The sequence below is a fragment of the Maribacter litoralis genome (assembly GCF_003075045.1).
In the GTDB taxonomy this organism is placed as follows: domain Bacteria; phylum Bacteroidota; class Bacteroidia; order Flavobacteriales; family Flavobacteriaceae; genus Maribacter; species Maribacter litoralis.
The window spans coordinates 115,344-576,716 of the sequence record NZ_QCZD01000001.1 but is presented as its reverse complement, the minus strand read 5'-3'; the positions used below and the strand labels follow the sequence as shown (position 1 = coordinate 576,716).

Here is a 461,373-nt window from a genome sequence, read left to right as displayed (position 1 = left end):
ACATATATAGGCACAGGGGTTACAGAATCTAACGGACCTGCATACCAAAGATCAGGACGCAATTTTGAAACCCTTAAGGAAAGTAAAGTAAACCTAAGTATAGCTACAGGTGAAGCAAAAAATGATAGAACATTGAATTTAATGCTACGTTTAGCTTTAGACTTTATGGATGACTGGAGTGTGGTTTCGGCAGAAATTGTCACTCTGGTACTAGATAATCCGCATTCATCCCAAAAGGAGATAGCCCAAAAATTAGGAATTAAACAATCGGCTGTAAGCCAAAGGTTAAAAAGAGCAAGATTAGATTTGGTTTTAGAAGTCTTGGCATATTACAAAGAATTAATTACCGCAAAATAAATATGTTGATTTTCATAAAACTACTACTGGCTCATTTGGTCGGAGACTTTATTTTACAACCCACACGATGGGTGCTTCACAAACAATCTAATAAAATAACATCTAAGTTTTTATACTTGCATGTGCTTTTGCATTTTGTACTCTATATGCTGTTGTTGTGGAATTTGTCACTTTGGAAAATAGCAGTAACGGTAGCGGTACTACATTATGTTATCGATTTACTGAAATTATATACTAACGACATGTTCAAGAATAAAAGCATTCCCTTTTTTATTGACCAAGCATTACATATTCTAGTAATTTATTGCTGTGCTTTTTACACAGATTTATATTCACATACCTTAGCTCTTTTTGAAAATTTAGATTGGTATTTGATTACGGCGATTGTATTTGTAACATATCCTGCCTCAATAATAATGGGTAAGATTTTAGAGGGGATGTCAAATCAAATAGAAACCGATCATAAATCATTGCCAAATGCCGGTAAATATATTGGAATTATAGAAAGATTGTTTGTATTGATATTTATAGTTATTGGCAGGTGGGAAGTTATAGGTCTGCTCATAGCGGCAAAGTCCGTATTTAGGTTCAATGATTTAAAGGAGCGTAATAATAGAAAACTAACCGAATACATTTTAATAGGAACATTGGTGAGTTTTGGAATGGCAATTTTAGCGGGACTCTTGTATATTTCTTAAACAAAGTAGATGTTCAAAAAGCAATTTTTATGCTGTTTTCTAATGATGATTTTTTTACAGAAAGCAGCAGCACAAATAAACATTTTCAAATCTTTTGATGGGGTACAAATAGCTTACACAGATGAAGGTATTGGTGCACCGGTTTTATTATTGCATGGCTTTTTAAACTCCAGGAAATCTTGGGATAAAACAGCCTTAAAGAAAGATTTGATTGATGCCGGCTACCGAGTGGTAATTCCCGATTTGCGGGGCAATGGAGATTCAGATCATCCTAAAAATGAAGAAGCATATAAAAATGGGGCAGAGGTTAAGGATATTATGAGTTTAATTACTCACCTAAACATTGAAAACTATAAGGCGGTAGGTTATTCTCGTGGAAGTATTGTTCTTGCTAAATTATTGACACAAGACAATAGAATAGAGAAAGCGGTTTTAGGCGGAATGGGAATAGATTTTACGAATCCGAATTGGGATAGAAAAATAATGTTCGCTAAAGCTTTTAACGGTGAGGTAAATGAAATGACCAAAGAAGCGGTAAATTATGCAAAATCTATAAATGCAGATCTACGCTCTCTTTATTTACAACAAAAATATCAGCCAGTTACCACTGTTAAAGAACTGAATAGTGTAGAGATAGAGGTGTTGGTAATTTGCGGTACTGAAGATGTTGACAACGGAAACGCAAAAGAGTTAAAAGATAGCTTTATTCATGGTAAATTGGTTAAAGTTCCTGGTGGACATAATGGAACCTACAAGACAACGGCTTTTTCAAATTCTGTAGTTCAATTTTTAGAATAAAAGAAGCCATTTTGTTAATTTGCATCATAACCTAACCTTTTTGTTTTATTTACAAGATATCGCATATCAGGATAAATTAAATTTTTACTTTTGCTTCTTATTTTTATAACCAAAAATTCCTATCTAACCAAAAGAAAATGATGGTAGAAGTAAGTAGAAAATATGTTTTTGATTTTGATAGTACATTAACTAGGGTAGAAGCTTTAGATGTACTAGCAGAAATGACTCTAGAAGGAAGATCGAACAAAGAGGAGGTTATTCAAGAAATTCAAAAAATCACCAATTTAGGTATTGACGGTGATATTTCTTTTACCGAATCTTTAGAACGTCGCATTAAATTGTTACATGCCAAAAAAGAGGACTTAGATGGGTTGGTAGAGAATCTTAGAAATAAAATTTCAAAATCTATTGCCGCCAATAAGGAATTTTTTGAGAAGTATGCAGATGATATCTATGTGATATCTTGTGGTTTTAAAGAGTTTATAGACCCTATTGTAAAAGAATACAATATACCTTCGGAGCGTGTGTATGCCAACACGTTTAAATTTGATGAAGAAGGTAATATCATCGGTTTCGATGAAGAAAATGTGCTGTCTCAGCATAATGGTAAAATTGATTGCCTAAAACAGATGAATTTGGACGGTGAAGTTCAAGTTATTGGAGACGGTTACAGTGATTATGTAATGCGCGAAGCAGGTATAGCAGATAAGTTTTTTGCTTACACCGAAAACGTGCATAGAGAAAAAGCCGCTAACAATGCGGATTATGTTACACCCAGTTTAGATGAATTTTTATTTGTGAACAAGTTGCCAAGAAATATTTCGTATCCAAAGAATAGGATCAAGGTCCTTTTATTAGAAAATGTGCACACCGCTGCATTCGATAATTTATCAGAAGACGGTTTCTCCGTTGAGCTGATCAAACATAGCTTACCAGAAGAAGAGCTCATAGAAAAGATCAAGGGCGTTCACGTACTTGGTATTCGGTCTAAAACTCAGGTAACAAAAGCTGTTTTAGATGCTGCGGACAAATTATTGGTTGTAGGTGCCTTTTGTATAGGTACAACGCAAATAGATTTAGAAACGGCCAAGAAAAAGGGAATTGTAGCCTTTAACGCTCCGTATAGTAATACAAGATCTGTGGTAGAATTGGCCATAGGTGAGATTATTATGTTAATGAGAAGTGTTTTTGACCGTAGTAGGGAAATTCATGAGGGACAATGGCAAAAAACAGCTGCCGGTTCTCGCGAGGTTCGTGGTAAAAACTTAGGTATTGTTGGTTACGGTAATATTGGTAAGCAATTATCGGTTTTGGCCGAGGCTATGGGTATGCGAGTATATTACTATGATGTAGATGATAAATTAGCGTTAGGTAATGCTGTAAAATGCAATACTTTAGAAGATTTGTTAAGTGTGTCGGATGTAGTTACGTTGCATATAGATGATAATAAAGCCAATAAAAATTTCATAGGTGAGCGTGAGCTTAACCAAATGAAAAAAGGCGCAATGTTGATTAACCTTTCTCGTGGATTTGTTGTTGATATTGATGCCTTGGCAGAAAGCTTAAAATCTGGACAAGTAGGTGGTGCGGCAATTGACGTATACCCAGATGAGCCAAGAAGTAATGGTGAGTTTAAAACAAAATTGCAAGGTTTTCCAAATGTAATTCTAACTCCTCATGTTGGTGGTAGTACAGAGGAAGCTCAAAGGGATATTGCAGACTTTGTTCCAAATAAAATTATGGATTATATCAACTCTGGTAATACTGTAGATGCTGTAAACTTCCCGAACATTCGATTGCCGAAACAGAATAAATCGCATAGGTTCTTGCACATACATAAAAATGTGCCTGGTATTATGGCGAAGATCAATAAGGTGTTGGCTCAGTATGAATTGAATATTAACAGTCAGTACCTATCTACCGATAACGAGGTAGGTTATGTGATAACCGATTTGGATAGGGAATATAATAAAGAGGTGATAAAAGAATTAAAGAAAGTAGAGAATACAATTAAATTTAGAGTTCTTTACTAGTAAAGTATTTTGACTTTCGCTAATTGCGAATCAGTTGATAATTTATTATAAAGGTGTTAGCTATTTAGTTTACACCTTTTTTGTGCGCATTTTTTTAAATATCGATTACAACATTTTTAATATTATTCGGTTATGGTTATGATGCATTTTCAACTTGTAGGAAATATCTTTAATCATGATAAAAAAGATTTTATCGAAAATTAAATTACCTAAGGGGTTTAACAACTATTACCTTTTGGTAATAACCGTAATTGTATTGACAATATTGATACAGTCAATTATACAGTACTCTCTTTCCAGACAAAGACAAGACTCTCTCAGAATCAATGAAGCAGGGCGACAACGAATGCTATCACAAGCGATTATGAAACACGTCTACGAGTGTAAGTATGGAACTTGTGATTATGGTAAGCTTCGATTGGCAATGAATAAGCTATCTAATGCAAATATTGCATTGCAGAAAGGTAATGAAGCTACAGGTATTCCTGTTTTGGATAATGAGGAAATACAGGAGAACTTTAATAAAATGCAGCCGCACCTAGAGTATATGTTGGCCACATTAGATGATTTTAATAATATTGGGTCTGTAGATATGGAAAAGCTATCTGCAGAAACGGATAAGTTTCTGGTTTTGATGGATACCATTGTGGGGCAATTTCAAAAAGCATCAGAAGAAGATATAAAAACTTTAATGATCATTGAATTGGAGTTGGCGGTATTTTCTCTATTAATTTTAATTTTTGAAATTTTTTACTTCATTAACCCATCAATTAAAAAGATGTCAATTCAGAATCAAAAGTTGAAAGAAATTAATTGGCATCAAACCCATGCATTTCAATCACACATGAAGAATATTAAAAATTATAATCATGTGCTGAAAATTGAAAAGAACACAGCTCATAAAGAAGAGCTTATCTCATTTTTAATGGAAGAACTTACAGATTTGGAAGGTGTTTCCGATAACATGGTAAAATCCCTAGAAAAACAGGCGTAAATCAAAATATACGGGTAGTTACCGGTGATGGTATGGTTCATTTTTCAGAATGGTAAAGGCTCTGTAGATCTGCTCGGTAATAAATAGACGTACCATTTGATGTGAGAATGTCATTTTTGATAAGCTTATTTTTCCTGAGGATTTTAGGTAAATCTCATTACTAAAGCCATAAGGACCACCAATTAAAAATACCAATCTCTTAATACCAGAATTCATTTTTTTCTGCAAATATTGAGAAAACTCTACAGAACTAAATTGCTTGCCTTTTTCATCAAATAGAACCAATACATCTGTAGGTGTTAGTTTTTTTAGAATAAGCTCACCTTCTTTTTCCTTTTGTTGCTCTTCAGACAAGTTTTTGGTTTTCTTGAGGTCGGGTATGATTTCTATTTCAAAATTGACATAATGCTGTAATCGCTTTTCATAAACATCAATAAGCTGTTGTAATTGGCCGCTATCGGTTTTGCCTATGGCTAAAAGTTTTATAGTCATACGCCAAAAGTAAATCAATTTCGCAAATGGATTTGTAAATTAGCATAACAATAGCGTATAAATATATGATTTCAGAAGACCAGTTTAAAGAAGAAATAAAATTAATCATTGCAAATGCCATTAGGGAAGATGTAGGTGATGGTGATCATAGTTCCTTAGCTTGTATTCCAGATAGTGCAACTGGCAAGGCAAAGTTGTTGGTAAAAGATGAGGGTATTATTGCCGGAGTGGATTTTGCCGAGCTTGTTTTTTATTTTGTTGATCCCGACTTAAAAATAGACGTATTGATTAAAGATGGGTCTCCAGTAAATCATGGCGATATCGTTTTTTATATAGAGGGTAGTTCACAAAGCATATTAAAAGCAGAACGTTTGGTGCTCAATGCCATGCAAAGAATGAGCGCTATTGCCACAAAGACCAATATGTTCGTTAACCTTTTGAAAGGAACAGGAACTAAGATTTTAGATACTAGAAAAACTACCCCGGGTATACGTGCTCTTGAAAAATGGGCTGTGAAAATTGGTGGTGGCGAAAATCATAGGTTTGCACTTTATGATATGATCATGCTAAAAGATAATCATATTGATTTTGCTGGCGGTATTACAAAAGCAATAGATAAGACCAAAAATTACTTGAAAGAAACTGGTCGTGATTTAAAGATCATTGTGGAAGCAAGAGATTTAGATGAGATTAAAGAGATATTAAAATCAGATGGCGTATATCGCATATTAATAGATAATTTCAATTATGAAGATACGCGAAAAGCGGTCGAGTTAATTGGAGATACTTGTTTAACGGAGTCATCTGGAGGTATAAATGAAAAGACCATAAGGGAATATGCAGAATGTGGGGTGGATTATATTTCTTCGGGGGCGTTAACACATTCGGTTTATAACTTAGATTTGAGCTTAAAAGCAGTGTAGATGTCTTTAGAGGTCGAAGAAAAGCTAGAGAAAATACCAATTGTAAATTGGGTGGTCAGGTTTTTAAAACAAATCAGGTTGCCTGGTTTTGAAGGACTTTCTATTTACGATCTTTTAGAAATGTACGTACTTGGGGTATTGAGGGGAACACTTTCTACAAGAGCTAGCGCTATCGCCTTCAGTCTATTTATGGCCTTGTTTCCTTTGATTATTTTCATGGTAACCTTGGTGCCGTTTTTAGTGTCGTATATTAGTATTGAACATGGAGATTTTGACGTTCAATTCCAGCTTTTTTTAGAATCTTTTCTGCCAAGTGCAACAGGCGATTATTTTGGAGAAGTTTTTACACAAATTAAAGACCAAAAGCGTGGCGGACTCTTATCTTCTGCATTCTTACTGTCTATTTTTTTGATAGCAAATGGCGTAAATTCAATTTTTGGTGGGTTTGAAACATCGTATCATATAGAACTTACCCGACATTTCTTTCGTCAATACCTATATGCTTTAATGGTCGGGTTGATATTGGCAATTCTAATAATCGTTGGTTTTGTAGCATATATTTATTTTGAATTCTATGTGCTTGGTTATTTATCTGAGTTTGCAGCGAAACAAGGCAACTATATTTTAGGTGAAGATGAAGTAGTGGGTATACAGATTGCGAAAGTGTTATTCTTTATTATTCTATCATATTTTACAACGGCTATTCTATATTATTTTGGCACACGCGAAGGTAAGCAAGCAAAATTTTTCTCTGTAGGCGCGTTTATGACGACTATTTTATTTTTAATTACGTCATATCTTTTTGGTATTTATGTTGAAAAATTTGCCCGATACAATGAATTATATGGAGCCTTAGGAGGATTATTGATATTAATGGTTTACATCTGGTTAAATTCTAATATATTGCTACTTGGGTTCGAGCTGAATGCGTCCCTTAACACTTTACGTAAAATCACAAAAAAAGAATGATAGAAAAAACTGTACAATTAAGTATTCTCTTTACATTATTTATTTCAATGAGCATTTCGGCTCAATCTGTTTTTGGAAAATGGAAAACAATAGATGATCGTACCGGTAAACCAAAAGGACTTATAGAAATTTATGAAAAGGATGGATTAATGTATGGTAAGGTATTGGAGATTTTAGAAGAGGGAAAGGAAGGGAAGTTGTGCGAGAAATGTGATGGAGAATTAAAGGATAAACCTGTAAAGGGTATGGAAATCATTACTGCAGGAGAAAAAAATAACGATGGTGAATGGAAAGGAAAAAGATTGTTTGATCCAGAACAGGCAATGACGTTTCGTTTTAAAATATGGCTAAACCCTGAAAACTCTAATGAGTTAAAAGTACGTGGGTATTTAGCGTTTATTTATAGAACCCAAACATGGTTACGGGTGGAAGGATAGCTATGGCAAACTTTGTTAATGTAATATTGCCAATACCTTTAGAGCGCAGTTTTACTTATAGTATTACTGCTGAAGAGGCAAAGGTACTTCAGCCTGGCATGCGTGTGGCTGTACCATTTGGAAAATCTAAAATATATACCGCAATTGTTTATAATGTTCATCAAAACCCTCCTGAAGCCTACGAGGCAAAGGAGATTCATGAACTGCTAGATGATTACCCCATTGTAAACCCAACTCAGCTTAAGCATTGGCAATGGATAGCTTCTTACTATATGTGTACCTTGGGCGAAGTTGTGCGCAGTGCTTTGCCAGGTGCATTTCTTTTGGAAAGTGAAACCCTAGTATTAAGAAATACGGCATATGAAATTGATGAAAACGAACTGTTAGATGACGAGTTTTTGGTTTATGAAGCACTTCAGCATCAGTCTATATTAAAAGTTCAAGAAGTCTCCGCAATCGTAGAGCGTAAAAATGTATTGCCCATTTTACAACGTTTGCTCGATAAAAACATTATAGTACTTAAAGAAGAGGTTTATGAACAGTATAAGCCAAAATTGGTCAGGTATGTTAAATTAGGAAACGAACATGCATCCGACGAAAAACTAGAAGAACTTTTAAAATCATTGACAAGGGCTCCAAAACAAAGTCAGGTAGTGTTATCGCTATTTCAATTGCAGGGTAAAACTCAAAAACCTATTAAGGTTTCTGAACTTGAACAAGCTAGTAATGCTTCTAAGGCAGTAATAAAGTCATTAGTAGATAAGGGAATTTTAGAAGAGTACTTCATAAAGACCGATCGTGTTAACTATGACGGAGAAAATGATAGTTCAGATTCCAAAGATTTAAATGAATATCAAGAAGTTGCTTTAGCTGATATAAAATCTTCTTTTGAAGCTGACAAGGTTACCTTGTTAAAAGGTGTAACATCATCTGGTAAAACTGAAGTTTATGTAAAATTGATCGAAGAGTGTTTGCAAAAGGGTCAGCAAGCTTTGTATTTATTGCCGGAAATTGCGTTAACTACCCAACTTATTAGTAGACTTCAAGAATATTTTGGTGAGAAAATAGCCATATACCATTCTAAATACAATGTACAGGAAAGAGTGGAGGTTTGGCAAAATGTGTTACAAGCCAAACCTAAAGCACAGCTTGTAATTGGAGCTAGATCTGCAATGTATCTTCCTTTTAACAAACTGGGTCTTATTATTGTTGATGAAGAGCACGAAAGTTCGTTTAAGCAATTTGATCCTGCTCCGCGATATCATGCAAGGGATGCAGCCATAGTTTTGGGTCATCTTCATAATGCAAAAATATTATTGGGCTCCGCTACTCCCAGTGTTGAAAGTTATTACAACACACAAACCGGTAAATATGGTTATGCAGAGATAACTAGGCGATATGGTAATGTACTAATGCCAGATATGGAATTGGTAGATATTAAAGAGGCGCAAAGAAAAAGAAAGATGAAGGGGCATTTTTCTGAACGACTTTTTCTTGAAATGGAAGAAACTCTCAAAGAAGGTTCGCAAATCATACTTTTTCAGAATCGAAGAGGGTTTGCTCCATTGATGGAGTGTTTAACCTGTGGTCATTCCCCTCAATGCCCAAATTGCGATGTAAGCCTAACTTATCACCAATACAGAAATCAGTTGCGTTGCCATTATTGCGGGCATCATACCGCATTGCCAGAAAGTTGTTTTGCTTGTGGAAGTCCAGAGTTGGATACCAAAGGCTTTGGTACCGAACAAATAGAAAAAGAGGTTAAAGAACTTTTTTCGCAGGCTAAGGTTGGTAGAATGGATTTAGATACCACACGTGGTAAGCATGGTTATGAAAAAATTATAACTGCTTTTGAACAGCAAGAATTAGATATATTGGTGGGCACTCAAATGCTTACAAAAGGCTTGGATTTTAGAAATGTGAATTTAGTTGGGGTAATGAATGCTGACAGCCTTTTAAACTTCCCCGATTATAGGGCGCATGAAAGAACCTACCAATTGCTGACCCAGGTATCGGGTAGGGCAGGGCGTACTAAGAAAAGAGGGAAGGTTTTAATACAGACCTATAACCCATATCATCAGATTCTAAAGCAAGTGACTACTGGTGATTATGAAGGTATGTATAAAGAACAGTTGTATGAGCGTGAGCAATTTAAGTACCCACCAATAAATAGAATAATAAAGGTAACTTTTAAACATAAAAATTATAATGTGCTTAATGAAGCGGCAGATTGGTTTACGGGAGCACTGCGAACCAATTTTGGAGGTACGGTATTAGGACCAGAATACCCACCCGTGGCAAGAATTCGAAATCAATACTTAAAGCATATAGTGGTTAAGGTGCAAAAAGCACAATCTTTGGCACAGACAAAGGCAAATATTAGAAGAATAGAGAAATCGTTTAAGTCCGTAGCGATGTATAGAAGTGTTAGGGTAATATATAATGTAGATCATATGTAAAAAAAGACCGCTGATCAGCGGTCTTTTTTTGAGAGTAAAATTATGTCATATATTATACGTTACTAAGCGCTTCGGCAAGTTCTGTTTTCTTATTTCTACTTAACGGAATGGATCTACCGCTAACTTCAACATTTTTACTGTTGAATTTTTCAACCTTTTCAAGGTTAATGATGTATGATTTGTGAATTCTTAAAAATTTGTCTTCCGGTAATTGCTTTTCAAAAGACTTCATTGTTGATAAGATTACAATATTAGCTTCGTCCGTTACTAATTTAATATAGTCACCAAGAGCTTCGATCCACTTAATGTCATTTAAAATAACCTTTCTTTTCTTAAGGTTGCTCTTTACAAAAATATGCTCTTCGTCTTCATTGACTCTATGCATTTGTTCGTAATTGGCAACGGCTCTTTTTACAGAGGCATCAAAACGTGCCATTGTAATCGGTTTATGTAAATAATCCGTTACGTCGTAATCAAAAGCTTTAAGTGCATAATCAGGTTTACCGGTAATCAAAATTACCTGAGGACTGTTTTCTAGTGACTCGAGTAGGTCGAATCCTGTGATAATTGGCATTTCAACATCAAGAAATATAAGATCTATCTCATGGTTCTTGATTCCATTTTTAGCTTCGATAGCATTACTATATTCTGCTACCATAGTTAAATTTGGATGATTGTTTACCAACTTGGCAACGGCCATCCTTTGCATAGATGAGTCGTCAACGATGATACTTCTTAACTTCATAAGGGTTGATTTGTGGGGTTAAATCATCGACAAAGAACCGAAAAAACATGCTGAACTGCAACAAAAGATGTGAACAATGCGCTGTTGATCGTGTAATTGGTAATGATGATATATTTAAGATTTGGTTTAATTTTTAAATGTTTATACCATTCAATAACGAAGAATATTCGCATTTCTTATATTTATTTTAAAAAAATATCTATTTTTGCACTCCTTAAAAACAAATATAATATGAACCATTACGAAACTGTTTTCATTTTGAATCCCGTTCTATCTGATGTTCAGATAGAGGAAACAGTTAAGAAATTCGAAGATTTCTTAATTAACAATGGCGCCAAAATGGTAGCTAAAGAGAATTGGGGGCTAAAGAAATTAGCGTATCCTATCCAAAACAAAAAAAGTGGCTTTTACCACTTGTTTGAATTCACTAGCGATGGTGAGGTGGTAGCACCTTACGAGCAGGAATTTAGAAGAGATGAACGTGTTATGCGTTTCTTGACCGTTAAATTGGACAAGCACGCAATTGCATGGGCAGAAAAAAGAAGAACAAGAAACAAAACCGCTAAAGCTTAAGTATTATGGCAACATTACAACAACAGGCAAAAGGAAAAAAAGATGGAGAGATCAGGTATCTAACTCCATTGAACATTGAGACCAACACTAAGAAAAAGTATTGTCGTTTTAAAAAATCTGGTATTAAATACGTAGATTATAAAGATGCTGATTTTTTATTGAAGTTGGTAAACGAGCAAGGTAAATTGTTACCTAGAAGACTTACAGGAACTTCATTGAAGTATCAAAGAAAAGTGGCACAAGCCGTAAAGAGAGCTCGTCATTTGGCATTAATGCCATATGTTGCTGATTTATTAAAATAATAAGACAAAGAATCATGGAGCTTATATTAAAAGAAGACGTACAAAATTTAGGTTTTAAAGACGACGTAGTAAATGTTAAGAACGGTTATGGAAGAAACTTCCTTATACCTCAAGGCTTAGCTACTATGGCTACGGTTTCAGCTAAAAAAGTTTTAGCTGAGAATTTAAAGCAAAGAGCACATAAAGAAAAGAAAGTTGTTGATGCCGCTAAGAAAACAGAAGAGGCATTAAAAGCTTTAGAATTGAAAATTACCGCTAAGACAGGTGCTGCCGATAAGTTATTCGGTTCTGTTACAAATGGTGATTTGGCTAGTGCTCTTGAAAAAGAAGGTCACGCAATTGACAAGAAATATATTAGCATACAAGGTGGTGCTGTTAAAAGAACCGGTCCTTACAATGCTCAAATCAGATTACATCGTGAGGTAATCGTTGATTTCGGTTTCGAAGTTGTTGCCGAGCAGAAATAATTAACTCTCAAAGTTAATAACTTTAAAGAGCTATGCGTGCATAGCTCTTTTTTTTTGGTATTTTTGTTAAAGAACTCATAAATAACTCTAAACCAAAAATTCCATGAAAAACAACTTGTTTTTTCAATTGATGTTGTTGCTTTTTGTTAGCGCAACTTATGGTCAGGTTACCACCTCTAATATTAGAGGTTTGGTAATGGATGATCAAGATCAACCGTTATTTGGCGCTAATATTGTCGCTATTCACACCCCAACGGGCACAAAATACGGGTCAATTACCAATGAAGATGGTAGATTCAACCTATTAAACCTTCGCGTTGGCGGTCCTTACACGGTTGAAATTTCTTATGTAGGTTTTAAACCTTATTTACTTACAGACGTAGATTTATCATTAGGTCAAACATTTAATGTAGATGTTAAATTGGCTAGTGAAAGTCAAGCGTTGGATGAGGTTACCGTTGTTTCTGATCGATCAGGTACTTTTAGTAGTGATCGTACAGGTGCGGAAACAAGTGTAGGTAGAAGAGAATTAACTCGTTTACCAACAATTTCTCGTTCAGCACAAGATTTTACACGTTTAGAGCCAACTGCGAGCGGAAACTCGTTTGGTGGTAGAAACGATCAATTTAATAATTTCTCTTTGGATGGTGCTATTTTTAACAACCCGTTCGGATTGGATGCTGCTACACCAGGTGGTCAAACAGACTCACAACCAATTTCTTTAGATGCAATTGAGCAAATTCAAGTATCTACGGCACCATATGATGTTACTCAGTCTGGTTTTACAGGAGCTTCTGTAAATGCTGTAACTAAAAGTGGTACTAATGAATTTCATGGTACTGTTTACGGATTTTTCAGAAATGAGGATATGACAGGTGGTAAAATTAAAGGAGACGATATCGTTAAGCCTAAATTAGACCAAAGTCAATACGGAGTAAGTATTGGAGGTCCAATTGTAAAGAACAAATTATTCTTTTTTGCCAACTTTGAAAGAGATGAGCGTACAGATTTAGGTACTAACGGATGGGTGCCAAATACAGGTTCTGGTGCAATTAACGAATCTAGAGTACTGGAAAGTGACTTAATTAATGTACAAAATCAATTATTAGCGGTGGGGTATGATCCCGGTGCTTACGAAGGTTTTACACATGATGCTGAATCTACTAAAGGTCTTTTTAAATTAGATTGGAATATTAATGATAACAACCGTTTGGCTGTTATTTATAACTTTTTGAAATCTTCAAAAGAGAAACCTGCACACCCAACGGCAATACAATTTAGAGGTCCTAATGCAAACACATTACAGTTTCAGAATTCAGGATATGAAATAAATAATGACCTAAAGTCTATTCAAGTTGAATTGAACTCGACCTTATCGGAAACGGCTTCGAACAAGTTACAAGTAGGATATACACATTTTGACGATTATAGAAATCCGTTTTCTACTCCGGCACCTTCTATAAGCATTACAAAAGATGGTTCTAATTATATAATCGCTGGGCACGAGCCTTTTTCGGCACATAATAGATTAGATCAAAAAGTACTGCAGATTACCAATAACTTAAATTTTTATAAGGGAGATCATACGTATACAGTTGGTTTTTCTTTGGAGAAATTTATGTTCGATAATTCATTTAACCTAACCGCTTATGGTTTTGATTTATTTGGTGGTGTAGATATTGCAGATTTTGATGCAACTACCTATGATTTTGCTGGTCCACAAGCAACATTTAATGCAAATAATGCTGTGCCAGATGGTGAAGGTTGGGCATTGGCAGAAACTAATGTGGGTCAATTGGCATTTTATGTTCAAGATGAATGGAATGTAAATGAGAAATTCAAATTAACATATGGTGTTCGTTTTGATAAGCCTTTGTTCTTTGATTCTGCAGAGAAAGCACAAGATGTTATTGATAGAGGTTTTGTTATAGCTGATCAGCCATACCAAGATCCTAATACAGGGGAAACCGTATTTATAGATAACACACAAATGCCCTCTAACGATTGGTTGATATCTCCAAGAGTAGGTTTTAACTATGATGTTTATGATGATAAATCATTACAACTACGTGGTGGTTCTGGTCTGTTTACCGGTCGTTTCCCATTTGTATGGTTAGGAAACCAAATTTCTTCTCCGGATGTATTTTTCTTGCAAGCAGTTGATCCAGATTATAAATTTCCACAAGTATGGAGAACTAATTTAGGCGCAGATAAAAGATTGGATAATGGTTTAGTTCTTACAGCAGACGTTTCGTATACAAAGGATATAAACGGTCCTCATGTACAACACTGGGGCCTAACATCTCCGTCTGACAATTTAGTGGGTGTTGATAGTAGACCTAGATATACTTTAGATAATCAATTGAATAGTTTTGGGGTAACTGCAGGTCCTTTTGTATTTACAAACTCTAATAAAGGAAGAATTTGGAATGCATCTTTAAAAGCTCAGAAAAACTTTAGTAATGGTTTATATACTATGTTGGCGTATAGTTATTTAGATGCTAAAGATGTGAATTCAATTGAAGCAGAGATTACATCAGATGCTTTTGCAGGTAATCCAATTATCAATGATGCAAATGCAGATGTACTAGCGCCATCAAAATATGGAGATAAACATAGATTCATTGGTGTAGCTAGTAAAAACTGGCAATACGGTAAATGGGCTACTACACTTTCTACGTTCTTTGAATATGCTCAAGGTGGTAGATTCAACTATACCTATGGTGGTGATATTAATGGTGATGGATCAGTACTTAATGACCTTATTTATGTACCAACATCTGCTGAAATTGGTCAAATGCAATTTTCAGGTGCTGGTCAAGGAACAGCTTTTGATGCGTATATTGCTCAAGACGATTATTTAAGTGGTCGTAGAGGTCAATATGCGGAGCGTTACGGAGCTTTAGCGCCATGGAGAGGTCGTTGGGACGTTAAGTTCTTACAAGATTATAAAATCACTGTATCTGAAGGTAAAACCAATACCATTCAATTTAGTGTAGATGTACTGAATATTGGTAATTTGATTAGTTCTGATTGGGGTCTAGTACAACAGCCTAACGCAGTACAACCTATTGGTGTGTCTGTAGATACGGAAACAAACGTACCTACATATACGTTTAGTCCAGATTTAACAGAAACTTTTGGGTATGATGCTAGTTTATTATCTAGATGGCAAGCACAAGTAGGATTGAGATATATCTTCTAAGTTTTTAAAATTAAGTTGTAAAAGCCCTAACAAATATGTTAGGGCTTTTTATTTTTGCAAAATGAAATATACGAGGCTAACAAAAGAGCAATTAGAGGAATTACATCCAGAATTTATCAATTTTCTAGCGACGCAATCAATAACGGGCGATGAATGGGAAGATATTAAAAAGAACAAGCCCAAAGTAGCAGAAGAAGAATTAGATGTTTTTAGCGATTTAGTATGGGAAGGTGTTTTGGCCAAGGTTTCCTATTTGGAGAATATTTCCAATAATCAAATGCATCTATTTCATTTGACCGAAAAAGAAATGAAATTGATTTCTGTAAAGGTAATGAACCCCGAAATTGATTTGACTACCACTGTTGGTTTTGACTGGTTCAAAAGAAACTGGCAGTCAGATTTTGTAGAGTATTTAACCGCTGCTAAAGCATATACAGACGACAAAAATGTAGATAAGTTTTTGTTGATTCAACAAGGGGCGGTAATCACCAAAGGAGAATTATACCAATGGTTCGAGAAAGTAATCGTTACCTCTTAAAATTATATAAATCTAATATTCATACTGCGTAATTGTAACCTTATTTTTAGTAAGGTTATATTTGTGATACAATTATAAAATTAATGGCACAGAAACCATCTATACCTAAAGGCACCAGAGATTTCAATCCATCTGAAATAGCTAAGCGTAATTACATTTTTGATATTATCAAAAAGAACTTTCAAACTTATGGTTTTCAACCCATTGAAACACCTTCTTTTGAGAATTCAGATACGTTATTGGGTAAATATGGAGAAGAAGGTGATCGATTGATTTTTAAGATATTAAATTCCGGGGATTTTATACGTAAGGTTGATGATGCGACCTATGCAGATAAAAACTCCGCTACCATAGCACCTAGAATTACTGAAAAGGCATTACGTTACGATTTAACTGTACCGTTTGCCCGTTATGTGGTTATGCATCAAAATGATATAGATTTTCCATTTAAACGTTATCAAATTCAACCGGTATGGAGAGCTGATAGACCTCAAAAAGGAAGGTTTAGAGAATTTTTTCAATGTGATGCCGATGTAGTGGGGTCAGATTCCTTATTACAAGAGGTAGAATTGATTCAGTTGTATGATGCCGTATTTTCCGAATTAAAATTGGAAGGGGCTACCATTAAAATGAACAATAGAAAAATACTGGCAGGTATAGCTGAAGTTATTGGAGCTAAGGATTTACTGATAGATTTTACCGTTGCTTTAGACAAGCTTGATAAAATAGGGGAGGACGGCGTTAAAAAAGAAATGCTTGCAAAAGGGATTTCTGAGGAAGCAATAGAAAAAGCATCTCCTTTGTTTTTACCTCAAGGTAGCAATGAAGAGCAATTACAGCGTTTAGATGCCTTATTGAAAAATTCTGAAGAAGGTAGAAAAGGTTTGGAAGAACTTCGTTTTATTTTAGAAACGATAGCTGTTTTAGGCTTGCAATCCGCTAATTTATCTATAGATGTTACTCTTGCACGCGGGCTTAATTATTACACAGGAGCTATTTTTGAGGTTGCAGCGCCAGAAGGTGTGAAAATGGGATCTATAGGTGGTGGCGGTCGCTATGATGACCTAACCGGTATTTTTGGATTAAAGAACGTAAGCGGAGTAGGTATATCATTTGGTCTAGATCGTATTTATTTGGTTTTAGAAGATTTAGGGCTCTTCCCAGAGGCAATTGACCAATCTTTACAAGTATTATGCGTTAATTTTGGTGATAAGGAGGCTATGGCTGCTTTGAAACTGGTAAGTCAATTGCGAAAATCGGGTGTTAAAGCCGATATCTACCCTTCTAGTGCCAAGATGCAAAAGCAAATGAAATATGCTAATAATCGTAATGTACCGTATGTGGTTTTAATTGGGGAACAAGAGTTGGATGAGAATTCATTCGTTGTAAAAAACATGAAAGAAGGGACACAAGAAAAGTATAGTTTAAACAAAGTTCTAGACTTTGTAAATTACTTGAGCTAACTACTTTAAAATCAGATAAAATTTTACTGAGTCATTTTTGATTATATTTGGTTAACCAATCTGGTTGTGCAATTTTATATTGTACAATTGATATAGGCTTAAATCAAAATTAAATCAAGTTTTATAATTACAATATCATGATGAACAGTAACAAATTATCTGGAAAAAATATACTCATAACAGCCGGTGCTCAAGGAATTGGAGAAGCAATTACCAAACATTTTATTGATAGCGGTGCCAATGTTGCTATTCATTATTTTTCTAGTGCAGATACTGCAAATGAATTGGTAAAGTACGCGACCGATAAGGGTTTAAAAGCAATTGCAATATCTGGGGATTTGACCATGGAAGAAGATGCAAATACCTTAGTTGAAAAAACGGTTGAAGCTTTAGGCGGTCTAAATATTCTTATAAATAATGCCGGGTCTTTAGTGGCTAGAAAGTTACTAAGCGAAATGGAAACAGAATTTTGGCACAAGGTGATGGATATTAACATGACTTCAATGATGTTCGTTACACGAGCAGCAGCACCATATTTGGCAAAGAATGAAAATAGTAGCATTGTCAACTTGGCATCTTTAGCTGGGCGTAAAGGAGGTCACCCTGGATCATTGGTGTATTCTACCAGTAAAGGAGCTATTTTAACCTATACAAGGGCACTTGCATCAGAATTAGGACCACAGGGAACAAGAGTTAATGCAGTTGCACCAGGACTTATCTTAGGTACCTCATTTCACAATACACATACCACTAAAGAATCTGCAGCAGAAACTACAAAAGGTATTCCTATTCAAAGAGCCGGTAATGCAGATGATGTTGCCAGAGCTGTATTATATTTAGCCTCTGAATATGATGGCTTTATTACTGGAGCTACTCTTGATATTAATGGAGGGGTTTATAATATGTAAACATTATGTACTATTAATGTAGTCTTTTCATGATTTCTGTGCATATGGTATTGTAATAAGCTGTTTCATGAGGTACGTAATTGTATTTCAAAACCTCTGTAACCTCATTTTTGAACTGATCAATGGAAATTAATTTTAAGGATTCTACTTCACTTTCTTGTTTTTGAAGAGCGTGAAGAGGAATTATTAATTCAGCAATAAAAGTATGATGGTATTCGCAATCTATAAGAGTATCTGAATGTTTGTGTTCAGATTTATAAATTCCTATTTTCTGTAATGCTTCCGGTTGAATAAAAAGTCCTATTTCCTCTTCGATTTCCCGTACTGCAGAAATCTTTATATTTTCACCTGCCCCAATATGCCCTGCAACGGAGACATCCCATTGTAAGGGGAATACATCTTTATTTTTGGAACGCTGCTGAAGTAGTATTTTACCATCCAAGGTGTAGAACCATACATGTACTGTCTGGTGATACCATCCATTTTTATGTGCTTCACTTTTCATGGCAGTTCTGTTGGTAAGATTGCCATCAGCATCTAAAATATCAATTAGTTCATCCATAGAATAAAAAAAATCCCTCCATGTATTTGGAGGGATAATATCAGCTTATTCGAAATAATTAAACGTTTCGCCTTCTTTTATTGTAAGCAAGGTTTCGTAGATCAAACGAATTACATTTTCAACATCGTCTTTATGAACCGTTTCTACCGTAGTATGCATGTAACGTAACGGTAAAGAAATCAAAGCAGAGGCAACACCGCCATTACTGTAAGCAAAAGCATCTGTATCTGTACCCGTAGATCTAGATGCAGCCATTCGTTGAAATGGAATATTTTTCTTTTCTGCAGTTTCAATAATACGTTCACGTAATTTATTCTGTACCGCTGGGGCATAGGAGATTACAGGTCCTGCGCCAATTTCAGTGTGCCCTTGTACCTCTTTCTTAATCATTGGGGTTGTCGTATCATGACAAACATCTGTAACTATAGCAACGTTTGGCTTTATAGTTTGTGTAATCATTTCCGCACCGCGTAATCCAATCTCTTCTTGTACAGAGTTGGTTATATAAAGTCCAAAAGGTAATTCTACTTTATTCTCATGTAGTAGACGTGCAACTTCGGCAATCATAAAACCACCAGCTCTGTTGTCAATAGCTCTACAAACGTATTTGTCTTTGTTGAGAATTTGAAATTCGTCTGGGTAGGTTATTACACAACCTACATGTACTCCAAGTTTTTCAACTTCCTCTTTGGTTGTGGCACCAACATCAACGGTAATATTCTCAATTTTTGGAGTTTCTTCTTTATCTCCTTTTCGTGTATGAATAGCTGGCCAGCCAAAAATACCTTTAACTATGCCATTTTTTGTATGGATATTTACCCATTTAGAAGGAGCAATTAAGTGGTCGCTTCCTCCATTTCTTATAACATGGATAAGTCCGTTGTCCGTAATATAATTAACGTACCAAGAGATTTCATCAGAATGTCCTTCAATTACAACTTTATATTTTGCATCAGGATTTATAACTCCGACAGCAGTACCGTAAGTATCTGTGATGAAGGTATCTACGTAAGGTTTTAGGTAGTCCATCCATATCTTTTGCCCTTCCCACTCATATCCTGTAGGAGCGGCATTGTTCAAGTATTTTTCAAAAAAGTCTTCAGACTTTTTGGTAATTATTTTTTTCTCAGCCATCAATGTTAATTTAAGATACAAACTTAAGAATATTAGCGTTGTATTAATAATAACCTTCTTTAATATTCGTTAATTTTGGCAGGACTTTTGTTAAGCCTATGGTAATGAAATATAACTTTTTACTACTTTATTTACTGGTCTTCGGTGTTTTCATTTGTTCAGCTCAGGTTGAAGAACAAAAACTTGATTCTGTTGCGGAAAAAATGATTATTGTTTCGGGTGATTCATTGCTGCAAAGCTCTATAGCGTTAGAGGAAGCCTATGTATTCGGTAAATTAAAGTTTTCGTCTTATGATGAAAAATTGAGGTATTATATTTTACGTAGAAAAACCCAAAAGGTATATCCGTATGCAAAAATGGCAGCGGAACGGTTAGTAGAGCTAAACGATAGTTTGGCAAATATGAAGAACAAGCGCAAACGTAAAAAGTATACCAAAAAAGTACAGAAATTTATTGAAGAGGAGTTTTCTGAGGAGTTGAAAAAATTGACCAGAACAGAGGGGCAAATTTTGGTTAAACTTATATACAGGCAAACCGGTACAACTGCCTTTGATTTGGTCAAGGACTTAAGAAACGGATGGCGAGCATTTTGGTATAATACAACAGCTAAATTATTTAATATAAGTATCAAGGAAGAGTTTCATCCAGATTTGGTAGAAGAAGATTACTTGATAGAAGATATTCTGCAACGTGCATTCTCTAAAGGAAAGTTAGAACGCCAAGAAACCGTTTTAGACTATGATTATGATAAGTTGTATAATAAATGGAAGAAAACTACCAAAGTGCCAAAAGACTAAGTCTACTTAGATTTTACACCAAATAATGCATTCATAATTGTCATAATACCTCTAAATCCCATATATACGGCATAGGCTGCTAGAATCAGACCTAAAATACAAACCGGCCAATACATGGGGTGATCTTCGTTTTTAAACGCTTGCCAAAGTATAATTGGAGCGGTAAACATCAGTACAACGGTTAATGCCAGTCTTTTTAATCCTTTTACAAGTAAATCTTTATCAGTTCTCCTCATTGTTCGTAATTGTAATGCTATCAGTATATTCTTCTACAATGGCAAAATAACCTAGGGCGAAATTATCTGAACGCTCAACATTGTCGACAATTTCGTCGTTATCTATACCGGTTATATTTATGATGTTTCCGCGAACAGTTGCAGCAGGTGTTTGAAATGGACCTTGGTCGCCACCCGACTGTACAATAATCTGATTCATGTAATTGTAGAACTGTTCGTCGGCACCTAGTAAACTTATGTTAACTACAGAACTTGTATTTATGGCTAAATCATTGTCGTAAAAGTACGAGAATATAAAGGTTTGTCCTTGATAAAACTCATCTTCTGTTACCAAAAACTCTCCGAAATCTAAGTCCAACACATAAAAATCATCGCTATCGGCCCGGTCGGTAAATGATACTATAACTTCTGTTTCATCGCCTGAAAAAAGCGTTTCATCGCCTTGCTCTAAAGAATCTATAGGTACAGATTTCACATAAGTGGTTGTGGCAAAATACTGTTCTTCCCTAGTCTGTATAATCAATTGAAATACGTCACCTTCATCAATACTGCTTACTCTAATTCTTTGATCTGCATCAAAGTTAGGGTCTGGAACCCATTTACCGCTGCCAGGTTCCAATTCTGCTAAATTCGATACTCCGCCACCTTCTAGTATTTCTGGGGCATCAGGGCTTGGTGTTCCATAATAAATAATGGCACTTTCTATCGTGGCAGTGGTATTCTCATCGAAAAAAGAGCTGCTTTCCGAAACTACAATTTCAATAGGTAGAAATTCTTGAGATTCGTCAACGCGTATTACACCATTGACAATCAGTCTTGTGTCGTTTTCGGGTAGTTCTACGTCGATAACATCTTCACATGAAATGAAAAGAACTATGCTTAATGTAATTAATATATAGCGTTTCATTGCTTATAGTTTAAAATTATAAGTAACGGCGGGTACTATGCCAAAAATGGAAGTCCTTACCGCTTCATTTACTCCTGTATCATCATTTTGTCTAAAACTAATAGAAGCCGCATTTCGTCTGTTATAGACATTATAAAGGCTAAAGACCCATTCTCCCTTTAGCTTTCTGTTTCTGTTCTTCTGAGGGTTTAATGTTGCTGAGAGGTCCAAGCGGTTATATGCAGGTAACCGCTGTGTGTTTCTTAACCCATAGTAGGGCACCGTTAAGTCTTGAAATTCAAATTGACCAATTGGGTAATTGGTAGGTTGCCCTGTTTGATAGGTGAAATTTCCACTAAAACTCCATTTATCATTTAAATCATAGCTTAAAAACATTGAAATGTCGTGGGTTTTATCATAAGGAGTGTTGTACCAATTTCCAAAATTAATTCCGGTTTCAATATTACTACGGCCATTATCGATAATTGAAGTTCTACCTGGGGTACGTTGTTCAGATTTAGATAAGGTGTATGCTAGCCAACCTTGAAGCTTACCTTCGTTTTTTCGTAATAGAATTTCCAGACCGTAGGCACGCGCTTCGCCATTTAAAATTACTTGCTCAATGGCATCATTGGCAATTAGATTGGCACCGTCTATATAATCTATTCTATTTTGAACATCTTTATAGAAAATTTCAGTTTCAAAAGAAAAATCACCGTCATTAATATTTTTAAAGTAACCAAAGGCATATTGATCCAGAAGCTGTGGTTTTGTAAATGGGCCACTTGGCGTCCATACATCTAAAGGAGTAGGGGAGCTGGTGTTTGAAAGGAGGTGTAAATACTGGGCTAACCTCGTATAGCTGGCTTTTATGGAACTTGTTTCATTTAATGTGTATGAAAACGATGCTCTAGGTTCAAAATTACTAAAATGAGCGAGTGTAGTGCCTCTGCCAGGAGTAATGACATCGATAGGTTCTGCTTCTTGGTAAATTAGTAATAATGGATCAAAATAAACCGGGTTATTATTGGTGTATACGTTCAATTCATCTTGACCTAATCGCATAAAATGACTAAAACGTAAACCGTAACCTACACTTAAGTTATCACTTAATTTATGTTCAAAATCAACATAAGCGGCAAACTCATTCGCATATTTTTCGGTTAATTGGTCTTCAATTATTCCCGATTCGCTATTACTTGGTTCTATTTTACCGGGATTAAATTGGTAATATACGTTGTTAATGCCGTAGTTGACCTGTAGTTTGTCTGTGGCGTAATGTTTAAGATCGTATTTAATATTAAAATTCTGAATTCCCGAATTCCAATTAAATCCAACGAAATCAAGCTTTAATCCGTAGTAATAGTCCGAATATATTAAAGATAAGTTTGAGAATAACTTATCGGAGAAAAGATGGTTCCATCTAAAATTACCGACGGCATTACCATAGGTGTTTACAAAACTATCATTAATACCAAACACATCACGGCCAAAATACCCAGAAAGGAATATGTTGTTTTTTTCGTTTAATCTATAGTTCAACTTGGTGTTCAGGTCGTAGAAATAGGCGGTGTTGTCTACATCAAATAGAGGTAAAAAAAGATGGGCATATGAAGCTCTGCCACCAATTAAAAAGGCAGCCTTGTCTTTTTTAATCGGTCCCTCTATTAATAACCTACTGGCAACGGCGCCAATACCACCGTTCATTTTAAACTCTTTGCTATTACCTTCTTTTTGAAATATATCTAATACCGATGACACTCTACCACCATAACGTGCAGGTATACCACCTTTATAGAGTTTTACATCTTTTATGGCATCGGGATTAAAAACAGAAAAGAATCCGAATAAGTGTGATGAATTAAAGATGATAGCTTCATCTAAAAGAATAAGATTTTGATCGGCAGCACCACCCCGAACATTAAAACCCGATGCGCCTTCACCCGCATTTGTAACACCAGGAAGTAGTAGTATTGATTTAATTACGTCAGCTTCACCTAAAATTACGGGTATTTTTTTTATGGTACCCACAGATAGTGTATTTACACTCATTTGTGGTTTTCTGATATCCATCTTTTCCACATTTTCCGTAACCACTACTTCTTCTAATTGTTCCGCTTCTTCATTAAGTGAAAAATCTATTCGTTTATTTTCGGTTAGCGTAATTTTCTGTATGATATTTTCAAAACCCAAGTAACTGATGAGTACGGTATAGGTACCCTCAGGAAGTGTAATCGAATAAAAGCCGTACTCATTAGTGGTGACCCCGGTATTTAATTCTGGTATGGCAACAGTAACACCTATTAGGGTTTCATTACTGCTTGATTCCGATATAGAACCACTTAAGGTATGTTTTTGTTGTCCCCATGATGAGATTGAGAAGCAAAACAATGAGATAAGAATAAACGGTAAATATCCCTTCATCAATTTTTTTAGTAAAAATACTTAGAAATAGGAGATACTCCTACAATTAAATAAAGGGCAAAAAAAATACCCTTAACGTTAATTAAGGGTATTTATAAAATTAATTTCTATTAAATGGATTCTAATATACCATTTAATGTAGCGCTTGGTCTCATAGCTTTTTCAACCAATACAGGATCTGGTTTGTAATAACCGCCAATATCTTGTTTTGAGCCTTGTGCATCTATCAATTCTGATAGTATCTGTTCTTCTTTGTCATTGATATCGGAACTAACTTTAGAGAATATAGCTTTTAGTTTGGCATTGTCATCTTGTAATGCTAATGCTTCAGCCCAATATTTAGCTAAGAAAAAGTGGCTACCTCTGGTATCGATTTCCTTTACTTTTCTAGAAGGAGATTTATCATTCAATAAGAACTTTTCGGTTGCACTATCTAAAGTATCGCCTAGAACCTTAGCAGCAGGATTTGAATTTTTCTCACCAAAAAACTCCAATGAAACGCCTAATGCTAAAAATTCACCTAAAGAATCCCATCTTAGGTGTCCTTCTTCCAAAAATTGCTCAACGTGCTTTGGAGCAGATCCACCGGCACCGGTTTCAAATAGTCCGCCTCCGTTCATCAAAGGAACTATGGATAGCATTTTCGCACTGGTACCAACTTCTAAAATAGGGAAGAGGTCAGTAAGGTAATCTCTTAAAACATTACCGGAAACAGAAATGGTATCCTTACCATCCTTCATTCTTTTTAACGTGAAAGCTGTAGCTTTAATAGGAGACATAATCTGAATGTCCAAACCTTTTGTGTCCTCTTGTGCTAAATAAGTATTTACTTTTTTAATAAGTTCGGCGTCGTGAGATCTATTTTCATCTAACCAAAAAATAGCAGGTACATCTGTTGCTCTTGCTCTTGAGACAGCTAATTTTACCCAGTCTTGAATAGGAGCGTCTTTCACTTGGCACATACGCCAAATATCACCACTATTTACAGAATGCTCAAGTAAAACTGTACCACTAGTAGTGTCAACTACCTGTACTGTTCCGCTCTGGTTAATTTCGAAAGTCTTGTCATGAGAACCGTACTCTTCCGCTTTTTGAGCCATTAGACCTACGTTAGGTACTGTACCCATAGTAGTAGGGTCAAAAGCTCCATGTTCTTTACAGAAGTCGATTGTTGCCGTATAAATGCCAGCATAACTACTATCTGGAATTACTGCTTTGGTATCTTGTGGCTTGCCTTCGGCATTCCACATTTGTCCTGAGTTTCTGATCATAGCCGGCATTGAAGCATCTATAATAATATCACTAGGTACATGTAAGTTAGTAATTCCTTTATCGGAATTTACCATTGCTAAATCTGGTCCGTTTGCCAAGGCTTCATCCAAATCGTTCTTGATGGCATCTTGTTCTTCTTTTGGCAAAGCTTCTATTTTTTGATATAAGCTTGCTAAACCATCACTAGGTCTAATTCCTAATTTTTCAAAGGTATCCTCATATTTTTCGAAGACAGACTTAAAGAAGGTGTCCACAACATGACCAAATATAATTGGATCGGATACTTTCATCATTGTAGCCTTTAAGTGTACTGAAAAAAGTACGCCTTTATCCTTGGCATCTTTTACCTCTTTGCTCAAGAAGTCAAGTAGCGCTTTTTTGTTCATTACCGTTGCATCAATAATTTCAGCAGCTTGTAAGCTGATATTATCTTTTAGAATAGTTTCAGAACCGTTAGAAACTAATTTGATTTGTACGGAGGTTTCGTTCTTTAGAGTAACAGATTTTTCGTTGGCTTGAAAATCTCCTTCGCCCATCGTAGCAACATGTGTTTTGGAGTCAGAGCTCCATGCACCCATACTATGAGGATTCTGTTTAGCGTAATTCTTTACGGCCTTCGGTGCTCTTCGGTCAGAGTTACCTTCCCTTAGTACAGGGTTTACGGCACTACCTTTTACAGTATGATATCTAGCCTTAATTTCTTTTTCCTCGTCATTTTTAGGCTCATCTGGATAATCGGGTAGTTTGTAACCTTTTGCTTGTAATTCTTTTATAGCCTCGTGTAATTGAGGTACCGATGCACTAATATTAGGTAATTTTATAATGTTTGCTTCTGGCTGTTTAGCCATTTTGCCCAATTCTTCCAAATCATTGGACACTCGTTGCTCTTCCGTTAAAAATTCGGGAAAGGTAGCAGCGATTCTTCCAGCTAAAGAGATGTCTTTAGTTTCAATTTCAATTCCTGATGATTTAGTGAAAGCTTTTACAATAGGTAAAAAAGACTCTGTTGCCAATGCAGGCGCTTCGTCTGTTTTTGTATAAAAAATTTTGGACATGTGCGGTTTGTTTTAATTTAAGCGGAACAAATATACAATTTTATACAGGTTTGATGGTGGAGATAATGCCTTAATATTTAAGGCAGGCGGGAAGTTTTGTTAAATAACAAAAGCCATATCAATGTACGCATACAATGATATGGCTTTTTAGAAAAAGTTTACGGACTGTTTGTTTTAATTTTTCATTAAAACGGCAACCCTTGATTGCATCCGCTTCACTGATTCAACGTTTAAAATATTTTTCGATTCCCAGATACGCAATCCGGCATCTACACAATATTTCTTTTTTATTGTCATCATTGAAAACTAAAAACCTAGTGTATAGTATTTTTAAAATTCAACTAATTTTAAACTTAATTGGCGACAGCCAACAAACTTAAAATTTACCCCATTTAATAATCATTAAATGATATGGTCAAACAATAATACGATAGAACGTAAACTTCGTAATGGTGTCGAAATGGATGCTTTTCTCAATCACCATTTTTTAACCACAGTTCAATTTACAAAAAATAGTAATATAAAACGTAAAATTGTAAACTTTTATTAATCAACACTTTATGAACATCGGTTATTCACTTTTGTTCATAAAAAAAGCACTGTCCAAAATAGAACAGTGCTTATTATTATTGTGAAGAAGAATTTATCCTCTTACTTCCTTAATTCTAGCTTTCTTACCAGTTAATTCACGGAAGTAGTATATTCTAGATCTACGTACTTTACCACGCTTGTTCACTTCAATTTTTTGAAGAGCAGGTAGGTTAATAGGGAAGATACGTTCAACACCTACAGTTCCAGACATTTTACGGATTGTAAACGTCTCTGTAGAACCAGTACCTCTACGTTGTATAACAACACCTTTAAAGAACTGTGTTCTTGTTTTCTCACCTTCCTTAATTTCGTAGTAAACAGTGATTGTATCACCAGCAGAAAATTTTGGAAATTCTTTTTTAGTTACGAATTCGTCTTGTACAAATTTTATTAATGATTCCATTGTATAGTTAAAATTGGAATTAAATTAGAGCAACATTCACGATTATCGTCAGAGGTTATTCTAACAGGCTGCAAAATTAGTGTTTATATTAAAATACACAAGTATTTATTTGCTTTTTCTTTATTTTTTGGATTTTGCTTATTCCAACAAATCCGGACGTAACTTTTCTGTACGTTCATATGCTTTGCTTTCTCTCCATTCTTCAATTTTACCAAAATTTCCACTTAGTAGAACGTCTGGGACCTTTGAACCTTTGTATTCAGCTGGTCTTGTATATACAGGCGGAGCTAATAGACCATCTTGAAAAGTATCGGTAAGTGCAGATGTTTCGTCATTGAGTACGCCAGGTAATAGTCTAATTATTGCATCGCATAAAACCGCTGCACCTAATTCGCCACCAGAAAGTACGTAGTCTCCAATTGATATTTCTTTCGTTATAAAAAGATCTCTTACGCGCTGATCCACTCCTTTATAATGTCCGCAAAGAATAATAATGTTTTTGGTCATAGATAGGGTGTTGGCTGTTTTCTGGTTTAAAGTTTCGCCATCTGGAGTCATATATATGACTTCGTCATATTCTCTTTCAGATTTTAAACCTGTAATACATTTATCTATGGGCTCAATCATAAGAACCATACCGGCTCCTCCGCCAAATTGGTAATCATCTACATTTCTATACTTTGTATCGGTATAATCCCTAAGATTATGAAAATGGACCTCGACCAAATCTTTTTCAATGGCTCTCTTTAATATGGAGGCTTCAAAAGGACTGGTGAGTAGCTCAGGTAACACTGTAATTATGTCAATTCTCATTTTTTAATTTTGCATCGTCATTTAACCTGCCAAAAGTAATGAAAACAGTGGTAATCTTTTTCCCAACCAAGCTTTTCGTATAATTTTTGAGCTGGGTTATCGATAGCAGTTTCCAAGGCAAGACCTTTATAGCCATTTATTCTGCAAAATTCTTGAGCTTTTAATAGCAGTTGCTCACCAACAGATTTACCTCTGTGCTCAGCAGCAACGAATAAGTCGTTTAGGATAATTGATTTCTCTAGGCTAACGGAAGAAAAGGTAAAATATAGCTGTACAAAACCAATTGCAATATTTGCTTCGTAAGCAGCAAAAATTACAGATTCGTTATTTATAAGTCTATCGTTTAGAAAATCTCTTGCGGCTTCTAAGTCAGATTCCATTTTATAAAATACTCTATATCCGTCAAAAAGAAGAACTATGTCCTCTATTTGAGTTGCCGTAAGTCTTTGTATCATAATTCGGATAAAAAAAAGCTCCAAATTGGAGCTTTTTAAATTATTTAGTTTTCTTCTGTTTGTTAATCTCGTCTTGCAGCTGTCTACTGATCTTTTGTTCACGCTCTAAAGCTCTTCGCCTATGATCTTCGTATTCCACTTCCAATTCAGATAAATTCTGTTTTGCTTCCTGTGTAAGAATATTGCTGTTTCTAAATTTATAGATAAATAAACCAAGTGTTAGAAATAAGATTCCGATAATGGTCCATAGTACAAAGTTATATGTTCCTTTGGAAACTGGTAAGCCAAGAAAGGACATGCTGTCTTTTTCCTCTGTTACCAAACCCAAGTTGGTAGTGGTCTCTTCTAGTTTTTTATTTAAAGAGGTAATTGTAGTTTCATGCTCCGCAATAGTAGCTTTAAGCTCGCCCGTTTTCTTGTTCATGGCGGCTATGGAGTCCAAAACATTTTTTCTGATTTTAAATAAATTAGATTCTTTTACCACTTCATATCTAACACCATCTGCTCTATAGTTTCCTGATCGCTTGGCAATATAATCGAATTGATTACTGATCGGTCCTTCGTCTAAAGACAACTTATCTTCCTCTTCTTCGGCATTTTGAGCAAATTGCACATTACTAGCTAATAAAAAGGCTAATAACAATAGTATTCTATAGAAATTCATGTAATAGATTCTTAGGTTAATTTGAATAATTTAGAGTTGACTAAAGTACTTTATAAAAATTGAATTATGAAAAAAATATAAAGCTTAAACTTTCTTTATTTACCTACGTTCTTAATTAACAAATGGATCTTTTGTTCGGCAAAAATTAATAATACGTATAACGTCTTACTTTGGCAATGTATTTTGCCAGGCGAATTACTTGATGGGAATATCCGTATTCATTATCATACCATATATATAGGATAACATTTTTTCCGGTACTTGAAACTATGGTAGCCATACTATCATAAATAGATGGTGCAGAAGTACCGATAATGTCAGAGGATACCAACTCCTTGTCCAATGAGTATTTTATCTGTTCCACCAAATCACCTTCCAAGGCATATTTTTTAATCATGGAATTGACTCCGTCCAAAGAAGTTTTTTGGTTGATTTCAAGGTTTAAAATAGCCAAAGAGCCATTTGGTACGGGTACTCTAATGGCATTAGAGGTTAATTTACCTTCTAAAGATGGTAGTGCCTTGGTAACAGCTTTACCTGCTCCTGTTTCGGTAATGACCATGTTTAGGGCGGCTGCACGACCTCTTCTGTATTTACCGTGCATATTGTCCACTAAATTTTGGTCATTGGTGTAGGCGTGTATGGTTTCTAAATGCCCTTTTTTAATGCCGAAAGTTTCTTCTATCGCTTTTAAAATGGGAGTGATGGCATTGGTTGTACATGAAGCGGCTGAAAAAACATCAGTATCATCCGGTGAATATTCCAAGTGGTTTACACCATGCACGATATTGGCAACTTCTTTGCCGGGAGCGGTTAACAACACCTTTGCAGCCCCATTGGCTTGTAAGTGTCTTTCTAACTGCTCTTTTGTTCTAAAAGCACCTGTATTGTCTATGACCAAAGCTTCTTTGATGCCATATTCGGTATAATCTATTTCTTCTGGCATGTTGGCATATATAACATGTACCGTAGTGCCGTTGATGATAAGTTTTAAATTGGAATAATCTACTTTGACCGTTCCGTTAAAAATACCGTGTACCGAATCTGTTCTAAGCAAGCTTGCTCGTTTTTCAAGATTTTCAATACTTGGTTTGCCTCTAACAACAATAGCTCTTAATCTTAATTGGTTGCCTTTGCCAGTTTTTGACATAAGTTCTCTCGCAACCAATCTTCCTATTCTACCAAAACCATAGAGTACCACATCTTTGGGCTCTATACTTTTAAAATCTTGTGCAGATTGTAGTTTATCTATGACAAAAGATTTTACATTGTTAAGAATATTGGTGTCAGAATGGTATTCGTACGTTAGTTTACCGATGTCTAATTTGGAAGGCGGTAAGGCAATGTCAGATATTGATCTCAATATTTCTACGGAATCAAAAATAGAAATTGGTTTTTGTACAAATTCACCAGCGTACTCGTGCAAGTGCATAATGTCACTTACATTTTTGTCAATAACCTGATTTTTGAAAAGAACAATTTCAATGGATTTATCATACCATAAATCACTTACGATTTTGATAAATTCTGTAGTAGCTTTTCTGCGGTCTGCTTGAAATGCCAGCTCTTTTTCAAATGTGGTTTGTGGAGCCATAATTAGTTGATTATTTTAGAATTCGCACAAAACTAGAAAAATTAAGCACTTTAAATAAATATTTTTCAAAAAAAAGCCTTCGTTTTTACGAAGGCTGTATTTATTAAGGATTTTATTATTGAAAGATGAGTCGGTCTCTTTCACCATTGGATCCTAACATGGTAATGACCGTTTTTCCATATTTAGAGATACCGCCAAAAGCTGTATAAGCATCATCAATATTTCCTATTTCTTGATCATCTATTTTTACAATTACCTTTTCAGACAAGCCATAACCTCTATAACGTTCTGGTACACCTATAATCTTAACACCTGTTTTGGTCTTGTATACCTTTTTATCATGTTCGGTAAGGTTCTTAACTTCTAGACCCATTTCTGGAACTACTAGCGTTTGTCTTTCTTTTAGGGTTAGGGGCAATACTAGTTGCTCATCTTTTCTGTTGATGACAAATTCCAAAGTATCCCCAGGTCTTTTGGTGGATAGATATCCGGTTAAATCAGGATACTTGTGGACATCGATTTCATCAACCTTTTTGATAATATCGCCTATTTCAATACCCGCTTCTTCAGCAGCAGATTCTTCTTCAATGTATTCTATATACACACCATCAATATTATTTATGCCTTTTTCAATGGCGTCTCTAGTGTTAACAGGTGCAGGTCTTATGCCCATAAAACCTTTTTGTACATTACCGTATTCCAAGATGTCCTGAATTACTTTTTTCGCAATATTGCTAGGTACCGCAAAAGAATAACCAACATATGAACCGGTTTGTGATGTTATGGCTGTATTAATACCGATTAAGTCACCATTGGTGTTTACCAATGCTCCACCAGAATTTCCCGGGTTAACCGCTGCATCGGTTTGTATGAAGGATTGGTTCTTGCCAAGATTTCTTGCTTTTGCACTAACAATACCAGCGGTAACGGTCGAAGTAAGGTTGAAAGGATTACCAACCGCAAGCACCCATTCGCCGATTTTGGTGTGGTCGGAATCACCAAACGCCAAATACGGTAATTTCTCGTCCGGGTCGATTTTTATCAAGGCGATATCAGAATTTGGATCGGTACCGATCAATTCGGCATTGTAAGTTCTGTTATTGTTCAAGGTAACCTGTAATTGATTCGCTCTACTGATTACGTGATTGTTGGTAACAATATATCCGTCCGAAGAAATTATAACACCCGATCCCGTACCAACCTGTGGTACGACTTTGCCGCTGGTTCCATAGAATATATCAAATATATTGGTTGGTGCCTTGCTTATTGTAATATTCTTCACATGGACTACCGCGTTAACGGTGTTTTCTGCCGCATTGGTGAAATCAACCTCATTAATGCCTGCTCCCTTAGCTGATGTAGGTGTGTAACTGGCATTTACCACTCCGTTAGAATTTTCTTGAGCTATTATGGTAAAATTTTCCTTCTCGAAAAATAGTTTATAAGCACCCAATGTAATCGCACCTGCAAAAATGGAAACAAATAGGAGACTTGCTATTCTTTTCATATTCATCAAAGTTTTAACTTATTCTACACAAAATTAATCGTTTTTATGCTATAATATAAGCGTTTAACTACTTTTTAACTAGCGAAGAAAATCTAATTATGTGCTATCTTTGAGCCTTTAATAAAGCATGGAAAATACATTTTATAAATATCAGGGTACAGGTAATGATTTTGTGATGATCGATAATCGCAAAGGTCAATTTCCAAAAGAAGATACGGAGCTAGTGGCAAAGATTTGTCATAGAAGATTTGGGGTTGGTGCTGACGGACTCATTTTATTGGAAAATGACGCGGAAACCGATTTTAGAATGGTTTATTTCAACGCCGATGGAAAAGAGGGTAGTATGTGCGGCAATGGTGGACGATGTATTGTTGCCTTTGCCAATTTTCTTGATGTAATTGAAGAAGAAACCGTTTTCATTGCTGTAGACGGTTTGCACAAAGCTACAATAGTAGGTGATGTGGTTAGCCTTAAAATGCTAGATGTATCTGAAATTAAAGAGAAATCGAACGCTCTTTTTATGGATACCGGGTCGCCACATCATATTCAATTGGTGAATGGTTTAAAGTCTTTTAATGTAGCTAAAGAGGGTGCACGCATACGCTATGGTATTTACGGTGAAAAAGGTAGTAATGTAAACTTTGTGGAGACAAATGTTGATGGTGGGTTCAGTATTAGAACTTATGAAAGGGGAGTAGAAGACGAGACATTATCATGTGGTACGGGAGTTACGGCAGTAGCATTAGGGATGTATCATTTAGGAAATACGAAAGAAAAAACGGTTGCGGTAAAAGCGTTGGGGGGTAATTTAGAGGTATCTTTCAAAGAAGACCATGGTGCGTATTCCAATATATATTTAAAAGGAGAGGCTAAACAGGTTTTTAAAGGTGAATTAACGTGGTAACATTAAAAGGAAAACAGATTTATCTAAGGGCTTTAGAACAGAAAGACCTTAATTTTCTGTACCTAATAGAGAATGATACCAAAGTGTGGGAGGTAAGTGGCACCGTAACGCCTTATTCAAAAGATGTGTTGCAGTTGTATTTGGACAATGCCCACAGAGATATTTTTGATGTGAAGCAATTGCGATTGGTTATTTGTACCCATGAGCATAAAACTCTCGGTTTAATTGATGTTTTTGATTTTGAACCAAATCATAAGCGAGCTGGTATTGGAATAGTTATCTTAGATGAAGACCAAAGAAACAAAGGAATTGGTGCGGAAGCCATAACCTTGCTAACCAATTATTTGTACGAAACATTGGGGTTACAACAAGTTTATGCCAATATTTTAGAGGATAATTTATCAAGCTTACATCTTTTCAAGAAATTGGGCTTTCAGGTAGTTGGTGTCAAAAAAGATTGGGTACGCTTTAAAAATACCTTTAAGAATGAAGTATTATTGCAAAAAATAAATAGTTAATGTACATCAAGCGTATTTTATTGGGTGTAGTGCTCGTAGGTTTAATCGGAGGTGGAATTTTTGCCTATATGGTTTATGGTACTTTTTTTACTTCAAATACAAGTTTTAACAATGATGAAGCTGCTGTATTTATACCAACCAATGCAACTGTTGTTGATTTAGAGGAGCGTCTTTCTCCTATCTTAGAGGATTTTGATTCATTTGAGTCTGCTGCTGATAGAAAAGGGTATTTGTCCAATATTAAGGCCGGGCGTTATAAAATTAAAAAGGGTATGAATAACAATGAGATAGTTAACTCATTGCGAAGTGGAAATTTACCCGTTAAAGTTTCGTTTAACAATCAAGAGAACATCAATGATTTAGCGGGAAGAATTGCTGCACAGATCGAAGCTGACAGTATCTCATTGGTGTCAGCATTTAATGATAAAGATTTTTTAAAAGCCAATGGTTTTGATGATGCTAATAAGCTGTCATTGTACATACCTAATAGTTACGAGTTTTTCTGGAATACCTCAGCCGAAGGCTTTAGAAGTAGAATGCTAAAGGAATATAATCGTTTTTGGACAGAAACCCGTAAGAACAAAGCTAGTGCACTTGGCTTGGAGCCAAACGAAGTAATTGCATTGGCATCCATAGTTCATAAAGAAACGGCTAAGGTTGATGAACGTCCAACGGTTGCAGGTGTGTATTTAAATAGGTTGAGAAAAAGAATGTTATTGCAAGCCGATCCAACGGTAATTTTTGCTATAAAGAAAGAAACGGGTAATTACGATACCATAATAAAAAGAGTGTTGTATAGGGATTTGGAGATGGATTCTCCCTATAATACCTATAAGTATGCCGGATTGCCTCCGGGACCAATTTCTATGCCCGATATTTCTGCTATAGATGCAGTTTTAAATCCTAAAAAACACAACTATTACTATTTTGTGGCTAATGTTGAAAAGTTCGGTTATCATATGTTTGCAGAGAGTTTAACGCAACACAACCGAAATAAAGAGCAGTACATCCGATGGATTAACGCTCAGAAAATCAAGAGATAAGCATTCAACCGAATTTTAGAACTTGTTAACTAATTCTGTATTCTTTTAACAGAACCTTCTTAAACTCTTAAAATTTCAGACCTACCTTTGCTCCAGAAATTTAAGCAGGCAAATAGTAGTCGCTGTAAGTCTTAAGAAACTATATGTATGAGAAGATGGATATTAGCAAGTTGTCCTCTAATTGTTACGTTTATAATTTCTGGTTACGGTTTTAGACCTTTTAAGGTTGAAGTGCCAAATCAGTTAAAAGTAAACAAGCCAGAGTTGGTTTCTTTTCCTGAAGATGAATCTCTTTTGGCGAATTATCAGATAAATCCCCCTTTTCTTGGTCGCCAGTTTGTAGGTTTCAAAGAAGCGTTAGCTTTTAAGGAGTCTCAAGGAAATTATTTTGTAACCAATACTTTTGGTTATTTAGGTAAGTATCAATTTGGACTGGGCACTTTAGAATTGGTAGGTGTGTACAATGGAAATCAGTTTCTTAACGATCCTGAATTGCAAGAAAAGGTTTTTCATGTAAATACATCTCGTAACAAGTGGATTCTTAGAAGGGATATTAAACGTTATGTAGGTATTCGTATGAACGGCATTGAGGTTACCGAATCGGGTATTCTTGCAGCTGCTCATTTAGCGGGACCGGGTAACGTGAAACTTTATTTAAGATCACATGGGCGCATGGAGATTACCGATGGTTATGGAACTAGTATTTCTAATTATATGAAAAAGTTTTCTGGGTACGATGTTTCTATGATAGAAGCAAAACGAAATCCTAGAATTTAAAAGTTTAAGTAGATATGAAAATGGGAAACCTTGGCATTAGTTTGTCAAGGTTTTTTTTATGCTTGAATAATAAAGATTGCAGGTCTTTTATGAAGATCTACATTTTCCTTTTTCCAATTAATGGCTGTTTTGGTCTTAATATACTCTGTAGGTAAGGTAATATCTGCTGCTACACAAATTCTTGTGCTTGGAGCAAGGGTTTTGATCAACTCCTCTAGCATCTTATTGTTGCGGTACGGTGTTTCAATGAACACTTGAGACTGATTTTCGTCTTTTGATCTCCGTTCTAAATTTTTAATATACTTTTTTCGATCAGAGCTGTCAATGGGTAAGTACCCGTTAAATGCGAAATTTTGACCGTTCATGCCACTTGCCATTAATGCTAACAAAATGGAAGAAGGGCCAACTAACGGAATAACCTGTATGTTTTTGGTATGGGCTATTTTTACCACAGCGGCACCAGGGTCGGCAATACCAGGGCAACCCGCTTCTGATAATATGCCTACGTCATAACCTTCTAAACAAGGGTTTAAAAATGTAGGAATTTCTTCTGGTTCGGTAAATTTGTTCAGTACAAATAACTTTAAACTTGGCTGAGATTTTCTAGGACTGATTTTCTTGATAAAGTGCCTAGCGGTTTTTTCATTTTCAACCACATAATGGTCAAGTCTTTCAATAGTTTGCTTTATTGAAATGGGTAAAACTTCTAAAGGAGGCATATCGCCTAATGTAGAAGGAATTAAATAGACTTTTCCAATTTTACCGTTTTGTGTACTCATTTATTTACTTTCTAATTTGTCGGCAATATTAGTACAAGCCTTGTCTATCAGTTGAAATACAGTTTCAAATCCGTCATCGGCATCATAATATGGATCTGGAACTTCTTGGTCTGTTGCGTCTATTTCATTTAATAACAGCTTTACCTTTTCTGCATCGGCTTTATTACGAGCCATACCGATAATATTACCATAGTTGCTCTTGTCCATGGCGTATATCAAATCAAACGTATCAAAGTCCGATACTATAAATCTTCTACACACCTGTGAGCTAATATCAATATTGTGATTTTTTGCTACTTTAATAGACCTTGGGTCAGGTGCATTGCCAATGTGATAACCAGCTGTTCCTGCCGAGTCTACAAAAACCTTGGCGGTATCAACTTTGCTTTTAAGAATACCCTCTGCCAATGGAGACCTGCAAATATTACCTAGGCAAACCATTAACACTTTCATTTAAAGATAAGATTTAAGAGAATTTCTTAGTTAAATCGTCAATATACTTACGAAACTGCTTATCGGTTTCTGCTAAATTATCAACGGTCTTGCACGCATGAAGTACTGTTGCGTGATCACGCTTTCCTATTTGTGAACCAATACTTGCCAAAGAAGCTTTTGTAAATTTCTTCGCAAAGAACATAGCTAATTGTCTAGCTTGTACAATATGCCTCTTTCTTGTTTTAGATTGTAACGTAGCAACATCCATTTCAAAGTAATCAGAAACAACCTTTTGAATATAATCGATAGAAACTTCGCGTTTGGTATTCTTCACGAACTTTTCTACTACTTGTTGCGCAAGCTCAATGGTAACTTCTCTTTTGTTTAAAGTAGACTGTGCAATCAAAGAAATAATAGCGCCTTCTAACTCTCTAATATTGGTTTTAATATGTTTTGCAACATATTCTATAATGTCTTCAGGTATTTCTACGCCATCTCTATACAGTTTATTCTTAAGAATAGAGATTCTTGTTTCGTAATCCGGACTCTGCAACTCAGCCGATAATCCCCATTTGAAACGAGAAAGTAATCGTTGTTCAATATCCTGCATATCAACAGGAGCCTTGTCAGATGTTAAGATTACTTGTTTTCCGTTTTGATGCAAATGGTTGAAAATATGGAAAAATACATCTTGTGTACCAGATTTACCCGATAAGAACTGAACATCATCAATGATCAAAACATCTATCAGCTGGTAGAAATGAATAAAATCGTTACGTGTATTTTTCTTTACAGATTCAATATACTGTTGCGTAAACTTTTCTGCAGAGATATAAAGTACCGTTCTTTCGGGGTATTTATCTTTTATTTCTACCCCAATGGCATGAGCCAAGTGTGTTTTACCAAGACCAACTCCACCAAAAACTAATAAAGGATTGAAAGAAGTGCCACCTGGTTTATTGGCTACCGCCATACCTGCAGAACGAGCCAATCTATTGGAATCACCTTCCAAGAAATTGTCAAAGTTGTAATTCGGGTTTAATTGTGATTCTATCTTAATATTTCTAATTCCTGGAATTACAAAAGGGTTACGTAATTCTGGATTTTTAGATTTGATAGGAACATCCATTTCTTGGGCTGCCATTGCACCTCTATTGGAACTAGGGATTTTTTCGGTAAATGGTTCTTTGTTGCCATATGTATTTTCCATACGTATGATGTAAACCAATTTAGCAGTCTCTCCTAATTCTTTTGTTAAAGCTACCTTTAGAAGTTTAACGTAATGTTCTTCTAGCCACTCATAGAAAAATTTACTAGGTACTTGAATGCTTAAAGCGTTCTCGGTAAGCTTTATAGGTTTAATAGGTTCAAACCATGTTTTGAATGCCTGCGGTTGGATATTGTCTTTAATAAACACCAAACAGTTTTTCCATACGGAATTTGCAGTAACATTCATAATAATCTATACTCTTTTAATGGTTAGCTTTTAGCTAAAAGAGATTGAAATTTTTCAATCTTAGTTCTCGTTCAACTTGGGCAAATATGTGAACAAATTATTTAAAAAAAAAATCGATTGTCATTGAATTTGACCTTTTTTTTTCTCATGTTCGTTTACCGCTTAGGGGAGCTTTTAAATATATACTTTTTACTTGAAATAAATGCGAACAAACGAAATTTCTTTTCGAATTAGATACAGTGAGACAGATCAAATGGGTGTGGTCTATCATGGAAATTATGCTCAATATTTAGAATTGGCAAGAGTTGAATGGTTAAGGCTGTTGGGTATTTCTTACAAAAGTATGGAGGAAGGCGGCATTATGCTTCCTGTGATCAGTCTTTCTATAAATTATTTAAAACCTGCGTTGTACGATGATTTAATAACGGTGAAGGTAGTTTTGAATAAAAAACCAGCAGTAAGAATAGAATTTGATTATGAAATTGTGAATGAAGCAGGTGAATTATTGGCTACGGCAAATACGGTTTTGGTTTTTATGGATATGAAACGAAAAAGACCAACTAAATGTCCGCAAATACTTTTAGATAAATTAGAGTATTAAATTTTAGCCGTGTTCTTTTACCTCTAATTTGTGATGTGCCTTTAATAATTTCAAGGTTTTTGTGTAGTCACTTTTGTTAACACTTAAAATTACTTTGCACTTTAGATGTAAATCTTGTGATACAATATTCATTTGGTGCTTTTTGACCAAACGCATTACGATATCCATTTCAGAGTACTCAAAAATAACAGTAAGTTCTTTTTGCAAAACTTTGGTTATAATAGATGCGTTTTCTAAAGCTAACTTCGCAGCTTCTTTATAGGCGCTGATCAAACCACCGACTCCTAATTTTGTGCCACCGAATATGCGTACCACGGCTACCAAAATATTGGTGACATCAAAAGATTGAATTTGTCCATAAATAGGCATACCGGCAGAATTGTTTGGTTCGCCATCATCATTGACCCGGTATGATTTTGTTTCTATGCCTAATTGCCAAGCATAGCAAACATGATTCGCGTTAGGGTATTCTTTTTTTAAGGTTTCTATATGCTCTTTTATGGTTTCTTCATTGGAAACAGGGAGGCAATACCCATAAAACTTGCTTTTTCGTTCTTTGAACAAAATAGGTTCAGAAGGTGATGAAAGTGTTTTATAGGTGTCCATGTAATTTGATAGGTAAAAGTTATATATAAGACATTAGTTTTGGTCCAAATGCAACCAGAATAATACTGAAAACAGCTAAACCTATACCGAGCCAGTTTTTAAACGTTAGTCGCTCTTTGAATAATACTATGCCTAAGAGCGTTGAAAACATAACAATGGCTACATTGTTGATTGTAAATACCGATGCACTGTTCCATGTGGGGTGTTGTAATGCCTTCAACAAAAAGTATATGGAAAAATAGTTGGGAATACCCAAGCAAACACCACCAATAACATTTTTTAAATTAATTTTTATCTGTTGTTGTACAGATTTATATCCTATAAATAATAATCCGAACATTCCTGCAGATGCAAAAACTGTAGCGGAGAACAGTGCATATTCTTCTTCGGGCATATGTGCGTCTTGAAAATATTTAATACTGGTATCAATAGTACCTGAGCCAATAAAGACTAAAATTGGCAGGGCAAATGCCCATTTTTCGGCTTTAATTTTATTTTCTTTTAGTGAACTAAAGTAAACTGCCAACAATGCCAATAGTATGCCTATAATTTCTAAAACAGTCAAAACTTCCCTATAGAAAAATACACCGAAAAGAACAGGAATGGTGAGAGACATCTTTGTAGCTACCGATGCTACCGATACGCCCAGCTTTTGAGAGGTAGCTGCCATTAAATTAAATATTAGTATGAATAACAGACCAAGTAGAATACTGCCCCAAAACCAACTTTTTTGTGGTATTTCAAAAGCATTAATGGGTTTTTGGTAATAAAGTAAACCCACCACACAAGCAATAAAGTAATTTACTATTATCGCATATATCGTTTGAACTTTATATTTGGTATATAGCTTAAAAACAACAAAAATTAGACTAGAAAATAGAATACTTAGTGCTAAATACATTGATTAGATACGGCTTAAGGTTTCCAGTACATCTTCTTTTCCAACTTGAAGATTCCAACAATGTATGCCAAGTTTAGATGCGCTATCGGTATTTTCTTTTGTGTCGTCTAAAAAGAAAGTCTCTTCTGCAATTAGATTATTCTCTTTCAATACAAATTCATAAATGTCTGTATTGGGTTTGCGCATTTTCATTTCTTGCGATAAATAGAATACTTCAAAGCAGTTTTTGAATCTATTAAACCGCTCCATTCCCATAGATTCTTTTACTTTCTCAATATGTAAATCATTGGTGTTACTCAATAGGAATAAACGATATTGATTATCGCTCTTTAATTTTTCAATGAATTTTAATCGTTCTTCAGGGAAATCTAAAATGATGGAATTCCATGCATCCTTAATTTGTTGTTTGGTTGTATTTGTGAAAATAGCCTGTAGTTTATCAATGAAAGCATCGGTCTCTAGTAAGCCCATTTCATATTCTTTAAAAATAGTGTCTAGTTCTGGGGTCAATTCGGTAAACCCAAATTTTGCCATTTCTAGTAAAGGGGCTTGTTTATCTAGATTGATGAAGATATCACCAAAATCAAATATGATGTTTTTAATCATTTCGTACTATGGTTAGTTGGTCGGTTAAAATTGAAGTATGTACTAGAATAGGTCCAGCCACTTTTGGTGCGTTAATCCCTTTTGTGAAATTGTTTGCCCCTTTAAAAAGTCGAGCTTCATCCCATAGGTTGGCGACAATAAAACTTTGTAGTGTTTGTGAACCTCCTTCAATGATGACGCTTTGTATCTGTTCTTCGTACATCACCTTACATAATTGCTTTGGTAGTTCATGTTTAAAATCCAATACTTTATAAATTACCTTTTCTATGTACCGTTCACTGTCGTTTATTTCGGTGCAGACAATAGTTTTTTGTGTTCCATCAAATACATGATAGTCAGAAGAAATTTTTAAGTTTCTATCCAAAATTATTCGTGTAGGTGCCTTGCCGGTCCATTCTCTTACATTCAATTGAGGGTTGTCTGCTAAAACGGTATTAGTGCCCACTAATATTCCCGGTTCCTCGCTACGCCATTTATGTACCAATTGCCTAGATTTGGTATTGGTAATCCAAAAAGGTTTCTTTTCTTCACCACGTTTGGTAGGTTCAGGTGCTATGAATCCGTCCGCGGTTTCTGCCCATTTTAAAATAATATAAGGTCGCTTTTTGGTGAAAAAAGTTAAAAATCTTTTGTGATGCTCCTCGCATTCTTTTTGTAAAATCCCTACTTGAACTTCACAACCAGCTTCTTTCAATTTTTTGATTCCGTTGCCTGCTACTTTTTCATGTGGGTCCTTTAAACCGATAACAACTCTTGGGATGCCCATTTTTATTATAAGATCGGCACAGGGCGGAGTTTTACCGTAATGAGAGCAGGGCTCTAATGTTACGTATATGGTTGATGATTTTAAAAGATCAGCATCAGATACTGAGTTAATGGCATTAACCTCAGCATGAGAACCACCGTAGGCGCTCGTAAAGCCCTCTCCAATAATTTTATCTTCACGAACAATTACAGCACCTACCATTGGGTTAGGAGCCGTAGTTCCCAATCCGTTTTTTGCAATTTCAATACAGCGAAACATATATTTCTCATCTGTAGAAAGATTATCTAAATGTGCCGACATTGAATTTTAAGAATCAAGATTATTAATGGACATCAAACTTTACCTTTATACGCATAACACGTATCTTCACACCTCAAAAATAGTACTTTAAAACCTATTGGCTTATTCATATGGAAAATGTCATTATACGTGAAATCAGAAAGGAAGATAACCCACAAGTTGCTAGGGTTATACGACAGGTATTGGAGGATTTAGGAGTGCCAAAAGTAGGTACGGCTTATGAAGACCCTTCCTTAGATAATATGTATGAGCATTATGATAAGCCAAAGGCTACTTACTTTGTAATTGAAGAAAATGGCTCAATTTTGGGCTGCGCCGGTGTTGCACAATTAGATAATTATAAAGGCAATGTTTGTGAGCTTCAGAAAATGTACTTTTTGCAAGAAGCTAGGGGCAAAGGAGCAGGTCATAAAATGATTAATGTTTGTTTAGATAAAGCTAAGGAATATGGTTTTGATGCCTGCTATTTAGAGACAATGCCCTATATGGATGCCGCCCAGAAACTATATAAGAAAATGGGCTTTGAATATATTGATGCCCGTATGGGAGATACCGGTCATTATTCTTGCCCGGTATTTATGCTTAAAACTTTATAATTGTGCTTTTACGGGAAATCAGGAATATTTTTCACACAGAATTAGATGCTGTTTATGGTACAGAAGAAGTGAGGAGCTTTTTCTATTTACTCATAGAGCATTATTTTGATTTAGAACGCTTTGTGCTTGCCGTGCAACCAGAGTTGAATATTGATAAAGACCAAGAAACCATAATCTTTAAGGCACTATCCGAATTAAAATTAGAAAAGCCAATTCAGCATATTATAGGAACAGCTTATTTTATGAATATGGATTTTAAGGTCAACGAACACGTGTTGATCCCGAGACCTGAAACCGAAGAATTGGTGCGGTGGATTTTAGATGACCATGATAACGATCATGCGCTTCGTGTTTTAGACATGGGTACAGGCAGTGGTTGTATTCCCATTTCTTTGGATAAAAATCTAAATAATGCAAAAGTGTTTGGTCTGGATATCTCTATAGAAGCGTTGCAAGTTGCTAGGGAAAATAATGAACGCTTACATACTTCGGTTACCTTTTTTCAAGCAGATATATTATCCATAAACAACTCCACAAAAAATGAAGTTTCGGAATTGAATCAAAAATTTGATATTATTGTTTCCAATCCGCCCTATGTTAGGGAACTTGAAAAAGCTGAGATGCGTAAAAATGTTTTAGATCATGAACCCAACTTGGCACTGTTTGTTGCAGATGATAATCCATTGCAGTTTTACGATAAAATAGTTGAGTATGCCTCAAATCGCTTGGAACATAATGGGTGTCTGTATTTAGAAATAAATCAATATTTAGGGGCAGAAATGCAAAAATTGCTACATAAGTTTGGTTTTGAGACTATAGTTTTGGAAAAAGATATGTTTGGTAATGACCGCATGCTTAAAGGAGTTAAAAAATGAAAAGTATCGTTGTTTTTTGCGGTAGTAGCGAAGGTGGAAATACCGAATATGGTGAAGCTGCATTGGCGCTAGGTAGTACAATGGCTGAAAAAGATATTCAGCTGGTATACGGAGGAGCCAAAATTGGCATCATGGGCAAAGTAGCAGAAGGCGTATTGCAGAATGGCGGAAAAGTTATAGGGGTAATTCCTGTCTTTTTAAAGAAGAAAGAAGTGGTGCATGAGGGATTGACCCAATTGATCGTCACCCAAAATATGCACGAACGAAAATTAAAAATGCATGAACTATCCGAAGGTATTATAATGCTACCTGGCGGATTTGGGACCTTAGAAGAGTTTTTTGAAATGTTGACTTGGTCTCAGTTGGGGCTACATCAATATCCGATAGGAATACTAAATACCAACGGATTCTATGACTCCCTTTTAAAGATGATGCATGACATGGTACAAGAAGGGTTTGTAAAACAAGAACATATAAATACTATTTTGGTAGAAAACGATATAAATGCATTGCTCAATAAAATGAAAAGCTATGTGCCGCTGCCAACACCAAAATGGATTAAAAAAGACCAGCTTTAAACTATATGAAAGCAAAAATTGAAGCACTAAGAAAAGAATTACGCGAGCATAACCATAATTACTATGTGTTGGATAACCCGACCATTTCAGATTATGAATTTGATATGAAATTGAAAGAATTACAGGATTTGGAGGCAAAACATCCGGAATTCTATGATGCCAGTTCACCATCTCTGCGTGTAGGAGGTATGATTACCAAGAACTTTGCAACCGTAGTTCATGAACACAGAATGTATTCTTTAGATAATTCATATTCAAAGGAGGATATAGAAGATTGGGAAAAACGAATTCAGCGTAATTTGGGTGATGTGCCCGTTGCGTTTACATGTGAGTTAAAATATGATGGAGCATCTATCAGTATAACTTATGAAAATGGGAAACTGGTAAAGGCGGTAACGCGTGGTGACGGAATACAAGGCGATGATGTTACGAATAATATCAAAACCATTAAATCTGTTCCACTACAGTTAAAAGGTGATTATCCGGATAAATTTGATATTCGTGGAGAAATTGTTCTTCCGTTTGATGGGTTCTTAAAAATGAATGAAGATCGTATAGCAAATGGCGAAGACCCATATATGAATCCTAGAAATACGGCATCTGGTAGTTTAAAGCTTCAAGATAGTAGTGCCGTGGCTCAAAGACCTTTAGATTGTTTGTTGTATAGTATTGTGGGTAGAAATCTTAATATAGATTCCCAATATCATATGTTGGAGAAAGCCCGTGAATGGGGCTTTAAGGTACCTACTGTCGCAAAGCTCTGCAAAACTACAGATGAAGTTATGGCATTTGTTGAAGAATGGGATGTAAAGCGCCATGAGTTGCCGTATGAAACAGACGGAGTTGTAATTAAGGTAAACAGTCTTCAATATCAAGAAGAATTAGGTTTTACCTCAAAAGCTCCTAGATGGGCAATGGCATATAAGTTTAAGGCAGAACAGGTATTTACGACCTTAAATGAGATTACATATCAAGTTGGTAGAACAGGTGCAATTACCCCCGTAGCCAATTTAGAACCTGTATTATTGGCTGGTACAACGGTAAAAAGAGCTTCGCTACACAATGCAGACCAAATTGAAAAATTGGATATTAGGGTAGGCGATACCGTATTTGTAGAAAAAGGGGGAGAGATTATACCAAAAATTATAGCGGTAGATTTAACCAAAAGACCTGTAGATTCAAAACCAACGGAGTATATACATCAATGTCCCGAATGTGGAACGGAACTTACCCGCACAGAAGGAGATGCCAAACATTACTGTCCTAATGAATATGGTTGTCCGCCACAGATAACCGGTCGTATTCAGCATTTTATCTCTAGAAAGGCAATGGATATTGAAGGTTTAGGTGGTGAGACGGTAGAATTGCTATTTAAAGAAGGGTTAATAGATGATTATGCCGATTTGTATAAACTCACCAAAGAAGATGTTTTACCATTAGATCGAATGGCAGAGAAGTCCGCCGAGAATTTGGTGAAAGGGGTATCAGAATCGGTTAACGTACCTTTTGAACGTGTTCTGTTCGCTTTAGGTATTCGCTTTGTTGGTGAAACCGTAGCAAAGAAGCTGGCAAAGGCGTATAAGAATATAGATGCTTTAAAAGCAGCTGACTTGGAGCATTTGACTTCGGTAGATGAAATAGGGGAACGCATAGCACAAAGTGTGATCGATTTTTTTGCGAACCAAAAAAATATAGATGCTATTGAAAGATTACGTAGTTATGGCGTACAATTGTCTATATCAGAAGAAAAGTTACAAAATCAGACCGATACTTTGGCTGGGAAAACCTTCGTGGTTTCGGGGGTATTTGAGATTTTAAGTAGAGATGAGCTTAAAAAGAAAATTGAAGATAATGGCGGTAAGGTAGGATCATCTATATCTTCCAAGACTTCTTTTTTAATTGCAGGAGATAAAATGGGACCTAGCAAGCGTACAAAAGCAGAGAAGCTTGAAATTCCGATTATAAGTGAACAAGATTTTATTAATATGTTAGCATAAACAACTATGGATATTTTTACAATAATTTCGGTACTAGTATTTCTTTCGGCCATTTTTGGCTATATAAATGCAAGATTTCTAAAACTACCCAACAGTATAGGTTTAATGCTTATTACCATAGTGTTTACCTTGGCGGTGTTTGCCATTGGTTACGTTGATGATACATTGATCAATGCAGAACGTTATATCATAACCCAGATAGATTTTAAATCGGTTCTACTGGATATCATGTTGAGTTTTCTGTTATTCGCAGGAGCGCTACATACTAATTTTGAACAACTAAAAGTACAACGATGGCCAATATTGGTGTTTTCAACTCTTGGTGTATTGGTTTCTACTTTTTTAGTAGGTACAAGCATGTATTACCTCCTGCAATTGTTGGATATGAATATCAATTTTATTTATTGCTTGCTCTTTGGTTCTTTGATTTCACCAACAGATCCAATTGCTGTATTGGGCATATTGAAAAAGGCGGGTGCGCCAAAACAATTGGAAACAAAAATAGTTGGGGAATCATTGTTTAATGACGGAGTAGGGGTTGTGGTGTTTTTAACCATATTTCAATTGGCATCGGCTACCGAAGTTGCGGTTTCTCCATTAGATATCATTGAACTATTTGGTGTAGAGGTTATAGGTGGTTTAGCATTGGGTCTCGCATTAGGTTGGGGAACGTACAAGTTAATGCGGTCTATAGATGATTATGATATAGAGGTAATCATCACTTTGGCAACCGTAATGGTTGGTACTTTAATAGCTCAGAAATTTCATTTATCTGCCCCCTTGGCAATGGTGGCAGCAGGGTTGGTAGTAGGTAATGATACGGTGCGCAATTCGGCAATGTCAAAGACTACCGAGACCTATGTAGATAAATTTTGGGAACTTCTAGATATTCTTTTAAATACGTTGTTATTTGTGCTGATCGGGATGGAAATGTTGGTGCTGAGCTTTGAAACGGAATATGTTATTGCAGGACTGTTGGCAATTCCTCTAGTATTACTATGTCGCTATTTATCCTTATTGACTCCTATTAAATTTTTTGAGAAAAAGCTAGACTTTGTAAAAGGAACTACTTTGGTAATGACTTGGGGCGGATTACGTGGCGGTATCTCTATTGCCCTGGCTTTAGGGCTATCTGAGGACATGCATAGAGATGCATTTTTGGTCATCACCTACATTGTTGTGGTATTCTCTATTATCGGACAAGGCTTAACTGTTGAAAAACTTATTAAACGTGTGGTAAAATGATACCAAAGACCTATTTTGAATTTGAAAAGAGTTTAGAACTATCCACTGTTCCAAAAGAATGGTCGGACGGACTAAAAGCAGCTTGGTATGATGCCAAGGGAAATTGGGAAGCTTCTCATAACATAGCACAGGATATGCATAATACTTTAGGTAGTTGGTTGCATGCTTATTTGCACAGAAAAGAAGGCGACCGTTTTAATGCAGGATATTGGTATCGTTTGGCGAATAAAGAATATCCCACAATTACCTTAGACGAAGAGCTTAAGGTAATTGTGGAGTATATTATTCAAAATTAAATTGAGTTACTAATTTGTTTCTTCCAATGATACTACGTGAGTAAACTCCGCGCTTCCTTTAGAGTCTTTAGCTTTCACTTTAATAACAGCATCTCCATTAAAATCTGAATTAAATTTAATGGTAGCAATAGATTTTAAAGTAGAATCAGTTGCGCTTTCTTCAATATTAATAATTTCCATACTTCCAGATTCAATAGTCCATGTGATAGTTGCTACACGAGCATTAAACTCCGTAGCGAATGTAATTGTTTCATTAGGTAATGCAAAGTCTGTACCATTGAAACAAACTTTAGTGCTTGTAGTAGAAAAATCACCTAAATCACAAGAGGTAAAACTTTTTGGGTTTAAGCTTGCCTCGTTATCATCATCATCACTAGAACATGAAAATTGAAAAATTACTAACGCGGCTAACAGTAAAAAATTTAATGGTTTATTCATTGTTGGTTGTTATTAAAGATAAATCAGTATTACTTAATTAGTAAGGATATAACAACTCTAAAATAGGAAAATTAGTACTTTATATAGCTTTTTAACTGTTAAAATTTCTGGATGTTAGTGGGTTCTGAATTTAAAGGTGGTAATTTCCATTTTGGACTACCATTTTAGAAAATTCGCAAAGTACTTCAAGTGAATTAACTTGAACTTTGCAGTATGAAAAAAATATCAAACTTCGGAATATTTACACTGCTGTTAATAAGCAGTTTAACGATAATGGTGGGTACGGTAATTGCACCATCGTAATCAGGAATTATACAACATAAAGATTTAGGTTTTTCACCCAGTTGGTTAATAACATTGCCTTCATTGGGTGTAGTCGTTTTTGCTCCTTTAATAGGTTGGTTGTTGAATAAGATGAGCCCTCTTAAGTTGCTCGCATATGGACTAATTCCTTATGCTGTTTTGGGGTTAATAGGTGCTTTTATAGACAATCAATACCTTTTAATTTTAGATCGCTTTCTTCTAGGTGCCGCGACCGTGGCAATACAAGTTTCGGTCACCGCATACATAGCTGCACAATATGAAGGTGAAGCACGTATGAAAATGATTGCTTGGCAAGGGATGGCAATAGAGTTAGGCGGAGTTGTTTTTTTGGCAATAGGTGGTGTTTTAGGTGAAATGTTCTGGCAATATCCCTTTTATATTTATCTAATTGCATTAGTATGTCTTTTGTTGGTTTTTAAAACCTTACCAAAAATTGAAGAATCCGTTAGAGAAAAGGAAATTTCTGCTGAGGTTACTACAAAGGAAAAACTTAAAACACGAATAATAATAGCTTCCTCTTTACTGGCAATGATGTTATTTTTTATAGGCTTTGTAACCCTACCATTGTATCTGCCAACAAATTTTGGTTTTAGTGAATCTGAAACAGGATATCTTATGGCGTTCATTTCTGTTATTGCTATTATTACTGCAAGTCAAATGCCTAGAATGGTTAAATTGTTAGGAGATGGAAAGACGGTGACTTTAGGTTTTGTTTTTTTTATGTTTGGCTATATAGTTCTTGCTTTGGCTACAAGTGTACCCTTCTTAATTCTGACAGCTATATGTATTGGCATAGGATTTGGGTTTACCATTCCACTTTTAAACCATATGACCATTGAGGTTAGTAATAGTCAAAACCAGGGAAAAAATTTAGGGTTGTTTTCTATGGCAGTCTTTGGAGGGCAATTCTTGTCAACCTTTATAGAATATATTTCTAAAAATTATATGGCGGTCTATGGGGTGGCTGCTGCTTTGGCATTGGTAATTGCATTGGTAATGTATTATCAATTTCAAAAAGCAAGCAAAGACTAGTATTGTTTGAATTCTTTTTACTTTTATGGCTTACCATGAAAGTAAAAGAATTTGCATACCTGGAAAACCAAAATTAAGATTGATTTAAAATACGATTCGAAAACTGAATTGTCGCATAACTCAATGGGTATTTATTTTGAATATATTCAAGAAAGTACCGTTGTAGTGTACTTTAAGCCCTTAAACGAGCAATTTAACATGAACTTAAATGTAGGTTCTAAGGGTGTTTTATTGAATTTTGAACGCGATTTAATAGATGAAGATGATATTGAGTATTCGTTAGATGTGATGTCGCTCTTCAATAAATACCCTAAATTTCAAATTAAGGATGTTAAAAAGGTAGAACAGATCAAAAAGTTGATTGAGTTGCTGAAGGAGGAATATTATAGTGATACGGTATCTTATATTATGCTTAAGACATTGTTGAAAGTTCTTTTATTGCATTTAATAAGATTTCAGAACAATGAACTATTACCACAAGACATTCAACAGAAAAGAGTTTTTCAGTTTTTAGAGTTGATGGAAATTAATTTTTTGAATGAAACCAGCGCAGAGTTTTATGCAAATAAGTTAGGCATAAGTACTAAACGATTGAATCAAGTTTTACAAGATAAGTTGAGCCTTACCGCTAAACAGATTATTCAGCAGCGTCAGATTACCGAAGCTAAGCGAAAACTTATTAAAAGTGAAATTACTACCAAAGAATTAGCTTTTGAATTGGGATTTGAATCTATCAGTAGCTTTTCCCGTTTTTTTAAGAAAAATGTAGGTGTAAGTCCAACGGTATTCAAATCTCAGCAACACTCATAATTACTACGGATTAACTAAAAAAAATCGGAACCAATTTATGGCTCCGATTGTAAAACTTCCTAAAAAGGGAGATTAAACCATTTTAAAATCAAGTAGAATTTTACCTTCAATAGATGCTTGTAAATGGTCACCTTTAAAGATTTCACCTGCACCAATTGCGGGTGTTCCCGTAAATATCAGGTCACCGGGGTTTAAGGTCATAAAAGTGGATACAAAACTTATGATTTCTGCAAAATTATAAATGATGTAGCCAGTATTGCCAACTTGCTTTTTTTCGCCATTAATAACCAAGTCAAAATTAATATTGTCCAGTTCTGGAAATTCCGAAATTGGTTTAAAACCTGAAATTGGCGAAGCACCATCAAAACCTTTTGCCAAAGCCCATGGTCCTTTCTTGTCTCTACTGGCGGTAAGCACATCTTTTGCGGTATAATCTATACCGATACCTATTTCAGAGATGTATGAATTTGCTTCCTCTTCAGATACATTTTTAGCCATTTTTCCAATTTTAACCACCAATTCTACTTCGTAGATGAGCTGATTGGTAAGAGCAGGGAATTCAACATCTTTACTATCTGTAACCAATGAAGAATCTGGTTTCGTGAAAATGAGTTGTACATCATTTTTTAAATCATCTATTTCAGATTTATCTAAAACATAGTTTTTGCCAATGCCTATAATTTTCATTACTGTGGTGTTAGTGTATTATTTATAATGGAGTGAAATTAATGATTTAATCAAGTGTAGTAAGTTCTTTTTATTGAAATCACAAGAATCTATATTTTTGTTTTAAGACTCTTAGTTATAATCAGATTATTTAATGATCTGTAACTCTTTTAGTGCAGCAAGAGTAACCTCTTTTCTTGTTTGTATAAAATCACTTAGGTCTAAATTGTTATTAGTACGTTCTAAATTGGTGGCAAAGAAATAAACATCGTTGCCCACTTCTATATACCCAACGAACCACCCGTTATATTGTTCGTTACTTATAGATAATCCTGTTTTTCCACTGAGTGTATAATTTTCGGTATCGATCACCATTATTTGCTTTACAATTTTTTGGGTTCTAACAGATATAGGCAGTTGACCACTATAAAATCGTTTTAAAAAATCTATCTGTTGCATTTGATTTATTCTAGATTCGCCTTCTAACCAAAAATTGGAAATATTGTTACTATCAATTTTTAAATCTCCATATTCAATCTTTTTTACATACTCGTTCATTCGCTGAGGTCCAATTTTGGTTGCAACCTGTTGATAGCACGGAACACAAGAATACTGAAAGGCATCACGTAGAATTAAATCTTGTTCCCAAAGGTCTAGCCATCTTTCTTGACCATCCCATTTAAAAATGGTGCTATCATTTTTTATTACTCCCGTTTCTAAACCAATTATGGTATTGGCGATTTTAAAGGTTGATGCTGGTAATTTTCCTTGTTTGGTCCAATTAAAATCATTTGAATAGAAATTATTTCTGTGCAGGTCGTATATTATAATTGCACCATTAACATTAGCAGAATCAATTATAGTTTGAAATTCAGACTTTATTATTTTGTTTTCTTCTGATTTTGATAAATTAGTTTTATGTTGTTGCCTACAAGAAGATATAGATAAGATTAAAAATAGTAGTAAATATAATTTCATAAAGCTAATGCCTGTATTGAATGGTGATGATTTAAATATAAGTATATAGGTATTTAATTATTTACTGTAAATGTTTAAAAATTAAATGTAAGGCAATAAAAAAGCGACAGTGAATAACCATTGCCGCCAAATAAAATAAAACGTACTAATACCTTTTGTATGGTGATTAGTATAAACTTCCCATTGCTTCTATTTTCTTTTCTAGATATTCTTCTTTACTATTTTTCAATTGGTTTTGCTTTGCTAAAGCCGTCAACTTAAGATTGTTTTTAATAGAGAATTTGAGCTTCATATATTTCTCTTGTAAAACACCAAGATGATCATCGAGTCCTTGAGAGTGAATGTTTAAGTGCATAATAATTGAGTTTAGATGAATTTCTAAGTTAAAAATTAATTGACTGATAATCATTTATTTATAAATAAATAGGCTCTAGGTAGTTGATTAATGCGAATATGATTTTTTCGTATAACTTAAATTGTGTTTCTCGTAAATTTAGTCCGCTATTTTTACGCTGTTGATTATTGTAGGACTGGAATTTATAGTTAGGTAGAGTTTGAAAATAATATAGATTTATAACACCTTCCTAAAACAAACACTATTAGCCATGTGCTCGTACGGAGGGTAATTTTTGATAATTGTGTAATTATTCTTTTTATAAAGTGCAATGGCTTCTGGCTGGCGCAATCCTGTTTCAAGAACGGTATTAGAATAATTCAATTCTTTTGCCCAGCTTTCTAGGGCCAATAACAGTCGAGAAGCTAAACCTTTACCACGGTGCTCTGGTAAAACATACATACGTTTAATTTCAACAGCCACTTTGTTATACTGCTTAAAGGCACCACAAGCAACGGGATTGTCATCAGCGTACAGTACAACACAGTTGTTTAGTTGTTCAATACCATTGAACTGTGCGTAGAAAGCATTGTCTTCACCATCTCGCTCAGCTAAATCGGCATCTAAAAGTGCCACCAGATTTTTGAAATGTGTATTGTCGCTAGATGTACGAATGATCGTTGTCATATTCAGTCTTAAAATTAGACCTTAATTGTATATCCATTAGCTGTGGTCGTTGTATTGTCAAAATAAAAATCAATTCTACCTAGATTTACTCCAAAACATCCTACCTGATTTACAAGAACATCTCGTTCGGCAGCGTTACTGATGACGGTTGGTTTATCTAAAAAGGTATGTGTGTGCCCACCAATAATCAAATCTGTATATTTCGTTTTTTTAGCGAGCTTTAGATCATCTGGTTTTTGGCTACGGTATTCATATCCTAAGTGGGAGAGGCATATAACCAAATCACATTTTTCTTCTTCTTTCAATTTTGTTTCCATATCGGTCGCTAACTCATATGGATCAAGAAATACGGTTTCTTTATAAAGTTGTTTGGTAACTAAACCTGCTAATTGAATACCTAATCCGTATACGCCAACTTTTATTCCGTCTTTTTCATAAACCTTATAAGTTTGAGTTAATCCATCTAAAACGGTATTGGAAAAATCGTAATTCGCACTGATAAAATTAAACTTAGCGTAGGGCATTTGGGCTAAAAGTCCGTCTATACCATTATCAAAATCATGATTTCCAATAGTGGTGGCATCATAATTAAGCATGCTCATTAATTTAAATTCTAGTTCTCCACCATAAAAATTGAAATAGGGTGTTCCTTGAAAGATATCTCCGGCATCAAAAAGAAAAGTGTTAGGGTTCTCTTTTCTAATACTATCGACCAAACCTGCTCTACGAGCTAACCCGCCCAACCCAGGAAAATTTGCATGGTCATTGGGGAAGGCATCTACATGGCTGTGTACATCGTTGGTATGTAAAATGGTAATGTGTTTTTTTGTGGCAACGTTGCAAGAATTTAAGCTAAGTCCACCCAAAGTCAACAAACCAGATGTTGCAGCTGTATTTTTTATAAATTTTCTTCTTTCCATTTTACTGTAATTGATAATATCTTAGATCTACTTTTGGGGCTAGTGTATCCACTTTAGAAAAGAAATCTATCATGGCATTTCTTATTTTGTAATCGGATTCCGTTTTTGAAATGGCATCTTTAAAAAAGCCCATATTATCGCCACCGGTAACTAAATAATCTGAAGTTGCTATATAATAGGATTTGTTTTTATCTAATGGTTTTCCACCTACGGTAAATGTATTAACGGTGTTATCGTTATTTAAAATGATTTGTGCACCGGCTATTGGGTGGGCTCTTTTAGATTTAATTAAATAGTCTACCATTTTCATTAGTGAAGCACCTTTGAGCTCCACGACAACCACCGAGTTTTCAAAAGGCATTACCTCATAAGCGGTTCTGGAAGTAACGTTGCCTTTGGAGATAATTGAACGTATGCCGCCATGGTTCAATAAGACCATATCTATATTGTGACCAGTTAGTTTTTTGAATATAGAATTGGTTTCACTTAGAACTATATCCGCCATTAAATTACCAGCGGTAGTATTAAATTTTCCGTCACTTTTAGAGATTACGTATGGTGCATATGCCAGTGTGCTGTCTAAAATACTTTCTACCCTATCGTGATACGGTTGAATAAAATTTCGAATACTATCTACAGATGTAAAACTACTATCGATTGCTATTTGCTTGCCAGTCAGTTCAGTGAGGTGTTCGGGAGTGTTCTTACAAGATATTAAACTGATAATTGTTATAAATATAACATAATGTTTTATATTTAAAATACCAAAGTGTTTTAACTTCGCCATATGTTGCAGGGATATTATTTACATTTGTCTAAATGTAAAAATACATGTTTTTAAAAGGAATTAAGGACAAGTTTAAACGGAAATCTGGTCGTAAGATCTTAAAACAGTTGGTGACCTCGCCAATAACTGTAACACGAGAGAGTAAAGGAATACGTTCTGTAGGTTGTATTGTGGATCTAGATAAGTTCGAGAAATCTGAGGTGTTTTTTCAGTTTCAGGAAGAGTTGTCATTGCATCCAAATGCGGTTAAAATAATTGGATATAAGCGTTTTTACGATAAAAACTCGCCATATGCCACTCCGGTTTTTTCGGATAAGGATTTAGGATGGAACGGCGATATCGAAAACAGTTATGCCCTTGAATTTTTAGGGCGTGAATACGATCTTTTAGTGAACTATTATAACGAGGACAGCTTACTGTTAAATTTAATGTCGGTAAAGACAAGGGCTCGTTTAAAGGTAGGATTTAAAGAAGTTGGTCCTACTTATAATGATTTAATGTTAGATACGCCGTTAAAGGACTTTCAGATTTTTAAAAAAGAATTGAAAAAGTACTTGGGCATTTTTAAGGAGATTTAGTTATGAAGGAATTAAGAGGAGCAGGAGTAGCGTTGATAACGCCTTTTAAGGAAGATGGTACAGTAGATGTTGAAGCTCTTAGAAAAGTTGTTGCCTTTAATATAGAGGGTAATATAGACTATTTGGTGGTGTTGGGTACAACAGCTGAATCTGTTACGCTTTCAAAGACCGAAAAACAATTGGTAATGCGTACCGTAGAAGAAGCGAATGCAGGAGCACTCCCATTGGTAATAGGTGTAGGAGGAAATAATACGGCTGCATTGGTAGAAGAACTTCAAACCACCGATTTATCGGCATATGATGCCATCCTATCTGTATCACCATATTATAATAGACCCACCCAAGAAGGAATTTACCAACACTTTGCGGCACTTTCCAAAGCTTCTCCATTACCAATAATTCTTTATAATGTACCTGGCAGAACCGGTAGTAATATGCTGCCTGAAACTGTTGTTCGCTTGGCAAAGAAATTTGATAATATTGTTGCCGTTAAAGAAGCTTGTGGTGATATGACCCAGGTTCAAGAGTTGATTTCAAAAAGACCGGAAGGATTTTTAGTATTGTCTGGTGATGATATTACGGCATTACCAACAATTGTAGCGGGTGGCGATGGTGTAATTTCGGTAATAGGTCAAGGTTTGCCCGAAGAATTTTCTAAAATGGTAGATGAAGGTTTAAATGGAAATACCGAGGTTGCCTATAGTTACCATTATAAAATGCAAGAAGGTATGAAATTGATTTTTGAAGAAGGTAACCCTGCAGGTATTAAGGTAATCTTTGAATATTTGGGTATTGCAAAGCCTTTTGTGAGACTTCCTTTGATAGACGCATCAGATGCATTAAAGCATAGAATTGTATCATTTATGGAATCTATGATACGCATACCTGCATAAATATTCGTTAAATCTTCATTAGGTAGGGCATTCTTGTGGTTTAAAGCCTGTATTTTTATTGGATTAATTTGTTTTTTAAATCCATTGATAATCACTAATTTTGCAAAATGTTTTTTAAAATGAGGAGAGTTTTCCCAGTACTATTGATTGCCATTGCTTTACAATCTTGTAGCGAATACCAAAAGGTACTTAAGCACGATGATGTAAAAGCCAAATACGACATGGCAGAAACATTCTACGAAGAGGGCGATTTTAGAAGAGCGAATAGATTGCTTGAGCAAATTGCACCAAAATATGTAGGTAAGCCACAAGGGGAACGTGTTATGTTCTTTTTGTCCAACAGTTATTTTCAACGTGGCGATTACAATATGGCTGGTTACCAGTTTGAACGTTTCGTGAAATCCTATCCTAAAAGTGATAAGGCGGTAGAAGCTAATTTTTTAGGAGCTAAAAGTTACTATAAATTATCTCCCGAATATTCTTTGGATCAAACCGATACCGATAAGGCGTTGTTGAAATTACAGAATTTCATCAATACTTATTCTGAGTCCGAATATTTTGCCGAAGCAAATGCAATGGCACAAGAGTTGACCACTAAAAAAGAAAGAAAGGCCTTCGAAATATTAAAGCAATATAATAAGCTTGGCGAATTTAACTACGATATGCTTAAATCTGCTGTTGCTGCAAGCGATAACTTTGTAGCGGACAATCCTGGTTCTCCTTACAGGGAAGAGGCTATGTTCGTAAAAGTACAAGCGTTGACACATATGGCGGTCAATAGTTTTGAGCAATTAAAGGAAGAGCGTTTAAAAAAGGCGAGAGCGGCGCATTCCGCTTTAATGAAGCAGTTTCCGGAGTCTAAATTTGATAAGGAGGCAACAGATTTAATTGAAAAAATTGATAAAGAATTACAACGCATGCAAGCGCAGGTGGTTGAGTCAAAATAAATAATGTAATTATGAATATGAACGATTTAAAAAACTCTAAAGCATCAGTATCTACGGTAACCATTAATCGTAATGAGTTTGATCAGCCTACAGAAAATATATACGAGGCTATTTCAATTACTGCAAAACGTGCTATTCAGATCAATTCTGAAATCAAAAAAGAGCTTTTAGAAAAGTTAGAAGAATTTGCTACTTATAGCGATAGCTTAGAAGAGGTATTTGAGAATAAAGAGCAAATAGAGGTTTCTAAATTCTACGAAAAATTACCTAAGCCACACGCAATGGCGGTAGAAGAGTGGTTAATGGATAAAATTTACCACAGAAATACAGAAAAAGACGCTTAAGAAATATGTTGAACGGCAAAAATGTTCTTTTAGGAATAACTGGAGGCATTGCCGCTTATAAGACAACATTCTTAGTTCGTTTATTTATAAAAGCTGGCGCTAACGTTAAGGTTATACTTACCGATAGTGCCAGTTCTTTTGTTTCCCCACTTACCTTGGCCACATTGGCTAAAAATCCTGTTGTTCAAGATTTTGTTAAGTCCGAAGAAAATATGGTTGATTGGAACAACCATGTGGAAATGGGCTTATGGGCAGACTTAATGGTTATTGCACCTGCAACTGCCAATACCATGTCTAAAATGGTAAGCGGTAATTGCGACAACATTCTAATGGCTACATATTTATCGGCCAAATGTCCTGTGTACGTAGCACCGGCAATGGATCTGGATATGTATAAACATCCAAGTACAAAAAAATCTTTACACGAACTTGCTTCTTTTGGTAATTTGATTATTCCTGCCGCTAATGGAGAATTGGCAAGTGGTTTACATGGAGAAGGCAGAATGGCCGAGCCGGAAGAAATCATTGCATTTATCAAAAACAACATAACGCAAGGTTTGCCGTTATCTGGCAAGAAAGTTTTAATTACCGCAGGTCCAACGTATGAGGCAATTGATCCGGTTCGTTTTATAGGAAATCACTCTTCTGGTCTAATGGGCTTTGAGCTTGCCAAAACAGCGGCTAACCTAGGGGCAGAGGTGTTCTTGGTTACAGGACCAACCAAATTAACGGTTGCTCACGATAGCATTCATGTTATGAATGTTGTGTCTGCAGATGACATGTTTCAAAATGCGCAAAAGTACTTTGAAACATCGGATGTTGTAATATGTGCAGCAGCTGTGGCAGATTATAGACCTAAAACCGTTGCGGAACAAAAAATTAAAAAATCCGAAGAAAACCTTACTATTGAACTAGTAAAGAATGTCGATATTTTAAAGACATTCGGTGATCATAAAACCCATCAATTTTTAGTAGGCTTTGCCTTGGAGACCGAAAACGAGGTTGAAAATGCAAAAGGAAAACTAGCACGTAAAAATTTAGATGCTATTGTACTTAACTCTATGCGAGACAAAGGTGCGGGCTTTGGTGGCGATACCAATAAAATTTCATTTATAGATACCAATTCTAACATTACTGCGTTTGAACTAAAGACCAAGGCAGAAGTTGCCGTGGATATCTTCAATGAAATTATTAAAAGACGGTATGCGTAAAGCAATATTTTTATTTTTATTCAACCTTATTTGTTTTGTTTCGCTTGCACAAGAATTGAACTGTGCCGTAACAGTCAATTCAGATCAGCTTTCGCAAGGCGATCTTCAGGTTTTTAAAACTTTAGAGCGTTCATTGAATGATTTTGTAAACAAAACAAAATGGACCAACCGTGTTTATAAGGAAAATGAACGTGTAAATGCACAAATGTTCATTACCATAACCTCTTATGAGTCTAATGTTTTTAGTGGCAATATTCAAATTCAATCATCTAGACCGGTTTATAACACATCTTATTCCACGCCTGTTTTTAATTATAAGGACAACGCGTTTAATTTTCAATACATAGAGTTTCAGCCGTTGATATTTAATGAAAACCAGTTTGAGTCAAATTTGGTCAGCGTTATGGCGTATTACGTGTACGTAATTTTAGGTCTTGATGCCGATACTTTTTCTTTAGAGGGTGGAACGGAGTTTTACAGAAAAGCACAGAGTATTGTTACGCAAGCGCAAGGAAGTAATTCTGCCGGATGGAGCCAGTCTTCAGATTCTAACCGAAGTAGGTTTGAATTAATAGACAATCTACTTTCTAATACCTATAGGGAGTATCGTATTGCTATGTATAACTATCATAGAAAAGGTTTGGATATTTTACCTGATAACAATAGCACTGGAAAGCAGGTCATTGCAGGTACCATGAATTTGTTTCAGACCATGATCAATAGAAGACCTAACGCTTTTTTAATATCTACATTCTTTGATGCTAAATCTGAGGAGATAAAGAATATTTTCTCGGACGGACCAAAAGTAGATATCGTTAAGCTTAAGGAAACCTTAAATAAAATAGCACCATTATACGCCACTACTTGGAACGATATTAAGTATTGAACCATTTTACAAAACCGAATTATAGATTACCTTTGTGTATCTAAAATTCTAACGCGTGCTTTCAACCCTTACCATTTCTAATTACGCATTAATCGATAGTCTAGAAGTAGACTTTAATAAAGGTTTTACTGTTATTACAGGAGAAACAGGTGCCGGTAAGTCAATCTTATTGGGCGGTTTGTCCTTGGTTCTAGGTAAGCGGGCAGATTTAAGCTCATTAAGGCTTAAAGACCAGAAATGTATAATAGAAGGAACTTTTAAAATTGACACTTACGGACTCCAAAATTTCTTTGAGGAAAATGATTTGGATTACGAAGATAGTACCGTAATAAGGCGTGAAATTTTACCAAGTGGAAAATCTAGGGCATTTGTAAATGACACTCCGGTAACCTTAGGCGTTTTATCTGTTTTAGGTGAAAATTTAATAGATATTCATTCACAACATCAAACCATGCAGCTTACTGAAAATGATTTTCAGTTGAAATTGGTAGATGCGTTGGCAAACAATCAAAAGAGATTAGCTGAATATAGAAAAGGGTTAAAGATATTTCGCAAGGCTCAAAAAGAGCTTCAAGAGCTTGTTGAAGTACAGAGTACTGCGATTAAAGAGCAAGATTATAACACTTTTATGTTAGAGGAGCTTGAAAAAGCGCCGTTAAAAGAAGGTATTGTTGAATTGCTGGAAGAGGAGTATGAACAGTTGAACAATGTAGAATTGATCATGGAGCAATTATCCAAAGGAGATCAATTGTTCAATGATGAACAGATAGGTGTTTTGCCCTTAGTAGCAGAAATGCGCCAATCGTTTTCTAAGCTGATTGATTTCGGTGTTCATTATAAGGATTTGTACGAGCGTGTTCAGTCCGTATTAATAGAGCTAGATGATGTAAACGCTGAGCTACAGCGCTTACAAGATGGCGTAGAGGCAAACCCTGATCAATTGGAACAGGTTAATGGAAAGCTTCAACTATTATACGATCTTCTTAAAAAACATAACGCCAGTGATGTTTCGGAGCTGATTGAAATTAAGAACAAACTTGCTGATAAAGTTTTTGAAACAGCCGGTTTAGATGAAAAGATTGCATCTAAAACCAAGGAGATTCAAGAAATGGAAGCAGTTTTGAAGAAACAGGCAATAGCAATTCGTGAAAAACGAAATGCTGTAATTCCGCAATTGAAGAAAAAATTGGAATCGGACTTAAATTCGTTGGGTATGCCAAGTGCATCGTTTCAAATTAGTCTAAACGATACCGAAAACTTCAATACTACGGGTATGGATGAACTTTCATTTCTGTTTACCGCCAACAAAGGCGGTAATTATGGGGAGTTAAAGAAAGTGGCTTCAGGAGGTGAACTATCTAGAATTATGTTGGTAATAAAAGCATTGCTTGCCAAGTATGAAAAGCTGCCGACAATTATGTTCGATGAAATAGATACCGGGGTTTCTGGAGAAATATCAAACCGAATGGCAGATATTATGAAAGAAATGAGTGCAGACCTTCAGGTATTCTCCATTACGCATTTACCACAAGTGGCATCAAAAGGAAACCATCACTTTAAAGTCTATAAAACAGAAGGAGCTGAACGTACCATGACCAACCTGAAAGAACTGACCACAGAGGAAAGGGTAGTGGAATTAGCTCATATGTTAGGAGGAAAGGATTTATCCGATTCGGCATTGGCGCATGCAAAACAACTTTTAAATTAAGGGTTTTTACATCGTACTTCAATTTTGTTTTAACATATTTTAGATATCTTTGAATATTAAATCAAACAATAGAATTAACCATCATGGGATATAACTTATTAAAAGGAAAAAGGGGAATTATTTTTGGAGCATTAGACGAAAATTCTATTGCGTGGAAAACAGCACAAACTGTGCATGATGAAGGAGGTACTTTTGTATTGACGAATGCCCCAATTGCCATGAGAATGGGTCAAATAGATGAGTTGGCAAAGAAAACCGGTTCAGAAATTATTCCTGCAGATGCAACTAGTGTAGAAGATTTGGATAATTTGGTTGCAAAATCTGTCGAAATCTTAGGGGGAAAAATCGACTTTGTATTACACTCTATTGGTATGTCGGTCAACGTTCGTAAAGGTAGAGCGTATACAGATGAAAAATACGACTTTACTCAAAAAGGATGGGATGTTTCGGCATTGTCGTTTCATAAGGTTATGCAATCACTTTATAAGGCAGATGCTATGAATGAGTGGGGTAGTATAGTGGCATTAACATACATGGCTGCACAAAGAACTTTCCCAGATTATAATGATATGGCAGATAATAAAGCATACTTAGAGTCTGTAGCGCGTAGCTTTGGTTACTTCTTTGGTAAAGAAAAGAAAGTACGTGTAAATACCATTTCTCAATCGCCTACGGCAACTACAGCTGGTCAAGGTGTAAAGGGGTTTGATGGATTTATCAGTTATGCGGAAAAAATGTCTCCGTTGGGTAATGCCTCAGCTCAAGACTGTGCTGATTATACAGTAACATTATTTTCTGATCTAACAAGAAAAGTAACCATGCAGAACTTGTTTCACGATGGTGGTTTCTCAAATACAGGGGTTAGCCAAGAGGTGATAGAGAAATTTTAATCAATATTTTAATATTCCAATTTTATTGGAGCCTATTATAAAAGGAGAGTAATAATGAACTTATCGTTTTCTTTTATCATTCCCGTATACAATAGACCCAATGAAATTAAAGAATTATTGGATAGTCTACGGATACAAACCTATGACCAACCTTTTGAAGTGGTAATCGTTGAAGACGGTTCTACTATATCTTCAGAGGAAGTCATAGGTGAGTACGTAGATGTGTTATCCATATCATATTACAAAAAGCCGAATTCCGGTCCTGGTGATTCCCGTAACTATGGAATGCAAAAGGCAAAAGGCAATTACTTTATTATTCTGGATTCCGATTGTATTGTGCCACCGCAGTATTTAATAGAAGCGGATAAAAGTTTGCAAGAAGATTTCGTACACTGCTATGGAGGACCAGATGCTGCACATGAATCGTTCTCTAATGTGCAAAAGGCAATTAATTATGCCATGACTTCATTTTTGACTACGGGAGGTATTCGTGGTGGTAAAAAATCAGTAGATAAATTTCAGCCCAGGAGTTTTAATATGGGTATTTCTAAAGAAGCTTTTGAAAATGTTGGTGGATACGGAAATATACACCCAGGCGAAGATCCTGATCTAACTATTCGTATTTGGAACAAAGGTTACCGAACAAAATTGATTTTAGAAGCCTTCGTTTATCATAAAAGAAGAATAGACTGGAACAAGTTTTATATTCAGGTCAATAAATTCGGAATGGTAAGGCCTATTTTAAATAAGTGGCATCCAGAAACCCAAAAAATAACCTTTTGGTTTCCAACGGTATTTTGTGTTGGTTTCTTTATTTCGTTGTTATTGGCGTTAATTGGCTTTAAGATTCCTTGGTTTATGTATTCGACATACTTTTTGGTATTGTTTATTGATGCACTTACTAAAACCCGTAGTTTAAAAGTATCGGTATTGGCATTATTGGCAACTGTGATACAATTTTTTGGATATGGATACGGATTTTTAAAATCAACCCTGTATATTAACTTTTCTAATAAAAAACCCGAGGAGATATTTCCTAAATTATTTTTTAGAGTGAAGTAATGGAGCGTTTGCTAGAATGGATCAAAACAGGATTAAAAAAAAGGAAGGTAAAAATCTTCCTTGTTTTCTTGTTATGCGCTTCACTTGCCTGGTTAATCAATAAACTGTCATTGACCTATACTAGTAATACAAGTTTTAAGGTTGAATATGTAAATATACCAGATGATTTTTTATTGGCTACTAGCCCAAAAGATGAAATAGCGGTGAGATTAAAAGCTGTGGGGTTTCAATTTCTTGGTTATGAATTAAAACCTAAGCACATTCAGTTAGATGTGAGTAAGGTGATGTTTGAGAATGACAGGTACTACCTAACATCTGATCAGATTAGAATACAATTGGAAGCGCAATTAAGTAATTCGAGCGCTTTGGTCGATTTTGAAAGTGAAGCTATTTATTTTGATTTCACCTCATTGGAAACGAAAAAAATTCCTGTTGAAGCAGCGTTGCAGTTGGGTTTTGCAACCAACCATAAACTAGATGGCAAAATAACCGTTGATCCAGATTCTATTCAGGTTTCTGGTCCAAAGAGCCAAATAGATTCCATAAAAGTGGTACGAACTTCAAATATCACAAAGAATAACCTATCCAATTCCTTTACTGAAGAAGTAGCTCTTAATTTGCCAAAAGGTTTAGAAGGCACTTCGTTTTCTGATCAAAAGGTTATGGTTTCGGGCAAGGTGATTAAATTTTCTGAAAAAGTGGTTGAAGTTCCTGTAAACGTAGTTAATTTACCTAGTAACGTTCAGGTACGTACTTTTCCTGAAATAGTGGAAGTGCGTTGTCAAGGTACTATAGAACATCTAAAAGAATTGGAAAAAGAGGATTTTGTTGTTGAGGCAGATTATGAAAAAGCCACTAAAGAAACCGGTAATAGGTTATCTGTAAAATTGGTGCAATACCCTAAAACATTACACAATGTGGTCATAAATGTTAATGAGGTTGAATTTATTTTGCGTAGAGAATGAAGTATGTAGGGTTAACAGGCGGTATTGGTAGTGGTAAATCTACAGTTGCCAAAATGTTTATGCAATTAGGTGTTCCTGTCTATAATTCAGATGAACGCGCAAAACACTTAATGAACAATTCTACAGATATTAAAAAACGATTGGTAGAACTTTTAGGTAAGGAATCTTATAAAGAAGGTCAGTTAAACAGAGCTTTTATAGCTAAAAAAGTCTTTAATGATACTGAACTTTTGGCACAACTTAATGCCATTGTGCACCCGGTAGTAAGAGAAGATTTTCTCAATTGGGCAAATCAACAAGATTTTTGTTATGTCATACAAGAAACTGCCTTGTTGTTTGAGAATGAAGTACAAAATTTATATGATTATGTGATTTTGGTAACTGCACCAAAAGAAGAACGTATTTCTCGGGTAGTAAATAGGGACAGTGTTACAAGAGAGCAGGTAATTGCCCGTATGGATAATCAATTAGAAGATGACGAGAAATTGAATCTAAGTGATTATGTTGTTGAAAATATTGATATAGAAAGAACTAAGTCTTCAGTGCTTCAAGTACATGCTTCAATTGTATCTGAATGCTAGTTATTTAGCAATTTTAACATTTTTGTTAAGGTTAGGTTAAACGTACTATCGTCTAACTGTTAAATCTTTAATTTTATCCCCCAATGAACAAAAAGTTATTTGTGCTCTTAGTAGTTTTAATGAGCCTTTCACTTATTGGTCTGATTTTCGTTCAAAGTTTTTGGATCAGCAAATCCATTGATAGTAGTGAAGAACAGTTTTCTAGCAGTGTTTCAGAAGCGCTGAACAGTGTTACCAATAAGATTACAGAAAGGGAGTCAAAAAACTATTTCGATAGGTATTTACATGCGAAGGATAGTGTTGGAGGTGAGCTAAAAGGGGCACAGCTTACGAATTTTTTCTTTATTGATCGAGATATTAATTCCAATGAAATTTTACTGTATGAACACGGTATATTAGAAGAGGATTACGGAATCTCGTCTACGTTCTTTGATAATAGTGATGGTGCCGATACCACCATCATTAAAAATTATACCAGCAAACGAACTACATCAATTTTCAAAGAAGATTTTGATTTAGAAGGTAACACTCCACGTTTAAACCCAATTCAACGAATTGAGAAAATTGGAGGTCTTAACAAAATGGAAAAGGCCGCCATGGAAGAAATGTTTATGGTTCATGCCAAACGCGTACCAATTCATAAACGGGTTTCCAAACAAGAAATTGAGCTGTTGTTACAGCGAGAATTAGAAAATAGAGGAGTGGACATTGCTTTTGAATATGGCGTATACAGTAATGGGTTGCCAACTAAGGTAAAGTCCTCAAAATTTAAGTATGCGGAAGCGAACATCTATAAATCTCCCATGTTCGTAGATTTTGAAGGGGTATCAAATTTTGATTTGTTAATTTCCTTTCCAAAGAAAAAACGTTTCTTGGTGCAATCCATACTTGGTTTGGCAATGCTTTCATTGCTGTTCACAATTATTATTGTGGTTGCCTATGCGGGTGCTATTTATCAGTTAATACGTCAGAAACAGATATCTGAAATAAAAACTGATTTCATTAATAATATGACCCATGAGTTTAAAACTCCAATTGCAACTATAAATCTTGCGGTTGAGGCAATTAGAAATCCAAAGATCATAGTTGATCAAGAAAAGGTTTTAAGGTATTTGCATATGATCCGCGATGAGAACAAACGTATGCATGCACAGGTAGAAAATGTTTTAAGAATATCTAAGTTGGAAAAAAATCAGCTAGATATTAGTAAGGATAGGGTAAATGTTCACGACATTATAGAAGATGCCATTACCCATGTTGAGTTGATTGTAGATGATAGAGGAGGCTATATCAATACGCATTTAGATGCGGAACGTTCAGAAGTTTTAGCCAATGAAATGCATTTTACCAATGTTATTGTGAACATGTTGGATAATGCCATAAAGTATTCTGAAGATGCACCAAAAATTGATGTGTATACAGAGCGTGCTAAAAATTATATCATTATCAAAGTTCAAGATCAAGGAGCTGGTATGAGTAAAAATGTGGTCAAGAAAGTATTTGAAAAATTCTATCGAGAACACACAGGAGACATACATAATGTTAAAGGTCACGGATTAGGACTGGCCTACGTAAAGAAAATAGTAGAAGATCACCAAGGTGAAGTTTATGCCGAAAGTGAAAAAGGAAAAGGAAGTATATTTTACATCAAATTGCCGTTAATATAAAAAAAATATGGAAACAATAAACAAGAAGATACTTTTAGTTGAGGACGATCCAAATTTTGGAATTGTGTTGAAAGATTATTTGTCAATGAATGACTTTGATGTCACCTTGGCCAAGAATGGAATGGAAGGTTTTGAGAAGTTTAAAAAAGACAATTATGACATTTGTATTTTGGATGTTATGATGCCTTACAAGGATGGTTTCACCTTAGCTAAAGAAATACGTGAAAAAAATGAGAACGTGCCAATTGTTTTCTTGACGGCGAAGACAATGAAAGAAGATGTTCTTAAAGGTTATAAGGCTGGTGCTGATGATTATTTGAACAAACCTTTTGATTCTGAAGTGTTATTGATGAAGTTAAAGGCAATTCTTCAAAGAAAGGCTTCTAACGGATTGGCAGATAGTAAGAAATTTGAATTCACTATTGGAGGATTTCATTTGAATTCTAAACTGAGGTTCTTGAAATATAAAGATGAAGAATCTATAAAATTATCGCCAAAAGAGAATGAGTTGTTACGTTTATTGGCTTTACATGAGAATGATTTAATGCCAAGAGAACTAGCATTGACTAAAATTTGGAGAGATGACAACTACTTTACTTCTCGTAGTATGGATGTTTACATTGCTAAATTACGTAAGTACTTAAAAGTAGATGATACAGTAGAAATATTGAATATTCACGGTGAAGGATTCCGTTTGGTCGTAAAGACTGAGGGGGAATAAGCTCACAATTTTCATAAATAAAAAAGCATCCTATATATGGATGCTTTTTTGTTTTACAGCTTTTTGATAATATCGTCGACTATTTCATTAGGAGATTGGTCTATTGAAACAATTAATGCTTCGGTAGGGGTTTCTAATATATCAAATTGAGATTGTAAAAGACCCGCCGGCATGTAGTGATTTTTTCGTGCGCTTAGCCTTTTATTAATAAGGTCAAAACTACCTTCTAAATAAATAAAAAGATGTTTGTTTTCTAAATCTTGACTTAGAATAGTCCTGTACTTTTTTTTAAGTGATGAGCAAACGATCACGGCACCTGTTGCCAAATTATCTTTTCCAACTTGATTGAGGCGTTCTAACCATCCTTGGCGATCATCATCGTTTAGTGGGTGACCGGCTTTCATTTTTTTGACATTTGCATCAAGATGAAAATCATCACCATCAAAAAATGGAAATTGTAATCTATCTGCCAAAAGTTTTCCAATAGTCGATTTTCCACTACCCGAAACTCCCATTATATATAGAATCTGTTTTTTAGCCATGTTTTAATTTTTGAATTTCATTGTCAATTTTATCATATAGCTTGCTAGGCTCATAATCATAATTGACCCACATTGTATGTTCATTTCGAGAAAACCAAGTAAGTTGTCTTTTTGCGAATCTTCGGGTATTTTTCTTGATTTCAGAAATGGCAAACTCTAAAGTCCATTCATCATCAAAATACTGGAATAATTCTTTATAACCAACCGTTTGTAAGGCGTTTAAGTGTTTAAATGGGTAAACTTTTTTTGCCTCGTCCAATAATCCGGCATCGATCATTAGATCAACTCGCTTATTGATACGGTCATAAATCATAGTTCTTTCTGCCTTTAATCCAATAGTTAAAACCTTAAAGTCTCTTTCCTTCTTTGGTTGGTTAATAAAAGAGGAATAAGGCGTTCCGCTACCTATAGTAACCTCTAGCGCCCTTATAATCCGCTGTGGATTGTTTATATCAACTTTACTGTAATATGCAGGGTCCAACTGCTTAAGTTTTTGTTGTAGAGCTGCTATGCCAAATTCCGATAGTTCAGTATTTAATTGCTCTCGCACAGAAGGTGAAACGGTAGGGAACGAGTTTAATCCGTCGGTTACAGCATTTACATAAAGACCGCTGCCACCTACCATAATAACTATATTATGTGTTTTAAACAGATCGGTTAACTTCTGGGTTGCCTCTCGTTCAAAATCACCAACAGTATATGTTTCGTTAATACTTTTATGTTGAATGAAATGATGTTTAGCTTGTGTTAGCTCTTCTTTATCGGGCACGGCTGTACCAATACTCATTTCTTTAAAAAACTGTCTAGAATCGGCAGAAATAATTTCTGTTTTGAAATGATTGGCTAATAGAATACCCAATTTGGTTTTGCCAATGGCAGTTGGTCCTACGACGGAAATTAGAATATTATTCATTCAACAAAGATCCACAATTATAGCAATGAGTAGCATCATCTCTATGCCCTTCCTTGGTACATGTTGGACAGCACTGGGTGTTTACGTGCACATATCTACCTGAGTTTTTTAGGTTAGAGGTGTTGTCCTTACCTTGCTTTGCAAACTCTGCGGTTACCATACCGGTAGGAACGGCAATGATGCCATAACCTAATAACATAATGATAGTGGCTATAGCCTGTCCTTGGGGTGTAATAGGGGCAATATCTCCGTAACCTACGGTTGTCAATGTTACAATTGTCCAATATATACTTGTAGGTATACTGGTGAATCCCGCTTCATCTCCTTCAACTAAATACATTAATGTGCCCATCATCACAGAAGCAATAAGTACGGCAAATAAAAATACCGTGATTTTTGCCCTACTTGCCTTTAGTGCCCTTTTAAGTTGAGAGGCTTCTCCTAGAAAACGTGCAAGTTTTAGAATTCTGAATACACGTAACAGTCTAAATGCACGAACAGCTAAAAGCACTTGCGAACCAGCAAAAATATAAGAAATATAAAGAGGAATCGTAGACAGAAAATCTATTATCCCGTAAAAACTAAAGATGTAATTACTGGGTTTTTTAATACATATAATTCTTGCTATATATTCAATGGTGAAGAAGATGGTCACCAGCCACTCAAGAATAAATAATACCTCGTGATACTCTGCATCTATAGCCTTTACACTTTCAAGCATTATAAGTATAACACTAAAAATGATAATTATAAACAAGATAATATCGAACAACTTACCCATAGGGGTGTCTGCTTCATAAATAATTTCATGAAGTTTTTGCTGCCATGGAGATAATTTTTGGTCTTCCTTCAAACTAATCGTTTAATTCCAATATTTTCACTACCCGTTTCTTTCTCAAGTAAGATTCAATTAAATAATTGGCATCTCTGGTACCGTTCATAGGGGTAATTATACTTTCTAAGATATGAATATTATTTATTTGATGGTTTAAATCATAGAAACCGACACCGACTAAAGATCCATTTTTGAGTAAAATAGCACTTTGCTCACCAATTTCACGACCCTTGTCTATTACCAACACTTTATTGCCTTTAATGTTGTTTTTAGATACTGCTGCAATAACTCTCTTATTGTATTCGGCTACATTTTCTTTATTGATACATGCGCCCAAACAAGTACCTTCGTCATAACCGGAACAGTTGCTTCTAGCTTCGCTAATACCATTTAATTTTTCACAAAGTTCAAATTCTTTAGTAATCTTGTATCGGTAATTTTTAGCGCTGAATACTCCATTGAAAAGAGCTAAAGGTTCTTTGCATTCTCTGTAGGGTTCTATTTTTAATTTCATGTACCCATTTTCATCAATAGCGGTACAAATTGCATGGCTATACATTCTTTTCTTAGGAATGGTACTGTATTTAGGTCTGATCTTTAATAGCTCTTGATGCTCTTTTAATATGGCGACCAGCTCATTACCGGTAAGCTCATAAGTTACCTTTTTGGTCTCTTTAGCAAGTTTTTTGAATTTATCGTTAGTCTTGGTAAAGATTTGATTTACCCTTTTCTTTATATCGCTGGTTTTGCTTAAATGTATGATGTCCCCATCTTTATTATGCATATAGAACACCCCTGTTTCATTAGGTAAATCCCGTATGATATCCAATTGTTTTTCAGAAAGTTCACCTTGGGTTTCTTTTCTAATCGTGTCTTTGATAATAACTTTTTCAGAATCTTTCGCCAATAAGAGCTTAAATAGTTTTACGGTTGCCAAGGCATCTCCGTTTGCTCTATGTCTATCACTTACAGGTATGCCCAATGACCTTACTAGTTTTCCTAAACTATAAGATTCTGCATCTGGTAACAGTAGTTTAGAAAGATCTACTGTACAAAGGGTTTTACGTTCAAAATTGTAACCTAAGCGTCTAAATTCCGTTCGTAAAATTCTATAGTCGAACTGTGCGTTGTGCGCTACGATAACTGTGTCTTCGGTAATTTCAATAATACGTTTGGCAACCTCGTAAAACTTAGGAGCCGTTCTTAGCATTTTACTGTTGATACCGGTAAGTTTAACTACAAAAGGTTGTATTTCCTTCTCAGGATTAACCAAACTGATAAATTTATCAACTACTTTTTGACCGTCAAACTTGTGAATAGCAATTTCAGTAATTCCTTCCTCATTAAATTTTCCTCCAGTTGTTTCAATATCTAAAATTGCGTACATGTATTATTTTCTGTTTTGGGTCGTGGTGGTTTTAGGAGTTAATTTCTTGATCCAAAGATACTACTTCCTATACGTACCACGGTACTGCCTTCTTCAATTGCAATTTGATAATCGCCGCTCATGCCCATAGATAGGACATCGAAATCAGTATATTGGCCTTTAAGTTTTGTGTAAAGCGATTTTAAACCTTTAAACTCACGCCTTACCTGATCCATGTCATCGGTAAATGTAGCCATGCCCATTAGTCCTTTGATTTTTACGTTTTTATGGGCCTTAAAACTATCGGTATGCACAAGTTCAAGTAATTCCTCTTCATTAAAACCAAATTTCGTGTCTTCTTCGGCAATATGTACTTGTAACAGACAAGAAATTGTTCTATTGTGTTTTTCGGCCTGCTTATTGATTTCAGCTAGTAATCTAGGGCTGTCTACACCATGAACAAGCGATACAAATTCAGCCATATACTTTACTTTATTTCGCTGTAGGTGACCGATCATATGCCATTCTATGTCCTTAGGCATTTTCTCCCATTTTTCGGTCATTTCCTGAACCCTGTTTTCGCCGAAAATTCGTTGTCCCTGATCATATGCTTCTTGTATGGCAGAAATAGGTTTTGTTTTTGATACGGCAACCAAGGTCACATTATCAGGTATTTTTTCATTAATAGCTAAAAGATTTTCTTTTACCGACATATATGTATTTCAATTACTATTTAGTTTGCAAATTGACTTGATACCACCTCGGCTTTTTTGCTTTCGGTGTAATCATAAAAGCCCTCTCCAGATTTTACTCCTTTCTTACCGGCCATCACCATATTGACCAATAAAGGTGATGGTGCGTATTTAGGATTCTTAAATCCATCATACATAACGTTTAAAATAGAAAGGCAAACATCTAACCCTATAAAATCGGCTAGTTGAAGAGGTCCCATTGGGTGTGCCATTCCAAGTTTCATCACCGTATCTATTTCCTGTACACCTGCAACGCCATGGTGCAAAGTTTCTATGGCTTCATTGATCATTGGCATTAATATTCTGTTGGCAACAAAACCAGGGTAATCATTGACCTCGGTAGGTGTTTTGCCTAATTTTTTAGACAATTCCATTATGCTTTCAGTGGTCTCGTTAGATGTGCTGTAACCCCTTATAATTTCAACCAATTTCATAATAGGCACTGGGTTCATAAAGTGCATACCAATAACTTTATCTGCCCTGTTGGTAACAGCGGCGATTTGAGTTATAGAAATGGAGGAAGTATTGGATGCTAAAATGGTACTGCTATCACAAACTGCATCTAATTCCTTAAAAAGGTTTAGCTTTATGGTTACATTTTCAGTAGCGGCTTCAATGGCAAGTTGTACATCTTTTACACCATCCTTTAAATAGGTAAACGAAGTAATATTTTCCAATGTATTTGATTTCTCCTCATTGGTAATCTTTTCCTTGGCAACCATGCGATCTAAATTGTTGGCTATGGTAGCCAACCCTTTGTCTAAAGCCTCTTGTGAAACATCAATAAGGTGTACTTGAAATCCGCTTTGTGCAAAAACATGGGCAATTCCGTTTCCCATTGTACCTGCACCTATAACTGCTACTTTATTCATATTTTATTTGGATTAAATGCCGCTATAATTTGTAAGGCAACCTTTAGTGCCTGTGTTCCTTGCTTTAAACTAACTATCGGTGTCGTATTGTGCTCAATTGCAGCTGCAAAAGATTCAAGTTCATCTAAAATGGCATTATTGGTTTCAATAGATGGATTTTCAAAATAGATTTGCTTTTTTATACCTTCAGCGTTTTGTAGAATCATATCAAAATCTCCAGGTTCCTTTGGTGCATCCTTCATTTTTACGACTTCTACTTTCTTTTCTAAGAAATCTACCGATATATATGCATCCTTTTGAAAGAAACGAGACTTTCTCATGTTCTTTAATGAAATTCGACTAGCCGTTAAATTGGCTACACAACCATTTTCGAACTCCAGTCTGGCATTGGCAATATCGGGCGACTGACTAATTACAGATACACCACTTGCATTAATTTGCTTTACCTCAGAATTTACAACACTTAAAATAGCATCGATATCATGAATCATTAAATCTAAAACAACAGGTACATCCGTACCTCTCGGATTAAACTCGGCCAACCTGTGCGTTTCAATGAACATAGGTTCTTTTATAGCTTGTTTTACCGCAGTAAAGGCAGGGTTAAAACGTTCTACATGACCAACTTGACCTTTAACTCCGAATTCTTTTTCCAAGTCTAGCAAAGCGTTAGCTTCTTCTAAGGTGTGGGTTATAGGTTTCTCTATAAAAATATGTTTGCCTTTTTCAATAGATTTTCTTGCACACTCGTAATGTGAAAGGGTAGGAGTAACAATATCGACCACATCTACGTCATCGATCAAATCATCAAGATTTTTGAAATAGGTATACCCAAATTCAGAATTGACTTTTTCTCCATTTGAACTATCGGCATCGTGGAAACCTATTAGTTCATATTTTTCAGATTCGTTTAGAAGTCTAAGGTGGATTTTACCCAAATGCCCAGCTCCTAAAACACCAACTTTTAACATTTGTTTCGTTTTCCTCAAAAATACACATAGTTCGCTACTTTTATCCTATGCAGTATTTCAATTTTAGAAAAACTGTGATAACTTTCAATAGGTTCTTCCCTCGTTAAAAGATCTTTGTTAACTTTGAAGAACAAACCGACTACCATTGAAAGATACCTTAAAACACAGGGGAATGCGCAACCATTTAGCGCAAGTATTGATAGACAAGGGAATAACTGATAATAAAGTATTAGATGCCGTAAGGGAAATACCAAGGCATTTATTTATGGACAGTAGTTTTGAAGGGCATGCCTATCAAAACAAAGCATTTCCAATTGCAGCGAATCAAACTATTTCCCATCCTTACACCGTTGCTTTTCAGACAGAATTATTACAATTAGAGCAGGGGCAAAAGGTATTGGAGATAGGTACAGGTAGTGGTTACCAAACCGCAATACTTCTAAAGCTAAAGGTAAAGGTCTATACTATTGAAAGACAGCTAGAGCTGTTTAAGAAAACCAACATTTTTTTTAAGAAAATGGGCTATAGACCAAAACAGGTAATTTTTGGAGATGGTTATAAAGGTTTACCGAAAGAGGCACCTTTTGATCGAATTATTGTTACCGCTGGAGCACCCGAAGTTCCAAAGGCACTTCTGTCTCAATTGAAAGTAGGTGGCAGGCTAGTAATACCAATAGGGTTTGATGAGCAAATTATGACCTTGTTCGTAAGAACAACCGAAAAAGAATTCTCAAAAACGGAATATGGGTCTTTTAGATTTGTGCCCTTACTAGAGAATAAAAACTAATTATTAAAGCTCTTTTTAATACGATCTAGATTTCTTTTATTGTCGCGATCTTTAATAGTTTCCCTCTTATCGTAAAGTTTTTTACCCTTTGCAAGTGCTATCTGCATTTTTGCTAGTCCGCGGTCATTAATAAAAACTCTAAGGGGTACAATGGTAAGACCAGAAGTTTTTACTTCTTTACCAAGTTTTTTAAGTTCCCTTTTTTGAAGTAATAACTTACGTTCGGCTTTAGGCTTGTGATTAAAATGAGATGCATGCGAATACTCATCTATTTGCATATTGATCACAAATAGTTCGCCATTGTCGTTAAATTCACAAAAGCTTTCAGAGATAGATGCACGACCTTCTCTAATGGCTTTAATTTCGGTACCCGCCAAAACAATACCTGCCGTAAACTTATCTTGTAACTCGTATTCAAAACGAGCTCTTTTGTTCTTTATGTTGATTGTATTCTGCATTACTTACAAAAGTAAGAACAAATCATTTAATGTTTTTGTCTTTTAAAAGTAATTACTGGTACAATTAAGTAATAGCGTGTTATTCCGGACAGTTGCAGTTGAAAATAAGCTTATCTACGGTTGGTATGCCATTTATAATTTTTACAATGAACAATGTACCGTTTTCGCTATCATCAATACTGTAGAATTTTTGTTCGTCGATCAGCATGTTTACAAACTCTGGCGTCGTATTACTGTGGCCCACTACCAATACATTCTTATTTAGGTTGTCTGCTTTAAATTGAGCAATATCAATAGTGCTTGGGTCATAGTATTGAACATCTATATTTTGCTTTACAGAAGTTGGTGCTGCGGTCATTGAAGTTCTGTTATAGTCAGTAGAATAAATAGCATCCAATTCTGTATCAGCCAATATTTCTGCCCAGTGCATGGCTCTGCCTAAGCCTTTTTGATTTAATTCTGGGTCTGCATCATCAAGATTGGTTCTATCTTTTTCGGCATGCCTAATTAAATAAAATGTAGATATAGAAGTTTCTTCTTGAGAATTGTCTACAACTGGTTCATCTTTACAAGAAAGATTAACAGACAGTAAAATAAAAAGAATATACTTGATTGCTTTCATGAAATTATGTTTGGTGTATTAATTTAATAACTAAAATTACTTCAAAATAGTACTATAAATAGTCTATTTTTTGTTTTTTTGCATATGAAAAAATTTTGTGGGGCACTTCTTATTGGTTTTGTAGTTCTAGGTCTTAAGGCTCAGGAAGTAGTACTTCCTACCGATTTTAGGCAGCAAAACTTAACAGAATATAACGGGAGCTTACTAAATCCTGCGTATAGCTTAGATAAAAATAATCCTTCTTCGGTTGCATTCTGGGCAAGATGGCAGTGGCAAACTTATGACGGTGACCCAACTTCACTCTTTTTAAATTATACGGCTAAATTAAATGATGTTTCGGCTGCAGGAGTTGGTTTTTTTCAGCATAATACAGGTATTTTTTTAAACACCGGAGCTGCCTTAAATTACGCTTACAACATAGAACTTAGTGAGAATGTTTTTTTAGGTGTTGGTATGAATGTTTTCGCCTTTCAACAAAAATTGGCTGATGATCGCTTTTTTGTTCCTAACCCAATACAGACTTCCGCCGAGAATGACTTTATACTTCAAATGGCGCCTGGTATAAATTTAAATATTGATAGATTTAATATTGGATTGGTATCGGAGAATCTATTCGATTACAATTTTACGACCAATGAGCGAAACACAAGTCCAGATGATAGAATGTTTCAGGCATTGGTAAGTTATGATTTTCCCGTGAGTATTTTAAGCACCGACAATAGTTCCGTTATAAGACCTATAGTATATTATAAGACCATACCAGGATTGGATGATCAGGTTGGTTTAACCACATTGTTGACTACGAACAAATATTGGGTACAGGCTGGTTATAATAGTTTTTACGGATTGTCTGGTGGTATTGGCGGTCGTTTTTTTAAGCGCTTGTCCTTTGGAGCGTTGGTAGAAGTAGGAACAAGTTCAGACCTAAATGGACAAGATCCTACTTTTGAATTGGTGACTTCTTATAAGTTAGGAAAACAACAAACACCTGAAGATAAACTTGAAGAAGAACTAATAGCAGGTGAAGAGGAAAAGGAAAATATGCTTGATACACAGGATGAAGAGTTGGCTTCAGCGGAATTGACCAAAGCCGAAAAGTTGGCTTTAAAGCGTGAAGCGAAAAAACAAGAACGTTTAGCACTAATTGAAAGTAAGAGAATAAAAGATTCCATTCAAAATGCATCCCGAAAATCAGATTTAGCTGTAAAGCAATCTAAAAGGGATATTAAGAGAAAAAGAGATTCTATTGAGAATGCCAAAGCAGAGCAGGCATTGGCAGCAGCAAGAGCCTTAGGTCAACAAAGACAAAAAGATTCGATTGCTACTGTTATGAAGCGTGAGGCAGAAGCTGTTGCATTGGCTCAACAAAGAAGACAAGATTCAATTGCAGAAAGTAAGGCTTTAGCAATGAAGAATGAGGTTGTTGAAGTCAAGGCAGGGGAGAAGTATGAAGAAGTTACCAAAGAAGGGAATCTAGAACCAGGATATTATTTAATTGCCAATGTTTTTGGAACTAAAAAATACTTGGACGCCTTTTTAGCCGACATGAAAAAAAGAGGCATTGATGCCAAATCTTTCTTTAGGGATAAGAATAAATACAACTATGTGTATTTGGCTAAATATGATTTTATAAAAGATGCTAGACAGGCAAGAGACTCCAAATTAAACGGTAAGTACACAGATAAAATCTGGATATTTAGGGTAACAGGAGAGTAAAACACTCCTGACTTCTATTGCTAAATAAAGAATACTAATATGTTATTTTAGTTCCCTTTTAATAAGTACTTCTAGGTAATTTACCGTATTCAATAAATATTTACGGTCTTTGGTTAGGCTTGCCATGGCAATTGAGCCTTGGATTATGGTAAACAATTGTTTTGAAAATTGTAAAGGAGTAACAGGTAATTTAAATTCACCGTTATTAATTCCGTTTTCAAAAACAAGTGCAATTTTTCCTTCGATTTCTTTGATGGTTTCTTTGGCTGCAGCGGCAAGTAATCTATTATTGTGCTGGGCATCTATACCAACATTCAAAATAGGGCAGCCACCCATGCTTAAGGTAAAAACATCATATTTTTTGTAGAACTCTATAAGGTTCTTAATCTTCGCCATAGCATTTTCGTCAATTGACAAATGCTCATCTATGGCATTAAGAAGTAAGTTTCTATTAAATTCGAAGGCTGCTAAGGCTAAAGCTTCTTTATTTTCAAAATTTCCATACAAAGCACCTTTGGTAAGGTTGGTGGCTTCTGTTAAGTCGCTCATACTGGTGCCTACGTAACCATGCTTGTTAAAAACAGGTGCGACAGTCTCAATTATATAAGCGGTAGTTCTTTCGGCTTTTGTGGACATATAAGACTGTTTTATGCGAATATAAAAAATCTATACTGTATGGTATATAATGTTCGCAAAAAAAAGCGCCCATATAATTAAATATGAACGCCTTTTTATCAATTTGTTAAAATTAAACCGTAATATCTTCTTGATTTCTAAACACTAAACTATTGTCAAAAGCATCAAGTAGCACAACACTATCAGATTTTATCTCACCACTTAATAGTGATTTGGACATATTATTAAGAACCTCTTTTTGTATGGTTCTTTTAACCGGTCTTGCTCCAAATTGAGGATCATAACCTTTATCTGCCAAATAATCTATTGCTTCTTCGGTGGCATCTAGAGTAATCTGTTGTTTATCTAGCATTTTCTTTAAGTGCTCTAACTGAAGTCTAACAATCTCCTTAATGTTGTCCTTGGTTAAAGGAGTAAACATCACTATATCGTCTATTCTATTAATAAACTCTGGTCTTACCGTTTTTTTCAAAAGACCAAGCACTTCAATTCTAGCAGTTTCAGATGCACTATAGACATCCGCGGTATTTTCAAAAGTTTCCTGAATAATATCACTACCCATATTACTTGTCATAATAATTATAGTGTTCTTGAAATCTGCCACACGACCTTTATTGTCGGTTAATCTTCCCTCATCAAGAACTTGTAATAAAATATTGAAAGTATCTGGATGCGCTTTTTCGATTTCATCTAATAAAACAACGGAATATGGTCTTCTACGAACAGCTTCGGTTAATTGTCCGCCTTCATCGTAACCAACATATCCTGGAGGTGCACCAACCAATCTACTGACCGAATGTCTTTCTTGATATTCGCTCATATCGATTCTAGTCATTGCATTCTCATCATCGAACAAATAAGAAGCAAGTGTTTTGGCAAGTTCTGTTTTACCTACACCTGTGGTACCTAAGAATAGGAAAGATCCAATTGGTTTTTTTGCATCTTGTAACCCAGCTCTACTTCTTCTAATTGCATCGGATACTGCTTCAATAGCTTCTTCTTGGCCTACAACTCTTTTGTGAAGTACACTTTCTAATTTTAAAAGTTTTTCACGTTCGCTTTGCAGCATTTTAGATACAGGTATACCTGTCCATTTTGCTACTACTTCGGCAATGTCATCACTGGTAACTTCCTCTTTGATCAGTGTACCCGCGTGCTGCTGGTTGCTAAGGTCGTCTTGCAATTGTGAAAGCTTTTCTTGCGCTTCCTTTATTTTACCATATCTAATTTCTGCAACTTGACCATAGTCACCGTTACGTTCTGCACGTTCGGCTTCAGATTTGAAATTTTCAATATCCTGTTTTGTTTGTTGTATATTGTCAACAACCGATTTTTCACTCTCCCATTGCGCAAAAATTTCATTACGCTCTTCCTTTATATTTGCTAACTCTAAATTCAAAACCTGAAGTTTTTCCTTGTCGTTTTCACGCTTTATAGCTTCGATTTCAATTTCGATTTGCATGATTCTGCGATCCAATACATCAAGTTCTTCTGGTTTAGAATTGATTTCCATTCGCAATTTAGAGGCTGCCTCGTCCATAAGGTCAATAGCCTTATCCGGCAAAAATCTATTGGTTATATAACGCTGGGAAAGTTCCACGGCAGAAATAACCGCCTCATCTTTAATGCGAACCTTATGGTGTGCTTCATATTTTTCTTTAATACCTCTAAGGATAGATATGGCACTTTCAGTATCAGGTTGATCAACGATGACCTTTTGAAATCTTCTTTCCAGAGCTTTGTCCTTTTCAAAGTACTTTTGATACTCATCTAATGTCGTTGCTCCAATAGAACGAAGTTCACCTCTTGCAAGAGCAGGTTTAAGTATATTGGCTGCATCCATAGCACCTTGTCCGCCACCTGCACCGATAAGTGTATGGATTTCATCTATGAATAAAATTATATTGCCGTCTGCACTTACTACTTCTTTTATAACGGCCTTTAAACGCTCCTCAAATTCCCCTTTATATTTGGCACCAGCAATTAGTGCGCCCATATCTAGGGAATAAATTACTTTATCTTTTAAGTTCTCTGGAATATCCCCTTGAATAATTCTATGTGCCAGTCCTTCAACAATTGCCGTTTTACCTACTCCTGGCTCACCTACTAAAATAGGGTTGTTTTTTGTTCGTCTTGATAGTATTTGAAGAATTCTACGAATCTCTTCGTCGCGTCCTATAACAGGGTCTAGCTTGCCACTATCCGCTAATTCATTTAGGTTTTTGGCGTACTTTTGTAAAGAGTTATAGTTGTCTTCAGCACTTTGGGATGTAACTTTTTCCCCATTACGCAATTCGTTAATAGCCGAAGTTAAGTGCTTTTCTGTGGCACCTTGATCTTTTAAAATCTGGGCAATTTTACTTTTTGATTTTAGTATGGCTAAAAATAGATGCTCGATAGAAACATATTCATCGTCCATTTTTTTAGCGATGATGCTAGCTTCATTTAAAGTTTTACCAGCTTCTCTAGAAAATTGTAGCTCACCACCTTGTACTTTTGGGAAACTTGAAAGCTCTTTGTCAAGAATTTGCTGAACCAAGGAAAAATTAATGCCCAATTTTTTAATTAAAAAAGGCATCACATTTTCTTCAACCTCTAATAGGGCTTTAAAAACGTGCTCATTCTCTATTTGCTGATGCCCGCTGTTTTGGGCGATCAGCTGGGCTTGTTGAATAGCCTCTTGTGATTTTATTGTGAAATTATTTATATTCATTATATCTAATTTTAGTTAATTGTAATACTTTTGAACATGGTATTTCAACAATCTTACCAATTAAGATTGGAAGACAAAATGGCGTAAGTTTCGTAAAAAAGAACGACAATTAGTCAGGTGTACTATATAGTAAGTATAATATTAAATTAAGAATTTTATGGGAATATTTGGTGGATTATTTGGTGGTTCAAAGAACGGTGAAGAAGGCAATTCGTCTAATATACCTTGGGTTCCGCTAACTTCTATTGAACAATTAAAAGAAATTAAATTAGCATCAAAGGGTAGGCCTCAATTAGTATTTAAACATTCTACCTCATGCGGTATTAGTAGAATGGTGTTGAACATGTTTAAGAGTGGTTATGATTTGGAAGATGGTCAAATGGACATGTACTTTTTAGACCTATTAGCACATAGGGAAGTTTCAAATGCAGTTGCATCAGAATTTGGAATTACCCACCAATCTCCTCAACTTTTAATTATAAAGAATGGTGAAGTAGTGGTTCATGATTCACATGGATCGATATCGAATATAAATCTAGAACAATATGTATAAAAAACGCCCCGTTTTTACGGGGCATTTTTTTAGTTAAATCGTTGGTTGTTCAGTATATTTTTAAGGTTGTTCTTTAAGTCTTCACCCGCATCATAGACCATTTGTTCATTGCTTGGAAATGGTACTCTTGCTAACTGTAATAAAGAAACCAGGTCATTATCTAAAGCTCTTTTATCACCATCATAATTTGCATAAATATGCTCAAAAACAAACTGGCTAGATAGTGGGTACTGATTAATTTTTTGTTGTTTCTTTAAATCGATAAAACTTACGACACCAGTAACTTTTGCACTTTTAAATTGGGTAAACTGATAAAAATCGCATCGTACAGTTTTAAACTTGTCTACTTTAATACTATTGCCAAGACTGTCTGAAACTACATTACCGTTACTATCTTCCACAAAGGTATAACCATCTTTGATCTGTTTTTCCTTACTTATTTGTTTTTCTCTAATTTGTTCAGGAGAAATACTGATGTCTTGAAAAGACACTTCCATTTGATAATCGTACAGTTGATTTTGAATTCTGTTTGTATGATACTCCGTCCAATTGGTATTTAAACCATAAGTATTCAAGTTAAGAAGTTCATCTTCTAATCTTTTAGGAATTATCTGATCAGTATTATTGGTCATGTTGACAATTACATAATCCAAACCTTTTAAATAAGCTTCGTCAATTTTGGCTACGACATCTTTGTAATTAGGATTAATTTCATTTAAATAGTTAAGGTCGCTATAGGCATTTCTATAATCGGATTTATAATTTGCGTTCGATAATAGGGTAGTGCCCTTATTATATAGAAATTCAGATAAATTATTTTTTGATGCAATTATTTCATCATCATAATTTTTGAAATTGAATTGAGCTCTTCTCCCTTCATCTAGAATCTGTAACGGTAATAAAGGACGAATTCTCTCTTGAATGGATTTCAACCTATTATAAGTATTGAAAATTTCTTCATAGTTAGCAGCATTACCGTCTTTTTCTAGGAATTTAATATGTTGTAATTCCCTTTCGGTATTCTTTTTAAATCCTTCCTCTAAAAGAACAATATATTGCTGATTGCTTTTTTTGGTCTTATTTTCTGCAATATTCATCACTGCCTTGTTAATTGCAGCTTCATAATTTCCAGAATTAAGAGCCTCCTGTGTTTTTTTAACTCCACTACAAGAAAGTAGTAGACCGATAAAACTAAAAAGTAGAAATTTTTTCATGTCTATTGTTGTTTAGAATTTATAGTAGCTATTCAACAGCCGTGCCATAAAAGGGTTTTAATTAAACGATATAGGATGTAGAATAGTATATTTTCGATGATATGCTTGTTTAAGTAAATTCTAAATCCCTAATAAGGTTGTAGTTATTAACTTATTTTGATAAATAAGTTATGCGTTTGTTTCGTTTTTTATATTTCTTTAAGTGCGCTATTTGTATTTTTGCCACTTATTTAAAAGATATATCACATGCAACGCGATACCACTATTTTTAATCTAATAGAAGAAGAGAAGCAACGTCAAATAAATGGCATTGAATTAATTGCTTCTGAAAATTTTACGAGTCCACAAGTTATGGAAGCCCAAGGTTCTGTACTTACTAATAAATATGCTGAGGGATACCCAGGCAAAAGGTATTACGGAGGTTGTGAGGTTGTAGATAAAGTAGAGCAATTAGCTATAGATAGAGCTAAGGAGCTTTTTGGGGCGGCATATGCCAATGTACAACCACATTCAGGTTCGCAGGCCAATGCAGCCGTATATCATGCATGTTTAAAACCAGGAGATAAAATTCTTGGGTTTGATTTGTCTCATGGAGGTCACTTAACTCACGGGTCACCTGTAAATTTTTCTGGAAGATTGTATACCCCGGTATTTTATGGTGTAGATAAGGAGACTGGAAGGTTGGACTATGATAAAATTCAGGAAATAGCAACAAAAGAACAACCAAAATTGATTATTGCCGGTGCATCTGCATATTCAAGGGATATGGATTTTGAGCGTTTTCGTAAAATAGCAGATAGTGTAAACGCTATATTACTTGCTGATATTTCTCACCCAGCGGGTCTAATTGCTAAAGGACTTTTAAGCGACCCAATTCCTCATTGCCATATTGTTACTACTACAACGCACAAAACGTTAAGAGGACCAAGAGGTGGTTTAATATTAATGGGTAAGGATTTTGAAAATCCATTTGGTATAAAACTGAAGAACGGAAACTTAAGAAAAATGTCTGCATTGTTAGATTTGGCTGTTTTTCCTGGAAACCAAGGTGGACCGTTAGAGCATGTAATTGCAGGTAAAGCTATTGCTTTCGGAGAGGCATTGACCGAATCTTATGCGACATATATAGCTCAAGTAAAGAAAAATGCCGATGCCATGGCCAAAGCATTTGTAAAACTTGATTACAATATTATTTCTGATGGTACAGATAATCATATGATGCTTATTGATTTAAGAAATAAAGATATTTCTGGTAAAGATGCTGAGAAAGCTTTAGTATTGGCTGATATTACAGCTAACAAGAATATGGTGCCTTTTGATGATAAATCACCTTTTGTTACTTCTGGTATTCGTTTTGGAACAGCAGCAATTACGACTAGAGGTTTAGTCGAATCTGACATGGAAAAAGTAGTAGATTTTATTGATCAGGTGATAATGAATCCTGAAAATGAAGCAATAATAAAAGAGGTTAGAGGTAAGGTTAATGAAATGATGAAAACTAGACCTATTTTTAATGCTTAAGTAAGAATTGGATGATTTAGAGTTTTTATTCTGATAAAAACTCTAAATCTCCACTTACATATGTATTCTTATTTACATCATAAATAGATGCTTCATCATCTTTGTCTAGATATATGCCCCAAAATTCGGAATATGATTTAGGTGCAATATTTAACTCCTCTTCATTGCCGTCCATATGTTGAATGGTATCTTCAAAAATTGGGACAAAAATTTCATAAGGTTTCTGTGTTAGACCTCTTGTCAAAAACACATAGTTAAACGCTATTTGTTTTAAGATATCGTTTAATTGGGTTGCAATACTTCGGTCGTAAATACGCTTTATGACTACACTAGTATCATTTAAGAAAAACGTAAGTTCTTCAATATCAATATGATACTTGTTTTGTAAATCAAGTATTTCTAGAGCTTGTTCTAGCGGAGATTTTTCTTTACCGTTATATCCCCATCTATCTGTATTAAAATGAGCAAGTAATTCCAATAAGTCTAAATTACAGGAAATCTCCAATACCAAACTTATTGAATTGAAGGTGATGTGCTTGTTATTAAGCTTAACATCTGAGAAGTAATGGAAATCTAAAGACTTCAAAAAATCATCTATACCGATGATTTCCTTGGTGTACTCGGATTTTGAATTATTGATAAAATTTTCGTAATTAAATGGCATACGAGTAGAAATTTATAGCATTCTTTTACATAAAGATACTTTTCTAGCTCCATAATCTGATATAGAAAAACCTTAGAATTTCAGAGGATATTATTATAAAATGAAAATTAAAATTTTAACTTCCTGTAATTCAGGTAGTTGAAAATTGGGTGTTTTATAAGAATCCTCTTGTTTTAGCCTCGTTAATCAAAGCTAGGTCGTTTCCGTTCTTAACATCAAAAAGTGCTTTTAGCTGCCTTTTTCTCGCTTCTACGGTAGTATTTGCAGAGCCAATTAATGGAGCTATGTCTCTTGTGTGTATTCCTTGAGATAAATGATACAATATTTTTTGGTCTTGTTCATCTATAACAATGTCAGTAGACATTCTTCGTCTAATAGCAGATAATGCACTGGCTGTGTAATATGGAGAATCATTAACAATGGTTTCTACCATAGTTTTTAGAGACATTTCATCAATCTCCGATTTCACCATATATCCATCAGGATTTACAGTTTTAAATATATTGTTAATTCTATAATTATCACTGTAAGATGACATAAATACAACTTTCGACTTTGGCACTTCTTTTCTAGCGACCATACCTAAATCAATACCCGTTCTTGGGTCTTTAGATTCTGGGGAAAACAATTGAATATCGAGTAATATAACATCATAAGGCACGGCTCTCTTAGACATTTCTATTTTGCTTTTGCCTTGATCAAAGTTTGTCGCAATTTCAACTTTTACGTTAAAGTCAGCAAATTCAGAATCTTCAAGGATATACTTATAACCAAGAGCCGTCATTTCATGATCATCTACCGCTAATATTCTTACAGTATTCATAAGTTGTGATTCTAATGTAATTTACTAAACGTTTTTAACTTAACTATTATTATTGACAAATTTATTACTTTCTATTTAGATTGGAATATTTAAAGAAATAGTAGTGCCTTTACCTTCGGTAGAGTCAATATGAAAGGTGCCTTTAAGTTTGTCAATTCTAGAAGTAATGTTTCTGATTCCTATTCCCTTTCTGCCTTTATTAACGTTATAACCTATACCATTATCGCTCATAATTACATTGAACTGTTCATCATTTCTGTAAAAGGTAATTTCAAAAAATGAACATTTGGCATGTTTAATAGCATTTTGAAATGTCTCTTGTATTATTCGATATACATTAATTTTAATTTCACCGGCCAAGCTATCCCAATTTTCGTCTTCATTAAAATGAAAAATAGTTTTAATCTCGGTATTTCGGTTATTTGCAAGCAATGTTTCTACAGAATCTGTAAAGTTGCTTATTTTTTGGTATGCACTATGGCTTAATTCGTGAGATATGGACCTAATTTCATTTTCAATTTCTTGTAATGAACCTAAGGCTTTTGATTTTTCTTGAATAGCTTCGTCGGTAGCACGTTTATTTAAACCTGTAAGTATCATACGAGCGCCAAGCATTTTTCCTAAAACGCCATCGTGCAATTCTTCAGATATTCTTTTTTGTTCAAGTCTCTTTACCTCATCAACTTTTTGTTTCTGCATTAACATTAAGTTAAAAATCTCCTGGTTGTTGATTTGCTGCTGCTGGTCAAATCTTAGTTTTTGATTTTTAGCACGTTGATTAATAATAATGTAAATTGATAACCCTAGTAAAAAGAAACCGGCTGCAATACCGATCCAAATTTGCTTTTGTTTTGAAAGCACTTCTTTTTCACTTTCCAATACAATATTCTCTGCAATGAATTCATCGGTTTCAAAGCGTATTCGGGCAAATTTATTCTGTTGTTTACGTTCTTCTGTTAGTAGGCTATCGTTAAGTTTGGTAAATTTTTCGAAATAATCTGATGCATTGTTCTTGTCTAAAATGGCCAGGTATTGCCAAGTTTTTAATAGACGCTCATTTGACTCTCCTTCTATTGCAAATTTTTCTGCCACTTTTGCTTTATGGATAGCTGCGGTAGTGTCATGGGCAAAAGCTTCTAATTCTGCATAATTGTAATAACTCGCAGCAATACTACCTAAATCATTCTCCTTTTTTTTAATTTTTATGGCTTGATCAAATAAAGTACGAACATTAGAAGTATCTCTTTTGTAGAGTTTTGAAGTTGCTAAATTACTTAGGGCTAGCGCATATAAACTAGGTCTTTTAGTTAAAACATTATTGGTGCTTAATACTTCTTCAAAATTCTCTATAGCCTTGTCATATTGTTTGTAATTTCTATAAGTTACGCCAATATTGTTTATTACGCTGGCCTCATCAATATAACTGTTAGGAATTTTTTCAAGGTAAAATAAGGCTTCGTTATAATAGGCTAAAGATTTTTCATAATCTTTTAAGTCGGTTAAAATTATACCCAAAAGATTATAACTTCTATATAACTGCTGGTTATTATTTTCTAATGTTTTATAATATTCAATCGCTTTTACGGTATTGGCTTCACTACCAATATAGTCTTTAATCTTCATTTGAATACCGGCCATATTTAAATACATGTAGCCAACATCATCTATATAATTAATTTGTTTGAAAAGGTTAAGAGCTTCTGAGTAATAATAAAACGCACTATCGTAGGCTATTCTATTTTCCAAAAAATAAGCTAAATCCCAATAAATCGCACCTATAGCAGCGGTATCTTTAATTTTTTGGTTCGCTAAAATTGCTTCTTTATTTATTTGTCGGTATAATGAACTGTCAGAAATAAATTGTTGATTGTAAGAGAGATTAGAAAGGTGTAGACTTTTTAAAGAATCTGTTGGTGAATTTATTGCGAATTGGTAAGCTTTATATTGTAGTTCCAATTTTCTCTTAGAGTCCGCCTCATAACTTTCGGCAGACCATATGGAAATACTATCATTTGTTACAGGTGTTGATTGTATCTCTTTTTTGGATTCAGTTTTTGCACAGCTTAAACAAAGTAGAAAAAGTGCGGATATATATATATAAAGCTTGTTCAAAAATAGATGTTATCGGTATAATAAACCAAGGTAAAAAAAAAGCCTTTAACAATCATGTTAAAGGCTTTTTTTTGTATTAATAATTTTATACTTATCCTATCTTCTTTGGTGGTTTTCTATCTCCTAAAGGAGCGTCACAGTCATCACATGTTATTGTTTGAGAATTCTCAATTGCGTTGTCAAATTCGTTAGACGTGTTTTCTATTGAAATAGTAGCCATACCAACTGCCATTACTACTACTGCTAAAATACCTGTTACTTTTTTCATACTGTGTGTTTTTAGGGGTTTTGGTTTTATTATACAGCCAAAGTAGTATGATAAAAAGAGTTTTAAATGCTAAAATTAGAGTTGTAAGTGTAATACACAGTTCTGTGAGTAAATACGCTAGTTTTGAGAGGATTCTTAATTTAATGCTGAAAGTGTGTTTTTAGAAAGAATGGTTTTCAGGTTTTCCATATTTTCTCTGTATGTTTTTGAGAAAGGAATACTTTCGTTTACCTTCTTTATAGCACATATGGATTTACCAAAGTTGATACGTGAAACGTAACTTGTATTTACGATATAGCTTTGATGAATACGCATAAAGTTATCTGGTAAGGTATTCTCAAAGGTCTTTAACGTTTTATATGCATTAATAATTGTACCGTCATTCATGAAAAATTCGGTGGTATTATTATCTGCTTTAAGGTAAAGTATGTCATTGGTATTTAAATATTGAAAATCGTTATACGATTTTAAGCATAAGGTAGCCGGTGCTTTTTCTTTTGGCATTCTTTTTTGAAGCTTCAATAAAGATTTGCGAATATCAAATTCATTGAAGGGTTGTAGCCAATAATCAAAAAAGCCATTTTTGATGGCGTCATAAGCATATTTCTTGGTCGAAGCGATACCGATTAAAATTGGTAATTGATTCATATATTGATGAATCTCGGTAATCATCAAAAAAACAGCATTGTAGTCATTATTCAGGTTTATAAAAACAATATCTGGCGAATATTTAAGAATATCGTTTAAACCATCGGAAGGATTGTTGGTCGTATTTATGCATTCAAAATCATCATACTCATCTAAGAAAGCATGTAGCTGTAAGTTTGAAACAGCATCAGAGTCTATTATGGTATATGAATAATTCAAATGTAATAGCGTATATCACGAAATTAAACATAGGTATTAAAAAGTAGACCTAGAATGTCCTTATAAAAACAGAGGATATGTTTATAAAATCAGTATTTACGGGGTTTGTGAGCGAAAAATCTTGCATTTAAACGAGCATTCTCGTTAATTTTCCTTATTTATTGCTTGATAAGCACCTAAATCTGGTTCGGGTAATCTAGAGGTTCCTATTATATCAATAGGTGATGAATTAGCAGTGTTTATATCACCTTTGTTTAATACATCACTGTCAAGCCCAATTCTAAAATCATCATCAGTAGGTGAGAAATAGTCCAATTCACCTGCTGTTATAATATTGGTATAGTATTCCGTATTATTAAGGTCGTACAAAGGATTGTTTATGTTCGAGCTGTTGTCTTCGTTTAATTTTATGTAGCAATTTTGAAAATGGAAGTTAAAATCATTCTGTTCGTTGGTGATCAATGATATTTCATTTTGACCGTTACCGTCAATAATAGAGTTTTTAAATTCAGCTTTCTGTAAGTTGAACCCAACGTCAAAATTATTTCTGGAATGGTTTCTAATATCTAAAGCCGAATTAAATCGAAAGCCTTTGTTCCAATAATTGGCTACAGTGGTATGTATAAAGCTATAATTGCCACCGTTTTCAATCAAAAAGGAAGAGTTGCCTGCATTACCTAAAACCACATTTTCTCCATATATTTTCGCATTTTTAGCCCATAGGTTTATTGTGGAACTATTGAAGATTTTACTGTTGGTTAGTGTTAATGTAGTTTCTATATTATCTTCTTGCCCTTGTACAAAAATACCAAGTTGAGCATTTTTTAAAGTTAAATGGTTAATCATATTATTTTGACTTCCTTGGCTTATCCAGATTGCGCCCCATTGTCCGGGGATATCATCAAAACCGGGTTCAAGTCGGTCGCCTTCAAAAATTACTTCGCCCTCTAATTCCTCATCGTTTTCGCTAAGTTGTCCGTTTATGGTAAGGGTGGCTCCCTCTTTTATCAAAATGCCCGAATTTTCATGAAAATGCAGTCGTGATCCAGCTTCAATAATTAGCTCTTTATCCTCCTCAACTATGGCATAGCCATAAACCACATAAGGTTTTTGATTATTAAGGGTTAAATATTCATCATTTAAAACAAATCCTTCTATTTCTACAGGTTCTGTTGATTCATCAATAAAAAGGTCTAAAATTTCTGTACTACTTTCAAGTTCTTCATTCGGATATAAAAAAATAGCATCTTTGGCTAAAGTCACTAGTTGAACTGATTGCCGGTAAGGTTCGCTATCAAAATCAATAGCATCAATATAAAGCAATTCATTTACCGCTGAGTCGGTGATGTCTATAGTTGTTTCTATTAGTATAAACAGGCTGTCTTTGGCATATATGGGCACATTGTTGAATTCTTTGCCTGCAACACCGTCAACATTGAGTCTATAGAAGCTTTCTAGACCATTTCTTAAGTTTAAAGTGGGAATAACAACATCATCTTTAGTGTCATTAAAAACTTTTAATAAGTAGGTGCTGCTACCAATATTTGAAAACACGGTATCTAAATAAACGGTATCTCTTGAAAAAGATAAATGACCGTTACTTGGTGCATAATCAAAATCTTTTCTACAAGATGTAATCCAAAGTATGGAACATAAAATGGAGAATGTTATTAGAATTTTAGTGCGCACGCGGGTATAGTTTTACAACACCTAAGTTATAGGAAAATTTCCTTTATATCATCTGGAATTCTAATGGGTCTATAAGATTTACTTTCTAACAGGCACCATTCTGTACTTGATTTTACAAGTAACTTGTTCGTTGTTGCGTGTTTCATTTCAACAATTCGTATTGACTTTGCACCAGAGCTAGAATCTATATACGTAGAGATTTTAATAGGGTCATTAAGTACCGCAGCGCGTTTGTATTCAATATGATGACTTAAAACCACCCATATAACCTGATCTTGCATTAAGCTAGATGCACTTGCTTGCCAATGTTCTTTTGAAATATCTTGAATCCACTGCACGTAGCGTACATTATTTACGTGGTTTAAGTCGTCTAAATCGTCAACAGAAACGGTAATTTCCTTATGAAATGAATTCATTCTTATTTTTTCTCTATTTGAACTTCGAACATTTTGTCCCAAAATTTTCCGGTAACAAAGAATGTTTTTCGTTCTGGATGGTAGGCTATACCGTTAAGAACATAGTTGGTTTTGTCCCAATTTGCTGTTTTAGTAATTTTATCGCTTAAGCCACTAAAATTGATAACCCCTTCAATAGCACCGGTTTTACTGTCTATGATCATAACGCTCGGTTTTTGGTAGACATTAGCATATATTTTGCCATCAACATATTCCAATTCATTAGCAGAATTAAAAATGGAGGAATTGGTTACCGTTTCTATATGACTTTCCTCTGTCATGGTTTCAGGATTAATTAGCCAAATTTTTTCAGTTCCATCACTTTTATAAATTTTAGACCCATCATTGGTCAACCCCCAGCCTTCGCGACTTTTTCCATATTGAAAATTGTCTAATTTTTCAAATGTGTTTAGATTATAAATAAAGCCTAAACCACTTTGCCAGGTAAGCTGATAGATTTTATCATTAAGAATAGTAATGCCTTCTCCAAAATATGATTCGTCCAAATCTATTTGCTTATAAACTTCACCTGTCTTAAAGTTTAGTTTTCTTAAAAAAGACTGACCTTTTTTACCTGTTGATTCGTAAAGGGTATCATTATAGAACTCTAAGCCTTGGGTATAGGCTTTAGTGTCATGTGGGTACTCGTTAATGATTTTGTAGGTGTAAATTTCAGGAGCTTTCTCTGATAATACTTTAAGGTTTTTGTTTATCTCTACGGTTTCACCATCAAAAGTAATTTTAGCGGTCAAAACTTTATGCCCTAAAGTGGGTAGACTGACTTTAATTTTTCCATTATTTACAGGTATTGTTGTGTTATCAATGCTGTATTCAACACTTTCTATTTGTTTTTCTTTCTTGTTTTTTATTGATATACCAATTTCTTGATTTTGATTAATTTGTTTTAAATTATTTTCTAAATCAATTTCAAATAAGGATGAGGCTTTCTGATTGCCACTGCCACAAGAAGTGAAAAAGCTGGTAATAAGAAGAATACAAATTATTTTGGCGATATTCATGAAGTAAACAAGTATTTTAGATTAAGTAGAAACTCATGAAATGTATGAGTGATTGTTAATAAAAGGCAATTTAATTCATAAAAATTAGAAACTAAAAGGATTGTCAAAGTTTTAAAAGATTGTATATTTGCACCCGGCAAGTCCTACACGACCAGCTCCTGTAGAATCCCCCAGGGTGGGAACGCAGCAAGGGTATACGGTCGTAGCGGTGCGATGTAGGTAGCTTGCCTTTTTTTGTGCCCTAAAGTGAAATAATTTTGTTTTAGGTAACACATTCAAAACCAATTCTATATAATCTTTAGCATCGCTTATTTTCTTTAAAATGAAAACAAAAGTAGTACTAATTACAGGTGGATCTTCAGGTATTGGCAAAGCAATAGGCTTACATTTAAAATATTTAGGTTGTAAAGTTTACGGTACAACCCGTGACAAAAGTAAATACCCATCTTTTAAAGATTTTCCTCTTCTGGAGATGAATGTTCGAAATGTAGATACAATTAAAGAATGTATTACTTCATTATTAGAAATGGAGAATAGAATTGATGTTTTGATCAATAACGCCGGCGTGGGAATTACCGGTCCTATGGAAGAAACACCTCATGAAGAAGTAATTAATGCATTTGCAACCAATTTTAATGGGCCGTTAAACGTAATGAATACTGTTTTACCGGTGATGCGCGAGCAGAAAGAAGGCTTAATTATTAATATCACTTCAATTGCAGGATATATGGGGTTGCCTTATAGAGGGATTTATTCTGCTTCAAAAGGTGCGCTTGAAATAGTAACTGAAAGCTATAGAATGGAGACCAAGCAATTTGGTATTAAGCTCACCACATTAGCGCCGGGTGATTTTGCAACTAATATAGCATCGGGTAGGTATCATACTCCGGTATTTGAAAATTCACCTTATAAAAGTGCTTATAAAAGTACTTTAGAAGCAATTGATGCTGATGTCGATAGTGGAGGAGACCCAGCTGTAGTTGGTAGAAAGATTGCGAAAATCATTGAAACCAAAAACCCAAAACCACATTATAAAGTGGGATCTTTTATACAGAAGTTTTCATTGACGCTTAAAAATATATTACCAGGGCGTTGGTTCGAAAAACTTCTAGAGAGCCATAGTGCTCATTAATTCTTATAAATATTAGAAAAGCCATCAACTATTACTGCATTGTCGGTAATAATAGCTTTATTGATTGGATATAAAACTAATTTTTCAGTAAGTTCTTTAAAGTCGTTGCTATGGTATTGTAAAGAAGGGTCTACGCCAAGAGTCGTTAGTATGTTTTTCCATTGGTCGTAATCAGTTTTTATATTGATACCGATGAGTTCATGATCTGGCTTCTTCTCCTTAAGAATGTCAATTCTTTTGAAAATATTCAAATATTGTTTTCTATTGGTTCCAGACCAAAAATAGAATAATACCTTCTTGTCACTAGCTATTTCGGTTAAAGTCTTGGGCTCCTTTTCAAAATTGAGTACAGAAAGATTAGGTATCATTTTGGTAGGTTGAAGATTTACAATACCCTGATATAGGTTTTCAATTTCTTCTAGATGCATGTTGTTTTTCGAAACCTTCTTAAATTCTTTAATGAAAATCTCCGTGTTTTCAGGGGCGTCATTCTTCTTTAACAAATAGTCGAAGGCAACGTTTCTGAATAGGTTGTCCCTTAATTCCTTTTCCACAACAAGACTGTCAATTAAATGTAGCTTATGCTTCTTGTAATGTAATTGTTTGCTGTTATTCTCATGAAGGTCGCCACAATTATCCATACAGGTCATGTAAGATAGGTTCCCCAAATGAGCTTTCATGAAATCGTAATACGGTCTAAGGTATGTTAACGTATGGTCATCATAATTTATACTGCTTCTGTATTTATAGAAGTCTTTGGGTAAATCATGAAAGTTTTCTTCTGCAGTTCTTCTCTTATGTCTAAAAGGATAAATTTCTTTGTATCTGTTATATGTATAATCAATACTGCCCGTTAAAAGTTTAATGGCTTGGTTGGATATTAAATTTTCAGTATTTAGTTCATTTAACTTATTGACTTTTTCTTGTTTAAGAGCGTTTATTTTTGCCAAAAATTCCTTTGGTTCCAATTTGTAATATTCAGAGTACATATCAGAATCTTCTATTTCCGTTGCTAAGAATAAATCTAAAAGAAAGTTATTTGTTTCTTCATTACTTCCAGAGAAAACCAAAGATTCATCAAAATAAATAGTGTTAAGTCTAACCATTAGACTATCACCTTTTTCTAAATATACATATTGATGTTCTGGAGCGATATTGAAATGATAAAGACCATTTTCAATAGAAGAAAGTTTAAACTTGAATCTGTTTTTGTCATCAAGTTTCGCGGAATCTATTTTTGAACCGCCTTTTAATAAGATTACTTGGTCACTTGTCGGGTTAACAATTTCACCAGCAAAAAGTACCGAATCTGAATCTTTTTTTGTGGATGAACAACCCACCAATAAAGCTACGCAAGTAGAGAGTAAAATTCTTATCATATAATATATGGGACTGGTATTATCCAAAAATAATAAACCTGATCACCGGATGTTGTTAATAGCTAGTTAAATGTTATGAACCGCTAACTTAAGAATCTTTTATAGAATTTGATGTAAAACTACACACTGTAAGCCTATAAATTCTGTATTTTTGCACGGATTTTTAAAATTTAGTTTCTATGTTATCTGTTTCTAACCTTTCTGTTCAATTTGGAAAAAGAGTATTATTCGATGAAGTAAACGTTGCTTTTACCCAAGGTAACTGTTATGGTATTATTGGTGCAAATGGTGCTGGAAAATCTACTTTTTTGAAAATTTTGGCAGGTCAGATCGACCCTACATCTGGGCATGTACATTTAGAGCCTGGTAAAAGAATGTCCATCTTAGAGCAAAATCATAATTCTGCTGATGAATATACGGTTTTGGAAGCAGTAGTAATGGGCAATAAGCCTCTCTATGAGATTAAGAAGGAAATAGATGCCCTTTATGCGGATTATGATGATAAAAATGCAGATAGAATAGGGGAGTTACAAGTGCAGTTTGAGGAAATGAACGGTTGGAATGCCGATAGCGATGCGGCTGCCCTACTTTCTAACTTAGGTATTAGTGCAGATATGCATTATAGTTTAATGTCTGAGTTAGATTCTAAATTGAAAGTACGAGTACTTTTAGCTCAGGCTTTATTTGGAAATCCTGATGTGTTGATCATGGATGAGCCTACCAATGATTTGGATTATGAAACAATTAGTTGGTTAGAGAATTTCTTGGCAGATTATGAGAATACGGTTATTGTTGTTAGTCACGATCGTCACTTTTTAGATACCGTTTGTACGGATATAGGTGATATTGATTTCGGAAAATTAAATTTATACTCCGGTAACTATACATTTTGGTATGAAAGTAGCCAGTTGGCAGCTCGTCAACGTGCACAACAAAACAAGAAGGCAGAAGAAAAAGCAAAAGAATTACAAGAGTTTATTTCTCGCTTTAGTGCAAACGTTGCAAAAAGTAAGCAGGCAACGTCACGTAAAAAAATGCTTTCCAAGTTAAAAGTTGATGATATTAAACCATCTAGTCGTAGATATCCGGCAATAATTTTTGATAGGGAACGAGAAGCGGGTGACCAAATTTTGAATGTTGAAGGTTTGTCTGCTAGCACAGAAGAAGGTGAGGTATTGTTCAATAATGTCAATATCAATCTGGCTAAAGGAGATAAGGTTGCTATAATTTCAAGAGATTCTAGAGCTTCATCTGCATTCTATGAAATTATTAACGGTAACAAAATGGCTGATTCGGGAACGTACCAATGGGGCGTAACGACTACCCAGTCTTATTTGCCTGCTGATAATTCAGATTTCTTTACCGATAATATTAACCTTGTTGATTGGCTACGCCATTACGCTAAAACAGAAGAGGAGAGAGAGGAAGTTTACATTAGAGGTTTTCTAGGTAAAATGCTTTTTAGTGGCGAAGAAGCGCTTAAAAAGTGTACCGTTTTATCTGGTGGAGAAAAAGTACGTTGTATGTTGAGTAGAATGATGCTAATGCGTGCCAATGTTTTAATGTTAGATGAACCAACAAATCACTTGGATTTGGAAAGTATTACGGCATTTAACAACTCTCTAAAGAATTTTAAGGGAACAGTGCTTTTTACGACTCATGATCACGAATTTGCTCAAACTGTGGCGAATAGGATTATAGAATTGACTCCTAAAGGCAACATTGATCGATATTCTACGTTTGATGAATATATGTCTGACAAGGCATTGAAAGACCAGCGTAACAAGATGTACGCTGAGTAAGCATAGAATAAAAGATTAACCCAAATCAATGTTTTATGAAAACCTACAATTTTGTGGCCTGCTTCTTGCTGGCTTTTAGTTTCGTTGCCTGCGAAAAATCTACCGATGAGCAATTAGAAGAAACAGTAATCGAAACCGATATAGCTGTTGATTATACGGTCTTTTTAAAAGCTAATGATAATATCAATGCAGCTGTTGTTAATACGGGTCAAGACAATTTAGTTGTTGGTGAAGAGGTCGCATCTTTTGGTCTTATACCGGCAAATGCCATAAAATTCAAGTCATCAAGTAGTTTAGGTTACTACTATACTGCCAATTGCGAGGCTAGTTTACAATGGTATAATGCAGAAGAACAATCATCAAAAACAATTCAGGTTTTTACTGACGACAATCCTTGTGATGTTAATGTGGCTGCTGTAGCATATGATGAAATTGATATGTTTATTGCATATGAGAGAGATTTATTAGGCAAGGATAAACACTTTGTGGTTAGAAGAGGGTCATTGAATAATCCAGAAAACTACGCTGAAATAACCTTGAATAATAAACCTGTAGATGTTGTTGTGTCTTCTAATAAACTTTTTGTTTTAACCTTAAATGAATTTGTATCCAATGAATATCATTTAACTATTATTGATCTAAATAGCAATGAAGTTTTGGTTACGTTAGATTTAGGCTATGATGCATTAAGGTTGTTTAAAAATAATACTGATCAAATAATTGTTAGTTATCCTGAGCTGCACACAACCATAGACCCGATAACTTTAGATAAGACCTATACAACTTATGGTGAAGATACTGCTCCTGGATTTATTACAACGAACGACTTTTTTATGGATGGTAATGGAAAATTCTATTTTCAAAAAAACATGCAGGGGGCAAATATAACAGAAGTACCTGCCACTTATGATTTTGAAGAGAACAGTACTGTTGTTTATCTGTATGAAAATTTTCTTTCAGATGCTGAGCTTAACGTAAAATTTAATATTGCCAATACAACTGCAATAGCCTACGACGATAAAAACAATTATATACTTGTAGGATATGAAAAAAACGGAAGTGGCGACAATGGTGGAATTTTAAGAATTACGCCGTCACCAGATTTTGAATTTGTAGATAATATAGATTTGTCCGGGATACCACAAACCATTTTCATAGACTAAATTGAAATGCCTAGCTATTATAATATTTACTGTTCCAAATAGCCGGATTAAAGTTTTTGCCTAAAGCAAAGCCATAAAAAATAACTATTGAGGCTATGCATTTGAACATAAAGAAATATAAAATCCAGAATTGAGCATTTGTACTTGATTTTGAAAATAGACCATTTGGAATCAATAATGTTACCAGATAACTTATCAATAATACCAGAATAGTTAGGTTGATGATATTTTTAAAAGGCCACATCAATAATCTTCTTAATGGGTGCAGATCATTGCCCCATTGATGTATTAAGTAGTGATACCCATTGCCTATAGGGGCAAATAATAAAGGGTCGTCTTTATCTTCTAATTTAAATAGTTTTGAAGGTGCTATTATTTTAAAACCTTGTATTTCAATATGATGTTCTTTTTCGAGCGTTTTTATTTTTGATAGTGCTTCAGTTGGTAGTGGACCTTTAAAGTATTTAGCATCAAGAAAGCGTAAACGGTAGTCTATGCAAATCTGTTTTATTTCATCAATGTGGTAAATTTTATCACTGTCCAGTAAATCAATATTGAATTTATTATTTTGAACACCATTGTTAATAGTTACATTATTTTCTATTCGCTCTAATTCATTATCAAGATTAGCTAATATGCTGTAAACTTCTTTCAGGTGTTTTTCTTCGGCTGAAATTCGTTTTTTTCTTACTGTCGACAGCTTCTGTTCAATATTTGTTTTTGGCAGTAACATGTTCTCTTTTTTAGCAATACACTCAAAGTTAAGCAATTAGTGTTTTCATGTAAATTTTGTCTAACTTAATTAAAAGTTAATAAAATGTTAAAATAGATGCAATCGTTAATTTTGACTAGGTGTCGATTGCTTCAAATTGTATATTGACGAAGAAATCGTACCATTTGTCGATTTTAAGAACATTTGCCCCTTAAGAACCAACTATTATGAAAAAATGGACATCCCTCGTGTCCTTGTGCGCCTTATTTATAGGGCTTCATACCTATGCACAAGACAATAGTATTGATCTAAAGTTTGATCAATTAATCTCAACTATAAAGACGGAAAAATCTATTTTAGAACGTACGGAGTCCTTTGAAAACCATTCTTCTTTATTAAATGCGCTTAGGGCGGTCGATTTAGATAAAGTATTGGATTATAAAGGAGAATTCACAGTTTTTGCACCCTCTAACCTTGCATTTCAGAAGTTATCAGAATCAACTTTAGATAAGTTGTTCGATCCAGAAAACAAAAGAGTTTTAAGGGCAATGCTTTCTTATCATATCATTGCTGACAAATTATCTGCCTCAAGTATTCTAAAAGCGATGTGCAGAGGAAATGGGATAGCCACATTTACTACCATTCAAGGCGAAGCGATAACGGCTACAATGGAAGGTATTGATATAGTATTGACCGACAAGTTTGGCAACCATGCTACAATCACTACGGCCGATTCAAATCAGTCAAACGGCATCATTCATGAGATTGACACCGTTTTTGTTCCTGAAAAGATGCTTTAATTAACGAAGGCTTGCTCCTAAATTACGTTCGTAGCTACTTTGTAGTTTAGACATAATTTTTTCGATCTGCTTTTCGGTCAACGTACTTTTGTCATCTTGCAATGTAAAGCTTACCGCATATGATTTTTTTCCGTCCGGTAAATTTTTCCCTTCGTAAACATCAAATAAAGTCATGTCCTTTAAGAACTTTCTTTCAGTTTTGAATGCAATTTCATGAAGTTCACGATAGGTAGCGTTTTGATCAAGTAAAAGGGCGAAATCTCTCTTAACTTCTGGATGCTTTGGTATTTCTTTAAAAGAAATAGGGGTATTGTCAATTTGTTTCAGCACTGTTCCCCAATCAAAATCGGCAAATAATATATCTTGTTTGATATCAAAATGCTTTAAAATTGATTTTTTGACCAACCCAAATGACACTAACTTATTTTTCTTGTATGTAAAGGTTAAACCTTCAGAAAATATAGTAGAAGAAGTAGGTTCACTTTTCAAATTATTTAAACCAAGTCTTAAAAACACCGTTTGAACAATTGATTTAAGTTCAAAAAAGTTAGTGGCAACAGGCTTATTTGTCCAACTATCTTGTGTGGTATTTCCAGTTAGTAAAATACTTAAGTATTTTGGTTCGATTCTTTTACCTTCCTTTTCGTAGTACGTTTTCCCAAATTCGAATAATTTAAGATTAGGTCGTCTACGATTTATATTATAGCTAGCGGTTTCCAATGCCGAAAATAGAGAAGTTCTTCGTAAAATAGATAGATCCCCACTTAACGGGTTAATGATTTCGACCGATTTTCTCCCGTCTCCCTCAACTTCAATTAATTGAGTGTAATCTGGGTTGGTTAAACTGTTGGTTAATATTTCATTATACCCCTTAGCAGCTAATGCATTGCCTATAGTTGTTTGTATATTGTGATCTGCCGCCGTTGTTGTACTGGCTATAGAAGCATTTAGCTTTTGACTGAATGCAACATTGTTGTAACCGTACACCCTCAAAATTTCTTCTATAACGTCTACTTGTCTTTGTACATCTACGCGGTAAGAAGGTACTTCCAATCCCATACCGGCTTCTGTAACATTCTTTACTTTGATATCTAATGAGGCCAATATAGATTTAATGGTATCCTGCGGGATTTCTTGACCAATTAATTTATTGATTTTTTCGAAAGCAAGAAATACTTCAAAGTTGGGGTGCTTTTTAGGATAAAGGTCATAAATGTCAGAAGTTATTTCCCCGCCTGCTATCTCTTTAATTAATAATGCGGCACGTTTTAGGCTGTACTCTACATTTTCAATATCAATTCCGCGTTCAAATCTAAATGATGCGTCAGTATTCAGCCCATGTCTTTTAGCCGATTTTCTTATTGAAACAGGGTTGAAATAAGCACTTTCTAAGAAAATAGAAGTTGTTTCTTCCGTTACTCCAGAACCTAAGCCACCGAAAACGCCAGCCAAACATAGTGGTTTTTCGGTATCGCAAATCATTAAATCATCTTCGTGCAAAGTTCTTTCCACTCCATCAAGAGTTGTGAACTTTGTGCCTTTAGGTAAAGTTTGAACAACAATCTTATGTCCTTTTATCTTGGCGGCATCAAATGCATGTAGTGGTTGCCCGAGTTCGTGCAATACATAGTTTGTGGCGTCTACTACATTGTTTTTTGGTGTTAAACCAATAGCTTTTAATCTATTCTGAAGCCAAGTAGGAGAAGGTTGTATAATAAGATTGCTAATTGATACCCCGCAATAACGAGGAGCTAATTCGGTCTTAATTACATCAACATCGATTTTTAAAGATCGGTCATTAATATTGAAATGACTGGTTGATGGCGTTATAAGTTCTTTTGTAATTTCCTTTTGCTTTAAGCCTGCTTTAAGGTCTCTTGCAACGCCATAATGACTCATGGCGTCTGCACGATTTGGTGTTAGGCCAATTTCGAAAACTTCGTCTTCCTCAATATCGAAGATATCTGCACAAGGGGTACCAGGTTTAAGGTCTATATCTAAAACCATAATGCCATCATGACTATCACCAAGACCCAGTTCATCTTCGGCGCATATCATTCCAAAGCTTTCTTCACCTCTGATCTTTCCTTTCTTAATTGTCCAAGCTTCACCTTCTGGGGTATATAATGTAGTACCTATGGTGGCAACCGGTACTTTTTGCCCAGCAGCTACATTTTTTGCGCCACACACAATTTGTACGGGTGCTTCAAGGCCTATATCGACCATAGTAACATTAAGCTTGTCGGCATTTGTATGCTTCTCACAGCTTAAAACGTGACCTACAACAATACCTTTTAATCCGCCTTTTACAGATTCAAATTTGTCAATTCCTTCTACTTCTAAACCTAAATCGGTTAAAAGTTCTCCGGTTTTTTGCGATTCCCAATCAATTTGTATGAACTGTTTAAGCCAGTTGTATGATATTTTCATTCAAAACATTTATAGGCCGCAAAGATAAAACAATGCCCTAATACATTCAATAAGCTATGAAGTCTTTATTTTAATTTTTAATTCTGCCTATTTAATTGTTTATTACAAGCTATTTAAAAAATAAAATATGAGATTAAGTATTGCAGTACTTTCTATTTTGATGTTGTTGGTAGGGTGTAAGGAAAATAAAACCACCAAGAATTTAGCTGAAGGCAATTGGTTGGTAGCGTTGCATGTTATGGATAAGCAAGTGTTACCATTTAACTTAAAGGTCGGTAAGTCTGTCGAAGGAAAATATATAATGGAAATTCGCAATGCAGAGGAGGTTATACAAGTAGATGAAGTTGAAATAAAGGGCGATTCTATATTTATGTATACCCCAGTTTTTGAAGGATATTTAGCGGGTAGATTTACTGAAACTACGATTGAGGGTGAATTTATAAAGGAAAGTCTAGATAGAATTGTTCCTTTTACCGCAGTTCATGGGGTTGAAGATAGGTTTGAAGTCAATAACCGAGAAAACAATGAAAATGTTACGGGAATTTGGGAAACCTATTTTAGTCCGGACTTAGAAGCTGAATATGTTGGTAAGGGTATATTTTTACAAGAAGGGAATAAAGTAACGGGTACATTTAGAACTACCACAGGTGATTATAGGTTTTTAGACGGAGTAATGGATGGCGATTCACTTAAATTATCTGCTTTTGATGGTGCGCACGCCTTTTTGTTTACTGCAAAAGTTACTGATTCGAGTATGAACGGTATGTTCTATTCGGGTAACCATTTTAAAGAACCATTTACGGCTACCAGAAATGATGACTTTGAGCTTCCAAACCCAGATTCGCTTACCTTTTTAAATGAAGGTTATGGTAAACTGGCATTTACATTCCCCGATAGTAATGGTGACCAAATTTCGTTGTCTGATGAAAGGTTTCATAACAAAGTTGTAATAGTTCAGTTAATGGGCACGTGGTGTCCTAATTGCCTGGATGAAACAAAATTCTTAGTTGATTATGTTAAAGAGAATGATAATGTAGAAGTTATAGGTCTTGCTTTCGAATCTGCTAAGACCCAAGAAAAAGCTTTTAAAGGCATACAGCGTTTAAAAGATAGAATAGGGGTAGAATATCCAATATTATTAGCTCAATTTGGCACCTACGATAAATTGAAAGCTCAAGAGAAACTGCCTATGCTAAATCATGTACTTTCATATCCTACTACCATCTTCATTGATAAGAAGGGTGATGTTAGAAAAATTCATACCGGTTTCAATGGTCCGGCAACGGGAGAGAAATTTGAAGAGTTTAAAAAGGAATTTAATGCGTTGATCACGCAATTGAACAATGAGTAATAACAGTTTGTTTAAATAATGGTAGACTTACCAAGACCAATGTTTTCATCGTTGATATTGAAGCTTCCGTCCAATTCCATAATGTTATCGGCAATAAAGTCACCAACATAATTAGTTCCATATTTTGAACTTCCTAAAATATCTGGGGTAACAATTTTTTTAGAGAATGATTTTAACACGGCAGCAACAACGGCATCAGATTCTTCGTTCATTTTAAAATGTTGGAGAAGCATGGCTACACTTAAGATAGATGCAACCGGGTTAGCGATATTTTTACCTGCAGCATCGGGGTAAGAGCCATGTATAGGTTCGAACATTGCATGTTCAAGCCCAACCGAAGCAGAAGGTAATAGTCCAATAGAACCTGCAATAACACTACCTTGATCAGAAAGAATATCGCCAAACATATTATCAGTCAAAATAACATCGAACTGAGAAGGGTTCAATATCATTTGCACGGCGGCGTTATCAATGAAAAGGCTATTAAGCACTACATCAGGATAACTTTCCGAGATATTACGAACTACACGCCTCCATAAACGCGACGTTTCAAGAACATTGGCTTTATCTACTAGGGTAACTTTCTTTTTTCTAGACCTGGCAGATTTAAAGGCTAAGTGAGCAATTCTACTAATTTCAGATTCGGTATAGGTACAGGTGTCCGTTGCCGAATTTTTGTCTTCATCATTGCTTTTGTCGCCATAATAAATACCACCCGATAATTCCCTAAATATGATTAAATCTGTATTCTGTACCTGGGTTTTAGAAAGAGGCGATTGTTTGACCAAGGACGGAAAAACCTTTACAGGTCTAATGTTGGCAAACAATTCCAATTTCTTGCGAAGCTTTAAAAGACCTTGTTCTGGCCAAACTTTTGCTTTAGGGTTATCATCGAATTCTGGAAGACCCAAGGCTCCAAAAAGTGTAGCATCGGTACTTTTGCAAAGTTTTAAAGTTTCTTTTGGTAAAGGGTTTCCAGTTTTTTTAATTGCTGTAGCACCTATAAGACCATTTTTAAAAGTAAAACTATGACCAAAAGTTTCCTCAACAGAACGTAGGCACTTAATAGATTGTGCTACTACTTCTGGACCAATACCATCTCCCTCTAAAACAGCAATGTCTAAATGCATAATTAGCTAATACTTTGTAAATCTATTTTAGAAGTCTCAATAATCTGATGGATATCATCGTCTTTAACTTCTTTTTTAACGTCGGCATACTTTAAAAACTCTTGGTATACTTGATCTAACTGGGTCTTGGTCAACTCATAACCTACAATTTTAGCTCTGTAGGCCAATGCAGCTCTTCCACTTCTTGCAGTCAATACGATCGAGGATTCAGTGACTCCTACATCGGCAGGGTCTATGATCTCGTAAGTTTCTCTATTCTTTATAACACCATCTTGGTGAATACCTGAACTATGCGCAAATGCGTTGGCACCTACGATTGCTTTGTTGGGTTGCACCATCATGCCCATTTTTCTGGAGACCATCAAACTGGTATCGTAAAGTAATTTGCTGTTAATGGTCGTATCTAAATTTAACCCTGGGTGTTGGCGCATAATCATGACGACTTCTTCTAAAGAAGTGTTTCCTGCTCTTTCACCAATACCGTTGATCGTACATTCTATTTGTCTGGCACCATTGATCACACCGGCAATAGAATTGGCAGTGGCCAAACCTAGATCGTTATGACAATGGCAAGATAGGGTTGCTTTATCTATGCCCTTTACGTTTTCACGCAAGTACTTTATTTTAGCTCCATATTCATCAGGTAAGCAATAGCCAGTTGTATCGGGAATATTTAAAACGGTTGCACCGGCTTTTACTACAGCTTCGCAAACACGTGCTAAAAATTCATTGTCCGTTCGTCCTGCATCTTCCGCATAAAACTCTACATCTTCGACAAAGGTCTTGGCATAGCTTACTGCTGCCACAGCTCTTTCTATAATAGCATCTCTGTTAGAATTGAATTTGTGTTTAATATGAGAATCAGATGTACCAATACCCGTATGAATTCTAGGAATTTTTGCATGTTTAAGTGCTTCTGCAGCTACCTCAATGTCATTTTTAACAGCACGGGTCAAACCGCAAACTGTGGCGTTTTTAACGAGCTTTGCAATTGCTTCTACAGATTGAAAATCCCCTGGGCTAGAAACAGGAAAACCGGCTTCAATGATATTTACGCCCAATGAATCTAATCGTTCTGCAATGACTAATTTTTGCTCACGGTCTAATTTACAGCCTGGTACTTGCTCTCCATCCCTTAATGTAGTGTCAAATATTTGTACGATATCTTTACTCATATAATTTACGTAGTTTTACTCGTCAAACGAATATATAACCTAAAACACAGAACACACAAATTTTGTGAATATGTTTACAACGTTAAGTCAGTTTTTTAGGTATATAAAACATTGAATTTCAATTATTTAAACTCTTATTTTTACGATGACAAATGCGCATAAAGATGCTTTGTTCGTTTTGGTTAAATCACTTTCAAAATCTGAGAAGCGTCAATTTAAGCTTTACGTGGGCAGATTAGGGGTGAATACCGATGCCAAATTTTTGGCACTATTCAATTTATTGGATAAAATTAAACAATATGATGAGAAAACAATACTTGAAAGCGGTATTGTTAAAAAAGCGCAACTTTCGAATCTAAAAGCACACCTGTATAAGCAGATTTTAGTAAGTCTTAGGTTAAATCCTGTGAATCAGAATATAAGGGTTCAGATAAGGGAGCAATTGGATTTTGCTACTATTTTATATCAAAAAGGACTTTACAAACAAAGTCTGAAAATTTTGGATAAGGTAAAGGCTATTGCAATAGAAAATGAAGAAAAGAATATTGCATATGAAATTGTGGAATTGGAAAAAATAATTGAAACCCAATATATTACCCGAAGCATACCCGACCGTGCCGATGAACTTGCTATACAGGCAAAGGAATTATCTGGTCATAATGTAATGACAAGTAAGCTTTCAAATCTTTCCTTGCAGTTATATGGCATGATGTTAAAGGTAGGTTATGTTCGAAGTGATGAAGATTATCAAAAAGTAAAAACCTACTTCAACGATCATTTGCCATTATATAATATTGAGGATTTAGGTTTTCGGGAAAAATTATGGTTGTACAAGGCGCATCTTTGGTACAGTTTTCTTACTCAAGATTTTTTATCCTGTTTTAAATATGCCAGTAAATGGGTAGATCTGTTTTATGCGTATAAAGACATGATCTATTTAAACCCTGTATTCTTTTTAAAAGGGAATCATTACTTGTTAGAATCTCTTTTTTATGTTCAATATAGTTCTCAGTTTAAGGAGGTTTTAGAACGATTAGAGCTTACAATAAAAGAAAAGGAATTTCCTAATAATGACAATATTAATTCATTGGTATTCATGTACTTAAACGCAAATAAATTGAATTTGCATTTTTTAGAAGGAACCTTTGAAAAAGGGCTTTATTTGGTAAAAATTATTGAATACGGTATTAATAAACATCGAGATAGAATAGACGAGCACCACGTAATGGTGCTATATTATAAAATAGCGTGTCTGTATTTTGGAATAGGGGATAACAAGACCTGTATTCAATACCTGAAAAAGATTATTGATAACAAAAATTTAAAAATGCGTGAAGACCTTATGTGTTTTGCTCGTGTATTAAGTTTGGTTGCTCACTATGAAGCGGGTATGGATTATCATTTAGAAGTTCAATTAAAAAGCACTTATAAGTTCCTTTTAAAAATGAACGATATGCACGCTGTACAAAAAGAGATGATAAAGTTCTTAAGAAGTTTGGGCGGCATTTATCCGAGTCAATTGAAGGCGGAGTTCCAAAAATTGTATAATGAATTGAAAAAGTATGAAAATCATCCTTATGAAAAGAGGGCATTTTTATATTTAGATATTCTTTCGTGGTTAGAAAGTCATTTACAAAACAAACCTGTATCTGAAATTATTAGAGAAAAAGCATTGGCAAAATCACGTTAGGTGATACACGGGTAAATGAAAAGCAATCACATTCAACATTTATTGGAAATTAATTTGGCTATGCTCTTTATAGCCACTTCTGGAGCGTTGGGCCGTTATGTACAATTGCCGGTGCCGGTTGCTATTGGTGCTAGGGCAGTTCTTGCTTTTATAGCATTGTTTCTGTATTGTAAATGGAAAGGTTTTAGCCTCAAAATCGAGAGAAAAGATACGTTGGTTATCTTCTTGAGCGGTGTATTAATGGGTGTACATTGGGTAGCCTATTTCTATGCGTTAAAATTATCGAACGTTGCAATTGGTATGCTCTCAATTTTTACCTATCCAGTAATTACAGCTCTTTTAGAGCCCATTCTGTTAAAGACTAAGTTTCAACTAGTTCATTTGCTTCTTGCTTTTTTGGTTCTTGCAGGTATGTATTTTTTAAGTCCCTCTCTAGATTTTGAAAATTCATATACCATTGCTATTGGCTTCGGTGTTTTTTCGGCTTTAGCATATGCTTTAAGAAATATTCTAATGAAAAGAAAGGTTTCTAAGTATAATGGATCTATGTTAATGACATACCAAACTGCAATAGTGGGAGTCTTGCTTTTTCCGTTTTTATTTTCGGTAACGTCTAATACGCTAGTAGGTCAGTGGGAAGTACTTGTTGCATTGGCGGTATTAACTACTGCTATTGGCCATACTTTATTTTTAATGACTTTTAAGCATTTTAATATTACTACGGTGAGCATATTGAGCAGTGTACAGCCTGTTTACGGTATTCTGTTAGGAGCTATTTTTCTTTCTGAAATTCCAAAAGGAACTACAATTTTAGGGGGTATTCTTATTTTAAGCTCCGTAGTTATAGAAAGTGTCCGTTCTAAAAAATCAACATAAACCAGTGTATTAATTTTCAGAGTTGATACCCGGGGTGGTAGCTCCAAACTGGTTAATAATGTTATCGCCAAATTTAGTGAACTGCTCATTTTTTGCCATTTCCCTGACCTTCACAGGGTCAAAATCACCATTAAAATATAGAAAAGAGCCAGTTCGGTTATCGTTATTGTAAACCAAAATTTCCTTAACGGAATTTTTCTTTTCGCGAATTGAAACCACATTGCGCTTTAGTTCATTGTTCTTACGGAACACTTCAATAAATGAATTACCGGTAATACCATTCATTTCTTTATTAAGAAATTGGGTTTTACTAGTGGTAGTGCTTGGAAATTGCATATACCTTAGGTCTTTGGTATTGCCGACCATAGCTTTCATTTCTGGTGAAATCTCACTGATCATCGATAACATAAATTGCGGAACGCGAACTGCCGTTACATGATTGTCATTTTTATGAGCATTGTAAAAGGCGTCGATGGAGTTGTAGCTACTGCATGAAATTATAACTAAGAATATACTTAGGGCACAAATTTTCTTTAACATGGTAATAGTGTTTGTGCTAAAAATAGTGAAATTAAAGACACGCGTTCCAAATTGGATCATTCGGAGGTGGGGCTATAATTTCGATAGGCTCTTTTTTTACAGGATGTATGAACCTTAATTTTCTTGCATGTAAGTGAATGCTTCCGTCTTCGTTACTTCTATTGAAACCGTATTTTAAGTCTCCTTTTATTGGGCTTCCTATTGAAGAGAGTTGAGATCTAATTTGATGATGACGACCGGTTTCAAGATCGACTTCTAAAAGAAAATAGCGGTCTAGTTTTTTTATGATATTATAACTCAGTATAGCTTTTTTGCTATCGGGAACTTTTTTTATGTTTGCGTACGATTTATTTTGTTTGGTGTTTCGCTTCATATAATGAACCAGTCTTTTTTCTGGTTCTGTCGGAGCATTTTTCACTATTGCCCAATATGTTTTATTAGCACTTTTTTCTGCGAACAATTTATTCAACCTGGGTAAGGCCTTAGAGGTTTTCGCAAACAAAACTATGCCGGAAGTCGGTCTATCCAAGCGATGTACAACCCCTAAATAAACATTGCCCGGTTTGTTGTATTTCTTTTTTAGAAAAGCTTTTACGGTATCGCTCAATGGTTTATCGCCAGTCTTGTCGCCTTGCACAATATCACCAGGGCGTTTATTGACGACTATAATGTGATTGTCCTCAAATAGCACTTGAAGATTATCGACTGTAGAATGTATTTTTTTTGACAAAAAATATCAGATATTAATTAATATTGCTCGTCATCATTAGGAAAATCTTGACTTTTTACATCACTAACATAATTGGAAATAGCATTTCCCATTTCTTCGTACAAATTCATGTATCTACGTAAAAAACGAGGGTTGAACTCGTGTGTCATTCCTAATAAATCATGAACAACTAAAACTTGACCATCAGCGTATTTGCCTCCGCCAATGCCTATTGTAGGTATTGTTAGGTTTTCAGATACTTTTTTTGTGAGCATTGCAGGTATCTTTTCTAGTACAATACCGAAACAACCTAATTTTTGAAGTAATTTGGCATCTTCCATTAATTTTTCTGCTTCTTCCTCTTCTTTTGCACGAACGGTATATGTTCCAAACTTATAGATAGACTGTGGTGTTAGCCCCAAGTGTCCCATAACCGGAATACCGGCTGCAAGTATTCTTTTTACGGACTCCTTAATTTCTGCACCACCCTCAAGTTTAACAGCATGTGCGCCACTTTCTTTCATGATTCTAATTGCCGATCGCAAAGCTTCTTTAGGGTCGCTTTGGTAGCTTCCAAATGGTAAATCTACAACCACCAATGCACGGTCAATAGCTCTTATGACAGAAGAAGCGTGGTAAATCATCTGATCCAATGTAATTGGCAAAGTAGTTTCATGACCCGCCATTACGTTACTGGCCGAATCACCAACCAAAATAACATCAACCTTGGCGGCGTCAACAATTTTGGCCATAGAATAGTCATATGCCGTAAGCATGGAGATTTTCTCTCCGTTCTTCTTCATATCCACTAAAGATTTAACCGTAACTCTTTTGTATTCTTTTTTAGCTGTTGACATAATTTGTTTTTGGTTTTGCGCCATAAAAGTAAGGAGTTTTAATGAGATTAAGCACTCTCTAAAAAGAATCCATTAGTAGGGTTCTTTTATAATTTCCCTAATTTTGACGCAAACAACTTTTTAAAAGGTACGCTATGAAATATTTCTCTTTACTGTTATCACTTTTCATGGTTAACGTAATACAATCACAAATAGATGAAGAGGTAAAGGTAAAATATGCGGTAGAGACTTTTTTTTATGCATTAAATAGTAAAAATGAATTTGCAATGAAAAGTGTTGTAGATGCAGATGTTAAAATGCAGACGGTAAATTTAAATGTACTAGGTAATATGATTGTTCGAAATACGAATTTTAATGATTTAGTAAATTTCATGATTACCACACCAGATTCTATACCTTTTCATGAAAAGATATTGGATTATAAAATACAAATAGATGGTGGTATGGCCCACGTATGGGCGCCGTATGAATTTTGGTACAATGGTGAATTCAGTCACTGTGGGGTTAATTCTTTTCAGTTATATAAAGAGGAAGATGCATGGAAAATCATTTATTTAGTTGATTCAAGAAGAAAAGAAGATTGCGACCCGGTTTTGGAGTAAATTATAACTGTTATTTCCAAGGTCTTGAATTTGATGCATCTGCTGATGGAAAATCTACAGGTACCTTTTGAGTAACTTTTCCGGTTGCTGCCCATTCCGTTCCACGTTGAAGTGTTGTGATAAAGCCTACGCATTGCATAGAATAATCAAAGTGACCTAAGGTAGAATGAAAAACACGCCCTTCACCATAATTGATTGCCATTAACTGTGGTACATGCTGACCTAAACCTGTAACATTTGGGTCCCATGGTGGTGCATTCTTCTCAACATCGGCATAAGCTGTTGCCAATATAGTAGCATTTTCAAAAGGACCTCTCATACGTTCATACATTTCATCTGGCGTGTGTAACCATTTTTCAGGTATTCCTTTCATAATTGGGTGTTCAGGCGCTCTTGTGGTAAGTTGAAATTCATATTCTGGTCCGTGAGAACCGCATACACCGGCTAAGGTATCTTTAATTAGTTCTCCTTCGTTATTGTAATACACGTAGGGTCCTGATTTTTCATTGCGACCTCCCCAAGCACCAAGGCCGATCATCTTATTATATTCTTCCCAATCTCCCCAAGCGTTATCAGCGGCATGAATAACCACAAGCCCTCCGCCATTTTTCATATAACTTTCAAAAGCTTCTCTTGTTTTTACGGGCCATAAAGGAGAGTCGGAACCAAGGTTAGATATAATTACATCATAATCACTGAAATTAAGTGTAAAGTCTGAAGTTTTTATTGGACTATTCGATACTTGATATGTCTTGTCTTTCAAAGGGTAGGTCTCAATAAAAGATTCATAAGCTTCTGGCCGTGTTTTATTATATTTTATTCCTAACCATACAGAATCCATTCTTTCAATATCTACAGTGAACAAGTCGGTTTGTTCTAGATAATCTTTCATCATCATTGTCGTTTTTGGCCACACGTAATGATTGTTCTGTCCGTCGATTATAAGGGCTTTTAATTTTACAGGGGATGACATATGTTGAGCAACTTCTTTCTTTTTTTCTCCGCAAGAGATAAGTATTAGACATAACATGGTAATTGCCATTAATTTTTTCATGATGATGTATTTAGGTTACGCTCAAATGTTGCCATTAAATGTACATGAAGTAGTTAAGATTGCAAAAATCTATATAGATTTCATAGGTAATAAACTAGATTTCTTTTTGCTGATCATAAAAACTGATCTTAAATTAGCGGTATATAAAAGTTGAAAACGCATGAAAATATTAGGAATAGGTTCTAGAATCTCACACTCGGAATTTGGTAAAGGTGTAATTACCAATGTTTCAAGTAATATGTACTGGGTAACATTTATGGACAGCGGCTTAGAAACTATTGACATTGATTCGGATTATGAAGTGATCGAGGCAATTGAAAACGAGGTAGATACGGTTAGTTTTTTTGATGTGGAAAGTTCATTGGTTTCCATTTTACAAAAATGGAGCGATGCTACCCAGCGTGTTGCAATAGCCGATAAATGGAAAGGTGGGAATTTGGTGTTAGAACCAGGTGAAGCTGGTTTAAGCAATAAAGAAATACCAATAAATACATTCTTTCATAAGATTGTAATGGTACGTGACCGTATTCGTGTTATGGAGCAAAAAATTAATGCAAGCAAGAATTTAGACGACCAAGAAAAAGTAGACCTTCAGCAGTATATAACACGTATTTATGGTAGCTTAACGACGTTCAATGTACTTTTTAAAGCCAAAAGTGATCACTTTATTGGTGAAAAGGGAGGAAAGTAAATCTTGCTTCAACTTTAAGCTTAATTTTGAACGCGAAGCGATTTTACAATTTCAAATTGTTTCTTTACAATGGCCTCGTTAAAGCCGTGGGCTGCATTTGAAACGGCCACATACTCTTTTCTAGGAGCTCTAATTTTTTCAAAGTAGGGCTTGTTTAGCTTTTGGGAGCAAAGAATATCATTTTCGCCCTGGATCATAAAAACGGGTAAGCGAAAAGTAAGTGAGGTTTTGTTGAAATCGATATGACTAACCATCGATTTCACCCCAATTTGTTCATCGCCAACAAGATTTAAAAAGGAATAGTCATCACCGTTATATCTATCTGTAGCATCATCATTATTCTCATATGCAGATGCTATTTTCCACCATGATGATGGGGCGGGGGTGGCGTTAAGTTTTTCGTATTGTTTAACAACACGTAATAACTGTCCGTAGTTTTTTGCTTGTGGATACGGTGGTGGTCCCAATTCCTTTAGTTTAATAAGAATTTGGTCGTCTTCTTTTTCTTCTGCTATTTCAATAACTTCATTATAGGCATTTTTAATATTCGCCAAGAAATTAACAAATTGAGCGTGACCAATGTAGGCATGGAAAATTTCTGGCTGTTTTTGCGCCATTTCGGTCGCTAAAATAGAACCCCATGATGTACCTATTAAAATAACTTTTTTCTTGTCGAGTCGCTTCAATAGGTAGTTTGTAACGGCAATGCCGTCATTGGTCATTTCTTTTATCGATAAGGGGTTACGGGCATAAAAATCTTCGTTGACAGTTTTAGGGCAATTTTTGCCAAATGTTCTTCCGGCACCTCTTTGATCCCAATGAACAATGGTAAAATCTTTCATCCAATCAGCGAATATATCATCTTTATAATGGCTTAATGTACTGCCGGGTCCGCCATGAACAACCAACACCACTGGGTTAGCGCTGTCATTGCCATTAATAGTTATCCATTGTTCGATACCACCAATGTTTATAAATTTCTCTTCCGATATTTTATTTTGTCCTAGTGCTACATTAAAGGCTAAAAGTAGGATGGTTAAAGTGAGTTTATTTTGCATTTTGATTGATGATTTGATGAAGTAAGATTAAGATACGAAGAAATGGCTGATTATTCAATTTGTATAATACCCTATTCTTCTATGTGTGCGTTTCATAAGTTAAAGTGCTTAGTGTTCTACTTGAAATCGTAAAACCGTTTTGAGTTTATCCTTGGCAACCTTTCTAAAGTCCGACAAATAAATCTCTCTATGAATTTTTGATTTTCGCTTTAAGTTGTTTTCTTCGGCATATGTTTCCATCACCTTAAAGGTTTCATTTTCGGTATCGTAACTTCCAATATGTAGCATTTGTACGCATGGTCCTTCTTCAATTTCTTGTAATTTGAGCTTCTCTAAGAGTTTCTGGGGTTTCTTATTTTTTGCGAGCTCAAGCATTTCAGCAAAGAACTCAAATGTTATAAATTCTGGCTGTCGGATCATTAAATTAAACACCAATTCGTCTTTGTTGATTTGTCCTGTAAAATGTTGTTTTGCCTTTTCCGAGATATCCCAAACACCTTCTAGTGGGTAAACTGTCCAGTCTATATAATTTTTAGGTAAATCATCCCTTTTTTTTAAAGACATTTTTATGGCATATGCTACACTGTATAGTGCCTGAATATGTTCTGTGAAATAACTACTGTTTGGATTACCTTCTCCATAAATGGATACATATTTAAATCTTGGAATTGTAACAAGCTCCGGTATATTTTTGGGCAAATAAATGCTTTTTTCCTTTTTTCTCCATTCATGTTTTAGTGGCTGATTCATAATAACAAAGTAAATAAATATGTGAGAGGTAAGATGTTATAATTAGGTTAATGCATATTTTAAAATTTTATAATCATAGGTGCAGGGGTAATGTATCATTCTATACTTGTTTTGAGATATTATGAAATAAGCATAGTATTTTAAATGCACATTGGTTATTTTAGTTTTAAAATTATACTATGGGTCAAATAATAACATTTGGGGAAGTTTTAATGCGAATATCACCGCGCGGCAATAAGAAATTTGTACAATCTAATATTGTTGAATTTTATTTTGGGGGAACAGAACTGAATGTTGGGATATCCATCTCCAATTTTGGGGGTAAAGTAAAGCATATTAGTGCAGTTTCAGATGATTTTATTGGTGATACGGCAATGACTTATATACAAAAATTTGGAGTGGATACTTCTGCCATTGAAAAGTCAAAAAGACCTCTTGGGGTCTATTTTTTAGAAGTAGGTGCGGTAATAAGACCTAGTATGATTTCGTATAATCGTTCTCATTCTGCATTTTCAGAGATTGAACCTTCAAAGGTCAATTGGGAAACCGCTTTAAAAAATGGGGAATGGATGCATTGGACAGGCATAACACCCGCATTGTCACAAGGAGCTTATGATTTGCTGAAGGAAGGGTTAAAATTGGCAAGAGAAAAGGGAATGGCGGTTTCTGCTGATCCTACATACCGAAGTGGACTTTGGCAATACGGGCAAGACCCTAAGGAAGCTTTAATTGAACTACTTCATTATTCTACAATCTTTATTGGAGGTGTAAATGAAATTAATGAAGTTTTAGGAACGGACTACGGCTATGAAAATGATGATTTTATTAAGGCAAGTAAACAGTTGATTCAAGAATTTCCGAGTATTGAAAAGGTTTTTGATAAAATTAGAACGTCTTTAAATTCTTCTTGGCATAAAATAAGAGCTCGAATGTGGAACGGTAAAGAGTTTAGGGAGACCGAAGATATCGACATTACCCATATTGTAGATCGTATAGGTACTGGAGATGCATTTGCAGCGGGGTTGATTTACGGACTTCAGCAGTATGATGATTATAAGGCGATGGAATTTGCAAGCGCGGCTTGTGCATTAAAACATACCTATGAGGGAGATGTTAATTTTGCTACGGTAAGTGAAGTCAACAATATCATTGCCGGAAATTTAACAGGTAGATTAGTACGATAAATTCTGTTATATCAAGCGATATTGTCATAAAATTTGAGATTTTAAGATGAATGTTTATTTGCAGATTAACTAGTGGTAATTATTTTTATATTACCTGATATGGAACATGTTTGTTTCACGGTATTATAAATGGTACCATACTTTTCGATATTCTTTTTCAAAAGAGATACATTTAATTTATCCTCATTACTGTAAATGGTTAAGGTGTACATAATGTCATCCATTCTCGGTGGGTTTTCGAAACGTGCTGCAGTAACTTCCATTGCTGTTTTTTCGTAATTAAATTTCATCATGACAGAAAAACGTTCAACATTTTTTAGCATACAGGCGGCAAAAGAGCTCAAAAATAACTCTGCAGGATTGGGTAGGGTATTTACTGTTTTCGTTGTTGTGCCAAATGCTATGATTGATTCTTTTACTTGAATGGTAGCATCGTTCTGTGATAGGGAAGTGGCAAGTATTTTATAGTTCATAGTGAAATAATTTAAAGGAATGTTCTGGGTCATCATTCATTTAGATATTTCAAAACTAAACTTGACAAAAAAAATAACAGCTGATTTTTATCATGTTCAACATATTTACTCTACGTAAATACCTATTATGATGTGGGTGGGGCGTATTTGTTTTTAAAATCAAACACCTTTTGAGATGCTCCATTCTTCTGAAGGTAATCTAAAAGTTCCACGGCATTCTGTACGGTTGGGTAATCTCCTTCGGAAATCCACCACATTGCTGTAGATACCTTTCCAAATTTGTGAAACCATTCTTTTCTTCTTCTTAGAAAATCGGTATGAAAAGTTTTGTAAACGAATGTTTCTAACAACTCTACAGTTTTCCAAACAGATATGTTTATAATTACTTGTTCGTCATTATAAGGGTTGAAGTTAGTAGCATCATTGGTTTCATCTTTTAAACGCCAAATGAACCCTTCACTGTGCTCGGCTAATTCATTTACCTTATCTAAATTGTCTACAAATTCTTTCATGATAGGATCATTGATATTAACACCCTTCATTCGAGCAATGTTGATTTGGGCTAACTGATACTTGTTTGGCATGATATCTACTTTGATATAAATGTAATAATAACAAGCGTAGATATTTGTAGTGGTCAGAAAGATAATTTTTTAAACAGCCTCTTTTTTTTCAGATAAATATTTCCAGTAACGTTTGGGCACATGTTGCACATGAAGCTTAGTGTTAATTCTAGACTTAATTGTAGTACTCTTAAAATAATTGTTCCATAAGTCTTGGTACTCATATTCGCTATCCGTGAAAACGGAACTCTTTTCTAGACTATTTGCATGAATATCGGTTAAATCTAGAGAGATTATTTCTACAGTATTCAAATTGTAAAAGATACCATACTTCTGTTTTACGTCATAAATAATCCACTGTTGGTCCGTATATCTATTTCTAAAATGTTTTGAGATTAAAGGCAACACGTCAAAATCTGGTTCTATGTTCGCAAAATATACGTCATCTTTAGTAAGTTGAAAACGAATAAAAGCCTCCATTCGGTGTTTTTCTCTTCCCACTTTATGTGCTATCTGATTAATTTTTAAAATGCCGTCATCACTAAAATCAGTAGCTCCTTTATACTTGCTGCCCATTAACTTTTGAATGTAATGGTAAAGAAGAGCTTCTATATTACTTTGTTCGCTTAAAAACGCAAAGTATATATTTTTTATCGCGGTATTACTTTTTTTTCGAACACCGTTCCACACACGTTGTGCTTTTTCAACGTTGGTGAAAATGGTTTCGGTCTCAGCGAAAAGTCCACTTTGTAATTGATTGTTTTTTTGAATATCGGCATGGGTTAACTTTTGTTCAAACCCAATAAAAACAGCAGTTAAAAATCCGTTGAAACTACCATCGTAAACCAAAATTTTTGAAGCGTTCATAGGTGAAGTTTTAAAAGTTAAAAAAGAATATTCTAGAGATAATTTTTAGTCTTTTTTTACACTTACTTTTAAGTAATACCAATTGGTACCCAAATGATAATATTTTACATTGAATACGGTTTATAACAGTATCGATTAATGAAATATTAGCAGGGTTTAAAGTGTTAGGTATATTTTCCATAGTTAAAATTAGGGTTAAGTGAAACTTTAATTAAATAATGATAATTGACTGTTAAACTGTTTTTTAAATTTACCATTTTGAGATTGTAATATCATGCCTTTAATTTTTGCGGCATCTAAATCTCTTCGTTCCCAATCGCTAGAATTACAAATAATAAAATACTTGGCACGGTTTAACGCAATACCCATTTTTTTGAGATGTTCCCAATTAAGATTTCTATATTTTCTTCCATTTATTATTTTGTGAACAGACCCCATACCTATACCGGGAATTCTGGCAAGCATACGAGCATCGGCTTTATTGATGTCGACAGGAAAATGATTGAGGTTTCGTAATGCCCACATTAATTTTGGGTCAATATCCATATCTAAATTTGGGTTATCGGCGTCTAAAATTTCGTTCACGCTAAAACCATAAAACCGAAGTAGCCAATCTGTTTGGTATAATCTATTTTCTCTTAACATGGGTACCTCTGATCCTAAAGAAGGTAATCTAATATCTGTTGATATTGGAACGTAACCAGAATAGTAGACCCGTTTCATTTTATAGTTTTTATAGAAATGAGTGGCGGAATACATGATATCCTTATCACTTTCACCCGTAGCACCTACTATCATTTGGGTGCTTTGACCTGCAGGTGCGTACTTTGCTGTGCTCTTAATTATTTTTCTCTCTTCTTTAAAACGAATTATTTCATCTTTTACCTTTTTCATAGGTTTAATGAAATCCTCGTGTTTTTTATCTGGAGCTAAAAGTTTAAGGCCGGAAATAGTGGGGATTTCTATATTGACCGATAAACGATCAGCATATAAACCGGCCTCGTACATTAATTCATCACTGGCACCAGGTATTGATTTTAAATGGATGTAACCATTAAAGTTTTCTTCTTCTCGTAATTTTTTCGCCACCGCAATCAAACGCTCCATGGTATGGTCGGCACTTTTAAAAATACCTGAACTCAAAAACAGACCTTCTATATAATTTCTTCTATAAAAGTTTATGGTAAGGTCAACTACCTCTTGTATTTTGAAAGCTGCTCTTTGTATATCATTGCTTTTTCGTGTAACACAATATGCACAATCAAAAATGCAATGGTTGGTCAGTAAAATTTTTAAAAGAGATACACAACGACCGTCTTCCGTATACGTATGGCAAATGCCATTGCCAGTATCGCCTAAACCATTATTCTTGTTTTTGCGATTACTACCGCTGCTTGAACAGGAGACATCATATTTGGCGGCATCTGCCAAAATGTTCAGTTTTTCCTTAATTCGGTTAAAATTCATATTACAAGTAGTATATATTCCAAAATTATGGAAATATTCCTAATTATGGAAATATTCCAAAAAATTAATTGGATATAATCCATATTTACTATATTTGAAGTATCGAGAGGGCTAATGTCTTGATAGAAAAGGCTTACTATGGAAAATGAGTTGACATTAAAAAGATTTACAGATTTAAGAAGGGAATTGGGTTATACGCAAGCGGAGTTTGCGTCACTTATCGGCGTATCAAATACTACCGCAGATATTGAGCGTGGACGAACCAAATTGTCTGGGAAAGTAGTGTTGGAGTTATTGAAGCAATTCAAGATAAATCCGCTTTGGTTATTTGGTGAAAGTGAGGAGCAATATCTAGAAACTTCTAAAACCAGTGTAATTCCAAAAGTGGTTACGGTAGATTCTGCCAGTCGAGACAATATGGTATTGGTGAATGCCAAAGCGGCTGCAGGATACCCTCAAAACATTTCAGATACTAGTTGGTATAAACAATTACCTGCGTTTGATCTACCCATTCCAGAATTCAGAAATGCGACGTACAGAGGTTTTCAGGTCGAAGGTGATAGTATGTTGCCAAATCTGCATCCGGGTGAGTGGGTATTAGCTAGAGCTATTGAGCATATAGATTATGTAAGTGCCAATAAAATGTACGTTGTGGTATTGCAAGACTCTATTATGGTAAAGAAGATAGAAAAGCGGCCGAACTCAAACAATATTACTCTCGTATCCTTGAACGAGACTTATCCTCCTTACGATATAAAGCCTTTTCAAATTCAGGAAATTTGGGAAGTGAGTAGTAAAATCACTTTTAATGTAGACGCTACAACAGATAGTGGTTTGTTGAGGCAATTGCAAGAATCTATGAAAGAGTTAAAAGATCAATTACAGCATGTTAAGAAGGTTAATTAAAGTAAATGTTTAATATATAGTCCGCTATCTTTTAACTTAAAACCTAAACTTTTATATAGTGCTATTGCCGCGGTTCTATGATGACCGCTAAAGAGTAAAACGTTATCTAGTTTTTCATTTTTTGCTTGCTCCAATAATTTCTCCATTAGTTTTCTACCTATGCCTTTTCCTCTGTATTTTGAAGAAACAACAACATCTTCGATCATCCCTTTGTGTCCAGATACTACCTTGTATTTTGCCATCATGGCTATTCCTATCAGTTTTTCTTGATCTAGGCATACGGCAACATCGGTAGTGTTGTAATCCGATAGGGCAGTAGCGAGGTCCAATTGAGTCAGCTCGACATTTAGCTCCTTATAAAGTTCGGTCAATTGAGATTGTAGATCTGACGTTACTTCGTTGAAAGTGATAAGTTTTATATCCATCGATATTCTTTGACTTTTTAAATTATTAGTACAATTATTTTCCTTTTACTTCACCCATCGATATAGATAATGGACCAAGTTTATGCAGTGTAGGTAAATGTACTCCGCTATCGGTTTTGATCCATTCTTCCCATGTTGCTTCAACTCCGCCAATAGGAATAATTTTAGTCCACAGCTTAAAGCTTTTAGGCTTCCCGCTAGGTTCAATGATCCACATATAAGAATCTCCGGGGGTGTCACCACCTTGGGTGTAGGTGACTAACAGAGCTTCAGATCCATCTTCTAAATCCACTAGGTACCTTTCTGTTCCTCGGTCAAAAACTTTGAATGGCGCTACCAACCAAAAAGAATCATTGTTGAAATAACTTTGAGCTTTCTCTATTAAATTCTTAGTTTCTTCATAAGAAGCAGGTTGATTATTAATTGTTGCCTTGCTAGAAGAAGGGGTGATTAAATCTAAATGCACAACTACGTCATTCCAAGAAACGGAAACTATTTCTTTTTCCTTGTCCCATTTGTAATGATGATCACCCCGAAAAGACCATTCAAGTTCTTTGGTGTTATTGTAATTTTTATAATTAAGAGCATCCAACATTCTGTATGCAAGAGCGTCCGCTTCTGGTCCGGATTCCCCCTTAGGAATGGGTTCATTATACAGATAATACAAGACACCGTACCCAATGGCAAGTATCAAAATTATAGCGGCAATAAACTTAAATAGTTTCTTTATCATATTTTAATTAAATAGTTGATTTTAAATATATTACATGTTTATGTAAATATGTTGATTTTATAATTTAGACAAATCTAAAATCCTACAGCGGCATCATCTCCACGCTTATCTGCACCACCTTCCAGTTTACCATTTTCCAATACACGAATTGCATCGACCTTGCCTATAATCGGGGTTCTTTCTTCGTTGATAATATACCCTTTAGTTTTCAACTCATCGGTAAGTGTAGGTGAGAATCCGTTAGGTTCAAAAATAACCATATCGGGTAACCATTGATGATGAAATCTTGGAGCGTTGACAGCGTCTTGCATACTCATTTTAAATTCATAACTGTTTAAAATAGTTTGGGCAACCGCGGTAATAATGGTAGATCCTCCTGGGGTGCCGACAACCATCCATAATTTGCCGTTTTTTTCTACTATAGTTGGGGTCATACTACTTAACATTCTCTTTTCTGCGGCAATGCTATTTGCTTCAGCTCCAACTAACCCGAACATATTTGGAACACCTGCTTTAGCACTGAAATCGTCCATTTCATTGTTTAAAAAGAAACCTAGCTCATCTGAGTATAGTTTAGAGCCGTATGCTCCATTAAGGGTAGTGGTAACAGATACTGCGTTGCCTTCTTGGTCAACAATGGAATAATGTGTGGTTTCCATACTTTCTACAATTTCAATACTGCCATGTTCCACTTCTGAGGATTTGGTTGCTTTGTCAAAAGAAAAATTCGCCATTCTTTCTGCAAGGTAGTCATCACTCAATAATCGGTCATAGGGTATATCTACAAAGTCCGGGTCTCCTAAAAAGTAGTTTCTGTCTGCATAGGCCCTTCTTGATGCTTCTGTGAATAATTGTATCATTTTTGGACTATTATGTCCTAATTCGGCCACATCATATTTTTCCATCATCTTTAAAATTTGGTTGATGGTTACCCCTCCGCTACTTGGCGGACTCATTGAAATTATTTGTAAATCTTTATAGTTGAATGAAATAGGGTCCCTCCATACTGCTTGGTATTTTTCAAGGTCTTCTTCGGTAATATACCCTCCTTTTTCTTGAATAAATGCGGCTAATTTTTGTGCTACTTCACCTTTGTAGAAGCCGTCTCTTCCGTTTTTGGCGATACTCCTGAAAGTGTTTGCCAAAGCTGGGTATTTAATTGTGTCATTCTCTTTGTAAGCAGTGGCAAACTTAGTGCTGTCACTATTGACTTCAATGAATTTGTCTCGTTGACTAGCTAATCTTTTTTCTTGATTAGCGGTAACTACAACACCACGTTCTGCTAAAGCAATGACCGGAGCCATAATTTCTTCAAGGGGTAAGGAGCCAAATTTTTTGTGTACTTCAATAATACCCGCGACCGTACCGGGTACTCCGACAGCGGTAGCTCCCAGGGTGCTTTTATTTGGTATAACATTTCCCAAGGAATCTAAATACATGTCTCTGTGTGCTGTTAGCGGAGCCTTTTCTCGGTAATCTAAAGCGCCCGATTCACCATCCGCTTTTCTGTATACCATAAAACCACCTCCGCCAAGGTTACCTGCAAAAGGGTAGGCGACGACCAAAGCCATTTCTGTAGCTACCATAGCGTCAAAAGCGTTACCTCCTTTTTGCATAATGTCACTACCTATTTTTGAAGCTTCTTTACGAGCAGAAACTACCATTGCTTTTTCTGTAACTGTACCGGTTGGTTTTGTCGGGTTTTCTTTGCAACTGCCAAAAATAACAAATGCAACAAGTAATAGTGCTAATTTGAGTTGGTTCATAATTGGTTAAATTATTAGTTTAAATAATTGTTTTTAGAATATTGACTGTTAGTGTTTAAATTTAATCTTTGATTACTAATGAATTAAATTTATTTTTTGAGAATGTTATTAGTTCATCAAAGAACTCGGTAAATTCATCTTCAAAAGAATCATAGTGTTCTTCAAGATCTAAAATGGCAAAATTCATTTTAGACCTATTTTTTGTTCTTCGGTTCATGCCGTTTAGCACATTGCCAATACCTTCCATTTTTGAGTAATTGTAAAGCCAATTATCAGAAATCATATATGGCATCATTTTTTGTACGCCTATGGGTAAAATTTCATAATTGTCTTCGAGTAGGTCGTAAAAATCATCCACAAAAACATCTAATGGAACATCTGAATATTTTGTCCAGTTTTTTGCTAAAAAGTGATCATAGTAAATATCTACGATGACCCTACTATAATGACTGTAATTTGCATGTAATCTTTTGCTGCTAATTTTTGGAATCAGATGGGTGTCGGTATAGGTATCAATCAGTCGATGTAGTTTTATGCCTTTTTGCACCTTAGTGGGTAGATGTTGAAATTTATTAGCACGTATGCTATCTGCAATAAAATTTCCGATAGTAATCTCTTTATCGCCAAAGGATAAGTATATATGGGCTAAAAAATTCATTCCTCTAAATTATGCTTCGTATGTCGAATTTACAAAGAAGGGCAATAGCGATGTAGTACGATACCTTTATATTTGCAAAAACTTATGAAGAATATATGACACTAATAAAATCTATTTCAGGAATTCGAGGAACAATTGGAGGTAAGCCAGGCGATAATCTAACACCTATTGATGCGGTTAAGTTCGCAGCTTCTTACGGAATTTGGTTAAAGGAATATTCTAAAAAAGAGAAGTTAAAAGTGGTTATTGGTCGCGATGCCCGTTTGTCTGGCGAGATGATTCAGAACCTTGTAGTATCTACCTTAGTAGGATTAGGAATAGATGTAGTGGATTTAGATTTATCTACAACGCCAACTGTTGAAATTGCCGTACCAATGGAAAAAGCCGATGGCGGAATTATTTTAACGGCAAGCCATAATCCAAAACAATGGAATGCGCTTAAACTATTAAATGAAAGAGGTGAATTTTTAGATGCTGCCCAAGGTGCTAAAATTTTAGAAATAGCAGAAAAAGAAGATTTTGATTTTTCTGATGTAGATGATTTAGGGCAAATCAATAAAAACGATAGTTATATTGATATACATATAGACGAAGTTTTAAACCTTTCTTTGGTAGATGCCGAAGTGGTTAAAAAAGCGAAATTCAAGGTTGTTGTCGATGGTGTAAATTCAACCGGTGGTATAGCCATCCCTAAACTCTTGAAAGAATTTGGAGTAGAGGTAATTGAATTGTATTGCAAACCAACCGGCCACTTTCCGCATAATCCAGAACCATTAAAAGAGCACTTAAAAGATATTTGTGATTTGGTGGTGAAAGAAAATGCTGATTTTGGTATTGTAGTAGATCCAGATGTTGATCGTTTAGCATTTATTAGTAATGATGGAGAAATGTTTGGAGAAGAATACACTCTAGTAGCCTGTGCCGATTATGTGCTCGGTAAAACTAAAGGTAATACGGTTTCCAACCTTTCATCATCTCGTGCTTTGCGTGATATTACCCAAAAACATGGAGGTACTTATGAAGCTGCTGCCGTTGGGGAAGTAAATGTGGTTACCAAAATGAAAGCTAACAACGCTGTTATAGGAGGCGAAGGTAATGGAGGTATCATTTATCCAGAAAGTCATTATGGTAGAGATTCATTGGTGGGTACGGCTCTTTTCCTAATGTTAATGGCAGAAAAAGGCGGTACGGTTGCAGAACTAAGAGCAAGTTACCCTAGCTATTATATGAGTAAAAAGAAAATTCAGTTAACCCCAGGTTTAGACGTTGATGGTATTTTAAAGGCAATGGCTGAAAAGTATGCCAATGAGGAGTTGTCAACAATAGATGGTGTTAAGGTCGATTTTGCAGAAAACTGGGTACACTTAAGAAAATCTAACACAGAACCAATTATTAGAATTTATACAGAAGCTAAAAGTCAAAATGAAGCAGATGAATTGGCGGATAGAATTATTGTAGAAATTAAGGATGTAGCAGGTTTGGAATAGCAAAATCTGTTTGAATAAAAAACCGGAAATAGTTTGAACTATTTCCGGTTTTTTATTTTATAAGTCTTTAGGTTACTTCTGCAAAAGCAGCAGGTTTTTTGCCTCGGTGCTTCCAGCGCTTATGTGTCCATAAATAAAATTGTGGCTGCTCTAATATTTGTTCTTCTGTTAACCTTAGAAATTTATTGGTAATCTCATGTTCTTCGGTTTCTTTACTGTTTATGGCTATAGGAATAAATTCTGCTTTGTAGTGCCCACGTTTTACCTTACTCACTTTTAAAAATACCGTAGCTAAACCTGTTTTTCGAGCCAATGTTTCGCCACCAATAAATATGGGTACCGTAATGCCCAAAAAATCAGTCCAATAATGGGCTCTGTGTGCTTGCGGAGATTGGTCGCTTACCATTCCGTAAGTAGCTCTTACATTATCTCTATAATTTTTAATTACTGTTTTGGCAGTTTGGGCTTGTGTAATTAAAGTGGTATTCCAACGAGCTCTAACTTTTCTAATAAATTGATCAAAATATGCATTGTTTACTTTTTGGTATACGGCATAGCCCTTTGAGTTAACATAGTTGTTGATGCTAACATTCCATTCCCAATTGGCATAATGTGCGCAAAGTATAATGATACTTCGTTCTTTTTCAATATCAAGTAAAACTTCAGGGTTTACCACTTGGTATTTTTTGGCAACGGATGCTTTACTAAGGTTCATGGTCTTGACCATCTCAAGAAACATATCGCAAAGATGTTTGTAAAATTCTTTCTCAATACGATGAATTTCTTCTTTAGGTTTCTCCGGAAAAACCAAGTTCAAATTTTCTTGAACTACTTTTCTTCGGTAGCCAAAAACCCGATAAATAAAGAAACAGGCAATATCAGATAAACCATAAAATAAACGATGCGGCAAGATGGAAACTATCCATAAAAAAGGATAGATCAAAACAAAGGCCAATAGTTGCATACTAGAAAAAATTATGGGCAAATATAACTATATTTGATGCCAAATAAACAGAGTACAATGTACAACCTTGATCTAGCAACAATAGCATTAATTGCAGCGAATGTATTGGTTTCAATGAAAGGATTTAACGACCCAACCTTCTTCGAGCGGTACAAATTTAGCATTGGTGCCATTAAAGCAGGGCAAAAAGACCGCATGGCTACCTCTGGCTTTTTACATGTAGATGTTTCTCATCTATTGTTTAACATGCTAACGTTGTATTTTTTTGCAGGAGTTGTAATCAATTGGTTCGGTCAAACTCAATTTCTTATAATTTATGCCGCTAGTCTTTTGGCGGGTAGTTTATTGGCACTTAGTTTTCATAAAGATGAGCCATATTATTCAGCGGTAGGGGCGAGTGGTGCGGTAACCGGTATTTTATATGCCGCAATACTATTGCAACCAAATATGCAGTTGGGTATTATGTTTATTCCCATTCCGGTGCCTGCCTATGTTGTTGGTATCGGTTATTTATTATATTCTATTTATGGAATGAAAAAGAGATTAGGTAATATTGGCCATACCGCGCATTTTGGTGGGGCAATAGGTGGTTATGCCTGTACCTTGCTTTTTATGCCCAGTTTGCTACAGACCGATACTTTAATGGTGGGATTGCTGGCATTGCCTATTATTTTACTTTTTGTTTTAGGTAAAATGGGTAAAATTTAATTATTTCTCAAGTATTGTGATTTTTTCTGGTTCATGGGCTAAAATATAGTGCATTTCATCGGATTTCTCTGTGTATAGACAACAATACGGCAATTCGGGTCGTTATTCCCAAAACCCGAATTTATCATGAAATCAAACCTATCTATCAGAAAATCATGGCTAGTAACTATTTCGGCAGTATTTTTTATTGCAAGTTGTAGTGATGAAACCACAGTTTTTGAAAACCCCGAAGATAATTTAGTAACAGAAACAGATCAATCGAAGCTCACAAATAGTGTAAGTTTTGATGAAGCAGGTGTTTTGGATATATATGAAGACCCAACCACCAGTGCAAAAAGATATAATGTCACAGGAAAAACAGAGGCTGCAGGTGGCTATCCTTTGACTTTAGTGGCGCAAATTGCACCGCCAACATTTACGAATGGCGAAAATTTAGCTGCTACGCATGTAGCTTTAGATGGTGATTATGGCTATGTTTCATATAACACCGTTGGGCAAGATTATGTGGGCGCAATTGATGTTATTGATGTCAGCGATCCAAATAACCCAAGAGTTACATCTCGAGTATATTATACGAATGCAGATTTAAATTCTATTGCTTATGATAATGGATATTTATATGTTGCAGGTGGTGTAGATGCAGAGCAATCGGTAACCGCGACAGCAAACTCTTTAGTTGCTAAAATAGCAGTAAGCGAAGGCAGAATAAATACGTCAAATATTAGTTATGGCTTTCAAGAAGGTTTTAATGCAACAGATGTTCGTATTGTAGATAACGACGTTGTAGTAACTAGTGGTCAAGACGGCTATGTGGTTGTCTATGATAAAAATGATCTTAGTGTCAAGAATGAGGCAGCTTTCGCAGATTTAAGGTCTGTTGCATATAATGGCAATGAAATAGCAGTTTTGGATGCCGCACAAGGCGTAAGCTTTTTAGATGCTAATCTAAATACGGCTAGAAGTATATCGATACAGTCAGATTTTGGAGTGGATGCCAAGCGTACACTAGATTTTTTAGGCGATAACATAATTGTTTCTGAAGGTACAAAAGGAGCTGGAGTGTATAACAGTGCATCCGGCAGTTTTGTTGAGTATTTGCCAATTTTGACCAATCCTGAAAATGCGGAACCGGGAGAAGTTGTAACTAACGGAGTTGCTGTAAACGACGATGTGCTTTTAATGGCCAATGGTGCTGGCGGACTTAGTCTTTCTGAAACAAAAGCTGATAATACTGTTGGTGTAGGCGTTATTGAACTTACGGGCTCCATTAATTACGTAGCATCAAAGGATGATTATATATTTGCCGCTTCAGGAAAATCTGGATTTCAAATCATTAAACTGAATAGACCAAGTGAAAGTTTAGAAGAGAGATGTTCAGAACTGTCAAGATATTCTGGTAGCGCTAATCTGAACGTGAATAGCGGAGAAGAGCTGGCTTACAGTGGGTCAAAGAGGTTTAATAATGTGAATATCAATGGCGAATTATTGTTGTGCGGTTCTTGGACGGTTAAAGATGGCGTAGCTATTAATGCCAATGGCTTGTTTGAAATGAACGGTACCTTGGTTGTTGGTAGAAATAATCGTCAAAGAAATATAACCATCAATTCTGGTGCAACCTTAATTGTAGAAGGTGATTTGGTCATCTATGGTAATTTGGTACTAAATGATGGTGCTTCTATAGCATTTTTAGGTGATGATTCTGTAGTTGCCGTTACTGGTGAGGTAATTAAAAATGGTGATGTTACCGTTACCGGTAATTTTAATGACTACTACAACAAGTTTTAAGACTAAAATCAAGTTATAAAAAAAATCCCCTAGGTTTCGCCTAGGGGATTTTTTATGAAATGAACTTAAAAATTAGTTCAGTAATTCTGCAACCTTGGCTTCCAATGCTGGTCCTCTTAGGTTTTTAGCTACTATTACACCGTTCTCATCAAGAAGAAAAGCGGCAGGTATAGCGTCTACATTATATAACTTAGCGATCTGATCATCAAAATATGCAATGTTTGAAATATGGTTCCACTCCAAACCATCTTCAGCAATGGCTTTCTTCCAAGCTTCTTCTGTCCTGTCTAAAGAAACCCCTAAGATATTTAAACCTTTATCGTGGTATTTATTATATACTGCTACAATGTTTGGGTTTTCAGCTCTGCATGGTCTGCACCATCCTGCCCAAAAATCTATAAGTGTAACTTTTCCCATTACATCTTTTAAAGCAAGTTCGCTACCATCTAAACTAGGTCCTGAAAATTCAGGAGCTTTTGCACCGATACTTGAGTTTTTTCCCGCTTCTTCCGAGGCTTTTAGTTTTTCTATACCTTCTTGAACCTGTTTACCGGGTTTTGTATTTTTGATGTCTTCAGACAATGTGTTGTAAATTTCTTCTACTTCTTCAAGACTAACAGCTTTTGTTGCGATAGCCCTGTCAAGAACCAATGCTGATATTAGTGCGTTAGGATTGTTTTTAACGTAATCCAGTTCAAAGGTTTTGTATTCCTCTTGCAATTCTTTCATTTCATCTTGAAGCGCGACTGCAGCTTCACCTGATGCAGATTTCATGTCTTGCTGAATAGATTGTGCTTGCATTGAGATTTCTCTAGACTGCTCCATATAATCGGCAAAAGCATCATTTTGAAAAGTACCGCTAATTTCTGCGAAGCCCATACTATCTCGCTGAGCATTGAATTGGATCTCACCATTTTCTAGAATGACCGCCGTATAACCTGGTAGTTGTTCTACGAAAATATAGTGCAGTTCTGGTATGTCTGATTTTCCTGTAAATGTAAATTCGCCATTAGTTGTAGTGGCGGTGTCTATATCCATTGGTTGGTTGTTCTCGCCAATCGTTTTTAGAAAAACTCGGGTGCCATCTGTTAATTCTCCTCTTAATTTTCCATTGAGGGTAAAGCTTTCCGGTTCAGAGTTACAGCTGAACAATAAAATTCCGGCAAGCAGTATTACAATACTATTTTTCATAAATTTCACTTAGGTTAAGTTACAAATGTACTTATATATAGGATATAAAAAAAGACCCTTAACGCAAGGTTAAAGGTCTTTATAGTAATGTAATTTTTGTATTTAGAACTGATATCTAATACCTAGTCCGATATCAAAATCGAAATTATCTGAGAAACCGTCATACCCTAAAACACCTAATTCAGGTCTAAAGTCCAACGACAATATTAAAGGTATATCAAAGTTGTATTCGATACCGATATCACCGGCAGCAAAAACGAAAAGACCTCCATCGTCGTCATTGTTGGGGTTTGTAGGGAAATCAACGCTTCCTAATCCACCACCTACACCGTAGTACCAATTAAAATCTCCTTCTATTGGTCTAACCCATTGGTAGAGTCCGGCTAATTTGAAAGCATCAAAATTTCTACTGTCTCTCCATCCTAGATCGAACTCGGCTCTAGTGTATCTGGTCAATGATTTTTGGTAACTGATTTCAGCACCAAAGCCATCGCTGTCCCCTAATCTAAGTCCAAGTGCATGATCGGCAATATCTTGAGCCGATATTGAACATGTTGCCAGTAGTGATAATGCAATAATACTTTTTAAAATCTTCATATAGTTATTGGTTTTTGTGATGAAAAATGAGCCTATTTATAATGTGGCTCACACAATAAAACTTAATTTAGCAATCAAAATTGTGTTACGTTGGATAATAATTTACTTGCAAAGTTAAGAGAAGATTTAGAGGGAGATGTGCAATTTGATAATCTTACCAAAACACTGTACGCTACCGATGCGTCAGTATATCGAAAAATACCATTAGGTGCGGCTTTTCCAAAATCCGTCGAAGATATTAAGAAGATTGTGCAATTTGCGAATAATGAAGATATTAGCGTTATACCAAGAACAGCAGGTACATCTTTGGCAGGGCAATGTGTGGGTGATGGACTAGTGGTCGACGTGTCAAAGCATTTTACTGAAATAATAAGTCTGGATCTAGAAAAAAAACAGGTTACCGTTCAACCAGGGGTTATTAGAGACGAACTGAATCAGTATTTAAAACCGTTCGGTTTATTTTTCGGTCCGAATACATCGACATCCAATAGGTGTATGATGGGCGGTATGGTCGGCAATAATTCATCAGGGACCACCTCTATCCAATATGGGGTAACCAGAGATAAGGTCGTCTCTATGAAAACGGTATTGTCAGACGGTTCTATAGCGGAGTTTGGTAGCATAGCTACAGATGAGTTCAAGAAGAAATTACAAGAAGATACTTTTGAAGCTTTACTTTATAAAGAGGTGTATAAAGAGCTATCTAATAAAGATGTAGTTAAAGAAATAAAGGAGAATTTTCCTAAACCTGAAATTCATAGAAGAAGTACAGGTTATGCTGTAGATGAATTATTGAAAACCGATATTTTCGGAGGAGAATTACCCTATTTCAATATGGCAAAATTGTTATGTGGTAGTGAGGGTACACTTGCATTTACTACAGAGTTAACAGTGCAATTAGATACTTTGCCACCGCCGCTTTCGGCCATGGTCGTTACGCATTACAACACTTTAGAAGATTGCTTAATGGATGTGGTTCCGGTAATGGAACACCCATTGCAATTATGTGAAATGATGGATAAGGTAATTTTAGATTGTACCAAGAACAATCGTGCACAGTTAGCCAACAGGTTCTTTGTTGAAGGGGATCCTGCGGCTTTGTTGATGTTACAGGTATCCGCACATACAAAATTGGAATTGGAACAAGCAATAGCCGCATTGCATAAGACCATTGAGAAATCTGGGTTAAGCTATGCGAATCCTGTTTTATACGGCGATCAAATTGCCAAGGCCATAGAGCTTCGTAAAGCAGGATTGGGTCTATTGGGAAATATTGTAGGTGATATGAAAGCGGTAGCCTGTATTGAAGATACTGCTGTGGCTTTACCGGATTTGAAAGATTTTATAGCGGAGTTTTCCCTAATTATGAAAGGTTATGGGCAAAGTGCCGTGTATTATGCACATGCTGGTGCAGGTGAGCTGCATTTAAGACCAATTCTTAATTTAAAGAAATCTGCTGATGTGGGCTTGTTTAGGGCAATTACTACAGATGTAGCTAAACTGACTAAAAAATATAGAGGTTCATTTAGTGGAGAGCATGGAGATGGTATTGTACGTGCTGAGTTTATCCCTTTAATGATCGGTGAGAAAAACTATGAGTTGTTAAGGCGAATAAAATCATACTTCGATCCCAAGGGAATTTTTAATCCGGGTAAAATAGTTGACGCTTATCCAATGGACAAGTCCTTTCGTTACGAGGTTGACCGAAAGGAGCCTGATGTGAAGACCTTAATGGATTTCTCTGATAGTGAGGGTATATTAAAGGCTGCTGAAAAATGTAACGGAAGTGGCGATTGTAGAAAAACCGAAAAAGCAAAAGGAGGTATGTGTCCAAGTTACCATGCCACCAAAAATGAAAAAGATACAACAAGGGGTAGGGCAAATACGTTAAGAGAATTTTTGACCAACCCAAATAGTACTGCTAAGAATAGGTTTGATAGTCCCGAAATTAAGGAAGCCTTTGACCTTTGTTTAAGTTGTAAGGCATGTGCAAGTGAGTGTCCCAGTAATGTGGATGTGTCAACCTTAAAAGCTGAATTTTTATATCAATATCAAGAGGCAAACGGCTATTCTTTACGTGGTAAATTGTTCGCTTATAATACAAAGCTGAACGGATTGGGTAGTAAGGTTTCTGGTCTGACCAATGCTGTGTATGATTCAAAATTACTTGGGGGACTTTTGAAAAAAACAAGTGGAGTTGCACAAGAAAGGAGCTTGCCAAAGGTTTATAGTTTTAATTTTGATAAACATCTTCAAAAAATTAGTAATCAGAAAGTTGATGCAAATAAAAAGGTAGTTTTGTTTATCGATGAGTTTACGCGTTACCTAGATATTGAAGTAGGGAAAGATGCTATAGAATTATTGGCGAAACTTGGTTATGATGTAGAGCTTTATTATGCAGAAAGCGGTAGAACATTCCTTTCAAAAGGCTTCTTGAAACAAGCTAAAAAACTAGCGGTTAAAAACTCCAAGGATTTGCAAAAATTTGCAGATGCAGGTTTGCCGGTATTAGGTTTAGAGCCTTCAGCAATTTTGTCGTTTAGAGATGAATACAAACGTATGACCGGTAATAGAGATGTTGCACAGAAAATTGCGGATAATTCCTTTTTAATCGAAGAATTTCTGGCAAAGGAAATTGCAGAAGGTAAGTTGAGTGCGTCGAGTTTTACCACAAAAGCTAAGGATATAAAGATCCATAATCATTGTCATCAAAAAGCATTGAGCAATCAGAAAGTGACTTTTGATGTTTTAAACTTACCAACCAACTACAAGGTTACTATTATACCATCTGGTTGTTGTGGTATGGCGGGTTCATTTGGTTATGAGGAAGAGCATTACGAGACGAGTATGAAAATTGGTGGTCTAAAGCTATTTCCTGCAGTACAAAAATCATCGGAGGAAACTATTATTGCTGCGAACGGTACCAGTTGTAGGCATCAAATTTTTGATGGTACCAAAAGAATTGCTAAGCACCCGGTAAGTGTATTGAAAGAAGCTTTACTAGACTAAATATCGGTAAGACCGTCTTTTTCTTTTTTAGAATCCCTCTCTTTGCGTTGGGTTATGGTAGCAATAAGCTCATTCATGTTCATGGACTTTAGTTCTTCGTCCATATAAAACGAAGCCAGTTTATCATTTTCGTATCGGTATAGTTTCCAACGTTTAAATGAATATTCAAGGGCAGTCATATGTTTTACCCAGTCACCCGAATTTAAGTAGAGGCATTGACCTTTTTTGGTTTCGAACTGTTGTTTGTTCGGAGCATGGCTATGACCGCATACGACATGATCGTAATGTTGGTTGATGGCCATTTTGGCTACATTGTTTTCGAATAAGGCTATTTGCTCGGGATCTCTTTCACCATAGTCTAATTCTGGGTTAGAAAATGGTTTGTTCTTCTTTCCGAACATGCCTAAAAACTTGGTTTTTAATTTTGCCAGTTTTAATAAGGTGTCAAACCCTGTTTCCCCAAAATTTAATAACCAATGTGAGTGTCTAAAGGAAAAGTCGAAAATATCACCGTGAAAAAAGAGCGTGTTTTTTCCATTTAGTTTTAAAGAAAGTCTGTTAGAAACCTGAATGGTACCCATATAAATATCATCAATCTTTCTTAAGGGTTCATCTTTATTGCCAGTAATGTAATGTACTACCGTTCCTTTGGCTGCTAAAGAAAATATTTTCTTGACCACTTTTAGATGAGAAGGAGGAAAGTAGTTATTGCGCATTCTTTTTGCGTCTAGTATATCACCGTTTAGAATTAGAATTTTCGGGTCGATACTACATAGGTATGTAAGCAATTCCTCAGCATGACAACCATATGAGCCTAAGTGAACATCAGATAGCACCGCTATTTCAAGACGACGTTTTTTCAAAGGGGATAATTTTTGGGTCAAAATTAAACCTAATGGTATACATGCCAATCATTTGGAGAGTCAATAATCTTTAATGATTAGGTTAATTAATCATTATCACAAAAGAGTAAGGTTAAGGTAATATTAAGCACTTTTTAAATTTTTCTTTCATGCATTTAACATTTACCTTTGAAGTCTGTGGATTTGTAGGTGTTAAAACCATACGTATTTAATAAAGAACATACTTATTATGGCCGGAAATAGCTTTGGGAATATTTTTAAGGTAACCACTTTTGGAGAGTCGCATGGTAGAGCCATTGGCGGAGTAATTGACGGCTGTCCATCAGAAATTGAATTGGATTTTGAGGCCATACAAAAAGACCTTGATCGTCGTAAGCCTGGTCAGTCTGCAATAGTAACCCAGCGTAAAGAGCCAGATGAAGTAGAATTCTACTCAGGTGTTTTTGAAGGTAAGACTACGGGTACACCCATTGGTTTTGCTATTCATAATACCAACCAGAAGTCAAAGGATTACGGACATATAAAAGATTCTTATAGACCATCGCATGCTGATTATGTTTATGATCAAAAATATGGCTTTAGAGATTACCGTGGCGGTGGCAGAAGTTCGGCAAGGGAAACTGCAAGTAGGGTGGTCGCAGGTGCCATAGCAAAGCAATTTTTAAAAGGTATAGAAATACAGGCCTATGTTTCTCAAGTAGGTAGTATGAATTTGGGTAAGCACTATACTGAACTAGATCTTTCTTTAACAGAATCTAATGCAGTTCGCTGTCCAGATGTGGCAATGGCCGCTAAGATGGAAGATTATATAAAATCGATTAAAAAAGAAGGTGATACCATAGGTGGAGTGATTACATGCGTTGCCAAAAATGTACCGATTGGTTTAGGAGAGCCTGTATTCGATAAATTACATGCGGAATTAGGTAAGGCAATGTTGTCTATTAATGCCGTAAAGGGCTTTGAATACGGTAGTGGTTTTGAAGGTGTAAAGATGAAGGGCAGTGAACATAATGACCAATTTAATTCTGATGGTTCTACAAAGACCAATTTTAGTGGAGGAATTCAAGGTGGTATAAGTAACGGAATGGATATTTACTTTAACGTTGCATTTAAACCTGTAGCCACGGTCATACAAGGTTATGAAACTATTGATAAAGAGGGTAATATGGTCAAAACTCAAGGTAAGGGAAGGCACGATCCATGCGTGGTACCAAGAGCTGTGCCTATCGTTGAAGCAATGACAGCATTAGTCTTGGCAGATTATACACTTCTTAATAGAACCATTAAATTATAGGTTCGTTTTTAGCACTTTTCCTAGCAAAATACTATCTTACTTCCCTAAACTAAATTTTTTATGAGGAAGCTTGAGTTGCATTGGCAAATTCTATTGGGGATGTTGGCCGGGGTTTTATTTGCTTTAGCAATGGTTCAATTCGAATGGGGACCAAAATTTATATCAGATTGGATCAAACCATTTGGAAACATTTTTATCAACTCATTAAAGTTAATAGCGGTACCCCTTATCTTGGGGTCTCTTATTAAAGGAGTATCCGATTTAAAGGATATTTCAAAGCTCTCTCAAATGGGTGGCCGTACCATTGCCATCTACATCGGAACCACTGTTATCGCCGTTTCTATTGGTTTAGGGGTGGTGAACATTGTGAAACCCGGGGGCTCCATTACTGAACAGACAAGAACGGAACTTGTAGAAAACTACAAAGGCGATGCTGATGCCATAAAAACAAAAGCGGAAAAGCAAAAAGAAGCTGGTCCGTTACAGGCTTTGGAAGATTTGGTTCCCAGTAACATATTTAAAGCAGCTTCTGATAATGGTAATATGCTGCAGGTTATATTTTTCGCCATTTTCTTTGGTATTGGATTAATACTTATTCCGGAAGAACAAGCAACACCGGTTAAAAAATTCTTTGATGGATTCAATGAAGTAATATTGAAGCTTATAGATTTGATTATGTTGGCAGCGCCATACGGTGTCTTTGCATTATTGGCTGCTTTAATAGTAGAATCGCCAAGTATGGATCTTTTTAAGGCTTTGGCTTGGTATGCATTCTGCGTAGTACTAGGTCTTACTTTAATGTTGGGTGTTTACCTAGTTTTGGTCTGGGTGTTCACCAAAACATCTCCAAGTAAGTTTATGAAGGGGATGTCACCGGCTCAACTTCTTGCATTTTCAACAAGTTCCAGTGCTGCTACATTGCCAGTTACTATGGAAAGGGTAGAAGAGCACTTGGGTGTTGATGAAGAAGTAACAAGTTTTGTATTGCCCATAGGTGCTACTATAAATATGGATGGTACAAGTTTATATCAAGCCATTGCCGCCGTTTTTATTGCACAGGCATTTGGTATGGATCTAAGTCTTTCAGCACAATTGGGAATTATTGTTACAGCTACATTGGCTTCGATTGGTAGTGCTGCAGTTCCTGGTGCAGGTATGGTAATGCTAGTTATTGTACTCGCCCAAGCGGGAATACCAGAAGCTGGTTTAGCACTTATATTCGCTGTAGACCGACCTTTAGATATGTGCAGAACGGTAATTAATGTTTCTGGTGATGCCTCTGTATCTATGATGGTGGCGAAATCGGTTGATAAGTTGCACGAACCGAAGGTTAAGAATTGGGACGATAACTATAAAAAATAATTGTTTTAATCATTGTACTTACGGTAGGCCGCAGTACTGAACATGAACAATCCGTAGCAAACCAATCCAGCGGCGACAAGTCCTAATAAATATTTGCCATAAGCTTGATCTTGTATAAATGAAAAAGCTTCGGCAGTACCTTTTACTTGTTTGGAAGAGGCATTTAAACCAATTCCTGCTGCCAGAAAAAAATAGGAAATAATACTGGTAACTATGCCTCTTGATAGTAAACCGGCATAACCCATTCTTTTAATATATTTACGTGTGTTCAGAGATGTGACGGATTGTATGTCAAAGTTGTTAATGAAATTACCTTTATGGATCTTTATAAATTGATATACCGCTTTTATACCAAGCGCACATCCGATGATGATAAATATAAGGGAGCGGGTCGAAGTATTTAATTGAGTGTCTTGGCTATTGTTGCCAGTGCTATAAATAGAAAATAAACCGAACGCATCGGCAATGGCAATTAAGCCTAGTGAGAGGTAAATAATTCCGCTTATAGAAAAACCAGTTCGTTTTACCACACCTTTAAAATCAGTTCCAATGCCTTCAGGGTCGTTTACACCTTGTATCAATCTCCAAATGCCATAGCATATAAGTCCTAGTCCTAATAAAATTACAATTACAGAGCCTAAGCTTTGTTGTTCCAAATAATTAATAATTGAAATTTTACCTGCTTTTCTGCCTCCCATATTAAATGCGGATAAGAAAGCTAGAATTCCTGTAATAGAAAATACGATTCCTTTAGAAATGTAACCGCTAAGGGCAATTTTTTTTATCGTATCGTTCATTGTTGTTTATTTGAATAGATGGTATTAAGTATTTGTTGAAATTGGTGAATTGATTTAGTTCTTTTTTGATTTATCATTCAACTTGTCGGCTCCATCGGCGGCGTCCTTAAAGTTTAAATCATCATCTGTAATATCTTTATAAGCCTGTATCCATGCATTTCTGAAAATTCGCGTAACTGTGGGCCAAATTTTTGTTTTGACACTATTAAGGTCTCCCTCAACAGGAATTTTAGTGGCGAGTGTATCTTGTTTATGATTCTTTAGGATGAACTTAAAAAAGCCAACAAAGCCTTCCCATAATGTTTTTAAGAATCCGTCGTCTTTACCTACCAATTTGGCATTTTTTAGAATAGGTTTAAAAGATCCTTTTAGGTATCCATCGGCAATGGCAAGTTCTCCGAACACATCGAACGAACCTTCGTCAAAATCAATTCCGGCGTAGTGGTTAGTAAAGTCGTTAAGGGCTGTTGCATTGGCATTTTCTAAACTAAAAGTAATATCCATGTCAGGTATTTCCTTTACTAGATTCATGTCGCCATCCAATACGACATCGCCATTACCTATTGAAGTTGCGGTCGCATGTATGTTAGAGGGTAAGGTTCTGCTTTTTTCTACTACGTTTCTCAGGTTGGTTGCAGATAATTCCACGTTAGAAGGGTGTAAATCAATGTTAGGGTCTGCTTGTAACTGTAAAAAAGCAAGTTTCCCATTTCGTACGGTTAAGCGGTTAATGTCAATAGGTACTAAGTCGGTTAATGCTTTGGTCCAATCTTCGGTATCCGCTTGACCTACGGTATCTTGTTGGTCTTCAAATACGTAAAGAACCTTAGGCTCTTGCATTTCTATTTCGCTTACAATTCTTCCATGCAAAAGGGCATTCCATTCAATAGAAATATCCGTTTTTTTAAAATCTAGAAAAGGAATTTCTGTATTACCATCTACTGTATTCAGGTACATACCGTGTATGGTGTATGCGCCACGTATGATCGATAGGTCTATGTCTTCTACCTGACCGTAGTACCCTGGTAAGTCGGCAAGAACATTATTAACGTAATTTTTTACGAAAAATGGGAGGGCAAGTCGCAAGGAGATAAGAAGTATAACTATTATTATAGGTATTAAATATCTCTTTTTTTTATAAAGTTTCTTTTTTTCGGTATTCATCTTTATCAACACTAATTTCTAAGGTCGATAATATAAGTCATTGAATTTTAATGTATAACATTTAGTGCGAAATGGGGTAAAAGTAATTCTAATCAAATTAAAACCTAAAAACAAGCTCAAATTTTAAGAAGCCTAAATAAATTTGCTTTTCAGCTCTTCTGTAGGGATCATACAATCAGCCTTTTTACCGTACCATTTGTATCTGTTCTTAGCGATAAAATCGTATACGATATTGCGAAAGGATTCTGGTAACCATAGTAAAATGGAGGAAATTGTTCTAAGACCTTTCAAATTCTTACCAATTTCTAGAGCGGCGGTAGATTTTGTGTAATAGGCGACGTTTGGTTCTATTAAAATAATGGAATCAATTTCATTGGAGTCAATATTTCTTTCAGCCAATAGCTTTTCTCCGGTTTCACTTTGTAGTGCAGCGTATCTGAATACGTCATTTTTATCTCGCTTAATAATAAACTGAACGCTACTATCGCAAAGATTGCAAACACCATCAAAAAGAATAATTTTCTTATTTATATCCACAGGATAAAATTAAAGGTTTATTCAAAAACTATTTCCTAACACCATTATAAATTTTGTAACAATGTACTGTCCAATTTATATGTTGAATGTCCATGGAACAAAAAAGTAAGTCAACAAAAAATCGTATATGATTTATTGTAAGTTGTTGATTTTCAATGTTATTTTTTCTTTTCAACCATTTCTAGTTGGTCCACACTTACGTTGGTGGTAAAAATGCCATAATTTACGATTGCTTTTCCTTTTTCAAGGGAATCAATACTACCTACAGCTTTTCCATCTTGCATTCTTACTCGGTCACCAACCTTAAAAACCGGTCTTGGTTTATTCTTCTCTTTTATGATTGCTTTCTTTTTCTCAACCTTCTTTTTTTCGCGGATAACTTTAACCTCTTTTTGCACTTCTTGTGCTACTTTGGCTTTTTTTGTTCTCTCTAGTTTTGCTTGGTGGGCCGATTTCTTTTTTCTTTTACTGTTCTCGGTTTCCACAATACGTAAAAGCTCAGAAACCAAAGGTCTTTTTTTATTGTCTTGAAAATATTTATCAGCGGCTACATTCACTTTATTCCCTAACTGAATCATGCGTTGATCGTGATCATAGAGTTCTTGGTAATTTTCAAGCTTAGATTTGATTTTTGCGTTTAATTTCTCCAATCTCTGATTTTCTTCTCTGGCTTTATCCTCTTCTTCTTTTAATCTAGAGCCAGTTTGCGCCATCTTGTTACGTTCCTTCTGCAATTTTGCAATAGTAGCATCAAATCGCACCTTGCCACGTTCTATTTTCTTTTTCGCCTTATTGATGAGGGAGTAGGGTATACCGTTCTTTTGGGCAACTTCAAAAGTGAATGAGCTACCAGCCTGACCTAAGATCAATTGAAAGGTAGGTTCCAATGTCCTTCCATCAAATAGCATGTTGGCATTGGTTGCATGCGGTAATTCGTTAGCAAGGGCTTTTAGGTTTGCATAGTGCGTTGTTATTACCCCATACGAACCTCGCTCATAAAATACCTCTAAAAACGCTTCTGCCAATGCACCGCCCAATTCTGGGTCGCTACCAGTGCCAAATTCATCGATTAGAAATAAGGTATTGTTGTCGCATCGCTTTAAGAACTGGTTCATGTTCTTAAGTCGATAACTGTATGTACTTAAGTGATTTTCAATACTTTGGTTGTCTCCAATATCCGTTAAAATCTTTTTGAAGAAGCACACTTCACTTCGTTCATGTACAGGAATTAACATGCCGCTCTGAAGCATCACCTGAAGTAGGCCTATGGTTTTTAACGTTATACTTTTTCCTCCAGCATTTGGACCGGATATGACAATTATTCTGTTTTCCTGATGTAATTCAATGGTCTGTGGATATGTATTTTCACCTTTTCGTTTATTATTTAAAAATAATAATGGATGATAGGCTTCTCTTAGAAAAAGTCTATTGGTAGAATTTATTTTGGGTAGTAAAGCGTTAATATCTTCTGCGTATCTGGCTTTTGCGGCTATTACGTCTATTTGTGTTAGAAAATCTTGATAATCGCTTAAAAGGGCTCTAAATGGTCTTATTTGAGTCGTTAGTTGCTTTAAAATGCGCTGTACTTCTTCCTTCTCTTCAAATTCTAGGTTATTCAGCTCCCTGCTATATTTTAATACTGCCTCAGGTTCAATATAAACAATGCTCCCTGTTTTAGAAGTGCCCATTACGGCACCTTTAATTTTCTTGCGGTACATGGCCTTTACGGCTAATACACGTCTATTTTCCACGACAGACTCCCTGATCTCGTCCAAATAGTCCGACGCTTGATAAGTGTTAAGTGCCGAGCCAAAGCTTTGACTGATTTTTCCTCTTACCGCATTAATCTGTCTTCTAATGGAGAACAATTGATCGGATGCATTGTCTTTTACCTCGCCAAATCTGTCTATTACGTTGTTTATCAGTCCTGGTATTTCTGTATTGGACTCTAGTTTTAGGGCATAATCATTCAGTAACGGGTAGTAATCCTTAAACTTTTTAAAGAATTTTTGATGTTGTACAACGGTTAAGCAAATACTGGCAATACGCTTAAAACCTTGGAGTTCTAATGTGGTATTTTCGATCTTCAATAACTTTAGGTCAGCATTGATACTATCAAAACCATGGTTTGGTATGCGGTTTTCGCTGACCATTGACGATAAATATTCCGCCGTTTTACCCAGTTCAATTTTTATGACTTCTTCTGTAATGAAAGGGGCGATATGCAATGCCGCTTCTTTACCCAACTCGGTATGGCACCTAGCCGATACTTGTTGTAATACTGAAGGAAACTCTAGGTCTTGTAATGTTTTGGAATGTATGTTGGCCACGTGATGTCTAAATAAGTTACAAAGGTACGCATTGCCGATGAAATCTAATAAGGCAAGGCACTTATAGCTTTATATGCGCTATTGCATTTTAATGGTAAAAAGAAAAATTATTGAATAGCGTTTAATTGGTTTTTATTTTTTGATTGGTGAATGTCATAATATTACATTTGAATTTTAAAGAGGAAAATATTTGTTAGCATGAAAATGAACCTATCTCAAAGTTGGCAACATCAGCTTAATGATGAATTTGAAAAGCCTTATTTTAAAAATTTGATGCAATTTGTAACTAAAGAGTATAGCGAACACACCTGTTATCCTAATGAATCGGATGTATGTGCGGCTTTTAATCATTGTGAATTCGATAAGGTAAAAGTGGTTATCATTGGTCAGGATCCGTATCACGGTCCTAATCAGGCAAACGGATTATGTTTTTCGGTGAAAGATGGTATAAAACATCCGCCTTCCTTGGTCAATATTTTTAAGGAGTTGGAGAGTGATATAGGCAAAACCTATCCTGAAAGTGGAAATCTGGAAAAATGGGCAAAACAAGGTGTGTTGCTTTTAAATGCTACGCTTACCGTTAGGGAACATGAACCCGGAAGTCACCAAAAGATGGGATGGGAAATGTTTACGGATGCCGTGATTTCGAAACTTTCTGAAAATAGCGAACGCTTGGTTTTTCTGCTGTGGGGCGGTTTTGCCAAGAAAAAGGCAAAGTTGATCAATAAAAAGAATCATACCATTCTAACATCGGGGCATCCTTCTCCATTAAGTGCCAATCGTGGCTATTGGTTTGGCAATCGGCATTTTTCTGTTTGCAATAAAATTTTAGATGATTTAGGCAATAAAAAGATCACGTGGTAAGTTAGATAATAAATAAATTCTTTAAATTTAGTTGGTATCGAAGGGTACACCACTCAATCTAACAACTTAAAAACTACTAATTAAATGAATAACTTAGAAAGGCTGAATACGATTTTACTGGTCGATGATGATGATGCAAGCAACTTTTTGCATTCCATTTTCATCAATAAGCTTGATATGGACGTTAACATTAATTCGGCTTTAAACGGTCAAGAAGCTTTGGATTTTATTTTAGGTAAAGGTCAAGAGAAGTTGGAGTTGCCCTGTATGGTCATGTTAGATCTTAGGATGCCCGTAATGGACGGATGGCAGTTTATGAAGGCTTATGAAGATATGGTACCTAAAAAGCTTAAAGATCAAATTACCATAGTACTTGTTACTATTAGTGATAATCAGGATGATAAAGAAAGAGCGAACACTAATAAGTATGTTGCAGATTATGCACAGAAACCTCTTTCAGACGAAACCTTTAAAGCGCTGATACAAAAGCATTTTAGTTTAGCGGCAATATAAAATTTCTATTTCAAAATATCCGTTACGGGAATTGAATCTTCTATAAGGTTTAATTCCCGTAATGTTTTTTGAACATTGCGTAACACCTCTTCTGGTAGTTGTTTTTGGCTCCATTCCGTTATTTGCAACCATTCTTGAATATCTTCCAATTTTTGATGATACCTGTTGGCAAGGGTGGTATCTATTTTAGGAATTTGCTTAAATTCTGCTGTATAGGTATTGATGACGTCAAGAATATGATTTAAGATTCCGTTGTTTTCCTTAATAAAAGAATCGGTTCCTACAAGTACAAAACAAGGCCAGGGTGTAGGGCAATTTCCTAAATGCTTAAAAGTGCCATTGTCCACTAAAGGTTTAGTGGTAAAACGTTCCCACATAAAATAATCTGCTTCGCCGGATGCCAAGCCTTCGATTGCTCCATTAATATTGTTGATGATGTTGAATTTTAAGGTGTTGGTATCCCAACCCATCTGTTTGGCTTGTACGTAAGCCATTAAGTGGCTTCCGCTGCCAAAGCGACTTATTGCAGCTGTGGTATCTTTTAATTCATTTAATGAGCTAAATGAACTTTTGGCGTCTACGTGAATACCCCAAAGTAGAGGAGAGGCAATATATTCCTGAATAATTTTTACCGGATTGCCCTCTGTAATACTCTTTATAATACCTTCTGTTAAAATAATAGCTAGATCGGTTTCACCATCCTTGAGCATTTGGCTCATTTTACCAGTACCCTCGGGTATATCTGTCCATTCTAGCTGAATACCACGTTCTTCAAATGCACCTTCTTCTATGGCTAAATGCCAAGGAAGATTAAAATGCTCTGGTACTCCAATAATTCTAACGGTTTTCATTCAATTTATTTTTTAAATAGTCATAGATGGCATATTGTGATCTAATTGGGGTATCACCATCATTAAGGCTAACCTTTTTATTCGTGTTGTTTATGTCCAATACACGCGCTTTCTGATTATCGTTGAGTTGTAAGGTTAAAATATGCTTTAATTCATTAAAAATATCCTCATCCAATATTGGGGTTAGCACTTCTATGCGCCTATCAAGATTTCGCGTCATCCAGTCGGCAGATCCAATATACATGAGTTCGTTTCCGCCATTTTCAAACAGGTATATACGCCCATGTTCCAGATAGCGATCTACAATACTGGTAATGAATACATTCTCTTTCATACCATCACCAGGGTTTTCGTTGGCAGTTAGATAACAGCAAAAGCCTCTTACGATCAACCTAACGTTAACACCGGCATTGGCAGCTCTATAGAGAGCCTTGATCATATTGGAATCCTCTAAGCTGTTCATTTTTGCCGTAATACTAGCTTTCTTACCGTTTAAAGCAGAATTAATTTCGTTTTGAATAAGATTCATGAACGTAATTCTGGTAGTAAACGGTGAAACTAGTAAGCGTTTTAACTTAGGTACAATTAATTTACGCTCTAAAACTTGAAATACCTGTCCTAAATCTTTGGTGATTTTTTTATGCGCTGTAAATAAGCCGTGATCACAATATATTTTTGATGTCTTAGCATTAAAATTGCCAGTGCCGATATAAGCGTACCGTTTTTCAATCTCAGCTTCCGTTCTATACACCATGGCAATTTTTGAATGCACCTTTACTTGTGGGATACTGAAAATAACTTTAGCTCCTTTCTCTTCAAAAATTCGTCCCCATTTAATATTATTGGCTTCGTCGAACCTTGCTTGTGCCTCTACGAACAAAGTAACTTCTTTGTTATTGTCCAAAGCAGTTAATATAGCATCTGCTAGTGAGGAGGACTTGGCAATACGGTAGATTGTCATTTTTATGGCAGTTACCGTAGGGTCGGTTGCAGCTGCGGACAAAAAATCTTCTACTACCTTAAAATCTTGATACGGAAAATGTACCAATTGGTCTTTTGTGGCAATACTTTTGAAAATATCGTCGGTAAAAGATAGTTCTGGGTGAGGTAAAGCCGGTTTTTCTACATATTGCAAATGTTCTGTGCCTTCTGGAGCAGGAAAAGAGAAAAAATCGGATAAATTATGATAAGTTCCTCCTGGAGATAGATCAACATCGCCTAGTTTAAAATCGCGCTTCATGGCATCTAATAGCCAGCTGGGCATTGTTTCATCATATAGTAGCCTAGTTGCTTGCCCGAACAAACGCTTGTCTAACGAATTGTATATTTTTTCAACGAGCTCAACATCAGAATAATCATCATCTAAATATAATTCGGCATCTCTAGAAAGTTTAATGGAATAGCAGTCTGTAATCTCTTTTGTAGGAAGCAATTTTTCTATATTCAATCGTATTATATCATCTACATAACAAAATTGATGTCCGTTACCCGGTAATGCGATAAAGCGATCTTGTTCTTCGGTAGGTATTTTTACAATGCTATACTCACTGTTCGGGTGCGTAACTGCAAGATACAGTGCACCGTCGGTCAAAATGGCGTTCCCGTCATGTATTTCACAAGCTTCCTTAATGTCTTTATCGAACAATTCTTCTAAAAAATTCTTTTGCTCTGGTGTGAAGTTAGAAGTATTCCTAATGAAAATATTATGTTCTTCAAGCTCCGATAGGGTTGAAGCTATTACCTTGCCAAATTCCACCTGCTGTTGGTTGATAATTTGTAGAATATGCTGAAGCGTAGAATTTGCCTTGAACATTAATTTCTTACGGAACTTCTTGTCAAGGTTTTTTATTTGACGTAGCTGAGATACACGAACTTTAAAATACTCATCGAGGTTTGAAGAAAATATTGCCAAGAATTTTAACCGCTCCAATAATGGGGTGTCGGCACTTTTAGCTTCAAGCAGTACACGCTCATTGAAATAGAGCCAATTAATATCTCTATGCTTTAGGTTGTCTTTTTTCATGATTGGATTTGCGTAAAAATAAGAAGTACAATATTAAGAATATTGTAAATGTATGTTAAGCCAATCGTTTCAAACAAAATTCAATTAACCTATCGACAGATTCTGTTGGGGTTACCGAAAATTCTCCTGTAGACCTATTGGCTAAAATACAATTTAGAGACACAGCTTCGTGACCTAAGAGTTGTGAAAGTGCGTAAATGCCAGATGTTTCCATTTCTAAGTTGGTCAACTGAATGTTATTATAGCTGAACGTAGATAATTTTTCCATCAATTCCATCTGACTAGGTTTAATTCTCAACTGGCGTTGTTGTGGTCCGTAAAACCCCGTGTTTGTTGCGGTAAAACCTAATCGTATACGATTATCAGTAAATAATTTCCCTAGCTTTTCGGAGTAGAAGAGTACATATGGCCTAGCTTTATTAGCGTTCCACGAAGTATGGGCAATAAATGCGTCTTCTATTTTTGGGTAGTTGATGCTACCATGTTCGTAGAAGTGTAGAAGCCCATCAAATCCTATAGCATATTTACTTATTAAAAATGAATCGATTGGAATATCGGGTTGTATGGCGCCACTAGTTCCAATTCTAACGATATTTAAAGAGGTATGTTCTTTTTTAAGTGTTCTTGTTTCAAAATCAATATTAACAAGCGCATCTAACTCATTTAAAACAATATCGATATTATCCGTACCGATACCGGTAGAAATGACGGAAATACGCTTACCGTTTAAATGACCGGTATGGGTATGAAACTCACGTTTTCCCTTTCTTACCTCAATGGTATCGAAGAAGCGGGATACCTGGCTGACCCTATCAGGGTCACCTACGGTAATAACGGTAGTTGCAATATCTTCCGGTAATAAATTTAGATGATAAATACTGCCATCTTCATTGATGACAAGTTCAGCAGGCCTTAATTGCATGCTATAATTTTAAGATTCGGTTCGTGGTAGTGTTATATAAGAAATTGTACTTTAAAGCACCTCCTAGATACACATCGTTGTCTTGAATGCAAGAATAATAACTTGTTTTGCCTGCTAATATCTCTTTTCCTTTCTTGGAAACACGAACAGGGTTTAAGCTGGTGATCAAAGGTTTAAGGCGAGACAAGGCACGGTCGTACTGTGTATTGGAAAAGCCAAGGTTTCCTTGGTTTTTGAGAAGAACGTCCATGTATTCCGTTTTGGATTTAGGTTTCTTGTCGATTCCCAATTGCAAAATAGTATTTTCCATTTCATTTAATCCGTTGTTAATGCTAGGAAAACGTTTTAAATGAGATTTTACAGCATCACCTAAATAATCGAACTGATAATCTTTAAAATCGGTAAGATTTTCTAATCGTATAGGATTATTGCTACAATACAATTGCCAAACATAATCGGCGTATTCTGTATCGTCTTGTGTTAATACCTTTTTATTTTTGTAAAGACTCAATAGTTGGTCGTCGGTCAGCTCATTAAGACTGTACATTTTATCTGTTTCGTCTTCTTTACCACTGCAAACCAACGATATTTGAGCATATTTTCTATGGGTAAGCAGCCAGCTGATCACCGCTAGCATATTCACCTGACAAAAAAGATCATATTCGAACCAAAGCACGATATGATCTTGTTGTTTATGGCTACATAGCGACCTGTATTCCTTTAGGGTCTTTTCTATAAACCAAGATTTTGAAACTTTATAATTTTTATGAAGAAACTCAAAACGGGCTTTCCAGAAGGTTTCTGTACCTACGTTAGGTAATGTTTGACCTTCACATAGCATTTCTCGCCATGTAATGACGTCACCGTCCAAGTTTAATTTTTGAAGGCGTTCGGTGAAAACATCTCCATTGGTAATGTGTAAGAGAGAACTCATACCGGGGTTTGATTTAGTTAGAATGATTAAAAATAATACTTATAACAACGTTATAAAATTATTTAACAGAAAACAAATGATAGGATTAAAGACTGAAAAAATGTTAAATTACCCGCCTACACGCTTCACTGCGAAGCCTTTATCTTTAAGTATTGCCATGATTTTATCTCTGTAATCTCCTTGAATGATAATTTTATCATCCTTAAAACTACCGCCAACACTCAATTTTGTCTTAAGTTCTTTAGCTAATTTCTTAAAATCTTCGTCGGCACCGGTATAACCTTCCAATATAGTTATTGGTTTACCCTTACGCTTTTCATACTTACAAATTATAGGATCATCTTGAAGCCAAAGAGAATTTTCTTCTTTGTTGTCTATGGGAGTTTCCTCGGGTTCGTGATCGGGAAATAGATTTTTTAACTGGTCTTTAAGATCCATGTCCGTTATTTTTTGATTAGCCCTAATTCAATTAGTCTTTCATGTAAAAACTCACCTGCAGTTATATCTTCATATAATTTAGGATGGTCTTCATCAATACAGTTTTCTAAACAGTTTAAAGGCATTTCACTAACCGGATGCATAAAAAATGGTACAGAATATCTAGAAGTACCCCATAACTCCTTTGGTGGATTAACGACTTGGTGTATGGTTGAAAGCAATTTGTTGTTGGTTAAGCGAGAAAGCATATCGCCAACATTAATCATTAATTCATCGGGTTTTGCGATGGCATCTACCCATTCGCCTTCATGGTTTTTAACCTGTAAACCCTTACCATGTGCGCCCATTAATAGAGTGATCAAATTTATATCGCCATGTGCGGCAGCTCTAACGGCATTTTTTGGTTCAGAGGTAATTGGTGGGTAATGTATGGGACGTAGAATAGAATTTCCGTTTTTAATGAAGTCATCAAAGTAGTATTCATCTAAATTTAGGTGAAGAGCCAATGCACGTAAAACGTATTTTGCAGTTTTTTCAAGCATTTTATACGTTTCCTTACCTACCTTATTAAACTCCGGAAGTTCCTTAACTATAACATTTGCAGGATATTCTTTTTCAAGTTTATCATTGTCCTCTACATATTGTCCGAAGTGCCAAAACTCCTTTAAGTCGCCTTCTTTTCTTCCTTTGGCATGTTCCTTTCCAAAAGAAGTGTATCCGCGTTGTCCACCTATACCTTCTATTTGGTAACCATCTTTTACATCATCGGGTAGATCAAAGAAGGCTTTTATTTCAGCATATAAAGAATCTACTAATTCATCGGATAAGAAATGTCCGCCCAAAGCAACAAAACCTATTTCTTCAAAGGCTTTTCCAATTTCATTTATAAATTTCTGTTTCCTTTTTGGGTCGTCCGAAAGGAAATCCGACAGGTCAACACTAGGTACCAAGCTCATATTTTAAAGATTTTACGTAAAATTAATAATTATTGGCGATTTACGCGCGTTGTTATAATCGATACTTGCTATATGCATTTTTGTTACATTTATAGTTTAATAGTCAAAACTGACCTTATCAATGAATTATACCGATTTTAAAGTAACTAAAGACGTTAAGTTAACACTTTATAAATCAATGCTTAAACCTCGAATGGTAGAGGAGAAAATGTTGATTCTTTTACGACAGGGCAAAATTTCAAAATGGTTTAGCGGTATTGGTCAAGAGGCTATTTCAATTGGGGTTACATCGGCTTTGAAGAACGATGAGTACATATTACCCATGCATAGAAACTTAGGTGTGTTTACTACAAGAGAAATTCCACTGTATAGATTATTCGCGCAATGGCAAGGTAAGGCAAGCGGATTTACCCAAGGAAGGGACAGAAGTTTTCATTTTGGATCGCAAGACTTTAAAATTGTAGGTATGATTTCGCATTTAGGTCCGCAATTAGGTGTTGCCGATGGTATTGCATTAGCACATAAATTAAAAAATGAAAAGAAGGTTACGGCAGTTTTTACAGGAGAAGGGGCAACTAGCGAAGGTGATTTTCATGAAGCCTTAAATGTCGCGGCTGTCTGGGATTTACCTGTACTTTTCTGCGTAGAGAACAATGGCTACGGTTTATCAACCCCAACAAATGAACAGTTTAAATGCAATGATATTGCAGATAAGGGTATTGGTTATGGAATGGAATCTCACATCATTGATGGAAATAATATTTTAGAAGTCTATTTTAAAGTGTCGCATTTGGTGAGAGACATGCGTATAAATCCAAGACCGGTATTATTGGAATTCAAAACGTTTCGTATGCGTGGGCATGAAGAAGCTAGCGGAACAAAATATGTTCCCCAAGCGCTTTTAGATACGTGGGCCGAAAAAGATCCATTGGAGAATTTTACAAAATACCTATTGGATGAAAACCTATTAACGCAAAAAAGTATTGCCAAATATAAAGCAGATATTCAAGGAGAAATTGATGAGCATTTACGAATTGCTTTTTCTGAAGACCATATTGTACCTAATGAAACTAAAGAATTAAATGATGTATATCAAAAATTTGATTTAAAAGAAGTTAGACCAAGTAAATTTGTTACAAATATAAGGTTGGTAGACGCTATTTCAGAAGGATTAAGGCAGTCTATGTTGAAATTTAAGAACCTAGTTATCATGGGGCAAGATGTTGCCGAGTATGGTGGGGTTTTTAAAATTACAGAGGGTTTTATAAGTGACTTTGGGAAAGAAAGAGTGCGTAATACCCCAATATGCGAATCGGCAATAGTTTCTACTTCTATGGGCTTATCCATTAACGGTATGAAAGCAGTTATGGAAATGCAATTTGCAGATTTTGCAAGTAGCGGTTTTAATCCGATTGTCAATTATTTGGCGAAGAACTACTATAGATGGGGAGAAAAAGCAGATGTAGTTATTAGAATGCCTTGTGGTGGCGGTGTAGCGGCTGGGCCTTTTCATTCTCAGACCAATGAAGCTTGGTTTACCAAGACTCCTGGTTTAAAAGTGGTGTATCCGGCTTTTCCATATGATGCAAAGGGGTTGTTGGCTACCTCTATAGAAGATCCCAACCCCGTAATGTTCTTTGAACATAAAGGATTGTACAGAAGTATTTATCAAGAGGTACCGGTAGACTACTATACATTACCACTGGGTGAAGCCAGTCTTCTAAGACAGGGTGATCAAATTACTATAATTACATACGGTGCCGGCGTTCATTGGGCATTGGAAGTTTTAGATAAGCATGCCGATATTAGGGCGGATCTATTGGATTTACGAACCCTTCAGCCTTTGGATACCAGAGCAATCTTTGATTCTGTTATAAGAACCGGTAAAGTCATCATTTTGCAAGAGGATAGCCTTTTTGGGGGTATTGCGAGTGATATTTCTGCGATGGTCACGGAAAATTGTTTCGAGTATTTGGACGGACCAATCAAAAGAGTGGCAAGTTTAGAGACGCCTATTCCGTTCAATGCCAAACTAGAAGAACAGTATCTTGCCAAATCTAGATTTGAAAATGAACTTCTTGAACTAATAGCATATTAAGGATACCGGTCAACAAAATTGTTAAAAGAGGTAATAGGTATTGGTATTTAAAAGCATCTTTGCTGAGTCATTTGGTCGAAAAGTTAAAAAATAATCCGTCCAAAAAATGACAATCAACGTATATAGATCAAACCTAAATAATTTACTTATGAAAAAAATAATTTTGCTTTTTAGTGCCGTACTCTTAATCTCCTCATGTTCAGTTTCAAAGGATGCAAGGGCTAAACGAAACTTGTTAAGCGGTACTTGGACTTTAAACAATGTTTCTTTTGAAGGCAATACGGGCAATGTAAAGGCTGTTCTGTTCAACGATGTTGAAGATATTTGTTTAGAGGGGAGTGAATGGTTCTTTCGCGACAATAACAGTACTGGTCGGTATACCATTGACCAATCTACCTTTTGTACTGGAGGTGATCGTTATATAAGATGGTCTGTTGTAGAACGTGAAGAAAATTATACCAGTCAATTACAGTTTAAGTTCATAAACGAAAAAAATCAAGACATTTCGGGTGGTGCGGGTTACCGTTTAAATATTGAAAACCTAACGGAATATGCAATGACCTTAAAATCTAATGTGATGGTAGAAGGTGCGCCAGTGAACGTTGTTTATGAATTCAGTAAAAAATAAAAACCTACTCAAAAATTTAAATAAAGTATATGAAAACAATGATATTACGTAGAACTAGTTACATTCTTGCTCTTGCCTTGGTAATGAGCTGTAGTACGGTCAAAAACGCAAATAAAACACAAAAAGGAGCTGTAATTGGTGCATCGGGTGGTGCGGTAATCGGTGGAATTTTAGGAAACAATATTGGTAGTGGAAACAACACTGCTTTAGGTGCAATATTAGGTGCTGCTATTGGTGGTGCAGCCGGTGGGTATATCGGTAATAGAATGGACCGCCAGGCAGAACGTATTGAAGAAGAAATACCAGGAGCAGAAGTAAAAAGAGTCGGTGAAGGTATAAATGTTACTTTCAATCAAGATGCCGGAGTATATTTTGACACGAATAAATCTAATGTACAAGGTACTTCTGCGACCACTTTGAATAAATTAGTGAGTATTTTTAAAGAATATCCTCAATCTAATATATTGGTAGAAGGTCATACAGATAGCGCAGGTGCTGAAGAGTATAACCTAAATCTTTCAAAGCAAAGAGCAGAGTCGGTAACTAATTATTTGATAAGTCAAGGTATAGATGCCGGTCGTTTTGATACCAAGTGGTATGGAGAGGCACAACCTGTAGGTGATAACTCAACTGCTGAAGGTAAAGCAAAGAATAGACGTGTAGAATTAGCAATTGTAGCTAGTGAGTCGTTAAAACAAGAGGCAAAAATGCAAACAAACTAATAATTTTCAGTTTTGTATTGAGTTAAAAATAAAAGCCCTGCATTGCAGGGCTTTTTTGTTTTTGGTGTAACTTCCATGCAGTGAAGGAACACGACATACTTATTATCGGTGGTGGTTTGGCGGGGTTGACCGCTGCTATTCATTTAGCTTTAAATGGATTAAATGTTGCCGTTATAGAAATGCAGTCATATCCACATCACAAGGTTTGTGGTGAATACGTATCTAAGGAGATTGTACCCTATTTACAACGTTTAGGTGTCAATTTACAAGCAAGTGGTGCTATTGATATTTCCCGGTTCAACATTAGCACTTCAGATGGACTTTTACTTGAGACCGATTTACCATTGGGCGGATTGGGAATAAGCAGGTATGCTTTTGACAATCTATTGTTTCAACGGGCAAAAGAACTTGGGGTCTTTTTTTACTTTGAAAAAGTGATAGCTACTACCTATAAAGAAGATTATTTCATAGTTGATACAAAAAACCAAACTTTTACTACTAAAATTGTCATTGGAGCCTACGGAAAACGCTCTGTATTAGACAAAAACCTAAATAGACCTTTTAGTAAGCAAAAGCAGTCGTGGTTAGCTGTAAAAGCTCATTATCGCATTTCTGATTTTCCTTCGGAATTAGTGGCATTACATAATTTTAAAGGTGGTTATGGCGGCTTGTCCCAAACGGAAACCGGAGCTATAAATTTTTGCTATCTAGCCCATTACAAAAGTTTTAAGAAATATAAAGATGTACATAGCTTTACTAAGAAAGTAGTTGCGGAAAATCCGTTGCTCAAAGATTTTTTGCATAAAGCACAACCCGTATTTGAAACTCCGTTAACTATAGCCCAAATTTCATTTGATAATAAAGATAGTGTCGTAGACCATATTCTTATGTGTGGAGATACGGCCGGTCTTATACACCCGCTTTGCGGAAATGGTATGGCGATGGCAATTCATAGTGCCAAAATTGCTTCAGAACTTATAGTTCGATTTTTTGACGAAAAGGGGTATGGTCGTTCAGCGTTAGAGCAAGATTATAAAAAAGCTTGGTCAATTGTATTTAGTAGAAGGTTGTGGTTTGGTAGACAATTACAAAAGATTTTAATGAATGACAGACTCGTCTCTTTCGGATTAAAATCTTTTGGCAGATCGAATTCGATATTGAAGTTCATAATTTCTAAAACACATGGGGAATTGATATCATGATGGTAGATTTTAAACATAGAAGTGATGAAATAGAGGTTATGGATACCTTTTCGGGTACAGTTGCTGAGCTTGAGGTTATTCTGAACGATATTAATAGGGTAAACAAGCTGCTGGGCGGTTATAAGATTACTTTAAATGCTGTTTTTGAGTTACTTAAGAGTGAAAATAAAAAATCGTATACGATATTGGATATGGGTTGTGCTGATGGAACTATGCTAAGAAAGCTGGCAGCGGAAGCAAAAAATAAACAAATTGATCTAAAGCTCGTTGGGGTGGATTTAAATGGAAAAGCATTGCAACTGGCACGGGAGTGTTCAATTGATTTTCCAGAAATAAGTTATATCCATGCCGATATTTTAGCAACAGATTTTTCAGATTTACATTTTGATGTGGTCATGACCACCTTAACCCTTCACCATTTTACAGATGAAGGCGTACAGCAGTTTGTAAACCGATTTGTAGAGTTGGCATCACTTGGGGTTGTGATCAATGATTTGCAGCGCAGTCCCGTTGCTTATTATTTATTTAAAGCATTCAGTTTGTTTTTTATAAAAACGGAAGTTGGAAGAAAAGATGGTTTGTTATCCATCCGTAGGGCATTTAAAAAAGAGGAATTGTTATGTTTTGCTCAACGAGTTTGCAATGCATCACACCGAATACAATGGAAATGGGCATTTAGATATGTATGGATTTTAAAAAAGAAGTAGTAGATTGAAGATTAAGAAAAGCTATGAATTACACAAGAATTGTTAGTGTTGCCAAGGAGTTACCACCGTATTCTAGAAATACCAAGGATATTATTCCGCTTGTGGAATTGTGGCTAAGCGGTCAAGAAGAACGGTTCTCTAGAAAAGTGGTTAAAATTTTTGAAGGTGCGGCAGTGGACAAACGTTACTCTATAATGCCGCCAGAAGACGTTTTTGTCTCAACATCCTTTGAAGATAAAAACAAGATTTATAGTAGAGAGGCAAAGCGAATGGGAGCTAATGTATTAAGAAATGCATTGCAACAAACAGATTGGCAGGCTTCTTCCATTGATTATATTATTACGGTAAGTTGTACAGGTATTATGATTCCGTCCTTAGATGCGTATTTGATCAACGAATTGGAAATGCGACAAGATGTGGTTCGACTTCCTGTAACGGAAATGGGATGTGCCGCTGGGGTTTCCGGTCTTATTTATGCGCACAATTTTTTAAAGTCGAATCCGGGTAAACGCATTGCTTTGGTATCCGTAGAAAGTCCCACCGCTACCTTTCAGTTGCAAGATTATTCCATGGCAAATATGGTCAGCGCAGCAATTTTTGGTGATGGTGCTGCCTGTGTATTGTTGTCTTCTGAAGAAGATGCAGTAGGACCAAGGATTATAGGGGAAGAGATGTATCACTTTAAAGATGCCACACAGATGATGGGCTTCGACCTGACCAATCACGGATTAAAAATGATACTTGATCCGGCAGTTCCGGAAACGATATCCAACCATTTTGAAAAAATCGTTCATCCTTTTTTAGAAAAGTATGGTAGTAACATTCAAAAAGTAGATCATTTGGTATTTCATCCCGGAGGAAAGAAAATAGTACAGACCGTTGAATCGTTATTCGGTGCTTTAGGAAAGAATATAGATGATACCAGAGAGGTTTTAAGACTGTATGGTAATATGAGCAGTGCTACTGTTCTGTACGTTTTAGAGCGCTTTATGGAAAAAAATATACCGAAAGGAGAACAAGGTTTAATTCTCAGTTTTGGTCCGGGGTTTTCGGCACAGCGAGTTTTAATAGAATGGTAGCATAATTATAGACATGAAAAACAATTACTGGGCATTAATAGTAGGAGGTAGTAGCGGTTTGGGACTGGCAACCGCAAAGAAATTGGCAAAACATGGCTACCACATCATCATCTTGCACAGAGATCGACGCGCAGATATGGGTGTCATTGAAAAAAACTTTGCGGAAATTAAGGCTATGGGGAATGAATGTATAGCTATGAATGTAGATGCTTTAAACGCAGAAAAACGAACAGCCATCATTTCTGATATAAAAGAGCAATTACCGTCTGGGGAGCATATTAAGGTTTTGGTACACAGCGTGGCAAAAGGCACGTTAAAACCTATGTATTCCACAAATACATCAACATTAACCGCTACGGATTTCAGAATAACTTTTGATGCCATGGCATTAAGTTTGTACGATTGGACAAAAGCATTGGTATCGGCAAATTTGTTTGCCAGTGACACAAGAATAATTTCCTTTACCAGTGAAGGAAATACCAAAGCTTTGCCCAATTACGGTGCAGTTTCGGTCGCAAAGGTAGCATTGGAGGCACTAACACGAAGTATTGCTTTGGAATTTGCCCCACTGGGGATAAAGGCGAACTGTATACAGGCTGGTATTACCATGACAAAGTCGCTATCTATGATTCCTGGTTTTGAGCAGATAAAAGAAAATGCTTTAAAGAGAAACCCCAATAATCGCTTAACGACTCCCAAAGATGTAGCCAATGCGGTATATATGTTGACTACCGATGAAGCAAAATGGATTACCGGTACCGTTATCAAAGTGGATGGGGGAGAAAGTTTGATGTAAATGTAAAATGATGAACGAATCGTATAGTTGGATTTTGGACAGATTGCCCTATTCAGAGCCATTTTTGTTCGTGGATAAGCTCATACAGGTGGATGATGATGGAGTAGAGGGTTTATATAGATTCAAGGAGAATGCAGGTTTTTATACCGGTCATTTTAAAAACAATCCTGTGACTCCAGGGGTGTTGTTGACAGAATGTTGTGCGCAGATTGGATTGGTGTGCTTGGGTATTCATTTATTGGAGAAAGACACAATGTTTGATGATTTGCGGATAGGAATGAGTAGTTCGCAAATGGAATTTTTATTGCCTGTATTTCCCGATGAGTGTGTTAGGGTGGTTTCCGAGCTTGTTTATTTTAGGTTTCAGAAATTGAAATGTAATGTGAAAATGTATAATGATGAAGATAAATTAGTCTGTAAAGGCACTTTAGCAGGCATGATAAGTATTACAAATGAGTAGACGTGTGGTCATAACAGGTTTAGGAGTGTGTGCACCAAATGGTGTGGGACTTTCTGATTTTACTCAGGCTTTACTAAATGGTAAAAGCGGAATTCGACATCAACCAAACTTGGAAAAATTAGGTTTTGGTTGTCAGGTAGCGGGAGAACCTTTGGTTAAGGACAAACTAATTGATAGTTACTTTACACCTCTAGAACGTAGAGGATTAAACGCAACTGGAGTGGTTTATGGAGTAATTGCCGGTGTTGATGCTTGGAAAGATGCAGGTCTGGATAAGAACTTGAGCAATGAGCCAAGCTGGGACCGCGGAGTTATATTTGGAACAGGAATTCTGGGGGTGGATAAATTTAGGGAAGCCATTCATTTAATTGATGATGGTAATGTACGGAGACTGGGCAGTACTTCGGTTATACAAACAATGGCGAGTGGTATCAGTGCTTATTTAGGCGGTATGTTAGGATGCGGTAATCAGGTAACCACCAATTCCGCCGCATGTACTACGGGAACTGAAGGTATCATTATGGCTTATGACCGCATAAGTCAAGGGAAGGCAGAAATTATGTTGACCGGTAGTTGTAGTGATAGCGGACCTTATGTATGGGGAGGTTTTGATGCCATGCGTATTTTGCCAAGGGGATATAATAATGACCCCACCAAGGCAAGCCGACCTATGAGTGCTACTGCTAGCGGTTTTATACCTGGTAGTGGCGCAGGGGCTTTGGTTTTGGAATCTTTAGAAAGTGCCCAAAAACGGGGTGCACACATCTATGCCGAAGTCTTAGGGGGTGAAATTAATAGTGGAGGACAAATAGATGAAGGATCTATGACCGCACCAAATAGTATGGCTGTACAACGCTGTATTAGTAATGCTATTTCCAATTCGGGTATTAAGGCTTCTGAAGTTGATGTGATTAACGGACATATGACTGCTACAGCCAAAGATGGGCTGGAGATAGCGAATTGGAGCAAGGCACTTAACCGAAAAGGTAAAGACTTTCCGTTTATAAATTCGTTTAAAGGGGTAATCGGTCATTGTCTAGCTGCAGCAGGTAGTATTGAAAGTGTAGCTGCAATTCTTCAGTTTAAGGAGAAAGTGGTTTTTAAAAATATAAATTGTGAAGATATACACCCAGAGATTACCGACGTAATTGCTGCTTCTAGTATTCCGAGAGAAACAGCACTTTATGAACCAAGAGTGATAGCTAAAGCAAGCTTCGGATTCGGAGATGTAAATGCCTGTGTTATTTTTAAGGCATTTTCAATGTAACATATAGAAAATTAAATTAGTATACCAATTGGTATTTTAAATGAAATATACTTATGCTTAAAGAGGAAAAATATCAAAAGTTAAAAGACATTATACAAGTATATCTTCCGGAAGACGTAGCGGTTACTGATATTTCGAAAGATAGTCACCTAATGAACAACCTCAATATCAACTCCGCCAACTTAGTGGATATTGTATTGGATGTTGAAGATGCCTTCGAAATCCGCCTTGAAAATGAAGATATGGAGAACATGCAGACCGTTGGTGATGCTATGGCAATTATCGATGCCAAATTATCGGCAAAATAATCTAATTGTCGATGTTATGTTATGAATCCTTTTCCTTGATTAAAGTAGAAGCAAGAATACCGGATATCAGTGCAACGGAAATTACGGTCAACGAAACCCATTCTGGTAAATGAACGTAATGGGAAAATAACATCTTTAATCCTACAAACGCCAAAATAACGACCAGGCTATAATTAATGTATCTGAACTTTTCAAGCATTCTTGAAATAAGGAAGTACATGGAACGTAAGCCTAAAATTGCAAGTATATTAGAGCTGAACACAATAAACGGATCGGCTGTAATGGCTAAAATTGCGGGTATACTATCTAACGCGAAGAGAATATCGGTCAATTCAATAACGATTAAAGCAACAAAAAGAGGCGTAGCAGCATTGAGTCCCATGCGCTTTACAAAGAAATCGTGACCATGTAATGTGGTGGTCACCGGGTATATTCTTTTAATCTGTTTGAATACAAAAGAGTTTTTGGGGTCAAAGTTTTCATCATCACCTTTCAACATTTTAAAGGCGGTATATAAAAGGAATACGCCAAAAACATATATGATCCACTCGAATTTGGTAATTAAGGCAACACCGAAGAGAATCATTAAGGCTCTAAATACGATAGCACCTAAAATACCCCAGAACAACACACGGTGCTGGTACAAAGGCGGAATTTTAAATGAGGAGAAGATAACGGCAATAACAAAAACGTTATCCACACTTAATGAAAGCTCGATCAAGTAACCGGTTATATATTTTAGAACGGCGTCGTTGGGAGTCAATGCCGTTGGGTTGTCTACAATGCCCGCATTGAAAAGCCAATAAATAACACCACTAAATGCCAAGGCAACAGTCACCCAAATAGCAGTCCAGATACCTGCCTCCTTCGATTTGATAACATGTTCGTTTTTGTGAAAAACCCCTAAATCCAAGGCAAGGAATACAAGTACAAATGCAATAAAGACAATCCAGACTATCATATAAAATTTTTGAAGTTGCAAAGGTATTAAAAAATGGAAAGTAGCACTGTCATTTGTTTAAAACGTTAATGCTTGATTATCATTTATTTAAATACCGTATCGTTTTTGCAAAGGTGATGTTTGCATTTAAAAAGCATTACATCTTTTGACTATATTTTTAGCCTATTTGCCATAAGTGACTAAAAAGCTTGGTAGATTGCCTATTACAGATAAAACGAGCAAAAGGTTCGATGAAGTGCAAGTAGGCTTCTAGTTTTTTGACCATTGGCTGTAAAAATGCTACTTTACGGGTAGAACAATTATATGAAATGAAAAAACTAACTCTTTTGGGTGGTGTTTTCATGTGCCTTTTTTTGGGAATGAACACTGCTATTGCACAAAACTCAGAGACTGTTAGTGCACAAGTAACCAAACGCCCTTTGTTAAATCAATTTGAGTCAGATTATGTATTAACAGCCTCTGAGCGTATTGCATTGAAACAAAGTCGTATTGCGTATCAGTATCGCGTGAAGGAAATATTGGATTCTGTAGAAATATCCGATAGAAAAAGAAAACGTTTACTATTGGAACTAAAACGAAACCCTTTCTCTGAGAAAATTAAGGAAGTGGTGGCAGAATATACCCAGGTAGAAAAAGAAATTGAACAATAAAAAAATGCAGTCTAATGAGACTGCATTTTTGCTTTTCGTTTTTCCAATTGCCGATGTAAATCCTCTATAGATGAAGCAATGGATGCTTCAAAACTAGCTGAGGAGGATTGTGCGAATAAACGCGGACCGGGTGCACTTAAGCGTATGTTACAAACCATACCTGTGTCTGGGGAAGAGGTATTCTCCTTTTTGAAAAAAACATCGGATCTTACAATAAAATCATACTTATCCAATAATTTCTCTAATTTTTGTGCTGCCATAATCTCTAATCGATTGCTGGCTTTTACATCGTCGTATTCAAAATTGATATTCATAGGCTATAAGTTTAGTTTAAGATACTCATTTTGAAAATGCTTCACAATTAAAAATATCTTAATAATAAGGAAGATTCATATTAAGCTATGCTAACTGTTTTGTTTTAATAATGTTAGCACTATAGGTTCCATTTTAAAATAAAGTTAAACTTACACAAACATAGTATAAATATGAAGTGTTTATCTTAAATTGAAGTAAAATTCCCACATTTTTACTTCTAAATCAAAAGCCATGGAAAATGTACAGGATAAATCAAAGTGCTTAGGTAAATTAGAACGGTGTAAGAACACTATTCAACACTTTAAAATAAGGGTAGACTCTTATCTTTATGAACCTACAACTATGGCGTTGTTCGAAACTAAATTCCGGTTAAAAAATACCATTAAGAAGCTTTCCGAGGCAAATAAGAATCTATTGGATTATTTAAAGTCTACTAATGATGTATTACCAGAGCAGCACAAAATGGTAAATTTACATATTAGGGAAACTTCTGAGCTTGAATTCGACTTTATGGAGTATACCTTAAAGTTTAGAAAACGTGCAGATGCCAGGCACATCGTTTAAATACTTATTTCTTAGGTGATTGGTAAATTAGATGTCAATTTTTATGCTGGTGACAGGTTTCTATACAATTTTAAATAAATGTTCTTAATTTAGAGGTAGAACACTTATGAAATTGATATGAAACTATTTATGCGGCTGGCAATTTGCTGCACATTTTTTTGTACGGGTATGTTGTATTCACAGCAGAACAATACCCCAGCTTCAAAAACAACAGAAGAGGATGAAGGACCAATTATGTTTCAGTTTGAGCCCAATTATGAGACCGCTGTAATGTTACAGAGAGCGGCTTTAAAACAAAAAATAAAAGCTCTTGATACATTGGATATTTCAGACCGAAAGAGACAGCGTTTGATCAAAGCGTTGTATAAAGAATCACGCAATATCAATTTTGAGAAATCGGTTTTAGTGAATACCGAATTCGAAGAGGAAGAATTTGAAGATTAAACAGCACCCTTTGGCATAGAATTGGCAGTAGATAGGGTGATTAAAAAGTGTACCTTATGAAACCATTTTTATATTTCATTTTATGTTGTGTGTTGCTTAGTTGCAAATCATCTAAAACAATAATTGATGATTCGCATCCTATACATGGTATCATGTCTTCAAAGAATTTCGAATTTAAGGCAAAATCTGCAAACCCTTTGGCGACCCAAAGTTTAACAGCAGTTGCCAATAGTGGTCTTTTGCCGCCAGGTAGTAATATTTCAAGGATAGATTTAAACGGTAACGGTAATTACATAAAAGTAACGAATGATAGTGTATCCGCTAATTTACCCTACTACGGAGAAAGGCAATTTGGAGGAACTTATGGTACAGCCGATGGTGTTGAGTTTAATGGTGTTCCTGATGATTACAATCAAACTTTTAATGCAGACAAACAAAGGTATATGGTTACTTTTCAGATAAGTAATAGTACAGACCGGTATACAGTGAACATGCAGGTTTACCCTAACAAATCTTGTGTGGTATCGGTGAATACCAGCAATAGAAATACCATACAATATAATGGTACTATTGAATCTTTAGATTCTAAAGATTAGTATTTTAAATGATATGGTTTAAAGTATACATTTAAATAGTATCAATACTTGCCGCACTATTCATTATAAACAAGATATCATAGATTTTTTTATTACAAATTACGTGCAATTAGTTGATTTTTAGTGCGTTTACCCTTTGTTTATGTTAAGAATAGGCTAAAAAGGGAAGGTTTTTCCATATTCTTCGTTATTCCCTATTGAGAACAATACCTTTGTGCCTTAATTAAGTGAAATAGTAGAAATTAACAGTATGAGCAAAGTAAAAGCAGATAGTCAAGTACGTGTACATTACACAGGAAAATTAAGTGATGGTCAAGTATTTGATAGTTCGGTAGACAGAGAGCCTTTAGAAGTAAAATTAGGACAAGGTAGTTTAATACCTGGTTTTGAAAAAGGTTTATTGGATATGGAAGCGAATGAGAAAAAAACTATCGTTATAGCTAAGGAAGATGCATACGGTGAAAAGCAAAAAGAGCTTTTTCAGACAGTACCAAAATCTGAATTGCCAGCAGAAATAGAGCCAAAAGTAAATATGGCGTTAATGGCAACCAATGCAGACGGTAGCGAAAGACAATTACGTGTAGCAGAGGTAAATGAAAATGACATCGTAGTAGATGCAAATCACCCATTAGCTGGTGAAGATTTGACCTTTGATCTAGAGCTTGTAGAGATCAAGTAATAGACTTAAATTATATAATTATAAACCGCCTAATAGGCGGTTTTTTTTTGGTTCAATACCAACTGTTTTAATAGTTTGAAATATTATATTTGAATATGTATTTAAGAACATTGTATTTCTTGGTTTTAACTGTTGCCCTGATAGGTTGTAAAGAGGTGAAGACCAAGGCGCCAGAATCGGTAACAGCCGAAAATAATAAAGAGCAAATACCCACAGCAACTTATGAAGATTTAGAGGGTAATCCCATTGAATTGAGCGATTACAAGGGTAAACGTGTATTGTTGAATTATTGGGCAACCTGGTGCAGGCCTTGCATTGAGGAAATGCCGGATATGGAAAAGGCACAAGCTATTCTAGAAAAGGATAATTACGTATTTCTGTTTGCATCAGATCAATCTGTCGAAAAAATCAACAAGTTTAAGGAAGCCCGTGGTTTTCTATTGGATTATATAAAATTCAACGGGGCATATGCCGAAGAAAATGTAAGTGCCTTACCGGCAACATTTATTTATAATGAAGTAGGGGAGCAGGTATTACGTTTTGATGGCGGATTAAAGTGGGATAGTCCTGAAATGATCGAAAAACTCAGAGCGGTTCAATAATGCAAAAACCAACCTTATTCTATATTTTTTTAGTTGCTTGTAGTTTAATAAGTGGATGCAAAGAAACCTCCGAAAAAAAAGATATAAATCCTCTAACGGTTAATTCAGCTCAATTGGTAACGGAAATGAATTCTCCTGCAGGTACTACATCGGCATTGCCACATCTTGTGATCAATAAAGATGTAGCTTTATTATCATGGGTAGAATCGCCTAACGATTCGTTGTCAACAATGAATTACTCAGAATTGATTGATGGCGAGTGGCAAGAAGCACAAAATATACTAAGTGGTACAAATTGGTTTGTAAATTGGGCAGATTACCCGATGATTTCTGAAAATAACGGCAATTTATGGTCGCACATACTTAAAAAATCGAGTGCGGGTACCTATTCATATGATATAAAAATGAATATAAAGCCAAAGGGAGAAATGCATTGGAAAACCGATTTGGCTTTACATACTGATGATACCCCAACCGAACATGGTTTTGTAAGTATAGTTCCATATCAGAACCATTTCTTTGTCAATTGGCTAGATGGTAGACATACGGAAGAAAATGAAGAAGGCGAGAGGGGAGCAATGACGTTGCGTGGGGGAATCGTGACTACAACCGGTAAACTAATAGAAGAATACGAGCTAGATGATAAAACCTGCGATTGCTGCCAAACTACTTCTGCAATTACCGATAATGGACCCGTGGTCATTTATAGAGACCGATCAGATGATGAAATTAGGGATATCAGTATTGTTCGTCAGGTAGTAGGGGAGTGGACGACACCTAAAGTAATACATGAAGATGATTGGCAAATAAAAGGTTGCCCGGTAAACGGACCAAAAGTGGATGTACTGGGTAATAATTTGGTCGTAGCATGGTTTACGGCAGCTGAGAACAAACAAAAAGTACAACTGGTATTTTCTACAGATGGCGGCGCTTCATTTACAGCACCTGTTATAATTGTTGAAGGTAAGGTTATGGGTAGGGTAGATGTGCTCTGGGCAGATGAGGAGACGGCTGTTGTAAGTTGGATGGAAGTGAATGATAAGGTAGCCCTGTTCAAGGCAATGGCGGTAAGTGCCGACGGTAAAACTTCTCAGAAGCAAGTAATTACCGAAATGGCAGATTCCCGAAAATCAGGATTTCCGCAAATGGAAATAATGGAAGAAACCTTATACTTTGCTTGGACGGAACAAGTAGGAGCGGCCACTCAAGTAAAAACGGCTAAAATGCCTATAAAAGCGTTTTCGTTTAATTAACGGAAAGTAGTTCAATATCGAAAACCAATACCGATCCACCGGGTATTCCATTATAATCAAAACTACCATAGCCCAGGTGAGCAGGAATCAGTAGCATACCATTGCCACCTTCGTTGAATAACTGAATACCTTCCGTCCATCCCGAAATAACTTGATCAAGACCAATGGTGATTCCTTCTTCGCTTTGATCAAAAACCGTCCCGTTAAGAAAATAGCCTTTGTAAGCCACTGTAACATTTGATGTTGCCGTTGGTACTGCACCATCACCTTGATTTTCTTTAATATAATGTAAACCCGATGCGGTTTTTTGCGATTCTAACGAATTGTCTTCCAGATAAGCATTTATTTCTGCTTCGTTGGTTTCGGTGTAATCAATGGGTTCAACAACAGTGGTGGTATTGGTGTCATCCGATAGTTTACAAGAAACCAAGGAAGTCAATAAAAAAAGGAATGCGATATATTTCATTTTAATTTTTTTTGATGATAAGTTTTTGAAGTTTGTGTAGACTTACATCTTACCGATGTATGTCTTTTTTTGAATCAAGCTAGATATTGGTGTGTTAGGCGATAAAAGTATTTACCGAGAAACGGACACTACAATGCTTGTACAAGTATTTTTGAAATTTAAGGGCTTGCGATTGCGACTCAAAAATAACAGCTTCGGTAATACTGTTGGCTAAAACAAGATGCCCAATAAGGTATTCTACGTAGTAGGTATTGTTTTCAGAAAGGAGAACAAAATTTGGTTTCTTTGTCACGCTAAATTAATTATTGTACTAAAATAAAGTTTTTATTTTATTGATCCTAATTTTTTCACCTTTCCTTGTTAAAACGTAGGGTTAAAGTACATTTTAGTTGCTTTTAAGTATAGCTTTAATAGCATAGATTCATAATTGAAATGTAATGTTTTCTGAATCTACGCTATGCTTTACGATAAACAACTAGTAACTTGCTAGGTTAAATAACTTAGGATTATATATAACAGGTTTATTTTTAGTAAATTATAGAAAAGGGACAATGATTAATTGTCTAATCAGCTAATTGATGGAAAAGAAATTATTTATAAAGAATATGGTGTGTAACCGCTGTATTACTGTAATTAAAAATGAGGTAGCCGGTTTAGGTATTCCGTTAAAGCATATAGAGTTGGGATCCATTGTTTATGAAGAGCGATCGAAGAGTGATTTTGATCAACTGAAAACTGTTCTGGAAAATAATGGTTTTGAACTTTTACTGGCCCAAGAGCAGCGTTTAGTAGAGCAACTAAAAATAGAGCTTATAAAATTGCTTCAGACATTGCCCTTACGTTTAGAAAAAACACTCTCGCACCATTTGGAAAGTGTTATGGGTATGGACTATTCGAAAATCAGTAAGATATTTTCATCCAACGAACATATTACCATTGAAAAATACTTTATAAAACTTAAATTAGAGAAGGTAAAAGAGCTGATACAGCTACAAGAATACAATTTTACTGAAATCTCTCAATTACTTGATTATAGTAATGTTAACCATTTAAGCAGTCTTTTTAAAAAGGAAACGGGAATGAGTTTAACGGCCTATAAGAAAGGTCAAGAGAATAAAAGAAGCACATTAGACCAAATTACGTAGATAAGAACCATAATTATGATACTGTAAGTTTCAAGTTGGTCATAACTTTATCCCGGCAAAACAACTGGCTGCCGATGGTTTAAAAGTTAAAAGATAGTACAGTACAATGTCCTGAAACGAGGAAGTGTATTTCTTATGTTAATGGTTAGTGTTTTATGCACTTCCTTATCAGGCATTAAAAAGCTTTACTACCAATAATTTTTCTCTTCAAGCTAAATTGTTTTGCAATACCTATAGAAATTGTAATTGCCTAATTTTCAGGTAGAAAGAAGTTCTATAGTTTATTCAAGGATCGATTTTAAAAGATTTAAGCAAACAGAATAGTATGAAAAACATATATCATATTCACGGTATGTCATGTAACGGTTGCCGCAGTCATGTAGAAAAAACGCTTTCTAATGTTGATGGTGTTACAAATGCTACGCTTGACTTGGAAAAAGCGGAAGCTACCATAGAAATGGCATCTCACATTCCATTAGGGACATTTGAGAACGCACTAGAGAAAGAAGGTGGTAGTTATACGATTCATAGCCCTGGTGAAGCCCCTAAATCTGAGGATGTTGCAAAACATAAAAAAGCAAAGAAATCGGGTAAGGGCAACGGTACCTTTTATTGCCCAATGCATTGTGAAGGCGATAAAACATATGATGCACCTGGTGATTGCCCTGTTTGTGGTATGGATCTGGTAGAGGAGCAAAACCTTTCTACAACGGCTTCGGAACAATTTACATGCCCCATGCACCCAGAAGTGGTTAAAGATGAATCAGGTTCGTGCCCTATATGTGGAATGGATTTGGTTCCTATGGAGGCAGATAGTTCTGCCGAAGAGAAAAGCTATAAAAAGTTATTGAAAAAATTTAGGATTGCGATAGCCTTCACGCTGCCCATATTTATTATTGCAATGAGTGAAATGATAGCCAACAATCCTTTATATGAGATAATGCCCCAGAGGAATTGGAACTGGGTTCAATTCGCTTTATCAATTCCCGTGGTGTTTTATGCCACGCGTATGTTCTTTGAAAGAGCCTATAGAAGTATAAAAACCTGGAATCTTAATATGTTTACCTTAATCGGAATCGGTGCAGGTGTGGCATGGGTATTCAGTGTTTTTGGCATGTTGTCTCCAGACTTTTTTCCTGCACAGTTCAAAACCGAATCTGGTGCCGTACATGTATATTTTGAGGCTGCCACCGTCATATTGACCTTGGTGTTAATGGGGCAAGTGTTAGAAGCTAGGGCGCATAGCAAAACCAATTCTGCCTTGAAAGAATTGTTGAAACTAGCTCCCAATAAAGCCATTAAAGTTGTTGATGGAAATGAGGAGGAAGTGTCTATAGATGCTATTGAAAAAGGTGATATACTACGAGTTAAACCGGGAGATAAAATACCTGTAGATGGTAAAATTACCGAGGGAGACACCACGGTTGATGAATCTATGATTTCAGGCGAACCCATTCCGGTGCAAAAAGAGATTGGTGATAGCGTAAGTAGTGGTACCATAAACGGCAATACATCTTTTTTGATGCAAGCTGAAAAGGTGGGCAGCGATACCTTGCTTTCGCAAATTATTCATATGGTGAACGATGCAAGCCGCAGTAGAGCACCAATTCAGAAATTGGCGGACACCGTTTCTAGTTATTTTGTGCCCGTGGTGGTCATAATTTCCCTGATTACATTCGCGGCATGGGCAATTTGGGGACCAGAACCAGCCTATGTGTATGCCTTGGTGAATGCCATAGCGGTTTTGATAATCGCCTGCCCGTGTGCACTTGGCTTGGCGACACCTATGTCCGTTATGGTAGGAGTGGGGAAAGGAGCTCAAAACGGAATATTGATAAAAAATGCCGAAGCCTTGGAAAAAATGGATAAGGTAGATACCCTAATAGTGGATAAAACAGGTACGATTACCGAAGGGAAACCAACGGTTGAGAAAATTGGGGTGTTCGGTACGGAATATAGTGATAATCAGGTTTTACAACTGATAGCTTCATTGAACAATTCAAGTGAACATCCGCTTGCCGAAGCTACGGTTAAATATGGTAAGGAGCAGCAAATTGAAATCTCTAAAACGGAAAACTTCAATGCCGTAACCGGTAAAGGGGTAGAAGGTACTGTACATGGTAAAAAGCTTTATTTTGGTAATGCCAAAATGATGGAATATGCAAAGGCCGCCTTATCATCCGATATGAAAGCAGAGGGGCAGGATTATCAAAAACAAGGTAAAACGGTGTCTTATTTATCGGTGGATGAAAAAGTGGTAGGTTATGTGGTTATTGGTGATCGAATAAAATCAACAAGTGCAAAGGCTATAAAAGCCTTACAGGATAAGGGATTAGAAGTGATGATGTTTACCGGTGATAACGAAAATACGGCACAGGCTGTAGCCAGCGAGCTGCATCTTACGGATTTTAAAGCGGAAATGTTGCCGGAGAATAAGCTGGAGGAAGTCAAAAAACTACAGGAGCAAGGTAAGGTAGTGGCAATGGCGGGCGATGGTATAAACGATGCACCGGCATTGGCCAAGAGTGATGTTGGTATCGCCATGGGAACAGGTACCGATGTAGCAATTGAAAGTGCAATGATTACTTTGGTCAAGGGTGATTTGCACGGTATTGTAAAAGCAAGAAACCTGAGTCATAAAGTGATGCAGAACATTAAGCAAAACCTCTTTTTTGCCTTAATCTATAACACACTTGGCGTACCCATAGCAGCGGGAATACTATTTCCATTTTTTGGAATTCTATTATCACCAATGATCGCAGCTTTAGCCATGAGTTTTAGTTCGGTATCGGTAATTGGAAATTCATTACGATTAAGAGGAGCCGATATTGATTAGTTTAATTTTATATTTTCTGTGGATGATTTAAAAGTCGGTGAGATGCAGCCGTTGGACCTGTGAAGTTAGAGTTTTAATGATTGTATAAATTTTAGGATAGAAGATATTAAAAAGTCTATTTTACATACGCGAGCTTTTGAATTATCCTGTGGATGATTTAGAAGTCGGCGAGATGTAGCCGTTGGACTTATAAGTTAGATTTTGAATTTTTCTAAAAGGAATGAAATAAATACCTAATAGTGGGTTGCAAAATATTCTATTTTACATACGCGAGCTTTTGAATTATCCTGTGGATGATTTAAAAGTCGGCGAGATGCAGCCGTTGGACTTATAAGTTAGATTTTGAATTTTTCTAAAAGGAATGAAATAAATACCTAATAGTGGGTTATTAAATATTCTATTTTACATACGCGAGCTTTTGAATTATCCTGTGGATGATTTAAAAGTCGGCGAGATGCAGTTGTTGGACTTATAAGTTAGTTGTTGTAATTTTTCTGCGCGGATAAAATTAATATAAAAAGTGGTATGCAAAATATTCTATTTTACATAATATAAATTATAGTACATTTTATAAATAGGTTTATCCAGTGGATGAAGCTATTTATAACACAGATGGCGCGCTGGAGAAATTATGATGTTTAGTACTACATATTCTATTTATAAAAAAAATGATAGCTATAATGTAGTATTATGTAAAATATCCCAGAAGCATTCGTTTTCATAAGAACAATTGGAACTTGGGTCATTAAACTAATAAGCGGTTTGCTTCGCAGCGTTTATTTAAAACATTATGTATCTATAATTTGCCGTTATGTAAAATAGCCGCTACCAAGCGCTCGATTGTTTTATAAAATCAAATTGCTCTGGCAATTTATTTTACACACAATTATCCAACGCTTGCCAACGCCAAAATAAAAGCTAACCTTTTTGCTATTATTAAAAATCGCGTATTCGATAAAATGTACGTAATAAAAAATTTTAGACCATTCTCGTAAGCTTGCCACAAGAGCATAAATTTTAAGAAAAATAAAATTCTATGCACTTGTTATATTTAGAACTTCAATTAATCCTTTTTTTCATTCTTTCATTATCTTTTGTCTTGAAACAAAAGAAACAAAAATTCAAGGCTGCATAAACTTTTGGAAACAATTAACGGCTCATTCGCTATATTTTAGGAAACATTGTAACTCGTTAAGATTGCGTTGAAATCCTTTGTATAATTGAAACTCTTAAGAAACTGTATTACTAAACCCCTAAAATACGGACGCTTACTTCACCTTATTGTTTTACCAAAATTTTATGAGGCCAAGTTTTAATATAAGACAAATCGTTATCAATTTATCCTAGTTATTAAAAATACTTATGGACTTCCAGTTATCTATTTGTAAATTATTAATCCTTTCAAGATGCGTATCTGGCAACTTAGGAAATTGAATAACTGGTTTTACCATTACAGGCTTTAAGAGATCATTAAGATTTTCTTCTAATAGAGAGAGCTTCTCTCCTATTCCTACTAAAAATTTCTCTCGAATACCTTCGTAATAGTACTTAGTTCTTGTTAGTAAGCTTAAAGCCTTTCTGGCTACTGGCTCATCTATAGCATAGGAATTTAATAAAAGTCTATACTTATCTCGAAGTTCGATAAATTTTTCATAGCTAATTAACGATTTTTCTAGAAGTGCTGTGTTTTCTTCATTTTTCGTGTATATAATCTTGATATTGCTATTTTTTTTAGCGTCTAGGTCTTCCAATTCCGCTATTTTCTTGTTTACTGTTTCGTGAATTTCTTTTAATCGTGATGGGTCGGAAACACAGGTTTCAGTAGCTTTTTCAGATTCACAATTTTTTAATAGTTCTCGTTTTTCCACATTTAAAATTTGAATGTCATCTAGTAAAGCTAGAATATCAGACGCCAAGTCATCGTTCTCTTCCGTTTTAGTGTTAATAATCTTTTCGTTGATTTTAATCTGAGCATCAGATTCCTGGTAGTCTTCTGCAGCGACAGAAATTTGAGTATTTAAACCTTTTACTTTCGTTGCCAGATTCCATAAAGCCTTGTTTATACTGTCGATCTTTACATTAGTCTCCCCAATGTTTTCGGAAATATGTACCTTAAATGTATCTCTTAGCTCAAAGAAAGCTGCTTTGTCTTTTTCATAAATAGTCTTAAGACGCTTATTTTCAGAATGAATTAAACCATTATATCGAGATAGCTCTCCGCTAATAGTATCCAAAATTTTCAATACATTGTTACGATCTGAAATAACTAAATCTATAACCTCGTTATAATAAGTCGTTCTTATATCTTTCGGAATGCTCTTAATATCTCTAAGCTTAGAACCTACTGGTTTTGTTTTAATTGTCATTCCAATAGATTCATCAGCGGCATTATTTATTGAATACAAATAGTCGTTATACCACTCAAAATAATCACAGCATTGTGGCGTTAATGCCTTAATTTTATCGGTAACGATAATAGCGCTCCAACTATCAACCTTAGGATATGGGGATTTAATGGTAATATGGTTTTTTATTTTGTTAGTTTTATTAGTGAGGTTAGTTACACCTAGCTCAAGTCTATTATTACGATTGAGTCGCTCTTCAATTTTTAATAAATCTATCCGAAACTGCGTCATATACTTTACAAATTGCTCATTCGTATTGGATACTCCTTTTTCATCATTATCGAGTAACATATCTGAAATAAGAGCACTTAACACCTCTGATTCTTCTGGAACTTTATTAAACAAATCGCGAAACGAATCTTCAATTGCATAATATGACAATAGATTGACCTCGAAATTTTCAAAGTTATCAGGAAAAATAGATTTATCGAATTCGACAAACTTTGGATTTAGTTCCATAAAAATGTCAACTCTCTGCTCTATCTGTGACAAAACATCCAAAGGTAGTGATGGTGCAAATACATGATCAATGCTTTGGCAAAAGCCATTAAACGCATAGAGTGTAGCCATAAAAACGCAAACAACTAATTTTTTCATAACGCTAGTATCTTGTTTATATTTCTTTGATTTTCATTTAATAACCTAAGTGTAAAGAATACGTCAACACGCTTAAAAAAGTCCTCAATTTCTCTTTCCAATACTTCTAATTCACTTTCTTTAATTGGTAGTTTTAACAATTCCTCTTTTAGAAAAGCCACACGTGCTTTTTTTGCTTCAATATTATTATGAATTTTGACTATCTGACTATCCGTTTTTCCTTTTTGTGATTGGTTATAACTAATATCACCTTCAAGTTTTTTAATGGTCTTTTTGCGCTTATTCCGAAACTTAGTTTTATCCGGATTATGTGTACATTCATCATACGCATAGCCATTTTTGCAACCATTATACTTAAGTTTGTAGCTAGTCCAGTTCTTAATTCGAGTTAATCGTCTTGACAGCTTGCCAATTGTACTTGAATAGTTTTTAGATGTACGTTCTAAATTTTCTAATCGCAAACTTTCTGAGTTGATGCTTTGCTCTAATTCTTGGAGTTCCTGGCCATAACTCTTTATTCGTTTTATCTCAAGCTTTAATTCCTTTAGGTTTTGTTGATATTCTTTTACTTGCTCCTTTATATTATCGTATTCTTCCTGTAACGACTGACGCTCGAGATTTAAAAGTGTTGCAATGTTAGCTTTATAATTATTAAATCGAATCCGTTGGTTTTTTACTTTCTCTTCCCAGTTTTTTCGTTTGCTTTTAATTTTATTTCTAATTCTGGTCAGTTGCTTCGCGTAGATTTGATGAAATTTCCATGCGGTTTGCCAAGGAATTGGCACTCCTTTTTTCATGTACTTAATAATGGCCTTTGCAATATGATGATTTTCCATCTTCACCTTTATAGCAGCATTCTCAATACCTTTTAAATAAAGTGTAGTCGCATCATAGTCCGAGATCTTGCCATTATAATATACGGCATCATTCGTTAGCTCTGTCAGAAATGAATTAATGATCTCTCTTTGACCGTTTGCTGATAGGCCGTCCAGATTGATAATGTTATTGGCCTCTGGGATGTCCTCAAAATCAGGAAGTTCATAGTCATCTACAAACTTTTCAAATTGATTGTATAAATCATCAATTATACCAGATGCTACTCCAGCTTCTTTAGATGCTTTCTCATTAAGGGCATCATAGACACCATCATTTACAATATTACGTATGAGTTTGGCATTACTAGTAACTTCGTTTGTGATGGTTGTTAGTCGATCAATTTTTTTATATTCGTCAAAAAGTCTAGAATAGAATAGTACCTCTTGACTTATATCCATTGGTTTTCTTTGGCTGTAACCAACCTCTATTATTAAAATAAAAATAACAATAGTATAAGTTGAAATCCTTTGGTTAATAATTTTACGATTCATCATTAATGTGTTGATTTTAAGATTATTTCTTTTAATGATTTTAAAATTCAACAATGTTTTGAATTAAAAGAATTTAGCGCTAAATATCCTCTTTTTTTATGCTTTCTATAATACCATCTATCGACAAAGTTCCACCAAGAAAAAAAATTGGAGTAGACCAATCTCCATCATTCCTAATCCAATCAATCCCAATGCTAAAACCAGAATCAAATAAAGGTTCAAAACTTGAATTATTTAAGGCATGATTTACTAATGATACAGAAATACCTGGATTAAGAGTGTTAGAATCTAAAAATAAGTAGTGTAAATAAGGTGTTAATGCTATTCTTTCTAAAATATTCCTTGATAATTCTTTACTTTTACTATTAGGTTTTTCAAAAGGAAAAACTGGAAAAGCAAAACTTATATATAGGTTATTTGTCCTTTTTAATGAACCGATTTTTCCAACTTCATCTCCAATTGAGGCTATATTATTATCGATAAATTCAATAGGTATATTTTGAAAAGATTTCAAACTGCTATAATTAGTAGAGTTAACATAACCAAATGTTAATCCAATACCTATAGCATCGATATTTGCCAAATAAAATTCAAAGTGGCTGTTTACTGAGAAAGTATATGGATATTCATATGAAATACTTTGATTTGATATATCATATAGCACTTTTTTATTGTCATATTGCAATTTAGTAGACAAACCCCAAGAATAACCCCAAGTTCTCAGCTCATTCCTATTTATACTATCAAGCCCTTTTAATATTCCTAGCTCAATATTAAAACCTGGGTTTTTAATTTTCTGTGTAAAATTATCACTACTGGTCATACCTAACTTTAATAGCCATCCGAATGAAGTTTTAACAGTATATATTGTATCCTTGCCTTTTCTTTTGTAGTATTTAATAGGGTCTTTAAAATTTAACAATGAATTTAATTGAAAATTAACCTCAGTTGTTTTTTTGGAAACCTTAGTTTCCGCTTTAAATTGTTTCGCTTTTTCAGTATAAAAAATTCCATTGCCAGAACTGTTTGTAAATACCTGTGAAAAACTAAACTGTGAAAAAAAAATAAGTGTTAAAAAAGTTACTTTTTTCATAATTGGCTGGTTGGGTTATACAAATAACAATGTTATGGCTTTTGTTAAAACCAAAACATACCCAATAGAGGGTATTAATAAAAACTTGTGCTATTATCTTTCTTAATGGGAGAGTTAATCACTAAATTTTAAGCGATTGGTTTAAAGATAAGAAAAATATTTCAATTGTTATTCCACGTATATTATGCTTCCCTCCTACGTAGTCGCATAAAAAGTATTCCTTTATACTAAAATGAACCAACCTATTTTATGTGAAAATTATAAACCTAATTCTAGTTCATCATCAGCACCTGGCAATTCTAAAGCTTTAACGGTTTGTATCGCATTTCCAGCAATTCCTTTAATGGAACCATACATATCAATTGTGTTGGTTACAACCTTTTCAATTTGCTTTTCTCTTTGTTTCCAAATTCTTTGCATTGAACGTTTTTCACTATCTAAATCTGATTTCATTTGTGTAAATTCTTCAACAATAGCTTCTATTTGCATTCTGAAGGTACTACTTGTTAAATAATCATAAAGCAAATCCATTTTATCTCCTTTATTTTCTTGAGTAATCATGGCATTATTGACTTGCAAAATTCCATGTCGTAATACTGAACAAAGCCCTTTAAATTCTTCATAATTACAAATCCAAATACCATCTTTTAGTCCCATTCTATCCATATCAGATGGCATTACTTCTGTTACCAAAACTCCTATGTTTGCTCCTCTATCTCTTATATCTGCTTTAAATTTTTCAATCCAACTTGGTTGAAAATCTTTTGTTCTTTTACTTTCGTAGTAAATTGACCCACAGTTTTGTTCAGTTCTTGTGTGCACAATTTGGATACAATCTCCTCCTCTAGCTCCTTTTTTTATTTCTTCAATTGTATCTAGTGGAAACTTTGATGCTAACCACTCCTCTATTGCTAGTTCTTGAACTTCTCCTTGTAGTTGCATTGAACCTTGCTCCTGCTTACGCTTCATTTCTTCAGTAAGCTTTTTTTGGTCTTCTAATTGCTTTTGCATTTCTTTAAAACGCAATTCATTTTTGTCTTCTTCTGATTTCTTAATTTTCTCCTTTTCTGCAATTAGGATTTCATTTAATTTTTTTTGAGATTCAGCTTCTGCGATTTCTTTTAGCTCTGATTTCTCACGCTTCAATTTTTCAATTTCTGCTTTAGTTCTATTAAGCTCTTTAATTTGTTCTGATTTTTCGTTTAATCCTTTTATAGAGCTTCAAATTGTTCTGACTGTTCTTCTTTTAATTTAAGCTTAAGTCTATACTCTATTTCTTTTTTACCTTCCTTTAATTGATTTTCTAAACGTTCTTGAAATAATTCATTCTCCAGTTTTTTCTTCTTTTCAAACTCTCTTTTTTCTTCATTAAGCTTTACTTGTCCAGCTTCATATTTCTTCTTTTCTTCTGCAATTTGAGCTTGATATTTTTGCTTAATTTCTTCTTCTAATTGATGTGCTAAAATATCTTGTACATCTATTGTTGTGCCACAGTTTGGGCATTTTATTTGAGTTTCGTTTTTCATGCTACTTCAGTTTTTAATCTCATCATCATATTATAATGACTTTCATGTCCCATTTTATTAAAAATGTCTTTAAAGACCTTTAAATATTTCTCAATACTTTCTGGTTCCACAAACACAACCAAATCATCATTAATGAAATGCGAGCCATCATTTATCCAGGATACTAAAGATTTAAAAATTATTTGTTCTTCTCCTTCAAATTTACTAATCGCATCCTCATAATCTAATCCTCCCAGTATATTGAAATAATATTCCAAAATTCTTCGTAGAGTATTGAAAATTGTTGCTGTATTGATGTTTTCTAAATCGTCTAATTCCCTCCATAGCAATTCATATGTTGTTTGAATGGGATTTTCTGGATGCTTAATTATTTTAGTTTGATTATCTAATTTTCTAACAATCCAAAAAGAGACCTTGTTTGAGTGACTATACCGACTTCCCAAAAATGTTACTTCTTTGTAGAAGTATACATTATGTGTGAGAATAAAAATCTGTTTTACTCCATGATTACCTTTCTTAACATCTTCAACAACCTCTTTTATTAAATTGCTAACAACAAACAAGATATTACTATCTAAACTAGAGATTGGGTCATCAATTACAACTACTTTATTTGCAGCTATTCCTGTTTCAGTTTTACTTCCTTTTAAAAGATGGTAGAAATATAAAAAAGTAATGAATGTATATTCCCCTTCGCTCAATGTTTCATTCACCTCTGAACCATCTTCTCTTACAATTTTATAAAATCCCTTTTTATCAGATTCATCTAGTTTAAAATTTGTAAAACCAAAAAGCGTAAGTATATTATTTATTTCTTTTACAGTAGGAAGAACACTTGTAATTTCTGATTCTTTTTTATTTACTTCTTTTTGAAGCTCAAACCTTTTTTCTGATTTTTCCTTTATAGACTTATTCATTCCTAATTTTGCCTTATCTACATTATCTTTAGTTTTGGAATAAGTTTTCATATCTAACAACAATTCATTTAATACAAATTGCCATATTTCAGATTTTAAATCATCTTTTTCTTTAGTAATATTTTTTACGGTCTTGTTATTGGTTTCAATTTCTTCTATAAACTTTGTAATAATGCTAGAAATATTTTTTAAAACGGGTTCTAAAGATTTTAATTCTATTTCAATGCTTGGTGTTTTTTGTTTTGATTGAAGTATAATAACATTTGACTTAAACTGTTCTTCTAAAAGCTCTAATTTATTTTTTAAATCATCAAATTCAAGAATAGTTATGTCTTCTGTTAATATGGATTTGGCGTTTTTAATAAGTTCATTAACATACCTTTTATATTCTTGGATAAAATCATCTAATTCTATCTTATTATTCTCGTAAGTTTCATCAAAAAATGATTCTATTTCATTTTTCAAATTTTCACTAACTTCTTGTTGACAAAAAGGACATTGATTTTTCGTGACTTTTAAGTAATCCACTCCGTCTTTAATCCAGTCACTATTATCAAGTTTTTTAATTAACTTCCCAATTTCGACATCTTCTTTTCCAATAATTTTTGTTGAAAGAATTCTGGAATTTTCTTTAATAGGTAGTTCGGAATATTCAAACTGATTAATTTGATTAAATGACTTCAAATCATCATTAAAAACTTTTTTGCATTTATCTTTAATATCATCTCCACTCAATAAAACAGAAGTATTGCCAATTTCACTAACACACTTATTGAAAAAGGCTTCTCCACTTCCCATAAATCCTTGATATGCAGGTTTAAAAAATTCTTCATATTTAAGCTTAATTTGCCATGCTTTGTTAATGGTTTCTTTTTTCTTTTTATCAAAAATTTCCTCTTGCTTTTCAATAGCTTCTTTTAATCCATCAATACTTTTAGTTAAATTATCTATTTCAATATTAGATTCTTTAATAAAAGTTTGTGTATCTGTCTCATCCTTTCCTAAAGTAAAAATCCCTTCAATTGCATTACTTTGGTTAAAGCTTGAGTTAACAAAATTCTTATTGTAAACTAAAGTTTCAATTGAGCTTGATTCCCAATCTAATGAACAATCTGCATAAGAACTACAATCATCTATTACATTGCCTAATGAAGTTTTACCTGTCCCATTACTTCCATAAAAATAGTTTACTTCAGATGGTTCAATTTCAACCACATCCTTGTATGAAGCAGTTTTATGTATTTTAAGTTTATTAATCATATTTGGTTATTATGAATTACTATAACAATAGACTTTGCCGAATTAATCGACAAGGCCATTATTCAATTAAAAAATGTTAACTAAGGGAGAGTTTAAATCTACATAATATTGTAGGAATTATTGTGAGGGAAAACCGTAAAATGAATAAAGTTTTTAACACAAATTATCATTCCACACACATTACGCTTCCCTCCTACGTCGTCGCATAAAAAGTGTTCCATTAACATTGCAGAAGAAACTTTTTAGAATAAATTTTTTAAAGAAACTGTAGTTACAACTTTCGCTTTTAACCAAAGCTCAAGTTACATAACGCAGAACATTATAGTACAATTGTAGTAGTTTCGTGTATAGCGCATTTCCACGCTATTTTTTTACATAGTTACGTAATAAATCCCGCAGGAGAATTATAACAAAGTAATTATGTAAAAACGAAACTACGGTAAGTACAACTATATTCTAATTAAAGTCAGCCGCCTCATCTCGCCACTAAATAATATCAGCCACTGGCTAATCTTAGTTGTCACGAATTTAAAAGCTATCCTTTTAGATTTGTTTAAAATTCTAGTATTCGAGGAAATGTGTGCAAGATTTTTTTCTACAGCATTCTCGTCAGCTTGCCGCAACAGCCAACGGCGGTATTTTGGAAGGTCTGGTAGACCTTTTAAAATATGAGCGAGACGGTGCGCTGGCATAGCGAGATAATTTCTTAGCCCTTGCAACTTCTCGTTTTGTTTAAAGCTTTTTTTTAGGTGTTCCAATATAATGTAAAATAGGACATAAATTTTAGAGATTTAGTATATCTGAAATTTTGGGTCAGTTGTAACCACGCCCTTATGTTCTAACAAACTTCATCGAGACAATTTGTGTTACGTTGTTAGTAAATTTATAATTTATAAGCTCTGTCTTCTGACACTTTGCTCCCTTCTGGGGTAAAAGCAGTATAGTATTTTACAAGTACGTTTGTAACAGGGTCTCTTTCATGTTCAACCCTTATAAGGTATTCTCCATCATATAGTATATCATGAGCTTTTTCTAGTACCAGGGTACCTGTTTGCACATTTAACACAGAACGCCTTGATTCGGACCACCGTTTTCCACCAGTATTAAAACTTTGTGAAGAGTCAAGAATAATACAATCTTCAAGAAGTTTGGTCTTATCTTCACTTATAATACCTCTTCTAATTGTTGGAGAATTATCGTAGATAATTTTTGTAAGTTCAAAACCAAATTCATCTACTACACCATATTTTTTACCTCTTTTAACACTAAAATAAAAATCAGGACCTTTAATAACGTTATAGCGGCTTCCTATTTTTGCAGACGGAACCAATACTATATCGTCATAATGTTCATCATTCAGATAGTCGTTCTTTGTAAGCGAGTACATTTTAATACCATCATTATCTTTTATTCCAGCTACATCTTTAGATATTAGGAATATGCCTTCCTGAAATTCATTTTTTAAAAAAGTCTTTGTTTTAATGTTATAAAGATTTTTTTTATATCCTTTACTTACTGAAGCCCATTCTACAGAATCTTTTGGGCTAAAAAACCAAACATCATCAAAACCTGTACCATCAAAAAAAATGGTATTTGTTCTAGAATCATATAAAGAACATCTATCCGTATTTTTTGCTTTTATTAGAACAGCTTTTGCTATAGTATTATTTTCGTCTACATAGTTCACCTGTTTTTGCTCAAATTTGTAGCCGTATTCTTCGGGATATACCATGTCTCCAGTATTATAATTAAGCAAGCCGAAATTAGTGCCGTCTTTGCTGGTAATCGCATAACCGTTTTGAATTACCCACCCTAAAGCAGGTTGATTAGCTCCTTTAAAACTGAGGCCATTTTTTATATCATGACTACTATTTGGTAGTGTATAGCTAAGAGGTCCGAAAGTATTATTTTTCAAATTATAAATACCATAGGCGTTATTATCAAACAAGTATCCGAGCCCCATGCTATTAGGGGAACCAATAAAATCATATTTAGGTTCAATTACAATTTTTCCGGAACCGTTAAGAAGACCCATCTTTCCTGAAGAATTTTTAAACGTACGCAAGTAATCATCTTCATATTCTCCTCCTCCTCTATTTAGCAATTCTATACCATCCAAATTATCAACATTAACTTCCTTACCTAGTTTATTATAGATAGCAAGGTCTCTTAAACCAAGAAGAAATGAACCACCACCATCATTACCGCTGGTTCTTCTTTGCATAGCGGTAATGTAATGTCCCGCTTTGTTTTGATTAGATATCCATTTAAATTTGGGTTCAATAAGAATTTCACCATCAATAGTGGCTAAACCATATAATTTATCTTTTTTGGTTTGAATTGAAAAAACGCCATCTTGTACTTTTCCAACCTTATACGTCTTTGAAAATTTTTTAAGCGTTTTATTTTGAGCTTTGGTTTGAGCATTTCCATAAAAACCAATTAAAAAGACGGTTAGGAAAATAAAAAAATATCGATTCATAATTCATTAATTTATTTAAAGATTAAGGCAATTGATTTATAGAACGATAATTTTCAAATAATATTCCATTCCACAAACATTACATTCCCCTCCTAGCGTCGGCTCGTATAAACGGAATATTTTAAAAGATTGAGAATCTTTTAAAATTTAACGATACGAATAAGCAAAATTCACAGAAACCGGCAAGAATAAACTTTATTGAGTTGGAAGAATTAAGTTGAGGTCTTTGTCAAGCGTTCCTATAAAGAAAGTCCCTAAAAATGGGTCGGCAGTCAAGTGATATGACAGATTAGACATAAAAATAATATTTCCTTTGTAAGGAAATATGCCATGTACAGAACCATGATTGTAATCAAATTCGGCAATTAAGTCACCATTATAGTCTAATTTTTTAATAAATTTATAAGTAGATAATACAATGGCGTCATCAAAAAGAAGTACGGCTTGTAAGGAGTTACCTTCTAATAATTCTTCTCTTACTATATTTAGGTCATTATCAAGAATACGCAATGAGCTCATTCCATAAACTAAAATTTTATCGTCGGGTAATCTTAACAGATGAAATGGAGCATTATAAGATGCCATATTGCCGTATAAATTTTCTCCTAATTGAGATAATTCAATCGATTTAATAAGATTAAAATTGGTATCTAATTCGAGCAATATGGTTTTTTGGTTAAGAACATCAAATACGTCGGTATCCCACAATAAATCAAAAGAGCTGGAATATGCTAAATATCCACCTTTATGAGGTATAATATTTCCTATTACGCCGCTTTTCTCCCCAAAATCAAATTCTTTGATTGTGGTAGCTCTACCGTTTTCAAATTTATTAATGGCGGGGATATATTTTCTATTACCATCGCTATTTTCAAAATTTGCCCCAACCGAATACTCAATACCATCAAGTGTTGTATATCCTATGTCAAAATCATAATTAACCAACTCGATAGATGGGGGTTCAGAAAAACCAGTAGCAACATTTAAGCTATGATTGTTTCTCTCTATTGTTACAGCCGTTACATCTATTAAATCAATATAAACTACACCGTCATCTTCAAAACTACATATTGCTCTATATGCATTTTTTTGATTACTGTTAATCTCTAGTTTTGAAATTTCTAAGTTCTCCGATATTTCAGCGTAATAGTATTTTTCAGCATCAAAGTCTCTATATATGGCATACAATTTTTCACGGACCGGATTATTTCCAAAGCTCAATAGCCTCGTATTTGAATTAAATTCCTCTGGATAATAATATGACTCATACCACGGACGAACAATAAATTCTGTGTTATAAAGACTAGGTTTCCCATTATTTCCAACAGCCTCTAAAACCAGAGTATAATTTCCTGGGTTATGTTTTCTAGATTGGAGTTCTTCTAGCTCTATATTAGTGCCATTGAGTGTATATGTAAATTCATTAGCATTTTCAGAACAATTTTGAATTTCAATCGTTTCTCCTGCATAGATAGTGCTTTCAAGTATGTTCAAACAAGCCACGGCACTAGGCTCTTCATCTTCTTTGGTGCACGAAGAAATAAATATCATAAACGTTAATAGCAAAAATAAATCTGCTTTGAAATTTGAAATAACAGGTAGATATAATCTCATATTAATTTTATTACTTGTAAAGAAAACTCTCGAATAAAAATAGCGTTTAAATAATTAAATCCAAACAAGGGTATGAACCTAGCTATTCTAAGATAAATTATCATTTCTCAGTAAGCTTGGTCGGATTATAACAATAAATCACGATGAAAATTGTGAACTATGTTCAATAAAATAGAAATAATATGGTTTTGGTAAAATTTTCACATCTATAAAGGATATCTAAATAGTACTATTCATCCCATTTCATATAATTGCCTGCTCGTAGGCAGGCATGACTACTTCACTCCTATCGTCGCTTCGGGAAAAGGGTATTCCATTATATTTTTAAAAAAACATGCGTGAAGAAAAAAATTAAATAAAATTTGAGTTGTAAAAAGCTTTTCCCCAAAGCAAAGTTACATAACGTGGAATATTATAGTAACTATGTAAATGTAGACGGTCATTTAAAATAACTTAAATATTATTTAGTAATATATTTTATACAGATTAAAACTCCGGTAACACAACCTCCTCAATTTTAGCAATAGCCTCACTTACGGGAGTTTCAGACTTTCTTAGGTTGATAGCCATATGGTTGACTCCTACATTTTCATAGGACTTTAAATATTCGGTAAGATGATTAATGCCTACCGTACCTCCAAAACGCTGTGGTTTAAAAGTTGCATTGTCGTCTTTTGATAGGTTTAAATGTATAGCCGAAATATAAGGTTTTGCTGCTTGATCTTCATCATACAACGCATTACACCAGTATTTTCTGTTTTCCAAAGTTTCGGCAACAGGTCTTGGGTAGTTAAACCAAGCTTGTGCGTTTTTTGCGATCCAATTGATACTTTGTCCGGAATGACCTGCTACTACAAGCGGAATATTTTTTTTCGGTTTAGGATAGACTTCAATACCACTAGTTAAAAAATCATATTTAGATTTTAAATTGCTATTTGTTTTCCAAGCTTCTTTGATGATATCAAGATTTTGTCTAAAGATTTCAGGCCTTTTTTTATAGTCGATATTATACATTGGGAACTCCACAGGTCTGTCTCCCAAACCCAAGCCTAACAATAGTCTGCCATCACTTAAATTTTCTATGGTAGCAGCAGCTTTCGCTAATTTTATAGGTTGTTGTAATGGTAATACTATGGCAGCTGTACCCAACAAAATGTTTTTGGTAGCTGCAGATAAATAGCCCAAATATGGAAGCGTATCGAATAATTGTGCACCATCACCAAAGTTAGGGTCGTACACCGGAACATCTCGCATCCATAAGGCTGCGAATCCTGCTTCGTCAATTTGTTGTGCTAAGGCTAAATGATTGGAGATATCTGGAACTCCGAAAGGTCTGTTATCTTCCAAGCGTTTGCAATTTCCTTCGGTTGACCAATCGTTATCTAAAGGAAACTCTATACCAAGTGTCATTTTACCTGGTTTGTATAGTTTATCAAATGGATTCATAGTGTGTTTTTTAAATTCATCAGGTATCTGTTAAAACACCTGATGAATTATTTAGCATTAAGAAATGCCTTTAATTATGTATGTACCTATTCGTATTATATTTTTTCCTTTCTGAATAAAACTAAGGTTAACAAGAATCCCACAATTACTAGAATACCACCTACCCAAGGAGTCGCTTCAATACCTAAGCTTGATTCTACAACCATTCCGCCTACATAAGCGCCAATGGCAATACCAACGTTAAAAGCTGCAATGTTTAAGGCAGATGCTACATCTTCGGTTCCTGGTAAGTATTTTTCAGCCATTTTCACCACGTATAATTGCAATGCAGGTACGTTTGAAAAGGCTAATATTCCCATAAAAAACAAGGTTACTATAGCAAAAATCTGACTAGAAGCGGTGAAGTATAACACAAACAATACTATGGCTTGTAAAGCAAACATAACCAATAAGGCTTTGCCTGGTTTGTTGTTAGAGACTTTACCACCAATGATATTCCCAATCGCGATGGCAATACCATAAATTAAAAGAAATACACTAGTCATATCTGAAGAGAAACCAGTCACTTCTTCTAACAGCGGAGTTAAGTAGGTAAAAGTGACAAACGTACCACCATAACCAAATGCGGTAATGGCTAATACCAATAAAATAGACGGATTCTTAATCACTTTTAATTGATCTATAAGTCGTAATGGAGCCGATTGTTTGATGTTTTTAGGAACCAAAGCCAAACTAGCTATTGCACCTACTAATCCTAATAAAGCAACACCAATAAAAGTAGCTCTCCATCCAAAATTCTGACCGATATATGTTCCTAAAGGCACACCGGTTACAATGGCTACCGTTAGACCTGCAAACATTATAGAAATGGCAGTTGCCCTTTTGTCTTTTGGTACTAAACTTGCAGCAATAGTAGAACCGATAGAGAAAAATACACCGTGTGCAAAACCTGTTACAACTCTTGATAAAAGCAACAACTCAAAACTTGGTGAGATAGCTGCTAATCCGTTACCAATTATAAATAGTAACATAATACCCATTAATAATTGTTTTCTTGGAATTTTACCTGTTAAGGCAGTTAAAATAGGTGCTCCAATGGCAACACCAATGGCGTACAGACTTACTAATAATCCTGCTGATGTTAATGATGTGCCTAGGTCACTTGCAACGGTAGATAATAAACCTACAATTACAAATTCCGTTGTTCCTATGGCAAATGCACTTATGGTCAATGCCCATAATGCTGCTGGTAGACTCTTCTTTTTGGCTACCGTTTGGGAGCCCTGTATTGTTGTAGTTTTCATAGTACATTGTATTTAATTGTTCGATACAAAATTCTATGAAAACAAAGGGGTGTGCGAGGACATACATCACGGATTTTTTGTGATGTATATCAATATTGAAAAGTGATTTAGGTCACTTTTAACTGTTAAAACGACTTAAAGTCTCTCTGGATACGCCTAAATAGGAAGCGATTAATTTTTTAGGAACGCGTTGTATTAATTTCGGAAGTTTGTTTAATAGGTACTCATACCTACTTTCTGCGGTCATTGTAAGCAAAGACAAGATTCTTTGCTGTAGATTGATGTAACCGTGATTCGATTTAATTCTGAAAAAGTTGGCAACGGCAGGGACTTCAAAACAAATTTTTTCCCTGTTCTCTAAAGACAAACAGAAAAACTCGGAATCTTCAAGACAATCCACAAAAATAGTACCTGGTTCTTGATGTTGAAAAGCATAATGGTCGCTCACCCAATAGTTTTCCATAGCAAATTGAAGAATATGTTCTTTGCCTTTTTCGTCTATGGAATACGCTTTTACCAAGCCTTTAATAATCCAATATTCAAAGTCTACAGGTTGCCCTAATTGTATTAAGAATTGGTGTTTTTTAAGACTTTTAAATTCGAAGTGCGATTGTACAAAATTCCACTCCTCATCAGTTAAAGAAACGATTTCTTCAAAATGTTGTCTTAGTAACTGTAACTGGTCTTCCATAAAGCAAAAATACTTTTCTTTAACAAATACCCAAGTAAAATAATCACCCTAGTTAATGATAACAAAAGCAAACTGAGAATAAAGAAAAATTAGTGTGTATACACTTGTTGCTATCGTCAACTCTAATAATACAATCTAAAATCCAACATTTTACAGACATTGTAATGCCTTTGGTGCAGCTCTTCTACGACCTCAAACATATCATCATCTTCTCTAAACAAGTTAAAGAATGCTTTATCAAGATTTGCACTGCTTACGCCATTAAAAGCATTTCCGTAGCCAGAAACGGCTTTGGCGTTTGTAATATCTAAAAAGTACTGGGCTTCTTCTTCGTCTGGGTCAAGAATTTTTGCATTTGAAAAATGCAGGATTTTGCCTTTTAAGCGACCTTCAAAGATTTCTGCAATTTCCTGTAGTGTATAGTAGTAGTCGTTTAAGCAGATACTATTTGCTTCGCCATGCATTACTAAATAAATAATCTCATAATCCTTAAAATTATGATCATCTAACACCAATGCGTTTAGGCTATCTTCAAGTCCTTCTATAGTATCGCACGTTTTGTAGATACTTGCAATGCCAAATTTTATGGCGAGTTGTTCCAAGCTTTGTTGTGCTTCGGTAAGTTGTTCAGTTTCTATATCATCGACACCTTCTAAACAGTAAATGAAATGGTCTTCATCTGTTAATTGTTTTAGGGGTAATTGTCTTTTTTTTTCTAGCAAGCTTTTGAATATTTGTAACGTAACTGAATTACAAAATTACAGTAATGTACTTACTCTTTTTAGCCTTTTTAGGATAAATATATGTTCTTATGGCTAGTGCTTCCCTCCTACTGATAGTTGTTGGGTTTTGCTAATGCTGCTAATTTTTGCTTCTAGATTTCAACCTACGTAAACCAAGTATAATCAAGACGACTATTAAAATTAAAAAATAAATAGTGGTAGTACTACTTTTAATAACTGAAAATAAGCTTGTGATATGTACAGAAGTTTCTGTAACGGTTGGGAAAGCATTCAGCATGGAAATAATACCGATGTTTTCAATATAATCTGCTATACCGGCAATTATAGGCAATAGACACAGGTATAAGTAATTATGGTTCAATTTAGGTAGTTTCGTGAGGAAATATGCCAGTACTGCTGCATAGGAAATAGCAAAGAGTAATGGATAGATCATATCTACAGGAAGTTGTTTGGTAAGATACGTTTGGCGACCAATATCTCCTAGAGTATGAAAAAGAGTGTTTACAACCTCAATATCATATCCTGCGGGCATCATATCCAATAATGGCAATCCGTTCGAGAAGGCCATCGTTGCGGGAATGGTCACTAACAGCATATACGCATAAACGATATTGGTGAGTAAAAAAAGCACCAGCACCTTCTTGCCAGAATGTTGTTTTTCTAACTGTTTTATAAATCTTTTCATCTTACTTTTATGTTGTTTAATTAATTGCCTTGCGATGAACTATAGATAACCGGCATTTGCCCCTTCCACTTATTCCATAAACTATGGTTATTGATTAAATCAGCCATAAAATGGGCAACATTAATACGGCTCACTTTACCGGCATTAAATATGGCGCTGCGTGTAGGTGAAGGAAAAATTTCATAATCACTAACCTGGTCTTCATTTATTAATCCGTCTGGTCTAACAGCTACCCATTCAACGACTCTGTTATTCTGACCAATATGGGTGCGTAGATAATCTGCTGCCTTTTCATTATCTACATGAGGCGGAAGTAATAGGCGAAGCAGACCAATAACAAATTTTTGTGCAAAAGAAATACGTTCGTTCAAATCACGATTTCGATTCCCGGTCGTATTCATCAGAACAAACTTTGTAGTGCGTTCTAATTTATTTGATTTTATGGCATCACATAGGCGTTTTGTAGCATCGGTAACCAATTTTCTGGGTTGCCCGTAAATACCTTTCCAGGTTAAATTATGCCCTAGGCACGATGCCACTGCATCGCAATCATTTACTATTACCCGCATTTCATTTTCGCTTAGGTCAAGAATGCTAGCTGTTATAATTTGTAGATGCTCATTGTTCTTCCATGATTCAGGGAGCTTATGGGAAGAACGTACAATAACTTTTACAAAGTGTTGTTGCAAAAGAAGTTGCGCTACCAATTGGCTACCTGTGGCACCACTGGCGCCGACCACTAAAACTTTCATACTGATTTGATTGATTGATTGATGATTTGCCTGTAAGACGATGTAAAACTATACTTGTTACAAGTTTACGTATGTATTTAATTATAAGTTAGTTAAAAGTTTTTTAGCTATTTTCCTTTACGTAGTATTTTAACCACTCTGTTATGGGTTATTTCTAATAAATTCCATTGATAGCCTTCAAAATCTGTCGTATTCATAAATTGCACGACCACGGCATCAATATCTTTATGGTATTCTGCCAGACATTGGTAACCAGCAGCCAAGCCTCCATGATTAAATTCATAAAGTGAGCTGTACATTTCCATTTCCTGTTCATTAAGTAAAGAGCCGTCGTTCAATGCTCTTAAGAATTTACCAACATCTTCTGCGGTAGCCAACATCATACCGTTATCCTCGTTTTTAAAGTCTTTATCTATTCCTACATAATAACCACTCATAACATCTTCGATATTTACTTCGTTGATAGACCCGTACGTATTGTTGAGTCCAAGTGGTATTAAGATTTCCTTTTTGAAATAATCTTGTCGGCTTCCACCAGTAACTTTTTCTATAATTCTGGAGAGTAGTAAATAATTGGTATTGGAATAGCCATAATCTTTGTTGGGTTCAAAGTTGGCTGGTAAATCCAATGCATATTTAAGCACATCTACATTGGTGTTCGGTTGGTTTTTCCAATACTCAGGATTGTCGGTGAAATTGGGAATACCGCTTCGGTGCTGTACCATCATTCTCAACGTAATTTTATCGGCATTTTCAATTCTACTCGAAAGCTCAGGAAAATAATCGGTGAGCCGTTTATCTAAAGAGATACGATTTTCATTAGCTAATCTTGTAATGGCAACAGCGACATACAACTTACTAATACTAGCAATTTTGAATAAGGCATTTGGTTTGGCAGGTATTTGTTTTGCGCTATCGTGATAACCTGCGGTATAGAATGCCGGTGGCTTACCAGCTTCATCAACGTAGACAATGACACCGTCAAATCCGTAACCTAAGGTTTGATCTACTTGCTCTTGTACCGTATTCGGTAATGGTAAAATCCATGCTTTCACTAAAATCCACGGTACAAACCATAACGATATGAATGTACTTGTAAATAATATGATTCTGAAAATCTGTTTTTTCTTACTGGTTTTTGGTTTAGTATTTTCCATGTTTCGATGCTGTCCGTTTGATTGATGATGCAAACCTATATGGAATCAAGATAACATTAAATTGAGAATTACCGAATTGTAATTTATTGAGGATGAATTGTTTTATGTCATAAAATACTCATATATAAAAGTATTTTATAATGTATCGTATTTAGATTTCGTGTTAAACCCTAATTAAATAATCAATCAATACTACTTTCAGAATCATATCTCACATCAAATTCTTAATTTAGCGATGTAAACTTTAGGAGTAGCTATTTCATAGTTTGAGAAATATCCTTAGAACCTGATTTGATTAAGATCAACGTAGGGAAAAGTTAACAGGATCACCCCCCTGAACTTTCCGTTTTTCAATCCATTAGATCAATTCTTTCTGTTTACACCGAAATCCATATCAATGTTGCGTTTTGCATTTTTGATTAATTAATGAAGCAGATGATACACATAAAAGTAAACGACGCCCCTAAGAAAATAGCAGAAACTACTACGCTAGAGGAAATCATTAAAGAACTGGACATTTCTGTGAACGGTATAGCAGTTGCCGTAAATGAAAACATCGTCTCTAAAGCAACATGGGGAAATAAAACGTTAACCGAAAATGATGAGGTACTGATTATTAGGGCTACACAAGGAGGTTAAAGAAAATAGAACTGCTAACCGCATAAACCAAAACAAATGATTGTAGTAATAGCACCGGAAAAAGATATACCCAATGAGATAGCCATTTTACATGAGCTGTTTCAAGAGGGCTTGGAGTATTATCATTTGAGGAAACCATTTAAAGACTATCAAGAACATTGTGATTACTTAGATGGTATCGATAAAAAATACCATGATAGAATTGTGGTGCACTTACATCATACACTGATAAATAGTTACAATCTAAAAGGATTGCATTTTCAAGAGCAAAAGCGAATAGATCATATTGATAACCCTGGGCAGTATTTTAAAAAGTTCGATATGTATGGTAAAACCATAAGCTCCTCTTTTCACAATCCAAAAGTATTGGAAGCATGCGAGTTCGAATTTGATTACCATTTGCTGAGTCCTGTATTTTCATCCATCTCTAAACAAGGATATGAAGGCAAAGGTTTCGACGTCAACGCTATTGACAAATTCATAGTGGGTATGGGCGGTATTACCGATAAGACCATACCGGAAACCGTGCGATTAGGTTATAAGGGTATTGGCATTTTAGGCGGAATTTGGAATATGGAAAATCCGATAAAAAGCTTTTTGAAAATACAGAAACAATATGAACGATCATGGAACGAACAGCGAAAAATATCGCTAAGAAATACAGCAAAAGACATTTAAGTTAAAGAAATTATATGATTCCACCATTACATTATATATCACAAGGCAAAACGCCACAAGAGCATTTAGACCATATACAAAAAGCCTGTACGGCAGGAGCGGAATTGGTACAGTTACGCCTTAAAAAATTACCTGGTAAGGTGGTATGGGAAACGGCAAAAAAAGCAAGGGAAATCACTGAGAAATATCAAACTAGATTGATAATCAACGATTTTTATAAGATTGCTGCAGCGGTAAAGGCAGATGGTGTTCATTTGGGTAAAACAGATACGTGCCCAACTGTAGCTAGAAAAGAACTTTCTTCTTGGCAGATTATAGGCGGCACTGCCAATACCCTCGAAGATTGTGAAACTTTAATCGATAAGAAAGTGGATTATATAGGTCTGGGCCCTTTTCGATTTACAGAGACTAAGGAAAATTTGAGTCCTGTTTTGGGCTTAAACGGTTACTTGAGCATATTGGAAGAACTGAAAGCAGAAATACCGGTTATTGCTATAGGTGGTATTGTTATAGACGATGTTACAGAAATAATGAAAACCGGTGTTCATGGTATTGCCGTATCGGGTGAAATAACACGGAATTTCAATACAATATCAGAATTTAAAAAATTGATTAATGGAGGTCCACTTGACGAGCAGCGATGGATATCCGAAGAAAAAAGAAAATAAGATGTTACAGATAGCGGATAAAAATTTTAACTCCAGATTGTTTACGGGAACAGGAAAATTCAGTTCATCTATCGTAATGAAAGAAGCTATATTGGCTTCTGAGAGCGAGTTGGTAACAGTGGCGTTAAAACGTGTAGATGTTGAAGATAGTCAAGATGATATTTTACGGCATTTAGACCATGCACATATCAATTTGTTGCCCAATACATCGGGAGTGCGTACGGCAAAGGAAGCGGTATTTGCAGCGCAGTTATCTCGTGAGGCTTTAGAGACCAATTGGGTGAAATTAGAAATTCATCCGGATCCAAAATACCTACTCCCCGACCCTATTGAAACCCTTAAAGCAGCCGAAGAATTGGTGAAGTTAGGATTTGTTGTGATGCCATACATACATGCGGATCCCGTGTTGTGCAAACGTCTGGAAGAAGTAGGAACACAATGTGTAATGCCATTGGGTGCCCCTATAGGAAGTAACAAGGGCTTAAAAACCCAAGAGTTTTTAGAAATTATCATTGACCAAAGCAATGTGCCCGTAATTGTAGATGCCGGTATTGGTGCGCCATCACATGCTGCTTATGCGATGGAGTTAGGTGCAGATGCAGTGTTGGTCAACACGGCGATAGCTGTTTCCCAGAATCCCGTTGAAATGGGTAAAGCGTTTAAAATGGCGGTAGCCGCGGGCAGAATGGCGTATGAAGCAAAATTAGCTCCGGTAGTCCACAAAAAAGCGGAAGCCAGTAGTCCGTTAACCAGTTTTTTGAATTAGCGTATATGGGCAGTTTTAAAGACATTTTCGATACCTATAATTGGGACCAAACCTTACAGAGTATTTTCTCTAAAACGGAGCACGATGTATTACGGGCATTGGGCAATACGAAAAGAGACCTAGAGGATTTTAAAGCATTGATTTCACCAGCTGCCAAACCGTATTTGGAGCAAATGGCACAGCTAAGCCGTCAATTGACAAAAAAGAGATTTGGGAATACCATACAAATGTATTCGCCCATGTACTTGAGCAACGAATGCCAGAATATTTGTACCTATTGCGGCTTTAGCATGACGAACAAAATTCCAAGAAGAACGCTAACGAATGCCGAAATCTTAAAGGAAGTAGATTATATAAAATCTAAAGGCTATGACCATATTCTATTGGTAACTGGGGAGGCAAATAGAACAGTTGGCGTTGATTATATCGATAATGCCTTACAATTGATTCGTTCGCAGTTTGCTAATATTACCATAGAGGTACAACCATTGTTACAAGATGAATATGAGCAATTGATAGAGAGCGGACTATATGCAGTATTGGTATATCAAGAAACCTATCATAGAGATGAGTATAAAAAACACCATCCGAAGGGTAAAAAATCCAATTTCGATTTTAGACTGGATACTCCCGATCGCTTAGGCAAAGCAGGTATTCATAAAATTGGATTAGGAGCTTTATTTGGGTTGGAAGATTGGCGAGCCGATAGCTTTTTTACAGCATTGCACTTAAAGTATTTGCAGAAGACGTATTGGAAAACAAAGTACTCCATTTCTTTCCCAAGATTACGACCACATTCAGGCGGATTGGAACCGAAGGTTGAAATGACCGATCCTGATCTGGTGCAACTCATCTGTGCCTTCAGATTATTGGATGAAGATGTTGAATTATCCATTTCTACCCGTGAAAGCGAAATCTTTAGAAATAACATTGTCAATTTAGGTATCACCTCAATTAGTGCGGAGTCCAAAACCAATCCCGGTGGGTATGCAGTTGCGCCCGAATCTTTAGAACAGTTTGAAATATCCGATGAAAGACCCACGGAAGAAATCACCGCTATGCTAAAATCGCAAGGACTTGATGTGGTTTGGAAAGATTGGGCTAATAATTGGGAATAGACAACTTACGTTATTTATGATATTCATCATCTGTAACGGGTTGAAACCATTCCGCAGCACCTTTTTGGCGGTCAGATATGGCAATATGTGCAAACTCTGAATTTGGAGCGGCACCATGCCAGTGTTTTATATTCGGTAAGCACTTTATCGTCTCTCCTATACTTAATATACGTTTGGGCTTTCCTTCTTCTTGATAATAACCTTTACCATGGGTTACGATTAATATTTGCCCTGCCGGATGTGAATGCCAATTAGTACGTACGGCGGGTTCAAAAGTAACCAAACCGGCATACATAGTATTTAAACTGTCCGGCGCTGCCAACATATTTAGCCAAGCGGTACCCGTAAAATTCATGTTTTCTATTTTAGTACCTTTCTCGAACAGTTCAGCTTCTTTTTTACTTTCTTTTGGCGTCATGCATGCGGACAAAAGTAACAGTAACATAGCGATAGTAAAGTATCCGGTATTTTTCATGGCTGTTTTATTCGGTTCTACTTTTCAATACTTCTGTAAGTACTGTTTTTGTTGCAAGAACATTATCTTCAGTTGTAGTTTTTACTAAGATTTCGGTAAACTCTATCAATTGTTCGGATAGCCAACCCACGTTCAATGAAAGGTTTAAGTGGCTTCTTAGCATAGGCTCTAAACTTCCCAAACTTGCAATGACCGAAATGGTCACTAGTTCACGTTGTTTATAGGTAAGTACATCTCGCTCAAAAATATCCGCAAATAAATGCTCTTTAAGAAACCTGTCCATTTCGGGTGAAAATTTTTGATACGCTGGTTTTCCATCCAACGGTCTACCAATAAGTTCTTCCAAAATAGTCTTTCCTCGTTCATATTTGCTTAGGGAATCATCAATGGTTGTGGCTTCTGGTCCCCACTCATCTTCTATACCTTTAGCTGTTCTTTCTTCCAGCACTTCTAAAAGTGTTTGCAAACCGCGTATACTTCTTGGAAATCCTGCATAGGCATACAAATGAACCAATACCTCTTTAGCTTCATTTACGGTGAGCTTATGATCTAATCCTTCATGGAGAACATCCTTGAGCTGAGATAAATTGCCTTGGGCAGTGTGACTTGCAATTTTGATTATACTTTTCTCTTGCTTGGATAAAGCATTGTCTGATGTTGCTTGTTGAGCTGTAGATTGACAGCTGATAAATAATACTAACCCGACCAAAACTGTCGCCGTGCTACGAATATGTCTTAATAGCATGATAGGTTTAAGTCTAAATAATTCTAATTTCATAAGTGATGAATTAGTCCTTCAGTTGATCGGCAACGCTATCATAGTATTCTTGCGTTACCACTTCGGTCCATGTGGTGGGTTGTCCTCCTCCATAAATCGCTAAATAGGTAACATCACTATCTTTAGTTGAAGCGTGCCAGTGCTCTGTTTCTTTATCACATTTGATTACGTCACCTGCTTTAAGTATTACAGGATCTTTTCCTCTTTCTTGATAATAACCTTCACCGTCTACGTAAATAAGAACTTGAGATGTTGAATGTTTGTGCCAGTCTAACGTAGAATTTGCCTTAAAAGTGGCTTTAGTAATATTAAAGTCGGTTTCATCATCAGCCTGTAATAAACCGTTTAACCAAGCTTCGCCAATATAATGCGTATTTGGTGCCTTGAAACCCTCGTCTTTATATGAGGACACTTTGTAGTCCGTATTTTGGGCAAAAATGTAAATAGGAAGCATAAACAGTACTGTTGTAAATAGATTTTTCATTTCTTTTATTTTTTAATTTAATTTCTTTTCTTCTAGCCAATTGTACATCACATCGGCAATTTCTTGATTATTTAAATCGGACATAGGGAAGTGTGTATTTCCTTTGATTCCTATTTCCGGAAACACAACTAAAGTTACATCACCACCAGCGTCGTTTACTTTTTTTGTCCATTTACGTGCCATAGAAAGAGCGGCACGCCATTGATCTTGACCAGGATTTTCAACCTCAGTTTCAGGAATATAATCCCCATAATAAATAACAATAGGTATTTTGGTCAGTTTTTGAAACTTTTCCATAGAAACACCTTTAGCACGTAATGTTCCCCCCACATAAGAAATAGGTTCAGGAATGTTATCTTCTGGAAATACAAAATTACTACCAGGTTCGTACGCTATAATAGCTTTTATGCAATCGGTTTTTAGAGCGGCACTCCAACCTTGTCCGCCACTATGGGAATGAGTAACAAGGATTCCGTCACCAATTTTTCCGAATAATTGAGAAACCGCTTCAATATTAAGATTGATGTTTAAAGGTCCCGTATCTGGAGTACTACGACGAAAAAATTGATCTAAAGCTTCAGGGTCCTTAGAAAATTGAACGTTCGGATAAAAACGTTTACCCTCGCCCATTCTGAATATGCCGAACCACAGTTGGTCTTCAGTTTTAGCTTCCAATGTTTTTGGTTCTAAGCTTTGTCCTGCCAATCCCCTTCTGGGTTGATCTAATAAATAGACAGGATACCGTTTTTTAAGGAATATACTTTGAAATCCTTCCCTGCCATCTGGAGTGCTTTGCCAAGTTCGCATGGACTGACCGTAGCCGTGCCAAAACACTAGAGGAAGCTTACGCGGTTCCGTAGGAATTTGATAGAATACCGATGCGTGGTCACCATGCAAGGTCTGCCCTTCGGTACTTTGATTTGTGGGATTAAAAGCACCATGGGCAATGGGGTCAAAAGAGCCTGGACTTTGCTTAACCGAACCACCAATGGCAAAAGTCCCCTGTTTTTGAATAGAAATAATATCATTTGATTCAACAGGAGTATCTGCTATTTGCTTGTTTTGTTCATTACAGCCAATACATAAAAGTATGCTTGTAAGTACTAATGTATATTTTAGCTTTATCATGTATTACTTTGTTTTTGTAGTCATTTTAATAAGGGTATGCCTTTTCTTAAATCTTTCTCTTTGTTGGAAAGCTATAGTTCAATAGCACGCTCCAAGTGAAATCATCATCGGGCAATATTTGGGTGCTTATGCCTTTATTTACAACACCTGTCAACGAAAATGGACATTGTTCTTTACCAATGGTCAAGAACGCTGAGGTATAATATCCGGTTAAATCGTCAGAGGTAAGATAGTAAACTTGAGGTGTAAAATTGATAAAAAACGATTCTGAAATGGGAATTTGACTAAAGGTAGCATTGAGCACCAAAAAATTAGTTTCTTTTACCCCAGCATCAAAGCCGCGACCATATAAATAATACATACCAATACTCGTATGCTTTGATAATTTATAACTGGGTACCACTTCGGCACCCAAATACCTTCTAGATTCTAAAAGTTCTTCGGTATAGCCGTTTCTAATAACATTTACAGTTCTAAAATTTAATCCAGGATGCGCCCCTACTCTTAGTGAAAACTTTTCTTTTTCAATCGCCTTATAGCGAAACCAAAAGAGCATCGTCCACGGTTTTGCATCTAGAGAAAATCGGATGTCAGGCTCAAAACTTAACTTCTTTTTGATGAATTTTAAATCGAATAGCAAAGCGGGATCACCTAAAGAAAAAGAAGGAACCAATGAAACGCCATTGTGGGTGATGCTAGCACTTCCTCTAAAGTCATCTAAAAACCTATAGTTTTCATCTTTTGCATTTTCCTGTGCATTAGCGGTACTGAGTAACAGCAATAACATTAAAGTTCCTATCTTCTTCATTGTACGTGATTACAATGTCAAAATTAGGGGAAGAACTTAGGTGCGGTACTACCCAAATAACGGATGTTTATACCATAATTACAGATAATACATATGTAGCTTGATGATGTGATCGGCAATAGGTTATCTTTATTTTAAATACAATGAGTTGTGAAGAATATTTTAGAAATTAAAACCATTGCAGACTACTTTAAATTAAGAAATTACGAAGTTCTGCATCCTTTGGTAGGTATTGTCGATTTTAAAAAGGTAAACCAATCCGGATATACCAATAAATCGTACGACGGATTTCATTACAGCTGTTATGCTATTTTTTTGAAAGATGCAGTGGGTTGTAAACTTAAGTATGGCGGTAACTCATATGACTATGACGAAGGTACCTTGGTTTTTATGGCGCCCAACCAGACTATTGAACTTGGCGGCTATGAACCGGGTTTTGTACCCAAAGGCTATGCTTTGCTTTTTCACCCAGACCTATTGCTGGGTACAAGTTTGGCAAAAAAGATTCACGAATTTAATTTCTTTGCCTATTCAAGTAATGAAGCTTTGCATTTATCCGCAAAAGAGCGAAAGCTAATTTTGAGTTTATTGGAAAAAATTCAGTTTGAATTGGAGCAGCCCATTGATAAACATAGCAAGAAACTGATTGTGACGAATATTGAACTATTTTTAGATTATTGCCTTCGTTTTTATGACAGGCAATTCATTACACGTGAAGTAGTGAATAAGGGTACTTTAGAGAAGTTTGATCATCTACTTTCTCAATACTTTTCATCGGAAAAGCCAAAGATCAATGGTTTGCCTTCAGTAGCTTATTTTGCGGATCAGCTTCATTTATCCTCCAATTATTTTGGGGACTTGGTTAAAAAGGAAACCGGCAAATCTGCCCAAGAATATATTCAAGGGAAATTGATAGATGTAGCTAAGGAAAAAGTATTCGACCCTAACAAATCGGTCAGTGAAATTGCCTATGAACTCGGTTTTAAATATCCACAGCATTTTAGCCGTTTGTTCAAACAAAAAGTAGGGCGTTCCCCTAAGGAGTTTAGGGCGACGTTGAATTAATAAAAGTTAAAACTAGAAGTTTGAAAATCACTATTTAAACAAACCTTCTAAGTTTTCCAGTACACCATGAGCCGCACTTTCTCCCGCTAACATTGCGGCATTTAAGGAACCGTTCAATTGTACATCTCCCGCTAAATAAATGGTTTCGGTCAAGCGTGTTTCAGAAGGCGGTATTTCGTATTGCAGTTGGCTCAAGTTTGGTAAAGACATGGGAATATGGTAATGTTTTAAGAAGGTACAGGACGTAATACCACAGTATTCTCTCAATTCTTCTTGAACCCTATTCACAAGCTCTTTCCCAGTTATTCCATTATTGTTAACTACAGTTACCGAAAGCAATTCCTTACCGCCGCTAACCATGGTTTCAAGACTTGTGGGGTAAAAAATGTTATTGATTAACGAGTCGGTTTCAGGTAGAAGTCCGATTAATTTTTTATTGATTTTTCTGTTTTCGGTTTCAAAATATAAGGTGTCACAACTATGCCATTCCGTAGCTTGATTCTTTAGATTTCTGATTAGTTGACTAGGTTCTGTTGCAACAATCGTAAAATCGCTTTCTATTTTAGTACCGTTGGCAAGTAGGATTTCTTTTTCGCTTATGGAAGCTACTGCGGTATTGTAGTTTATAGAAGTGTTTTGTAGCTGACGGACTAATTGCTTTGGAATTTCTTCCATCCCTCCTTTTGGTACTGCCGCATCACCTTCGCCGAACATTTTATAAACAAACTCGAACATTCTACTAGATGTTTCTAGCTTGTTTTCTAGAAAAATTCCGCTAAAAAATGGTGTAAAGAAATCGTCAATTATTTCAGAGGAGAACCCTAAATCGGTCAAATAAGAAAATGTTGTTTGCGCTTCATCAGAAAAAATTTCGTCAATAGATTTTTTCTTTAGGCTAGTATTTAATTTAAGAATTTTCAACTTATCGGCAACAGAACCAATATTGGCAAACAAAGTAGAAAACAATAAGGATGCATCTCTTAGCGGATCACCAATTACTTCTTGTTTTCCATTTTTAAAAATGGAAGCTCCTGGTAAGAAATGTTGTAGTTCTAAAGAATCATAATCAAGATATTTTTGAGCGGCAGGATAAGCCGTAAGTAGCACTTGAAACCCTTGGTCTAATTGATAACCATTTATATTATCCGTTTTTACCCTACCTCCTGCTCTTTCTGTTGCTTCAAGAATTATGGGAGAAAAACCATTTTGTTCTAAAACAGTCGCAGCTATTAATCCGCTAACACCGGCACCAACAATATGTATTTTATAATCCTGCTTTTCCATAATTACCTTCTACGCTTTAATACTATTCCTAATTAGAAAAGGTGAAATTAAGGAAGCATTTCAATTTTTTTCATTATTTCATCAGCTTCAAAAGCTTTTTGATCACTCATTTTTCTATTGGTTGTTGAAAGTGTATGCGCTTCTTTCAGCAGCTTTTCATATTGAGATTGTAATTTTTCTTTTTCTGACTTCTTTTTAAATATTCTGAACATATTTTTAGTATTTCTATGAATTAATCTCTATAAATGATAATTCAAAAATACATAATGTTTAATTATTTATATAAAAAATTAAACAAACAGTTAGAAGTAACTTTGTAATAAAAGCTTTGCAAAAGTTAAGAGTGGCATACAAAGGATGAAAATTAACTTTAATCTTCCCGCAACCTAGAAATTACCTTGCCCACATTCTTTTCTTCGAACTTTCCAATAAACTTAAGGGTATAAGTGATAAATGATGATTTTGGAGATTTGATGAATTCTCCCAATCGTAAAACAGCTAAATCCATATTGCGTATCGCATCGTCTTGATGCCCAACTCCCAAACCCCATAATAAATTGGCATTATACCATGATAGTGCCCTTGCTTTACCTAAACTAAAATTGATGATTTCTTCATCGGTATTCTTACCTGCAATGTCCAATATAAATAGCAAGGGAGAAACCCTACTTAATCTGTCTTGCATTTCATTGACGATATTACCAAGAATATTATTTACGATATTAAAATCATTTTCTATATCGCTAATTTGTTTGCCTTGCATTACAGCGCTTGCGGCTAATCCTAAATCAAGATTAATATGGGTATTGATACCTAACATGATATGTTGTAAAATGGTTAAAGGTTCGTTTTTGGCATTAAAAGCGAACTGCCAAGATTTACTTATGGGTGTTTGTCTGGTATAGCCATTATATGCATCAATATAATAGTTGGCAAAGGCAACATCAAAAATTTCCATTCGGGCATTGTCTTCAAAATTGCCCAACACTATTTCATTTTGAATTTCAGCGGTAACCCTTCTATAGAGATAGGCAAAATAACCAATGCGGCTATTCGTAGTAATGGCATCATCAATAATGATATCCAATTGATCTAGTACTTGCTGTATGGTGGTTGGTCGGCTGATTTTCTAAGAATAAAATTTACGAATGCTAATTTTTAATTACTTTAAAAATATTCAATTCAAATAGTTTAGGTGCTATATAAAATAGGTTTTTACAATTCCCTTATTTTTACATTTCTAAACCAAGATTCAAAATACCAATTTTGAAATGCAATTTTACCTTTGGTAGACTTTCCAAAACCAGGTGCATCTTTAAATTTTGAGTTGGCAACTTTATTTTTCCAAGCGGCGGAGTTTATTTCTTCTTCGGCCGTAAGTACGCCGTTAAGATAGAACTGAATTTTTCCGTTTTGTTGAATAATTCGTGTGGTATTCCATTGCCCAACCGGATTTGCTTCAACGGTATTTAGTTGTGGAGCTAAGCCCCATATAGTACCTGGTCTTTTTAAAGGAGTTTTGGTATCCATATGTTCTGGTTCCAATAATTGGTACTCAACACCGGTATTATAAGTTGCTTTGTGTTCCGGAGTTTCTTGCACATTGATAAATGCGCCACCGTTTCCTCTAAGTGCCATTTGCCAGTCAAATTGCAGCTCATAGTTTTCATAATCCTTATCGGTCACTAAATCCCCAAATACTTTACTTTCATCTGTAGCATTACAAAAAATCATACCATCTCTTACTTCCCAAGCCGAAAATTTGGTGGAATCTGGTTTGTTGAAAAGATGCCAGCCTTCTAATGATGTACCATTAAAAAGTAAGCGCCAACCTTGTTCCTTTTCAATATCCAATAATTGATTATTTACCTTGTTTTTAGCTGCTATTTCTTTAGAACGAGTAATTTGGAACTCCTTTTTCTTTTCAGTTTTGCAAGAGATGATGATAAAAATGATTGATACTAGAATATAAAGGGAGGATTTGGTCATTAGTGTAATTTATAATATTGATTTGATGAATTCGGTCAGGTAATATCAGAAATAATGTGCTGATTACAAATAGAAATCACCACTTGAACTAGAAAGAAACAATTTCAATTGCTTTATTGCAAGTGGTTTTTCATTAAACTATAACTAGTTACGCTATTATTATTTTGTCTAAAAGGTTCGTGATAGATTTAGTATTCAAAAAGATGATGTGTTATAATGTATATAGTTTTGGATAACTGTTATTTCATTTTTTTAAGGAGAATTTTACATCAAATGGTACTTATGTAGACCATTTATGCTTTTTATCTGAATTAATTTCTCACTTTGTGACAATGGTATACTTTTCTTTTTCTAAACTCAAATAGTATGAAATTGGAACTGGTAATTGTAGATGACTCTACGTTGTGGTTGTCGTTAGCAGAGAAACTTGCAAAAACCCATCCATTAGTAGGTAGTGTAACAACTTTTGATGATTCTTATGACGCTTGGGTACACATACAGATCAACAAACCACAATTTGTGATTTCGGACATTGAAATGCCGGGAATGAACGGACTCTCTTTTTTAGAAATGTTCGCTGACCGATTACCTTTTATATCAAGTTCAACAAAACAAGAATTCGAAGATGTAGCCAGAGAGCTCGGTTGTGTAGATTTTATAACCAAACCATTTACGAAATCAGGACTTCATAATTCTATAGATCTAGTATATGAAAAACTATATGGTAAAAGTGATAAGACCATATCTCGTAGTAACTATCAAAATTATAACGCATATAACCATTAATAGGCTTATAAATTAATCAGCCTCATTTTAATATTCAATTTTCTTCACACACTTAAAAGTAAGAATTCACCTACATAAAATATTTTTTCACAACAAAAATGATTTAATCTAAATTTCTGTTTGTAATTTTTCGGAAATAACCGGTTAAATGCTACATATTTTATTTGCAAAGAAAAGCTTCCCCATTGTTGTTTTACTGGTTCTTGTTTGTACCACAAAACTTCTAGGACAATCAGAAAAAAGTACACTTAATAAAATTAACGAGTTGCGTTTGGCATCCAATTTTAAGCCAAAAAGTCCACAGCATATAGATTTGATTCTTGAATTGGCAAAAGAAAAAATTCGCGAAAATCCTGATACTACGGCAATTTTATTAATAGAAGGACTTGATTTAAGTCTAAAATCCAATTACAGAGCAGGAGAAAGTAGAGCCTTATCTACTTACGGTTATTATTATTTTGAAAAAGGGGAAAAAGACAAAGCTTTAGATCACAATTTAAAAGCTTTGAATATTGCCGAAAAATATAATCTTGGCGCTGAAAAACTAAAAGCGTTAAACAATATGGGCTTAGATTATACCATTCAAGGGGAAGATGCTCTTGCGCTTACCCAATTTTTAGAGGCTTTAGAAGTAGCCGATAAAATTGGTGATATTGGTATGAGCATTAACATCAACGTTAGTATTGGTACCCTTTACGGTAAGAATGGAGACTATCAAACGGCTGCTACTTTTTTAGATATAGCCCGTGATTTAAGTTTAGAATCTGAGGATAACAAGGCTTTACCTTATACATTTTTAAACATGGCTTCTCAATATGCTGATATGGGCAATTATGAGCGTGCCAATGAATTAATTGATAAAAGTATAGTCTTTTTTGAAAAGAAAAATATAAAGGATTGGTTGTCTCATTCTTATGAGCAAAAAGGTAGTATTGCGCTACGACAAAAACAATATAAAAGAGCACTAGAATATTTGCTAAAAGCAGAAGAATTATGTGATGAACTGAACTTTACTTATGGTTATGCTTTGGTGTACTTAGCATTGTCAAAATGTTATCTTGGATTAGATAATATAGACAAGGCAGAATATTATGGTTTAAAATCATTAGAATTTGGCGAAGATTTAAATGTTGAAAATGTAATTAAAGAATCAAATTCAATTTTAGCACAAACATATCATAGAAAAGGTGATAATACGTTGGCCTATAATTACCAAACGGCATATTTGGAACTATATAAGATCGGTGCAGATGAAAAGTTTAAAAAAGGTCTTGGCATTCTTCGAAGCAAAATGGAATTTGAGAACCAGAAAAAACAGTTGATAGTAGAAAAGAACAAAGAAATTACCAAACAAAAAAAATACATATACTTTACTATCGGTGCCCTGGTATTACTTCTAATATTTTTAGTATCTGTTTATAGAACCAATAAATTACAAAAGAAATACACACAAGAACTACAAGAAAAGCAAGAGATTCTATTGCAACACGAAGCTGAGTTAAGTGAAGCCAATAAAACAAAAGACAAGCTTTTTTCTATTATTGCCCATGATCTAAGAGGACCTATAAATTCTTTTTACGGATTGCTAGAATTGTCTTTGACAGAACAGATGACTAAAGAACAATACAATGTGTTAATCCCCAAAGCTTTAAATAATATACAGGGAATTTCGGTAATGCTAAACAATCTATTAGAATGGGCCAAAGCTCAAATGAACGGTATTGTGGTAGAACCCCGAGAATTGGAAATAAACTCAGTTCTTGAAAATACCATAAAAGTATTGACTCCCCTAGCCTCAAAAAAAGATATAAAGATTGTTAACGAAGTACCAGACACAAAATGTTTCAGTGATCAAAATCATTTGACTATTATTCTTAGAAATCTAATAAGTAATGCTATAAAGTTCACTCATGTCAATGGAACTATAAATATTAGCGCTGCTAGAAAAGATGATTTCTTAGAAATTGCTGTTTCAGATAATGGTATTGGTATGAGTACGAGAAAGGTAGAACAACTTTTTAAAAATGCTCATGTAGATTCTACTTTTGGTACCAACAATGAAAAAGGTACAGGTTTAGGTCTTTTTTTATGTAAAGAAATGGCAGAAAGTAATGGTGGTAAATTATGGGTTACCAGTATTGAAAATGTTGGAACCACAGTGTTCTTCACAGTACCATTGCATAAGTAAACACTATTTAATTAGATGTATTTTATTTATTGAAATTATTCTCAAGGTATGGTTTAATTACTTGAATTTCATTTTAATAAGATAATTTTTTTGTTAAAACAGCGTTTTAGCAACTCACAAATTATAAAACCATTAACCAATGAATTTCAAGATGTTACCGATTACCGTATTGTTTCTGTTTATTACAAATGTTTTCGCACAAAATAAAGGTGTGGTAACGTTTAAGAATGGAGATGTCAAAGAAGGATTAATTGAAAATAAAGGCAATAAGATTCTGTTTTATGCAAGTGAAAGTGCAACACCAGATAAAATTGCCCATGAAGATATAGAACATATTAAAACGGGAGATATCGAATATTTTAGAACTTCACCAAAGTCTAAAAAGTTAGAAGAATATCAAGTAATGGTTTCTGGAGAAACTATGCTTGTAGCACGTAATATTCAAACGAATTATGGTAGCATGAAAGTTGAGCATAACAATACATACGTACAAAATGGGAATTTAACGGCAAGTCAAAGTATACAGGTTTCAAGAAGAGTTGTAAGGGGACCAAGCAATAGAGGTACTATTATAAAGTATTACATTAAAAAACCAGGAGCCAATATTGAACAAGTATACAGATTAATTGTTGGTGATGTAGATTGGATCGGGTACAAGAAAAAAGTGAAGAAACAATTGGGCGATTGCAAAGAACTCATCAATAAAATGAACAACGGAGACTTTAAAGATGAAGAATATGGTAAAGGAGCAGAATTGGCTGCTATTGTATTGTTCTATAATCAGAACTGCGGTAAGTAAACTTAGCTTGTTGTAAAGATTATTACATCCTACAATATCAAAGCCTATAGTAATCTATAGGCTTTTATTTTTATAGTATATTGCACTATACGCTATTAAAGGTTTCTCTAAATAGCCTTATAGACCATTTAGGTCTTAAAGAATTTAATACTTAAGAATGGGGCAAGAGCCATCTGTTTGCGAAGAACGTGTTTACAATCAAATTTATAGAACCCATGCAGAAGTTTTGCGAAATTACCTGTACTATAAGTTTGGTGACATGCAACGTGCAGAAGATATAGTACATGATTCTTTTGTGAAATTATGGAACAAATGTAGTTCTGTAGTGTATGATAGGGTAACTGGTTTTTTATATAAAATAGCCCGCAACCTTATGATAGATAACCTTAGAAACAAAAAAGTGGCCTTAAAATTTGAAAAAGGCCTAGTACACGTACAAGAGAACGAAGACCCTTATTTTAAGTTGAGAACTAAAGAATTTAGGTCTAAACTAGAATCTGTTATTTCTAACTTGCCCGAAAAGCAACGTGAGGCTTTTTTAATGAACAGGATAGATAAATTAACGTATAAAGAAATAGCCTTACGATTAGAAGTTAGCGAAACGGCCATAGAAAAACGAATTTCAAAAGCATTGATAAAACTGAACAGTATTACAGAAATTAAAGATTTTTCTATTTAGCAGGTTGGTTAAATAGTTTTTAAAACGTATTACTAGTATGAGCAAGCATTTAGAAGATAAAAATTTAATTGCACGTTGGATGGATGATCGTTTAAGTAACGAGGAGAAAGAACAACTGAAGAAAACGGGAGAACTAGATGCGCTCAAAGCTGTAGTCGATGATATCGACACATGGAAGGTTAAACCATTTGATGTAGACGCAGGGTTGGCCAAATTAAAAAATCAAAATGCTAGTGTTGTATCCATTAATAGAAGCAAAAACAAAACGTGGTGGAGTATTGCAGCAGGGATTGCAGTACTATTTACATGTAGTTTTTTATGGTATTATCTTTCTAATGGGGATACTACGGTAGTTACCGAAATTGCCGAAAATAGAAGCATTACATTACCAACGGGTACTCTGGTGGAGTTAGACGCAGCTTCAAGTATTTCATATAATAAAAATGAATGGGACAATACAAGGCTCGTAGAACTTAAGGGGCAGGCATATTTTAATGTTACTAGTGGTAGTTCTTTTATAGTTGAAACACCTACAGCCCAAGTTTCCGTTTTGGGCACCCAGTTTAATGTTCGTTCACAGAACAAACAATTTTCGGTCTATTGCTATGAAGGTATGATCAAAGTATCGTATCGAGATGAATCTGAAATTATTACAGTGGGGCAAAGTGTTATATTGAATGACGGAAAACTTCAAAAATCAACCCACCAAACCTCTGGGCCAGAATGGATGAAAGGTATTAGTACATATGATAGAACTCCGCTGAAAACAGTAATTTCAGATGTTAAAAGATATTACAACGTGAATATTGATTTGCCGTCAAAATATGAAAATCAACAATTTACGGGTACTATTGCACATAAAGATTTACAACATACATTGTCAACTATTTTTACCACAATGGAAATAGAATATAGCTTAAAAGAAGATAATACCGTTATTTTTGAATAAGAATACTATTGTAAAAGCATATCATGATCAATACTAAAAGAACAAGGATTACAATAGTTCAGTATCTCATTCTTCTTTTCATGTGTTTTTTCTATTCTCATGCATCCTACTCACAAAATCAATCCGCACAAAAATTAGTCGATCGCCTAGAAACTTTGCAAAACACCTACGGTGTGGCATTTACCTATAATAATTCGCTTTTGGATCAGGTACTATTGCCAGCAAATTTTAACTGCGATAATTTAAGTAATTGCATAGCGGCTATAAAGGAAAATGCTCCAATAAATTTTTTGGAGAACGGACCTGGTTCTTTTATGGTAGTACCTATAAGAAAAGATGTCACATTTACCGTTGTGGATAAAGATACTGGCGAATCAATAGGAGATATTACTGTTCAGGTAAATAAGGGTGAAGAGCGCTTTTTGTATCCTATAAAATCTACATATACCGTCAAGAATCTATTCCCGCTAGATTCCGTTCATATTCGTTCGGCATTTTACAATACCTTGCATGTAAAAGCTTCTGAACTATTGAATATGAATACACCCTTACGCCTAGAACAAGCAATGATTCATTTAAACGAAGTTCAGATTACAGATTATCTAACACGGGGTGTAAATACTAAAATAAGTGACAATACCTTTCAGATAAACATGGAGTCTTTGGGTTTACTGGCAGGTGAAACAGATGGAGATGTTTTTAATGTCGTAAAAAATATACCGGGCGTGCATACACCAAGCGGAAAACCTGGTAATCTTAATTTTAGAGGTAGTACATTTGACCAATCCCTTATTGAAATTGATGATATTCCTATTTATCACAATGGTCATTTTTATGGTGCAATTGCACCTTATAACCCTACTACGGTTAGTAATATAGAAATTCAAAGAAATACCCTTGCCGCTAAATGGGGAGGTCGTGTGGGCGGACTTATACATATGACCACCAAGAATAAAGTGCCAGATTCCACGTCTTATACCGTTCAGGCTAATATGGTTTATGCCGGTGCAACAGTTGAAATACCAGTAGTAAAAGATAAATTGGCTTTTTATGTAGCAGGTAGGTCTAATTATCCGGGGATCAATTCTCCTAAGTTAACGGCATTTTCTAACCTGAATTTTCAAGGTAGCCGTTTAGAGGACGTTGCCGATGAAGTAAATAGCGATAATTTTGAAGTTGGTTTTTACGATATAAATTCCAAATTAGTATACGATATCAACGAAAACCATAAAGCTACCGTTAGTTACATCAATATTCAAAATCGCTTATCTGCAACCTTAGAGGACTTTGAAGATAAGGACAACAAAGACTTTCGCGATTTGTATTTAGATAATTGGGGAATGACCATTAAATGGGAAGGAACCTTTTCTGATAGACTTAGTGCACAAGCAAGATTAAGCAAATCGTCATTATATATCGATAATAAAAGTGAAGGCTTTTCAGCCGAAGAAAGGTCAAGTTTCGAAAAATATTCCAATACAATTAACGACACGCGGTTTATAAGTGAAGTTCAGCTACAAATAAACGAATTCACCGCTCTTGAAACCGGCTATACGCTAACCGACTATAGTCTAAGATTCGATGAACGAAATGATGAGGAAAGTATTGACAATGGTAGAAATCAAGATGCTTTGAACCACAGTATGTTTGCATCTATCAATAAGAATTGGAACGATAAAGTAACGGCAAATTTTGGTCTGCATTCAGACTACTATGGTCCTAATAAAAAATTATATGCAGACCCTAGGGTTTCTATAAACGTAAGAACAAGTGATGCTTTGTTTCTTAAAACTTCTGCAGGGCGTTCACATCAATTTATACAAAAGAAATTACGAGACGATTTTGATGATTTTAATGATGATAGTCAATTTTGGTTTCTCCCTGATCAGACCACATCGGTATTAGAGGGTTATCAAACCATGTTAGGGGCCTTATATACTAAATCGGGCTGGTTGGTAGATGTAGAGTTATATGTAAGAAACACCAATAATGTAACACTGCAAACCAATACCGAAACACTAAAAGAAGGGAAGTTAAAAAGTATAGGAGCCGATTTCTTTGTAAAAAAAAGATGGAACAATTTTGAAGCCTTATTTAGCTATTCACTAAGTGAAGTCGATACCGATTTTGGTGAGACCCTGCCCATTTACTTTGATCAACGTCACATTTTACATGTTACTGGGTTATGGCATTTAGATCCGTTTAATTTAGCTGTTACTTGGGGATACTTTTCTGGCATGCCAGTAGTTGTTCCAGATTTTGAAACAGATGAAGGTACTTCTCAGAGCGATTTGGATATTGTCTATACCAATAGATTTCCAAGTATGCATCAATTAGATGTTTCTGCCACTTATGCTTTCACCAATACCAGAAAAACTTGGAAGGGTATTGTGGGCTTATCTATTCTAAATTTATATGATCAAGATAATATTGTGAATATATTCCAGAATGAACCTCCAGTTGATGACCCCTATCGTAAAACTATTGACTTTGCTCCTAATCTTCAATTGAGTATACAGTTTTAAACAGCTTTTTTAAATATTTCAATAGTTTGTTTTTCAAGCATTTAGATTAAAATCTATTTTTAATTCATTTTTTTTTAGAATATAAGGGTTGGGTAAATCCGTAACCGAAACGTATTAAGGAAAAGGCACTAAAAAATGCCTTTAGTTAAACATTAACCTTAATACAAAAGTTATGAGAAATTATAGTGTTAGATGGGTGCTGATCATCCTATCGGTAATTTTAGTAAACGCCTGTGCAAAAGATGAATTGGATGATCTTGAAATTAGTGAGACCGATACAGATGATTTTGAAACAGTAGCACAAGATTCTTTAACCGCCAGAAGACAGAATGACCGAAATAACAATTTAAACCCTTCAGAGGAAACCGTTCAACTTATTGTGGATTGGAATGACCTTTGGTTGGTGCTAGATAGATATACTAACGGGTTAAGACCCAATACAACGGCAAGAGCTTTAGGTTATATCCACTTGGCAGGTTATGAAACCGCTGTAGCGGATATGGACGGATATGGGTCTACAGAAAATCAGCTTCAGGGCTTTAATATTGATCAAGACGAAAGAGCTGATAATGTAGATAGAAGTTTGGCTCTAAATACCTGCTATGCTTTGGTTTTAGACCATTTTATGTTCAGTGTTTCCAATAATGCCAAAGCAGGTATTGCCACTTTAGAAGATGAATTGGAAGAAGAACTATCTGAAGATCTTACGCAAGAAGAAATAGAAAATTCCATAGCATGGGGAACTTTGGTAGCAGAAACGGTAATTGCCTATAGCCAGACCGATACCGAAGCCGAGTCTCAACAATTGGACCCTAACCCTGCATCTTACGTGGCACCTGTAGGTGAAGGCTTATGGGCGGCATCTGAAGGGGAAAGTGCTTGGTTTCCCTATTGGAACAGGGTAAGAACATTTGTTATTGGTCCTGATCAGACATCTAGTTCGCCACCACCATTCGCTCATAACACCAACAGAAATAGTGGTTATTACGAACAAATGGAAGAAGTGGAGATTTCTGCTACAACTGCCAGGTTATCGGATAATGAAGATCTGTGGATTTCAGAATTCTGGTCAGATGATGTAGAAGGCTTAATGATGAGTCCGCCAGGGAGACAGTTTTCCATTGCCAATCAGCTTATAGAACAAGAGGACTTGGATTACGAACAAGCATTAGAGTTGTTATTAAAACTTGGTTTTGCAATGAATGATGCCGCGGTTTCCGCATGGGATGATAAATACACCTATAATACCGAAAGACCCAGTAGATTTATTCTGGAATACATCAATGACGATTTTCAAACGAATTTAGCTCGTTTTATATCTAGTCCTAATCCTGCTTTTCCGGCATATCCATCGGGTCATGCAACATTTGCAGCAGTAGCATCGGGAGTATTTATAGACATATTTGGGGGAGACGCCATAAACTTTACGGATAGAACCCATGCCGGCAGATCAGAGTTTGATGGAACACCCAGAAGTTTTAATTCCTTTTCTGAAATGGCAGAAGAAAATGGATATTCTAGAATACCACTGGGCGTTCATATTCAAGCGGATAGTGATGAAGGAGCACGTTTAGGTTATGAGATATCTGCCGCAGTGAACAACTTTAGTCTGTCCCCTAATTTTTAATACTTAATCTATTGATTGTAGAAGTTCCGTCGGTAATGGCGGGGCTTTTGCAATTTAAACTTTCCTACCTCTACCCTACTTTAATTTTAATGACCTGAATGACAAAAAACTACTTTTTAATTTTTATCAATCCTTTTTAAAAACAATGTAATATGAAAAAGTATTTTGTCCCGATTTGCCTAATGGTAACTATTTTAAGCTCCTGTAGTAAAGATGAATATGTAGAAATTACCGAAGATGAAGAACAAGCTCTGGTAGATGATGATACCAATGAAACAGATGTTGATACTGAAACTGATACCAACAATGATCTTGCTGTCGATTCATCTATTTTAGTCTTGCCCGACTCCCCTTTTAATTATGCCAATATTCTGTTGCCCAATTTCTTTTTGGATAATGATGTTAGAAATGAGGATAATACCCCTAACAATAATCAAATTACAGATAATGGTGCCACATTAGGTAGGGTATTGTTCTATGATAATAATTTATCTAGAAACAATACCATTTCTTGCGCATCTTGCCATATTCAAGAACATGGGTTTGCTGATCCTACAGCCTTAAGTACAGGTTTTGATGGGGAGTTAACATCAAGAAATTCTATGGGACTGGCAAATGCAAGATTTTATGAAAACGGAAGGTTTTTTTGGGATGAAAGAGCAGAAAGCCTTGAAGAGCAAACATTGGTTCCCATTCAAGACCTGGTAGAAATGGGGATGACGCTACCCGAATTGGAAGATAAGTTATCTGAGTTAGACTATTACAGCACCTTGTTTACAAATGCCTTTGGAGATGAGGCCGTTTCGAGTGACCGTATTGCGTTGGCATTATCTCAATTTATTCGCTCTATGGTTTCGTATGAATCTAAATTTGATGAAGGTTTGGCACAGGTAAATGATATAGACGACAACTTCCCCAATTTTACAACTTCGGAAAATAGAGGAAAACAACTTTTTATGAGCAACCAGACCAGGTGTTTCGATTGCCATGCTACCAATGTTTTTGTGGGTGATGATGCTAGAAACAATGGCTTGGATGCTACAATTACAGATCCTGGCGTTGGTGGTATAACGGGTAATAATAATGAGCTGGGCGAGTTTAAGGTACCCTCATTAAGAAATATAGCATTAACCGGTCCGTATATGCATGACGGTAGGTTTGAAACATTAGAAGAAGTCATTGAGCACTATAACAGTGGTGTACAGAATAACCCTAATCTAGATAACAGACTTACACAAGGTAATAATGTTCGCCGTTTAAATTTATCGGATGATGATAAACAAGCATTGGTAGACTTTTTGAACACCTTGACCGATGATGAGTTTGTCAATGATGAAAAGTATGCGAATCCGTTTGTAGAATAGTAAAAGCCTATAAAAGAATGTAATGCAAAAAATTAGATGAAATTAATTAGTTAAAAATTCATTTGAGCAAATACGTAGTATTAGAATGGTGTAAATTTGGCGTTCATTTTAAAATAAAGTCGTTTTTATAGAGCCAATAGTTACAAATTTGTTCACTCTAAAATAAGTGCTAAACGTAATAAATATTAGGTTTTTGTAAATATTTGAGACTTACATGTTTAAAATGATAAAGACTTAATAACGGTATAAAAAAATTAGTATGAAGCGTATATTATTAGCATCAATTTTGGGAATGATCGGCACTATTTCTTACGGACAATGGCAGGTTTCTGCAAGTTCTGGCTATGCAATAGGTAGTGCAACTATGAAATTAGGAGAACGCATTACGGCATCTGAAACAGAAAATTCGTATGGTAGTTATGGTGAAGGCACAAACTTTCAATTAAGGGGAACCTATTTTTTCGATGATTCTTTTGGTTTTGACCTTGGGGTTGGTTACTTACATGGTACTGATCAAGATATATCTGTAATAAGCCTACCAAGTACAGAAGTAGATGCTGTGGCAAGAGCGCGTGCCTTTGGAGCTTCGGCATCTGTAGTATATAAGTTTACCAATAATATTTATGGTCGTTTTGGTGCCTTATTAAAATTAGGAGGTAAAACAGAGGGTGTAATATATCAAAAATCTGTTTTTTCCGAAGAAGAGGCAGAAGCTTTGGGCGTACCAGATGGTTCGTATTCAGAAACCAATTATAAGGAAGATTTTCACGGTCATTTTCCATTGGGTTTTGTAGGGGCACTTGGATATAAATATGATCTGGATGATAATTTTAGCCTTTTCGTAGAAGCTGAATATTATGGTATTAGTTTAAAACGTAAAGATTCTGAGATTACGGAGTTCAATACCGATGTAAAGCTACCTGACGGCTCTGTTGCCGTTAGTGGATTATATACCATTGATAATTTACCAGAGGGAGTAAACAAGAATACTACTTATGTAGATGAACTATCAAATACGAATACCGATACCACACAAGAATTATCTCAAAAAGTACCATATTCTTCATTTGGATTAAATATTGGTATTACATACAAATTCGCGAAAGCTTCGAAATAAACCTTTCAACAATTATTACGCAGCAATATAAAAACCCCTGTTTGTAACAAACAGGGGTTTTTTGTAATGAACTAAAAATGAAATAAACGTATTCGGGGGAGAATACGTTTATATGGAAGGTTTTATTTTAACAAACCAAGTATACCTTCCAATTCTGTAAGATTTAAACTAGAGTTATTATTTGTATCCAGCACTTCAAAATTTTCAGATACTTCTCCAATAGCTTCGGTTGAACTAATAGCTTCATCGTTATTAGTATCCAATAAGCTAAATAAGCTCGCCACTTGCTGTACCGTAGAATTAGAACTTAGTGAGCTTAATAATGTAGCAGCATCGGACATTGATGACGTGTTCATGTTCTTTACACTGTTACAACTGGTTATTGAAGCAATAATGATAAACGTTGCAATTACTTTTTTCATGGTTATGTGTTTTTAATATTAATGTATTACAAAAGTATCTTTACCTCTTAGTAAGTGAAAACATTATATACCAATAGTGTAATTATTACTACGTATCTATAGAATCAATAGATGAAAAGTGATGTATTGCTCAATTGAAGGCATCAGCCTTAAACCAAATATTGATTGAGACTTCTTCAGGTCGTTCATCTTGTGGTGGTGCGCCATGAGAACCTCCTCGACCGCCACCACCAGGACCACCACCTTGACCACCTCTGCCGCCTCCCGGTCCGCCACCTTGTCCTCCACCACCAAAGCTTACATTTGAGCTTTCAGTTTTTGTTTCGGATGTTATTTTTGGAGTCACAATACCAATGGATAATTTGGTTAATTTGGTGTCATTATCAGCAATACTATTTTTTGGTATTTTTAATTGATAACGAAGTTCTTTTGAAGCTTCGTCATAGTTATAGTTTATCGTAGCGCCCAAATTGTTTAGGTCTAAATGAAATTCTTCTTCATAATCAAAATTAATAAAGCGTGCCGTTCTGGGCATTTCTTCCAATAGCTCGTTCATGTCTGGTCTTTTCCGCTCTTGTTCATCCGTTTTTTCACGAGTATTATTATCTCTTTCATTTCTTTCTGGACGCTGTGGCGGAGTCCTATTGATTGGATATTGAATAGAAACATTTTTCTTCTTTTTTCCTTTAGCATCAAAATACACATAAAAGCCTCGGTGCAACATAGACATCATAGTAGCTTGGTCAACTGTACTTAACTCGACGATAATATGCTCTTCGTCTACAATGCTGTGATATGTAATGTTATCCTCTGTATTTTGAGCTTGGCCAATAGCCAAAACAAGTATCAATATTAGCATAGTATATGTTTTCATTTTTTTTGATCTTAGTAATTTTTTGGAATCGTAAACCTATTGATTAAACAAGGACTAAAGAAGAATTTTAAGTGGATGCCATAAGATTTAAAGTGAATACCTGAATCTTTAATGGTAACATGTTTGAACAATGCTAATTGTTTTGATTTCATAATATAGATGGATTAAAAGTAGAAAAGCTCCAACATTGCTATTGGAGCTCTTCATCATCAATCAATCAATCAAAAAAACTATCGTATTATAGACCCAATGCAGTTATGGCATCATCATCTTTGGTGAACGCATAAGCTCGCCAAGGTCTAGTGTAATTTGTATATCTCCATAGAACGTCCCCGTCACTGTTCACTTCCCAGATCGCTCCTGTTCCTTCACTGATTAGAGTGTTGCCATTGCTCATTCTAACACCGCTACCTAAGCCATTGCTATATAGGTCGCTATCTGTAAATTCCCATATTAATTCCGGTTCATTGTCTTGACCGGCCACTAATTCGTATGGCGGACTCAGTTGATATTCCGCTACTGCCGACTGGTTATCGTATTTGTTATTTACAAAAACCAGCATTTTATTGTCATCAAAAAGGTTAGGGTAATGAACTCTGTTCATGGTCACTTCACCAACATTATCATAAGCAAGAGGATTACCAAAACGGTATACCAAATCGCCACCCAAATTGTAGTTTCCTCCAGTACTTGTCGCAGCTTCTTCTGTAGTGGTGCTGTGATCAATGACCCAAACCTCACTATAAAAGTTTACTGTCATATATAACAGGTCATTAGTTTCATCTAGCGTAATACCATTAACGTGCATGATATCGCCATCTGTTTGATCATTATTATAATTAACATCTATTAAGTTGGGTACATCGCCAACAACACCAAAATTTGACTTACTTTCATCGTAATCTTGTACCAAATGATCTGTAGCATGCCACTCCCATACTATTTCTTGGGTTAAAGGGTTCATTTCTATAATGGCTTCGGGGTATATATCAAAATTGCCAGAAAAGCCCATTTCAGCAGCATCTGCAGCACTTACTTCTTCCCATACCGGAAATATGATGTTACCGTTGGACAAATAATTTATATCATGGTGAGCTATATAGGTATTAGAAGAATATTCAACTTCCCATTCAATAGTTTGATCAGCATTGATCTTTCTAAATGCCCCACCATAACCGCCAAATGATATTCGGGGATTATCCACTTTTATCGTAGATACCAAACTACCATCAGATTGAAGCATGGCATCATTACCCAATTGATCACCGTTAAAGTCCCAATCGAACAAGGTATTACCGTCATGATCAATTAAATATACTCCGGTGTCTGGCGCAATGGCAAGAATATAAGAATCACTATCAACGGTACTGCTTGCTTCTGTAGTATCGCTACTATCATCGGTTATATCTTCTTCAGTAATAGAGACATCATCAGAATCATCACTACAAGAGGCTAAGGATAATAAGATCAAGAATAAAGAGACAGTCCCTAATTTAAATTTCATTTTACTCATCATTCAAATTTTTAAAGGTTGTTAAATTGTTTAAGCATCTAAGTTTATAGTTGCGAGTCTCTGTTTAGATGATAAAGGTAGATAGAAGTTTAAATGAGAATGCGGCTTCTCAGTGAATGAGATTCGTTATTCAGTGAATGGGTAATTTGGCTAGGTTAAAATATTTGAATGTAACCTATGTGATAGAATCAAGACACAAGCAGAACAATTAATGTTATAATTAATATAAAATCTGATTTTATGAGTTAACAGTTGATTATTTTTGCGCCCTTAATTTATCAAGAATCTCAAATAGAGATAGCAACCTGCAATAACGAGCAAGGTGCTAAAAGTGATAAGCCAATACCTTTGGAAAAAACGTTAACACCTTCCTTTTGTATTTGCTATTGCGTTAGTTGAGGTTCTGTAAAAAGAATTTTATGAGCCAAGTTAAAGCTGTAGTTGCCAATTATAAGGCATTATTTCCATTTTTAGTATTCATTATCGTGTTTTTAGGTGTGGGTATTTTTCAGCAAGATTTTTATGCACTCCCCGCTCCTATTGCCGTTATCGCAGGAATTTTAGTGGCATTTCTCATGTTTAAACAAGCAATGGACGAGAAAATAGCTGTTCTGTTAAAAGGTTGTGGTAATGATAAAATACTTACAATGTGCCTAATATATTTACTTGCAGGGGCTTTTGCAGCTACAACCAAGGCAATGGGTAGTGTAGACGCTATAGTGCATTTAGGTCTAGATGTAATTAGTGGGCAGTTTATTTATGTAGGTGTATTTGTCATCGCCGCATTTTTGTCGATCTCAACAGGAACTTCCGTAGGTGCAATTGTAGCATTGGCTCCAATCGTTATGGGTTTTGCAGATACCGGTAATTTTTCATTGGCAATTTTGTGTGGCGCATTATTAGGAGGGGCTATGTTCGGTGATAACCTTTCTGTAATTTCTGATACTACAATTGCGGCAACACAATCGTTAAACGTTAAAATGAGCGATAAATTTAAGGCCAATATCAAAATAGCTGTCCCGGCGGCCTTTATAAGCATGATAATTTTAATCTATCAAGGGTTGGTCATGGATACACAAGGGTTGGAAATGGAAGCATACAGTTATTCCATACTTAAGATCGTACCTTATTTAATTGTGATTACACTTTCTGTAATAGGTGTAAACGTATTTGTAACTCTTGTATTAGGGGCAATTTCTGCGGGAATTTTGGGAGTTTTCTATGGAGACTTTACCATTTTAGAATTTACACGAATATCGTATACCGGATTTACCAATATGACGGAGATATTCTTGTTGTCTTTATTAACTGGAGGATTGGCTGCTTTGGTAACATACAATGGCGGTATAGAATTTATTCTACTTAAAATCAAAACCTTGGTAAAAAGTAAGAAGTCTGCCCAATTTGGTATTGCCGCCTTAGTATCTACCATAAATATGGCAATTGCGAACAATACGGTCTCAATAATTATATCTGGACCAATTGCAAAATCCATAAACGATGAATATGCATTGGAAAACAAACAAACTGCATCAATTTTAGATGTTTTTGCGTGTATAACGCAAGGATTACTCCCTTATGGAGCTCAGGTGCTTATGATTTTGAGCTTTGCAAACGGCAGTATTAGCTATATTGATTTGGTAAGTAATACCTGGTATCTGTTATTGTTACTGATTTCTACGATATTATTTATTGGTTTACGACCAAAACAGAACTAGCTAGAAACAACAAATCCCCATTAAAAATGGGGATTTAAGTTGCTGTAAAAGTACCACTTTCGTCTTCTACCTGCTTATGCCATTGCCAATTCTTGTAATTCTTTGGCTGCATTGGCAGGATCTTCTGCACCATATATAGCGGCACCGGCTACTGCAACTGTAACACCAGAGTTTTTAACCGCGGTAATACTGCTTAAATTAACACCACCGGCAATAGAAACTGCCACTCCTGCTCTAGTTGCTTCATCAATAAGTACCTGTATAGAGTAACCATCTTCTGCTTGCTCATCTAAACCGGCATGTAGCTCAACAAACTCTGCACCTAATGCAATAGCTTCTTGCGCACGTTTAACTCTATCTTTTACACCGATAGTATCGACAACAACACCTTTACCATGCTCTTTTGCCGCTTTAACAGCACCTGCAATGGTAGAATCGCCTGTTGCACCTAATACCGTAATGTAATCTGCACCAGCTCCAAAAGCCATATTTGCTTCTAGTTCACCTGCATCGGCAGTTTTAAAATCAGCCAATACCAATTTATCTGGGAAAGCATCTTTCATTTTTCTGATACCAGCTAAACCTTCACTTTTTATAAGCGGAGTTCCTAGTTCGATAATGTCGATGTAAGGAGCAACTTTTGTTGCTAGTGCTATTGCGTCATCTATATTCAATAAATCGATCGCTACTTGTAATTTTGCCATAATATGCTATTTTAATGTTCTAATTATTATTTATTTAAACTTGTTCTTATTCCATGTTTGCGTGACGTTTCCATAATTCAGATGCTGTGCTGCCGTCTAGATCCCAAAGGGTTTGTATCAATGCATCGAATGTCAAAAGCAATGATTGTTCAAAAAGGCTACCGGCATACTGTTTAGAAACATTTTCATCTCTTGCCTGTTTTTGTGCTGCGGGTATAACAACTGTTTGGTCAGACATAGTTGCCAAAGGAGATGTGTTGTTAGTGGAAAAACAAATTAACCCTGCCCCTACTTTTTTAGCAGTTTCAGCAGCCCTAACGATACCACTCGTTGTGCCCGATCCTGATCCAGCAATCAATACATCTCCTTCTTTAATCGCCGGTGCGGTAGTTTCACCTACAACATGTACTTGATACCCTAGGTGCATTAGTCGCATTGCCGATGCTTTCATCATCAATCCTGTTCTGCCTGCTCCCATTACAAAAATGTTTTTGGCATTGTTTATTGTCGGAATCAAACTTGCTATTTCATAATAATTAATGGAGTGTGTCAATTTTATATGCTCATTTATAATAATGTTCATTGCACTTTCCACTAATTGTGTTTCCTTATTTTTAAGTGTATCCTCCATAGCTAAATTGACTTTGTTTGTTCTTCTTTTACTAACTGGGTACAAAGTTATTGTGAGTTTTATAAGGAAAGTGACACTATTTGGTAGATGTCTGGTACAATTTGCCAATACCTAATTTATTGATGGTAGAATTCGCTATTTTTGTGGTACATTTTGGAAACAAGGTCATTTTGATGGATTAAAATGATAACTGATAATTAATTAGATCATTTATAAATAAAAGCTATGCTGAGTGATAAAGTATTATACATTAAAGATTTAGGTAACTGTCCACCAGCTTATTTAAACGACCCAGCTAGAAGAGATTTTTTTGAGATCGTATGGTTGGTCAATGAAGATGCACTTCATGAACCACAGCACGATTTTCAAACATTAAGAGGAGATTGGATTTATCTAATACCGCCATACCGGGTTCATCAATTGAACAAGGCAGGTAAGAATGGAGTGTTGATTTCTTTTAAACAAGAATTGTTGGAAGGCGATCTAAAGGAATTTTTGTTAGACGTTTTTAGAATGTTCAATATACAAGGTGAGTTTTCGTGTCTTCAGGTAAATGAAGAAACCAGTAAAGGCTTAACGACCGTATTGCAGTTATTGAAAGATGATTACAATAAGGAAACCGTAAACCTGGTTATGATCAAAGCCCTTTTAAAGGTCTTTCTATTAAAGCTGATACATTTAAAAGAGCAGCATTTTACCCTGCAGGATATTAATGAAAAAAGGGTTTACGAGTTTATGTTATTATTGGAAAATAACTATAAAGAAGAACGAAATGCAAAATTCTACGCAGAGCAATTAGGTATAAGTGCCAAGCGCTTAAATCAAATATTAAAAGAAAAGCTGGATAAAACCGGAGTACAATTAATTCATGACCGTTTAATTCTTGAGGCAAAACGCCAAATTATTCATAGTGAGAATACCATTAAAGAAATTGCCTATAACCTAGATTTTAAAGATCACTCCTATTTTAGTAGGTTCTTTAAACAGCATGCGGAACAGACGCCACAGGAGTTTCAGAACAAGGTGAAAGAGCATGTGATTTCTCATGATAATACCTTGTATAGTTAATATTTTAATTTTCTATAGACTAGGAGCCAATTCTCTAAACTCGGTACGATAACCAAATTCGGCTAAAGTAATAACAGATATAGCCATGTAAAAAAAAGCCTGCATCATAATTATATGATGCAGGCTTAAAATCTAAATGATTATATTGATTATTTGCTCGTATTGACAAATCCTCTAATACCTAATAAAACCTCCATTTTAGCAATATTAAGTCCAGGATTTTCAGCCGTACCTTCATCACCTAATTCATTGATGTCTACTCCTTCTGTTCCACGTGGTAGGTCATAAGACTCTCCAACGGAAGCAGAACCATAACCAAGATCTCTCATAGATCCAGCTGTAATTCTACTTAATGGATTTTCTCCTAGATTCAAGAAACCTGTCATTAGTTCATTATTTAAAGTAGATTCTCTCCAATGACCTAAAGCAGTACCTGGTCCTCCCATATTTTCAATCGGTAACTCATTTGTACCACCTTCAGCATTCCAAAAAACGTTTGCTTTTTTTCCTGTAAAATATGGATTGCTATCTGGACCTGCCCTTAGGGTTCTATCAAAACCAAAAGGAACTGTATTCCAAAGTGTACCTATTCCTAAAACATGCCCCATTTCATGAACAATAACCTCTTCAAATAAGTCTATTTCTTCAAGAAAATCTAAATCATCCACGTCAAAGAACATAACTCCTGTCAATGATAAGAAATCTTCTGTTCTTACAAATTGAGGTCCAGCTTGACCAAGAATTCCACCAGGGCCATCTATTGGTGCTAATGCTACTTCAATAACGAGGTCATCTATGGTATCAATATCAGGAAAACCTTGAAAAGCAGACGGTACTGGACCAGAAACATCTGGTACATCTTTAATAATAATTCTTTCCCATCTGGCGGCTGCAGCTTCGAAAACTTCAACTTGTCTATCTGTTGGAGGCAATAAATACTTTAAAGTGATATTATAACGACCTTTTTCTGCATTACTGGATTTCGCAGTTTGAACATCTGTAATTCCTAAATCATCAATAATTATAGGATTATCAGTGGGGGTTTTTAAGGCAATTTCAAGCGGTTTAACTTCTTGTACTAATTCGACTTCAGAATCTAATTTATCTTCTGTACAAGATGTGAAAACGAATGCACCTAATGCACATCCGATAGCTAAAAATTTACCTGTTCTTTGTAAAGTGTTTTTCATAAAAATATAGTGTTTAGTGTAATTATTTGATAGTTTATCTCATGTAAGTGAGCTAAAAAATCAATTATGTTAAATTTAACAAAATCTTTTCGTTTGTTCTATCTTGTAACTAAAATTATTTGCTTTAAGATTTACTGTCCCACGTAAACCACCTTTCTATAGCGTCTTTATACCATTTATCGCCCTGTAAGAAAAGAAGGTCATTACTACGTTCTACTCTAAATTCAATAGGCTGATTATAGATCAGTCCGTTTTTCCAACCAATAAAACACTTTATTAATTTATCGATTTCTTCATCTGTAGTTAAGTCCATATCCATTTTATAGAGCTGTTGGATCAATGGAATAATTTCTTCAGCACTATGGGTATCATAATGTATTAAAGGTGATAATCTAATAATCTGCTCATTGGGTTTATTGCCCGTTGCAGCTTTTAAGAACATCATAGCAATGTAATTGGCGGTGTCTGGCGGTTGATATAATATGGTTTTAGCTTGGTGCAGTACCGTTTCTTTAAAAAAATTAAATTGAGGTTTCCATTTTGAAAAATGGAATTTCTTTCTTCTGAATTGAAGCGCAATTTGTTTCCAGTTCCAAAAGTCCCTTTTAGAATCTGCTGACATTAAGGAATTACTGGTGCCTAAAGAAACAACGCGAATGGTATTTAGGTCTACTCCCAATTTATATGCCTCAATGATTCCTGCTAAAATAGGATTGTTGAATCCGCCGAGAGCACCGTCCCAAAGCTCATAGAATATTTCGCTACCCTTGGCCTTAAAGCGTGCAGGAAAATCAAAATATTGTACGGGAGCGTTAGATGAAGCGTTTATGGCCTGTGTAAGTCTAACGGAATCATCTCCTTCGGAATTCGATGAGAACGATTTAAAAAATTTTGCACGATTGTTCAGTGCATCGTATGTTGCAACAACAATTTTAAGGGAATTCTTTCCAATGAGTTTTGGAAGTTCATCCATTTGTATTTTATCGATTTCGGGAAACAAGCTCTCAAACGCTTCCTTTTTTCTTTTGGCACTATATTTAGGTCCGAAACCTGCATTGAAGAGTCCGAGATAATCCACCGGAAAATAGCGGTCTTTAAAAGTATTTTTATGAAATATAAGCTCCCTGTTACTTTTCTCCTTAAAAAGGGCAATTGCCTTGTCTAATGTATAATTTTCTGCCAATGCCGCCAAAACGATACTGCCCCCTGAGTTTGCAATAATTAAATCAAATTTTTGAAGTATTTGGTGACCGTTTAAATTTCCGTAACGATCTTTTAAGGTAAGCAATTGAATTATTGCCCAACTTCCGCCGCCATCTAAAGATAGAATTTTATACATGTGTTATGGAATACCTAGTAAGGTTAGTAGATGTAGTAAATGAAAAGGACGTGGGAACTACCTTTATTAGACATCTTAAAGTTAGTGAATTGTGGTATAAAGTTATTATAGGAAGTTCTTAGAATTTATGAGGATATTGTATTTTAATGGTATGATTAAAGTTGTGTTAATAAAAAAGAATGAACATTCATTTTTTGTAACTTTGTGTAAAGAATTAGACTTATGGCAGCACTTCAAAAAAGTATAGACAAACGTAATGCACTTATTAATGCAACCATAGAACTTGTGAACAACAATGGTTTTCACGCTACGCCAATGAGTAAAATAGCAAAAATGGCCTGTGTATCACCAGCTACTATATATCTGTATTTTGAAAATAAGCAAGACTTGGTCAATAAAACTTATATAGAAGTGAAGTCTAAGTATACTGAATATGCTTTTGCCACTTATGACGAAAGCATGACAGTAGAAAAGGGTTTTGAGGTCATATGGAAACGTATTGCCGAATTTAAAATGAAAGAGTGTGCCAATTCTATGTTTTTAGCACAATGTGATAATACTCCTATGATCGATGAAGCTAGTAGACAAGAAGGTATTAAGCACTTACAACCTCTATTGGACCTTTGGAGGCGTGGAATAAAGGAGGGTGTTATAAAACCCATGTCTGAGTACATGCTGTATGCCTACGCTATAAATCCGCTTTCATTTTTGGTCATAGCCCAAAACCGTGGCTCTGTTCAATTAGACGAGCCTCAATTAAACCAAGCCTATGAAGCAGCTTGGAATAGTATAAAAGTGTGTGAATAGTATGAAAAAGACAGCTATAATATTAGGAGCATCCGGTTTAACCGGCGGATTACTTTTAGATCGCCTAATAGGTGACGAAAGGTACCAAACCATAAAACTATTTTCAAGGTCTAGAATTGATGGTTTGCCCAATAAAGTACATCAGCATATTGGTAATTTGTTGGTCTTGGATCAGTTCAAGAATGAGTTTACAGGAGATGAAGTGTATTGTTGTATAGGGACTACCGCGAAAAAGACTCCCGATAAAGAAAGGTATAAAGCCATAGATTATGGTATACCGGTAGCAGCGGCCAAGCTTTCTAAAGAAAACGGAATCAAAACCTTTATAGTGGTTTCTGCCATGGGTGCCAATAAAAAAAGTAGTGTTTTTTATAATCGTACCAAAGGTGAAATGGAGCAAGGTGTTTTGGATCAGGGCATACAAAAGACCGCTATTTTGAGACCTTCTTTAATTGGTGGAAATAGAGATGAACGTAGGGTTTTGGAAAAGATAGGTCTTGTTGTATTTAAAATTATACAACCCTTATTTATCGGTCCGCTGAAAAAATATAAAATAGTCAATGCCGATTGCATAGCGCAGGCGATGTTGAATATAGCGAATACTACAAGTAATACCAATGTAATTATTACATCAGACGATATAGAACAATTAGCAAAAACAACTTAAATAAATTTTAGAATGGAATTATTAGATAAATTAAACTGGAGATACGCTGCTAAAGCAATGAACGGCGAAAAAGTGGCGGAAGATAAGGTAGACCGTATATTAGAAGCTGCTCGCCTTGCTCCTACTTCAAGCGGTTTGCAGCCATTTGAAATCATTGTCGTTAAAAATCAAGATATAAAGGAACAAATAAGACCAGTAGCTTGGAATCAATCTATGATAACCGATTGTTCTCACCTTTTAGTTTTTGCTGCTTGGGACACCTATACCGTTGAACGTATTAATTACATGTTCGATCTAACAAACGAGATACGTGGGTTTAAAAACGAAGGATGGGAAAACTACCGTAACATGTTATTGGACTCATACCCACAGAAAGATGCTGAAGAAAACTTCAATCATGCCGCAAAACAGGCTTACATTGCTTTTTCTCAAGCCATAGCAGCAGCAGCTTTTGAAGAGGTAGATGCTACCCCAATTGAAGGGTTTGATCCAGATGCCGTAGACAAAATTTTAGGCTTACGCGAAAAAGGATTACGTAGTGCTGTTTTGTTACCACTAGGTTATAGAAATGAAAGTGAAGATTGGTTGGTTAATCTAGTAAAGGTTAGAAAACCAATGAAAGATTTGGTAACGGTTATAGAGTAACCTTTTATCAAATTATAAATATAGATTACAAATTAAAAAGAAGAGAGAAAATGAACAATTTTGAATTTAAGAACCCTACCAAGATTATTTTTGGAAAGGATACCATAGCGAAATTAGAAAGTGAAATACCTGCTGATGCTAAAGTTTTAATGCTTTATGGTGGAGGTAGTATCAAAAAAAATGGAATATACGATCAAGTAACCAAGGCATTATCAGATGTAGATATGATCGAGTTTGGTGGTATACCAGCCAATCCTGAATATGCAACCTTAATGGAAGCATTAAAGGTCATAAAAAAAGAAAATATAAATTATCTACTTGCTGTTGGTGGTGGTTCTGTTATTGATGGAACAAAATTTTTATCGGCAGCTGCGGTGTATGATGGTGATACGCCTTGGGATATACTTACCAAAAATGTGAGAACCAAAAAAGGGATGCCTTTTGGCACCGTATTGACATTGCCGGCTACAGGTTCTGAAATGAATTCTGGCGCGGTAATCACTAGAGCCGAAACCAAAGAAAAATTGGCTATGGGCGGACCAGGATTGTTCCCAGAGTTTTCTATCCTAGATCCACAGGTAATTACATCTATACCAGAGCGCCAATTGGCAAATGGTATTACAGATGCTTTTACCCATGTTCTAGAGCAATATATGACCTACCCGATAGATGCATTATTGCAAGATAGGTTTGCCGAAAGTATTCTACAGACATTGATCGATGTGGCACCAAAAGTTTTGAAAGACCCAACAGATTATAAACCAGCTGCAGATTTTATGTGGAGCTGTACAATGGCACTGAACGGTTTAATTCAAAAAGGAGTTCCTGGCGACTGGGCCGTACATATGATGGGTCATGAGTTAACTGCTTTGTTCGGTATTGATCATGCACGTACCTTGGCTATAGTGGCACCAAGTCACTACAAATATTATTTTGAAGCTAAAAAGGAAAAATTGGCACAGTACGGTGAACGTGTTTGGAATATAACCGAAGGTAGTGTTGATGATAAGGCTTATGCGGCCATTGAAAAGACCGAAGCATTCTTTCATGAATTAGGAATCGATACCAAATTATCGGATTACACGAAAGAATATGAAGGTACTGCCGAAGAAATTTCTAAACGCTTTACAGATCGTGGTTGGAAATTAGGTGAACGACAAGCTTTACTGCCAGAAGACGCTGAGAAAATCGTTAAGATGGCCTATTAAAATTTAGTTTGAGTGTTGAAAAAGGGGATGTCTTGTAGAGAGGCATCCCCTTTTTTTATTTCAATAGGTTGCATAAAGTTTTCTTAATATGAACTAATAGTAGAAAACCAATATCTTCGCGCGCATTATGTGGATGTACCTTGGACTTTTAGCAGCTTTATTTTTAGGATTACATAACTTATGCAAAAAGCATGCGGTGCAGGGCAATGAAGTTTTTCCTGTACTACTGGGCACTATCTCATCGGGGTTTTTATTGCTCCTGCCCTTTTATCTTGGGTCTTTGTTTTTTAAGGATTATATGGTATCCATAGATTTTTATATTACCAATATTCCTCTTAAAACACACGGGTTTATCGCAATAAAATCGGCTATAATGGCGGCATCATGGGTGTTGGCTTATCAGGCATTAAAACATTTACCTATAACCATTGTTACGCCCATACGTTCCGCTGGTCCGTTTTTTACTTTTATAGGTGCTATTACCATTTACCAAGAAAAGCCGAATTCGTGGCAGTGGATAGGTTTTTTTCTCATTATATTTTCGGTGATTTTGTATTCCAGAATAGGAAAAAAAGAAGGAATTCATTTTAAGCGAAATAAGTGGATTTTTGCCATTGTAGGAGCAACTTTTTTAGGAGCTTCTAGCGGATTGTACGATAAGTTCTTAATACAAAGTTTAGCATTAAATCCGCAAACATTACAATTCTGGTTTTGCTTTTATACCGTTTTGTTCTTATTGATCATACTTACCATTACCTGGTTTCCTTTTAAAGAAAAGAGAAAAGCCTTTACTTGGCGTTGGACCATACCGTTGGTTGGTATTTTACTGCAAATAGCTGATTATTTCTATTTTAAGGCATTACAAGATCCAGACGCGTTGATCATGCTGTTGTCCGCCATAAAACGAAGTCAAATATTGATTGCTGTAGTTATTGGAGGTTTTATATTTAAGGAACAGAATAAACGTAAGAAACTGGTACCGCTGGCAGGGATCATGCTTGGTGTATTTCTAATACTGTACAGTTAGCACTTAAAAGCACTATCTAATTGGTATAGCCCTTTGTAGATAGTATCTTTGTAAACTAGCAACTTGTTTAAAAAGAGGAGCAATTTATGGCATTTAAAAAACTGAATCCGCATTTACTTGAAAGGTTGTCAAATTTTTCTATTGAAGAACCTACCAAACTTCAGAAAAAGAGTATTCCAATAATAAAAAGTGGTGCAAATGTGTATTGTACTGGACCAAAAGAAAGTGGAAAGACGACAACTTTAATTTTGACCACCCTACAAAAACTACAATGTAAAGCCGAGGGAAATGCGCCTAGAGCCGTTGTGGTTGTTGAGAATAAGGAAAAGGTATTGGAACTTTATGATAAGTTTTTCGAGTATACCAAGTATACGGATATGAGACTATATGCCAGTTATAAGGAATTGCATATTGATATTCAAAAATCGGAAATATTTGAAGGGATCGATATTTTAATCACGACTCCCACCACCTTGCACAAATTGTTTTTATTAAATGGAGTAAGTACATCACAATTAAAAATATGCAGCATCGATGATGGCGATTTTCTAAGTCAAAAATCGAATTATACTGCAATGATTACCGTTTCGCAAAGTATAATGAAATGCCAGTATGTTCTATATGCTGAAAAGCTATCTCCAAAATTGGAACGATTCGAAGATTTCTTTATGGAACGTTCGCAGTATGTAAAGGTGTAAATTAAAGCTTACTTTCCGTAATCTAATTCATTTAAAACATTAATGGTGCTATCATAGCCAATTTTGAAAATGGAATCAATATTTCTCATATCAAAAGTGGCAAACTCACATAATTCGTTAGGAGAGATTACAAACTTGCAGGCAGAAAATTTTGCAAGTGACTCAGCGGCTGATTTTATTTTATATGCCCTATCAAGCACATTATATGAATGCTTTAAATCGGTAATTTGAACAGGTTTTAAAGCATTTACATAACTTCCAATAAGGGTATCACATCTAGTTATAAGTGGTTCTACCGGAAAATTGTTCAACACTCCCCCATCAATGTAAAAATTTCCGTCAATATCGATTGGTGAAAAAACACCCGGAAAAGTTGCAGAAGCTAAAACCGGTTTGATCAACTGGCCTTCTTTAAAAATCACCAATTCACCTTTAATAATATCTGTAGCCGTTATAAACAAGGATTTTGGTAACGATTTAAAATCATCATTTGGAAAGAATTTTTTAAACTCGTCATAAAATTTCTCTGTATCCAGCAAACCTGGTTTTCTACGTGCGAATCTATTGGTATGGAAAATGGGTATTTCTTTGAAAAATTTTAAAATCTCTTGCCATGTTATGCCTCCGGCATATAGTGCACCCACAATTGCACCAGCACTAGTTCCAGAAATATGATTGGGGAAAATACCATGTTCTTCCAAGGCTTTTATAGCTCCAATATGTGCAACACCCCTTATACCTCCTCCAGATAAAACTAATCCTGTATTCATGTTCGAATTATTGAAATTTTCAAATTATGTTTTACATCAATTCTGGGCTATTAATTCAAACTTTATTAATCCTCCATTAATTTCCGCTTTTTGCAAAAATCCGTCTGTATAATAATATACATTTTCATGATTTTTGGCATTTATCTTTTTATAGACGTGGTTACCTAAAGAAACAATACTATTAAAACTACCGTCTTGCTCAGAAAAACAGCGATCGACACCAATAGGTTCTTTGAAATATAGTAATATGGTCGCATAATCAATATCACCTTCTACGGTCATTTCTTTCTTACTATTTTTAATAATCTGATAGGTATTCTGCTCTTTGTGGGTAATGATATCGGCATAAGGTTTATCATTGACATCAATAACAACACTTGATTTTTTTAAAAGTTCATTTTCGTATAACACATCGTATTTATAGTCTACCTCAATTTCTTTGATTATTCTAGTTTTTATAGCCGTAATACTTTTGTAACGAATAGTAGCATCGCTTATCGTCTTTGTTGCTGTTAAATTACCAATGACTTTATCTTTATGTACAATATTAAATGTTAGCACATGCTCTTTAACATCTATATTGCTCGGCATGGCACTAACTAAAATAAGGGCAATCATGAAAATTAAAAACTGGTGACTTCTAGATGGCATGTATTGTTGTTCTATGGATTATGATATAATCTTTTAAGCAATAGTAAAACTAAACAAATGAATTACTATAAAAACTAACGATTGTCATTTTTCAAAAATATACAAATAATAAAGGGCTTATCAATTAAGATAAGCCCTTTAAAACTCCATTTATAATCTTTATTATTCCATATCAATAATACCTACTACTTCGTAAGCTCTAGAACCATCTATTTGTATTTTTTCATACAGAATGTTTGCATACTCGTAATATGTAAAACCGTCAATAGTTACTTTTTCATACCCATCTGGCAATTCATAGACCACAGTGCCAATTTCTGGCTCCACCACTTCGTATCCAGAATTTGATTCTATATAAAACGTTCCTCCAACATTAAAATATAGGTGATTGTTAAATCTGACCCTAACGGAATTTGGAGGTAGGGTATTTATTCTAAATCCAATTTTAGGAGCAATAGCGATATATCTACCTCTTGATTGCGTGTAATATTTGTTATTGGAATAGTAATAGCTTTGACCGTTATGTCTAACCACTGTTTTGTTTGGCACCGATCTTACCGAAACCACTTTCTTGGTAGGTGTTTTGTACACTACTTTTTTACTTGAAACCCTACCAGGCGTTTTTGTAACTGTTTTGGTAGTAGTGGTTTTTGTTGTTGTTCTTTTACGTGTTTGCGCATTACTTGGTAAGGCAAATGCAATTAATAACACACTAAGTACTGCATATGTTCTAGTAATTGTTTTCATCGTTTAAAATTTAAAAGGTTAAACTTTTATTTTTACGTTCAATACTTTGACAGTTTATTGCTGCAGTGGTTTAATCGGATACCTTTTAAAGTGAGAGAAAATAGATGATACGGACTTTTTTATCTACTAATAAGCATATTTTATAGAAGTTAAAACCCCATTTTTTTGTCTTTGATGCAATGTAAAGTTTATGGGTTAGTGTTATTTTGTTGATTCTTTAATACTTTTCTAATGGACTCACTGTCCCAATGATTATCATATTCTACAATTCCTCTTTTAAAGTCTTCTTCCAACAATCGTTCTTGCTCTTCCAGTTCTTTACGAGCTTTAAAAATGTAATTTTCATCTTCTTTAGATTCAGATGCCAATCTTCTTAAACTAGATTCATCATATTTAATAAAATTTTGAACTTGCCTGTTCAGCGTGTATTTTCTAAAGCCTAATTTGCTAAGGACATCTTTGGCCAGTGAAAGTGATGTATCAAGAGATTCTCTATAGATATTCTCAAAGCCCATATTCAGTAACTCATAGGCATCATATCGGTTTTGTGCTCTTATCATTAGCTCCACATAAGGATAATGTTCTTTTACAAGAGAAGTAATTCTTTTTGTAATGCTTGGGTTATCAATGGCGCATATTAAAATTTTGGCTTCTGCTATTCCTGCAGATTCCAAAAGATCTATTCTGGTAGCATCACCATAATAAACTTCAAATCCCATTTTACGAAGAAAATCTACGCGATTGGAATCTTGATCCAAAATAGTAGCTTCAATACCATGAGAACGAAGAAATCGCCCCACAGTACTACCAAAATGACCAAAACCAACCAAGATTACGTTTTGTGTCTTTGCAATATGGTCCATTGGTCTTTTAATTGATTCTTTAGTACCGATTTTGGGTAAAATAAAACGTTCGTTAATAATACTTATGATGGGAGTTAAAGACATGGTCAATGCGGTAATGACCAAAAGAATATCCATTTGCTCTTGTTCAAGAATATTTAGTTGAAAAGCAAAGGATAAAAGAACGAATGCAAATTCCCCTACTTGCGCCAATCCAAAAGTCAATAATAGTTTTTGGTCCAATTTCAATTTAAATACTTGTCCGGTAATGAACAGTACCAATGCTTTAATGAGGATAACGGTAATTAGAATACCTCCTATCGTCCAAGGCATTTTTGCGATTATAACAAAGTTGATCGATGCTCCAACTGCAATAAAGAACAGACCTAACATTAGATTTTTAAAAGGCTCTAAAGTACTTTCGAGTTCATGTTTATATTCGCTGCTGGATAAAACCACTCCGCCTAAGAAAGCGCCCAAAGCCGGAGAAAGACCAACGTACTCCATTAAAAACGAAATACTGAATACGATTAGAAAAGCAGATGCGATCAACAACTCACGAACACCTGTTTTTGCGACTCTTCTCAACATGGGTACGATCAAATATCTACCAGCTCCAATAATCAGAAATACCGATAGAATAATTGCCAAGGTCTGGTAGCCCATAGGTAAGCTATCTAAAAGATTTCCGGTGGCTTCATGTTCATTGCCGTTGGTTTCGCTATTTGTATTGGAAAGCAACGGAATAGCACCCAACATGAATATGACAATAATATCTTGAAAAAGTAAAATTGAAAATGCCGAATTACCAAACGTGGTATCCATTAAACCTTTTTCCTTAATCGTCTGCATTGCTATTGCGGTAGATGACAATGCAATGGCCATAGAGATGACCAATGCAACTTTCCAATCATAATCTAAAAAGATGAAGAACAGGTAAGATAGTATCATAGTGCCGGCAACTTGTAAGCCCCCCATGCCAGTAATGCTCTTTCTCATATTCCAGAAGTTCTTAGGCTCAATTTCCAAGCCTATAAGAAATAACATGATGACTACTCCAAATTCAGCAAAATGAAGAATATCATCCCCTTCTTCACCAATGAAACCTAACACATAAGGACCTATTAACACACCTGCAATTAAATATCCAATAACAGAACTTAGTCCTAATCTTTTGGCTAACGAAACACAGATAATAGCGCCTAATAAGAAAACAATGGCAACAAAAAGTAGACTTCCGGTCATAGTTGGTTTGGTTTTTTATGGTAAACGACAAGCTTGTGTGCTATGAAGAACTAAGCACGGTTATTTCTTTCTGTAGGCGATCTATCAATGAGCTGTATTGAACACCGTATTCATTTAGGTGATCATCAGTCAATTTATAAGTGCCCATAACGGTAAATGGTTTATGGTAGTTCATAAGACACAAATTTGCGGTTTGCTCAAAAGGTCTTAAAAATTCTGTTATGGTATAGCTATTACTACCTTGTGTACAATACAATTCTTTACTGCCCCCAGTAGTTATTGCGTTTAAGCATATTTTTGATTCCAAGGCCTTACCATTTGGTCCGTACGCCCAATTGAACTCTAAGACCATATCTATCCATTGTTTTAATAAGGGAGGACAACTATACCAGTACATAGGATGATGCCATATGATAACATCATGTTCTTCCAACAATTTTTTTTCAAAGTGGACATCAATATGAAAATCTGGATACTGTTCGTACAGGTCATGAAAAGTTACACCCTCTTTATCTTTAATATAATTCACCAAAATGCTATTTGCACGTGATTTCTCAAACTTCGGATGCGCAAACAGAACAAGTACTTTTTTCATGTCGTATAAATTAAGAACCTATAGCTATGGTCATTTAAGCCAATTAATTTGTCATTAGATCAAAGGAAAGTTTAATGCCTTCTATAATCATACCTGTACCGATTATGGCAATGATTAAACCCATAATTTTACCGATTACCGATATCACATTAAAGCCAACCAATTTTACGATCAAGTTACTAAGTCTAAAAGTGAAGTAGGTTAATAGACTCATGAATCCAAATATTGCGATAACGATGGCAATATGAACAGGTTGGGCACTAGATACAAAGTTCATTGCGGTTACAATAGTACCAGGACCTGCTAAAATAGGAATGGCAAGTGGTGAAACAGCGATATTTTCATCGATGTTCACATGTTTAATATTTTTTACGTTCGATTGTTTAGATTGTAGCATTTCAAAACCGATATAGAAAATAAGGATTCCACCGGTTATCTTAAATGCAGGAATACTGATATTGAACAACTCAAAAATATACTTTCCTAAAAGAACAAAAACCAATACAATTATAAACGCAATTAAATTTGCCCTTTTATTGATATCCTCCTTGGTTTTAGTATCGGCACCTTGGGTCAACGATAAAAAAACGGTCATATTGGAAATTGGGTTTGTAATGGCAAAAAAGCCAGTAAAAACGGCAATTGAAAATGTAATTAAGTCATCCATTATTTTGAATAGAATTTAATCGTGCAATAACTTCAATTCCATTTGAAATTCCTAAATTATTTTGAAACTTTTGGCATTATTTAATCGTTTTATAATATAGCAAATGCCGAGACCAATTAAAATTAATCTCAGCATTATAATTTAAATTTCCTGAAGTATAATTTAAGCTTAATACATATAAATTATTCTAACATTTAGATTCATTAATGCTAAAATGCCATAACAAACCATTTGGAAAAGACTAATTACATGTAACCACACTACTTTCGATGGAGTCTGCTGTTGCCTCATTCATGGTCCAAGAAGAAGAAAATAAAGCAAATTTATCTATGGCATGGCCCGAAGAACGTGCCGAGACTTCCATTGTATAAATTTTAGCGGTATTAAAAGTCACGTATATTTTATGGGCATCATTATCGCTTGTTGATGTATTCCATTTAAAATCCAAGTCGTTACCACTTCTATAAATTTTAAACCAGCCATCTTTAGACGACCCGTTAGGGTTAGGGGTTTTGCCGGTATCTTTTGGGTATACTCTACTGTCATTTTTTTCTCCAAAGAAATCATCTGCATCGGCAAATCTTAACCAAGAGTCGTTATGTTCTGTACCCTGATCTCCCGTTGTTACAGAAGAACGCCATTCAAATCGATATGTACCAGGTGTGGTAATATTCAGTTTGAAGGTTACCGTTCCATTTCCGGGACTACCAAGAAACTGGTCTCCTGTCCAAACCATGTAACCATCTCCTGTGTAGTTATCACCTTGTGTTTTCAATTCCCAATCGTCACTAAATTGACCACTTTCAAATTCAACCATTACAAGTCCCTCAGCCTCATTGTATACACTATTTTCAGCATTACATGGTGATGAGTTATCGGTTTCTGTAGCATCATCATTTTCTCCAGTGTCACTAGTGGATTCCTCCTCCTCATTCGGTTCAGCATCTTCAATTAGGTTTTCTTCCGTTGTGTTTGTCGCGTCTAAATCATCACTTGTATCATCACTGGAACATGAAGAGATAAAGGCAAAAATCAAACAAAACAAGACAGTATTGTATTGGTTTCTATTCTTCATCGAAGTTTCTTTTAATTGATTGAACATTAATCCTATTAAATTGATAACCAGAAATAATACCTTATATTTTGATATTAGCCCTCTTTTCGATGAATTGCTAGCATTGCAATGGAAAAATTAACCAAACAAGATTGCTTAAATCAATTGATCTGTAGTCTTCAAAAGTTCCTTTATTTTTTCACTGTTATATGCATCCGGATGTGCAGTTGCATACGAACCTTTATCATTATCGAAATACTGACCGGTTTTTGCTAAATCTGTCATGCTTAAATCATAAAGAATATCTACCCCTTTTTCAGCGGGCGACCAATGTTGTCCGTATGCTTCTTTCGCCATTTTAGTATTTAATAATGAACCAGGGTTTACGGCTACCACAAGAATACTAGGTTCTTTCGCAGCCAAATCAAAACTCCACATGGTTAAGGCTAATTTGCTTTGCGCGTAGGCTTCATTAGCACCTAATTTCGCTATTCCTTCTAATGCGATCAATGAAACCGGAGACTGTGCCGCTGAACTCAAATTTACCACGCGTGGGGCTTCTGATTTTTTAAGTAAACTTAAAACTGAATTGGTAAGTTGATACGGTGCTAAATAATTTACCGCCAAACGAATATCAATTCCCGAAGGAATACTATTGTTCTTACTGGTTAAAATACCTGCATTATTTACCAGTACATCAATTTTCGGCATTTTTTCAATGAGATCTGCAGCCATTTTTTTAACATCTGCTAGACTTGAAAAATCCGCTAAAAAGCCAATTATATTTTCGTTATTGGATTGCTCTTTTATTTCTTTTAATGTAGTTTCTAATTTTGTTTGGTTTCTACCATGGATAGCCACAAAGTTTCCCTCTTTCGCTAAACGTAACGCTAAAAGTTTGCCTATACCATCTGTACTTCCTGTAATGAGTATATATTTTTTCATGCTATTTCTTTTTATTCTTATAATGAAATTGTAGCAGTAAAATAACCGCTACAATTTTATATGTGTTTCTAAGCAATAACGCTTTTCAAGTCATATTAAAATGGTGCAATGGTATCTTTAGGACCATCTGGTAAACTCCAACGCTGGCGTCCTGTAATGTCTTCCGCCGAAACAACGTTTGTTGCGGTATTATTGCCACCACCATAGCTACTGGTACTACCTCGTGGTATTTGCATACGATCTCCGTATAACCATACTACTAAATTACTACGTTGTCCGCTGGTAATTGGGTGTGTAGCATGCGGCACATTACCACGGTGTAGTATTGCCTTACCTGGTTCAAAAGTTGTTTGTACCGTTTTTCCGGAAGATTTATCATAGAAATCAACTTCTGATCCAGTAAATTCTTCATCAGGTAAGTTAATATTAATATTTAAGGTAGCTGCCGAGGCATCGGTATGTGCATGCAAATCTTTATCCTTATCTGGATTGTACTGAATAGAGAAACCAAAGGTTTGGTTATCGTAGCCATAAGTGCCAAGTAGTAAACGCGCAATTGGACGCATGTAACGATCCATCATTTCATTATAAAATACCTGAAAATTAGGAGCTGCAAGATGACCTTCAGATCGTGGATCTAACATCATACCATAACGATTCAACTGAATACCGTAAGGTGCGCGTTTCGGAATCTTTGAGTTGACCACATCTTCTAAATAACTGCGGAATTCTGCTAAACGTTCAAGATCAAAAAATTGTGCAACATAAACACCAGGAATAATTTCTTCCCACAAATCGGCAACAGCAGATTCTTTTTCAGGATTTTCCCAAGCGTCTTTAATTGCTTTACGTAAACGTGGGTCAAGTAATGATTCATCAGGAACCAACAAATCGTCTTTATTTTCAGTTTCCCATTCTGCCCAAGCGTCTTCTAACAATGTACGGTTGTCATTCCAAAATTGAGCAACAGATGGATCGCGTCTTAATGAAGTTTCTCGTGTAGGAACTTCTAGTGCAAGAGCTTGTTCAAGTGCATTTGTATTTGTTATTGTTTTCATGATTTTTATTTTAAGTATAGCTACTGCTATTGTTTTTATCTACAACAAAATTAAGCATGAATCCCTTTTTGACTTTGGTAGTAAAAATGGTAGTTTTAGTAAAAAACAAGGTATATATATATCCAGACCAATACATACACTTATTAGAACAAAAGGATGGAGGTATAATCCTGAAAAAAATTAAAAGAAAATAAGGGAAGCGGTTAGATATCTTTTTTATCCCAAAGATTATCTCCAATTATTTTAGGCACGACCTCTTTACGATAATTTCTGCTTAGTGGAATTTTATGTGCTCCTATTTGTAGTTCGTGTTGGGCGACACCTTCAATTTTATCAATAGCGACTATATATGATTTGTGAACTCGTATAAAAGCATCTTGACTTAACTTCTCTTGTACATTTTTTAAGAACAATAATGTAACGTATTTACGTTTATCAGTTTGTATGATCACATAGTTCTGCATGGCTTGTACAAAAAGAATATCATGGTGATTAATTTTTTCGTATTTACCATCGCATTTTATAAAAAAGCAACCACTCTCCTCTTCTTTCACTAATGCTATACCATTATTTATGAGTTGATATTGGTGGCGGGCTTTTGTAATTGCGGTAAAGAAACGATTAAAGGAAATAGGCTTTAACAAATAGTCTAGTACATTAAGGTTAAACCCATCAATGGCGTAATTTGGAAATGCTGTAGTTAAAATGGTCATAGGTGCATTAGGATTAGATTTTAAATATTCTAGACCGTTCATAAGAGGCATTTGTACATCCAGAAAAAGCAAGTCTACATCAGTTTTTTCTAAAATACGCGGTATATCTAAAGCAGACGTACCTGTGCCTACACAGGTTAGCATATCTATCTGGTCTATATAGTTGGTTATACATTCCCTAGCCAGCGGCTCATCATCTATAACAATACATCGCATCATACCGAAACCTTTTTTAAGTGTGCCCTAACAATATGGGCAAGTGTTAGAACTAGCTTTACGGTGTGTACATCTTTACCTTTTTTAATAAGAAGCACATGCGCATTTGGATAAATTAAATCTAACCTACGCTTTACATTTTTGAGTCCTAATCCACCATAATTTATCCCTTCCGGCAATTGATGGCGAACCTCATAATTAGCACTATTACTCAGTTCAAAATTAAGCTGATTATTTTCTATGCCGATAGAAAGGTTAAGCCATTTTCGCAATTCTTTATCTTCTGAAATATGTTTAAAGGCATTTTCTATAAACGGAATTAATATAAATGGTGCAACGGTAAGAGTTTCAGCTGTTATTTTAGGAATCTTAATTTCAAGATCAAAATTATCATTCTGTCTTAAACTTTCCAGTTCAATAAAACTTTCAATGTATGCAAGTTCGTTTCGTAGTGGTATTTGATTGCTATTGCATTCATACAATTGATAACGCATTAGACTGGAAAATTTCACCAACGATTCTGATGCCATTTCAGGATTCTTGTTGATTAATACAAAAATGCTATTTATGGTATTGAAAAGGAAGTGCGGATTGAATTGTGATTTTAGAAATTTCAGTTCGGTTTCTAGCTTCTCTTTTTCCAATAGTTGCTGTCGTTTTTGAGCATCTAGCCAATTCTTAGCCAACTTAATGCTCATGCCTAAGGTTGTAGCCGAAATACAGGAAGATAGGGCATTATGTAAAAAAATAGTAGCGGGTGTTGCAGGGCTAATTTTGAATAGTACATAAACCGATTGTTCAGAGAAGCTCGCCGCAAAAAAATAATTTGCTGTTATTAGGGCAGCCATACCTAAAATCACAATAGCAACTGAAATAAAAAAATGAAGGTACTTGCCTTTGATCAAGTATTTTGGAATGAGAACATACAGACAAAAATATACTCCAACCGCTTGTACTACCACATAACCCAAATACTTAATAATGGTATGGGTATATTCAAACGAGTCTATAACTGCACTAATACTATTGGTATATACCGTCCACCAAACAAAATGATAACATGCCCAAAAAAGTATATGATGCACCTTATAGCGTATCAAAAATGATACTACTGTATTTTCATAACTACCAGGCATAGCTTTTTTAAAGTCTTTTGCAACAAGATACAATGGTACTTGCTTTATATCAAAAGATTACGCTAGAACTTGCTGTCAGGTAACTAATAATTGACGAAAGGTAATTGATGACACATATGTATCTATCGAAGCAAAAAATCGGATATATGCTCCTCTTATAATGAATATCCCTCTGTTCATCAATCGCTTTTTTATGCTGTGCTTTGTTAGCGGTACTTGTCTTAAAATTAAACGTAATGAATTTAAGATTTGTAACTACACTAATTGTCCTTAGTATTTCATTTAGTATTTCGGCACAGATAACAGGAAGGATATTGGATGAATTAAACAACCCTGTTGCATTTGCCAATGTAACGCTGCACGATGCAAAAACGAACACCTTAATTTCTGGAGGAATTAGTGCTGACGATGGATATTTTGATATAGCTGTTACTCGTATGGGCAGTTTTAAATTAAAGATAAGTCTACTATCTTTCCAAACATGGCAATCTGGTTTGCTTGAGGTTACTTTACTTCCTTATGCACATGATTTCTCAAACATCAACCTGCATGAAGAGGTAACGGAGTTAGAGGGTGTATCGGTTCAAGGGCAACGTAGATTAATACAGCGCACACAAGAAGGTAGTGTAATAAATGTACAAGCCAGTGTTATGAGCACGGGTACTACCGTATTAAGACTATTAGAGCGTTCACCGGGAGTGATCTTAGATCAATATAACAATACGTTTTCTTTGAACGGAAAAAGCGGAACCTTGGTGCTTATTAATGGTAAACCACAAAGAATGCCTACTTCAGATTTGATAGCTATGCTAAATGGTATGAGTGCAGATACCATAGAAAAGATAGAACTGCTCACCAATCCCTCCGCTCGGTATGATGTGGACGGTAATGCTGGTATCATCAATATAGTAACCTTCAAGAATGAAACTTTAGGCTTGCAGGGAAATTTAAATGTAAGCGCCGGACATGGTGAAGGACCAAAACAGACCACTAGCCTTTCTATAAACCACGGTGGTGAACTAGCAAATTTCTATGGTAGCTATACCTTTTCGTATGATGATACGTATGGTGGATTCAATGCAAAAGGCACCACTGAAATACCCGTTTTAGGTGGATTTACCTCGGTTGATTTTGCAAGTCATACCAAACAAATTAATAGAAATCATAATTTTAACTTAGGATACGAAAGGCAAATTACCAAAACTTCAACTTGGGGTGCCAATGTATTGTACAACATATCTAAACCATTGGTGCTAACAAAAAATAGAGGTATGTACGAGTTTACGAACAATCCTTTTTTAGATGCACAGATTATCTTAAACGGAAATGGCAGGCTAACTAATTTAAACATGTCCACTTTTTATGAAACACAAAAAGATGATAATACTTTTATGGTCTCGGCAGATTTCATAAAATACAATACCAGAACACCCAACCAAGTCAAAAGTTCTTATTTTGATGAAAATGGCAATTCTTTTCAGCCTGAAAATGAAATTTACAATAGAGGAAACAGAGGGTTTAATGAAACTGACATTAAGGTTGGCGTACTTAAACTAGATTATAAACACCAGTTTAAAGAAGATTTGGTTTTTGAAGGTGGAGTAAAAGGTTCCCTGTCCAAAACCGAAAACGATGCCCGTATAGAAATTTTACAGAATGATGAATATGAGCCCGATGACCGCTTTATCAGTAACATTGAAAATATAGAACATATAGGTGCTATTTATTCCATACTTGATGTTGGTCTCGGGAAAGGAACAAAAGCACAAATGGGTTTACGATATGAATATTGGAATCAAAACTTTGATAACTCCGACTTGAATCGAAGTTTTGGGAAAATTTTCCCAACAGTGTTTCTAACCCATTCATTTTCTGATACTACGGCATTGAATATTGCATATAATAAACGTATAACTAGACCAAATTATTCAGACTTGGCTTCTTTTTTAGTGTACAATAGCCCCACTTCCGTATTTAGTGGAAATCCACAATTATTACCCGCCATAACCAACAACATAAGTATAACTTATAATATTCACTCTTTTAGCGTATCCATTATGGCATCGAATGAAAAAAACCCAATTGCCCGTTATCAAGTTACAAGAAACGCCCAAAGTAATGTAGCGGTAATTGCTCCTGTAAATTTGGACTATCAAAGAAATTTAGACGTACAGAGCAACATACCTATAAGGCTCGCAAATTGGTGGAATGTAAACCTTAATGCTACAGTAGGTTATAGAACATTTAAGCTATTACATACCGATGAACCTAAAACTCATAATTATTTACATTATAATTTTAATGGAAGCCAAACCTTACGTTTGCCTGCAAATGTATCTTTAGAATTATCGGGTTGGTACACTTCACAACATTTCAACGGAAGTACTAAAGTCAGGGGATTTGGAACTATAAACGGGGGACTAAAAAAAGAGTTCAAAAATGGAAGTAGTTTGCAATTTACGATAACCGATATTTTTGAAAGTATGGATATTCGTTCTCAGGTAGGTAGTTTAACCAGAGAGGCTTTTGGAGACAGATTCAATGTATCCTATAGTCCAGAATCTGGTTTTTCACGAATCTTTACTATTGGATATACCTATCCTTTTGGCAATAGCAAAGTAAAACGGTCCAATTCTAGAACTGGCGCAGCAATGGAAAAATCTAGATTAGGACAATAGTTTACATAAAAATGCCCCATTTCTGGGGCATTCAACAAACATATTAATCGATATAGATAAGAAATCTATTCCATCGCATACATTTAATTCTAGTTCTCAACTACTATTTTACCAATAGCTTTACCACTTTGTAAATGTGCATACGCATCACCAACTTGATTTAAAGAAAAGCTGTTTTCATCTACTATTGGAGTTAAATGTCCTGCATTAGAAATTTCAGCTAAACGCTCTAAGATATTTCCATGTTCCTCTCTTTTAAAATTGTGCAACATTGGTATTAGCATAAATACTACGTGTAATGATGCACCTTTAAAGTGCAACGGAGTTAAATCTAACTCACATAAAGAAACTGTCGTAGAAATATGTCCGTTTAAAGCAACAGCCTCAATAGAATTGTTCAAGTTTGCACCACCAACGGTATCAAAAACAACATCAAAACCACCATCGGTATATTTTGCTGTGTAATCTGCTACCTTTTCAGTTTTAAAGTCAATAAAGGTTGCACCAAATTTTTCTACAATTGCTTTTTGGTTTTCTCCTGTTCCTGTAGCAAAAACTTCTGCTCCAAAATATTTAGCCAGTTGTACTGCTAAGTGACCAACACCACCAGAACCACCGTGTACCAATACTTTTTGACTTGCTTTTACGCCAGCTCTAGTTAAACCTTCGTAAGCTGTAATAGCTACTAATGGTAAGGCTGCACTTTCGCGCATTGTTAATCCTTTTGGTTTGTGAGCCACAAGGTTGCCATCTGCCACAATATATTCTGCTAATGTACCTGGTAAATCTGCAAGTCCACCTGCACAACCATATACTTCATCACCTACATTAAAACCTTCTACACCATCACCAACTGCTTCTACAATTCCTGAAAAATCCATTCCCAATAATGCTGGAGTTGCAGGTGACAAAGGCAAATCATTACCCATATTTTTAATCATAGTGTCTATAGTATTTACACTAGATGCAGCTATTTTTACTAAAACGTGATTTGCGGTAACTTCTGGTTTCGCTATTTCGGAAACTTCAAAATTTGCATTTTCTCCGTAACTGTTTAATAACATTGCTTTCATAATATTTCTTCTTTTTATTGTTTTAATCTATTTATCTGTGAATATATCTCTAGCCTTAGTAGGACAGAGACTTTATTTTTTATTCGCTATTCGCTATTCGCTATTCGCTATTCGCTATTCGCTATTCGCAACCCGCTCTACGCAAAACTGCAATATGCGATAGGCGTAAAGCGTGTAGCGCAAGGCGCTCAGCGCCCTTAATTTACTTCTTGAATATCCATCACCATTTGCTCCCAATTCTTTTGGTTGTTATGGTCAAACTGGGCACCGTTATCATCTGCATATTGGAAACGCTTAACGGCTGGTGTTTTACTGGTTGCTTGAAACAATTGGTATGCTTCTTCTTTTAAAGCTTCTTTAATTGGTAAGTCTATAGACGCATAAACTGCGCGTTTGCTAGCTGCAATAGAATCTGCCGGAAATTTTGAAATACGTTCTGCCAAAGCATCCACATAAGGTCCTATTTCATCAGCGTCTAAAGCTTTGTTTATGGTTCCAAATTTTTCAGCTTCATCAGCATCCCAATCTCTTGCTCCTAATATTATTTCTAATGCTTTTCCTAATCCTGCTTGTCTTGCCATACGTGAAGCTCCACCACCACAGGGTAAAATGCCCATGCCAACTTCCATCTGCATGAACTTAGCCTTTCCTCTAGCTGCAAAACGCATATCTAATGCCAAAGCCATTTCGTGTCCGCCACCACGCGCAAAACCTTCAATTTTTGCTATAGTTGCTTGTGGTACTTTGCTTAAGCGTTCTAAAACAGCTTGTAAGTCCAGTAACTGTACTTCGTTTCTTGGTACTGCTTCTATAGACATATCTCTAAGCAAGTTGGTATCATAATGACATACCCAATAATCTGGATTAGAAGATTCAAAAACGACTACTTTTACACCTCTATCTCTTTCTAACCGTAAACAAAGGCTGCTTAAATCTGCTAGCATTTCTTGTCCTTGTACGTTTACTGGTCCAAAGTTGATATCAATTGTTAAAATTCCTCCTGTTTGCTTTGCCGTAAATGTTTGAAAGTTCTTGTAGTCCATAGTATTAAGTTTTTGGTTGATATTTATTCTGTATTAATTACAGTACAAAGGTATCTTGGACATACACTCTTAGATGGGTAAAAAACAAAGGGCTTCTGGTAAAAAAAAAGGTTAATGGTATTTTTTTAGGTAAACAAACTATAGAATACCCTAAAACCATCGATTATGAAAATCGATAACAGCAGTTATAAAAAACTATTTCATTGAAAAATTATGCAGAAATACTAGCCTTATACGCACCAATAGTCATCCCTTTGTAGCTTTGGAAAGTTTTGTTTAGGTGACTAGAGTCTGTAAAGCCTAATTCCATTGCAATTTCTGAAAACTGCAAATCGGTATATTTTAAACGGGTTTCTACCAATTTTAATTTGTAGTTAAGAATGTACTTTTTTAAAGAAACATCGGTATGCTTTTTAAAGTACTCACTAATATAATTGTCCGCCATATGAAACTCTTCTGCCAAGTTTTTGGTGGTAAGCAATTCTGAATTGTAAATATTAGCGTGAATGAAGTTGATGATTTGCTGAATTTTAGATGATTCAACAATTTTAGTGCTCATATCGGCATTTAAAAACTGAATGTTACGCGCAATTAAATGAAGAATTACAGAAAGTGAATTTTGAATGATAAAGAGATCATAGGATTTCTTTTTATCGTTTTCAGCAGCCACCATTTTTATCAGTGATATTAGGTGTATTTTGTCCGATTCCGTTTCAAAACGCATTTCACGTAATTGATGACTTTCACTGTTTAAAATACCTTCAATTTTACGAAACCAATCGTTTATCGGAAGATTTGCATTTTGCGGAGCATCACCCCTAAAAAAGCTCTTTAAAAACTTAATGGCTACAGTTGTAGTTGCCGATTCCGGATTTACAATATAAATATCGTCTGGCACAAAAACGAAAATACTGTTAGCCGAATAGTTTACCGTTTTTCCATTAATTTTAATGGTTCCCGTACCTTTTTCAAAATAAACAATTTCAAAAAACCGAATGGTTGTGTACTTACAAAATTCAAAAAACGTTTGCTCTTTGTATTCTTGAATTACAATATTTTCAATTATGGTACGTGGCATGGTCTATGAAATTAAGATACAGTATTCACTTCGTTTTCCAGAGCTAAAAATTTATGGATATCACTCACCACAATAGACCCCTCGCCTACTGCCGAAGCTACACGTTTTACCGAACCTGAACGCACATCACCCACAGCAAAAAGTCCGGGTAAACTGGTCTCGAATGTATAAGGCTTTCTGTTGTTGAATACAGATTCGCTTTTAAGGGCATTATCGCAAATGGTGAGACCCGTGTGCACAAAACCTTTTTCGTCGGTATCGATAATATTGTCTAGCCATTCGGTACAAGGTTTGGCACCAACAAAAGTGAACAGGTAATTGATGTTATTCTCAATCAACGTATCATTCTTTTTTATTTCAACCTTTTCTAAATATGTATCCCCGCTAACTTTAACCACGTTACTACTGGTCAATACTTCTATATTTTCGCAAGCGATGATACGTTGCACCAAATAATCGCTCATTTTGGCACCAATATCCTCATTTCTGATAATTACATAAACTTTGTATGCATAATTAGCTAAAAATAATGCTGCTTGACCCGCAGAATTACCACCGCCAACAATACCGATTTCACTATTCTTGCACATATTGGCATGCATAGATGTGGCGCTATAGTAAATACCAGAGCCTTCAAATTTTTCAATTCCCTCTAAAGGCAGTCTTCTATATGCAGCGCCGGTTGCAGCAATTACCGTTTTGGCTTTTAAAGTAGAAGTGTTGTTAGAGTTGATTTCATAGTAACCTTCTTTACGTTCAATGCCTTCCACTCTATGCGGAACGGAAATAGTACAGCCAAATTTTTGAGCTTGAATGTAGCCGTTGTTCGCTAAATCCCTACCTGAAATACCTGTGGGAAATCCGAGGTAATTTTCAATCTTAGAGCTCTTACCAGCTTGTCCGCCAGGAGAATTACTATCAATGGTCAATACATTTAACCCTTCTGAAGCCGCGTATACGCTAGCAGCCAAACCGGCAGGACCAGCGCCTACGATCAAAACATCATAGATTTCATCATCTAGTTCTAACCGAACTCCCGTACACATACCAATTTCATCAATCGATGGGCGAATAGAAATTTTATTCTGACTATTGATCAATACCGGTAAATCCGATTCCTTTAAGTTGAAAGTATCTAACATCTGTACTAATCCGTCTTCCTTATCAGAATCTATAAAATTGTACCAGATATCATTCTTATCCATAAAATCACGGATAGCATACGTTTCATTAGAATGTTCAGAACCTATTAGTTTTATGCCTTGAACGTTGTTTTTTAATGCATCTTCCCGTAATAAAAAGGCATTTAAGAGTACATCGCTAATATCGCTGAATTTAGCAATGGCACTTTTTAGCTTTTCAGGACTAATTCGTATTAGTTGTGTGTTTTCTAAAGTTTCACCACATACACCAACCGTTCTATGAGAGAGGATACTACTTGAACCGGAAAATTGATGCCTTCTATGTATGGTAAGACTGTCATCTTTTTTATCCGGATCAATAATTCTTATTCCACCAGTGAGCACTACGAAAAAATCATAGTGTTGATCACCAAAGTCCAACACCACGGTGGGCTCTTTATAAAATTCAATTTCACCGTAGGTTTTAAGCTTCTCTACTTGCAGATCGGTAAGTTCTGGATATTTAGGATCAATCATAGTTTTTGGTTTAGTAAGTTATAAAAGCTTCATCGGCATAGCACCATAGCCATTGTTCATTTTGTTCCGCGGAACTGATGACAGGATGTTTTGTAGCATGATAATGAGCTGTTGCATGCTTGTTCTTTGAATCATCACAGCAACGGGTTACACCGCATTCTTGACAAGTTCGCAAATGCACCCAACCATCACCTAACTTTACACATTCGTCACAAACATGCTCAATAGCTGTTTTAATTTCTGAAATAGCAGTTATATGGTTGCATGGCTCTCGTTGCATAATACCTTTTTTGGGTGTTTTATAAATTTAGGGAAAGTACCTGGTACTACCACCACTTATACTTAAACCTTTTCTTAATTCATCATTATTAAATGAATTTTCCTGCACTAGATTTTATCTAAAAGCAACACCTTCAGCAATAGGCTTGAACCTAAAAATATAAAAAGGCTTGGTCGCTACACTTTTACCATCATTAAAAGGAGCTCCCCTATTTACTTGTGCGGCTGAAACATACATGTACCCATCTGCGTGATTGTAACTAACGCCATCTGGCCATACCATATTTTCATCTTGCACCATAGTTTTTACACTACGGTCTTTTGCTAAAACTACAGCTACGCTTTTGGTCTCCAAAGCTGTTAAGTAAATATTTCCTTCTTTATCAATGGACATTCCTCCATTGTTAGGCTTATTAGAATAAGTTTCAATTTTAGCATCTAAATCAGCATCTGTAAACGTTTCATTTACTAAATCAACTGTCTTAATACGGTAAATTTTTGGTCCGTTTAACGGTCCGTAGTAGATGTACTCAAAATTAGCATCGGCAGTAATTCCATCATTACCAATCAACAAATCTTTTCCGTTTACTGCCAAATGCTTATTATTTATAACCGTTGGGGTATTTTCTGGTTTTGTAGTACGTGTACCCTCCAAAACCCGACGTGTTTTTCCCGTTTTCATATCTACGATGATAAAAGCTGCCTTGCTTCCATCTCCTCCATTACCAATACCTTCATCGGCAATAATAAAATAACCGTGTTTGGTATCAACCACCATATCATTAGGCTGGCTAATTGAAGGTACACTTGACTCTGGCAAGTAATATATACGTTCTAATTTATCGGTTTTTGTATTCCAGCCTACAATTTTTGGCGTTACGTTATTACGTTGTGCCATATCTATCATCCAAACAACACCATTTTCATCATTACGGATTCCTAAAACATTACTCAGGTAATTATCATCGGTTTCTCGTGGTGTGTTCCATTCTAAATTAGGAAAAGGCGAAGTTGTATTCTCCTTTTTATCAAACTTTACCACTCTTATTTCCGGAGAAAAAAATGGATGATGACTGTATACTAATTCACCATCATTGGTAAAAGCAATATTTCCCACCGCTTGATCTACCGTAGCATATGTTTCTACTTCGGAAATGGTGTTTTGTCCTTGCAAAGCCATAACTGAAGTAACTAAACTTAATATGATACTAATCTTTTTCATCATTACTTCACTTCAAAATCACCGTTACTTCTTATGTATATCACCGTTTCTTTAGCTGTTGAAATGATTGAGGTTGCGTTTTCTTCTGCACCAAAATATGAAGGAGCGTCTAACTGATTTGTAGATCCCTTTTTAGAAAATTGATGTGATATTCCTCCAGAAATAACAACTGCCCTAAAATTAGGACTCAAATTTTTGATTTTTCCACTGAAGCCTGCTGGTAACCTTAAAAATGGTGCACGCAATTGATTTTCCTCGTGGCTTCCCCATAAAAATGCAGTTTCAACATTACTCTTTGCAGATACCCATTCAATATCATTAGCATTTAGCCAAACCATATTGGTTTTGTCTACATTAATTGGTCTTTCCCCATTATCAAAAGCTTCCGATGTTGGTTGTACTAAATATGGACCTTCTTGAATATCTAAAAAAGCCATGTTTTCATTATCGTCAGCTGCAGTAATATGTGCTTCTCCTGCTGGTTGTTGCCAATAAGAACCTGCTGGTAACCACTGTTTTTCTGCTTTTTCATCGTCATTATGTAATAATCCTTGAATCACCACTCCCCGATAGGTAATGTTATGAATATGTGGAGGAGATGAAAATCCTTTTTTAAATTTCACTAAAAATCCTGCAGGTTCATTTTTTGTACGATCTCCCCAAAGTCTTCCGGCAGCCGGACTTTTGTCCCCACGTAACGGGTTTAACCAACCCCATTCTACATTGTCTGCCGTTACCACCTCATTTACAGATTTGGCAGGGTCCGTTGTTGGTGTTTGTGCACTTGTATATGCCGTTGTAGCTATTGCTAATGCAAGTAGTATTGTTTTTTTCATTTTGATATATTTTATAATGTTTTATTAATAAGTATTGCTGATGCAAATTTTATTCACTTTTCTTTAAATAATCTGGTAATTCTTTACTTAACCAATCTTGGCGTACAGGAACGTGAACATCTAAATCCACTGTTTTTTCCAATGCCCAAAATTCGTGTGGGACATTTTCTGGGAAAACAATTACTTCTCCGCCAGAAACAATTACAAATTCCTCTTTGCCATCAATTATAGTCTTGATTTTTACCTTACCAGACATAATGTATGTTATCTGCTCATTAGGGTGTTTATGCCAAGGAATGTGTGCTCCTTTTTCCAAGTCAAAAATGGTCATTTGCCCTTTTTCACCGTAAAACCATTTTCTTTTAATGCCTTCACCTATGGACTCAGATTCCATTTCATCAAAATTGAAATGTTGCACTTTTGAAGTGGCTACAGAATCTATGGTATTTACTTGAGCATTTGCTGTACTACTTATAAATATTGCTGTTATAGCTAATGCAGCAAGTGTAATTTTAATTTTCATTATAATATGTTTTTTGGCTCATTACACTTAAAATCCTTCTAAAACAATTTTACCTTTTGCTTTACCCGTTTCTAAAAAAGCGTGAGCTTTTCTAAGGTTTTCAGCATTTATAGTTCCAAAATTTTCGCCTAACGTAGTTCTAATAGTTCCGTTGTCGATTAATTCAGAAGCTTTGTTCAATATATTATGCTGCTCAATCATATCTTCGGTCTGAAACATAGAGCGTGTAAACATTAACTCTATATGCGTAGAAACCGCTTTACCTTTAAAAGGCATTACATTTAGCGATTTTGGATCGTCTATAAATCCGAATTTCCCTTGAGGTTTTATCAGTTTAGCAATTTCATCTACGTGGTGTTCCGTAGCATTTAAGCTTACTACATACTCCGGAGCCGGTAAATTGTATTTCTCGAACTCTTCGCTCAATTTATTTCTGTGGTTAATAACCGTGTCTGCACCTAATTCTTTTAACCAAGAGGTAGTTTCTTCACGAGAAGCCGTACCTATAATATTCAACTTGGTCAGTTTTTTAGCCAATTGCACCAAAATAGAACCTACACCACCAGCGGCACCAATTACCAAAATAGATTTGCTGGCATCGTCTTTAGATACCTCTAATCGATCAAACAACATTTCATAGGCTGTAAGTGTGGTTAATGGTAATGCAGCAGCTTCAGCATAAGATAAGCTTTGAGGTTTTTTACCAACAATACGTTCATCTACAATTTGGTATTCTGCATAACTACCTTGGCGGGTAAAATCGCCTGCGTACCAAACTTCATCTCCTACATTAAAAAGAGTCACATCTTCACCAATTGCTGTAACTATACCGGTAGCATCCCAGCCAATAACTTTCCAGTTGTCACCTTCTGCAGGCATTCCTGCACGTACCTTATAATCTGCCGGATTTACGGAAATAGCTTTTATTTCTACTAAAACATCTCTTCCCGTAGCTTTTGGAGTTTCCAATTCTACATCTTGTAAAGACTTTATATTGTCAATTGGAAGATTCTCTTTGTACCCTATTGCTTTCATAATATTTCTTATTTCCAAGTTACAATGTCCTCTAGTGGTCTTCTAGACTTAGGGAATTCAGGATCTGCTTTTCTGTATCCGAATGCAGCCATAAAAGAAATTCCATATTTATTTGTATCCACTCCAAATTTATCTCTTAATAAAGCTTCCGTATCCTCTATATGGAAACCTTCAATAGGACAAGAATCTATTCCTGTAAGTGCGGCAGCAGTCATCATATTACCTAGAGCAATGTAAGTCTGTTTTGATGACCAATCGAATAACTTTTTATCTGAATCTAAGGTAAAATCACGCTCCTGAAACTCTCTGTAAAATTTAGAGTACATTTCTACAACATCTTCCGGCATTTGTTTTACCTCTTTCATCATATGTTCAATATATGGCGCATCATGCTTTACCATAGGAGCTTTCATTGCCAATCCTAGAATAAAGTGACTAGCAGTATCTAATTTTACCGGAGCACCCCAAGCTACTGGCTTTAATAGCTCACGTAATTCTTTATCCTGTACAACTATAAAGTGCCAAGGTTCAAAACCAAATGAACTTGGAGATAAATTTGCTGTTTTTAAGATGAAACTGATTTGCTCATCGGTTAATGTTTTTGACGCATCAAATTCTTTGGTAGCATGTCTGTAGTTAAATGCATTTAAAATATCTTCTTGTGCAATGTTTGGAGTATTCATTATTATGTCTTTTTATAATTGATAGATTTATTGACGACAAAGATAATTGGAGAACACACCCTAAATAGTGTACAAAAAAAGGAGAATAAGGTATAAATGGAGGTTTTTAAGTGGCGAAATCTTAAAATATTGCCAAAACGAGCTTATTACAGGTAAAATTACCGGTTTTTAATACATTAATTTAATGTTAAGCCTTTATAATTACAATTCTAATTGGTAAGCTCTGTCATTTTATAAGCAGAAACATTCTCAAGCTTATCTTTAGAAGCAAGTCTATAGGCGGCAATGTGATCACTTTGTGAATGCTTGGTCAAATAATCTTGATTCACCCATTTCTCGTGGAATAAAAACAGATTCGGGTTATCGTTATCTTGATGTAAGTCGTAAGCAATACAACCTTCTTCTCCTCTAGTGGGACTAATAAGTTTTAGCAATTCGGCTTTTATTTCTTCTCTAAATTCTTCTTTTACTAAAATGTGTACCACCAAGGTTAAATAAGATTTTTTCATAAGATGTTGTAAATGGGTTCTAAAGTTAGAACTATAAAAGTAAAGATTGATGCCGGATAAATTAACCGATCCACCTAAAGGTTAGGTTAATTCTTGGGGAAATCTGTTTTGCGGTCTTCGGTATTTTATGTTTCCAGTTTTCTTGGGTGGCGCCTTGCATCAATAAAAGACTGCCATTTGCTAATGGAATGTCTACACGTTTTAAATCTGTTCTTGATACATGTTTTAATTGAAAGGGTCTGGTTGTACCAAAGGTAACTGAAGCAATAACTGTATTTTTTCGTTGTTCTCCTTTATAATCTTGATGCCAGTCTACGCTATCTTTTCCGTCGCGATAATAATTGAGCAAACAGCGTGTAAATTTGATAGCTACCTCCTTTTCTATACGTTCTTTAATGAAAAGTAAATCATCATTCCATAAATGCATTTTACTTTTTGTATTCGTGTATTTAATGTCTTTGTCAACATCTCCGTACCAAGCGGTCAACCTAGGGTAGTCTACCAGTTTACCGTGAATGGTAATTTGTTCTTGCTGCCACGGCGTATTATGAAGCAGACTTTTATACAGCTTGTTACTTTCTTCAATGCTGAAGAAATTTTCGAACAACGTAATATCCGCTCCTGGTAAATCAAAAGAAGTTTTAAGAACTTCTTCCGTTGAAAATAAATTGGTTTGATTAAATAAATCCATTTGTATTTCTTTCCACTTTAATGTGTTATAATTTGTCGGGGATTCAATTTAAAACTTACCTAAAGCCGTTGTTTGTTATTAGCGATTTTGCAACCATTTTTTAGTCACTTCGTCAATATCTTTTCCTTCACGAGAAACCTTATAATCTAACTCTGCAATGATATCATTTGTAAAGCGAAGACCATCCAATATCTCTAGTTGTGCTTTAGTAAATATTTCCTTTTTATCCTCCCGAAGAAGTAAAACCGCTTTGTCTACAATACCCAATAATCCTTTTGGTTCTTTAATTTCTCTGATGTTGTATTTGTAATGTAAAAACTGAGGTTTCCAAAGTGGTACAACCATCCATTGTTTCTCATCAACTGCATTTTCAAATGCATTAAAACAATCGTCTTCTGTTCCTGTATGAAAATTATAACCCGCAGCACTTAATCCGTAGGCTTCCATCATTTGAATAGAAAAACGTGTAATTCCAGCACCAGGATTTATACCCTGAATATCCTTCTTCATTTTAGATAACACCTCTGGTTTTAGTAAATCTGAAATAGCTGTAACATCTTCAGAAACGTAATCTGGAACACCCCAAAGTGCGTATGGTTTATAATGTAAGCCCAATTCTAGCAAGGGAACCTCTTTCTCTACATCGTTTTTGTAAATTCCGTGACTAGATGGCAACCAAGCCGAAGCCAGCATATCTACTTGTCCGGATTTTAAACGCTCAAAATTTTCTTGGTGTGGAGCAAATTCACGTTTCACATCAAAACCCATTTCTAATAAGGTATTAGTCACCAAAGAAGCTGCAATACGGTGAAAAGATAAATTGGTTACGCCTATTTTTAGTGTTGTTTTCATAATTATATACATTAAAAAAACGCACCTTTAAAAGATGCGTTTGTACATTGAGGGAATTTACTTTACCAATTCAGTTTTGATTACTAAATAAGGTCCTACACTTTCTTCTTTACCATTGTTTAATGCTGCCGTTTTATTTAATTGGTCTACTGTACCATAAATAAACCCATCGTTAGCAACATACAAACCATCAGGCCAGGTTTGTCCTTCAGGAATTTTAGCCAATGTTTTATATTCGTTTTTAGTGGATAATCCTATTTCGCCATCAACCACATTGGTTACATAAACATTACCATTTGCATCTACTTCCATACCGTCTGAAAACGATTTTACACCGAATTTCTCAATAGTACTAACTAACTTTTCATCAGAATCAAAACTACTTGCTGGTACTCTATACATCGTTTTTCCATGTAATGCTCCGTAGTATACCCAATTATTCTGTGGGTCAATAGCTATTGGATTTAATGCAAAACCGCCTTCCATCTCTGGCATCATTGAAGGGTGGCTCTGTGCCATTCGTTTAGCGCTGCCACTTTCTGTATCTATGACTATAAATGCTGGCTCAGGAGCACTTTTTAAATCGCCTTGTGTCATATCTGCAATAATTACTCGGTTATGTTTTTCATCAATAATAAAGTCTTGTAAAAAACTAGCCGGTTTTACAACAGCTTCAGGAATTGCAATGGTTTTTACAAGCTCTTCATTTTTAGTATTCCAAACCACAAATTGTTTGGCACCCATATCTAAAAGCCATAAGTTGTCTTGGCTGTCCGCTCTAATACCAATTACAGCTTTTAAAATTGAATTTTCACCTGTTGTATATTTTGCATTTGGGTAAGCTACATTTTCACCATCCTTATTCAATTCAAAAACTTTAGTTGTTGGTGACACTAAAGGATTCATACTAACAAACAATCTTCCATTACTGGTCAGTGCTAAGTTACCAGGTCTGATGTCTTGACTAGAAAAAACGGTTTCAACAGTTTTTATATTATTTGAAACAACATTTGTTGCCACAATATCTTCATTCTGACTTTTCTTCTTTTCGTTTGGTGATTTACACATCATAAATACAGATGCTAAAACGGATACTAATAGTACTTTTTTCATATAATTATTTTTTTAAAGTTTTAATCATTTTTTAAATACATGGCAAAAATATTGGTATTAGCATCTTTTTTAAAGTATTAAAAAAGGTTAATAATGTATATTTAAAGGATTGTTTAAGCAATAAGTAGAGTTTTATCGGTAAATAGTATATTTTAGCACAAATAATAGATAAAAATGCAAGTATTAGAAGCGTATAAACCTTTTGAAATACAAGAAATTGAGCTGACGGATTGGAAACAACGACCCGTTAAAAATAATTTTTTTGAGCTGGTTTTAATAAAGGAAGGAGAAGGTACCCAGTGCATCAACTACAATGATTATGCCTATGGCAAGAATAGTATGTTTTTGTTACCTCCGTTAAAATGCCATTCTTTTACCATTGAAAAACCGACACGTTTTGTCTTTTTAAAGTTTACCGATTCTTTCTTTAAAAATGCGAACAGAATCACTATTGATAGAAATGAGTGGTTTAAAGAGGCATCGTACATTTTGTCCAATTACAATCAGTTGCCGGGTGATATCATTAAGAACGAATTAGACCGTAATTATCTTGAAAACCTTATTGAGATGATACTTCAAGAGTCTAGAAATTATGGGGAAGAGTCTATAAATTTAGTGACTAGTTTAATGACTAGCATATTGGAAATTCTGATCCGTAATATTAAAAAGAGCAGTTATTTTGAATTGGCAAAAAGTAATTCAGATGATAGAATTACTAAAATGTTAACCTATATCAATACCAATATAGACAAAACGGAATTGCTAAAAGTTGAAAATTTAGCCGATGTTTTTCAGATGTCGCCTACCTATGTAAGCGAGTATTTTAAAAAGCAGGTGAACATGTCTTTACGCGAATACATTATAAAGGGAAAGCTTAAATTGGTAGAAATTCGTTTATTGAATTCCGACTTCCGTTTAAATGAAATAGCCGATGAATTGGGCTTTACAGATGTAAGTCACTTATCCAAAACCTTTAAACGCTATACCGGTACATCAATACGGGAATTTAAGAATAATGGTGAATATATGTTATTGAAAAGAGCATCGTGTACACCAACGCCAAGTGCTTAGGCGATCATTTCCATTTTTTTGGATTCTCTAATTAACGCGCTAGCTAAAACGGTTGTGGCATCAATAATCAAGCTATCCTCTATTTTTTCGTATTGTATAGCAAGCGGAATCTCGGTACAGCCTAAAATTACGGCTTGGGCGCCTTTTCTTGATAAGTACGTCGCTGCCATACCCAAATTTTCTTTTGCTTTTTGATTTACAGGATTTGAAAAAGCCTTTATACCATATGATGTATCGTAAATAGAAGGGTGTACAAATAAATCTTGAATATCTTCAGATGGTTGTATAACTTCAATATTGTACCTGGACAATACTTCTGGGTACACCTTGGCAAGAATAGTACCTGTAGTACCTAAAACCCCTACCCTAGTAATTTCCGGATGCTTTTCAGAAATATATTTCCCCACTTCTTCAATAAGGTTGACCAAAACACACGATTCTGGTATGCTTTTCTCAATTAAGCTTAATATTGGTTTAGCGTGTGCCGTGTTACATGGAATACCAATAATACTTGCCCCGCTAGCGATTAAAGAAGCAATTATTTCAGATATGGCTATACCTGGGTTAATTTCTGTTTCACCCAACAGGTATTTAGTACGGTCAATGATCTTATGAGGAACTGATAGCATAGATACCGGTAAGTGATCTTGATCAGAACTCGCTTCGGTAAGGTCGTAGACCTTTTTAATTAAATCAATACCAGCGTAACTACCCACACCACCAACTATACCTATCATTTTATTTGTCATCATAATCTAATCTTTAGCTAGAAAAAGAAATAAGGCACCAAATTAAGAGCATTTAAATCAGTAATGGTCTTAATAAATCTATAATTTCTAATATATCCTTTGATCAGTTATAATTACAACCGTTTTTTTGACTTGAATAGGTGAAAATGTAGCGCAATACTATATCCGTCAATAGTTAAATTCTTATGGTCAATACTAGCCGATTATAGCTTCTATATTGTGATAAATCAAATAAAAACACAATGAAAATAGAAGATAGCGTAATAATTATAACTGGTGCATCTAGCGGAATTGGTAGAGCAACAGCAATCAAGTTAGCCGATAACGGAGCCAAGGTAGTATTAATGGCCAGAAGCGAAGATGAACTGAACGATCTAAAGTCCGAAATCACTAAAAAAGGTGGAGAAGCCATTGTAGTAACAGGTGACGTGACAAAGAAAGATGATTTTCAAAATGTAGTTTCTAAAACCAAAAGAGAATTTGGAAAAATAACCGGTCTTATCAACAATGCCGGTTTAATGCCACTATCATTTGTAGAAAAGCTGAAAACAGATGAATGGGAAAAAATGGTAGATGTTAATATTAAAGGTGTACTTAATGGTGTTGCCGCTGTTTTACCAGAATTAAAGGAGAATAAAGGTGGTAATATCATCAATATTTCTTCTATGGCTGCCAATAGATATTTTCCAGGTGGAGCGGTGTACTGCGCTACAAAATCTGCCGTAAAAATGTTTTCGGAAGGATTACGTCAAGAATTGGCACCTAAATACGGAATCAACATTACCTCTATTGAACCAGGTGCGGTAGCTACAAATTTAACCAGCACAATTACCGATGAGGATATCAAAGAAAAAATGGAAGAAATGCAAAAAATGGAAACATTGGAAGCAGAAGATATTGCAAATTCCATCTATTACGTGTTAACACAGCCAGAAAGAGTAAACATCAACGATGTTTATTTGGTGCCAAGTGAACAACAATAATTTTAATCTAATAAAATAATATATGTCAACGACAACAAAACAGAATACATTCAAAACAATAAACCCTACATCGGGAAAAGAAATTTCTTCACATACCTACATGACAGATGAGCAGGTTGAAGAAAGCATTCAACAGTCGCATGAAGCATTTTTAAAGTGGAAAACTAAGAGTGTTGAAGAACGTGGAGAAATTATTAAATCTATTGGTAAAGAACTTCAGAATTATAAGAAAGAACTTGCTGAGTTAATGACCGATGAAATGGGAAAATTGCTAAAACAAAGTAATCAAGAAGTTGATTTATGTACGGCAATTTGTAATTATTCGGCAGAAAATGCGCCAGAGTTTTTAAAGAGCGAAAAGCGTGAACTTTCCAATGGAGGAAAAGGTATTGTAGCCTATTCGCCTATGGGAATCATCTATGGTATACAACCATGGAACTACCCTAGTTACCAAGTATTGCGCTATACGATAGTGAACTTGATGGCTGGTAATAGTATTTTGCTAAAGCATGCATCGAACGTAACAGGAACAGCAAAGTTACTGAAGAACATTTTTGAGACAGCAGGTTTACCCGCAAATCTTTTTAATGTAATGGTGATAGAACATGAACAATCTAATGCCATTATAGCGCATAAACTAGTACGTGGTGTTACCTTAACAGGTAGCCCGGTGGCAGGTGAAAAAATTGGAGAAAAAGCCGGTGCACAATTAAAGAAAACAGTGTTGGAATTAGGTAGTAATGATGCCTATTTGGTACTGGATGATGCAGATATAGATTTAGCCGTAGAAAAAAGTGTTATGGGGCGTATCTATAACAATGGAGAAACTTGTATTGCCGCAAAGAGATTTATCGCTACGGAAAAAGTATACGATGAATTTAAGGAAAAGTTTGTGAAGGCGATGGATGCTCTAAAAGTTGGTGATCCTAAAAATGAAGATACCGAATTAGGACCTATGGCGCGTGAAGATCTTAGAGATAAAATTCATGAGCAAGTACAGGAAAGTGTGGAAAAAGGAGCCGATGTATTGTGCGGAGGAAAAATTCCTGAAGGGGAAGGTTACTTCTACCCTGCTACTGTACTAAGTAATGTAAAACCAGGTCAACCCGCTTATGATGATGAATTATTCGGTCCTGTTGCTTCTCTAATAAAAGCGAAAGACAACGAAGATGCTATGCGTATTGCTAATGATAGTAGATTTGGTCTAGGTGGCGGAATATTTTCCAAAGATGTTGAAAAGGCTACAGAACTAGCAGAAAAACATTTTGACACAGGAATGGTATTTATAAACTCCTTCGGATTGGCAGAGCCAAGTATGCCTTTTGGCGGAGTAAAAGATTCCGGTTATGGACGTGAACATGGAGGATTCGGTATGAAAGAATTTGTCAATGTGAAGTCCATCATGATTATGGATTAACTATTTGAACATTAAAAAGCACCTCTATAGGTGCTTTTTTTTAGACCGTAATTATGGTCCATTCTATAAACCTATGTTAAAAAATGAATGTTCATTCTTTTTTTTAAATATCTTTGAACTGTAGTTATAGTCAAACATAAATACAAAGGAATTTTCAATAGACAAATACCTTATTTAATAGGTGTTGACAAAAATTCCAGCTAGAAATTATTATAAAAATTAAAACATAACTTATGAGTAAGTCAATTAATTTAAAACAACGTCCGGTAGGTACTCCTACCCTGTCCGATTTTGAATTTAATGAGTTGGACAATGATTTAACCGTCTCTGAAGGTGAAGTCTTGTTAGAGGCAAAATATATATCGGTAGACCCTTATTTACGTGGTAGAATGAGCGATGCTAAATCTTACGTACCACCATTTAAAGTTGGTGAGCCAATCAGTTCGGGTATCGTAGCAGAGGTGTTGGAGTCTAAACATGAAGATTATAAGAAAGGGGAATTCGTATCCGGATTATTGGAATGGAAAGAACAACAAATTTCCAACGGAGAAGGCTTACAGAAAGTGGATAAAAGTAAGGCTCCTTTAAGTGCTTTTTTAGGTATTGTGGGTATGACCGGCTTAACAGCTTATTTAGGCCTTCATGAAATTGGAAATCCTAAAAAAGGTGAAACTCTAGTAGTATCTGGTGCAGCAGGTGCCGTAGGTAGTGTTGTAGGCCAGATAGGGAAAATTCTTGGGTTGAATGTTATCGGTATAGCCGGAACAGATGAAAAAATTGATATGCTAAAATCTGAATTCGGTTTTGATCATGGTATCAATTACAAAACTACTGACGACATGAAAGCGGCAATCGAAGAAGCAGCACCTAACGGAGTAGATATTTATTTTGACAATGTAGGCGGACCAATATCTGATGCCGTATTGTTCAACATAAATCAGTTCGCACGAATAATTATATGTGGAGCAATTTCAGTGTATAATAAAACTGAAACACCTATGGCGGTTGCCGTACAACCCTTCTTGGTAAAGAACAGTGCATTAATGCAAGGGTTTATTGTACGTAATTATGCCGACAAGTTTCCACAGGCAATGAAACAATTATCTACATGGTTAGGAGAAGAAAAACTGACCTATAAAGAAACGATTGTTGAAGGTTTTGAAAACACTCCCCAAGCATTTTTGGATATGATGGATGGTAAGAAAAAAGGCAAAATGATAGTTAAAGTCTAATTTGTAGACTAATTATAAATCAAAATTTAATATAATAAAGATGAAAATATTGTTTGTATTAACCTCTCATGATCAGTTGGGAGACACAGGAAAAAAAACAGGATTTTGGGTTGAGGAGTTTGCTGCTCCCTATTATGCCCTGTTTGACAAAGGTGCTGAAATTACGGTTGCTACCCCAAAAGGTGGTCAAGCACCGATTGACCCAAGTAGTGATACGGAAGATGCACAAACAAAAGATACCAAACGCTTTAAAGAAGATAAAGCGGCACAAGATGTAATTGCGAACACAAAAGTACTTTCAGATTTAGATGCGAGTGATTTTGATGCGGTTTTCTACCCTGGTGGTCACGGTCCTTTATGGGATTTGGCTAATGATGTTACTTCTGTAAAGCTAATAGAAGCATTTAACGAGCAAGAGAAGCCTATCGCATTTGTTTGTCATGCACCAGCAGCGCTTAAAAGAGTTTCTGGTACAGATGGTAATCCTTTGGTAAAAGGCAAAAAAGTTACCGGTTTTACCAATTCAGAGGAAGAAGCCGTTCAGTTAACGAATGTAGTTCCTTTCTTGGTAGAAGACATGTTACAGGAAAATGGAGGTATCTATTCTAAAAAAGAAGATTGGGCAGCATATGCGGTTCAAGATGGTAATTTAATTACAGGTCAAAACCCTGCATCATCTGAATTGGTTGCAGAGAAGTTATTGGCAGCACTGAAATAAGAAGTTTAGTTTGGTTGTTAGGTAATAGTCCAGAAAATCACTTGGTTTTCTGGACTATTTTGTTTTAAAATATTACGAATTATAATTTATAGAATACGTATTAAATACCAGTCCACCATCATAAGATTCGGTGTCCGTGAGTACTAATTGATAACCAGATGTAGATTCCCCAAATAATCGTACACCAGCTCCTAAGATCAAGGGGTTGATTTTAACCTTAATGACGTCTATAAATTGATTATCGAAAAGCCATCCGGCAAAAACGCCACCTCCACATAAGTAAATATCTGTGGTTGAGTTTTGTTTCAGTTCTTTAATCTTATCTAAGTCGTAATCAGAAATAATATGTACTTGATCACTTTTACTATCGAACTGTAAAGATTTAGAGAAAATATAATGCTGCATGTGCGCATACGCTGGCTGCCCAGGTTTTAATCCGTAGGCATATCCAAATTCATAGGTGTCTTTACCCATGATCGTAGTTTCAAATCCCTTTAAATCAGACATATATTTTGTGACCCCACTACCCTCACCTACAAATCCGCTGATATCACCATCGAGTCCACAGATAAATCCGTCAATAGAAATAGCTACGTAATAAACTATCTTGTTCATTATTATTGTTTATTTCTTCATAATTTACAATTTAGGTTTTATATTTTGATAATTTAGTTAGGTTAACTTATTGCATATTAATACATTAACTGTAACAAAATTTAAAATAAAACATCTTTACTAGCGAATACTAATCGAAGAATCATGCGGTTTACTATATTATTCCTTTATCTTTTTTTTATCATTTTATCTTATGGACAAACTTCTTTGAAAGATATTAATCTTGACAATGGAATGTTTACTGTGGGATTTAAACATTATAATGCTATTGATAGTACAAGAACCTATAGAATACATAATGGCTTTAACAATCAATATATCAACAGACCTATTCCAATCAGTATTTGGTATCCTGCAACAATTGAAAAAAAAACAGACTCGTTAATTGTTTTAGATTATCTAAAAGTCTTAAAAGAAGAAGAAGAATGGAAAAACTTACCAGATGAATTTTTATTGGATTGGTTTCCGTATTTATGGAATACACCAGAAAATAAATTGCATTTAATGGAAAATGTTAGCGCTTTTTTTAACGCTAAGTTTTTAAAGGGAAAATTTCCCGTCATTGTATATGCACCTAGCTATCAAGCTTCATCAATAGAAAATTTTGCCATGTTCGAATATTTGGCTAGTAATGGTTTTGTCGTGATCTCTAGTCCTTCAAGAGGAACGGAGACCAGATACCTAGAAGGTGGAACTACAAAGGATATGGAAACTCAATCTCGGGATGTGGAGTTTCTTTTAAAGGAAATAAATAAATATGAAAATATTGATGTGGAAAGAATAGCACTTATGGGTTTTAGCTTTGGCGGATTATCAAATGCTATAACGGTTATGAAAAATCAGCGTATAAAGGCTTTGGTTAGTTTAGATGGTACTGAAAGATATAATTATTCTGTTCTTGAAAAATCAGCTTATTTTAACTTAGATAATTTCAATGTTCCTTATATTCATTTTGCCCAAAAAGAAATTCCAAAAGAAGTATTGATTAGCGATAAAATTTCTGCAAATGTAAATTATGAGTATATATTATTTGACTCTTTGCGGTACAGTACTATTTACAGCTATAGATTTCACGATTTAACCCATTCCTATTTCAGTACTTTTGGTGTTTTGTTTACGAATAGAGATAAAAGACAGGATAAAAGTGATGATAAAATTATGGCTTCCTATAAATTATTATCCGAACATACTTTGAATTTTCTAGCTATGACTTTAAAAAATCAAAAAACAGGCACAGAGTTTATTGAAAACAGTATAAAAGAAAATGGCTTTTCTGAAACGTTGGTTTCAAAAAAAAGTAAACCTGCTGAAATAAGAGAGTTCAATTATCAGGATTTTATTGATTTGGCACTTAACCAAGGTTATCAAGATTTAATTTCGTTATTTCAAAAAACTACTGTAATACATCCAAAGTTAGAACTTAAAGAAGGAATGCTCAACACTCTAGGTTTGCGATTATCCTTTAATCCTAAAACAGCACAACAGGGCGTTAATGTTTTTTTATTGGCATTACATTTATATCCTAAATCAGCTAACTTATATGATAGTTTAGGCGAAGCTTATTTTTATAATAATGATTATAAAAGTGCTATTAATAGTTATAAGAAATCGTTGGAATTAAATCCTTCAAATCAAAACGCAATAGATAGATTAAAACAACTCCGTAAATAATTCCACCATCGGGGAACAATTAGGTTCATGCCTTCAAAATAAGCTAAACTTAGTCCGCCATGTATTTTTAAATCTCTTCTAGCAAAGCATCCACATCAGTTATCAATTGAGCTATCGAAGCTCGGTTTAGTCCGTTGTAGATACCTCGTATATGCTTGTTTTTATCAATCAACAGAAAGTTTTCTGTGTGTAGAAAATCATTGATATCCTTAGGGATGCCTAAATCATTTTCCACAAAATATTCATTTCTGCCCAAGTTGTAAATTTCAGTTTTATCACCGGTCACCAAGTGCCATTTAGAATCAATAACTCCGTTCTTTTCAGCATATGTCTTCAATACAGAAACGGAATCGATTGACGGGGTTACGGAGTGCGATAAAATAGCAACCTCAGGGTTGTCTAAGAATGCCTCTTGTACCTTGGTCATATTATTGGTCATTTTTAAACAAATTCCTGGGCACGTAGTAAAAAAGAAGTCCGTTATATATACTTTATCTTCAAATGATTTTTGGGTTAGGGTATCCCCTAACTGATCAACTAGCTTAAAATCTGGAATTTTGTGAAACTGTTTTTCCTCCTCAGAATTTGGGGTTAACCAATGTGGAGTAAAAGATTCATCGTTATAATAGGGCAAGTACTCTACCCTACTAGTCTCTTTAACCTGTATGTTCTCTTTTTTTACTGTCTGTTTGCAAGCAGAAAAAAGAATTAAGGTAGCTATATAAAATATGGGCTTTTTCATAATGTTTCATTTTCTGATCTAACCACAACTTCATCTTCTAATTGGTAACAAGAATTTGCTCTTCGTAACCCAAATATACGTCCGTTTTTAGCTTCATAATTGACATATAAAGTACCGTTTTGTAGCCAAGCTTTTTGTAGCCCCTCTTCCTTACCGTTGACCAATTGTCTTTCTTTTGCCAATTGACCGTTTGCATACCATTTTTTCTCTACACCATGCATCTTGCCATTAATATAATTGGCTTCTTGTGCTAATTGTCCGTTTTCCCACCAAGTTTTATAAGAACCTTCAAGGCGATTGTTTTTATAATGGTATTCAACGCGAAGTACTTCATTAGCTGACCATCTTTTGGCAACTCCTTCTCTCTTTCCATTTACAAAACCCACCTTTTCCGCCAAAGAACCATTTTCATGTAAGTTTAAAGCATAACCATCATAAGGTGAGTTTTTGTAATACCAAGTACCTTCTAATTGATTGAGTGTCAATTCTTCCTTAAATTTTGTTTCCTGTTTTATGGTCACAGGTTCTGTTGTTTTGGCTTCAGTTTTGGGTGTAGTATTACAGCCCAGTTGTAAAACCAGAACAATCAAAATAATATGGAAGTTGAGGGTTCTCATTTTTAATATCCTTGAAAAGGACCTGCAAATGCTAAATAAGATCCAGTGGTTGAATACACTTCGTTAATAATGTGATAGTGATATTCTTCTTCACCATCTGAATATTGAGTTGTAGAAGTATGACCGCCGGAAGCGTCTAAATCCGTAGGATAATCTCCGGTAGCACTACATTTTCTTCCGTAGAGAAATACTCCGTCCAATAATATACCTACAAGGTTATCGTCATCATTGGTAAAAGCCTTTGGCTCTAGGTGATAATGATACACACCCGGACCAATATGTGCTCCTGTCCAATCTAAACTTGCCGCAGCTTGATCCAATGCGCCACCACCTTCTTGGTCGTTAAATAAAGAAGATCCGCTAACCGCGATACCAATGGTACCTAATTCTGTTTGTACCGTACTACCTGTCAAATTTGGGGTAGCATCAACACGAATGGTTGTAGCATTGTTATTACTGGACATAATACTTGGTGTAAGGGCTACATCTGGCTCTTCTTTATAAAGAGAGTTTCCTTCTCCCCAATAAACCGTCTCATGATTAGGAAGACCAGTGGTTTCAATAACTACTTCAGAACCATCTAAGTACACGGTAACCGCGTCTGTATTAAAAGCACTGTATGCTGCATGAAGTTCTGTTGCAATTTCTTCATCATCCTCTTCATCAGTACTTACAATATCTTCAAAAACATCATCATCTACACTATCACTACTACAAGCTAAAAGTGTTATAAATGATAAGGCTAAAACTAGCGAAGATTTTGGGATACTATTAAATCTGTTTTTTTTCATAATTGTTAATTTAATGGGGATTTTATAAGTGTCTTTAAATGAATTTTTAGTTGGATAAATCTGTATTTTTTTATGATCGTTTAAGTTTACGGCACAAGTATAATCATATGTTTATATGGAATTTTTATTAATCAGTGAACTACCGATTGTATTAAGCGAATGACCGATGTTTTAAAGTTGATGAATTTTTGATAGGTTGTAAAAATCAAAAAATCTAACCGCTAATTGTAATAATTAGGTTATTCAATAGGAACTTTTGAAAGAATGGTCTTTTGAACGATAAAGCTAAATACCAAAAGACTAATTACAATTATTATGGCAAAAGTAGAATTGAAGCTTGCATTCTGTTCGTTGGCCTCAATAAACTTATTTCCGCTTGCTATAAGTTCTAGTGTATGACCATTGTCGTAATTTAAAACAAACTGGTCTTTTTGAAAACCGTCTTTAAATAAAAACAGTGCACTTTGGCTCTTTGAAATATCATTGAACGCTGTGTTTTTTATATGAATGGACTGTAAATCTGAATCGATACCAAATACCTCAAAAACGACTTTGGTTTCATGCCCTAGTTTTACAACCCCATTACCCAAAGTAATTTCAGAACCATCATTAAAGTTTATCTCAAGATTATTTTTTATGTGAGATAAAACCATTTGTTGAAACTCCTCGGGGGAATTATAAGGAGTTTCGGTAAAATGGGTTCTAACCTCTTGTTGAAAAGCAGTTAATGAAGAACTGATCTGTAGTATCCATGTGCCATCTCCTTTTTCTACCAGCATTGTGGTAGATGCATCAGGATTGTGGGCATGCCCAAATAATATGAACAGTACGGTACAGATAGTTAGGATATACTTTTTCATAGCATCTATTAATTAACGTAGGCACCTTTAAGCCCATCTATAAAATTATTATTGCCAGCTGCATCTACGTGGTAGTGATAACCTCTGGTGTCATCTTCATGGCCTCTTAATTCATCTAGATCCGTAGCTTCAACACCTTCACTGTCCTTCAATTCATAAATTCCAAATCCGTCTAAGGCATAACCAATTAAAGCTGCATGACCATCTTCTTGAACAATCTTGGTACTAAAACCTGTAGCAGCATGATAATGATATCCTTGGTGTACGTTGATATGACCACCGGCATCGTCAAAAGGTGCCAAGGTATAGGCGCCAAGAATATTATCTACAGGTGCCGGAGCAGAAAATTCGATACCGTTTAAGGCAACACCACGTGTAGATGGTACAGTGGTTGTTTGCGGACCTTGTGCAGCGGTATTAAAAAGTACTGGAGTATTTTGAGCCACTGGAGTGACGGGTATGGTCCAAGTCTGATTTAAATTTGTAATATAAGATGGTATGCACTCTACACAAAAATTTTCGTATTCTGCACCCACGTTTGGGTTGGCCGCATTAATACAATCATCTTCGGTATCGGTAATATAAATGTTTCCGTTTTCATCATACATCATCCAATTATCATCGTTATAGAATTCAGCTAAATTCTCTACAAAGGCACCATCAACATCATAAACTTCTCCACTTTCTAACCAAATTCCGCCTGCTTCGGCACTATCACCAATGTTTTCTGGGCACCATGGTCCCATTTCATGATCACCGGGCAAGCTCGTTGTTACTATTTCATAGCAATCGGTTTCTGTACCATCTGATAGTGTACATGGTACCGTGGTTATGGTAACCGACCCATCTTCGGTATAGAAATATGAAGCATCTACGCTTACCACACTTGTGTCTTCATCTGTAGAGTCATTATCGGTAACCGTATCTTCACCATCTTCTGTCACCAAATCATCTGAAGAGGCATCATCGCTACTACAGCCAACAAAACTCATAATGGCAAAGGTGAAAATAAAGAAAGCCAAAACGTGATATATACTTTTCTGTATCATAGTTGAATGCTTTAAATTGATGTTGTTTTAAAGTGTTTAAGATCTGTTCAGTTCTTGATTCAATTTTGTGGCAATTATTTTTGTTTTATTCCTTAAGTTCTTAGCAATCGAAAGCTGATCTTTAGTCTGCAGCAACCTGTCTATTACACTATTTTGATATTCCCTACTAACCAGTAGTTCAGAATAGTTCGATGAATTACCATAATTTTTTATGCGCTGATAATTATAACTGTCTTCCGGTAAAATTTCTATTAAAGAAATATGCTTTTCTATAACCGGTTTTAATCGCTCGGTAATAATATTTTCAATCTTACCCTGCTGTATGTTAAAATTATCAAGTTCGTTCGGGTAAGCAGCAATCAGCTTTTTAAGGGAATCACTTTCAATAAATTCAAACTTATTGGTGGCGTTTATCGAGTTTATCGCTTCATCTCTAACGATGGTTTTATGATAGTTTAAATTAACGATCATTGATTTGGCATCGGATGTTAGGTCCGTGGGTTCCACACCTAGGTAGTTGATAGTATTTTGTAAGGTTTGAATATTTTTAGTGTAATCTGCAATAGCACTATCTAATACTCCCAAATTGGTGTTTAGCTCTTGACTTAAGCTTTTATAGATTTTTACTTCTACGATCCTATTTTTTCTAGATTCATTGAGATCATTGATTTTCCATGCAATTAAAAGACCAATTACAATCAGTAGAATTTCACCTAAAGCATATATTAAATAGGTTTTGAACTTTTCTAGTTGTAATAGTTGACTTCTAACCTTTCTGAATAAGACCATTTATAATATGCTTACCTTATTAATAAGAACGAACTAGAGAAAAGCCCGTTTGTGAATGAATTGAAAACATAATCGATAATTTGACGCAAGCCCGCAGAATATTTAATTCTCAATTATTTAGTAATTAAAGCATCATGGTTCGCCATGATGCTTTGGGCTAATTTTCAACAAAAATTATTGAAAGGGTAAATGTTTTTGAGACACCTAGTTTCTAGGTCTTCCTTTTGGTTTTGGAGCCTCGTCGAATTCTTCTTCAGAAATAAATCCATCTTCATTGGTATCTATTTCAGAAAAGTTATCCTTTAAAGGACCTTTTACTTCTTCTTCAGATAGCTGGCCATCTTCATCTGCATCCATTTCTTCTAAAAGTTTAGCATATGTAGGTGGTTCTTTTCTTTCTCCTTTAGATTGTGCGTTAACGGCTACAGTTCCAAATGCAACCAACATAGCAAATAACAATCCGGTTTTTAATGTAATACGTTTCATACTTTTCTATTTTAACAACTAATATTTGATAGCAAAGATGTAAGAATCTTTAATGCTGAATGACCATTTTAAGTGTTTACCGTTTACTTTTAAGTGAAATTAGTCTTACGTTCTGTAAACACTTTGATTATCTCTATTTAGACCCTTGCTTTTGAGGTTCATTTGAAAAATTATTCCTTTTATTTGCAGCATGAACAGACATAAGAATTTTATTTTTCACGCAGCGTTATGGCTACTTATATGGGTTACCGCGTGGATATTTACAGGTAGCGAAATTCAATTTTTAGATGAAAACTCGTTGGTAATTGTATTTCAAATAGCGGTCATTGCCTGTTTAATTTATTTTACGATACCACAACTTTTACTGAAAAAAAAATATGTACTGTTTACCGTGGTTTCTGTAGCCATTGTTATAGTTGCTACATTAATTCTTACAAATATTATTGGTGATCCCTTATTGGGCGCTAATTCTGATTTTGGTGCAGGTCCGGATTTGGGACGCAGACCAGGACCACGATTTGAAAATGGTCCGCGAATGGAGGCTAATCGTAGACCACCATCTCGATTTTTTATTAACCTTCTTTTAATTGTAATTGCCTATGTAATAGCAACATTGGTAGAAATTTTTCTATTTGCGCAACGTAAAGAGGAAGAAATGATCATCAATAAAAATGAAGCATTACAAACAGAATTGAAGTTGTTGAAATCGCAGATCAATCCTCATTTTTTATTTAATGCATTGAATAATATTTATGCGTTATCGGCAATAGATGCTGTTAGAACTCAAAAAAGTATCAGTTACTTGTCCGACATGCTGCGATATGTTCTCTACGAATGCGAACAAGAAATTGTACCCTTATATAAAGAGATAGATTATATTGAAAACTACATTAAGTTGTTTTCGCTTAAAAGCAGTAAAAAGTATCCTATAACAACTACTTTTTCCATAGAAGACCAGAACGTTCCTATCGTACCCATGTTATTAATTCCTTTTTTGGAAAACGCCCTAAAACATAGTAATATTGAAAAAATTGAAGGCACATTCATTAATTTGAAGATTAGTTCATTTGCCGATGGTATTAATTTTGAATTGGAAAATTCTAAACCCGAACATAGTATAGTTAAGGATGATGTAGGCGGTATTGGTATAGAGAATGTAAAGAAACGTTTAGCTATCTTGTATCCTGATCGTCATGAATTGGTTATTAACGAAACTTCATTGGCATTTAAGGTAAATTTAAAACTCCAGTTGCATGAATAGTATAGACTGTATAGTAGTAGATGATGAAGAGTTGGCAAGGTCATTATTGATTACATACATTGATAAATTAGAGTTTTTGAATTTGGTAGGAGAAGCCGAAAACCCATTAGAGGCTTTGAATATTATGAAGGAAAAACCAGTAGATCTTTTGTTTTTAGACATTCAAATGCCAGAGATAAAAGGAACTGATTTTGCAAAGATGTTGGGTGAAAAAACCAAAATCATCTTTACTACGGCCTATTCTCATTATGCTTTGGAAGGATATGAATTAAATGCGGTGGATTATCTATTAAAACCTATAACGTTTGAACGTTTTGTTACTGCCGTTAATAAAGTGCAAACCAAAAGTTCCATTGAAAAATTGGATACGATCACAATTAAATCTGGCTATGATCTGCATAAAGTAAAGTACGATGATATTCTTTATGTAGTTAGTGACAGTGAGTATGTTACCTTTCATTTAAAATCAAAGAAAATTATTAGTAATCAACGCTTAAAAACGTTAGAGCAAGAGCTACCAAGTTCTCTTTTTATGAGAGTACACAGGTCATTTATCATTAATAGAAACTACGTTACCGGATTAAAGGGACGAGACCTACAGCTATCGGACGTAAATATACCGGTTAGTGACTCATATTACGATCATGTAAAACAAGAACTGTTTTAAACCTGAAAACAATTTTCTATTTATTTCTACACTACTTTTAGTAAGTATCTAGCTGTTAGATGCCTATGCCGTAATTTTCAAAATTGTGAATATCTATTGCTTTTTTTAGGGTAGCAAACTATAGCTAAGAAGTATATTTAGCACCCCAAAAAAAATATTAAGTTATGAGTGCAACATGGTACGAGTGTAAAATAAAATATAGAAAATTAGATGATGCTTCTGGTATGTTAAAGGTAAAGACAGAACCATTTTTGGTAGATGCAATATCTTATACCGAAGCAGAGAGTAGAATAACCGAAGAGATGTCGGTTTATTTGAGCGATACCGAAGAAATTAAAATTACGAATATTAAGGTGGCCAACTACGCCGAAATACACCCTTTTGAAAATTCTGATAGATGGTTTAAATCAAAAGTGTCATTGATAGCCTTTGACGAAGAAAGTGGTAAGGAGCGTAAAACGAACATGTATCTTTTGGTACAGGCGAACGATGTAAAAGAAGCTTATGACAATACCATGAGTGTTATGAAAGATACTATGGGCGAGTATTCTGTGCCTTCTATTTCTGAATCACCTATTATGGATGTGTTTCCATATTTTTCTGGAGAGGAAGACGATATGGAACGCTTAGAAAAATTCAATACTTTAAAAGATTCCGTACCTGTTGATAACACAATGGATGAAGAGTTGGAGCTTAGTGATGTAATGAGCAGCGAAGAATAAAAAGCCTTAAATATTAAAATAAAAAAGAGGACCAATTAGGTCCTCTTTTTTATTTCATGGCAACTTAAACAATTACTTCATTATAAGCACATCATTAATAACGTGTACTACTCCGTTAGAAGCTTTTACATTGCCTAAAACAACTTCTGTTTTGTTTCCTTTTTCGTCCTTTAGCTCAATTTTATCATTTTTAAGACTAGCGGTTATCTCATGACCACCCACAGTTGTAAAAGTGTATTTTCCATTAGAACCTTTAATTGCGGCTACCAGTTTATCACTAGTTATTACCCCAGATACTACATGGTATTGTAACACCTTGGTCAGCATTTCCTTATTTTCAGGTTTCCCTAGCTCAGCAATAGACATTTTTTTAGGTAATTTTTCAAATGCATTATTTGATGGCGCAAATACCGTATAGCTACCAGGTTCTGATAACATTTTATCTAAATCTGCTGCCTTTACTGCAGATACCAGTGTACTTAACTCTTCATTTTCACTCGCAACAGCGGCAATACTGGTAGCCATCATTTCCTTTTGCTTGGCTTCCTCTTGTGCTTTAGCTTCTTGGGCTTTCATTTCTGCTTCTTCCATTGCCACTTTTTCTTCCATGGCTTTTTTATCCGCATCTACTTTGGCTTGATCTTTACAAGCACTTAATGCAAATATTGCAATGGCAACACATACTAGATTTTTAATATTTCTTGTTTTCATAATTTATAGTTTTAATTTGATTATTAATAGTACTCACCTATATTTAGCTAAGTGATGCTGAACTTTACCTAGATTATTTTTGTTGTTGCTCTACCTTTCTAAAGATTTATGTTAGATTAAATTACTTACGCAATTTTCAGCATAGGGTTCAGAACTCTTTAAAAGAAAAGAATCCATTGAAGTATTAAATCTTCAATGGATTCATACACATGAGCAACATATTAATTATACTGGTACTTTATCAGAAAGTTCTCTTCTTTCCCAGTTACGATGTTTTGCAATGCTTTTGATAAAATTAGATGCGGAATCGTTGATATGAACGGCAGTGTCATCTTTAAAATTAGATACGAAAGAATGGTCTAAAACCTGTTCGCCTTCTTCGTCGACCGCTATAGCTTTACAATACTTAAAAGTCTCATTGACGAATTTTATATATTTTCCATTATTGGTCAATGTCTTTACAGATTCTTCACCACCCGGAATGTAAATAGCATCGAAAAGAACACTTTCTGTAGTGGTAATGGAAGCATCGACCTTATGGTCTACACCTTGATCGCATTTGACAGTGCCACCATGTGGTGCAACTATGTTCATTACTGCACCTTCTTTTTCCAGTTTTTCTTTTATCGGTTTATAGTTTTCCATACTAAACCCATCTGCAACTAGCACAGCTACTTTTCTTGTAGCAATACTATCGAATTTTGTATTTGCCATGCTTAATGCTTCTGACTTTTCTAAATAGATTTTCTTTTTTCCGGGTTGATGCTTTTCAATTTCGGCATCAGCACCAATAGCTTGGTTTATGGGTCTTTCTATATCCTTCGGTATTTCCATACCTAACCCCTTGGCAACGGTATCGGCAAGCTCATCATCAATTTGAGAAATTAGATATAGCATACGTTGCTTAATATGATCATGGTTGCATTTACCTAATTCAAAGGTATAAGCAGCAGCAACATGTTCTTTTTCCCAATCTGCCAAACTTCTATAAAACAATGCTGGTTGAGAAAAATGATCACTAAAACTTGCGCTACGGGTTCTTATTTTTTTGGCATCTATTCGCTCTTCGTAAGAATGAAATGCGCCTTCTGCCATTTTAGATAAATGAGGACAACCACCACTTAAACTATTAGGGAAATATGCTGTTTGCCCTTTTGGAATTTCCATTTGCATGTGAGCATCCCGTTGATTGTTATGTGTATCTACAACCGGACGATTGATTGGAATCTGATGAAAATTAGGACTGCCTAAACGCGATAATTGAGTATCTCTGTATGAGAATAAACGTCCTTGTAATAATGGATCGTTAGTAAAATCGATACCAGGCACTATATGACCCGGTAAAAACGCTACTTGTTCCGTTTCGGCAAAGAAGTTCTCAGGGTTCTTGTTGAGCGTCATTTTACCAATAATTTTAACCGGTACCATTTCTTCGGGAATCAATTTGGTAGGGTCTAATAAATCGAAATCATATTTATGTTCATCGGCTTCTGGTACAATTTGTACACCTAGCTCCCACTCTGGGTATTGTCCCGCTTCAATGGCATCCCATAAATCTCTTCGATGAAAATCAATATCAGCTCCGTTTATTTTTACTGCTTCTTCCCATGTAACGGAATGTACACCTAAGGTTGGTTTCCAATGGAATTTCACAAAATGGGCTTCACCTTTATCGTTAATTAATCTAAAAGTATGTATACCAAAACCTTCCATCATGCGAAAGCTTCTAGGAATTGCCCTATCGCTCATAACCCAAATATGATTGTGCAATGTTTCTGTAGCTAATGAGACAAAATCATAAAATGTATCATGTGCAGACGCCGCTTGTGGAATTTCCTTATTTGGTTCCGGCTTTACGGAGTGTATTAAATCTGGAAATTTCATAGCGTCTTGTATAAAGAAAATCGGCATGTTATTACCAACAAGGTCCCAAGTACCTTCTTGAGTATAAAACTTTACGGCAAATCCTCTTACATCTCTTGCTAAATCTGGAGATCCCTTGGATCCGGCTACGGTTGAAAAGCGAACGAATACAGGAGTTTTGCGTGTAGTATCGGTAAAAATTCCTGCTTTACTATATTCTTCTAAGCTTTCGTACAATTCAAAATACCCGTGGGCAGCACTACCTCTTGCATGTACAATACGCTCTGGTATACGTTCATGATCAAAACTTGTAATCTTCTCACGAAGTAGAAAATCTTCTAATAAGGTTGACCCACGTTCACCAGATTTTAAGCTGTTATTTGTATCGTTAACCTTTAAGCCTTGGTTTGTGGTTAGGGCTTTATCGGTCAAATCTTTTTTATAGTTCTCTAAGTCTTTTTGTTTTGCGGTATCGGTTGTTTTCTTTTCCATTCTATAGACGTTTTAATATTGATTGCCATAAAATTACTGGGAATAAAAAGGTATAATTAGCTGTGAAAAATCAAAAAAAGACTCTAAAGAAAATAAAAGGTCAATTATTGTGATATTTAAAATGATCATAGTTGACTGATTTTCAGTGTGTAGGGTGTAACAAAAGAACGGAGAAGTCTTTCTTTAAGCTAAGAATATCGAATACCTACAATTTTAAATGTACGGTCTGTTTTTCCAATTTTGAGTACGGCAACTTCATTTACTTTTTTGCCAATTAGCACTCTTGCTATTGGTGAGAGAAAAGAAATTTTATTATCTGCAATATTAGCCTCATCTACACCTACAATTTGAAACTCTTTAGGTGTTTTGGCATCCCCAATTAATAAAGAGACTAAAGCGCCAAAACGAACTTCGTTTAACGGTTGGTCATTTAAGTTCACAACTTTTGCCGAAGAAATACGCTCATTCAATAGCTGTAATTTGGCATTGATTAAATTGATGGCAATGCGTTGTTCTTTTTCATTATCTTGATGGGACAATTCTTTATCCTTTATCAGTCTGTCCTTCTCACTTACTAATTTATGTAAACCTGTTTCGGTTACATAGTTGGTGGCGCCTAATGGCAAGTCTGCCCTTGGTGGTACCATTGGTATTTCTTCCTGATCCTCTTCTTTTACAAATCCTCTGCTCATCGAAATAATTTTAACATGCAATTTATGGGATGTCTTCCTACTTAATTGATGACATACAACACATCTTTGTCTCAAAAAAGAGATATTCTTTATATATCAAGAATCCGTTGTCAATTGTAATTTTAAAAGATGTAGTTTCATTATATTTAAGTACTTATAAATCATCAAACAACAATTTACTCATGAGTTCAAGAAGAAATTTTATAGAAAAGCTATCCATAACCGCGGTAGGTCTACCGTTATTGCATAGTCCCGCTCAATTGTTCGCAAGTTCCACAGAACCATACGACGGACCCATTTTAAAAGTTGCCATAATGGGATTGGGTAGCTATGGTACCCGTGTTGCCAAGGCAATGGAAGATTGTAAAAGGGCAAAACTGGTTGGTGTCATCAGCGGTACACCTTCTAAAATTAAAAAATGGCAATCAAAATATAATTTACCAGATAAAAACTGCTACAACTACGAGAATTTTGATGCTATTAAGGACAATCCGGATATTGATGCCGTTTATGTAATTACACCCAACGGATTGCATAAAGATCAGTCTATACGAGTCGCCGAAGCGGGTAAGCATGTTATCTGTGAAAAACCAATGGGCGTCAATGCAGAAGAAGGTCAAGCCATGGTTGATGCCTGTAATGCTGCAAATGTAAAATTACTGATTGGGTATCGAATGCATTTTGAACCCAAAACGGTTGCAGTAATACAGATGCGAAAAGACGGTGCTTTTGGTGAAACAAAATTTTTCCAAGGTCAATCTGGTTTCACCATTGGCGACCCAACACAATGGCGCTTAAACAAAGAACTTTCAGGAGGCGGTGCAATGATGGATATTGGTATCTATTCAATTAATGGTGCACGTTATATGTTGGGTGAAGAACCTGCTTGGGTTACCGCTCAAGAAACGAAAACCAATCCTGAAAAGTTTAAAGAAGGTATTGATGAAACCATACAATTTCAAATGGGTTTTCCTAGTGGTGCCGTTGCAAATTGTTTATCGACCTATAATATGAATAATTTAGACCGGTTTTTTATGACCGGTTCTAAAGGATTTGTTGAAATGCAACCTTCTACAGGATATGGACCCATTGAAGGCAAAACACATAAAGGAAAACTGACCCAGCCCCATGTTACCCACCAAACTTTACAAATGGATGGTATGGCAGCTTTAATATTTGAAGGAGTTCAACCCATTGTTCCCGTTGATGGCGAAGAAGGCGTTAAGGACATGAAAATTATTGATGCCATATTCCTAGCGGCAAAAACAAGAGATAAAGTGATGTTATAAATTGAACCGATAATTGTTGGAACTAAAATTCAATTAGTTCAATACTTTTAAAATCTATTGGGTGGCTATTGGACTGTAAGGAAACATAGCCACCTTTTACCTTGGTATCATCACCATCCATTAGCTTTTTTGCCATTTCGTTCGCTGGGTTGTATGTGGGATTTGAATAGGTTAGAATTTTTTTCCCGTTTACAAAATGTGCAATAACCCCGTTTTTAATTTCAATTTCGGCAGTAACCCATTGGTCGCCATGAAATGTTCTTGCAATATCAGCGGCAATACACGTGGTTGTATTCTTTTCACCATTATATTCAATGAACATACCGTTCGTACAGGCAGCTCCTAAAGGGCGCTCGTCCGTTCCATTACCACCATGAAAATTGTATTCTAAACATACCGGAAAAGCTTGATCTATTTTTTGCGTAACCGGTGGTTGTCCGTGGAATTGGATGCCACTATCACGATAACCCCAAGTAGGTGCTCCAGGTGCCGTTTCGCCAACAAATCTGTAAACAACTTTTAGCCTGTAATTAGTTAAATATTTATCAAAATAAACGGTGCCGAATCGGTCTTTAAATTCCGATCCGTATGCATCATATCGTATTTTTAAAATACTATCTTCCACCCGTAAGGTATTTCCAAAATTTTCACCTAACTCATGTCCCGGAATTTTTATGGTCCATCCGGTTAAATCTTTCCCGTTAAAGATGGAAGTCCATTTAGGCTCGGTACTAACTGCTGCCTGCTCCGTAGTTTGCGCAGTATTTTTTCTTGCTTTTTTATTTCCACAGGAATAAGAAGTTAAGAACAGTATAGCAACTATTGCCGGAATGCAAATAAGTCTTTTCATAAATAGGACAAGTTTGTGATGACAGTCCTAAATGTACAGAAAATTAAAAGTTGATGGTATAAAATTACCTTCGGGCCTTTAAGAATTTAAAGAGTTGTCATTAATGTATTCTAGAAATCGGGGCTTGTACTGTTCAGAGACCGTAATACGTTGTTTGTTGATGATAATCTGGCTACGTTCAATCACTTCAACATATTTTAGGGCAACTATAAATGATCTATGTACGCGCATAAACTGCGAAGAAGGTAAATCTTCCTCTAGGCTTTTAAGACTCATTAATGTTAGAATTGGCTTAGGGTTGTCTTTCAACCAAATTTTAATATAATCTTTTAAACCCTCAAAATAGAGTACATCTGCCAATTTAATGCGTAATTGTTTGTATTCGGATTTTACGAAAAGAAACTCCTTTTCTTGAGGTATTTCTTGACTTTGAGCGGTTTTATTTCCTCTCACTAATGAAAACCACTCTAAAGCTTTGTTAGAAGCCGTTAAGAATTCAGCATAATCAAAAGGTTTAAGTAGATAATCTAATGCCTCTACTTTAAAGCCTTCTAGGGCATATTGGTCAAAGGCGGTGGTGAAGATGACCTTAGAATTTTTCGGTAGCATTTTAGAAAATTCAATTCCTGTTAAATCTGGCATTTGAATGTCAAGAAAAAGAAGGTCAACCTGTTCTGTATTTAAAAACTGCATAGCTTCAATGGCGCTATTACATTTCTTTTTAAGTTTTAAATACGGAGTTTTCTCCACATAACTTTCTACCAGATTCACCGCCATAGGTTCATCGTCTACAATCATACAAGTAATCTGAACTGCTTCCATACTTAGGTTATAATTTTCAGGTAAACCGAATAAATACCATCTTTGGTTTCTTGTGTGAACTGGTGTTTATTGGGGTATAGTAATTGTAATCTCTTTTCTAAGTTAGGCAGACCAATACCAGAACCGCTTTTATCTGTATCCTCTTTAGGAAAGTTATAATTTTCAATTTGAAATACTACACTATTATCTTGGGTAATCATATCAATGGAAATTACACTTTCTTTATTGGCAGAAACACCATGTTTAAAAGCATTTTCTATTAATGAAATAAACAGCAAAGGGGCAATTTTAATTTGCGGCTCACTTAGCGGAAAACTAGATTCTACCGTGGTTTTATCCGTTAGGCGCAACTTCATCAATTCGATATACTTTCTCATGAATTCTATTTCTTTTGAAAGCGGTATAAACTCTGTACTTGTTTCATATAACAAATAGCGCATTAATTTACTCAGACTATGAATTGTAGACTTTGCTTTATCTGGAGAGATATCAACCAATGAATAGATGTTGTTCAAGGAGTTGAAAAAGAAATGTGGTTGAAGTTGATATCTAAGATGTTGCAGTTCTGTCTGTAGCTTAAAGTTATCGGCTTCTTTCTTTTCAGCTTCTGTTTTTACCCATCTTTTAGTTGTTTTAATGGCTATAGAAAACAGTAATGGAGCTGCATAAGACAGCATTTGCACATATATAAACAGTTGAAATGGCGGTCCTTCCCTACCATCATCTTGTGGTCTGTTTTTAATGAGGTCAGCAAAGTAACTAGCTTCAATAAATTCTTTAAGCAGAATAGAAAAACCTATTAAACCAAGATTGATAATAATAAAGGCGAATGTCTTTTTTGGGAATAGAAACCTATCGATTAAAACGAAAAAATTCAAATAAAATATCACTGCATAGAATAGCATAGGAATCAAGAAATGGGCTACCAATCTATTGGTATCCAATTCTTGTCCGTATGATAGAACGAAAGGCATGCTGAACAGCACCAACCAAATGAGAAGGTGCTGTGCTAGTAGTATTTTTTTGTTTTTATACATAGTTACTTATTCATAGCGCAATGCTGTAATAGGATCTAACGCCGCAGCTTTTTTTGCAGGGTACCATCCAAAGAAAATACCGGTAATCGCACATACGGCAAATGATACAAATATGGAATACATGGCTACACTTGTAGGCCAATGTAAGAACTTTTCTATGAAAACGGTAGCGCTTAAACCTAAGATTACACCTAAGAGTCCGCCCGTAATACTGATCAATATAGCTTCAATCAAGAATTGTAATAGAATATCAGAGCCTTTTCCTCCAACTGCCATACGTAGTCCAATTTCCTTGGTACGTTCTTTTACAGACACATACATAATGTTCATAATACCGATACCACCAATCAATAACGATATACTTGCTACTGCAACCAATAGTATGGTGAGCATTTCACTGGTTGAACTAAAAGTTGAAATTAATTCTTCCATAGAACGCACAGAAAAATCATCCTCTTCATTATCCAGCAGCTTGTGTTCTGAGCGTAATATATCGGTAACCTCAATAACGGCATCAGGTGCATCATCTTCACTAACGGCAGAAGCCATAATCTGATTCAAATAATCAATGGCCAAAATTCTTTTTTGTACTGTCGTATAAGGCGCTATTACAATATCATCTTGATCTTGTCCAAAAGTGTTTTCGCCTTTCTCTTCTAAAACGCCAATTACCTTGAACGGAATATTATCAAAACGTATCATTTGACCTACGGGATCTTGACCATCTGGAAAAACATTTTCGACCACAGTTTGACCAAGCACTACGACTTTAGAAGCTGACTTTACCTCTGCATCGGTAAACATGCTACCACTTTGTAGGCCAACTACTTTAATCTCTAAATACTCAGGATTGACCCCGTAAATGGTACTGGGCCAGTTGTTGGCTCCGCTAATTACTTGTCCGCCACCATTCACCACTGGTGTAATGTAACTCAATAGCGTAGATTTTTCTTTGATGACCTCATAGTTGTTTAGCGTTAAGGTCTGAACATCACCACCGCTACCTCTCGCCGGACCCCTATCATCGGTACCTGGTCTTATGGTAATCATATTAGACCCCATGCTAGAAATGGTACTTCTTATACTCTCTTTTGAACCTTCCCCTATTGCTAACATGGCAATTACCGATGCTACACCTATTATGATACCCAACATGGTCAACAGGGTTCTCATTTTATTGAGAACTATGGCTTTATATGCTATTTTAAGTAGATTTAAAATTCTCATAATCAATGGTCTTCTTGAGGCAGTTTTGCCAATTCTTTTGCTGCAGACTGTATATTTTCATTCTTATAGTCTTGAATAATATTTCCATCTTTTAAAACAATGGTTCTGTTACTAAAGGTGGCAATATCAGGCTCATGCGTAACAAATGTGATGGTAATACCTTGACTATTTAGATCCTGGAACAAAGACATTATTTCATACGATGTTCTTGTATCTAAATTACCAGTGGCCTCATCTGCTAAAATCATAACAGGATTATTTACCAATGATCGGGCAATGGCAACACGCTGTTGTTGCCCCCCAGATAGCTGAGATGGCGTGTGATGTAACCTATCGCCTAAACCGACCATCTCCAATGCTTTTACGGCACGCTCTCTACGTTCATCATTACCTACGGTACTATTATAAAGTAATGGTAGTTCAACATTTTCTATAGCTGATGTTCTTGCCAATAAATTGTATGATTGAAAGATGAATCCTATTTTCTCATTCCGGATGGTCGCCAATTGATTACGGCTCAAATCTTTCATGCTAACACCTTCTATCTCGTACGAACCCGATGTTGGTTGGTCTAAACATCCTAAAATATTCAACATTGTACTTTTACCAGAGCCACTAGATCCCATAATGGTTACAAACTCACCCTCGTGTATGGTAAATGAAATTCCACGTAGGGCATGAACTGTTTCATTGCCCATGGTAAATTCACGTGTAAGGTCTTGTATCTTTATTATTTCTTTACTCATGATTTTTATTTTTTACCTCCAGGTGGTTTTGGCATGAACGGACTCTCTTCAGAACCTCCCGCTGGTGGTCCAGATATTCCGGTTTCAGACTTTAAACTGTAGACCAACTTGTCTCCTTCGTTTATACCACTGAGAATTTGAACATTTACTCCGTCGCTCGCTCCTAAAGTCACTTCTTTTGGGGAAATAGCTCCATTAGATTCCATCACCCAAACTTTAGTAGATTCTTCATCATTGTTCATAGGTCCACCTTCTGGACGTTCAACGGTTAAGTTTTCTTGCTCATTATAAGCCATCATTTCTGGAGGTGTAGGTTTAAAATTGATAGCTTTTGCCTCTACCGATAACACATCCTTTAACTCTAATGTGTAAATAGATATCGTTGCTGTTAGTCCGGGTTTCAATCTCAAATCAGGATTGTCGGCTTTTATAACCACAGTATACGTAACTACGTTTGAGGTCACAGTAGGATCTAACCTAACCTGAGTGACTTCTCCTTCAAATTCTTGACCTTGGTATGCATCAACCGTAAAACTTACTCGCTGACCTTCTTCTACAACACCTATATCTGCCTCATCAACATCGGCTTCAACCTGCATCTCCTTTAAATCTTGAGCTATGGTAAATAGCGTTGGTGTGCTATAGCTTGCGGCTACTGTTTGTCCCTCTTCAATATCTCTAGATAGCACTACACCATCAATTGGAGAATAGATATTGGCGTAACCTAAGTTGGTTCTCGCTTGCTGTAGATCAGATAAACGCTGCGTTACAGTACCTTTTGCGGTTTCGTAATTGTAAAGAGCATCATCATAATCAGATTTACTTATAACCTGGTTGTCATATAATGTTTTTTGCCTTCCATAAATCGTCTGTAGATAATTTCGGTTGCTTACCGCATTATCATACGAGGCTTGTGCTTGTACTGTCGCAGCTTTTAGGTTGGTCTTATCCAACTCTGCAATAAGCTGCCCTTCTTTAACAACGCTATTATAATCCACATAAATTTTTTCAACTACACCAGATACCTGTGTACCAACATCTACTTGGTTTATTGGCTCTATGGTTCCTGTAGCAGTGACCATGGTAGTTACGTCTCCTTTTTTGGCAACTATAGTTTTAGCTTCAATGGTGGTATTTTCATCCCCTGTCATAAAGCTATAGGCTACAAAGGCTACGATTACTAATGCAATACCGCCTAATATGATTTTGTTTTTATTTTTCATTTTAGTTAAAGTTTAATTTCGTTTCCTTGATAGAATTGTAATAATTGGTGGTACAGAATATTTAGATATTTAGACTGTAGGTAATTTTGTTGGGCATTGGTATATGTGTTCTGACTTATAACTAAATCAGTTGTACTTAAATCGCCCAACTCGTATTTTTTCTGTGCTAGATTATATGATTGCTCGGCAGCTTCTTTAGAAACTTCAGCGGCAATCAATTGTTCTTGTGATGAAAGCGCATTTTGATAAGCGGTTTCAACCTTTTTAATGACTTCTTTTTCTACTGTTTGTTTTTGTATTTCAGCTTTTTCTATATTAAAAGATGCTATTTGTACTGCAGACTTTGTTTGGTTTCGATTAAAAATTGGAATGCTTAAACTTAAACCCAATCTTTGGTTGAAATTGACATCTAATTGATCGGTAAAAGTATTGTCACTTATACTAGTGTACCCAGTACCAAGGCTACCGGTCAATGATAATGTTGGCAGATAACCACCTTTGGCAATGTCCAGTTCTTTTTCATTGATCAGAATATTAGTGTTACTGGCTTCTACTTCTGGTAAATAAGCCAAGGCATTGGTATAAATAGCTTCTCTATTTAATTCTAGGTGAAATAAATCTTGATTTTCATCTACCGTTTCAATTTGCAAATCTTCCAATGGAGAAAGTTCAAGCAATTGCTTAAGATTGATAATATTTAGTTCGTAGTCATTTTTGGCTGCAATAACATTGAATTTGTTGGTAGCTGCCTGACTTTGCGCTTCGGTATAATCACTTAAAGCTATGGTACCGGCGTCTAATCTTGATTTTGCCCTAAGCACTTCTTTTTCAGAAGCGTCTAAATTATTCTCTGCAATGCTAATACCTTCCTTACTGTATAAGGTCTGTAAATAGGATTCTAGAATACTGATTACAATATTGTTCTTTGCTTCTTGAGCCAATAAGCTATTTTGCTCAATAAGTAATTTGTTCTGTTTTACTTGGTTGTTTAATTGATTTCCTTGAAAAAGTGTTACAGAACTATTAATACCTAAATTGGTACTGTGGATTTGATCCGAAACATAGTCGCTAGTAATAGGGTCAATTGTGGTACCACTAGAAAAATTTTGGGAAGCACTACCAAATAGATTCGGCAGCTTGGCAGATTTTGAAGCATTATAATCAACCTCCGATATGTTCGTATTGATATCCGCATCCTTTAAGGTAATATTATTTTCTATGGCATACGAAATACAATCTTCTAAAGACCATATTTTGGACGAAGAATTTGTTTCAACATCTTGGGCAAAACCAAAGTGAGAAATTAGAATGCTTGCTATGATTATAAATTGTTTCATTTAAAGCGTGTTTTTAATTAACACACCAAAAGTGAAACTTTATACTACTTTATTAAAAAGGAATAGAAGTTTGCCCTTTTTATTTATACAGAAAGTGGAATTTTATCGACGAGATTTTTGGCAATTACTGAACTAATCAGCAATTGCCATTTTCTCTTTTAATTTAGTTGAGCCTCTTGCTTAACCATATTTAATTGTTGCTGTAAATCTTTTAAACGTTCAACTTCTTCATTACCTGGTACTTTATCCGAACCACCTACTATATAGGATAAATACGCAATTTGCGGAACCAGCATTTGCTGAGGATAGGCACCTTCATCATTTTTAATAGTCTTTAAAATAGTTTCTAAAGACTGTTTTCTTTCGCCCTTGCTTTTTTTGATTTCCGTTTCTAGGTCCGACTGAAATTTGCGGGCTTCGGTCAATAAATTCAACACTTTATTTTCAAAGGCGATATGATTCGCTATAGTCGTTTCATCTATACCTTCTTTAGCTAAGCGTGGATCTACTTTAATTATAAAAGGTTGTTCAAAAGTTTCTTTTCCTACCGTTAGTTTTGCGGTATATGATCCAGGAGGCACCATAGGTCCGTTTTTGTAACTTCTAGAGGGTTTATCGCTCCAAGCACCTTTTTGTTTCATGTCCCATTGAAATCTATTGATGCCTTTTTTAGTTTCAAGTTTTGTGTCATAATAAGTGAAAGACATACTGAGCCCCATATTTTTTACTTCCTCTTTGGTGGATTTTGCCTTTGTTGAGTCACTAGTAATAGTTGCTATAGATTTTTTGTTCGCATCTAATATTTCTAACTGTACATCATTCTTGCCTTCTTTTGGGAGGTAATAATCAATTAGTACTCCGGTTGAAGGATAATCGGGAAAACCTTTTGATCTTCTAGGTGTTCTATATCTAATTGTAGTATCTGGTTGAAACAATACAGGAGTATCATTTAGCGATGTTATAGCATTATCTCTTAACGTTGTAATGTTGTCAAGCACCCAAAAACCGCGTCCCATCGTACTTAAAATCAAATCGCCTCTATATAGTATTACATCTGTTATTGGTGTTACGGGTAAATTCTGTTGAAAAGGTTTCCAATTTTCACCATCGTTTAATGATACAAACATACCGTATTCCGTACCTGCATGTAATAAACCTTCTCTTACCGGGTCTTCGCGTAATACTTTGCTGGTGTAGTCAGACGGAATACCACTAGTCAATAATTCCCATGATTTACCATAATTCTCTGTTTTGTAAAAATATGGAGTGGTGTCTCCTAACAAATGTCTGTCTACAGATATATAAGCCTTTGCAGGGTTAAATTGTGAAGGTTCAATAGATTCTACCCTACCACCTTTTGGTAAATTTTTAGGTGTAACGGTCGTCCAAGTTTGCCCACCATCTTGAGTTATAGAAACCACACCGTCATTGGAACCTGTCCAGATCAAATCTTTTTGAATTTTGGATTCTCGTATGGAATATAAGGTGCTGTAGTACTCTTCACCAGTAATATCCCTGGTAATCGGACTACCGGAATTTACTTGTTTATCCGCTTCAAATGCAGTTAAGTCGGGAGAAATAGTTTCCCAAATAACTCCGTCGTTTCTAGTTTTATGTACGAACTGTGAGCCCATATATACAACATCTGGATCATGTGGAGAAACATGAATAGGTGCTACACGTTGAAATCTATATTTTAGGTCTTTTGGGTTGTGCCCGTAGATATTGGATGCTCCAATTGAGTATTCTCTACCTGTACCGGTAATTTTACTATAAACACTAAAACGTCCCTTACAATTATTATAGACGATATTGTGGTTGCCGGGTTTTGGAATGGTAGGTCCGGTCTCACAACCTCCTACATCGATCATGATCTGTGAACTACCTTGTACCGATGTTGCACTTGGAGCAGAACTGGGTATAGCAATTGTAGTATTATCTTGTTGGGCTCCATAGATCCAATATGGATATTGATCGTCAACAGCAACTTGGTAAATTTCTGCGGTTGGCTGATTGAATTGCGATGACCATGTTTTACCACCATTATGAGAAACATTGGCACCACCATCATTACATTGTATTAGCAAATCTGGATTATTAGGGTTTAACCATATATCATGATTATCACCATGGGGTACCGACATCATTGTCCATGTTTTACCACCATCTTTAGATTTCAATAGCGGGTTGGCATTTGAATACACAATATCTGGGTTTGTTGGGTCGAGTTCAATATTGGTATAGTAAAAAGGTCTGTTTACTAGCCCTTTGTTGCTTGAAGTCTGTACAAAGGATTTACCTTGGTCAACAGACTTATAAACACCGCCTTCATCACCAGGAGCTTCAATTACCGCATAAAGAATACTAGAATCTACCGGAGAAACCGCTAAATCTATTTTACCGATCAAGCCTTTAGGTAAACCTTCTTCTAGTTTTATCCAATCTTTACCTCCATTGACTGATTTATAAATGCCACCTTCCTTATTTTCTCCGCCAGAGATTATGGTCCACGGTGTACGCTGGGCTTTCCATGCGGCTGCATAAACTACATTAGGGTTTCCGGGTAGCAATTCTAAATCTGCAAAGCCCGTAGTATTTGATATATGTAGCATTTTTGTCCACGTAATACCACCATCAACAGTTTTATAAATGCCACGTTCTTCATTAGCCTTAAATGCATTACCAATAGCGGCAACCCAAACAATATTGCTATTTGTAGGGTCAATTTCTACCGCCCCGATCTGACCGGCATTTTTTAAGCCGATATGGCTCCATGTTTTACCGCCATCAATGGACTTGTACATTCCTTTTCCACTAATGATATTACTTCGTAATCCATCAGAACCTGTGCCAACATAAACTATGTTGGGGTCATTTACGGCAACTTCAATAGCTCCAATTGAGGGACTATCGAAAAAACCATCGGATACATTGTTCCAAGTAGTACCATAATCATCTGTTTTCCATACTCCCGCACCAGAGGCGCCAAGATAAAAAGTTCCTGGTAAAACGGGAGTTCCGGTAACCGTAGTTACACGACCACCTCTCTGCGGACCAACGGTTCTATATTGTAGCGCAGAAAAGTCTTGAGATAAAAGTGTTGCTGAAATTAGAATAAACGATACTGAGGTAAGGTAACGAAATAGCGTTTTCATTTTAGTTTTGAGATAGGTTGGTTAAAACCTAAAGTTACTTAAACCTATTTCTAAATCATATGTTCATCGTATTTTTTACGATTATTTTAATGTAGCCGATTAAAATTTACATTAGAAGCAATTTCATTGCTAAAAAGCATGGAGATTAAAATTAGGGTTCCATTTCATGTTCAATGTTATGTTTACAAATTGCTATTTGTTTTTTAACTGCTCTTAATTCTTTCATTTTTTCCTCTATTTGTAGCAGCTTTTTATTTAAAACATCAATCTTGGCTTTTTTAGTTAATTGCTTTTTGTACCATGCATCTATAACTTCTTTAATTTCGGCCAACGTAAAACCAACAGCTTTTGACATTTGTATAAATCTTAGTTTTTCAACAGTCTCTTCATCGTAATATACATAGTTGTTGGTAGTAACTTCTTTTTTGGTCTGCCCGGAAATTAAGCCGCTTTTTTCATAAAAACGAATGGTACCAATAGGAATGCCTGTTTCTTTAGAAAGTTGACTTATCAATTTCATTATAAATATTTTAAAAAAGTTAAACTATGTAGTATACTGCATACTTGTCAGGTACAAAATTAGTATATATTTTTACATCGGAATATAAAAAAATCAGTAATCTACACGACCACCTCTAATGAAATATACAGACGAAGAATTAATAAAGACCATACCCAACTTTGTTAATAATTATGCAGAGGTAAATGGAACAAGATTACATTATGTTATAGGCGGTAGTGGCGAACCTTTAGTTTTAATTCCGGGCTATCCAGAAACTTGGTGGGCATACCATAAAGTAATGCCAATTCTTGCTCAAAAATATTGCGTTATTGTCGTTGATATACGAGGAATGGGAAGTTCTGACAAACCGAAAGAAGGTTATGACAAAAAGAATTTAGCTAAGGATATTTCTGAACTAGTAAAATCATTGAAGTATAATAAGGTAAGTATTTGCGGGCACGACATTGGGGCACATGTAGCGTTTAGTTTTGCATCAAATTATCCAGGTTCAACTGAAAAATTAATCATGTTAGACACACCTCATCCTGACATAGGAATGTACCAATTGCCCATGCTTCCTATTTTAGGAGCAGATTACGTTTATCCATGGTGGTTGTCTTTTAATCAAGTTAAAGAACTTCCAGAACAGCTACTTGAAGGAAAAATGAACATTATGATTGAATGGTTATTTAGTAAATTACTTTTTGACCCTAATAGCATTAGTGATTTTGATAAGAAAGTTTATGCACATGTCTATAATGATAAAAGCGCAATTCGTGCTTCAAATGCATGGTATCAAGCATTTCCACAAGATATTGAAGATAGTAAAAGCTATAAAAAGCTAGCTATGCCGGTACTGGGTATTGGCGGAAGTGGATACGAAATTTTAAAAATGTCATTATCTAATTGTACAACTGACTTGCAACTTATGAAAATAGAACAATGCGGACATTTTATGCTTGCCGAAAAACCCAATGAAACGGCACAATATATCATTGATTTTTTGAATTAAATCAATTATAATCCAGAGACAAAAAATTCATGTTTTAATAGCAGAAAGAATTATAAGTTATAACGTAGAACTCAGTGGATACATTAAAATTTTCAATGTTTAACGAGCAATTACTTCTTATTCAATTTATCTGTCTCTATTAGCTTATCATTTTCCCAAATACCACTTATTACAGAACCTTCTTTCTTATGGAAAATACCTTTGCCATTGCGTTTATCGTTTTTCCACTGTCCTTTGTATTTTTCTCCATTGGGCCAAAAATAAGTTCCTTCGCCACTGCGCATATCGTTTTTATAGCTGCCAATATAATACTCGCCATCTGGCCAATAAAAAGTACCATGACCTTCGCGGGCATTATCTTTCCATTCTCCTTCATACCTACTGCCGGTTTCTAAAAGTGCAATACCAGAACCATTGGCCATGTTATTTTTTACCTGACCGACGTAATGTAAGGCAGTTCCCTTTTTAGTGGTAAAACTTAAGTATTCTCCAAAAGTTTTATTGTTCAACTGCCTACGCATATTATTCAATTGAACACGGGCTTTTTCCAATGCAAAATTTAAGGAGTCAATACTTCTTATTTCGTTTTGAGGTATTGGGCTTGTAGCAACGGAATCTTTTAAAAGATCTAAATTGTTTTCTTCTAAATTCGCTTTAATGTCATTTTGCATTAGTTTTTGCGCAAGAGCAATTCTTAAGGGTATTACGGAATTTAGTTCTTCATGATTTTCAAGCGTAGAATTGTATGATGCTATTGCTTTGTTATAGTCGCCTTCAATTAATACAGAATCGATTGCCATTAATTCTTTATTGCCGGTTACCAATACATCTAACTCCTCTTTTACTTTACTGCTCTCCCCTATTTCATTTTGTAATGAATTTGATTTTACCCCAAAATAAATGACCAATACAGAAAGTACGGCAAGCAAACCGTAAAGTGTAATATCTTTTTTCTTCATATTCTTTTATTTTCGGTACTTGGCTAGTCCGTTAAATGAATTTCTGGAAGTTTGTTTTTAACCTTTCTAAAATCTGGAGAGAAATATACATGAAAGCGCATTGCCCAACTTTGCTTGAAATTACCTCCATTTGCTAAGTCTTGACCTTGAGAGTACATAGCACCTGCCGCAACTGTTAGCCTTGGTGTTAAAATATACCCTAAAGTGGTTGTAAGTCGTAAGTCTTCCATAGGGCTGGCAACCACTGCTTTACCACTTTGCATGATCAGCTCTGCCTCTGGGGCAACGTACAGTGTTTTAGGCTTTAATTTATGATTGTTCAATGGTATTTTCATACGGAACATGTAACGCCATCTATTTCTAAAAATATACTCGCTATCCTCGGCAAAACCTTGTGTCCATCTATGCTCTATTCGAATACGATGATAGATCATCATACTCTCCAAAGCTTGTGCAAATTGATATTGGTGCCAAATTCGCCATTCCGGCACTAGATTACGATCTGTAGAAGACTCATCGGTATTGAAATTTAAACGGAGCACTCCACCCAATCGTACATTAAAATATTTTGAGTGTATATAGCCAATGGCATGCCTGTTGTACACTTGCGCAACCTGCCCCACAAAAGGTGTAGCATCGGTTTCTTCTAGCCTAAGATGAGTTTGTGCATCCCAAAACAAGCGTTTGCCTATTCGTATATTACCATAAGTGTTGATCCAAGTTTTTGTGGTAAGATCTTTATATTTAGAATATTCTGGTAAAACCTCAGGCTCCTCTTCTTGTGAAACACCTTTAAATGTAGTTAAAAAGCATAGCAAGAATAAAAATCGTAACATATATGTACCAAACGTTTTCATAGGCTATTGCTTTGTGTTTTGTACATTCAACAATTCTAAAATGGTCAAGGGGTCTTTTTCCTTTTTTAGTTTTCGTTCCAGTTTTTTGGTATCCTTGTCTTTAAGCATTAGCACAGAGTGGTACGTTTCTGTTATGTTTTCATTTAGAGCACTGATGTTTTCACAGGTGAGTGACTCTTCTGTTTGTATTAAGAAATAGGGCTCAAGTATTTTAGTGTAAGCAGTTGTTATTCGCTTTTTTATATCCTCATCCATTAAAGTTACCATAAACGGATTCCATATACGATCGGTATAGGTTTCTTGAATAGTGCTTTTAAACTGGGGCATTTTAGATACCGTAACAGACAGTTCATTTAAGTTTTTAAGGCATGCTACGGTGTTTCGAGCCGATATTAACTTGTCTTGAGCAGATTTTACTTTAGAATAACTATTCAAAGTGGCGTTCGCAAATGTTTTAATTTGCTTTAACGAGTTGGAATAGTTCAAAGGAATACTAGTTCTAACGGAGTCAATGAACATGACCAAAGAATCGTTTTGAACAATAATTTCTTCTTCAAGATTCGCTAGTTCGTTCTGTCTTTTTTCTTGTGCTAAGGTTTCTTTGACTTCGTTTGCAATGGCTAGTACACCATCATAACCCATTTTGGCAACTGTTTCAATTTGTTGAATTACTGGTGCATTTTTAGAAGATGTTACTGTGGTTGAAATAGTATATGGTTTGGAGCTTGCTACACTATCGATAACGATTTCAATATCCATTTTAGGGTTTGGTAAGCCGCTGGCAAATACATGATCTAGTAACTGTTTACGAGAAGTGTATTCTAATATTGACAATGAATCATACCTTGCAATTTCTTCAATAGGGGTTAGAAAATCATTCTTTATTTGAAGTACTGTATTATATTGATATGCAGTGTTTTTATCTGATAATTTTAGAATATTTAATTGAGAGTTATGAAGGATGGATTCACTTAACTCCTTTGCTTTTTTATAATAGGATACAACACTATCTACTTGCACTGCTTCCACTGAATCTAAAGGAAAGTAGGGTACTTTAACCTTAAACTCAGGAAGAAAGTCAGATTTACCCAATTCAGATAGAATAGCATCAATTTCTTGGTACCGTTGTGCGTTTTGTTTTAATAGTTTTGGCAGGTTGTTTTGGTGAAGGGTTTCAACATCTTCTTTAGAAAATTGAATATCTAAAGCGGCAATATAGGCAGCATCTAGATTTATGGTTTTAGTTTCACCAGTAAAACCTTTGAAAGCGGTAATGGTTTTGTGATCATTATCATCATCTACCCGAATATTCTGCAGAAGTCCGTCATTAAAATACCAACTTTCAGATTGGTCGATTCCGTTAGAAGGAAAAAGTGACCACTCATCATGTGCTACACCATCCCTTAAAAATCTACCTACCAAGGTATAATTATCATTATTGATGCTGAAGTTTTGTTGTGGTACTCCTTTATCAAATGAAATAACACTTTTGAACAATGTTTTAGAAATTTCTGAATCTTCAATCTGCTCTTCTAAAATAGTCCACTCACCATGAGGGTTTCCCATTTTAATTTTTCCGACAGATGATTTTTGAATACCACTTACCAACACGCGATATTGATAATCTATTACTTCAGACTGACTTTTAGAATTGAATTCCCCAAACTGGAATTTCCAAGGTCCGTCAGGTATTCCATCAACAAAACTACCTTTAAATTGAAAAGAATAATCTTGTTTTTGTAGCAGCTCTTGAAGGTTGGAGCGAAGCACTAAAAAGTCTCCGTCCAAAACAGTATCGTTTTCTACAACTTTATAAGTATACGTCGCCTTACCGTTATACTTGCCAATTTGTAAAGATCCGTTATAGGTTTCCACCTCTTGGGCGTACAACGAATTTGAAATACTGAAACAACAGCATACAATAAAAAATAGTAATGGGTTGATAGTTAGCCTAATCATGCCGCAAAAAAACGAAAATAGATTTAGACTAGTAAATTAGAACGCTACGATTTTTAACTTTTTATTAAAAGTTTTTAATCTATTCAGAATCAAGCAATAAAAGCTGCAAATCTTTGTGGTATTACCAATCAATTGGGAAGTAATCCTTTAAGAATTTACCACACCAATGCTTACCTGTATTTATACCGTCAAATAACGGATCCATAACTCTTGCTGCACCATCAACAATATCTAAAGGGGGCTGAAAATCGTGTACTTCTTGTTTCTTTTTTGCTAATTCCGCTGGATCCTCATCGGTAACCCAGCCGGTATCCACAGCGTTCATAAAAATACCATCTTTTGCAAGTTCACCTGCTGCGGTATGTGTAAGCATATTTAATGCAGCTTTTGCCATATTGGTATGCGGATGACGAGATTCTTTAAAGAATCGATGGAATTTACCTTCCATCGCCGTTACGTTAATAATATGCTTTTGACCCGTGTTTTCTTTTTTCATCATTTCGGCCAAACGATTACAAAGTACAAATGGTGCTACGGAATTTACCAATTGAACTTCGATCATTTCAGTGGTCTCAATTTCGCCTAATTTTAAACGCCAACTATTGGTTTTACGTAAATCAACCTGTTGTAAATCGGCATCGAGTTCACCAGTAGGAAATACCTCTTGTGCTACTAGAGCATTGTCAAAACTATAGGGTATCTGAGATAATTTTGCAGAAGCGCGTAAACCAATACCAGGTTCGGGTCCGTGCCATGTTACAGGCATATTTTGACTGGGTGATGCTTTAGAGCTAAATGTTTTTAACTCTTCTAAACAACTTTCATGATCACTCAGCACCATTTGTGCAAACTTGGGTAGTGAAGAAAATTCGCGTTCCTCATTCTCCATTAAGTGATGGTAGAATCCCGCTGGTCTACGCACTGTTTGCGCAGCGTTATTGATCAGAATATCCAACTTGTCATATTGCTGTTCTATAAAATTGCAGAAGATTTCTACACTGGGTATATGGCGGAGGTCTAACCCGTGAATTTTTAGTCGGTGTCCCCACTCCATAAAATCTTCCTCCTTAGAAAAACGTAATGCAGAATCAACAGGGAAACGGGTAGTTGCAATAACTGTTGCACCACCACGAAGCAACATTAAAGTGATATGATAGCCAATTTTTAAACGTGAACCGGTTATAACGGCTACTTGACCTTTTACATTGGCATTTTGAAATCTTTTGGCATAATTGAAATCACCACAATCGGTACACATGGTATCATAAAAGTGGTGCAGTTTGGTAAACTCTGCCTTACAAACATAACAATTACGAGGTGTTGTAAGTTCTGGCAAATCTTTGCTTGCCAATTCTGCGGCGGGTAATAGTTTAGGGGCAACAAATACATGAGCTTCACGTGCACTACGAATACCGGTCTCTTTACGGGCATGTTTATCGCGAACAGCTTGCTTTCGCTTTTCGTTACGTTTTGCATCTTTTACCCGTTTGGCAAACTCTTGCTTGCTTGGGCGTGAAAGTTGACCTGCAGCTTTAATTAAAGCAATTCGTCTATCTTCTGGAATTTCAAAAATCTCGTTGGTATTATTTACCAAACGATTTAATGTTTCAATACAACTTTCAATCTCGTTTAAGTCGATTTCCGATTCTTTATACTGTTGTTCTTCCTTCATGATACTTCCTTGATAAGGGCAAAAATATTAACAATGCCTAAAGTACGGTTATACGTACTTTTTTCTTTTTTAATCTGGTATTGTTCAATTTGTTGATAAGTTCGTTCGACTTCTTTTTAGGAACAGCAACAAAAGCGCAATCTTGTTTTAATTCAATATCTCCCAATTGATCTCTTCCCAATTCTCCTTGTTTAAAGAAAAGTCCGGCAATATCGCCTTTAGATATCTTATCTTTTCTTCCACCAGAAATAAATAATGTTTCCCAAAATGGATCATCCAATTCCTTACTTTTTGCAATGTTAATAGGCGTTGACGATTCAATGAATTCTGGTAAGTTTTCTTTCTCCCATTTTAATACATAAGCCGTACCTAATTCATTAACACGGGCAGTTCTGCCGTTTCTATGGGTAAATTCTTCTATTCGATGTGGTAGCTCGTAATGTATAATGAACTTTAATTCTGTAATATCAATACCTCTTGCCGCCAAATCGGTAGCAACTAAAATTCTACTGCTGCCATTTCTAAATTTAATAAGAGCCCGTTCACGGTCTCGCTGCTCCATGCCCCCAGAAAAACACTCGTGTAAAATACCATGTTGATCTAAATAAGAACTAACGTTTTCAATACTATCCTTATAGTTACAAAAAACTATACCAGGTTCTTCCCCTATATATTTAAGTAATTGTACCAAAGTAGCAAGCTTATCTTTTTCTTTAGCTAAAACAGTATTGATAGTTAGTTGTGAGGGAATTTCCTTTTTAAGAAAATTAATTTTCTTGGGGTTTTCCATACCCACAAACTTTGGAATCTTCACTCCCTCCGTTGCAGAAGTCAGTATGCGTTTTTTAAGATTTGGCAACTCATGCAGAATTTCTATCATTTGCTCTTCAAAACCAACTTCCAAAGATTTATCGAACTCATCTAGTACCAAAGTTTTAATATGGTCTTTGGTAAAGCGGTCTGCCATAAAGTGATCTAAAATTCTACCAGGTGTACCAATTAAAATGGCTGGTGTATGCTTTAGTTCAATTTTATCTTTCGACATTGCCCTACCACCATAAATAGCATTTACTTTAAAGCCCGTACCCATATCACGTAATACTTGTTCAATTTGTATTGCCAACTCACGAGAAGGAACCAAAATTAATACTTGAACTTCAGGATTGTTATGGTCTAACAAATCTATAACCGGCAATAAAAACGCCAATGTTTTACCAGTACCCGTAGGTGATAACAATATGGTATTGTCAGATGACGAAATAGTCTCTAATGCTAATTCTTGCATTGGGTTCAACGCATCAATATTCAATTTTGAAAGAATATCATTTTGATTTTTCATACGTTGATTCTAAGCGTTAAAATTAGTTGTATGCTATGCTTCTTGAAGTTCTCGTTTAGATTTTCTATACAAGTAATTAGGAAAAATGCTCCTCTTGGCAAATCTGTTCAACTTATTGGCATTGATCATTTTTTGAAAGATAGGTTTTGTTACTCCGAAATACTCATAAGTAGCGCCATCAACAAAAGTAATTTCTAAAACCAGACCGTTATGTTGAAAGTCCAAGATACCCGATAAAATAGATTGATCATACTCTTCTTTATTGGCTTCTTTGGTTTCGGGTGCAATACTAACTAGAAAATGGTAACCGTCAATTATTCTACGACTTTGCACTTCTGCCTCTTCCTTTTTTTCATCGCCTTCTTGGAATTTGTCTGGATGCCATTCTTTAACCAAGTTTCTATACTTGGTTTTTAAGGCTTTAAGATCAATTTCTTTCTCTACCTCAAAAAGTTTTTTGTATTCGTTGATACGTTTCATAACACAGCTTTTTTGCGGCTGCGAAACTACGCCTTATTTTAATGTGATTACCAATAACTTTTTGAAATAACGAAAAATAGCATGCTTTTTAGAGCTAATTTTTGTTGAGTCCGTTTTGTAATACCGACTTAATGCCCGCTAAGTTTTCTGAAAACTCCATCATTTGAGATAGTACCTGCGCCATTTCGTTGGCATTGCCAAAACCTTTTAATTTATTATTTTTTACAAACTGTTCTTTTATAGCGGACCACCTAGTTGCTTCACCTGTAGTAAGTTGTCCAATTAATTCATTGTATTTCAATAAATTGGCTTCTGCCGAACCTGTAAGTGTCTGCGCTTCGTTTTCATAATGAGATCGTAATAAGGTGTTTAGCTCTTTGTCATTCATAATAGGTACAATTTGAGCAACCAATTTATTCATGTCCCTGTAAGAACCTTGAAGTTTAAAAGCAGGTTCTGTTCTATATTCGTCTTGCATTGCTGCACTTTTAATATAAGTGGCATTAACCTTTAATAGTACATCTCTAACTTTTAGCACTTTTTCCAAAACCTTTTTGTATTCCTCTATTTCTTGACTAGAGTGATTACCTTTTAATTGACCTTCATCGGTTTTAGATTCTATTTGGTTGACAATGGTATATACATCTTCGAATTCTTTACTTGCCAATTGCTGTAAGATAGGATTTGCGGTCAGTGAATTTTCTATTAAGCTTAACCTAAAAAGATGTTCCGTTTCCCCAATAATATCACCCAAGTTGTAAATATCGGCACGGTTGGACAACATATCTGGAATCTTAAATTTCTCTCCACTTTCCGTATACGGGTTCCCCGCCATAATTACACAGAATTTTTTACCTCTTAAATCATAGGTTTTAGGTTCATTCTCATAAACACCTTCTATTTTACGAGTACCATCAGATAAGGAAATAAATTTTTGAAGAAACTCGGGGTTACAATGTTGAATATCATCTAGATAAAGCATAACATTGTTACCCATCTCAAAAGCTAGGTTCAGCTTTTTTAATTCTTCTCTAGCCGCACTGTTATTGGCAGAAGCTGGATCTACATTGGTTACTTCATGACCAATTGCCGGACCATTAATCTTTACAAAAATTAAACCTAGCCTATTGGCAATATACTCCATCAACGTAGTTTTACCGTAACCTGGTGGAGAGATTAAAAGTAACATACCCATTCTGTCCGTACGTTTATTTGCACCAACAGTTCCTAATTGTTTTGCCAAATTATTTCCAAAAATGGGAAAGTACACTTGGTCTATTAATTTATTACGTACAAATGAGGTTAGTACTCTAGGCTTAAATTCCTCTAACTTTAAATCGTTTTTAAGTTTTTCTGTAATTTCAAGTTTTGTCTTTTTAAATTTTTGAAATGCAGGTACCTCATTGGTAGCAAACAATCTCATTCTTGATACAAAATCATGATAATTGAAAAAGTATGTTCCATTATCAATTGTAGTATGAGAACCTCTTAACTCTTTAATCGTTTCATTTGGAGAAACAGCTTTAATTTTAGAGGCAGATTCGTCTCTGAACAATAAAGCGCCAACAATTTCATGTTCATACCTTTTAAGGTCTACACCAGAGTCCTCTTGTTTTGTGGTTTTTAAGTAGGCGGCTACCCATTGTTTTGCTAAACGCACCTTGTCCTTTAAACTAGAGACTTCCTCAATACTCTTTCTAAATTTTAAATCTGCCTGACGAGATTTAAGATTCTTTAAAAAATCTTCTTTAAGTTGTATCGCCAAACTACTATATACAAACTCAGAATCTGACTTAAGTTCTTCAAAAAGATAAGCAGCAATGTCAGCGCTTAATAACGGGTCGTAAATACTGGTTTTTTCTGCGAATTCAGCTACTAACTCCTGTAATTTATGAACTACCGAAGCATATTCGTTTGATGACGGAAAGTAATGCAAAACTTCGCCTGCCGTCTTAAGGCTCTTATCCAATTCATTTTTTACATCAGCACTTAGGTTATTCCAGAAAAATTGGGCATAACCCCTAATTTCTGGTCTATAGGTCAACAAACCTAACTCATGGTGCTTATGTACTAATAGTTTAAGTATTCTTGAAGCATCAACATCATGAACACCCTTTATGTAACCTTCTGAAAAATCATTTCTACTCTGTTCTTGAACAATTTTCAAAAGTTCCTCATCATTAAGAGATAGAAGTTCTTCTTCACTAAAATTGGAAAACAATTTGTAGGCTAAATATGCTCCTCGGTAGATTTCATCTGTTTCAGATACATACTCTTGATTCCATAAATGCCTGTTATTTACAAACTCCTCATTGTTTAGTTTTTTGTAAAAATCTGTTCCCGTTAAGTGGTAGTTTAGCTCATTGTCATGAAAAACAATGGTAAGGTCTAGTTGTTGTTTGTTTACACCAAATTTGTGTTTGCCCAACCTTATAACACTGTCACCATCTTCATAAAGGTCTAGTTTGTCCTTAAGTTTTCTAAGGGCATCTTCTCTTGCTGTCTTAAGTTGGGTTTCTATCTCTTCAGCTTTACCGCTATCATCTAAGTCTTGAAGTTGCGTAATGATGTCACGGAGCTTATTGATCATTAAATCCGATGCAAAGTAGCCATTGATTTCGACGGCAGACTTAAAACTCTGCGCTTTCTTTTGTACCCCTTTTAAAATTCTTTTAGAGGCATTGGTCAATGCGCTTGATTTTTTATTTCGCTTTTCAATCAACGAATTTTTTCGGGCATCAAAAGCAGAATAAACTTCCTCTCTCTTTTCAATAATGATTTCAATAAACTCATCAAAATCAGTAAATTTCCCCTCAAGTTCTTCTAATTGAATAGATGTTTTGGTTTGATATTCATCGCACTTTTCTGGAGTGGATGCCATATCAATGTAATTGATGATACTCTGATCGATCAATTTTAACTGAGCGGCAAATTCTGCTTTTGCTTCAGCGATTCCCAAAGAATTTCTTTTGTTCTTTAAAGCAGCTTTTAGCTCGTTAATGGTAGAAAAAATTAAAGATATATCATCAATAATTTTGGTAGAATGCGCAGTATCTTCAATTTCTAGATTCGATACAATATCGATCAACATTTCAAGATCGGTACTGATCTCGTTAATTTCTTCCTCCTTTTTCTTAGCTTCAATTACCTTTTCAACTCCATCTATAAATTTCTTTTTTTCATCTAACGCCTTATGATAGGGTTGTAAAGCATTTGGATTCAATAAAAACTGCACACAGCGCTCAGAAATCTTTTTTGTCTGTACCTCAATTTCCTCTTCTAAAGATTTTAGATAGTCAAGGTCAATATACCTAACCTCCTTTAAGGAAATGACCTCGCCCCTGGTTGAACGCAACCTTGTTAAAAGAGCAACGAATTCATCGATACTCTTAAAGGATGTGCTCTTTATTTTATTAAATAGCTCGCTAGAATTCTTTTGAATTTCTTTTGACTGGTTTTGGGCATTTTTACGAAGTTGAACAACCTTCTCAAATTCATCTATTGCGGCATTAGAAGCCTTGTTTATTTCTTGTAACGGAATGTTGAGCTGATGCGTTTCGGGTTCTGGCAACCAATAGTAAGCATCTAAAATATCTTTAGAAAACTTCGCTAGATCATTATAGAGATCGGCATAATTATCATTCTTGTTCAGTAAGGTAATTAGGCTGTTTACTTCTGCCATAGCCCTTACAATATCTTTGTTGCCAATTTTGTACAGCAAAGTTTCTTCATGCTGAGATGGCATATAATCACCCTTTAAATAAGGAGTTTGCCAAATTTGAACCACGTGGTGCTTTGTTTGCTCCTGCTCTGTTTTAAAATAGCAGAGTTCCCCATTTTCTAAGATGGTAAATCCGTTACAAATTATTGGTGTTTTTATAACCTGACTAATGATATTGAAAGACATGAGATTATAGAGTCCTTCATTAGCGGCATAAAAAACATACAGAAAATCCTCACCATTAGGCGATACAATACGTTGCTGAAATTTTACATTCGGTATAGCATTGTCAAAAATGTGATACTCCCCTGTTTGTAAATAATAACCAGTAGGGAAAATGATACCCTGATCATCAGGAAGAAGTATACAGGCATCTTTTATCGATTCTATTTTTTGGACCTCCTTCATTTTATCGTTAAAGACAAAATAACGCGGTGATTCTTGAAAAGGTTTTATTTCTAGAACCAATAAGTTTCCTAAATCTCCAAAACGGTATTGCCCATCATCTAATGTTTGGTCTACATATTCAACAGGTTCGTCTAATATACCTTTGCCCTCTTTAGTATTATCTTCAATTTTTATGGTAAGATCACCTCCAATAGTTTCTACGAAAACTCGGTCTTTAATGGAAACGTGAGAATGTACACCGTAACGATGCATATCTCTACTTGCCTCTTGCCATTTAAATTCTTGCTGAACAGGAAACTTATATTCGTGTTCACTTCTATTATCAACATACTTTAAAGTATTGTTGACCAACAACCATTTAAAGGTTTTTATATCCGTTGGGCTATCACTTAGGCGAAAGACCATATGAAGATAATTGCCAATTATGGCGAAGTTGGAAAAAATAGTATTACGGTAATATTTATACAGATTGGTAAAATCTGTTGTAAAGGTTTCATCTTCTAAAAGACTAAGGTCTGTTGCTTTAAAACTATTGTTTTCAAAATGGTAGCAACTAAAAACATCTTTTATGTTAATTTCGGTTCTAAGACCAAAATGAACGTTATACCCAAACAGACAGGTATTACCAAAAGAAACAATATCGCGTGCTATGCAATTGTTTTCTGTATTGATTCTATCATTGGCAATCAGCTTTGTTTCTAACGAGCCAAAAACGGTTTTTCTATCGTTATTAAGTAGTACCAACTTACTTTGCAACTGCTCCTTTTGCTTTTGCAATCGGTTTTTAATTACATCATAGGTGCCACCACCTAAGATATGCTCTTCTGTGTTTGCTGTTTGGGCTTCTTCTGCCATAAAAATAATTAGGCTTTTGAGTTACATTAATAATTTACTAGTGAACAATAGATAAAAGACTAAGGTGATTACCTCAGTTTTTTATCGCTCATACCTAAACCTTTTGCAAGGTTGAACAAGTTGCTGAATAGCGTTTGTTCATCATTGTCATTAGATTTGGATTTTAGATCCATCAATAAATTAGCAATGGTTAAATTCTTAAGGTCGTCAGATGATATTCCGTATTTATCAGCAAACTCTTTCACTTTCTCAAGTAAGTTGCCCTTAACATCATCACTACCTAAAATAGCATCTTTTACATCTTGTATATTGGTACTATTGGCAACTAACCTGTCATAACCCTTACCTTTTGTAATTTGCCCAATAATTTGATCGAAGAACATAGTTTCACCACCAACAATATCAATTTTGGCAGCTTTCAGTGCATCTCCAATAACTTGAGCTTGTGCATCGGCAATATCTTTCTGAATATTAATTTGAGCCAAGTCAATTTGTAATTCTTTGTCTAAACGCAATTTAAACTCTTCATGTTCTTTGCCAACACCATCTAATTTCTTCATTGCATTCGCTTTTTCTTCGATACCGGCAGCATCGGCTAAAGCCTTCTCTTTAATTACGTCTGCTTCGGCTAAACCATCTTTACGTTTTGCCTCTGCTTTCGCCTCTATACCAGACGCTTCAGCTTTTGCTTTTTTCTCAATAATAAGTGCCTGTACTACACCTTCACGCTCATAAGCGTCTGCTTTGGCATGCATTACTTGAGCTTCAGACATACCCACGGTAGCTTCTTCTTTTGCTTGAGCTTCTGCCAAAATTTTTCGTGCTTCAGCTTCTTTTTCACTAGCTTCTTTATGTGCCAATGCCTCAATGTTAATCTCTTCAGCTTTTTGTTTCGCCGCTTCTTTTTGAGCTTCGGCAGCTTTAATCGTTTTGATTAAATCTTCTTGAGCGTTTGCTTCCGCTATTGTAATTTTAACTTGTTTCTCACGATCAGCAGTTTTAAAAGCTTCAATATCTTTCATGTTTTCTTGCTCTTCCACTACTCCTTTTTCCAGGGTAACGCGATCACGAATAACATCTTGAATATTCTTCTTTTCCACTTCAACTACTTTTTCCTTTTCTATTTGAGCCAGGGTAACAACTCGCTCTCTTTCCGTAGCTTCAAGCAATCTATCTTTTTCAACTCTTTCCGTTTCAACAGCATCTGTACGTTGTTTGTTTTTTAAGGCAACAATTATTTGACGCTCCATATTCTCTTCAGCGACCTTTACCTTTTCTTGGGTAGCTATACGTGCGGTTTCAGATTTTAAACGCTCTTCTTCAGCTACTTTTAAAGTTTCTGCCTCTTCCCTAGACTTTATGTTGGAAATCTCTCTTTTTTGTTGCTCTTCTTTTTCTGCAAGTTGCTTATCAAGTTCTAAGATAGCTTCGCGAGCTTCAACATCTTGCTTACGGATAACCTTCTCCTCATCACGCTTAATAAGGTTGGCTTTAATGTTCTGTGCGGCAGTTAAATCGGTTATCTTCTTAATACCTTCCGCATCAAGAATATTATCCGCCTTTAAATGGGCAACGGCAGTTTGTTCCAAGTAATCGATAGCGCAATCTTCTAAGGTGTAGCCATTTAGGTCAATCCCGATAATATCAACAATTTCATCTCTAAACTCTCTACGCGCTTCATATAATTGAATAAAATCGAATTTTTTACCAACTGTCTTTAATGCTTCAGAAAATTTGGCTTCAAAAAGTTCTTCTAAAGTTTCTTGTCTAGAAGCTCTTTGCACACCAATGGTCTGCGCAACTTTTTTAATTAGGTCTACTTCATTATTTACCCTAACAAAGAATGCAACTTTAATATCTGCACGCATATTATCTTTACAGATAAGACCTTCGGTAGCAAGTCTTTCAATTTGAATTTTCTTTACCGAAATATCCATTACTTCAACGCGATGAAAGACAGGAACCACATAAAGACCTTTATCGGTGGCTACTTTAGTACCTCCAAATCCGGTTCTTACCAAGGCTTGACCTTGATGAACCTTTTTGTAGAACATGGCAATAATTGCAAAATAAACGATGATAAGGAAAAGAAGAACTCCTAGACCTATACCAATAATTGAAAAGATGGATTCCATAAATGATTTAAGATTTATTGATTATAAGATTGAACTAAAAAGTGTGTGTGATCCGCAGATCGTTTAATGATCAAGACCGAACTTCCATATGTAAGTGGTTTACGGTCAAGTGATTTTACGTAGATAGAATGGCTGTTGCCATCTGCTTTTACCTCTGCATTACCCAGTTTATCTTCACTTATACTGGATAACATAATTGCTTGCCTCCCTAAAAAATCTACAGGGGCGTCTCCATCCTTATTTAGTTGTTTAAAAAATCCTTTAAATGGTGTGGTAAGAATTTTATTGATAAACAAAGCCGGAAATAGTAGTGCAATCATAATTACAAAACCAATATAATTTTCATAGGTACCGGTAAGTGTAGTAAGTATGGTGGTGGAAAACCACCATACAAAAATCCAAAAGGTAAACGTGAACATAAACGGTAAGCCTACAAAATTGAAATAAATGAGAAATATTTGCCATCTTTTTAACGGCTTACGTTTCTTGCCTATAACATCGTCTTTATTGACTTCTGCATTTGAGATATCTTCAAAATCTAGATTGCCGCCTTCAATACCGGCATCAAAATCGATGTCAGCATCTACTTCTATATCAACATCTAGGTCATAATCAAGACCACCGATCATGGTAATGATCCAGTAGACAATTAGAAGTATCAGCAAAACGGTCAGTGTAATGTTTACCTCAGAAAATAATATGTCGGTCAGTTGATTCAAATTTTTATTTTTTGGTTTTTGTGAACCCTAGTTGTTCTTTTAATTTTTGAAGTTCGTCATCTGCGGCAGCTTCAGTGGTATCTGCAGCTTTATCTAGTTCTTCATCAATAGATTTACTTGCATTGGCAATATCACCATACGCTTCGGCTAAGGCCTCTTCTTGAGCTATTTTTTCTTTCATACGCTCAAGCATAGAAACCGTACCACTACTGTCTAGCTCAGCCATTTGCTTATTTAAGTTTTTGGTGGCATTACTTACTTTAACTCGGGCTTTTAACGTTTTAAGTTCGTTTTCCCAATTATTTATATTCGCCTTTAAAGCTTCAACATTACCTTGCATTTGGCTTACGTTTGACTCAAACTTTTCGGTTTCTGCTTTAGTAGCTTCCAATTGTTTCTCGTTTGTTTCTTTTTGCATTAGAGCTTCTTTTGCAAGTCTGTCCGCTTCGGCTGCGTCCAATTCTTTACTATTGGCCTTCTTTAGAATGATAATAGCTTTATCTTGATATTCCTTGGCTTTGTTCTTATAAACGTCTTGATCGTTCTTAGAACGTATAGCAAGTGCTTTTACTTGTGCAAGGGCCTCTAAACTTTTTTCCAAGTCCAGTTTCATGTCCCTAATGCCCTGTTCGGTCATCTTAATGGGATCTTCCATTTTGTCTATAGCCGAATTGGTTTCAGCTTCTCCTATTTTAAATAGTCTTTTAAATATATTCATGATTTTATTGTTTTTAATATTTAGAAAATTCAATGATTTTGTCTGAGTATTCACTCATTAATAAGCTTAAAGAGTTTAGACTAGCTTCAAACTCGTTCAAGTCCATATTCTCGATTTGTAATGTATCTCTGAATATGACTCGGTTTGCTGTTTCATCTAAAACAAAGGCTCCATGAATGATGTCTCTATTTTTTTGGAGTAAGTTTTTAAAGATTTTTTCGGATTGATTATGAACAGAAAATATAAATTGTTCCATAATCAAAATTGGTGGCGATACCCCTAATATCAGATTTTTTATTCCAGAGTCTTCTTTCTCAACAACCATAATTCCGTCTGCCCTGTTCTCTTTTACAATATTAAAATTCAGTTCAAGCAGGTAATCTCTGGTTATATTAAAGTGGTTTTTCATTTGTGTTGGTTTTTGTAAGTGGATTCTTAAATTCAATAATACAAAATAATATTGGTGCGTTTTCCTAAATTGACAATAGGAGCGCTAAAATGTAAATAACTACGACGAACATAATATTGAGTTTTTAAAATTGGTTAAACAAAAATTAATAGCTCAAAATAATAGCAATTCAAATATTTATTGCTAATTTTGTTAGACAAATATAAATAAATATTTATCATTTGCAAATATAATTAGCAGAAAAATGTCATATTTCGGTAAAAATATTAGGAAAATAAGAAGTTTAAAAAGTCTTAGTCAGCAAGCATTTGCAGAGCTATTCGACTTAAAACGAGGTACTTTGGGAGCTTATGAAGAAGGAAGAAGTGAGCCAAAACTAGAAACATTGATAAAAATTGCTAATTATTTTAGCATTCCTATAGATGACTTGCTAACAACCGAATTAACGGTAAATAATTTATTAAAGTTCAAAGGTAATTTAACTGTTGAGCAAGACCTTGGTGAGCAAGAATTCTTCATAAAAGTTCCTTGTATAACAACTTTGAATCAGGGAGATTATATGAAGTATTATAATAAAGATTCTTACATACAAGATTTGCCGTTTTTGTCTTTACCCATTAATCCTGATAAAAAATTTAGGGCGTATACTGTTCAGAATTTAGAAATGAGTAGAAATGAATTGGGAATGTTTCCAAAAGATATTGCTGTTGGAGAATGGGTGCCATCTACCGTGTATTCAAAACTTAATAATGGCACTTTGGTTTTTATTGTTACAGAAAGCAACATCATATTAAGAAGATTGTTTATTACGAATGACAACTTTGTGTTACGGGCAGATCATAAAAATGTGGAAGATGTAGAACTGAAATTGAAAGATATTAAAGAAATGTGGCGCGTGAGGTATGTTTTCTATCACAGGTTGCCCGAGACCAATTTTAATATAGAAGAAAAACTATTTCAATTGGAGAAAGATTTCGATAGACTTAAAAATGAGCGATAATAAAAAAAGCCCTTCATCACTGAAGGGCTTTTTCTTAAACTTGAATGTATATATGTCTTAGATAACTTTAACGTTCACTGCGTTTAAACCTTTGTTACCTTCTTTAAGTTCGAATTCAACTTCATCGCCTTCGCGAATTTCATCGATTAAACCAGAAATGTGTACAAAGTGATCTTTCTCAACTCCTTCTTCAGTAATAAAACCGAAACCTTTTGTGTCGTTGAAAAATTTTACTGTTCCTTTACTCATTGTAATGTAATTTAATTTATAATACTTATTAGTAAGCAAAGATGACGCCAATAGTTGACAATGAGCGGTTATTAATCGGTTATATTCTTTTTTTGGGAATACTTTAAGAGTTTTCTGCTCAAAATGAAGCATTTACCTGCTGTAAAACTGAATAGTTAGTCTAGATTTCTTGAAAGTAGCTATGTATCATTTGTAATTATGCTATGATTTATGAAAGAATCATTTATCATACCATTATAAATATTTTGATACATTAGTAAAAACAACAAATAATCAACTCAATTCATTCAACAACATGAAAATTATATTTCACTTAAAAAAAGCTTGCTTTGGCATTACCTGTATGATGTTTTTTGGTTTTAGTATAACAGCGCAAAAACCAAAATTTGACATCTCTAAAGACTTATTGTTGGTTCAGTTAGATTGTAAAACCGATATCGATGACCTTCATACAGCGGCTGGTTTGGCAACGCTTTTAAGACACCCAGATTATAAGCACCTTAATTATTATGCTGTTGCAGGTACCTATGGTATTCAAAAAGGATTATATGTTCCGCCAAACGAATTAATGAAATTGGCGTTCAACGAAAATTGGGCAGATGCCGATGCAAACTGGGAAGCATCTGTAGAAAAAATCGCAAAATTGGTATCAAAGACCATTAAAAACGGTGGCGATGTATGGGTTGCCGAAGCGGGTCAGTCCGATTTTACTGCAGATTGGGTAAAGCAATTATCGCATCAAAATCCATCAATCAAAATAAAGGAGAACATACATGTAGTTCAGCATAGTGATTGGAACGAATCTGTTACCGAACCAACGAAACTAAAGTACACACAAACAGTAACTGATTATCATAAAATACCCGATGGCAATGCAGTGGGCAATGGTACACCAGGTTTCAAATCTAAGGGTAAAGTGAACTGGGAAACTAAAATTCATAACGACCACTTAACAGAAGTATGGAATACGGCTATACGATTGGGAAATAAATACAATGGTAAAGACGGAAGGTATTTAAATAAAAGTGTGGCAAACGACGGATTGGATTTTTCTGATTTTAGTGAAGTTTGCTATATACTTAACTTAATGGGTATTAAAAACACAGATGAATTCTTCACTTATTTTAAAGTGGAGTAACAGTATACTTTAATTTTAAAAAGGCTTCTTGCAATTTTTTTGTAACGGAGTCTTTTTTGTTTTCCGTATATAATATATGGTCATCAATTTGTTGTATTGAAGCTATTTGCACAGTGGTACCTGTTAAAAATACTTCGTCAACATGCATTAAATCGGTAATTTTTATGGGTGTTTCTTTTACTTCGATATTTAAAGATTTGCAAAGTTCTAAGACCACTATTCTAGTGATACCATTTAGAATGAACTCATCGGCTGGGTGTGTAAATACTGTTCCGTTTTTTACGAAAAATAGATTACAGTGAGAACCTTCGGTGAAAACCCCATTTCTGTGCATAATGGTTTCATAACAATCATGTTGTTTTGCTTCATCGTTCAGCATTACATTACCTAATAACGATGTCATTTTGATATCGCAACGAGACCATCTGAAGTCATCTCTTGTGATTACCTGGGCATTAACTTCATTAATATCGGGCAATGTTTTAGGGGATGCGAACATCATAACGGTTGGTATTGCCGTTTCTGGGTACGCATGTTTTCTAGGAGCCACTCCCCTAGTAATTTGTATGTAGAGCATATAATCTTGATCCTTAAGATTAGATGCGGATATAAGGGCATCAATTGCTTTTGGTAAAGAGCTTGTATCAAACGCAATATTTATTTTTTTTAATCCATCTTTTAATCTGTCAAGGTGAGCATCATAATAAAATAATCGTCCGTTTATGTTTGCGATAACCTCGTAGATTCCGTCACCAAAAATAAAACCCCTATCAAATACTGAAATTTTAGCATCATGGGCATCTTTGATTTCTCCGTTTAAATAAACTTTTTCTGGATATGCCATTTCTTAAAGGTAGGTTTTAGGTGATATGTTTTTATTGGATAAATATAATACTTGACGAATAAAATAAAGTGGATACGAAATTAAAAAGCAGCTAAAAGTAGCTGCTTTTTATATAATAAGATATAGTATTTAGTTCTTGGCAAGTGCAGTTTCAGCATACGTAACGCGATAAATGGCATCACCATAGTCATCTGAAATCAACATAGAACCATCTTCTAGCATCAGCATGTCAACCGGTCTGCCCGAAGCTTTTTGAGCTACTTCATCTAACCAGCCATCAATGAAAGGCTCACTATTTACGACGGCACCATCTTCAATATCTACCATCATTATTCGGTAACCTACTTTTTTACTTCTGTTCCAAGATCCATGTTCGGCAATAAATGCTTTTCCTTTATATTCTGCTGGAAACATATTTCCGGTATAGAATTTAATACCTAATGGAGCCACATGGGCATCTAATTGTAATGCCGGTTCCACAAAATCAGAACAAGGATGTAAATCTCCGAATTCTGGGTCTTTAACTATACCACCATGACAAAAAGGATAGCCAAAATGCTGTCCTGCTTCGGTTACGGTATTCAATTCGCAAGGAGGTATATCATCGCCCAACATATCACGACCGTTATCTGTAAACCACATTTGCTTAGTGTCAGGATGCCACGTGAAACCAACGGAGTTACGTACGCCTCTAGCATAAATCTCACGGTTGGTTCCATCAGGATCCATTCTTGAAATAGTAGCGAACCGCTCATCTTCATCTGTTCTATTACAAATATTACAAGGTGCACCTACCGGTACATATAATTTATCATCAGGTCCAAAGGCAATATATTTCCATCCGTGGTGAAATTCCGTCGGAAAATCATCATATATTAATTCTTTTTCTAATTCTCCGTCCAATTGATCCTCAATATTTGGATATTTCCACAGACTACCTACCTGTGCCACATATAGATCTCCGTTTCTCATGGCAATACCATTAGGTACTTCCATAGTATCTAAAACCATTACATTATCAGCTTTAAAATCTCCATTGGTATCTTGTATAGCATAAATATTATTTTCTGTTCTGGTACCAACAAAAAGGGTGCCTTCATCACCCATAGCCATAGAGCGTGCGCCATCTACTCCCCTTGCATAGACTTCTATTTGAAATCCTTCCGGTAGGTTTAATTCTAATAATGCCAAATCCGTACTGTCCAATGCTACATTTTCAGCATTGTTCTGTGTATTTTCTTTCTTAGCTTCTTTACAAGAATGCAATGAAATTACCACCGTAATCGCCATTGCAAATTTTAAAAACGAAATTTTCATATTCTGGTTGTTTAGTATGGTGCAAAGATACGCATCGTTAATTGTATAAAGATGTTGAAAATTATAACACAAAAAAAAGCCAACCCTAATTAAATTAGAATTGGCTTAACATTCAACCAAACAACTTCTTTTTATTATGAATTTGCATCCATAGCCTTTGCGATTAAAGTATCTCCTTCGATAATTTCAAATGTGCGATTTATAGCAGCATCGTCATGTAAAGATCTTACTAAAGTTTGTGCCACATCATCTCTGGTAATAGATCCTCTTTTATTCAATTTATGCTCTAATTCAATTTTACCAGTACCCGAATCATTAGTCAATGAACCAGGTCTAACTATGGTGTACATAATGTTGGCAGATTTTAAATATTCATCTGCATTATGTTTAGCTTCCAAATATTGCTTTAATTCATCGCTCTCTTCGGGGTTATCTGCTCCCATAGAGCTTAGCATAACAAATTTCTTTACGTTAGCTTGTTTTGAGGCGTCAATAAGGCTCTTAGCTCCTTCCTGATCTACTTCCACTACTTTTTTACCGCCCGATCCAGCTGCAAATACTACTTTATCTATATTTTCTACCGTATGTGAAAGGTCTTTTTCCAAATCGCCCAAAACGGTCTTTATATTATCTTTTTTAAACTGCTCTTGTTGTTCTTCTTTTCTTACCATTGCAATAGGCTCAAAATATTGAGAACTTTTTAAAAGGTTAACTATTTTTTTTCCTGTGGTACCGTTAGCACCAGCAACTAATACATTTTCCATTTTCATTTCTTTCTATGCAAGTTAGCTAAATTCAATATGGGCTATTAACGTGTTAACCCAATTTGTTAATCCAAAAAAAGTGTTGAATTGTTCAGTAATTCTATTACCGAAATGAGCACATATAACACTGCTTTGTGTTAAATGGTTAAGGATAGAAATACTAGCTTACAAACAACTTATTAAAATGTTATTTATGAAAAGTGAAGATAAAAATACAAGCTATAATTCTGATGTAACTACAGATGACTTACAGGCTTTAGGAGAAAAGGTTAAGAACACAAGAACCGACAGAGGTGATGATAGCCAACTTAACGATAGAGAAAAGGATGTAGATTTTGCCGGAAAAGATTTGGACATACCCGGAAGAGAATTGCCGCAAAGCAAAACTCAAGAAACGTTAAAAGATGAGGAAAACCAATTGTATAGTCAAGGTGGACCTGGTAATGAAGATTTAGAGCGGAATAGGGATCACATAAAATAGTATTCAACACGTATAAAAATAAAAAAGCAGCCAATGGCTGCTTTTTTTATACCGTAAACAGCGTTTTAACTTAAATGAGATTTCAGCTCGATTTCAGCTTTCAACAATTTTGAAATAGGACAAACCTCTTTCGCTTTTTCTGCAATTTCATTGAATTTATCAGCTTCTATGTTAGGCACATCACCTTTTAATTCAAGTATAACCTTATTAATTTCGCCGTCTTTAAATTGAACATTTGCCTCAACATTTAGCGAATTCGGTGTAAAACCTTCTTCGCCTAGTAAAAAACTTAATTGCATAGAGAAACAGCCAGCATGTGCTGCAGCTATCAATTCTTCTGGATTTGTGCCTTTACCGTTCTCAAATCTTGTATTGTAGGAGTATTGTGTGTCTTGTAGAACAGTACTTTCTGTAGTTAAGGTTCCTTTTCCTTCTTTTCCGCTACCTTTCCAAGTTGCGAATGCTTTTCTTATAAAATTCATATTAGGATAATTTACTAGTTACAATTTGTTTTTATGCGTGTTCTTGTTGTTGGTTGTAGGTAGGATAATCTAAATACCCTTCTTTTCCTCCGGAATAAAAGGTGTCATCGTCCCAATCGGCTAATTCATATCCATTGGCAAAACGCTCTACCAAATCCGGATTGGAAATATATAATTTGCCATATGCAACGAGATCTGCGTTACCTTCTTCAATCACCTTATTACCTGACTCCTGATCAAACCCTGCATTGATCATTAAAGTACCATTGTAAAGTGGTCTAAAATGTTCAGCAATATTTTGTACTGCATACGGTATATCGGATACATCGGTGAAAGGTTCCGATAAGTGAATATATGCCAAGTTATAATCATTTAATTTTTTAATGATATATTCAAATGTTGGTATGGTTTCTTCATCCATGGTAATACCGAACATTCCGTCTAAAGAAGGGTTGAACCTTGCTCCTATTTTTTCTTGTGGTATTACTTCTTTTATGGCATCTAAGACTTCAAAAAAGAAACGGGTTCTATTTTCTATGGTTCCACCGTATTCATCAGTTCTGTGATTAGAAGTTCCATTAAAAAATTGATGGAATAAATAACCATTGGAAGAATGTATTTCTACACCGTCAAAACCAGCTTCTACAGCATTCTTTGCGGCACTCTTAAAATCATCAACTGTTTGTTTAATTTCATCAATACTCATGGCTTTAGGGGTTACCGTGTCTTTAAAACCTTCTGGGGTATAGCTTTGAGCGTTTGGGTTTATAGCCGACGGAGCTACAGGTAAGTCACCATTATGAAAATCTGGGTGAGACATACGCCCAACGTGCCATAGTTGAATAAAAATCTTACCCCCTTTATCGTGAACTTCTTTGGTAACTTTTTTCCATCCATCTACCTGTTCTTTGGTGTGAATTCCTGCGGTATTAACATAGCCAACAGCCTGCTTAGAGACTTGTGAGCCTTCCGTAATAATTAATCCAGCAGAGGCTCTTTGTTTGTAATATGGTACATGCAAATCTTCTGTAGGTATATTTCCGTCATTGGTAGCTCTACTTCGTGTCATAGGTGCCATCACCACCCTATTTTTTAAGTCCAGATTTTTATGGTAAGGGGTTAATAATACTTGTGTGCTCATATATTTTTTATTTTGAAAATGCATAGTTTATACCTCAAAGTTCCTACTATTAATGGTAGTATTTTGACTCTTATCGTTAAAACATTGTTATAAAGCGTAAAAAGAGGGAGTTCTTTTTTACTAAGGCATATTTTTGATTTTATAATTTTTAAAACCTTCTAAGTTTTTTGTCGTAAGTATTTTCAAAGACAACCTTTCTAAAACTAATTTTATGAATTCAAGTAGCAGGGTATTTAAACTGTTCAATCTCATTTTATTTTTCAGTATTATAACAAGCGCCAGTGCACAGAGCTTAAAAGGTAAAGTGACAGATAATAATGGTGTAGCCTTAGAAAATGTTGGCATTTTTAATCAGACTAGCGGCCAACATAGTCATACCAATTTATCAGGGTCATTTTCACTTCCTTCAACACAGGTAAACGATTCAGTATATTTTTCAAACTTAGGATTCAAAACCTTTGTGTTGGTGGTTGAACCAAAACATTTCAATGGAAATGTACAAATTGCTTTAGAGGAATCAAGTATCAATTTAGATCAAGTAGAAGTAATTTCTAAAGTTGATGCCATGAGTAGAATTGTAAATATTGATATACAGAACGATCCGGTAAAGTCATCACAGGAAATTTTGAGAAAAGTACCAGGATTATTAATTGGTCAGCACGCAGGTGGAGGAAAAGCAGAACAGATTTTCTTAAGAGGTTTCGATATTGACCACGGTACAGATGTAGCTATTAGTGTAGATGGTATGCCAGTGAATATGGTATCACATGCGCATGGTCAAGGTTATGCCGATTTACACTTTGTAATACCGGAAACTATAAATAACATAAATTTTGGTAAGGGATTGTATTACGCCGATCAGGGTAATTTTAATACTGCTGGCTATGTAGATTTAAGCTTGAAGAAAAGCATAGATAAAAGTATGGTGTCTTATGAAGCCGGACAGTTTAATACCAATAGATTCGTGGGTCTATTTAAGGTATTGGAAGATGGTAAAAGCGATGCCTACCTAGCCTCTGAAGTATATCTTACCGACGGACCATTTGATTCGCCTCAAAATTTCAATAGAATAAATGTATTAGGTCGATATAATTATAGGGATATAGGTAAGGAAGAACTTACATTAACGGTATCTCATTTTCAAAGTAAATGGGATGCTTCGGGTCAAATTCCACAAAGAGCCGTAGATCAAAACGTAATAGGTAGGTTTGGTGCCATTGACGATACTGAAGGAGGACAAACCAGTAGAACAAATGTAATGTTGAACCACACAAAATTTTTGGGTGAAGACCAATTCTTAAAAACTAGGGCTTTTATAAGCAAGTATGATTTTGAATTGTTCTCCAATTTCACTTTCTTTTTAGAAGACCCAGTAAATGGCGATCAAATACGACAGTATGAAGATCGAACGATTATGGGAGCTGAAACTGTTTTTGAACAAATCAATATAACTGTAAGAGAAGATGATATCTTTACCTATTCTGCTGGTGTAGGTTTTAGAAATGATAATGTAGATGATGTAACACTAGAACATACGTTAAATAGAAAAACAGTGTTGGAGCAATATGCATTTGGCGACGTAGATGAAACAAATATGTACGGTTTTGTTGATGCGGAATATAAAACAGGAAACTGGACCTTTAATCCATCTGTACGATTAGATTATTTCAATTTCGACTATGAGAACAAACTAAGCGAACTTTACGACAATAAAAGTGAAAGTAAAGCTAAAGTGAGTCCTAAGTTGAATACACTATACTCGGTAAATAGAAATTGGCAGCTATTCTTAAAAACAGGTCTGGGATTTCATTCTAACGATACACGTGTAGTTACGGCAAACGAAGGTAGGGATGTCTTACCGACCGCTTATGGTGTAGATTTAGGAACCATTATTAAACCTACAGATAAATTGGTTTTAAATGCCACTTTATGGGGACTGTTATTAGATCAAGAATTTGTTTACGTAGGTGATGCAGGTATTGTTGAGCCGAGTGGTAAAACACGTAGATTAGGACTTGAGCTTGGTGGTCGTTATCAAGTATTGAATTGGTTGTATCTATATAGTGACGTCAACTACACTTATGCAAGAAGTACAGAAGAAACGAGCGGTGAAGACTATATTCCCCTAGCACCGGATTTCACGGCAGTAGGCGGACTATCAATTACCGATTTAGGCAATTTTTCTGGGAATTTGAATTATAGATATTTGGGCGATAGGGCTGCGAACGAAGACAATAGTATTGTTGCAGAAGGATATTTTGTAACGGACTTAAACTTGAACTACAATATTAAAAACTGGACGGTTGGTGTAATCGTTGAAAACTTATTTGATACAGAGTGGAACGAAACACAGTTCGCTACAGAAAGTAGATTGTTCAATGAAACAGCATCGGTTGAAGAAATTCATTTCACTCCCGGAACTCCGTTTTACTTAAGAGGAAAGGTTTCTGTGAGGTTTTAAAGAAGTTGTTGTTTAAAGGTTTTAAAAGGATGATTTGTTACTTCTGTAATGAATCATCCTTTTTTTAGACCAAAACTTCATGCAAGAAATTTTTAAAGATTTTAGTACCGGCGGATTACTTAAAGTCGGTAATGAAGTTTTATTGGAAAGTTATAGAAAGCCCAAACAAGCTGAGCTCTATATTTTTGTTAGAACTACTAGTACCAAAGCCGAGATTACAGTTGATGGTATACCTTATATAATTTCAGAACATAGTTTACTTGCATTGACCCCAATTCAATTTATTCATTTTGTGGATGGTAAAGATTTGGTTGTTTATCAATTTAACCGTGAGTTTTACTGTATAAAAGATCATGATCAAGAGGTAAGCTGCGCAGGACTATTATTTTTTGGCAATGCACATTTTCCATTAATAGATTTAGGAGAAAATGAACAACGAAAATTCAATACGTTACATGATGTTTTTGTAGATGAATTAAGTACGGAAGATACTATACAAGCAGAAATGCTGCGTTTGCTAATGGCGCGTTTTATGATTATGAGTACAAGGCTGCTAAAGGCAAAAGAAGGATTTGGTAATCCTAACAGTGATGTAAAAATAGATTTGCTAAGAGCATTTAATGTTTTGGTAGAAGTACATTTTAAAGAAGATCATTCGGTTTCCTTTTATGCAAGTAAACTATTTAAGTCTCCAAAAACCCTTTCCAATACTTTTGCAAAATTTAAAACGACTCCGCTACAAATAATACATGAGCGCATAGTACTTGAAGCCAAACGGTTACTGATCTATACCGATAAAACCGCTAAAGAGATTGCTTATGAAATTGGCTTTGAAGATGCATCGCATTTAAGTCGTTTGTTTAAAAAAATTACAAACCTCTCTCCTTCTCAATTCAAGAAACGCCTAGAAAAAACCAGTTAGGGAAGAATTGACAACTACAAGGGTAAAATTGCCCGTTTTAAGATTCATGATTGCTAGATCTTTGTGCTGTAGAATTATAACAGTAAAGACATGAATTTAAAACACAAATCAATTTTCAATTTAATAGAAATATTTACTTCTAGAAGAATAGAGGTGTCAAACACCGTCAATGTAAAAGAACATTGTGAACACAATCATATATCAGATTTCTATTGTGATTCTGATTCATCATCTGGATTAACACGAGTATTCAATTCATTGTTCTAAAGGAAAAATTGACAAGCCAATGGGAATTTCAAGCATGATAAATACCTGTTAGTCAGTCTACCTTTGTGACAAATTTAATTTCAAAATAAAATAATAAAAAAACATAATCATGAGCACATTTAATGTACCTACCAGAGAAGAAGTAAGCGAAAACAATCAAGCGATTTTCGACAATCTTAAAAAAGCTTTAGGCTTTGTACCAAATTTATATGCAACGTATGCTAATAGTGATACCGCATTAGAAAACTACTTGAATTTTGCAAATGCCAAAACTTCATTATCAGCTAAAGAGAAAGAAGTCGTCAATTTAGCAGTAAGCCAAGTTAACAATTGTATTTACTGTTTATCGGCACATACAGCTATTGGTAAAATGAACGGTTTTACAGATGAACAAATTTTAGAGCTTAGAGCAGGAAAAGCATCTTTTGACTCTAAGTTGGATGCCTTGGCTCAATTAGCAAAAAACATTACAGAGAATAGAGGGGGTACTGATGAAAAAATTTTAGAAAACTATTTTGCTGCTGGTTATACAAAAGCAAACTTAGTTGACACCATTTCATTAGTAGGAGACAAAACAATATCAAACTACATCCACAGTACAACACAAGTACCCGTTGATTTTCCGTTAGCTCCTTCATTATAAACAATTTCACAACTAATTATTAATAAACATTAAAACGGGGTAACACCTATTAAATTTAAACACATGAAAAAAGTATTATCAATTTTAGTAATCGTATTAGCATTTTCTTTCAACGCAAACGCACAAGATAAAATGATGAAACAGCCAGTTAAGAAAATTGCTTTAGAGCAAACAACTGGCGAATTCACGCAAAAATCAATTACAGTTAGTGAAGGCACTTATATTTTTGACGTTGCAAATAATAACGTAGGTAAAGATGTGGGTCTGGTTTTAGTAAAGAAAGGTATGGATGCCTCTAAACCAGAAAACCATATTCAAACTGCATATGTAACTGCGGCGGTGAAAAATAATACAGTAGGTCATTCTAAGGCTACAAAACTAGAAAAAGGGGAATATGTTTATTTCTGTCCTTTGAACCCTACACCACAATATAATTTAATTGTAGAGTAAACTAAAAGATCTTTTAAATAAAAAGGGCTGTTCATTTAAGAACAGCCCTTTTGAATTTTGTACTATTTAATCCTCTGGTGGATGTCCATGAATTTCTTCAAAGACCTTATCAAAATTTTCACGTAAATAAGCGTTCAATTTCTTTTGGTAATCGTCTTTTAACCAGCTTAAGAAATTATACGTGCTTTTACTGATACACTTACCATAAACGTGTATTCTATTATCAATATCTTCTTTTAATAGCTTAGCCAATGCAATGGCATCATACACATCTTCACTATTTTCAATACATATGTAAGCGTGTTGGGCAATAGATCGTTCAAGAACTACTTTAGATGATTCACCCGCAAAAGTAGCTGTCTCGTAAGTCTCTTTTATATCAAAATACGTTTCTTTGGAGTTTTTGAACTCCGCCTTAACTTCTTCAGATAGGTCAAGTTTAAAATCGCTTTCAATGTCTTCATCGTCACGAATACGATCCATGTAGTAATTGGGAGATTTAAAAATGGCTCCCCAATCCAAATCTGCTCCCCAAGGACCAAATCTGTATAGATTGTTACCTAAATCTATAACCGTAAACTTAGATTTATTGTTCAATACCCTAGATCCCCTACCGATCATTTGGTAGTACAGCGTCAATGATTTTGTTGCCCTATTAAGAATAATAGTATCAATAGTAGGTTCATCAAAACCAGTGGTTAAAATACTTACTGACGTTAAAATAGCATCAGGCGTTTCTTTAAACCATTTTAATATTTGCTTTCGCTGCTTCTTTGTAGCAGTATTATCAAGGTGCATAATGTTTAAACCTGCAGCTTGAAAAGTATGGTAAACCTGAATAGAGGTTTCAATACCATTATTAAAAATCAATGTTTTTTTACCTTTTGAATGTTTGGTATAAGCTTCTAAAAGCTTACTTAACATTGCCGGACTCGTATATAAATCAGCAGATGATTTAACGGTATAATCACCATTAGAACCAATTTCCAAAGAAGTTAGTCCCATATCATAATGAAATACTTCTGCCCTTGCCAAGAAATCATTGGCAATTAAGTTTTCTATAGTTTCACCAGGTATAAGTTCATCATAGTTTTTGTTCATTGGTAAGTCCTTATTAGAACTTAACGGCGTAGCTGTTACGCCAAGAACAAATGAATTTTCAAAGAACTTAAATAACTTGGTAAAAGAATTGTAGTGAGCCTCATCTATAATAACCAAACCGACATCAGAAATATCTAATTGGTCATCGTTTAATCTATTGTTCAACGTTTCAACCATAGCAACATAACAGCTATAGCGCTCTTGATCATCAAGATTGGCTTTACTGTTTACCACTTTATTGACAACGCCAAAACTGGTCAGCATGGCAGATGTTTGGTTGCACAGTTCAATACGGTGGGTCATTACCAAAACCTTTTTATTATGGTTTTTAAGGTACTGACGTACTATTTCCGAAAAAATTACGGTTTTACCACCACCTGTAGGTAATTGGTATAGAAGGTGATAATCATCTCGTTCTGAATCGAACTTGTCAAATATTTGTTGAATTGCTCCTTGTTGGTAGCTGTAAAGTTCTTTATCTGTTTTTCTGTCCTGTAGTTCAAAAACTGTCTCTTGCATAAAATCTTCTCTGGAGTGTGCAAAGGTAACAATCTCGCTAGTTTATTACTAATTCATGGGTTAAAAAGGGTATCTTTTGCGACCATATGTAATAGAAATTAATTGTAATAGGTAAAATTGAAGGAACATTTTCATTTTAAAATATACAAACCAGTGGGTATGCTAAGCCAAATATCTTCCGGTGAAGACCGTCAACTTCGTAAAAAGCGATTTTTAAGTGAGCTTTTTAATTTTCCTGAAGGAATAATGCCCATAGGTAGGTTGGATGAGAAGTCTGAAGGATTGTTATTAATGACTACCGATGGGAAATTGAGCGATACCATTAATAGGTTGGGTATTGAAAAAGAGTACCTAGCCCAATTAGATGGCATCATTAATTCTGATGCGATTGAAAAAATTGCAAAAGGCATTAACATTGGAATCTTTGGCAAGAAATATACCACCAAACCTTGTTCCGTAGTATTGTTAAAAGAACCACCTACCCTACCCGATGCACATTCTTCATTGAGAATAGGCAGGCACAGACCCACAAGTTGGATCAGCATAACTATTAAAGAAGGTAAATTTCGTCAAGTACGTAAAATGACTGCTGCAGTGGGCTTTCCAACCCTTCGTTTAGTACGAGTACGAATAGGTACTATAAGGTTAGAACATATGAACCCCACAGAAGTTAATGAGGTAACTCTTGATCCGATATCTTTTTAGGAATACGTTTCCCTGAGAATCTAGAAAGAATAGTAAGGCTTTTTTTAGTGTTTATAAAATACACGCCAGTTAGTAAAACAACCGAAGCCATAACAGATTGTACGGTGATGGTTTCATTTAAAAAATACCATCCTAAAATCATAGCTACTATGGGATTTATATAAGTAGATGTTGCTACTTTCTCTGGAGAAACAATACGAAGTAAATAATTGAACGCCGTAAAAGTAATGATACTGCCAAATGCAACTAAGAGTAGCATTGACCATAACACTTTTGGACTCCAAGTAACTGGTGATGTCCAGTTTTCTCCAAATAGGGTACTGATAACGAGTAGAGATAATCCGCTTGTTAGCATTTGATAACCGGTATTGACAAAGAAATTTTTGGGCAAGACAGCTTTACCAACAAATAGGCTACCATAAGACCAGCTAAGCATACAAATAAATATTAGTACCATACCCAGTATGGCACCTTCTTGAGCAATAACCTCTTTTTGACTTACTAATAGAAAAATACCGGTAATGCCTAGAATAACCCCAATGATTGACATGGGTTGTATTTTTTTGCCCTGCAAGATACGCATCATGAGCAATACCACTAAAGGTTGTGCCGATACTTCAAGTGCCGCAAACCCACTGTCCACATATTTTAAAGCCCAAACCACTACTCCATTCCCAAATGTGAGAAACAGAAAACCGGCAATAAAAGTGTTTTTAAATTGTTGTTTGGTGATTTTTAATGAGAAGCCTAAAATTTTTGAAATAATAAAAATTAAGCTTCCGGCAGTCACAAAACGAATACCTGCCAACATAAAGGCAGGTAATTCGGTTACTGCAATTTTATTCCACAAATAGGTAGACCCCCAAATGAAGTATATGGCAAAAAATGACAATACGACCAGAACGGTGTTACGTTGCATTTTTGCCATTGAAAATTTTGTGTACTAGATTTTCTTTACACGAACAGCGTTCATGCCTTTCATGCCTTTTTCCAGCTCGTAAGAAACCTTGTCGTTTTCCATGATTTCATCAATAAGTCCGCTAACGTGAACAAAATATTTCTCGTTATTTTCAGCGTCGATAATGAAACCAAACCCTTTGGTAGTATCAAAGAAAGAAACTTTACCGTTTCTTACCGGATCAAATTCTTCTACATCTCCTTCTTCTTTCTTTGGAATACCTAGAACGATATCTTCTGCTTCAATTTCTACTTTCATAGCAGGATCTGGCGGTGTATCTACCAGGTTTCCATTGAAGTCTACATAAGCAAGAGGAATACCAGAAGTACCATTTTCTTTTGCAGCCGCTTTACGGGCTAGCATTTTTTTCTTCTTTTCTTCGCGCTTCTTTAAGCGTTTTTTTTCTTTTTCAGTTTTATTAAATGTTTGTTGCGATTTTGCCATTCGTAATTTTAATGATAATAATAGATTTTACTGTAAAGGGATTGAAATACGTAGTGACGTTGATAACCAATGGAAAGCATATGGGTTAACTACGATGTCATTTGTTGTAAGGTCATTGCAGATATTATATGCATCCCTCTAAAGTTCTACAAAGATATGATTTGTATTTCAATTATTTAGCATTACTGGCACTCAAACTGCCAAAGTTTTAAAAGACTTAAAGTTAAATTCAATTTTAAGATACATTATAGTGAATGATTTTACTTGTTAAGACTTAAAAAGTTCCATTTCACCTTTCCGCCAGTTCCTAATTACAATTATAACTGTTAAAATTTAAAATTTAATAAATATTTTAAATAACTGAATATCAAGTCTTTGAGATAATTTTAATTTATTAAATTGTTAAAAATAGTACCTTTTTATGCATAGTACTGTAACAAAAAATATTAATGGTCGTCTAGTAAGTATAACAGAATTATTAATCATCAATTAAAAACAATATATCATGAGAACTTTTATTAGAAACACACCAACGGAATCAAGAAGAAATGCCTTTTTAACTGCATTTAAAAACAGTAAACGTGTTCAATGGGTAGCTAGCAGACAGTTTACACATTAATATTCAGCACACATCATATCAAAAATCAATTAATCATCAATCCATCTGACTAATCACCAGATTTAAAAAACGAACATCATGAGAACTTTTATTAGAAACACACCAACGGAAACAAGAAGAAACACTTTCTTTTCAAGCTTTAAAACAAGTAAGAGAGTTCAATGGGTAGCTAGCAGACAGTTTACATATTAATATTCAGCACACATCACACCAAAAACAATCAATCATCAATCCATCTGACTAATCACCAGATTTAAAACGAACATCATGAGAACTTTTATTAGAAACACACCAACGGAAACAAGAAGAAACACTTTCTTTTCAAGCTTTAAAACAAGTAAGAGAGTTCAATGGGTAGCTAGCAGACAGTTTACACATTAATATTCAGCACACATCACATCAAAAAACAATCAATCATCAATCCATCTGACTAATCACCAGATTTAAAATACGAACATCATGAGAACTTTTATTAGAAACACACCAACGGAAACAAGAAGAAACACTTTCTTTTCAAGCTTTAAAACAAGCAAGAGAGTACAATGGGTTGCAAGTAGACAATACACCCATTAAGAATTTAAAATAATTCTTTGAGTTAGCTAAAAAAAAGGGATAAGACCTACAAGTCTTATCCCTTTTTCAATGTTCATTATTTTGATTTAATCCTCTAATGTAATTTCTTCTTCTACTCCATTTGGGTAGGTAAGCAAGGCAATATTATCACAAGTGTTATCTCCAAAATCAACATTTACCGATAGTCCATTTTTAGAAACATCCATATCACCACTAGAAACATAAGAACAAGATATTTCACTTGTTAATGCGTTATTAACGTTTACATTATAAGTGTTACCTTCAAAAACAACGGTCCAACTGCCTTCGATACTATATGTAGTGGTATCATTAAATGCAATTGTTGTAGACTTGGTTCCGCTGTCAGATATAATTGAGCCATCTTCCATTTCTACGGTCATTTCACTGGTAACCTGAAAAGTTATGGCACTATCATTTGAATTTGTACTAAACGAAAATGATCTGGTTCCATTAATTTTTATTTCACCGACGTAGAAGTCATCATAGCTTGCTGTAAAAGAACCAGTTTCACCCTGTTGGTCATAAGTAACGCTTAAAGTACCATTTACATTTTCTGTTCCATTTAATACACAGTTATTAAAGGTTGCCACATAACCGGTATCTGAATACACGGCACTATAACATTCATTACTTGTAGATTTACCCGTACTTCCGTTATTTGAAGATAACTCATATAACGCCAGATCAATACCACCGGTAATTTCATCGGTTTCTAGAACCGCTTTTAGTTCAGTTTGGGTTAATGTTACCTCTTCTGCAGTAGTATCATCATCACTACAGCTATAGGCCATTAATAATACTCCGGATAAGAGAATACCTTTTTTTAAATAGGATGTTAGATTTTTCATGTTTAATTGTTTGTAGGGTTGTATAGTCAAAACGATAAAAACGCTTACATAGTATGGTCTAAGGGTACTTTTACAGACTATAATTCCATCATTTATAATAATGTTATCCATATACCAGTTATAATCGTATACGATATACTATATTTAATGTATGCTAGTTAAAATAAATTTGAGGGATCAAGTGCGCGATTATCTTTTATCTGAAATGATTACCGGTAATTTGAAAATAGGCAAGACCATTAATTTGGCGGCACTTGCCAGGCATTTAAAGGTTAGTGTTACCCCTATTCGCGAGGCATTGACCCAACTTCAACAAGCACATATAATTAAAGCGATACCCAACAGAGGTTTCATAATTGCAGAACTAGACGTAGAAGAAGCTGAAGATTTATATGAATTGGTAGCTAATTTGGAGGTAATGGCGATTGAAAATTCTGAATTTAACGAAGAGCACATCATAAACTTAAAAAAGCAACAAGAGGTTTTTGAAAATGCGCCAAATGCCATAAGTAGAATTCAAGCTGATCTTGAGTTTCACAGGTTGCTCACCAAAGGTTATAAAAACGAGTTGGCATTAAAAATTCTGAATGACCTAAAAACACGTTTGTTCTTCTATGAACATGCTTTTACTAATGATGATTCTTTCTACAACAAATCTGATAATCAGCACGAGGCGATAATTTCTGCCATCGAAGATGACAATGTACCAACCGCCTCTCTCCTATTAAAAATGAATTGGATGCTGATTTTAAATTATATTCAAAAGAAGCTTACCGAATAATTCGCTTACTCCAAATCTTGCAAAAGCTCTTGTGCAGATTGGGTAATCTTTTTATACCCTTTGTATGCCCAATTACAGAAAAAAGCCATGGCAACCAATGTTATGGTCAAAGTAATAATTTGTTCCGTTTTTAAACTATTTAGAAAAACGTTCTTGTTAGAAATTATTTTTGAGGTTACCGGTATAATGAAAAACAAGCCGATAAAACCAACCACAATTCCGATCTGTTGCAACCTGAGCAATCTATTTTTTGTATGCACGTATACTTTAAGATTCTCTTTGTAAGATCCTTTTAAAATATCGATATTCTTGATTTTTTTAAGGGTTGATAACACCGAAACCGGCAATACAATTAAAAACAAGAGCGTAAATGCCCCACATGCCTGCAAATACCAAGTATCTAATTTGTTAAAGTTAAAGATTACAAATAATGCGATTGCGAAACATACCAATGCGCCTAAAGATTCGTATTTGGTAATAGTAGTGAATTTGTTCTGATATTTCTGTTTTGTCATGTCTAATATGATTTTGTTCGTTAATTTTTTTTGTTGGTCTAATTCATTGCTCATTTTTGTCCAAGCAGATTGTAGTTCTTCTAATTCCATGATTTATTTATTTGTCATGTTCGTTTTTAATTTTTTCTTTACTCGAGATATTTTTGTACCCACATTACTGGCACTCAAGCCCGTAATTTGTGCTATTTCATTATAACTTTTACCTTCTAGCAATAGAAAAATGAGTCCTTTTTCTAACGTATTCAGGTGTTTTAGATGCTGATAAAGTAACCGTAACCGTTCTTCGTAAACTTCATCATGGGTATCAGATTCGTTAATAAAGACTTCAGCAACTGGAACGGAATCTGGTCGTCTTTTTTTCTTTTTTATAAATGTGATAGATGTATTCATTGCCACGCGATACATCCACGTTGTTATTTTGGCATCATTACGAAACGAATCAAAATATTTCCAAAGTTGAAAGATTACTTCTTGAAAAAGGTCTTCTTGATCTTCCTTATTATCAGTGTAAATTGAAGTCACCTTATACAAAAGTCCTTGATGTTCTCGTATTAAATTTGTGAAGACCACTTCTTTCTGCATCTCTTAAAACTTATTTCCCCATTAGTATGTTGATTTTCTCATTTGTCACACTTTCAGGTAAATTCTTTTTTAAATTAGGGTAAATTAATTCTAACTCGTACAACATGAGACACATATGTACGTTTTATTAAAAAAATATACACGATATGCAGTTTTTAAATCCTGAGATAGAAGCATTGACAAAAAGAAAAAGCACACAAAGCTTGGTCAAGAAACAAGTTTCATGTGGCATTTTTCAAGATGTAAAGGATATTCCTGTAGTTGAAGAAACCGTTGTACTTAAAAAGGTATAGGTTTTACTCTTCGAACAAAGAAGTATCTAAACCGGGAATAAGGTTTAGCGCGTTTTGGTAGTACAATTTCCTCAACACTTCGTCGGGTAAATTTAAACCGTACATTGCCCAAAAAGCAAGGTATTTTTTATAGTATGGAAAATACTCGTCATTACTTTCAAGTACCCTAAAATAGGTTGGAAATTCTTCTGGTTTCCAACTATCCTTACCAAATAACACCCTGTCTTGATATTTAACAAAGAAAGCTCTGGCATTCTGTGGTTGCCTACCTAATTCTGCAATTACAGCAGAAATACCTACGTTCATATTAGGCATTTCGTCTAATAGTTGACCTAGTTTTTCGAGGTTGTTGGCGTGCCACCCCATATGGGCATTAACAAATTTTGTCTTTGGATGCTTTTTGAACACATTATGCTGCTCTTGAATAATTTGTTCGAACGGAGCAGGGTCTGTTGCGCTACGTTTTCTTCTTGGATGAGTTTTTAATTCTAACCAGCGTTCATTTTTTGCATCCATATCATCCCAAAAGGACTTTGGGTCTGCTGCATGAATTAAAACCGGAACGCCCATTTCTGCACATTTTGCCCAAATAGGGTCTAAACGGGGATCATCTATTGCCAAACGTTCACCATTGGCATCTGCATTTCTTAATCCCAAACTTTTAAAAACCTTTAAGCCTTTTGCTCCATTCTTTATATCCTGTTCCAATTGTTTCGCTGCTTGTTCTCCCCATGCCATATCTTTGGCACCTTCAAAATCTACATTGGCAAATACCACAAATCTATTTGGATAACTTTTGTTGATGTTATCAACTTTCTCTTTTAAACTTTCACCTGATCTACCACTTAAGTTCACCATTATGGCTTCGTTCATAGCATTCATATACTCAATTAATCCGTCGAGAGCTGCTACAGACATATCTCTTTGGTGACTGTGTATATCAATGAACGGAAATTTTGCTTTGGTGATTTCAGCTCCTGGAACTACTAATGTTGATGTTGGGTTGTATTCTTCAAAACCCATTTCTTGAGCGAAGGATGGTGATGTTGCTAGAACTATAATACTATATAGAAGGGTAGTCTTAAGTTTGTTCATGTTATATCTGTGTTTTATTGGTATGTGCCATTAATTGTTCATATTCTGCATCAGTATCAATATCAATAATTTGCTTATTTGCTTGCAAGGAAATTATGGATTCGGACTGCTCATTTAAAAATAGCTTAGCTCCGGAATCACCTTTTAGTTTTGACAATTCCGTAAAAAATATCTTTGGGAACAAAGCAGGCACCCCTACTCTTTTACCGTAATTTGTACCTATAATTTTTTCCGGATGCTTCTCAAATTCATTAATAACTTTGTTTAGGTATTCATGGGTAAGTAAAGGTTGATCGGCGAGACAAATTAAAATACCGTCATAGGTTTCCTGCTGTTCTAGCTTCACCTTAACTGCATGTGCAATACTATTTCCCAATCCTTCAGCCCAATTGGTATTTGTTATTACATGAACATCCAAATCATTTAGTTGACACTGATTTGATATCAATTCGGCATTAGAACCCAAAACAATAGTAATGTTCAAAACATGACATTTTTGAACAGTTTTTATGGTTTCTAAAAGAAAGTTAGAATCTTTCCAGGGCATCAGTTGCTTAATGCCTTTCATTCGTGTAGAAGCACCGGCAGCCATAATAAGAACAGCAATTTGTAATGGCATTTTAATGATGTATTTCTTTCAATTTATCTTTTAGCATCATAGGTTCGGTCTTTCTAATCACCGTTAATATTTCAGCTAGTATAGATATTGCAATTTCCTGCGGTGTTTCTGCCCCAATGTTCAACCCTGCAGGACCGTGTATACCTTCCACAAAATCAAGGTCAATATCCATATCCAATTCCATTAATTCCGACAATAATTTTTCTCTTCTTCTCGCCGGGCCTAAAACGCCTAAATAAGTTGATTTACAATCTTTAAAAGTCAATAGATACTTTAAATCTTTTACATAACTATGCGTCATTAATAGCACAGCGGTATTAGCATCGATAGTTTCTACCGGAAAGTCTTCGGGTTCTAAGGTCAACAACGAATCAATTCCGGGGAAATCCTCTATGGTTTTATCCTCTTTTGGCGTAACGGCAACACTTACCTCCCAGCCCATGCTTAACCCAAAATGCGCTAACTGCACGGCATCATGTTCCCCACCAATTAATAAAAGTCGTTGACAAGGAGTCATCGTCTGCGAAAAGTGTAAAGCTGATTTTTGTGCGGTTGTATTTTGATTTAAAGAAAAGTTTTTATCGTTAAGCCTAATAAAAGTCCCGTAACCACTGAGCTCACCATATGTTTTTTCATACGCCGTCCGTAATTCGAACGATTGTCTATTAACAATAACTTGGTCAAAAGCATATAAACAATCATTGTTTGGGTCAAAAGGCTCTAACAATAGGTATAGAATACCTTCGCAACCCAACCTGTACCTGCCATCGTAGGTCATTAATTTTGAGGTGCCATTTTGAAAAACCGATTGAGCCTGAAATAAAACCTCTTTTTCTACACAGCCGCCACTTACCGCACCGATCATTACATCATCTTCACGTATTAGCATTCTAACACCAGGTCTACGATAAGAAGAACCGTCTAAATCGACTACGGTTGCCAAAACGCATTTGATATTAGCCGACTTGGCAATTCTATATTCTTTAAAAATGTTTTTAAACTCGTGGGTCATTCATTACCGCTTTACACCTTCTAATGTAGTAAAATTAAGGCTAATATTCTTATTATGTATTTTGTATAAACCTAATGAAATATAGGTGTTTTGATTATTTGGAACTTACATGAATACGCTTTAACAATCTTTAACATTAATTTTAAGCTTCACTATAATTTAAATTAACATTGTGCGTTCTGCTAGTTGAACCCGTAATAATTGAATATGAAAAATTTTTTAAAAACATTCAGTGTGTTTTTTATGGTTACCCTACTAGTTTCTTGTGGTAACGCAGATGATGATGTTAGTTTGGATTTGAATACAGGTGACGGACTTGGAGAAGGTACCGTAGTTGATGAATGTTTAGGATTGGAAGAAGGCGAATTAGTACTTTCTATACAAGATCAGTATACAACATTACCAGGTAAGGTATCTGTGTTTTTCAAAGTGTCCGATACCAGTGGAAATCCTGTTCCGGGGTTAACAGCAGATCAATTTACTATTTATGAGCAAGGTCGAAATGATGATTGCTTCAATACTATTTCAACCTCAGAATCATCGGCACGTATTTCACCAAATTCACAGATTTTCTCTAATAACACCTTACTTGTTTTAGATTTAAGTAATAGTGTTTTAAGTAGCAGTTTAGAAGAATTAAAATTGGCTTCCACTAGTTTTATAGATGCCGTAATGCCAGCAACGGCTCAAGAATCCGTACAAATGGCTATCTACTGGTTTGATGGAGAAGATGAACTGCATTTGTTAAATGAGTTGACCCCATCAAAAGATGAATTAAAAATAGCTATTGACGGAATCACCGATGACATTAGTAATGACCCATCAACCGATTTATACGGAGCGGTAATTAAATCGACCGATATAGCGTCTGATCTAATTAACGTATCAACACAAGATGATAAAATTGGCGCTGCATCGGTAGTGATATTTACAGATGGTACCGATCAAGCTTCTCGTTATACCGAAGATGCCGCATTGGATAAAGTGGAAGATGCAAATGCCAATATTTCTTTCTTCAGTATTGGATTAGGAGCAGAAATAGATACAGAAGTACTGACGGCTGTTGGTAAGACTGCCAGCGTATTCGCTACGAACAAAGATGAATTAGAAGCAACCTTTAGAGATATCTCCGACAAAGTATCTGAAAGAGCAAATAGTTTCTACTTATTTGAATATTGCAGCCCTAAAAGAGATGGTAGTGGTGAGAATAATTTAGCCATAGAAATCAATACCGGTTCTAGACAAGGAGCAGTACAAACCAAGTTTAGTGCAAACGGATTTACAGGAGGTTGCGAATAACAAACTCACTTTCAAATTATACAAAGAAGCATGAAAATGCTTCTTTTTTTTGCTCTTTAGCGAAATAACAACCCATTGACAATCATTTTGTTGTGCCAGTATTTTATAGGGCTAAACGGATTGAGTTAAAAATTTAAACATCCGTATTTCTGTTTAGGCCGTATATAAAAGCGATTAAACTAATATTAATTAAAAAGAACAAGATGAAAAGATTATCCTTAGTTACTATAGTATCTATAACGCTTTTAACTTCATGTGTTTCTAAAAAGAAATATGTTGCCTTAGAAGATAACTTATCTCAAACCCAAAGTACTTTACAAAAGACTCAAGTTGAAAAAGAAGAGTTAGAATCTCAAATGGCACGTATAGAAGCACGTGTTGAGGAGTACAATTCTAAAATCAATTCATTAAAGGAAATGAACGATAGCCAGTTTACAAGTGTTGATGATGTTGCCGTAATGAGCAATAACACAAAGGCTAAAATGAGAAATACGTTGAAAAATGTTGATCCTGCAAAATTAGCAGGTGCTAAAACATTACAAGATTCAATGAACTTGGCAGTTTCTTATAAATTGAAGCAATCAATTTCTGATGAAGGTGAAGATATCGACGTTAGTATTGATAAAACTGTAGTAATGATCAATATTTCTGATGAGTTATTGTTTAACACAGCTAGTTATAGAGTTAGTAACAAGGCAGACAATATTCTTAAAAAATTGGCAGATGTAATTAAGTCTGAGCCAAGTATGGAAGTTATGGTAGAAGGTCATACAGATTCTAGAACGATTAACACTCCTATGGTTACAGATAACTGGGATCTAAGTGTAAAACGTGCTACATCAATTGTACGTAAATTACAGAAAGAGTATGATGTTGACCCTTCTCAATTAATAGCTTCTGGTAGAAGTAGCTACTTGCCGTTAGTGGAGAACGATACTAAAGAAAACATGGCAAAAAACAGAAGAACCAAGATCGTTATCTTACCTAACTTAGATAAGTTCTTTGCTCTTTTAGATGCTGAAGATACCATGTAAGAACTTCGGTTCTATATAGATAAAAAGGGAAGCAACTGCTTCCCTTTTTTTATGCTTAAATATTGAATTTATTATCTAAAGATCATGCCATTTGGCACATTGATAGTATTCTCTTTTAAATTGACCAGAAAGCCGTTGATGACGGCATATTCAATGACTCCCGCTTTCTCCAAAAAGAATGTTGGGTTAATACCCGGCATTAAATTAAGTTCTGGAACTTTATATTTTTCACCTATTAAATGAACGGGAAAAGGAGATATAATTTGTTTTGATGGAAATGATGATAAACGTATATAACCGTAGCCCTGCTTTAATACATCTTTAAAATTTAACGCTTTAACCTCTTCAAATGAATTTAAGGTTTTAGGATAAGCTTTCGCTTGTTTAATGTTGTAGCCAGAAGCATTTAAAGTTTGATATCCGTAATATGTAGAAAGATCACCTTGGTCTAAAATTCGGCTACTATACCAAAAAGATTTGTGATCTGGGTAGTCTACTTCAATTTGGTTCATACCCAAATCAATGATATAGTTATTACCCTTAAGCTTATATGTAGCTCCTACAATTTTTAAATCGAACAATTTTCTATCGTTCTCGGGAATCTTCTCATATTCCTCAATAGCTATATTTTCATATGATTTCTTCGCTATGGTATAGATCGCAGATAATATGGAAACGTAGTTCAATTTTCTAATTTCCTGCTTTTCGGTATCTTCAGGATATCCACCAGATTCAATAAGAATTGTACTTGTTCCCCATTTTTGAATGTTATCACCAAAAGCCCTAGGTTCAAAATCATCATTATACCTACCTACTTGACCAGGGGCGTATTTTTGAAGTATTTCGTTCATGAACACAATAATCTTCATGGCATTGCCACGGGTTTCGTTAATGTCTTTTTCATAATTGTATGCAGGTGCTAAATAAGATATTGTAGCAGGCTTTTCTGTACGTTCTGCGTTGTAATATGTGCTTTGGTCATGAAGATTGAATCCGAAATCGGCATCAAGACTATCTCGTACTCTTTTTAATGTTTGAGATTCTGGAGATTGTAAGCGTAATGCATCCCTGTTAATATCTACTCCTAAAAGGTTTCGACGTTGGTACAGTTCTGCCCCATCAGGATTCAACATAGGTAAGAAGTGAACGGTCAAACTAGCAAGAATTTCTTCTTTTTCCTTAGAGAAATCCGGACTTTCAAAGAAGTTTAAAATATCAAATATTGCCTGTGTTGCCGTGGGTTCATCACCATGCATTTGAGACCAAAGAAAAACATTGGTATCTCCACTGCCAATACTGATTAAGCTTAACTCTTTTCCGCCTATAGATTTACCAACGGTAGTGACTTTAAATGCTTTGTTCGCAGAAATTTCAGCTATCAATGGCTGAATATCCGCATGCTTTATGCGTCTTTTGTCTATAGTACTTTCCTTATAATTCTCATAAGTATCATACAATTGTGTCGTAATATTATCGGTTTGGCAAAGAGCCGATAATGAGCAAAGAAAAATAGTTGCTAGTAAAATATGTTTCATTTGGGTCATATAGTTAATTAATTTCGTTCGATGTGTTTTTTGGTAGTTGTTTGAAGTTTAAATGCTTTACGGCTTTTCTAACCTTATTCATAAATTCAGGACCTGGGTCGGTTTTTTGGGTACGGTAGCCTTCATCTTGTTCTAACCACAGTGGATGATTTTCAAATAACGTATATTCATAATGACCGATTAAATAGTCAATTTCATATTTATCCTTTAAATATTCCACTAACCAAATATTAGATTTTAACTGTGCTTTTGTTAGCGGCAATTCTTCTGTACCACCAACATTCTCTATACCAATAGCGCAATGGTTAAGACCAATAACGTGGCGTGCCATAGTAGTTTCTGGTAATAATTGATAAATGGTGCCATCTCTATCGACCATAAATTGCGATGAAACATTTAAACCGCTTACATTTTTAATATCGGGTCTCCAATTGGGCAAGGTTGCTGGATCAAAAGCTTCGAAAGACTTTTCAAATGTGGGTATTACCGTCCAATGTAATACGATCATTTTTGGGTCGATCTCTGGTGAATCTTGCTGCAATCCGTATCTGTTCTGTAAATATTCTAAAGTTAAAACTTTTCGTTCTTCATTAAAGGTAATGGGGCGTTCAACAATTGGTTTTGTAGTGTAACATGAGCAGAAGCCTAATAACAGGAAGTAATAAAGGTATTTTTTCATTCTAATAGTTGTTCAGTACTGTCTTTTTCAACAGCATATAATATGGTAATTTTTCTTCTACCCCACTCTTTTGCTTTCTTTATGTTCTCGCCCATATAGATATCTATGCGGTTTCGCCAACGTGAATGCATTTTGTCTTTCACAAGATAGACACCTTCAAAAGTATCGATCTTTACCATTGTATTGTACGAAAGTCCTTTTTTTAGCAAATCGCGCGATACAGCGATCCATTTTTGACCGGGCTTTATAGAATCTCCCCAAGCCGTTATTGCCGGATGCTCATATGATGTTTGATACGGAAGCGAATTATACGCGGTAGCAGTTACCTCAATGGGCACCCAGTTAAATTTATCATCCACGGGTTTATCTACACAACTCAAGGCTATTACGAGGATAAATACAATGGATAACTTTTTTATCATACCTACTAATGTAGGGTATTTTCTAAAATTAATAAATCGGTATAGCTTTCATTCCATGTTTCTTCTAGATGCTTAGGAACCGGTGTAAAAGAAAAACTAAGTGCACTCAAAACAATATCATCATCACCATCACCGTCGATATCGTCAGCATCCATTAAAAACCATCTGCCTAATTGGCTATTGTTAAAATGCTCTTGTGAAAAGCTATAGGAAGCACTGTTTTTATTTTCTAAATACACAAAATTATAGTCCGGATGATTCTCAAAATCAGGAAAAGTAGCTAATAAAGCAAAATCCATATCACCATCTTGATCAAAATCGTTGGCTATAACTCTAGTAGCTCCGTTTAAAGGATGAAAGTAGGTTTCCTTAAAATTATTGTTGCCATCATTTAAATGTATGCGCATGCCGTGGTAAGGCTTGTTTACAAAAGATTTATCGGCATTATCACCGTTAACGGTAATGATATCGTCATATCCGTCATTATTGTAATCAACAAGCTCAAACCAACTAGAGCCATAAACCGGACTAAAACGTAGAACTTTGTCAATTGTAAATTCTAAATTTTCCTTTTGATATAAAATATAAACAGCTTCATCTCCTTGGGCGGTCAAAACAACCAGATCATCTTTACCATCGCCATTCATGTCTTTTGGTATTACCCTTAGAGTACCGGGTAAATTTAAAAGCACTTTATTTTCATAAAATCCGTAATCATTTTTCTTCAACAAAGTAAGTCTTCCTTTAAGGTCCCCAAACTCACTAATTATAATTTCTTCACTACCATTATTATCCAAATCTATATAAACCGTATGTACAGGTCTATGTAGAGAATCCTGTAAAATAGCCGTTTCACTTCCCTTTCTTAAAACAGTTTCTCCTCTTGGTATTTCATTGGGGTCCATTTTACCCATATTGGTAACATAAATACTATCATGTAAAAGTCGTGCATTGATAATGGCAGAATTAAAGTTTCCTAAAGATTTATAAGATTTTTTATCGAGATTATAACTGTTCAATTCGCCATTTCGAGTACCGGTTACTATGTTCCCTTCTTTTGTATCGATATTTAAAAAAGTAATTAAGCTACCTTTTATACTGTCTAAACGAATTGGTGTAGTATTAAAAGTGGTTAACGGTTTGCTTTCAATGATTTCATTGTTATTTATTAGACTATCTGGAGCCAGGTTGATTATATATTCCTGCAATAATTTCCAATCTTCTAATGGTATTATAGGTTTTGAAGGATAGGTGCCGGTCTTAATAACTGCAGTTTGCTCATTAAAAGGTAATTTGTAATACGGATGTTTTCCTGCGGTTTTGATTCCCATTCTAGCCCCCATTTCCGGAAGCACCTCATTTTTCCAAATATCTTTCGGTAAAGATGCTATATCCGGAGCTATATGACAACTGGCGCAGTAACTGGTAAATAGGGCTTGTTCCCTAGATGGTTTTTTTGTATTACATGAAAAAAATACACCCAATAAAACCGCGTAAAAGCATAATTTTAAATTCATTAATTAAAAATGATTGATTATAGTGAATAATATGAAAATGGAAGATACCTATACCCTTAAAACCCTGCAAGCTATAAATGAAGGCTTTTCTTTAAATTTGTAGTACTATGAAAAAAGAAAAAAAACCCGATAATGTAGTCTTTAACGAAGATTCACAGGAATATCATGGAAAGCTTCTTCCATTTGCAAGTGGTGTAGCTGCCCCAAAAATTACACCTCCCGATGTTACCTCATGGAAAAACACCAATATTATAGGTGCCAATAACCAGTTTAAGGCAAAGTACGAAGCACTACAAGAGGCATACAATAAATTGATGGACGACTTTGAATACAATAATTTGGTCTACAATGCTAAGTTCAGTTTTGAACCTATTGTTGGTAAGGAATATCATTTATATAGAGCCAAAGATGAAAGTACTTTTCTTTCGATGATTTTACCACAAGAATGCAATTTTGATTACTTAGGAAGCTTTAAATTATCAGCAGATAAAACTTGGCAGAAATTATAGGTCTAGTTTATATAATACAAGTACTCTTTCCCCTCAGTTAGAACATTAAAATAATAAGAATGAAAAAAATTAAATTGCTTTTAGGTATTGCTTTGGTCGGTATTATTGTTGCGGCATATTTTAATTATCCCAAGCTCAACCTTATTTCCGGTTATGCATCCAAAAGCATGGCGTCTAGTGTTTTTATAGCGGAAAGAAAACCGGTAGATATTATGTTGAACGATCATGAAATGCCTTTAATTAAATTGTCTGACTGTGAGGTTTCTACTGAAGATAACTCAGCTACGGCCAGTGTTTATGGTCTTATGCCAAGAAAAGCGGTATATAAAGAAGGTTTAGGTGCCGTATTGACGAACGAGGAGTTTTCTGAACATAATTTCGATATCGTACCAAATAGAATTAAAGTACAAGATACCCTGCCTTTCCCATTTGGTAATAACGGCATAAAGGATACAGTATTGGCAAATGTTGATTATGATAAGTTAGACGTTGCTTTTGAAAATGCTTTTAAAGATCCAGAGCAGAGAACACGATCGTTATTGGTAGTTCATAAAAACCAAATTATAGGTGAAAAATATATAAGAGGATTTTCAAAGGATACAAAAATATTAGGATGGTCCATGACCAAGAGTATTTTGGCAACTCTTTACGGAATCTTAGAATACAAGGGTGATATGAAGATGGATTATAAGCCGTTTGCCGATGAGATACAAATGAAAAATTTAAAGAACAACATTACCATTGACCACCTATTACGCATGCAAAGTGGTTTGGAGTGGGAAGAAAACTATTTTAAAATATCTGATGTTACCCGCATGCTTTTTCTAGCTTCTGACATGACGGTAGCCCAACGCAATAAAAACGTTATTGCTGCCCCAACCGAAGTTTGGAACTATTCTTCGGGTACTACTAACTTATTGTCGGGTATTTTACATGAGCAGTTTGCTACGCATCAAGAATATTTAGATTTTCCGTACAAAGAATTAATCGACAAAATAGGAATGAATTCGATGGTATTGGAAACCGATTTATCGGGTAACTATGTACTTTCTTCTTATGCATGGGCAACCACGCGAGATTGGGCAAAATTTGGTCTTTTGTATTTAAATAAAGGCATGTGGAACGGTAAACGTATTTTTTCGGAATCGTGGGTAGACTATGTTTCTAAACCAACCGAAAACTCTGACGGAGTATATGGAGCACATTTTTGGCTAAATGCAAATGGTAAATACCCAGACATACCACGAGACCTGTATTCTGTAAACGGATTTCAAGGTCAGCGAATTTTTATTATACCATCTAAAGACCTAGTTGTCGTACGCACAGGCTTGGAAGAACAAAAAGATGAGCAATTTAATACGCTGTTAAAGGAAATCATTAGGTCTATTCGTTAAAGGATGTAAAGTTAAGAGCACTCGTGGGGTAAAACCACAAATCTTAAGAAACTCACAACAGAAAGCGCTAACGTGACAACAATAGTTTCTAAAAACTAGAGATCCTCTATACATTTACACTGTTGTTAAAAACGAAATAAAATTTTTTCATTTTCATATAGTGTTCTCGTAAAAGAGTCTGATCTTCATTGATCGGACTCTTTTTAGTTTAGGGTGGTTTTTGTTTTTAGTGTTCAGTTGTTAGTATCAGTTGGCAGTATCAGTTTTCAGTAAGAAGTTAGAAAATAGAGAATAGACTTTTTTCGTTGCATCAACCATCAACCATCAACGAACAACGAACAACCAACTTACGGTAGCCAATTATCCTTTCCAAAATTAGGTTTTCGCTTTTCCAAAAATGCGTTTCTTCCTTCTTTTGCTTCTTCTGTCATATAGGCTAGTCTTGTGGCTTCACCGGCAAAAACTTGCTGACCCACCATTCCATCATCGGTTAAGTTCATTGAGAACTTCAGCATTTTTATAGAAGTTGGTGATTTTTCCAATACTTCTTGTGCCCATTGAAAAGCAGTATCTTCTAACTCCTCATGCGGAATTACGGCATTTACCATACCCATTTCAAAAGCATCTTGCGCAGAATAGTTTCTTCCTAAGAAGAATATTTCACGAGCCTTTTTCTGTCCCACCATTTTTGCTAAATATGCAGAACCGTACCCACCATCAAAACTAGTTACATCGGCATCGGTTTGTTTAAAGATAGCGTGTTCCTTACTGGCTAAAGTCATATCACAGACCACGTGCAAACTGTGTCCGCCACCAACGGCCCAACCCGGTACCACGCAAATAACCACTTTCGGCATAAAACGTATCATTCGTTGTACCTCCAGAATATTCAGTCTATGCTGCCCATCTTGCCCTACATAACCTTTCTCTCCCCTAGCCTTTTGATCACCACCGGAACAGAATGACCATATACCGTCTTTTGTAGATGGTCCTTCCGCAGAAAGCAAAACAACACCTATAGAAGTATCTTCTTGCGCATCATAAAAAGCTTTGATCAACTCGCTAGTGGTATGTGGTCTAAAGGCATTACGAACATTAGGTCTATTAAATGCGATACGTGCCACTCCTTCACACTTTTTATAAGTTATATCATCAAATTCTATGGCAGTTTTCCAATTGGGTGATTTCATATTTTCTAACAATTCTATTATCGCATAAAGATAAGGGTTCAAAGTATACTCGTCCAAATTTGAATGCAACCAAGCTCTACATAAATTCAAGAGGTTAACTCAATCGAGTTAGATATCAATTTGTTTGAAACACTAGTTTTGTCCAATAACTATTATGTTTACCCTTAAATTAAGATTCTAGTTCATGAAACAATCACTATTTGCATTTATAAAATCTCTCAGGCAATTCCTTGAGAACAAGCTTAACCAATACAATACTACCTTACCCTATGTTATTACGGTAATTATTGCGCTTGTTATAGTGGTTGGCGGTATAAACTTATTTGTTGAACTAACGGATACGCTAAAAACCGAAATGCTCGCCAATTATGATACCGCTATTACAGATTATGTTATTTCTCATCGAACACCAACATTAACGGCATATTTTAAGTTTATGACCAATGTAGGTGACACTTATGGTTATTTGATAGTGTTGACCATTTTCCTGTTGATTTCCTTATTGGTTTTTAAACGTTGGAAATATGTTGTTCAAGCAACTTTGGTGCTAGCTTTGGCAACCATTTCGAACATGATGTTAAAAAGATTCATTGATCGCGCAAGACCGGGAATTGAACATTTAGTATCAGTAGAGACCTTAAGTTATCCCAGCGGACATGCCATGAGTGCCATGGCATTTTACGGTTTTCTTATTTTTTTAGTGCTAAAATTTAAAATTCAGAAGGTCTTTAAATACTTGTTGGTGCTGTTATTGGCGGTTCTCATATTAAGTATAGGTATTAGCCGTATTTACTTAGGTGTACATTTTCCATCGGACATTGCCGGTGGATTTATTGCCGGATTTATTTGGGTAGTTTTCTGTGTTCTTGTCTTTGATTTGATCCAATTGTTTAGACGCGATCCAAAAACATAATGAATATAACCTTAATGTTAATATAACGTAGCTAAGCTTTTAATCGGTGTTGATTTCAATACCTTAGAGTAAGGCAAAAGCTCAAAAGAATTACAAACAACAAAAATTATGTCGACAACTAAAATAGTATTGGTAACAGGCGGTAGCCGTGGAATAGGAAAGAATATAGCTTTAAAAATCGCCGAAAAAGGATTGGATGTAATCATCACATATCATTCTAAAAAAGAAGCTGCTAATGATGTTGTAAAGGAGATTGAAAAATTAGGACAAAAAGCAATGGCGTTCCAATTAGATACAAGTGATACCTCTAATTTCTCTAGTTTCTTTAAGAGAATTAGCATGTATTTGAATGAAAATTATCGCTCGGCAAAATTTGACTATTTGATAAATAATGCGGGAACAGGAATTTACAAGCCTTTTTTAGAAACTACAGAAGCTGACTTTGATGCTATGATGAACATTCATTTAAAAGGTGTTTATTTTTTTACGCAGCATGCAGTTGAACAATTGAACGATGGTGGCGGAATCATTAATATATCTTCTGGTCTGGTACGGGTAACCATACCTGGTTCATCTGCATATGCAAGTATGAAAGGTGGTATTGATGTATTAACAAAGTTTATAGCAAAAGAATTAAGTTCCAAAAAAATAAGAGCAAATGTGGTAGCACCTGGTGCTGTAGGTACCGATTTTGGTGGTGGTGCCAATAAAGACAATGAAGAAAGACGTCAAAAGATAAGCAGTAATACAGCTTTAGGTCGCGTTGGCGAACCAGAGGATATAGGCGGAATTGTAGCTTTTTTATGTACAGAAGATGCAGGTTGGATCAATGGTCAGCGAATTGAAGCAACCGGAGGGTTAATGTTATAGGTAAATACATTGTAGAAATCGCACATAAAGTGTTTGCATTTATATAATCGTTAAATTTAAGAACAAACTAAGACACCTATTTTAATGCCTCTAATATGAAAAAAATGATACTGTTTTCTTTTTGCATTGGTCTGTTCACCACTGTAAGCTTGGCGCAAGATTTTAGAGGTTTGGATAAGAGTCCGCTAGACAGAGCCTATTTACCAGACCATTTTGCTCACGACATAAAGTTCGCCCCAGAAAGAAACTTACCCGATTCTCCCATACTTAAAGTCGATTATAGCAGACCTCAGAAAAAAGGTCGACAAGTTTTTGGCGGCATGGTCAAATACAATGAATTATGGCGATTAGGAGCCAATGAAGCTACAGAAATAAAAGTCTACAAAGATGTGCGAATAGATGGTAAATTACTTCGAGAAGGCACGTATACCATGTACGCCATACCCACAGAAGAGGTATGGACCATAATTTTCAACAAGGCAGTTGATCAATGGGGACATTATAGCTATGATGAAAAAAATGATGTTTTACGCATTAACGCACATGTGCTACATAATAGTAATCCGGTAGAAGAGTTTTCTATACAATTTGAAGACTCAGAAAACGGAATAGCCTTAATGTATATTGCTTGGGATATGAACCGGGTTGAGATACCCATCAGCTATTAAAATCAAGCATATTATTTTTGAAAAACATACCCGACATATCATTTCAAGATGCCCAAAACAAGTATAGTTTCGAATGTTTGAACTTAAAACAGTTTTTTGCAAGAATACCTGAAATAGCAGACCACAACCCTACCCAACCGCATAGAATTCATTTTTTTGCCTTACTGATCGTTACAGAGGGTAAGGGTACGCATCAAGTAGATTTAAAGGATTATTCCATAAAAAAAGGTTCGGTACTAAAATTGGCAAAAGGTCAGGTTCATGCCTTTCAAAAAAATGCTGCTTACAAAGGATTTTTGGTGTTGTTTACAGAAGATTTTGTCATGAACCACTTCTCAAAATCCTCGATCAATATGATTTCGCATCTATATAATTATCACGTTACGTCCCCTATTTCGCAAAACGAGGAGCTCAACCATTCTTTTTTGCAAGAATTGAATGCAGAACTTACAAATTCAAACACCTTTGCAAGAAACAATATAGTAGCCTCTTTGATCAATCTCTATTTACTGAGACTTGAACGGGAATATAATCAGCAATCACCTCAAAATAATGTTAAGAACTATACGGTTTTTATAGCATTTAAAAATTTAGTAGAGCAAAATTATGCTACTACAAGAAATGTGAAAGACTATGCCGAAATGCTTACCATAAGTACCAAACACTTAAATGAAGTGGTTAAGGAGTTTACATTGGGTACGGCTAAAACCTTTATAGACGGCTATGTAATTCTTGAGGCTAAAAGATCTATTGTCAGTACAGATAATGGTTTTAAAGAGATAGCGTATGAAATTGGCTTTGACGAGCTGACAAATTTCACCAAATTTTTCAAAAAAAATGTTGGTGTTTCCCCTAAGGTATTCAGAACCAGTTCGGTATAATTACTCACATTTACCATTCTTAGTCTCACATTGATAACGGAATACAGTCATTCCCATTTTAGTTTTGCAGTGTAGAATTACACTTAAAATCAACTAAAATGAAAATTATGAAATCAAAATTATTTGCAATTAGTCTGTTTGCAATGGCAATCGCCAGCTGTAACAGCCCAGAAAAAAAAGTTGAGACTGTTTTAGAGGTCACCAGTTTCAATATCAAAACAACCGTAAGTGAATTGGAGTTTAATGAACTTGATGCTGAAATAGAAGAAACTTTTACAAGTAAGCAGCCTGGTTTTATTAGACGTCAAAGTGGTGTTGACGAGCAAGGAAGATATGTGGTATTGGTATATTGGAAATCACTTGCCGATGCCGAAGCCTCTATGAATAAATTTATGTCAGATGAATCTGTTGCCAACTATGCGGGCATGATCGATGGGTCCACAATGAAAATGTCTCGTTTTACAACAACCGATGAATTAACGGCAACCAATAGCACATTTACAGAAGTAATGACCTTTGAATTAAAGGAAGGTACCCATGTTGAAGCTTTTAATGCAGTAAATGATAGAGTTGGACCGGAATTCAGCGAAAAACAAATCGGATTTTTACAACGAATTACTGGAATCAATGAAGCCGGAGAACAAGTTGCTGTTGCGTATTGGGACACAAAAGCGCATTCAGATGCAGTAATCAATGATTTTATGAATGCTGCGGTAGCTAAAGAATTTATGGGGATGATGGATCAGTCGACCATAGATTTGATCCGATTTCAATCGCTTTCTTCTTTGAAGAATGTTGCATTATCGAATAAAGATAAAGTAGTAGCTTTATTGAACAGCTTCAATTCAGGTGACCAAACACCTATTTCTTACATTAATCCCAATAAGTATATTCAGCACAACTTAGGTGTGGCAGATGGCTTACAAGGTTTTGGAGAAGTAATGCAACATGCCCCGGAAGGCGGATTTAAAGCAAACGTTTTACGTGCCTTTCAAGATGGGGATTATGTGTTTACGCACACTGAATATGATTTCTTCGGACCAAAAGCAGGATTTGATATTTTCCGATTCGAAGACGGATTAATTGTTGAGCACTGGGACAACCTATTGCCTATTCAAAAGCCAAACCCAAGTGGAAGAACTCAATTTGACGGTGCAACAACTTTGGCTGATCTAGATAAAACAGAAGCGAATAAAGCCGTAGTTAGAGGTTTTATAGAAAATGTGCTTTTAAATCATGAAATGGATAAAGTAGCCAATTACATTAACCCAACAACATACATTCAACATAATCCCGCAGTAGCAGATGGCTTAGATGGTTTTGGGGCGGCTATGAAATATTTTGCAGAAAACGGATTGGTAATGCAGTATGATGAACTACATATGGTTTTGGGTCAAGGTAACTTTGTACTAAGTGTTAGTGAAGGCAAATTTGGTAAGGGTGACCATACCGCTTACTATGATTTGTTTAGATTAGAAGATGGTTTAATAGTAGAACATTGGGATGTTATCGCTACGATACCTGCAAAATCCGAATGGAAAAACGAGAACGGAAAATTCTGATCCGCTTTAGAGCGTAAAACCCCTAAGGGCAAGCCCATGAGGCATTCAAAGGAAACAAACTTTTAAATTCGAGGCAAGCAACGGGGTATTATACCCTTTGGCGGTGCCAATAAAATTAATTGAAAAGGAATAGCCGTTAACACGGTTGTTCCTTTTAAAAGGTTCAAATATTATGATTGCAGCACACCAACAAATAGAATCTACATTGGCAGATTTGTTCGAAGATGCCAAATTTGATGAGATAAGAATAATGAAGGCTTTGGGGAAAAGCATTCTAGGTCCTATTCAACCAATACATTTTAAGGATACCTATCTGGCAATCTCAAAAAAGCAAGGGGAAGATGTAGTACAGCTCATTAAAGAAAATGGAGTGAAAAATGTGGTTGAATTTGGTTCTTCATTCGGTATATCTACCTTGTATTTAGCCGAGGGAATTCTAGAAACAAATGGCAGTATTGTTACAACCGAACTCATAGATTCCAAAGCAAAAAAAGCCATTGAGAATTTTAAAAATGCAGGTGTTGATCACCTAATAGAAATGAGAATTGGCGATGCTATAAATACATTAAAAGGGTATTCAGAACCTATAGATTTATTATTTCTTGATGGATGGAAAGATCTATACTTGTCCCTTTTTCAGATGCTAGAACCTAATTTTCATAGTAAAACAATAGTATACGTGGATAATGCAGAAATGCACGATACAAAACGATTTTTAAAAGCGATACAACAAAAAAACAAATACCATTTAACACCAAAGTATGACGGTAAAGTGGTAATAATTAAATCTAAATTGTATGAGTGATATAAAAATTTGCCCAACATGTGGCAGCAAGTCGAAATTCAAGGAAAAAGATGGTGTAACAACGTACACCGCAGTACAAGATGATGAGGCATTCAAAAAAATTGGTCAAATGAAAAAGGCAATGCAAAAATTTAAGGATAAAGCAGAAGCTTTGGAAAAAGAATTGAACGAATTAAAAGCCAAATTATAATATGACATTTTTAAAAAAGAATTATGGCTGGATCATTGTAACCATTCTTGCAATATTGCCAATGTTTATTTTAAGCAATATGTTTAAAATAGATACTTCTAATGGTTTTGTTTTGACTTTAGCTGAAAATGGTGGTAAAGAAGGCATGTCAACTTTAGAAATGTTATATCATATCACAGGTGAATTTTCAATAAGATGGATGACAGCTGTGTTGACCTGTACCCCTTTCTTTATCCTATTTGGTGTTAATAATCTATTTGTAAGACAAGCTATGGGTATTGCTACGGCAGTATGGAGTTTGTTACATTTTGTCATATTTATCTGGGCAGAAGGTTTTTCAGAAACCTTTACCCAATTCAATTATGTAGCCGGTTTCATAGCCGTATTAATATTGATTCCGTTATTGTTCACTTCCAATAGAAAGTGGATGAAAAAATTAAAACGGACATGGAAAAAGCTTCAAAGTTGGGCATATGCAGCGATCATACTTAGCCTTTTACACGTAGCCATTTTAGAAAAAACATGGATTATTTATGCGGTAATAGTGGGTATTGGTTTCATAATCAGATTTCCGTCAGTAAAAGAAAAAATTATGAGCCGAAGAAAGAATAAAACTCAAGCAGCTTAAGAAAATTAAGTAGTTATTTATAAAACAAACAGTTGGTTCTGAGATAAGGAATAAAATATAATCTCAATTAACGAGTAAAAATAGAATGAAATGAAAATAGCAGTAACATCGGCAAGTGGAAAATTAGGTGCATCAATTGTAAAACATCTTATCAATTTAATAGGAAAAGAAAATGTCATTGGCATTGCCAGAACACCTGAAAAAGCTACATATTTAGATGTAGAAATCAGAAAAGGAGACTACAATAGTCGCGAAGATTTCAATGAAGCATTACAGGGTGTAGATGCCGTTCTTTTGGTATCTGGCATGGATGAACCTCAAAAACGAATTCAGCAACACAGAAATGTAATTGAAGCTGCAAAACAAAATGGAGTACAAAAAATAGTGTACACCAGTATTGTCGGTGATGATGATAAAAATGCCTTTAGTCCTATCGTACAAAGTAATAGACAAACAGAAAAAGATATACAGGATTCTGGACTCAATTGGGTAATAGGTAGAAACGGAATTTACATAGAACCAGATTTGGAATATATAGATACCTATGTAAAAGAAGGAAGAATAGAAAACTGTGCGGGTCAAGGAAAATGTACCTATACCAGCAGAGAAGAATTGGGCTATGCGTATGCCAAAATACTCATTGAAGATAAACACAATGGCTATATTTATAACCTAGTTGGCGAACCCGTTACTCAAAGTGAGCTGACCGAGAACATCAATAAGGTGTATGGCACAGATTTAATTTACAACTCTGTTACCGTTGAAGTCTATGCCGCAGAAAGAAAAGCTGCTCTAGGCGAATTTTTAGGTACCGTTATTGCCGGTATTTATGAAGGTATTAAAAGCGGCGCCAACGATGTAGCATCAGATTATGAAAAGGCTGCAGGTAGAGAACATAAATCACTATTTGACATGATTTCTAATTTTAAAGCACAATAACCAAAGAGAATAAAAGAGCAAAGTACATGTTGTTTAAAACATCTGTACTTTGCTTTTAATTTGAATACAAAATATGGGCATAGTCGAATCCATCATAAAAAAAGTTCTTGAGAAAGGAACCATCATAGAAAATACAAAACTGTCGGAATCTGTATATAAAATCCGGATACAGAGTGAAGACATTGCTTCGTATGATTTTGTGCCAGGGCACTTTATAAGATTAGGCGTAGGCATTGGACAGGATGAAATTTCTATGAAAGATAAAGTTAGGAGTTATAGTGTTTGGGATATCGATAATGAGAAAAATACCATCGATTTAGCCATAGCAACGCATAGCCGAGATATTGGTGCAAAATGGGTAGAAAGCTGTACCCCTAATGATACTGTATATTTTAAATGGAAAAAAGGTAAGTTTTTGATTGACACCAACGCTGATAGCTATCTATTGATCGGTGATATATCCGCACTCTCCCATCTTTATATCATCAATAGAAACTTGCCGAATACCAAACAAGTAAAAAGCTTTGTATATAGCCAAAGTAATGAAGATTTTTTCAAAGATATTTCGGAGAACAAACCTTTCGATTTCCATGTGCTAAATGAAAATCCTTCCGTAGAAATAATCCAAAAATTAAATTCCATCGTTCCTGAGATGAAAGGTAATAAAATGGTATATATAGCGGGTGATTGTAGAGTTTGTATAGCATTGACCAATTACTTTAGAAAAGAACTGAACTGTAGTGCCAAACAAATAAAAACCAAACCGTTCTGGTATCCTGAGAAAAAGGGATTGGAATAGTAAATTGGTATAGCTAACTTTAAGATATTATTCATCATCAATACTATCTTAATGAACATAGCTGTTTTCAGTACCAAATCTTACGATCAAGAGTATTTTGAAAGGTATAATACCGAATACGATTATAACTTTTCATTTTATGAGACGGCATTAAATGCTGATACCGCAAAACTTTCGGCAGACTGCAATGTGGTATGTGTTTTCGTAAATGATGTGGTCAATGAAGAAACAATTAAAATACTGTCTTCAAATGGTATTCAACTTATAGCACTTCGATGTGCTGGCTATAACAATGTTGATTTAGAAGCTGCAGAGAAAGCAGCTATAAAAGTTGTTCGAGTACCTGCTTATTCACCAGAAGCTGTTGCCGAACATGCCTTAGCATTAATTTTAACCCTTAACCGTAAAACGCACAAAGCCTACAACAGAGTTAGGGAAGGTAACTTTTCATTAAAGAACCTTATTGGTTTCAATTTAAACAATAAAACCATAGGCGTTATTGGAACGGGAAAAATAGGAGCTACGTTCTGTAAATTATTAAAGGGATTCGGTTGTAAGATTATTGCGTACGATATTGCTGAGAATGAAGAACTAGTAGCCGAGGGAGTCGAATTTTTTCCTTTAGAAGAGGTGTTCGATCAATCGGATATTATATCGCTGCACTGCCCTTTAAACAAGCATACCAAACAAATTGTCAATGAAGATTCCATTGCTAAAATGAAGGATGGTGTTATGATTGTCAATACCAGTAGAGGCGCCTTAATCAAAACGGAAGATGCTATTGAAGGACTCAAAAACAGAAAAATCGGGTATTTAGGTATCGATGTTTATGAGCAAGAAGAAAATCTGTTTTTTGAGGACCTTTCTGAACATATTATTCAAGATGATATGATTTTGAGATTATTGAGTTTCCCCAACGTGTTGATCACATCTCATCAAGCATACTTTACTAAGGAAGCCATGGATCAAATAACCACGATTACTTTAGAAAATATAAAATCATTTGAGACTGATAGTGAGCTAGAGAACGAGGTGAAGTAAATAAAATCAATTGCAAATGACATGAAAGCATTTACCAAAAAAGTTTATGGCGGTCCAGAAGTGCTTCAACTAGAAGAAGTTGCCAAACCTGTTGTAAAGGATCAACATATTTTAGTTAAGGTGATGGCAAATTCGGCGAATCCGGCAGATTGGCATATTCTTCGTGGAAAACCCCTTTTTGCGCGGTTATCATTCGGACTCTTTAAACCCAAAAAGCCCATTTTGGGTGCTGATTTTGCAGGTATTGTTGAAGATGTTGGCAATGGTGTTGAAGATTACAAAGTTGGTGACCACGTGTTTGGCGAAATGTTGGGTGGTGGTGCCTTTGCCGAGTTTGCCAGTGTACCAGTTAAAGTATGTGCGAAAATGCCAGTGAATGTAAAATTTGCAAACATGGCTGGTGTACCAATTGCGGGTTTAACGGCATACCAAGCTTTAATAATACATGGAAAACTTACAAAAGGGGAATCTGTTTTAATCAATGGTGCATCAGGTGGTGTTGGTCATTTTGCAGTTCAAATAGCAAAAATTTATGGTGCTAAAGTAACTGCGATTTGCTCCAACAAAAATGTTGATTTTGTAAAGTCGATTGGTGCCGATAATGTCATTGCCTATGATAATGTAAACATTCATGAACACGATGGTAATTATGATGTAATTATTGATACACACGGAAACCTAAAGCATGCCGACTATAAAAGAATGGGTAAAAGAGGCGTAATTGTTGGTTTTACCACTATGAGTCATATGGTTGCTGTTCTTTTTAAAAATACATTAAGTAAGTTCCCTTTAACCCAATTTACGGCTGAAGCCAATACCCAAGATTTAGAAATTTTGGCATCTCTAGTAAAAGACAATAAGATTAAGGTTCATATTGAAAAGATATATCCATATACTCAAATACCAGATGCAATTACACATATAGAGAAAATGCGCACCCGAGGTAAAGTGGTAGTGGATTGGAATTGGAAGGAGGGCTAAACTAATACTAGGTTCCGCTTTTTTAAATATAATCAGCTATAAAAGTAAATGAGTTAGTTACTTGGTTCAAGCCAATTTTATTTTACAATAATAAATTCTATTTATCGTTTAATGTGAGTTTACATTAAACTAAATACTTTAATAATGAGTAGAATACTATTTTCCAGTATATTATTAATAGCTTTTAATATTCAAGCACAAAAGTTACCAAAAGACGCTTTAGATAGCAATACTGTTTTTATCTTTCATCCTCAAGCTTCTATTGAAAACAGTGAAGAAACATTAGAACGTTTCAAAGATAATATTATCAAAAATGGATTTAATTTGGTTGGAAAATACATTCATACCAATAGTCAGGTTTCATTGAAGGAAATTGAATTTGATATTCAAAATAAGGACGTTAAATATATTTTTCTATTAACATATCATCATTTCAAAGGTCCAAATTACGACTTATTTTATTTTGAAAATGATTCTAATAAAAATCCTGAAATTTTAAATCCTAAAAAAGAGATTTTAAACTTAAAACCTGGTTTCATAAATTCTTCATCAGATTATAGAGGCACAATACTAAAGAAATTAGAGAAAGAAGTAGCAAAACTAAAGTCTAATCATGAAGGTATAGATTCAAAAACTTATGATACAGAGCTTTTGAATAACCTAAGCTTTACTCAAGAAGAGTCAAGCTACCTTCTAGAATTAAATAATATAAATACAATTATTGATGGAATCTCATTTAAAAAAGAAGATCAGAGAATTCCAGATGATTTAGAGACTAGTAGACTTGCCGTTGTGGGTACAACCAAAGAAGAATATCACGCTACTAAAATTTTGAATTTGTATATAAAATCTGCTATTAAAAAATATCCTTTTGAATATGTATATTTTAAGAATTACGAAAATTATAAAGCTGCTGGTGGCGATGAAAATTTTGAATATAAACTTCAAATGACAAAAGGCAGTGCTTCATTCATTAGTTCATCTAAACCTAAATTAACTGGAACAGAAACGTATAGTAGGAATATGGGTAATGACAATGTAAATCCATCATTTAGTTCTGGAGGATCAAATTATGAAAAAGATTTATTTACCATTGTTCTTAGAAAAAATGATACCAATAAAAGATTTATAGTTTCTGAAAGAGATTTTGTAGGTAGAGCTATTAAAAATTTTATTAGTCAATTGAAATAATCTACTACATCGAAATTGACTACAGTACTAAAATAAATGAGTTTTAAGAATGTATCAACTTAAACTATTCATACCTTATTGGTTCATTCCATAAGAAAAATGAAAAAGCATACAATTGCCTTAGCATCATTACTATTAGTCTTCTGTTTTACTAGTTGCAAGAATACTACTAAAAAAACATCGGATTCCACCGAAGATACATCCGCAGAAAACCAGTCCGATAAAATCGTTTACGCAAGTGAAGTAATTCCGTTTTTCGATGATTGGAAATTAATTTTAGGCGATGGTTCTAATGTCGGTATCGCAAATGATTTTGAAAATAAGGACTTCTTCTATACTGAAAATGAAAATGGAGAAGAATGGGTAGTATTTAAAGCTCCCAATGGCGGTGAAACCCATGGTACATCAAATAATACGAGAACGGAGTTGGCCCAGATTAAAAAGTGGTATCCAGAAACGGCAGATGATAAGCTAACCGCAACCTTAAAAGTAATGAACGTTTCTTCTACGGGAGATGCCCGTGTTGCTTCAACGCACGCTGTGGTAGTGGGTCAAATTCACAGTGCCGATGCATTTGAGAACGAACCATTAAAAATATTCTATAAAAAATATCCTGGTCATACCAAAGGTTCTGTGTTCTGGCATTATGAGATCAATACTGCCGGGGATGATAATGCAGGTAGATGGGATTATTCATCGGCAGTTTGGGGCAATGATTTTTCTGTTGTCGGTGAAACGGCAGATACCTATCCTGCAGAGCCAGAAGATGGTATTGCATTGGGCGAAGAATTCAGCTATGAGGTTGTTGTAAAGGACGGAATAATGAGCTTAAAGTTTATGAGTGACGGACACGAAACCAAAACGTTCACCAAAAATTTATTGGAATCGGAATACACTACAAAAGCAGATATACCAGAGCAAACCAAAAAATTATTCTTTCCCATAGGTCAAGACGGTGTAGAACGCAAAGAAGCATACACTGGCGAAGGCTGCTTTTTTAAATTAGGAGCTTATAATCAAACTAACGGAAAATCACCAGATGAAAATATAAATTGGTGTTCGGGAGCAGAAACCCATGGCGGCGATATTCAAAAGCAATATGCAGATGGAAATTATGCAGAAGTTTGGTTCAAAACAGCCAGTATAAGCATTAGTGACGCTGCCGTTTCAAATGAAGGTTATTTTTCCAAAAACGATTAAATTGACCCCCAAAAGCGTATTTACGACTATAGAATACTTCGTTAATAACTTATCAAAAAGGTAATACAGTATTATTTTCTATTTTTTTGAAAATGACGATCTTAGTTGCTCACCAAAATAACCGATTACAATTATTCAATGAGCAGTATTTCATCCGTTTTAAAAGATATTAGAAGTAAGAGTCCGTTAGTTCATAACATTACCAATTATGTAGTCATGAACAATACCGCCAATGCATTATTGGCTGTTGGTGCATCTCCTGTAATGGCTCATGCTATAGAAGAGGTCAAAGATATTGTTACTATTTCCTCTTCCTTGGTTATCAATATGGGTACGTTGAGCGAAAAATGGGTAGAAAGTATGCTTATGGCTGCTGAACAAGCTAAAGCAACCAATACTCCGTTTGTATTTGATCCCGTCGGTGTTGGTGCGTCTGCATATAGAACAGAAGTTGCCCAAAAAATTATAGAGACAGCTACACCTAATGTAATTCGTGGTAATGCATCCGAGATTATGGCATTGGCAAAACTGACCAATTCCACAAAAGGAGTAGATAGCACTATGGATACGCAAGATGCTATTGAAGGCGCTACCCTACTTGCTAAAAAACTTAACAACACAGTGGTTATCAGTGGTGCTATAGATTATATCATTACTGCCGATACGGTTAGCAAAATTAAAAACGGGAGTCCGCTTATGGCTAAAATTACCGGTATGGGCTGTACGGCAACTGCAATGGTAGGTGGGTGCTTAGGTGTAGAAGAAAATGCACATTTGGCGGCAACTGCGGCAATGGCAATTATGGGCGTTGCCGGAGATATGGCGAATGAAAAGAGTGCAGGTCCAGGTAGCTTTCAAATGCATTTCTATGACAGCTTGTATGATATTACTCCTAATATTTTAGACGCAAAAGTCAAGACCAATGCCTAAAGTAGACTACGCTTTAATGTATGTAACCGATGATAGCATTAGGGACGATAATTCCTTCTTTGCCATTCTAGAAGCTACTTTAAAGGGCGGGGCAACCATCATTCAATTACGGGAAAAAAGTTGTGATACCGCTACCTTTTACAAAAAAGCTGTTCGGTGCAAAGAATTATGCAACACCTATAAAATTCCATTGATCATCAATGATCGCTTGGATATTGCTTTAGCTATAGATGCAGACGGAGTACATATCGGTCAGACCGATATGCCTTATGATGTTGCACGTAGATTATTGGGTAATGGTAAGATTATTGGACTATCGGTAAGTAATACGGAACAAGCAGCAAAAAAAGATGCTCAGGCAGCAGATTATATTGGCATCTCCCCTATTTTTTCAACAAATACGAAGACAAATGATTTAGCACAGCCATTGGGTATAGCGGGACTTAAAGCCATTAGAGAGTTGTATGCAAAACCCATTGTTTGCATTGGCGGAATAAATAAGAACAATACACAAGAAATTATAGAAAATGGTGCCGACGGTATTGCGGTTGTTTCGGCTATATCAAAGGCAGAACAGCCAGAAGCGGCAACAAAAGAACTTAAAGAAATAGTATGCAAGACTGGTATAAAATAGCACGACAAGAAACAGATAATATTCTAGAAGCCATAAAACAGCAACCCTTTATCAAAGAATTGATGAACGGTACTTTGCCTTCAGATATTTTTCATTTTTACATTAATCAAGATGCCATGTATTTGGCGGAGTATAAAAAGGTACTTGCCACTTTGGGCGTAAAATGCCCACATGAAGACGACACACAGTTTTTTCTAGATTCGGCAACAGGTATTATACATGTAGAGAATGCGCTTCACCAAATTTTCTTGAAAGATAATGAGTTGGCACATGAGCCCTCACCTACTTGTGAACTGTACACAAGTTATTTAACACGAATGGTAGCAAATCATTCATTGGAGGAAGCATTGGCGGCAGTATTGCCCTGTTTTACGATTTACAAAGAAATTGGAGATTACATACTAGAGCACCAGACCAATAAAGCGGACAATCAGTACCAAGATTGGATCGACACCTATGGCGGAGAAGAGTTCGCCACCTCGGTAAACAATGCTGTGGTAATTACGAATAAATACGCAGCAAACGCTTCGGAAGAAGTATTGCAAAAAATGAAAGCTGCCTTTGTAAAAGCATCAAAATTAGAATGGATGTTTTGGGATAGCGCCTATACCAAAGAAGCATGGAAAATATAAAAACATCATACAAAAGTGTATTGAGCATTGCCGGAAGCGATTCTGGCGGATGTGCCGGTATACAGGCAGATATTAAAAGTATTAGTGCCTGCGGAGCTTATGCCGCTACGGTAATAACGGCCACCACGGCTCAGAATACGCTAGGTGTAACAGATATACACGCTATACCCATTGCTCATTTGGAAAAACAACTGGATGCTGTTTTAAGTGATATTGATTTTGGAGCGATAAAAATAGGTATGCTTCATTCATGCGAGGTAATTAAGGTAGTACAGGAAAAATTAAGTGAATACAAGGCAAAGAATATTGTCCTAGACCCTGTGATGGTCAGTACATCCGGTCACAAGTTAATTGCTGACGATGCCATTGCCTGTTTAAAGGACTTTTTACCAAACGTCAATTTAATTACTCCTAATATTCCTGAAGCAGAATTATTAATTGACGAGAAAATAGTTAGTGATAACATGGAAGCGATGGCAAAGAAAATTGGCGAACAATTTCAGGTGTCGGTATTGTTAAAGGGTGGGCATATAGATGATACTTCTTTTATAATGACCGATGTTTTTTATATTTATGAGACTAAAAAAGTTAAGGTAATTACCAACCCAAGGGTCAATACGAATAACATTCACGGTACAGGTTGTAGCCTGTCGTCAAGTATTGCGGCGTATTTGAGTTTGGGACTATCCATGGAAGAAGCTATTACCAAAGGATGTAACTATGTAAACCAGGCCATTGCTGCCGGTAAAGATAAAATATTAGGTGAAGGTAACGGTCCGATCAATCATTTTGGGATATAAGCGGTATCTTAATTGTTGAAGACAAATTGGAATTGCTTGAAGAAACATGCTATAAATGATTTACGATTTACTACTAGCGCATATTAATAACATTGTACGGTTAACCAAAACTGAACAAGAGCAATTCTGTAGTTACTTTCAACCCAAGTCCATAGCTAAAAAAGCGTATTTATTGCAACAAGGTGAAACTTGCAAGTTTGAAGGTTTTGTTTTAGATGGTTGTTTTAGAACTTTTACTTTGGATAAAAAAGGAAATGAGAATACCCTGTTTTTTGCTACAAAAGATTGGTGGTTAATGGATATTGATAGTTTCATGAACAACAAACCATCTGAACTTAATATTCAAGCACTTGAGGACAGTGAATTGTTGATCATTTCTCAAACTGATAAAGAAAAATTATACGAAGCAATTCCATCAGCGGAGAAACTATTTCGCATTATGTTCCAAAAATCTGTAGTTGCTTGGCAAAGACGATTGGTACGTAACCAAAGTTTGACAGCTAAAGAAAGATATCTTCACTTTACCTCAAAATACCCAGAGATCGCTTCAAAACTCACAGACAGGCAAACCTCTAGCTACTTGGGTATTACACATGAATTTTTGAGTAAGATTAAAAAGGAGTCCTAATTCCCACAATCTATTTAAACTGCGGTGTTCTTATCTGTTTCGTTAATAACTTGACTATAACTCACTTTAAAGCTATTTGCTTTTAATTTTTGAAAAAACGAACTTCGTTATCACCCGCTAAAAAGAATTAAAACTCTTCTTAGCTCTACGTTGGCATTCATATTAAAGCAACATCCGAAAATTGATTGAAAAACACTAAAACATATCGTCCAAATTATCCGCTTAATCAATTCATAGATGTAATTTGGGCAGGCGAATCAGATAATTATGAAATTCAGGCAATTCATCACGCACCTTTGTTCACGGAATTGATTTTCAATTATGGCGACTCGTTTTCTATAAATGGGCAGAATGTTGAGGAATTCAATTTTCAGAACAATCAACAAATATTATCGGGACTAAAAACAAAACCATTCCATACGGAAATTTCGGGCAAATATCTGAACGTTGGACTCATCTTAAAACCGTTTTGTTATGGATTAATAGCAAGGCAAATTAACAGCTCAAGAATTGGAGATTTATCTGAAATCTTGTTTAAACAGTTTCTTATAAAAGCAAAACCAGATTTAAAGAAAATTGAGAAAGAACTGTTTAAATTATTTCAAAATTCACGCTTGGAAAATGATTTGATAAAATTTGAGACTTATCTAAATAAAAATATATCTGAACCAAAGAGAATCAAGGATTTTAATAATTTAATTTCTATTTCTCAAAAGAGTTTCATTCAAAAATTCAAGAATACTTTTCACATAACACCAAACGAATATTTAAGGTTAAAACAAGTCAATCACGCAATAATTAAAATTAATGCCAATAAATATAAAAATCTCACAAGTTTAGGTCTTGACTGTGGCTTTTATGACCAATCGCATTTTATAAGAACATTTAAAAAATATAGTGGATTAACACCAAAACAATTTGTGAAAGGGTAAATTCTGTACAATTTCGAGGAGTTGAAATTATTTAATTTTGCACTCAAGTTTAAACAAAGTACAGATATGGATAGAAAAAATAAAGTGTTTATAGCAACAAGTTTGGATGGCTATATCGCAGACAAAAATGGTGGGATTGATTGGTTACATTCTATTCCAAATCCTGACAATAATGATATGGGATATTTGAAATTCTCTAACGGAATTGATGCACTCGTTATGGGACGAACGACTTTTGAAACCGTAATCAGTTTTGATGTTCCTTGGCCTTACACCAAACCTGTTTTTGTATTGAGCAATAAACTGAAAGAAATCCCTAAATCGCATAAAGACAAGGCGTTTTTAGTCAAAGGAACTCTAATAGAAATTTTAGAACAAATTCACGGAAGAGGATATGATAGATTATATATTGATGGAGGAACAACAATTAGGAATTTCTTAAAGGAAGATTTGATTGATGAAATGGTTCTTACGACTATTCCGATTTTATTAGGTGGTGGTTCTTCCTTGTTTACTGAATTGCCAAACGAGCAGAAATACGAACTGATTGAAACAAAAACCTATCTAAACCAAATAATACAGAATCATTATAAGCGGAAAAGATAAAATACGAAATGCCAACAACGTTTATAAGCAATAGCGGTTTGAGTGCAAACTCGAACCGTTTTGTCGTTTAAATAAAGTATATTGCTATCTGAAAAGTAGTGCTTTAAAAACCGCTACTACTCATACACAAGACCGATAACGAAACAATTCCTTCAAACCAACTATTTTTTAGTTTTAGATTGAAAAGGTAAACGCAATCAAAAATCTATGCAAGTCTAAGAGAAGTCGAGGACCTAAGTACATTGGTAAATCTCACTGTAGTAACTCCAATTACAGTATTCACTTATTTAAAAGATGCATTCGCTGAATTTATTTGATAAACAACAAGTACTTAAATAGATTTAAGTAAAAAACACATTGGTCACCAAACACCATCTATTACTGTTCTGTTGTCTTATTATTACCACCCAAGCCTACACCCAATTATGTGAAGGGAGTTTGGGTGATCCCGTTGCCGAGATCAATTTTGGATCCGGCACTAGCTTGGGTGCAGCTCTAGGTACCGCAATTACGGCTTTTACCTATAGCAGTTCTGGAGAATTGGACGAAGGCGAATACACCATTGCAAATAGTACCAGTGGTTTAAAAGGCAATGCATGGCACGTAACAAGTGATCATACGGGCGACACCAATGGGTATATGATGGTCATTAATAGCGCGGTACTTTCAGAAGAGGGTGTTTTCTACAGAAAATCCGTCACCGGGCTTTGTGGTAATACTACCTATGAATTTTCGGCATGGCTCATGAATGTAATGAACCCAAGTGCGGGTACCGATGAATACCACCCAGATGTTACCTTTAGGGTCAGTGATACCTCGGGTAATATTCTAGGATCTTATAATACAGGAGACATACAACAAACAGCAACGGGTAGCTGGGTGCAGTATGGCTTCTTTTTTACCTTGGACAGCGACACCGAAGTGGTCATTACCATTCTCAATACCGCACCTAGTGCGCACCCGGGAAATGATATTGTTTTAGATGATATTACATTTAAACCCTGCGGACCAACAATTACGAATTCCATTGATAATGAGTCAGGCACCAATCTAGTGGTCTGCCAAGATGAAATAGTAGATTACACCTTTCAAACGGAAATATCTGCAGGATACTCAGACCCACGGTTTCAATGGCAATTTTCCGATGATTATGGTGATAGCTGGAATGATATTGCAGGAGAAACCACCACCGATTTTCATTTTACGGATACCAGCACAGCAGGCGATTATTTATATCGGGTAAGTGTAGCAAACGGAGATAATATAAACAGCACTACTTGTAGAATAGCATCAGATGAATATTATGTAGAAGTTTTAGAAAAACCAGAAGCATTGGTAGGTGAAAGCGAGCAATTTTTTTGCACCACGCAATACCCAACACTTCAAAATATAGAAGTCAGTAGCTCAGCCATTTGGTACGATACTTTAACTGATGGGAATATTATACCTGAAACCACCAGTTTGGTTGATGGCAATACCTATTATGGCGCACAAGAGACCGTTAATGGTTGCGAAAGTGAAGAGCGAATTGCCATAACCGTACATATTGTAACACCATCTTTAGCATTGAACGATATCACCATTGATGTTTGCGACACCGATAATGACGATGAAGAATTGGTAGATGTTACGGCATACGAATCACAATTATCAAATTGTACGGACTGCCAATATAACTACTACAGTACGCGTGCAGGAGCAGAAAATGCCCTTGTGGAAGATGAAATAGCACAAGCTACGTCGTATATGTGGAATGTTGAGAATCCCACAGTGTATGTCCGTATTGTTTCGAGTGATAAATGTTCTCAAGTTGCGGAAATCAGCCTGAGTCTAACCAAAACGCCCATAATCGCATTAGGTGATTATATAGGATTATGCGAAGCCGATGAGCGTGTCACCATCGATGCCGGCTTGGGTTTTGATAATTATGAATGGTCCACCGGGGAAACTACGCAGACCATTACAGTAACTACGGATAACATTGGAGCCTATTGGGTTAGCGTAACGGAAGACCACGGCACGTACTCTTGCAGTACCACCAAAAATTTTGAAGTGGTATTATCTAATGTTGCAACCATTTCCAATTTTGATATTCAAGACTGGACAGCAAATAACAACAGTATTGAAGTAATTTTATCTGATGCCAGTCTGGGCGATTACGAGTATTCCCTAGATAATTATAACTACCAAGACAGTGCCTTGTTTACCGACTTGCTACCGGGAGAATATACGGTGTACGTAAGAGATAAAAATGGTTGTGGTATTACCCAAGACCTTGCATATATTTTGTATTTTCCGAAATTCTTTACCCCAAATAATGATGGTATCAATGATGAATGGGTTATAGACTATGCAGATACCGAACCTGCTTTAAACGTTAAAATATTTGATAGGTATGGCAAGTTCCTAAAACAGCTGAACGGCACTTCTTCTTGGGACGGCACCTATAACGGACACACCATGCCTGCATCTGACTATTGGTTTGTAGTTACTCGTGATGATGGTACTAGTTTAAATGGGCATTTTACATTAAAACGGTAGGGGTTTATTAGTGCTTAATTTTCAGTTGGCACTATTAGTATTCGGTATTCAGTATTCGGTATTCAGTATTCGGTATTCAGTATTCAGTTTTTCATATTCTGTGCCGGCATCATAGTTATATTTCAATTAAACGGACAGCTCGTTACGGTCACTTTGACAAATAAAAACGTCTTTGCGAGGAGCTTTTCGCGACGTGGCAAACTGTTGAAGATATGCAACTAAATATCATTAATTAAAGTCACTTAGACTAGATTCGCGTGTTCCAAATAAAAAGATAGCTTCACTCCGTTCGCTATGACGAAAAGCTGAAATCAAATATTGATGTATCTGCAACAGTTTTGCTTTGGTCAATCTAGTTTTATACATTTGAATGACTTTAAAAACAGCTATGGAATACGCAGAAAATATACTTGAAACAATTGGTAATACTCCCCTTGTGAAAATCAATACGCTTACGGCGGAATTACCATGTTTGGTATTAGCTAAGTACGAGACATTTAACCCTGGTAATTCGGTCAAAGATCGTATGGCGTTAAAGATGATCGAAGATGCCGAAGCTGATGGTAGACTAAAGCCTGGTGGAACCATTATAGAAGGAACCTCTGGAAATACGGGCATGGGACTGGCATTGGCTGCCATTGTAAAAGGTTACAAATGTATTTTTGTACTGGCGGATAAACAGTCTAAAGAAAAGTGCGATATTTTAAGGGCGGTAGGTGCACAAGTTGTGGTTTGCCCAACCGCAGTAGAACCAGATGACCCTAGATCTTATTATTCGGTTTCCAAAAGATTGGCAGAAGAAACTCCAAATAGTTGGTACGTAAATCAGTATGATAACCCTAGTAACGCAAAAGCGCATTACGAAAGTACCGGACCAGAAATTTGGAAGCAGACCGAAGGTAAGATTACCCATTTTGTAGTGGGTGTGGGTACCGGAGGAACCATATCTGGAGTAGGAAAGTATTTAAAAGAACAGAATCCTAATGTGAAAGTTTGGGGTGTAGATACCTATGGTAGTGTTTTCAAGATATACCATGAAACCGGAATTTTTGACGAAAAGGAAATCTACCCTTACGTAACCGAAGGCATTGGTGAAGATATTCTGCCAAAAAATGTGGACTTCAGCATTATAGACGGGTTCACCAAAGTAACCGATAAAGATGGTGCGGTATACACGCAAAGGTTGGCAAAAGAAGAAGGCATGTTTTTAGGAAATTCCGCCGGATCTGCCGTTAAAGGTGTGTTGCAATTAAAAGAACACTTTACCAAAGATGATGTTGTTGTGGTTTTGTTTCACGACCACGGTAGCAGGTACGTAGGTAAAATGTTCAACGATGAATGGATGCGCGAACAAGGCTATATAGAATAGCCCCTGCCCTACCCAATTTTACATACTTTCAACAAACTTTAAAAAGACCTCTTTATGGCGTTCTAAATCCATATTTGGAGAAAGTGACACACGTGCTATATAATCTTTATCATCCTCTTTGGTAGTACCTTGTGTAGATGTTGCCGGTATTGTCCAGTAGCACCCTTTCAACTGTCCGTAACTAACACAGTACTTACTTTCATTAGGTATTTCAGTTATCATTAAATGAATCAACCTATCGTTCATTTTTCTTTTATACGCCTCCCTTTCTTCTGGGGTATTTCCTTTGGTAGGCAGATCCAATGAAAAGACAGATGGTGTAAACCCTTCGGCTGCCAACTCATCGGAAACAAAATTGATTTTAGCCGCTGGCAACGTCTTTGCAATGAACTGAACAAACTCACGCGTATTGGTATACGCATCTTTAATTCGTTGGTTCATAGATGGCATTTGCTCCGCAAGAATTTCCAGCTGTAGGTCTGTTGCTACATTATCACAAAGATCAAGGTGCAATGCTATTTTATTCATTAAGTCCTCTCCCTTTTTATTCGCGATGCAGTAACCAGCTGTACATTTACCACCACTAGGAAATTTAGATCCGCTCGCAAATGAAATGGTTCTAACGGAGGAAAGAATATCGTCATCCCCTAAAAAATGGACATTAGGGCAAAAAGTTTGATCCAAAATAAATACGGGATCTATAGCCTCTCCTCCACTTGCGGTTTTTCGTTTTGCACTTAAAACCGCCCTTAGTTTTTGAAGGTCGGGAACTTCAACTCTCGGGTTTGTGGGTATTTCTGCAATAATATAAGGTATGGCATCTTCTTTAGCGATTTGCTCTAAAACGGTATCGATACTTTGCACCATATCATTATCTCCGTCTACCAGTAAATCCACAATTTCTATGGCATCACTACAAGCGGCAACTCGCCTAGCCTGGTCATTGGTACCACCATAGCAATTTGGCGGAACAACGATTTTAATCGCCTTATCCTTATAGTTTTCTAAAGCATAATCTACCAATCCCATCATAATGGCATATTGAATGGATAGTCCGCTAGACGCCACCAATGGGTTGGTTGTAGTACCGCTAACCTCTCTAATTAATTGGTGCACCTTCTCCTTATGTTCTGCGAAATGCTGATTTTTATTTTCTACGGATGTACCTTTCACTAAAGACTGTAAGGCACTAAGGCAGTTTGCGGGAGTCATGGCAACGGTTTCCCTACGTCTAAAATGTTGAATATCTGAGATGAACTTTTTGTTTTCATCTCCATTAAGCATTAATACGCTACCCAAGTGGTCGTACATATGCACATAAAAATCTATGTTCGACGCTAAGTTCGATTTGGAAATCTCATCTTGTTGAGCAATGAAAATGGTGCTGCCATCAAAGGAATCAACATTTTCGGCATCATCTACTTTTTTCAATTCAAATGAAAAGCCGTAAACCGTTTTAAGCACGTTCATATCAAAAGAATCGGGAAGCTCGTTCACGTAAGTAATGAGTGTATTTCTATGCTCTAAATGATTTTTTCTTAGGATAGCTAAAACAGGAGCAGTTTTTGACTGAAAACTGATGACCTGCTCAGCCGGCAACCCGTTTAAATTACCAATTGCCCATTCTAAAACACAAGACAACGGGTGACCCAATCGAATATAGTCATAAGCAGTTGGTAAATTACTCAAAGCAGCTACATCAGAATTCCCTTCCTTCGCTAAATCATTAAATTGATCTAAAAATTGAACTTTCGCTAATTCTTCATTATAAATATCCAACCGATGGGTAGTTAGGTTCAACCAATCTTGTGGCATATGTTCAATAACCTTTGTAATGTAATTTAGCATTTTATCCACTTCCATTCTTAGCTTTTTTTGATAGCTCAAAATTACGCAATAATTGGTGTTATTTTAAGTATTCAACTAGCAGTTTCAGTTTACAGTTATAAGTTTTTAGTAGGCAGTATCAGTATTCAGTAACAGTTGGCAGTTTTAACACAAACTTTAGTTAATAACTCTGCATAACTCATTTTGTAAGTACTTGCGTACAACTGATGAAATATAGAACTTAGCTTACACTCCCCGAAAACTTAATAATTAAAACCACTAAAAAGAATTGAAACTCCCTTTAGATCTAAGTTATCTGCAAACCGTAAAAACCACCGCTCGCACGAGTACTTTTGATTTTGTCCAAAGTTCAAATCCAATGCTAAAAAATTCAATAGAGCAATCACTTCACCTACTATCAACTGAATAAAATTGTGAATAAAAAAAATTATAATCAAGTAATTGGAACACTAAACTTTATTACTTTGTATGGTTAAATAAAAGATAATGATTAAAGAAAGAATTGACATAGAAAATATTGACGGACAACTGTTTGAAATAAAATTAGTTGACCCAGATAATTCTAAACCAGCATCTTTTACGCATTATTTACATAACTATAAGAATGGAGTTTCACGATTTTACAAAAAGGATGCTCTTTCTTATGTAAAAGAAATTCTTGAAAAAGAATATCCCACACAAAAAGTTACAATTCAAGTAGCGGAAGAAGCTCTTCAGTATTTGATATTTGACCTTAATAGATCTGTTCCTTTTCCAGCACCAGAAAAACCTAAATTCAAATTTATTGATCTCTTTGCAGGAATTGGTGGATTTCGTTTAGCTCTTCAAAATCTTGAAGGAAAATGTGTTTTCACAAGTGAATGGGACAAATACTCAAAACAAACTTATAAAGCTAATTTTGGAGAAATCCCTTTTGGAGATATTACAAAACCCAAAACAAAAAATTATATTCCCGACAATTTTGATGTACTTTGTGCAGGCTTCCCTTGTCAAGCTTTTTCGATTGCAGGGAGACGTGGTGGATTTGAAGATACAAGAGGAACGCTATTTTTTGACGTAGCGGAAATCATTAAGAAAAAACAACCAAAAGCAATTTTTCTCGAAAATGTAAAAGGTCTAAGAAATCACGACAAAGGAAAAACATTATCAACTATTTTAAATGTACTTCGAGAAGATTTAGGGTATTACGTTCCAGAACCTCAAATTATTAATGCCAAAGAGTTTGGTGTTCCTCAAAATCGAGAGCGAATTTTTATCGTTGGATTCCATAAGGACACTGGTATTAAGGATTTTGAATATCCAAGACCAACCAATAAAGAAACTATTTTAGAAGATGTTTTAGAACAAGATGAAGTTTCAGTTAAGTATTATCTTTCAACAACTTACATAGATACATTAAGAAAACATAAAGCAAGGCACGAAAGTAAAGGAAACGGTTTTGGTTATGAAATAATTCCAATTGATGGAACTGCAAATGCGGTTGTTTGTGGAGGAATGGGTAGAGAACGAAATTTAGTTTTTGATGATAGGTTAACAAATTTCAAACCTATAACTAATATTTCTGGAGAAGTAAACCAAGAAGGAATTAGAAAAATGACACCTCGAGAGTGGGCAAGATTACAAGGCTTTCCTGACAATTTTAAAATAGTAGTTTCAGATGCACAAGCTTACAAACAATTCGGAAATTCAGTTGCAGTTCCTGCAATTCAAGCTACTGCCAAAAAAATAATTGAAAAACTAAACGATGCTTAAAGAATTAGGAATTGTCATAGGTAATGACACAAAAGCAGGAAGCATATTTGAAGAACTTTTTCATAATTTTATGGAAATAAAATATGAAAAACCTTCTGAATATATAAAATTATTTTGGGATAAATATGAAGCTTATACAGAACGTAATTCAAATTTAAATGGTAAAATGTTTGAATACATTTTAGCTTCTCTTTGTATTAGAGAAAATATTCTACCTATTTATATGAGTGCAAAAGTTGCTTTTGTTCCAAATGTTGTTTATGATTTAATGTTTTATTCCGCTGAACGTGGTCCTATATGTTGGAGTGTTAAAACAAGTTTAAGAGAAAGATACAAACAAGCAGATTTAGAATCCATAGCTTTAAAATATGTTCATAGAAAAGCTTTAAGTTATTTAATCACTTTAAACGAAACAGAGGCAAAAAGTGTAAAAAGAAAAATCAAGACAGGAGATGTAATTGGGCTTGACGATGTTGTCGTTGCAACAAATTCTGAGTTCGATAATTTAGTAGCTGACTTAAAAGAATTTAAGTTTGAAGAACCACCAACTGTAAAAGTAATCGAATCAAATCAAGTTGTAACCATTGAAAAAGTAAGCTCTTTATTCCCGCCAACTTAAGCCATTCACATTTGCAATTTTCTACAGCTTGCACGCAAGCCAAAAAAATACAAAAGAGTACGTCTTTGCCAACTCTGAAAGACAATCTTAACAAAATAAGCCAGCAGGTAACAACGTATTTAAAATAGCGGATTAAGATTTTAAACAAAAGAATAGTAATAAATTAGGGCGCAAAAATTCGCCATTTTTTAAATATAATATCATTACCCCAACTACCCCCTATTCTTCTCCTCAATCCATTTGCTCATAAACTTGATAGCGGTCATGGTTTGGTGTTGTAGCAGAGCTCCTGTAAAATTTTGCTTTCTATGTGTAGCTAAATCTTTTTGAAGCTGTTCTACTTGCATTACTAACATATTTTCTAAGCTTGCATTAGCATATAACGTATTGATTAAAGTCCTAGCTTGATCTTGAGCATTTTGCCAGGTAAGTTCAGTGGTATATAACCTAACGGCAGCTTCCACAAAAGCGGTATGGTCATTTTCGATGTAGCCATTCCAGTCCAGAATGCCGTGCATGCCCTCTGCTCCAATAGTAGTAGTAACACTTGGCGTTCCATTTTGCATAGCTGAAAGTAGTTTCCCTTTTATTCCCGCACCAAAACGTAGCGGAGCAAGGCATACTTTTGCCGATTGCATGACTTCATTAACATCTTCTTCCCTACCGTGTACATGAAATCCGGTTGCAGGGTTATGCATTTCTACAATTTGCTGTGGTAAATAAGCACCATAAATATGCAATTTAGGTTCTGGTAATTTTTTACGAATTAATGGCCAGATAGTAGTTTTTAAGCATTTTACAGCATCAATATTGGGCGCATGTTTTCCGCCACCAATGAATACAAAATCTTCTCTTTCCTCAAATGTTTTCCAATTCGTTTCAGTAGTGATTTCATCAACCATGAAAGGAAGTAATAACAATAGGCTTTTATCTATGTTGAGTACATCTGTCAATAGTTCCTGCTCATAGCTAGAAATGATCAAAGAGAGATCGCAACGATAAATACTGGCAATTTCCCGTTTGGTCTTATCATCAGCTAACCAAGCATCCGTATTAAACGGAATATTTTTTTTAAAGCATTGCTCACGCACATGACGTAGGGAATGTAAATCTTCCGTATCTAACACACGAAGCGCATCAGGGCAGTTTTCGGCAACACGCCACCCAAACTGTTCTTCGGTCAAGAAACGATCGAACAACACCACATTAGGATTCAAATCCGTAACAAAAACATCAAAAGAACTATCATTCATTTTGATATCTGCCGTTTGGTAACCCAAAGCATTCAAATCTTCTGAATACTCAGATGTTGTAGCAGCGGAAGCCACAGTTATTCCGTACCCTTGTTTTTTAAATACTTGCAACAATTGCATCATACGAACCCCAGCAGCTGTAGAAGCAGGTTCTGGCCATACGAGTGCTATTACGAGAAGGGTTTTAGGATGTTTTTTTAAGTTCAAAGTCCGAAGTATTAAGTACAAAGTACGGGAAATGGTTGTTGGTTGGCAAGTTTTTAGTGCTCAGTGCTCAATTGGATTACGTCTTTGCGAGGAGTTTTTCGCGACGTGGCAATCTGTTGAATGAGTGTAACGGATTATCCAAAAAGTACCATTGTCACTTCGAGTGGCTTTTTAGTTGAAGCATCGCGGAAACTAAAAAGTTGTATCGAGAACTCGGGTACACGATAGGGTTCTCGATACAAATTTCTCGTACCTCGAAATTCACTCGAACTGACAAGCAAGGTACAAAGTACGAAGTATAAGGTTTGATTTTCAAAGTACTACGTAAGAATTGAGAAAATAGAGTATAGAGTATAGATTTTTATGTGTTATAAAATTTAGCAAAGCTAAATTTCACCTAACCAACAACCAACAACCAACAACTAATCCACAGAAATACCTATTTCATCAAGCACTACTACCCCGTACTCTGTTTGGTCAAAAATGAATGTGATTTTACTTACCTCTTCCAGAGTTAACTCAGGGTTAATAGAAGAGAATTTCTCTAATGGCAAGTGATATGTCTGCAATTGTACTTCCCAATCATCACCAATCATGTCTTTATCCAAAAATTCAAATTTTGTAAATCTCGTTTTTAACGGTTTTGAAATACCTTTCACCTCACTTACTTTGAAAGCACTTGTTTGTCCCGCTTTATCCGTAAGCTGAACGGTAAAATCCAGTTGCGGAGCTTCTCTTTTATTTTCATCCGAATCAGTCTCTTTTTCTTCTTCCGGCACATTGATATCTAACCATTCGTGATTGCCTGCACCAAGTGTAAACTGCAGGTTATAATTGGAAGCGAATGCGGTTGAATCATTATCCGATAGTACAATTTGGTATTCAGCCTTATCCGACGTTATCGAATTTTCATAATCCCATCCCAAAACAACAGCATTGTTTTCTTGGCTGCCTTCATCACGGGTCGGTAAATTTTGTTCTTTCCATAAAGCAACATGGGTAGCTTGTAATACCGTGCTGTCAATGGCAGTGGTAATATCCAAATCCTCTTCAAAATCGGCAATAGTATGAAAATTGGATGTTTCAAAAGACGTGAGGTAATGCTCTACGGGCAGCCATTGCTTTGCTACCGAAACGTTTTTAAAAATAGAACGGTATTCTTGATTACCTTTTAAAGTAGCCTCGGCAAAAGAGCCGATAAATACCTTGGCAGCTTCTTGTTGTTGCTCTTCTTTAAGTAGCGGATTTAAGTTCAACAACCATTTTGATGGCGCACCAAAATCTGAATTTCCCCAAGTGGAATTAAACTGACCGTGATTGGCATGATGAATATAGACACCCGCCTTGAACCTGTTTACAGAATCGGTATATTTTAGACGGCGATAAGGCCTCATTCCCCAAAAGCTAACTTCATCGGCATCATAAGAACCTTGTATGCTTAGAAAATTAATGTTGTTGAGTATAATTTTACGATTATACCTATAATCTGTGGGAGCAAGCGCCACTACCCCTTTAATGCCAAAATTGAAATTAAATTTTTCTTTTGCCAAATCCGGAAAATAAGGCAGCGGATTATAAGCTGCCGCAATGGACACCGCTTCGCCACCACGCGAATGTCCCATCAACATGATTTTCTCCATATCCACTTTTTGCGCTAATTCGTGACCATCATCATTGTTCCAGCTTCTCCATTGTTCCAAATGCTTTAATAGCAACCATGCTCGAGCAGGCATTTCTTTTCCTCTAAAATCACCCGACCAATGTCCGTTTAAAAAATTCTCATCGACCGATACCGCTATAATTCCCCTACTCGCCAGTAAACTGCCCAAATAGCCATAGCCATCATCAGAATAATCGATCATATTATGATTTCCATGAACAATTAGGGTCAATGGAAATGGTCCGTCACCTTCGGGCATATACACTCTACCGTTGAGGGGAAAGTTTTCTGAGCCAAATCCCCAATAACTTTCGCGCCATTTTTTCTTCTTGCCTTTCCACTCAGGAATCAACCAAGAACCATCTACAGTATTCGTTTTAAACTTAATACCGGTTGAAAATTCTTCCCGTTGTTCATCGCTACCACTACCATAGGTAAACGTATTGACCGAGTACGAACCCAGTATTGCAGGATTCTCCATATTGACCGTTTCAGGAGGAAAAGACTCATCTTGGGTAAAAGCCAACGGTACATCATTTATATATGGATCTTTACCTGTACCTGCCAATTTAAAGAATACATAACCTGCGCCAACCAATAAAACCAGCAATGACAAACCTGTAAAGAAGGTTCTTTTTCGTTGAAATCTATAAAGAGCCATGCATAATAAAACACTGAGGCTAATGACCCCGGTATAAAATAAAGTAGGCCAACCGAAACCGATATATTTTAGAATAATGAAAACAATGATTGCACTAAGAACGGCAGTTATTGATTTCAGCGGAATTTGCTTTAATCCTTTACCCAAAAAATTTAAAATACCGTATACAACTAGGTTAATTAAAAGACCAAAAATAATGGCAATAAGCATCATAATAATAGGATGCCACCCGGTTAGAAAGTGATAACCGGTAATGCCATAAAATAAAATGGTTAAGAGTAAGGTGAGGGAAAATAAGCGGTTTTTCATTCGTTGAGAGCGTTGTTGTTATTCAAGCTCTTGAAATTAACCAACTTATTTCAATATAGATAATCAGCGGACCATTTTTCCAAATCTTATAAAATACGGTATGATAGAATATAGAATTGCTAATTACATCAATTCAAAATCATAATACCCAATCATAAACAAAACCTACATCTTGGCAGCAAAAAGCTTGGAAATCTTAGAGCGTAATTTACGTTCATAATCTTCCTCTAACCACTCTTTGTAATTTTTGGTATTATTCATAATGCAATATGAATATTGACGAACCCGATATTGAATTTCTTCTTTAAGTTTTTTGGCGAGAATACGGGCATCAAAAACATCTTCTGAATTTTCAACACATATTTTGGCATGCTGCTCAATACTCTTTTCGAGTACAAGTTTAGATTTTTCACCGTTGGCAAAACTCTTTTTGTATTCCGCTTTAATATCAAAATCTATGTCGGTTGATTTAGAAAATTCAGCACGTAATTCCGGTGGCATTTCATAAACGAATTCGCGCTCAATCTCCTCGTCATTTTTAATGTTCTCCAAGTAAAAGTCTGGAAAATGAAATATTTCTTGCCAGTCTATTCCCGCATTCCAAAGTCCGAAACGGGCAATATTGTTACCCATATCAATAACGTTGAACTCCTGCTTATTAGGAAGATATCGAGAGCCACGACCAATCATTTGAAAATAAAGGGTAAGCGAACGTGTAGCACGGTTTAAAATAATGGTCTCTACACTAGGCTCATCAAACCCGGTAGTTAAAATACTTACCGAAGTTAATATGGCATCGGGAGTTTCTTTAAACCACTTAAGAATCTCTTTTCGTTCTGAAGCGTTGTTTTTATTATCTAGGTGACGAATGTTGTAACCGGCTTTTCTAAAAGTTTCACAAACATACCTTGACGTATTTATACCATTGTTGAAAATTAAGGTTTTGGTACCTTTCGCAATTTCATTGTAAGCGGTTACCAACTTGTTCAACATGCTGTGGTTACCATACAGTTCATCTGATGATTTTACGGTATAATCACCACTAATACCCAGTTTTAAGGTTTGTAGGCTAACATCATAATTATACATATTAGCCTTTGCCAAAAACTTTTTCTGAATAAGGGATTCAATAGACTCGCCCACAATCAACTTTTTATAGTTGTCTTTCATGGGGAGTTTTATATTGGAACTTAAAGGAGTTGCCGTAACCCCAAGAATTACCGAGTTCTCAAAATACTTAAAAAGCTTGCGAAAAGAATTGTAATGGGCCTCATCTATAATGACTAAGCCAATATTATTGATTTCTATCTTTTCTTCTTGCAACCTGTTATTCAGCGTTTCAACCATGGCTACAAAGCACATGAACTCATCTTGGTCTTGCCATTCTTTTACTTCGCTGTTGATTATTTTGTTCTTTACCCCAAAACCATTCAACATTCTAGACGTTTGTTGACTAAGTTCTATACGATGGGTAAGAACAATGACTTTTTTATTTGTCTTGGCTATGTAGCGTTTGGCTATTTCTGAAAATACCACTGTTTTACCTCCGCCTGTAGGCAATTGGTACAGCAGGTTAGAATTATCACCGTTTTCATCTAGATACTTAAAAATAGTATGTAGATCTTCCTCTTGATAATCGTACAGGGTCTTCTCAGTGGTCTCTTTATGTAACTTCAAAAGGTTTGTAGGCGTTTATTTAGATTAATAATGCAAAAACCTTATAAAATTATGAGAATTTTATGGGTATAGGAAATAAAAAACTTTAAAACACAATTTTAGTATCCCTTGTCAGTATCCACAAGATGCTGCAATTTTTCACCGGTATCTAACCTTTTATAGTTTTCTACAATTTGCGGAATTACCGAACTAGTGTCAGATACGCTAGCGTAATGAGGTGTCATGTGTATTTTATGATGGTTCCAAAACGGATGGTCTTTTGGTAAAGGTTCTGTATGATATACATCTAAACACGCACCCGATAAATAACCCGAGTCTAAAAGAGCCAATAAATCTTCGTCAATTAAATGCCCACCACGAGCCACATTGATTAGATATGAATTTTCAGGTAGTTGAGACAATAGTTCTTTGTTCAAAATACCTTTAGTAGCATCGGTTAACGGTAATAGACATACCAGAACATCGGTAGTTTTTAAAAAATCTTGTTGTTGCTCTTCGCCATTGTATGTATTGACCCCATCTATATGTTTCTTGCTTCTGCTCCACCCTTGTACCGAGAACCCAACGTTGGCAAGATCGGCCGCACAAAGAGCGCCCAATTCACCTAATCCTAAAATACCAACGGTTACATCTTTAATACGCATATATTCCTTTGGTTCCCAAACATTGGCAACCTGATCCAATTTATATTGGTTTAAATTTTTAAGATGCGCCAGAATTACGCTCAATACATGTTCAGACATATCGCTTGCCAAGTAGGGATCTACAATTCGTGTAATTGGAATATTTTTGGGTCGGGTTTCGTCTTCAAAAATATAATCTACCCCTGCACCTGCAGATGCAATACATTTTAAATTCGGGTAGTTTGCCAGAGTACCTTTAGGATGCTTCCAAATGCATGCCATGGTAATTTCCTCTTTTGGGTGTTCTTCTAAATAGCTGTATACCTTTAGCGAACTATTTTCCTTTAGCAATGCATTCTTCCATACATCTATCTTATCGTCTTGTCTTATTATTACAATTGCCATATGCTAATCTATAATATCCAAAGCCTTTGAAAACTCTTCTTCCAGCGGCCATTTTTGGTTTTGTGTTTCAGTGTATATTTTTAGGATGCGCTCTTTAAAATCGGTAAAGACGCCTTGCACGGTTGTAAAATGAATAACCTCGGTAAAGGAGTTCAACATGCTTTTATAAAAAGAATCGGGCACATTTTTCTCCATTGAAAAAGTTTGGGCTATCTCTAGATTATAACACATAACATCTGCAATGAGATGTGGGTCTACACCTAGTTTTACAAAATGTTTTATGAATTTTTGGGCAACAGACCTCCTTGCTTTAGGTCTTCTTCTTTTTAGAGGAAAATACTCATTAGAAATCTTGGCCTTGGCGTCTTGCACAAGTTTGTCCTCCTTAGGGTTGAAGGCAAAATCGTAATATGTTTTTACGGTAGGAAATTTCTCGTACAACTCCAGTATTTGCTCTTCCAAAGCCTTTTTTGGAAGTTTCGATAAATATGTTTTTAATGCCCTTTTACTCATAAATATACGCTGTAAGACACCAAAAATACGCTTTACCGATGAAAGGTCATAAATCCTTAAATCTGTGTTAAAGCTTATAAGTCATGTAGAACTATAATGTTATTCATTAGGTTATTACGATAAAAAATGCTATTATGTAAACTTGTACAACTTCTAAATTCCATACACACATATGAGGCAACTAAAGATTATCAAGCAGGTAACGAATCGTGAATCGAAATCACTGGATAAATACTTGCAAGATATCAGTAAAATTGATTTGATTACAGCGAATGAAGAGGTAGAACTAGCGCAGAAGATTCGAGAAGGTAGTCAAGCAGCTTTGGAAAAATTGACCACGGCCAATTTAAGATTTGTGGTTTCCGTAGCAAAACAATACCAAAATCAAGGTTTAAAATTACCAGATTTAATTAACGAGGGTAACCTAGGTTTAGTGAAAGCCGCAAAAAGATTTGATGAAACAAGAGGATTTAAGTTTATATCCTATGCCGTTTGGTGGATCAGACAATCAATATTGCAAGCTTTGGCAGAACAATCTAGGGTTGTTCGTTTACCATTGAACAAAATTGGTTCGATAAACAAAATAAAAAAGACATTTTCTTACTTAGAGCAGGCACATGAACGCCCACCATCTCCAGAGGAAATTGCAAAAGAGTTGGAAATGACCGTTTCTGAAGTAAAACAGTCATTAAAGAATTCTGGAAGACACGTATCTATGGATGCTCCATTACGTGAAGGTGAAGATTCTAACCTGTACGATGTATTACGTTCAGGAGAGTCTCCAAAACCAGATAACATTTTATTGCAGCAGTCATTGAATACAGAAATCAATAGAGCATTAGATACTTTATCTCCAAGAGAGGCAGATGTAGTGAAGCTGTATTATGGTATTGGTGACCAACAATCTATGACTTTGGCAGAGATCGGGCAAACGTTCGATTTAACAAGAGAACGTGTTAGACAAATTAGGGAAAAGGCAATCCGTAAATTGAGACATGCGTCTAGAAGTAAGTTACTTAAGACCTATTTAGGCTAAATATAATTTTTGTTTTAAAAAAGAAAGCGCCCGTTTTATACGGGCGCTTTCTTTTTGCTTTTTATCTGATCCTAAGAATAGGATAGTTTATTGATATTGAAATTAACCAGAATACTATTTAAATCCTGGATAAAATTTTGGTAGGATGAAAAATCTTGATTTTGATGTGCCATTGGTTTAAATTTTTGGTGTTTTGGTTTGGTTTATCTTACATGTAATCCAACTCAGCTAATTCGTTGATACTTAAAATCTCATTTAAATCTTGAAGAAACATAAGGTATTCTTCACCGTAGGTGTCGTAAAGCATATAGTAGGTTTAAAAGTTAATCTTAATTTGGGTCTTCATATCTTGATAGTAAATATATAATGATGTTAAGCTTGTAACAACAAAATGTGGTGAACCAATTTAAATCTGTTGTAAAACCTATAGAAATATGTTGTTAAGCATTAAAAACTCTTCGAAGTCTGGGTTTTATTAGGGTTTCATCAGTGCAGTTCATCCCATTTTCTAGGTGTTTTATCGGTATTTCTTTTAAAACCTTGTTATTGGGGCGTCAAATTTCAGTTATTAGTGTCAAAGCGATTTTAAGCTATGGTTAAGAAATATTTTCGTTTTAATTAATATAATTTACTGAAATTCAAATTATTATCCTTTTACAATACCTTGCATGTTTTTTCGTTTTTAATGTAATCTATTAGGTAAGTACTATTCTTATACCTTTAACACTATAAAACGATACTTAAAATGATGTGTTTCCCCAATATTATGACCAAGAGTACATTTAAATACCTACTGGTTTTGTTCTTTATAGGATATCAAGTAAACGCACATACCATAGAAGCTTTTCATTTATATACCGATCAAGTGTTAAATGAAGAACTGGTACTTAATAGCCATAGCTTTAATACACATCTACGTAGTACCTTTTCTTATAGTTCACAGACCGAAGCATTGGAACGTGGTCTTACCATTGTGCACCTTCAAGCAAATAATAAAATAGAGTATAAGACTTTTGATACATATGGCAGCGAACAAGATGTAGTAGATTTCATCACCATACTTACCCAAATGCTAAATACCGAAGCTAGCATAGCCATTTTAGCACATGACTCCGCAGTAGCAAAATTGGCACGTTTTCAAAAGGAACTGAAAACTTTAGGTTTACCACAGTTGAGTTCTTTAAAGGGAAGACAAGCATATGTTATGCATAATCTGAATGGTCAAATTTTTGAGCAAATAGATGATAATTCAATTCGTATACAAATAAGCGCCCCTTCTGCCATAACAGATAACACAATTTATTTTCCTAGGGAAGTTTACGAATTTGAAGGAAATATTGATAGGTATATTGCCCATGCAGGTGGTGAAATCAATGGTGTAAAGTCCACCAATTCCAAACATGCATTAGATGAAAACTATAAAAAAGGATTTAGGTTCTTTGAATTGGATATTATCGAAACATCGGACGGTAAACTTGTTGCTGCCCATGATTGGAACATGTGGGCACGTTTTACTGATTATACAGGAGCCTTACCTCCTACTCACGCCCAATTCATGAAACAGAAAATATATGGTGATTATACCACTCTAGATATGAATGGCATAAATACCTGGTTCAAGAATCACCCAGATGCTACCTTGATTACGGATAAAGTGAACGATCCAAATGCTTTTGCAAATGCCTTTGTTGATAAAGACCGTTTAATAATGGAGCTATTTAGTATTATGGCTGTAGAAAAAGCATCGGAGAATGGTATACACACTATGATCTCTCAAGAACCTTTAATGGCAATTAAGGGAGATAAGGTGAATTTTCTAAAAGTGAACAATGTAAAATATGCAGCAGTTTCCCGTAGAATAATCTCCAGTCAAAAGAAACTAATGCTACAGCTAAGAGATGCAGGCGTTAAAGTGTTTGTTTTCAATGTTAACTTTGATGTCGGTAAAGACGAGCAATATGTTTACGATAACGAATTAGGGCTTGTGTACGGCATGTATGCCGATAAATGGATCGCAGATATGGGTTCTAAAAATTAAACTCGTAGGTAAGTCCCGCTGAAATGGAATAAAAATAACTTCCGGGATCAAAAGACTGTTCTTGGCGTAGCACACCTACATTGGTTCGGTAAGCGTTTACATTATTCTTGCTGGTAAATTGATATTCAAAACTTAAACGTTGAGATTCGATATATAATAAAGTTTCTGCAAGTAATTGGTCGCCCGATGTAAATTGACGCAACTCCGGAGAAAACCCGACTCCCACATTTATTCCCATGAAATTTTCCGCATCCTTCAAATACTTACGTATAAGTAAATTACCGGATACGTTGGTCAGATTATCCGACTCTGGGGTTATGTAAGATCGTAAAGAAAAATAATAATTGCCCGTATAATACCCCAAAGAATTGGTAATGGATTTTACATCTTTCGTTGCAAAATTTATAAACCTACCTCCCGCAGAAAATTCAATTCCGCTTTTATGATTATAATAAACATCACCACCCATTTTATGATTTGGGTATAGTTCAGATTCGGAATAACCATAATTTAAATAGGCATAAACACCTTTAGCTATTTTTGGATAAAGATCTAGATCTAACTGAATTCCGTTTTTACCTAGTCTATTGCTATTATTTATTCTTGGTATTACTACACCATAAGGAGTTTGCCTATTATAGGAAATACTCGATGTTGTTATGGGATCAAAACGTTTGTCATAGAAAGTAACCGAACTGTTTACCGAAACGGTATTCTTTAATTGCTCTTCGGTAACAGGTGTTTTATGTACATTTTCAGGGTTTTGTACCGTATCTTTAGCGGCTATCGTATTAGAATTTTTTACTTGGTCTAACGGGTTGCTTTTAATAATGCTCTCAACATTGTACCAAGCTTTTTCTTCGTAATCAATACCATTGACACCATCAATGGCTATAGTTTGCAATCGTTGTAGCTCTGCATCATCTGTTATATGTAATAATCCCTTATTGGAGAGCCCCAAAGCGGTGTGGTAATTTTTGGCATAGAGTTCATTTTTAACGGCAGCTAACCATGCTTCCCTATTATTTTTGTTCTTGATCAATATTTTATTGAATGCAAGTCTAGCTCCATCGTAATCACCTCGCCAACTTAAAGTTCTTGCCCATAGCAACGCTGTCTCTACTTCTGTAGCGGGCTCTTTGATCAAGGAGTAAAGCATATTATGCGCAGTATTGGTCTTACCCTCATACGCCAGTGCATAAGCACTTTCAAAAGAAGGATTACTGTACGGTGATTCTTGCCCATTTACCGAGGTAATGAGTAGTAATAAACATAGCGATACAATATGTAACCAAGTTTTATTCATTATTCTACAGATGCCAAAATGTCTTTATCTTTTGCATTGGCACTTTTATATGTTTTAATTCCCGCTTTTCTTGCTACATTTTTAGCTCTTGAGATTTTACTGGCAATTTCGTTAGCACTTGCACTATTCTCTTGAACAATATCGACCAATGCCAAACCTTCGGCATATTTATCGTACCAGAAATACACATCAAAAAGAGCTGCGTAAGAATCTATGTAATTGGGGTTCATAGCAATACACTCTTTCAAAATCTTTACGGACTCTTCATAGTTGCCTTTCCAAATATGTAATCTACCGGTAAGAATTTTGGTATCTATATGGCTTGGAGATTCTGAAAGTATGTAACGGCACAGTAAAAGCGCATCGTCCCATTTCTTATCAAATGCTAAATCACGCGCCTTAAAAAATGATCTATCAAAATTACTTCCATCATAAATGCTGTTGATCCAGGTAATTTCTGCAGGCGTAAACTTTTCCTTTTGAACAGAGAATATGGTTAAACTATCTGGTATAATCTTGTTTTCTGTAGTTACATAATGGTTCACTGACTTAAAACGTTCCAACGATTTTTCAACCGCGCTGCCGCCAAAAGTAGAACTAATGTCCATGTTCTCATCCAGCTCCATGATATCGCCGTTCGTATATAGCTTCTCGTTACTGATATATTCCTTCAATTCGTTCTTGTTACGCATTAACGGAATATTTTTGGTAGACCTAAATGTTGTTTCCATATCAAGAGCACCACCCATCCAGGCTACTTTTTTAGGCATTTTCATTTCGTATGCATTATCCAACAACGCTAGAATAGACGGAGTGACATCAAAATGTGACGATATTGAACTCATTTTACGGGTCTTTTTCAGCATAGGACTATACATGATCAATGGCACATGAAAACGACTGATACTATTACGTTGCGGTATTGGTATAAGTCTGTGGTCACCGGTAATTACAAAAATGGTATTCTCATAGTTTGGTTGTGTCTTATATGATTCCATAAACCATTGTATAGCATCGTCCGTATATAACAGTGTGGCAAATACATTATTGTTTTTTTCTATGATTTTCGTTTCCCTAGAACCAAAAGCTCCATTATTTAAAATCTGATCTACTTCTGCTTCAAATACATCTTGATTTGGCGGTATAAACGGTTCGTGGGTACTTATGGTCATGTAGACTTCAAGTCTAGGTTGATCTTTGCTTCTGTCTAGGCTTATACTCTTCTTAAACAGTTCCTTATCTGGATATCCCCATGACGAGCCAGCGGCATCTTCCGCTTGCTGTTGGTATTTGATGCCAAACCCTGATTTATCCAATATAAAATCAACATTCTCACTATTAAGAAATCTATCTACCTTATCAAAAGAGCTATTTGTGCCTTGATAAAAAGAAGTATGATATCCATTGTTTTTGAGTACGCTGAACATGGTTAATTTATTTGGATACTCTTCTAGTTCCATAAAGCCACTTTTACCAAAAGGTAGCGACCCCAATAATGATGGTAACACTCCGAAAGTTCTACCTGTATTGCTCAAAAAGTTTTCCCAGTAAAGAGATTTGGTCGTCAATGAGTCTAAAAATGGCGTAAAGCCTCCAAATTCAGCACCTTCACCTACAAAATCACGTCCGAGACCTTCAACCATTATAAAAACGATATTCGGTTTTTCTTCCTTTAGCTCAAAGTATTCCCCAAGTACGTTCTCAATAACCGGACCTTGAACTAATGGATATTCTTCTTGTGATGTATATGAATTATCTTCTGTACTAGTATTGTAAATGTTTACTGCTAAATACTGAACCTTATTCTGGTTGATTGGCTTGCCATCGGTAAACAAAGAAGCCATAAACAAGCTGAACAGTACAATTGTAAAAGGGTACATTCTACTGATTCTATGATAAAATTTAGAAGTGACCTTATATAAAACCCAAAAAAGACCAATTAAAAAAGCAATGGCAAAAAAGAGATATATTGAAATCATATATCCGCCAGAATTGGCAAGGGTTATTTGCATATCGGCATAACTATACCCTAATAAGTCTGACCCTAAAGGCACCAAGGTTGAACAATAATAAGCGATGAGTATCGCCTCGAAAATTAAGACAAGACCTAGCAATACAAAGACCAAATTAAAGCCATACCTAGAGCGTAAATTCTCCCAGAAATTAAAGGGAAACACCATAACGATACCCATTAAAGCGGTAAAACCAATTTGATGAACAACGGCTTTAATGAAACTGATCGAGAAAATAGTATCTATAACACCTTTATAGTACAGCATACCATATTGAAAAAGCGTCAATACAAGCAGACATCCAAAAAAGGATATCATAAGCCGCGTATATTGCTTTAAGGTATATCTATCTATTTTACTTGTGTTCATTGCTATTAAGATGCTTTTGCAAAACCTTTTCTAACTTGGGACCCCCAACCAGATTTTATTTTAAATAATTTTTTATAGTTGCCCCTAACCGCAGCGTACACTACAATTGGGTGAAAAATGAAAGGCTCTAAAATGGCTAGCCCCATGAGAATTAAAATGTCTTTTGTTTTTCTGTACTGATTATAGGAATACACATCCCAAAGGATGGCATAAAAGGATATCATAATAGAGAATAGAAAAATTGCCAATGTAATCATGAAGAAGAATTCCCAATTTAATATCCCTAAATAGGCAAAAAGTATGATGGTGAAAAAACCGAAAAATTCAAGCAGCGGAGATAACCATTCATAAAAAAACCAGTACGGATAACTTAATAATCCGAGTCTGCCGTATTTTGAATTGAACAACATATCCTTGTGTTTGAACAAGGTTTCTAGGTTACCTCTTGCCCAACGATCTCTTTGGTTTACAAGAATTTTCAAATCCTCAGGCACTTCTGTCCAACATAAAGGATCAGGAATGTATTCTATAGTATAGGGCTCTCTTCTATCGTGCATATATCTACGCATTTTAAAGACGATTTCCATATCCTCACCTACAGTATCTGTATCATAACCGCCTACTGCCAGGGCAATTTCGCGTTCAAAAAAGCCAAATGCACCAGAGATGATGAGTAAACTATCTATTCTACCCCAAGCCATTCTACCGAGGATAAAAGACCGTGTATACTCTAACAGTTGAAATCTTGCCAACCAGTTGCTAGGCAGCCTAATTTCCTCTAATTGTCCGCCTTGAATAATACATGAATTTGCAACACGAATAACACCGCCAACAGCTATCACCCTTTTCTTGGAACGTTGAAAGAATGACTTTACCACATGAAGCAAAGCATCTGGCTGTAAAAGGCAATCTACATCAATACACCCTACATATTTGCTGGTTGAAAGCGCCACACCGGTATTTAAGGCGTCGGATTTACCGCCGTTCATTTTGTCTACTACGGTAAGCTTTTCGAAAGCTCTGTTTTTAGACTTGTAAATTCCACGTACCGGCTTTGATTTCCAATCCGGATCCATTTCCATGTCTATTTTTACAAGGTCATATGAGTCGATCAGTTTTTGTAATGTATCATCTTTGCTGCCGTCGTTTACCACCATTACATCATAGTTGACATATTGTAAAGACAATAGCGAACGTATGTTTTCAACAATGGTCAACCCTTCATTATAGGCAGGTGCAATAATGGTTATCGTCGGTGCCAGTGGCGATGCCATTATTTTTGAAATATCTGTAAAGCTGTTTTTATTTCTATAATGCAGCGAATTTCTGGTAGAGAAATATGCCATTAACGAAAATAGTACGAACAATATTAACGTGAATACGAAGAATACAAAATTGATGTATTCCAATACAACACCAAATAGTTCACTATCCATTTTTCTTGTTGTATAAAGAGTTGGACATGGAACATAATTGGTCGAACAAAGTAGAACCGGTTTCTTTGTTATCTATATTTTTCTTGGCTTTTTTTGCTATTTCCAATTCAAAATTTACATTGAAAATGGAATCTTGGGTCGGTTTTATTTCTTCGTTAACAATCGGTAATGACAAACGAGATTTAATTGCAGACAAAGCTTCTATAGCTTCTTTTGCCAAAGAACCAGACTCAGAATCAATAATGCTTTCTAATAATCTAAATTCTTTTTCATCGCCTACAATTTTAATCTCTTTAAGCAACATAAGCTTTGTTTCTTTGTCCGCTAAGTGGTATATATCTGTAAATACACTTAAAGCCAAGCTATTTTCTTCACCTAATAAATCATTAGGTCTAGGAGATTGATATGAGAATTTTTCAATGAGTTCATTTGCTCTTTCAATGATTAATTCTGAATTGTTCTCCTCAATAATATCGTAAAGTAGCCCTAGTTCACGACAATCTCCCAATTCTGAAATATTCTCCAATATGACCATCGTTTCCAACTCTTCTTCGGGCATGAAGTTGGCTGAAAAGGAAACACTACCATTTTTAATTTTAACGATTGGTTCAACAGAAGCATTATCAGAATGATTCTTATCGCTTTCTGAAATAATGGATGTCCAATCAATACTTAAATCTTCATTCGATAGATCATTATCCAATGTATCTGTAGTGGTGAACTCGGTTTGGTCAATTATCGATTCATTGTCCAATATAAATGTGGGCTCCAAACTATCTTGAGCATATATTTCGTCCTTTTCCTGAGCAATTATTTCTTCAACAACTAGAGGTAAAAAGTCCACCACAAACTCATCCACTTCATTTTCCACTACATCTTCAGGAATATTTTCCTCTGCTACTTCATTTGTTTCATCAATATCTTTTACATGGGGTAAAAAGGATAAATCAATCTCATAAGGTTGTTCGTCAACTAGGGCTTGAGGCGTTGTGAATTCTTCAGCATTTTTAATAGCTTCAGTTGATAATTCAGTGGAATTTATTTCATCCTCTGCAACAATATTCTCATTTACAGCTTCATTTTCTGTATCAGGAAGACTTAAAGGCGCTTCGACAGTTATTTCCTCCTTATCAGAATTGACAACAACTTCTTCTACTTCAGTAGTAACAATAGGTTCTTGCGGAGTTTCCAATAACTCATTTTCAGGTTTCTCCTCTATTGCTTCCTGTTCGGTTTCATAAAAATCAATCTTAGAAATGTTTTTGGTAGGTAATACGCTTTCAGGATTTATTTTATTTAGAGTACTAATAACCTTCCCTTTAATATTGAAATGACGTTCTGTAGCCTTTAAATTTTCAAGAAACGGTATTTCTGATGCCGATCCAAGTTCACCTATAGCATCTAAAATGGCAATTTTTATATCATGACTGGCTTTAGGATAAACCATCATTAAAGTGGGCAAGGCGTTTACAAAATAAAAATCCTTAATGCATTCTATAGCCTCTGCCTGAATTTCTTTCTTTTTATGTTTTAATAAGGTGATAATTGACTGTTCAGCATTATTCTGACTATAATATTTTATAAGACGTAGCGAGAACAGTACCACATGTGAATTGGTAGAGGTCAACCAAAGTCCGAATTGTGGCGGAGTATAATTAGGCTTATGTCTAAGTACATCCAATAGCTTTAGCTGCTGCCACTCGGCAATTTTATATTTTGTGTTGTCAAGAAAGTATTTAATACCTTCTTCCTTTAAGTTTACAACAGCAATTTCAGCTTGTTTACGAACAGTACTTTGTCTATGGTTAATAAATTTTATGATCAAACCATATGGCTCATCAACCTCCATGGTCGTTAGTTCTAAAATTCCGCTAGAAACTACTTGCCACTTGCTACTGCCTAATTTTTCATAAGCATCATGATGCAAACCTAAATCTTTATATAAATTAATGAGAACCTGCTGTGATTGTCCAGATAAATCTTTGCGAAGATCAAGTAGCACTTCGGTCAACACATGACGGTCGAACTTGTTTTTGATCAATTCCCTGATCTGTACTTTTAAATTTAGATAGTTCATTTTTTCCTCTTTGGTAATGGAATCATCATAGAATAAAAATTCATTGATCATAGGGGAAAATTCGACCTTCTTTGCTTTGGTACGGCTATTATTGGCAGTAATCTTATTTCTGATCAGAAAAACCCCAACAAAGTAAATTACCGATAACACCAAAAACAATATGGTGAGCCACCAGAGATATTCTAAATTGAATTCTGGAGCCGTTATCAGCGATATTTTTATTTGTTTAGGGGGAATGAACAAATGTTATTTATTAAAATTATTTATCTATCTCTCGTGCTATACGTACTAATAATTCGGTTGGACTAACTGGTTTAGTAATAAAATCGTTGGCTCCCAATTCAAAAGCGGTAAGTACGTTCTGTTCGTTACCTGCAGAAGAAATAATAATAATGGGCGTGTTGGAATTTAGGTCGTTGCGTACATAATCAATAAGCTCGATACCTGAAAAATACGGCATCATAATGTCGCTTACGATAATATCTGGCATATCGTTCTTTAGATATTCCTTTACCTCTTTTCCATTTATGGAATGGTGTACGGTATAACCTCCTTTTTTAAGCCTAAAGTCTAAAAGCGAGGCTAAAAGTTGATCATCATCCGCTAATAATACACGTTTACCCATGCTATTATTTCTTGTTAAGGTTTTCTAAGTCCATATTCAAATTCTCCTCTAGCAAAGGATAATCGTTAAGAAATATGTCATACAACTCTTTTACCCTTTCTGGTTGATGCGACTTACAGCAAGCTTCTAACTCAACAATAAGTTTTCTCATGCCATCTGCGTTTACCATTGCAAAACCGGCTTTTAGCTTATGTGCAGAAAGAGCGATCTCTTTTAAGTTTTCTGTCTTTAAATGAATTTTTACGTTACCTATGAATTCAATGGCGTTTAATTTGAACAAATTCACCAGTTCTTTTAGCATATCTATTTCTCCGAAACAGTCTTTAAGAAGATTGCTAAGGTCTACAACGGTGGTTTCTTTAGGTTCGATCATAGGCTTTTGAAGTATTGCAGTAAAATCTGCCTGTTCAACTTTATTTTTTTTATTCTCTAATATGGTTTTCATTAAATGTTCTAGTGTATAGGGTTTTAGTAAAAAATCGTTAATCCCAATAGCCTTACAAGCTTTACTGTCTTGTTCGGTAAAATCTGCGCTAAACGCTACTATTGGAATGGTGTTTACTTTTGGGTCTTTATGAGTTCTAATTATCTGTGAAACTTCAAATCCGTTTTGTCCCGGCATTTTCAAGTCCATTAAAATAAGGTCTACATCTTTAGATGCTAAAATTTTCAATGCTTTGTTAAGGCTTAAATTAGAGTACACCTTACAGCCCCATTTGGTCAACTGTTCTACAATTAGGCGCTGGTTCATTTGATTATCTTCAAAAACCATAATTTTGGTTCCTGCCAATGCCTTTTTGCCTATTACAGCACCTTTTATGTTGCTATTATTTGATGAATCGTTGTTACCTAATGGGTAAGGAAGTCTAAAGGTTACCGTTGTACCGCTATTAACGACACTGTCTATTTCAATATCACCTTGTAATTTTTCAACGATTTCTTTTGTTATGGTTAAGCCAAGTCCTGTACCACCGTATTTGCTTGAGGTGTCATTTTCAGCTTGGGTATAACTATTAAAAATGGTCTGTATTTTTTCTGTCGAAATACCAATACCGGTATCAGCTACAGAAAATTCAAGCACACAACTATTTTCAAATGTTTGCTTGGCAAAAACTTCAAGCTTTATAAAACCTTTATCGACAAATTTTACCGAATTGCCCAAAAGATTAAGTAGTACTTGAGATAATTTAGAAGGATCTCCTTTTATAATTTTTGGTACACTTTCGTCTATTTCTACCAATAATTCAATATCACGATCAACAATTAATGTTTCACATAAAAACATAACGTCGTTCAGTAAGCTGTGGATATTGAAATCAACCGATTCGAAATTGGTGTTACCCGATGAAATTTTCGAATACTCCAAAACCTCATTTATAAGCTTTAACAGCGTATTCGAAGCAAACTGTATGGCATCGACTTTTTTATGCTGGCTCTTTGTCAGCTTTTCTTCGTTCAATAAATTCGTAAAACCGATTATACTATTTAAAGGCGTTCTTATTTCATGGCTAATATGTGCAATGAATTGCTTTTGCGATGCGTCGTGATCTTCAGTAGCATTAGGTTTAGTTTCTTTTGCTACCGCACTAGTTTCATTGGGGGAATAAATATGATTTTCTAAACTAGATCTAAACGTATCAAAAGAGTTTTTAAGCTCCTTTGCTTCATTGGCATTTAGCTCCTCAAAAGAAAATTCACTTACCGTTTTTTCTAGTTGAGCTAATTGACCAAGTAAATCCTTAGTTTTTGAAATTGCCATAAATAGGGTTTCTTTAATTTAATTGGGTTATATCTTATGATTCCTTAAAAATGCGCCATAACCCTTGTGCAGGCAATAAAATGTTCTCTAAGGTTGGTTATTTGTTGTGAATACACTTAAATTGTAGGTCACAATCCAACCTTATGAAACATCTTATCTATTTATTGTGCGTTTTAACCATAGTTTCCTGCGCAGAAAAAAAGGAAAAACCAGAAGAATCAACGCTTGAAAAAGCACAGCGAATTCATGATGAAGTCATTACGATCGATACCCATAATGACATCAACGTCAAAAACTTTACAGACAGCGTAAATTACAGTCAGAGGCTAGATACACAGATCAATTTACCCAAGATGGAAGAAGGTGGTTTAAATGTTAGCTGGCTTATCGTTTATACCGGTCAAGATACACTTACCGACGAAGGTTATGCCAAGGCAAAAGAAAATGCCATGCAGAAGTTTGAAGCTATTCATAAATTATGCGAGGAATTCGCTCCCGATAAAATAGAATTAGCCTTGAATTCCGCTGATGTAAAACGAATTGTAGGTTCAGGAAAAAAAGCGGCAATGATCGGTGTTGAAAATGCCTACCCCATAGGTTTGGATATGGAACAGTTTAAAGTTTACCATGACCTCGGCGCACGTTATATATCATTGGCACATAACGGTCATAGTCAATTTTCGGATTCCAATACTGGTGAGGCAGATGATGAATGGTTGCATAACGGACTGAGTGATTTGGGAAAAGAAGCAGTGGCCGAAATGAACAGATTAGGTATTATGATCGATGTTTCGCATCCATCAAAAGAAGCCATAAAACAAATGATTTCTTTATCAAAAGCGCCAATTATAGCCTCGCACTCTTCTGCTAGGGCTCTATGCGGACACAGCAGAAATTTAGATGACGAACAATTGCTTATGATGAAAGAAAATGGCGGCGTGGTACAGACCGTAGCGTTTAGTTCATATTTAAACACCGAAAAGCATGAAGCACGTGCGGCATACATGAAATCCATTTATCAAGAAGTTGCAGATTCTCTGGATATCGCGTGGTATGAAAGATCTCAATTCTCTAGTTTATCGGATACCGAAAAAGCGGCATTTATGGACAATTACCCAAAAGTGCTAAAAATAGGTAAAGAAATAGCTGCTGAGAAAACCGATGCTCCAGAACCTGTAAATGTGGGCGATTTTGTAGACCACATAGATTATATGGTAAAGCTAATTGGTATAGATTATGTAGGTATTAGCTCAGATTTTGATGGTGGCGGTGGCATAGATGGCTGGAACGATGCTTCTGAAACTTTTAACGTTACCCATGAACTTGTAAAAAGAGGATATACCCAAGAAGATATAGAAAAATTATGGGGAGGAAACCTTATGCGAGTACTTGATGATGTACAGCGCATAGCAAAAGAATTGGGTGAAAGTTAATCAACTTCACCCAATGCCGCTAAACGGTCTTTTACAAATTCAATTTTGGTTTTACCATGGGGTGTAGGTTTCCCATTTTCACCCAGGTTTACCATAATGATATTATCTACGGTAACTATGGTTTCATGATTCATCTTATTACGAACCTCACAATTTAAGGTCAATGATGTTTTACCAAATTTAACAACCTCAATACCTATTTCGATAACGTCACCTTTTACCGCTGCGCTCATGAAATTGATCTCAGACATATATTTGGTAACCACTTTACCATTTTCTAGTTGAATAATGGCATAAAGAGCTGCTTCTTCATCTATCCAAGCCAATAATCTACCACCAAATAAGGTGCCGTTTGAATTTAAATCGCCTGGTTTAACTAATTTTCTAGTATGAAATCTCATAGTCTTATTTTTTGCAATTTCTACACTGCAAAGTTAGGTCGAAATTTAATAACAGTACAATTTTGAGCACTTTTAGGGTACGATTTACCAATTGTAACAATAGCAGAATAAATAAGTTACATTTTAACAATTGTTGTAAGGTGTAATTGCTAGAACCCTAATTTGGGCATACAATTATTGACTCGTGTATTATTGTTCATAACAGGTTAAAAACTTATTATTGGCTATGTATATGAATTTTATCTAATACGTACCTTTAAGTAAAATCTATACATAATGGACAGGACACAGAAATTGCAGTCAATTCGCCCTCTAATTGCATCTGCCAGAATAGTGCCAAATATGAGTGATGATGAACGATTTCAAAATCTTACATTACGGCCCATACTCAAGTTACAAAACGATTTATTCCTAGTCTCTTTTCAGAATTATATCAAAAAAATGAAAAATACGTTTTACGAGTTAAAACTTGAAAAACGCTTAGAATATGTCACCAAAGCCATACAAAAGGATATTAAGTTCAGAAATTCTTTAAAAGGCATGATCATTGGTCAATTTACGGTTGAAGAATATGAAATTTATATTCAAAACTCATCGGCCTTAAACAAACGTATGATGAACATGGTTATAAAGAGAATTCAAGATCAAATTCAATACTTTGATAAATTGGAGCTAGTCTAATAACGATTCTCCATTTAAATTGGTGGTAAGTATACTGCTCATAAGGTCAAAATATGGTCTTATAGCCTTAAATGCTTGGTCTATCTGTTCATCGAAATCATCTGACAAGACTTCTTCATCGGTAAAGCTTTTTGTAAAAATGAATTGCTTTTTTCGTATAAATTCAATGTTAGGGTCTTCTTTGTCAAATCCTTTAGGTGCTGTCTTTAGCTCCTCTCCTACCAATGGTCCCCAAATATTTTTAAAATTTGTATCATTGAGAATCGCAACCAATTCAGAAGTATCCAATTCCCATTCTTTTCTAATACGTAAAAGATCATTTTTTTCCGGAGCCCAAAAACCAGTAGCTATAAAGCTGTTGCCAGGTGCTATTTGTAAATAGTAGCCACCACGTCTATGTTTGCCCGCTCTTGAAAAAGATGCAGAAAAATGGGTTTTATATGGGGTCTTGTTCTTAGAGAAACGAACATCTCTGTAAATTCTAAAAACCTTTAATTTTTCTATTTCATCGTGGGTATTCAGTAATTGCAATAGGTGATTAAAAAAGCTTTTTACCTTTTCCTGTTCTTTTTGAAAAGTAGGCTTATGTTCTGTAAACCAGTCTCTATTGTTGTTGTTTTTAAGTGAATTTAAAAATTGAAAAGTACTTTTTGTAATATTCGTTTCTAACATACGACCTAACTCTTGTGATTTTAAGCTAAAGTTAACCATTAGATGAGAAGTACTTTTAGTTATTTGGTTAATTTTACTGAACTAATGCAAACTCATGGACCATCGATCTATTATCGAAAAGATTAATACCCACAAAAAGCAACCTAACTTAAGATTTCGATTAAAAAGAAATACTGAAAAGTTTACGGATCTACTTTTTTACACCCTGTTCGATATTGAAACACCAGTAGCGAATAGTTTAGATGAATTGGAAAAACAATTTGATGAACTGGTAGACCTTGCTTGTTGGGAAAGTGATAAACCCTGTAAAAAGGTCTGGGAAAATTATGTTGAGCAATTGCCAAGTGTTTTAGAGAGCTTAAATTTGGATGCAGAAGCTACTGTTAATTGTGATCCAGCCTCTTTATCAATCGAGGAAGTATATATGGCATACCCAGGTTTTTATGCAATATCCGTATATAGATTGGCACATGAACTTTACAAAACAGGATTTCCGTTGGTACCAAGATTAATGACGGAATATGCACACAGGCAAACGGGTGTAGATATCAACCCCGGTGCACAAATAGGAAAATCTTTTCATATTGATCATGGTACAGGTGTGGTAATTGGTGAAACTGCCATTATTAAAAACGATGTAAAAATATATCAAGGTGTAACCTTGGGCGGACTCTTCGTTGCTAAAAACTTGCAAAAGACCAAACGTCACCCAACCATAGAAAATAATGTGACCATTTATGCCAATGCTACGATTTTAGGCGGAGACACCGTTATTGGAGCAAATAGCATTATTGGAGGAAACGCATGGATCACAGCCTCTGTACCTGCACATTCTACCGTTTTTCATACACCAGAAATAAAAATAAAAACAATACCCCATGTCTAATTCTTTATTGTCGCTCATTGGTAACACCCCTTTGGTAAAATCAAGAGTGTTGAATACAAACCCCAATGTGTCCGTCTATTTTAAAATGGAAGGGCATAACCCCGGTGGTAGTGTGAAAGACCGTGCTGCCTATAATATGATAAAAACAGGCTACGACAATGGTGATTTTACCGCTAATGATAAGCTTATAGAAGCAACTAGTGGAAACACAGGTATTGCCTTGGCAATGATAGCAGGGGTTTACGGTTTAGATATTGAGTTGGTAATGCCAGAGAATTCCACCAAAGAACGTGTACAGACCATGAGAGCCTACGGTGCAAAGGTAACATTAACATCTTCTGATGTGGGTATAGAAGGAGCTCGGGATTATGCGGAAAGCAAGGTTGCGAATGAAGGTTATATCATGATGAACCAATTTGGTAATCCAAATAACTGGAAAGCACATTACAATACTACCGGACCGGAAATTTGGAACGATACACAAGGTAAAATTACACACTTTGTTTCTGCCATGGGAACAACAGGCACAATAATGGGAACGTCAACCTATTTAAAGGAAAAGAACAGCAATATTCAAATAGTAGGGGTGCAACCTAGTGACAATGCCAGTATACCAGGTATTCGTAAATGGCCAGAAGAATATTTACCCAAAATTTTCGATGCAAAGAAAGTAGATCGAATTATGGAAGTAAATGAAGTAGAAGCAAAAGAAATGGCTAGAAAACTAGCAAAGGAAGAGGGCATCTTTTCTGGTATGAGCAGTGGCGGTGCTGCAACAGTAGCCTTACGATTAGCTAAAGAAATTGAAAAAGGAACTATTGTGTCAATTGTCTGTGACCGTGGTGATCGTTACTTATCATCAAGTCTTTTCGACTAGTTCATAAAATTCAGAATAAAAAAAGAGCCGTACTAACGGCTCTTTTCATTTTTTATATTCGCTATTCAATTATCTATTCAACATAGCTGTATCGTCTGGTTTACTATATTCTTCAACCAAAAACTCTAAATTCTCCCCATGTTCATTGGTGAACACATAGGTAGTTTTATCGTTCATCAATTTTTTACTTTTCAAATTGATGTTTTCTACAATCTTTAAATTATCCCCTTCGTTCATGGCAACGACCAATTCGTCGTTTTTAGATACCAGAACAAAATCTTCGGGAGTTTTTGATTCGTAGCTAAATACTATTTTTTCATCAAAGGCATCATCTTCATCATTATCTATTTGTACGGTTTTAATAATAGTAGAAACACTGTCCACTACCCTAGCCTGATCGATTTTTCCTTCATCTTCTTTAGCATTTTCAATGGTATTTAATCGTTTTGTAGTGATTTCTACCGTGTTTTTAACCAATTTGTTTCCATCATTTACTGTGTAAGATTTAGATATCTTTGTATCTAAAACCTCTTGATTTTCTTCTTGTGCAGCTAAGCTTCCTGTAAAAAGGAACAACCCAGCGATCGACATATAAATTGCTTTCATTTTCATATACATTTTTATTTGTTCATAATAGATTTCAAAACATGCTGTATGAGAATTGTTAGAAATCTTTTGCATCTAATAATTTAGATGCCAGCAAGATATATGAAAGGCGGCAGTAGCAATGACCCATAAAATTTTATCTTTAATGGGATAAATCGGTTTTCGTTTTTTAAAAAGAAAAAGCTCACAGCCACTTTTTCTTTTTAAAATAAATCATCATTCCTATAAAAAGAAGAATCATAACAATCCAAACAACATAGTAACCATATTTATAGTGAAGTTCTGGCATATGATCAAAGTTCATTCCGTAAATACCCGCGATGAAGGTCAAAGGAATAAAAATAGAAGCCATAATGGTCAACACTTTCATGACCTCGTTCATTTTGTTGCTCATATTACTCATGTACATTTCCATTAAACTCATAGACATTTCCCTATAAATCTGTAAACTTTCGTTTATTTCAATGGCATGATCCAACACATCACGAAGAAATAGTTTGGTATCTTTTTTAATCAGCGTATTTTCGGTATCAATAAGTCTACTGATCAATTCCTTGACAGGGAATATCCACCTCCTAATTTTTAAAATTTCTTTCTTTAGCTGCTGAATATTTTGAGCTACAACCGGTTCAGGGTTTTGGTACACCTCTTCTTCAAGAATTTCAATTCTATTATTTAAATTTTCAATGGCTAAAAAGTAGTTATCTACAATGGCATCCAATAATGCAAAAAATAAATAGTCTGCACCTCTTGTCCTAATTCGTCCTAATTTGCTTGTTATACGTTCTCGAACACCGTTAAACACGTCTGCTTTTACCTCTTGAAAGACCAATACGGTATTCTCATGTAAAACCAATGCCACATGTTCCCCAACAATTTCCTCTTCCTCAGAGATATACAACATTCTAAAAATACCAAAGATATAATCGTCATACTCATCTACCTTGGGCCTTTGTTCTGTATTCACGATATCCTCTAGCACCAATGGGTTCAAATTAAAATGCTTACCCAATTTTTCGATAAAAGGTTCATCGGATATACCGACCACGTTGATCCATGACGTTTGATCGTTACGTTCTTCTTTAAAGAATTGTTCTAAGCTAGAGAACTCCTTGGTTTCAAAACTATCGGCATTGTAGGTTGTACTGTAAATAATACTATCGCTACGCTCCTTATCCCCCATATAACTGATAGTTCCCGGTGCCTTTCCTAGCTTGTTCTGCTGGCGAGATTTTTTCTTTTTGCGTTTCGGAAAGTTGAGCTTTTTATTTACGGCCATGTACTATTTTTTATAAATATATTAAAACAACAACCTATTTATTGAACTGTAACTCGTTTAAAATTAATCCAGAACCCGGTGCAATAGTCTTCAATTTCAAATCGGAATCGGCAATTAACGATGCTTTTATCTGTTTTAAGTTAAGTTCATTCTTACCTAATTGCACCAATGCCCCCATGATCATACGAACTTGATACCTCATAAAACCCGCTCCTTTAATTTTTAGAACATAACTCTTTTCAGGAAAAAAATTAGCGGTTAACATATCGTTGGTCTCTATACTACAAGCATCAATTTGTCTTACGGATTTGGTATTTTCCTTTAAACCGGCCGTATACACTGAAAAGTCATGGGTACCCTTGAATAAAAGCGCTCCTTCCTTCATTAAACCTATATTAAGGTCATCCATATAATTGGTAATAAAAGGAGCACTGAATGGGTGGTTTTTTGACCCGAACGAAAAGAAATAGCAATATTCCTTTGATTTACTACTTTGTATAATATTAAATTTTTGATCCACGGGCGCTATGGAAAGTATTTTAATATCGGTGGGTAAATTTCTATTGAACTGCAAAACAAAGTCTTTCAAACTTTCAAGCTCTTCCTCTATAAAAAGTTCAAAAGCACCATTTAAAGAAGATACTTTTGCATCTGTTCTACCAGCTCCCAAAATTTTAAAAGGCTTATCTGGATAAATAAATTTAAAGGTTTTGTTCAACATACCTGTAATGGTTCGCATCTTAGGTTGTTCTTGCCAACCGTTATACCGAAACCCTAAATATTGCAGACGTACCAAATAGCAAAAGCGCTGTTTTTTCATACGTACAAAAGTAATTACATTTTATGCATGATCAATGCATGTACATACTTGTAATGAGCATGTTTTTTGTAAATTGGTTCGTATACAAATACTTATGTGCTATTCATGACAAATAATCTAGATAATCCTCCAAAGTGGTTTTGGGCAGTATCTGTATTTGCACTCTTTTATAGCATTACAGGTATTTTATCGTTCTTGAGCGAATACTTTGTAACAGATGAAATTTTTAACATTCTTACCGACGATGAAAGGTACATCTATAAAAATCGTCCTTTTTGGTTATTAATCGTATTCGGTATCGATGTTTTTACGGGCACCGCAGCATCCATATTTCTTATCATTAGAAGAGCAATTGCTTTTAAGTTAGGATTAATTTCAATTATTTGCACCCTTATTCAAATGATCTATTTTTACTTTTTTAGCGATATTATAGCTGTTATTGGTCCATCTAGCCTACAAATGCCTACCGTCATATTTTTGACCAGTTTTTTGTTGCTTATCTTTATAAGGTATAGTATGATTAAGAGGTGGTTAGCCTAAAAAATTAGAACTTGAACAACAAAGTTAACCGTTCATCGAATTGTTTAAAATAAACCAAAAACATACCCGTTCTTGAAATGAAATTATGGTTCCCTCAAGACCATGCAAACTTAGTTTTATGAATTCTATTAAAGGAATATTGACCTGGAAACGTACTTTGATCGTATCTGTCGTTGTATTGTTTCTATTGAACATATTTAGTTTCTATGGCTTGTACACCAACAAGTTTTATTTCTTTAAAATTGACAATTACATTTTTCCGTTGTTATCCATTATACATTTGGTATTTCTATATGTTTTATGGTTTAAAATTAATGAAGATGAGCTTAGCGACCCGCCCATGCGCACTTTAGAATACATACTTTATATTATATCATTAGTGTATCTCTATAGACTGGTAGAAACGATTATCATTTTATTTAGTTATTCAGATTTTGAAAACCATTTGATACCAAGTACATTCTTGCCCCTAGGCTTCACAATACTTATTTTATATGCCGTATTATTACTGGTTACTTTTTTAGCCGTAGTTTATAGAAAAGAAATTGTTGGTACGTATTTGTTCGATGACATGAACCAACATGTAGATCACTGGAAATAAAAATTCACTCCTAAAATATATTGACCTCGGTAAGTAATTATCGAGGTTTTTTTTTGAAATAAACCTGATTACCAGCCACTATCAACATCTTCATTTTGTTTTTCAATAGTACAATTATTTCCACTAGCTGTAATTATCTCATTAAAACTCGACCTATTATTAAGTAAAATAACCATATACCAAACGATTTTATCACCAATGTGATTTTTCTGTGATACTTTTTATCTTAATTCGTAAACCACTATGAAACGTATATTAATTATTGAAGACGATCCTGAAATCATTAAGCTATTAGAGCTTCATTTATCTGATGTTAGTTATGTGACCACAATGGCTATGGATGGTGATGAAGGACTTCAGCTCGCTTTAAAGAATGATTACGAGCTCATATTATTAGATTTAACCCTACCAAGTTTAGACGGTGTAGAAGTATGTAGAAAATTACGTGCAACCAAAAACACACCGGTGATTATGCTCACGGCAAAATCTGAAGAAATAGATCGGGTTTTAGGTTTAGAAATCGGTGCAGATGATTATATGACCAAGCCATTTAGCATTAGAGAACTATTGGCACGAATTAAAGCAGTTTTAAGAAGAACCAACGAATCTGGCAAAAAACAGGAAGATACATCTATCATAATGGCAGAAGGTTTAAAAATAGATATCGACAAACGAAAGGTTGTTGTAGATGATTATAAAATTGAGCTCTCGCCCAAAGAATTTGAATTGTTGGTCTTAATGGCGTCTAACCCTGGTAGAAACTATACTAGAACGGAGTTACTAAATATGATATGGGGCTACAATTTTGAAGGGTATGAACATACAGTGAATTCCCATATCAATAGATTACGCGCCAAAATAGAGTCAGACATGGCTAACCCAACCTATATTTTAACTACATGGGGTGTTGGTTACAAGTTTAATGAAGAGATAATGGCATGATGAACAACGAAAAAACCTTGACACCAAAGTTGATCAAAAAACTATGGTTCGCTTTCATACTTTTAATTGTATTAATGGGTGCCTCTTATATTTTTATTACGGGATACCTCACTTTAAATTATAACCAAGCAATAACGCAACGTATAAATTCAAATGTTGCCGAACATGTTATACAAGAGAAGTTTCAAAATGACGCTCCTTTTTTAGAGGACGGAAGTGTGAACAAAAAGCTTTTTGGAGACTTAATGCACGATATGATGGCCGTAAATCGTGGTATTGAGGTGTATCTATTAAATAAATCGGGAGATATTCTTTATTCCGTTGTTCTAGAGCATAACGACAACGAGCCAATGAAATCGGTCTCGCTAGAGCCTATAAAAGATTATATAGCCACAAATGGACAGGAATTTATATTAGGAGACGATCCCTTAAATCCTGATGAGCAAAATATATTCTCAGCTGCCCCATTTTCCATTGATGGACATGAAGGTTATATCTACATTATAGTTGCCGGTAAGCAACTTGCCTTGATTAGCGATAATTTATTTAGCTCCTACTTTACTAAATTGAGTATTGGAGCAATATTATTGACCATGCTTTTTGCTGCATTGATAGGCATATTGAGTATTTGGTTCTTAACTAAAAATTTGAGGTTGATTACACAGACCGTACGCAAGTTTCAAGAGGGTGATCTGGATATTAGAATTGAAAATCCTGAGCAATCGGATATTGAAGTAGTTGCCTTGTCCTTTAATAAAATGGCAGATACAATTGTAGATAACATGGATAAGATGAAGTCCGTAGACAACTTGCGTAGGGAATTGATCGCCAATGTATCTCATGACCTTCGTACGCCATTAGCAGTGCTTAAAGGATATATTGAAACGCTACAAATAAAAAAAGATAGCCTTACCGAAAATCAAAAAGAGGAATATTTACAGATTACACATGATAATATCGATAAACTATCGGGATTGATCAATCAGTTATTTGAATATTCTAAATTAGAAGCTGAACAGGTAACCCCAATAAAAGAGCCCTTTTCCATTACAGAACTTTCTCATGACCTTATTGCCAAATTCAAATTGCTGGCGGAACAAAAACAGATCCATTTACAGTTAGACAATCCTGAAGAAAACTACATGGTATATGCCGATATTGGATTGGTTGAAAGAGCATTGCAGAATTTAATAGAAAATGCAATCAAGTATACCGAACCTAAAGGAAAAGTAACACTGAGCCTAATAAAAATGGGCAAACAAATAGAAATCAATATTACCGACACTGGTAGCGGAATACCAATTAATGATCAACCTTTCATTTTTGACCGTTATAAGCAAGTAGATAAAACCACCCAAAAACGAGGTTTAGGCTTAGGTTTGGCCATTGTCAAAAAAATAATGGATTTGCATGATACCACCATTGTAGTATTAAGCAAACCCTATGAAGGTAGTTCCTTTATTTTTAAGTTGCCCGCCTATCAATTGCAATGATTTAAATTGCTATGAAAGAGAAAAAGCCCTATTCGTAACGAATAGGGCTTTTATGATTTTAGATATCTTTTAAGAAACTACTATAGAGATCTTTAAACTCGAACCCATCGGTGAATCTTTGTTTGTTCAGTTTTTTGAAAGAGACCAATCCCCATAATAACAACTCTTTTAAGAAATAGGCATCTTTTGCATCAAAATCTGGCTGATGATTTTTCATCAATTGGTTTAATGCGGGAATACTGTCTAAAGCACGTTTGTATTCTTCATCAGTAAAATCGTCCATCAACTCAAAGCCTTCTCCTTGAAAGAACCAATGTAACAGTTCATCATAAACCGTTTCTTCATCTTTACGCTCTAGCTTGTTGATTTTCGGGAAATACTTTGGAAACAATGATTTTACTGCGTCATCTATTAGAATACCGGCAACTCCATCGGCTCCCTCCTGCTCTCCTTCATACACCAATTCTATCTTTCCTGTAATTGCAGGTATAATTCCCAAGAAATCACTTAAACGTACCATGGTATGGTCACCACCGTTCAATAATGACCTACGCTCTGCAGTACTTAATAAGTTTTCAAAAGCGGTAATACTGGTTCGTGCACTAACACCACTTTTAGCATCTACATACTCACTTTCACGAGCTTCAAATATTATTTGCTCCAACAGGTCCTTTGCTAAATCCGGAACATAAACTACATCTGTTTGTCTAGAATCTAACTTAGCTTCTTGCTCTGTAATCTTACGGGCAATTTCTATATCATCTGGATAATGCGTTAAAATCTGTGACCCGATTCTATCTTTTAGCGGAGTAACGATACTCCCTCTATTGGTGTAATCTTCAGGGTTTGCCGTAAATACAAACTGAATATCCAATGGCAATCTCAATTTAAATCCGCGGATTTGAATATCGCCTTCTTCCAGAATATTGAATAAAGAAACCTGAATACGTGCCTGTAAATCGGGCAGCTCGTTGATTACAAAAATACAACGATTGGCACGAGGTATCATCCCGAAGTGAATTACCCTATCATCGGCATAAGACAATTTTAGGTTTGCCGCTTTTATAGGGTCTACATCTCCAATTAAATCTGCCACCGTAACATCTGGAGTAGCCAATTTCTCTGCAAAACGTTCACTTTTATGCATCCAGGTAATTGGGGTATCATCGCCTTTTTCCTTGATCAATTCCATGGCAAATCTGGACATTGGCTTCATGGGATCATCATTGATTTCCGAACCCTCTACAACGGGAATATACTCATCTAATAGATTCACCATTAAATGCGCCAAACGTGTTTTCGCCTGACCACGAAGTCCCAATAAATTAATATTATGACGAGAAAGAATAGCACGCTCCAACTCTGGGATTACCGAATCTTCATAACCCCAAACACCTGTAAAGGCATCTTCGCCCTTTTTAATTTTTTCTACAAGATTGTCTCGCAACTCATCTTTTACACTTTTGGTTTGGTATCCGGCAGCTTTTAACTCCCCAAGTGTATGTATGTTTTTATAATCTAATTTCATATGATGTATTCTCTTTTCTTATTTCAATCTTTTTTTTCTATTTGCTTCGTAATCCTCAAATATCATTTCGCCTAAATCTTTTAATCCTGTAAAGAATGCCTTGCCTTTATTAGCCTCTGTAAAATGGCGAATAAACTGCATTAAATACGGGTCTTGGGCAATCATAAATGTCGTAATGGGAATATGCAACTTACGAGCCTGTCGCGCCATATTATAGCATTTCTCCACTATAAAATCGTCTAACCCCACACTGTTTTTATAGTAAGTACCATCTGGCATGCGCAGACAACTAGGCTTACCATCGGTAATCATAAAAATCTGTTTGTTGGTATTACGTTTTCTTCGTAGCATATCCATCGCCAACTGCAAACCTGCAACGGTATTGGTGTGATACGGCCCTACTTGTAAATACGGCAAATCTTTTATGGGTATGGGCCATGCGTCGTTACCGAAAACCAAAATATCCAAAGTATCTTTTGGGTACCTAGTGGTTATCAATTCTGCCAAAGCCATCGCCACTTTTTTAGCGGGCGTTATACGATCTTCACCGTACAAGATCATACTATGACTAATATCGATCATAAGTATGGTACTCATTTGTGCTTTGTGCTGGGTATCTTCTACCACCAAATCATTTTCACTTAAATGAAAACTGCCTACACCGTGATTGATTTGAGCGTTTTTAAGACTCTCGGTCATAGATATGTTTTCCAGACCATCGCCGTAACGGTATTCTCTAAGGTCGCCCGTATGCTCATCTCCTTGTCCCGATTTACCAGTTTTGTGGTTACCGGCGCCACTACGTTTTAGCTTTCCGAAAATTTGATCTAATGCACGCTGACGGATGATACGCTCCATTTTCGCGGTAATGGAAATATCTCCACCGCCAGAACCTTCTTCCCCATCTTCACCATTACCACCACCATCTTTAAACTCTTCGCGTATATAACCTTTCGCTTTTAAATCTTCTATAAAATCGTCAATAGTATAGTCTTCGGTCGTCAATTCATATTCCTTGTCCAGTTCGCGCAACCAATCGATCGCTTCGTCGAAATCGCCAGAAGTATGTGTAATAAGCTCTTGAAAAATATCAAACAGCTTATCAAAAATAGATTGTTCGGGTGCTTCGTAAGTTTCAAAGCGGAACCCTTTTCTTATATTCATAGCCATACTATAAAATTAACACTTTTACGTTGGATGCCCACGGCTTTTGGGAAATGTTAACGTATTTGGTTGATGGTTGATGGTTGTTGGAATACGCTGGACGCTTTGCGCATTTCGCATAGCGCTTTGTCTGTGACGGAGAAGAATTCGGCTTTACGAGAAGTTTTTGAAATACAAACCAATCTGTTTAATTCGTGTACCTAAGATACAAATTGCAATGCATGTAAGCGATCATCGAAAGGCGCGCGGCGTTTTGCGCATAGCGTTTTAAAAGGTAACTTCGACTTCAGGGGACAATTAAAAATAAACAATTAGCAATAATCAGTTGGCAGTTTTAGTAGGCAGTATCAGTTTTCAGTATGCAGTTTAAGTAGCCACGATATAACAATAGCGAATAACGAACAACGATTAACGATTAACGAAACCAATCAGTTGGCAGTATCAGTTTTCAGTAAGCAGTTTCAGTAGGCAGTTTCTGTATTCAGTATTCAGAATCAGTATGCAGTATTTATATTTCAACAAACACTATTAACGAACAACGATTAACGAATAACGATTAGCGATTAGCGAAAAGCGAACAGCGAACAGCGAAAAACAAAACACCAACAACCAACAACCAACAACTAAAAAAATACATTATCAACAAACAACAAACATTAATCAAACAGATACAAGGCTTTTTAAGCACTCCGCCGTTATGGGAAGGTGTGCAGTTTGGTGTGCCTCAGTTTCAGTTTCCGGAGGTGATGACAGAAGGTTTTGTGCCCAGTCCCATCCCTGAGAAATTGCGGTTGGGGCACCGGATGGAATATGTTTGTAAGCAGTTGTTAGATACAAGTGCAGAGTATAAAGTGCTATTGCATAATTTACCGATACGGGAGGAGAAACAGACCATTGGTGAAATAGATTTTATTGTTCAAGAAACTGCTACACAGCAACTGATACACCTAGAACTCACTTATAAATTCTACATTATTGACAACAAAATAAAAGAACCCATACACCAACTGATCGGACCCAACCGACGTGATGCTTTTTACACCAAGTTGGAAAAGATTAAAAACAACCAGTTTTCATTACTGCATACGCCCGTTGGGCGTTCGGTATTGTTGGAAAAAGGAATTGACACCGCTACCATTACGCAACAGGTATGCTATAAAGCCCAACTCTTTAAACCTTATAAAAGCGCTCCATTGCCCATTTCTCAAGTAAACCCAAATTGCATTGTGGGCTTTTGGTTACAGATGGCGGAGTTTCTTACGACTGACTTTATACCACATCATTTTTATATTCCCACGAAGAGTGAATGGGTAGTAGACCCTGAAGACGATGTTGAGTGGCTCACACACGAAGAAGTTACCATTGCTATTACGGAACGCTTAGAAAACAACAGTGCTCCCATGGTTTGGATGAAGAAAAACAACACCACATTTGAGAAGTTTTTTGTGGTGTGGTGGTGAGTTTAATTGCTACCTAACATTCTCATTTGTTGCTGTTAATAACTGTTGAAAGGTCTTTTTTTATGTGGGTGGGAATTAGATTACTTTTATAGATGGAATATGTGCAATTGTGTACATATACAGTTGTTAGCTGCAATCTAAAAAATGGAATCAACCATAGATTTCTACAGAAATTTTAACGAAGAAACTTTCGATGATGTAAGTTGCTTTTTGTGTGGAAAAAATTGTGATTCAAAAACAGCTGAGCACATCTTTCCAAAGTGGCTTCAGCACAAATATAATTTATGGGACAAAAAACTAACCATAACTAACGGAACAGCAATACCATATCGAAACTTAACCGTTCCCTGTTGCTCAGAATGTAATAACGTCCATCTTTCTCAGATGGAAGACAGGTTTAAGGTGCTACTTGACAAATCTTTTAAAGAACTAACTTTTGAGGATGAAAAAACAATCTTTCAATGGACAGCCAAAATCTTATATGCCACTAGATATAAAGAACTGTCATTACTCATAGACAGAGCAAATCCAAATCTTGGAAAAGTAATTAGTCCACAGGAATTAGAAAGTTATTCTAGCTTGCACTTATTTCTTCAATCAATTCGATTCCAAACTCAATTTAACGAACCGAAGCCCTGGAGCATTTTTATTTTTCCCTGTAAAGATGAAGAGTTTTGGTATCACAATAATATTCCTGCTCTTTGTCTCTCAATGAAATTCGGTAAAATTGCCATTACAATTGTTTACGAAGAAAATAATTTGATTTCAGATTTTATGGCTCCTCTTAAAGATTTGCAAAAAACTGAGCTAAATTTTCCTCAATATTTAGAGGCAAATGCACATATCTTTTATAGTGGAATGTTAAAAGAAAAAGTTCCACATTATATATCCTCTTTTAACCAAAACACCAAAATCTTAATCGTAGATACCGTAGGTACGTTAAATTCAAGAAAATGGGTGGATGAAGAATTTGCATCAGTATTAGATTTTATGCTTTTTAGTTGTGGAATTAATATTGGAAGTAGTGTATTACAATCTGATGGACTAGTTACTTCTTTTTTAGTAGATGAAAATAATGAACATCTGTTAAAAAAGCATTTCAGAAAAAAAGACAGCAGCTAACACAACCTAAACGTAATGCGGACTTTAAGGCAAAACCGAAAGGTCTGTGTATATTTATAAAGCCGCTAAATCTTATGGATTTAGCTTTGGACAAGAAAAAATAAAACTAAACAATAAGCTTTAGCTTCGTGCGCAGACGGAAACGAAAAGTTTCCTTACCTCCGCACTACGCTTAGCCCAACCGTTAGGTGTAATGCCAAATAACCAATAAAACTGAATGTTTACAAAAAAGGAATTAATAACTAAAGAAATTGACTTCTCATACTTCAAAGAAAGTCTAAATTCTGAAAAAAAATATTTAGAACAATACTTTGAAATCAATTCTGAAAAAATATCAGAGACAAATAACCAGTTTTCTGATAAACTTTTAGAACAAATTGAAGAAAACCCAAGTCTTGAAAGTAAAATAATAGCTGAATATGAAAGTAGTTTTAGAGCTATTAACTCTTACTATTTTCATTCATCTATCGCATTAATCCACACTTATTTCGAAAGTTACATTTCGCAATTGTGTAATAAAATAACAGACCACACACTCTCAAGTTTCAGCCTTCAACTACTAAAAGGTAATAACTTAATAAAAACAGCATTAGATTACCTAAAACTTACCACTGGATTAAACGATGAAATAATTAACATACACAAACCTCGATTAGGAAAGTTCCAAAATTTGAGGAATAAAATTATTCACGAAAACTCAACTTATAAAGACGATACCGATAAAGCTAAATTAGAAAATGGTTTCAGTGGGAAAATTGAATTTGATGAAACCAATAATAAGTTCTTTTTAAAAGATGACGAATTAGCGATTGAATATCTTGAAAAATCAAACATTTTTTTAAATGAAATTATAATAATATTATCTGAAAAAGAATTTGTAATAGAAAACACTACACCAAACACCGTATAAAATTAATTGCTAGTGCAAGCCTACTTTCGAAAATCCTCGCGGATTTTCTATTCGGTTTGTATTTGCTAAATTTAGTGCTTAAAACACGCAACAAACCATATACAAACACGTTTTAAAACATTTAAAGATTGAATAAAACTCACCTAATTTCCATTTTAATAACTCTTATCCTAATTCAAATTTTAGGCTATGTTTCAATCAATTACCTTGGAGATTATGGGTGGAGTGTTTTTCTCTTTATTCCTTTTTTAATTGGTTTTTTACCTCCTTATATTTCTGGAAAGAAAATTACTATAACTAAAAGTATGGCTTACAGATTAAGCTTTGCCACCTTAGGGATTGCATGTCTTGTTCTCTTAGTTTTTGCAATTGAAGGTGTTATATGTTTACTAATGGCAAGTCCTCTTCTTGCCCTTGCTGTTTGGCTAGGATCATATATCGGATATAAAAGCACTGGCTCAAATTTTATGAACTCAAAAAACACAACTATTATATTAGTTTTTCTATCGCTTGGGTTCACCGGTTTCGATTATTATAACAAGCCGAAAGACTTAATACCCGTACGGACTAAAATAACTGTAAACGCTCCAATTGAGGCAGTATGGAAAAACGTAGTCACATTTGATAAAATTAACGAGCCTACGGATTGGATTTTCACCACTGGAATAGCTTACCCAACTGACGCCACTATCGTAGGAAAGGGTGTCGGAGCAGTTAGATATTGCAATTTCACTACCGGCAGTTTCATAGAGCCAATTACAACATGGGATGAACCAAATTTATTACAATTTGATGTTCAGGAGCAGCCAATTCCTATGAACGAATTAAATCCATTTTGGAATGTTCATCCTCCACATTTAGATGGATATTTTAAATCCTATAAGGGACAATTCAAATTGACCAAAATATCTGAAAATAAAACGGAACTAGAAGGTACGACCTGGTACAAAGTGGATATTTATCCTGAAATATATTGGAAAGGCTGGTCTAATTTCATAGTTCATAGAATACACGAAAGAGTTTTAAATCATATAAAGTACGAATCGGAATAAAAACGCTTTACAACTAAACCTAACCGTAATGTAGACTTTAGGGTGTAACCGAAAGATCTGTGTATACCTGCCTCTCGGCTGGCAGGAAATAAACTTTAGCCTCGTGCATAAACGGAAACGAAAAATTGCCTGCCATGCCCAACTTTTTATATCCAAACGTTGCCCAACCATTAAAAATCATAAAAGTATTTCTTTAAATTCAATATGAAAAAGCTAATAGTTACCTTATGATATGTGGTCTTACAATTTGCTGTAATAAATCTAATACTAGAATTGAAACTGATTTATACAATTGTATGATTGATAGTTTAACTGAAGAAGAAAAAGAAAAGACACTTATAATATTTAAGGAATATGAAGAGCATTTAGTTGAAAAAGGAATATTGGAATCGAGAGAATCTATTAGCTATTGGAAATTTTATAAAAATATAGCAGATACCGGCACTTATGATTTTACAAACAACTTTGATTTTTTTGAGAAAACCGAATTTCTTGAAAGAGCTGACCCAGCAGATAATGATTATTTGTATGACTGTTATAACAATCTCTTACAAACAGAAAAGTATAAACAATCAAGATTTTTTCAATTCAGTAAGGAAATGGAATCTTTGAAAAAACATAAAATCACACCAGTAATTATGGCAAAAATCACTATCAAACACTTGAGAAAAGAGGATTTTGAACTTGACTATTATAGATTTTTGACCTTAGGGTTCATAGAAAAAAATAAAATATAACATCGAGAGTAAAAATTCATAAAACAAAGGTTAAACTTCATATTCAAAACTAAAAAACCAAGCCCTAAATAATTCCTTAGCGCTTGATTTTCTTTTGATTTCAAAATTCCCAACTACTGTACCGTATACGTCACTTTATTGGTTTGGGTAACCCTAAAGTAGCCGTGGGCATAATTATCTGGATTAGTGGTGTTAATGCAGTTCCCTTTTACATCAACCGGTGTAGCTTCAAAAATACCTACGCCACCCATTTGGTCTATAACAATATCTATAAAATTATAATAAGCTCTTAAAATATACCCAAAAAACAAGTTTTGCTTGGCATAATAATTGTGCATCAAATAGTTATAAAAATTCAACCTAAAACCAACACTATGAACTATTGCTATTTAACGCTATTATATTTATCATTTTTATCATTACCTATTCATTCACAGACACAAGATACTCTTGTAGATGTTGGGGGGTATAAAATGCATTTTAAGATAATAAAAGGAAAAGGAACCCCTATTCTTTTTGAATCAGGTGCAGGAAATGATGGAGCTATTTGGGACAATATCTTAGAAAAGATTCATAAAGTAACCGGCACGACCTTAATTACCTATGACCGTTCTGGTTTTGGACAAAGTGAAGTAAACCCAAACCTTATTAATGAGTCTGATTTTGGAATTGAAAATGGTATGAAGGAATTAGAAACCGGACTCACAAAATTGGGCTATGATGATGAACTTATACTAGTACCACACTCCTACGGCGGCTTTTACACTACACTTTACGCATCTAGACATCCTGAAAAAGTAAAATATGTAGTACGTATTGACGCTAATTTAGTTGACGTTTATACAGACGATGTACTAGAGATAATGGCTCAACAACCAGCACCACCCAAAACTCCTGAAACCCTTGGTAATTATTACTTGGTTAAAACATATCCTGAAACGGTAAAACTTTTACGAGAGGTTAAATTTCCCGCTAGCGTACCCGTCATAGATATTATTTCTCCAATAAATAGAGGCTACCCAGATAAATATTGGACACTAATAAAAAAAGTTCATAAAGATTTCGTTAATGCCGAAACTAACAGAGTTGAAATAATTGCTGAAGGAAGTGGTCATTATATTTTTCAAGATAATCCTGCTTTAATTATTAATACTATAATTAAAGTGTATGCAGAAACTATAGAGGAAAACTCTCGCTTAGAACTATATGAAAAAGCTTTGGATAATGCTATAGAGTTATCAATTGAAACAAAAGTTAATAATCGCTCAGAACAAGATTTAAACGCACTAGGCTATACATTTTTAGCGAACGACGAATTAGATAAGGCTTTAGAAATTTTTAAGTTAACAACATGGTTATTTCCAGATAGTTTCAACGTATATGATAGTTATGGTGAAGCTTTATTAAAAGCAAATAGGAAAGAAGAAGCAATAGAAATGTATAAGAAATCGATAGCATTGAACCCAGAAAATGAACACGGAAAAAAGGTTCTACTTCAATTAAAACAATAACCAAAGTGTTTTAGCAATAAAAACTTAAAAAACCAAGCCCTAAATAATTCCTTAGTGCTTGGTTTTTCTTTTAATATCAAAACTCCCTACTACTGTACCATATAGGTCACTTTATTGGTTTGGGTAACCCTAAAGTAGCCATGAGCATAATTATCTGGATTTGTGGTGTTAATGCAATTCCCTTTTACATCAACCGGTGTAGCTTCAAAAATACCGACGCCACCCATTTGGTCAATTACAATATCGATATAGTTAAAATATGATCTAGAAATACCGTGCATGCTGATATTTACTACATCGCCAGGTAATAACGGTTTTATTTCTTCATCCTCATCATCATCAATTTCATACCACCAATCAACCTCGTTACCGTTAATAAATTCATCATCGCCTGTTTCCAATGTCGGTAACAGGTCTTGTGGTCTATCAAACTTAAAAAGGTAATTATCGCCTTCTTCCTCAAAATCGGTGAATACGATATGTAACTCAATGGTTTCATCATCAAATCCGTCTTCCGTATCCTGGTAAATATCGGTAATATCAGGTACGGGGTTCATGGTGTCTTCGGCAACATATCGTTCGCCATCATACAAAATCTCTAAGGTATAGGTCGCTTCCAATTGTGGTTCAAAAGTACTTGTGGTGTACGTGCCGTTATTCTGATCGGTAAAAAGAAAGACTTCTCCCGTGGTGTTATTGGTCACGGTAACTTCCGCCCCTGTAACATTGGTGCTTTCGGTTTCAAAAAAAGGTGTTGACGTACGTAGGGTAATCAACTGCTCATTACCGGTAGTACCCTTTTCCCAATCTAAGGATGCCTCTACCACCAAGCGTAAAGTATCGGTCTGTACATCTACATCAATAACATCTTCACAGCCGGTTAAAGCAACCGTGAACAGGGCTAGCAATAGTTTTATATAGTTTTTCATGGAATTAAAATTTAAAATTATAGGTAATGGATGGTACAATACCGAAAATGGCGGTTCTAGTAGCTTCATTGGCTCCTGTTTCTATATTCTGACCAAAGGAAACCGATGCCGCATTTTTACGGTTATAGGCATTGTAAATACCCAATACCCACTCGCCTTTTAATTTTGCATTTGGTTTTCTGTTCGGTTTATAATTCACTGATAGGTCTAAACGATGGTACGCCGGCAATCTATCGGAATTTCTGTCGGAATAACTGGCGATGGAAACACCCTCATATTCATATTGCCCATTAGGATACGTAACAGGTCTACCCGTTTGAAAAACCAAATTGGTACCAAAGCTCCATTTATCGTTTAATTTATACGACCCCGAAATAGAAACATCATGAGTTCTATCATATGGCGTGTTGTACCAATTACCATCGTTAATACCGAGTCCACCAGCATTTCCACCAGGGGTACGCTGTTCAGATTTGGAAAGGGTGTAAGAAATCCACCCCGTGAATTTACCTTCGTTCTTACGGAACAATAGCTCCAGTCCGTATGCTCTAGATTCCCCTTTTAGTATTTCGGTTTCAATGGTATTTTGACCAATAAGGTCAGAACCATCTATATAATCGATTCTATTATCGGTATTCTTGTAATAGATTTCCGCCTCCATAGAATAGGCTTTGTTCTTAAAATTACGGAAGTAGCCCAAAGCATATTGGTTAGACAATTGTGGATCAATATACTGCCCGCTAGGTGCCCAAACATCTAACGGCGTAGCAGAAGAGGTGTTGGACAATAAATGAATATACTGCGCCACCCTAGAAAAGCCCGCTTTTAAAGAAGAATTGTCATTTATGGTATAAGCCAAAGAAGCTCTAGGCTCCAAATTGCCAAAGGTTTTAATGGCATCGCCTTTTTCATAAACCGTCTCCCCTATTGCCGTACCCCGCTCATAAATACCTAAATCTTCATTATAGACCACGGGTTGATCATTCTCATATTCGGTCATAGGTTGACCACCGAGCCTAGAAAATGCACTGTAGCGCAAGCCGTATTGTGCGGTCAATTTTTCCGTTAATTTATGCTCTGCATTTACATACACTCCCGTTTCCAAAGCTTTCTTTTTATCCAATAACAAAGGATTGACAGATGATGTTTCGGTCGTTGGTATAATTTCACCGGGATCAAACTCATAATGGATTCCGCTTGCACCAAAATCTAGCTTGAACTTATCACTGAAGTAGTATTTTAGGTCATATTTAATATTGTAATTGGTAATGGACGACACCCAATCAAACTCCGCCGAAGTAATGCCCAACTCATAATCATACTTGCTATAGATAAGGGAAAGATTAGAAAACAGTTTTTCGTTAAAAATATGGTTCCAACGTAGGTTTGCGGTGGAGTTTCCATACGAACTACTAAAATTTTCTCCCAGCTCAAAAGCATCCCGACCAAAATACCCGGAAAGAAAAAGTCGGTTGTTCGTATTGATCTTATAATTCGTTTTAAGATTTAAATCGTAAAAGCTAACACTATTATCCTGTCCGGCAGCTTTCAATAATAGATCGGCATACGAACGTCTACCAGCAATTAAAAAAGAACCTTTTTCTTTGAATAACGGAGCTTCAAGCGCCAAACGGCTAGATATAATGCCAATACCACCCGTGGCGGCAAACCTTTTGCTGTTTCCATCCTTTTGTCTCACATCTAAAACCGAAGAAACACGACCACCATAACGTGCGGGAATACCGCCTTTATACAGTTTTACATCTTTAATGGCATCTGCATTGAATACCGAGAAGAAACCGAACATGTGCGATGTGTTATAAATTATAGCCTCATCTAACAGCACCAAGTTTTGATCACCAGCACCGCCACGCACATGAAATCCGCCAGTCCCTTCACCATTATTGGTAACACCCGGAAGCATTTGTAAGGACTTTAGAATATCTACTTCGCCCAAAACCACCGGCATTTGCTTTACGGTTTCAATGTTCATTTTAAGAACACTCATTTCGGGTTTACGTAACACGGCAATTTCAGACTCCTCTGCCGTTACCTCTACTTCATCTAATTGGGTAGAAACTTCAGAAATTTCAAAATTGATGTTTTGGTTGCTGTTCAGGTTTACCTCCTGTTTAATATCGGCATATCCCATATAGGTAATGAGTAAGCGATATGCTCCCTTTGGTGCGGTGATGGAGTAGAATCCGTATTCATTGGTCACTACACCAATACTGGTACCTTCTAAAAAAACGGAAGCCCCAAAAAGTGTTTCACCGTTGTCAATGTCGGTAATTTTACCACTAATGGTATAATTTTCTTGAGCATGTAATTGCATGCCCGTAATTAGTAACAGAAGCATCGTCAATGGCTTTAACCACCTTAATTGCATCTGTTGTTTTTGTTTTTTAATCATGCTATTTGTTTAATGGATTGATGAACACCACTAATTGACAACAAAAAAATTAAAAGGTTGCATGCCCCAGAAAGTTTTAGCAAAATGGTAACATTCTGCCAAGTGAATCGTACTAACATAAAAACCTATTAGTCTAAATAAATTGTACCTAATGCAACTATCATAAATTTTAGTTGTCTTTATCATAGAAACCAAATTTAGAGTACACATAACCACCTAAATTCATTGGAAACCGAAATTCGTTTTACACATAGATCACTTGTTGAAAACAGCAAGTCTGGCGATAGAACCTCGCAGTATCAACTGTACGAGCTCTATGTGGATGCCATGTACAACGTGAGTATGCGATTTTTGGGCATAAAGGAAGATGCAGAAGATATTGTGCAAGATAGTTTTGTGGATGCTTTTAAGAATTTAGAGAAGTTTAAGTATGAATCCTCTTTTGGAGCATGGTTGAAGCGAATAGTCATCAATAAAAGTATTAACCACTTAAAAGTAAAGCGCCTACCCCTTGCGGCAATAGATGAGCATGAATATCACTTGACCAATGAAGTGGAATATGAACAGGTAGATGCCATGGATATTTTAAAAGTTAAATCGGGTATTGAAAAACTGCCTTTGGGCTATAAGCAGATTATAAACCTTTACCTATTGGAGGGTTATGATCACAATGAAATAAGTGATGTATTGGGCATTACCACATCTACCTCAAAATCTCAATACCACAGGGCAAAAAAGAAACTAGTAGAAATTATAAACGGATTGTAATGGATCAATTTGAAAAACATATACGGGACAATAAGGCGGTATTTGATGACCACCGAGCAGACCGTGAAAAAATCTGGGCGAATATAGCATCGCAATTGAACGAAGAGCGAACAAAAGAGATTCCCCTCTGGAAATCACCAATGCTACGTATAGCGGCAAGTATTCTTATTCTATTGGGTATTTCTGGAGCAATAGGGTTCAATTTCTTTGCCAGCCCCACAACGGAAAGCCAATTTGTATCTCAAGAATTGCAAGATATAGATATGCATTACCAAGGTTTGGTTTCTTACCAAGTACAATTGGTACAAAACAATAGTCAGCTATCTGATGCCGACAAAGAAGAATTCTTGTCATTTATGGTAGAATTAGATGCCGAATATGAGCAACTAAAACTTGAAATGCAGAATAACCTTGATAATGAACAAGTGTTAGAAGCTATTGTAGCTAATTATAGAAAGCGCATAGAACTCATTGAGAATCTATTGCAGCAGCTAAACGAATCTAAAATTAAAGAAGACGATTATGGATATACTTTGTAAAAAACTCATGCTGTTCGCCTTGGCGTTGGCACTAGGTTTTACTGCCATAGCGCAAGAAAAGGTTTCAAAGGAAATAAAGGAAATCTACCCGTTCAATAATTCGGGAGAGCTACACGTAGAGAATAAATATGGCAATATAAATATCTACGGATGGATCAAAGACGAAGTTTCCATTACCGTAAGTATTACCATAACCGATAAGAAGCGAGAAAATGCCAAAGAATTTTTAAATAGAATAACCCCAGTTATTAGGCACAGCGATAAGTTTATATCGGTCAATTATGAAATAGCCGATAAGAACTCCGGATTCTTCGCTAACCTTTTTGAAAAAGCGAATCCGTTCGATTTTGACCGCGGCAACGTACAAATAGACTATAAAGTGTATGTACCGCAAAAGGTAGAGTTAGAAATTATCAACACTTTTGGCGATGTATTCATAGAAGATTGGGTGGGTGTATTAATGGCAGATGTGCAGCATGGAGATATGTGGATGAGCGATAATTTGAACAAAGCCGATGTTACTATGAAATACGGAAAATTAAGAGCTAAAAACATCAACTATGCCAATATAGATATTAAAAACGGTGGATTGGATATGGACCATGCCAACACCATGCGACTAAATACTAGCGGAAGCACTATTGATGTACAATTGGTAGAATCTTTAGAGCTTTATTCCAACAAAGACGAGGTGGATATTAAAGAAATGGGCACGCTGTATGGAAATCTTAAATTCAGTAAGCTACGCATACATCGTCTTAAAAAGGATATTGATTTGAACTTAAAAATTTCCGATCTCTGGGTGGAACGTATTTTGACACCAAGCTCTAGAATAAGCCTTGATCAAGAATCATCTGAAGTAAATATCAATATTTTCAACTTTCCCCACGAATTTTCCGCTACCTTGGAAGAAGGCTTGGTTCGCTTACCGAAAACTTTTCACAACGTAGATTCAAAAATGCTCGACAAAGGCAAAAAGTTACGCGAAATAAAGGCAGCCTATGGTAAAAATGGCAAGGGCAAAATTACCATTTCAGGCAAAAAGGGTGTGGTTCTGTTGAAGGAAATTTAATCAATCCATACTTTAAAAAAGCATCATTTTGAATACTTACCCGCTGCAAAAGCCGCCAAAATACTACTATTAGGCGTTTTGCAGTTCTGCGGGTAATCATAAAAATAGATACACTTGGGCAATCCGTTTTCAAATGTTATACGCACGGAACCCCTACTGTTTCCACTAAATCCGGAAAAGCTATAATTGGCACTGAGTTCCCTTGGTCTACCTTCACTATCCCTTACAGAAGATTGAACATTAGAAATACTACCGGCAGTATATCTATTAAAAGCCCAAGTTTTAGATTGGTCATATACCAGATCATCTATCAACTTATTGAAATTTTGATCCCCTGTTGGTCCGCCAGATTTCTTCATGGCGGTATACTTACTAGCCTGCTGCATTCTAATTGATGCTTTGTTCAGTGCAAATAATTCTAAATTTTCATCGAAACTTTTTAAACCTGCACTATTACAAGCGTTCATTTGAAACAGTTTTATCATGTCATTTTTCAATCCGTTTGTTTTATGAATCAAATCGACCGAATTGCCCATACTGTTGGGGTCGGTGATCATTTGCACCATAGTATTTAAACCTTTGGATCTTTGAATTTGATCAATTTCCGCATAAGCATCATATAATTCCGGCTTGGCATACAAGCCACTACCTACCCAAGTATATTCAATACAAACCCTATTAATAACATCTCCCCATCCATTTTTTGTAACTTCTTCGGTCTTACAGACTTCATTCATAATCTCTACCTTGTTCTGCGGTAAATAACTATCGCACTTACCGCCGTAGGCACGTAAATATTTATCGAAAATTAGCATAAAAATCATGTCGTCTCTTTTTATCTCCAAATTTTCAAAATGACCGCGATATATGTAATCATAAAATTCGGCAAAATAGAGTCCGTCTGTTTTAAACTCCAACTCAACTGGTGAAGTTGTATAAGAATCGTTGGTATTGGAAAAAGACAACGAAACGAATAAAAGCCAGATAATGCTTGAGATAAGTAAACGAAAAAATTGGACAGATAATTTCATGGTAGCATGGTGGTTTTAAAATGAAACAGTCTGAGGGATAGATAAATATATATAAAATTTGAACTATAGAAAAACTGTCCAAGATGATAAAATTGTAAAATTTAATAAAGTAGTGAACGATATGTGCTTCATTACATAAAAGTAAAATGCGATTAGTGGTACTGTTTACCGCTAATCGCATTTCATCCTATTAACTTAAAAAATATTATTCAGAATATGCTCCAGAAGAATATGTTAACTCATAACTGTGGGTATATACCTCAAATACAATTCCGAAAGGGTCTTCTACATAACACATTTTATAAGGTTTGTCTTTTGGGTAATACTCACGAATAGGCATTCTTTGCTTACCGCCATGTGCTACAATTTTAGCGACCAAATCTTCAATATTAGGGTCTTGAATACAAAAGTGGAACAATCCGGTATTGAACGGATTAAATTCTGGCGCTTCCTTTACCCCATGCGGAAAGGAGAACAATTCCACACCAATACCATCTGATGTAGACATATGTGCTATTTCAAACTCTTCCCAATCATCGCCAAAAACATCAATGCACATGATTCCTATGGCAGTTTCTTTCTCTTTTTTGATTTTTGAAGGTTTCATGATGACGTACCATCCCATTACCTCTGAGTAAAATGCTACCGCTTTCTCTAAATCTGGCACGGTAATACCAATATGTGAAAATGATTTTGGGTATGCTGTATTTGTTTTCATAACAATTATTTTATGGCACAAAATAAATCTATATTTGCCTTATTAACAATAACTTACCTAAAAGTATTATAGTTACCAAAAGGAGTATTATACTAATTTTCAATTATTTACATTTAAAATGAATTCTAAAAAATATTGCCCTTTAGATCATACCATGAACTTAATTGGTACCAAATGGAAACCCATTGTACTTTTTCATCTTTTAGACGGTGCATTACGCTCTGGAGTGCTACAAAAAAAGGTACCGGGAATCTCCAATAAAATGTTTACCCAAACCGTACGTGAATTGGAAAAAGACGGATTGGTAAAAAGAGAGGTTTTTCCCGTTGTGCCACCAAAAGTAGAATACGGATTAACGGAACGTGGAAAATCACTAAAGCCTATTTTACTCAGTTTAGATTCTTGGGGAGCCAACGACACGGTTAACCAGCACGTTTAAAAGCAATTAGCCCTACTTTTACACAACATAATATAGAATTTTAGGTTTTATTATAAAAATAATGGTTTTTGATGCAACTATTTGTTGCTTAGGTTGTCTATTAGATAATCAATCAAAAAATCAAACAGTAATGAAACCACTTCAAGTAACCCTTTTATTTGCATTGTTCCTTTCCGCTTTTGTGAGCTATGGGCAAGATGAAACCGATGAATACCTTGAATTTAATGACCGTAATAATGTTGTACATGGTGTGTATGTGGGCATAAATATGGGATTAGGTGAAATTGACGAAGAGAACGCTTATATAGGAGGTTTAAAAATAGCTTATGTCGCGAATCAACAATTTGAGGTTGGTTTTGTAGGTAACTTTCTTTATTCCGAACAAGACATATACAACAATAGCCTTTCTAGATATGAAGACCTTATTGCTGTTTATGGAGGTCTACATTTAGAACCCATTTTTTTTAGCAAAAGTCGTGTTAATCTATCCTTCCCACTATTATTGGGAGCTGGTGCTGTGGGGTATATAGACGACAAGGTGAAACATGATGATAATTTTGAAGAAGAACTTGATGAGGATGACTTTGATGAAGTGTTTGTAGCCGAACCAGGAATAAATGCTCTTTTCAATATTTCAAGATACTTACAATTAGAAGCAGGAATAAAATATCGCTTTTCAAGCAGAATAGAACTTCCACCCACCAGAATTTCTAGAATAAACGGATTTTCTGCCGGTATAGGCATAAAAGTGGGCATATTTAATATGGGACGTAACCGATATAAGAAAAACGTGCAATGATCAGAAAAAAGAAATCTAAAAAAGTTATAGAGACACAACACGTATTTACCGAAAACAATCAAGTTTTTATAAAGAACGAGTCGACATTCAAAAAGAGCACTAAAACAAAATGGTCCCCTATTCCATTTAAATGGGTATCGATTGCAAAAGTACAAGAGACTTTGGTGCTTAAATAATGAAGAAGCTCGCTATATTTGAAGTCAGGTACAAGCGCAACCAATGACCACAAAAATAATTGAGATAACCGCAGAGCAAGCTATCCCCATAAGACATAAGGTCATGTGGCCTAACCAGCCATTGGAGTTTGTAAAACTACCGGAAGACGATAAAGGTCTGCATTACGGACTTTATGTAGACGACCAACTTACCTCTATAATTTCGTTATTCATAAATGGTAAAGAAGCCCAATTCAGAAAATTTGCAACTTTAGAAGCTTATCAAGGTCAAGGTTTTGGTAGTATGCTATTAAATGAGATCATGCACATTGCACATACCAAAAAACTTAAAAGAATTTGGTGTAATGCCAGACAAAACAAAAGCGATTATTATACTAAATTTAATATGACCAAAACGAATACAACCTATGTTAAAGGCGGAATCGATTTTGTAATCATGGAGCGGATTTTTCAATATGAGTAAAATGATTAAAGATTACGACCAAATTACTGCCTTTCACTACGCATCGTACAGACCTCTATTACACACAAAGATTTTAGAAAGCTATTTGCCAAATCATGAAAAAGTTGATTTAGGTTTAGATATTGGTTGTGGAACAGGGCAATCTGCCATTAGTTTATCTGCATTTTGTAAAAAGGTAATAGGTGTTGACCCAAGCCAAGAAATGATACAGAAGTCTATTGAGCACCCTTCTGTAACTTACCAAACGATGAAAAACAACGTGCTAGATTTTAATGATGATAGTTTTGATATCATAACGTTTGCAGGTTCTTTATTCTATGCCAAATCACAAGAAATATTAGATGAGAGCATTAGAGTGAGTAAAACAAATGCCAAAGTCATAGCCTATGATTTTGAAATACTTTTATCACCGATATTCAAGCTTCTTGGAGTCATTGAAGAAACGCACATAGCAAGCAATTATAATCATGAGGAAAACTTTACTGGCTTACAAACAGCAGCAATAACCCTTGATGAGCAATATAAACAAGCTATAGACCTTGAAATAACAATACCTGATCTGGCACATCTATTACTATCCTCAAAAGAAGATTATGCTAAGTTGTCTAACACATTCGGACCAGAAAATTTATTTGAACTACTTATACAGCAATTACAAAACAAATTGGAATCTGAAAATATCACGCTAAAAGCAAATACATATTTAACTGCGTATACTGTTTTGAAGTAAAAAGTGTCAAATTACTTTTTTCTCTTCATTAACTCCGCCTCAATATCTTTAAGCGTAAAGCCTTTTGCCTGCAATAACATTAAGTAGTGAAACAATAAATCTGCACTTTCGTATAAGAACAGTTCATCATTATTATCCATAGCCTCAATAACGGTTTCAACCGCTTCCTCCCCTACTTTTTGGGCAATTTTATTGATACCTTTTCCAAATAAAGAAGCTACATATGATTTTTCACCATCGGCGGCAGTACGTCTTTGCTCAATAGTAGCCTCAAGCTCAGATAAAAATCCGAAGTTAGAATCGTTAACCTCGTTCCAACACGTATCAGTTCCTGTATGGCAGGTTGGTCCCACAGGGTTTACCGTGATAAGTAATGAATCTTGATCACAGTCATTTTTTATAGAAACCAAATTTAGAAAATTACCGCTTTCTTCTCCTTTGGTCCATAAGCGCTGTTTTGAGCGACTAAAGAAAGTTACCTTACCCGTTTCGGTAGTTTTAGTTAATGCTTCGGCATTCATATAGCCTAACATTAATACGTTTTTTGTACGTGCATCTTGAATGATTGCAGGTATTAATCCGTCGTTCGTTTTATCCCAATCCGGTGTTTTAAACTCCATATGTATTGTATTCTAATTTTATTTTATTCTTTTCTAAGTCTTTAGTACTGTCCTGATCACTGAGCGTAACCAAAGTGAAAATTCGTGTTCCGAAGCCTTCGACTGCGCTCAAGATGACATTCTGCCTAATGACTGTCACTGTCAGCTGTTACTGAAAACTGATACTGCCTACTGGTACTGCCTACTGGTACTGCCTGCTGGTGCTGCTCACTGGTACTGCAAACTAAACCCTAACCGGAATCCCGTTCCCCTGTAACTCAAGTTTCAATTCCTGAATTCCTATTTCCTTAAAATGGAAAACACTTGCTGCTAAGGCGGCATCTGCCTTACCTTCTATAAAAGTATCTGTAAAATGCTGCTTATTACCCGCTCCACCCGATGCAATGATAGGAATATTCAGTTCTGTCGATAAACGTGCCAAGGCTTCATTCGCAAATCCGTCTTTTGTGCCATCATTATCCATAGAGGTGAATAAGATTTCTCCCGCTCCACGCTCTTCTACCTCCTTAGCCCATTCAAACAACTTTCGTTCCGTTGGCACCTTACCTCCTACTAAATGAACAATCCATTCTCCATTGATCTGTTTGGCATCTATGGCAACTACAATACATTGCGAGCCAAATTTTGCAACCAAATCGTTAATCAATTGCGGATTCTTTACTGCAGATGAGTTGATGGAAACTTTATCCGCCCCGTTTTGAAGGAGAATATCAACGTCTTCAACAGAAGAAATTCCGCCACCAACGGTAAACGGTATATTTACTTTTTCAGCAACACGATATACTAAGTCCGCCAAAGTTTTACGTTTTTGCTCGGTAGCAGAAATGTCTAAAAAGACCAATTCATCTGCCCCTTCTTTACTATATATTTCAGCAAGTTCAACAGGGTCACCAGCATCACGCAAATCAACGAAATTGATACCTTTTACGGTTCTACCGTCTTTGATGTCCAAACAAGGAATTATTCTTTTTGCAAGCATTTTTTTTAAAAAGTATTAAGTACTTCGTAATAAGTACTAAGTTTCTTATAATAAATATTCTATTTCAATATCAAGTAGTTGTTTACAGCTATTCTAGTCTTCTAACTTTGTACCTTGTACCCGACATTTGATACTTCGTACTTTGTACTCTGTACTTGATACTATTTTCTCGTTACTTATTTTTTATAGTCAAATCTACTCCGTCATAAAAGCCAAGGTCTTTATTCTTCAACTGTTTTACCCAAAAGGCTATTTGCCCGGTATGATACGAATAATGCTCGACCACATGTAGAATAATACCTATTCCCGAAAAGGAAAAGCCTTGTACAGAACGTTTACGTACTAATTGCTCTGGTGTAGCATCAAAAATGATTCTTTTTGCCGAGTCAACAACATCATCTAACTTCTTCATCAGTTCCTCTTTTGTGAAACCGCCGGTAGTAGCAAATTCTACATCGCGATTTCTTGTATCTTCAGTTTCTCCTAACGATGAAATGGCATATTGTGATATATTACCACATAGATGAAGCATTAAATTTGCAATACTATTTAAAGCATCGTTCGGTTTTTGCCATACTTCTTCTTCAGATATATCAGCAAGACTTTTCTTAATCATACGCGTGCTTTCATCTATACGATACAGAGCATTCTGCTTTAACTCTTCTATGATTTGAAATTCCTTATCCATTATTTAAAATATACGATTCCAATTGCTTAAGACTGATTCTATTTTCATAAATCGCCTTACCGATGATAGTACCCTCACAACCCATTTCGGCTAGTTTTGGTAACTCGTCAAAAGTAGATATTCCGCCACTAGCTATTAGCTTTAAACCTGCGTCTGTTGAACTTATAATTTTGGAATACAAGTCGAAAGACGGACCTTCTAGCATACCATCTTTACTAATATCTGTACAAATAACATATTGTATACCTTTTGATTGATAACTCTGAATAAAGGGAATCAATTCTTCTTTTGACTCTTCTAACCAACCTGATACAGCAACTTTTTCATCCATGGCATCTGCACCTAATATTATTTTATCAGCACCATGCTTTTCTATCCAACCAAGAAATGTTTCAGCATCCTTAACCGCAATACTACCACCTGTAATTTGCTTGGCTCCACTTTCAAAAGCGATACGCAAATCTTCATCAGTTTTTAATCCGCCTCCAAAATCTATCTGCAGACCAGTCTTGGTAGCAATTTGTTCCAAAACCTTATGATTTACAATATGCTTTGATTTTGCACCATCTAAATCTACCAAATGCAAATGTTTAATTCCGTGCGCTTCAAACTCTTTTGCAACCTCTAACGGATTTTCATTGTATATTTTTTTAGTATCATAGTCGCCTTTTGAAAGACGTACACACTTACCGTCAATGATATCTATGGCTGGTATTATTCTCATATTTTTACGCTAATATTTGTTTATCTACAGACATCCATAATGCTGAATCTCCTATTTTATCGAATTCTTATCGCTCATACAATTGATGAGCATCTTTGGTTTTTAAAGCTAATGTTTTAAGACTTTTTATAGTGGGATCTTCTAGCATGGCTTCTATCAATATTTTACCATAACCTTTACCTTGAAACTTATCAAAAATGATTACATCCATGAAGTAACCAAAATAGATGTAATCGGTAACAACCCTTGCAAAACCTATTTGTTCATTATCCTTAGTATAGATACCAAAACAATACGAATTTTCAATAGAGAGTTTTACTTCATTTAAAGTTCTATCCTTACCCCAATATGATGAGGCGATAAATTGTTGAATTCCTTCTACATTCAACAATCTCTTATTTTTAGAAATAAAGTAATCTTGCTTCATTACATTTTCAAAAAGTTTTCTAATATCTTTTCCCCAACATCACTGGATTTCTCTGGATGAAACTGGGTTCCGTAAAAATTATCCTTTTTTAAAGCCGCGCTATAGTTTATGCCGTAGGAACATTGTGCAATGGTTTCTTTACATAAAGGTGCAAAAAAGCTATGAACCAAGTAAATATAATCTTCCGGAACATCAGTGAACAATGAAGATTTAAGGTTTTCTATTTTGTTCCATCCTATCTGTGGAACTTTTACCGCATTATCAAACTTAACAACATCTACATCAAAAATCCCGAGTCCTGTTGTATTGCCCTCCTCCGATGAATTGCACATTAATTGCATACCTAAGCAAATCCCTAATACAGGCTGTTTTAAAGTCGGAATAACTTTGTCCAAACCACTGTTCAACAACATTTTCATGGCACTACTTGCCTCACCTACCCCTGGGAATATCACTTTATCGGCACGCTGTATTTCAGAAACATCATTGCTTAAAACAGCTTCATAACCTAAGCGTTTAATCGCAAATTTGATACTCTGAATATTTCCTGCTCCGTAATTTATAATTACAATTTTCATAAGCTCAGATACAAGGTTAAAAGTACAAAGTACAAGGTGTTTATCGTATTTTTCATTTCTTTACATTCTATTTGCTAGTGACGTTTTTATTGAGGCTACAATGATTGCCAAAAGTTCTTTAGCCTCTTTATGTAATATTGTTATCTCTTCTTTTCTTTCAGAATTAACTTCTAAAAACAGTTCTAACCAATATGCAGATTCATCAATTTCCTCTTCAACAATCTTTAGTTTATTTATAAAATCAGCGGTAGATTTTGCTCTTTGCGAAGCTCTATAATTTGCACCAACTGAGCTAGAACTTCTTATTAATTGTCGTACCCAAGCATCTAATTCTCTGGACCGCGGAACTTGTTTGCAGAATAACCAACAATCTACAGCAAATTGTTTAGTTCGTTTTTTTAAATCTTGCATTACTTTGTAATTATTACTTCACACCTTGTACTTTATAATACTCCCTTTGTACTTGGTAACACCATTTTTTCCACATCTCTTTTCACTGCCATTTTTATACTTTTCGCAAAGGCCTTGAACATAGCTTCAATTTTGTGATGTTCGTTGGTTCCCTCTGCTTTTATATTTAAATTAGCTTTAGCTCCATCAGTGAACGATTTAAAGAAATGGTGAAACATTTCCGTAGGCATGTCGCCTACCATTTCACGCTTAAAGTCTGCATCCCATACCAACCAATTTCTACCACCAAAATCTATAGCGGATTGTGCTAAACAATCATCCATTGGCAAACAGAATCCGTAGCGTTCTATACCTAATTTATTTCCTAAAGCCGAATGAAATACCTCGCCTAATGCAATACCGGTATCTTCAATTGTATGGTGCTCATCTACTTCTAAATCACCATCCACTTTGATCATTAAATCCATTTGCCCATGGCGAGCTAATTGATCTAGCATATGGTCAAAGAATGCCAGTCCGGTTTTAATTTCACTTTTACCGGTACCATCTAGGTTCAGTTTTATAGCAATATCAGTTTCATTGGTTTTTCTATGAATTTCAGCCGTTCTATCATTTAATTTCAAGAACTCATAAATCTTCTCCCAATCATTGCTTTCAATCGCAATATGGCTATCCAATTCATCACGTTTAACTGTGATTTCACCAGTACCTAAGTTGGTCTCATCGTTGATAAAAATACCCTTAGAACCAAGGTTTTTCGCAAGTTCCATATCTGTTAATCGATCACCGATAACAAAGGAATTTTTCAAATCATAATCATCGGAAAAATACTCGGTCAATAATCCGGTGCCAGGTTTTCTAGTGTTGGCATTTTCATGCGGAAAAGTTCGATCAAGAAACACCTTATCGAAAACCACACCTTCATTTTCAAAGGATTGAAGAATAAAATTATGAACCGGCCAAAAGGTGTCCTCAGGAAAAACATCTGTTCCTAATCCGTCTTGGTTGGTAATCATTACCAATTCATAATCCAATTCTTTTGCAATTTTACCTAGAAAAGTAAATGCTTTCGGATAAAAAATCATCTTTTCAAATGCATCTATCTGCTCATCTACCGTTTCTTTAATTATGGTACCATCTCTATCAATAAACAATACACGTTTTTTAATTTCCATATTAGTTCGATAATGTTTTTAAAGCATTAATTAATGATTTATTCTCTTTTTGGGTACCTACAGTAAAACGCAATGTGTTCTCACATAATGGTTGTGTAGTACGATTTCTAACCACCACCCCTTTTTCCAATAATTGATTATATCTTAAGGTTGCATCATCAACTTTTGCCAGTATAAAATTGGCATCTGTCGGATAGATTGTTTTAACAAATGAAACTGCTTTCAAAGCCTCAATAAGGTTGCTTCTTTCCGTTAAAATTTTAGCAACTTCTTCTTCAACTCCATTTATATCCAACACCCGTTCAATGGCTTTATCCTGAGTTAATTGATTTACATTGTACGGAGGTTTAATCTTATTTAAAACAGCAATAATTTCAGTTGATGCCATACATAATCCAAGTCGAATACCTGCCATACCATATGCTTTGGATAAGGTTTGGGTTACAATTAAATTAGGATAATCTGCCAATTTAGATGTCCAGCTTTCTTCGGATGAAAAGTCAATATACGCCTCATCAATTACCACTAATCCGTTAAACGAGGTCAATAGCTCTTCTATAATTGAAGTCGAAAAGCTATTGCCTGTAGGATTGTTGGGCGAGCAGATAAATATCAATTTTGTATTGCTATCAATTGTATTTAAAATTCCCTCAACGTTAGGTTGAAAATCATCGGTTAATAATACTTCTCGGTTTTCAACCAAATTAATTCCGGAAAGCACTTTGTACATTCCGTATGTAGGTGGCAATGTAATGATGTTATCTTGTTTTGGCTCACAGAACGCCCTGAACAACAAATCTAACACTTCATCACTACCATTACCTAAAAGAATATTTTCTTCTTTAATCTCTTTCTGTTCTGCTAAAATAGCCTTTAGACCTCGCTGTTGAGGATCGGGATAACGATTTACTCCATTCTCGAACGGATTCTCATTGGCATCTAAAAAAACCATGGTAGAACCATCGGAAACATACTCATCTCGTGCAGAGGAATACGGACTCAAGCCCTTTACATTTTCTCGTGTTATTTTATCTAAATTGAAACTCATTAGTTCAATATGGTGTTGGTCATTGAGCGTAGCCGAAATGACATTATTTTAAACTATTTAATCTTAAGGTCACTGCACTTTTATGAGCTTCTAGTCCTTCTGCTTCTGCCATTAACTCTATAGCCTTGCCAATATTTTGTATTCCTTCTTCATTGATTTTCTGAAAAGTCATGCTTTTCAGAAAACTATCTAAGTTAACACCGCTATACTGTTTGGCATAACCATTAGTTGGTAAAGTATGATTCGTACCAGAAGCATAATCTCCAGCACTTTCAGGCGTATAATTTCCAATAAAAACCGAGCCTGCATTATATGTATTATCTATATAATAATCTTCATTTTCTACACAAACAATGTAATGTTCCGGTCCGTATTCATTGATGAGATCTATAGCTTCTTGGTCATTTACAACATAAATCAATTTACTATTCGCAATCGCCTGTTTCGCTATTTCTTTACGTGGTAAATCTTCTAATTGTTGGGCAACTTCTTTTTCAACGGCATCAATTATAGCTTTAGAAGTAGAAACTAATATCACCTGACTATCTACCCCGTGCTCAGCCTGACTCAATAAATCTGAAGCAACAAAAGCAGCATTCGCCGAATCATCGGCCACGACCAGTAATTCTGACGGACCTGCTGGCATATCAATAGCTACTCCATACTTTGTAGCAATTTGTTTGGCTACGGTTACATACTGATTACCTGGTCCGAATATTTTATACACTTGCGGTATGGTTTCCGTCCCAAATGTCATTCCCGCGATAGCCTGAATACCACCAACTTTTACAATTTTGGTTACTCCGCATAAATTAGCAGCGTATAAAATCGCAGGGTTCAATTTCCCTTCCTTGTCTGGAGGAGAACACAATACTATTTCTTTACAGCCGGCAATGGTAGCTGGTACTGCCAACATTAAAATGGTAGAAAATAAAGGAGCCGTTCCACCAGGAATATAAAGTCCCACTTTTTGAATAGGTCTTTTTTCTTGCCAACAAGTCACACCCGGTGCAGTTTCAACTTCTACACGGTCGGTTTTTTGAGCTTCGTGAAATACTTCTATATTAGATTTAGCAAGTTTTATAGCCTCTTTTAAATCATTGGAAACTAAAGACTTTGCAGCTTCAATTTCAGCCTCTGAAACAAGCATATTTTCCAAAACCACCTTATCAAATTGCTCGGTATACTTTTTTAATATTCCATCACCGTTTGATCTTACCTCTTCAAAAATACCGTTGACCAATCCTTCAATATCGGCAACAGTTTGTGTTGGGCGTTTTAAAACGTCAGTCCAATCTGCTCTCTCTGGATTATATATTTTATTCATTTCTTTAACTAGCTATTAGCCTTAAGCTACTGGCTTTTGGCAAAACACATATATTTATTCTAGCTAATAGCAAATGGCTAAAAGCTAAAGGCATATTTACAACACCATCTTTTCAATTGGGCAAACAAGAATACCTTCTGCACCGGCTTTCTTTAATTCATCGATAACTTCCCAAAATTTATCTTTATTGATTACCGTGTGTACTGAGCTCCATCCTTCATCGGCAAGTGGTAAAACTGTGGGACTTCTCATACCTGGCAGTAATTTTATAATAGCATCTAACTTCTCATTAGGTGCATTCAACAAAACATATTTAGAACCTCTAGCCCTTAAAACCGATTGAATTCTAAATTGTAATTTTTCAAGCAATTCTTTTCGCTCTGAAGTGATTTTTGGAGAGACAGCAAGTACAGCTTCACTGGTGAGCATTACTTCTACCTCTTTTAAGTTGTTTTTAAATAAAGTACTACCGCTGGAAACAATGTCACAGATAGCATCTGCAAGTCCGATATTCGGTGCAATTTCCACAGAACCGTTAATAATGTGTAAATCTGCATTAACACCTTTCTCTTTCAGGTAATTTATAACTGTATTTGGGTAAGAAGTTGCAATACGTTTCCCTTGGAAATCCTGCACCGAATTATACTTCACAGATTTCGGTACGGCCAAAGAAACTTTACATTTAGAAAAACCTAATTTTTCTGCAATGGAAATATCCTCTCCTTTTTCAATTAAAACGTTTTCTCCAATGATTGCAATATCAACCACACCATCTCTTAAGTACTGAGGTATATCGCCATTTCTAAGGTAAAACACCTCAATCGGAAAATTTCTTGAAGAAGCTTTCAATTGATCTTTACCGTTGTCAATAGAAATTCCGCAGTCTTTTAAAATTTGAAGGGATTCCTCATTAAGTCTTCCCGATTTCTGAATAGCAATTCTAATTTTAGTCATTTTCTTAATTTAATGCTTGGCAACCAAAAGAGATTTAAATACAAAACCCGTTTGATTGCTCAAACGGGTTTTTAAAATATGTTGTTCTACTACAATACATTCCTACCTCGCCTGAGCGTGTGTATGAATATGATGATGTGTAGTTCTGTTTTTCATTCTGATGTAAAAGTAAAAGGTATTTTTCATTTCACAAAACAAAAGTTTAAAATGAAACAAAAATAATGCACTACGTGTTTTAGTTATTACCTAAAATTAAAGGTAACCCAGAATCTCCACCACCAACTACGATGACCTTAGTATTTGGTGATTCAGAAAGTTTAAGTGTAGCATCAATACCTTTATCCTGTAAAATTTTATCCGTCAAAGACGCACTTAAAATTTTATTGGCATCTGCTTTACCTTGTGCCTCTATAGTAACTTTTTCAGCCTCCTTTCTCGCAGTAACCAATCTAAATTCATATTCTAAGGACTCCTGCTCCTGTCGCAACTTTCTTTCTATCGCCTCTTTAATCGTTGGAGGCAACGTAACATCTCTAACTAAAATTTCATTCAACTGAATATATTCTCCCTCAACAATCTTTTTGGTTTCATCGAATATCTCTTGTTGAATAGCGTCTCTCTTACTAGAATACAATTGTTCTGGTGTATAACGCCCAACCACAGAACGTGCAGCTGATCTAATGGTAGGTAACAAAACACGTTGAATATAGTCTTCTCCTTTTTCTTGATGTAGTTTACCTAAATCGTTTCTAATAGGCTCAAACCATGCAGAGGCCTCTAATTTTATATCAAGACCATTACTAGAGAGCACGTTCATTTTTTCCAATACCTCTTGCTGTCTAACTTCATAAACGAACACTTTGTTCCAAGGGGCAACAATATGAAAACCTTCTCCCAAAGGTGGTTCATCGGTTACAACACCATCGCCAAAAGTTTTGTACAAAACACCAGCTTCACCTGATCCTATGGTGACCGTAGATTTTGAAAACATTATTACTAGTACTATAAAAACAAATATTGCGGGTAGCGCAATCTTGGGTAACTTATCCATTCTTGTTAATTTAAATTAATCCGTTATATTTTCTGATGAACCATTCTACGGCAAAGGCTAAAACTATAATTGCCAATAGTATTCTGAAATCAATCAAAGATACGATATTTTCAGTGCTTTTCTCGGTAGGCACGTATGCTTCATTCTCCTTTAAATCTTGCAGCAATTCATCAATTTGAGAAGGATAAAATAATTTTCCCCCGGCATTTGCAGCTAATTTTTCCAATTTCTCATCATTGCTAGATACAAATTGATTTTCCATATCAAATTCGGAAATAACAAAGCTTCCTGTTTCTTTTTTAGATTCATTTTCAACCGAAACAACAAATTGATATGAACCCGCTATTAGATTGGACAAGTCAGCTTCAAAATATCCATTTTTTAAAACCATAGGATTTGTTTGAATCTTATTGCTTTCCATATTGGTTACTTTGATATTCACCTTAGCATTTAGATCGAATAAAAATGCTTCATCAAAATAAGTGGCAGTAATAACGGTATTGCTACTCCCCTCATACACCTTTTCATAATCCACATTCAATCTCGATTTGTTTTTAGAGCTGGTTAAATAACGAATGAGATTTCCCATATACTCATCAAAATTGTCGAATTTGCTACTATTTCTATAAGTCTGTATTCTCCATTTCCAAAGGTTCTCCCCTAGTATGAGTGCATGTTTACTGGCATTACGTTCTATAACCGCCATTAACGGTTGCTGCACATCTAAACCCTTTATCTGAGTACCTAGCAAGGTTTCATATTGAGATGTTATTAAAACAGGACCCGCATCACTTACTAATGGAGGAAAATCGGTAAGGTCAAAATCTGAAATATCATATTTTGTAAATCCGTTGTTCAGTAACCCAAATACCTCCTGTTCAGGATATCCATTCTCTATTTCAAAACCCACATCGGAATTATTCAAAAATCTATAATCTGTTTGTGTGCCTGTAATGATAAAAGTATTTGCATTCTTGCTTTTAGCATAATCAAAAGCATTGTTGAATCTAGATGTAGGCTGATAGAAAATAAACAAATCCATTTCTTCCAAGCTACTATTCGACGTATTTGATTTTAAAATGGATACTACCCTTTGCTCGTTACTTTCTATAGATTTTTTAAGTGCACCTAAATCCGGATGCAAAATGTCTGAAATTAAGGCAATTTTCGTTTTTTCATCGATTACTTCAATACTTGTAGTTCTACTATTATTTTCTATATTTCGTTCTTCGGGCAATCGAGATACCGCAACTTCAAGATTTTTGATTCCCACGCTATTGGCATCAACCTGAATAGCGATAGTCTTTAAATTAGATTGGGCATCTAACTTGAAACTTTCTCTATGAACTACGTTATCGTTCATTTTAATGGCAACGCTAACAGATTCTGTTGATTCCCCTTGATATGCGATATAAGTTTCTAAGGGAAATTTATTTTTAAGAAAAGCATACTTATTCGTTAAAATAGGGCCGACAGAAATATCCTTATACTTTGTAGTATCACCCAATACTAATGGATAAACACTGTTATTTTGGTCTGATGAAAAGAAACTATAATCTTCACCAATAGTTTGGTTTCCATCAGAAAGCACAACAGTAACTGTCTGTTCGCGTGCATAAATATCTTTTAAGGCAGTAAGCGACTGGTGGAGATTAGTATTTTTATCGGTAAACGTTAGGGTATCCAATACCTTTAAATCAGTGCCGAATTTATATGCCGCCAATTGAAATCGCTCAGAAATTTCATCTGTATAAAAATCGGATACCAGCTTTTTTACTTCCTTTCCATGTTCAGCAATCGAAGTAGAATTATCTGCCAGTATCACTAAGTTGGGTTTTTCTAAGGTGTATGATTTCTGTGAAAACTGCGGATTAATCAATAAAAGCAATAATCCAAAAACACCAACAAAACGCAAAAAAGCTAAAAGCAGATAAATCTTGCTTTTAGCCTTCTGTTTATATAAGTATTGAAAGACAACGATACCAAGCGCGACAATTGTCGCAAGAATAATATACAATACCGTTATGCTCTCCATTTATGTTATAAAGTTGAACTTAAAAGAGGAACTTTTAATACTCGTTCCAAAGAAAATACATTTTGATTTAGGTAAGCATACCACCATCAACATTCAATACTTGACCAGTAACATAACTAGACAAATCTGATGCAAAATACAGACAAGCATTAGCAATATCTTCGGTAGAACCACCTCTTTTTAATGGAATACCATCTCGCCAGCCCTGTACTGTTTTCTCATCTAGTTTCTCGGTCATTTCAGTTTCAATAAAACCTGGTGCAATTGCATTGCATCTAATATTTCTTGATCCTAACTCTAACGCAACAGATTTTGTAAAACCAATCATACCTGCTTTAGAAGCAGCATAATTTGTTTGTCCTGCATTACCCTTAACCCCAACAACACTACTCATATTTATAATAGAGCCCTTACGTTGTTTTAGCAAAGTTCTTTGTACAGCCTTGGTCATATTAAAAACAGACTTTAAGTTGATATCGATTACCGCATCAAAGTCAGCTTCTGACATTCGCATTAAAAGATTGTCTTTAGTAATACCTGCATTATTGATCAATACATCGATTCTACCGTCAAAATCCTCTAAAACTTTAGCAACCAACTCTTCTGCCTCTTGAAAGCTAGCAGCATTACTTTTGTATGCTTTTGCTTTAACTCCTTTTGCCGTTAGTTCCTTTTCCAATGCTAAAGCTGGTGCTTCACTAGAGCTATATGTAAATGCAACATTTGCACCGTGATCAGCGAAAACTTGGGCAATACCCATACCGATTCCCCTACTTGCCCCTGTAATAATTACGTTTTTATCTTCTAATAATTTCATAAGTCCGTTTTTTAAAACCGATGTTTATCAAATATACCTTTTGTTTCATTTATAGGCTAAAAAAAATCCCGCTATAAACGGGATTTTATATGAAAAACATGAGTTCTTAACCCATTACTTCTTTTACTTTTTTACCTATTTCAGCTGGAGAATCAACAACGTGAATACCACATTCTCTCATAATTCTCTTCTTTGCTTGTGCAGTATCATCGCTACCACCAACAATAGCACCAGCGTGACCCATTGTTCTACCGGCAGGAGCAGTTTCACCAGCGATAAAACCTACAACAGGTTTATCACTACCACTAGCTTTATACCATTGTGCAGCATCAGCTTCTAGTTGACCACCGATCTCACCGATCATAACCACACATTTCGTTTCTGGGTCGTTAATCAACAATTCAACGGCTTCTTTGGTCGTTGTTCCAATAATTGGATCACCACCAATACCAATGGCAGTTGTAATACCTAAACCTTGACGCACAACTTGATCAGCAGCTTCGTAAGTTAAAGTTCCTGATTTAGAAACGATACCGACGTTACCTTCTTTAAAAACAAAACCTGGCATAATACCAACTTTAGCTTCACCTGGTGTAATAACACCTGGACAGTTAGGTCCGATCAAGCGACACTCTCTATTTTTAATATAGTTGGCAACCTTCACCATATCAGCAACAGGTATACCTTCTGTAATTGTAATAATAACTTTAATTCCTGCTTCTGCAGCCTCCATAATTGCATCTGCAGCAAATGCTGGCGGTACAAATATGATAGTAGTATCTGCGCCTACTTTTTCAACAGCTTCGGTAACCGTATTAAAAACGGGTTTTCCCAAATGCTCTTGTCCGCCCTTACCTGGTGTAACACCACCAACGATATTAGTACCGTACTCAATCATCTGTCCGGCATGGAAAGTACCTTCACTACCAGTGAAACCTTGTACGATTATTTTGGAATCCTTATTTACTAATACGCTCATACTACTGTAGTTTTTATTTTTTTTAATTATGAACAAAAATATAAGTTGTTAATGAATTTTATAGCATTACACACTTATTTCTTATCTATTTTTTTAATTATTTCTGGAATCTGTTTTAAATATGCCAATTGCTTCAACTTTTCGCGAGATTCTTCTATTGGGGTACCAAAATAACTCTTACCGCCTTTTACCGACTTTGTTACTCCCGTTTGCCCCATAACTACCGCTTTTGCACCAATGGTAATTCCACTATTGGTACCAACTTGTCCCCATAGTGTTACTTCATCTTCAATTATAACACAACCAGCAATTCCCGTTTGTGATGCAATTAAACATTTTTCTCCAATAACCGTATCATGACCTACGTGAACTTGGTTGTCCAATTTAGTCCCGCGCCCTATCGTAGTATCACCAGATACACCTTTATCAATGGTACATAGAGCACCAATGTCAACATAATCTTTTATTACCACTCTACCACCGGAAATCAATTTATCAAAACCTTCTGGTCGCTTTTTATAATAAAAGGCATCAGCACCGAGAACACTACCTGCATGTATGGTAACATTATTACCAATTACGCAATTATCATAAATAGTTACATTTGAGTGAATTAGGCAATTATCACCAATTTCAACATTATTGCCCACGAAGGAGTTTGGTTGAATAATAGTGTCTTTACCAATTTTAGCAGTAACTGCAATTGCTTGTTCACTCGGCACAAAGGGCTGAAAAAAGGCAGTTAATTTGTTGAAATCCCTAAAAGGATCCTCTGAAATCAACAAGGCTTTTCCGTCAGGACAATCTACATGTTTATTAATTAGAATTATTGTTGCCTTAGACTCCAAAGCTTTATCATAGTACTTTGGATGATCTACAAACACAATATCACCTTGTTCAACCACATGAATCTCATTCATGCCTAGCACGGGAAAATCATCGTGCCCAACATATTCGCTAGAAATTATCTCAGCGATCTGTTTAAGTGAAAAAGTAGTAGGGAATTTCAAATGACCTGTTTATGTCCTTTTAATAAATTGCTCTTATTCCTTTACACGTTCCATATAAGAACCTGTAGCAGTGTCAATTTTTACTTTATCACCTTCATTGATAAAAAGTGGCACATTTACCTCTGCTCCTGTTTCAACCGTAGCCGGTTTAGTTGCGTTGGTAGCTGTATTTCCTTTTACACCAGGTTCTGTATAAGTCACTTCTAAAATAACACTTGCTGGCATATCTACAGAAAGTGGCATACTATCTTCAGTATTGAACATAATCTTCACCACTTCACCTTCTTTTAAAAGGCCCGGTGCATCAAGAGAACTTTCTTCCAAAGTTATTTGGTTGTAATCATCTGTATTCATGAAGTGATAAGTTTCGCCTTCTGGATATAAATATTGGTATGAACGTGTTTCTACACGCACATCTTCAATTTTATGCCCTGCAGAAAAAGTATTGTCCAAAACCTTACCTGTAGATACGCTTTTTAATTTAGTACGTACAAAAGCAGGTCCTTTACCCGGTTTTACATGTAAAAATTCTATTATTTTATAGATATCGTTGTTATATCTTATGCATAGTCCTTTTCGTATATCTGATGTAGATGCCATTACTATTTAATATTAATGTAGTTAACTTAAGTTTAAAATCTTCTTTAATTGTTGCTGAAATATCCTTTCATGATTCCTCGTTGCGAATCACGAATAAACTGCAATATCTCGTCTCTTTCTGGAGTAGCCTCCATTTCAGCTTCTATTATTTGTACCGCTTGGCTATTGTTATAATTTTTTTGGTAAAGAATACGATAGATGTTCTGTATTTCCCTGATTTTATCAGATACAAATCCTCTTCGTCTTAAACCAACAGAGTTAATACCCACATATGAAAGTGGTTCTCTTGCCGCTTTTACGTATGGCGGCACATCTTTTCTTACCAAAGAACCTCCAGTTACAAAAGCATGTTGACCTACCGATACAAATTGATGCACAGCAACAAGTCCGGCTAAAATTACGTTATCACCAATTGTTACGTGCCCTGCTAAGGTAGAATTGTTCGAAAAAATACAATTATCACCGACCAAACAATCATGCGCAACATGGCAATACGCCATTATCAAACAGTTTTTACCAATTACGGTTTTCATTCTATCAGAAGTACCTTTATGAATAGTGGCACATTCTCTAATAGTAGTATTATCACCAATTACTACCGTTGTGTCTTCCCCTTCATATTTTAAATCTTGAGGAGAAGCAGAAATTACAGCACCTGGAAAAATATTACAATTTTTACCGATACGCGCACCTTCCATGATAGTTACATTAGACCCGATCCAGGTTCCATCTCCAATAGTAACGTTGTTATGAATAGTTGTAAAAGGCTCTACAACTACATTCTTTGCTATTTTAGCTCCTGGATGTATATAGGCTAAAGGTTGATTCATTCTATGTTCTTTTTACAATTTGGGCCATCATTTCCGCTTCACTTACCAACTTATCATTAGCATAAGCATAAGCCTGCATATGGCAGATTCCCCTTCTAATCGGAGAAATTAAACTACAATGGAATATTAAGGTATCACCAGGTAAAACCTGTCTTTTAAATTTAACCTTGTCGATTTTCATGAAAAGCGTCAAGTAATTCTCAGGATCCGGCACTGTACTTAGTACTAAAATACCTCCTGTCTGTGCCATTGCCTCTACTTGCAATACGCCGGGCATAACAGGTGCTCCAGGAAAGTGACCAACAAAAAATGGTTCGTTCATGGTAACGTTTTTCATACCAACAACATGTTGATCAGAAAGCTCTAAGATACGATCGATCAACAAAAATGGCGGTCTGTGTGGCAGCATATCCATTATTTGATGAATATCCATCAACGGAGGCAAACTAAGATCGTACTTAGGTACATTGTTACGCTTCTCCAATTTTATAATTTGGGCGATTTTTTTGGCAAACTGAGTATTTACAAAGTGTCCTGGTTTATTTGCAATGACCTTACCTCTAATTCTAGTACCTGCCAATGCCAAATCGCCAATAACATCAAGTAATTTATGACGAGCAGCTTCATTTGGCTGATGCAAAGTAAGGTTGTCAAGTATACCATTAGCTTTTACAGAAAGTTTCTTTTTATTGAAAGCTTTTTCAAGCTTCTTCATGGTATCCTCAGAAATCTCCTTATCTACATAAACAATGGCGTTATTTAAATCGCCACCTTTAATGAGTCCGTTTTCCAATAAAGCTTCCAGCTCATGTAAAAAACTAAAGGTACGGGCATCAGCAATTTCTTTCTTGAAGTCGGCAATATTCTCTAAGGTAGCATTTTGGGTACCCAAAACCTTAGTACCAAAATCTACCATAGTAGTGACTTGGTAAGTATCTGAAGGTATAATGGTAATTTCGCTTCCAGTTTTTTCATCCCTATAAGAAATAACCTCTTTAACGACATACTCTTCTCTATAGGCATCTTGCTCAACAATACCCGCTTTTTCCAAAGCTTCTACAAAAAACTTAGAAGAACCGTCCATAATCGGTGGTTCGGCAGCATCGAGCTCTATAAGAACATTGTCAATTTCCAAACCTACCAAAGCAGCCAAAACATGCTCTGATGTCTGAATTTTAACTCCGTTTTTCTCTAAATTGGTACCTCTTTGCGTATTATTTACAAGGTTGGCATCTGCCGGTATTATAGGAGTACCTTCTAAATCGACTCTTTTAAAAGCGTACCCGTGATTTTTATCTGCAGGTACAAATTTAATAGTTACATCACTACCGGTATGTAAACCTACCCCCGTAAGACTTACCTCTTTACCAATCGTTGTTTGTTTAATAGTTGTTGTGCTCATCGTCAATCTTTCTTTTCTAAGGTGTCGATTCTACTTATTATTTTTGATAAATTCTTGAAATGGACATATGACTTGTTGAAATCACCATAATTTAATGCTGGAGAACCCTGTAAAACTTCATTGTCCTTCACATTTCTACCAATACCAGATTGTGCCTGTATTTTAACATTGTCTCCAATGACAATATGCCCAACAATACCAACCTGACCGCCGATCATACAATGCTTACCAATTTTGGTAGAGCCGGCAATACCTGTCTGTGCAGCAATTACCGTATGTTCGCCAATTTCAACATTATGTGCTATTTGTATTTGATTATCTAATTTTACTCCCTTTCTTAAAATGGTAGAGCCAAGTGTTGCCCTATCAATGGTAGTACCGGCACCTATATCTACGTTATCCTCTAAAATAACATTACCGGTCTGTGGAACCTTTACAAATTCGCCGTTTTCATTTGGCGCAAAACCAAATCCGTCAGCACCTAAAACCACTCCACTATTCACCACACAATTATCACCTATAATTGTTTCCGAATAGATTTTGACTCCCGCAAAAATGATTACATTATTACCAATTTTAACGTTGTCACCTATATAGACATTAGGATAAATCTTTACATTATCGCCCAGAACCACATTATTTCCCAAATACGCAAATGCACCTATATAAACATCTGCACCATAGGTAACATTATCAGATTTAAAAATAGGCTCCTCTATACCTACCTTGTTATTTTTTACCTGATTGTAGTATTCCAATAATTTGGAAAACGATTTGTAAGCATCTTCTACTTTAATTAAAGTGGTATTTAAATCTTGTTCAGGAACAAAACTTTTATTCACTATAGTTACCGATGCTCTTGTTTTATAAATAAATGAAGTATACTTAGGATTGGCTAAAAAAGTAAGGGAACCTTCTTCACCTTCCTCTATTTTAGCAAGTTTATGTACGGCTATTTCTGGATTTCCATGTACTTCTCCTTCTAAGATACCTGCAATCTGACCTGCTGTAAATTTCATGAGCGTAAAAGTAAGAAAAATTGTTAAACCCCTTCTTTAGGATAACACATATAATATTTAGTCACCGTTTTTGAAAGTGCATTTAAATTTAGGTGATCGGACAATTTGGCAACATCGGTTATTTTGCCATTTTTCCTTAAAATGTTGATAGTCTGATGCTGCCTATCGTAGGCTTTATTTCTTAGTTCGCCTTTAAACACAAAATATGAAGCTTCTTCATCAGTAAGATTATATTGTGTTTTTACCTTATTTAATTGCGACAAATACTTACTTTCTGTAATAGGTTCTTTTTTTACCTTAATATGAAGTAGTTTTCTATTGATAATCATACCGCATAAGGAGGCTAGTACAAAATCATTTGAAAACTGCCATTCTTTTAACGCTGCAAGAATATCTATATCATCAAGTTTTGCAAATTTTATCAATGTTTCGCTATCAAAATTATTGATATCGATATGATGGGTAAGAAAATAATGCAAAGGAGCACTTGAGTTTAGCGTTTCGCCTCTTTCTATTAAAAACCGCGCCCTCTTTAGTATACTTATCAGTAAGCGTTCGGCAACTACGGCTGTTTTATGCAAATACACTTGCCAATACATAAAACGGCGGGCCATTAGAAATTTCTCAACTGAATAAATACCTTTTTCCTCGATTACCAAATTACCATCAACTACATTCAACATTGTAATTAATCGTTCTGCATTGGTATTCCCTTCTGCTACGCCAGTATAGAAACTATCTCTCTTTAAATAATCTAGGCGATCCATGTCTAACTGACTAGATACTAACTGATTTAAGAACTTTTTCTCGTGATTTCCAGTGAAGATAGAAATAGCCTCCGTTAAACTTCCGTTAAAACGTTCATTGAGTTCATGCATGAATTGAAGCGAAATAAACTCATGACTAACGCCTTCAACAATACTATGTTCCATGGCATGTGAAAAAGGTCCGTGACCTATATCATGTAAAAGAATAGCACATAAAAGTCCATCCTCTTCACCTTGCAAAATCTCAACACCTTTAAAACGAAGCACTTGTATAGCCTTCTGCATTAAATACATACAACCTAATGCATGATGAAAACGAGTATGATGCGCCCCGGGATACACCAAATAAGACAATCCCATTTGTGAAATTCTTCGCAACCTTTGAAAATAAGGATCTGCAATAAGGTCAAATATTAAGGCATTGGGAATTCTAATAAATCCGTAAATTGGATCATTAAAGATTTTCAATTTGTTTGATGTCTTCAAGATAACGTTGTCTTTTCTGAAATTAACATTTCAAAGTTATACAAAAGCATTAGCATAAAATTTGATTATCGTCAAATATTAATTCAATGAACAAAATAAAAATATTGTGGGTAGATGATGAAATAGATTTACTCAAGCCCCATATCATCTTTTTAGAATCTAAAAATTATACTGTAATCACTTGTCAAAGCGGACAAGAAGCATTAGAAGAACTTGCCCAAACAAGGGTTGATATTGTATTTCTAGATGAGAATATGCCTGGTATTTCTGGTCTAGAAACCCTTTCTGAAATTAAAACAATAGACAACTCATTACCCGTGGTTATGATAACTAAAAGTGAAGAGGAGTTTATTATGGAAGAAGCTATTGGTTCTAAAATTGCCGATTACCTTATTAAACCCGTTAACCCCAATCAGATTTTACTATCGCTCAAAAAGAATTTAGACCATTCTAGATTGGTTTCTGAAAAAACCACCAGTAATTACCAGCAGGAGTTTAGGAAGATTGCGATGGACCTATCTATGGTAAGCACCTATCAAGAATGGGCCGACCTTTACAAGAAACTAATTTATTGGGAGTTGCAATTGGAGGAAATCGAAGATAGCGGAATGTTTGAAATTTTAGAATCGCAAAAAACCGAAGCCAATCAACAATTTGGGAAATTCGTAGACAGAAATTACGAAGATTGGTTTACAGATTCAGATGCACCCGTAATGTCACATACCTTATTCAATAAATGGATCGCACCCGAAATAAAAGATCAAAAAACCTTGTTAATCGTCGTTGACAATTTACGTTATGATCAATGGTATGCTTTTGAAGATACCGTAAACTCATTTTACAAAAAGAAAAAAGAAGAATCCTATTACAGCATTCTACCTACTGCAACCCAGTATGCGCGAAATGCGATATTTTCTGGATTAACACCGCTAGATATGGAAAAAAAATATCCGGAATGGTGGAAAAACGATACAGATGAAGGCGGAAAAAACCTGTTTGAAGACAAGTTTTTAGATGCACAGCTAAAAAGGCTTGGATTAGATTTAAAATGGGAATACCACAAAATAAGTAGTCTTAAGCAAGGAAAGCATTTAAGTCAGAATTTTAAGGGTCAAAAAGATAACGATTTGACCGTTATAGTATACAATTTTGTAGACATGCTTTCCCACTCAAAAACAGAAATGGAAGTCATAAAAGAACTGGCATCGAATGACAAATCTTATAGATCTCTAACCACAAGTTGGTTCAAGAACTCCCCTATGCTCGAAATCATACAGCAGGCACAGACATTGGGCATGAAATTGATTATTACTACCGACCATGGTACCATAAATGTAAAATCACCTTCTAAGGTTGTAGGTGATAGGGATACAAGCCTAAATCTACGCTATAAAACAGGTAGAAGCCTAACATATGAAAAGAACGAGGTACTAGCAGCGAAAGACCCAAAGAAAATTAATTTACCCAGTATTAACATGAGTAGTTCTTTCATATTTGCCAAAAATGATTATTTCTTTGCCTATCCAAACAACTACAATCACTACGTAAGTTATTATAGAAATACGTATCAACATGGCGGTGTTTCGTTAGAAGAAATGATTATACCTTTTGTAGTTTTAGAACCTAAATAGTTGTAAAAATGGAATTCATTTATCGCGAAGGTGAGTTAGGTAATATTGCAAAACAGATAGTTGCCCATTCTAAAAGCAAAACATTAGCGTTTTACGCCCCAATGGGTGCTGGAAAAACAACGTTAATAAAATCATTGGTAAAAGAATTGGGCAGTAATGATAATGTAAGTAGCCCAACATTTGGGTTGGTCAATGAATACGCATATGAAACGGGTGAACCTCTAGGGTATCATTTTGACTTCTATCGATTAAAAGATGAGACAGAAGCAATGGATATGGGACTTGACGATTATCTTTCTTCAGGTGTTTGGATATTTATGGAATGGCCAGAAAAAATACCCTCACTACTACCATTGGACATTCAAAACATAACTATTGAAATAATTGACGAAACAACACGCAAATTGACGCTCGCTAGTTAAAGGGTTTAAGCTTTTCAAAATAATTGAATTGTGAATGACAAAATTTAGCATCGTTCAAATTGAAGATTTATTGTATTTATTCGGTGAAAAACAAGGATTTCGATAAAGTGTATAATTAATCCGTTAAAAACCATAATTTTAACGTTTAACAACAACTTAGTTGTATATTTTTTCTTACGTTTGTAAGAGAACTAAATATTTGTATAACCGAAAACCCCTTGAAAATGAAAAACAAAAGAACATTCTTAGCTTCAATCGCTTTAGGCGTATTCCTTTTAGCAATGGCAGCACCAGTAATCAACATTGACAATCAAGATCTTAATGTTGACAAAAGAAAGTTAACGAAAAGAATATAACTATAATCATTTTGTAGTTAGAATAGAGAGCATTTTAATGCTCTCTTTTTTGTTTATAATAATTAGCAATTTACTTCGTTAGCATATAGTAATACTATTTTGCAAATGATTAATAAAATAAAAAAAAAGAAAGCTAAAAAGAAGATTTTTCTAGAAACTCTTCTAGTTTTTTTTATAGCCATTTCTCCTTTCTTATATAAGGTTTATGATTATTTGCCTTATAATCAAAATGGCGATGCTTTAATTCTAGGCTTTACCTTAGGAAATAATGGATTTCCAGATACCTTAACTTACTTATGGTATCTAACTTCTAAAATAGTGCCTCTTTATTTAATGATATTTTGGTTTCTTACTTCACGTGATTGGTGGTATCATATAATATTAATTCCAATAGCAATGTATGCTTTTCAAATGTTTGAAGTTTTCTATGACTCAGATAATATGATTGATACTGACAATATTTGGTGGTTAATACCTATTTGCATGATAACCATCCCATTTGTATATTTTATTCGTATTAAGCTATATGACAAACATGTTCATGGTATTGACTTAGAAGCAATGGAAGCTGAACTTGAAGAACTCAAAGCAAAAGGGTACTCTAGCGAAAAGACCGATTTGAGTAGTGAATCTAAAGATGATGTTATTCAAAAAGAGGAATCAAATACAGATATGTCTACCGGAACTATAGATAACTTCTTAAAAAACATACAAGACCGAATTCAGGGTTGGCTACACTTAAAATTTTAAACCTCGAATATCATTATTTACGTATAAATCATTCATTTCTTTAAAAATTGTACATTTGAGTTTCAAGTCGCTGATTTGAACAACGTATTATGTAGTTATGAATGAACCCACTTCACCGTTTAGCAAACATCAATTAATTCCACAAGAGGAAACCTTAGAAGTTTTACGTCAAAAAGGTGAATTATTTATAGGTATACCAAAAGAAAATCAATATCAAGAAAAACGAATTTGTTTAACCCCAGATGCTGTTAATGCCATTACAGCTAATGGTCATCGTGTATTGATAGAATCTGGTGCAGGCGAAGGAGCCCATTTCTCAGATGCAGATTATGTAACCGCTGGCGGAGAAATTACTCGAGACACCAAAAAGGTTTTTGCTTGTCCGTTAATATTAAAAGTAGAACCGCCTACCCTGACGGAAATTGAATTTATAAATCCGCAGACCACAATAATTTCCGCTCTTCAAATTAAGACCCAGAACAAGGCATATTTTGAAGAACTTGCAAAAAAGCGAATAACGGCCATTGCCTTTGAATATATACGTGATGAAGAAGGTAAATATCCTGCAGTACGCTCACTAAGTGAAATTGCCGGTATTTCATCGGTATTGATTGCTGCAGAATTAATGGCCGCCAATAATAATGGTAACGGACTTATGTTCGGTAATATTAGTGGCGTACCACCGGTTGAAGTTGTTATTATTGGTGCTGGTACCGTAGGAGAATTTGCTGCACGTTCCGCAATAGGAATTGGAGCAAATGTAAAAGTTTTCGACAATTCCATCACCAAGCTTAGAAACATACAGACCAACCTTAAACAAACGGTTTACACATCTACCATTCAGCCTAAAAACTTACTAAAAGCATTAAAACGCTGCGATGTTGCCATTGGCGCAACAAGAGGTAAAGACCGCTCACCTGTTGTCGTTACCAGCACCATGGTAGAGCACATGAAAAAAGGCGCTGTTATTATAGATGTTAGTATAGATACAGGCGGATGTTTTGAAACCAGTGAAATTACCGACCACAATAAGCCGACCAGAAAGAAGTACGATGTTATTCATTATGGAGTTCCGAACATACCTTCTAGGTACCCCAAAACCGCATCGGTAAGTATCAGTAATATATTTACGCCTTATCTACTTAAAATTGGAGAAGATGGCGGATTGGAAAATTCTTTACGTTTTGACAAAGGACTACGCAATGGACTGTATATGTACCATGGTATTCTAACCAACAAATCGGTTGGCGAGTGGTTCGACCTTCAATATAGTGATATTAATTTTTTAATATTCTAGAAAACCAAAAGCAAAACTTTCTCTATCCATTTAAAAAGACATAATTTCGCGATCTTAATTATTTCAATAAACAGCTAGAATGGATTTTCTTAAGAGGTTAGGTTATTTTTTGGTGGGTATGTCTATAGGCATTGTATTTCTAACTTTTTTCCTAAAAAAGAAATCTGAAGAAACAGGTGTATATTTTTGTTATCTACCAAACTGCCGTACTTTAAAAGATATTCGCTCAAAATCTATGTATTATAGTGATGAAGCGCAACAAAAATTGCAAGAACTACAATTAGATTCAACCGCGCTCACCTATATCTTAACGGAAGGCGATGTTGATTTTGGAAATAGCGACACCAAATCCGTTCCTTGCAAAACCTACATTATTGAGTCTGATTACAAGGAACAAGATTATGTTTTTACCGTAAAGAATTGCAGGGAAAAAGCAACCATTGAAAAAGTAGACATACAGCAGTAACTACATTTTTCTTCGTTTACGCTCTTTTTTCAATAATGATAATTCTCTACTGGTTTGTCCCGCAACAGATGTATTCTCATCTGCTCTTCTAATTAAATACGGCATAACATCACGTACAGGTCCGAAAGGAAGATATTTGGCAACATTATACCCATGGGCAGCTAGGTTGTAAGAAATATGATCGCTCATTCCATATAATTGACCAAACCATATATGATCATTATTTTTTGCGATGCCCTTCTCTTCCATTAATTCCATTAATCGGTAACAACTTTCTTCATTATGGGTTCCCGAGAAAATTGAAAGAACATCAAGGTTATCGACCATATAAGCTATGGTAGCATTAAAATTATCATCGGTCTCTTGTTTGGTTTTGCATATTGGTGAAGTATACCCCATTTCTTGGGCACGATCATTTTCTTTCTCCATATATGCACCTCTAACCACCTTCATACCAACAAAGAATCCATCTTTTACCGCACGCTCATGTAAAGCCTTTAAATATGGTAAACGATCCCATCTGTAGGTCTGTAAGGTATTGAAAACTATTCTTTTCTTCTTATTATACTTACGCATCATTTCTTCCGCCAAGTCGTCAGCAGCATCTTGCATCCAACTTTCTTCCCCGTCTATAAGCAACGACACCTCAAGGTCATGTGCTTTTTTACAAACCTTATCAAATCTATTTACTACACGTTGCCATTCAGCTTCTTCCTTTGTAGTAAGTTCTTTTTTCTCGCTAATCTTTTGATATAATGCAAAGCGACCAAAACCTGTTGGCTTAAAAACTGCGTAGGGTATAGCATCCTTTTCTTTTACGAAATCCAGTATGGTTAAAATAATTTCGGTGGCCGTATCAAAAGGGTCCTCTTCTTCTTTTCCTTCTACGGAGTAGTCCAATACCGAACTTACGCCTTTCTCCCACATTCTATCAACAACCGGTAAACAATCTCGCTCATTAACGCCACCACAAAAATGGTCAAAAACTGTAGCTTTAATTAAGCTTTCTACTGGCAAATGCGCCTTAAAAGCAAAGTTGGTAATCACCGAACCCATTTTTACCAAAGGTTCGTTTGAAATCATTTTAAAAAGAAAATAAGCGCGTTCTAACTCCGAATCGGTTTTAAGAGCAAATGCGGTTGCAGTATTTTCAAAAATTTGGTCCATTCCTTATAATTTCTATAACGATCAAATATAATCACAGAATTTATAATCTTAAGACTAAAATTTACCTTTATTTTGCGTACAAGTTGCAAACAAACTAAGCTATATTTTTAATGGATTCCATTATTTCAGATTCTTACGCAGTACATTTTAATGAGCAAGCCTTTTCGGCTCTAAATTCACATTTAGCAGAAAAAAAATACTCTATTATTTTTATTTTGGTTGACGAGAATACCCATGAGCACTGTCTACCAAATTTTATGGCAGAGCTTAGTGGCGAATATCAATTTGAAATAATAGAAATTGAATCGGGAGAAATCAATAAGAATATAGAAACTTGCGTAGGTGTTTGGGAAGCACTGTCTGAACTAGGTGCCGATAGAAAAAGCCTAATGATCAACTTAGGTGGAGGAGTTTTAACAGATATGGGAGGATTCATTGCCTCTACTTTTAAAAGAGGTATAGACTTTATTAATGTACCCACCACCCTACTATCTATGGTCGATGCTTCGGTAGGCGGAAAAACGGGAATTGACCTCGGGGCCTTAAAGAATCAAATAGGCGTTATCAACCAACCTGTAATGGTATTGGTTGTTCCAGATTTTCTAGACACATTAGAAGACAGGCAAGTACGTAGTGGATTTGCAGAAATGCTTAAACATGGACTTATACAAGATAAGTCTTATTGGAATTCACTTAAAGATGCAGAGCACCTAGAAGATATGAAAAAACATATTCTTACTTCTATTCAAATAAAAAATGAGGTAGTCTTACAAGACCCAACTGAACAACATATTCGAAAAATTTTAAATTACGGCCATACTTTAGGGCATGCTATTGAGTCTTACTTTTTAGAAAGCGAATCTAAAGAAATGCTCTTACATGGCGAGGCAATAGCAATTGGTATGATTTTGGAAGGATACTTATCTCACAAGCTTTTAGGTTTAAGTGATGCATCATTAGATGATATTAAAAGAACCTTCTTAGATAGATATCAAAAAGTAGAATTTTCTGATGTAGACATTGATAACATTCTGAAATTGATGAAGTTCGACAAGAAAAATTCACATGGAAAAATAAACTTTGTACTCTTAAAATCTATTGGAGAACCTGAATTTGATGTTGAAATTCCGGTGACATTATTCTCTGAAGCTTTCGCTTACTACAAAGTTTAAAAACTTCACCTACCCAAATCATCACTTTCACAACTCTGTGAAGTAACGTGTAATTATATTGACTAGTTTAGTTATAGATAAATAACAAACCTCTATAAATAAACAAGTTATGACTAGACGCCTTATAGATTATCGTAAATTAGACCACAATTTAGCTGCTCAATTAATTGAAACCTATCCTTACGGATATGGCGACGAAGACATTATAACATTCAAAAATGTAAAAGGAGATTATGTTGAAGCTGTAGAATTGAGAACAGCAGACACTTTATACTTAGTAAAGATTAGCAAGAGCCTTTCTAACTTTATTGCAAATTTTGAAGAAAACGTTGCTAAAGAACTTGAGTCAAGTACTCCCGAAGAAATAATATCTTCTGAAGATATGAAAAGTGCCTTAAATCTTAATTTTGAGAACGAGCACGAACAAGAATTTGATTAGGCCAAGTATCTTTCTTTTAAGATGTTAAAATGATGTCTTTGGTGACCACTAATCACTAAGCCCAGCGCTGCGACAGACCAAGCTAGTCCGCTAGCAGTACCTGTTCGTTTTAAAAGGTCATTTGACATTACATTGAATAAATTGATCGATGCATCACGAACGGTAAGATATTCGTCTAAAATATCTTCTTTTGTTCTTTTATTTGCCAAACTCTCTAACACGTAATCATCTTGCTCAAAACCTGGTAAAGCAGTTTTATCATTTCTAGAAATTCTAAAAGCACGATACTGAAAAACCCGTTCAGAATCTATTAAGTGCACCAAAACTTCAGCTACTGTCCACTTTCCTTCACCGTAACTAAACAAAAACTGTTCGTCAGTTAAATGTTCTACTAATTCTTGAAAGTTTTTTTTCCCATTTAACAATGCCGATTTTAAATCCTCTTCTTTCTCAAGAGTATTTAAATATGTACCATAAAAATATTGCAATTCAGTATTGTCTAAATCTTTGACTTTCATAAGCAGATTATTTAAAAGGAATTTTAAACTATAAAAGCCCAATTACAAAATATAACTGGGCTTCTTTCTAAGTTAGTTGACTATTATTCTCTTATAACTCGTTGAAAATAGTATGCATTAAACGTTTTTTATCATTAAAACTTTCTTCTAATGAAATCATCGTTTCAGTTCTACTAATACCATCTATATCATCAATTTTAAAAATAATATTCTTGGCATGTGTAGTATCCTTTGCTCTAATTTTACAGAAAATATTAAATTTTCCTGTAGTTATGTGTGCAATGGTAACGTTTGGTATCTGATTTAAGCGCTCCAAAACAAACTTTGTTTGGTGTGTTTTTTCAAGAAAAATACCTACATAAGCTATAAATGCATAACCAAGTTTTACATAATCTAACGTAAGTGATGAACCTTTTATAATACCGGCTTCTTCCATTTTCTTAACTCTTACATGAACAGTTCCTGCAGAAATAAGAAGCTTTTTTGCAATATCGGTAAAAGGTGTTCTGGTGTTGTCAATTAACATATCCAGAATTTGGTGGTCTATTTCGTCTAATTTGACTTTGCCCATAGTTGTAAAATTTCTGCCAAAAATAAAAAATAATCACATTAAATTCATTGAAACTTGATTTTTTTTATTGAAAATGTAAACAATTTTAATATTTCAAAGAAATAAAACAATGAAAATTAAGAAAGTAGATTCATAATACCATTTTCATGTAGCCAATTAAAGTCATTTTTATCATTGCTATTCAATGTTTTATGAGCAAATATTTCTTCAGGCTCCTTTTCAAAAACATGAATCTGTGGCACAAACTCAATTTTATCCTTTTCTAACACCTCTTTATATTGTACAGGTACAAATTCGGAAGTAGAAAATCCGTTAGTTTCAAAATCTATATTACGCACAAGAATATCAACAAATTGCTTACCATTCTCCGGAATAGATAAGTATTGTTCAACGGTGTACTCCGTTATAGTATTATCCTTTATAGTTTCTAAACTTTTAACTAGAGCTTTAAAAATGTAAGCCCGTGTCACATCTCGTTCATAATCATTGTTGAAATGACCAGCCTCGAACAAAATAGTAGGTGTTTTCCTCATTTGAAAAGCATCACCAACACAATTTGCATTAAAACCATCATCATACCTACCCACCTGACCAGGAATTTCTTTTTGCAACATACTATTCATAGCCGCTATCAATTGCATACTCAATTTTCGTGATGGAGAATTATTACGCTCCATATCAAAAGCCGGAGCCAAAAATGAAACTGTTGCAGGTTTATTTGTTCTACCTACATTAAATATAGTTCGCTGATCATGCAGGTTAAAACAAAAGTCAGGCTTAAATTCTTCATACACCTTTTTAAGCACTTTACTTTCAGGTTGCGATAAATCTTGAGCATCTCTGTTTAAATCAATTTTATTGGCATTTACCCTCGTGTAATCTCTTGCTCCATCAGGATTTAAAATTGGTATAATTTTTATAGTACAAGAATTCAGTATTTCAGAAACTTCAATTAAATCCTTATTCAAATAATTTAATAAATCTATAACCGCTTTTGTAGTTGTAGATTCATTACCGTGCATTTGAGACCACATTAAAACACGCTTGGCGCCATTACCAAAAACAATACTTTTAATAGATTCTCCACGAACCGATTTTCCAATTTCTTCTATTTTAAATGATGTAGGCAATGAACTTATAAATTCATTGATATGGTCATATGTTATATATCTACCTGAAATACCGGTAACACAATAATCTTTATAATTCAATTTCATCATTATCTTTTCCTCTTTAAAAAGCAAAAATACTACAGCCTACGTTTACATTTGTAAATTATAGATTGTACACAGAACTAATTTTTAGCAGTCTATAGTTTACAACATTCAACAAATTATAAAAATTAGTAATAAATAACTTATTATCAGTATTTTATAAACAATCAAATAAACTAAAACTTAATGCATTTTAGGATATATTCAATAATTTTTAATATTCTTAACTACTCCCAATTTAGTTTTAGATTAGTTTTGTAAACATGTTAGATATCAATTTATTCATATCAAGGTTAAAAGCAATTTTAACCCACTACGAACTTTCCTCCTCTGCCTTTGCAGATTTAATAGAGGTGCAAAGATCTAGCATATCTCATTTACTAAATGGAAGGAATAAACCCAGCCTAGAATTTATCATGAAAATTGATGAAGCTTTTTCTGAAGTTGATATTAATTGGTTGTTGTATGGCATTGGTAGTTTTCCTAAACCAGAAGAAAAACCGCAACACAAAAACCAAGATAATCCCCAAAAAAAGATAGATGAAACTTCTAAAAAGAATATTGAACGCATAGTAATTTTTTATACCGACGGTACATTCAAAACATATTCTGAAAAGTAATTTTGAAATTAACACCAAAGTATTACTAACTTTTGATAGACACATCACCCCTATTTTCATTATTTTGCAGTATGATAAAAAATATACTATATACTGCTTTTTTAAGCCTTTTTATAAGCTCGTGTTACCAACCAGAACGTGATTGCGAAAAGTATAAAACGGGTACGTTTAAGTTTACTTATAAAGTTGGAGACACTATTAAAGAAGGGAGATTTATAAGAACCGATGATTACAGTGTAGATTACTACGAAAATAAAGTAGATAGTGCTACCGTACGCTGGTTTAATGATTGCGAGTTTGTTTTGCAGGATATTAATAGCAAAACGGCCATACACTACAAAATCATTAGCACAACAGATTCATCATACACCTTTCAATATAATAATGCCGTAAAAGACCCTAACAAAAAATTAGTGGTAAAAACCGGTACAGCCATTAAAACCAACTAACCATGTTTGAAATTTTCGCCAGTCCGGATGCTTGGATCGCCCTACTCACCTTAACTTTTCTAGAGATAGTTTTAGGTATTGACAATATTATTTTTATTTCTATTGCTGCAGGTAAATTAGAACCTGCACAAAGAAAAAAAGCCACAAACATAGGACTTGTTCTAGCTATGGTTATGCGTATAGTCTTGTTATTCGGTATTTCGTTACTAACATCAATGAAAAAACCTTTTTGGGTCTTTGATAGCGAATGGATTACAGGTGGAATTAGCGGACAAGGCATTATACTCTTTTTAGGCGGCTTATTTCTTCTTTATAAAAGCACTAAAGAAATTCATGAAAAAGTTGAGGATAAAGGACATGACGAACGTGAAGTTAAAAAAGCCAGATCAACATCATTGACAAACGCTATTTTACAAATAACGGTTATAAACATAGTTTTTTCGTTTGACTCTATATTAACGGCTATAGGTATGACAAACGGCATTTCTCCCAACCCCAATGACGCACTAATTCTTATGATCGTAGCGGTTGTTATTTCGGTTTTAATCATGATGCTGTTTGCGAATCCGGTGGGTGATTTTGTAAATAGACACCCATCTATTCAAATCTTAGGACTTTCCTTTTTAATCTTAATAGGTTTTATGTTGATTGCCGAGGCGGCTCATCTAAGCCATTTAATAGTGTTTGGTAATGAAGTTGGCACCATACCTAAAGGCTACCTATATTTCTCAATAGCATTCTCATTAATGGTGGAATTCTTTGACCTTAGAATGAAAAAGAACAAAAAACCTATTTCACATCAAGAAGATTGAAAAATCACCACACAATTAAAAAACCCTAATTAAGCGAATGCTTAATTAGGGTTTTTTATTCTATGTAGTGCAATCTATTTACTGAAGCTCCACAAGGCTTTAATTTGGTCTATCAAAAGCCATTTTAGGGTTTGCCTCCTTTTGTTGCTTATATAATCTTTGCTGTTGTTTTACTGTCATAGTACTACCGTCATGACTCCATCCCGGAGGTCCGAAGATATACATTAACTTATGCTTCAGCTTTTTTACCTTCTTTACGTCTGCCCAAATATCTTTAAATTCATGGGTAAGAATTACAATAGGATTGTTTGAATTAGGCGCATGAATAACACCGAATTTTACATCGATTTCTTCATCGTACTCTTTCCAAGTGCCGAACATTTTATCAAAACAATTTAAAAATCCACCATGGTTCTTATCCAAATACTCCACATTTTGCGCGTGATGTACCTGATGCATTGTATGCGTATTGAAGATTTTCTCTATAAAACCCATTTTAGGAACATATTGTGAGTGCAACTGAAACTGCCAGAAAGATTCAATAGCCAAACAAACCACTACCATTTCTACGGGAAAACCAATAATCGGCATCCAAACATAAAAGAAGGGTTTATACAGTAGCGTAAACCAACCATTTCTAATAGCAGTACCAAGATTAAAATTATCTGAAGAATGATGCACTATATGTGCAGCCCAAAGAATTCGAATTTCGTGGTTTGCCCTATGAAACCAATAATATGTAAAATCATCTGCTAATTGACATAACAACCATACATACCAAGCATATCCAAAAGATTTATAGCCCATAATATTAGTTCTCACGCCATCTACCATTGGGTTGAACAACTCATAAGCATATTCAAAAAGCACCACTAACAATACCACTTTAAGCAAAGGACCTATTATGGCAGATCCAATACCCATGGCGCTACTCGCTGCAAAATCTTTCCAATCATAGAGATCATCATCTCCATGAGTTTTGCTATAGGTCAATTCTAATAAGATAAAGGCAATAAATGCTGGCGCACCGTAAACCAGCGGGTTAGTGAAATCCATTAATTCAAAATTTTTGTAAAGGTAGTTATAAAACCAACTGTTCTTAAAAAATGTCCAATCTTAACTTTCTATTTAACGATAAGGTATTCCAATTATTAAACACTTTCAATCAATTCTTGTTCTTTAATATTTCGTTCTGCTCTTGCATTAGTTTCTCTAAGCGAGACAATAGCTCAATGTTTTTAGGTGTCTCTACCTCTTTATTGGCAGGGTCTTCCGACTTTTTCTTAAACCTATTAATGAATTTGATCATTACAAAAATAGTAAATGCAATAATCGTAAAATCTATCAATGTCTCGATCAACTCTCCGTAACCTATGGCAACCTCCTCAACAGTTTCAGATGCTTCTCTAAGAATCCATTTTTTATTGGAAAGCGTAACATCATCGGTAAGTAAAGATAAAGGTGGCATTATTATGGCGGAAACGATAGTACTCACCACCTTATTAAATGCCGTACCTATAATAATCCCAACAGCAAGATCGATCATGTTACCTTTGACGGCAAAATTCTTGAACTCCTCAAAAAAATTCTTCATAACTCAATTAATCAAACAATGTAGGTCCGTCTGAAGTTGCATCTCCATCTTTAGGCTTTTCTTTATCATCATTAGATGCAACTGCTTGCTCATCGATAACTTCAATATCCTCAGCTTTTTCTGGAACTGCAGGTTCATAAGGCAATGGTTCTAAACTATTAATGTTTTTTACCTTTTCTGTTATCAATTGATTACCTAAAGCTTTTATTCCCTTAATCGCTATAAAATTCTCAATATCAACTTTTTCACTTTCCTTAGCCTCCTTACCTCTAGGCTTAGGAAATTCAATTTCAATCATTGGTTTCCAATCTGTAGAAACAAGTTCCAAATACGATTTTGGATGTTCGGAAATAAAGAGTTCTTCTTTATTTTCGTTTTCTATCAAAAATCGTTTTACATAAAATCTTTCTTTTTCACCTTCCCAGTAAATGGCAGAAATAGGTTTCTCTGGAATCCATTTTTCAAGCACGATCATATCATCATCAAAATGAGAGGTCAAAACAGGCAAGAAAGTTTTGGCTACCCCTTTTTGATTGATTACCAATAATAAATCGTCACCCTTAAACTCGCCGAGCAACTCACCTCTTCCATCAACGTTTAATCTTCTCACCACATCATCGAACCAAATCTTTCTTGGTTTCAATGTAGAAACTCCCTTTTCCTTAAGCTCAATACGTTTTACCGAATATTTGGTAACTATATTTCCTTTAGAAGCTCTCCCTTTGATAAGTACATCGGAAAAATCAATATCCCATTTCAATTTCTTGATACTGCCAACTTGGCGCAACAGAACAGTAATAACTTCAGCTTCACCATTTGGATTTGCAGAAAAGTACAACACTTGCGTTCCCGGTTTACCCGTACCTAAATCATACACTCTATCACGCGTTATACTTGTAACGTTAAAGCGTTTTATATACGTTGCACCCCCTTTTCCGTCCTTGTAAATTAAATTGTAAGTTGTGCGTTTATCTTTCTTTTTAAAGACCGCAACATGGATAATGCCTTTACCTACGAAAGTTTTGGAGTCCACTTTTGAAACCATCATTTTACCTTCATTGGTAATAACAATAATATCATCTATATCACTACAGTCTGTTACATACTCGTCTCTTTTCAATGAAGTACCCACAAAACCTTCTTCTCTATTGACATAAAGTTTTGTATTTCTAATAACCACTTTAGTGGCTTCAATATCATCAAAAACACGAATTTCTGTTTTCCTTCCTCTATCCTTACCGTAAGTTTCCTTAAGGTTCTTAAAGTAATTTATAGCGAACTCTATTAAGTTAGCCAAATGATGTTTTACTTCAGCAATGCGTTCTTGCAAACTTTCTAAGTGTTGTTGCGCCTTGTCTAAATCGAATTTAGAAATCCTTTTAATTCGTATTTCGGTCAATCTGGTGATATCTTCCTCAGTTACCGCTCGCTTAAGATGTTTTGTATGTGGTGCCAAACCTTTATCGATAGCATTGATCACTCCTTCCCAAGTCTCTTCTTCCTCAATATCGCGATAAATACGATTTTCAATAAAAATACGCTCTAAAGATGCAAAATGCCATTGCTCCTCCAGCTCACCAAGTTGTATTTCCAATTCTTGCTTTAAAAGATCAACCGTAGAATCCGTTGATCTTTTCAACATTTCGGTCACCCCTATAAACAAAGGCTTATTGTCTTCAATAATACACCCTAAAGGCGAAATAGAAGATTCACACGCCGTAAAAGCATATAGGGCATCAATTGTTTTATCTGGAGAAATACCACTAGGAAGGTGCACTAAAATCTCAACTTCTGCAGCAGTATTATCCTCTATTTTTTTAATTTTTATTTTGCCTTTTTCATTGGCTTTTAGAATAGAGTCTATTAAACTTCCAGTATTAGTACCATATGGTATCTCATTGATTACTAACGTATTCTTATCATACTGAGATATCTTTGCTCGAACCCTAATTTTACCACCTCTTAATCCGTCATTATAGTTAGTTACATCTATAATACCCGAAGTCGCAAAATCTGGGAAAATTTTAAACTTTTGCCCCTTTAGATGTTTTATAGAAGCATCAATTAACTCAACAAAATTATGAGAAAGTACTTTAGTCGAGAGACCTACGGCAATACCTTCAGCACCTTGGGCCAAAAGTAAAGGAAACTTTACAGGTAAGTTTACAGGCTCCTTTTTTCTTCCATCATAAGAGGCCTGCCATTCCGTAATTTTAGGACTAAAAATAACCTCTAAGGCAAATTTCGACAACCTTGCTTCAATATATCTTGAAGCGGCAGCCCTATCTCCCGTTAATATATTACCCCAGTTCCCTTGCGTATCGATCAAAAGATCTTTCTGCCCTATTTGCACCATGGCATCTGCAATACTGGCATCACCATGTGGATGGTATTGCATGGTATGACCAACTACGTTTGCCACTTTGTTGTACCTACCATCATCAAGCTCCTTTAAGGAATGCATGATTCTACGCTGTACAGGTTTAAAACCATCTTCAATGGCAGGCACGGCTCTTTCTAGAATTACGTAAGAAGCGTAGTCCAAGAACCAGTCTTTGTACATACCGGTAACCCTCGTCAATGCCTCGGAGGGTTCTGTATTCTCATTATTTTCTTCGGAAAGATTGTCGTTAATTTCCTCGTTCAAATCGTCATTTTCTTCCATTCAGAAGCAATCGTATTAACTTAATTTATACTACTTTATCTTCTATCAAATCAACTTCTACTTTAAGATTGTTGATTATAAATTTCTGTCTATCCGGTGTATTTTTACCCATATAAAAACTCAGTAATTCTTCTATGGACATCGCCTTGTCGAGCATTATAGGCTCTAAGCGAATATCATCACCAATAAAGTACCTAAACTCATCTGGCGAAATTTCACCTAACCCCTTAAAGCGGGTAATTTCTGGTTTACCTGATAATTTGTTTATCGCATTTTGTCGTTCTTCATCACTATAACAATATATAGTTTCCTTCTTATTTCGAACTCTAAATAATGGTGTTTGTAAAATATACAAATGGTTTTCTTTTATCAGCTCTGGGAAAAATTGTAAAAAGAAGGTTATTAACAACAGGCGAATGTGCATACCATCCACATCGGCATCAGTAGCGATGATAATATTATTATATCTTAAGTCTTCGATAGACTCCTCAATATTCAATGCCGCCTGCAAAAGATTGAACTCTTCATTTTCATATACAATCTTTTTCGACATACCGTAAGAGTTCAAAGGCTTTCCTTTTAAACTAAAAACAGCTTGTGTATTTACGTCACGAGACTTCGTAATAGAACCAGATGCAGAATCCCCCTCGGTTATGAACAAAGCACTTTCTAGTCTACGATCATTTTTCATATCGCTCAAATGAACTCTACAATCACGCAATTTTTTATTGTGCAGACTAGCTTTCTTAGCTCTATCGCGTGCAAGTTTTCGAATACCCGATAATTCTTTACGCTCCTTCTCTGCCATCATGATCTTACGCTGAAGCTTCTCGGCAGTTTCTGCATTTTTATGCAGGTAATTGTCTAAGTATTTGCCAACAAAATCATTAATATAAGTACGTACGGTAGGAAAATCTCCTCCCATATCCGTAGAACCCAGTTTTGTCTTTGTCTGACTTTCAAAAACAGGTTCCATCACCTTAATTGAAATAGCAGATATAATCGACTTTCGAATATCGGAAGCATCATAAGACTTACCATAAAAATCACGTATGGTCTTTACGATCGCTTCTCTAAATGCTGCTTGGTGCGTACCACCATGGGTAGTATGTTGCCCGTTTACAAATGAATGATATTCCTCGCTATATTGCGTTTTGCTATGTGTAATGGCGACTTCTATATCTTCACCTTTTAGATGAATAACCGGATACAACATATCTTCTACATTGTTGTTATCCTCCAAAAGATCCTTTAATCCGTTCTCAGAATGAAATTTTTCACCATTAAAAACAATGGTCAACCCTGGGTTTAGGTAAACATAGTTTTTGAGCATGCGTTCTACATACTCATTTCTATACTTGTAATTCTTAAATATAGATTCGTCCGGTATAAAGGTAACCTTGGTTCCTTTACGTTTACTGGTTTCTTCAGGACCAACTTCACTTTCTAGATTACCAGAGCTAAACTGAGCGGTCTTTATTTGATTATCCCTAGAAGATTGCACCTCAAAGAAACTGGATAGCGCATTTACCGCCTTTGTACCAACCCCGTTTAATCCGACCGATTTTTTAAATGCACGGCTGTCATACTTACCACCGGTATTCATTTTAGAAACCACATCTACAACTTTACCCAAAGGTATGCCACGACCGTAATCCCTAACCTTTACCACTTTATCCTTAATGGAAATTTCAATGGTTTTTCCGGCACCCATTACAAATTCATCAATACAGTTATCTATAACTTCTTTTAAAAGAATGTAGATACCGTCATCGGCAGAAGAACCGTCTCCTAACTTACCAATATACATACCAGGTCTTAATCGGATATGTTCTTTCCAATCGAGCGAGCGTATGTTATCTTCAGTATATTGAGAGTCTTGAGCCATAGAATAAAATTTATGAAAGTTGCGCTAAAGATAGCTCCACTCGGCAAAAGATAAAATACCTGACTGTTAAAGTAATTAACAATTAATTATTCCTTTTTGTTGATAGCCATTACAGAAGTTACCAATTATCAGATAATTTTAGCATTAAAAATTATAATAAATGAACAAATAATTACTGACGCATGTCATTGTTGATTTTTCATCAATTAAATATCTTTAAAGAAGATTTTGAATACTTATGGAATTTATCGACTACTATAAAATTCTTGAACTAGACAAAACGGCTACTCCAGCAGAAATTAAAAAAGCATACAGAAAACTTGCCCGCAAGTTTCACCCAGATGTTAATCCGAACGACAAAACCGCACAGGAGAAATTTCAACGGATAAATGAAGCCAACGAAGTGTTGGGCGATCCCGAAAAAAGAAAAAAGTACGATCAGTATGGCAAAGATTGGGAGCATGCCGATGCTTTTGAAGAAGCTAAACGAAACCAACACAGTTCAACGGCAAACAGAAACAGAACATACACTAATTATAGTGGGCAAGAGGATTTTTCAGATTTCTTTGAATCCATGTTCGGCGGTGGAGGATTTGGCGGCAGAGGTGGTCGCAGAGCTACGCAATTTAAAGGCCAAGACTTAAATGCAACGTTAAAACTGAATCTGTTGGATACTCTTGAGGACCAAAAACAGACCCTGGATCTGGGCAATAAAAAAATTAGAATTACGATACCTGCAGGTGTTGAAGACGGGCAAACCATAAAAATAGCAGGTTACGGAGGCGAAGGTGTAAATGGCGGACCAAAAGGAGATCTATACCTCACTTTTGAAATTTACAATAACACGGATTTTCAACGAGTAGGAAATGATTTATACAAAAATGAATCCATCTCCCTTTATGATGCTGTCTTAGGAAACTCAATAGAGATTAACACTTTAACTGGTAAAGTTAAATTAAAAATAAAACCAGAAACGCAAAATGACACCAAAGTAAAACTAAAGGGTAAAGGTATGCCGGTTTATAAAAAGAAAGGTGTTCATGGAGATTTATACATCACTTATAAAATAGCCATACCAACACAACTTTCTCAAAAGGAAAAAGAGTTATTTAAACAACTATCAGAATTGAGATAATTATGAATTTGGAAAATTATATACAAATAGAGGTGTATTGCAAACAAACACAGACCCCTTTAGAGTTCATTGACGACCTTTTGGAATTTGACATGATCGAGGTGCAACGTATTGATAATAAGAGTTATGTTCAACCCCATCATATAGTAGAAATTGAACGTATATATAGGTTGCGTAATGATTTAGGTATAAATATGGAAGGAATAGACACCTTAAACCATATGATAGAAAAAGTCAACCGACTAGAGCAAGAATTAAAGATGCTAAGAGATCGGTTGACTATATATGAACATTAAACATTAAAACGGAAATGCATTACATCACCATCTTTAACTATGTACTCTTTACCTTCTACTCTCATTTTACCCGCTTCTTTCACTTTTGACTCACTCCCAAAAGCAACATAGTCATCATAAGCAATAACTTCTGCACGAATAAAACCTTTTTCAAAATCGGTATGTATAACTCCAGCTGCTTGTGGCGCTGTTGCGCCAACAGGAATAGTCCAAGCACGGACTTCCTTTACACCAGCGGTAAAATAGGTTTCCAAATCCAACAATTTATATGCCCCACGAATCAATTTTGCAGATCCAGGTTCTTCTAAACCTAAATCCTCCAAAAACATTTGGCGCTCTTCATAAGTTTCCAATTCAGTAATATCAGCCTCGGTGCCAACAGCTAAGAATATCACCTCTGCATTTTCTGCCGCAACTGCTTCTTTCACCTTTTCAACATATGAGTTTCCATCTACAGCAGCATCTTCATCAACATTACAAACATACATTACTGGCTTATCGGTAATAAACTGTAATGGCTTTACAAACTCAATTCTTGACTCCTCGTCTATTTCAATTGCCCTTACAGAAGTACCGGCTTCCAATCCGTTTTTTATAGCAAGTAGCACAGCCTCTTCTTTTTGCGCATCTTTATTTCCTGTTCTTGCCGCTCTTTTTACTTTTTCCAATTTTTTATCTACGGTCTCCAAGTCTTTTAATTGAAGTTCCATATCTATAGTTTCCTTATCCCTAATTGGATCAACACTACCGTCTACGTGAACTATGTTATCGTTGTCAAAACAACGAAGAACATGAAGAATTGCATCCGTTTCACGGATATTTCCTAAAAACTGATTTCCTAAACCTTCACCTTTACTGGCACCTTTTACCAAACCGGCAATATCAACTATTTCTACAGTTGCAGGCAATACCCTTTCTGGGTTTACTAATTCCTCTAGTTTTTCCAATCTTGAATCTGGTACATTAACCACTCCAATATTAGGTTCAATAGTACAAAACGGAAAGTTTGCACTTTGCGCCTTAGCATTGGACAAACAATTAAAAAGTGTTGATTTACCAACGTTTGGCAATCCTACAATACCTGCTTTCATAATTTAGAATATTTCAAGAGTGCAAATATAGTTTTTACCAATACAATTTGCATTCATTTTTACTCCTAACATATTCTTTAATTTTCATACGATATATTTAAATATTATTCAAATAATTTAGCTGAACGATGGTTAAATATTGAGAATTTAACATTTTTTAAGAAATATTTCATACTTTGCAGTACAGAACATGCACAAATTATATGGAACTTCATTCAGATGAAACAATATGGTATTTCTTTAAAAAGGGCGAAGCTAATGGCTTCAGTCTCCTTTTCAAGAAGTACTATCCTCAATTATATGTGTATGGTTTAAAGCTTAGTAACAATCGAAATTTAACAGAAGATTGTCTCCAGAACTTTTTCGTTCAATTATTTGAAGAACGAGAAAAGCAAAACGAGATAAAAAATTTAAAAGCTTATTTATTCGTTTCCTTTAAAAGAAGATTGATCAATCAACTACAAAAGAACCAGAAGAATATTCCCGTTTCTGAAGCACAACTATTCAAATCTAATTTCACTTTTTCACCAGAAGAAATCTCCATACATCAAGAGATTCAGTTTTTATGCACATCTACCTTAGCTAATCTAATCAACAAACTATCACCAAGACAAAAAGAAGTTCTGTATTTAAAATATTATAGCGGAATGAAGAGTACTGATATTGCTGAAGTTATGGATATGAACTACCAAAGTGTATTAAACGTGTTGCAAAAAGCATTATCAAAACTCAGAAAAGCTTCTGAAAATCAGCAAATTAAAAATATTTTGAAAAAAAATTGAATTTGGTAGGGTATATTTTTAAGAGTTACATCTCTTATAAATGGAACACCTTACTAAATGGACAAGAAGCACAATTTCAATCTACAATATTTTCTTAACGATGCATCTTTTGAAAACTGGGCAAAAGATTTAAACAAAAATGATGTATCCTATTGGAATAACTGGATACAAAACAACCCTGAACATCTAGAAACAGTAGAAAATGCAAAATCTATAATTACCGGTATTAATTTTAATCAAGACTATCCTAGTAATAGTATTGTAGAAGAAGCCTTATCTAAAGTATTGAACAAAATAAATATTGACATTCCTGCCCCTACAAAATCCAAAAAAGTACATTCACTAAATACGGTACTCCTTACCACTGCAGCTGCTGTACTATTAATTCTTATCGGTTATAGTAGTTTAACATATTTCACCAACCAGTCTACCACAATTCATAAAACCAATTATGGTGAAATTATCGACCTAAAATTATCAGACGGCACATCTGTGGTTTTGAATGGAAACTCAGAGATATCATATGATAAGGAGAACCCTCGTCTACTAAACTTAAAAGGTGAAGCTTATTTCAAAGTAAAGTCAATACCCAGTACCAATGCAAAGTTTTGGGTTATTACCAACGACCTTAAAGTTGAAGTCTTGGGAACCCAGTTTCATGTAAATACCAGAAAACAAAAAACCAATGTTGTTCTTGATGAAGGTTCTATTCATTTAGAATTTAAAAATGGAGAAGTGGCTAAAATGATACCTGGCGAAATGGTATCCTTTTCCAATGAAAGTAAAAAATTACTTCATAAACGCGTAGATGTGGAAACACCATATGCTTTATGGAGAGGTGGTACTTACGCATTTAATGAAATACCTCTTAAAGATGTAATGACCAACTTAGAGTTGACGTACGGTATTGAGGTACAATACTCGGCTAACGAATTAATGAAAATTCCCATATCTGGTGGTATCCCCAATCAGAACCTAAAAATATGTATAGCCGCTATTGAAAAGGCGACCGGAACAAGAATAATTAACAAAGGAAATATTTTACGCGTACAAGAAAACCCTATTTATTAACTAAACTATTTATTTATGAGAACAAAAAAACTAATGAGAATGCTTATTGCAGTACTGCTATTTACGAGCAGTATGAGCATGAAGGCTTCTGACGAACTCAAAGAAAAGGTGACCCTAAGTGAGTTCTTAAATGAAATAAGTGAAAAACACGAAGTTTACTTCACTTATAACCCAACACTGGTATCTAACACCAGTTTAAATCCTGAGGAATATAAGTTTCCTGTATTGGATAAAATCATTAATAAACTAGAACGTAAAACTAGTTTTGATTTTGAATATTTAGGTAATAAGTATTATGTAGTTTACCATAAAAAACCGCAAAGAGCTAAGATTTTAAAAGTCGATTCAAACACTAACGGTATATCTGCCATGACTTTAACCGAAAAAGTGCAAAATACGGTTAGCGGTAAAGTTACCGATGCTTCAGGGACGCCTTTAGCCGGAGTTAATATTGTTGAAAAGGGTACAACTAACGGTACAACTTCTGATTTTGATGGTAATTACACAATCAATATTAATGACAATAGCACATTGGTTTTTAGCTATATTGGTTTTGCCACACAAGAAGTTGCTACAGCCGGAAAAAGTACTATAAACGTTAAGCTATCTGAAGGAATGCAACTTGATGAATTCATTGTGGTAGGTTCTCGTACGGCACCAAGAAGTAATACCGACACCCCATTACCTGTTGATGTTGTTGGTGTTAAGGAATTGACTTCTACCGGTCAGGCTACATTTGACAAAGCATTACAATACAGAATTCCGTCTTTTAACACGGTACAAACACCGGTTAACGATGCAACCTCTTTATTAGATCCCTATGAAATTAGAAATATGGGACCTTCTAGAACATTGATATTAATTAATGGTAAGCGTAAAAACTTAAGTGCGTTATTATATACACAAACATCTCCAGGTCGTGGTGAAACTGGTGCCGATATCTCTGCAATACCAACCGATGCGATCAAAAGAGTGGAAATTCTTAGAGATGGCGCATCTGCACAATATGGGTCTGATGCTATTGCCGGTGTAATGAACATAATCCTTAAAGATTCTCCAAATGAGGGTTCCGCCACGTTAAGAACTGGTATTACCTCTGAAGGTGATGGAGAAATGTTCGGAGCTTCTATAAACAATGGTTCTACTATAGGTGAAGACAAAGGATTTGTTAACTACACAATCGATTTATCTAAAGTGAACCAAGCAAATAGACCTGGTACTGTAAATGCAGCAGGCGAAGCCGCTGACTTTGGAGCAGATATCGCCGATGTTCAAGAATTTTTATCAAGACGCCCAGACGCAGGTAACATAAACGGTTCCCCAGAAACTGCAGCTGCTAAATTCTCTGTAAACTTAGGGTACGAGCTTAGTGAAAATACTTCATTATATGGTAATGCCGCCTATGTTTATAAAGCGGTAAACAGTTTTGCAAATTATAGAACACCATACTGGAGAACAGTTGAAGATTTCCCTTATTTAGCAGATTTCTTTCCTGGAGACAACCCAAACAACCCTGGCGGATATGATGGGTATTTACCAACATTTGAAGGATTGTTAAGTGATTACAACGCAACAATAGGTTTTAAATCAACAATCAATGATTGGAATGTTGATGCTAGTTTTACTACTGGTGGAAACTTACAGACTTATAAAGTAAACAACACACACAATAGAAACGTAGTTTATTCTCCATCAGTATTTATTGATGCTAATGGTAATGGTTCTGTTGATGATGGTGAAATTACCGAAGGTTCTGAACTCTATAGAGAGAACAGTCAACAGTCATTTGATCCAGGTGGAACACGATTTTCACACAACGTAGGTAACATTGATATTTCAAGAATACTTTCAGACAAAGTAAGTATTGGTATCGGTGCTGAGTTTAGAACGGAAACCTTTGAAATAATAGAAGGTGAATTGGCTTCATACGATGGTGGTGGTGCAGATTCATTTGCTGGTGCCTCTCCTCAAAACTCAGGAAAATTCAATCGTTACAATATCGGTGGATATTTTAGTTTAGATTATGATGTATCTGATGCTTTCTTATTAAGCGGTACTATTAGAACAGAAAACTATTCCGATTTCGGAAACACTTTCATTTACAAGTTTAGTTCACGATATAAGTTTAGCGATGAGTTTACATTAAGAGGTTCTATTTCTTCAGGATTTAGAGCTCCTACCCTACACCAAATTTATACACAAAAAGCTCAGTATAGCTTTGTACCCGGTCAAGGTATTCAAGTTGGTGGTTTAATTAATAACGTATCTACACAAGCTAAACTTTTAGGTATTCCTCAATTAGATGCAGAAACATCAACAAACTTTACCGTTGGTTTCGGTGGAAAAATATCTAAATTCAGCTATACACTTGATTATTACAACATTGCTGTAAAAGACAGAATTGTTTTAGGTAATGAAATAGGTCCTAGTGGTGATGCTACAAATGCACTAGATGTCTTATTGGCAAATAACAATTTAAGTGATGTAAGTTTCTTTTCAAATGCAATTGATACAAAAACATCAGGTATTGATGTTGTATTGGCCTATAAAGGAATAGAAATAGGTGCTGGTAGTCTAGGGTTGAACCTTTCTGGTAACTATACCATACAGAATGAACTTGACGGACCAGTAAAGGATATCGACTTAGTGGCCAACTCCGGACAATCTGTTGTAAACCAAACGCAAGAAGCTCTTTTCTTTACATCAAGACCTAAGACTAAATGGATTTTAGGAGCTAATTACGATATAAACAAATTCGGATTTTCACTTAACAACACATTGTTCGGTAAAACAAGCTTCTTTCAACAAGGTTTAAGTACAGATGCTAATGGCAACTTTAACCTTGGTACAGAATTCGATCCTAAAGTTGTAACAGATTTAGGAGTAAACTATAGCGCTACGGATAAACTAACCATTGCTTTAAACATCAACAATCTATTTAATGTTTTACCTGAATGGAGCTTTGTTTCTCAAAATGCTGCAGGAGATGCTATTTTAGCAGATGCTGCACAAACCCAGAACCAATCTAACTTGATAACTTTCAACCAACGTTATTCTCAAATGACGTATGACGGTTACCACTTTAGCCAATTAGGAACCATGTTCAACTTATCTTTAAATTATAAGTTTTGATTTTGATTTAGTTTATTTAATAAAAAAGCTACCTATTGATTTAGGTAGCTTTTTTTATTTTATTAGAATTCAACTATTGAAATCCCTAAAAAGGAAATTAAAATTTATCTCTTACTTAGTATCCAAAATTTTACTGACCAGGTTATTCAGGGTGCATAAAGCGCTGCTTAGCCAAAAGCTCTTCTTCTGTTTCTTCATGATCATCATCTGGAACACAACAATCTACAGGGCAAACCGCTGCGCACTGAGGCTCTTCATGAAAGCCCATACACTCAGTACATTTATCTGGTGCTATGTAATACACTTCATCGCTAATAGGCTCTTGCACTTCACCTGCATCGACCTCTTTACCATCGGGTAAAACAACATTACCCTCTAAAGACGTACCATCGCTATATCTCCATTCATCTGCTCCTTCATAAATTGCAGTGTTAGGGCATTCCGGTTCACAAGCCCCACAATTTATGCATTCGTCTGTTATTATAATTGCCATAATTTCTTCTTCATTAAAATGCCCAAAAAACAACGGGCATGCTTATTTTTGCACAAAGGTAATCTCTACCAATCTAGTATACAAATATAATGACCCATAGCAACCTAACGATAGAAGCTTTTGTTAAACTTGGAAATTTTCTAAGAACATTTTGTGATTTAATAGAACAAAACACCCTTTCAAATCATTTAAATGACAAATGGATAAGTGCATTTAAATCGGAAGCTGAAAGAGCCCAACATTATAATGGCTGGTTTACAGAAGATAATTGTATGCATGCTTTTAAAGAATGGGGCAATGCACTCACCAAAAAGAATCTTGAAGAGTGGCTGAGCAAATATGATTTAAGCGCCAATAGTGAAAAGGTTGTTGCCTTAATATTAGCCGGTAATATACCTTTAGTCGGTTTTCATGACCTTTTATGCGTTTTAATTACTGGGAACAAAGCTTTGGTAAAATTATCGAGTAACGACCAAAAACTAATTCCACTACTTATCGATTACATAATAGATGTTGAGCCAACACTAAAAGAATCCGTAACCTTTACCAAAGAAAAATTAGATCATTATGATGCGGTAATTGCAACCGGAAGCAACAATACGGCACGCTACTTTGAATATTATTTTGGAAAAAAACCTAACATTATACGTAAAAACAGAAACTCCGTTGCTGTTTTAAGAGGTAACGAAACCGAAGAGGAGTTAATAGCCCTTGGTGAAGATATATTCAGGTATTTTGGATTAGGATGTAGAAGTGTTTCAAAAATTTATATTCCTAAAGATTACAATATCGACACTTTCTACAAAGCAATGTTCAAGCATAGCGATATCATAAATCATAATAAATATGCTAATAATTATGACTACAATAAAGCTGTATATTTAATGAGCGAGTTTAAAATTTTGGACAATGGATTTTTAATTCTAAAAGAAGAAGAAAGTTTTGGTTCACCAATAGCTTCATTATTTTTTGAGTATTATACTGATGAAGATTCTCTAAAAAACAAGCTTTACACAAATAAAGATAATTTACAGTGTATTGTAGCATCAGGCTTTAGTGAAGATGAAATTGCGTTTGGCAACACACAAAAACCTAAGTTAAACGACTATGCCGATGGTATAGATACTATTGAATTCTTGTTGAACACTTCCAAGAATTAAATACCGAATAGTTTATAAAAATCTTCAAAAAATCCTGACCTTTGCAATCTTAAATTACACACAAGATGAAAAAACATAATTTTAGTGCCGGTCCCTGTATATTACCAAAAGAAGTATTGTTAAAAGCTTCTGAATCTGTAATGGACTTTAATGGTTCTGGACTTTCACTTATTGAAATTTCACATAGAAGTAAAGATTTTGTTGCAGTAATGGAAAATGCAAGGTCATTGGCATTAGAACTGCTAGACCTTAAAGATAAAGGATATAAAGCATTGTTTCTTCAAGGTGGTGCAAGCATGGAGTTTTTAATGGTTGCCTATAACCTATTGGAAAAAAAAGCTGGTTATTTAAATACCGGTACATGGAGCGACAAAGCAATAAAAGAAGCCAAATTGTTTGGTGAAATTGTAGAGGTAGGATCATCTAAAGATGAAAGTTTCAAATATATTCCCAAAGGCTATTCTGTACCTTCAGGGTTAGATTATTTACATATTACCTCGAACAATACCATTTTTGGTACTCAGTTCAAAAAATTTCCAAAAACGGATTGTCCTCTTGTTTGCGATATGAGTTCTGATATCTTCTCAAGAAGTTTAGACTTTTCTCAATTTGACCTTATTTATGCAGGTGCTCAAAAAAATATGGGTCCTGCAGGTACTACTTTAGTGGTAGTAAAAGAAGAAATATTAGGTCAAGTATCTAGAAAAATCCCTTCAATGCTAGACTACCAAGTACATATAGCAAAAGATAGCATGTTCAATACACCTCCTGTATTTGCGGTATATACTTCTATGCTTACATTAGAATGGTTAAAAAATCTTGGTGGTATTGCTGCCATAGAAGAGGTAAATGAAAAAAAGGCAAGATTACTATATTCTGAAATCGATTTAAATCCGGTTTTTGAAGGCTTTGCCAATGTAGAAGATCGTTCTTTAATGAACGCTACATTCAACCTAACCGATGAAGCCTTAAAAACTACTTTTGACGATATGTTGAAAGAGGCTGGTATAAACGGTTTAAACGGACACCGTTCAGTTGGTGGTTATAGAGCTAGTATGTATAACGCATTATCGTTGGATACTGTTGGCGTATTGGTTGATGTCATGAGCGAAATGGAACGAAAAGGATAATTGTTGCGATCCATTCTGAACACAACAATAAAATTTTAGGAAAACAAATGAAGATATTAGCTAATGACGGTATTTCTCAAAATGGTATCACCACTTTAGAGAAAGCTGGGTTTAACGTATTGACAACCACTGTTGCGCAAGAACAGTTGGTCAATTATATCAACGAGAACAAAATTGATGCATTATTGGTACGTAGTGCTACCAAAGTAAGAAAAGATTTAATAGACGCCTGCCCTACCCTAAAATTAATAGGCAGAGGTGGTGTTGGCATGGATAATATTGATGTTGCTCATGCAAAATCCAAAGGCATACACATTATCAATACACCGGCTGCATCATCAGAATCTGTAGCAGAATTGGTATTTGCCCACCTTTTTGGTGGTGCACGTTTTTTATATGACGCCAATAGAAATATGCCTTTAGAAGGCGATAGTAATTTTAAAGGTTTAAAAAAATCCTATTCAAAAGGTACCGAATTAAGAGGCAAAACCCTTGGTATCTTCGGATTTGGAAATATTGGACAAGCAACCGCTAAACTAGCGATAGGTGCAGGAATGAAGGTTGTTTATTGTGATCCCGATGTTGCAGAAGCTAAAATCGACCTTGATTTTTTTGACGGTCAAAAAGTGTCTTTTAGTTTAACCAATACAAGTAAAAATGATTTACTTAAAAATGCCGATTACATTTCATTGCATATACCTGGTCAAGACAACTACGTTCTAGGAAAATCGGAATTTTCCAAGATGAAGAAAGGTGTTGGTATTGTAAATGCAGCCAGAGGTGGAGTTTTAGATGAAGTTGCTTTGATCGATGCATTGGAAAACGGTACAGTTGCATTTGCGGGTTTAGACGTATATGAATCTGAACCAAAGCCAGAGATTAAAATATTAATGCACTCAAGCATATCTTTATCTCCGCATATTGGTGCTGCAACCTTAGAAGCCCAAGAGAGAATAGGTCTAGAATTAGCAGAGCAGATTATTACTTTGCTAAATTAGGCGCTCAATAGCATAATTTATTGACTCTTTTTCGTATTTTACGGCATAAACATTAAATTAACTATTACAATGGCAGGATTATTAGATTTATTAAATAGCCCAATGGGGCAACAATTAATTAGCGGTGTAGCTGGTCAAACCAACCAACCTGAAGACAAAACCGCTAATGTACTTAGTATGGCTATGCCATTAATACTTGGTGCAATGAAAAAAAATGTCTCTACACCAGAAGGCGCTCAAGGTTTAATGAGTGCGTTGTCGAGCAACCATAGTGGTGGTATATTAGATAACCTAGGAGGTCTGTTCAGCGGTGGCGTAGATGAAAGTGTAATGAACGACGGTGCCGGTATTTTAGGTCACGTTTTCGGAAGTAAACAACCACAGGTTGAAAGTGCCTTAAGTGCAAAGTCTGGTTTAGATTCAGGATCAGTTGCTCAAATTCTAAAAATTGCAGCTCCTATCGTTATGGGCTTTTTAGGTAAGCAAACAGCACAAAGTAATGTAAGTGATGGTACAGGTATGAATGCTCTTTTGGGTAGTATGCTTGGTGGTCAACCACAAGAAAACCAGAGTTTGATTACTTCATTATTAGATGCCGATGGCGACGGAAGCATTTTAGATGATGTTGCAGGTATGGTTATGGGAAGCAACAAAAAACCAGGTGGTCTAGGAGGTCTTTTAGGAGGTCTTTTTGGGAAATAACACCTAAACCTTTTATATCTAAGCCGCTTGTAAAAACAAGCGGCTTTTTTTGTATCTTAAATTCTATGAAAAAGAAGAGTTTTAAAGTTACATACATTGTCTTGGCAGGTATTTGTTTTGCTTTACTTTTA

General features: G+C 35.2%; 453 protein-coding genes, 1 other RNA gene and 2 riboswitches (2 of these 456 running past the window's edge). Of the genes, 206 read left to right on the top strand and 248 right to left on the bottom strand.

What is annotated here, in order from left to right:
* From DCS95_RS02780 to DCS95_RS02760, 5 genes are all read left to right on the top strand, one after another.
* Positions 1–357 carry the 3' portion of a SatD family protein gene (locus DCS95_RS02780; RefSeq protein WP_116769304.1) on the top strand. It extends 249 nt beyond the left edge of the window, so 357 of the gene's 606 nt are visible here — the last part of the coding sequence; the start codon falls outside the window, past its left edge; the stop codon is at positions 355–357.
* 2 nt (positions 358–359) lie between these two features.
* Positions 360–1,055 carry a DUF3307 domain-containing protein gene (locus DCS95_RS02775; protein WP_116769303.1) on the top strand — a complete coding sequence of 232 codons (696 nt, stop codon included), beginning with the start codon at positions 360–362 and terminating at the stop codon, positions 1,053–1,055.
* A 9-nt stretch (positions 1,056–1,064) separates the two neighbouring features.
* Positions 1,065–1,853: an alpha/beta fold hydrolase gene (locus DCS95_RS02770; RefSeq protein ID WP_116769302.1), complete on the top strand. Its 789-nt coding sequence runs from the start codon at positions 1,065–1,067 to the stop codon at positions 1,851–1,853.
* A gap of 140 nt (positions 1,854–1,993) precedes the next feature.
* On the top strand, positions 1,994–3,886 hold the full coding sequence (gene serA, locus DCS95_RS02765; RefSeq protein ID WP_116770130.1) for a phosphoglycerate dehydrogenase: 1,893 nt from the start codon (positions 1,994–1,996) through the stop codon (positions 3,884–3,886).
* 175 nt (positions 3,887–4,061) lie between these two features.
* Positions 4,062–4,880, top strand: a complete 819-nt coding sequence (locus DCS95_RS02760) for a type IV pili methyl-accepting chemotaxis transducer N-terminal domain-containing protein (RefSeq protein WP_116769301.1) — start codon at positions 4,062–4,064, stop codon at positions 4,878–4,880.
* Positions 4,881–4,898: 18 nt separating this feature from the next.
* Here DCS95_RS02760 and rlmH read toward each other — a convergent pair whose 3' ends face one another.
* The gene (rlmH, locus tag DCS95_RS02755) at positions 4,899–5,372 is read right to left on the bottom strand and encodes a 23S rRNA (pseudouridine(1915)-N(3))-methyltransferase RlmH (RefSeq protein WP_116769300.1); all 474 of its coding nucleotides are present in this window, start codon (positions 5,370–5,372) and stop codon (positions 4,899–4,901) included.
* 65 nt (positions 5,373–5,437) lie between these two features.
* Between rlmH and nadC the strand changes: the two genes are divergently transcribed.
* Genes nadC through priA form a run of 4 tightly spaced genes read left to right on the top strand, consistent with a single transcriptional unit; the run spans position 5,438 to position 10,160 of the window.
* Entirely contained in the window at positions 5,438–6,295 is an 858-nt protein-coding gene (gene nadC / locus DCS95_RS02750) for a carboxylating nicotinate-nucleotide diphosphorylase (protein WP_116769299.1), read from the top strand.
* On the top strand, positions 6,296–7,264 hold the full coding sequence (locus tag DCS95_RS02745) for a YihY/virulence factor BrkB family protein (RefSeq protein ID WP_116769298.1): 969 nt from the start codon (positions 6,296–6,298) through the stop codon (positions 7,262–7,264).
* Positions 7,261–7,701 carry a DUF2147 domain-containing protein gene (locus DCS95_RS02740; RefSeq protein WP_116769297.1) on the top strand — a complete coding sequence of 147 codons (441 nt, stop codon included), beginning with the start codon at positions 7,261–7,263 and terminating at the stop codon, positions 7,699–7,701. Before DCS95_RS02745 ends, DCS95_RS02740 begins: the two co-directional genes overlap by 4 nt.
* 2 nt (positions 7,702–7,703) lie before the next feature.
* Positions 7,704–10,160: a replication restart helicase PriA gene (gene priA, locus DCS95_RS02735; RefSeq protein WP_116769296.1), complete on the top strand. Its 2,457-nt coding sequence runs from the start codon at positions 7,704–7,706 to the stop codon at positions 10,158–10,160.
* Positions 10,161–10,212: 52 nt separating this feature from the next.
* Here priA and DCS95_RS02730 read toward each other — a convergent pair whose 3' ends face one another.
* A complete protein-coding gene (locus DCS95_RS02730; RefSeq protein ID WP_058103007.1) occupies positions 10,213–10,905 on the bottom strand; it encodes a LytR/AlgR family response regulator transcription factor in 693 nt (230 codons plus the stop codon).
* A 231-nt stretch (positions 10,906–11,136) separates the two neighbouring features.
* Between DCS95_RS02730 and rpsF the strand changes: the two genes are divergently transcribed.
* The 7 genes from rpsF to DCS95_RS02695 all read left to right on the top strand — a co-directional run bounded on the left by rpsF (position 11,137) and on the right by DCS95_RS02695 (position 18,361).
* Positions 11,137–11,478 (top strand): 30S ribosomal protein S6, encoded by a 342-nt coding sequence (gene rpsF, locus DCS95_RS02725; RefSeq protein ID WP_116769295.1) that lies wholly within the window; start codon positions 11,137–11,139, stop codon positions 11,476–11,478.
* Positions 11,479–11,483: 5 nt separating this feature from the next.
* On the top strand, positions 11,484–11,780 hold the full coding sequence (gene rpsR / locus DCS95_RS02720; RefSeq protein WP_027067300.1) for a 30S ribosomal protein S18: 297 nt from the start codon (positions 11,484–11,486) through the stop codon (positions 11,778–11,780).
* Positions 11,781–11,794: 14 nt separating this feature from the next.
* Positions 11,795–12,247, top strand: a complete 453-nt coding sequence (rplI, locus tag DCS95_RS02715; protein ID WP_116769294.1) for a 50S ribosomal protein L9 — start codon at positions 11,795–11,797, stop codon at positions 12,245–12,247.
* A gap of 103 nt (positions 12,248–12,350) precedes the next feature.
* Positions 12,351–15,452 (top strand): TonB-dependent receptor, encoded by a 3,102-nt coding sequence (locus DCS95_RS02710; RefSeq protein ID WP_116769293.1) that lies wholly within the window; start codon positions 12,351–12,353, stop codon positions 15,450–15,452.
* 61 nt (positions 15,453–15,513) lie between these two features.
* Complete coding sequence (locus DCS95_RS02705) at positions 15,514–15,990, top strand: DUF6495 family protein (protein WP_116769292.1); 477 nt, start codon at positions 15,514–15,516, stop codon at positions 15,988–15,990.
* Between the two features lie 83 nt (positions 15,991–16,073).
* Positions 16,074–17,453 carry a histidine--tRNA ligase gene (gene hisS, locus DCS95_RS02700; protein ID WP_116769291.1) on the top strand — a complete coding sequence of 460 codons (1,380 nt, stop codon included), beginning with the start codon at positions 16,074–16,076 and terminating at the stop codon, positions 17,451–17,453.
* A 137-nt stretch (positions 17,454–17,590) separates the two neighbouring features.
* Positions 17,591–18,361, top strand: a complete 771-nt coding sequence (locus tag DCS95_RS02695; protein WP_116769290.1) for an SDR family NAD(P)-dependent oxidoreductase — start codon at positions 17,591–17,593, stop codon at positions 18,359–18,361.
* A 13-nt stretch (positions 18,362–18,374) separates the two neighbouring features.
* Here DCS95_RS02695 and DCS95_RS02690 read toward each other — a convergent pair whose 3' ends face one another.
* Complete coding sequence (locus tag DCS95_RS02690) at positions 18,375–18,923, bottom strand: NUDIX hydrolase (RefSeq protein WP_116769289.1); 549 nt, start codon at positions 18,921–18,923, stop codon at positions 18,375–18,377.
* Between the two features lie 45 nt (positions 18,924–18,968).
* Positions 18,969–20,057 (bottom strand): M42 family metallopeptidase, encoded by a 1,089-nt coding sequence (locus DCS95_RS02685; protein ID WP_116769288.1) that lies wholly within the window; start codon positions 20,055–20,057, stop codon positions 18,969–18,971.
* 104 nt (positions 20,058–20,161) lie between these two features.
* Here DCS95_RS02685 and DCS95_RS02680 point away from each other — a divergent pair, with 104 nt between their 5' ends.
* Positions 20,162–20,854 carry a DUF4294 domain-containing protein gene (locus DCS95_RS02680; protein WP_116770129.1) on the top strand — a complete coding sequence of 231 codons (693 nt, stop codon included), beginning with the start codon at positions 20,162–20,164 and terminating at the stop codon, positions 20,852–20,854.
* Between the two features lie 2 nt (positions 20,855–20,856).
* On the opposite strand, the gene DCS95_RS02675 is transcribed toward DCS95_RS02680, so the two are convergent.
* The 10 genes from DCS95_RS02675 to DCS95_RS02630 form a co-directional block, all read right to left on the bottom strand.
* Complete coding sequence (locus DCS95_RS02675; protein WP_116769287.1) at positions 20,857–21,090, bottom strand: DUF6095 family protein; 234 nt, start codon at positions 21,088–21,090, stop codon at positions 20,857–20,859.
* On the bottom strand, positions 21,077–21,997 hold the full coding sequence (locus DCS95_RS02670) for a DUF4249 domain-containing protein (RefSeq protein WP_116769286.1): 921 nt from the start codon (positions 21,995–21,997) through the stop codon (positions 21,077–21,079). Before DCS95_RS02670 ends, DCS95_RS02675 begins: the two co-directional genes overlap by 14 nt.
* 3 nt (positions 21,998–22,000) lie before the next feature.
* Entirely contained in the window at positions 22,001–24,400 is a 2,400-nt protein-coding gene (locus tag DCS95_RS02665) for a TonB-dependent receptor (protein ID WP_116769285.1), read from the bottom strand.
* A gap of 110 nt (positions 24,401–24,510) precedes the next feature.
* Positions 24,511–26,727, bottom strand: coding sequence for an NADP-dependent isocitrate dehydrogenase (locus DCS95_RS02660; protein WP_116769284.1), 2,217 nt, complete (start codon positions 26,725–26,727; stop codon positions 24,511–24,513).
* A gap of 643 nt (positions 26,728–27,370) precedes the next feature.
* Positions 27,371–27,721, bottom strand: coding sequence for a 50S ribosomal protein L19 (gene rplS, locus DCS95_RS02655; protein WP_058102993.1), 351 nt, complete (start codon positions 27,719–27,721; stop codon positions 27,371–27,373).
* Positions 27,722–27,859: 138 nt separating this feature from the next.
* The gene (gene trmD / locus DCS95_RS02650) at positions 27,860–28,534 is read right to left on the bottom strand and encodes a tRNA (guanosine(37)-N1)-methyltransferase TrmD (RefSeq protein WP_116769283.1); all 675 of its coding nucleotides are present in this window, start codon (positions 28,532–28,534) and stop codon (positions 27,860–27,862) included.
* A 17-nt stretch (positions 28,535–28,551) separates the two neighbouring features.
* The gene (locus tag DCS95_RS02645; protein ID WP_116769282.1) at positions 28,552–28,989 is read right to left on the bottom strand and encodes a GNAT family N-acetyltransferase; all 438 of its coding nucleotides are present in this window, start codon (positions 28,987–28,989) and stop codon (positions 28,552–28,554) included.
* Positions 28,990–29,029: 40 nt separating this feature from the next.
* On the bottom strand, positions 29,030–29,653 hold the full coding sequence (locus DCS95_RS02640; protein WP_116769281.1) for a tRNA (guanine-N1)-methyltransferase: 624 nt from the start codon (positions 29,651–29,653) through the stop codon (positions 29,030–29,032).
* A 145-nt stretch (positions 29,654–29,798) separates the two neighbouring features.
* Positions 29,799–31,247, bottom strand: a complete 1,449-nt coding sequence (locus DCS95_RS02635) for a glyceraldehyde-3-phosphate dehydrogenase (RefSeq protein WP_116769280.1) — start codon at positions 31,245–31,247, stop codon at positions 29,799–29,801.
* A gap of 115 nt (positions 31,248–31,362) precedes the next feature.
* Complete coding sequence (locus DCS95_RS02630) at positions 31,363–32,754, bottom strand: S1C family serine protease (RefSeq protein ID WP_116770128.1); 1,392 nt, start codon at positions 32,752–32,754, stop codon at positions 31,363–31,365.
* A 127-nt stretch (positions 32,755–32,881) separates the two neighbouring features.
* On the opposite strand from DCS95_RS02630, the gene dapF reads away from it, so the two are divergent.
* From dapF to DCS95_RS02610, 4 genes are all read left to right on the top strand, one after another.
* Positions 32,882–33,658 (top strand): diaminopimelate epimerase, encoded by a 777-nt coding sequence (gene dapF / locus DCS95_RS02625; RefSeq protein ID WP_116769279.1) that lies wholly within the window; start codon positions 32,882–32,884, stop codon positions 33,656–33,658.
* Positions 33,652–34,176: a GNAT family N-acetyltransferase gene (locus DCS95_RS02620; protein WP_116769278.1), complete on the top strand. Its 525-nt coding sequence runs from the start codon at positions 33,652–33,654 to the stop codon at positions 34,174–34,176. Before dapF ends, DCS95_RS02620 begins: the two co-directional genes overlap by 7 nt.
* On the top strand, positions 34,176–35,219 hold the full coding sequence (mltG, locus tag DCS95_RS02615; RefSeq protein ID WP_116769277.1) for an endolytic transglycosylase MltG: 1,044 nt from the start codon (positions 34,176–34,178) through the stop codon (positions 35,217–35,219). The genes DCS95_RS02620 and mltG overlap by 1 nt, the downstream gene beginning before the upstream one ends.
* Positions 35,220–35,366: 147 nt before the next feature.
* A complete protein-coding gene (locus tag DCS95_RS02610; RefSeq protein WP_116769276.1) occupies positions 35,367–35,996 on the top strand; it encodes a hypothetical protein in 630 nt (209 codons plus the stop codon).
* A gap of 56 nt (positions 35,997–36,052) precedes the next feature.
* Here the strand turns inward: DCS95_RS02610 and DCS95_RS02605 are convergent, their stop codons facing one another.
* Genes DCS95_RS02605 through dnaA form a run of 3 tightly spaced genes read right to left on the bottom strand, consistent with a single transcriptional unit; the run spans position 36,053 to position 38,666 of the window.
* Positions 36,053–36,775 (bottom strand): SAM-dependent methyltransferase, encoded by a 723-nt coding sequence (locus DCS95_RS02605; RefSeq protein WP_116769275.1) that lies wholly within the window; start codon positions 36,773–36,775, stop codon positions 36,053–36,055.
* Complete coding sequence (locus DCS95_RS02600) at positions 36,776–37,228, bottom strand: low molecular weight protein-tyrosine-phosphatase (protein WP_116769274.1); 453 nt, start codon at positions 37,226–37,228, stop codon at positions 36,776–36,778.
* Positions 37,229–37,241: 13 nt separating this feature from the next.
* Complete coding sequence (dnaA, locus tag DCS95_RS02595; RefSeq protein ID WP_058102982.1) at positions 37,242–38,666, bottom strand: chromosomal replication initiator protein DnaA; 1,425 nt, start codon at positions 38,664–38,666, stop codon at positions 37,242–37,244.
* Between the two features lie 202 nt (positions 38,667–38,868).
* Here dnaA and DCS95_RS02590 point away from each other — a divergent pair, with 202 nt between their 5' ends.
* Positions 38,869–39,267: an acyl-CoA thioesterase gene (locus DCS95_RS02590; protein WP_116769273.1), complete on the top strand. Its 399-nt coding sequence runs from the start codon at positions 38,869–38,871 to the stop codon at positions 39,265–39,267.
* Between the two features lie 3 nt (positions 39,268–39,270).
* Here the strand turns inward: DCS95_RS02590 and DCS95_RS02585 are convergent, their stop codons facing one another.
* Genes DCS95_RS02585 through ribD form a run of 4 tightly spaced genes read right to left on the bottom strand, consistent with a single transcriptional unit; the run spans position 39,271 to position 42,446 of the window.
* Entirely contained in the window at positions 39,271–39,873 is a 603-nt protein-coding gene (locus DCS95_RS02585; RefSeq protein WP_116769272.1) for an IMPACT family protein, read from the bottom strand.
* 19 nt (positions 39,874–39,892) lie between these two features.
* Positions 39,893–40,774 (bottom strand): EamA family transporter, encoded by an 882-nt coding sequence (locus DCS95_RS02580; RefSeq protein ID WP_116769271.1) that lies wholly within the window; start codon positions 40,772–40,774, stop codon positions 39,893–39,895.
* A 3-nt stretch (positions 40,775–40,777) separates the two neighbouring features.
* A complete protein-coding gene (locus DCS95_RS02575) occupies positions 40,778–41,380 on the bottom strand; it encodes an HAD family hydrolase (RefSeq protein WP_116769270.1) in 603 nt (200 codons plus the stop codon).
* On the bottom strand, positions 41,373–42,446 hold the full coding sequence (gene ribD, locus DCS95_RS02570) for a bifunctional diaminohydroxyphosphoribosylaminopyrimidine deaminase/5-amino-6-(5-phosphoribosylamino)uracil reductase RibD (RefSeq protein ID WP_116769269.1): 1,074 nt from the start codon (positions 42,444–42,446) through the stop codon (positions 41,373–41,375). The genes DCS95_RS02575 and ribD overlap by 8 nt, the downstream gene beginning before the upstream one ends.
* 110 nt (positions 42,447–42,556) lie before the next feature.
* Between ribD and DCS95_RS02565 the strand changes: the two genes are divergently transcribed.
* The 6 genes from DCS95_RS02565 to DCS95_RS02540 are packed head-to-tail and all read left to right on the top strand — an operon-like array spanning position 42,557 to position 48,033.
* Positions 42,557–43,042 (top strand): GNAT family N-acetyltransferase, encoded by a 486-nt coding sequence (locus DCS95_RS02565; RefSeq protein WP_116769268.1) that lies wholly within the window; start codon positions 42,557–42,559, stop codon positions 43,040–43,042.
* A 2-nt stretch (positions 43,043–43,044) separates the two neighbouring features.
* A complete protein-coding gene (prmC, locus tag DCS95_RS02560; protein ID WP_116769267.1) occupies positions 43,045–43,917 on the top strand; it encodes a peptide chain release factor N(5)-glutamine methyltransferase in 873 nt (290 codons plus the stop codon).
* Positions 43,914–44,495 (top strand): LOG family protein, encoded by a 582-nt coding sequence (locus DCS95_RS02555; RefSeq protein ID WP_116769266.1) that lies wholly within the window; start codon positions 43,914–43,916, stop codon positions 44,493–44,495. Before prmC ends, DCS95_RS02555 begins: the two co-directional genes overlap by 4 nt.
* A 5-nt stretch (positions 44,496–44,500) precedes the next feature.
* Positions 44,501–46,492 carry an NAD-dependent DNA ligase LigA gene (ligA, locus tag DCS95_RS02550; RefSeq protein ID WP_116769265.1) on the top strand — a complete coding sequence of 664 codons (1,992 nt, stop codon included), beginning with the start codon at positions 44,501–44,503 and terminating at the stop codon, positions 46,490–46,492.
* A 6-nt stretch (positions 46,493–46,498) separates the two neighbouring features.
* Complete coding sequence (locus DCS95_RS02545; RefSeq protein ID WP_116769264.1) at positions 46,499–47,737, top strand: cation:proton antiporter; 1,239 nt, start codon at positions 46,499–46,501, stop codon at positions 47,735–47,737.
* A complete protein-coding gene (locus DCS95_RS02540) occupies positions 47,734–48,033 on the top strand; it encodes a hypothetical protein (RefSeq protein ID WP_116769263.1) in 300 nt (99 codons plus the stop codon). The genes DCS95_RS02545 and DCS95_RS02540 overlap by 4 nt, the downstream gene beginning before the upstream one ends.
* A 9-nt stretch (positions 48,034–48,042) precedes the next feature.
* Here DCS95_RS02540 and DCS95_RS02535 read toward each other — a convergent pair whose 3' ends face one another.
* Positions 48,043–48,471, bottom strand: a complete 429-nt coding sequence (locus DCS95_RS02535; RefSeq protein ID WP_116769262.1) for a hypothetical protein — start codon at positions 48,469–48,471, stop codon at positions 48,043–48,045.
* A gap of 309 nt (positions 48,472–48,780) precedes the next feature.
* On the opposite strand from DCS95_RS02535, the gene DCS95_RS02530 reads away from it, so the two are divergent.
* Positions 48,781–49,827 (top strand): MFS transporter, encoded by a 1,047-nt coding sequence (locus tag DCS95_RS02530; RefSeq protein WP_341865182.1) that lies wholly within the window; start codon positions 48,781–48,783, stop codon positions 49,825–49,827.
* A gap of 123 nt (positions 49,828–49,950) precedes the next feature.
* Positions 49,951–50,637, top strand: coding sequence for a helix-turn-helix domain-containing protein (locus tag DCS95_RS02525; protein WP_116770127.1), 687 nt, complete (start codon positions 49,951–49,953; stop codon positions 50,635–50,637).
* A gap of 72 nt (positions 50,638–50,709) precedes the next feature.
* Here the strand turns inward: DCS95_RS02525 and DCS95_RS02520 are convergent, their stop codons facing one another.
* From DCS95_RS02520 to DCS95_RS02495, 6 genes are all read right to left on the bottom strand, one after another.
* Positions 50,710–51,324: a fumarylacetoacetate hydrolase family protein gene (locus DCS95_RS02520; RefSeq protein WP_116769261.1), complete on the bottom strand. Its 615-nt coding sequence runs from the start codon at positions 51,322–51,324 to the stop codon at positions 50,710–50,712.
* Positions 51,325–51,450: 126 nt separating this feature from the next.
* The gene (blaOXA, locus tag DCS95_RS02515; RefSeq protein ID WP_116769260.1) at positions 51,451–52,281 is read right to left on the bottom strand and encodes a class D beta-lactamase; all 831 of its coding nucleotides are present in this window, start codon (positions 52,279–52,281) and stop codon (positions 51,451–51,453) included.
* Positions 52,282–52,447: 166 nt separating this feature from the next.
* Entirely contained in the window at positions 52,448–52,636 is a 189-nt protein-coding gene (locus DCS95_RS02510) for a hypothetical protein (protein ID WP_159304219.1), read from the bottom strand.
* A gap of 216 nt (positions 52,637–52,852) precedes the next feature.
* On the bottom strand, positions 52,853–53,302 hold the full coding sequence (locus DCS95_RS02505) for a GNAT family N-acetyltransferase (protein WP_116769258.1): 450 nt from the start codon (positions 53,300–53,302) through the stop codon (positions 52,853–52,855).
* A 14-nt stretch (positions 53,303–53,316) separates the two neighbouring features.
* On the bottom strand, positions 53,317–54,222 hold the full coding sequence (locus DCS95_RS02500; protein WP_116769257.1) for a bifunctional metallophosphatase/5'-nucleotidase: 906 nt from the start codon (positions 54,220–54,222) through the stop codon (positions 53,317–53,319).
* Between the two features lies 1 nt (position 54,223).
* Positions 54,224–55,009 (bottom strand): 5'-nucleotidase C-terminal domain-containing protein, encoded by a 786-nt coding sequence (locus DCS95_RS02495; RefSeq protein ID WP_116769256.1) that lies wholly within the window; start codon positions 55,007–55,009, stop codon positions 54,224–54,226.
* 44 nt (positions 55,010–55,053) lie between these two features.
* Between DCS95_RS02495 and DCS95_RS02490 the strand changes: the two genes are divergently transcribed.
* From DCS95_RS02490 to DCS95_RS02430, 13 genes are all read left to right on the top strand, one after another.
* Positions 55,054–55,587 carry a DUF6913 domain-containing protein gene (locus tag DCS95_RS02490; RefSeq protein ID WP_116769255.1) on the top strand — a complete coding sequence of 178 codons (534 nt, stop codon included), beginning with the start codon at positions 55,054–55,056 and terminating at the stop codon, positions 55,585–55,587.
* A 2-nt stretch (positions 55,588–55,589) separates the two neighbouring features.
* The gene (gene dapA, locus DCS95_RS02485) at positions 55,590–56,480 is read left to right on the top strand and encodes a 4-hydroxy-tetrahydrodipicolinate synthase (RefSeq protein WP_116769254.1); all 891 of its coding nucleotides are present in this window, start codon (positions 55,590–55,592) and stop codon (positions 56,478–56,480) included.
* A gap of 119 nt (positions 56,481–56,599) precedes the next feature.
* Positions 56,600–57,427 carry an outer membrane protein assembly factor BamD gene (locus tag DCS95_RS02480; protein ID WP_236564518.1) on the top strand — a complete coding sequence of 276 codons (828 nt, stop codon included), beginning with the start codon at positions 56,600–56,602 and terminating at the stop codon, positions 57,425–57,427.
* 17 nt (positions 57,428–57,444) lie between these two features.
* Positions 57,445–57,771 carry a DNA-directed RNA polymerase subunit omega gene (locus DCS95_RS02475; RefSeq protein WP_058104250.1) on the top strand — a complete coding sequence of 109 codons (327 nt, stop codon included), beginning with the start codon at positions 57,445–57,447 and terminating at the stop codon, positions 57,769–57,771.
* A 5-nt stretch (positions 57,772–57,776) separates the two neighbouring features.
* Positions 57,777–58,982: a bifunctional phosphopantothenoylcysteine decarboxylase/phosphopantothenate--cysteine ligase CoaBC gene (coaBC, locus tag DCS95_RS02470; RefSeq protein ID WP_116769252.1), complete on the top strand. Its 1,206-nt coding sequence runs from the start codon at positions 57,777–57,779 to the stop codon at positions 58,980–58,982.
* Positions 58,975–59,868, top strand: a complete 894-nt coding sequence (porD, locus tag DCS95_RS02465; protein WP_116770126.1) for a type IX secretion system protein PorD — start codon at positions 58,975–58,977, stop codon at positions 59,866–59,868. The genes coaBC and porD overlap by 8 nt, the downstream gene beginning before the upstream one ends.
* A 55-nt stretch (positions 59,869–59,923) precedes the next feature.
* The gene (recN, locus tag DCS95_RS02460) at positions 59,924–61,576 is read left to right on the top strand and encodes a DNA repair protein RecN (protein WP_116769251.1); all 1,653 of its coding nucleotides are present in this window, start codon (positions 59,924–59,926) and stop codon (positions 61,574–61,576) included.
* An 83-nt stretch (positions 61,577–61,659) separates the two neighbouring features.
* Positions 61,660–62,466 (top strand): enoyl-ACP reductase FabI, encoded by an 807-nt coding sequence (locus DCS95_RS02455; RefSeq protein WP_116769250.1) that lies wholly within the window; start codon positions 61,660–61,662, stop codon positions 62,464–62,466.
* 54 nt (positions 62,467–62,520) lie between these two features.
* Positions 62,521–63,528 (top strand): glycosyltransferase family 2 protein, encoded by a 1,008-nt coding sequence (locus DCS95_RS02450; RefSeq protein ID WP_116769249.1) that lies wholly within the window; start codon positions 62,521–62,523, stop codon positions 63,526–63,528.
* Positions 63,528–64,493: a CdaR family protein gene (locus tag DCS95_RS02445; protein WP_116769248.1), complete on the top strand. Its 966-nt coding sequence runs from the start codon at positions 63,528–63,530 to the stop codon at positions 64,491–64,493. The genes DCS95_RS02450 and DCS95_RS02445 overlap by 1 nt, the downstream gene beginning before the upstream one ends.
* Positions 64,490–65,074, top strand: a complete 585-nt coding sequence (gene coaE / locus DCS95_RS02440; protein ID WP_116769247.1) for a dephospho-CoA kinase — start codon at positions 64,490–64,492, stop codon at positions 65,072–65,074. Before DCS95_RS02445 ends, coaE begins: the two co-directional genes overlap by 4 nt.
* An 83-nt stretch (positions 65,075–65,157) precedes the next feature.
* Positions 65,158–66,741: a sensor histidine kinase gene (locus DCS95_RS02435; RefSeq protein WP_116769246.1), complete on the top strand. Its 1,584-nt coding sequence runs from the start codon at positions 65,158–65,160 to the stop codon at positions 66,739–66,741.
* A 7-nt stretch (positions 66,742–66,748) separates the two neighbouring features.
* On the top strand, positions 66,749–67,462 hold the full coding sequence (locus tag DCS95_RS02430) for a response regulator transcription factor (protein WP_027067244.1): 714 nt from the start codon (positions 66,749–66,751) through the stop codon (positions 67,460–67,462).
* A 53-nt stretch (positions 67,463–67,515) separates the two neighbouring features.
* Here DCS95_RS02430 and DCS95_RS02425 read toward each other — a convergent pair whose 3' ends face one another.
* Genes DCS95_RS02425 through DCS95_RS02395 form a run of 7 tightly spaced genes read right to left on the bottom strand, consistent with a single transcriptional unit; the run spans position 67,516 to position 73,713 of the window.
* Positions 67,516–68,004: a gluconokinase gene (locus DCS95_RS02425; RefSeq protein WP_244178361.1), complete on the bottom strand. Its 489-nt coding sequence runs from the start codon at positions 68,002–68,004 to the stop codon at positions 67,516–67,518.
* Positions 67,997–68,917: a tRNA (adenosine(37)-N6)-dimethylallyltransferase MiaA gene (miaA, locus tag DCS95_RS02420; protein ID WP_116769245.1), complete on the bottom strand. Its 921-nt coding sequence runs from the start codon at positions 68,915–68,917 to the stop codon at positions 67,997–67,999. Before miaA ends, DCS95_RS02425 begins: the two co-directional genes overlap by 8 nt.
* A complete protein-coding gene (locus tag DCS95_RS02415) occupies positions 68,910–69,770 on the bottom strand; it encodes an ion transporter (protein ID WP_236564516.1) in 861 nt (286 codons plus the stop codon). The genes miaA and DCS95_RS02415 overlap by 8 nt, the downstream gene beginning before the upstream one ends.
* Before the next feature lies 1 nt (position 69,771).
* A complete protein-coding gene (locus DCS95_RS02410) occupies positions 69,772–71,139 on the bottom strand; it encodes an exonuclease domain-containing protein (protein WP_116769244.1) in 1,368 nt (455 codons plus the stop codon).
* A 38-nt stretch (positions 71,140–71,177) separates the two neighbouring features.
* A complete protein-coding gene (locus DCS95_RS02405) occupies positions 71,178–71,831 on the bottom strand; it encodes a YggS family pyridoxal phosphate-dependent enzyme (RefSeq protein WP_116769243.1) in 654 nt (217 codons plus the stop codon).
* A gap of 20 nt (positions 71,832–71,851) precedes the next feature.
* Entirely contained in the window at positions 71,852–72,742 is an 891-nt protein-coding gene (locus DCS95_RS02400) for a 3-hydroxyacyl-CoA dehydrogenase family protein (protein WP_116769242.1), read from the bottom strand.
* Positions 72,739–73,713 (bottom strand): Gfo/Idh/MocA family protein, encoded by a 975-nt coding sequence (locus tag DCS95_RS02395; protein ID WP_116769241.1) that lies wholly within the window; start codon positions 73,711–73,713, stop codon positions 72,739–72,741. The genes DCS95_RS02400 and DCS95_RS02395 overlap by 4 nt, the downstream gene beginning before the upstream one ends.
* 145 nt (positions 73,714–73,858) lie before the next feature.
* Between DCS95_RS02395 and DCS95_RS02390 the strand changes: the two genes are divergently transcribed.
* Entirely contained in the window at positions 73,859–74,500 is a 642-nt protein-coding gene (locus tag DCS95_RS02390; protein ID WP_116769240.1) for a protein-L-isoaspartate(D-aspartate) O-methyltransferase, read from the top strand.
* Here DCS95_RS02390 and smpB read toward each other — a convergent pair.
* Both smpB and DCS95_RS02380 read right to left on the bottom strand, forming a co-directional pair.
* A complete protein-coding gene (gene smpB / locus DCS95_RS02385) occupies positions 74,497–74,958 on the bottom strand; it encodes an SsrA-binding protein SmpB (protein ID WP_116769239.1) in 462 nt (153 codons plus the stop codon). The genes DCS95_RS02390 and smpB overlap by 4 nt on opposite strands.
* A 79-nt stretch (positions 74,959–75,037) precedes the next feature.
* On the bottom strand, positions 75,038–75,580 hold the full coding sequence (locus DCS95_RS02380) for a SixA phosphatase family protein (protein ID WP_116769238.1): 543 nt from the start codon (positions 75,578–75,580) through the stop codon (positions 75,038–75,040).
* An 84-nt stretch (positions 75,581–75,664) separates the two neighbouring features.
* On the opposite strand from DCS95_RS02380, the gene DCS95_RS02375 reads away from it, so the two are divergent.
* Positions 75,665–77,296, top strand: coding sequence for a PorP/SprF family type IX secretion system membrane protein (locus DCS95_RS02375; RefSeq protein WP_116769237.1), 1,632 nt, complete (start codon positions 75,665–75,667; stop codon positions 77,294–77,296).
* A gap of 42 nt (positions 77,297–77,338) precedes the next feature.
* On the opposite strand, the gene DCS95_RS02370 is transcribed toward DCS95_RS02375, so the two are convergent.
* Positions 77,339–77,932, bottom strand: a complete 594-nt coding sequence (locus tag DCS95_RS02370; RefSeq protein WP_116769236.1) for a TetR/AcrR family transcriptional regulator — start codon at positions 77,930–77,932, stop codon at positions 77,339–77,341.
* A 112-nt stretch (positions 77,933–78,044) separates the two neighbouring features.
* Entirely contained in the window at positions 78,045–80,645 is a 2,601-nt protein-coding gene (clpB, locus tag DCS95_RS02365) for an ATP-dependent chaperone ClpB (protein WP_116769235.1), read from the bottom strand.
* A 157-nt stretch (positions 80,646–80,802) separates the two neighbouring features.
* Here clpB and ytxJ point away from each other — a divergent pair, with 157 nt between their 5' ends.
* Positions 80,803–81,198, top strand: a complete 396-nt coding sequence (gene ytxJ, locus DCS95_RS02360; RefSeq protein WP_116769234.1) for a bacillithiol system redox-active protein YtxJ — start codon at positions 80,803–80,805, stop codon at positions 81,196–81,198.
* Positions 81,199–81,227: 29 nt separating this feature from the next.
* On the opposite strand, the gene DCS95_RS02355 is transcribed toward ytxJ, so the two are convergent.
* Entirely contained in the window at positions 81,228–82,412 is a 1,185-nt protein-coding gene (locus DCS95_RS02355; RefSeq protein ID WP_116769233.1) for a hypothetical protein, read from the bottom strand.
* 246 nt (positions 82,413–82,658) lie between these two features.
* Here DCS95_RS02355 and glyA point away from each other — a divergent pair, with 246 nt between their 5' ends.
* Positions 82,659–83,933 carry a serine hydroxymethyltransferase gene (gene glyA / locus DCS95_RS02350; protein ID WP_116769232.1) on the top strand — a complete coding sequence of 425 codons (1,275 nt, stop codon included), beginning with the start codon at positions 82,659–82,661 and terminating at the stop codon, positions 83,931–83,933.
* Positions 83,934–83,958: 25 nt separating this feature from the next.
* On the opposite strand, the gene DCS95_RS02345 is transcribed toward glyA, so the two are convergent.
* The 8 genes from DCS95_RS02345 to DCS95_RS02315 all read right to left on the bottom strand — a co-directional run bounded on the left by DCS95_RS02345 (position 83,959) and on the right by DCS95_RS02315 (position 91,830).
* Complete coding sequence (locus DCS95_RS02345; protein ID WP_116769231.1) at positions 83,959–84,597, bottom strand: hypothetical protein; 639 nt, start codon at positions 84,595–84,597, stop codon at positions 83,959–83,961.
* Positions 84,598–84,751: 154 nt separating this feature from the next.
* On the bottom strand, positions 84,752–85,420 hold the full coding sequence (locus DCS95_RS02340) for a response regulator (protein WP_116769230.1): 669 nt from the start codon (positions 85,418–85,420) through the stop codon (positions 84,752–84,754).
* Between the two features lie 75 nt (positions 85,421–85,495).
* Positions 85,496–87,532 (bottom strand): tetratricopeptide repeat-containing sensor histidine kinase, encoded by a 2,037-nt coding sequence (locus DCS95_RS02335; protein ID WP_116769229.1) that lies wholly within the window; start codon positions 87,530–87,532, stop codon positions 85,496–85,498.
* A gap of 91 nt (positions 87,533–87,623) precedes the next feature.
* Positions 87,624–87,800 carry a hypothetical protein gene (locus DCS95_RS20165; RefSeq protein WP_159304193.1) on the bottom strand — a complete coding sequence of 59 codons (177 nt, stop codon included), beginning with the start codon at positions 87,798–87,800 and terminating at the stop codon, positions 87,624–87,626.
* Positions 87,801–87,935: 135 nt separating this feature from the next.
* Positions 87,936–88,667, bottom strand: coding sequence for a LytR/AlgR family response regulator transcription factor (locus DCS95_RS02330; RefSeq protein ID WP_116769228.1), 732 nt, complete (start codon positions 88,665–88,667; stop codon positions 87,936–87,938).
* 144 nt (positions 88,668–88,811) lie between these two features.
* Complete coding sequence (locus DCS95_RS02325; RefSeq protein ID WP_116769227.1) at positions 88,812–90,356, bottom strand: hypothetical protein; 1,545 nt, start codon at positions 90,354–90,356, stop codon at positions 88,812–88,814.
* A gap of 26 nt (positions 90,357–90,382) precedes the next feature.
* A complete protein-coding gene (locus DCS95_RS02320; protein WP_116770123.1) occupies positions 90,383–90,772 on the bottom strand; it encodes an acyl-CoA thioesterase in 390 nt (129 codons plus the stop codon).
* Positions 90,773–90,774: 2 nt separating this feature from the next.
* Positions 90,775–91,830, bottom strand: a complete 1,056-nt coding sequence (locus DCS95_RS02315; RefSeq protein WP_116769226.1) for a glutaminyl-peptide cyclotransferase — start codon at positions 91,828–91,830, stop codon at positions 90,775–90,777.
* 134 nt (positions 91,831–91,964) lie between these two features.
* Here DCS95_RS02315 and ffs point away from each other — a divergent pair.
* Both ffs and DCS95_RS02305 read left to right on the top strand, forming a co-directional pair.
* An RNA gene (gene ffs / locus DCS95_RS02310) (signal recognition particle sRNA small type) lies at positions 91,965–92,063 on the top strand.
* An 89-nt stretch (positions 92,064–92,152) separates the two neighbouring features.
* Entirely contained in the window at positions 92,153–92,962 is an 810-nt protein-coding gene (locus tag DCS95_RS02305; RefSeq protein WP_116769225.1) for an SDR family oxidoreductase, read from the top strand.
* Here the strand turns inward: DCS95_RS02305 and DCS95_RS02300 are convergent.
* Positions 92,959–94,341: a transaldolase gene (locus DCS95_RS02300; RefSeq protein WP_116769224.1), complete on the bottom strand. Its 1,383-nt coding sequence runs from the start codon at positions 94,339–94,341 to the stop codon at positions 92,959–92,961. The two genes, DCS95_RS02305 and DCS95_RS02300, sit on opposite strands and share 4 nt — an antisense overlap.
* Positions 94,342–94,520: 179 nt before the next feature.
* On the opposite strand from DCS95_RS02300, the gene DCS95_RS02295 reads away from it, so the two are divergent.
* A complete protein-coding gene (locus DCS95_RS02295) occupies positions 94,521–96,143 on the top strand; it encodes an ABC-F family ATP-binding cassette domain-containing protein (protein ID WP_116769223.1) in 1,623 nt (540 codons plus the stop codon).
* A gap of 35 nt (positions 96,144–96,178) precedes the next feature.
* Complete coding sequence (locus DCS95_RS02290; RefSeq protein WP_116769222.1) at positions 96,179–97,306, top strand: hypothetical protein; 1,128 nt, start codon at positions 96,179–96,181, stop codon at positions 97,304–97,306.
* Between the two features lie 10 nt (positions 97,307–97,316).
* Here DCS95_RS02290 and DCS95_RS02285 read toward each other — a convergent pair whose 3' ends face one another.
* Positions 97,317–98,039 carry a hypothetical protein gene (locus DCS95_RS02285; protein WP_116769221.1) on the bottom strand — a complete coding sequence of 241 codons (723 nt, stop codon included), beginning with the start codon at positions 98,037–98,039 and terminating at the stop codon, positions 97,317–97,319.
* 206 nt (positions 98,040–98,245) lie between these two features.
* Here DCS95_RS02285 and DCS95_RS02280 point away from each other — a divergent pair, with 206 nt between their 5' ends.
* Positions 98,246–98,818 (top strand): fasciclin domain-containing protein, encoded by a 573-nt coding sequence (locus tag DCS95_RS02280; protein WP_116769220.1) that lies wholly within the window; start codon positions 98,246–98,248, stop codon positions 98,816–98,818.
* Here the strand turns inward: DCS95_RS02280 and pheT are convergent, their stop codons facing one another.
* On the bottom strand, positions 98,819–101,248 hold the full coding sequence (pheT, locus tag DCS95_RS02275; protein WP_116769219.1) for a phenylalanine--tRNA ligase subunit beta: 2,430 nt from the start codon (positions 101,246–101,248) through the stop codon (positions 98,819–98,821).
* 127 nt (positions 101,249–101,375) lie between these two features.
* Here pheT and DCS95_RS02270 point away from each other — a divergent pair, with 127 nt between their 5' ends.
* On the top strand, positions 101,376–102,599 hold the full coding sequence (locus DCS95_RS02270; RefSeq protein ID WP_116769218.1) for a TlpA family protein disulfide reductase: 1,224 nt from the start codon (positions 101,376–101,378) through the stop codon (positions 102,597–102,599).
* Between the two features lie 11 nt (positions 102,600–102,610).
* Here DCS95_RS02270 and leuB read toward each other — a convergent pair whose 3' ends face one another.
* Both leuB and DCS95_RS02260 read right to left on the bottom strand, forming a co-directional pair.
* Complete coding sequence (leuB, locus tag DCS95_RS02265; RefSeq protein WP_116769217.1) at positions 102,611–103,729, bottom strand: 3-isopropylmalate dehydrogenase; 1,119 nt, start codon at positions 103,727–103,729, stop codon at positions 102,611–102,613.
* Between the two features lie 2 nt (positions 103,730–103,731).
* Positions 103,732–104,904 carry a 2-isopropylmalate synthase gene (locus DCS95_RS02260; protein ID WP_116769216.1) on the bottom strand — a complete coding sequence of 391 codons (1,173 nt, stop codon included), beginning with the start codon at positions 104,902–104,904 and terminating at the stop codon, positions 103,732–103,734.
* A 145-nt stretch (positions 104,905–105,049) separates the two neighbouring features.
* Between DCS95_RS02260 and DCS95_RS02255 the strand changes: the two genes are divergently transcribed.
* Together DCS95_RS02255 and DCS95_RS02250 are read left to right on the top strand one after the other, a co-directional pair.
* Positions 105,050–106,594 (top strand): hypothetical protein, encoded by a 1,545-nt coding sequence (locus tag DCS95_RS02255; RefSeq protein WP_116769215.1) that lies wholly within the window; start codon positions 105,050–105,052, stop codon positions 106,592–106,594.
* Between the two features lie 15 nt (positions 106,595–106,609).
* A complete protein-coding gene (locus tag DCS95_RS02250) occupies positions 106,610–107,470 on the top strand; it encodes a DMT family transporter (RefSeq protein WP_116769214.1) in 861 nt (286 codons plus the stop codon).
* Positions 107,471–107,479: 9 nt separating this feature from the next.
* Here DCS95_RS02250 and DCS95_RS02245 read toward each other — a convergent pair whose 3' ends face one another.
* The 3 genes from DCS95_RS02245 to panB are packed head-to-tail and all read right to left on the bottom strand — an operon-like array spanning position 107,480 to position 109,576.
* Positions 107,480–108,010, bottom strand: coding sequence for a DUF4252 domain-containing protein (locus DCS95_RS02245; RefSeq protein ID WP_116769213.1), 531 nt, complete (start codon positions 108,008–108,010; stop codon positions 107,480–107,482).
* Positions 108,011–108,041: 31 nt separating this feature from the next.
* Complete coding sequence (locus tag DCS95_RS02240) at positions 108,042–108,740, bottom strand: RluA family pseudouridine synthase (protein WP_116769212.1); 699 nt, start codon at positions 108,738–108,740, stop codon at positions 108,042–108,044.
* Between the two features lie 17 nt (positions 108,741–108,757).
* A complete protein-coding gene (gene panB / locus DCS95_RS02235; protein WP_116770122.1) occupies positions 108,758–109,576 on the bottom strand; it encodes a 3-methyl-2-oxobutanoate hydroxymethyltransferase in 819 nt (272 codons plus the stop codon).
* A 134-nt stretch (positions 109,577–109,710) separates the two neighbouring features.
* Here panB and DCS95_RS02230 point away from each other — a divergent pair, with 134 nt between their 5' ends.
* A complete protein-coding gene (locus DCS95_RS02230; protein ID WP_116769211.1) occupies positions 109,711–110,178 on the top strand; it encodes a nuclear transport factor 2 family protein in 468 nt (155 codons plus the stop codon).
* A 10-nt stretch (positions 110,179–110,188) separates the two neighbouring features.
* Here DCS95_RS02230 and DCS95_RS02225 read toward each other — a convergent pair whose 3' ends face one another.
* Positions 110,189–111,232 (bottom strand): ThuA domain-containing protein, encoded by a 1,044-nt coding sequence (locus DCS95_RS02225; RefSeq protein WP_116769210.1) that lies wholly within the window; start codon positions 111,230–111,232, stop codon positions 110,189–110,191.
* Positions 111,233–111,392: 160 nt separating this feature from the next.
* On the opposite strand from DCS95_RS02225, the gene DCS95_RS02215 reads away from it, so the two are divergent.
* Positions 111,393–111,923: a hypothetical protein gene (locus tag DCS95_RS02215; protein WP_116769208.1), complete on the top strand. Its 531-nt coding sequence runs from the start codon at positions 111,393–111,395 to the stop codon at positions 111,921–111,923.
* A gap of 20 nt (positions 111,924–111,943) precedes the next feature.
* On the opposite strand, the gene DCS95_RS02210 is transcribed toward DCS95_RS02215, so the two are convergent.
* Both DCS95_RS02210 and DCS95_RS02205 read right to left on the bottom strand, forming a co-directional pair.
* The gene (locus tag DCS95_RS02210) at positions 111,944–112,981 is read right to left on the bottom strand and encodes an alpha/beta hydrolase (protein ID WP_116769207.1); all 1,038 of its coding nucleotides are present in this window, start codon (positions 112,979–112,981) and stop codon (positions 111,944–111,946) included.
* Positions 112,982–113,089: 108 nt separating this feature from the next.
* The gene (locus DCS95_RS02205) at positions 113,090–113,731 is read right to left on the bottom strand and encodes a GyrI-like domain-containing protein (protein ID WP_116769206.1); all 642 of its coding nucleotides are present in this window, start codon (positions 113,729–113,731) and stop codon (positions 113,090–113,092) included.
* A 179-nt stretch (positions 113,732–113,910) separates the two neighbouring features.
* On the opposite strand from DCS95_RS02205, the gene DCS95_RS02200 reads away from it, so the two are divergent.
* Positions 113,911–114,915 (top strand): sugar kinase, encoded by a 1,005-nt coding sequence (locus tag DCS95_RS02200; protein ID WP_116769205.1) that lies wholly within the window; start codon positions 113,911–113,913, stop codon positions 114,913–114,915.
* 65 nt (positions 114,916–114,980) lie between these two features.
* Here DCS95_RS02200 and DCS95_RS02195 read toward each other — a convergent pair whose 3' ends face one another.
* The 4 genes from DCS95_RS02195 to DCS95_RS02180 form a co-directional block, all read right to left on the bottom strand.
* Entirely contained in the window at positions 114,981–115,388 is a 408-nt protein-coding gene (locus tag DCS95_RS02195; protein ID WP_116770121.1) for an OsmC family protein, read from the bottom strand.
* Between the two features lie 125 nt (positions 115,389–115,513).
* Complete coding sequence (locus DCS95_RS02190) at positions 115,514–115,972, bottom strand: DUF3291 domain-containing protein (RefSeq protein WP_116769204.1); 459 nt, start codon at positions 115,970–115,972, stop codon at positions 115,514–115,516.
* A gap of 69 nt (positions 115,973–116,041) precedes the next feature.
* Entirely contained in the window at positions 116,042–116,818 is a 777-nt protein-coding gene (locus DCS95_RS02185; protein ID WP_116769203.1) for a TIGR03915 family putative DNA repair protein, read from the bottom strand.
* A 207-nt stretch (positions 116,819–117,025) separates the two neighbouring features.
* Positions 117,026–118,285: a putative DNA modification/repair radical SAM protein gene (locus tag DCS95_RS02180; RefSeq protein WP_116769202.1), complete on the bottom strand. Its 1,260-nt coding sequence runs from the start codon at positions 118,283–118,285 to the stop codon at positions 117,026–117,028.
* 138 nt (positions 118,286–118,423) lie between these two features.
* Here DCS95_RS02180 and DCS95_RS02175 point away from each other — a divergent pair, with 138 nt between their 5' ends.
* The gene (locus DCS95_RS02175) at positions 118,424–119,191 is read left to right on the top strand and encodes an XRE family transcriptional regulator (protein ID WP_116769201.1); all 768 of its coding nucleotides are present in this window, start codon (positions 118,424–118,426) and stop codon (positions 119,189–119,191) included.
* Here DCS95_RS02175 and DCS95_RS02170 read toward each other — a convergent pair.
* The 4 genes from DCS95_RS02170 to DCS95_RS02155 form a co-directional block, all read right to left on the bottom strand.
* Positions 119,188–119,616 carry a GNAT family N-acetyltransferase gene (locus tag DCS95_RS02170; RefSeq protein WP_116769200.1) on the bottom strand — a complete coding sequence of 143 codons (429 nt, stop codon included), beginning with the start codon at positions 119,614–119,616 and terminating at the stop codon, positions 119,188–119,190. The genes DCS95_RS02175 and DCS95_RS02170 overlap by 4 nt on opposite strands.
* Before the next feature lie 34 nt (positions 119,617–119,650).
* Positions 119,651–120,349 carry a hypothetical protein gene (locus DCS95_RS02165; protein ID WP_116769199.1) on the bottom strand — a complete coding sequence of 233 codons (699 nt, stop codon included), beginning with the start codon at positions 120,347–120,349 and terminating at the stop codon, positions 119,651–119,653.
* 74 nt (positions 120,350–120,423) lie between these two features.
* Positions 120,424–122,115: a gamma-glutamyltransferase gene (ggt, locus tag DCS95_RS02160; RefSeq protein ID WP_116769198.1), complete on the bottom strand. Its 1,692-nt coding sequence runs from the start codon at positions 122,113–122,115 to the stop codon at positions 120,424–120,426.
* Positions 122,116–122,176: 61 nt separating this feature from the next.
* Positions 122,177–122,773 (bottom strand): acyl carrier protein phosphodiesterase, encoded by a 597-nt coding sequence (locus tag DCS95_RS02155; RefSeq protein ID WP_116769197.1) that lies wholly within the window; start codon positions 122,771–122,773, stop codon positions 122,177–122,179.
* 95 nt (positions 122,774–122,868) lie between these two features.
* Here DCS95_RS02155 and glmM point away from each other — a divergent pair, with 95 nt between their 5' ends.
* The gene (gene glmM / locus DCS95_RS02150; protein WP_116769196.1) at positions 122,869–124,260 is read left to right on the top strand and encodes a phosphoglucosamine mutase; all 1,392 of its coding nucleotides are present in this window, start codon (positions 122,869–122,871) and stop codon (positions 124,258–124,260) included.
* 67 nt (positions 124,261–124,327) lie between these two features.
* On the opposite strand, the gene DCS95_RS02145 is transcribed toward glmM, so the two are convergent.
* A complete protein-coding gene (locus DCS95_RS02145) occupies positions 124,328–125,245 on the bottom strand; it encodes a lysophospholipid acyltransferase family protein (RefSeq protein WP_341865173.1) in 918 nt (305 codons plus the stop codon).
* A gap of 36 nt (positions 125,246–125,281) precedes the next feature.
* On the opposite strand from DCS95_RS02145, the gene DCS95_RS02140 reads away from it, so the two are divergent.
* Complete coding sequence (locus DCS95_RS02140) at positions 125,282–125,932, top strand: rhomboid family intramembrane serine protease (protein ID WP_116769194.1); 651 nt, start codon at positions 125,282–125,284, stop codon at positions 125,930–125,932.
* Between the two features lie 126 nt (positions 125,933–126,058).
* Entirely contained in the window at positions 126,059–127,717 is a 1,659-nt protein-coding gene (locus DCS95_RS02135; RefSeq protein ID WP_244178360.1) for an LVIVD repeat-containing protein, read from the top strand.
* Positions 127,718–127,789: 72 nt separating this feature from the next.
* Here the strand turns inward: DCS95_RS02135 and DCS95_RS02130 are convergent, their stop codons facing one another.
* Both DCS95_RS02130 and DCS95_RS02125 read right to left on the bottom strand, forming a co-directional pair.
* Positions 127,790–128,908 carry a TlpA disulfide reductase family protein gene (locus DCS95_RS02130; RefSeq protein ID WP_116769193.1) on the bottom strand — a complete coding sequence of 373 codons (1,119 nt, stop codon included), beginning with the start codon at positions 128,906–128,908 and terminating at the stop codon, positions 127,790–127,792.
* 102 nt (positions 128,909–129,010) lie between these two features.
* Entirely contained in the window at positions 129,011–129,505 is a 495-nt protein-coding gene (locus DCS95_RS02125; protein ID WP_116769192.1) for a hypothetical protein, read from the bottom strand.
* Between the two features lie 90 nt (positions 129,506–129,595).
* Between DCS95_RS02125 and DCS95_RS02120 the strand changes: the two genes are divergently transcribed.
* On the top strand, positions 129,596–132,514 hold the full coding sequence (locus DCS95_RS02120) for an FAD-binding and (Fe-S)-binding domain-containing protein (protein ID WP_116769191.1): 2,919 nt from the start codon (positions 129,596–129,598) through the stop codon (positions 132,512–132,514).
* Here the strand turns inward: DCS95_RS02120 and DCS95_RS02115 are convergent.
* The gene (locus DCS95_RS02115; protein WP_116770119.1) at positions 132,511–133,377 is read right to left on the bottom strand and encodes a UDP-2,3-diacylglucosamine diphosphatase; all 867 of its coding nucleotides are present in this window, start codon (positions 133,375–133,377) and stop codon (positions 132,511–132,513) included. The two genes, DCS95_RS02120 and DCS95_RS02115, sit on opposite strands and share 4 nt — an antisense overlap.
* A gap of 229 nt (positions 133,378–133,606) precedes the next feature.
* Between DCS95_RS02115 and aroC the strand changes: the two genes are divergently transcribed.
* On the top strand, positions 133,607–134,671 hold the full coding sequence (gene aroC / locus DCS95_RS02110) for a chorismate synthase (protein WP_116769190.1): 1,065 nt from the start codon (positions 133,607–133,609) through the stop codon (positions 134,669–134,671).
* A 60-nt stretch (positions 134,672–134,731) separates the two neighbouring features.
* Positions 134,732–136,033 (top strand): dicarboxylate/amino acid:cation symporter, encoded by a 1,302-nt coding sequence (locus DCS95_RS02105; protein WP_116769189.1) that lies wholly within the window; start codon positions 134,732–134,734, stop codon positions 136,031–136,033.
* Between the two features lie 5 nt (positions 136,034–136,038).
* Here the strand turns inward: DCS95_RS02105 and DCS95_RS02100 are convergent, their stop codons facing one another.
* The 4 genes from DCS95_RS02100 to DCS95_RS02085 all read right to left on the bottom strand — a co-directional run bounded on the left by DCS95_RS02100 (position 136,039) and on the right by DCS95_RS02085 (position 140,861).
* Complete coding sequence (locus tag DCS95_RS02100) at positions 136,039–136,830, bottom strand: DUF1206 domain-containing protein (protein WP_116769188.1); 792 nt, start codon at positions 136,828–136,830, stop codon at positions 136,039–136,041.
* A gap of 54 nt (positions 136,831–136,884) precedes the next feature.
* The gene (locus tag DCS95_RS02095) at positions 136,885–137,994 is read right to left on the bottom strand and encodes an AsmA family protein (protein ID WP_116769187.1); all 1,110 of its coding nucleotides are present in this window, start codon (positions 137,992–137,994) and stop codon (positions 136,885–136,887) included.
* 132 nt (positions 137,995–138,126) lie between these two features.
* Entirely contained in the window at positions 138,127–138,531 is a 405-nt protein-coding gene (locus DCS95_RS02090; RefSeq protein WP_116769186.1) for a thiol-disulfide oxidoreductase DCC family protein, read from the bottom strand.
* 158 nt (positions 138,532–138,689) lie between these two features.
* On the bottom strand, positions 138,690–140,861 hold the full coding sequence (locus tag DCS95_RS02085; RefSeq protein ID WP_116769185.1) for an endonuclease MutS2: 2,172 nt from the start codon (positions 140,859–140,861) through the stop codon (positions 138,690–138,692).
* A gap of 198 nt (positions 140,862–141,059) precedes the next feature.
* Between DCS95_RS02085 and ung the strand changes: the two genes are divergently transcribed.
* Positions 141,060–141,725 carry a uracil-DNA glycosylase gene (ung, locus tag DCS95_RS02080; RefSeq protein WP_116769184.1) on the top strand — a complete coding sequence of 222 codons (666 nt, stop codon included), beginning with the start codon at positions 141,060–141,062 and terminating at the stop codon, positions 141,723–141,725.
* 84 nt (positions 141,726–141,809) lie between these two features.
* Entirely contained in the window at positions 141,810–142,238 is a 429-nt protein-coding gene (locus DCS95_RS02075) for a response regulator (RefSeq protein ID WP_116769183.1), read from the top strand.
* Positions 142,239–142,243: 5 nt separating this feature from the next.
* Here DCS95_RS02075 and DCS95_RS02070 read toward each other — a convergent pair whose 3' ends face one another.
* The 6 genes from DCS95_RS02070 to DCS95_RS02045 all read right to left on the bottom strand — a co-directional run bounded on the left by DCS95_RS02070 (position 142,244) and on the right by DCS95_RS02045 (position 148,362).
* Positions 142,244–143,089 carry a substrate-binding domain-containing protein gene (locus DCS95_RS02070; RefSeq protein WP_116769182.1) on the bottom strand — a complete coding sequence of 282 codons (846 nt, stop codon included), beginning with the start codon at positions 143,087–143,089 and terminating at the stop codon, positions 142,244–142,246.
* On the bottom strand, positions 143,076–145,112 hold the full coding sequence (gene ppk1 / locus DCS95_RS02065; RefSeq protein WP_116769181.1) for a polyphosphate kinase 1: 2,037 nt from the start codon (positions 145,110–145,112) through the stop codon (positions 143,076–143,078). Before ppk1 ends, DCS95_RS02070 begins: the two co-directional genes overlap by 14 nt.
* A 55-nt stretch (positions 145,113–145,167) precedes the next feature.
* Positions 145,168–146,034 carry a nucleoside phosphorylase gene (locus DCS95_RS02060; RefSeq protein WP_116769180.1) on the bottom strand — a complete coding sequence of 289 codons (867 nt, stop codon included), beginning with the start codon at positions 146,032–146,034 and terminating at the stop codon, positions 145,168–145,170.
* Position 146,035: 1 nt separating this feature from the next.
* Complete coding sequence (locus DCS95_RS02055) at positions 146,036–146,968, bottom strand: DUF1835 domain-containing protein (protein ID WP_116769179.1); 933 nt, start codon at positions 146,966–146,968, stop codon at positions 146,036–146,038.
* A 108-nt stretch (positions 146,969–147,076) separates the two neighbouring features.
* A complete protein-coding gene (locus tag DCS95_RS02050; protein ID WP_116769178.1) occupies positions 147,077–147,406 on the bottom strand; it encodes a translation initiation factor in 330 nt (109 codons plus the stop codon).
* A 5-nt stretch (positions 147,407–147,411) separates the two neighbouring features.
* On the bottom strand, positions 147,412–148,362 hold the full coding sequence (locus DCS95_RS02045; protein WP_116769177.1) for an isopenicillin N synthase family dioxygenase: 951 nt from the start codon (positions 148,360–148,362) through the stop codon (positions 147,412–147,414).
* A gap of 121 nt (positions 148,363–148,483) precedes the next feature.
* Here DCS95_RS02045 and DCS95_RS02040 point away from each other — a divergent pair, with 121 nt between their 5' ends.
* From DCS95_RS02040 to DCS95_RS01995, 10 genes are all read left to right on the top strand, one after another.
* Complete coding sequence (locus DCS95_RS02040; protein ID WP_116769176.1) at positions 148,484–150,460, top strand: alpha-ketoacid dehydrogenase subunit alpha/beta; 1,977 nt, start codon at positions 148,484–148,486, stop codon at positions 150,458–150,460.
* A 148-nt stretch (positions 150,461–150,608) separates the two neighbouring features.
* Positions 150,609–151,088, top strand: a complete 480-nt coding sequence (locus DCS95_RS02035; RefSeq protein WP_116770118.1) for a lipocalin family protein — start codon at positions 150,609–150,611, stop codon at positions 151,086–151,088.
* Between the two features lie 38 nt (positions 151,089–151,126).
* Positions 151,127–151,810, top strand: a complete 684-nt coding sequence (locus DCS95_RS02030) for a YiaD family glycine zipper/OmpA-like lipoprotein (protein WP_425269151.1) — start codon at positions 151,127–151,129, stop codon at positions 151,808–151,810.
* 80 nt (positions 151,811–151,890) lie between these two features.
* On the top strand, positions 151,891–153,012 hold the full coding sequence (locus DCS95_RS02025; protein ID WP_116769174.1) for an NAD(P)/FAD-dependent oxidoreductase: 1,122 nt from the start codon (positions 151,891–151,893) through the stop codon (positions 153,010–153,012).
* A complete protein-coding gene (locus DCS95_RS02020; protein ID WP_116769173.1) occupies positions 153,009–153,719 on the top strand; it encodes a methyltransferase domain-containing protein in 711 nt (236 codons plus the stop codon). Before DCS95_RS02025 ends, DCS95_RS02020 begins: the two co-directional genes overlap by 4 nt.
* 23 nt (positions 153,720–153,742) lie before the next feature.
* Positions 153,743–154,798 carry a type III polyketide synthase gene (locus DCS95_RS02015; RefSeq protein ID WP_116769172.1) on the top strand — a complete coding sequence of 352 codons (1,056 nt, stop codon included), beginning with the start codon at positions 153,743–153,745 and terminating at the stop codon, positions 154,796–154,798.
* Positions 154,799–154,811: 13 nt separating this feature from the next.
* Positions 154,812–155,594, top strand: a complete 783-nt coding sequence (locus DCS95_RS02010; protein WP_208630725.1) for an enoyl-ACP reductase FabI — start codon at positions 154,812–154,814, stop codon at positions 155,592–155,594.
* Between the two features lie 7 nt (positions 155,595–155,601).
* Entirely contained in the window at positions 155,602–156,054 is a 453-nt protein-coding gene (locus tag DCS95_RS02005) for a 3-hydroxyacyl-ACP dehydratase FabZ family protein (protein ID WP_341865172.1), read from the top strand.
* Entirely contained in the window at positions 156,047–157,321 is a 1,275-nt protein-coding gene (locus DCS95_RS02000; protein WP_116769169.1) for a beta-ketoacyl-[acyl-carrier-protein] synthase family protein, read from the top strand. Before DCS95_RS02005 ends, DCS95_RS02000 begins: the two co-directional genes overlap by 8 nt.
* Before the next feature lie 53 nt (positions 157,322–157,374).
* Positions 157,375–157,629 carry an acyl carrier protein gene (locus DCS95_RS01995; RefSeq protein WP_116769168.1) on the top strand — a complete coding sequence of 85 codons (255 nt, stop codon included), beginning with the start codon at positions 157,375–157,377 and terminating at the stop codon, positions 157,627–157,629.
* A gap of 19 nt (positions 157,630–157,648) precedes the next feature.
* Here the strand turns inward: DCS95_RS01995 and DCS95_RS01990 are convergent, their stop codons facing one another.
* Entirely contained in the window at positions 157,649–158,590 is a 942-nt protein-coding gene (locus DCS95_RS01990; protein WP_116769167.1) for a TerC family protein, read from the bottom strand.
* A gap of 308 nt (positions 158,591–158,898) precedes the next feature.
* On the opposite strand from DCS95_RS01990, the gene DCS95_RS01985 reads away from it, so the two are divergent.
* Positions 158,899–159,240, top strand: coding sequence for a hypothetical protein (locus DCS95_RS01985; protein WP_116769166.1), 342 nt, complete (start codon positions 158,899–158,901; stop codon positions 159,238–159,240).
* A gap of 11 nt (positions 159,241–159,251) precedes the next feature.
* On the opposite strand, the gene DCS95_RS01980 is transcribed toward DCS95_RS01985, so the two are convergent.
* Complete coding sequence (locus DCS95_RS01980) at positions 159,252–159,554, bottom strand: HPF/RaiA family ribosome-associated protein (protein ID WP_058102867.1); 303 nt, start codon at positions 159,552–159,554, stop codon at positions 159,252–159,254.
* A 232-nt stretch (positions 159,555–159,786) separates the two neighbouring features.
* Here DCS95_RS01980 and DCS95_RS01975 point away from each other — a divergent pair, with 232 nt between their 5' ends.
* The 6 genes from DCS95_RS01975 to DCS95_RS01950 all read left to right on the top strand — a co-directional run bounded on the left by DCS95_RS01975 (position 159,787) and on the right by DCS95_RS01950 (position 163,693).
* Positions 159,787–160,119: a hypothetical protein gene (locus DCS95_RS01975; protein ID WP_116769165.1), complete on the top strand. Its 333-nt coding sequence runs from the start codon at positions 159,787–159,789 to the stop codon at positions 160,117–160,119.
* Between the two features lie 117 nt (positions 160,120–160,236).
* Positions 160,237–160,563: a hypothetical protein gene (locus DCS95_RS01970; RefSeq protein ID WP_159304137.1), complete on the top strand. Its 327-nt coding sequence runs from the start codon at positions 160,237–160,239 to the stop codon at positions 160,561–160,563.
* A 56-nt stretch (positions 160,564–160,619) separates the two neighbouring features.
* On the top strand, positions 160,620–161,159 hold the full coding sequence (locus DCS95_RS01965) for a DUF4251 domain-containing protein (RefSeq protein ID WP_116769163.1): 540 nt from the start codon (positions 160,620–160,622) through the stop codon (positions 161,157–161,159).
* Positions 161,160–161,409: 250 nt separating this feature from the next.
* Positions 161,410–161,838, top strand: a complete 429-nt coding sequence (locus DCS95_RS01960) for an FKBP-type peptidyl-prolyl cis-trans isomerase (protein ID WP_116769162.1) — start codon at positions 161,410–161,412, stop codon at positions 161,836–161,838.
* A 95-nt stretch (positions 161,839–161,933) separates the two neighbouring features.
* Positions 161,934–162,440: a TlpA family protein disulfide reductase gene (locus DCS95_RS01955; protein WP_116769161.1), complete on the top strand. Its 507-nt coding sequence runs from the start codon at positions 161,934–161,936 to the stop codon at positions 162,438–162,440.
* Positions 162,440–163,693, top strand: coding sequence for a glycoside hydrolase family protein (locus DCS95_RS01950; protein WP_116769160.1), 1,254 nt, complete (start codon positions 162,440–162,442; stop codon positions 163,691–163,693). Before DCS95_RS01955 ends, DCS95_RS01950 begins: the two co-directional genes overlap by 1 nt.
* Here DCS95_RS01950 and DCS95_RS01945 read toward each other — a convergent pair.
* The gene (locus DCS95_RS01945; RefSeq protein ID WP_116769159.1) at positions 163,686–164,159 is read right to left on the bottom strand and encodes an FKBP-type peptidyl-prolyl cis-trans isomerase; all 474 of its coding nucleotides are present in this window, start codon (positions 164,157–164,159) and stop codon (positions 163,686–163,688) included. The genes DCS95_RS01950 and DCS95_RS01945 overlap by 8 nt on opposite strands.
* 94 nt (positions 164,160–164,253) lie before the next feature.
* Positions 164,254–164,451 carry a hypothetical protein gene (locus tag DCS95_RS01940; RefSeq protein ID WP_116769158.1) on the bottom strand — a complete coding sequence of 66 codons (198 nt, stop codon included), beginning with the start codon at positions 164,449–164,451 and terminating at the stop codon, positions 164,254–164,256.
* Between the two features lie 286 nt (positions 164,452–164,737).
* Between DCS95_RS01940 and DCS95_RS01935 the strand changes: the two genes are divergently transcribed.
* Together DCS95_RS01935 and DCS95_RS01930 are read left to right on the top strand one after the other, a co-directional pair.
* The gene (locus DCS95_RS01935; protein ID WP_116769157.1) at positions 164,738–165,304 is read left to right on the top strand and encodes a helix-turn-helix domain-containing protein; all 567 of its coding nucleotides are present in this window, start codon (positions 164,738–164,740) and stop codon (positions 165,302–165,304) included.
* A gap of 325 nt (positions 165,305–165,629) precedes the next feature.
* On the top strand, positions 165,630–168,140 hold the full coding sequence (locus DCS95_RS01930) for a heavy metal translocating P-type ATPase (protein ID WP_116769156.1): 2,511 nt from the start codon (positions 165,630–165,632) through the stop codon (positions 168,138–168,140).
* Between the two features lie 1,343 nt (positions 168,141–169,483).
* On the opposite strand, the gene DCS95_RS01925 is transcribed toward DCS95_RS01930, so the two are convergent.
* The 15 genes from DCS95_RS01925 to DCS95_RS01855 form a co-directional block, all read right to left on the bottom strand.
* Complete coding sequence (locus DCS95_RS01925; protein WP_164674102.1) at positions 169,484–171,142, bottom strand: hypothetical protein; 1,659 nt, start codon at positions 171,140–171,142, stop codon at positions 169,484–169,486.
* Positions 171,139–172,512 carry a hypothetical protein gene (locus tag DCS95_RS01920; protein ID WP_116769154.1) on the bottom strand — a complete coding sequence of 458 codons (1,374 nt, stop codon included), beginning with the start codon at positions 172,510–172,512 and terminating at the stop codon, positions 171,139–171,141. The genes DCS95_RS01925 and DCS95_RS01920 overlap by 4 nt, the downstream gene beginning before the upstream one ends.
* A 76-nt stretch (positions 172,513–172,588) precedes the next feature.
* Positions 172,589–173,602: a hypothetical protein gene (locus DCS95_RS01915; protein WP_116769153.1), complete on the bottom strand. Its 1,014-nt coding sequence runs from the start codon at positions 173,600–173,602 to the stop codon at positions 172,589–172,591.
* A gap of 258 nt (positions 173,603–173,860) precedes the next feature.
* A complete protein-coding gene (locus DCS95_RS01910; protein WP_341865171.1) occupies positions 173,861–174,748 on the bottom strand; it encodes a DUF2130 domain-containing protein in 888 nt (295 codons plus the stop codon).
* 65 nt (positions 174,749–174,813) lie between these two features.
* A complete protein-coding gene (locus DCS95_RS20625) occupies positions 174,814–175,128 on the bottom strand; it encodes a hypothetical protein (RefSeq protein ID WP_341865170.1) in 315 nt (104 codons plus the stop codon).
* Positions 175,125–177,305 carry an AAA family ATPase gene (locus DCS95_RS01905; RefSeq protein WP_116769152.1) on the bottom strand — a complete coding sequence of 727 codons (2,181 nt, stop codon included), beginning with the start codon at positions 177,303–177,305 and terminating at the stop codon, positions 175,125–175,127. The genes DCS95_RS20625 and DCS95_RS01905 overlap by 4 nt, the downstream gene beginning before the upstream one ends.
* A gap of 883 nt (positions 177,306–178,188) precedes the next feature.
* The gene (locus DCS95_RS01895; protein WP_116769150.1) at positions 178,189–179,787 is read right to left on the bottom strand and encodes a WG repeat-containing protein; all 1,599 of its coding nucleotides are present in this window, start codon (positions 179,785–179,787) and stop codon (positions 178,189–178,191) included.
* 195 nt (positions 179,788–179,982) lie between these two features.
* On the bottom strand, positions 179,983–181,401 hold the full coding sequence (locus DCS95_RS01890) for a hypothetical protein (RefSeq protein WP_116769149.1): 1,419 nt from the start codon (positions 181,399–181,401) through the stop codon (positions 179,983–179,985).
* A gap of 486 nt (positions 181,402–181,887) precedes the next feature.
* Entirely contained in the window at positions 181,888–182,847 is a 960-nt protein-coding gene (locus DCS95_RS01885) for a TIGR03571 family LLM class oxidoreductase (RefSeq protein WP_116769148.1), read from the bottom strand.
* A 95-nt stretch (positions 182,848–182,942) separates the two neighbouring features.
* The gene (locus DCS95_RS01880; RefSeq protein ID WP_116769147.1) at positions 182,943–184,151 is read right to left on the bottom strand and encodes an MFS transporter; all 1,209 of its coding nucleotides are present in this window, start codon (positions 184,149–184,151) and stop codon (positions 182,943–182,945) included.
* Positions 184,152–184,269: 118 nt separating this feature from the next.
* A complete protein-coding gene (locus DCS95_RS01875) occupies positions 184,270–184,842 on the bottom strand; it encodes a Crp/Fnr family transcriptional regulator (RefSeq protein WP_116769146.1) in 573 nt (190 codons plus the stop codon).
* 122 nt (positions 184,843–184,964) lie between these two features.
* Positions 184,965–185,564, bottom strand: a complete 600-nt coding sequence (locus DCS95_RS01870) for a DUF6642 family protein (RefSeq protein WP_116769145.1) — start codon at positions 185,562–185,564, stop codon at positions 184,965–184,967.
* 139 nt (positions 185,565–185,703) lie between these two features.
* Positions 185,704–186,270 carry a hypothetical protein gene (locus DCS95_RS01865; protein ID WP_116769144.1) on the bottom strand — a complete coding sequence of 189 codons (567 nt, stop codon included), beginning with the start codon at positions 186,268–186,270 and terminating at the stop codon, positions 185,704–185,706.
* A gap of 20 nt (positions 186,271–186,290) precedes the next feature.
* Complete coding sequence (locus tag DCS95_RS01860; RefSeq protein ID WP_116769143.1) at positions 186,291–187,022, bottom strand: NAD(P)-dependent oxidoreductase; 732 nt, start codon at positions 187,020–187,022, stop codon at positions 186,291–186,293.
* Between the two features lie 107 nt (positions 187,023–187,129).
* Positions 187,130–188,179 (bottom strand): serine hydrolase domain-containing protein, encoded by a 1,050-nt coding sequence (locus tag DCS95_RS01855; RefSeq protein WP_116769142.1) that lies wholly within the window; start codon positions 188,177–188,179, stop codon positions 187,130–187,132.
* Positions 188,180–188,415: 236 nt separating this feature from the next.
* Positions 188,416–188,509: riboswitch (TPP riboswitch) on the top strand.
* 105 nt (positions 188,510–188,614) lie between these two features.
* Between DCS95_RS01855 and thiS the strand changes: the two genes are divergently transcribed.
* From thiS to thiH, 5 genes are read left to right on the top strand one after another with little or no spacing between them, the layout of a single operon-like run.
* Positions 188,615–188,818, top strand: a complete 204-nt coding sequence (gene thiS / locus DCS95_RS01850; RefSeq protein WP_036158226.1) for a sulfur carrier protein ThiS — start codon at positions 188,615–188,617, stop codon at positions 188,816–188,818.
* A 36-nt stretch (positions 188,819–188,854) separates the two neighbouring features.
* Positions 188,855–189,496: a thiamine phosphate synthase gene (locus tag DCS95_RS01845; RefSeq protein ID WP_116769141.1), complete on the top strand. Its 642-nt coding sequence runs from the start codon at positions 188,855–188,857 to the stop codon at positions 189,494–189,496.
* A 14-nt stretch (positions 189,497–189,510) separates the two neighbouring features.
* The gene (gene thiE / locus DCS95_RS01840; RefSeq protein ID WP_116769140.1) at positions 189,511–190,164 is read left to right on the top strand and encodes a thiamine phosphate synthase; all 654 of its coding nucleotides are present in this window, start codon (positions 189,511–189,513) and stop codon (positions 190,162–190,164) included.
* Positions 190,112–190,930: a thiazole synthase gene (locus tag DCS95_RS01835; protein ID WP_279629370.1), complete on the top strand. Its 819-nt coding sequence runs from the start codon at positions 190,112–190,114 to the stop codon at positions 190,928–190,930. Before thiE (DCS95_RS01840) ends, DCS95_RS01835 begins: the two co-directional genes overlap by 53 nt.
* A gap of 5 nt (positions 190,931–190,935) precedes the next feature.
* Entirely contained in the window at positions 190,936–192,048 is a 1,113-nt protein-coding gene (gene thiH, locus DCS95_RS01830) for a 2-iminoacetate synthase ThiH (RefSeq protein ID WP_116769138.1), read from the top strand.
* A 10-nt stretch (positions 192,049–192,058) separates the two neighbouring features.
* Here thiH and DCS95_RS01825 read toward each other — a convergent pair whose 3' ends face one another.
* The 5 genes from DCS95_RS01825 to DCS95_RS01805 are packed head-to-tail and all read right to left on the bottom strand — an operon-like array spanning position 192,059 to position 195,721.
* Complete coding sequence (locus tag DCS95_RS01825) at positions 192,059–192,523, bottom strand: cupin domain-containing protein (RefSeq protein WP_244178359.1); 465 nt, start codon at positions 192,521–192,523, stop codon at positions 192,059–192,061.
* A 7-nt stretch (positions 192,524–192,530) separates the two neighbouring features.
* Positions 192,531–193,301 carry a carboxymuconolactone decarboxylase family protein gene (locus DCS95_RS01820; protein ID WP_244178358.1) on the bottom strand — a complete coding sequence of 257 codons (771 nt, stop codon included), beginning with the start codon at positions 193,299–193,301 and terminating at the stop codon, positions 192,531–192,533.
* 10 nt (positions 193,302–193,311) lie between these two features.
* Positions 193,312–193,785, bottom strand: a complete 474-nt coding sequence (locus tag DCS95_RS01815; RefSeq protein ID WP_116769136.1) for a cupin domain-containing protein — start codon at positions 193,783–193,785, stop codon at positions 193,312–193,314.
* Between the two features lie 12 nt (positions 193,786–193,797).
* Positions 193,798–194,913 carry an alpha/beta hydrolase gene (locus DCS95_RS01810; RefSeq protein ID WP_116769135.1) on the bottom strand — a complete coding sequence of 372 codons (1,116 nt, stop codon included), beginning with the start codon at positions 194,911–194,913 and terminating at the stop codon, positions 193,798–193,800.
* Between the two features lie 46 nt (positions 194,914–194,959).
* Complete coding sequence (locus DCS95_RS01805) at positions 194,960–195,721, bottom strand: hypothetical protein (protein ID WP_116769134.1); 762 nt, start codon at positions 195,719–195,721, stop codon at positions 194,960–194,962.
* Positions 195,722–195,871: 150 nt separating this feature from the next.
* On the opposite strand from DCS95_RS01805, the gene DCS95_RS01800 reads away from it, so the two are divergent.
* A complete protein-coding gene (locus DCS95_RS01800; protein ID WP_116769133.1) occupies positions 195,872–196,786 on the top strand; it encodes a helix-turn-helix domain-containing protein in 915 nt (304 codons plus the stop codon).
* Between the two features lie 30 nt (positions 196,787–196,816).
* On the opposite strand, the gene DCS95_RS01795 is transcribed toward DCS95_RS01800, so the two are convergent.
* From DCS95_RS01795 to DCS95_RS01780, 4 genes are all read right to left on the bottom strand, one after another.
* Positions 196,817–198,070 carry an NAD(P)/FAD-dependent oxidoreductase gene (locus DCS95_RS01795; protein ID WP_116769132.1) on the bottom strand — a complete coding sequence of 418 codons (1,254 nt, stop codon included), beginning with the start codon at positions 198,068–198,070 and terminating at the stop codon, positions 196,817–196,819.
* 47 nt (positions 198,071–198,117) lie between these two features.
* Positions 198,118–198,282, bottom strand: a complete 165-nt coding sequence (locus DCS95_RS01790) for a Lacal_2735 family protein (RefSeq protein WP_116769131.1) — start codon at positions 198,280–198,282, stop codon at positions 198,118–198,120.
* A gap of 158 nt (positions 198,283–198,440) precedes the next feature.
* Positions 198,441–199,178: a DUF5995 family protein gene (locus DCS95_RS01785; RefSeq protein ID WP_279629379.1), complete on the bottom strand. Its 738-nt coding sequence runs from the start codon at positions 199,176–199,178 to the stop codon at positions 198,441–198,443.
* A 107-nt stretch (positions 199,179–199,285) separates the two neighbouring features.
* Positions 199,286–200,059: a 3-keto-disaccharide hydrolase gene (locus tag DCS95_RS01780; protein WP_116769129.1), complete on the bottom strand. Its 774-nt coding sequence runs from the start codon at positions 200,057–200,059 to the stop codon at positions 199,286–199,288.
* A 366-nt stretch (positions 200,060–200,425) separates the two neighbouring features.
* Here DCS95_RS01780 and DCS95_RS01775 point away from each other — a divergent pair, with 366 nt between their 5' ends.
* The 9 genes from DCS95_RS01775 to DCS95_RS01735 all read left to right on the top strand — a co-directional run bounded on the left by DCS95_RS01775 (position 200,426) and on the right by DCS95_RS01735 (position 212,093).
* On the top strand, positions 200,426–200,845 hold the full coding sequence (locus tag DCS95_RS01775) for a response regulator (RefSeq protein ID WP_116769128.1): 420 nt from the start codon (positions 200,426–200,428) through the stop codon (positions 200,843–200,845).
* Between the two features lie 148 nt (positions 200,846–200,993).
* A complete protein-coding gene (locus DCS95_RS01770) occupies positions 200,994–203,033 on the top strand; it encodes a tetratricopeptide repeat-containing sensor histidine kinase (protein WP_116769127.1) in 2,040 nt (679 codons plus the stop codon).
* Positions 203,034–203,172: 139 nt separating this feature from the next.
* The gene (locus tag DCS95_RS01765; protein WP_116769126.1) at positions 203,173–203,832 is read left to right on the top strand and encodes a hypothetical protein; all 660 of its coding nucleotides are present in this window, start codon (positions 203,173–203,175) and stop codon (positions 203,830–203,832) included.
* Between the two features lie 157 nt (positions 203,833–203,989).
* On the top strand, positions 203,990–204,511 hold the full coding sequence (locus tag DCS95_RS01760; RefSeq protein WP_116769125.1) for an RNA polymerase sigma factor: 522 nt from the start codon (positions 203,990–203,992) through the stop codon (positions 204,509–204,511).
* Between the two features lie 37 nt (positions 204,512–204,548).
* Positions 204,549–205,460, top strand: a complete 912-nt coding sequence (locus tag DCS95_RS01755; RefSeq protein ID WP_116769124.1) for a FecR family protein — start codon at positions 204,549–204,551, stop codon at positions 205,458–205,460.
* Positions 205,461–205,483: 23 nt separating this feature from the next.
* Positions 205,484–207,985, top strand: a complete 2,502-nt coding sequence (locus DCS95_RS01750; protein WP_116769123.1) for a TonB-dependent receptor plug domain-containing protein — start codon at positions 205,484–205,486, stop codon at positions 207,983–207,985.
* A gap of 172 nt (positions 207,986–208,157) precedes the next feature.
* Entirely contained in the window at positions 208,158–209,612 is a 1,455-nt protein-coding gene (locus DCS95_RS01745) for a vanadium-dependent haloperoxidase (protein WP_116769122.1), read from the top strand.
* Positions 209,613–209,764: 152 nt separating this feature from the next.
* Positions 209,765–210,976, top strand: a complete 1,212-nt coding sequence (locus DCS95_RS01740; protein WP_116769121.1) for a cytochrome-c peroxidase — start codon at positions 209,765–209,767, stop codon at positions 210,974–210,976.
* A gap of 259 nt (positions 210,977–211,235) precedes the next feature.
* A complete protein-coding gene (locus DCS95_RS01735; RefSeq protein WP_116769120.1) occupies positions 211,236–212,093 on the top strand; it encodes an outer membrane beta-barrel protein in 858 nt (285 codons plus the stop codon).
* Positions 212,094–212,215: 122 nt separating this feature from the next.
* Here the strand turns inward: DCS95_RS01735 and DCS95_RS01730 are convergent, their stop codons facing one another.
* The 3 genes from DCS95_RS01730 to DCS95_RS01720 all read right to left on the bottom strand — a co-directional run bounded on the left by DCS95_RS01730 (position 212,216) and on the right by DCS95_RS01720 (position 214,893).
* The gene (locus DCS95_RS01730; protein ID WP_116769119.1) at positions 212,216–212,515 is read right to left on the bottom strand and encodes an EF-hand domain-containing protein; all 300 of its coding nucleotides are present in this window, start codon (positions 212,513–212,515) and stop codon (positions 212,216–212,218) included.
* Between the two features lie 130 nt (positions 212,516–212,645).
* Positions 212,646–213,389, bottom strand: a complete 744-nt coding sequence (locus DCS95_RS20390) for a hypothetical protein (protein ID WP_208630724.1) — start codon at positions 213,387–213,389, stop codon at positions 212,646–212,648.
* Positions 213,390–213,627: 238 nt separating this feature from the next.
* On the bottom strand, positions 213,628–214,893 hold the full coding sequence (locus DCS95_RS01720) for an aryl-sulfate sulfotransferase (RefSeq protein ID WP_116770116.1): 1,266 nt from the start codon (positions 214,891–214,893) through the stop codon (positions 213,628–213,630).
* 279 nt (positions 214,894–215,172) lie between these two features.
* Positions 215,173–215,270, top strand: a riboswitch (SAM-I-IV-variant riboswitch).
* A 51-nt stretch (positions 215,271–215,321) separates the two neighbouring features.
* Here DCS95_RS01720 and DCS95_RS01715 point away from each other — a divergent pair.
* Positions 215,322–216,620 (top strand): Na+/H+ antiporter NhaC family protein, encoded by a 1,299-nt coding sequence (locus DCS95_RS01715; RefSeq protein WP_116769118.1) that lies wholly within the window; start codon positions 215,322–215,324, stop codon positions 216,618–216,620.
* A 74-nt stretch (positions 216,621–216,694) separates the two neighbouring features.
* Here the strand turns inward: DCS95_RS01715 and hxlA are convergent, their stop codons facing one another.
* Positions 216,695–217,324, bottom strand: coding sequence for a 3-hexulose-6-phosphate synthase (hxlA, locus tag DCS95_RS01710; RefSeq protein ID WP_091604148.1), 630 nt, complete (start codon positions 217,322–217,324; stop codon positions 216,695–216,697).
* A 46-nt stretch (positions 217,325–217,370) separates the two neighbouring features.
* A complete protein-coding gene (hxlB, locus tag DCS95_RS01705; protein ID WP_116769117.1) occupies positions 217,371–217,955 on the bottom strand; it encodes a 6-phospho-3-hexuloisomerase in 585 nt (194 codons plus the stop codon).
* 225 nt (positions 217,956–218,180) lie between these two features.
* On the opposite strand from hxlB, the gene DCS95_RS01700 reads away from it, so the two are divergent.
* Complete coding sequence (locus DCS95_RS01700) at positions 218,181–219,023, top strand: helix-turn-helix domain-containing protein (RefSeq protein WP_071342277.1); 843 nt, start codon at positions 218,181–218,183, stop codon at positions 219,021–219,023.
* A gap of 149 nt (positions 219,024–219,172) precedes the next feature.
* Here DCS95_RS01700 and DCS95_RS01695 read toward each other — a convergent pair whose 3' ends face one another.
* Entirely contained in the window at positions 219,173–220,213 is a 1,041-nt protein-coding gene (locus DCS95_RS01695) for a leishmanolysin-related zinc metalloendopeptidase (protein ID WP_116769116.1), read from the bottom strand.
* A gap of 124 nt (positions 220,214–220,337) precedes the next feature.
* Entirely contained in the window at positions 220,338–221,552 is a 1,215-nt protein-coding gene (locus tag DCS95_RS01690) for a patatin-like phospholipase family protein (protein WP_116769115.1), read from the bottom strand.
* Between the two features lie 222 nt (positions 221,553–221,774).
* Here DCS95_RS01690 and DCS95_RS01685 point away from each other — a divergent pair, with 222 nt between their 5' ends.
* The 6 genes from DCS95_RS01685 (at position 221,775) to DCS95_RS01660 (ending at position 226,604) form a co-directional block, all read left to right on the top strand.
* Positions 221,775–222,359, top strand: coding sequence for a TetR/AcrR family transcriptional regulator (locus tag DCS95_RS01685; RefSeq protein WP_116769114.1), 585 nt, complete (start codon positions 221,775–221,777; stop codon positions 222,357–222,359).
* A gap of 1 nt (position 222,360) precedes the next feature.
* A complete protein-coding gene (locus DCS95_RS01680) occupies positions 222,361–223,026 on the top strand; it encodes an NAD(P)H-binding protein (RefSeq protein ID WP_116769113.1) in 666 nt (221 codons plus the stop codon).
* Between the two features lie 12 nt (positions 223,027–223,038).
* Positions 223,039–223,671 carry a nitroreductase family protein gene (locus DCS95_RS01675; RefSeq protein WP_116769112.1) on the top strand — a complete coding sequence of 211 codons (633 nt, stop codon included), beginning with the start codon at positions 223,039–223,041 and terminating at the stop codon, positions 223,669–223,671.
* 50 nt (positions 223,672–223,721) lie between these two features.
* Positions 223,722–224,879, top strand: coding sequence for an iron-containing alcohol dehydrogenase (locus DCS95_RS01670; RefSeq protein ID WP_116769111.1), 1,158 nt, complete (start codon positions 223,722–223,724; stop codon positions 224,877–224,879).
* A 127-nt stretch (positions 224,880–225,006) separates the two neighbouring features.
* Positions 225,007–225,906: an EamA family transporter gene (locus DCS95_RS01665; protein ID WP_116769110.1), complete on the top strand. Its 900-nt coding sequence runs from the start codon at positions 225,007–225,009 to the stop codon at positions 225,904–225,906.
* An 86-nt stretch (positions 225,907–225,992) separates the two neighbouring features.
* The gene (locus tag DCS95_RS01660) at positions 225,993–226,604 is read left to right on the top strand and encodes a DEAD/DEAH box helicase (protein ID WP_116769109.1); all 612 of its coding nucleotides are present in this window, start codon (positions 225,993–225,995) and stop codon (positions 226,602–226,604) included.
* Between the two features lie 8 nt (positions 226,605–226,612).
* Here DCS95_RS01660 and DCS95_RS01655 read toward each other — a convergent pair whose 3' ends face one another.
* The 11 genes from DCS95_RS01655 to DCS95_RS01600 all read right to left on the bottom strand — a co-directional run bounded on the left by DCS95_RS01655 (position 226,613) and on the right by DCS95_RS01600 (position 237,276).
* The gene (locus DCS95_RS01655) at positions 226,613–227,374 is read right to left on the bottom strand and encodes a patatin-like phospholipase family protein (protein ID WP_116769108.1); all 762 of its coding nucleotides are present in this window, start codon (positions 227,372–227,374) and stop codon (positions 226,613–226,615) included.
* Between the two features lie 36 nt (positions 227,375–227,410).
* Positions 227,411–228,025, bottom strand: a complete 615-nt coding sequence (locus DCS95_RS01650; protein ID WP_164674101.1) for a DUF6134 family protein — start codon at positions 228,023–228,025, stop codon at positions 227,411–227,413.
* 162 nt (positions 228,026–228,187) lie between these two features.
* Positions 228,188–228,772: a DUF6515 family protein gene (locus DCS95_RS01645; protein ID WP_116769106.1), complete on the bottom strand. Its 585-nt coding sequence runs from the start codon at positions 228,770–228,772 to the stop codon at positions 228,188–228,190.
* A 188-nt stretch (positions 228,773–228,960) separates the two neighbouring features.
* Positions 228,961–230,859: a monovalent cation:proton antiporter-2 (CPA2) family protein gene (locus tag DCS95_RS01640; RefSeq protein ID WP_116769105.1), complete on the bottom strand. Its 1,899-nt coding sequence runs from the start codon at positions 230,857–230,859 to the stop codon at positions 228,961–228,963.
* A 40-nt stretch (positions 230,860–230,899) separates the two neighbouring features.
* Positions 230,900–231,454, bottom strand: coding sequence for an NAD(P)H-dependent oxidoreductase (locus tag DCS95_RS01635; RefSeq protein ID WP_116769104.1), 555 nt, complete (start codon positions 231,452–231,454; stop codon positions 230,900–230,902).
* A gap of 43 nt (positions 231,455–231,497) precedes the next feature.
* Positions 231,498–232,121: a MarC family protein gene (locus tag DCS95_RS01630; RefSeq protein ID WP_116769103.1), complete on the bottom strand. Its 624-nt coding sequence runs from the start codon at positions 232,119–232,121 to the stop codon at positions 231,498–231,500.
* A gap of 241 nt (positions 232,122–232,362) precedes the next feature.
* Complete coding sequence (locus DCS95_RS01625) at positions 232,363–233,196, bottom strand: hypothetical protein (RefSeq protein WP_116770115.1); 834 nt, start codon at positions 233,194–233,196, stop codon at positions 232,363–232,365.
* Positions 233,197–233,331: 135 nt separating this feature from the next.
* A complete protein-coding gene (locus tag DCS95_RS01620) occupies positions 233,332–234,120 on the bottom strand; it encodes an SDR family NAD(P)-dependent oxidoreductase (protein ID WP_116769102.1) in 789 nt (262 codons plus the stop codon).
* Between the two features lie 95 nt (positions 234,121–234,215).
* Complete coding sequence (locus DCS95_RS01615; protein ID WP_116769101.1) at positions 234,216–235,178, bottom strand: 2OG-Fe(II) oxygenase family protein; 963 nt, start codon at positions 235,176–235,178, stop codon at positions 234,216–234,218.
* A 203-nt stretch (positions 235,179–235,381) separates the two neighbouring features.
* Entirely contained in the window at positions 235,382–236,110 is a 729-nt protein-coding gene (locus tag DCS95_RS01605) for a LytR/AlgR family response regulator transcription factor (RefSeq protein WP_116769099.1), read from the bottom strand.
* Positions 236,107–237,276 (bottom strand): sensor histidine kinase, encoded by a 1,170-nt coding sequence (locus DCS95_RS01600; protein ID WP_116769098.1) that lies wholly within the window; start codon positions 237,274–237,276, stop codon positions 236,107–236,109. Before DCS95_RS01600 ends, DCS95_RS01605 begins: the two co-directional genes overlap by 4 nt.
* A 203-nt stretch (positions 237,277–237,479) precedes the next feature.
* On the opposite strand from DCS95_RS01600, the gene DCS95_RS01595 reads away from it, so the two are divergent.
* Complete coding sequence (locus DCS95_RS01595; RefSeq protein ID WP_116769097.1) at positions 237,480–239,921, top strand: outer membrane beta-barrel protein; 2,442 nt, start codon at positions 237,480–237,482, stop codon at positions 239,919–239,921.
* Positions 239,922–240,010: 89 nt separating this feature from the next.
* On the opposite strand, the gene DCS95_RS01590 is transcribed toward DCS95_RS01595, so the two are convergent.
* The 14 genes from DCS95_RS01590 to DCS95_RS01525 form a co-directional block, all read right to left on the bottom strand.
* Positions 240,011–240,994 (bottom strand): zinc-dependent alcohol dehydrogenase family protein, encoded by a 984-nt coding sequence (locus tag DCS95_RS01590; protein ID WP_116769096.1) that lies wholly within the window; start codon positions 240,992–240,994, stop codon positions 240,011–240,013.
* A gap of 197 nt (positions 240,995–241,191) precedes the next feature.
* Positions 241,192–242,037 carry an enoyl-CoA hydratase/isomerase family protein gene (locus DCS95_RS01585; protein ID WP_116769095.1) on the bottom strand — a complete coding sequence of 282 codons (846 nt, stop codon included), beginning with the start codon at positions 242,035–242,037 and terminating at the stop codon, positions 241,192–241,194.
* A gap of 211 nt (positions 242,038–242,248) precedes the next feature.
* Positions 242,249–243,115: an AraC family transcriptional regulator gene (locus DCS95_RS01580; protein ID WP_013622430.1), complete on the bottom strand. Its 867-nt coding sequence runs from the start codon at positions 243,113–243,115 to the stop codon at positions 242,249–242,251.
* An 11-nt stretch (positions 243,116–243,126) separates the two neighbouring features.
* Positions 243,127–244,773, bottom strand: coding sequence for an FAD-dependent oxidoreductase (locus DCS95_RS01575; protein ID WP_116769094.1), 1,647 nt, complete (start codon positions 244,771–244,773; stop codon positions 243,127–243,129).
* 10 nt (positions 244,774–244,783) lie between these two features.
* Positions 244,784–245,053 (bottom strand): UBP-type zinc finger domain-containing protein, encoded by a 270-nt coding sequence (locus DCS95_RS01570; RefSeq protein ID WP_116769093.1) that lies wholly within the window; start codon positions 245,051–245,053, stop codon positions 244,784–244,786.
* A gap of 114 nt (positions 245,054–245,167) precedes the next feature.
* A complete protein-coding gene (locus DCS95_RS01565; RefSeq protein ID WP_116769092.1) occupies positions 245,168–246,277 on the bottom strand; it encodes an L-dopachrome tautomerase-related protein in 1,110 nt (369 codons plus the stop codon).
* Positions 246,277–247,110, bottom strand: coding sequence for a DUF4437 domain-containing protein (locus DCS95_RS01560; protein ID WP_116769091.1), 834 nt, complete (start codon positions 247,108–247,110; stop codon positions 246,277–246,279). Before DCS95_RS01560 ends, DCS95_RS01565 begins: the two co-directional genes overlap by 1 nt.
* Before the next feature lie 49 nt (positions 247,111–247,159).
* Positions 247,160–247,633 carry a cupin domain-containing protein gene (locus tag DCS95_RS01555; RefSeq protein ID WP_116769090.1) on the bottom strand — a complete coding sequence of 158 codons (474 nt, stop codon included), beginning with the start codon at positions 247,631–247,633 and terminating at the stop codon, positions 247,160–247,162.
* A gap of 27 nt (positions 247,634–247,660) precedes the next feature.
* Positions 247,661–248,668, bottom strand: coding sequence for a zinc-binding alcohol dehydrogenase family protein (locus DCS95_RS01550; RefSeq protein WP_116769089.1), 1,008 nt, complete (start codon positions 248,666–248,668; stop codon positions 247,661–247,663).
* Positions 248,669–248,676: 8 nt separating this feature from the next.
* A complete protein-coding gene (locus tag DCS95_RS01545) occupies positions 248,677–249,351 on the bottom strand; it encodes an NAD(P)H-dependent oxidoreductase (RefSeq protein WP_116769088.1) in 675 nt (224 codons plus the stop codon).
* A 209-nt stretch (positions 249,352–249,560) separates the two neighbouring features.
* Positions 249,561–249,860, bottom strand: a complete 300-nt coding sequence (locus DCS95_RS01540; RefSeq protein ID WP_036154492.1) for a putative quinol monooxygenase — start codon at positions 249,858–249,860, stop codon at positions 249,561–249,563.
* A gap of 61 nt (positions 249,861–249,921) precedes the next feature.
* Positions 249,922–250,551: an alpha-ketoglutarate-dependent dioxygenase AlkB family protein gene (locus DCS95_RS01535; protein WP_116769087.1), complete on the bottom strand. Its 630-nt coding sequence runs from the start codon at positions 250,549–250,551 to the stop codon at positions 249,922–249,924.
* Between the two features lie 78 nt (positions 250,552–250,629).
* The gene (locus DCS95_RS01530) at positions 250,630–251,403 is read right to left on the bottom strand and encodes a glycine betaine ABC transporter substrate-binding protein (protein WP_116769086.1); all 774 of its coding nucleotides are present in this window, start codon (positions 251,401–251,403) and stop codon (positions 250,630–250,632) included.
* Between the two features lie 57 nt (positions 251,404–251,460).
* Positions 251,461–252,516, bottom strand: coding sequence for an L-dopachrome tautomerase-related protein (locus tag DCS95_RS01525; protein WP_116769085.1), 1,056 nt, complete (start codon positions 252,514–252,516; stop codon positions 251,461–251,463).
* Between the two features lie 174 nt (positions 252,517–252,690).
* Between DCS95_RS01525 and DCS95_RS01520 the strand changes: the two genes are divergently transcribed.
* Positions 252,691–253,587 carry an AraC family transcriptional regulator gene (locus tag DCS95_RS01520; protein WP_116769084.1) on the top strand — a complete coding sequence of 299 codons (897 nt, stop codon included), beginning with the start codon at positions 252,691–252,693 and terminating at the stop codon, positions 253,585–253,587.
* On the opposite strand, the gene DCS95_RS01515 is transcribed toward DCS95_RS01520, so the two are convergent.
* Positions 253,584–254,339, bottom strand: a complete 756-nt coding sequence (locus DCS95_RS01515; protein ID WP_244178357.1) for an aspartate/glutamate racemase family protein — start codon at positions 254,337–254,339, stop codon at positions 253,584–253,586. The genes DCS95_RS01520 and DCS95_RS01515 overlap by 4 nt on opposite strands.
* Positions 254,340–254,578: 239 nt before the next feature.
* Between DCS95_RS01515 and DCS95_RS01510 the strand changes: the two genes are divergently transcribed.
* The 4 genes from DCS95_RS01510 (at position 254,579) to DCS95_RS01495 (ending at position 258,686) form a co-directional block, all read left to right on the top strand.
* The gene (locus DCS95_RS01510; protein ID WP_116769083.1) at positions 254,579–255,319 is read left to right on the top strand and encodes an SDR family oxidoreductase; all 741 of its coding nucleotides are present in this window, start codon (positions 254,579–254,581) and stop codon (positions 255,317–255,319) included.
* A 22-nt stretch (positions 255,320–255,341) separates the two neighbouring features.
* Positions 255,342–256,736, top strand: coding sequence for an NAD-dependent succinate-semialdehyde dehydrogenase (locus DCS95_RS01505; RefSeq protein WP_116769082.1), 1,395 nt, complete (start codon positions 255,342–255,344; stop codon positions 256,734–256,736).
* Positions 256,737–256,969: 233 nt separating this feature from the next.
* Positions 256,970–257,968 carry an NADP-dependent oxidoreductase gene (locus DCS95_RS01500; protein ID WP_116769081.1) on the top strand — a complete coding sequence of 333 codons (999 nt, stop codon included), beginning with the start codon at positions 256,970–256,972 and terminating at the stop codon, positions 257,966–257,968.
* 40 nt (positions 257,969–258,008) lie between these two features.
* Positions 258,009–258,686, top strand: coding sequence for a type 1 glutamine amidotransferase domain-containing protein (locus DCS95_RS01495; protein WP_116769080.1), 678 nt, complete (start codon positions 258,009–258,011; stop codon positions 258,684–258,686).
* A 72-nt stretch (positions 258,687–258,758) separates the two neighbouring features.
* Here DCS95_RS01495 and DCS95_RS01490 read toward each other — a convergent pair whose 3' ends face one another.
* Complete coding sequence (locus tag DCS95_RS01490) at positions 258,759–259,301, bottom strand: dihydrofolate reductase family protein (RefSeq protein WP_116769079.1); 543 nt, start codon at positions 259,299–259,301, stop codon at positions 258,759–258,761.
* Between the two features lie 207 nt (positions 259,302–259,508).
* Here DCS95_RS01490 and DCS95_RS01485 point away from each other — a divergent pair, with 207 nt between their 5' ends.
* Positions 259,509–260,972: a tetratricopeptide repeat protein gene (locus tag DCS95_RS01485; RefSeq protein WP_244178356.1), complete on the top strand. Its 1,464-nt coding sequence runs from the start codon at positions 259,509–259,511 to the stop codon at positions 260,970–260,972.
* Positions 260,973–261,039: 67 nt separating this feature from the next.
* Here the strand turns inward: DCS95_RS01485 and DCS95_RS01480 are convergent, their stop codons facing one another.
* The 7 genes from DCS95_RS01480 to DCS95_RS01450 all read right to left on the bottom strand — a co-directional run bounded on the left by DCS95_RS01480 (position 261,040) and on the right by DCS95_RS01450 (position 266,306).
* On the bottom strand, positions 261,040–261,714 hold the full coding sequence (locus tag DCS95_RS01480; protein ID WP_116769077.1) for an SCO family protein: 675 nt from the start codon (positions 261,712–261,714) through the stop codon (positions 261,040–261,042).
* On the bottom strand, positions 261,711–262,331 hold the full coding sequence (locus DCS95_RS01475) for a toxin-antitoxin system YwqK family antitoxin (protein WP_116769076.1): 621 nt from the start codon (positions 262,329–262,331) through the stop codon (positions 261,711–261,713). Before DCS95_RS01475 ends, DCS95_RS01480 begins: the two co-directional genes overlap by 4 nt.
* A 2-nt stretch (positions 262,332–262,333) precedes the next feature.
* Positions 262,334–263,122: a YHYH protein gene (locus DCS95_RS01470; RefSeq protein ID WP_116769075.1), complete on the bottom strand. Its 789-nt coding sequence runs from the start codon at positions 263,120–263,122 to the stop codon at positions 262,334–262,336.
* 239 nt (positions 263,123–263,361) lie between these two features.
* Positions 263,362–263,982 carry a hypothetical protein gene (locus DCS95_RS01465; protein ID WP_164674100.1) on the bottom strand — a complete coding sequence of 207 codons (621 nt, stop codon included), beginning with the start codon at positions 263,980–263,982 and terminating at the stop codon, positions 263,362–263,364.
* Positions 263,983–263,990: 8 nt separating this feature from the next.
* Positions 263,991–265,031: a YHYH protein gene (locus tag DCS95_RS01460; RefSeq protein ID WP_244178355.1), complete on the bottom strand. Its 1,041-nt coding sequence runs from the start codon at positions 265,029–265,031 to the stop codon at positions 263,991–263,993.
* 36 nt (positions 265,032–265,067) lie between these two features.
* Entirely contained in the window at positions 265,068–265,820 is a 753-nt protein-coding gene (locus DCS95_RS01455; protein WP_116769073.1) for a hypothetical protein, read from the bottom strand.
* 204 nt (positions 265,821–266,024) lie between these two features.
* A complete protein-coding gene (locus DCS95_RS01450; protein WP_116769072.1) occupies positions 266,025–266,306 on the bottom strand; it encodes a CREC-EF hand family protein in 282 nt (93 codons plus the stop codon).
* Positions 266,307–266,496: 190 nt separating this feature from the next.
* Between DCS95_RS01450 and DCS95_RS01445 the strand changes: the two genes are divergently transcribed.
* The 3 genes from DCS95_RS01445 to DCS95_RS01435 all read left to right on the top strand — a co-directional run bounded on the left by DCS95_RS01445 (position 266,497) and on the right by DCS95_RS01435 (position 268,956).
* Complete coding sequence (locus tag DCS95_RS01445) at positions 266,497–267,567, top strand: sensor histidine kinase (protein ID WP_116769071.1); 1,071 nt, start codon at positions 266,497–266,499, stop codon at positions 267,565–267,567.
* On the top strand, positions 267,560–268,234 hold the full coding sequence (locus tag DCS95_RS01440) for a LytR/AlgR family response regulator transcription factor (protein ID WP_116769070.1): 675 nt from the start codon (positions 267,560–267,562) through the stop codon (positions 268,232–268,234). The genes DCS95_RS01445 and DCS95_RS01440 overlap by 8 nt, the downstream gene beginning before the upstream one ends.
* Before the next feature lie 164 nt (positions 268,235–268,398).
* Positions 268,399–268,956 carry a DUF4494 domain-containing protein gene (locus DCS95_RS01435; protein WP_116769069.1) on the top strand — a complete coding sequence of 186 codons (558 nt, stop codon included), beginning with the start codon at positions 268,399–268,401 and terminating at the stop codon, positions 268,954–268,956.
* 72 nt (positions 268,957–269,028) lie between these two features.
* Here the strand turns inward: DCS95_RS01435 and DCS95_RS01430 are convergent, their stop codons facing one another.
* The 3 genes from DCS95_RS01430 to DCS95_RS01420 all read right to left on the bottom strand — a co-directional run bounded on the left by DCS95_RS01430 (position 269,029) and on the right by DCS95_RS01420 (position 272,714).
* Positions 269,029–269,667 (bottom strand): fasciclin domain-containing protein, encoded by a 639-nt coding sequence (locus tag DCS95_RS01430; protein WP_116769068.1) that lies wholly within the window; start codon positions 269,665–269,667, stop codon positions 269,029–269,031.
* A 225-nt stretch (positions 269,668–269,892) separates the two neighbouring features.
* Positions 269,893–272,022 (bottom strand): catalase, encoded by a 2,130-nt coding sequence (locus DCS95_RS01425; RefSeq protein WP_116769067.1) that lies wholly within the window; start codon positions 272,020–272,022, stop codon positions 269,893–269,895.
* A gap of 188 nt (positions 272,023–272,210) precedes the next feature.
* Positions 272,211–272,714, bottom strand: a complete 504-nt coding sequence (locus DCS95_RS01420) for a GreA/GreB family elongation factor (RefSeq protein WP_116769066.1) — start codon at positions 272,712–272,714, stop codon at positions 272,211–272,213.
* 182 nt (positions 272,715–272,896) lie between these two features.
* Between DCS95_RS01420 and DCS95_RS01415 the strand changes: the two genes are divergently transcribed.
* Entirely contained in the window at positions 272,897–274,003 is a 1,107-nt protein-coding gene (locus tag DCS95_RS01415; protein ID WP_116770112.1) for a Gfo/Idh/MocA family protein, read from the top strand.
* 22 nt (positions 274,004–274,025) lie between these two features.
* Here the strand turns inward: DCS95_RS01415 and DCS95_RS01410 are convergent, their stop codons facing one another.
* The 9 genes from DCS95_RS01410 to DCS95_RS01370 form a co-directional block, all read right to left on the bottom strand.
* Positions 274,026–274,853 carry a 3-keto-disaccharide hydrolase gene (locus DCS95_RS01410; protein ID WP_116769065.1) on the bottom strand — a complete coding sequence of 276 codons (828 nt, stop codon included), beginning with the start codon at positions 274,851–274,853 and terminating at the stop codon, positions 274,026–274,028.
* 78 nt (positions 274,854–274,931) lie between these two features.
* On the bottom strand, positions 274,932–275,675 hold the full coding sequence (locus DCS95_RS01405; protein ID WP_116769064.1) for a LytR/AlgR family response regulator transcription factor: 744 nt from the start codon (positions 275,673–275,675) through the stop codon (positions 274,932–274,934).
* A 2-nt stretch (positions 275,676–275,677) separates the two neighbouring features.
* Positions 275,678–276,712: a sensor histidine kinase gene (locus DCS95_RS01400; protein ID WP_116769063.1), complete on the bottom strand. Its 1,035-nt coding sequence runs from the start codon at positions 276,710–276,712 to the stop codon at positions 275,678–275,680.
* A 6-nt stretch (positions 276,713–276,718) separates the two neighbouring features.
* Positions 276,719–277,939, bottom strand: a complete 1,221-nt coding sequence (locus DCS95_RS01395; protein ID WP_116769062.1) for an ABC transporter permease — start codon at positions 277,937–277,939, stop codon at positions 276,719–276,721.
* 2 nt (positions 277,940–277,941) lie between these two features.
* Complete coding sequence (locus DCS95_RS01390; protein WP_116769061.1) at positions 277,942–278,685, bottom strand: ABC transporter ATP-binding protein; 744 nt, start codon at positions 278,683–278,685, stop codon at positions 277,942–277,944.
* 5 nt (positions 278,686–278,690) lie between these two features.
* A complete protein-coding gene (locus DCS95_RS01385) occupies positions 278,691–279,908 on the bottom strand; it encodes an efflux RND transporter periplasmic adaptor subunit (protein WP_116769060.1) in 1,218 nt (405 codons plus the stop codon).
* A 5-nt stretch (positions 279,909–279,913) separates the two neighbouring features.
* Positions 279,914–281,245 carry a TolC family protein gene (locus DCS95_RS01380; RefSeq protein ID WP_116769059.1) on the bottom strand — a complete coding sequence of 444 codons (1,332 nt, stop codon included), beginning with the start codon at positions 281,243–281,245 and terminating at the stop codon, positions 279,914–279,916.
* Positions 281,246–281,403: 158 nt separating this feature from the next.
* Positions 281,404–284,400, bottom strand: coding sequence for a WD40/YVTN/BNR-like repeat-containing protein (locus tag DCS95_RS01375; protein WP_116769058.1), 2,997 nt, complete (start codon positions 284,398–284,400; stop codon positions 281,404–281,406).
* A gap of 151 nt (positions 284,401–284,551) precedes the next feature.
* The gene (locus DCS95_RS01370; RefSeq protein WP_116769057.1) at positions 284,552–284,920 is read right to left on the bottom strand and encodes a MerR family transcriptional regulator; all 369 of its coding nucleotides are present in this window, start codon (positions 284,918–284,920) and stop codon (positions 284,552–284,554) included.
* A 118-nt stretch (positions 284,921–285,038) separates the two neighbouring features.
* Between DCS95_RS01370 and DCS95_RS01365 the strand changes: the two genes are divergently transcribed.
* On the top strand, positions 285,039–285,914 hold the full coding sequence (locus DCS95_RS01365; protein WP_116769056.1) for an alpha/beta fold hydrolase: 876 nt from the start codon (positions 285,039–285,041) through the stop codon (positions 285,912–285,914).
* Positions 285,915–286,024: 110 nt separating this feature from the next.
* Here DCS95_RS01365 and DCS95_RS01360 read toward each other — a convergent pair whose 3' ends face one another.
* From DCS95_RS01360 to DCS95_RS01310, 11 genes are all read right to left on the bottom strand, one after another.
* On the bottom strand, positions 286,025–286,873 hold the full coding sequence (locus DCS95_RS01360; RefSeq protein WP_116769055.1) for an MORN repeat-containing protein: 849 nt from the start codon (positions 286,871–286,873) through the stop codon (positions 286,025–286,027).
* Between the two features lie 23 nt (positions 286,874–286,896).
* Entirely contained in the window at positions 286,897–287,730 is an 834-nt protein-coding gene (locus tag DCS95_RS01355) for a DUF2490 domain-containing protein (RefSeq protein ID WP_244178354.1), read from the bottom strand.
* A 3-nt stretch (positions 287,731–287,733) separates the two neighbouring features.
* Positions 287,734–289,620 carry a hypothetical protein gene (locus DCS95_RS01350; RefSeq protein WP_116769054.1) on the bottom strand — a complete coding sequence of 629 codons (1,887 nt, stop codon included), beginning with the start codon at positions 289,618–289,620 and terminating at the stop codon, positions 287,734–287,736.
* A 190-nt stretch (positions 289,621–289,810) separates the two neighbouring features.
* Positions 289,811–291,361 carry an SDR family NAD(P)-dependent oxidoreductase gene (locus DCS95_RS01345; protein WP_116769053.1) on the bottom strand — a complete coding sequence of 517 codons (1,551 nt, stop codon included), beginning with the start codon at positions 291,359–291,361 and terminating at the stop codon, positions 289,811–289,813.
* Positions 291,362–291,398: 37 nt separating this feature from the next.
* Positions 291,399–292,700, bottom strand: coding sequence for a DEAD/DEAH box helicase (locus DCS95_RS01340; RefSeq protein WP_116769052.1), 1,302 nt, complete (start codon positions 292,698–292,700; stop codon positions 291,399–291,401).
* A 33-nt stretch (positions 292,701–292,733) separates the two neighbouring features.
* Positions 292,734–293,180: a KTSC domain-containing protein gene (locus DCS95_RS01335; protein ID WP_116769051.1), complete on the bottom strand. Its 447-nt coding sequence runs from the start codon at positions 293,178–293,180 to the stop codon at positions 292,734–292,736.
* A 94-nt stretch (positions 293,181–293,274) separates the two neighbouring features.
* Complete coding sequence (locus tag DCS95_RS01330) at positions 293,275–298,164, bottom strand: DNA repair ATPase (protein ID WP_116769050.1); 4,890 nt, start codon at positions 298,162–298,164, stop codon at positions 293,275–293,277.
* Positions 298,165–298,232: 68 nt separating this feature from the next.
* On the bottom strand, positions 298,233–300,299 hold the full coding sequence (locus DCS95_RS01325) for a flotillin family protein (protein WP_116769049.1): 2,067 nt from the start codon (positions 300,297–300,299) through the stop codon (positions 298,233–298,235).
* A gap of 14 nt (positions 300,300–300,313) precedes the next feature.
* Positions 300,314–301,018 carry an OB-fold-containig protein gene (locus DCS95_RS01320; protein WP_116769048.1) on the bottom strand — a complete coding sequence of 235 codons (705 nt, stop codon included), beginning with the start codon at positions 301,016–301,018 and terminating at the stop codon, positions 300,314–300,316.
* A 4-nt stretch (positions 301,019–301,022) separates the two neighbouring features.
* Complete coding sequence (locus DCS95_RS01315; RefSeq protein WP_116770110.1) at positions 301,023–301,736, bottom strand: PspA/IM30 family protein; 714 nt, start codon at positions 301,734–301,736, stop codon at positions 301,023–301,025.
* A gap of 13 nt (positions 301,737–301,749) precedes the next feature.
* Complete coding sequence (locus DCS95_RS01310; protein WP_116769047.1) at positions 301,750–302,145, bottom strand: type III secretion system chaperone family protein; 396 nt, start codon at positions 302,143–302,145, stop codon at positions 301,750–301,752.
* Positions 302,146–302,389: 244 nt separating this feature from the next.
* On the opposite strand from DCS95_RS01310, the gene DCS95_RS01305 reads away from it, so the two are divergent.
* Positions 302,390–303,145, top strand: a complete 756-nt coding sequence (locus DCS95_RS01305; RefSeq protein WP_116769046.1) for a helix-turn-helix domain-containing protein — start codon at positions 302,390–302,392, stop codon at positions 303,143–303,145.
* 57 nt (positions 303,146–303,202) lie between these two features.
* Here the strand turns inward: DCS95_RS01305 and DCS95_RS01300 are convergent, their stop codons facing one another.
* A complete protein-coding gene (locus tag DCS95_RS01300) occupies positions 303,203–303,394 on the bottom strand; it encodes a cold-shock protein (protein WP_027067037.1) in 192 nt (63 codons plus the stop codon).
* 295 nt (positions 303,395–303,689) lie between these two features.
* On the opposite strand from DCS95_RS01300, the gene DCS95_RS01295 reads away from it, so the two are divergent.
* Complete coding sequence (locus tag DCS95_RS01295) at positions 303,690–304,532, top strand: hypothetical protein (RefSeq protein ID WP_244178353.1); 843 nt, start codon at positions 303,690–303,692, stop codon at positions 304,530–304,532.
* Here DCS95_RS01295 and DCS95_RS01290 read toward each other — a convergent pair.
* From DCS95_RS01290 to DCS95_RS01280, 3 genes are all read right to left on the bottom strand, one after another.
* The gene (locus tag DCS95_RS01290; protein ID WP_116769044.1) at positions 304,519–305,376 is read right to left on the bottom strand and encodes an aminotransferase class IV; all 858 of its coding nucleotides are present in this window, start codon (positions 305,374–305,376) and stop codon (positions 304,519–304,521) included. The two genes, DCS95_RS01295 and DCS95_RS01290, sit on opposite strands and share 14 nt — an antisense overlap.
* Before the next feature lie 129 nt (positions 305,377–305,505).
* Positions 305,506–306,693, bottom strand: a complete 1,188-nt coding sequence (locus tag DCS95_RS01285; RefSeq protein ID WP_116769043.1) for a PQQ-dependent sugar dehydrogenase — start codon at positions 306,691–306,693, stop codon at positions 305,506–305,508.
* A 134-nt stretch (positions 306,694–306,827) separates the two neighbouring features.
* Entirely contained in the window at positions 306,828–307,457 is a 630-nt protein-coding gene (locus tag DCS95_RS01280) for an SDR family oxidoreductase (RefSeq protein ID WP_116769042.1), read from the bottom strand.
* Between the two features lie 193 nt (positions 307,458–307,650).
* On the opposite strand from DCS95_RS01280, the gene DCS95_RS01275 reads away from it, so the two are divergent.
* Positions 307,651–307,938, top strand: coding sequence for a hypothetical protein (locus DCS95_RS01275; RefSeq protein WP_116769041.1), 288 nt, complete (start codon positions 307,651–307,653; stop codon positions 307,936–307,938).
* Between the two features lie 65 nt (positions 307,939–308,003).
* On the opposite strand, the gene DCS95_RS01270 is transcribed toward DCS95_RS01275, so the two are convergent.
* Positions 308,004–308,420, bottom strand: coding sequence for an OsmC family protein (locus tag DCS95_RS01270; RefSeq protein ID WP_116769040.1), 417 nt, complete (start codon positions 308,418–308,420; stop codon positions 308,004–308,006).
* Between the two features lie 31 nt (positions 308,421–308,451).
* Positions 308,452–309,561, bottom strand: a complete 1,110-nt coding sequence (locus DCS95_RS01265; RefSeq protein WP_116770109.1) for an alkene reductase — start codon at positions 309,559–309,561, stop codon at positions 308,452–308,454.
* A gap of 211 nt (positions 309,562–309,772) precedes the next feature.
* On the opposite strand from DCS95_RS01265, the gene DCS95_RS01260 reads away from it, so the two are divergent.
* The 5 genes from DCS95_RS01260 to DCS95_RS01245 all read left to right on the top strand — a co-directional run bounded on the left by DCS95_RS01260 (position 309,773) and on the right by DCS95_RS01245 (position 314,304).
* Positions 309,773–312,022: a TonB-dependent receptor gene (locus DCS95_RS01260; protein WP_116769039.1), complete on the top strand. Its 2,250-nt coding sequence runs from the start codon at positions 309,773–309,775 to the stop codon at positions 312,020–312,022.
* A gap of 79 nt (positions 312,023–312,101) precedes the next feature.
* Positions 312,102–312,944 (top strand): helix-turn-helix domain-containing protein, encoded by an 843-nt coding sequence (locus DCS95_RS01255; RefSeq protein WP_116769038.1) that lies wholly within the window; start codon positions 312,102–312,104, stop codon positions 312,942–312,944.
* Between the two features lie 90 nt (positions 312,945–313,034).
* Positions 313,035–313,211: a hypothetical protein gene (locus DCS95_RS20160; protein ID WP_164674099.1), complete on the top strand. Its 177-nt coding sequence runs from the start codon at positions 313,035–313,037 to the stop codon at positions 313,209–313,211.
* A gap of 109 nt (positions 313,212–313,320) precedes the next feature.
* Positions 313,321–313,854, top strand: a complete 534-nt coding sequence (locus DCS95_RS01250; protein ID WP_116769037.1) for a carboxymuconolactone decarboxylase family protein — start codon at positions 313,321–313,323, stop codon at positions 313,852–313,854.
* Between the two features lie 63 nt (positions 313,855–313,917).
* Positions 313,918–314,304, top strand: a complete 387-nt coding sequence (locus DCS95_RS01245; protein ID WP_116769036.1) for a hypothetical protein — start codon at positions 313,918–313,920, stop codon at positions 314,302–314,304.
* A 66-nt stretch (positions 314,305–314,370) separates the two neighbouring features.
* Here DCS95_RS01245 and DCS95_RS01240 read toward each other — a convergent pair whose 3' ends face one another.
* On the bottom strand, positions 314,371–315,924 hold the full coding sequence (locus DCS95_RS01240) for a DEAD/DEAH box helicase (RefSeq protein ID WP_116769035.1): 1,554 nt from the start codon (positions 315,922–315,924) through the stop codon (positions 314,371–314,373).
* A gap of 117 nt (positions 315,925–316,041) precedes the next feature.
* Between DCS95_RS01240 and DCS95_RS01235 the strand changes: the two genes are divergently transcribed.
* Complete coding sequence (locus tag DCS95_RS01235; protein WP_116769034.1) at positions 316,042–316,629, top strand: pseudouridine synthase; 588 nt, start codon at positions 316,042–316,044, stop codon at positions 316,627–316,629.
* Here the strand turns inward: DCS95_RS01235 and DCS95_RS01230 are convergent.
* From DCS95_RS01230 to DCS95_RS01220, 3 genes are all read right to left on the bottom strand, one after another.
* Positions 316,595–317,557: an EamA family transporter gene (locus DCS95_RS01230; RefSeq protein WP_116769033.1), complete on the bottom strand. Its 963-nt coding sequence runs from the start codon at positions 317,555–317,557 to the stop codon at positions 316,595–316,597. The two genes, DCS95_RS01235 and DCS95_RS01230, sit on opposite strands and share 35 nt — an antisense overlap.
* Positions 317,558–317,572: 15 nt before the next feature.
* Complete coding sequence (locus tag DCS95_RS01225; protein ID WP_036154395.1) at positions 317,573–318,031, bottom strand: cold-shock protein; 459 nt, start codon at positions 318,029–318,031, stop codon at positions 317,573–317,575.
* Between the two features lie 1,278 nt (positions 318,032–319,309).
* Positions 319,310–320,092 (bottom strand): hypothetical protein, encoded by a 783-nt coding sequence (locus tag DCS95_RS01220; RefSeq protein WP_164674098.1) that lies wholly within the window; start codon positions 320,090–320,092, stop codon positions 319,310–319,312.
* Positions 320,093–320,243: 151 nt separating this feature from the next.
* Between DCS95_RS01220 and DCS95_RS01215 the strand changes: the two genes are divergently transcribed.
* Positions 320,244–320,873 (top strand): GntR family transcriptional regulator, encoded by a 630-nt coding sequence (locus tag DCS95_RS01215; RefSeq protein WP_116769031.1) that lies wholly within the window; start codon positions 320,244–320,246, stop codon positions 320,871–320,873.
* A 5-nt stretch (positions 320,874–320,878) separates the two neighbouring features.
* Here the strand turns inward: DCS95_RS01215 and DCS95_RS01210 are convergent, their stop codons facing one another.
* A complete protein-coding gene (locus tag DCS95_RS01210) occupies positions 320,879–321,478 on the bottom strand; it encodes a hypothetical protein (RefSeq protein ID WP_116769030.1) in 600 nt (199 codons plus the stop codon).
* Between the two features lie 3 nt (positions 321,479–321,481).
* Positions 321,482–321,970, bottom strand: a complete 489-nt coding sequence (locus DCS95_RS01205; protein WP_116769029.1) for an RNA polymerase sigma factor — start codon at positions 321,968–321,970, stop codon at positions 321,482–321,484.
* A gap of 146 nt (positions 321,971–322,116) precedes the next feature.
* On the opposite strand from DCS95_RS01205, the gene DCS95_RS20155 reads away from it, so the two are divergent.
* Positions 322,117–322,263, top strand: coding sequence for a hypothetical protein (locus DCS95_RS20155; RefSeq protein WP_164674097.1), 147 nt, complete (start codon positions 322,117–322,119; stop codon positions 322,261–322,263).
* Positions 322,264–322,266: 3 nt separating this feature from the next.
* Here the strand turns inward: DCS95_RS20155 and DCS95_RS01200 are convergent, their stop codons facing one another.
* Genes DCS95_RS01200 through DCS95_RS01190 form a run of 3 tightly spaced genes read right to left on the bottom strand, consistent with a single transcriptional unit; the run spans position 322,267 to position 324,989 of the window.
* Positions 322,267–323,358, bottom strand: a complete 1,092-nt coding sequence (locus DCS95_RS01200) for an amidohydrolase family protein (protein WP_116769028.1) — start codon at positions 323,356–323,358, stop codon at positions 322,267–322,269.
* 1 nt (position 323,359) lies between these two features.
* Positions 323,360–323,977, bottom strand: coding sequence for a nucleotidyltransferase family protein (locus DCS95_RS01195; protein ID WP_116769027.1), 618 nt, complete (start codon positions 323,975–323,977; stop codon positions 323,360–323,362).
* A gap of 1 nt (position 323,978) precedes the next feature.
* Positions 323,979–324,989, bottom strand: a complete 1,011-nt coding sequence (locus DCS95_RS01190) for an XdhC family protein (RefSeq protein WP_116769026.1) — start codon at positions 324,987–324,989, stop codon at positions 323,979–323,981.
* 207 nt (positions 324,990–325,196) lie between these two features.
* Between DCS95_RS01190 and DCS95_RS01185 the strand changes: the two genes are divergently transcribed.
* Positions 325,197–326,288 carry a vWA domain-containing protein gene (locus tag DCS95_RS01185; RefSeq protein ID WP_116769025.1) on the top strand — a complete coding sequence of 364 codons (1,092 nt, stop codon included), beginning with the start codon at positions 325,197–325,199 and terminating at the stop codon, positions 326,286–326,288.
* Between the two features lie 203 nt (positions 326,289–326,491).
* Complete coding sequence (locus DCS95_RS01180; RefSeq protein WP_116769024.1) at positions 326,492–327,322, top strand: OmpA/MotB family protein; 831 nt, start codon at positions 326,492–326,494, stop codon at positions 327,320–327,322.
* 71 nt (positions 327,323–327,393) lie between these two features.
* Here DCS95_RS01180 and DCS95_RS01175 read toward each other — a convergent pair whose 3' ends face one another.
* From DCS95_RS01175 to DCS95_RS01160, 4 genes are read right to left on the bottom strand one after another with little or no spacing between them, the layout of a single operon-like run.
* Positions 327,394–328,857, bottom strand: a complete 1,464-nt coding sequence (locus tag DCS95_RS01175) for a M14 family metallopeptidase (protein WP_116770108.1) — start codon at positions 328,855–328,857, stop codon at positions 327,394–327,396.
* A gap of 13 nt (positions 328,858–328,870) precedes the next feature.
* Complete coding sequence (locus tag DCS95_RS01170; RefSeq protein ID WP_116769023.1) at positions 328,871–329,545, bottom strand: N-acetylmuramoyl-L-alanine amidase; 675 nt, start codon at positions 329,543–329,545, stop codon at positions 328,871–328,873.
* Positions 329,542–329,967: a 3D domain-containing protein gene (locus tag DCS95_RS01165; RefSeq protein ID WP_116769022.1), complete on the bottom strand. Its 426-nt coding sequence runs from the start codon at positions 329,965–329,967 to the stop codon at positions 329,542–329,544. The genes DCS95_RS01170 and DCS95_RS01165 overlap by 4 nt, the downstream gene beginning before the upstream one ends.
* A gap of 5 nt (positions 329,968–329,972) precedes the next feature.
* The gene (locus tag DCS95_RS01160; RefSeq protein ID WP_116769021.1) at positions 329,973–331,484 is read right to left on the bottom strand and encodes an FG-GAP repeat domain-containing protein; all 1,512 of its coding nucleotides are present in this window, start codon (positions 331,482–331,484) and stop codon (positions 329,973–329,975) included.
* A 107-nt stretch (positions 331,485–331,591) separates the two neighbouring features.
* Between DCS95_RS01160 and DCS95_RS01155 the strand changes: the two genes are divergently transcribed.
* A complete protein-coding gene (locus DCS95_RS01155; protein ID WP_116769020.1) occupies positions 331,592–331,993 on the top strand; it encodes a DUF2452 domain-containing protein in 402 nt (133 codons plus the stop codon).
* Between the two features lie 59 nt (positions 331,994–332,052).
* On the top strand, positions 332,053–333,387 hold the full coding sequence (locus DCS95_RS01150) for a serine hydrolase domain-containing protein (RefSeq protein ID WP_116769019.1): 1,335 nt from the start codon (positions 332,053–332,055) through the stop codon (positions 333,385–333,387).
* A gap of 347 nt (positions 333,388–333,734) precedes the next feature.
* On the opposite strand, the gene DCS95_RS01145 is transcribed toward DCS95_RS01150, so the two are convergent.
* Positions 333,735–334,577: a 1,4-dihydroxy-2-naphthoyl-CoA synthase gene (locus tag DCS95_RS01145; RefSeq protein WP_116770107.1), complete on the bottom strand. Its 843-nt coding sequence runs from the start codon at positions 334,575–334,577 to the stop codon at positions 333,735–333,737.
* Between the two features lie 184 nt (positions 334,578–334,761).
* Here DCS95_RS01145 and DCS95_RS01140 point away from each other — a divergent pair, with 184 nt between their 5' ends.
* From DCS95_RS01140 to DCS95_RS01030, 23 genes are all read left to right on the top strand, one after another.
* Positions 334,762–335,490 (top strand): phosphatase PAP2 family protein, encoded by a 729-nt coding sequence (locus DCS95_RS01140; protein ID WP_116769018.1) that lies wholly within the window; start codon positions 334,762–334,764, stop codon positions 335,488–335,490.
* A 108-nt stretch (positions 335,491–335,598) separates the two neighbouring features.
* Positions 335,599–336,360, top strand: a complete 762-nt coding sequence (locus tag DCS95_RS01135) for an SDR family NAD(P)-dependent oxidoreductase (protein WP_116769017.1) — start codon at positions 335,599–335,601, stop codon at positions 336,358–336,360.
* Positions 336,361–336,455: 95 nt separating this feature from the next.
* Complete coding sequence (locus tag DCS95_RS01130; RefSeq protein WP_116769016.1) at positions 336,456–337,028, top strand: DUF2911 domain-containing protein; 573 nt, start codon at positions 336,456–336,458, stop codon at positions 337,026–337,028.
* Positions 337,029–337,045: 17 nt separating this feature from the next.
* Entirely contained in the window at positions 337,046–337,909 is an 864-nt protein-coding gene (locus DCS95_RS01125; protein ID WP_116769015.1) for a helix-turn-helix domain-containing protein, read from the top strand.
* A gap of 107 nt (positions 337,910–338,016) precedes the next feature.
* A complete protein-coding gene (locus tag DCS95_RS20445; protein WP_244178351.1) occupies positions 338,017–339,471 on the top strand; it encodes a nuclear transport factor 2 family protein in 1,455 nt (484 codons plus the stop codon).
* Between the two features lie 172 nt (positions 339,472–339,643).
* Entirely contained in the window at positions 339,644–340,276 is a 633-nt protein-coding gene (locus tag DCS95_RS01115; protein WP_208630723.1) for an O-methyltransferase, read from the top strand.
* Positions 340,269–340,466 (top strand): hypothetical protein, encoded by a 198-nt coding sequence (locus DCS95_RS01110; protein ID WP_116769014.1) that lies wholly within the window; start codon positions 340,269–340,271, stop codon positions 340,464–340,466. The genes DCS95_RS01115 and DCS95_RS01110 overlap by 8 nt, the downstream gene beginning before the upstream one ends.
* Before the next feature lies 1 nt (position 340,467).
* Positions 340,468–341,094, top strand: coding sequence for a ferric reductase-like transmembrane domain-containing protein (locus DCS95_RS01105; RefSeq protein WP_116769013.1), 627 nt, complete (start codon positions 340,468–340,470; stop codon positions 341,092–341,094).
* A 90-nt stretch (positions 341,095–341,184) separates the two neighbouring features.
* Positions 341,185–342,033 carry an SDR family oxidoreductase gene (locus DCS95_RS01100; protein ID WP_116769012.1) on the top strand — a complete coding sequence of 283 codons (849 nt, stop codon included), beginning with the start codon at positions 341,185–341,187 and terminating at the stop codon, positions 342,031–342,033.
* Between the two features lie 73 nt (positions 342,034–342,106).
* Entirely contained in the window at positions 342,107–342,832 is a 726-nt protein-coding gene (locus tag DCS95_RS01095) for a siderophore-interacting protein (protein WP_116769011.1), read from the top strand.
* A 51-nt stretch (positions 342,833–342,883) separates the two neighbouring features.
* The gene (locus DCS95_RS01090) at positions 342,884–343,873 is read left to right on the top strand and encodes a 2-hydroxyacid dehydrogenase (RefSeq protein WP_116769010.1); all 990 of its coding nucleotides are present in this window, start codon (positions 342,884–342,886) and stop codon (positions 343,871–343,873) included.
* Positions 343,874–343,894: 21 nt separating this feature from the next.
* Positions 343,895–344,854 carry an NAD(P)-dependent alcohol dehydrogenase gene (locus DCS95_RS01085; protein ID WP_116769009.1) on the top strand — a complete coding sequence of 320 codons (960 nt, stop codon included), beginning with the start codon at positions 343,895–343,897 and terminating at the stop codon, positions 344,852–344,854.
* Between the two features lie 144 nt (positions 344,855–344,998).
* A complete protein-coding gene (locus DCS95_RS01080) occupies positions 344,999–346,045 on the top strand; it encodes a hypothetical protein (protein WP_116769008.1) in 1,047 nt (348 codons plus the stop codon).
* Positions 346,046–346,144: 99 nt separating this feature from the next.
* Entirely contained in the window at positions 346,145–347,245 is a 1,101-nt protein-coding gene (locus DCS95_RS01075; protein WP_116769007.1) for a polysaccharide lyase family 7 protein, read from the top strand.
* Positions 347,246–347,383: 138 nt separating this feature from the next.
* Positions 347,384–348,175: a hydroxyethylthiazole kinase gene (thiM, locus tag DCS95_RS01070; protein ID WP_116769006.1), complete on the top strand. Its 792-nt coding sequence runs from the start codon at positions 347,384–347,386 to the stop codon at positions 348,173–348,175.
* Positions 348,168–348,809 (top strand): thiamine phosphate synthase, encoded by a 642-nt coding sequence (gene thiE / locus DCS95_RS01065; RefSeq protein WP_116769005.1) that lies wholly within the window; start codon positions 348,168–348,170, stop codon positions 348,807–348,809. The genes thiM and thiE (DCS95_RS01065) overlap by 8 nt, the downstream gene beginning before the upstream one ends.
* Positions 348,788–349,441, top strand: a complete 654-nt coding sequence (tenA, locus tag DCS95_RS01060; protein ID WP_116769004.1) for a thiaminase II — start codon at positions 348,788–348,790, stop codon at positions 349,439–349,441. Before thiE (DCS95_RS01065) ends, tenA begins: the two co-directional genes overlap by 22 nt.
* Positions 349,429–350,241 carry a bifunctional hydroxymethylpyrimidine kinase/phosphomethylpyrimidine kinase gene (gene thiD / locus DCS95_RS01055; RefSeq protein ID WP_116769003.1) on the top strand — a complete coding sequence of 271 codons (813 nt, stop codon included), beginning with the start codon at positions 349,429–349,431 and terminating at the stop codon, positions 350,239–350,241. Before tenA ends, thiD begins: the two co-directional genes overlap by 13 nt.
* 55 nt (positions 350,242–350,296) lie before the next feature.
* Positions 350,297–350,869: a Crp/Fnr family transcriptional regulator gene (locus tag DCS95_RS01050; protein ID WP_116769002.1), complete on the top strand. Its 573-nt coding sequence runs from the start codon at positions 350,297–350,299 to the stop codon at positions 350,867–350,869.
* A gap of 185 nt (positions 350,870–351,054) precedes the next feature.
* Positions 351,055–351,801 carry a helix-turn-helix domain-containing protein gene (locus DCS95_RS01045; RefSeq protein WP_116496956.1) on the top strand — a complete coding sequence of 249 codons (747 nt, stop codon included), beginning with the start codon at positions 351,055–351,057 and terminating at the stop codon, positions 351,799–351,801.
* Positions 351,802–351,867: 66 nt separating this feature from the next.
* On the top strand, positions 351,868–352,407 hold the full coding sequence (locus DCS95_RS01040) for a dihydrofolate reductase family protein (protein WP_116769001.1): 540 nt from the start codon (positions 351,868–351,870) through the stop codon (positions 352,405–352,407).
* Positions 352,408–352,764: 357 nt separating this feature from the next.
* A complete protein-coding gene (locus DCS95_RS01035; RefSeq protein WP_164674096.1) occupies positions 352,765–354,948 on the top strand; it encodes a T9SS type B sorting domain-containing protein in 2,184 nt (727 codons plus the stop codon).
* 388 nt (positions 354,949–355,336) lie between these two features.
* Positions 355,337–356,317: a PLP-dependent cysteine synthase family protein gene (locus DCS95_RS01030; RefSeq protein WP_116770104.1), complete on the top strand. Its 981-nt coding sequence runs from the start codon at positions 355,337–355,339 to the stop codon at positions 356,315–356,317.
* An 18-nt stretch (positions 356,318–356,335) separates the two neighbouring features.
* On the opposite strand, the gene DCS95_RS01025 is transcribed toward DCS95_RS01030, so the two are convergent.
* Entirely contained in the window at positions 356,336–358,180 is a 1,845-nt protein-coding gene (locus DCS95_RS01025) for a PLP-dependent aminotransferase family protein (RefSeq protein WP_116768999.1), read from the bottom strand.
* A gap of 471 nt (positions 358,181–358,651) precedes the next feature.
* On the opposite strand from DCS95_RS01025, the gene DCS95_RS01020 reads away from it, so the two are divergent.
* Entirely contained in the window at positions 358,652–359,917 is a 1,266-nt protein-coding gene (locus DCS95_RS01020) for a DNA cytosine methyltransferase (protein ID WP_116768998.1), read from the top strand.
* Positions 359,910–360,536, top strand: coding sequence for a hypothetical protein (locus DCS95_RS01015; RefSeq protein WP_116768997.1), 627 nt, complete (start codon positions 359,910–359,912; stop codon positions 360,534–360,536). Before DCS95_RS01020 ends, DCS95_RS01015 begins: the two co-directional genes overlap by 8 nt.
* Positions 360,537–360,748: 212 nt before the next feature.
* Here the strand turns inward: DCS95_RS01015 and DCS95_RS01010 are convergent, their stop codons facing one another.
* The 5 genes from DCS95_RS01010 to DCS95_RS00990 all read right to left on the bottom strand — a co-directional run bounded on the left by DCS95_RS01010 (position 360,749) and on the right by DCS95_RS00990 (position 367,844).
* Positions 360,749–361,996 carry a glycosyltransferase gene (locus DCS95_RS01010; protein WP_244178350.1) on the bottom strand — a complete coding sequence of 416 codons (1,248 nt, stop codon included), beginning with the start codon at positions 361,994–361,996 and terminating at the stop codon, positions 360,749–360,751.
* 422 nt (positions 361,997–362,418) lie between these two features.
* Positions 362,419–364,626: a hypothetical protein gene (locus DCS95_RS01005; RefSeq protein WP_116768996.1), complete on the bottom strand. Its 2,208-nt coding sequence runs from the start codon at positions 364,624–364,626 to the stop codon at positions 362,419–362,421.
* A gap of 165 nt (positions 364,627–364,791) precedes the next feature.
* On the bottom strand, positions 364,792–366,303 hold the full coding sequence (locus tag DCS95_RS01000) for a DEAD/DEAH box helicase (RefSeq protein ID WP_116768995.1): 1,512 nt from the start codon (positions 366,301–366,303) through the stop codon (positions 364,792–364,794).
* 98 nt (positions 366,304–366,401) lie between these two features.
* Positions 366,402–367,331 (bottom strand): 2-hydroxyacid dehydrogenase, encoded by a 930-nt coding sequence (locus DCS95_RS00995; protein ID WP_116768994.1) that lies wholly within the window; start codon positions 367,329–367,331, stop codon positions 366,402–366,404.
* Between the two features lie 3 nt (positions 367,332–367,334).
* Complete coding sequence (locus DCS95_RS00990; RefSeq protein ID WP_116768993.1) at positions 367,335–367,844, bottom strand: DUF6155 family protein; 510 nt, start codon at positions 367,842–367,844, stop codon at positions 367,335–367,337.
* A gap of 172 nt (positions 367,845–368,016) precedes the next feature.
* Here DCS95_RS00990 and DCS95_RS00985 point away from each other — a divergent pair, with 172 nt between their 5' ends.
* Positions 368,017–368,880 (top strand): sigma-70 family RNA polymerase sigma factor, encoded by an 864-nt coding sequence (locus tag DCS95_RS00985; protein WP_116768992.1) that lies wholly within the window; start codon positions 368,017–368,019, stop codon positions 368,878–368,880.
* A gap of 766 nt (positions 368,881–369,646) precedes the next feature.
* Positions 369,647–370,918 carry an interleukin-like EMT inducer domain-containing protein gene (locus DCS95_RS00980; protein WP_164674095.1) on the top strand — a complete coding sequence of 424 codons (1,272 nt, stop codon included), beginning with the start codon at positions 369,647–369,649 and terminating at the stop codon, positions 370,916–370,918.
* Here the strand turns inward: DCS95_RS00980 and DCS95_RS00975 are convergent.
* From DCS95_RS00975 to DCS95_RS00950, 6 genes are read right to left on the bottom strand one after another with little or no spacing between them, the layout of a single operon-like run.
* Positions 370,908–372,224, bottom strand: coding sequence for a YaiO family outer membrane beta-barrel protein (locus DCS95_RS00975; protein WP_116768990.1), 1,317 nt, complete (start codon positions 372,222–372,224; stop codon positions 370,908–370,910). The genes DCS95_RS00980 and DCS95_RS00975 overlap by 11 nt on opposite strands.
* On the bottom strand, positions 372,224–374,605 hold the full coding sequence (locus tag DCS95_RS00970) for an LTA synthase family protein (protein ID WP_116768989.1): 2,382 nt from the start codon (positions 374,603–374,605) through the stop codon (positions 372,224–372,226). Before DCS95_RS00970 ends, DCS95_RS00975 begins: the two co-directional genes overlap by 1 nt.
* 5 nt (positions 374,606–374,610) lie before the next feature.
* Positions 374,611–376,041 (bottom strand): glycosyltransferase family 2 protein, encoded by a 1,431-nt coding sequence (locus DCS95_RS00965; RefSeq protein WP_116768988.1) that lies wholly within the window; start codon positions 376,039–376,041, stop codon positions 374,611–374,613.
* Entirely contained in the window at positions 376,034–378,361 is a 2,328-nt protein-coding gene (locus DCS95_RS00960; protein ID WP_164674094.1) for a HEAT repeat domain-containing protein, read from the bottom strand. The genes DCS95_RS00965 and DCS95_RS00960 overlap by 8 nt, the downstream gene beginning before the upstream one ends.
* Positions 378,362–378,377: 16 nt before the next feature.
* The gene (locus tag DCS95_RS00955) at positions 378,378–378,743 is read right to left on the bottom strand and encodes a response regulator transcription factor (RefSeq protein WP_116768986.1); all 366 of its coding nucleotides are present in this window, start codon (positions 378,741–378,743) and stop codon (positions 378,378–378,380) included.
* A gap of 4 nt (positions 378,744–378,747) precedes the next feature.
* Positions 378,748–380,502 (bottom strand): sensor histidine kinase, encoded by a 1,755-nt coding sequence (locus tag DCS95_RS00950; RefSeq protein ID WP_116768985.1) that lies wholly within the window; start codon positions 380,500–380,502, stop codon positions 378,748–378,750.
* Positions 380,503–380,645: 143 nt separating this feature from the next.
* Between DCS95_RS00950 and DCS95_RS00945 the strand changes: the two genes are divergently transcribed.
* Entirely contained in the window at positions 380,646–381,935 is a 1,290-nt protein-coding gene (locus DCS95_RS00945) for a dipeptidase (RefSeq protein WP_116768984.1), read from the top strand.
* Here the strand turns inward: DCS95_RS00945 and DCS95_RS00940 are convergent.
* On the bottom strand, positions 381,932–382,336 hold the full coding sequence (locus DCS95_RS00940; RefSeq protein WP_058102669.1) for an acyl-CoA thioesterase: 405 nt from the start codon (positions 382,334–382,336) through the stop codon (positions 381,932–381,934). The genes DCS95_RS00945 and DCS95_RS00940 overlap by 4 nt on opposite strands.
* Positions 382,337–382,612: 276 nt before the next feature.
* Here DCS95_RS00940 and DCS95_RS00935 point away from each other — a divergent pair, with 276 nt between their 5' ends.
* Entirely contained in the window at positions 382,613–383,017 is a 405-nt protein-coding gene (locus DCS95_RS00935; RefSeq protein WP_116768983.1) for a glyoxalase, read from the top strand.
* On the opposite strand, the gene DCS95_RS00930 is transcribed toward DCS95_RS00935, so the two are convergent.
* Entirely contained in the window at positions 383,009–383,689 is a 681-nt protein-coding gene (locus DCS95_RS00930; protein ID WP_116770102.1) for a DUF2461 domain-containing protein, read from the bottom strand. The genes DCS95_RS00935 and DCS95_RS00930 overlap by 9 nt on opposite strands.
* Positions 383,690–383,783: 94 nt before the next feature.
* Here DCS95_RS00930 and epsC point away from each other — a divergent pair, with 94 nt between their 5' ends.
* Positions 383,784–384,575, top strand: a complete 792-nt coding sequence (gene epsC, locus DCS95_RS00925) for a serine O-acetyltransferase EpsC (protein WP_116768982.1) — start codon at positions 383,784–383,786, stop codon at positions 384,573–384,575.
* Positions 384,568–385,452: a cysteine synthase CysM gene (gene cysM / locus DCS95_RS00920; protein WP_116768981.1), complete on the top strand. Its 885-nt coding sequence runs from the start codon at positions 384,568–384,570 to the stop codon at positions 385,450–385,452. Before epsC ends, cysM begins: the two co-directional genes overlap by 8 nt.
* 69 nt (positions 385,453–385,521) lie before the next feature.
* Here cysM and DCS95_RS00915 read toward each other — a convergent pair whose 3' ends face one another.
* The 3 genes from DCS95_RS00915 to DCS95_RS00905 all read right to left on the bottom strand — a co-directional run bounded on the left by DCS95_RS00915 (position 385,522) and on the right by DCS95_RS00905 (position 388,157).
* The gene (locus tag DCS95_RS00915; protein WP_164674093.1) at positions 385,522–386,058 is read right to left on the bottom strand and encodes a hypothetical protein; all 537 of its coding nucleotides are present in this window, start codon (positions 386,056–386,058) and stop codon (positions 385,522–385,524) included.
* A 184-nt stretch (positions 386,059–386,242) separates the two neighbouring features.
* Positions 386,243–387,337 carry a magnesium/cobalt transporter CorA gene (corA, locus tag DCS95_RS00910; RefSeq protein ID WP_116768979.1) on the bottom strand — a complete coding sequence of 365 codons (1,095 nt, stop codon included), beginning with the start codon at positions 387,335–387,337 and terminating at the stop codon, positions 386,243–386,245.
* Positions 387,338–387,371: 34 nt separating this feature from the next.
* Positions 387,372–388,157 (bottom strand): tRNA pseudouridine synthase A, encoded by a 786-nt coding sequence (locus tag DCS95_RS00905; RefSeq protein ID WP_116768978.1) that lies wholly within the window; start codon positions 388,155–388,157, stop codon positions 387,372–387,374.
* Between the two features lie 105 nt (positions 388,158–388,262).
* Between DCS95_RS00905 and DCS95_RS00900 the strand changes: the two genes are divergently transcribed.
* From DCS95_RS00900 to DCS95_RS00885, 4 genes are all read left to right on the top strand, one after another.
* Positions 388,263–388,697: a hypothetical protein gene (locus tag DCS95_RS00900; RefSeq protein WP_116768977.1), complete on the top strand. Its 435-nt coding sequence runs from the start codon at positions 388,263–388,265 to the stop codon at positions 388,695–388,697.
* 118 nt (positions 388,698–388,815) lie between these two features.
* Entirely contained in the window at positions 388,816–389,298 is a 483-nt protein-coding gene (locus tag DCS95_RS00895) for a hypothetical protein (protein WP_116768976.1), read from the top strand.
* A 243-nt stretch (positions 389,299–389,541) separates the two neighbouring features.
* Positions 389,542–390,240 (top strand): response regulator transcription factor, encoded by a 699-nt coding sequence (locus DCS95_RS00890; RefSeq protein ID WP_116768975.1) that lies wholly within the window; start codon positions 389,542–389,544, stop codon positions 390,238–390,240.
* Positions 390,237–391,733: a sensor histidine kinase gene (locus DCS95_RS00885; RefSeq protein ID WP_116768974.1), complete on the top strand. Its 1,497-nt coding sequence runs from the start codon at positions 390,237–390,239 to the stop codon at positions 391,731–391,733. Before DCS95_RS00890 ends, DCS95_RS00885 begins: the two co-directional genes overlap by 4 nt.
* A gap of 58 nt (positions 391,734–391,791) precedes the next feature.
* On the opposite strand, the gene DCS95_RS00880 is transcribed toward DCS95_RS00885, so the two are convergent.
* Positions 391,792–393,261 (bottom strand): MoxR family ATPase, encoded by a 1,470-nt coding sequence (locus tag DCS95_RS00880; RefSeq protein WP_116768973.1) that lies wholly within the window; start codon positions 393,259–393,261, stop codon positions 391,792–391,794.
* Positions 393,262–393,279: 18 nt separating this feature from the next.
* Positions 393,280–394,431: a vWA domain-containing protein gene (locus DCS95_RS00875; protein ID WP_116768972.1), complete on the bottom strand. Its 1,152-nt coding sequence runs from the start codon at positions 394,429–394,431 to the stop codon at positions 393,280–393,282.
* A gap of 755 nt (positions 394,432–395,186) precedes the next feature.
* On the opposite strand from DCS95_RS00875, the gene DCS95_RS00870 reads away from it, so the two are divergent.
* From DCS95_RS00870 to DCS95_RS00850, 5 genes are all read left to right on the top strand, one after another.
* Entirely contained in the window at positions 395,187–395,885 is a 699-nt protein-coding gene (locus DCS95_RS00870; protein ID WP_164674092.1) for a DUF1853 family protein, read from the top strand.
* 144 nt (positions 395,886–396,029) lie between these two features.
* Positions 396,030–397,007: a hypothetical protein gene (locus DCS95_RS00865; RefSeq protein WP_116768970.1), complete on the top strand. Its 978-nt coding sequence runs from the start codon at positions 396,030–396,032 to the stop codon at positions 397,005–397,007.
* Between the two features lie 217 nt (positions 397,008–397,224).
* Complete coding sequence (locus tag DCS95_RS00860; RefSeq protein WP_116768969.1) at positions 397,225–397,917, top strand: hypothetical protein; 693 nt, start codon at positions 397,225–397,227, stop codon at positions 397,915–397,917.
* 128 nt (positions 397,918–398,045) lie between these two features.
* Complete coding sequence (locus DCS95_RS00855) at positions 398,046–398,969, top strand: SRPBCC family protein (RefSeq protein WP_116768968.1); 924 nt, start codon at positions 398,046–398,048, stop codon at positions 398,967–398,969.
* A gap of 296 nt (positions 398,970–399,265) precedes the next feature.
* Positions 399,266–399,706, top strand: coding sequence for a hypothetical protein (locus tag DCS95_RS00850; protein WP_116768967.1), 441 nt, complete (start codon positions 399,266–399,268; stop codon positions 399,704–399,706).
* Positions 399,707–399,819: 113 nt separating this feature from the next.
* Here DCS95_RS00850 and DCS95_RS00845 read toward each other — a convergent pair whose 3' ends face one another.
* Entirely contained in the window at positions 399,820–400,044 is a 225-nt protein-coding gene (locus DCS95_RS00845) for a hypothetical protein (RefSeq protein ID WP_208630722.1), read from the bottom strand.
* A 36-nt stretch (positions 400,045–400,080) separates the two neighbouring features.
* Between DCS95_RS00845 and DCS95_RS00840 the strand changes: the two genes are divergently transcribed.
* The gene (locus DCS95_RS00840; protein WP_164674091.1) at positions 400,081–401,217 is read left to right on the top strand and encodes an alpha/beta fold hydrolase; all 1,137 of its coding nucleotides are present in this window, start codon (positions 400,081–400,083) and stop codon (positions 401,215–401,217) included.
* A gap of 89 nt (positions 401,218–401,306) precedes the next feature.
* Here DCS95_RS00840 and DCS95_RS00835 read toward each other — a convergent pair whose 3' ends face one another.
* Both DCS95_RS00835 and DCS95_RS00830 read right to left on the bottom strand, forming a co-directional pair.
* A complete protein-coding gene (locus DCS95_RS00835; RefSeq protein WP_116770101.1) occupies positions 401,307–402,146 on the bottom strand; it encodes a DUF4249 family protein in 840 nt (279 codons plus the stop codon).
* Between the two features lie 4 nt (positions 402,147–402,150).
* Positions 402,151–404,505 (bottom strand): TonB-dependent receptor, encoded by a 2,355-nt coding sequence (locus tag DCS95_RS00830; RefSeq protein ID WP_244178349.1) that lies wholly within the window; start codon positions 404,503–404,505, stop codon positions 402,151–402,153.
* 279 nt (positions 404,506–404,784) lie between these two features.
* Between DCS95_RS00830 and DCS95_RS00825 the strand changes: the two genes are divergently transcribed.
* Genes DCS95_RS00825 through DCS95_RS00815 form a run of 3 tightly spaced genes read left to right on the top strand, consistent with a single transcriptional unit; the run spans position 404,785 to position 406,938 of the window.
* Positions 404,785–405,327 carry an RNA polymerase sigma factor gene (locus DCS95_RS00825; RefSeq protein WP_236564504.1) on the top strand — a complete coding sequence of 181 codons (543 nt, stop codon included), beginning with the start codon at positions 404,785–404,787 and terminating at the stop codon, positions 405,325–405,327.
* On the top strand, positions 405,327–405,866 hold the full coding sequence (locus tag DCS95_RS00820; protein WP_116768964.1) for a hypothetical protein: 540 nt from the start codon (positions 405,327–405,329) through the stop codon (positions 405,864–405,866). Before DCS95_RS00825 ends, DCS95_RS00820 begins: the two co-directional genes overlap by 1 nt.
* Positions 405,850–406,938, top strand: a complete 1,089-nt coding sequence (locus DCS95_RS00815; RefSeq protein WP_116768963.1) for a DUF4097 family beta strand repeat-containing protein — start codon at positions 405,850–405,852, stop codon at positions 406,936–406,938. Before DCS95_RS00820 ends, DCS95_RS00815 begins: the two co-directional genes overlap by 17 nt.
* 23 nt (positions 406,939–406,961) lie before the next feature.
* Here DCS95_RS00815 and DCS95_RS00810 read toward each other — a convergent pair whose 3' ends face one another.
* Both DCS95_RS00810 and DCS95_RS00805 read right to left on the bottom strand, forming a co-directional pair.
* Positions 406,962–407,969 carry a hypothetical protein gene (locus DCS95_RS00810; protein WP_116768962.1) on the bottom strand — a complete coding sequence of 336 codons (1,008 nt, stop codon included), beginning with the start codon at positions 407,967–407,969 and terminating at the stop codon, positions 406,962–406,964.
* A gap of 205 nt (positions 407,970–408,174) precedes the next feature.
* Complete coding sequence (locus DCS95_RS00805; protein WP_116768961.1) at positions 408,175–408,687, bottom strand: lactoylglutathione lyase family protein; 513 nt, start codon at positions 408,685–408,687, stop codon at positions 408,175–408,177.
* Positions 408,688–408,805: 118 nt separating this feature from the next.
* Between DCS95_RS00805 and DCS95_RS00800 the strand changes: the two genes are divergently transcribed.
* The 5 genes from DCS95_RS00800 to DCS95_RS00780 all read left to right on the top strand — a co-directional run bounded on the left by DCS95_RS00800 (position 408,806) and on the right by DCS95_RS00780 (position 411,294).
* A complete protein-coding gene (locus DCS95_RS00800) occupies positions 408,806–409,126 on the top strand; it encodes a winged helix-turn-helix transcriptional regulator (protein ID WP_116768960.1) in 321 nt (106 codons plus the stop codon).
* 130 nt (positions 409,127–409,256) lie between these two features.
* A complete protein-coding gene (locus tag DCS95_RS00795) occupies positions 409,257–409,925 on the top strand; it encodes a hypothetical protein (protein ID WP_164674090.1) in 669 nt (222 codons plus the stop codon).
* A complete protein-coding gene (locus DCS95_RS00790) occupies positions 409,922–410,101 on the top strand; it encodes a hypothetical protein (protein ID WP_116768958.1) in 180 nt (59 codons plus the stop codon). Before DCS95_RS00795 ends, DCS95_RS00790 begins: the two co-directional genes overlap by 4 nt.
* A gap of 43 nt (positions 410,102–410,144) precedes the next feature.
* Complete coding sequence (locus DCS95_RS00785; protein WP_116768957.1) at positions 410,145–410,564, top strand: GNAT family N-acetyltransferase; 420 nt, start codon at positions 410,145–410,147, stop codon at positions 410,562–410,564.
* A gap of 1 nt (position 410,565) precedes the next feature.
* A complete protein-coding gene (locus DCS95_RS00780) occupies positions 410,566–411,294 on the top strand; it encodes a class I SAM-dependent methyltransferase (RefSeq protein ID WP_164674089.1) in 729 nt (242 codons plus the stop codon).
* 11 nt (positions 411,295–411,305) lie between these two features.
* Here the strand turns inward: DCS95_RS00780 and hisIE are convergent, their stop codons facing one another.
* The 21 genes from hisIE to DCS95_RS00675 all read right to left on the bottom strand — a co-directional run bounded on the left by hisIE (position 411,306) and on the right by DCS95_RS00675 (position 431,221).
* The gene (gene hisIE / locus DCS95_RS00775) at positions 411,306–411,914 is read right to left on the bottom strand and encodes a bifunctional phosphoribosyl-AMP cyclohydrolase/phosphoribosyl-ATP diphosphatase HisIE (RefSeq protein WP_116768955.1); all 609 of its coding nucleotides are present in this window, start codon (positions 411,912–411,914) and stop codon (positions 411,306–411,308) included.
* A gap of 223 nt (positions 411,915–412,137) precedes the next feature.
* Entirely contained in the window at positions 412,138–412,893 is a 756-nt protein-coding gene (gene hisF, locus DCS95_RS00770; protein WP_116768954.1) for an imidazole glycerol phosphate synthase subunit HisF, read from the bottom strand.
* Positions 412,894–413,065: 172 nt separating this feature from the next.
* Complete coding sequence (locus tag DCS95_RS00765; RefSeq protein WP_116768953.1) at positions 413,066–413,581, bottom strand: DinB family protein; 516 nt, start codon at positions 413,579–413,581, stop codon at positions 413,066–413,068.
* Positions 413,574–414,305, bottom strand: a complete 732-nt coding sequence (gene hisA, locus DCS95_RS00760) for a 1-(5-phosphoribosyl)-5-[(5-phosphoribosylamino)methylideneamino]imidazole-4-carboxamide isomerase (RefSeq protein ID WP_116768952.1) — start codon at positions 414,303–414,305, stop codon at positions 413,574–413,576. Before hisA ends, DCS95_RS00765 begins: the two co-directional genes overlap by 8 nt.
* 67 nt (positions 414,306–414,372) lie before the next feature.
* Positions 414,373–414,732, bottom strand: coding sequence for a GNAT family N-acetyltransferase (locus DCS95_RS00755; RefSeq protein WP_116768951.1), 360 nt, complete (start codon positions 414,730–414,732; stop codon positions 414,373–414,375).
* On the bottom strand, positions 414,732–415,310 hold the full coding sequence (gene hisH, locus DCS95_RS00750) for an imidazole glycerol phosphate synthase subunit HisH (RefSeq protein WP_116768950.1): 579 nt from the start codon (positions 415,308–415,310) through the stop codon (positions 414,732–414,734). Before hisH ends, DCS95_RS00755 begins: the two co-directional genes overlap by 1 nt.
* Before the next feature lie 60 nt (positions 415,311–415,370).
* Positions 415,371–415,721: a four helix bundle protein gene (locus DCS95_RS00745; protein ID WP_116768949.1), complete on the bottom strand. Its 351-nt coding sequence runs from the start codon at positions 415,719–415,721 to the stop codon at positions 415,371–415,373.
* Positions 415,722–415,753: 32 nt separating this feature from the next.
* Positions 415,754–416,896, bottom strand: a complete 1,143-nt coding sequence (hisB, locus tag DCS95_RS00740) for a bifunctional histidinol-phosphatase/imidazoleglycerol-phosphate dehydratase HisB (RefSeq protein ID WP_164674088.1) — start codon at positions 416,894–416,896, stop codon at positions 415,754–415,756.
* Between the two features lies 1 nt (position 416,897).
* Positions 416,898–417,944 (bottom strand): histidinol-phosphate transaminase, encoded by a 1,047-nt coding sequence (gene hisC / locus DCS95_RS00735; RefSeq protein WP_116768948.1) that lies wholly within the window; start codon positions 417,942–417,944, stop codon positions 416,898–416,900.
* A gap of 43 nt (positions 417,945–417,987) precedes the next feature.
* Positions 417,988–419,271, bottom strand: a complete 1,284-nt coding sequence (hisD, locus tag DCS95_RS00730) for a histidinol dehydrogenase (RefSeq protein ID WP_116768947.1) — start codon at positions 419,269–419,271, stop codon at positions 417,988–417,990.
* Positions 419,272–419,367: 96 nt separating this feature from the next.
* Complete coding sequence (gene hisG / locus DCS95_RS00725) at positions 419,368–420,225, bottom strand: ATP phosphoribosyltransferase (protein WP_116768946.1); 858 nt, start codon at positions 420,223–420,225, stop codon at positions 419,368–419,370.
* A gap of 235 nt (positions 420,226–420,460) precedes the next feature.
* Positions 420,461–421,276, bottom strand: coding sequence for a prohibitin family protein (locus DCS95_RS00720; RefSeq protein ID WP_116768945.1), 816 nt, complete (start codon positions 421,274–421,276; stop codon positions 420,461–420,463).
* Positions 421,277–421,286: 10 nt separating this feature from the next.
* On the bottom strand, positions 421,287–423,311 hold the full coding sequence (locus DCS95_RS00715) for a VWA domain-containing protein (RefSeq protein ID WP_116768944.1): 2,025 nt from the start codon (positions 423,309–423,311) through the stop codon (positions 421,287–421,289).
* Between the two features lie 67 nt (positions 423,312–423,378).
* Positions 423,379–424,128 carry a 3-oxoacyl-[acyl-carrier-protein] reductase gene (gene fabG, locus DCS95_RS00710; RefSeq protein WP_116768943.1) on the bottom strand — a complete coding sequence of 250 codons (750 nt, stop codon included), beginning with the start codon at positions 424,126–424,128 and terminating at the stop codon, positions 423,379–423,381.
* A 106-nt stretch (positions 424,129–424,234) separates the two neighbouring features.
* The gene (gene sucD, locus DCS95_RS00705; protein WP_116768942.1) at positions 424,235–425,107 is read right to left on the bottom strand and encodes a succinate--CoA ligase subunit alpha; all 873 of its coding nucleotides are present in this window, start codon (positions 425,105–425,107) and stop codon (positions 424,235–424,237) included.
* 74 nt (positions 425,108–425,181) lie between these two features.
* Complete coding sequence (locus tag DCS95_RS00700) at positions 425,182–426,117, bottom strand: UDP-3-O-(3-hydroxymyristoyl)glucosamine N-acyltransferase (protein WP_116768941.1); 936 nt, start codon at positions 426,115–426,117, stop codon at positions 425,182–425,184.
* Between the two features lie 33 nt (positions 426,118–426,150).
* Positions 426,151–426,717, bottom strand: a complete 567-nt coding sequence (gene efp / locus DCS95_RS00695; protein WP_116768940.1) for an elongation factor P — start codon at positions 426,715–426,717, stop codon at positions 426,151–426,153.
* Between the two features lie 44 nt (positions 426,718–426,761).
* The gene (gene lpxA / locus DCS95_RS00690; protein ID WP_116768939.1) at positions 426,762–427,547 is read right to left on the bottom strand and encodes an acyl-ACP--UDP-N-acetylglucosamine O-acyltransferase; all 786 of its coding nucleotides are present in this window, start codon (positions 427,545–427,547) and stop codon (positions 426,762–426,764) included.
* A 1-nt stretch (position 427,548) separates the two neighbouring features.
* Complete coding sequence (locus DCS95_RS00685) at positions 427,549–428,949, bottom strand: bifunctional UDP-3-O-[3-hydroxymyristoyl] N-acetylglucosamine deacetylase/3-hydroxyacyl-ACP dehydratase (protein ID WP_116768938.1); 1,401 nt, start codon at positions 428,947–428,949, stop codon at positions 427,549–427,551.
* A gap of 2 nt (positions 428,950–428,951) precedes the next feature.
* Positions 428,952–429,968 (bottom strand): UDP-3-O-(3-hydroxymyristoyl)glucosamine N-acyltransferase, encoded by a 1,017-nt coding sequence (lpxD, locus tag DCS95_RS00680; protein ID WP_116768937.1) that lies wholly within the window; start codon positions 429,966–429,968, stop codon positions 428,952–428,954.
* A 23-nt stretch (positions 429,969–429,991) separates the two neighbouring features.
* On the bottom strand, positions 429,992–431,221 hold the full coding sequence (locus DCS95_RS00675; RefSeq protein WP_116768936.1) for an HD domain-containing protein: 1,230 nt from the start codon (positions 431,219–431,221) through the stop codon (positions 429,992–429,994).
* An 86-nt stretch (positions 431,222–431,307) separates the two neighbouring features.
* On the opposite strand from DCS95_RS00675, the gene porX reads away from it, so the two are divergent.
* From porX to DCS95_RS00650, 6 genes are all read left to right on the top strand, one after another.
* Entirely contained in the window at positions 431,308–432,852 is a 1,545-nt protein-coding gene (gene porX, locus DCS95_RS00670) for a T9SS response regulator signal transducer PorX (RefSeq protein WP_116768935.1), read from the top strand.
* Positions 432,853–432,860: 8 nt separating this feature from the next.
* Positions 432,861–433,274: a tRNA (adenosine(37)-N6)-threonylcarbamoyltransferase complex ATPase subunit type 1 TsaE gene (gene tsaE / locus DCS95_RS00665; protein WP_116768934.1), complete on the top strand. Its 414-nt coding sequence runs from the start codon at positions 432,861–432,863 to the stop codon at positions 433,272–433,274.
* 224 nt (positions 433,275–433,498) lie between these two features.
* Positions 433,499–433,630, top strand: a complete 132-nt coding sequence (locus DCS95_RS20575; RefSeq protein WP_262497244.1) for a hypothetical protein — start codon at positions 433,499–433,501, stop codon at positions 433,628–433,630.
* Between the two features lie 105 nt (positions 433,631–433,735).
* Positions 433,736–434,380 (top strand): hypothetical protein, encoded by a 645-nt coding sequence (locus DCS95_RS00660; RefSeq protein WP_116768933.1) that lies wholly within the window; start codon positions 433,736–433,738, stop codon positions 434,378–434,380.
* Positions 434,381–434,477: 97 nt separating this feature from the next.
* The gene (locus DCS95_RS00655) at positions 434,478–435,677 is read left to right on the top strand and encodes an alanine dehydrogenase (protein ID WP_116768932.1); all 1,200 of its coding nucleotides are present in this window, start codon (positions 434,478–434,480) and stop codon (positions 435,675–435,677) included.
* Between the two features lie 79 nt (positions 435,678–435,756).
* Entirely contained in the window at positions 435,757–436,143 is a 387-nt protein-coding gene (locus DCS95_RS00650) for a DUF4258 domain-containing protein (RefSeq protein ID WP_116768931.1), read from the top strand.
* Here DCS95_RS00650 and DCS95_RS00645 read toward each other — a convergent pair whose 3' ends face one another.
* Positions 436,144–437,310: a proline dehydrogenase family protein gene (locus tag DCS95_RS00645; protein WP_116768930.1), complete on the bottom strand. Its 1,167-nt coding sequence runs from the start codon at positions 437,308–437,310 to the stop codon at positions 436,144–436,146.
* A 110-nt stretch (positions 437,311–437,420) separates the two neighbouring features.
* On the opposite strand from DCS95_RS00645, the gene aroB reads away from it, so the two are divergent.
* On the top strand, positions 437,421–438,482 hold the full coding sequence (gene aroB, locus DCS95_RS00640) for a 3-dehydroquinate synthase (protein ID WP_116768929.1): 1,062 nt from the start codon (positions 437,421–437,423) through the stop codon (positions 438,480–438,482).
* 109 nt (positions 438,483–438,591) lie between these two features.
* Complete coding sequence (locus DCS95_RS00635) at positions 438,592–438,921, top strand: hypothetical protein (RefSeq protein ID WP_116768928.1); 330 nt, start codon at positions 438,592–438,594, stop codon at positions 438,919–438,921.
* Here DCS95_RS00635 and DCS95_RS00630 read toward each other — a convergent pair.
* From DCS95_RS00630 to DCS95_RS00620, 3 genes are all read right to left on the bottom strand, one after another.
* Positions 438,918–439,439 (bottom strand): DinB family protein, encoded by a 522-nt coding sequence (locus DCS95_RS00630; protein WP_116768927.1) that lies wholly within the window; start codon positions 439,437–439,439, stop codon positions 438,918–438,920. The two genes, DCS95_RS00635 and DCS95_RS00630, sit on opposite strands and share 4 nt — an antisense overlap.
* Before the next feature lie 91 nt (positions 439,440–439,530).
* Positions 439,531–440,010, bottom strand: a complete 480-nt coding sequence (locus tag DCS95_RS00625) for an Lrp/AsnC family transcriptional regulator (protein ID WP_027066901.1) — start codon at positions 440,008–440,010, stop codon at positions 439,531–439,533.
* A gap of 116 nt (positions 440,011–440,126) precedes the next feature.
* Positions 440,127–441,230: a M14 family metallopeptidase gene (locus tag DCS95_RS00620; protein WP_116768926.1), complete on the bottom strand. Its 1,104-nt coding sequence runs from the start codon at positions 441,228–441,230 to the stop codon at positions 440,127–440,129.
* A gap of 257 nt (positions 441,231–441,487) precedes the next feature.
* Here DCS95_RS00620 and DCS95_RS00615 point away from each other — a divergent pair, with 257 nt between their 5' ends.
* The 3 genes from DCS95_RS00615 to DCS95_RS00605 all read left to right on the top strand — a co-directional run bounded on the left by DCS95_RS00615 (position 441,488) and on the right by DCS95_RS00605 (position 443,105).
* A complete protein-coding gene (locus tag DCS95_RS00615; RefSeq protein WP_116768925.1) occupies positions 441,488–441,844 on the top strand; it encodes a helix-turn-helix transcriptional regulator in 357 nt (118 codons plus the stop codon).
* A gap of 71 nt (positions 441,845–441,915) precedes the next feature.
* Positions 441,916–442,293, top strand: a complete 378-nt coding sequence (locus tag DCS95_RS00610; protein ID WP_116768924.1) for a hypothetical protein — start codon at positions 441,916–441,918, stop codon at positions 442,291–442,293.
* A 2-nt stretch (positions 442,294–442,295) separates the two neighbouring features.
* The gene (locus DCS95_RS00605; protein ID WP_116768923.1) at positions 442,296–443,105 is read left to right on the top strand and encodes a TerC family protein; all 810 of its coding nucleotides are present in this window, start codon (positions 442,296–442,298) and stop codon (positions 443,103–443,105) included.
* Between the two features lie 99 nt (positions 443,106–443,204).
* Here DCS95_RS00605 and DCS95_RS00600 read toward each other — a convergent pair whose 3' ends face one another.
* From DCS95_RS00600 to DCS95_RS00585, 4 genes are all read right to left on the bottom strand, one after another.
* The gene (locus DCS95_RS00600; RefSeq protein ID WP_116768922.1) at positions 443,205–444,161 is read right to left on the bottom strand and encodes a sterol desaturase family protein; all 957 of its coding nucleotides are present in this window, start codon (positions 444,159–444,161) and stop codon (positions 443,205–443,207) included.
* A gap of 109 nt (positions 444,162–444,270) precedes the next feature.
* Positions 444,271–444,699 carry a large-conductance mechanosensitive channel protein MscL gene (mscL, locus tag DCS95_RS00595; protein WP_116768921.1) on the bottom strand — a complete coding sequence of 143 codons (429 nt, stop codon included), beginning with the start codon at positions 444,697–444,699 and terminating at the stop codon, positions 444,271–444,273.
* A 7-nt stretch (positions 444,700–444,706) separates the two neighbouring features.
* Complete coding sequence (locus DCS95_RS00590) at positions 444,707–447,364, bottom strand: DNA gyrase/topoisomerase IV subunit A (protein WP_116768920.1); 2,658 nt, start codon at positions 447,362–447,364, stop codon at positions 444,707–444,709.
* Between the two features lie 25 nt (positions 447,365–447,389).
* Positions 447,390–449,252 (bottom strand): DNA topoisomerase IV subunit B, encoded by a 1,863-nt coding sequence (locus DCS95_RS00585; protein WP_116768919.1) that lies wholly within the window; start codon positions 449,250–449,252, stop codon positions 447,390–447,392.
* Between the two features lie 238 nt (positions 449,253–449,490).
* Between DCS95_RS00585 and DCS95_RS00580 the strand changes: the two genes are divergently transcribed.
* The gene (locus tag DCS95_RS00580) at positions 449,491–450,387 is read left to right on the top strand and encodes a DnaJ C-terminal domain-containing protein (protein ID WP_116768918.1); all 897 of its coding nucleotides are present in this window, start codon (positions 449,491–449,493) and stop codon (positions 450,385–450,387) included.
* 2 nt (positions 450,388–450,389) lie between these two features.
* On the top strand, positions 450,390–450,683 hold the full coding sequence (locus tag DCS95_RS00575) for a chaperone modulator CbpM (RefSeq protein ID WP_116768917.1): 294 nt from the start codon (positions 450,390–450,392) through the stop codon (positions 450,681–450,683).
* On the opposite strand, the gene ychF is transcribed toward DCS95_RS00575, so the two are convergent.
* Positions 450,680–451,774, bottom strand: a complete 1,095-nt coding sequence (gene ychF, locus DCS95_RS00570; protein ID WP_116768916.1) for a redox-regulated ATPase YchF — start codon at positions 451,772–451,774, stop codon at positions 450,680–450,682. The two genes, DCS95_RS00575 and ychF, sit on opposite strands and share 4 nt — an antisense overlap.
* Before the next feature lie 203 nt (positions 451,775–451,977).
* Here ychF and DCS95_RS00565 point away from each other — a divergent pair, with 203 nt between their 5' ends.
* The 3 genes from DCS95_RS00565 (at position 451,978) to DCS95_RS00555 (ending at position 456,759) form a co-directional block, all read left to right on the top strand.
* Positions 451,978–452,556 (top strand): RNA polymerase sigma factor, encoded by a 579-nt coding sequence (locus tag DCS95_RS00565; RefSeq protein WP_116768915.1) that lies wholly within the window; start codon positions 451,978–451,980, stop codon positions 452,554–452,556.
* A gap of 57 nt (positions 452,557–452,613) precedes the next feature.
* Positions 452,614–453,627, top strand: coding sequence for a FecR family protein (locus DCS95_RS00560; RefSeq protein ID WP_116768914.1), 1,014 nt, complete (start codon positions 452,614–452,616; stop codon positions 453,625–453,627).
* A gap of 369 nt (positions 453,628–453,996) precedes the next feature.
* Complete coding sequence (locus DCS95_RS00555; protein WP_116770098.1) at positions 453,997–456,759, top strand: TonB-dependent receptor; 2,763 nt, start codon at positions 453,997–453,999, stop codon at positions 456,757–456,759.
* Between the two features lie 142 nt (positions 456,760–456,901).
* Here the strand turns inward: DCS95_RS00555 and DCS95_RS00550 are convergent, their stop codons facing one another.
* Positions 456,902–457,252: a 4Fe-4S dicluster domain-containing protein gene (locus DCS95_RS00550; protein WP_116770097.1), complete on the bottom strand. Its 351-nt coding sequence runs from the start codon at positions 457,250–457,252 to the stop codon at positions 456,902–456,904.
* Positions 457,253–457,341: 89 nt separating this feature from the next.
* On the opposite strand from DCS95_RS00550, the gene DCS95_RS00545 reads away from it, so the two are divergent.
* From DCS95_RS00545 to DCS95_RS00525, 5 genes are all read left to right on the top strand, one after another.
* A complete protein-coding gene (locus DCS95_RS00545) occupies positions 457,342–458,412 on the top strand; it encodes an acyl-CoA reductase (RefSeq protein ID WP_116768913.1) in 1,071 nt (356 codons plus the stop codon).
* Between the two features lie 65 nt (positions 458,413–458,477).
* Complete coding sequence (serC, locus tag DCS95_RS00540; protein WP_116768912.1) at positions 458,478–459,542, top strand: 3-phosphoserine/phosphohydroxythreonine transaminase; 1,065 nt, start codon at positions 458,478–458,480, stop codon at positions 459,540–459,542.
* 47 nt (positions 459,543–459,589) lie between these two features.
* Positions 459,590–460,540: a D-2-hydroxyacid dehydrogenase gene (locus DCS95_RS00535; protein WP_116768911.1), complete on the top strand. Its 951-nt coding sequence runs from the start codon at positions 459,590–459,592 to the stop codon at positions 460,538–460,540.
* A 69-nt stretch (positions 460,541–460,609) separates the two neighbouring features.
* Positions 460,610–461,242 carry a DUF937 domain-containing protein gene (locus DCS95_RS00530; protein ID WP_116768910.1) on the top strand — a complete coding sequence of 211 codons (633 nt, stop codon included), beginning with the start codon at positions 460,610–460,612 and terminating at the stop codon, positions 461,240–461,242.
* A gap of 65 nt (positions 461,243–461,307) precedes the next feature.
* A protein-coding gene (locus tag DCS95_RS00525; protein WP_116768909.1) for a DUF6146 family protein crosses the window boundary here: on the top strand, positions 461,308–461,373 show its 5' end (the start). 399 nt of this gene lie beyond the right edge of the window; 66 of the gene's 465 nt are visible here — the first part of the coding sequence; it begins with the start codon at positions 461,308–461,310; its stop codon lies beyond the right edge, outside the window.

What these genes read in the sequence shown, in the direction of transcription:
- DCS95_RS02775 (WP_116769303.1), top strand. Translation starts at nt 360, where the DNA reads ATGTTGATTTTCATAAAACTACTACTGGCTCATTTGGTCGGAGACTTT.
- DCS95_RS02770 (WP_116769302.1), top strand. Translation starts at nt 1,065, where the DNA reads ATGTTCAAAAAGCAATTTTTATGCTGTTTTCTAATGATGATTTTTTTA.
- serA (WP_116770130.1), top strand. Translation starts at nt 1,994, where the DNA reads ATGGTAGAAGTAAGTAGAAAATATGTTTTTGATTTTGATAGTACATTA.
- DCS95_RS02760 (WP_116769301.1), top strand. Translation starts at nt 4,062, where the DNA reads ATGATAAAAAAGATTTTATCGAAAATTAAATTACCTAAGGGGTTTAAC.
- rlmH (WP_116769300.1), bottom strand. Translation starts at nt 5,372, where the DNA reads ATGACTATAAAACTTTTAGCCATAGGCAAAACCGATAGCGGCCAATTA.
- nadC (WP_116769299.1), top strand. Translation starts at nt 5,438, where the DNA reads ATGATTTCAGAAGACCAGTTTAAAGAAGAAATAAAATTAATCATTGCA.
- DCS95_RS02745 (WP_116769298.1), top strand. Translation starts at nt 6,296, where the DNA reads ATGTCTTTAGAGGTCGAAGAAAAGCTAGAGAAAATACCAATTGTAAAT.
- DCS95_RS02740 (WP_116769297.1), top strand. Translation starts at nt 7,261, where the DNA reads ATGATAGAAAAAACTGTACAATTAAGTATTCTCTTTACATTATTTATT.
- priA (WP_116769296.1), top strand. Translation starts at nt 7,704, where the DNA reads ATGGCAAACTTTGTTAATGTAATATTGCCAATACCTTTAGAGCGCAGT.
- DCS95_RS02730 (WP_058103007.1), bottom strand. Translation starts at nt 10,905, where the DNA reads ATGAAGTTAAGAAGTATCATCGTTGACGACTCATCTATGCAAAGGATG.
- rpsF (WP_116769295.1), top strand. Translation starts at nt 11,137, where the DNA reads ATGAACCATTACGAAACTGTTTTCATTTTGAATCCCGTTCTATCTGAT.
- rpsR (WP_027067300.1), top strand. Translation starts at nt 11,484, where the DNA reads ATGGCAACATTACAACAACAGGCAAAAGGAAAAAAAGATGGAGAGATC.
- rplI (WP_116769294.1), top strand. Translation starts at nt 11,795, where the DNA reads ATGGAGCTTATATTAAAAGAAGACGTACAAAATTTAGGTTTTAAAGAC.
- DCS95_RS02710 (WP_116769293.1), top strand. Translation starts at nt 12,351, where the DNA reads ATGAAAAACAACTTGTTTTTTCAATTGATGTTGTTGCTTTTTGTTAGC.
- DCS95_RS02705 (WP_116769292.1), top strand. Translation starts at nt 15,514, where the DNA reads ATGAAATATACGAGGCTAACAAAAGAGCAATTAGAGGAATTACATCCA.
- hisS (WP_116769291.1), top strand. Translation starts at nt 16,074, where the DNA reads ATGGCACAGAAACCATCTATACCTAAAGGCACCAGAGATTTCAATCCA.
- DCS95_RS02695 (WP_116769290.1), top strand. Translation starts at nt 17,591, where the DNA reads ATGATGAACAGTAACAAATTATCTGGAAAAAATATACTCATAACAGCC.
- DCS95_RS02690 (WP_116769289.1), bottom strand. Translation starts at nt 18,923, where the DNA reads ATGGATGAACTAATTGATATTTTAGATGCTGATGGCAATCTTACCAAC.
- DCS95_RS02685 (WP_116769288.1), bottom strand. Translation starts at nt 20,057, where the DNA reads ATGGCTGAGAAAAAAATAATTACCAAAAAGTCTGAAGACTTTTTTGAA.
- DCS95_RS02680 (WP_116770129.1), top strand. Translation starts at nt 20,162, where the DNA reads ATGAAATATAACTTTTTACTACTTTATTTACTGGTCTTCGGTGTTTTC.
- DCS95_RS02675 (WP_116769287.1), bottom strand. Translation starts at nt 21,090, where the DNA reads ATGAGGAGAACTGATAAAGATTTACTTGTAAAAGGATTAAAAAGACTG.
- DCS95_RS02670 (WP_116769286.1), bottom strand. Translation starts at nt 21,997, where the DNA reads ATGAAACGCTATATATTAATTACATTAAGCATAGTTCTTTTCATTTCA.
- DCS95_RS02665 (WP_116769285.1), bottom strand. Translation starts at nt 24,400, where the DNA reads ATGAAGGGATATTTACCGTTTATTCTTATCTCATTGTTTTGCTTCTCA.
- DCS95_RS02660 (WP_116769284.1), bottom strand. Translation starts at nt 26,727, where the DNA reads ATGTCCAAAATTTTTTATACAAAAACAGACGAAGCGCCTGCATTGGCA.
- rplS (WP_058102993.1), bottom strand. Translation starts at nt 27,721, where the DNA reads ATGGAATCATTAATAAAATTTGTACAAGACGAATTCGTAACTAAAAAA.
- trmD (WP_116769283.1), bottom strand. Translation starts at nt 28,534, where the DNA reads ATGAGAATTGACATAATTACAGTGTTACCTGAGCTACTCACCAGTCCT.
- DCS95_RS02645 (WP_116769282.1), bottom strand. Translation starts at nt 28,989, where the DNA reads ATGATACAAAGACTTACGGCAACTCAAATAGAGGACATAGTTCTTCTT.
- DCS95_RS02640 (WP_116769281.1), bottom strand. Translation starts at nt 29,653, where the DNA reads ATGAATTTCTATAGAATACTATTGTTATTAGCCTTTTTATTAGCTAGT.
- DCS95_RS02635 (WP_116769280.1), bottom strand. Translation starts at nt 31,247, where the DNA reads ATGGCTCCACAAACCACATTTGAAAAAGAGCTGGCATTTCAAGCAGAC.
- DCS95_RS02630 (WP_116770128.1), bottom strand. Translation starts at nt 32,754, where the DNA reads ATGAAAAGAATAGCAAGTCTCCTATTTGTTTCCATTTTTGCAGGTGCG.
- dapF (WP_116769279.1), top strand. Translation starts at nt 32,882, where the DNA reads ATGGAAAATACATTTTATAAATATCAGGGTACAGGTAATGATTTTGTG.
- mltG (WP_116769277.1), top strand. Translation starts at nt 34,176, where the DNA reads ATGTACATCAAGCGTATTTTATTGGGTGTAGTGCTCGTAGGTTTAATC.
- DCS95_RS02610 (WP_116769276.1), top strand. Translation starts at nt 35,367, where the DNA reads ATGAGAAGATGGATATTAGCAAGTTGTCCTCTAATTGTTACGTTTATA.
- DCS95_RS02605 (WP_116769275.1), bottom strand. Translation starts at nt 36,775, where the DNA reads ATGAGTACACAAAACGGTAAAATTGGAAAAGTCTATTTAATTCCTTCT.
- DCS95_RS02600 (WP_116769274.1), bottom strand. Translation starts at nt 37,228, where the DNA reads ATGAAAGTGTTAATGGTTTGCCTAGGTAATATTTGCAGGTCTCCATTG.
- dnaA (WP_058102982.1), bottom strand. Translation starts at nt 38,666, where the DNA reads ATGAATGTTACTGCAAATTCCGTATGGAAAAACTGTTTGGTGTTTATT.
- DCS95_RS02590 (WP_116769273.1), top strand. Translation starts at nt 38,869, where the DNA reads ATGCGAACAAACGAAATTTCTTTTCGAATTAGATACAGTGAGACAGAT.
- DCS95_RS02585 (WP_116769272.1), bottom strand. Translation starts at nt 39,873, where the DNA reads ATGGACACCTATAAAACACTTTCATCACCTTCTGAACCTATTTTGTTC.
- DCS95_RS02580 (WP_116769271.1), bottom strand. Translation starts at nt 40,774, where the DNA reads ATGTATTTAGCACTAAGTATTCTATTTTCTAGTCTAATTTTTGTTGTT.
- DCS95_RS02575 (WP_116769270.1), bottom strand. Translation starts at nt 41,380, where the DNA reads ATGATTAAAAACATCATATTTGATTTTGGTGATATCTTCATCAATCTA.
- ribD (WP_116769269.1), bottom strand. Translation starts at nt 42,446, where the DNA reads ATGTCGGCACATTTAGATAATCTTTCTACAGATGAGAAATATATGTTT.
- DCS95_RS02565 (WP_116769268.1), top strand. Translation starts at nt 42,557, where the DNA reads ATGGAAAATGTCATTATACGTGAAATCAGAAAGGAAGATAACCCACAA.
- DCS95_RS02555 (WP_116769266.1), top strand. Translation starts at nt 43,914, where the DNA reads ATGAAAAGTATCGTTGTTTTTTGCGGTAGTAGCGAAGGTGGAAATACC.
- ligA (WP_116769265.1), top strand. Translation starts at nt 44,501, where the DNA reads ATGAAAGCAAAAATTGAAGCACTAAGAAAAGAATTACGCGAGCATAAC.
- DCS95_RS02545 (WP_116769264.1), top strand. Translation starts at nt 46,499, where the DNA reads ATGGATATTTTTACAATAATTTCGGTACTAGTATTTCTTTCGGCCATT.
- DCS95_RS02540 (WP_116769263.1), top strand. Translation starts at nt 47,734, where the DNA reads ATGATACCAAAGACCTATTTTGAATTTGAAAAGAGTTTAGAACTATCC.
- DCS95_RS02535 (WP_116769262.1), bottom strand. Translation starts at nt 48,471, where the DNA reads ATGAATAAACCATTAAATTTTTTACTGTTAGCCGCGTTAGTAATTTTT.
- DCS95_RS02525 (WP_116770127.1), top strand. Translation starts at nt 49,951, where the DNA reads ATGGGTATTTATTTTGAATATATTCAAGAAAGTACCGTTGTAGTGTAC.
- DCS95_RS02520 (WP_116769261.1), bottom strand. Translation starts at nt 51,324, where the DNA reads ATGAAAATTATAGGCATTGGCAAAAACTATGTTTTAGATAAATCTGAA.
- blaOXA (WP_116769260.1), bottom strand. Translation starts at nt 52,281, where the DNA reads ATGAAATTATATTTACTACTATTTTTAATCTTATCTATATCTTCTTGT.
- DCS95_RS02510 (WP_159304219.1), bottom strand. Translation starts at nt 52,636, where the DNA reads ATGCACTTAAACATTCACTCTCAAGGACTCGATGATCATCTTGGTGTT.
- DCS95_RS02505 (WP_116769258.1), bottom strand. Translation starts at nt 53,302, where the DNA reads ATGACAACGATCATTCGTACATCTAGCGACAATACACATTTCAAAAAT.
- DCS95_RS02500 (WP_116769257.1), bottom strand. Translation starts at nt 54,222, where the DNA reads ATGGAAAGAAGAAAATTTATAAAAAATACAGCTGCAACATCTGGTTTG.
- DCS95_RS02495 (WP_116769256.1), bottom strand. Translation starts at nt 55,009, where the DNA reads ATGGCGAAGTTAAAACACTTTGGTATTTTAAATATAAAACATTATGTT.
- DCS95_RS02490 (WP_116769255.1), top strand. Translation starts at nt 55,054, where the DNA reads ATGTTTTTAAAAGGAATTAAGGACAAGTTTAAACGGAAATCTGGTCGT.
- dapA (WP_116769254.1), top strand. Translation starts at nt 55,590, where the DNA reads ATGAAGGAATTAAGAGGAGCAGGAGTAGCGTTGATAACGCCTTTTAAG.
- DCS95_RS02480 (WP_236564518.1), top strand. Translation starts at nt 56,600, where the DNA reads ATGAGGAGAGTTTTCCCAGTACTATTGATTGCCATTGCTTTACAATCT.
- DCS95_RS02475 (WP_058104250.1), top strand. Translation starts at nt 57,445, where the DNA reads ATGAACGATTTAAAAAACTCTAAAGCATCAGTATCTACGGTAACCATT.
- coaBC (WP_116769252.1), top strand. Translation starts at nt 57,777, where the DNA reads ATGTTGAACGGCAAAAATGTTCTTTTAGGAATAACTGGAGGCATTGCC.
- porD (WP_116770126.1), top strand. Translation starts at nt 58,975, where the DNA reads ATGCGTAAAGCAATATTTTTATTTTTATTCAACCTTATTTGTTTTGTT.
- DCS95_RS02455 (WP_116769250.1), top strand. Translation starts at nt 61,660, where the DNA reads ATGGGATATAACTTATTAAAAGGAAAAAGGGGAATTATTTTTGGAGCA.
- DCS95_RS02450 (WP_116769249.1), top strand. Translation starts at nt 62,521, where the DNA reads ATGAACTTATCGTTTTCTTTTATCATTCCCGTATACAATAGACCCAAT.
- DCS95_RS02445 (WP_116769248.1), top strand. Translation starts at nt 63,528, where the DNA reads ATGGAGCGTTTGCTAGAATGGATCAAAACAGGATTAAAAAAAAGGAAG.
- coaE (WP_116769247.1), top strand. Translation starts at nt 64,490, where the DNA reads ATGAAGTATGTAGGGTTAACAGGCGGTATTGGTAGTGGTAAATCTACA.
- DCS95_RS02435 (WP_116769246.1), top strand. Translation starts at nt 65,158, where the DNA reads ATGAACAAAAAGTTATTTGTGCTCTTAGTAGTTTTAATGAGCCTTTCA.
- DCS95_RS02430 (WP_027067244.1), top strand. Translation starts at nt 66,749, where the DNA reads ATGGAAACAATAAACAAGAAGATACTTTTAGTTGAGGACGATCCAAAT.
- DCS95_RS02425 (WP_244178361.1), bottom strand. Translation starts at nt 68,004, where the DNA reads ATGGCTAAAAAACAGATTCTATATATAATGGGAGTTTCGGGTAGTGGA.
- miaA (WP_116769245.1), bottom strand. Translation starts at nt 68,917, where the DNA reads ATGAATAATATTCTAATTTCCGTCGTAGGACCAACTGCCATTGGCAAA.
- DCS95_RS02410 (WP_116769244.1), bottom strand. Translation starts at nt 71,139, where the DNA reads ATGTACGCAATTTTAGATATTGAAACAACTGGAGGAAAATTTAATGAG.
- DCS95_RS02405 (WP_116769243.1), bottom strand. Translation starts at nt 71,831, where the DNA reads ATGTCGGTAAAAGAAAATCTTTTAGCTATTAATGAAAAAATACCTGAT.
- DCS95_RS02400 (WP_116769242.1), bottom strand. Translation starts at nt 72,742, where the DNA reads ATGAATAAAGTAGCAGTTATAGGTGCAGGTACAATGGGAAACGGAATT.
- DCS95_RS02395 (WP_116769241.1), bottom strand. Translation starts at nt 73,713, where the DNA reads ATGTTAAAAGTTGGTGTTTTAGGAGCTGGGCATTTGGGTAAAATCCAC.
- smpB (WP_116769239.1), bottom strand. Translation starts at nt 74,958, where the DNA reads ATGCAGAATACAATCAACATAAAGAACAAAAGAGCTCGTTTTGAATAC.
- DCS95_RS02380 (WP_116769238.1), bottom strand. Translation starts at nt 75,580, where the DNA reads ATGAAAGCAATCAAGTATATTCTTTTTATTTTACTGTCTGTTAATCTT.
- DCS95_RS02375 (WP_116769237.1), top strand. Translation starts at nt 75,665, where the DNA reads ATGAAAAAATTTTGTGGGGCACTTCTTATTGGTTTTGTAGTTCTAGGT.
- DCS95_RS02370 (WP_116769236.1), bottom strand. Translation starts at nt 77,932, where the DNA reads ATGTCCACAAAAGCCGAAAGAACTACCGCTTATATAATTGAGACTGTC.
- clpB (WP_116769235.1), bottom strand. Translation starts at nt 80,645, where the DNA reads ATGAATATAAATAATTTCACAATAAAATCACAAGAGGCTATTCAACAA.
- ytxJ (WP_116769234.1), top strand. Translation starts at nt 80,803, where the DNA reads ATGGGAATATTTGGTGGATTATTTGGTGGTTCAAAGAACGGTGAAGAA.
- DCS95_RS02355 (WP_116769233.1), bottom strand. Translation starts at nt 82,412, where the DNA reads ATGAAAAAATTTCTACTTTTTAGTTTTATCGGTCTACTACTTTCTTGT.
- glyA (WP_116769232.1), top strand. Translation starts at nt 82,659, where the DNA reads ATGCAACGCGATACCACTATTTTTAATCTAATAGAAGAAGAGAAGCAA.
- DCS95_RS02345 (WP_116769231.1), bottom strand. Translation starts at nt 84,597, where the DNA reads ATGCCATTTAATTACGAAAATTTTATCAATAATTCAAAATCCGAGTAC.
- DCS95_RS02340 (WP_116769230.1), bottom strand. Translation starts at nt 85,420, where the DNA reads ATGAATACTGTAAGAATATTAGCGGTAGATGATCATGAAATGACGGCT.
- DCS95_RS20165 (WP_159304193.1), bottom strand. Translation starts at nt 87,800, where the DNA reads ATGAAAAAAGTAACAGGTATTTTAGCAGTAGTAGTAATGGCAGTTGGT.
- DCS95_RS02320 (WP_116770123.1), bottom strand. Translation starts at nt 90,772, where the DNA reads ATGAATTCATTTCATAAGGAAATTACCGTTTCTGTTGACGATTTAGAC.
- DCS95_RS02315 (WP_116769226.1), bottom strand. Translation starts at nt 91,830, where the DNA reads ATGAATATCGCCAAAATAATTTGTATTCTTCTTATTACCAGCTTTTTC.
- DCS95_RS02305 (WP_116769225.1), top strand. Translation starts at nt 92,153, where the DNA reads ATGAAAACAAAAGTAGTACTAATTACAGGTGGATCTTCAGGTATTGGC.
- DCS95_RS02300 (WP_116769224.1), bottom strand. Translation starts at nt 94,341, where the DNA reads ATGATAAGAATTTTACTCTCTACTTGCGTAGCTTTATTGGTGGGTTGT.
- DCS95_RS02295 (WP_116769223.1), top strand. Translation starts at nt 94,521, where the DNA reads ATGTTATCTGTTTCTAACCTTTCTGTTCAATTTGGAAAAAGAGTATTA.
- DCS95_RS02290 (WP_116769222.1), top strand. Translation starts at nt 96,179, where the DNA reads ATGAAAACCTACAATTTTGTGGCCTGCTTCTTGCTGGCTTTTAGTTTC.
- DCS95_RS02285 (WP_116769221.1), bottom strand. Translation starts at nt 98,039, where the DNA reads ATGTTACTGCCAAAAACAAATATTGAACAGAAGCTGTCGACAGTAAGA.
- DCS95_RS02280 (WP_116769220.1), top strand. Translation starts at nt 98,246, where the DNA reads ATGAAAAAATGGACATCCCTCGTGTCCTTGTGCGCCTTATTTATAGGG.
- pheT (WP_116769219.1), bottom strand. Translation starts at nt 101,248, where the DNA reads ATGAAAATATCATACAACTGGCTTAAACAGTTCATACAAATTGATTGG.
- DCS95_RS02270 (WP_116769218.1), top strand. Translation starts at nt 101,376, where the DNA reads ATGAGATTAAGTATTGCAGTACTTTCTATTTTGATGTTGTTGGTAGGG.
- leuB (WP_116769217.1), bottom strand. Translation starts at nt 103,729, where the DNA reads ATGCATTTAGACATTGCTGTTTTAGAGGGAGATGGTATTGGTCCAGAA.
- DCS95_RS02260 (WP_116769216.1), bottom strand. Translation starts at nt 104,904, where the DNA reads ATGAGTAAAGATATCGTACAAATATTTGACACTACATTAAGGGATGGA.
- DCS95_RS02255 (WP_116769215.1), top strand. Translation starts at nt 105,050, where the DNA reads ATGACAAATGCGCATAAAGATGCTTTGTTCGTTTTGGTTAAATCACTT.
- DCS95_RS02250 (WP_116769214.1), top strand. Translation starts at nt 106,610, where the DNA reads ATGAAAAGCAATCACATTCAACATTTATTGGAAATTAATTTGGCTATG.
- DCS95_RS02245 (WP_116769213.1), bottom strand. Translation starts at nt 108,010, where the DNA reads ATGTTAAAGAAAATTTGTGCCCTAAGTATATTCTTAGTTATAATTTCA.
- panB (WP_116770122.1), bottom strand. Translation starts at nt 109,576, where the DNA reads ATGTCAACAGCTAAAAAAGAATACAAAAGAGTTACGGTTAAATCTTTA.
- DCS95_RS02230 (WP_116769211.1), top strand. Translation starts at nt 109,711, where the DNA reads ATGAAATATTTCTCTTTACTGTTATCACTTTTCATGGTTAACGTAATA.
- DCS95_RS02225 (WP_116769210.1), bottom strand. Translation starts at nt 111,232, where the DNA reads ATGAAAAAATTAATGGCAATTACCATGTTATGTCTAATACTTATCTCT.
- DCS95_RS02215 (WP_116769208.1), top strand. Translation starts at nt 111,393, where the DNA reads ATGAAAATATTAGGAATAGGTTCTAGAATCTCACACTCGGAATTTGGT.
- DCS95_RS02210 (WP_116769207.1), bottom strand. Translation starts at nt 112,981, where the DNA reads ATGCAAAATAAACTCACTTTAACCATCCTACTTTTAGCCTTTAATGTA.
- DCS95_RS02205 (WP_116769206.1), bottom strand. Translation starts at nt 113,731, where the DNA reads ATGAATCAGCCACTAAAACATGAATGGAGAAAAAAGGAAAAAAGCATT.
- DCS95_RS02200 (WP_116769205.1), top strand. Translation starts at nt 113,911, where the DNA reads ATGGGTCAAATAATAACATTTGGGGAAGTTTTAATGCGAATATCACCG.
- DCS95_RS02195 (WP_116770121.1), bottom strand. Translation starts at nt 115,388, where the DNA reads ATGAACTATAAAATACTTGCCACTTCCCTATCACAGAACGATGCTACC.
- DCS95_RS02190 (WP_116769204.1), bottom strand. Translation starts at nt 115,972, where the DNA reads ATGCCAAACAAGTATCAGTTAGCCCAAATCAACATTGCTCGAATGAAG.
- DCS95_RS02185 (WP_116769203.1), bottom strand. Translation starts at nt 116,818, where the DNA reads ATGAACGCTTCAAAAATTTTGGTTTACGATGGTAGTTTCAACGGATTT.
- DCS95_RS02180 (WP_116769202.1), bottom strand. Translation starts at nt 118,285, where the DNA reads ATGAATTTTAACCGAATTAAGGAAAAACTGAACATTTTGGCAGATGCC.
- DCS95_RS02175 (WP_116769201.1), top strand. Translation starts at nt 118,424, where the DNA reads ATGGAAAATGAGTTGACATTAAAAAGATTTACAGATTTAAGAAGGGAA.
- DCS95_RS02170 (WP_116769200.1), bottom strand. Translation starts at nt 119,616, where the DNA reads ATGGATATAAAACTTATCACTTTCAACGAAGTAACGTCAGATCTACAA.
- DCS95_RS02165 (WP_116769199.1), bottom strand. Translation starts at nt 120,349, where the DNA reads ATGATAAAGAAACTATTTAAGTTTATTGCCGCTATAATTTTGATACTT.
- ggt (WP_116769198.1), bottom strand. Translation starts at nt 122,115, where the DNA reads ATGAACCAACTCAAATTAGCACTATTACTTGTTGCATTTGTTATTTTT.
- DCS95_RS02155 (WP_116769197.1), bottom strand. Translation starts at nt 122,773, where the DNA reads ATGAATTTTTTAGCCCATATATACTTATCCTTTGGCGATAAAGAGATT.
- glmM (WP_116769196.1), top strand. Translation starts at nt 122,869, where the DNA reads ATGACACTAATAAAATCTATTTCAGGAATTCGAGGAACAATTGGAGGT.
- DCS95_RS02140 (WP_116769194.1), top strand. Translation starts at nt 125,282, where the DNA reads ATGTACAACCTTGATCTAGCAACAATAGCATTAATTGCAGCGAATGTA.
- DCS95_RS02135 (WP_244178360.1), top strand. Translation starts at nt 126,059, where the DNA reads ATGAAATCAAACCTATCTATCAGAAAATCATGGCTAGTAACTATTTCG.
- DCS95_RS02130 (WP_116769193.1), bottom strand. Translation starts at nt 128,908, where the DNA reads ATGAAAAATAGTATTGTAATACTGCTTGCCGGAATTTTATTGTTCAGC.
- DCS95_RS02125 (WP_116769192.1), bottom strand. Translation starts at nt 129,505, where the DNA reads ATGAAGATTTTAAAAAGTATTATTGCATTATCACTACTGGCAACATGT.
- aroC (WP_116769190.1), top strand. Translation starts at nt 133,607, where the DNA reads ATGGCCGGAAATAGCTTTGGGAATATTTTTAAGGTAACCACTTTTGGA.
- DCS95_RS02105 (WP_116769189.1), top strand. Translation starts at nt 134,732, where the DNA reads ATGAGGAAGCTTGAGTTGCATTGGCAAATTCTATTGGGGATGTTGGCC.
- DCS95_RS02100 (WP_116769188.1), bottom strand. Translation starts at nt 136,830, where the DNA reads ATGAACGATACGATAAAAAAAATTGCCCTTAGCGGTTACATTTCTAAA.
- DCS95_RS02095 (WP_116769187.1), bottom strand. Translation starts at nt 137,994, where the DNA reads ATGAATACCGAAAAAAAGAAACTTTATAAAAAAAAGAGATATTTAATA.
- ung (WP_116769184.1), top strand. Translation starts at nt 141,060, where the DNA reads ATGAAAATGAACCTATCTCAAAGTTGGCAACATCAGCTTAATGATGAA.
- DCS95_RS02075 (WP_116769183.1), top strand. Translation starts at nt 141,810, where the DNA reads ATGAATAACTTAGAAAGGCTGAATACGATTTTACTGGTCGATGATGAT.
- DCS95_RS02070 (WP_116769182.1), bottom strand. Translation starts at nt 143,089, where the DNA reads ATGAAAACCGTTAGAATTATTGGAGTACCAGAGCATTTTAATCTTCCT.
- ppk1 (WP_116769181.1), bottom strand. Translation starts at nt 145,112, where the DNA reads ATGAAAAAAGACAACCTAAAGCATAGAGATATTAATTGGCTCTATTTC.
- DCS95_RS02060 (WP_116769180.1), bottom strand. Translation starts at nt 146,034, where the DNA reads ATGCAATTAAGGCCTGCTGAACTTGTCATCAATGAAGATGGCAGTATT.
- DCS95_RS02055 (WP_116769179.1), bottom strand. Translation starts at nt 146,968, where the DNA reads ATGAGTTCTCTCTTACACATTACCAATGGAGATGTTTTCACCGAACGC.
- DCS95_RS02050 (WP_116769178.1), bottom strand. Translation starts at nt 147,406, where the DNA reads ATGGATCTTAAAGACCAGTTAAAAAATCTATTTCCCGATCACGAACCC.
- DCS95_RS02045 (WP_116769177.1), bottom strand. Translation starts at nt 148,362, where the DNA reads ATGAGCTTGGTACCTAGTGTTGACCTGTCGGATTTCCTTTCGGACGAC.
- DCS95_RS02040 (WP_116769176.1), top strand. Translation starts at nt 148,484, where the DNA reads ATGAATTATACCGATTTTAAAGTAACTAAAGACGTTAAGTTAACACTT.
- DCS95_RS02035 (WP_116770118.1), top strand. Translation starts at nt 150,609, where the DNA reads ATGAAAAAAATAATTTTGCTTTTTAGTGCCGTACTCTTAATCTCCTCA.
- DCS95_RS02030 (WP_425269151.1), top strand. Translation starts at nt 151,127, where the DNA reads ATGATATTACGTAGAACTAGTTACATTCTTGCTCTTGCCTTGGTAATG.
- DCS95_RS02020 (WP_116769173.1), top strand. Translation starts at nt 153,009, where the DNA reads ATGATGGTAGATTTTAAACATAGAAGTGATGAAATAGAGGTTATGGAT.
- DCS95_RS02015 (WP_116769172.1), top strand. Translation starts at nt 153,743, where the DNA reads ATGAATTACACAAGAATTGTTAGTGTTGCCAAGGAGTTACCACCGTAT.
- DCS95_RS02010 (WP_208630725.1), top strand. Translation starts at nt 154,812, where the DNA reads ATGAAAAACAATTACTGGGCATTAATAGTAGGAGGTAGTAGCGGTTTG.
- DCS95_RS02005 (WP_341865172.1), top strand. Translation starts at nt 155,602, where the DNA reads ATGATGAACGAATCGTATAGTTGGATTTTGGACAGATTGCCCTATTCA.
- DCS95_RS02000 (WP_116769169.1), top strand. Translation starts at nt 156,047, where the DNA reads ATGAGTAGACGTGTGGTCATAACAGGTTTAGGAGTGTGTGCACCAAAT.
- DCS95_RS01995 (WP_116769168.1), top strand. Translation starts at nt 157,375, where the DNA reads ATGCTTAAAGAGGAAAAATATCAAAAGTTAAAAGACATTATACAAGTA.
- DCS95_RS01990 (WP_116769167.1), bottom strand. Translation starts at nt 158,590, where the DNA reads ATGATAGTCTGGATTGTCTTTATTGCATTTGTACTTGTATTCCTTGCC.
- DCS95_RS01985 (WP_116769166.1), top strand. Translation starts at nt 158,899, where the DNA reads ATGAAAAAACTAACTCTTTTGGGTGGTGTTTTCATGTGCCTTTTTTTG.
- DCS95_RS01980 (WP_058102867.1), bottom strand. Translation starts at nt 159,554, where the DNA reads ATGAATATCAATTTTGAATACGACGATGTAAAAGCCAGCAATCGATTA.
- DCS95_RS01975 (WP_116769165.1), top strand. Translation starts at nt 159,787, where the DNA reads ATGGAAAATGTACAGGATAAATCAAAGTGCTTAGGTAAATTAGAACGG.
- DCS95_RS01970 (WP_159304137.1), top strand. Translation starts at nt 160,237, where the DNA reads ATGAAACTATTTATGCGGCTGGCAATTTGCTGCACATTTTTTTGTACG.
- DCS95_RS01965 (WP_116769163.1), top strand. Translation starts at nt 160,620, where the DNA reads ATGAAACCATTTTTATATTTCATTTTATGTTGTGTGTTGCTTAGTTGC.
- DCS95_RS01960 (WP_116769162.1), top strand. Translation starts at nt 161,410, where the DNA reads ATGAGCAAAGTAAAAGCAGATAGTCAAGTACGTGTACATTACACAGGA.
- DCS95_RS01955 (WP_116769161.1), top strand. Translation starts at nt 161,934, where the DNA reads ATGTATTTAAGAACATTGTATTTCTTGGTTTTAACTGTTGCCCTGATA.
- DCS95_RS01950 (WP_116769160.1), top strand. Translation starts at nt 162,440, where the DNA reads ATGCAAAAACCAACCTTATTCTATATTTTTTTAGTTGCTTGTAGTTTA.
- DCS95_RS01945 (WP_116769159.1), bottom strand. Translation starts at nt 164,159, where the DNA reads ATGAAATATATCGCATTCCTTTTTTTATTGACTTCCTTGGTTTCTTGT.
- DCS95_RS01935 (WP_116769157.1), top strand. Translation starts at nt 164,738, where the DNA reads ATGGAAAAGAAATTATTTATAAAGAATATGGTGTGTAACCGCTGTATT.
- DCS95_RS01930 (WP_116769156.1), top strand. Translation starts at nt 165,630, where the DNA reads ATGAAAAACATATATCATATTCACGGTATGTCATGTAACGGTTGCCGC.
- DCS95_RS01925 (WP_164674102.1), bottom strand. Translation starts at nt 171,142, where the DNA reads ATGAAAAAATTAGTTGTTTGCGTTTTTATGGCTACACTCTATGCGTTT.
- DCS95_RS01920 (WP_116769154.1), bottom strand. Translation starts at nt 172,512, where the DNA reads ATGATGAATCGTAAAATTATTAACCAAAGGATTTCAACTTATACTATT.
- DCS95_RS01915 (WP_116769153.1), bottom strand. Translation starts at nt 173,602, where the DNA reads ATGAAAAAAGTAACTTTTTTAACACTTATTTTTTTTTCACAGTTTAGT.
- DCS95_RS20625 (WP_341865170.1), bottom strand. Translation starts at nt 175,128, where the DNA reads ATGAAAAACGAAACTCAAATAAAATGCCCAAACTGTGGCACAACAATA.
- DCS95_RS01905 (WP_116769152.1), bottom strand. Translation starts at nt 177,305, where the DNA reads ATGATTAATAAACTTAAAATACATAAAACTGCTTCATACAAGGATGTG.
- DCS95_RS01895 (WP_116769150.1), bottom strand. Translation starts at nt 179,787, where the DNA reads ATGAATCGATATTTTTTTATTTTCCTAACCGTCTTTTTAATTGGTTTT.
- DCS95_RS01890 (WP_116769149.1), bottom strand. Translation starts at nt 181,401, where the DNA reads ATGAGATTATATCTACCTGTTATTTCAAATTTCAAAGCAGATTTATTT.
- DCS95_RS01885 (WP_116769148.1), bottom strand. Translation starts at nt 182,847, where the DNA reads ATGAATCCATTTGATAAACTATACAAACCAGGTAAAATGACACTTGGT.
- DCS95_RS01880 (WP_116769147.1), bottom strand. Translation starts at nt 184,151, where the DNA reads ATGAAAACTACAACAATACAGGGCTCCCAAACGGTAGCCAAAAAGAAG.
- DCS95_RS01875 (WP_116769146.1), bottom strand. Translation starts at nt 184,842, where the DNA reads ATGGAAGACCAGTTACAGTTACTAAGACAACATTTTGAAGAAATCGTT.
- DCS95_RS01865 (WP_116769144.1), bottom strand. Translation starts at nt 186,270, where the DNA reads ATGAAAAGATTTATAAAACAGTTAGAAAAACAACATTCTGGCAAGAAG.
- DCS95_RS01860 (WP_116769143.1), bottom strand. Translation starts at nt 187,022, where the DNA reads ATGAAAGTTTTAGTGGTCGGCGCCAGTGGTGCCACAGGTAGCCAATTG.
- DCS95_RS01855 (WP_116769142.1), bottom strand. Translation starts at nt 188,179, where the DNA reads ATGGAAAATACTAAACCAAAAACCAGTAAGAAAAAACAGATTTTCAGA.
- thiS (WP_036158226.1), top strand. Translation starts at nt 188,615, where the DNA reads ATGATACACATAAAAGTAAACGACGCCCCTAAGAAAATAGCAGAAACT.
- DCS95_RS01845 (WP_116769141.1), top strand. Translation starts at nt 188,855, where the DNA reads ATGATTGTAGTAATAGCACCGGAAAAAGATATACCCAATGAGATAGCC.
- thiE (WP_116769140.1), top strand. Translation starts at nt 189,511, where the DNA reads ATGATTCCACCATTACATTATATATCACAAGGCAAAACGCCACAAGAG.
- DCS95_RS01835 (WP_279629370.1), top strand. Translation starts at nt 190,112, where the DNA reads ATGGAGGTCCACTTGACGAGCAGCGATGGATATCCGAAGAAAAAAGAA.
- thiH (WP_116769138.1), top strand. Translation starts at nt 190,936, where the DNA reads ATGGGCAGTTTTAAAGACATTTTCGATACCTATAATTGGGACCAAACC.
- DCS95_RS01825 (WP_244178359.1), bottom strand. Translation starts at nt 192,523, where the DNA reads ATGAAAAATACCGGATACTTTACTATCGCTATGTTACTGTTACTTTTG.
- DCS95_RS01820 (WP_244178358.1), bottom strand. Translation starts at nt 193,301, where the DNA reads ATGAAATTAGAATTATTTAGACTTAAACCTATCATGCTATTAAGACAT.
- DCS95_RS01815 (WP_116769136.1), bottom strand. Translation starts at nt 193,785, where the DNA reads ATGAAAAATCTATTTACAACAGTACTGTTTATGCTTCCTATTTACATT.
- DCS95_RS01810 (WP_116769135.1), bottom strand. Translation starts at nt 194,913, where the DNA reads ATGATAAAGCTAAAATATACATTAGTACTTACAAGCATACTTTTATGT.
- DCS95_RS01805 (WP_116769134.1), bottom strand. Translation starts at nt 195,721, where the DNA reads ATGAAGAAGATAGGAACTTTAATGTTATTGCTGTTACTCAGTACCGCT.
- DCS95_RS01795 (WP_116769132.1), bottom strand. Translation starts at nt 198,070, where the DNA reads ATGGAAAAGCAGGATTATAAAATACATATTGTTGGTGCCGGTGTTAGC.
- DCS95_RS01790 (WP_116769131.1), bottom strand. Translation starts at nt 198,282, where the DNA reads ATGTTCAGAATATTTAAAAAGAAGTCAGAAAAAGAAAAATTACAATCT.
- DCS95_RS01780 (WP_116769129.1), bottom strand. Translation starts at nt 200,059, where the DNA reads ATGACCAAATCCTCCCTTTATATTCTAGTATCAATCATTTTTATCATC.
- DCS95_RS01775 (WP_116769128.1), top strand. Translation starts at nt 200,426, where the DNA reads ATGAAATTGGAACTGGTAATTGTAGATGACTCTACGTTGTGGTTGTCG.
- DCS95_RS01770 (WP_116769127.1), top strand. Translation starts at nt 200,994, where the DNA reads ATGCTACATATTTTATTTGCAAAGAAAAGCTTCCCCATTGTTGTTTTA.
- DCS95_RS01765 (WP_116769126.1), top strand. Translation starts at nt 203,173, where the DNA reads ATGAATTTCAAGATGTTACCGATTACCGTATTGTTTCTGTTTATTACA.
- DCS95_RS01760 (WP_116769125.1), top strand. Translation starts at nt 203,990, where the DNA reads ATGGGGCAAGAGCCATCTGTTTGCGAAGAACGTGTTTACAATCAAATT.
- DCS95_RS01755 (WP_116769124.1), top strand. Translation starts at nt 204,549, where the DNA reads ATGAGCAAGCATTTAGAAGATAAAAATTTAATTGCACGTTGGATGGAT.
- DCS95_RS01750 (WP_116769123.1), top strand. Translation starts at nt 205,484, where the DNA reads ATGATCAATACTAAAAGAACAAGGATTACAATAGTTCAGTATCTCATT.
- DCS95_RS01745 (WP_116769122.1), top strand. Translation starts at nt 208,158, where the DNA reads ATGAGAAATTATAGTGTTAGATGGGTGCTGATCATCCTATCGGTAATT.
- DCS95_RS01740 (WP_116769121.1), top strand. Translation starts at nt 209,765, where the DNA reads ATGAAAAAGTATTTTGTCCCGATTTGCCTAATGGTAACTATTTTAAGC.
- DCS95_RS01735 (WP_116769120.1), top strand. Translation starts at nt 211,236, where the DNA reads ATGAAGCGTATATTATTAGCATCAATTTTGGGAATGATCGGCACTATT.
- DCS95_RS01730 (WP_116769119.1), bottom strand. Translation starts at nt 212,515, where the DNA reads ATGAAAAAAGTAATTGCAACGTTTATCATTATTGCTTCAATAACCAGT.
- DCS95_RS20390 (WP_208630724.1), bottom strand. Translation starts at nt 213,389, where the DNA reads ATGAAAACATATACTATGCTAATATTGATACTTGTTTTGGCTATTGGC.
- DCS95_RS01720 (WP_116770116.1), bottom strand. Translation starts at nt 214,893, where the DNA reads ATGAAATTTAAATTAGGGACTGTCTCTTTATTCTTGATCTTATTATCC.
- DCS95_RS01715 (WP_116769118.1), top strand. Translation starts at nt 215,322, where the DNA reads ATGAGCCAAGTTAAAGCTGTAGTTGCCAATTATAAGGCATTATTTCCA.
- hxlA (WP_091604148.1), bottom strand. Translation starts at nt 217,324, where the DNA reads ATGGCAAAATTACAAGTAGCGATCGATTTATTGAATATAGATGACGCA.
- hxlB (WP_116769117.1), bottom strand. Translation starts at nt 217,955, where the DNA reads ATGGAGGATACACTTAAAAATAAGGAAACACAATTAGTGGAAAGTGCA.
- DCS95_RS01700 (WP_071342277.1), top strand. Translation starts at nt 218,181, where the DNA reads ATGCTGAGTGATAAAGTATTATACATTAAAGATTTAGGTAACTGTCCA.
- DCS95_RS01695 (WP_116769116.1), bottom strand. Translation starts at nt 220,213, where the DNA reads ATGAAAAACACTTTACAAAGAACAGGTAAATTTTTAGCTATCGGATGT.
- DCS95_RS01690 (WP_116769115.1), bottom strand. Translation starts at nt 221,552, where the DNA reads ATGTATAAAATTCTATCTTTAGATGGCGGCGGAAGTTGGGCAATAATT.
- DCS95_RS01685 (WP_116769114.1), top strand. Translation starts at nt 221,775, where the DNA reads ATGGCAGCACTTCAAAAAAGTATAGACAAACGTAATGCACTTATTAAT.
- DCS95_RS01680 (WP_116769113.1), top strand. Translation starts at nt 222,361, where the DNA reads ATGAAAAAGACAGCTATAATATTAGGAGCATCCGGTTTAACCGGCGGA.
- DCS95_RS01675 (WP_116769112.1), top strand. Translation starts at nt 223,039, where the DNA reads ATGGAATTATTAGATAAATTAAACTGGAGATACGCTGCTAAAGCAATG.
- DCS95_RS01670 (WP_116769111.1), top strand. Translation starts at nt 223,722, where the DNA reads ATGAACAATTTTGAATTTAAGAACCCTACCAAGATTATTTTTGGAAAG.
- DCS95_RS01665 (WP_116769110.1), top strand. Translation starts at nt 225,007, where the DNA reads ATGTGGATGTACCTTGGACTTTTAGCAGCTTTATTTTTAGGATTACAT.
- DCS95_RS01660 (WP_116769109.1), top strand. Translation starts at nt 225,993, where the DNA reads ATGGCATTTAAAAAACTGAATCCGCATTTACTTGAAAGGTTGTCAAAT.
- DCS95_RS01655 (WP_116769108.1), bottom strand. Translation starts at nt 227,374, where the DNA reads ATGAATACAGGATTAGTTTTATCTGGAGGAGGTATAAGGGGTGTTGCA.
- DCS95_RS01650 (WP_164674101.1), bottom strand. Translation starts at nt 228,025, where the DNA reads ATGCCATCTAGAAGTCACCAGTTTTTAATTTTCATGATTGCCCTTATT.
- DCS95_RS01645 (WP_116769106.1), bottom strand. Translation starts at nt 228,772, where the DNA reads ATGAAAACAATTACTAGAACATATGCAGTACTTAGTGTGTTATTAATT.
- DCS95_RS01640 (WP_116769105.1), bottom strand. Translation starts at nt 230,859, where the DNA reads ATGACCGGAAGTCTACTTTTTGTTGCCATTGTTTTCTTATTAGGCGCT.
- DCS95_RS01635 (WP_116769104.1), bottom strand. Translation starts at nt 231,454, where the DNA reads ATGAAAAAAGTACTTGTTCTGTTTGCGCATCCGAAGTTTGAGAAATCA.
- DCS95_RS01630 (WP_116769103.1), bottom strand. Translation starts at nt 232,121, where the DNA reads ATGGATGACTTAATTACATTTTCAATTGCCGTTTTTACTGGCTTTTTT.
- DCS95_RS01625 (WP_116770115.1), bottom strand. Translation starts at nt 233,196, where the DNA reads ATGAAGAATAGAAACCAATACAATACTGTCTTGTTTTGTTTGATTTTT.
- DCS95_RS01620 (WP_116769102.1), bottom strand. Translation starts at nt 234,120, where the DNA reads ATGAAAAAATATATACTCATTACAGGAAGTACAGATGGTATAGGCAAA.
- DCS95_RS01615 (WP_116769101.1), bottom strand. Translation starts at nt 235,178, where the DNA reads ATGAAAACAATAACAAATACAAATGCACTTGAACAAGCTCTTGCACTA.
- DCS95_RS01605 (WP_116769099.1), bottom strand. Translation starts at nt 236,110, where the DNA reads ATGATGCGATGTATTGTTATAGATGATGAGCCGCTGGCTAGGGAATGT.
- DCS95_RS01595 (WP_116769097.1), top strand. Translation starts at nt 237,480, where the DNA reads ATGAATTTAAGATTTGTAACTACACTAATTGTCCTTAGTATTTCATTT.
- DCS95_RS01590 (WP_116769096.1), bottom strand. Translation starts at nt 240,994, where the DNA reads ATGAAAGCAATGTTATTAAACAGTTACGGAGAAAATGCAAATTTTGAA.
- DCS95_RS01585 (WP_116769095.1), bottom strand. Translation starts at nt 242,037, where the DNA reads ATGGACTACAAGAACTTTCAAACATTTACGGCAAAGCAAACAGGAGGA.
- DCS95_RS01580 (WP_013622430.1), bottom strand. Translation starts at nt 243,115, where the DNA reads ATGCCACGTACCATAATTGAAAATATTGTAATTCAAGAATACAAAGAG.
- DCS95_RS01575 (WP_116769094.1), bottom strand. Translation starts at nt 244,773, where the DNA reads ATGATTGATCCTAAATATCCAGAACTTACCGATCTGCAAGTAGAGAAG.
- DCS95_RS01570 (WP_116769093.1), bottom strand. Translation starts at nt 245,053, where the DNA reads ATGCAACGAGAGCCATGCAACCATATAACTGCTATTTCAGAAATTAAA.
- DCS95_RS01565 (WP_116769092.1), bottom strand. Translation starts at nt 246,277, where the DNA reads ATGATGAAAAAGATTAGTATCATATTAAGTTTAGTTACTTCAGTTATG.
- DCS95_RS01560 (WP_116769091.1), bottom strand. Translation starts at nt 247,110, where the DNA reads ATGAAAAAAACAATACTACTTGCATTAGCAATAGCTACAACGGCATAT.
- DCS95_RS01555 (WP_116769090.1), bottom strand. Translation starts at nt 247,633, where the DNA reads ATGAAAATTAAAATTACACTTGCTGCATTAGCTATAACAGCAATATTT.
- DCS95_RS01550 (WP_116769089.1), bottom strand. Translation starts at nt 248,668, where the DNA reads ATGAAAGCAATAGGGTACAAAGAGAATCTTCCAATTGACAATATAAAG.
- DCS95_RS01545 (WP_116769088.1), bottom strand. Translation starts at nt 249,351, where the DNA reads ATGAATACTCCAAACATTGCACAAGAAGATATTTTAAATGCATTTAAC.
- DCS95_RS01540 (WP_036154492.1), bottom strand. Translation starts at nt 249,860, where the DNA reads ATGAAAAAATCTTATTTAACCTTGGTGGTACACATTTTAGTAAAAGAA.
- DCS95_RS01535 (WP_116769087.1), bottom strand. Translation starts at nt 250,551, where the DNA reads ATGGATTTATTTAATCAAACCAATTTATTTTCAACGGAAGAAGTTCTT.
- DCS95_RS01530 (WP_116769086.1), bottom strand. Translation starts at nt 251,403, where the DNA reads ATGAAAACAACACTAAAAATAGGCGTAACCAATTTATCTTTTCACCGT.
- DCS95_RS01525 (WP_116769085.1), bottom strand. Translation starts at nt 252,516, where the DNA reads ATGAAAAAAGTACTATTAGTATCCGTTTTAGCATCTGTATTTATGATG.
- DCS95_RS01520 (WP_116769084.1), top strand. Translation starts at nt 252,691, where the DNA reads ATGCAAGTATTAGAAGCGTATAAACCTTTTGAAATACAAGAAATTGAG.
- DCS95_RS01515 (WP_244178357.1), bottom strand. Translation starts at nt 254,339, where the DNA reads ATGATGACAAATAAAATGATAGGTATAGTTGGTGGTGTGGGTAGTTAC.
- DCS95_RS01510 (WP_116769083.1), top strand. Translation starts at nt 254,579, where the DNA reads ATGAAAATAGAAGATAGCGTAATAATTATAACTGGTGCATCTAGCGGA.
- DCS95_RS01505 (WP_116769082.1), top strand. Translation starts at nt 255,342, where the DNA reads ATGTCAACGACAACAAAACAGAATACATTCAAAACAATAAACCCTACA.
- DCS95_RS01500 (WP_116769081.1), top strand. Translation starts at nt 256,970, where the DNA reads ATGAGTAAGTCAATTAATTTAAAACAACGTCCGGTAGGTACTCCTACC.
- DCS95_RS01495 (WP_116769080.1), top strand. Translation starts at nt 258,009, where the DNA reads ATGAAAATATTGTTTGTATTAACCTCTCATGATCAGTTGGGAGACACA.
- DCS95_RS01490 (WP_116769079.1), bottom strand. Translation starts at nt 259,301, where the DNA reads ATGAACAAGATAGTTTATTACGTAGCTATTTCTATTGACGGATTTATC.
- DCS95_RS01480 (WP_116769077.1), bottom strand. Translation starts at nt 261,714, where the DNA reads ATGAAAAAGCCCATATTTTATATAGCTACCTTAATTCTTTTTTCTGCT.
- DCS95_RS01475 (WP_116769076.1), bottom strand. Translation starts at nt 262,331, where the DNA reads ATGAGAACCCTCAACTTCCATATTATTTTGATTGTTCTGGTTTTACAA.
- DCS95_RS01470 (WP_116769075.1), bottom strand. Translation starts at nt 263,122, where the DNA reads ATGAAAAAAAACAGATTTAATAGTATCCCAAAATCTTCGCTAGTTTTA.
- DCS95_RS01465 (WP_164674100.1), bottom strand. Translation starts at nt 263,982, where the DNA reads ATGAAAAAGTATATCCTAACTATCTGTACCGTACTGTTCATATTATTT.
- DCS95_RS01460 (WP_244178355.1), bottom strand. Translation starts at nt 265,031, where the DNA reads ATGATACAGAAAAGTATATATCACGTTTTGGCTTTCTTTATTTTCACC.
- DCS95_RS01455 (WP_116769073.1), bottom strand. Translation starts at nt 265,820, where the DNA reads ATGGTCTTATTCAGAAAGGTTAGAAGTCAACTATTACAACTAGAAAAG.
- DCS95_RS01450 (WP_116769072.1), bottom strand. Translation starts at nt 266,306, where the DNA reads ATGAAACGTATTACATTAAAAACCGGATTGTTATTTGCTATGTTGGTT.
- DCS95_RS01445 (WP_116769071.1), top strand. Translation starts at nt 266,497, where the DNA reads ATGAACAGACATAAGAATTTTATTTTTCACGCAGCGTTATGGCTACTT.
- DCS95_RS01440 (WP_116769070.1), top strand. Translation starts at nt 267,560, where the DNA reads ATGAATAGTATAGACTGTATAGTAGTAGATGATGAAGAGTTGGCAAGG.
- DCS95_RS01435 (WP_116769069.1), top strand. Translation starts at nt 268,399, where the DNA reads ATGAGTGCAACATGGTACGAGTGTAAAATAAAATATAGAAAATTAGAT.
- DCS95_RS01430 (WP_116769068.1), bottom strand. Translation starts at nt 269,667, where the DNA reads ATGAAAACAAGAAATATTAAAAATCTAGTATGTGTTGCCATTGCAATA.
- DCS95_RS01425 (WP_116769067.1), bottom strand. Translation starts at nt 272,022, where the DNA reads ATGGAAAAGAAAACAACCGATACCGCAAAACAAAAAGACTTAGAGAAC.
- DCS95_RS01420 (WP_116769066.1), bottom strand. Translation starts at nt 272,714, where the DNA reads ATGAGCAGAGGATTTGTAAAAGAAGAGGATCAGGAAGAAATACCAATG.
- DCS95_RS01415 (WP_116770112.1), top strand. Translation starts at nt 272,897, where the DNA reads ATGAGTTCAAGAAGAAATTTTATAGAAAAGCTATCCATAACCGCGGTA.
- DCS95_RS01410 (WP_116769065.1), bottom strand. Translation starts at nt 274,853, where the DNA reads ATGAAAAGACTTATTTGCATTCCGGCAATAGTTGCTATACTGTTCTTA.
- DCS95_RS01405 (WP_116769064.1), bottom strand. Translation starts at nt 275,675, where the DNA reads ATGGAAGCAGTTCAGATTACTTGTATGATTGTAGACGATGAACCTATG.
- DCS95_RS01400 (WP_116769063.1), bottom strand. Translation starts at nt 276,712, where the DNA reads ATGTATAAAAACAAAAAAATACTACTAGCACAGCACCTTCTCATTTGG.
- DCS95_RS01395 (WP_116769062.1), bottom strand. Translation starts at nt 277,939, where the DNA reads ATGAGAATTTTAAATCTACTTAAAATAGCATATAAAGCCATAGTTCTC.
- DCS95_RS01390 (WP_116769061.1), bottom strand. Translation starts at nt 278,685, where the DNA reads ATGAGTAAAGAAATAATAAAGATACAAGACCTTACACGTGAATTTACC.
- DCS95_RS01385 (WP_116769060.1), bottom strand. Translation starts at nt 279,908, where the DNA reads ATGAAAAATAAAAACAAAATCATATTAGGCGGTATTGCATTAGTAATC.
- DCS95_RS01380 (WP_116769059.1), bottom strand. Translation starts at nt 281,245, where the DNA reads ATGAAACAATTTATAATCATAGCAAGCATTCTAATTTCTCACTTTGGT.
- DCS95_RS01375 (WP_116769058.1), bottom strand. Translation starts at nt 284,400, where the DNA reads ATGAAAACGCTATTTCGTTACCTTACCTCAGTATCGTTTATTCTAATT.
- DCS95_RS01370 (WP_116769057.1), bottom strand. Translation starts at nt 284,920, where the DNA reads ATGAAATTGATAAGTCAACTTTCTAAAGAAACAGGCATTCCTATTGGT.
- DCS95_RS01365 (WP_116769056.1), top strand. Translation starts at nt 285,039, where the DNA reads ATGAAATATACAGACGAAGAATTAATAAAGACCATACCCAACTTTGTT.
- DCS95_RS01360 (WP_116769055.1), bottom strand. Translation starts at nt 286,873, where the DNA reads ATGAAGAAAAAAGATATTACACTTTACGGTTTGCTTGCCGTACTTTCT.
- DCS95_RS01355 (WP_244178354.1), bottom strand. Translation starts at nt 287,730, where the DNA reads ATGAAAACGTTTGGTACATATATGTTACGATTTTTATTCTTGCTATGC.
- DCS95_RS01345 (WP_116769053.1), bottom strand. Translation starts at nt 291,361, where the DNA reads ATGAAGGAAGAACAACAGTATAAAGAATCGGAAATCGACTTAAACGAG.
- DCS95_RS01340 (WP_116769052.1), bottom strand. Translation starts at nt 292,700, where the DNA reads ATGAAAAATCAAAATGATATTCTTTCAAAATTGAATATTGATGCGTTG.
- DCS95_RS01335 (WP_116769051.1), bottom strand. Translation starts at nt 293,180, where the DNA reads ATGAAACGTATCAACGAATACAAAAAACTTTTTGAGGTAGAGAAAGAA.
- DCS95_RS01330 (WP_116769050.1), bottom strand. Translation starts at nt 298,164, where the DNA reads ATGGCAGAAGAAGCCCAAACAGCAAACACAGAAGAGCATATCTTAGGT.
- DCS95_RS01325 (WP_116769049.1), bottom strand. Translation starts at nt 300,299, where the DNA reads ATGGAATCCATCTTTTCAATTATTGGTATAGGTCTAGGAGTTCTTCTT.
- DCS95_RS01315 (WP_116770110.1), bottom strand. Translation starts at nt 301,736, where the DNA reads ATGAATATATTTAAAAGACTATTTAAAATAGGAGAAGCTGAAACCAAT.
- DCS95_RS01310 (WP_116769047.1), bottom strand. Translation starts at nt 302,145, where the DNA reads ATGAAAAACCACTTTAATATAACCAGAGATTACCTGCTTGAACTGAAT.
- DCS95_RS01305 (WP_116769046.1), top strand. Translation starts at nt 302,390, where the DNA reads ATGTCATATTTCGGTAAAAATATTAGGAAAATAAGAAGTTTAAAAAGT.
- DCS95_RS01300 (WP_027067037.1), bottom strand. Translation starts at nt 303,394, where the DNA reads ATGAGTAAAGGAACAGTAAAATTTTTCAACGACACAAAAGGTTTCGGT.
- DCS95_RS01295 (WP_244178353.1), top strand. Translation starts at nt 303,690, where the DNA reads ATGAAAATTATATTTCACTTAAAAAAAGCTTGCTTTGGCATTACCTGT.
- DCS95_RS01290 (WP_116769044.1), bottom strand. Translation starts at nt 305,376, where the DNA reads ATGGCATATCCAGAAAAAGTTTATTTAAACGGAGAAATCAAAGATGCC.
- DCS95_RS01285 (WP_116769043.1), bottom strand. Translation starts at nt 306,693, where the DNA reads ATGAAAATTTCGTTTTTAAAATTTGCAATGGCGATTACGGTGGTAATT.
- DCS95_RS01280 (WP_116769042.1), bottom strand. Translation starts at nt 307,457, where the DNA reads ATGGAAAATGTATTAGTTGCTGGTGCTAACGGTACCACAGGAAAAAAA.
- DCS95_RS01275 (WP_116769041.1), top strand. Translation starts at nt 307,651, where the DNA reads ATGAAAAGTGAAGATAAAAATACAAGCTATAATTCTGATGTAACTACA.
- DCS95_RS01270 (WP_116769040.1), bottom strand. Translation starts at nt 308,420, where the DNA reads ATGAATTTTATAAGAAAAGCATTCGCAACTTGGAAAGGTAGCGGAAAA.
- DCS95_RS01265 (WP_116770109.1), bottom strand. Translation starts at nt 309,561, where the DNA reads ATGAGCACACAAGTATTATTAACCCCTTACCATAAAAATCTGGACTTA.
- DCS95_RS01260 (WP_116769039.1), top strand. Translation starts at nt 309,773, where the DNA reads ATGAATTCAAGTAGCAGGGTATTTAAACTGTTCAATCTCATTTTATTT.
- DCS95_RS01255 (WP_116769038.1), top strand. Translation starts at nt 312,102, where the DNA reads ATGCAAGAAATTTTTAAAGATTTTAGTACCGGCGGATTACTTAAAGTC.
- DCS95_RS20160 (WP_164674099.1), top strand. Translation starts at nt 313,035, where the DNA reads ATGAATTTAAAACACAAATCAATTTTCAATTTAATAGAAATATTTACT.
- DCS95_RS01250 (WP_116769037.1), top strand. Translation starts at nt 313,321, where the DNA reads ATGAGCACATTTAATGTACCTACCAGAGAAGAAGTAAGCGAAAACAAT.
- DCS95_RS01245 (WP_116769036.1), top strand. Translation starts at nt 313,918, where the DNA reads ATGAAAAAAGTATTATCAATTTTAGTAATCGTATTAGCATTTTCTTTC.
- DCS95_RS01240 (WP_116769035.1), bottom strand. Translation starts at nt 315,924, where the DNA reads ATGCAAGAGACAGTTTTTGAACTACAGGACAGAAAAACAGATAAAGAA.
- DCS95_RS01230 (WP_116769033.1), bottom strand. Translation starts at nt 317,557, where the DNA reads ATGGCAAAAATGCAACGTAACACCGTTCTGGTCGTATTGTCATTTTTT.
- DCS95_RS01225 (WP_036154395.1), bottom strand. Translation starts at nt 318,031, where the DNA reads ATGGCAAAATCGCAACAAACATTTAATAAAACTGAAAAAGAAAAAAAA.
- DCS95_RS01220 (WP_164674098.1), bottom strand. Translation starts at nt 320,092, where the DNA reads ATGAAAAATCTAACATCCTATTTAAAAAAAGGTATTCTCTTATCCGGA.
- DCS95_RS01215 (WP_116769031.1), top strand. Translation starts at nt 320,244, where the DNA reads ATGCTAGTTAAAATAAATTTGAGGGATCAAGTGCGCGATTATCTTTTA.
- DCS95_RS01210 (WP_116769030.1), bottom strand. Translation starts at nt 321,478, where the DNA reads ATGGAATTAGAAGAACTACAATCTGCTTGGACAAAAATGAGCAATGAA.
- DCS95_RS01205 (WP_116769029.1), bottom strand. Translation starts at nt 321,970, where the DNA reads ATGCAGAAAGAAGTGGTCTTCACAAATTTAATACGAGAACATCAAGGA.
- DCS95_RS20155 (WP_164674097.1), top strand. Translation starts at nt 322,117, where the DNA reads ATGCAGTTTTTAAATCCTGAGATAGAAGCATTGACAAAAAGAAAAAGC.
- DCS95_RS01200 (WP_116769028.1), bottom strand. Translation starts at nt 323,358, where the DNA reads ATGAACAAACTTAAGACTACCCTTCTATATAGTATTATAGTTCTAGCA.
- DCS95_RS01195 (WP_116769027.1), bottom strand. Translation starts at nt 323,977, where the DNA reads ATGCCATTACAAATTGCTGTTCTTATTATGGCTGCCGGTGCTTCTACA.
- DCS95_RS01190 (WP_116769026.1), bottom strand. Translation starts at nt 324,989, where the DNA reads ATGACCCACGAGTTTAAAAACATTTTTAAAGAATATAGAATTGCCAAG.
- DCS95_RS01185 (WP_116769025.1), top strand. Translation starts at nt 325,197, where the DNA reads ATGAAAAATTTTTTAAAAACATTCAGTGTGTTTTTTATGGTTACCCTA.
- DCS95_RS01180 (WP_116769024.1), top strand. Translation starts at nt 326,492, where the DNA reads ATGAAAAGATTATCCTTAGTTACTATAGTATCTATAACGCTTTTAACT.
- DCS95_RS01175 (WP_116770108.1), bottom strand. Translation starts at nt 328,857, where the DNA reads ATGAAACATATTTTACTAGCAACTATTTTTCTTTGCTCATTATCGGCT.
- DCS95_RS01170 (WP_116769023.1), bottom strand. Translation starts at nt 329,545, where the DNA reads ATGAAAAAATACCTTTATTACTTCCTGTTATTAGGCTTCTGCTCATGT.
- DCS95_RS01165 (WP_116769022.1), bottom strand. Translation starts at nt 329,967, where the DNA reads ATGATAAAAAAGTTATCCATTGTATTTATCCTCGTAATAGCCTTGAGT.
- DCS95_RS01160 (WP_116769021.1), bottom strand. Translation starts at nt 331,484, where the DNA reads ATGAATTTAAAATTATGCTTTTACGCGGTTTTATTGGGTGTATTTTTT.
- DCS95_RS01155 (WP_116769020.1), top strand. Translation starts at nt 331,592, where the DNA reads ATGAAAAAAGAAAAAAAACCCGATAATGTAGTCTTTAACGAAGATTCA.
- DCS95_RS01150 (WP_116769019.1), top strand. Translation starts at nt 332,053, where the DNA reads ATGAAAAAAATTAAATTGCTTTTAGGTATTGCTTTGGTCGGTATTATT.
- DCS95_RS01145 (WP_116770107.1), bottom strand. Translation starts at nt 334,577, where the DNA reads ATGAAATCACCCAATTGGAAAACTGCCATAGAATTTGATGATATAACT.
- DCS95_RS01140 (WP_116769018.1), top strand. Translation starts at nt 334,762, where the DNA reads ATGAAACAATCACTATTTGCATTTATAAAATCTCTCAGGCAATTCCTT.
- DCS95_RS01135 (WP_116769017.1), top strand. Translation starts at nt 335,599, where the DNA reads ATGTCGACAACTAAAATAGTATTGGTAACAGGCGGTAGCCGTGGAATA.
- DCS95_RS01130 (WP_116769016.1), top strand. Translation starts at nt 336,456, where the DNA reads ATGAAAAAAATGATACTGTTTTCTTTTTGCATTGGTCTGTTCACCACT.
- DCS95_RS20445 (WP_244178351.1), top strand. Translation starts at nt 338,017, where the DNA reads ATGAAATCAAAATTATTTGCAATTAGTCTGTTTGCAATGGCAATCGCC.
- DCS95_RS01115 (WP_208630723.1), top strand. Translation starts at nt 339,644, where the DNA reads ATGATTGCAGCACACCAACAAATAGAATCTACATTGGCAGATTTGTTC.
- DCS95_RS01110 (WP_116769014.1), top strand. Translation starts at nt 340,269, where the DNA reads ATGAGTGATATAAAAATTTGCCCAACATGTGGCAGCAAGTCGAAATTC.
- DCS95_RS01105 (WP_116769013.1), top strand. Translation starts at nt 340,468, where the DNA reads ATGACATTTTTAAAAAAGAATTATGGCTGGATCATTGTAACCATTCTT.
- DCS95_RS01100 (WP_116769012.1), top strand. Translation starts at nt 341,185, where the DNA reads ATGAAAATAGCAGTAACATCGGCAAGTGGAAAATTAGGTGCATCAATT.
- DCS95_RS01095 (WP_116769011.1), top strand. Translation starts at nt 342,107, where the DNA reads ATGGGCATAGTCGAATCCATCATAAAAAAAGTTCTTGAGAAAGGAACC.
- DCS95_RS01090 (WP_116769010.1), top strand. Translation starts at nt 342,884, where the DNA reads ATGAACATAGCTGTTTTCAGTACCAAATCTTACGATCAAGAGTATTTT.
- DCS95_RS01085 (WP_116769009.1), top strand. Translation starts at nt 343,895, where the DNA reads ATGAAAGCATTTACCAAAAAAGTTTATGGCGGTCCAGAAGTGCTTCAA.
- DCS95_RS01080 (WP_116769008.1), top strand. Translation starts at nt 344,999, where the DNA reads ATGAGTAGAATACTATTTTCCAGTATATTATTAATAGCTTTTAATATT.
- DCS95_RS01075 (WP_116769007.1), top strand. Translation starts at nt 346,145, where the DNA reads ATGAAAAAGCATACAATTGCCTTAGCATCATTACTATTAGTCTTCTGT.
- thiM (WP_116769006.1), top strand. Translation starts at nt 347,384, where the DNA reads ATGAGCAGTATTTCATCCGTTTTAAAAGATATTAGAAGTAAGAGTCCG.
- thiE (WP_116769005.1), top strand. Translation starts at nt 348,168, where the DNA reads ATGCCTAAAGTAGACTACGCTTTAATGTATGTAACCGATGATAGCATT.
- tenA (WP_116769004.1), top strand. Translation starts at nt 348,788, where the DNA reads ATGCAAGACTGGTATAAAATAGCACGACAAGAAACAGATAATATTCTA.
- thiD (WP_116769003.1), top strand. Translation starts at nt 349,429, where the DNA reads ATGGAAAATATAAAAACATCATACAAAAGTGTATTGAGCATTGCCGGA.
- DCS95_RS01050 (WP_116769002.1), top strand. Translation starts at nt 350,297, where the DNA reads ATGATTTACGATTTACTACTAGCGCATATTAATAACATTGTACGGTTA.
- DCS95_RS01040 (WP_116769001.1), top strand. Translation starts at nt 351,868, where the DNA reads ATGGATAGAAAAAATAAAGTGTTTATAGCAACAAGTTTGGATGGCTAT.
- DCS95_RS01030 (WP_116770104.1), top strand. Translation starts at nt 355,337, where the DNA reads ATGGAATACGCAGAAAATATACTTGAAACAATTGGTAATACTCCCCTT.
- DCS95_RS01025 (WP_116768999.1), bottom strand. Translation starts at nt 358,180, where the DNA reads ATGGAAGTGGATAAAATGCTAAATTACATTACAAAGGTTATTGAACAT.
- DCS95_RS01020 (WP_116768998.1), top strand. Translation starts at nt 358,652, where the DNA reads ATGATTAAAGAAAGAATTGACATAGAAAATATTGACGGACAACTGTTT.
- DCS95_RS01015 (WP_116768997.1), top strand. Translation starts at nt 359,910, where the DNA reads ATGCTTAAAGAATTAGGAATTGTCATAGGTAATGACACAAAAGCAGGA.
- DCS95_RS01005 (WP_116768996.1), bottom strand. Translation starts at nt 364,626, where the DNA reads ATGAAAAACCGCTTATTTTCCCTCACCTTACTCTTAACCATTTTATTT.
- DCS95_RS00995 (WP_116768994.1), bottom strand. Translation starts at nt 367,331, where the DNA reads ATGGCAATTGTAATAATAAGACAAGACGATAAGATAGATGTATGGAAG.
- DCS95_RS00990 (WP_116768993.1), bottom strand. Translation starts at nt 367,844, where the DNA reads ATGAGTAAAAGGGCATTAAAAACATATTTATCGAAACTTCCAAAAAAG.
- DCS95_RS00985 (WP_116768992.1), top strand. Translation starts at nt 368,017, where the DNA reads ATGAGGCAACTAAAGATTATCAAGCAGGTAACGAATCGTGAATCGAAA.
- DCS95_RS00980 (WP_164674095.1), top strand. Translation starts at nt 369,647, where the DNA reads ATGACCAAGAGTACATTTAAATACCTACTGGTTTTGTTCTTTATAGGA.
- DCS95_RS00975 (WP_116768990.1), bottom strand. Translation starts at nt 372,224, where the DNA reads ATGAATAAAACTTGGTTACATATTGTATCGCTATGTTTATTACTACTC.
- DCS95_RS00970 (WP_116768989.1), bottom strand. Translation starts at nt 374,605, where the DNA reads ATGAACACAAGTAAAATAGATAGATATACCTTAAAGCAATATACGCGG.
- DCS95_RS00965 (WP_116768988.1), bottom strand. Translation starts at nt 376,041, where the DNA reads ATGGATAGTGAACTATTTGGTGTTGTATTGGAATACATCAATTTTGTA.
- DCS95_RS00955 (WP_116768986.1), bottom strand. Translation starts at nt 378,743, where the DNA reads ATGGGTAAACGTGTATTATTAGCGGATGATGATCAACTTTTAGCCTCG.
- DCS95_RS00950 (WP_116768985.1), bottom strand. Translation starts at nt 380,502, where the DNA reads ATGGCAATTTCAAAAACTAAGGATTTACTTGGTCAATTAGCTCAACTA.
- DCS95_RS00945 (WP_116768984.1), top strand. Translation starts at nt 380,646, where the DNA reads ATGAAACATCTTATCTATTTATTGTGCGTTTTAACCATAGTTTCCTGC.
- DCS95_RS00940 (WP_058102669.1), bottom strand. Translation starts at nt 382,336, where the DNA reads ATGAGATTTCATACTAGAAAATTAGTTAAACCAGGCGATTTAAATTCA.
- DCS95_RS00935 (WP_116768983.1), top strand. Translation starts at nt 382,613, where the DNA reads ATGGACAGGACACAGAAATTGCAGTCAATTCGCCCTCTAATTGCATCT.
- DCS95_RS00930 (WP_116770102.1), bottom strand. Translation starts at nt 383,689, where the DNA reads ATGTTAGAAACGAATATTACAAAAAGTACTTTTCAATTTTTAAATTCA.
- epsC (WP_116768982.1), top strand. Translation starts at nt 383,784, where the DNA reads ATGGACCATCGATCTATTATCGAAAAGATTAATACCCACAAAAAGCAA.
- cysM (WP_116768981.1), top strand. Translation starts at nt 384,568, where the DNA reads ATGTCTAATTCTTTATTGTCGCTCATTGGTAACACCCCTTTGGTAAAA.
- DCS95_RS00915 (WP_164674093.1), bottom strand. Translation starts at nt 386,058, where the DNA reads ATGAAAGCAATTTATATGTCGATCGCTGGGTTGTTCCTTTTTACAGGA.
- corA (WP_116768979.1), bottom strand. Translation starts at nt 387,337, where the DNA reads ATGGCCGTAAATAAAAAGCTCAACTTTCCGAAACGCAAAAAGAAAAAA.
- DCS95_RS00905 (WP_116768978.1), bottom strand. Translation starts at nt 388,157, where the DNA reads ATGAAAAAACAGCGCTTTTGCTATTTGGTACGTCTGCAATATTTAGGG.
- DCS95_RS00900 (WP_116768977.1), top strand. Translation starts at nt 388,263, where the DNA reads ATGACAAATAATCTAGATAATCCTCCAAAGTGGTTTTGGGCAGTATCT.
- DCS95_RS00895 (WP_116768976.1), top strand. Translation starts at nt 388,816, where the DNA reads ATGAATTCTATTAAAGGAATATTGACCTGGAAACGTACTTTGATCGTA.
- DCS95_RS00890 (WP_116768975.1), top strand. Translation starts at nt 389,542, where the DNA reads ATGAAACGTATATTAATTATTGAAGACGATCCTGAAATCATTAAGCTA.
- DCS95_RS00885 (WP_116768974.1), top strand. Translation starts at nt 390,237, where the DNA reads ATGATGAACAACGAAAAAACCTTGACACCAAAGTTGATCAAAAAACTA.
- DCS95_RS00880 (WP_116768973.1), bottom strand. Translation starts at nt 393,261, where the DNA reads ATGAAATTAGATTATAAAAACATACATACACTTGGGGAGTTAAAAGCT.
- DCS95_RS00875 (WP_116768972.1), bottom strand. Translation starts at nt 394,431, where the DNA reads ATGGCTATGAATATAAGAAAAGGGTTCCGCTTTGAAACTTACGAAGCA.
- DCS95_RS00865 (WP_116768970.1), top strand. Translation starts at nt 396,030, where the DNA reads ATGGAATCAACCATAGATTTCTACAGAAATTTTAACGAAGAAACTTTC.
- DCS95_RS00860 (WP_116768969.1), top strand. Translation starts at nt 397,225, where the DNA reads ATGTTTACAAAAAAGGAATTAATAACTAAAGAAATTGACTTCTCATAC.
- DCS95_RS00850 (WP_116768967.1), top strand. Translation starts at nt 399,266, where the DNA reads ATGATTGATAGTTTAACTGAAGAAGAAAAAGAAAAGACACTTATAATA.
- DCS95_RS00845 (WP_208630722.1), bottom strand. Translation starts at nt 400,044, where the DNA reads ATGCACAATTATTATGCCAAGCAAAACTTGTTTTTTGGGTATATTTTA.
- DCS95_RS00840 (WP_164674091.1), top strand. Translation starts at nt 400,081, where the DNA reads ATGAACTATTGCTATTTAACGCTATTATATTTATCATTTTTATCATTA.
- DCS95_RS00835 (WP_116770101.1), bottom strand. Translation starts at nt 402,146, where the DNA reads ATGAAAAACTATATAAAACTATTGCTAGCCCTGTTCACGGTTGCTTTA.
- DCS95_RS00830 (WP_244178349.1), bottom strand. Translation starts at nt 404,505, where the DNA reads ATGCTTCTGTTACTAATTACGGGCATGCAATTACATGCTCAAGAAAAT.
- DCS95_RS00820 (WP_116768964.1), top strand. Translation starts at nt 405,327, where the DNA reads ATGGATCAATTTGAAAAACATATACGGGACAATAAGGCGGTATTTGAT.
- DCS95_RS00815 (WP_116768963.1), top strand. Translation starts at nt 405,850, where the DNA reads ATGGATATACTTTGTAAAAAACTCATGCTGTTCGCCTTGGCGTTGGCA.
- DCS95_RS00810 (WP_116768962.1), bottom strand. Translation starts at nt 407,969, where the DNA reads ATGAAATTATCTGTCCAATTTTTTCGTTTACTTATCTCAAGCATTATC.
- DCS95_RS00805 (WP_116768961.1), bottom strand. Translation starts at nt 408,687, where the DNA reads ATGAAAACAAATACAGCATACCCAAAATCATTTTCACATATTGGTATT.
- DCS95_RS00800 (WP_116768960.1), top strand. Translation starts at nt 408,806, where the DNA reads ATGAATTCTAAAAAATATTGCCCTTTAGATCATACCATGAACTTAATT.
- DCS95_RS00795 (WP_164674090.1), top strand. Translation starts at nt 409,257, where the DNA reads ATGAAACCACTTCAAGTAACCCTTTTATTTGCATTGTTCCTTTCCGCT.
- DCS95_RS00790 (WP_116768958.1), top strand. Translation starts at nt 409,922, where the DNA reads ATGATCAGAAAAAAGAAATCTAAAAAAGTTATAGAGACACAACACGTA.
- DCS95_RS00785 (WP_116768957.1), top strand. Translation starts at nt 410,145, where the DNA reads ATGACCACAAAAATAATTGAGATAACCGCAGAGCAAGCTATCCCCATA.
- DCS95_RS00780 (WP_164674089.1), top strand. Translation starts at nt 410,566, where the DNA reads ATGATTAAAGATTACGACCAAATTACTGCCTTTCACTACGCATCGTAC.
- hisIE (WP_116768955.1), bottom strand. Translation starts at nt 411,914, where the DNA reads ATGGAGTTTAAAACACCGGATTGGGATAAAACGAACGACGGATTAATA.
- hisF (WP_116768954.1), bottom strand. Translation starts at nt 412,893, where the DNA reads ATGCTTGCAAAAAGAATAATTCCTTGTTTGGACATCAAAGACGGTAGA.
- DCS95_RS00765 (WP_116768953.1), bottom strand. Translation starts at nt 413,581, where the DNA reads ATGGATAAGGAATTTCAAATCATAGAAGAGTTAAAGCAGAATGCTCTG.
- hisA (WP_116768952.1), bottom strand. Translation starts at nt 414,305, where the DNA reads ATGAGAATAATACCAGCCATAGATATCATTGACGGTAAGTGTGTACGT.
- DCS95_RS00755 (WP_116768951.1), bottom strand. Translation starts at nt 414,732, where the DNA reads ATGAAGCAAGATTACTTTATTTCTAAAAATAAGAGATTGTTGAATGTA.
- hisH (WP_116768950.1), bottom strand. Translation starts at nt 415,310, where the DNA reads ATGAAAATTGTAATTATAAATTACGGAGCAGGAAATATTCAGAGTATC.
- DCS95_RS00745 (WP_116768949.1), bottom strand. Translation starts at nt 415,721, where the DNA reads ATGCAAGATTTAAAAAAACGAACTAAACAATTTGCTGTAGATTGTTGG.
- hisB (WP_164674088.1), bottom strand. Translation starts at nt 416,896, where the DNA reads ATGGAAATTAAAAAACGTGTATTGTTTATTGATAGAGATGGTACCATA.
- hisC (WP_116768948.1), bottom strand. Translation starts at nt 417,944, where the DNA reads ATGAGTTTCAATTTAGATAAAATAACACGAGAAAATGTAAAGGGCTTG.
- hisD (WP_116768947.1), bottom strand. Translation starts at nt 419,271, where the DNA reads ATGAATAAAATATATAATCCAGAGAGAGCAGATTGGACTGACGTTTTA.
- hisG (WP_116768946.1), bottom strand. Translation starts at nt 420,225, where the DNA reads ATGACTAAAATTAGAATTGCTATTCAGAAATCGGGAAGACTTAATGAG.
- DCS95_RS00720 (WP_116768945.1), bottom strand. Translation starts at nt 421,276, where the DNA reads ATGGATAAGTTACCCAAGATTGCGCTACCCGCAATATTTGTTTTTATA.
- DCS95_RS00715 (WP_116768944.1), bottom strand. Translation starts at nt 423,311, where the DNA reads ATGGAGAGCATAACGGTATTGTATATTATTCTTGCGACAATTGTCGCG.
- fabG (WP_116768943.1), bottom strand. Translation starts at nt 424,128, where the DNA reads ATGAAATTATTAGAAGATAAAAACGTAATTATTACAGGGGCAAGTAGG.
- sucD (WP_116768942.1), bottom strand. Translation starts at nt 425,107, where the DNA reads ATGAGCGTATTAGTAAATAAGGATTCCAAAATAATCGTACAAGGTTTC.
- efp (WP_116768940.1), bottom strand. Translation starts at nt 426,717, where the DNA reads ATGGCATCTACATCAGATATACGAAAAGGACTATGCATAAGATATAAC.
- lpxA (WP_116768939.1), bottom strand. Translation starts at nt 427,547, where the DNA reads ATGAATCAACCTTTAGCCTATATACATCCAGGAGCTAAAATAGCAAAG.
- DCS95_RS00685 (WP_116768938.1), bottom strand. Translation starts at nt 428,949, where the DNA reads ATGAGCACAACAACTATTAAACAAACAACGATTGGTAAAGAGGTAAGT.
- lpxD (WP_116768937.1), bottom strand. Translation starts at nt 429,968, where the DNA reads ATGAAATTTACAGCAGGTCAGATTGCAGGTATCTTAGAAGGAGAAGTA.
- porX (WP_116768935.1), top strand. Translation starts at nt 431,308, where the DNA reads ATGAACAAAATAAAAATATTGTGGGTAGATGATGAAATAGATTTACTC.
- tsaE (WP_116768934.1), top strand. Translation starts at nt 432,861, where the DNA reads ATGGAATTCATTTATCGCGAAGGTGAGTTAGGTAATATTGCAAAACAG.
- DCS95_RS20575 (WP_262497244.1), top strand. Translation starts at nt 433,499, where the DNA reads ATGAAAAACAAAAGAACATTCTTAGCTTCAATCGCTTTAGGCGTATTC.
- DCS95_RS00660 (WP_116768933.1), top strand. Translation starts at nt 433,736, where the DNA reads ATGATTAATAAAATAAAAAAAAAGAAAGCTAAAAAGAAGATTTTTCTA.
- DCS95_RS00655 (WP_116768932.1), top strand. Translation starts at nt 434,478, where the DNA reads ATGAATGAACCCACTTCACCGTTTAGCAAACATCAATTAATTCCACAA.
- DCS95_RS00650 (WP_116768931.1), top strand. Translation starts at nt 435,757, where the DNA reads ATGGATTTTCTTAAGAGGTTAGGTTATTTTTTGGTGGGTATGTCTATA.
- DCS95_RS00645 (WP_116768930.1), bottom strand. Translation starts at nt 437,310, where the DNA reads ATGGACCAAATTTTTGAAAATACTGCAACCGCATTTGCTCTTAAAACC.
- aroB (WP_116768929.1), top strand. Translation starts at nt 437,421, where the DNA reads ATGGATTCCATTATTTCAGATTCTTACGCAGTACATTTTAATGAGCAA.
- DCS95_RS00635 (WP_116768928.1), top strand. Translation starts at nt 438,592, where the DNA reads ATGACTAGACGCCTTATAGATTATCGTAAATTAGACCACAATTTAGCT.
- DCS95_RS00630 (WP_116768927.1), bottom strand. Translation starts at nt 439,439, where the DNA reads ATGAAAGTCAAAGATTTAGACAATACTGAATTGCAATATTTTTATGGT.
- DCS95_RS00625 (WP_027066901.1), bottom strand. Translation starts at nt 440,010, where the DNA reads ATGGGCAAAGTCAAATTAGACGAAATAGACCACCAAATTCTGGATATG.
- DCS95_RS00620 (WP_116768926.1), bottom strand. Translation starts at nt 441,230, where the DNA reads ATGATGAAATTGAATTATAAAGATTATTGTGTTACCGGTATTTCAGGT.
- DCS95_RS00615 (WP_116768925.1), top strand. Translation starts at nt 441,488, where the DNA reads ATGTTAGATATCAATTTATTCATATCAAGGTTAAAAGCAATTTTAACC.
- DCS95_RS00610 (WP_116768924.1), top strand. Translation starts at nt 441,916, where the DNA reads ATGATAAAAAATATACTATATACTGCTTTTTTAAGCCTTTTTATAAGC.
- DCS95_RS00605 (WP_116768923.1), top strand. Translation starts at nt 442,296, where the DNA reads ATGTTTGAAATTTTCGCCAGTCCGGATGCTTGGATCGCCCTACTCACC.
- DCS95_RS00600 (WP_116768922.1), bottom strand. Translation starts at nt 444,161, where the DNA reads ATGGATTTCACTAACCCGCTGGTTTACGGTGCGCCAGCATTTATTGCC.
- mscL (WP_116768921.1), bottom strand. Translation starts at nt 444,699, where the DNA reads ATGAAGAATTTTTTTGAGGAGTTCAAGAATTTTGCCGTCAAAGGTAAC.
- DCS95_RS00590 (WP_116768920.1), bottom strand. Translation starts at nt 447,364, where the DNA reads ATGGAAGAAAATGACGATTTGAACGAGGAAATTAACGACAATCTTTCC.
- DCS95_RS00585 (WP_116768919.1), bottom strand. Translation starts at nt 449,252, where the DNA reads ATGGCTCAAGACTCTCAATATACTGAAGATAACATACGCTCGCTCGAT.
- DCS95_RS00580 (WP_116768918.1), top strand. Translation starts at nt 449,491, where the DNA reads ATGGAATTTATCGACTACTATAAAATTCTTGAACTAGACAAAACGGCT.
- DCS95_RS00575 (WP_116768917.1), top strand. Translation starts at nt 450,390, where the DNA reads ATGAATTTGGAAAATTATATACAAATAGAGGTGTATTGCAAACAAACA.
- ychF (WP_116768916.1), bottom strand. Translation starts at nt 451,774, where the DNA reads ATGAAAGCAGGTATTGTAGGATTGCCAAACGTTGGTAAATCAACACTT.
- DCS95_RS00565 (WP_116768915.1), top strand. Translation starts at nt 451,978, where the DNA reads ATGGAACTTCATTCAGATGAAACAATATGGTATTTCTTTAAAAAGGGC.
- DCS95_RS00560 (WP_116768914.1), top strand. Translation starts at nt 452,614, where the DNA reads ATGGACAAGAAGCACAATTTCAATCTACAATATTTTCTTAACGATGCA.
- DCS95_RS00555 (WP_116770098.1), top strand. Translation starts at nt 453,997, where the DNA reads ATGACTTTAACCGAAAAAGTGCAAAATACGGTTAGCGGTAAAGTTACC.
- DCS95_RS00550 (WP_116770097.1), bottom strand. Translation starts at nt 457,252, where the DNA reads ATGGCAATTATAATAACAGACGAATGCATAAATTGTGGGGCTTGTGAA.
- DCS95_RS00545 (WP_116768913.1), top strand. Translation starts at nt 457,342, where the DNA reads ATGACCCATAGCAACCTAACGATAGAAGCTTTTGTTAAACTTGGAAAT.
- serC (WP_116768912.1), top strand. Translation starts at nt 458,478, where the DNA reads ATGAAAAAACATAATTTTAGTGCCGGTCCCTGTATATTACCAAAAGAA.
- DCS95_RS00535 (WP_116768911.1), top strand. Translation starts at nt 459,590, where the DNA reads ATGAAGATATTAGCTAATGACGGTATTTCTCAAAATGGTATCACCACT.
- DCS95_RS00530 (WP_116768910.1), top strand. Translation starts at nt 460,610, where the DNA reads ATGGCAGGATTATTAGATTTATTAAATAGCCCAATGGGGCAACAATTA.